The following is a 461,373-nucleotide window of genomic DNA, read 5'->3' on the forward strand; positions in this document are numbered from 1 at the left end:
CTTTGTCAATAATCTGTGTCAAATCGCGTAATAACCCTCGTCTGTCATAGGCCTCTATATGTATATCGACTGGTTGATAGCGGCCAGGTTGGACGCGCCAGCTGGCCTCTACCTCGCGCTCAGGATCACGCTCGATGAGACGCAGATATTCTGGACAGCCACGATTGTGGACACTGACACCGCGTGACAAGGTGATATAGCCGGCGATGGGTTCGCCATGGATAGGGTGACAGCAGCCCGCCAAGCTAATCTCGATATTATCCAGTCCATCGATTCGTATCTTATAGGCATCGAGCTTGCTTGTGTCTTTTGTATCGATGCTGGGTACAAAATCCTCTGGCGGTCGCTCCGGCTCTAGCTGCAGCTGACGCGAGATATGACTGGTGAGCTGGTTTAAGCCGATGTCACCGGTGACCAACCCGACGATGATATCATCGGTATTATTGACATTAAAATGCTGGGTATAGTCATTGAGATCAATGCTGTTGGGATGTACGGACAAGCGCTCAAGCTCTTTGCTGAGCATTTGCCGCCCAATCTCGATGTTTTTGTCACGGTCTTGCTTGTTAAACCATTGGCGTAGTTTTGAGCGTGCACGGTTGGTATGGATATAACCAAGTGAGGCCACCAGCCAATCACGATTAGGCTCACGTGAGGCTTTGGTGATAATCTCTACTTGCTCTCCCGTTTTGAGCTGGTAGGTCAGCGGCACATAGCGCTGATTGACTCGCGCTGCCTGTGCGCGGTTGCCCACCTGCGTATGGACATAATAGGCAAAATCAAGGACGGTCGCGCCTTTTGGCAGCTCGGTGATATCGCCATCACGACTAAAGATATAAATGCGCTCCAGCTCATCGAAATCGACTAACTGTTCTTCTTCATCAAGCTCCAGCTCTTCTATTTCTTCGCCTGCTAAAACTGCTGAGCGCGGCTGATTGCGGGTTTCGTTATTAATGGACAAAAGCTGCCGCAGCGAGCTGATTCTTTGATTGAGGTAATTGTCTTTTTTGTTTTTTAGGCCTTCTTTATAATTGACATGCGCGCACATGCCAAGCTCGGCCTCAAAGTGCATCTCGCGCGTTCGAATCTGTACTTCCAGCGATTTGTTTTCGGCAATGACGGCAGTATGCAGCGAGCGATAGCCGTTGGACTTCGGGTTGGTGATATAGTCATCAAACTGCTCAGGAATATAACGCCATAAGCCATGCACGAGCCCAAGTACGTGATAGCAATCTGAGGGGCTGGTGACCAAAACCCGCAGCGCCCGAATATCATAAAGCTGATCAAACGATAAGCCTTTGAGCTTCATTTTTCGATAAATAGAGTAGATGTGTTTGACGCGTCCCGACACTTCTCCTTCGATACCGGCGTCTGCCAGCGCCTCATTGAGCTTGTCTTGCACGCGCTGGATATAAGACTCGCGCTCACTGCGTTTTTCTGACAGCAGCTTAGCGATTTCTTTGTAGCGCTCAGGTGCCAGATAGCGAAAAGCCAAGTCTTCTAGCTCCCACTTTAATTGGGCGATACCCAATCGGTGCGCTAGTGGGGCATAGATGGTCATGACTTCTCGCGCCACGCGATTTTGCCGCTCCTTACTAGAAAACGTCAGCTCACGCATGGCAAAGGTACGCTCGGCAAGCTTTATCAGTACAACACGGACATCGTTGGTGACCGAGATGAGCATGCTGTAGATGTTAGAGAGCTGGTCGCGCTGGTTGTTGACAAAGTGGTCTTCTAAACGCTTGTTGCTCTCGATGATCTCCGACAGCTTACCCATCGCTAGGGTATCTTTGACCAAGGTGGCGATGTCTGCTCCGAAGTTTTTTTCGATATCTGTCAGGCTAATGATAGACTTGCGCGCGCTACGATAAAGCATCGCTGCCACCAAGGCATCTTCGTCTTGATACAGGTACGTCAAAATATCGGTCATGCCAATACCTGTGACATAAGCGCCTGAGCGCTCGGACTCACTGGTATTCATATGGCTGCGAATAAACTCACAAGCCGCGCTGAGATTGGGCACCGCATCTTGGCCGATACGTTTGGCGACATTGTCCAGCCACGTTGGGACGTCGATGTTGACTTGATCTAGATTAATCGCCTCCAGCTCTTTTTTGGTTAGGGTGTTGTTTTTGTCCAAAAGCGGATTGTTTGCATACTCATTGGCAAGTTTTGGGTCATGTGTATGCAGCGCATAATCGGCGGAGCGATCAAAGGTGGTGTGCAGCTTATGAGTGGCCAGTTGGTATTTGATATCGAGGGGAATTTGGGCATAGCTATTGGCAGATTGGTGAGAGCGCTGGCTCGCAACCAGTTGCGCCGCTAGTGTGGCACTGTCAGCTTGAGTGGTTTGTCCATCCACCAACGGCAATCCTTCACGAATTTTGACCATAGCCGACTCCTCTTAGCTATCTTGAATTGATTATAACTTCATCTACTCTGCACGCACTTTGGATGAGATCACAAAGTGTCAGCTATAAACCAATACAACTGCTAAAAAATCCTTTTTTAGCAGCTATAAAATGCAAATAAAATATATAAAGCTATGAGTGCACGTCTTCGCCATGTGCTGATAGAGTAGACATAGGAAGATTGTTTATTATTATCTCATTTTGAGGCGACAAATCAAGCGAGGCTATGTAATGTCTGTTGTTGATAGGTTGAACTAGCGGGTTTGCCTCGCGATATTATCTATATTTTTAATAAAGACAGCGTGTTCTTTTTTGATAAGGACACGCCGGTAATATCAAACCGCAACCTTCTCAAAACGGGCAATGGACTCTACATGACCGGTATGACAAAACATATCCATCACCCCAGCATGCGTCAGGCGATAGCCTTGCTCTAATAAAGCCTTGGTGTCGCGCGCGAGCGTCGCTGGGTTACAAGAGACATAAACGATGCGCTCAGCGTTGAACTTAGGCAGATACTGCATAATTTCCCACGCGCCAGAGCGTGGTGGGTCGATCAAGAGCGCATCAAAGCCTTGGTTGGCCCACGGCTGATCTGAGCAATCATGCGTCAAATCCTGACTATAAAATTCTGTGTTGTTAAGGCCATTACGGCGGGCGTTGTCTGCGGCGCGCGCGGTCATTGCGTCACTGCCTTCTACGCCGACCACCGAGCCTGTCTCTCCGACAAGCCGCGCTAAGGGTAGACTAAAGTTGCCCAGTCCACTAAACAAATCCAGTACCCGTTCGCCTGCTTTTAAATCCAACAAATCGCAAGCAAGCTTGGTCATTTGACGGTTGACGGATAAGTTCACTTGCGTAAAGTCAGTTGGAATAAATTCATACGTCAGGTCAAACTCGGGTAGCTGATAATACAAACGTCCAAACTGCTGACTCATATCATCATCAGCGCTCAAGGCGATACGCTGAATGCTATCAGCACCTTTGGGCTGTAGATACAACTGCCAGCTGCGCGCTGCAAAAAACGCCTTTAGCTTTTCTACATCCGCCTCTGACAACGGCGCTAAATTGCGTACGATCAAAGCAACGGGCTGGTTGCCGTCTGGTAGCCCGTCTATTTGTTCACCCATCGCCAGCTCAAGCTGGGCAATCTTGTCACGGCTCTCTAAAGTACTAATCAGTGCTTTTAGGTTTTCAATCTCAAAACCGATACGCGGGTCTAGAATATGACACTCGTTTAGCTCCGCCAAAAAGTTACTAGAGCGCTCTCGAAATCCGACCAACGCCGTTTCTTTTTTGGCGACATAGCGTACGCCTAAGCGCGCTTTGGTGCGATAGCCGAGGCGATCACCGACCACAGGCGCCAGCCAAGTATCAGGCTCGGCATTGGCCTGATGGATGAGCATCTCTGCCAGTACTGATTGCTTAAAATTGATTTGGCCATCTGGCTGCCAATGCTGCAAGCTACAGCCGCCGCAGACGCCGAAATGCGGGCAGGGCGGAACCGCGCGCTCAGGATTTGGATTGGCCGTAATACTCACAGCGTCGCCTTCTTCAAAGCTGGCACGACTGTTGGTCAACTTCACTAAAGCGCTCTCACCTGGTAAGGCAAAGCTGACAAAGACTTTTTTGCCGTGCTTGTCTTCGATATGGCCGTCATCTACGCCAAAGCCATTACCATATATCGCCACGCCGCGACCATCATGTGATAGACCATCAATCGAAAAAGGCAGCGGCTCGGCTTCTTTTAACCGTCGACGTGTCTTTGAAGAGGGTTTGGATTTTTTTTTGTTGGGCGGAATGGTGATTGTTTGGCGAGCGCTCTCAGGCGTCGTCGCCTCGGGTGCCGTAGAAGTCTTTGAATCGGTGGGCTGCATAAACCTGCCTTAATAATAAATGATAAATAACGAAAAATAAGGGTGAGTGCTACTGTGTATAGCTTTGCTCATAGCACTGCGGTAATATCGGATGGTCAATCACAGGGTTTAAGCGTCGGGTGCCGACGACCAATCAGCGATAAACTCATGATGACGTGGGCGACCATCTGCTTGGGTATATTGTCTTAAATAAGTCAGGCTCTGCTGCTGCCATATATCAAAATCCTGCAAAGACAGCTGTCCAGTTAGTCGTAACCAGCGCAAGTAAATCAGCCACGTATTCATGACATCAGACTCGCAATATATCGACAGTGTCTGCCAATCTGCTTCATTAACCAGATCGCCCACCATGCTACCATCGACACTGGTCTTGCCAGGCAGACCGTAGAGGCTTGCGACCACATCCATGGCTTCGCGGCGACTGGCACCATACTGGCTAAATCTATCCATCAAGTCTAAATGGCGAGTATGAAAGCGATTGACATAATTATCAAAACGCATGTTTTTGATGCGCTCGCCTTCTTCAAATAGCCACGGCGCTGCCAAGTCATACTGCATGGCGCGATAAATAAGGACCGGAATATCAAAGCCAGAGCCGTTCCAGCTGATCAGTTGCGGCAGTTTTTCAAGATCATTAAATGCCCGAAAAAACTTAGCAAGAATGTCTTTTTCGCTAAATTTGTCCGCCGTCAAAGAAAACAAAGAAAACTGACCGTCATTGATATACAGCGCTGATATACAGACGATACGCTGCAGCGGCAGACGCATAAAATCATGACCCGCTTCTTGTGTGCGTATCGCTGTCAGTGCGCTGAGGGCATCGGCATCGTTAAGCTCAGCCAACTGTGGATAGATACGGCGCGCCGCATCAGTATCGGCAATGGTCTCGATATCAAAGACCAGTATCGGGTCGGATGGTAAGGCTTGTGACATAGGTAAACCTAATTAATTGTTTGCTTATTGTGCGGCGTTTTCTGTACCGTTAACGACATTGTTGTCATTAACCTTGTCGTCATCTACATTGTATAAACCAGTCGATAAATAACGATCACCGCGGTCGCAGACGATAAAGGCGATGACGGCGTCTGGATTGGCTTTGGCGACTTGTAGCGCCGCCCATGCTGCTGCCCCAGATGATACGCCAGCGAAAATGCCTTCGGTTTTGGCCAGTTTGCGCATATAGACTTCGGCGATATGTTGATCGACATCCATCACCTCATCGACCAAATCAGCATCAAAGATACCCGGCATATACTCAGCAGGCCAGCGGCGGATGCCTGCAATAGAGGCGTCTTCATCAGGCTGTAGACCAATCACCTTAATATCTGGGTTTTGCTCTTTTAGATAGCGAGACACCCCAGTGATCGTGCCTGTGGTCCCCATAGAGCTGATAAAGTGAGTGATTTTACCGTCTGTTTGTGTCCAAAGCTCAGGGCCTGTGGTGAGATAATGCGCTTGGCTATTGTCAGGGTTGTTGAACTGGTCCAGCACAATCCCTTTGCCATCGGCTTGCATCTGCAGAGCCAAGTCGCGCGCCGCTTCCATGCCTTCATCGACCTCGATGAGGGTGGCACCATAAGCCGTCATGGCGTCTTTGCGCTCTTGGGTTGAGTTGGTCGGCATGAGTAGCGTCATCGGATAGCCGCGCATGGCGGCAACCATGGCGAGCGCAATACCAGTATTGCCGCTGGTGGCCTCAATCAGCATATCACCTGGCTTGATATCACCGCGCAGCTCTGCTTGATAAATCATGTTAAATGCTGGGCGATCTTTTACCGAGCCTGCTGGGTTATTGCCTTCTAGCTTGGCCAAGACCGATGTGCCACCAGAAATCTGCTCTTGCTCAGGCAAGCGCTGCAATTTCACCAAGGGTGTCTGCCCGACGCAATCGGCAAGGGCGGTAACTTGAGAGATGAAGGTGGCGTTTGACGTGGCCGTAGCTGACATAAGATACCCTTATTGTTAATATGAATGTTCAAACCTGATTTATGCACTTGCAAAGCGTGACCGTGTTGACTTTGATTGCCTAAAATCAACGACAGTTTTTTATCGTTGTCGCCGTGCATGCAAACGCTCGTCTACCGATGCATACGATGAAACTGTCGCCAAACGGGCATGACAGCGCGCAAAAATAGCGGCAAGTAAAAAGCTGCGCCATTATATCATTTTGTTTTTGCCTACGCTGAATGCATGCAGAAATTTTGGTAAATGAATGATGCTTATAAATGGTAGTTGAGACAAATACTGTTAAAATACTTGTATGATTCAGAGGCGTTATGATGCAGCCACCGCACTTATCGCCACGACTGATACCCAACGACTGATAGCTATAGCCAAGTGATAACGATAGCGCTATAGTACAGGACGCGATGGCGCAAAGTCGCTGTGATAAACCTAGCGTATGTCCTCCATTCAATTGATAGTCATCTTATCTTGTTTTTATCATTGTTTTAAAAAGAGGACACGCCCTAGCAAAACATTGAGATGAGAGCGAGCTTGCATGGCACACAAAAAACGTTTTGATACCAGTAGCGCCTATGGTCAGCTGATCATATTGGTGTTTTTGCCGATATGTATATTGGCCGCTGTCGGCGGTATTTTGGTGTTTCATGAGACCATGCGTGCCAGCGACTCTGAGCAAGAAGTGTTGGCCGAGGCGGTGCTGATTCGTTATACCCCAGAGATTGCAGATCTGATTCCTGAGCTGTTAGAGCAAGAGCGCCAGCAGGCGGGCAGTGCCTCCAAGGCTGCCGTCTCGACGCTAGAGGGCATTCGTGACAGGCTAGGCCGCATGCAGTCCGAACAGCACGTGCAGCGCATCGCGATTGTCAATGAAGACAATAAGGTGCTGGCCACGGTCGGTTATGGGCTCAATGAGCCTTGGCCATTGATTGATGCTTCAGCGCAATTTATCTCGCAAAAACCCACGCCGATTGGCACCGCTTATGGCAGTGTGCTTGGTGAGTTTGAAGGGCAGCGGCTGTGGTTGCTCGTCGATATGGACAACGAGCCGCTGTATATCGCGCGTTATCGCATCGCCATGGCGCTAGTGATTACGGGGTTGTTTACCATCCTGATTTTGCTGTTGAGTTTAAATATTTACTCAAAACGCTGGATCGCACCGATTTATGAGCTGCGCTTGCAGTTGCAGCGCACTCACGTAGACAATTTATATCAGCCGATTCCGGTGGAGTCGGATGGCGAGCTAAATTTATTGCAGCAAGATTTGGTCAATACTTTGCGCCGCTTGCACAGAAGCTTTCAAGACCTCAAAGACCATGCCGAGCAGACTGAGGATGACTTGCGTTTGGCATTTGATGAGATGGAAATGCAAAACATCTCGATCAGAAACGCGCGTGATGCCGCCATCTCAACCAGCCAAGCCAAATCGGCGTTTTTGGCCAATATCAGTCACGAGCTACGCACCCCGCTCAACAGTATTGATGGTTTTATCAACCTACTAGCGCGTCACGGCGAGCTAAATCCTGAGCAAGACTTGTACGTACAGACCATTCGTAAATCCTCAGCGCATCTGCTGGCGCTGGTCAACGATGTCTTAGATTTTTCTAAAATCGAGGCGGGCAAGCTGGTGCTTGATCGTCATGAGTTCGATCTTTATGACACCATTTATGATGTGGTCGATATGCTCTCGCCAGTCGCCGCCGAAAAAGGCCTGCGCATGGCAGTGCTGTTTTATAACGATGTGCCGATGCGTATCAATGGCGATGCCTTACGCCTCAAGCAAGTACTGACCAATATCGTTGGCAATGCGATTAAGTTTACCGACAGTGGTGATGTGGTGGTGCGGGTCAGCCTTGATGATCACCGTGATAATTATCTGATGATAAGTGTGCAAGACAGCGGTAAGGGCATCTCGCTTGCTGATCAAAAAATGCTGTTTCAAAGCTTTAGTCAAGGCGATCCTTCTATTACGCGTCAGTATGGTGGGACTGGGCTGGGTTTGGTCATCTCCAAGCAGCTGACGCGATTGATGGGCGGTGATATTGGGTTTTATGACAATGCGCAAGAAAACATTGCCAATCAAGGCGCGACGTTTTGGTTTCGGATGCCAGCGCACGTCGATGTGCTCGAGGCAGCGACAGGGCAGACAATTGAGCTGCCTGTGCTCGCGCCGCTTGCTAGCGAGACTGATGAGTTTAATGTGCTGGTGTGGATCAACCATCCAGCCTCGATACAAGTGCTCAAAGCCAGTCTGCAATATCTACCAATTCAGCTGACCCAAGCCAACTCATTGCCAGGTGTGCTTGAGTCGTTAAAAGAGCGTGGTAACTACTGGGACTGGGTCATCGTCGATGATGATACCCAAGACGATATGATGGCACTATTAAGACAAATTCGTCTGCACTATCAGGGCAAGCTTGCTGTCTTTGGCTATCAAGTGGCCGCCGATCAGGTTCTGCTCAACCGTTATCATGCCAATATCTTATATGAGCCTTTGGATAAAAGGCAGCTGTATGCCATGCTCGATACACAAAATCGCCGCCAGCCAACGAGTCTGCAAGAGCCGCGCTGGAAAGGGGTGACGGTGTTGGCAGTGGATGATCATCTGCCCAATCTCTTGGTACTCGATGCGCTGCTTAGCGAGCTGGGTATTCATGTCGTCACCGCCAGTAGCGGCTTTGATGCGATAGAGATTATCAGTAAGCAGCAAACCAAAAACCTGAAAACTGCCAAAAACCAAAAGCAAAGCCTGTCAAACAAAACCCAGCTCTCTAAAGCCGAAGCGCGAGATGACATGAGCAAAAAGTCAAACTCTGTGCTGTATGCAGAGGAGACGGTCAATGAAGATAAAGGCAGCAATCAAGACAATTATAAAGACACCCACAAAGATAGCATCGACTTGATATTTATGGATATCCAAATGCCGCGTATGTCTGGGCATGAAGCGGCCAAGCAAATCCGCAGTATCGAAAGCGATGACAGTCACATTCCTATCATTGCCTTGACAGCGCATGGGCTAGCTGATGAGCGTGACAAGCTGATAGCCAGTGGTATCAACGACTATGTCGGCAAACCTATTAGTCAGCCGCAGTTGCTGCAAGTGCTGCAAAAATGGCTGGGCCGCACCTCGACCACGCCGCAACTAACCGCGCTGTCTGAGGCCAATCTACATGGATTGGGCTTGCAAGACACGGATGCGGCCTCTAGTCGCACCGACGCGCACACAGATACTGACGCGCAAACCTTCTCTGAATGGCCGCTGGGCGCGACGACCAGCACGTATCCTGTCAGTAAAAGCGCGCGCACTACCGATGCCAGCGAGCCGCCAAAAATAACGCGACCATTATCACTCAAAAAAATCCGTGATGACTATTTACGTGACAGTCAGCCGCGCGAAGACTATAGACGAGAGACACCGCGAGAGACTCAGCCGCGCTACGACAGCTTACGCTTACAAAAGCAAGGACAGGCGCCGTTGCTGAGTCCGCCATCAGGGTCGAGGGATCATGCCAGCGAACCAAATACTGATCTAGCCGCGCGGCCGCAGGAGCAAAAGGATACAGCGATAGACAGCCCACATTCAGAGATTTTGGACTGGCAAGATGCGCTGACTCGCTCAGCCAACAAGCCTGATCTGGCAGCCAAGCTGATCATCATGATGCTCGATACCATCAATGATGAAAAGCAAGCGTTGACTCAAGCATGGGAGGCGCGTGACCGTAGTATGCTGGCGCAGATTGCCCATCGTATATTGGGTGGTAGCCGTTATACTGGCGTGCCGCAGCTGCGTCAGGCCAGCCAAGATTTAGAAGATAAGTGTTTATTAAATATCCAGCATACCACGCCTGCGCAGTTTGCCATGCTCCAGCCTTATTACGAAGCGCTACTGACCGCATTAAATAATTTGCAAACGCTAGATTTGTCCGCTTATCCGCAGCTCAATTACCATCGTCTAAGCGAAAACGACATGACGTGGAAAATGATTTAGGAGTAGTGGTTTAGGAGCAGTGATGAAGTAATAGTGACTGAGGAATAGTGAGGGGAAACAATAAAAAGCGCGACTTCATGTTGCCATGCTCATATAATCGATCCACCATAAAATAAATATCGTGCGACTGAGAGTGATTTTACGCAGCATCTGTCTGCATCGCACAGCAAGCAAAACTGATACCAGGCGCGCGCAAAAAATCACGTACTTCTTTTATGTAGGATTGACAATACAGTCTCGCTATAAAGTATCGTGGCAGTCAGTTATTGCTAAGGTAGGATATGGATAAGCCTGCTAACATTATCGCTATCAGTCTATCTTTTACCCATTCATAAATAAGGATCGTTATGAACGCCATTGCAACTTACCAATACGAAACGCTACAAGTGAGTGTCACTGATAATATACTCACTGTGACGCTAAATCGTCCGCACAAAAAAAACGCCATGAGCTTTCAAGTCATCGATGAGCTGATCGCCGTAGCAGGTCGCATTAGTAAAGACAAAACGATACGCGCGGTCATCTTAAACGGTGCAGAAGGGACATTTTGTGCCGGTATCGACTTGGGCGACTTGAACCATCCCAAAAACCAAGCCTTTGCCATTTGGGAGCTGGTGAAGCCATGGCAAAGCTCGTTTCAGCGTGTTTGCTTGGTCTGGCGTGATGTGCCAGTACCGGTCATCGCCGTCTTAGAGGGCTACTGTATTGGTGCTGGGTTACAGCTGGCATTGGCCTGTGATGTGCGTATTAGCCATCCAGATTGTCAGCTGTCTATCATGGAGGCCAAATGGGGACTGGTGCCAGATATGGGATTGACGCAATCGGCGTATGGCGTGGTACGAGAAGACGTTCTCAAAGAGCTGGCTATGACGGCGCGCATCATTAATGCTACTGACGGCAAAGAATTAGGATTAATCAGTCATTGTAGTGAGACGCCACTTGAGCAAGCACAGCAGCTCGCCGCTGAGTTTGCCGAGCGCTCTCCTGACGCTGTGCTAGCAAGCAAACGCGTAATTAATGCCATGCATCATCAGCCTGCGACTACCTTATATAAAGAAAAGATCTGGCAGATTAAGATGATGCTGGGCCGCAATCGCAAGCTGGCCCTTAGAAAAGTCAAGCAAGCCAGCACCACCTTTGCCAAGCGACAGTTTCGCTAGTCTTTTATAATGAGTCATAAATCATAAGGGTTTACATCAGAGGTAGAAAAATTTAGACAGAGTCTTATGCTTTATATTGATTGTTTTTAGTTGTTAAGTCGCGTGTTATGGCTATTGAAATACGAGTAGACAGCACGATATAACACTGTCAGCTTGCACAGATTTGGATAAAAATGCACTATTGTCGTTAAAAACATCTATTTCATGCATCTTACAAGCGCTTAAGTAATCATCACTATATAAACGGTCCAACTATGTCTGCCCCAAAATCCTCTCTTTCAAAGAAACCTATCACCGCTGAACGAGTACGTTCTGCTGATCTGCCTGTTGCATGGATTATGATGCTGGGGTTGATGGTTGCAGTAGGACCATTATCTATTGATATGTATTTGCCTGCGTTACCGTCAATGGCAGACGATTTTGGTGTGTCAACCGCCTTTATGGCCAACTCAGTCCCAGCGTATTTTGTGGGTTTGGTATTTGGTCAGTTGTTTTACGGCCCCTTTAGCGATCGCGTTGGTCGAGTCAAGCCGCTGTATATGGGCATGACGCTTTATGTGATTGCTTCTGTTATCTGTGCCACCACGAATAATGAGTATGTGTTGTTTGTCGGCCGTACCATGCAGGCTCTTGGTGCCTGCGTTGGGGCAGTGGTAACTCGAGCTGCCATTCGAGATCGTCTAACAGCCAAGCAAACCGCAAAAGCTTTTTCGATTATGATTTTGGTGATGGGTCTGGCACCGATACTCGCGCCTTCTTTGGGCGCACTCTTTTTACAGTTTTTTAATTGGCACTCTATCTTTTGGTTTTTGGCCGCCTTTGGGCTGCTGAACTTACTGCTCACCAAGTTTTTCTTTTTTGAAACCCTTACCGAAGAAAACCGTAACGTACGCCCTGCCAGAGAAGTGCTCAGCCAGTATTGGGACTTATTAAAAGATCCCAGCTTTAACTACCCTGCGATCGGTGGCGGGCTGTTGATGGGTGCGATGTTTGTCTATATCAGCTCAGCTTCTGAATTAATTATGGACACTTATGGCGTCTCGGCCACGCACTTTGGCTGGTTGTTTGGAATGAATGCAGCAGGGTTTGTAGGTTTGACTCAGTTGAACCAGTGGTTGACCAATCGCTTTCGTATCTTGAGCATATTACGTTTCGGGACGATGATGCAGGTGCTCTCTGCCGGCACGTTGTTTTTTGTCGGTATATTTTTGGGGACCGATGCTTGGTTGCCACTGGTGCTGGCGTGTATTTTCTTTTGTATTGCAGGCTTGGGATTGACCCAGCCAAACGCCTCGGCGATTGCGCTGGCTTTTCAAAAGCAGCGTGCGGGTATGGCAAGCGCGCTGCAAGGCTCGCTGATGTTTTCAGTGGGTATTTTTGGTGGTTTATTATTAAACTTATTCCCTCTTAATCCAGTGTTAAAAATGGGTATTGCACTTTTTGTCCTGATGAGTTTGGGTGCGTTTTTAATCTGGCAGATAGATCGTGATCTAGACCTCGATGACGCAGAGTAGCGGCTGCAAGTTTTTGAGACACCCAATATTGGGTGTTTTTTTTGTCTTAATAAAAGGGTTCTGATACATGAGCGCTACGCGTGGTTAATGCAGAGCCTGATGCTTTTATAAGACACGCCTTATAATGACTGAGGTGTCATGTTTAATCGTAGTTGATTGAAAATAAATAGTTTGTTGTTACCAAACAAATTTATCAGAAATATTTCAATTGGAAAAAAATTAGTGTAGATTGTAACTTTATGTTTACAATGTAAGGTTTTTTGAAACTGACAGTTACCATACAGTGATGTTAAGACAACAAGCGTTGCAACTTTAAGGACAAAACATGATGCAGTTATATCGAGTATTACCAGTTATATTAAGCGTCGGTTTATTTGGTTGTGGTAATTCCTCTACCACAGAAAATACCAATACAGCTGGCACACCAGTGACAAAAAATGAAGACAGTTTTGTAAGTAACTTGCCGGATACAGCACCGACACTAAAAGTAGCGACAACAGGTACGATGCCCCCTTTTTCATTGCAAGATGATTATGGAAACATGCAGGGTATTGATATTGACTCAATTCGTGCTATCGGTGAAGAACAAGGGTTTAAAGTCGAGTTTTATAAAGAAACGTGGCAAAACATGTTTGATAGCGTGGAGTCAGGAAGGCGTGATCTGGCAATCTCTGGCATCTCCTATAAAGACGATCGAGCGGCAAGATACGGTTTATCAATGCCATACTTCTTTAATCCATCCTCTATTATGTATACCAAAAGTGATGTAGAAATTAATGACATACAGGATTTGCAGGGGATGCACGTGGCCGCTATGGAAGGCTCAAAGCAAGATGATCAGCTCCGAGCAATGGGCAAGTATAGTCAGATGTCTACTAGAGCAACTGCTTTTTTATTGTATGAAGATCTGATGCAAGGCAACGTTGATGTAATTCTGCATGACTTGCCGATTTTGCAGTACACAGCGAAAAATCATCCAGAATACGACGTCACTATCGTTCCCTACGAGAGTGAAGACAACCCATCGGCGCAACAAGTCATACTGATGGCCAAAGGTAATAACGAGCTTATTAAAAATGTCAATGAAGGTATTACTAAGCTAAAAGAAAAAGGGACGTTTAAAGAGATTGAAGAAAAGTGGTTGGGTTCAACGGAGCCAGGCACCAACAGTGAACCGACTGCTACTCAAGCGAATTAAGGATTTTCAAACATGGCAACCACACCAAATATCGACAATAAGCGCTATCAAGGTCTGATCATCTCTATTGCACTGTTTTTATCACTCATCGGTGCCTTGCTAGCCTTTACCTTTTATACCTCCAGCCTGTTAGAAAGAAACACCGCTTTGATCGACCAGACCAACCAAGTCGCCAATAGTGCGCAGTCGGTCATCAAAGATCTTTTTGACTTAGATAACAGTTATGGTGAAGACACGAGCTCGCCGCATATTCAGCGGGTATTGAGCCGTTTAGAAGAAAACACAGCACTGATTACCAACTCTCTTTCTGCTATTGAGCAAGGCGGTAGAGTTACTGACAGTACAGGCGAAAGCTATAATCTGCCAAAGGTTGATGATAGCGCCCAAGCCAATGTTGCCGCTGCCAAAGAACAATGGCAGGCGCTAGAGCCCAAGATTCAGACCTATCTAAAAGACGCTGATAATATCATGGTGCCGTCGGCAGATGACTTGACTCGAGCGGTTGAGCAAGCCAAAACCTCCAGTTTGCTGATCAACGACTCGTTAGATAATCTGACACGCGACGTATTTAGTAATGCAGAGCGCCAAGCCACCACCATTCGTCTGATTCAGGTGTTAGGTGTTGCGGCGATTTTTGCTTACTTTTTGATTTTCGTATTCTTCTTTGTGCGCCGCTTACGTGAGACCGATGCCGAAGCTGCTGCTGCGCGCCGCGAAACACAAGAAATCATGGAAACGGTCAATACTGGTCTATTCTTGCTGGATAAAGACTTAAAGATTGGTCAACAGCACTCTCGTGCCCTCAATGGCATCATCGGTGCTGACAATTTGGCAGGTGAGAACTTTACCAGTGTCTTACGTGGTCGTATCTCTGATAAAGACCTAAACACCACCAAGCAGTTTATCGAGCAGTTATACAACCCGCGCGTCAAAGAAAAGCTGGTGGATTCACTAAACCCTTTACATAAGGTCATGCTACACAACGCCGGTGAAAATAAAGGCGCTGATAGCCGCTTCTTGGATTTTAAATTCTCACGCGTTTATGACAAAAAAGACATCGCCCGTATTTTGGTCAACGTCAATGATGTCTCTGATGCCGTCTACCTAGAGCAGCGCTTAGAAAAAGAGCGCTCGCAAAACGACATGCAAATCGAGATGCTCACCACCATCTTAAATGTAAATCCTAAGATCATTAATGAGTTTATCGCCAACACTGATGCGCATATCAATAAGATGAACAACATCTTAAAAAATCCTGGTAGCTCACAATACGAGCTCGAAACCAAACTAAAAGCCATTTATCGCGAAATGCATAGTCTAAAAGGCGAAGCATCAGCGCTAAAACTGCACAGCTTTACCAAGATTGCCTCAGATGCCGAAGACAAGTTGCATGCCTTACAAAACCAAGGTCAGCTATCAGGTAATGACTTCTTGCCATTGGCGGTACATCTAGATGACTTACTCAGCCTATCGAACACCATTGCCACGCTAGGTGAGCGGATCAATCGCTCGGAGCCTGCCGCTAGTAAACCCGCTACTACCTCTACCACCGCATTAAGTGATGCCGTGGCACAGCAAAGCAGGCCGCTTGCTGAGAGTACCGCACCCAAAAGCCAGCCAACCAGCTTATCGATTGGTAACATCAGTTTGGATGGCGGTCAAGATATCGATTTGAGTGATGATGCAGGTGAAGACCAGCTGTCTTTTTATCGAGATTTTGCCAAAGATATCGCTGCAAGACAGGGCAAGCAAGTACAGCTCAACAGCCATACATTGACCCAAGTCAATATCCCAGAGCATCTAGCCAAGCCCATCAAAGAGATTGGTATCCAGCTGCTACGAAATGCCGTGGTGCACGGTGTCGAGGCACCCAGCGTCCGTCATTCGCTCGGTAAAGAAACAGCAGGCAAGATTGATCTAGAAGTACAAGACAACGGCCAAGAGGTTATGCTCATCGTGCAGGACGACGGTCAAGGCATCGATTACGACAGTATCCGTCATAAATTGGTGGCAGAAAACCACGTCGATAATGAAGCAGCAAGTCAGCTGACGCATAGCGACCTGCTCAAGCAGCTGTTTTCTTCAGGTTTTTCTACCAAAGAAGACACTGATGAAGACGGTGGCCGCGGCGTGGGTTTGGATATCATCAAATCACTGGTCAAGGACTACGACGGCAAGCTGAATGTAAATAGTGAACGGGGCAAAATGACAAGATTTGTCATTACACTACCAAAAGCTTAATAAGAGAGGTTAGGCATATTGTGCACCACAACAATGTGCCTCATTACAGGTAATAGGTTATGCATAAATTAATGATTGTTGATGATTCTAATATCATTAGAAACCGTATTCAGCGTGCGTATGACTCAGGTGAGTTTATGCTGGTCGCTACTGCGACCAGTGGTGTGCAGGCGCTAGAGAAGTTTAATATCCATCGTCCTGATGTGATCACCATGGATCTGACCATGCCGCAAATGGATGGTCTGGAGTGTATCGAAAAAATCATCGCCACTGATCCTGATGTCCGTATTTTAGTCGTATCTGCCTTGTCTGATAAGGCCACGGGGATTGAGGCGCTATCGCTTGGTGCCAGTGGGTTTTTGTGCAAGCCGTTTTCAGAAGAAGAGCTTGTAGAGTCTTTGCACGAGCTGGTGCAAGATTAATACCATTCAACGACTTGAGTAATGTCTATATGAAAGAACAAAAGCTACAGATTTTTTTAAACATCATTAGCAATTATTTTGATCAGTTTGGTGGAGAAGAGCTCGTCGCTGACACGCCGTATTTGCTAGAAAACAAACAGCCCAAAGTACATGACTACACTGGTGTGATTGGCATCTCTGGTGGTCAAAAAGGCGTGGTGTATTTTTCGGCGACTCACAAGTTGTTGTCCTCGCTACTAGATAGCATGGGCGAGACTGATAAAAGTGATGACAATTACATTGATCTAGCAGGCGAGGTTGCCAATACCATCGCAGGCAACGCCCGTACTGAGTTTGGCTCAGAGTTTCATATCTCGGTACCGTTTGTGTTTAAAGGAGCGCCCAAAAGTATCGTGCTACCAAACGATGAGCGTTCTTTTATTATCCCGATTACTTGGCATTCGCAAGTCGGTGAGATTGTGGTCTGTTTGCAGGACTGATGATCTCGCTATTACGTTTTAATACGGATGTTCGTTATTATGATTAAAGTAGAAAAATTGGGCGTGTTTTTAAGTTCGATTAATGCGTTTTTTACGCAGATTGATGGGACAGAAGTAGACATCGATACGCCTTATTTAAATAACAATAAGACAGCGGTAGGCTATGACTACAGCGGCGTTATCAAAATCTCAGGTCCGCTACAAGGCTGCGTCTATGTCAGTGCGCCAAGCGCGATGCTGCGTGCGGTGGTTCAGGCGATGGGCGAGACCGACTCCTCTATTACGATGTTGAAGGACTTGCTCGGAGAGATGGCCAACACCATCTCTGGTAACGCTCGGACGGAGTTTGGGTCAGAGTTTATTATCTCGCCGCCGCACATCGTCGAGAGCGCGCCTAACGTGTCGTATCTACCCAAAGATCGGCAAAGCTATATCACGCCCTTTACCTGGCGTGGTCACAAGGCCGTCATCGGTATCTGCATCAATTAATGACAATTAACTGATCAACGACAATCAACTGATAGCGTCTCGTTTATCGCTTTGCTTCAACGAAAAGCGACAAAAAAGCGACAACAGTAAAAAGCGATACAATGGTATCGCTTTTTTTTGATACGACGATTTGAGGCGTGAGGCTCACGAGTTGTTAAATCGCGGTTTGTCCTCATAAAGCGCTGGAGGTTGTGAGGCGTTATATGATAAAATACGGCGCAGCTATTTCTATAATTTGCTTTATAGGAGGGGTTTGAGTTTTTTGCTAAAACCCAACATGGCTTCTTTTTTACACTAACCAATGACACACACATCATGGCAAAAAATTGCTGGGTGTTTGGCGACTTGATTAATTTGCAAGTTAGGTCCGTGCCATGATTATAGGCATGACCCACAGGCAGATGCGTGTTGCTAGATAGGCAGTTTTTGTGATGTGGAGGCATAACCCAACCAACAGGATATTTCACATGGCTACAAACAACCCAACCAAAATCGAAATGCGCGACTTACTACAAGCCGGCGCTCACTTTGGTCACCAAACACGTTTTTGGAACCCAAAAATGGGTCCTTATATCTTTGGTGCACGTAACAAAATTCATATCATCAACCTAGAGCACACCGTAAAAGCGTTCAACGAAGCGTTGACTTACGTAAACGGCCTAGCTGCCAAGAAAAACAAAGTATTGTTTGTTGGTACCAAACGTGCCGCTAGCGGTATTATCCGTGAGCAAGCCCAGCGCGCTGGCATGCCATACGTCGACCATCGCTGGTTGGGTGGTATGTTGACCAACTGGAAAACGCTACGTCAGTCAATCAGCCGTCTAAAAGAGCTTGAGAAGCAATCAGAAGACGGTACTTTTGCTAAGTTGACCAAGCGTGAAGCGCTTGAGCGTACTCGCGATATGGAAAAACTTGAGCGTTCACTAGGCGGTATCAAAGACATGGGTGGCCTACCTGACGCTATCTTTGTGGTAGACGTAGATCACGAAGCGATCGCTATCAAAGAAGCCAAAAACCTTGGTATCCCAGTAATCGGTATCGTTGATACCAACTCTAGCCCAGACAACGTTGACTACGTTATTCCAGCTAACGATGATGCTATCCGTGCTGTGACTCTATACGTCACGTCTATGGCTGATGCGATCATCGCTGGTAAAGAATACGCACAGACTCAAGCGGGCGGCAAAGCTGAGCAAGCACCTGCCGAAGAAGCCAATGCAGAAGAAGCAGCAACGCCAGCTGAATAATTCGCTGCATTAAAAGTGTTACTTTGTAAGGATGTCTTGATAGCACCGCTAGCAGCGTCCATATAAAGTCATTAATGATAAGCTCGTAGTAGGCATGATGCAGTTTTACTCGTCATGCCTTGTTGTTAAATAATAGTGCTGAAACCAGGGCTATTACATAACGTGATGAAATGATGGCTGTCAAACGCCCTCAATCAATAACTGCTATTACATAAAATATATTAAATACATGCTGATGACATGATCGTCATCTATCATAAACTGGCCAAACGAGTATTATCGTTTACTCCAGTGGGTAGAGTCGCTGGATGTCATGATTTGTTTTTATTAATAAGCAGATAATACGAGCGTTTTTCTTAAGTTGTCAGCAGCTTTGAGAAAAATAGACATTAAGCCCTCCTATACATAACTATACTAAGGTGACTCTTATGACAGAAGTAAAAGTATCTGCCAAAATGGTAAAAGAATTGCGCGACCGTACTGGTCTTGGCATGATGGAATGTAAAAAAGCCCTACAAGAAGCCAATGGTGATGTTGAAGTTGCCATCGATAACTTGCGTAAATCTGGTCAAGCAAAAGCGGCCAAAAAAGCAGGTAACATCGCAGCTGACGGCGCTATCATCATCGCTCAAGGCGACAACAAAGCGTTTTTGTTAGAAGTAAACTGCCAAACTGACTTTGTGGCAAAAGACGCCAACTTTACTGCTTTTGCAGAAAAAGTAGCCAACATCGCGCTAGAAAATAACGTCACAGACGTTGCTGCTATCTCTGAGCTACCATATGGCGATGGCCAAACCGTTGAAGAAGCACGCGTGGCTTTGGTACAAAAAATCGGCGAAAACATTCAGGTGCGCCGTGTAGAAACCCTAGAAGGTGCCAACCTAGCATCATATCGCCACGGTCTACGTATCGGTGTTGTGGTATCGTATGAAGGCGGCAGCGAAGAGACTGGCAAAAACCTAGCGATGCATATCGCAGCGTTCAACCCTGTAGCGGTCGACGACGAAAGCGTCGATGCTGATGTATTGGCTCGCGAAAAAGACATCATCGAAGCCAAAGCCAAAGAGTCTGGCAAGCCTGACAACATCATTGAAAAAATGATCGAAGGTGGTCTACGTAAATACCTAGACGAAGTCACTCTACTACGTCAGCCATACGTCATGGACAACGACAAAAAAGTTGGCGATGTCCTAAAAGCGGAAGGCGTAAAAGTACTAAGCTTCAAACGTCTAGAAGTGGGTGAAGGTATCGAGAAAAAGCAAGAAGACTTCGCAGCTGAAGTTGCAGCGGCTCAAGCGGCTAGCAAGTAATATCCAAGTAACATCTCTTTGCACTTGCACTGATGAAGACGGTTAAGCCATTGGTTTTGCCGTCAGACACAAAAAAGCCCGTTATCGAGTAACGGGCTTTTTTGTGTCTGAGCTTGACCAACTTTATGGACTTACTAGCGTAAGGCCTCGTAGGCAGATTTGATATAACTTGGGCTGTTGCTATTACTGCTCGTGCCATAGCTGACGTTTTGTAGCCCATTGTTTGTACTACTCATATTGACTTGATTGCTGGCATTGATACTGGCGCCAGACAGACCGGCGTCATTTTTGTATAAGCTATGATAGCGGCTCATCACTCTTTTGACATAGTTGCGCGTCTCTTTAAAAGGTGGGATGCCGCCGTATTTATCGACATTGCCCTCGCCTGCGTTATAGCCTGCCACAGCGTGCTCGACGTTGTTATTAAAACGGCGCATCAGCCAGGCGATGTATTTGGCTGAGCCTTCGATGTTGTCGGCAGGGTTCCAAGGATTGCCCACATTAAATCGCCGTGCGGTAGCAGGCATTAGCTGCATCAACCCTTGAGCGCCGACTGGTGAACGAGCATTTGGATTAAAAGCTGACTCAGTATGCATCATGGCTTTCATCAAGGCAGGATCGACGCCATGACGTGCCGCGGACGCGCGAATATAGCTATCATAGGCGTTGCGGCTGGCACTACTACTCGCCGGACTGCTGCCATAGCCATTGCTGCTGCCGTCATACATCTTAGAGTCTTTATAATAAGTGACTTTGACTTTTTTGGTGAACTTATCAAAGTTGCCACTGGGGCTAACGTTGGTCAAGAGCACCTGACCGCCTTGGTCTTTGTAGATATACATATTGCCTGCATGAGCACTCACACTCAAGCTTGAGATAGCAAGGATACTGGCAATACCAGTGATGGTATTTAATAAAAACGGAGACAAACAGCGAGTCTTGATGGTAGTCGTATTTATCATAGAGATATCACTTTTTATCGAGTAGTCGCAAATGACTGTCGCTGATGAGTCGGCCAGCTTATAAAGGCAAGTGCTTATTTTATCTGCCGTGTTTTGTCGCCAGCTACCTAGCAACAACCCTGACGTCTTCATGTTTTGTTAAAATCATTTGCAATAGATACAAAAAATAATAGTTGTTTACTATAACACATAATAACTTTTTGACGCATGGGATTGTCAAAATAATAAGAAAAAGTGAGCATTATTTTGTAAATAATACGAAATAAATCAATAAGCTATCATTTGCAGTGTACGCATGTCAGTGCCAGCTCAGCTGCCGCAAGGGCTTATGGTGATAGTAAGTGGCTATGATAAGAGTGTAGGAGCGGTGGGATAAGAGCAAGAGGATAAGAGCGGCCAATGCTTTGAGCTTGTCTTTAATTTATGAGAGGTCAGGGAGTAGCTATAACGCAACGGTACTAACAAATATCGGTACCCAAATCGCGGTCACCAGCCCATTGACTGCCAGTCCAAAGGCTGCATAGCGTCCGGCGGTATGACTGATCTGCCACGCTTCGACTGTACCAAAAGCGTGAGCGGCCAAGCCAAGTGCTAAGCCTTTGGCACGATCATCATCGACACGGCCAAATAAAAAGCGCGCCAAAGAACCCCCAACGAGACCTGAGACAATGATGATAAGGTTGGCCATCGCCAGCGGCGCTTTGATCAAATCCGCCACACTAAGACCGATAGGAGTGGTCACTGAGCGGGTGGCAAATGCCAGTATCGTCTCGTGACTGAGTGACAGCAGATAGGCGAGCGACATTGGCAGCAAAGCACCGACCACGCTTGCAATCATGACGATAAGGGTGAGTTTTTTGACAGGTAAGCCTTTAAAGTTCATGGCGGCGAGTGGCACTGCCAATAAAACCGTGACGTATCCTAAGAGATGGTCAAACACAGGCTTTGCGACGCTATAGTAGTGATTGTAGTCCCACTTCAGCACAAACAAAAACAGCAAAACCAGCGCTAAGGCCGTGATGACCATCGGTAGCCACGATAGCTTACGCGCTAAGATACGGGCAATGACATGGGCGACCAAGGTCAATAATATCGCCGCAAGGGTTGCTGTCAATACGCTATCAAAAGTCATAAGTCTGCCTTGTTCATTCAGCTGAGCGCTGCTTTTATTACTTGCTAGTGCTGCCGGTGTTGCCAGCTTGCGAGTCACCATCAGAGTCAGTGTCTTGATTGAGCCAGCGGTTGGCCAGCAATGCTAATCCCCAAAGCGGTATTAAGGTGCTGATCAGCATCGTCAGCATCACGCCCCACAGCTCGTCTCCTAAGGCAAATAACAATAAACCTGCACCAGCAGAAACAGGCAAAAAAGCAAAGCCGCTATCAACCAATAACGTATTGCTGGCTTGAGTGAGCCAGATAGGTAGGCCTTTTAGCAAACGCCACGCCATCAACACCACAAACATCGCCACCAAACCGACGATATTGGCCGCTTTTTCGATACCCGCCCATTGACAGACCAGCACTGCTGTTTCACGGACAAAAATCACCATCGCTAATGTTAATATCAGCGCCAGCCATAGCGGTAGGTTGGAGGAGTGAGTGGACTTCATAAGCAGTTTTGGCCAAATCGGAGATGGGTAGGCGCAGTGATAACGGTTGGCGCATGGCTATGGCAGCTGCATCCTTATAAGTACATTGTGTCGTTATGGTATTTTGTATATGGCATATCGTATAGGCGATTATATAGAGAATCACGTAACTAATAAAGCCTATCGTCGTGACTAAATAAAAGAGAGATAAAGAGAGATAAGATAAAGAGATACACTGCATACATTCGCTAGACTGGTACAAACTTTTTTGCGTGCTGTGCTTGCGCCGACAGATGCTACGAAAAATTTATTTCAGTCTCGCTGTATCCATTTTTTATTGATCTGATTATAGGTATAACCGCCCTAGTATCATCGCGCTATTTTGTCTTATGGTATTAGGGAAGGTGGCTTTGAGAGAGACGGCTTTAAGCGAGGCAATAAAAAACAGACGATATCAGCGATACCGTCTGTGTGTAGGGCGTTGTCTGTAGGTATATCAAAGCGGTTTGCAAATAAAAGCTGAGCCGCCCGCCGCTTGCTCTTATAAGTTATGAGTCAGGTAGGCTGCTTTTTTGAGGCAAGGACGGTGCTGTGTTTATCTCAAACTCATCAAAGGCTTTTTCTTCGGCCGCAGTCAAGGTAGGCTCTACGTTTTCATCTGGCTTTTCAAACTCCTCAAGCGTCGGCATCAGTAGCGTCGCTTGCGCCAGCGGTAGGACATCTACAGGATCGAGATTGGCTTGTCCAAGCAGCTGTTTGAGCCGATCGCTTGGCAAGCGAATGGTTAGGCACTCGTGGCCTGTGTCATCATAGCTTTCTTCTAAGATGACGCCTAGCTCGTACAAGGTGTTTTTAAATTGACCCGCACCATAAGGCAATGTCAAATCAAAGGTGGTTAGTGCGCCAGTGAGCAGCTGCTGTACGGCAAGCGACAGCGCTTCTATTCCGAGGTTTTCTTTTGATGAGACGTAGACGCGGTTTGGCTGGCCTTCGCTGGCATAACCAATATGAGCAGGCTCACCTGTGATATCGATTTTGTTATACACATTGAGCACGGGTACGTCGTTATCAATTTCGGCCAACACATTTTTTACCGCTTCGATTTGCTCGTGCATGTCTTCGCTAGAGGAGTCGATGACGTGTAGTAGCAAGTCCGCCTCTAGCGTCTCTTCTAGTGTTGCGTGAAACGACTCGACCAGCTCGTGCGGCAAATGACGCACAAAACCGACAGTATCGACCAGTACCACACGTCCCACGCCTTGCCAGTCAAGGCGACGTAGCGTCGGATCGAGGGTAGCAAACAGCTGGTCGGCGGCATAGATGTTTTCGTCGACCAAGCGGTTAAACAGTGTCGATTTACCAGCATTGGTATAGCCGACTAGCGAGATGGTCGGTACGTCAGATTTTTGTCGACGGGCGCGGCCTTGTGCGCGGGTTTGCCGGACTTTTTCAAGCTTAGATTTGAGCTGGTTGACTCGCGTTTGTAGTAAGCGGCGATCGGTCTCGAGCTGGGTCTCACCCGGCCCGCGCAGACCGATACCGCCTTTTTGCCGCTCCAAATGCGTCCAACCACGTACCAGCCGTGTTGATAAGTGGTTGAGCTGCGCCAGCTCCACTTGTAGCTTACCCTCATAAGTGCGGGCGCGCTGAGCAAAAATATCCAAAATCAGTCCGGTGCGATCCAGCACGCGGCATTTGACCACCGACTCGATATTACGCTCTTGTGAGGGCGATAAGCTGTGATTAAAAAGAACAATATCGGCGTCGTGCTCACGCACTAGCTCTGCAATCTCTTCTGCTTTGCCGCTACCCACAAAAAACTTGGCATCAGGCTTTAAACGTGAGCCTGTCACCAATGCCAAACGATCGGCGCCTGCTGAGTCTGCCAATAGCTCAAACTCGCTAAGATCGTCAGGGTCTTGGATTTGACGAATGTCTAAATGTACAATGATGGCACGCTCGCCACCTTCATGTCTTTCAAAATAATCCAAAGAATATCACCTATTTAATAAAGTAAATAAATCGCTACCATTTGTCTGTCAACTATCGAGGCGGCGTTCATATGACCTTTTATATGTGGTCTTATCTGTTGATATTAAAGCGTAATGGCACAATTAGCGATAGATTTATGTTACACAGGTTTGTGTTTCCTAGCGCGGAGGACGGCTGGTAAGTTCGCGCGTTTATAAACGGCTTTATTGCGCGTTTGTATAAAACTTTGTATAAAACTAGGCACTGACTCAGTGAACAGGCTATCACTGAGGCGCATAACTTTGCTATACTTAGCTCGTTTTTTTGTTGATATAAACAGCAGTTATTTAATCATGAGGGCGAAGATGAGCCAAGCTAAGTCAAAATTTTCACTCAGACAACAGCTAGGACGCGGCAAGCAAATCGCTGGTATGACCACAACGATGGTCGGTGGACTGCGAGCCGCTCAGCGTCTTGGTGCCTTTAAGCAGCCACCACGCGAAAAACTACCACGGTATATTCAGGCGTTTTGTCGTAAGATGGCAGGCTCTTTTGGTGTCAAAGTCATCGAGGTCGAGCCAGTACAGCAGCATCATGGTCTGTGGGTGTCCAATCATGTGTCATGGATGGATATCCCTGTCGTGGGAACGGTAAGCCCCGCGTTTTTCTTATCCAAGGCGGAGATTGGTGAGTGGCCTGTGTTTGGTAAATTAGCGCATGCTGCCGGCACGCTCTTTATTGAGCGCGGCTCCGGTGATGCAGGCTCAGTGGCCACGCAGATTGCTGAGTTTTTGACCAAAGGGTTTTCGGTTATCTTCTTCCCTGAAGCGACTACTACTGATGGCAAAAAGGTCAAGCGTATCCATGGTACCCTGCTACAAGCTGCGATAGACGCAGATGTCCCTATACGACCGATCCTTATCGCTTATGTCGACAAAGACGGAGCGCTCAGTGAGGCATTGCCGTATTATGGCAAGATTACCATGAAAGAGAGCTTAAAAAAGGTGCTAGATAGTAAGGATGTGACGGCCTATGTGCTACCATTAGAGCCGATAGACCCTAAAGGCTATAGCAAAAGCGAACTGACCGACTTGCTGCAAAGAAAAATGCAAGAAGGATTGGCCGATCTGCATGCGCGGGTACTGAGTGTGCCGCCTAGTCAATAATCAGCTGAGCTGTACAGTCAAATGAAAAGTCGCTGAATAAAAAAGACGCCAATCGTAGCAATATTTACCGCGATTGGCGTCTTTTTTTGTGTTTTGTCAGTGACACATTGGGCGCCGCTTATTAAGGTGACGGATTGGGCTGGCGCGTGTGCACTGCTTCAATGGCCTCCAATACATCGTCAGTGAGTGTCAGATCAATGCTATCGATATTGGATTTTAACTGTGTAAGTGTGGTCGCGCCAATGATGTTGCTGGTGACAAACGGGCGTGAATTGACAAAGGCCAGCGCCATCTGCGCCATATCTAGTCCGGCATCGCTGGCAATCTTAGCGTATTGCTCAGTGGCTGCTAGCGCTTGCTCATTAATGTATCTTTGGAATCTATCATACATCGTCAGCCGCGCGCCAGCTGGTTTTTTGCCACCCAAATATTTACCAGAGAGTACGCCAAACCCAAGCGGTGAGTAAGCGAGCAAGCCGACGTTTTCACGATGGGCAATCTCCGCCATGCCGACTTCATAGAGACGGTTGAGGAGGCTATACGGGTTTTGCACCGTTAGCGGCGCGATTAGACCGTTTTTGTCCGCTTCCCACAGATAGCGCATCAGTCCCCACGCGGTATCATTCGACAGCCCATAAGCACGAATACGGCCTTTTTTAATCTCATCATTCAGCGCTTGGATGGTCTCCAAAAATGGCGTTAAGTCATTAAGCGATTGAGCTGACATTTCGCTGTCATAGCCGCGCTGCCCAAAGAAGTTGGCTTGTCGCTCAGGCCAATGCAGCTGATAAATATCGATATAATCGGTTTGTAGACGCTCAAGATTACTATCGATAGCGCTGCTAATTTGCTCAGCATTAAAGCGCGTTTTACCGTCACGCAAAAAGCTCAGGGGTGACATTTTACTGGCCAAAATGACCTTGTCACGCTGCTGGGTCTTGGCAAACCAAGTACCGATATAACGCTCGGTATCGCCTTGCTTGTCTTTATCTGGTGGTGATGGATACATCTCTGCTGTATCCCAAAAGTTGACGCCTTCGCTCAGTGCCATATCCATCTGGGCGTGTGCCTCAGCCTCGGTGTTTTGCTGCGCCCATGTCATAGTGCCCAGACAGATTTTAGAAACCTGTTCATCGAGTTGCGGCAACGTTGTATATTGCATGTCAGTCTCCTTGTGGACTTTGATTTTAGGGTTGAGCATTGAGTATTGAGCGTTGTCAGGGCATTACATGATTTGGATGCCAGTCACCCCAGGCGGGGTTACTTTAAAGACTTTGACCTTAAACAATACCGATTGGTCGGCCAGCGGATGGTTAAAATCGACCTCAATCTCATCCTCATTAATCGCGCTAATAATACCGGGTAAGGTATTTTTGCCTTTATCCTCAAACTCAACCATCATGCCGACTTCTGGATGATCGGCGATAAGAGCAAACTGCGGACGGCTAAAGTGCTGAACGTTGTCAGGGTTCCACTCACCAAATGCCTGCTCTGGCTCAAGGTGAGCTGTGCGCGTGTCGCCTGCGCGTAGATTCATAAGTACTTGCTCAAACCCTGGCAGCAAGCTTTCATCGCCGACTGTCAGCGTCACTGGTGCCTCACGGCCAAAGGTGGAGTCAATCACCGTGCCGTTTTCTAATGAAACTTCAAAGTGTAGGCTAACAAGGCTACCAAAGGTGATGCGCGTGTCTTCGTTGGGGTTGATAAATTGTGATTCAGTCATAATCAAAAGCCAGTTGTCGTAAATATAATAGAGAAATGATAAGTCATTTTGCTGGGTGTGTAAGCGCAAATAGTGTAACGCAAATGGTGTAATATATCTGCCATATCTTAAATAGGGCAGAATTATGGCAAGTCAAGCACCCAGCAAGCAACAGGGACACGTGCATAAATGGCAAGACGACAAAGGCTTTGGTTTTATTGAAACATCAAGCGGGGCGTCGCTGTTTTTTCACATTAGTGAGTTTAGAGCGCAGCGCCGCCCTGAGGTTGGTGAAGCGGTGGTTTTTGATGTCGGACAAGATAGCCAAGGTCGCCTGCAAGCCAGACAAGTCCAAGAGCTGAGCTTTGTCCAACAAAAAATGGCAGAAAAAAACCGCCAAATCCGTCAGCGTAATCGCAAACGTAATGCCCAAGCAGAATTTGCAGCAGGGCAAAAGAAACGCTTGTTTCTTGGTATTGGTTTTTATGGGGTTTTAATTTTATTGGCGGCAACTCAAAAGCTCAGCTGGCTGGTGGTGGCTTGGTACGCTGTGCTAGGCATCGTCACTTATATTACTTATGCCAAAGACAAAGCTGCTGCTCAAAATGGCGATTGGCGTACACCTGAGTCAACCTTGCACGTGCTGAGCGCACTTGGCGGCTGGGTCGGCGCATTGGTAGCACAGACGTATTTGCGCCACAAATCACAAAAGCCTGAGTTTCGTATCGTTTATTATTTAATGGTTATTATCAACTTAGCAGGATTACTCTTTGTCATCATGGGCGGCGGGCTAGCGCTTTTAAGCGAATTAGGATAAAGCGTTACATTAAATCTGCGCCAGTATTTGCTTATACACAGCGGCATCTGAGGCAGAAAAACAGCAAAAAATCACGTCGTGAATGGAAAAACCATCCATTTGTTCTAAGCCGTTTTGCACATATGCTGTGACTGTATCGATTGCAACCTTAGCTGCCTTATCAATGGGGTAGCCGTAGATGCCGGTACTAATAGAAGGGAAGGCAATACTGCTGAGACCGTGTTGCGCTGCCAAATTTAAAGACTTTTGATAGCAGCTGGCCAGTAGTGCTTGCTCATTACTACGACCGCCATGCCAGATAGGGCCTACCGTATGAATCACGTACTGACAAGGCAAATCAAATGCTGGGCTGATTTTGGCATCACCAGTTTGGCAGCCATTTAATGTACGGCAATACTCAAGCAGCTTAGGCCCTGCTGCTCGATGAATCGCACCATCGACACCGCCGCCACCGAGCAAGCTTTTGTTAGCCGCATTGACAATGGCATCGACATGCAACGTGGTGATATCCGTCTGTAACACTGATAGGGTCACGCTGTGAGTACCACTGCTGTTACCATTATAGTCATTAGACACTGACAGCTGCTTTTGAGCAATAGGCGTTATTTTGCTAGTCGTCATTTGATTGTTCGTCACTTGATTGTTAGGCATGGCTACATCCTTTTTATAGTGAACGTATGGTACTTTAGCGATAAATATCAATAGTTTCAATCTACAAAAACACAAAAAAATAGGCCGCCATTTGGTAGCCTATTGATAATCCTATTGTTTTTAGGATGTGTCCTCAGTCTAGTCGATAGTCTTCTAGATGCGTTAAAAATAGCTGACTAATATTTCGATATAGTAGATTCAATTTAAAAATGTTATAGCGCTACTGGTATAAATTTTCCTTGCGTGCTGTATACACAGAGGCTGCGAAAAATTCATCCCAGTAGCGCTTTGGAAATTATGACAGTTTTGTTTTGAACTGACTATACTATCTGCGCTATTTTCGTTGTTTGATTGCAATGTTTTGCGGCCATTTATCTCATTTTTAAAATGAGAGCACGCCCTAATGTTATATTATTTAGGGCTGCGTTTACCTTCCAAAAACAGCATGTCGATGACGATGAACACGACGCCGATACAGATAGCAATATCGGCAATATTAAAAATCGGATAATGCCACACATCAGCATAATGCACATGAATAAAGTCAATCACATGACCATGTAGCAAGCGATCAATCAGGTTGCCAATGGCACCGCCAAGCACCATCGTAAGGCCTGTCGATAGCAGCTTGGCTTGCCGTGGTGCTTTGATTAGATAGCCGATCAAAAACAGCGACATCACCAGCGCCAGTCCCGCAAAAAACCACTTTTGCCAGCCGCCTGCATCGGCCAAAAAGCTAAACGCGGCGCCATAGTTGTAAGCCAGTGTCCAGTTGAGAAACGGCTCTAACACTGGCACAGGCTCAAGAAAATTGAGCGTGGTCTCAGCCAGCCATTTGCTCCACTGGTCGATGATGATCACCACCAGCGATAACGCATACCACATAAAGGCGCGACTGCCATTGGCGACCATCTTAGGGGGCTTAGTTAGGCGACCTCTAGGCGTCGATGAGCTGCCAGTGGTTGCATGTGCAGGCTTGGGCGAGCCGTCGGCCTCAACCTGCGGCGACTTGTGAGGTGAGTCTGACGGGTTAGGCGCAGAATTAGGCATAGTGGCGCACCTCGCCTGTACCGCTCACGTTGGTCACGCAGCGCGCGCATAGCTCAGGATGGTTGCGGTCGACGCCGATGTCATCACGGATATGCCAGCAGCGTACGCACTTGGTACCTGTGGCTGCACTCACTTTGACCTGCAAGTCGCTTGACTCATCGGCATGGCTCTCTGCTGATACTGAGCCAGTATCCGCGCTCTGAGCAGGGGCTTCACTCATTGGCTGCAGGGTCGCGCTACTGGTAATCAAGACAAAACGTAGCTCTTCGCCAAGCTTAGCCAAGCTCTCTTGCATCGCGCCGCTGGCATACAGATCGACGCCCGCTGATAAGTTGGCATTGATGATTTTTTCGCCGCGCGCTGTTTCGATATGCTTGTTGACGATGTCTTTGGCCTGCATGATGCGTTGCCAGTCGTCGCTTGTGATGGCGCTCAGCTCAAATGCTGGGAAGGTGTACCATTCTTGGGTAAACACATAACCTGCGTCTTGTCCGTTTTTGCCTTCTAGTACTTCCCACGCCTCTTGGGCCGTAAAGGACAGGATAGGCGTGATCCAGCGAATCAGCGCATGAGCGATATGATAAATCGCCGTCTGAGCAGAGCGGCGCGGCTGTCCATCAGTCTGAGTGGTGTACTGGCGATCTTTGATGATATCTAAATAAAAGCTGCCCAAGTCTTGCGAGCAAAACGCGGTGACGTGCTGGGTGACTTGGTGAAAGTCCATCGCATCATAAGCGCTGATGATTTGTGCTTGCACGGTTTGCGCGCGCTCAATGATGAATTTATCAAGGCTGACCAGCTCATCCATCGCCACGCTGTTGGTCGCTGGATCAAAGTCATCAGTATTGGCAAGCAAAAAGCGCAAGGTGTTACGGATACGGCGATACATGTCGATCGCGCCCTTAAACACAGTCTTACCCGCGCTCATCTCATAACGATAATCACTTGAGGCAATCCATAAGCGCAGCATGTCCGCGCCCGTTTTGTTGATCTCGTCTTGCGGGGTGATGATGTTGCCAAGCGACTTACTCATCTTGCGGCCGTTTTCATCTACCACAAAACCATGGGTCAATACTTGCTTAAATGGTGGACGCTCGTACATCGCCTCTGAGGTCAGCAAGGAAGTCTGGAACCAGCCGCGATGTTGATCTGAGCCTTCAAGATACATATCCGCTGGATTGGTCAGCTCATCGCGCTGCTCAAGTACAGCAAAATGCGTGGTCCCTGAGTCAAACCACACGTCTAGCGTGTCGGTCGCTTTGTCATAGTCAGCAGCCTCATCACCCAAAAAGTCCTCACAGCTGGCATCAAACCACGCTTCCACGCCGCCATCAGCGATTTTTTGTGCCGCCGCTTCAATCAGCTCCAGCGTGTTTGGATGCAGCTCACCGGTTTCTTTATGCGTAAAGAAAGTGATTGGCACGCCCCAAGTACGCTGGCGTGAGATACACCAGTCAGGACGGTCAGTCATCATCGCCTCGATGCGGTTTTGTCCCCAAGCGGGCGTCCATTTGACCGTTGGAATATCAGCAAGCGCTCGCTCGCGTAAGCCTTTGGCTTCCATATTGATAAACCACTGCGGGGTGGCGCGGAAGATAATCGGCGACTTGTGACGCCAGCAATGCGGGTAACTGTGCTCGATTTTGGTATGGCTGACGAGGTGGCCGTTTTCGTGCAAGGTGGCGATGATTTTTGGGTTGGCTTTATAGATATGCTCTCCGGCAAATACCGCAGCGCTGTCTAAATACACACCCGTACCGCCCACAGGGTTTTCTACAGGTAAGTTGTATTTTAGGCCAACGATATAATCGTCAAGACCATGACCCGGCGCGGTATGGACGAGGCCTGTACCGCTATCAGTGGTGACGTGATCGCCTAGGATAAGCGGCACTTGACGCTCGCTAATCAATGGATGCTGGGCGTGCAGACCTTCAAGCTTGCGTCCTGATACGGTCGCCAAGATACCTTTGTGGTCAAGCTTTAGCTCGGTCAGCGCAGTTTGGATCAAGTCTGTCGCCAATAAAAAATGGCCTTTGTCTGTTGCCACCACGCTATAGTCGTGCTCAGGATGCACGGCAATGGCTTGGTTGGCAGGCAGTGTCCATGGCGTCGTCGTCCAAATGATGGCAGCAATACTGCCGTCGATGCCATTTAGCGCCTCTACCTTGTCGGTATCCACTATATCAAAGCTGACATAAATGGCGTCAGAGACTTTGTCTTGGTATTCTACTTCGGCTTCGGCGAGGGCAGAGCTACAGTCCAAGCACCAGTTCACAGGCTTCATACCGCGAGTTACGTGACCATTATCATAGATTTTTGCAAGTGCACGGACGATATTGGCTTCCTGCGCAAAGTTCATGGTGAGATAGGGGTTGTCCCAATCACCAAACACGCCTAGACGTTTAAAGTCGGCTTTTTGTAGCTCGATCTGGGTGCGGGCATACTCGCGGCACAGACCACGAAACTCAGTGGCCGAGACTTTTTGACCGACTTTGCCGACCTTGGTTTCGACTTTTTGTTCGATAGGTAGGCCATGACAATCCCAACCAGGAACATAAGGCGCATCAAACCCCGACAGCGTTTTTGACTTAACGATGATATCTTTTAAAACCTTATTGACCGCATGACCTAAGTGAATCTGACCGTTGGCATAAGGAGGGCCATCATGCAAAATATACTTTGGCGCACCTGTGCGCGCCTTACGAATTTTGCCATAGACATCATCGGCTTCCCACGCCGCTAGCCAGTCAGGCTCGCGTTTGGCGAGGTTTGCACGCATGGCAAACGGGGTGTCGGCGAGGTTTAATGTATCTTTATAATCGTGGCTTGGGGTGTCGGTGCTTTTGTCAGTCATAAAAGGTATCTTATAAAATGATGGTTAGAAGTGGGAGAAAGAGCCGAGTACATGCTGATCTAAAATAGCGTGCGGATGTTACGTGAACGCTACGCTTACTGTGTCACTATTAATACTGGTATTTGGCTGCGGCGCTAGTTAGTAATATAGCGGCTTCCAACTACAATCACTTTATGTCGTCACAAGCAGATAAAAGCGTCTGCCTACATCATAAATACTAATGAGATGATTGCAATGCCATATACCGATATCAAAATAATAAGAAAAGTGGCGATAATAATGACAGCTATTATATGACAAAACCAGTGGGGTAAAAAGAGCTGGCCGGTATCGTCCTGTTTTTAGCCAAAACCAATAGTTTATACCATCAAACCAATACTAAAAAAGAACAAGGCTAAAAAAACAAGAACTAAAAAACCGATGACAGCCATAAGCGTAGTTTTAGTGACCACAATGGCTGGATGCCCGTTAGACCTTGTGCCATTTCACCCTCTTTTAAGATGACATAAGAGGGCGTCACTTGTCCTTGCCAGTCAGCAAATATCTCGCCTTCTTGATCGTTGATGGTGGTAAAGCGGTATTTGTGTTCGCTCAGGTAGCTATGCAGCGTTTGATCAGAGCCTGACTGGATCGCAATAGTCACCACCGGGTAGTCATTGGCCGCCGCGAGCGTGTCTATGGTCGGCGAGGTCACACGGCAAACAGGGCACCACGTTCCCCAAAAGTACACCAGCGCGGGCTTATCGTTACTGAGCGCCGCCAAGTCAATGCTTTGTCCTTGGTAATCGGTGAGCTGCAATTGCGGGTTGGCAGGCATAACTGGCTGACGCCACCAATTAACCGCGGTATAAATGACGGCAAACATCAAGCCATATATCAGTATCGTCTTGATAAGCGACAGCGCTTTTTGCTGTGGCGTCTTTTTAGGCTTTGCCGCTGTGGTATCAGTATCAGTTGTCATAAAGGCTGCTTTTTATGCTTGTCATGGTATCAAAAAGTGTCTGGTCGCTGTTTGTTATCGTGTATGCTAGGCTGTGTCCTCATTTTTATCACCATTTTTAAAATGAGGACATGCCCTAGATAAAAATAAACGGCTGAATGCTCAGCCGTATGATTCCTAAATGCTTTAAAACACCAATTCTTTAGAACACTGTCAAAATATCGTCCATCGCTATTGCTGTACCGATTTTATGTCAGAGTGACGATAAACGCTTAAGGTTTTTGTGCGCGGTCTTGTAGTGGGTCGCCGGTCAGCACGCTGCCTGTGTTTTCTCGGCGCTCGCTTGTGCTGAGCTTACTGGCTGGTACTTTCGACTTTTTCTTCCATTTTAGGCTAAACAAGTCATCGCGGCGGTCAAGCAAGTTATGTACTGAGCCTTCGTGACGGACGTGAGTCAGCTTGTCTAAGTTCACATCTGAGAAGAATACCATCTCCGTATTGGCAGTGGTTTCTGCCATAATGGCATCATGAGGAAAGGCAAAATCTGATGGCGAAAAGATAGACGACTGGGCGTACTGAATATCTAAGCTCTCAACCTGTGGCAAGTTGCCAACAGAGCCGCAAATCATCACGTAGCATTCGTTTTCGATAGCGCGCGCTTGCGCACAGTGGCGTACGCGCAAGTAGCCATTTTGAGTGTCTGTCCAGAACGGCACAAACAAAATATCCATATCATCGAGTGCCATGAGACGCGCAAGCTCTGGGAACTCAACGTCATAACAGACTAAAATACCAACGCGGCCGGCATCCGTATCAAATACTTTGACCTCGTCACCGCCTTCGATGACCCACGCGCTGCGCTCATGCGGGGTGATATGAATTTTGCGCTGCTCTTCTACCGTCCCGTCACGGCGACACAAGTAGCTGACATTATAGAGGGTATCGTTTTCATCGAGTAGCGGCATAGAGCCAGTGATGACGTTGACGTTATAGCTGACGGCTAAATGCGAGATTTCATTCTTAAACCATTCGGTATAATCTGCCAAAAATCGAATAGCAACGTTTTGATCCGTCGACTCGCATAGTCCCATCAAGGGCGCGTTAAAGAATTCCGGCAGGCAAGCAAAGTCAGAGTTGTAGTCGGCCATGATATCGACAAAAAACTCCACTTGCTGTAGTAGCTCTTCAGGCGAGTCAACTTCACGCATCTGCCACTGAATACCGCCGATACGCACCTCTGACTTGCGGGTGCTGGGCTTGTATTCTTGTGGTTCATAATAGATATTGGCCCACTCAAGTAGCGTAGCAAAGCCCTTGGACTGGGCATCATCTGGTAGGTACGCGGTCAAAATACGCTTGACGATAAAGCCATTGGACAGCTGAAATGATAGCGCAGAGTCGTGAATCTCACGAGACTCGACAGCATCGATATACTCGCCAGGGGTCAGGTCTTGGTGGTTGTGATAATTGGGAATACGGCCACCGGCCAAAATCGCGCGAAAGTTAAGCTGACGGCATAGCTCTTTGCGCGCATCATACAGCCGGCGTCCGAGGCGATACCCGCGATAGTCAGGGTCGATCAGCGCGTCCAAACCATAAATAGCATCGCCTTTTGGATTGTCTTTGATGATCTCTTTGTGACCGATCAAATCGTCATAGGTATGCGGGTTAGAAAACTTGGCATAGTCAACGCGCATCGACAGCACGATGCCGATCAGCTGATCATGGTCAAACAGCGCAATCTGCCCTTCAGGAAAGGCGTCTATGAGCGTATGAATGGTGTTTTTTGACCACGCGCCGCCTAGGTTGGCGTAGACGCGATCCATCAAGGCTTTTAACTGGGGGTAGTCTTTTTTCTTAATCTCGGCAATCGTCAAATGAAAGTCGTCTGTTTTTTCAATCTTGCTCATAAGGTTCCTATCTGCTGTTTTTATAAAAACTTTTCGTGTAATAAAAGCAATAAAAATATTTCCATATAGAGAATATTGTCGTTACAATCGCTTATTGCCATGTTTACAATGGGTTAGAATGATATAGTCCATCTGATATAAAAATGATACAACGCTTCATTGAGCGACTAATAGCCATATATCTGATTTATTTGGATGCGATTATACTCTTTCATCTGCCCTGCTGAATTTGCTAGTAGCGTTGTAGATATCGCGGTGCGTTTTTATCGTCATAAATGCTATATTGCTGGTTATGATAGCAAGTCACATGGGCAATGACAGTCTAACGTGGTAACTATTTGCTACGTTTTTGTGAGCCGGCTTTGATGTCAGTGATATGCACTCAACTATTGTTATCACTCAAGCAGCGTCTTGTTTGGCTTATTCGCTTCGGCTATCGGCACAAGTGCCCCTTTAGGATTTTTATTATGCCCCTCACTCATACCAGTGCATTTAGCCAACTAGATAACATAGCAGATGATGCGTTGGTACAGTTGGTGTATGTCAGTAGTCTGACGCTGCGCTCACGCTTAAGCGCTTCGATATTTGATGAAGTAGAAGGCCATGCGAAAGATTTTAATGAGCAGCATGGTATCACCGGTACGCTCTGTTATGGCAACGGCCATTTTTTGCAATGTATTGAAGGCGAGAAGGCCAAAGTGGCGGCGCTGACGCAGCGTATTTTTGCCGATCATCGCCACAAACATGTCGAGGTGCTACTGTTACGGCAGGTAAGTGGCCGCCGCTTTGCTGACTGGCGCATGCGTTTGCTTTTTTTGGAGCGCTGGCTTTGGTCGCCTGCCACCAAGCAGCAGGCAGCGCAGTTGTCACCGTATCTGCCATTTGCGCCGCATGGCTGGTCGCCTGAGCGTACCGAACAGTTTTTGCAAATTATCAAAACTTTTGACACCCCGCCACATATCAAAGCCGCTGGTATTACTTATAATGCGCTGGGCAATATGGTGCGTCATATCGCCGCCCCGCATCAAGCGTTTTTAGTGGTGCAAGGGTTTTTAAGTGTGCTATTAATCGTTGGTTTGATGCTGTTGTATTTATAAGCGGTGCTATTGTGCGAAAAGATAATAGAAAAATGACGCTAAACTCTGAGGTTTAGCGTCATTTTTTATGGTTATAGATGGGTTGTTTTGATAAAAAAATTCTTACACATCAAAGACCTTACCACGATTCATAATATTGTTGGGATCAAACACCTTCTTAATCTCACGTAAATACGCAATCTCAGTCTCACTGCGGCTATAGTGTAGATACGGTTTTTTCGTCATACCCACCCCATGCTCTGCAGACACCGAGCCGCCATATTTTTGTACCGTTTCAAACACGTATTTATTGACAATTTGACACTCACTAAAGAAATCATCTTTGCTCATGTTTTCAGGCTTTAGAATATTGAGATGCAAATTGCCATCGCCGATATGACCAAACCAGCACACCTCAAAGTCTGGATAGTTGCTGGCGACGATATGATCAATCTCAGCGATAAACTCCGGTACATAGCTGATGAGTACCGACACATCGTTCTTATAAGGGGTAAAGACTGAGATAGTCTCAGAGATATACTCACGTAGCTTCCACAGCTCTGCCGCTTGCGCAAGACTTTGGCTCATGACACCATCGACGACCCAGCCTTCACTCATACAATGCTCAAAGATGGCCATGGCTTTATCCATGATAGGCTCATACGGCGCTTCAAACTCTAGTAGGGTATAAAACTTGGTACGAGACTCAAAAGGCTCTTGTACTTGACCATGGGCCATGAGTTTATCGATAGCGACGTCATCAAAGAATTCAAAGGCGGTCAGATCAATCTGCGCTTGAAAGGCGGATAACACATTCATGACATCATTAAAGCTGTCCATGCCCAGTACCATGACGTTTAAGTCTTGCGGCTGACGCTCAAGCTTGATTTGGGCATGGGTGACAAAACCTAGGGTGCCTTCACTACCGATAAACAGCTGACGCAAGTCGTAGCCGGTGGCGTTTTTTATCATGCCGCGGTTGAGCTGCAAGATGTCGCCTTTACCGGTGACGACGGTGAGCCCCATGATCCATTGACGGGTCATGCCATAGCGGATGACCTTGATGCCGCCGGCGTTGGTGCCGATGTTGCCCCCGATTTGACTGGAGCCTGCTGAGGCAAAGTCGACAGGGTAGTATAGGTTTTTTGACTCTGCGAACTGTTGCAGCTGCTCGGTGATGACGCCGGCTTCAATCTCGACCATACGATCGGCAGGATAAAAGGTGCCGATTTGGTTCATTTTGTCCATGCTGACGACGATTTCGCCATTGGCGGCAACGGCACCTGCCGACAGACCGGTACGGCCACCACTGGGGGTGAGGACGATGTTGTGCTCATTGGCAAGCAGGACGATGGCTTGTACTTGTTCGGTGGTCTTTGGAAAGACGATGGCAGAGGCGGCTGGGGCGAAGTGTTTGGTCCAGTCTTTGCCCCAATACTCAAGGCTTTCAGGGTCGGTTTTGATTTGGGCTGGGTCAAACTGATGGCTTGCAAGCAAACAGTCTAAAAGGCTTTGGACGGCGGCGGTACTAGGGTTAGACGGGCTTTGGCTAGATAAAGAAGTCATGGTCAACTCTCGGTATAGACGGTAAGTACTATGCATAAAGGGGATTATTATATCGCTAAATGGATATAACGCGGCAGTTATAAGTATGTTTATATAAGGGGAGGTCGCCCTCAAAAAAAACAGTTCAACCCAGTTTGGCAGCGTGTCGCTACCAGCGTTTACTATAGCATAAATAGTTTTCAGGCTAGATAATCAATAATTCATCTAATCTGCTAACATCGAGACGGAATTTTGTGTAAGATATCTGGACTGTTTTCGTTTCACCCATCATAGATTATCGAGCAGATAATCTTATAAGACAATCATAGGACAGTTCTCATATGGCGTTATCATTAGAAAAAGACAAAATTCGTTTTTTATTGCTTGAAGGCCTGCACGACAATGCCCTAAAAGTATTAAAAGACGCGGGCTACCACAACATCGAAAATATCAGTCACGCCTTAGATCAAGATGAGCTGATTGAAAAAATCAAAGATGCGCATTTTATCGGTATTCGCTCGCGTACGCAGCTGACACGTGAAGTGTTGGAGCATGCGCACAAGCTCATCGGTATCGGCTGTTTTTGTATCGGTACCAACCAAGTCGATCTAGATGCGGCTCGCGACCTAGGTATCCCCGTCTTTAACGCGCCATACTCGAACACCCGCTCGGTGGCTGAGCTGGTATTGGCAGAAGCCATCATGCTATATCGCGGCATTCCAGAAAAAAACGCCACCGTTCATCGCGGCGGCTGGGGTAAATCTGCCACCAACTCGCATGAAGTACGCGGCAAAACCATCGGTATCGTCGGTTATGGCTCTATCGGCTCACAGTTGTCTGTACTGGCCGAAAGCTTTGGTATGAAAGTCATCTATCATGATGTCGTGACCAAATTGCCATTGGGCAACGCCGTACAAGTGGGTAGCCTAGAAGAGCTGCTATCAACCGCTGATATCGTCACCTTGCATGTGCCTGACGTCTCAAGCACCCGCTATATGATGAAAGCTGAGCAGTTTGCACACATGAAAGACGGCAGCTACTTTATCAACGCCGCTCGTGGTACTTGCGTAGAGATTGATGACTTGGCGGCCGCGCTTGAGTCTGGTAAGCTTTTGGGCGCTGCGGTTGATGTGTTTCCAAAAGAGCCAAAATCAGCGGACGAAGAGTTTGAATCACCACTACGTAAGTTTGACAATGTGATCTTGACACCGCATATCGGTGGCTCAACCCAAGAAGCACAGGCCAATATCGGTCTTGAAGTGGCTGATAAGTTTGTCAGATACTCAGATCAAGGTGATACGGCGACCGCGGTGAACTTCCCAGAGGTTTCTATACCGTTTAAAGAAGGCTCACATCGTCTGCTACATATCCATAAAAACGTGCCAGGCGTACTGTCACAGATCAACCGTCTGTTCGCCGAGGCGCATATCAACATCTTGGCGCAGAGCCTGATGACAGAAGGCGATGTTGGCTATCTCGTGATGGACGTTGACTACAACGATTCGACTGCTGCACTCGATCAATTAAAAGATGTAGAAGAGACTATCCGCGTACGTATCTTGTTCTAAAATTAACCGTGATCGTTTAGGGCGTGTTGAACCTTCAACACGCCCTAATGTTACAACTGATACAAAAAAAGAGATGCGCTATGAATAGGGCATCTCTTTTTTATGGCTAATCGTTTAAACGTCTAACATTTAAAGCAGTGTATGGTGTTAACGGATTAAGCTTTGGCTTTATTGGCCGCTTCTGCTTGTTGGCGCGCTTCCATTTTAGCCGCTTTACGCTTTTCGATGATGTCCATCACATCGCTACCAATATGCGCTTCACCACGTTTTTTGGCCAGCTGCATTTGATGCTCGCGCTCACGGAAGCGAGCCTTTTGTTCCTCAGTCGCTTTGTCGATACAATGCGGGCACGACTCACCTTTGATATAGGCGGCGCTTTGCATGTCCTCGGCTGTAATCGGCATACGACAAGCAAAGCACTGCTCGTAGTTGCCTTTTTCTAAGTTGTGATTGACTGATACGCGGTTGTCAAAGACAAAGCAGTCGCCTTGCCACATAGAGTCACTGGTAGGGATTTCTTCTAGGTATTTTAAGATACCGCCTTCTAAATGATAGACCTCCTCAAAGCCTTGCTCGCGCATATAGGCCGTGGACTTCTCACAGCGAATACCGCCGGTACAAAACATTGCCACTTTTTTGTGTTTGGTTGGATCGAGCTCTTTTGCCACATATTCTGGAAACTCACGGAAGGTTTCGGTGTGTGGGTTGACGGCGTTTTGAAAGGTGCCAATCTGTACTTCGTAGTCGTTGCGGGTGTCGATTAGGAGCACGTCAGGATCAGAGATCAGCGCATTCCATTCACTCGGCTTGACGTAGCGGCCGACAGATTGCAGTGGATCGATATCTTCTACGCCCATGGTGACGATTTCTTTTTTGAGCTTGACCTTGGTACGATAAAAAGGCTGGACGTCGGTATAAGACTCTTTAAACTCAAAACGACCAATCGCTTCAATGCTACGCAAATAATCAAGGACCGTATCGATGCCTTGGCGGCTACCAGAAATCGTACCGTTGATGCCTTCATTGGCCAACAATAAAGTGCCTTTGACGTCATTGTCCAGCATGATGTTTAAGATCGGCTCACGGTACTGCGCAAAGTCAGTAAAGCGTGTGAATTTATAAAGTGCGGCGACGACGATATTGTTGGTTTCGCTGTCGTATTCGGTGGCGTGTTGTTGATTATTTGTGCGGTTGTCAGTGGTCATACAAGTCTCCTGCTGGCTGAGTCGTAAACCCAGTGCAATAGTGATAAAAAAGGTAGATAAGCAAATAACACTAGCGCAATTGTGGAATTAGGCCAGTGCGCGCGTAGTGTAGCAAATTTTAATAGGGTTTTGAATAGTTTATGTCGCTCAGCTTGATAGGAGCTGAAATAATAAATGTTTTGATTATAAGATAAAAACAAAAAAGCCCAGAAAAATACTGAGCTTTTTATAAAGAATTTGATGTTTTCAGCTTTGTTTATAAATATGTTTCCTATGATATTGTAAATACTTCTTATGCTCAGAAGAAATATTTGATAGTTTCATTTCTTTGTTGATAGATAAAGCCTGAAGGTCATTGGCACTGATTTTATTTGAGATTAGTATTTGACCTAAATCATTGAAACTTATAAAACCTGCATCAAAACACACATCCAAATTTGGTGATAGAAGTAAGCCGTTGTAAAGGCTAAGACGTTCTATGTCTCCGCATTCAGACCAAGGTTTGATATGAGATGCTCTTAATAGTTTTAGTTCCTTACATCCAGTGACAGCACAAGCAGACCAATATTCAATAAGGTTTTGTCTAAACAGTCCTTGACCTATACGTGATCTTACAACTGAGTCCTTCTCTGTACTACTAAGACTTAAATACTCACTAACATCAGCAAGCTTATCTTCTTTTTCCATTTGTGCAGAAAGCATCCAAGCAAACGAATGCGCATCTAATAAGCTAACCTCACTTTTGAGTTTTTCAATTAGCATTATTTTGATATCACTAATAATTTGCAAGTAAATAAAGTAGTTTTCCCAAGAACAACGTTGACTAGTTTTGAACTCTATTCCTAATAATGAGAATGCTCTATCAAAATAAGTAGGTGCGATAGGTAAGTATTTCGAATTATCTTTAATAAAGTAAAGATAAGCTAAAAGAGAATAGTTCCTTCCAAAAATTTTAATCAATTTATCAAATATTTGTTCGTCATTTGATGAGTGATAAAGGTTAAATAAAGCGCTCTCAACTTCCTCTGTCTTAATAGAGTTACCAATTGCTTCAAAAAGTGGTTGATGTGGTCGATTTTGTTCACCATAGCGATTTTGCCATGGAACTAAATTATTATCTGGAAACGCAATGGCCTCGATGGTTGCCAATATAATTTTCCCACTTCCAATATCATGATTTTTCCATGTATGAAACGAAAGCTTATTGCGAGCAACTCTATAAATTTGATACTTATATCCTTCTTGTTGATCTGTATAAGGATGTGAAGCAAAAGATACAAAAGGTATATTTGACTTTTCTCCTACAAACCTTATAAAAGCATCGTACTGTTTTTCAAAGAGGTATGGGTTTATTGTTGGGGTAACTGTTTGCATAACATTCCTTCGATTTAGGAGGCTATAAGTTTATCAAGTGAATAGGATTGAGCTGCTTTCACTTTACATAAATCTTTTGCTTTCATACACAAAAAATCCAGCGCATTGGCTGGATTTTAATCGCTGAGAGAGTCGGTATAAAAGCTATTTGCTTTGGAACCAACGATCCGCTTGGCTACGAGCATTGGCGATGTCTGAGCTGGATAAGTTCAACGCCAGTTGACCGATTTTGCCACGGGCTTTGTTGCGTACTTTTTCATCAAGCATACCGTCACGGGCAGCCAAATCGTACCATTTATAGGCATCGACCAGATTCTTTTGTTTTTCATCGAGCAAAGCTAGCGTGTAGCTGGCGCGATTGTCACCGCGCATGGCCGCTTTTTCTAACCAGTGGCGTGCTTGCTGAAGATTGGGCTTCACGCCTTCACCGCGTAGATACATGATGGCCAGATTTAGCTGGGCTGGCGCAACACCTTGCTGCGCAGCTTTGGTATACCACTGAATGGCTTGCTGAGTGTTTTGTGCCACGCCTTCGCCTTTTTGTAGGCGCTTGGCTAAGTAAAACTGCGCATGGTCATTCCCTTGCGCCGCACGGTTGGACAGCTCACTGACAGGCATCAGCTCAAAACGTGAGGTATCAAGCGGTACGTTTGATATTAACTCAGCATTGGCAAGACCTGCACAAGAAAATAAGGCAGTAAACAACGCAGCTTTTAATAGTTTCATAGCAGCTCCAAAATTAGGCAGTTAATAAGCAAAAAAATTGTACCGCTAAAGTATCTTAGGCGGCGCTAATGATAAGGGAGCGTCGTATCAATGACGTGTTATCCAAACGTCCCAAACCATCCATTAAGTATAGTGAGCCCTTTACCTGAACGCCTTGCTTAGCAGTTGCTGTCAAGTCAAACAGACGAACGGTGCAAATACGGGTGTCAGTGACATTATTTTGCTAGCTTAACACCCACACTTACGAAACTCAAATACTAATTACAAGAAATCATGGCCGATTATACCTGAGTGTCTTTAATAAAATCATAGAGTTACTTGCGCGTAAGAATAAATCAATCATTTTATAAAAATCAGACAAGGAGGATTAGGCCGTTTGGTTTTTGAATATTATGCAGGCTTCCGTTTGGTGACGCGATAAATAGCGACATCTGCCAAGAGGTTGGGTGCTTGACGGATTAAAGACGTCATCAGCGGTGAATGGCCTTTTTCTGAGTCGCTAACAGCAAAGCGGTTGATGATATGAATGTCATGCTCAGCACACAGCTGCTCAAAGTCTTTAAAGGTACACAAATGAATGTTTGGGGTGTTGTACCACTCATAAGGCAGGGCTTCTGAGACTGGCATCAGGCCTTTTAGTCCAAGGTGAATACGGTTTTGCCAATGGGCAAAGTTGGGAAAGGTGATGACCGCTTCACGGGCCACGCGTAGCATATCGAGCAGCAAAACGTCGGGGGCTTTGACCGCTTGGAGCGCCCGTGCCATGACGACGGTGTCAAAGCTGTCGTCAGCAAAGCGCGCCAGCCCATCGTTGAGATCTTGCTCGACGATAGAGAGACCCTTGCTGATGGCTTCATTGATTTTGTCTTCATCAATCTCTAGGCCATAACCCGTCACGCCCAGTTTTTGCTGCAAGTGCGCGAGCAGCTCACCATTACCACAGCCCAAATCCAGTACGTGCGATTGCGGCGCGATCCAGCGCTCAGCCAACTGATGGTCCATTCTCATGAGCGTTCTCCTGTGCCGGTCACGTTAGTGGTCATAAAAGGGGCGGTCAAAAAGCCTTTGATCGCGCCCATATAACGGGGGATATCAAATAAAAACGAATCATGACCATGTGGGGCGTCGACATTGATATAGCTGACCGGCTTGCCTGTGGCCATCAGGGCATCCACGATTTCTTGTGAGCGCTCAGGGGCAAAGCGCCAATCAGTGGTAAACGACACCACCAGATATTGGCACTTGGTATGGGCAAGGGCGGATTTTAAGGCGCTCAGCTCAAGCTGGCTGTCGGTATCGTCGCTGTGCTCAGCAGTATGGTCGCTACCTGTGTGCTCGTTATTGATGCTGGTAGCCAGACTATCATCGATGGCTGTGTCGTCGGCAGTATTCGCATAATTGGCATAGTCGCGCGTAGGATCAAAGTAATCTAAAGCTTTGGTCATGAGCAAATAGGTATTGGCATCGAAGTTTTTGCTAAAGCGCTCGCCTTGATAGCGCAGATAGCTCTCTACTTGGAACTCAACATCGTAGCCGTACATAAACTTGCCCGATTTTAGATCGCGGCCAAACTTGGCCTTCATCGCGTCATCGGTCAAGTAGGTGATATGGCCGACCATACGTGCCAATATCAGGCCGCGGCGTGGATAAGTGCCGGCTTGTATATAGCGGCCGTCTTTGAAGTCTGGGTCAGAGAGAATGGACTGACGAGCGACTTCGTTAAAGGCGATGTTTTGTGCCGATAGCTTGGGCGTGCTGGCAATAATGACGCAGCGTTTTAGCCTGTCTGGATAGTCGACTGACCATTGCAGTGCTTGCATACCGCCCATAGAGCCACCGACGATGGCATGCCAGACATCGATGCCTAAGCGGTCTGAGAGCAGCGCTTGGGTTTTGACCCAGTCTTTGATGGTGATCAGCGGAAAGTCAGGGCCATAGACTTGTGGCTCGCTGCCATCAGCTTGATCGAGGGTATCAGGGTTGATGGTGGTGGGTCCTGTCGAGCCAAAGCAGCTGCCGATATTATTGACACACACCACATAAAACTGATTGGTGTCGATGGCTTTGTTGGGTCCGATCATATTGTCCCACCAGCCCGCTTTTTTGTCATCATGGCTATAATACCCTGCTGCATGATGGCTGCCAGACAAGGCATGGCAAATCAAAATAGCATTTGATTTGTCTTGATTGAGCGTGCCGTAAGTCTCTACCATCAAATCAAAAGACGGCAAGGTGCGATTGCACTCAAGGGTAAGCGGCTCGGCAAAATGGATTTTTTCGGGCGTGACGATTCCGACTGAGCCTGCCTGATCGGCCAAGCCTTGTGGGTCGAGTGTATCTGTTGGAAGTTGGTCACTGGTACTATCAGAGCGTGCGTTCAAAGCTACCTCGCAAGACAACAATCATCTATAAATAAGCGTCAATTAAGCGTCAGTAAAATCACCAGCCACACAAGCAAAATAGCATGTATGTTCTTATACGGTTTTGGTGATGGTTGGCTCTATTGTATGGCGATGGGCGTAGGAGTACAACCTCCGTACGCAGTCTTTATTTGACCTGCGTAGCAAATTGTATAAAGACGGCCTTTACCATGCGTTTTTTGGCGATAAAGTGCTACACTAATCAGATGCTAAATGAATAATGCCTTCATAATCCTTTTTATCACTTATGAATCACACACGACTTTTATGAAACCTAAACTGCCGCCACGTATCGCCGTCTTATTGGTCAACCTTGGGACACCTGATGAGCCGACAGCGCCTGCTGTCCGTCGTTATCTCAAACAGTTTTTATCAGACCCTCGGGTGATTGAAATCCCTAGGTTTTTGTGGGCCATCATTCTTAACTTGTTTGTCCTGCCTAGTCGGCCGAAGCGCGTCGCAAAAGCTTATGCCAGTATTTGGGAGGGCGACTCGCCGATCCGCAAGATATTAAACGGCCAAGTGGCATTATTGGAGCCGCGTCTGGCCGACAGCGCAGCGCCGTTTCGTGTGTCGGTACATGCGGCGATGAGCTATGGCAATCCTGGTCTGCCTGAGGTGATGGACAATCTACGCGATGAGGGCGTGGATCACTTTGTCATCTTGCCATTGTTTCCGCAGTACTCCGCCACATCAGGTGGCGCTGTCTATGATGCGCTGACCAAATGGACGCTGACGCAGCGCAATTTGCCCAACTATACCATTGTAAAGGACTACTTTGCCCATCCACTGTATATTCAGGCACTAGCAGACTCGATTCGTCGCTTTCAGGCAGAGCATGGCAAACCTGACAAGCTGATGTTTAGTTTTCACGGTATCCCGCAGCCGTATGCGGATAAAGGCGATCCGTATCCAAAGCGCTGTAAGTGTACTGCCGCCCAAGTGGCCCATGCGCTAGGTCTAAGAGATGATGAGTGGATCATCAGCTTTCAGTCGCGTTTTGGCAAACAAGAATGGGTCAAGCCATATACCGATGTGGTACTAGAGGAGTGGGGTCAGTCTGGCGTGCGCTCGGTGCAGGTCATCAGTCCTGCATTTTCTGCCGATTGTCTGGAGACGCTAGAAGAGCTGGCGATTGAAAACCGTGATAATTTCCTTAATGCTGGCGGGCAAGAGTATCATTATATACCTGCACTTAACCTTGATGAGGCGCATATTGATTTGCTCGAAGCGCTTAGCAAACCATTGGTCAAAGGCTGGGCGGGCACGCTTGATGGTTGGGCGTAGTTAAGTTTTTTGATCTTAATGAAAGCCTTTTGATCTTCATGAATGATAAAAACACCGGACATGATGTTCGGTGTTTTTTTACCAGTGTTTGACGTCATTGATGCTGTGCTGAGCAAATAGGGTTAGAAGTTATCGTCGTTACTGCGCCCAGCAGCATCGGTATCAGCGATATCGACGATGTCTGGATAATCCTTGTCATCCAGATTGTCCTCTACCAATACCTCATCGACACGGGCTTCATCGATATTTTGGTGATGCATCGGTGTGAGGCCTTGCGTGGCTTCGCTGCCTGCTTGTGAGTTGTCGAACCCTGCGCTATTGTCAATGACGTCATCGTCATCAATCGTATGCAGCATTGGATTGTCTAAATCGACTCGCTGGTTGTCATCGCCATCGATACGGTCTTGCGCCTCTGGGAGCGGGGTTTTTGTATTATCCATCTGTCATTCCTTTTATCTTATGATTGGTTTTTATCTGTATGATGAGGATTAGTGTGCCGTGTTAGCTCGAGCTCGACTAGTAGTAAGGTGTCACAGGATGTTCAAAAAATGTAAGACAACTCGCAGTGAGCGTTATTTATATTCAGTTCAAATTAAAATTGTTATAAATCTAAACGCGCTACTGGTATAAATTTTACTTGCGTGCTGTTATCACAGAGGCTGCGCAAAATTCATCCCAGCAGCGCTATGTCATTTTTAGAGTGAATTGACTATATGACCCTTGTTTATCGCCTAAAATATGTCAATGTATGGTCGGTCATGGTCGGCCTGATAACCGCTATGAGCTTAAGCGCTTGTGACGATCACCAACCGTCAGTCAAACGGACGTTATAAAAAAGCTGTTGGTCATGGAGGCCAAGCTACCAAGTGCCGCGGCCGTGATAGAGTGGGCGCAGCTGACGCCCAAGCAAACTGTGACGATAAAAGGCCATCAGATCCTGAGCAAAAGCTGCGACTTAACAGGTCAATCGATACGCTTCGAGCTCAGTGACTCTCATAGCTCGCTTGACTGTCAAGGGGCGCAGCTTAGTCCCAGCACCGATGATTCATCAAAGGCCAGCGCTATTATGATTAAACCAAAATTGAGTAGCCGTCAGGACAATATGATAAGCATTTGGTAAATGGGCTGTGCTTTATTTGGCACCCACTTTGGTATTTACCCAGCGGATCACAGGATCAGGCGTGACTTGTGAGAGGGTCTGAAAGACTTTGGCTGGCATGCCGACCGAGTAATGCGTGCTTTTGAGTTTACGATTGGGGCGGGTGGTCAGTTTGCACAGAGTCTTTGCCACATCATTGACAGTCAAATTGATACCCAAGCGCTCAATACTGGTGACACTAAGACCCTCTGTCATGTCTGATTTTACCCACAGCGGCATGACATCAATGACCTTGATACCAAGGCGGTCATACTCGATATTTAGCCCTTCGGTAAGTCCACGGACAAAAAACTTGCTGGCAGAGTACGCTGCAACCTCGGGCTGGCCGTAAATGGCCGAGGCCGAGGAGACATTGACGATTTTACCATTGGTGCTATCCGCTAAATAAGGCGCAAGCTTATGACAGCCGATAAGCACGCCTTTACAATTAACATCGACTAAGGCCAGCTGCTCTTGCAAATCAGTCGTCGGCAAAGTGCCACCGACCAACACGCCTGCGTTATTGATTAGCGCATCGATACTGCCAAAATGATCAATCATTTGTGTGATGGCGTCGTCCCATAGCTCAGGCTGGGTGACATCTAATTTACCAATAATGACACGGTTTTTTTTCAGCGCTTTTTTAAAGGCTTTGTCGCCGATGGCATTCTCAAGCGTGGCCGTATTGGTCGCAAACAGGCCGACGTTGTGGCCTTTTTCTGCCAGTCTTTTTGCGGTGGCCAGACCGATACCACGTGAGGCGCCAGTGATTAAGATATTCATAATAAGTGACTCGGTGATTTGGGTGTGTCCCCATTTTTATTACCCTTGTCAAAATGAGGACACGCCCTAGCTGTAATGGATAAGTCGAGAGCAAGTGGATATCAGAGATATGTGCGCTCGGGCATTGATCCAGTATAGCAAATCTGGCGGCAAGTATTGATAGGCAGCGCGGCACAGCGGCTTTGGCCGAGGTTAGATCAGATATCTATGCTGAATGTGACACCGCGTGAGAGTGCGATAGGTCTGCGCGCGCTGAGGGACAGTCATAGTCGCTTAACGTAAAGCGCCATAGGTATATCAAGGCAATGGCATAGATGGCGGTTTCTGATAGCTCCTCGATCACCACGCCAAGGGTTTTAGGTATGCCAATCATGTTTTCGCCCATGTATTCTAGTAGTGCCAGTACCGCTACCGTCAAATATAACGATATGGGCACACGTTTTAGTACTGCCAAAAGATAGCGCCATGAGTAAGCCAGTAGCCCAACAATCATCAGGTAGACGACGGTTAGTACACAATCTTCCCACCAGTCATAGGGCTGGCTTAGCAATAAAAAATCAGCGGGGATAAAAAGATCGGGTAAGTAGTTTAGCTCGCGGCGTATGACCGCAAAAAACACCAGCACTGCCGCCAACCAAAACGCTTCAGTTTTTTTGCTATGACTGCGCCGAAAATACTGTAGACAACGTATCCAGCAAGCGAACAATATAATAATGCCAGGGGCTTCGATAAGACCATCTGTAATCAAAATAAGGACTCCAGATTTTGCAATAAAAAAAGTGAGCGCTAAGGCTCACTTCCAATCACAAGTAATATAAAAACAAAGATATAAAATAGAGATACAGCGTTATTATACGCTTGATTATCCATAGATGGCATTATGAAACATAACTAACTGGTCATAAGGGATTGTTAATATTTATAAAATAGTAAACACCGTTTCACAGCTAGCAACATACTATTTGTCTTGTGCCGGCTGCCAAGCGAGACAGCAATGAGCTATCGCGGACTAAAACAGTGCCTCCATGCGTAATAGTGCTGATGGGTAGTGGTCTTTGTTTTCTGTTTTGTCATTATAATAGTTTAGCTCTGTCTGCACGTAGAGCCACTCCCGCCAAATCGGCTGACGGTAGGTGATGGCTGGGCCATAGCTATTGAGAAGTGATTTGTTTTTATCAAAATAACCACTGGTTGAAATACCATAGGCCAGCTGCTTTTCTTCACCGAGCTGATGGACTTGTCTTAGATCATGGCTCCAGTCGGTGTCCTCCCTGCTATCCTGATTGCGGTAGCGCACGGTAGTACGGTTGTTAAGAAAGCGTGCTGGATCAGCGCCATATCGCAAGGTGAGTCCGCCTTTGGCGTAGTGTTCGCTATCGAGGCCATAACGATAAAAGCTATCGGTGGTTACTTTTAGCTTCTCGTTTTGGTACCAGTCTCGATCGACACTGACTTTGACATACAGATCATCAAGTGAGCGTACGCCGACATCGACATCTGTTTTGACGCCCAGTTGCTCTTCGATCTCATCGTTGAAGCGTGACCAGCGCAGCGCAATAGAGGCGTTGTCTTCACGAGTCTTTTTACTATTAATTAATCTATCAGAGCTTTCGGTATCGGCCTGATAAGCCGCTCCTGTCGCGCTTTGTCGCAAAAAATCATCATCATCCAAGTCTTCATCACCGATAATCAAGCTTAGGCGGCGCTCTAAGACTGGTAAGCGTAGACGTCCACGAACCCGAGGCTCGACGCTCACATCACTGCCTGATAGTGGGTCATTGGCCCAGCGCGTGTCTAGCACCAGTCGTAGGCTCGCGGTAGCAGGCGCTTTTGGGTCAGGCTCACCAAACCACCCGTCCATTTCGTGCGCCCATTCGTCTAGCTGCGCTTTTGCGTCTTGTCGCCGCTCATCGGCCCAGCCCCATTGTGCTGAGGAGTCAATGGGCTGTGGCGCGGCAAGTGGTGTGCGCGCTTGATAGCCTAGCTGTTGATAGGCTGTGTCTGTTTTATTGACATCACCGACCTGAGGACTGGATGAAGGGTGGGCGGTGTCTTGATGTTTTGCCGGTATGGCGGCGCTATGATCAGCCAACGCTGGCGTGCATAGGTTTAGCGCAGCTAAAGCGGCACAAGTCAAAGTATGACGAGTTGGTGTGGTAAGGCTTGAGGGTTTCATGATGGCAGATAGTCGCCTGTAGGCAAAATTGAAAAATAATCATGCTATATTGACCGATTTCCCAACAGTTGACAAGGCGTATGCGGTCACGCGCATCGATAACTATACTGACAAATAAAAGATAGCAAATAACAAATCACAAAGAGGCAAAGCAGACCGCTCAGCCCTTTTGTGGGTCAATGGCAATAGATGCTATATAGTGATTTCAGTATAAAAACGATACAGTGGGACTGGGATAAATTTTACGCAGCATCGAGCAGCGCAGGCACAGCACGTAAGGAAAATTTATACCAGTTACACGTTGACATATAATGTATCTGTTTTATTGAGAATCGACTATAGTCAATCCGCCATAAAATGAGTACAGTAGCACGCCCTAATTCGATAGTATTTATCGTAGCGGGTGCGATATCTTCTTTGGGCGATTAATGTGCCTCGTCCCAATTGGCGCCGCTATCTGTTTCTACCAGTAATGGTACGGCAAAGTCGACTTGCCAGCCTTTTTCAGCCGCAGTGGTTGTTAACACATCTTGCATCGCATCGGTGATAAGCTGACTAATTTCATCGACCTTATCGCTATCAACTTCAAATACCAACTCATCATGGACTTGCAGCAGCATTTTGGCTTGATCTTTGGGCAATACCTTATCGACAGCAATCATGGCAAGCTTGATGATATCAGCGGCAGAGCCTTGTAGTGGAGCGTTGATCGCGGCTCGCTCAGCGCCTTGCTTGACCATGCGGTTGCTATGAGTGATATCGGGCGTGTAGAGCTTACGGCCCAATATCGTCTCGACATAGCCTTGCTCATAAGCGCTGGCTCGCGTGTTGATCATATAGTTTTTGACACCAGGATAGCGCTCAAAATACATGTCGATATATTCTTGCGCCTCACCGCGGCTCATCTGTAGCTGTTTGGCAAGGCCAAAGGCGCTCATGCCGTAGAGTAGACCAAAGTTAATGGCTTTGGCATTGCGGCGTTCGGTCGCAGTTACCTCAGCGACTTCTTTACCTAGCACTTCTGCTGCGGTGGCCGCGTGAATGTCCAGACCTTCGTTAAAGGCTTGCGTCAAGTTTTTGTCGCCTGAGAAATGCGCCATCAGACGCAGCTCAATCTGTGAGTAATCCGCCGCCAAGATAACGCGACCTGCTGGCGCGATAAAGGCTTGGCGAATCAAGCGGCCGGTGGCGGTGCGAATTGGGATGTTTTGTAAGTTAGGATCCGTCGATGAGAGTCGTCCGGTACTGGTCAATGCCTGATGATAGCTGGTATGTACGCGGTCGCTCTTGGCGTCTGCCACATTGGCCAGCGCATCGGTGTAGGTGCTTTTAAGCTTAGACAGTCCGCGATACTCAAGGACAATCTCGACCAATGGGTGATCAATCTTTGACAGTATCGCTTCGCCAGTCGAGTATTGGCCTGACTTGGTTTTTTTGCCGCCAGGGATGCCCAGCTTATCAAACAGCATCTCACCCAGCTGCTTTGGCGAGCCAAGGTTAAACTCTTCTCCAGCAATTTCATAAGCGCGTTTTTCGAGCGCGATGATTTCTTCATCAAACCGCTCTGATAGCTCATTTAAAAACGAGCGCTTGATTAAGATACCGTTTGCTTCCATTTGACACAGTATCTCGGCCGTTGGAATCTCTAACTCGTGCAGCAGTTTGGCATTATTTTCGTCATCAGACAGTTTTTTATGAAAAATATCAAACAGCTGATAAGTGATATCGGCATCTTCACAAGCATAGTCGCTGGCGATATCGATGGCCACCTGATCAAAGGTGACTTGTTTGGCGCCTTTACCCGCGACATCTTCAAAGCTAATCGTTTGCGTCTGTAGATAGTGGCGTGCCAGATCATCCATACCGTGGCGAGTGATGGCGGCATTGATGACGTAGCTTGCCAGCATGGTATCCATCGCCCAGTTGTTGGGGCTGGCGTGAATCGCGCCGATCAAGTCGATATCATAATGACTTAACACATGAGCGTCGTATTTGAGGTGCTGGCCGATTTTACCGATATTTGGGTTTTCTAAGATAGGCTTTAAACGCGCCAATACCGTATCGCGATCCAGCTGCTTGGCGGTCAGCTCATCCCCTTCTAAACGATGAGTTAGCGGTACATAGTAGGCTTCGTGCGCTTGCAGTGCAAAAGACAGGCCGACGATTTCGGCTTGTCGCCAATAGACGCTGGTGGTCTCGGTATCGATGACGAAGTGCGGCGCGGCTTCTAGTCGCTTGACCAAGCTATCAAAAGCAGGTGCGTCTAAAATCGTATGCCATGCGCTATCGCGACTTTTGCTATCGGTGATATTGTCGATAGTGCTTGACTGTAAGGATTTAGCGATTTGCGCTTGTGATTCACTATCGGCCTGAGCGTGCGCCACGCTTTGTGAGCCATTGGCAGGGTGGTTTGGATGATCAAGCGAGGCCAGCTCGTTTCGAAACTCAAGCTCTGTGTACAGAGCGCGTAACTCATCGATATGGGCGCACGGGTCGGTATTGATTTTTAGATCGGTCCAGTCTTGGCCAATCTCTAAATCGGTGACGATAGTGGCCAGCTGCGCGTTGAACGGAATGTCATCGGCATACTCGACCAGATTTTTGCCAGCACGGCCTTTGATATCAGCGACATTGGCCAGCATGGCCTCGATATTACCGTATTTATTGAGCAAATCTTTGGCGGTTTTTTTGCCGATGCCCGGTACGCCTTTGATGCCATCTGATGAGTCGCCCATCAACGTCAAAAAATCGATCATCTGATGCGGCTCAATCCCGAATTTTTCGACCACGCCTGCGCCATCAGTAATTTTGCCCGTAAAACTGTCTTCTAGTATCACGCAGTCATTAATCAGCTGCATCATGTCTTTGTCACCTGTCGAGATGACCACATGATGACCTTCAGCGACGGCGCGATAAGCCAGCGTACCGATGATGTCGTCGGCTTCTGCGCCCTCGATACGCAGTAGTGGAATCCCAAGCGCGGCAACCAAGCGATGAATATACGGAATCTGCTCAGCCAGCTCTACATCCATTTTGGGGCGATTGGCTTTGTACTCTTCAGACATCGCATGGCGAAAGGTCGGTGATTTGGTATCAAAACACACCGCCATATGGGTGGGGTGATAGCGGCGCATCAGTTTTAATAGCGCATTTAACGTACCACGTATGGCGTTGGTGATGAGGCCTTGCGAGTTTTGCATGGTCTTTGGCAAGGCGTGATAAGTACGAAACAGGTAGTAAGAGCCGTCGACCAAGATAAAAGGTGGTTGCTCTTTATCCACATGACTGGTGTCCATCGTGGCGACGTTGGGCATACAGGCAAAGTCTGGCAAGGTGTTTGGATTGATGGGCGAGTGGGAGTTGTGGTCGTTGTCAGTCATAGAGGGTCACTTATCAAGTATTTGGCAGCAGGTATTGGATAATAAAATATGGGATAAAAACAAGCATTAGGTAAAAAGACACCCTCATTATAACGATAAAATACCTTCTTGCCGAATGAATGACAAACGAATAAGACGAGCCAATAAAAGTCGCGATGTGTACAAGATGCGTACAAACAAAAGTGCCAGACAATAAAAAAGAACCCAGACTTGCTGCGTTCTTTTTATGCTTCGTGACACTATAATCAACTGAAAATAAAACTGTTATATAAGTTTAAACGCGCTACTGGTATAAATTTTACTTGCGTGCTGCGTTCCCAGAGGCTGCGCAAAATTCATCCCAGTAGCGCTATATTCTTTTTAGAGTGCATCGGCTATACAGTAGAGTAGCCGAGAACTTATTGAACCTCTGATGTCACCTCGACGTCGATATTGCCGCGCGTGGCTTTTGAATATGGGCAGACTTGGTGGGCTTTTTCGACCAGCTTTTGGAACTCATCAGCAGATAGCTCAGTGTTTTTGCCAATCACGTGGATTTTTGCCGCCAGCTTATAGTCGTGCCCTTCGCCTTGCATCAGATCCACTTCTACTTCGGTGGTTGAGTCAAATTTGGCTTTTTCCATTTGTTTGACCGCGCCTAATGCGCCATCAAAACAAGCGCTGTAACCCATAGCAAATAGCTGCTCTGGGTTATTGCCGTCTTTGCCAGAGCCGGGCGGTACCATATTGATACTCAGATCGCTATCAGCGAGACTGGCTGAGCCTGCACGGCCGCCGGTGGTTGTAGCTTTAGTAGAATATAACGTTTTCATAACACATCCTTTGTTGTTGGTTTTGTCGCTCGAGGTGAGCTTTATTGATTTAGAGACTATTGTATTAAAATTGATTTAGAAACTTATGTATTAAAGACTTATATAAATACGATTGTAGGTGCGAGCGTCGAATAAAGGCTGGTAAGCTCGTATTGTTCTTATCCATGGTAGCAAGCTATTTGATGCGCACAATGGGTCAGGCGTAAACATATATAAAAAGTTTGTAAATATACAAACAGTGTGCGCATAACAAAACAGCGTTGATATATAAATAATGAGGGTATTGAGGTAAACTAATCACATCAATATCGCTGTTTGATCCTCAGTGTAGATGACAACAAATGGCAATTGACCTGATCATGACAAGGATACTACTTAATGTTAATGAGCAACTCTATAAAAAAACGGATGGTGATTCCCAGCGTATTGTCTGTGTTGGCGTTGACGATGGTTGGCTGCGAAGAAGACGATGGTGTGTATGGTTCGGGGAATAGTAACGAGCTTGAAATCAATCATTTTGAGCGCGTAAACAATAATATCGCACGTATTGAGATTGAATATAGTGATGGAGAGCGTGATATTGATGTCACAAACATCAAGGGTGCGCTGATCTCGCCAAGTATTAATGATTTACCAGTTGCAACCGTGTTAGGAAACAACTTTGAAGGCACCCTCGAAGATCGCTATATTGAAGTAGATGGCCGCACAGTAAAACGCCCTATCTATGAGAAGGGCAGTAATAAACAATTGAACTATCAAATACGCTATAGAACGTTGAACCTATCAGGAACAGATGCTAGTAGCTACCAAAAAGGCAATCGTCCTAGTGATGATCGTGGTATTTTCACTGATTTGAATAATTTTACCAATATTCCTACAAATGCTAGCTTCCCTACTGGTTCCGTGTGTTATATCCCTGTGACTAAGAGCGAAGAAGCGTTTTTTGTGTTTAATGATAAAAACAAAACACGATATCAAACCCTAGAAGACTGGATTGAGGTAAATGAGGATAGGTTTGGTGACAATCAGCGATATTCCACTACCACAGTCAAGGTAGGTAAAGATAATAATGCTCGTGCGGCGCAGGTGACGTTTTTTGCTACCGATGAGCGGCCTGAATATAACTACTATGGTGCTGAATATGGCAAGTCGGTTTTTGATGCAAACTATATCAACAAAAATGAACAGCGACCTAATGAAGACAGCTTTCGCGGCGTAGTCGATTGCACGTTGGTCAATGACGTAGCGGCTGACTTTTTAGAGCAAGAAATCAAACGCTATTATTAAAAAAAGCCCATCATTCAGGCCAAAAACATCGTAACCTCCAAGGTCGCACGCTCTATTGGGCTATCATAGAGCGTGTTTTTTTATGCGCTAATTCTGCAGTCAGGCGCTAAATCCGTTACAATACGCTCATATTTACCCTATTTATTTAGACTAATCTCTAAATGACCCAACTGCTGAAGCCGAACATTATGAGCGTAGACCCAAAAAAACTAAATCAAGAAGTTGCCAAGCGCCGCACCTTCGCCATTATCTCGCACCCTGATGCGGGTAAGACCACCATGACCGAAAAGCTGCTCCTATGGGGACAAGCCATTCAGGTGGCAGGCGAGGTCAAAGGCCGTAAAACCGACCGTCATGCGACCTCTGACTGGATGAGCATGGAGCAAGAGCGTGGTATCTCTATCACCACCTCCGTCATGCAGTTTCCTTACAAAGACCATATGGTCAATCTACTAGATACCCCAGGTCACGCCGACTTTAGTGAGGATACTTATCGTACTCTGACCGCCGTAGACAGCGCGCTGATGATGGTCGATGGTGCCAAAGGTGTCGAAGAGCGTACCATCAAGCTGATGGAAGTCTGCCGTATGCGTGACACCCCCATCATCTCATTTGTCAACAAGCTCGATCGTCAGATTCGCGAGCCGCTTGAGCTGCTCAGTGAAATCGAAGCGGTACTAAAGATTAAATGCGTGCCCGTCACATGGCCGATTGGCATGGGTCAGGATTTTGTTGGGGTCTATCATCTTGCAGAAGACAAAACCTATCTTTATGAGAAAGGTAATGGCGGCAAGATGACCGTCTCTGAAACGCGTGAAGGCTACGATTATCCTGATATACGCGAGCGTCTAGGTCAGCTGATGTTTGATGCTTTTGAGGAGTCACTTGAGCTGGTACAAATGGCGCTCGAAGAGTTCGATGTAGAGGCGTTTTTAAAAGGCGAGATGACCCCTGTGTTGTTTGGTACCGCGCTGGGCAACTTTGGCGTCAATATGGTACTTGATACCTTGGTCAAATATGCCCCGCCACCAAAAGCCCATCCAACGACTGAGCGCGAAGTGGCTGCGACCGAAACGGCGTTTAGTGGTTTTGTCTTTAAAATTCAGGCCAATATGGACCCGCGCCACCGTGACCGCATCGCGTTTTTGCGGGTCTGCTCAGGTAAATATGAAAAAGGTATGAAAATGAAGCACGTGCGTTTGGGCAAAGACGTGCGTATTGCTGATGCCTTAACCTTTTTAGCGGGCGACCGTGAAGCGCTAGAAGAGGCGTATCCGGGTGATATTATTGGCCTACATAACCACGGGACGATCTCTATCGGTGATAGCTTTACCGAAGGCGAGGAGTTAAACTTTACGGGGATTCCGCATTTTGCCCCTGAGCTGTTTCGCCGTGTGGTATTAAAAGACCCACTCAAATCCAAAGCGCTACAAAAAGGCCTACAGCAGCTCTCCGAGGAAGGTGCCACGCAGGTATTTATGCCGCAGATTAATAACGACTTAATCTTAGGCGCGGTCGGTGTCCTGCAGTTTGAGGTGGTGGCCCATCGTCTCAAAGAAGAATACAAAGTACAGTGCAGCTTTGAGCCGGTCTCTATCGCGACGGTACGCTGGATTCACTGTGATGATGAGGCAGCATTGGCGAAGTTTAAGAAAAAAGCCCATGACCAATTATCATTAGATGGTGGTGGTTATCTGACTTACCTTGCGCCATCACGTGTCAACTTGCAATTGATGCAAGATCGTTATCCAGAAATCACCTTTAGCAGCACGCGTGAGCATTAAAACGACTGTTATCAAATCAACCGTATCACTATATTGTTCATTGATTAAGACACGCTAGCCGTGTCTTTTTTATTGTCCGTTATTTATGCGGCAAATGAGTCAAGAGAGGTTTTGAGTGATTAGCAACACTTCAAAAACACAAACAGTGTTCCTACAATACAGCGTCATTGTTACGGTAGAATGTTAAACAATACTTTATATTATAAAAAGGAATGCATGAAAGCTATGGTTCAATCTCATCTTAATAGGTTCACGCTGACGCATACTTCTTTAGGCAGAGTAGGGCGTATACGGCGAATTGGTCTCTTAGCAAGCGGTTTACTGATGGGCGCCGCTAGTCTGTCCGCAAATGCAGGTAGCCTGATCAGCTCAACAGAGTATCTCGATTATCAGTTACCAGAAAAAATTCAAAAGATATGTACTGAGCGTGATAATTGCCCAGATATTGAAGTCAAATATCTCAAAAGCAATCACAGCTGGATAGACAACACCGTCAACGCCCGTATTGATGCGCTGGTGGTCAATAGCAAACCTAGTGAGTCAGGCGCACGAGTGGTAAAAACGCCTGACGATGTCAAAGCGGCGCTTGATGAGTTTGTGACCTCACAGTTTGCGGAGGTGCCAGCAGACAGCGTGTTTGTCTATAGCCTTATGGTCACGCCAGAATACTTAGGTCACGTCAATGATTTTGAGCTGTTTGAAATACACTCATACGTCTTTACGGGCGGCGCTCACGGCATGCCCTATAGTGAGTATTTAACGTTTGATCTGAATACCAAAAAACAAGTCACCCTTGATGACATGCTGATCAAAGGTCAAAAGCCTCGTTTTGAAGCGCTTGCCCATAAGGCATATAAAACATGGGTCAAGACCGTCGATGAGGATGTAAGTAGCTATGAGAAAAGCTGGCCGTTTGTGTTGAGCGACAATGTGACCTTGACAGAGACAGGGATTAACATTCGTTATCAGCACTATTCTATCGGTCCATACGCCTACGGTATGCCGGTATTGAGCATTCCGTATAGCCAGCTTGATAAGGTCATCAAGCCTCACTTTATACCAAAATAGATTAAATACAGGACCACTAATTATGCTCTCTATCATCGAGTGTCAGTGAATAAAAATTGATAGTAATTTGCTTAAAATCGTTTGAAAATTAATAGAAAAAATAAGGAGTCATAGCATGATGAACCATACAGATAATGCACATACCACCGCAGATGCAGACAATTGGCGTCTCAATGCCCTAACCGAAGCGTTGGGCGATTTGACATTGACCGTCACAGACAGCCTCTCGATTGGCCGTGGCAGCGACAATGATGTGGTGCTAGGCAGTAAAGCGGTGTCACGCAACCATGCAGTACTGAGCGTGCTGGATACTGAGCTTTATGTCAAAGACTTAGACTCCTCTAACGGAACCTTTGTTAATAATAAGCGTATTGAGGCGAATAAAACGGTTCAACTGAACGCCGACGATAAGCTTGGCTTTGCTAGCTTTGAGTTTCAAGTAATGGCTTTAGCTGCCGAGGATATAGAGTCAAGAGCCATTGATCCAGCCACCAAAGAGCCGAAAGCAAAAGAGCCAGAAGAGATAGTAGGCTCAGTGCAAGAAGATCTAGAGAGCACTAGCACGCCATCGAAGCAGTCGGCAACAGAGTCATCACTGCCACCTGCCGCTGTTGAAGAAACGATCCCAGCAAGACCTGCACCACCTAGTGAGACAGTTTCAGTAGAAGCTACGCCAGAGCCAGTGGTAAAAGAAACGATCGTCGAGGAGGTGCTCGCGGCTAGTGCAGGCGAGGCTGCTATGTCCGCCGCTCCTGTAGAAGAAGATATTATTGCCCCTACGCCAGCTCAAAATGAACCTCAAGAAACTGTTGCGGCAGAGCCAGTAGCCAAAGAACAAGTCGCTGCAACGCCAGTAGTCGAAAAACCAGTAGTCGAAGAGCCAGTCGTTAACGAGCCGGCCACTAAAGATCCAGTCGTTGAAGAACCAATAGTAAAAGAGCCAAAAGCCGAAGCACCCATAGCCGAACGCCAAAGTCCTGAGCATGACAAAACCACCAAAACTGCGCTACAAGAAGAAGCGGATCCTGAGGTGCTGCGCGCCAAGCAAGCGGCGACCGCTCAGTTTTCAGGAACTGCCAATCTCGGTCAGGAGCGCGACCTTGGTACCGAAGGCAATAATGCCATGGAGCAAGCCATCAATAATCCTGCCAATGCTGGCCAAGTAGAGAAAAAGTCCAGCGGCGGCTGGTTTGTATGGGTATTTATTGCAATTTTGATTATCGGGTTGGCGTTATGGTTGTTTAATATGGGCGGCGCTTAATTTTAATGGCGTTTCATTTTAATATAGTACTGGCCAGTCCGTTTGAGCCGCTATAACCCCAGCGGGCTTTGATATAATTAGCGGCTACCAGTTATCCTTACTATGCCACTGATAATAAAATAAGCCACCAATCTGCCATTTTTATAGCGTCAACATTCAGTAGAGTGTTGACGCTATCTTGCATTTGTATTGTGACTATCGTTTTTACTGTTCTTATCTTTTGCCAGGCGTTTGCTAAGAGAGTTTCATTATGATGACCTTTGAAGAATATCAAGCTTTTCAAGACCGTGGTTTTAGCCATGCGCCACTGATAAAAAAACGCTTGATGGATGCCCAAACGCCAGTCTCGGTGTTTTCCAAAGTACGTGATTTGAGCGGTTCGGCCTACTTGTTTGAGTCGGTGGCAGGCGGTGAGCGTTGGGCACGGTATTCGATGATTGGTCTGGGTGGTGATCTGATCGTGCAATATATAGATGGGGCAATGACGGTCAAAAAAAATGATCATATCGACGTGGAGATGGTAGACCAACCATTTGAGTATATTCGTACCCTGATGGCAGAGTATCAAATGCCAACTTCAACAGACATGCCGGCACTGCCGAGCTTTAGCGGTGGTCTGGTTGGGTATTTCGGCTACGATATGGTACGGGTGATCGAGCCGAGTATGGGAGAGTGTAAAGCGCCCAACCCAATGACCATGCCTGATATGTGGCTCATGCTATCGATGAATGTGATAGTCTTTGATAGGCTAGAAAATATCCTATCTATCATCGTCTATGCTGACTGCAGAAGCGATGACGGCTATAGCCATGCCATTCGCGAGCTAGAAAAAATAGAAGACAAGCTGACAGAGATGCCAAGCTTGTACGCCCCTATCATGCCCACACCTAAGTTTAAATCGCATACTGGCATGGATAAATACAGTACGGATGTCAATAAAATCAAAGACTACATTATGACAGGGGATGTGCAGCAAGTGGTGCCAGCCCAGCGCCTGACCGCGGATTATAAAGGCAACTCGCTGGCAGTGTATCGTGCGCTGCGATTTTTAAACCCATCGCCGTATTTGTTTTTAGTGCATGGCTACACGTTAGATGATCACAAACGTTTTGATATCATCGGTGCCTCTCCTGAGATGCTATCTCGCGTAGAGGATGGCCGTGTCAGTGTGCGCCCGCTGGCAGGCACGCGCAAACGTGGCCAAGATGCCGCCGCCGATTTAGCACTTGAGACGGCGCTGCTCGCTGACCAGCAAGCGGTCGCCGAGCACTGCAAGCTCGTTGACTTAGCACGTGATGATCTTAGCCGCGTCTGTGAAGATGGCAGCGTTGAGGTCAGCCAAAAAATGGCTGTCGAGCGTTATTCGCAAGTGATGCAGATGGCCTCTCATGTTGAGGGTGCGATAACTGCTGACAAAGATGCGCTCGATGTACTGTGTGCCACTTTTCCTGCAGGCTCACTGTCAGGTACACCCAAAATCCGCGCGATGCAAATCCTCGATGAGATTGAGCCGGTGCGTCGTAGCGTCTTTGGCGGCTGCGTTGGTTATTTGGGCTGGCATGGCAATATGGACACCGCGATAGCGGTGCGCACAGCAGTGATGCGCCGCGGCAAGATACATATCCAAGTAGGCGCAAGTGTGAATGACAGTGCTACTGCAGACGCGATGTGGGAGGAGACCAACCAAAAAGCCCAAATACTGATAAAAGCCGTAAAAATGGCCTGTAATGGATTACGTATTCGCTAACGGCTAGGCTTACAGCGAACGGTAAAACAAGCACAAATGCTATGACTGCGATAAAAGCGGTCTTATGGCCAAAAAAAACAGCAACATAATCAACCGCTTGACAATTAATGTGAAATTAATCGCAAAAAAAATAAAAAAGGGCTTGCGTCTCTCAAAATATTTGATAGAATAGCCACCACTTTGAGAGAACAAGCCGACTTAGCTCAGTTGGTAGAGCAACTGACTTGTAATCAGTAGGTCGCCAGTTCGATCCCGGCAGTCGGCACCATCTCTTTCAAAGTCGCTTTTTATAAAATTGTCTTGTTTTAAAGTCATTTTTGTTCAAAGCACCCTAAGGTGGGATTGGGGAGCGGTCAAACCCAACAGACTGTAAATCTGTCGCGAAAGCTTCGAAGGTTCGAATCCTTCTCCCACCACCATATTTTAAGTTTGTCATAGCGCCAAGCAAGCTCTTATTATGATAGACTCTTTATTAGAGTCAGCCAAAACAAGAGTAATTGCGGGTGTGGTATAATGGTAACACCTTAGCCTTCCAAGCTAATGACGCGGGTTCGATTCCCGCCACCCGCTCCATTTATACACCATAGCAAAGACTACCAATAATACATCACGACAGTCAGTTATCATCGCTGCATCGTGATATTTTTTTTAGTAAATCTACAGATTTCTGCTGTAGTTATTAAAAATATGCTCATATAGCTCAGCGGTAGAGCACTCCCTTGGTAAGGGAGAGGTCTCGAGTTCAATTCTCGATATGAGCTCCATTTATTGTTTTAGCTTTTTGTGTTTGCTTTGAGCTTTAATACACAGCTTTACGTCAATATCGAAATTATAGAATATTGAAAACTATAAAATTAGTGTGGCAGATTATAATTCAAAGGTGACACTGAGGTGTTGCCTTTTAGTGCTGTCAATTGGTTAACAAAGCAGTAAAGCTTCAGCTGGTAGATTGGTTAGGGACTCGTAAGATATCGTAACGTAACCGCCATATCGCGATACCGTGGATGATGGGCAATCGCGCAAAAAGCAAGTATAATAACCAAATATATAAGTGTAATCAAAAATAAGCTTGAATAAAAACAAGTTTGAATAAAGCATTGAAACGTACCGTGTTTAGAGGCAAATGAAGAGTCTTGTGTTTGCGATAAGATGTTAAGCAAGGTCGTTTTAGTAGTTAAGCCATAGCGTCAACGGTTTGATGGTTGAATATGCATCAGAAGCCGTCAAACAGCTATTCACTGATCTTTTATTGATAAAGATTCACCAAAAAAAGAGGAATTACCCATGGCAAAGGCCAAGTTTGAACGCAACAAGCCACACGTCAACGTCGGCACCATCGGACACGTTGACCACGGTAAAACAACCCTAACCGCCGCTATCGCAACCGTAGCAGCAAAAACCTCAGGCGGCGAAGCCAAAGACTACGCGTCAATTGACTCAGCCCCAGAAGAAAAAGCACGTGGCATCACCATCAACACCTCACACGTAGAGTATGACACCGACACCCGTCACTACGCCCACGTTGACTGCCCAGGTCACGCCGATTATGTCAAAAACATGATCACTGGTGCCGCACAAATGGACGGCGCAATCCTAGTCGTATCAGCAACTGACGGCCCAATGCCACAGACTCGTGAGCACATCTTGCTATCACGTCAGGTAGGCGTACCATACATCATCGTCTTCATGAACAAATGTGACCTAGTAGACGACGAAGAATTGCTAGAGCTCGTCGAAATGGAAGTACGTGAACTCCTAAACGACTACGACTTCCCAGGCGACGACACCCCAATCATGAAAGGTAGTGCCACCCAAGCCCTAAAAGGCGACGACGGCAAATACGGCGAACCAGCAGTCGTAGAACTACTAAACACCCTAGACACCTACATCCCAGAGCCAGAGCGTGACATCGACAAAGCATTCCTAATGCCAATCGAAGACGTATTCTCAATCTCAGGTCGTGGTACCGTTGTAACTGGCCGTGTTGAATCAGGTATCGTAAAAGTTGGTGACGAAATCGAAATCGTCGGTATCAAAGACACCCAAAAAACCACCTGTACTGGTGTTGAGATGTTCCGCAAACTGCTAGACGAAGGTCGTGCAGGCGAAAACTGTGGCGTACTACTCCGTGGTACCAAGCGTGAAGAAGTCCAACGTGGCCAAGTACTAGCCAAGCCAGGTTCAATCACCCCACACACCAACTTCGACGCCGAAGTATACGTACTATCAAAAGAAGAAGGTGGTCGTCATACTCCGTTCCTAAACGGCTATCGTCCACAGTTCTACTTCCGTACCACTGACGTAACTGGTGCAATCCAATTACAAGACGGTACAGAAATGGTCATGCCTGGTGACAACGTTGAGATGAGCGTAGAGCTTATCCACCCAATCGCTATGGACAAAGGCCTACGTTTCGCTATCCGTGAAGGTGGCCGTACTGTAGGTGCTGGTGTAGTAGCTAACGTAAAAGACTAAGCGATACTGATCTCAGCGCAAGCTGACACCGAGTATTGAGTAGTGAAAAGCCATCCTTTATAGGGTGGCTTTTTTTTGGGTGCTTATAGGTGTTATGGGGTTTATTGGAAAGGGGGCGGCATGACTGTAATACAAATTTTGTCAAAAGATACTCAAGACTTTAGGGAAGTGGTGCAAGCGGTAGCTGCTATCGAGTCTATCGTCCAACCGCAGGATGCGTGGTCGTATCAGGCGATGATTGATTTGTTTGAGCAAGACAGTGTCCATCTGCTGATCGCTTATGAGTCAGCAGAGTCGGCTGCAGCCGTGCAAGGTTACTGCCTATATCAAAGCGTCTTTGAACAATCAGAGATTTTACGCATTGGCACTCATCCTAATTATCAGCGCCGCGGGCTTGCGTCGCAAATTTTTGCGCAGTTACACTTAGCGCTGAGAGATAAACAAGTAGAAAGCCTGCTATTAGAGGTGCGAGCGGACAACGCGCCTGCGATTGCGTTATATAAGCAGCAAGGCTTTGAGATGATCCATCAGCGTAAAAACTATTACCAGCTAGCCCAGAAGCCAGCTGTCGATGCCTTAATCATGCAGCTGACTTATCGTGATTTTAAATGATTGGTTCATGATTTTAAATGATGGGTAGATGATATGTAATGCACTTGTTTAACAATACAGCTGTGCAACCTTATAGGTCTGCGGGAGGTTTTCTTTTGCAAACGTCGACGTTGGGTTTGTAGTCACTATCTGCTCTCATGCGCTCAAGCACCTCAATGCGCTCGGTGAGCAGCTCAACCATGACATTGATATTGGCTTGTTGTTTTTTTACTTGTGCCAGTTTTTGCTGTGTGAGGAGTAATTGTAGGTCGATGTCTAATTGGCCATCATAATAATCATTGAGGCTGTCTCTGATTTCGGTGAGCGTAAAACCGATAGCTTGCGCGCTTTTTATGAGCTCAATACGTTCAACACATTCAGGATGAAACTCAGTATATAGCCGTGAGCCTGCCTGACGTTTGCGCGATCTGAGTAGGCCTAGCTGGTCATAGTGACGCACCGTGTCTTTGGTGGTATTGGCTTTGGCAGCCAGTTTTCCAATTAACAAAAATGAGGTATCAAGTGCCATAATAATCTCAAAAGTGGGGCGCTATTTGCCGCTTTGCCAAGGGTGTGGTGTATCAAGCAGCGAGACTGCTAGCGGTTGGTGGGAGTCACTGTGCCAATGCTCATCACCACTTACGAGCAAGCCATCTAACTGATGCAAAAAGTCAGCACGAGGTAAGGTGGTGGCGCCCAAGCTCATGAGGTGCTCGTTTGGCAATTGGCAATCGACCAGTGCGACCTGACTTTGCTCGCATAAACGCATTAAACCCCAAAACGCCATCTTGGATGCGTTTGACGCACGGTGAAACATCGATTCTCCAAAATAAATACCGCCTAGCTTTAGACCATATAGACCGCCAACGAGCGTGCCTTGTTCATCCCAAACTTCGATACTATGAGCAAAGCCTTGGGCGTGTAGCTTGCCATAAGCGTCGATCATCTCTTGATGAATCCAAGTATGCTCGCCTTCAGGCAGGCCATTGTTACGCGGTAAGCTACAAGCATGGATGACTTCGTCAAAAGCTTGATTGAGGGTGAGTTGCCAGCGTTCTTTTTTGGCCTGACGGCGCAATGACTTACTAGGTATATACTCAGCCGGCACCATGACGCAGCGCGGCTCAGGACACCACCACGCGATAGGCTCGTCTTCATTAAACCAAGGAAACAGCCCCTGCGCATAAGCAGAGATGAGCGTCTCGGAGGCCAAATCACCACCCAGCGCCACGATGCCGATGCCATCAGGGTCGATGGTGGTAGGGTCGGGAAAGTCATAACGCCCAAGACTTTTTAGGGTCTCAGGCGTGATGGGATTATGGTTTTGTTGCCAAAGATGACTCATTTAGGCTTCTTTATCAGCAGTCAATGTCGAGGCGTAGGTATGGTCAGAAGCATCTGCCTCACCGATGGCATCGAGATATTTTTCTGCATCAAGGGCGGCCATACAGCCGGTACCTGCTGAGGTAATGGCTTGACGATAGACGTGATCGGCGACATCACCTGCCGCAAATACCCCTTCGACACTGGTCTGGGTGGCGTTACCATTTAGGCCGCTATTGACGATAAGATAGCCGTCTTTCATAGCTAGCTGACCTTTGAACAAGTCGGTATTTGGCTTATGACCAATCGCCACAAACATACCCATGACATCTAGGGTTTTGGTGCTGCCATCGACGGTAGATTCGATCAACACCCCATTGACACCCATGTCGTCACCAACCACTTCTTTGACTTGATGGTTCCACTCAATTTTGATATTACCGTTTTTGGCTTTTTCAAACAGCTTGTCTTGCAGGATTTTCTCGGAGCGCAAGCTGTCGCGGCGATGCACCAAAGTCACCTCAGAGGCGATGTTTGATAGGTATAAGGCTTCTTCGACCGCGGTATTGCCGCCGCCGATGACCGCGACTTTTTGGTCTTTATAAAAGAAACCATCACAAGTAGCACAAGCAGATACGCCAAGACCTCTAAATTTGGTCTCTGACTCCAAGCCCAAATACTGCGCCGAAGCGCCCGTTGAGATGATAAGCGCATCACACGTGTAGCTGCCATTGTTGCCCGTCAATTGAAACGGACGTTCGTTTAGATTGACGTCATTGATATGATCATAGACCAACTCGGTACCGAAACGCTCGGCATGTGTCTTCATACGTTCCATCAACGCAGGACCTGTCAAATCGTACGCATCTCCTGGCCAGTTATCAACTTCTGTGGTGGTAGTCAGCTGTCCGCCAACTTCCATACCCGTGATCATGACAGGCTTTAGGTTAGCGCGCGCAGCATAGACAGCCGCGGCATAACCGGCAGGGCCTGAGCCTAAAATAATGAGCTTTTCGTGACGTGGGGCAGTAGTGTCAGTTGCCATGAGTTGTTCCTTGCTAAATATACGAATTAAAAATATACGAATTAAAAATATACGAATTAAAAATATACGAATTAAAAATGTAAGTTATAAATATAATAAAAGACGAATATCAAAAATGACTACAAATATGCTTCTTCTAATTGCTATGTGATAATAACATAAGGGCAATTGGCAAAAAGTGCAAGTTTGCTAAAGCAAACATGGGTATCATTACAATCAAAGCATCAAACCCTTGAATTTTAGGGCGCTAAAGGTAGACGCTAATCGGCCAAGTCTTTATCAAATCCGATGTAATGGTGATGATAAAGGTGTATTGTTTTATTTTCTTAAGAAGACTGTCGCCACTGTCCCTATGTATTTGTTATTATAAGAAGTTATGCCAAGCGCAGTAAGGGCTAAGTAATCTTGTCATCTATTTTGATAACCGCGCTTATAATTGTTTTATACAAGTAGCTATTGCCGCTGCGCTTGGTATCTTGGTACAGGTTGATCGGTACCGTTTATGTCAGCACTTTATGCCAGCATGGTTAGCGTTAATCATGGGTTGGCGACCATTTAGTATTATTAACAAGGCAGATCTTACGTGATATCAGCACCGCTAATTGAGTATTTAAAAAAAGGAATATTTACCCTGCTTGGGTTAATACTGACCGTTTATCTGTTTGTCATTTTGATGACGTATACGGGTAATGACCCTAGCTGGTCGCATATCAGCAGCGATATGACCACGATCAACAACATGGGCGGTAAAACTGGTGCATGGTTGTCAGATTTGCTGTATCGGTTTTTTGGTTTTGGCGCGTGGTGGCTACTGGCGTTTATGGTCTATGAGTCCATCTTGATTTGGTGGGACAATAAGCCAACATTTTGGCTGATGCGCTTGGTCGCTTATGTGTTTTTGTTATTAAGTGCCAGTGCGCTGTTTGCTCAATTGGTCGCGCTGGTGCAGCAGGTTACAGATCCTGTGGCCACTGAACTAGAAGGCGTGGCGGGCGGTATCATCGGCCTTGAGCTTCAAGCTCGTTTGGCGCAGCTATTATCGCAGTGGGGGAGTGTGGTGTTTTTGACCGTGTTTGTCACCATCACTGCAACCTTTGCGTTTAATATTCACTGGCTGAGCATTTATCAAAAAATCACCACGCTGGCTTGGCTTGGCTCAGGGGTCAAAAACAAAGAGGCGCCCGCTGCTGATGATCAAGCGGGCAAGCAGTACAGCGCTGCTGGGTATAGTGATGACCAACAGGCGCTCAAAACACCAGCAGCATCAGAGCACGAGCAGCTAGCATTAGAACTGCCCACTGCTGATGCTACGGATGGCGCACAGTTTGCGGATAAAAGTGGCCGATTTGGCAATGTGTTGTCCGAGTTTTTGACCACATCAGGACTGGCTGATAGTGTCAAAGCCTCGGTGGCTGCCGCGACACAAGCTGCAAAAGCGACTACATCGCCTGACAGCGTAGCGCCGCCTGCCATGCCGACGCAGTCGAGCGCCGAGCCGCAAAGCCCCGTAGCCGCTGCCAAAAGTGGCGCGGTCAGTGCCAGCGATGCAGCCGCGGCGACGGCCACCCCTGTGATGACTCGCAAAGTAGAGCCAAGCTTTGCATGGAATGATGCGAGCACGGTGGATGATTTATTGGCCAGCGAGCAGGCGCACTACCATACTGATGGTAGCTTTGTTGCTGGTGATAGCTATGTTAATGGCGATAGCTATATGGCAGATACGACCGACGATATCTTTGAGGCTGCATTTACCGTATCCGCCTCTTATGACAATAGTAATGAAACGCTAGATAATGAGGCGACCTCTGTGACGTCAGCTATAGAGACTCCCGATACTGATGGTACGGCAACTGACGATGTCGATACCTTGGCTGAGGCATGGTTGGCAGAACACGCAGAGACGCTCACTCCTGCTACTGCAGCAGTCGATGACGTCGTATATAAGGAATCGACGTCAGATGCTGCCGCGCCCAGCTCCGTATCTATGGAGAGTTCGGCAGCTGGTAGACCAGCGGCAGAGGCAAGAGAAGCAAACGTATCACATAGCTCAGAGGTAGAGCCTGTCGAGCCTTCGTTCAGCTCGGAGTCTACCACGCAACCCTCTGCTGTAGAGCCTACCTCAGAGGTCGCTACCGCTACCGCAGATACCGCGGATATGACCCCGACCAACACGCCGCCTGCCAACCCCAAACAAGCACCAACAGTGGCGGCCCTGACACCAGAAACATCTACCAAGCCTGCGGTGAGCTTTGCGGTACCAGAGGGAGATAGTAGCAATCATATCACCGATATGATGCCAGATGATGATGCAGAGACAGTTGCAGCCGTCATGCCAGATATCAGTGATGATGCCGCATTTAGTAAAAAGTCACGCTCAATGCAAACAGCGGCATATCGTAATAGCCTCACGCCGATACCTGAGATGTCTATCTTGGACAAGCCAGACCCTGAGCGTAAGCCCAGCTATACCGCCGCAGAGCTTGAGCAGTTGTCTGAGTTATTAGAGATTAAGCTGCAGGAGTTCAATGTCAAAGCAAGCGTGGTGAATGCCATACCAGGGCCGGTGGTGACCCGCTTTGAAGTCGAGTTGGCACCAGGCGTCAAAGCCAGTAAAGTCACGGGTATCTCGCGAGATTTGGCGCGCTCGCTATCGATGGCGTCTTTGCGTGTGGTCGAGGTGATCCCAGGCAAGCCTTATATCGGTATCGAAGTACCCAATAAAAAACGCGAAATGGTGCGTCTGATTGAGCTGCTTAATACGGAAACATACAAAGACCCTAAAGCGCAGGTTAGCATGGCGATGGGTAAAGATATCGGTGGCAATCCGATCATCACCGATCTTGCACGGGCGCCACACATGTTGGTCGCCGGCACCACAGGCTCTGGTAAGTCGGTACTGGTCAACTCCATGCTACTGTCCATGCTCCTCAAATATACCCCCAATGAGCTGCGCCTGATTTTGATTGACCCAAAGCAGCTTGAGCTTGCCAACTACAATGATATCCCGCATCTACTGACGCCAGTGGTCACTGACATGACTGAAGCGGCCAGTAGTCTCTCGTGGTGCGTGGCGGAGATGGAGCGCCGCTATCAGCTCATGAGCCTGCTGAAGGTACGTAAGCTGGGCGAATTTAACAAAAAAGTCGTCGCCGCCGAAAAAGCAGGCAAGCCTATCATCGATCCGCTATGGCGACCCAACGACAGCGTCAGTATGAGCCAAGCGCCTAAGCTCAAGACATTACCGATGATTGTGATTGTCGCAGATGAGTTTGCTGATATGATTATGCAGGTCGGTAAACAGGCCGAAGAGCTGATCACGCGGTTGGCACAAAAGTCACGTGCGGCTGGTATTCATTTGATGCTCGCCACTCAGCGTCCGTCAGTCGACGTCATTACCGGTTTGATCAAAGCCAATATTCCAGTGCGAGCCGCCCTCCGTGTGAATTCAAAGGTCGATTCGCGTACCATCTTGGATAGCGGCGGCGCAGAGGACATGCTGGGCAACGGCGATATGCTGTTTTTAGGGCCAGGCCAGATTGAGCCGGATCGTGTGCATGGCGCTTACGTCAGTGACGAAGAGGTCAACCGTGTCTGTGACGCATGGCGTGAGCGCGGCGCCCCCGACTATATTGACAACATGGCGGGGAACTTTGAGCTATCTAGCCCTGGCGGCGGTAGTACTGGCAATGCATCGGGTGAAGACGACGACTTATACGATGAGGCAGTCGCCTTTATTATGGAAACGCGCAAAGTATCAGCCTCTAGTATTCAGCGTAAATTTAGTATCGGCTATAACCGCGCCGCTCGTATTGTTGACTCCATGGAGGAGGCTGGGCTGGTCAGCTCGATGGGCAAAAGCGGCAAGCGTGAGCTGTTGATGTGATGAACAGTGAGTTTGATTGAGTGACAAAAAGCGAGTTACAGTAAGTAGCTCGCTTTTTTTATGAGCGTTGTTTGCCATCACAACGTACAAATTTGCCGTCCTAAAATAGATGACATGATAGATTCAGTAGATCAGGCCGCCCTGCATATATAGACATCAGATATCAGATATGGAGTAAACACAGCAGTGTCGATAAGGTGGTTACTATTGAAGCGATGAAACCGATATACTAAAAGTGATAAATAACTTAAGAACAAGGAAGCTCGGTTATGTTTAAAGAATACACCCAGTATGATGCGATAGCGCTAGCGGCATTGGTGAATGCCGGAGAGGTCAGCGCAAGAGAGCTGCTGGATGCGGCTATCTATCAAGCCAATAAGCTCAACCCTAAGCTAAATGCCATCATTCATCGTTTTGATGAGCGTGCCTATCACGCAGCGGCACAAGGCCTACCGGCAGGCGCGTTTACAGGCGTGCCTTACTTGCTCAAAGATTTGTCATTTAGCTTTGAGGGAGAGCCTGTCACGATGGGCAGCCGTAGTGTCAATATTGTCTCAAAAGACGACAGCGAAATCGTCAAGCGTATGAAAGCCACTGGCGTCAATACCTTTGGCAAGACCAATACCCCTGAGTTTGGGTTGATCATCACCACCGAGCCCAAGGCGCATGGCGCAACGCATAATCCCTTTAAAAAAGGCTACAGTGCTGGCGGCTCCTCAGGCGGTAGTGCAGCGGCGGTGGCAAGCGGTATTGTACCGATGGCAGGCGCTGGTGATGGTGGCGGCTCGATACGCTTTCCTGCGGCGTGGTGCGGCGCGTTTGGCTTAAAGCCTAGTCGTGGCCGTAACCCCATGGGCCCGACATTTGGGGAGGGCTGGGAAGGCGCTGTCGCCGATCATGTGATTACCCGCTCCGTTCGCGATAGTGCCGCGATGCTCGATGCCACCAGTGGCGCTGAGATTGGCGCGCCCTTTATCATTGCGCCGCCAGAGGGGTCGTTTTTGCAGGCTGCGATGCGCGCACCGCGGCAGCTGACCATTGCGCTACATCAGCAGCCACTGATCGCAGGTACGGTGGTGGACAAGGAAGTGCTGGCGGTCCTTGAAAAAACTGCCAAGCAGTTAGAGACCATGGGGCATCGCGTGGTGCCTGCCGAGCCTAACATCAATATCGAGCAATTTTGGCATGATTTTATGGTTGTGGTGTGCGCCCATACAGCATTTACCATCGATAATATCGAGCGTGATTTTGGGTCGCAGCATATCAAAAAACTAGAGCCACAAACCTACAATATGGCGCTTTTGGGTCGTTCATTATCAGCGGTAGACTTGGCGCATGCCAAACACGGCTGGCATCACAGTCAATATCAGACAGGCTTATTACTAGAAGAGTACGATATGATTTTGTGTCCGACCGTACCGACACCAGCGGTCAAGCATGGCGTACTGCCGCCTAGCCGTATGGATGAGATGCTGATGCGTAGCGCAGAGCTGCTCAATAAAGGCATAGATATGGGGAAATACGCCTTTAGCTCAGGCATGATAGAAAAGCTGAGCCAGCCTGTGCTGAGTAAGATGGCTTTTACCTTACTAGCTAATGTCACAGGTTTGCCCGCGATGTCACTGCCGGTAGGCATGAGCAAAAAAGGTTTGCCGATTGGTATGCAGCTGATCGGACGGATGAATGATGAGGCGACGTTGTTTAGTATCGCAGGTGAGATGGAGCGTGCAGGGCTGTTTACGAAGTCAGCGTTTGAGAAGTAGCTCAAGCTATTCAAAACAACGTCGCCAAAACGCAGCAGCTGAGATACCTTAGTCGAAGCGATAAATATCCATACCTAAGCTATGGTGCGCCATGCTTTGATGTATCACTGAGACGCGCTGGCCGGCACCCAAAGCAAAAAACAGCGGCAACAGATGCTCATCACTAGGATGGATGTCTTTATAATTGGGATAACGCTGCCAATCAAGAGCGCTTGGAATGTCGGTTTTGAGCTGCTTGAGTAGCCATATTCTAAAACTATTGGCGCTCTGATCGATGCTGTCCGCCTGCCAGCGCAGGGCTTGCAAGTTATGAGTGATATTGCCTGAGCCGATGATCAGTATCTGCTCATCACGCAAACTCGCCAGCTGCGCCCCTAACTGATAGCAGGCGAGACTGTCATAATGCTGCGGCAAAGAAATCTGTACGATCGGAATAGTGGCCTCTGGATACAGATGTTTGAGCGGCGCCCAGACGCCATGATCAGAGGCGCGCATGGGGTTTAGTCTGCAGGTAATACCGCGCGCGCTGAGCTGCTGCGCAAGCGACTCGGCAAGCAGCGGATGACCTGCGGCAGGGTATTGTATCTCATACAGCTCAGCGCCAAACCCAGAAAAATCATGCCAAGTCTTTGGCTGAGGATTGCTGCTGATTTCAAGCTTTGCTGATTGCCAATGTGCTGACATAATAACGATGGCACGCGGCACAGGCAGGTTTTGGCCGATACGCGCCAAGGCACTGGTCGTCGCTGACTGCTCTGTGGCTAGGCTTGGCGCGCCGTGCGAGACAAATAGCGCAGGCAGCTTTGCGTGCTTAGAGAGGGTAGAAGTATCAGGCCACGCATCAGCGGCACTAATGGGCGCTGACGTGTGGCTGCCTGATGGTTGCTGCTCGGCGCTCGGCGCAGTAGCAGTAAGTGCTGTGTTTTTTGAATGAGTCATGTAGCGTTTATTAGGGCTTGCAGCGATATTTCAATCCTGCTTGTCTGTTATCCTATCAAAAGCCTGATCTGTCTTGTGAGTATTTAGTTGCCACGATGATAGGGGTGGTTGTGATTGATGCTCATGGCGCGGTAGAGCTGCTCCATCAATACCACGCGTACCAGTGGATGCGGCAGTGTCAGCGCCGATAGTGACCATTTGACATCGGCTTTTGCCAACACTTCTGGCGATACGCCATCAGCGCCGCCAATGACCAGTGCGATATCATCGCCTTGCTGCATCGAGTCTGCCAGCTTTTCCGCCAGCCCTTCTGTCGAGAGCATCTTCCCTTTGATATCTAGTACCCATAGCTGCTCGCGGCTGGATGCTTGGTGAGCGGCCAATATGGCTTGTCCTTCTTGCTCGCGGTACTGAGCGAGGTTGGCTTTAGAAGGGTTCTTTGCCCGCTTTGCTGCCGCTATCTCGACAATCTCAGTACTGAGCATGGGCTGAATACGTTTAAAGTACTCATCAAAACCAGTTTGTACCCATTTTGGCATCTTAGTGCCCACGGTCAAGATTCTTACCTTCATATGATGTACCACTTCGATAATTAAAAAATATAACAAAAGAGAATGTAACAAAAGAATTCTACGCTTAAGATATTGTAACAAACAAGCCTTTTACCTCGCATTTTTTTGTGCTTTACTAGCGTTTGACAAACAGTTGTTCTTTCTATTTGTTTTTTAGTTCTCACTTATGTGACTACACATTCAGGTAGACCGTTTTTAACGAAAGGAGTCGTTTATGAACCGTATTACAGCCAGTACGCTCACTCTTATGGCAGGAGCCTTATTGCCCCTATCTGCGCAAGCGGCCTCATTAGATGGCACGCAGTGGCAAACCATCGATGATAAGACGGGGGAGAAAAAAGCCATCATTCAGCTAAATGAAAGAGGTGGTAAGGTCTCAGGTAAAATTATTAAGGTGCTTAATAAAGAAAAAGCCAAAGCCGTCTGTACTAAATGTCCTGGTAATCTTAAAAACCAGCCAGTGGAAGGCTTGCAGATTTTGACCGGTCTCAAGGCAGAGGGCAACAACCAATGGAGCGACGGTAAGCTGGTCGATCCTGAGTCTGGCAAAGTATATTCAGGAAAAATCACCTTAAGTGACAATGGTCAAAGTCTTGATCTGCGCGGTTATGTCGGCACGCCATTGTTTGGCCGCTCACAGACGTGGCAACGCATCAAATAGAATGCTTACTGCATTAGTCATCTCAAAACCAGTCACTTCAAAACCCCTCACATCAAAGGCTTAATGGTTTGTGAGATAGTGTTTTCTTTGCCGTGCGTGTCATCTGTAGGTTTGGGGATAATGGTCAGCTTGGCGTCAGACTCAAAGACCACCGCTTCGACATCATCAAAGCTGTTGATATTTTGAGAGCGCATCGCACATTCTATCTCTTGACGGGTCAGGCGCTCAGACCGCATGGCATCTGGCAAAAACTGGCCTTGATAAAAGACGATACGCGGCTCTGATAAAATAAAGTTACTAAACTGCGGTGATACCGAGGCGTATTTGGTGACCAAAAACTGCAACAGATAAAGCACCAATATCGAGGAGACTCCTTCGATAAACGGAACGTCTTTGAGCAAGATGGTGCTGGCGCCCAGAGACCCGATCATCACCGTGACGACCCAATCGAAGTTGTTGAGCTGCGAGGTGGAGCGTTTGCCTGAGACTTTGGTCACCAGTACGATTAAGACGTACACCATGACGGTCGTCAACACGATACGGCCAAGCTTGTCTATATTGTCAAAAAAAATCATGTCCATAAAGCTAGCTCCTATTGAAAATACCAAAGCAAGTCGCTTAACACTGTAGGCGTTTACCTTAGCCTAACGGATTTTGCTCAGCAATAGAAAAAAACTTTGTAGCACCGTGTATAGTCAGCGTTTTTTAAGGCACTCATATAGTCAATCCTAAATAAATTGACAGGCAGGATAGCAGGTGCCACGCCGTCATATTTTACGGGTATTTATTTTGCATAGCATCTATCGGCGTAGGCTCAGCATGTCATCGTGTTCTAAGTGAACAGAATCCTGTCGGGTCGTTTAGGGTTTTAGAGCGTCTTATAGGGTTTTGGGCGCAGGATCGAGTAGGTGGTTAAATGCCCAGATGCTGATGCGCGCGCTGACCAGTGACAGCACCACGATCATCACTAGCGCAGAGAGTAAGGGTAATGGCTGCTGCTTGGCCATCGCCAGCAAAACCTCACGGCTGATATCGTCAAACAGCAAAAACCATAACGCTAAAAAATACAGCCCCGTCAATAGCCAGACGACCATGATACCGCCCAGCATCAAGCGGTTGATTTCGTCTTTGTAAAGAGCACGCTGCTGATGCTTAACAAACTTGTTGACTGCGATATAGGCTGCAAGGATGATGGATAAGACGGTGACCAGCTGTGCATTTAATGCCAGTTTGGTCTGAATCAGCATAAATAGGGCGCTGGCCAGTACATAACCGATCGCAAAGTATCCAATGTATGGCGGCAGCTGAGGCTGAGTGCTCGCGCGTGTCGTGGCCAGTCCGTGAGGGTCGGTAGCGGGGCTGGGTTTATTGAGATTGGTGGTTTTGCGTGACATAAGCGCGCCTTATTCAGATAAAAAGAGAGTCGCAGTATTAGGGTGTGTCTTCAATTCATTCGATAGTTATAGTCGATACACTCTAAAAATGTCATAGCGCTACTGGGATGCTATTTTTAAACGTAGGTTGCGCAGCCTCTGGGAACGCAGCACGCAAGTAAAATTTATACCAGTAGCGCGTTTAAATCCATAACAGTTTTACATTCAGCTAACTATATCTAAATGGGCTAAAAATGGCCAAATTTTGCCAAACATCGTCAAATAGCGGGTTTATATCCCGATATTAACGGCGCTATTTTCCTTGTTTGACCGCAATGTTTGACCGCAATTTATCCCATTTTTATCACCATTTTTGAAACGAAGACACACCCTAGTGCTGCGCGGTCCAGTCCAGCATCGCATCGAGTACGGGTCTTGCCGTATAAGCATTGAGCGCTTGCTCGCTATTGATGATACCCACGACCACATAGTCTTGCCCCGATAGGCCTTTGACATAGCCTGCCATAGAGGTGACGTTATTGAGCGTACCTGTCTTAATCCAAGCGCGGCCAATGGCGGCTGACTCAGGCAAGCGGGTACTGTGCGCGCTAATGGTGCCACTGACACCAGCGATGCCGAGCGAGTTGACATAAGCGTCAAAACTTGGGTGATCGTAGGCATAGATTAGCAGCTCGTTTAGGTTGGCCGCGGTGATCGTGCAGTCACGGCACAAGCCTGAGCCGTTGGTCAGTGACGGCGCAGGCGTGTCTAGATGGTGTTGCCACCACTGGTTGATGGTCTGTAGGGCTACCGGATAGTTAGTGGTTGCAGGTTTGCCAAACTGATAGAGACTCGTCTTGTTGCCTCCTGCTTTTTCTTGTCCTTTTGGCTTGCTAACGGCAGTTTGAGTGGGTGTAGCAGTGTCAGCCGCGGTCGTTTTAGTATCAGATGGCGGGGCGTAAGCGGCAATGGATAATGCCACTTGCTCAGTCATGACGTTGTTTGAAAAATGGTTGATGTCGTGGATTTGCTGAGCCAAGTTTAACGACGGATAGCTGACCTGTGGCAGCGGTGACATCGGTAGCGCACGCAAACCTGTTTTTGGCTGTTTATGAGATGACGCATTATAGGGCGTCTCGCGGCTGAGCACATCGCCTGTCAGGGTATTGCCCAGTGCTTGCCATTTTGCCTTAATGACCCGCGCGGCAAAGTCTTTGGCATCAGGATAAGCCACATAAAACGCGTGCTCTTGGCAGCTATTTGGCAGGTTTTGATGAAACACCAGTTGGCTGGCTTGCCATACTGGCGCAAGGCTATAACGCGCCTGTCCACAGCTCGCTGAGCGAGTGGCTATGGTGGTGGGCAATTGATAATCGGCCAGCTGCGGTGTGTAGGTGAGTCGCGCGCGGTCAGTGTCCAGCGGATAGCTTTTGATACCGATGGTACTAAAATTTACCAAAAAGCCATCAGGACTTGCATTATAAGGACGCAATGGCGCGTTGTCAAAGGCGGCAGGGTCTTTGCCCACCTTATCAAACACTGTGCTGTCGACGATGATATCACCTTCGATATGACGAATACCTGAGGCTTGCACGTGATAGAGTAGCTGCTGTAGGCGCTCATGCGTCATTTTTGGGTCGCCGCTGCCTTGTAGCACCAAGTCGCCATACAATCGCTCGCCGATGATCATGCCAGTATGATAGACGCGGGTATGCCAGACAAAATCCGCCCCAAGTGTATCTAGCGCGATAAAGCTCGGCACCAGCTTCATGGTGCTGGCAGGGGTGCGCGCTACCTGAGCTTGATGATTCAGTAAGGGTGAAAAAAATATCTTGGTCGTTGTATGTGCGGTGCTTTTTTGCTCGACACCCGCGCCGTCATTGACGCTACTATCGTCGGTGCTACTGTCTTGGCTTGTTTGCATTTTAGCGTTTGGCCACTTGGCCTCTGACGGTAGGGTGGGAATGCTCTCTAAGCTTTGATAAGTAGAAGGGTCGTCGGTATAGGCGTGTAGCTGCCGCTCATGCTTTTGGATGGTTTGTTTTTCTATGGTCACAAGCGCGCTTTGATAACTGGCAGCGTTGTTTGAGCGCTCTGCTGGATGCTGGCTGTCGGTGACTTTGATAGGCGCTGGTAAGCGACTGGCGTTTTTGTCGCCCACTGGCGTGATGACGATACTGATGTCGGCGGCGCTCAACTCTGCACGTGACAAGGCGGTTTGGATGGCCTCTGGTAGCGCCGCTTGGGCAACAAGCGGTGCCGCCAGCGTAGTGGCCAATAATGCTTGTCTGACCAAGTGCGTGACCAAGCGCCTGCCAAGTCGATGCAGTCGTAACGGCGCAACCGCAGCGTGCGGCGGCGTATCAAAGGCAGAAGGCTTCTCATGATAATGGGGGGTAGAAGTGGATTGCATGAGTATCGTTCATCAGGTGGCAAAAATAGCCTATGGTATCATGAGTTCTGCTTTTCGCGTAGATGGGGCGCGTTGATTATCAAGGGCATGTATCAGTCTCGCGCATTCATACAGGGTGTCTATTTTCTGTAGGGTCTTGCCATATCGGCTATAGCTGATGGCACGCTCTAGCGAACATGCAAAAACGCCATGGCGGTCATGGTGGCATCATTATAGGCGTCATGAGCACCCAAATCAGGAATCTGATAATGCGCTAAGATGTTGGTCAGCTGCTGCGCTTGGCTGGAGAGCCCTTGGGTTTGACCACTCATACGCCGACTGTATAAGTGCCGAATATCGATGATTTTATTGGGCAAGGTGGTGCCCATGTAGTCTTTTACCAATGGGTTTAAAAACCCCATATCTATCTGCGGACAAAACCCCACAATCGGACGGTTGCCGATAAAGGGCAGTAGCCGCGCCAGCATCTCATCATAGCTCATACCATGCTCGACATCAGCGGTACGTAGACCATGGATTACGATGGTATCGCGGTCAGGCATGACGGGCGGGCGACAGACCAGATGGATGCCATTGCCCGTATCGATGCTAGAGCCATCGATATGAATCGCGGCCACCGATAGTAGGTGGTGCTTTTTGGGGTTTAGCCCCGTCATCTCACAGTCGAGCGCCACCCACCGCTCAGTGGCAGGTTGATCAAACATTGCCGCCAGCTCAGGCCGCTGCAGCTGCATTTTTTGCCATTTGCATGATAATTGGGTCAGCCAGCTCATATTCTGTATTCTCTCTTTGCTGCTTTGCGCCGCTCTAGGCGATCTCTAATTGATAATGCTGCCGCAGCTGGTTTTTAAAGCTTTTGACAACAGCCAAACACTCTTTTAATAAATCACGCTCAAGGGCGGTCAGCGTCATGGGGTTGACCTGCCGTGCATGTTTGTCATCGGTCGAGAGCGCAACAGAGAGTCGCTGCGCCATAAAAAACTCCAGCGCTTCTAACAGCGTGTCAGCCCGCTCTTGGGTCAGTGCGCCCACCTCGACCAAGGCTTTTAGGCGGTTTTTACTGCTAGGGACGGCCAAGATGTCGTTTTCTAGAGCGAGGGCGCGAATACCATGTACTAACGGAAAAATCCCTGCTTTTTTTAGATCGATATCTTGCGAGGCGCTTTTACCCGCTAATAATGGCACAAACTTTTGCCACCATTGGTTGACATCGCCAAACTGTAGCGCTGCCCGCGCAAACTGGCGCACAAACATAGGATCTGAGCGTCGATGCGCGGCCTTGAGGTGCTGACGAACGTGCTGCAAGAGCGTTTCATCACCGCAGACGTATTCGCCATCGAGAATGGCAGACAAGTAGATGGTGTGCATGGGATCGGTGTTTTTAAACCATGAGCTGATTTGGGCATTAAACTGTTGTAATGGTTGTCGCCACATCGGGTTGGTCATCATGATATTGCCGTCGCACAGCGGATAGCCAAGTTGCGCCAGCTGCTCATTAAAGCGCGCAGCAAACTGCGGTAGATCCGGATGAGTATAGCCATCACGGATGATCAGTGCATTGTCTTGGTCGGTGCGCATGATTTGCTCGCCGCGACCTTCGGAGCCCATGACGATAAGACAGGTGTGGCTCATCACCTCATCAGGAACGAGCAACTGCCACAGCTTGGTAAATACTTGAGCGTTCAAGGTCTGTACCATGCGGCTGATGTTACCGATTTTTACCCCGTTTTGGTGCTGGGCGCGGATATAGCGTCCTATCCTCTCGACGGCCGTGTCCAAACTGCTAAAATCTTGGGCTTGCTCGATTTGAATGCTGATGAGCTGCGAGTGGTGGCTGATGTGCGCGAGCATGTCGCTTTGACCAAGCACACCTGCTACCGCACCATGGTGATCGATGACCGGCAAGCGATGAATACGGTAGCGCGTCATGGTCAGCAGCGCATCACCGATCTCATCGCTCGCCTTGATGGTACGTACGTTAAAGTTAGCATAACGCTGGCATGGTGTGGTGGTAGGATCTCTCTGCTCACTGACCGCGCGGCAAATATCGGTATCGGTCAAGATGCCCAATGTCTCATCGATGCCATGTTGCGCGTTTGCTATGGCTAGTCGATGCGCAGGTGCTCGCACCAGTACGTGCTTTAATCCAGCATCCGTCATCGTGCGCGCCGCTTCATGTAAGCTGGTATCAGCATCGACGATATGTACAGGCAGTAAACGAACAGCGATGACCGGCTGCAGCATGATCTGCTGTACTTCTTGCTGGTCATCGTAGGCGGCATGGACAGCAGATTTACGATTGCGGCGCTGCTGCAGGGCTTTTAGACGCTCAGGCAGTTTGTCAGAGAGCATTTGCCGCACCAGATGATTTTGTGCGCTGATTTTATCGACCGCTGTACCTTTAACTTGTAGCAGTAACGTGTCTTCGGTGGCGCGAAACTGATAACGCTGTCTGTCTTCGTCCATCAGCTGCGCGTCTGAGGCGGCTGATAGCTGCGGCGCATTAGAAGACTCAGGCAAGCGGCGGCTGTCAAACCAGTCGTTGTTATTGGGCTCATCTGAGTGATTGCTACCCAAGTAGGCCGCGACAAAATGACCGGCCAATAACTGCTCAATCTGGCCTTTGATGACCACATATAAGTATGACATCTCGTCTGCAGGTAGGCTTTCGTCTTTGGCAAGGTAGCGGATTTTGGTGTGTTTTCTGATGCTTTGGCGCTCAGCCAAGCTCAGCACATCAAAAGGCGGCTGGGTAAAATCAAGATGGGGCATGGCATCATCCTTGATGGCATCGTTGCGACAGTCTATTTTACTATAGCACTATTTAACCAAAAAACCTTTAATAACCAGCATCCCATCATGGTTATTAAAGGGTATTGATGGCTATAAAAACAGCCGCTCTGTGTATCACTCAGGCTAAGGAGAATGGGGCTGCTTGCCGGTTTTACACCTCAAGCAACGCCCGAATACGGCGGATGGCTTCGCGGCTTTCTTCTACACTGGCCACCAGCGCGATACGCACATACCCTTGCCCGGGGTTGTGTCCAGCGACCTCACGCGACAGATAGCGTCCTGCTAAGGCATGGATATTGGCCTGCTCATACAGCGCTTTGACAAAGACTTCATCATCGCCATCGAACTGCTCAGGGACTTTGACCCAAAAGTAAAAGCCAGCCTCAGGCATACGTAGCGATAATACATCGCCAAGCTCTGCCATCCATAGCGCAAATTTTTCTTGATACAGCGCGCGGTTGTGCGCCACGTGTTTTTCGTCTTGCCACGCGGCGATAGAGGCCAGCTGATGCGGTATTGGCATCGCACAGCCCTGATAGGTGCGATATTGTAAATAGGCCTGCAAAATCTCAGCGTCGCCAGCGACAAACCCTGAGCGTAAGCCCGGTAGGTTGGAGCGCTTGGATAACGAGTGAAAGACGATACTGTTTTTAAAGTCATGTCGACCGAGCGCGGCGCACGCTTGTAGCAGACCTATCGGTGCTGTATCAAAATACAGCTCGCTATAGCACTCGTCGCTGGCAATGATAAACCCATACTGATCTGACAAGCGCAGCAGATATTCCCAATCCTCCATCGTCATCACCGAGCCTGTCGGGTTGTTGGGGCTACAGACAAAAAGTAGCTGCGTGCGCGCCCATACATCTGTTGGCACTGCCCGATAGTTACCCTTAAAGTCATTATCCGCAGTACAAGGCACAAAGTACGGCGTCGCCTGCGCCAATATCGCTGCACCCTCATAGATCTGATAAAACGGATTGGGCATGATGACAGTCGGGGGTGTGCCAGTTGCCGGTTGTGCGTCATCACACTGATGATCGATGACCGCTTGTACAATGCTAAAAATCGCTTCACGCGTACCCATCACAGGGAGCACTTGGGTACGAGGATCGACATGATGCAAAAAGAACCGCCCCTCCAACCAATGCGCGATGGTCTGACGAAGCTCAAACAGACCATTGGTGGTCGGATAAAGGCTTATTTTGTCCAAGTTTTCGTGTAATGCGTCCAAGACGAAGCTCGGTGGCTGATGTTTTGGCTCACCGATGCCTAGCTTTATCGCACTGTAACGGGGGTCTGGTGTGCTATCGGCCAACAAAGCAGCCATTTTGGCAAAAGGATACGGATGCAGGTGTGTTAAGTTGTGATTCATAGGTAGGGTAACTATAATAGACAATTAATAATAAAGTTATAAAAAAAAATTACATTTGAGCAGTGTAGCACTTCTTATATTTTTTGTCTGTTGCTTCTCTTGTCTATAAAGACGCATTTATTGATAACTTTTCATGATAAAAAACAGCGGTCGGCGCGATATGTTGGCTGATAGTAAGGGTAATTTGATATGTCCAGTGTCCTAAATAATGACCAACTTCACGCTAAAAATATCAACAATGACGTTGATAATAGTGTAACGCGTGTCAAATTATACGAGCTGCTACAAGAGCGCGAGCAGTGCTGGTGGCATACGCGTCAGAATTTGATTAACCTAAAAGAGCGGCAGGTGTTTTGGTATGGCGAAAGCAGCCTGATGATGTGGCTGATGTGGCAACTGGTCAGCTATGTGCTGGTGGCTATGACGCTAATGCTGCTGAGCCGATTTTTAGATCTCTCGCTACCGCTCTGGCAGTATGTGGGGTTGTTTGTCATTCAGACGGCGATATTTGTCGTCATCTTGATGAGTAAGGGGCGACTTGCCAACAAGCTGCAACAAAAAATCGATAATGACGAGCTGCTCCGCGAGCAGACACTCAACGAGATGGCAATACTGGCAGAAGACTGTTTGTACCCTGATGTGCATGCCAAGTCGCCTATTTCGTTAGAGCAAATGTATGAGGCGTTAGATGAGCGCTTTCATTTAGCCAGCTTACAATGCTTGCTACAAAAAGAAGTCGATGCGGGGCGCTTGATATTGACACAGACGCAAGTGGAGGCGGAGGTTTTGCCACTAGAGCTGGCCGATGATGAGCTAAAAGAGCATGCTCGTGAGATGGTATATAAAAGCACCTTATAAGTGACGCTATAGCGATAAGCCCCATCAATGTATTATCAATGATGGGGCTTGTTTTTACGGAACAGTAGCGAGGTTTACGATAGGTTTTAGGCTGGCCACTTTATCCTCTACTCGTGTCTTTTGGAGCTGTTAGGCTGGCAAGCAGCGCAGCTTTTAAGGCGCTTAGCCTATCAGCGGACAGCGGCTCATCGTTTTGATCACTGATATAAAACATGTCTTCTGCGCGCTCGCCTAACGTGGTAATACGAGCAGCGTGGACTTCTATCTTTTCTTGCAAAAACACCTGTCCAACGCGCGCCAGCAGCCCCGGCTGATCTAGAGTCTCTAGGCTCATGATATGCTGATCTGAGGCGTCATTAAATTCAAAGCTAATCTCTGTTTTTACCTCAAAATGGCGCAGCTGCCTAGGGATGCGTTTATGCACCAGCTTTGGTAAAGCAGGGGCTTTGAAGGCGTCAATCAGTCGCTGCTTGAGCTCTTGCTGACTGTCTTCATCGACCAGTAACGTACCACTCGGATCGAGCAGCACATAGGAGTCCAAGGCAAAGTCGCGAGTGGCGGTGATGATGCGCGCATCGAGCACATCTAGGTTCATCTGATCAAAGACGGCCATGGTCACAGCAAACAGATTCATCTGATCTTGGGTGTAGACAAAGACCTGAACGGCATCAAGCGCCAGCTCACGATGCTCGCGCAGTACCACCAGTGGCGGGCTATCGGCATTGGATGCCAGACCGATGGGCGGATGGTTTAGGATGGCTTCGGTGTGCCAAAAGATATCCTCTGGTATCTCGCGCAAAAAGTACTCATCGCCCAGATCGTCCCACAGACGTAACACTTCCTCGCGGTTCATATGCTGATTGTCGACATTGTCGAGCATCTTTAGCGCTTGTTTACGCGTGGCGCTGATCATATCTTGGCGGTTGGTCGGCGCGTCGATATCGGCGCGTAGGATACGGCGTGTCTGCGAGTAGAGCTGTTTCATCAGGGTCGCCCGCCAGCTGTTCCAGAGCTGCGGATTGGTGGCGTTCATGTCGGCGACAGTCAGGACATATAAGTGATTGAGGTGGGTGACATTGCCGACCAAATCCGCAAACACTGTGACCACCTCTGGGTCTGAGATGTCCTTTTTTTGGGCGGTCATCGACATCAGTAAATGGTGACGGGTCAGCCAGCCGACCAGATGCGCGTCGGCTTTGCTCATACCGTGCGCCAAACAAAACTCAATCGCTTCTGTCTCACCCAGCAGGCTGTGATTACCGCCGCGACCTTTGGCAATGTCATGAAACATCGCTGCCAGTACCAATATCTCTTTGCGCTCAATCCGCTGAAAGATCGCACTGACCAAAGGAAAGTCCTCAAAAAACCGCGGATCGGTAAAGCGGTGCAAAATACGAATCAAAAATAAAGTATGCGCGTCCACCGTATAGCGATGGAACAAATCATATTGCATCAGACCAGTGACTTGCGCAAAAGCAGGAATATAGTTGCCCAATACCCCATAGCGATTCATGGTGCGCAAACGATGGAACAGATAGTTTTGCTCTTTTAGATTAGATAAAAATAAAGCTTTGTGAACGGGGTTGTCTCTATAGATTTGATCGATGCCGCGCGCGGCAATTTTTAGCGCCCGTAGCGTATGGGTACGAACCTTGTCGATACCGTGCTGACCCATTAATAAGAACATCTCTAAAATAGATTCAGGATGCTGAGCAAAAACCCGATGGTGCGCTATAGCAATATGATCACCAACACGGTTGAATCTTGCATTGATCGGCTGCTTTTTGGGGCGCTCATCATCAGGCAGGTTGGGCTCTATGATGGTCTCATAATAGTGGTTGGTCAGCATCTCAGACAGCGTTGATATCTGCATGGCACAGCGATAGTAATCACGCATAAAGCGTTCAACAGCCGCATTTGGCTGATCGTCTGGCTGAGTCTCATAACCCATTAATTGGGCAATCTCACGCTGATAATCAAACAACAGCTTGTTTTCGTTACGTCCGGTCAGCACATGCAGATAATGCCGTATCTGCCATAGATAGCCTTCTGCAAAGCTGAGCTCATCGAACTCTTTTTCTGTCAAAAAGTTTTGTTGCACCAAGTCATACAGCTTACCCACACGAAAATAGCGTTTGGTCACCCAGCCGATGATATGAATGTCACGTAATCCCCCAGGCGCCGTTTTGATATTGGGTTCAAGATTATACTCAGTTGCATTATGTTGTAGATAACGGGCCTTAGACTCTTCCATTTTTACATCAAAAAAGGCACGAGGAGACCACTGCTTGTTAACGATTTGGATGGGCATATCTCGCAGTGCTTCGTTGCCGACTAACAATCGAGCTTCGAGTTGGGCACTGGCTATCGTATGGTCAAGTGCAGCTTCTAACGCATCGTTGACGCTACGTACAGACAGCGCAGGCTCCAGCCCGATATCCCACAGCAATGCGACCAATTTATCAATCTTACTACTGGCATCAGCGCCGATTTCGTCAGGAGATAACAGCAGGATATCAATATCTGAATAAAGCGACAGCTCACCGCGTCCATAGCCACCCGTTGCAAACAATGCCAAATCCGTCTTATCCAGCTCAAACCAATAAAACAAAGCAATCAGCAGCTCATCAATCGCCTCGCTACGCGCGCCAACCAGCTGACGAATATTGACACCGCGCTCAAGGGCACGGTTGATATCCTCATTGATTTGGCTCAGCCATTCAGGAATACCCAACAAAGCAGGCTCTGAGGTGCTATCGGCGCTGGCGCGTGCTGGTAGCGCGTCGGTAGTCACTGACTGCTGGGAAAATAGGGGTAAGGGTGTCAAATCGATAGAGGTGACATCGCAATTAAACATGAGGATATCCAATTAATAGGGTAAAAAAATTGTTGATACCAAAAGTATCGCAATTATAGTCCAAAAAAAAGACCGCCTAGGCGATCTTTTATGGTCTTACTGGGTCAAAAAGCTCAGGTCTTCTTCAGGGCGCGTGGTAAACACTTCACAGCCATTGTCGGTCACGACCATCGTATGCTCCCACTGAGCCGACAGCTTACGGTCTTTGGTAATCGCCGTCCATTCATCAGGTAAAATCTTGGTCTGCCATGTGCCTTGGTTGATCATCGGCTCAATGGTAAAGGTCATGCCGGTTTTTAGCTCAAAGCCTGTGCCTTTTTTGCCGTAGTGCATCACTTGTGGCTCGTGATGGAATTCATCACTGATGCCATGACCACAAAACTCACGGACGATACTAAAACGCTCAGGCTCAACCACTTCTTGAATAGCGGCACCAATATCACCAAGACGCGCGCCGTTTTTGACGACACTCATGCCAGCATATAGCGCGTCTTGTGCGACTTTGCAGATACGCTGCGCCATGATAGAGCCGTTACCGACGATCCACATCTTTGAGGTGTCACCGTAGTAGCCGTCCTTGATCACGGTCACATCGATGTTGATGATATCGCCATCTTTGAGTAGCTTGCTTTCGGTTGGGATGCCGTGACAGACCACGTGGTTGACGGATGTACAAATCGATTTTGGAAAACCATTGTAATTCAGCGGAGCAGGAATGGCTTTTTGCACATTGACTATATAGTCATGAGCGATTTGGTTGAGGGCTTCGGTACTGACGCCGACCTTGACATGTTCGTCGAGCATGACAAGTACATCACTGGCGAGTTTGCCGGCCACACGCATTTTTTCTATGGCCTCTGGGGACTGGATAAGGGATTTTTTAGTCATCATCTTGTGTCTTATAATTATGAGGTTAATGTAGGGAGATTATACCATAAATGGACCGATGGCAGTTTTATGATAAGTAATATTAAATCTATCATTATTATTGACAATAGTTGCTTTACAGCCCCATTTGAGCCGTTATGACCCTCCAGTCACGATAATATATTCATATTTTGACAATTTAGTTGAATCTTGTAAAAGATAGAAGTAATGTAATTTTGCATGCTAAAGGGATTAGCAGCAGTCTTTGCCGACGTTATTAGGTAAAGGCACTCACCATTAATGATGACAAGGATGTTGTTATGACGCTCTCCTCGTACGTTCGTGCTGCGCTCACGCCGCGCACTTTTTTACCAATACTGGGCTCTATCAGTACTGGCGTTTTATTAATGACCATGCAAACCACCTCAGCGCAAGCGGCAGGGCAGTACTATAATTGTGCCAACGCCAATGGCTGCACGCTAGTCGATAGCAAATACTTTACCTCCAGTTATACCAAGACTCAATATCCAGTGGTCATGGCTCATGGGCTTGGCGGTTTTACCAAGATGTTTGGGGTCTTAGATTATTTCAACGGGATTCCTAGTGAGCTAATGAAAGGTGGATCAGAGGTGTACACCACCAAAACATCAGCGGTGAATAACAGTGAAGTCCGCGGCGAGCAGCTATTACAGCAAGTCAAAACCATCACTGCCATTTCAGGCGATCCAAAAGTCAATTTGTTTGGGCACAGTCAAGGCGGTATAGACATCCGCTATGTCGCTGGCGTTGCACCAAAATACGTCGCCTCGGTCACCGCCGTATCAAGCCCAGAGCAAGGCTCAAAAACAGCCGATTTTGTCAAAAACGTCCTTGAACCAAACAACGACACAGGCGAGCCATCAAACGTCACGACACAGCTGGTATCAGGGGTGTTTAATTTGATTGGCGGCTTTACAGATGTGGGATCAGGCATCAGTTTTAAAGAGATACAAGCGCAAGATGGCTGGCAATCACTCATGGCGCTATCAACCGATGGTGCGGCCAAATTCAATGCCAAATTCCCCGCAGCAATGCCAACAAGTTACTGTGGTCAGCCAACCAGTACCTCTGCAAACGGTATCAAATATTACTCATTTAGTGGGGTGGGACAAGTCATAAGAGCCCTTGACCCTAGTGATTATCTGCTTGCAGCAACAAGCGTGCCGTTTTTATTTGATGCCAATGATGGTCTGGTCTCTGCCTGCTCAAGCCGACTTGGGTATGTGATTCGTGACAACTACCTCATGAACCATTTGGATTCAGCCGATCAGGTGCTGGGTTTGACCGCATGGGGCGAGTCTAAGCCCAAGTCCATTTATCGTACTCAGGTCAATCGCCTAAAAAACGCCAACCTTTAAGCTGACTTGTAAAAAGAACTCTCATTTATGTCGAATAATTGCCGTCCAGCCTATTTACCAATCGCTATCATCGCCGTGGTCATCATAGTCATCGCGGCGGCGGTGATTGTGTGGTTCAAGCCAGATAGTCAACGAATGGAGGCAGCACAATCAGCGTCCATTGCCTCTGCAGATACCTCTGAGAGTACGTTGTCCACTGCACTAAATAGTGAGCAAACAGAACAAACCGCTTCAGCCCAGAACCAGTCTGCATTTGTCACTGGGTTAGAGCGTTTGCCGCGCTCATTAAGAGACACGCAAGTGGACGGCGAAATCATCATCGATGAAAACAAGCAGTTGGTCGTCACTGAAGGTCTGCGGCGTTTATTCGATTATTTTTTATCAGCAATAGGAGAGGAGGACGAAGCCGTTATTTTTGCGCGTGTCGAGCGTTATATTCGCCACCACACGCCAGAGCCAGCTGCCAGCCAAGCGGTCGCTATCTTTGGCAAATATGTGGCGTATCTCAAAGCGCTTCCTGAGATAGAAAAGCGTTATGGCAATCTACAACTGCAAGCGACCAAAAGCGGTGAGCTAGATTTGAATGCCATTGCTCAGCAAAAGCAGGATGTGGCTAACTTACGTCAGCAGTATTTTGACAAAACCACCATCGAAGCCTTCTTTGGTGCTAGCGATAGTTATGATGACTATAGTATGGAGATGGTCAGAATCAATCAAAATGAGCAAATGAGCGAGGCACAAAAACAGGATGCCAGACAAGATTATGTGAGCCGTCTACCAGATGGTGCGATCAAAACCAATATCATGCAGCAAGCCAATCTTAATGAGCTTATGGCTCGTACTGAACAGATGAAAGCAGCAGGTGCCAGTCCTGAAGCGTTATACAATATGCGCCGAGAGTTAGTGGGTGCACCAGCGGCCGAGAGACTGGCGCAAGTCGATCAAGAAGATGCCAATTTTGATCAGCGCTTTACTCAGTATGAAGCACAAAAGGCGCAGCTATTGAGTCAAAGTGCCAATCCAGCAGCGGCGCAAAGTCAGATCGAGCAGCTTGAGCAGCAACTGTTTGATGACGCTGAGCGCAAGCGTCTATCTGGTTATGCTGCGCTGCAAAAAACAAAAACTCAATAGACGCACTTTATCAACCTTGAATAACTTACCGTAATGTAAGGGACAGGTATGCTAAAAGTGTGGATAAGCGATGGTGATTGGGAAGGGTACGTTCCAATAGCTGTGGCTTTAACACAACGATAGTAATACTTCGCTAATGAAGAGCCAAACATAACTGGTACAGATGTGATCTAACACAGTGGCGCATGTAATTATCAAAACTGACGTGGTGTCTACCGTTGTGATAAGTGATATCAGTCATCAGATGCGATAGTTGCACGATAAAAACACCTCACTATGTAGTGGGGTGTTTTGGTTTGAGAGAAATGTCAACAGCCAAAATCATCAAAAGTTATCGCGCTTTTGATGCGTTGGATGACTGGAGCTTACCCTCAATTGCCAACATTGTCGCGATTGTATCGGGCAACAAATATTTGCCAAGTAATAACTCAATTAATAATGACAGCAAGCGCTGGGTGAGACACTATATCGCGACTGCTCAAGATCATTTATAGTAATAAAAAAATTTTGATTGGGTCTTTAGCAGTTGCCCTAAGCGCACGCCTAAGACGCGATAAACTTGCTGAATTCAATAGAAGGAATAAGTATGAAAAATATGACAAAAATGATAATGGGTGCCACCTTTGTTGTAGGTGCGCTTACTGCTGGTTGTCAAACGACGGCGACTCTCCCAGCGCCAGTCAGTCAGCCAGTGACCGAAACGGCGCTTCAAGCGCACAACTGGCAGCTGGTTGATGCCAAACGTATGAATGGTGAGCGAGTAACTGCACTATTTTTTGATCCAGCCAAGCCGCTCACTTTGAGATTTATGAATGATAACGGTAGAAACTATGTCGCATTTATGAATACCTGCAACAACATGAGCGCAGGTTACAGTGTCGTCAATGGTGATGTGCAGATCAAAAATGGCATCAGTACAATGATGGCCTGTCCTGAACCGCAAGCCAGCTTCGATACAGCAGCAGTCGCCACGGTACAAGGCAAGTATAGCCTCAGCAAAAACGCCAAAAAAGTGCCAATCTTAACCATCAAAAATGACAATCAAGTGGCTTACTTTAAAGCTGTGTCTAAATAAGCTAACGATGTATAAGAGCAATTTGACTTCTTCCCCTCCCTAAAGTGAGGGGATTCCTATTAAAGACGGCCAAGCCCGACCGCGAGAATGTTTTTTGCTCCATTAACATCTCTGTTATGGGTCGTTTTACAAGAACGACAAAACCACTCTCTTATACCAAGCCCTTCTCTACCTTTCGGACTGTCTTGGCGAGAGCCGCAACACGAGCAGGTTTGGGTGCTGTACGCTTCATTAACTTCAATATAGTGGCAACCTGCGTTCGCGCATTTATAATCCAGTTGCCGCTTAATCTCAAACCAACCAGCATCATAGACGGATTTGGCCAGTTTGGATGAAGTGAATGATGTTGATTTGATTTTACCAACAACGATTAGGCTGTTGGCCTTAACAAGCTTTGATGTGAATTTATGGATCAGATCTTGACGGGTGTTTTTGATCTTGGCGTGAATGGCTTTGACCCGCTTTTTGTTTTTAGCACGTTGGGCAATGGCCAGTTTTTCTGCGTATTGATGGGTGACTTTGATTTGTAGCTGATCACCATTACTACTGACTGCTGAATCCTGACAGCCTAGATCAATACCGACTTGGCCAGTACCACACTTAGTCTTTGGAAATTCTTTGACGGTGACACAGGCGTACCAGTGACCACGATTGTCTTGTACCAATTCGCAAGTGTTGATGTTGTAGAGGGAGAGGTTATAGCTGTCCCACATATCAATGATTAGTTTTTTGCCTTTAGCGAGGCTTAGCTGAATAGTAGATTTAAGGCTTTTCTTGCCTGACTGACGGGTTGCTAAGTGCTTAATCGCGGTCTTTTTAAAAGGAATCCAGCCCAAGCTTCTTCTCTTGGCCTTTGGGTTATTGGTGCGCCAGTTGAGTTTGGCTTTTTTAAACTGTTTTCGGCTTTTGGCATGGGTTTCAGAGATGGCTTGCAAGGTTTGGCTGTGCAAGTTTAAATACTCGCCACTGCCTTTGGTATAAGCGGCCAAATCATAAGCTGAAAAGAATTGACCTGTGCGCTTAAGATGTTTAAAACTTAGCTCATTGACGTAATTCCAGACAAAATTAACTGACTCAGCCAAGATATTAAGCTGAGCAGTATGTTTGTCTTTGATGCGTAGCTTGAGCGTTTTCATGGAATAATTATGATATTAATGGGTTTGGGTATCAAGGGGTTCGCCATACTGGGCGACAATGGCTGACGCCTGATATCCACGTCCTAGAAGGACGTGGTTTTACGGCGTTAGATGATAAACACTCTGTTTAGATTTGATAAGGCCTCACTCATATGTGGGGCCTTTTTTTATCCGAAGTTTGTCGAATTTTGCGCTACACTAGCGTAAAGCTGCTGTTATGCCTTATAGATTTCACTGGATACTACTTTATGTCTAAAACCATTATGTCGAAACCAACCACGAATAACATCATGATAAAAGGGGCGACGACGATCGCTATACTGGCAGCTCTCACTGGCTATCAGACATTGCCTAGCACTGAAATCAAAAAGCCGAACAATATAGTAGTGGATAGTAACCCGTTAACTGCTGCTATGCCTGCCATTGATCGTCAAGGACACATTGCTTACGTAGAAGAGCAAGGGGTAGGAAGCGCCAAAGTATCGGCACTCTACAGTATCCGTCCTGATGGCAGTGATCGTCAGCGCATTGATCAGATCACAGGTTATATCTATGCCCCAGCGTGGTCAGCTGATGGTCAACAGCTCGCCTATAGCAAACAAGCGCCAAACCAGCACCCAAATATCTATATCCATGACCGTAACCGCGATACGCATAACCTAGTGGTCAATGCGCAAGGGAGCAATCTGTCTGCCTCGTTTTCACCAGATAGCCATCATCTGCTATATAGCTCAACGGTCGCTGGCAATGCAGATATTTATAAGACGCGTCTAAGTGATGGGAAAACAGAGCAATTAACGACATTACCGAGCACTGAGGTACAGCCCAACTATGCGCCTGATGCTCAGAGCTTTGTCTATGTCAGTGACAAAGTACGTGCAGGCAGTCCTCGTCTGTATCGTTATTACTTTGCTACCCAGACGGCCGTGCCTATCACCACCGCTGGCTATGCTGCCAGTCCTCAGCTCAGTGTAGATGGACGGCATCTGGCGTATCTCAATGGTAGCAAGGCTGCGGTGATGACGCTGACGACTGGGCACGTGCTCAATTTGGCAGATACAGGGCTCGATGAGCCAGCGCGTCTGTCGCCTTCGGGTACGTACGCCGTTTATCCAGCGTATGCGCCAGATGTAGACGGCTCGCAGCGCAGTCATGTGGTGATTCACTCACTGTCTGGTCATCCAAGCTATACCATCAGCAGCCAAGATGGCGGGGTGATACGCTCGCCAGTTTGGGGGCGTTGACGACAAAAGTTGTATATTGAGCCTGATAAATAGGTATAATCGGTAATAACGAAACATAAGTCGGTTGCAATAGCCGGTTTGGTTGTAGGATAAGGAGTGTGCGTTTGATGCAGGAGTCTTTTGCGGTATTTATCACTAAGATAAGTCTTTATCCGACAGTGATCTTTACGGGTTTGGTGATGTTTGTCACCTTGTATTGGCTGGTATCGTTACTTGGCATGGCCGACATGGATACGGTCGAGCTTGGCGACGCTGGCGGTGAGGCAGATATCTCCGATCTGTCATCGACGGGCTTTTTTACCGGTCTTATGCTCAAGTTTGGTCTTTATGGCGTGCCGCTTATTATTATCTTAACCCTTATTAGCCTTATCGGCTGGCTGCTTAGCTATCTGTATACCAGCTTTTTGCACCAAAATGTTGACTCAGGCATTTTGTATTATGTATTTGGTACAGGGGCACTGGTTTTTGTTTTGGTGATATCGATGTGGCTGACTGGCCTTATTATCTCGCCAATTCGTAAAAACATCGCCAAAATCCCTAAACGCAATGCTTCTAGTAATATCGGCAAAATCGCTGTGGTGCGTACGCTGAGCGTGACTGACAAGCATGGAGAGGCAGTACTCAATGATGGCGGCGCAGGCTTGATACTCAAGATTCGCTCAGATATGAGTGACAATCAGTTAAAACAAGGCGATAAAGTCGTGTTGGTAGCGTATTTAGATGATGCCAACACTTACCGAGTCACGCCTGTTGAAGACAAATAATGCTCATCAAAGATATTGGTCAGTAAATGGTGGCTTAATAACAGATAAAAAATAAGCATTTAGTAAATAGAGCAAGGGTTTTAAATTCGCTTGGAATGTTTTAATTAGAGGAATAAATATGGACAAACTCATTATCGTCGGCGTGGTTGTGGTGCTGGCGTTTGTTTTTATGATGGTCGCACTTTTGATGCTCAAAGCCTTTTATGTGAAGGTTGAGCAAGGCAAAGCACTCATTATCAACGGCGTGAACAAAATCGCCGTGCGCTTTGATGGCGGGTTTGTCTGGCCGGTCATCAACAAAAAAGAGCTGATGCGTATCTCGCTTATCACCTTAGAGGTGGACAGACGCGGTAAAGAAGGCTTGATTTGTGCGGATAACATGCGTGCCGACATTACGGTGGCGTTTTATTTACGAGTCAACGAAACCGAAGAAGATGTGCTCAAAGTCGCCAAATCGGTCGGGGTGGAGCGCGCCTCTGATAAAGTGGCGGTCAATGAGCTGTTTAATGCCAAATTTTCTGAAGCACTAAAGACGGTCGGCAAACAAATCGACTTTGTCAAACTGTTTGAAAACCGTAGCGAGTTTCGTGACAGCATCGTGCAAGAAATCGGTAATGATCTCAATGGCTATGTGTTAGAAGACGTGGCTATTGACTATCTGGAGCAAACGCCAAAAGTGTCGCTGGATGCCAGTAATATCTTGGACTCTGAAGGCATCAAAAAAATCACCCAGCTGACCGCGATGCAAAACGTCATCACCAATGAGCTTGAGCGTGACGAAGAGCTGGCGGTGAAAAAGAAAAACGTCGAAACCGTCGAGGCGATGCTGGAGCTGGAGCGTCAGCAAGCAGATGCCGAAGCCAAACAAAAACGCGAAATTGCGTCAGTCATCGCTCGTGAAACAGCCGAGACGCGCAAGATTGAAGAAGAAGAGCGTAAAAAATCAGAAACCGCTATCATCATCGTCGAGCAGGATCTGGCGATTCAGCGCGAAAACCAGCAGCGCGAAATCGAGGTTGCAGAGCAAAACCGTATGCGCGCCGTCATCATCGAGCAAGAAAAAGTGACGCGAGCGCAGGATTTAGAGATCGTCTCGCGTGAGCGTGAAGTTGACTTGCAGCGCATCGAAGCTGAGCGCGCGATTGAGCTTGAGAAAAAAGAAATCGCCAACGTCATCCGTGAGCGTATCGCAGTCGATAAGACCGTGGCGCAAGAAGAAGAGCGCATCAAAGAAGTCCGCGAAGTTAGTGAGGCGGAGCGTGACAAGCAAACGCGCGTCCTTGCCGCTGAGGCAGATGCAGAAGAGCTCAAAGTGCGTCAGGTGAAAAAAGCAGAAGCAGAAGAGCTATCCGCCAAGCATAAAGCCATCGAGATTACCACGCTTGCCAACGCCAATTTAGAGGCGGCGGCCAAAGATGCTGAGGCCAAAGTTAAGCTGGCTGAAGGAATCAAGGCCGAAGAGTCGGCACATGGTTTTGCCGAAGCGGCCATCCAAGAAGCTAAGGCCATGTCGCTTGAAAAAGAAGGTATTGCGAGAGCCAATGTCATCAAAGCGACGGGACAGGCTCAGGCTCAAACAGACCGTGAAAAAGGCATGGCTGAAGCCGAAGTTATCGCGGCTCGCGGTGCCTCTAAAGCAAAAGCTGAGCGTGACATCGGTATGGTCGATGCAGAGATTGTTGCTGCTCGCGGTGAGTCTAATGCCAAAGCCGAGCGTGATGTCGGCATGGCTAATGCGCAAGTCGTTGCCGCTCGCGGTGAATCGGATGCCAAAGCTGAACGCGACGTCGGTCTGGCCAAAGCCGAAGTCACGCGTGCGCACTTCCAAGCTGAGGCCGATGGTCTGGTTGAGAAGTTCAACGCCATGGGCAGCATGAGTAAAGAGGCTCGTGAGCACGAGGAGTTCCGTATGGGGCTTGAGACCGCGCTACAAGAAGCCATGGCTTCTATTGACGCAGGTAAAGAGATTGCCAAAGAAAATGCTGACGTATTGGCAGTGGCACTCCAAAAAGCCAAAATCGATATCGTCGGCGGCGAAGCCCACTTCTTTGACAACTTTGCCAAATCACTCTCTATCGGCAAAGCTATTGATGGTCTTGCTGGTAAGTCAGATACCCTAAGCGGTATCCTCAACGGTGTGCTGGCCAATCAGGCGATGAATAAAGCCAATAAGTCAGATAACGCGCCGACTCAATATAATGATTAGTATGTTTGATAGTCAAAAATCTGCTGCTGTGGCGGCAGGTTTTTTTGGTCAGCTCATGACAGTACTGAGCTGGCTGGTCTAAAAAAGCTTATCCACGTCTTTGTCGCTTAACGTTACTTTTCGTTTTTTTAGACCAGTCAAGATTTTCTTAGATTTATCTCATCTTTTCTTATTGCCCAAAACTCTCTTATTATATAAAAACAGAAGTGGACGACTCACGATGGCGGATACGCAAAACCCAACCAATCTAGATAGCACCGACAACGATAGCCAAGCCAATCAAGCCCAGCCCAGCAGTCAAGCCGATCAGGCTGTCGCTTCAGGTAACGCCTATGAGCTTATAAAAAAACGCCTTACCGAGCAAGGTAGCCGCTTAGAGCAGCAAACCGCGACCTTAAATAATGCGCGCCTACAAGAGTTTGGCAGCACACAGATGCAAGTGATTGCCCGCACGCGCATTCGTACCGAATATAACTGCGTGGCGCAAGATATGGTACAGGTCGGTGATTATTTGCTGTTTGGTTACAACGTCTTTATGGGGCTTAAGCGCGCCAGTAGTATCAAGGATGTGCTATCGCTATATCGTCTGAGCAAGGCAACTGATGGTGGCGATACGGCTGAGGAGGGCGCGCAGAAAAGCCAAGCCAATCAAGAAGAGGCGTATCAATTAGAAGAAGTCGAGTTGGCAGGGACTTTTTTAGATCAGCAAGCTTTTGTACAAGACTTCAACGAGCTATACCGCTATTACAAGCAAACGCGCCTTATGCAGCTGACAGTCAAAGACAGCAAGCTTTTGCTGGCGTTTCAGATCGGTGAGCGTATCAGCGATATTCGGGTATTTCGCTTTGCGCTTGATTTTAGCGAAGGCACACCAGAGGCTGCGCAAGTGGCTTATGTCGACAATCGCGGTGAGCGCGATATTGAGTTGCCGCCTGCCTATGACTTTGAGTGGATAGAGACCACGCGTGAGCAGATGATCAATGGCAAATATCCGCACATGAATATCCTAGACACCATATTTGTGGAAACGGTTGGCGGTGACTTGACCATCAAAATCGAAAACAATACCGAGTCAGGGCAGGGCATCTATAGTGAGCCGGTCGATGACCGCACCCAGTCGCTTACCGATGCTCAGATCGATTATGCCAAGGTGGGCAGCTTGATTTTGCTCAAGATATTACCGTATCGCGAGGACAGCTATCGCTACTTTGTTTATAACACCTTGACCGAGGCTGTGCTGCGGCTGGATGCCATCGGGCAGTCGTGTGTGCAGCTGCCTGAGGATCACGGTATCATCTTCCCTGGAGGCTACTATCTGCAGACAGGCGAATATAAGCTGTTCGATGCCAATAGTGTCGGTGCCAAAAACCTAAAGTTTAAACGTAAGATCATCTCGCCCAATGGCGAAGATGTATTGTTTTTGTTTTATGACCGAGCACTTGGCGTCACGGGGCTATTTCCTTACAACCTTATTAAAAAACAGCTGGCAAACCCCATTTATTGTAACGGCATGGCGCTGGCTGAAAACGGCCGTTTGGTGCTGTTTAGTGCGCAAAATGAGCCGTCACGCATTCATCCAATGCAGATATGGCATACGCCGTATGCGTCGCATGAGTATGTCAGCGAGTTGCCTGAAAGCACGAGCTTTTATGGCAAAATAGGGAACAAAGAGCTGGTACGTGGTATCTCAGATCTTTATAGCATCACTCGCCTCATTGACAATCAAAGCGTCTCGCAAAAGCTTTATGAAGAGCTCGCCGACAATACCAGCCGTCTCTTTGATAGCTATTATTGGTTGTCCGAGCCAGAGCTGGACGATATTGCAGGCAGTATCAAAGACGTCACCGCCACCGCCGAGCTGGTCATTGATGAGTTTGCCAAAGTCCAAAGCATTCAAAAACAAACCCAAGCAGCACTAGCGGAGGCCGACGCTCAGCAAAATAATATCCTACGGCAAATAAAAATCACAAATTTTGAGTCAGCCAGTGACTATGTGGCGCAGTTATCGGCGCTCAGGCGGCAAAAAGGTCGGCTGGTCGGCTTAGAGGACTTGCGTTATTTAGATAGTGATAAGTTACAAGCATTGCAAAAGCAATTGGAGGAAGCAGAGAGCGAGCTGGCCGAAAAAACCGTGACGTTTTTAAGCGGTGAGGAGGCATTATCCAGCTATGAGGATATTTTAGCAGAGGTCAGCGAACGTCTAGACACCGCCGAAACCAATAGCGAGCTCAAACCGGTGCTTGAGCAAATCGACGATACCGCTGCAGGGCTGGACTTGTTGACCGAGCTGCTCGGCACCCTCGATGTCGCTGATGCCACCGTCCGTACGCAAATCATCGATGACATATCGTCCATTTATTCGCGCCTCAATCAAAACAAAGCCAAGCTCAATCATAAACGTAAAAGCTTAGGTTCTGCCGAAGCGATTGCGCAATTTGGGGCGCAGTTTAAGCTGTTTGGTCAGTCGATTGCCAATGCCTTATCGATTGCCAATACGCCGGAGAAATCAGACGAGCAAATGGCCAAGCTACTGGTGCAGCTAGAGGAGCTTGAGAGTCAGTTTGCTGATCCTGAGACGGGGGGCGGCGATCAGTTTTTGGCAGATATCATCACCAAGCGCGAAGAGATTTTTGATACTTTTGAAAATCATAAACAGCAGCTGCTCGATGCCCGTAATCGCCGGGCGCAAAACCTAGGCGATGGCGCACTGCGAATGCTTGAGAGTATCAAAAAACGCACCCAAAGCACTGGCGTCACTGGATTTGCCGAGGAAGAAGCGCTCAATACTTACTTTGCCTCTGATGGTCTGGTACAAAAAGTACGGAGCATCGCCAAAGACTTACAACAGATGGGGTTTAGCGTCAAGGCAGACGATATCGACGCACGCCTCAAAGCCATTCAGGTTGAAAGCTATAAGAGCCTCAAAGACAAGTCGGATCTGTTTGAAGACGGTGGGCAGATCATCAAGCTTGGCCGTCATCGCTTTTCGGTCAACACTCAGCCGCTGGACTTAACGCTGCTTAGTCGTCAGCAGTCCGATGGTACGCGCGTGCTCAATTTGCATCTGACGGGTACCGACTATTATGAAGTGCTCGATAATGCAGAATTAAATGCGCTGCGCCCGTATTGGGACATGAGTATCGCCTCTGAGTCTGATACGGTGTACCGCGCTGAATACTTGGCCTATCGCATCATCGAGAGCGCGAAAAACAATCAAGACGGCCTGACGCAGGCGCGTCTGTATCAGGCTTATGACGACACGGTCAGTATGGCCAATACGGCTCATACGATAGATAGCAGCGGTGAGATTACTGCCAGCAGTCCACTGGCCACATTGGTCAAAGCTTATGCCACGCCGCGTTATCAGCTTGGGTTTGACAAAGGCATTCATGATCATGACGCCACATTGCTATTGCTCCAAATCCTGCCCACGCTACGCGATGCTGGTTTACTTATTTATACGCCGCAAGTGCGCGCGCTGGCGCAGCTGTTTTATTGGCAACTGTCCCTTGTACAAGCGCTTGGCCTAGAAGCTCTGCGACCCTTTGGCTATGATACTTGGCTAAATGAAAACGTGCTGATACAAGTCGGCAGCTGGCTCGATAGAGCGGTGACTGCCGAGCAGCTGCGGCGTAGCCTTGGCAGCGATCGGGCGCAGGCGCTATTAATTGCTGATATGACCATGCTCATGCGCGAGTTTGTTACGGCTTATGATGGCAGCCATACAAGCAGTAATAGTCATCATACTAGCAATAGCAATAATGCCACTATCTTTCAACACCAGCACGTACAGCAAGCCTGCGAATACTTGGTCAGTGTCATGGGGCAGGCTGGCACTGATGCAAGTGGGATGCTCGCCAGTGGTCTAGATAGTGATACTGTCGATCACAAGCTATCATTATCATGGCAAACCAGCCAGCAAGCGCAAGCGCTGTGTGATCAGCTGCGCCAAGCATTGGATGCTAACCCAAGCGGTGGGCAAGCTACTCAAAGCATGACGCAGCTGCAGTCCTCTATTGGCAAGCTGACCTTGCAGCCCAAATCTGCCTATGGGCTACTAGCCACTTGGTTTTATGCTTTGCTAGATAGCATAGCTACAGATCAGACTACAGATGGTAGCAGTGCTGATGATGGTGATGCGCCTAGCGAAGATGTGCGCACTAAGCGAGCAGAAGAGGATGCGCGGCGTCAGCAGCAGGTGGAGATCGGTCGCCATTATGTACCTGAAGCGATTGCTATTATGCTTACCCAGTTAGATGACCCCATGCGCGCATCTTTATTGCAGCGCTTGAGTACGTCGGGCGTCAGCGTTGATGCAAGGGCGCCGGAGCAGGCCTCGGCATCGACCTTATCCTTTATAGCAGCATCCTCGTCTTTATCCAATGGCAAGCACCCGCTAAATCAAGTACAAAGCTTTGCACGTAGTACAAGTAAGGTGGCGCTTGAGATACAGGTGGGCAGCTTATTGGGCGAGCATCAGCGTATTCATCAGCAGACCCTCACCTTTGCGGTCGATGATTTTTTAAGCCGTTTGCATCATCACGACAGCCAAGTCATTCCGGCCTATAGGCGCTATCTGGCGATGCGTACTGAGATATTGCATGAGGCAAAAGACGAGCTGCGGCTAAATGAGTTTATGCCGCGTCCGCTATCATCCTTCGTGCGTAACCGCCTGATTAATGAGAGCTATCTGCCGTTGATCGGTGACAATCTTGCCAAGCAAATGGGTACCGTCGGTGAGGACAAGCGTACCGATCTGATGGGTATCCTTATGATGATATCACCGCCAGGGTACGGCAAAACCACCTTGATGGAATATGTGGCGAGTCGCTTAGGGCTTATTTTTATGAAGATAAACTGCCCCTCGCTCGGTCATGATGTCACGTCCCTCGACCCCGAAAAAGCGCCCAACGCCACCGCACGCGAGGAGCTAAACAAGATCAACCTTGCCTTTGAGATGGGCAATAACGTCATGCTCTATCTGGATGACATCCAGCATACGCACGCCGAGTTTTTACAAAAATTCATCTCACTGGGCGATGGCACGCGGCGCATCGATGGCGTTTGGCAAGGCAAGACCAAAACCTATGACATGCGCGGCAAAAAGTTCTGTGTGGTCATGGCGGGTAACCCCTATACCGAAAGCGGCGAAGCCTTTAAAGTCCCTGATATGCTCGCCAACCGCGCCGATATCTATAATCTTGGCGATATCATGAGCGGTATGGAGGAGGTGTTTGCGCTCAGTTATATCGAAAACGCCTTGACCTCAAACAAGGTACTCGCGCCCCTTGCCAATCGTGATTTAAGCGATGTGCATCGACTCATCAAAATGGCAAAGGCCGACAATGCAAACCTCGCGCAAGCCCAAGCTAGCGAGCTGAGCTATCCGTATAGCACCTCAGAAGTTAATGAAATTGTTGCTGTCTTGCGTCATATGTTTGCCGTACAAGCAGTCATCCTTGATGTCAATCAGGCCTACATTGCCTCTGCCTCGCAAGATGATAAATACCGCACCGAGCCGATATTTAAACTGCAAGGCAGTTATCGCAATATGAATAAGATGACCGAAAAACTATCGGCCGTCATGAATCAAGCAGAGCTGGATCAGCTAATCGATGATCACTATTTGGGCGAGTCGCAGCTACTCACCCAAGGCGCAGAGAGTAACTTGCTCAAGCTTGGCGAGATGCGCGGTACCTTAACCGACGCAGAAAAAGAACGTTGGGCGCAAATCAAAGCGGACTTCTTACGCAACAAAGCCATGGGCGGCGAGGATGGCGATATCGGCGCACGTATCGTCGCGCAGCTTGTCGATCTTGCTAGCGGCTTTCATGCCATTAGCAGTCAGTTTGAGAGCTATGTAACAAAAAATGATCCTGAGCAGCTGGCGCGTTTAAACGAGTCAGCTGAGCAAATAAAACGAGAGGCTCAGCTTGAGTCACAAAAAATCCTTGCCGATAGCTTTATTAACAATGCTAAAGTCGTCAGCGATAGTATCGATAATGGCTTTGAAAAAAGTATGAGCCAGCTCACACAGCTCTACAAGCACGACCATAAAGCCGAAGGCGAGTACCTCAAGCAAAACCAAGAGACGCAAAAACAGCTGATGGTACAACTGGTGGGCGCGCTCGAGCAACTGGCACAGCAGATGGCTCAGAGTCTATCGAGCCGTACTGACGATCAAGCATCGACCACCGATGTCACAGAGCAGGCCGCGCTGATAGCACACGCTCTAAAAGATGCACTTGCACCGCTAACGATGCGTATGGATGAGAAGCTGGCGATTGATAGCAGCACTGATCAATCTGGTAAGCTGATCGTCAATAGCCTCAACAGGTTGAATAAGATATTTGATGATTATGAGTAATCGGTAAGGGTCATCATGGCACATAAAAAACAAAACCTACCACAAAAAATCTGCCCAGTCTGCAAGCGTCCGTTTACGTGGCGTAAGAAGTGGGAAAAGGATTGGGAGCAAGTGATTTATTGTTCTGAGAAGTGTCGGCGGGGGAAGGGTAAGGCTGATGGATAAATATAAAGCAAAATAAGGGTGCGTTGGTTTTCATCGTGAGCCAAAAATCATTTTTTATTGCTTAAGTAAAATGAAAGATTGAGGCTGCGTTATTCATAATAGCCAGCAGCATACAGAATCAACTCAATAGTGATAAGGTTATAAATATAGGATGAAGCAAATACAGTTTAATGGTAGCGGTAATGAATTTTTTAAAATATGGATTGTGAATGTTTTACTGTGCATCGTCACTTTTGGTATTTATTACCCTTGGGCAAAAGTGCGTACACGTCGATATTTTTATGCAAATCTTGAGTATGCAGATCGGTATTTTGATTACCATGCGACAGGCAAGCAGTTGTTTCTTGGTTATTTAATTGGTGTGTTGATATTACTTGCTATACAGATTGTTGGCTCTATTCTACCTTTTATCAGTATCATATTGCCTGTTATTTTATTTGCTTTTGTCCCTTGGATTATTTGGCGCAGTTTAAAATTCAATATGCGCATGACCAGTTTTAGCAACGTACGTTTTGGTTTTATCGGCGCTCTAAAACCTGCTTATGTTATCTATATGCTGATACCTATATTGGGATATGTCGCTACTGCGCTGCTTATTTTTGGCTGTTTATCATCATTATCAACTATATATGAAGGTGCTCGTTCGACGTTTGGTCTGATTGCATTTATAGCAGCGTTAATAGCAGCCATTGGCTTAGGTCTTTTTGTCTTTGGGCTTTTTATTAAAAAATCATCGGAATACCGTATTGGGCAGACGAGATTTGGTCAAGGCAGGTTCTTTACGGATCTTCATACTAAAAAATTTGTAAAAATTCAGCTCAAAAGAGTGCTCATTATTATAGGCGGTTTGTTGCTACTTACCGTGCTCGCTGGTCTATTAGTGGTGTTTGCTATGTCAGGAGAGGTCAACTTGACCAATATGTCTAGCAATATGGAAAGGGCGGATGCCAGCCCATGGTTTATCGTTGGCTTTCTTGCATTATTCGCTGGTTTTATTGCCACTTTCTTATTTGCGACTGCCTACTCATTTAGCCGTCAACGCGAGTATTTATTTGCCAATACGACACTGGATAAAGCGATTACGTTTAAATCAACGGTGAGTGCTCGTGGTTATTTTTATGTGTTAATCACAAATATGCTGTTGGTGTTATTTACTATTGGCTTAGCAACGCCTTGGGCAAAAGTTCGTGTTGCGCGCTATGTCGCGGACAACTCGTGGATACAATCCTCAGAGTTGGATATTAATCACTATTTGACTCAAAAAGAGCAAGAGCAGTCTGCTATTGGTGAAGAGATTGGCGATGTTTTAGATGTCGATATTGATATTGCTATCTAAAAAGCGTCCATTACGCGGCACTTTTTTTCAACCGTTACTATCATTGATTACCATCTTAAAGTGACGCCTACACGTGGAGATAATAAGAGTATTTATGACCCAATCAACATCAGTAAATACAGTCTTAGGCAAATGGCATCCAAAAGACAGCTCAGTCCAACACGCCGCTCAGCTTACGGTAGATAACGCGCAGTATAAAGTACAGATTGTCGCCCATGAGACCAATGTGGATACTGGTAAGCTTCAACTCCTTAGTGGTCAGTGGTCGCACGTTGAAATCAGTGATCGTTTAGGAAATACGGAGCGAAAACTCATACTTGCTGACGGCTCATTATTTACGACTAAGGATAATGAGGCTATCGATCGTTTAATTACGAGTAATAAAAATAGCGATACCGCCTCAAAGTGGCGCTTACGCTTACATCATCATGAAACGAAAATGACCAGCGTCTTGACGATGTTGGTTATGACCGTGATATTTGCATTTGGTTTTATAAAATGGGGTTTGCCTTGGACGAGCCAAGCGGTTGCGCATGCCCTACCGCAACAGACGGGCACGTTTATAGGCAAGCGCTCTTTGGACTTTATGGATCGTTATTTTTTAAAGCCCACTCAAGTCAGTGAGGCTAAACAACAACAGATTGTCTCTCGATTTAATACTCGTCTGAAGCCGTTTGGCGGCGATGATGACATTGATTATCAGATTCATTTTCGCAATATGAGTATCGGCGACGTCAGTCAGCCCAACGCCTTTGCCTTACCATCTGGTGATATTATTTTGACGGACAAGTTTGTTGAGCTAAGTCAAAATAACGATGAGATAGACGCCGTACTGTTGCATGAAATGGGTCATGTGGTAGAGCGTCATGGCTTAGAAATGCTAACCCAAAATTCACTAACGACTATGATTGTGATATTGGTCTTGGGCAATCCAGATGGTATCAGTGAGCTGGCGACAGGATTGGGCACTGCCTTGGTATCAAACCACTATTCACGTCAATATGAGACCGAAGCAGACAAGTTCGCATTTAACAAAATGCTCAAAATTGGTATCGACCCACAGTCTTTTGTAGATATTCTAAGTCGTATGGAAGATTATCCAACAGCAGTGGAAAATCAAGAAAACGATAGTGAGGCTACAAATCAGAAAGAACAGAAAACCACAGATAGCGAGGCATCTGCCGAAGAAGACAAACTGTCTGACTTCTTATCCACCCACCCAAACACTCAGTTACGAATTGAAATGGCAAACAAATATAGTACGTGTTTTAAAGAGGGGTTACAGGTTTGTGAGTAAAGCCACCGTAAAAAAACTACCCCGTCTGCCAGCGTCCGTTTACGTGGCGCAAGAAGTGGGAAAAGGATTGGGAGCAGGTCGTGTATTGTTCGGAGCGGTGTCGGTGGGGGAAGGGTAAGGATAATTAGTCTAAATTAAAAAATTCAGCCTACCAATCGATAAGCTGAACTTCATGTTAATTGAAAGATTAGTTGTTACTGGCGATCAAATATGACATCTTCGCCATCATTGCTTTGTACTTCATCTTGATCTTCATAGCCGATGAAAGTCAACTTATTACCTTCAACATTGATATCCATCTGATAATAAAATGATAAATCGTCACCACCAGTACTGCTATATAGTGACTGCCCAAGAGTAAACAAGCCATTTTATATCTATAGTTATAAATATAATAAAACTAATCTGGATATGCGAATTGAAATATTAACTATTTAGAATATTTAAGAAAAGACAATGTAAACATCTGCTGAGAGGATGAGGTATAAGTGTTGTCGCACAAAAAAGTTAAAGCTTCTTTGAGTTGTGTTTAAGAGATAAAAAAACGGCGTACTAACTTTTAATTAGTACGCCGAATGTAGTCAATAATATCTCGCTAAACCATTAATAATCTACAAATTCGGATTCAACCACTTCTCAGCCGTCTTTATATCCCAGTCTTTCCGCTTGGCATAATCCTCTAACTGATCTCGGCCGATTTTACCGACGTTAAAGTACTCACTCTCAGGATGCGAATAATAAAAGCCACTGACCGAAGATGCTGGCCACATTGCAAAGCTTTCGGTGAGCGTTGTACCGATAGCGCTGGTCGTACCGAGCCAATCAAACAATTTGCCTTTTTCGGTATGCTCAGGGCAAGCCGGATAGCCAGGCGCTGGGCGGATGCCAACGTATTTTTCTTTAATCAGCTCATCATTGGTGAGGGTCTCATCAGCCTGATAGCCCCAGTAATCTTTACGGATGCGCTCATGCAAATGCTCGGCAAAGGCTTCGGCTAAGCGGTCAGATAGTGCTTGTACCATAATGGCGTTATAATCGTCGCCTGCCGCTTTGTACTGCTCAGCGAGGTCTTCGGTGCCAACGATCGACACCGTAAAGCCACCGATATAATCGTCAGAGTCCTCTAACGGCGATATAAAGTCGGCGAGGCTAAAGTTTGGCTTGCCGCTCGCTTTATCAGACTGCTGGCGCAGATGCTCAAAGGTATGCGTAGGTTGGCCTCCATCTGTAGGCGATTTGTCATAAACGCTAATCGTATCTGCGCCAGTGCGTTTGGCTGGAGCAATTTTAAACACCCCTTTAGCAATGATTAACTTTTCATCAATCATTTTTTGCATCAGGTTCTTGGCGTTATCGAACAGATCACGCGCCGCTTCACCAACGACCTCATCTTGCAAGATTTTTGGATACTTACCTGCCAGACCCCAAGAGATAAAGAACGGCGTCCAGTCAATATAAGGGAGCAGCTTATCGATAGGGTAGTCGTCCAATATCACCTGACCGAGCTGATTCGGTACAGGCGGTGTATAGTTGTCCCAATCGTATTGAAAACCACCCTCAACTGATTCAGCATAAGTCAGCTTCGCCGCTTTGGGTTGACGCTTCGCGAGACGCTCGCGCACTTTGATATACTCTTCGCGGGTCTCATCGATGAGACTTTGACGGTTGTCTTTGGAGAGCAGCTTAGTCACCACGCCGACCGAGCGCGAGGCGTCCGCCACATAGATGACTGCATCATTACTATATTGCGGCTCGACTTTGACCGCGGTATGGGCTTTAGATGTGGTGGCACCGCCGATCATTAACGGCAGGTTCATACCGCGCTCTTGCATTTGCTTGGCGACATAGACCATCTCATCGAGGCTCGGGGTAATCAGTCCCGATAGCCCAATAATATCGACTTTCTCTTTGATCGCCGTATCGAGAATGGTCTCGCATGGCACCATCACGCCCAGATCAAGGATGTCGTAGCCATTACAGCCGAGTACCACGCCGACGATGTTTTTACCGATGTCGTGGACGTCGCCCTTGACCGTTGCCATCAAGATTTTACCTTTGACTTCGCCCTCGACTTTTTCTGCTTCGATATACGGGTTGAGCCAAGCGACCGATTGTTTCATGACGCGTGCCGACTTGACCACTTGCGGCAAAAACATTTTACCCGAGCCAAATAAATCACCGACGATATTCATGCCATCCATCAAAGGCCCTTCGATAACGTCGAGTGGTTTGGGGTATTTCTCCCAGGCTTCTTTGGTATCGGCTTCGATAAAGGTGGTGATGCCTTTGACCAGTGCATGAGCGATACGCTCTTCTACCGTGCCCTCGCGCCAGCTCATATCGACGGTGCTGTCTTTTTTCTTACCGCCATCTTGATAGCTCTCAGCGATGGTCATCAAGCGTTCGGTGGCATCTTGACCACTCTCGCCTTGATTGCGATTGAGCATGACATCCTCAATCGCCTCGCGTGCCTCGACAGGGATGTCGTCATAGACTTCAAGCATCGACGGGTTGACGATACCCATGGTCAAGCCGTTTTTGATCGCATGATAAAGAAATACCGAGTTGATGGCTTCGCGAATCGGGTTACCACGGAAGCTAAATGAGACGTTGGAGACGCCGCCTGATACCATCGCATTGGGCAGGTTGTCCGTGATCCATTTCGTCGCATTAATAAAGTCAGCGCCGTAGTTATTGTGCTCGGTGATACCGGTGGCGACCGCAAAGATATTGGGGTCAAAGATGATGTCTTCAGATGGGAAGCCAACTTCATTGACCAACACGTCATAGCTACGCTGACAGATCTCGATTTTGCGCTCATAAGTATCCGCTTGCCCGTCTTCATCAAAGGCCATGACGATGACTGCAGCCCCGTAACGCATACAGAGCTTGGCATGCTTGACAAATTCGTCATAGCCTTCTTTTAACGAGATGGAGTTGACGATCGCTTTGCCCTGAATACGTTTAAGCCCTTCTTCGATGATGTCCCACTTAGAGGAGTCTATCATCAGCGGCACACGGCTGATATCTGGCTCACCTGAGACCAAATTGACAAAATGAATCATCGCTTGTTTGGAGTCGAGCATGCCCTCGTCCATGTTGATATCGACAATTTGCGCGCCACCTTCGACCTGATCGCGCGCGACATCTAACGCTTCGGTATAAGCTTCGGTTTTGATCAAGCGCAGAAACTTCTTTGAGCCTGTGACGTTGGTACGCTCACCGACGTTGACGAACAGACTGTCGGCGGTGATGTTAAACGGCTCAAGCCCAGACAGACGACAAGCAGGGGCAATCTCTGGTATCACGCGCGGCGGATAGTTCGCCACCATGTCTGCAATGTGGCGGATATGCTCAGGAGTAGTACCACAGCAGCCGCCGACGATATTTAGGATGCCCGCTTTGGCAAAGCCTTCTAGCAGCGCAGCGGTTTCTTCAGCGGTCTCATCATATTCACCAAACTCGTTTGGCAAGCCGGCATTAGGGTGGGCTGAGACATAAGTGTCAGCGATGTTTGAGAGCGTCTGAATATGCGGGCGCAGCGCATCCGCGCCAAGCGCACAGTTAAAGCCAACGGACAATGGCTTGGCATGGCGGATAGAGTTATAAAACGCTTCCGCCGTCTGACCCGATAGCGTCCGTCCTGAGGCATCAGTAATGGTGCCCGATATCATAATCGGCAGCTCAAAGCCGATATCATCAAATACGCCGGTGATGGCAAATATCGCCGCTTTGGCGTTTAGGGTGTCAAAAATGGTCTCAATCAATAGAATATCGACGCCGCCTTCGATCAGTGCCAGTGTCGCCTCGCGGTAATTGAGCACCAACTCATCAAAGGTGATATTGCGAAAGGCAGGGTCGTTGACATCGGGAGAGATTGAACAGGTGCGTGAGGTGGGGCCAATGACCCCAGCGACAAAGCGCGGCTTGTTAGGAGTTTTTGCGGTAAATTCGTCAGCTGCCGCCCGTGCTATTTGCGCTGCGGTCTTGTTCAGCTCTGGTACCAGATATTCCATGTCGTAGTCAGACATCGATAGCCGTGTACCATTAAAGCTATTGGTCTCGATAATATCAGCGCCTGCTGCGAGATGATCGTGATGAATGTCGCGTATCATCTGCGGCTGCGTGAGCACGAGCAGATCATTATTGCCGCGCACGTCTTGCTCGATATCAGCGAAGCGCTCACCGCGATAGTCGGCTTCCTCGAGCTTATATGTCTGAATCTGCGTTCCCATCGCCCCATCAAGCATCAAAATACGCGACTGCATTTGCTCAGTGATACGCACGCGCGCGGTGAGCTGTTGCTCTTTATAAGGAAAGACGGCAGGTGGCGTTAGTACAAAGCCGTCGTCCGCTGACGGTACTGATTGATCGGTTTGCGAAGAAGCCTGAGAGGTTGGCTGTTGAGTCGTCGGCTGTTGATTCATAGGAGCGCTGCTTATTTCGTCAATATTTTAAAAAAGGAGAGGGCAAAAAGGTGTCAGTACATAACGCGTATATAAATATCGGTTATTACCACAAAGTAGAATAGGCAAATTCGCATTATTTTAGCATGAAAAATCTATCGCACACGGGCAGGCCGATATTCCTTTGTGTCATATGATCATAAAGCGTTTAAGCATGAGTGATCAAACGCTGCACAAAAATCACGCCCTCATATAGTTAGCTGAATATAAAAATGTTACGGGTTTAAACGCGCTACTGGTATAAATTTTACTTGCGTGCTGCGTTCCCAGAGGCTGCGCAACCTACGTTTAAAAATAGCATCCCAGTAGCGCTATGACATTTTTAGAGTGTATCGACTATAACACTTATCAGCTGAGCGGTGATGTTTGAGCTGATAGCAGTTTAGGCCATTTGATAAGGCGGCACAAATGAATATCATTTCGCTTAAAGATTACATAAAGCTTTGATTTTGACCATGAAAACTTAAAAACTTGCCCAAAAAACTGACAAAACTTACATCCATAGCACAAAAAATAGCGTAAATATGGATAGATGAATGATTTCCATATGTTAATTTGGATACATAAGGATTTGCATTTTATAAGTAATACTAAGAAGTCTTTTGACAATGTGGTTTATCAAAATGCGGTTTGTCAAACAGTTGTCATATCAGTAGATATCGTAAAGAGTGGATAAACAAGGTAGTGTGTTATGTTATCCAATAGGTATTGTGCAGCACACCGTCACTTTCATTCATTGCTATACATTCATTGCTATATAAGTATCTGACGTTGGTAATATCAATAAAGGGTAGTGGCTTATAGATGAGCAAACCTTATGAGTAAATCACCAATCTGACAAAATTCATAATCAAGGATGTTTATATGAAATTCTCTAAAATCGCTACGATAGGTACATTGGCCATTTCAATCGCTGGTCTTAGTGCCTGTAATAACATGATGCCGACCAAAAGCGCTCAAATGAAAGCGCCGATGCACAGCCAATCTATGAAAAAAATGAACGTCGTGCAAATCGCACAAAGCAATTCTGATTTTTCGTTATTGGTAGAAGCGGTCGTAGCAGCAGATTTGGCCGGTGCTTTATCTAATCCCAATGCTCACTATACGGTATTTGCGCCAACCAATGCCGCCTTTACGCAGGCATTAAAAGAAACTGGCATGACAAAAGAGCAGCTATTTGCCAACAAGCCATTACTGACCAAAATCTTAGGCTATCACGTAATCAATGGCAATATGGCCATGTACGCCAAAGATGTCAAACCAGGCAATGTCATGACCGTGAGTAAGGATACGCTGATGGTGACGCCAAAAGGGCAGCTGATGGATGAAATGGGTCGTACCACCAATATCATCAAAACCGATATTGCGGCGAGCAATGGGGTGATACATGTGGTGGATCGTGTGTTGATGCCCAAATAACCATAAACATTGATAGCCGTCACGACCATGTGCGCTGTGCTTATACGCGACAAACGTTATCAGCGCAGTGATGGTCTGGACTTTCGCATTTCGCCCAATCCTATTATGCAGCTTATATTTATCCAGTTTTTATTGAGACTGCTTTTAATAAAACTGCGATTTATAAAGCTACTATTTATAAAGCTACTATTTATAAAGTTGCTATTTATAAAGTTGCTATTTATAAAGTTGCTATTAACCAAACAATCAAAACTCTACCCGTTAAATAAAGGAAGCATCATGTTAAAAAGGAATCTATTATCTATCGCTATCGTTACCGCCGCAGTATCACTGGCGGCTTGTAATGATACTGAAACTGTGACCGAGCCGGTGGTCGAGCCTGACACCACTACAGAAACAACAGAAACAACAGAAACCATTAGCGAGCCTGTAGAGATGACAGAGCCAGTGGCTGATACTGAGCCGATGGCCGAAACGGACGCTATGGGTGATATGGCCGCGACGCAAACCATCGGAGAGATGGCTGCCAGCAATGAAAACCTGACAGTCTTGACCGCAGCGCTGCAAGCGGCTGGGCTCGACTCTATGCTAATGACTGAGGATAAGTACACCGTATTTGCACCGACAGATGAGGCGTTTGGAGCGTTACTGACCAAGCTGGGCATCACAAAAGAGGAGCTACTGGCGGATCAAGAAACACTCAAAAGTGTACTGCCATACCATGTGGTTCCAATGGTCGTAAAAGCCGCTGATATCCCGTATGGTACAGACATCGAAACCGCCAATGGTGCGACGATTTCTATCAGTGAAGCCAATGTTATCACTGATGAAAATGGCAATACGGCCAATATCGTCGGCACGGATATGATGGCGACTAATGGGGTCGTACATGTGATTGATACCGTTTTATTGCCCAAGTAATCGCAGCGTTATATCATTTTTAAGTGTATTAAAGGCGGCTTTTTAAGTAGCTGTCAGCTCTTTTAGCCTAGAGCATTTTTATGGATAAGTATTAAAGATAATGCAGCCAAATAACGGCTAAAAAAACCCGAGACACTGGTCTCGGGTTTTTTTATTGTTAAGACTCAATACAATCGAGCGATTATTTAGGCTCTTTATGTAATGGGTCCGCATTCACTCTTTGTTGCCCTTTTAGATGACGCTCTTCCCAATAAGTGGCGTTTTTGATACCAAATTTCTTAGGATCAAAGGTAAACCTATTAGAAGTAGTACCGCCGCCTGCTTTGAGCTGGGCTTCATAGTCTCGCAAAATATCGATAGCAGGACGTGCCACAAAGAAGATAACGATGATGCCAACGATGTTGAGCCATGCCATAAGACCAACACCAACATCGCCGAGGCCCCAGATGTAGCCTGAGCTGTTGAGCGCGCCGTAAGCTACCATAAACATGATAACGAGCTTCACAATAAACTGACCTGTCTTACTCGCGCCTTTACCCATTGAGCGGGTTAGGTATGAGATATTGACTTCCGCGATATAGTAGTACGCCAAGATAGTGGTGAAGGCAAAGAAGAATACCGCGACAGCAATAAAGGTGTCACCAAAGTTGCCGTAGACAGACTCCATCGCCATTTGGGTGAATGATGGAGAGTTGATCTCAACATCAGCGGCGACGTTTTGGACGATAAACTGCCCTTCAGCCAGCTCGCCTTGGATGTTGTACATGCCAGTTGATAAGATCATAAAAGCAGTGGCAGAACAAACAAGCAAGGTATCTACATAGACTGAAAACGCTTGTACCAAACCTTGCTGAGCTGGGTGATCGACCGCAGCGGCAGAGGCGGCGTGAGGACCTGTACCTTGACCTGCTTCGTTTGAGTAAATACCACGTTTTACGCCCCAACCAATGGCAGCACCAAAGCCTGCTTGAGCAGTAAAGGCATCACCAATGATTGCGCCAAATACTTCCGGGATCATGCTGAAATTGGTGAACATGATAAGTAGAGCTAGGATAATGTAGCCTAGCGCCATAAATGGTACCGCATACTCAGTAAAGGTTGCGATACGCTTGATACCACCAAAGATGATAAAGCCTAAAACCACCAAAATGATAGCAAGAGCGATCAGGCGCGTGGTACCCGTCTCTATGCCAGCTAGAGTCATCGCCGAGCCTTCACCTGCGACCTGCGCGACAGCGTTGATGACACCGTTGGCCTGTACGCCAGGTAAGAACACACCACAAGCGACGATAGAGGCTATGGCGAATAAGATACCATACCATTTTTGGCCAAGGGCACGTTCGAAGTAATATGCAGGGCCACCGCGATATTCGCCAGTAACGACGTCGCGCTCTTTATAGATTTGACCCAAAGTCGATTCGACATACGCGGTAGATGCGCCCAAGAATGCCACGATCCACATCCAAAATACCGCACCTGGGCCACCGAAGCCGATCGCGGCTGCCACCCCAGCGATGTTACCCATACCAACGCGGCCTGCGAGTGAGACGGCAAGTGCCTGAAATGATGAGATACCATCATTGTCTGGTTTGCCTTTAAACAACAGTCGGAGCATCTCCCCAAATAGACGAACTTGCACAAAGCGCGTCATTATAGAATAAAAAAGCCCGGCGCCTAGGCATAAATATACCAGCGCTGGGCTCCAAATAATTCCATTTGCTAAACTGACTAAACCTTCCATATCATGTATTCCTAGTACTGTCTCAAAGTGGCGCTGTATGCTAGGCGTAAACTAACTGGTTAACTTACTTATTCAAGTTAAGCAGTTAAATTATCAGCATCGACTTACCTGTGCTAGCGCAGTCTCATACGTTGTGTCACCACTAAGAATGGACTGTAGTTGTCTGTATTTGTCCGTAGGGCTGATCAGCAAATCATTCTACTGCTCGCCGCTATCTGTATCACATCAGTCACGGCTACGATTTATTGCTGTCTGAGCATAAGGCATGGCATAAATGACCAAGCGCTCAGATACGTTATAAGTAGACCCACAAACAAAACAGGCGATTATATAATTAAATAGCCATCAAACTGATAGCGGGACTTGCTATGAGCAGCACGGTGCAATGACAGGGTATTGGACCAATAACAAACAAATCTGTTTAGTAAGTATTACGCAGTTTGTCAACGTTTTCATCAAGCTATCGATGGGCTGCTAATACTAAACGAACCATATGTCCACTACCAAATGTATTCAAACCGTACGGCTACGTAACTGCAATTTGCCATATTTTTTTATTAATTACTAGAATTTTCTTTATATATGAGCGTATATATTCATATTTAAGAAAGCTGCTTTTTCTAGGATGGCAAGGGAATAGACCTATGTTTGTGTTTATCCTAGCACAAGCTTTTTGTTAAAAAACGATACAGGCGTCTGCTTACCGGCGGCATCGCGGTTGTGTTTTGGTAACGATGAATTGTAAAAGCAGTACGATAGCGCCATTATTACTACCATATCTTATAAGCTATAATGATAAAAATAGATGTGAACAGCTAGCGCAAAAAATGAAATTAGGAGAGAAACGATGACACGTAAATCTATGGTAAAACCCATGCTGATAGCAGCGGTACTAGCGACGTCTAGTGCCGGCCTCAGCGGCTGTGGCTATAATAATTTGCAAGCGCAAGATGAGCAGGTAACTGCATCGTGGTCAGAGGTGGTCAACCAGTATCAGCGCCGCGCAGATTTGGTGCCAAACTTAGTCAAAGTGGTACAGCAGTATGCTGAGCAAGAGCAAGAGGTGTTTACTCAAGTGGCCGAAGCGCGCGCGCGTGCCGGCAGCATTACCGTTACGCCAGAGGTGCTAAACGACCCAGAAGCGATGGAGCGTTACGCCGCCGCCCAAGAGCAGATGACAGGGGCGCTGTCGCGTTTGATGGCAGTGTCTGAGCGCTATCCTGAGCTCAAGTCAGATGCGTTGTTTCAAGATTTACAAGCTCAGCTAGAAGGCACAGAAAACCGTATCGCCGTCGCGCGCAACCGTTATATCCAAGAAGTACAGGGTTATAACACCACCGTGCGTCAGTTCCCGACCAATATCACTGCCAAAGTATTTGGAATGGACACTAAGCCAAACTTTAGCGTGACCGACGAAGAGGCTATTTCGACTGCGCCAAGCGTCGATTTTGGTGACTCGGCGAACACGAGCGCTGAGTAGCGTCTAAGTCGCCATAAAATAAAGCGGTGTTGACCGCTTTATTTGTTTTAGGGGTTGTGGCACTGATGTTTATGACCCAGAATTTTACGAGCCTAAATTTTAGTGTTTTATAATTTTACAATAAGTACAGCGGTCACTTAAGGTGGTATAGATTAGATGAATCATTCAAAAGCAATCTTATCAGTATTACTATTTACACTGAGTCTGGGCGGTGCACCGATGCTGCACGCCGCGCCCAACGACGCTGCTGATAGTGCGGTCGCTGTAGATAATGGCTCAAACGTGCAGAGCCGCAGTGTTGAAGAATTGGTGGCAATTGCCAAAGCAGGCGAATCCAATGAAGCCATTAATGAGGCAGTATTGGGGAATGAGGCGATCAACGAAGCCATTCTTAGCAATGACAATCAAGATAGCAATGACGCCATCAATTCTAATGCAGCGCAAACGACTGCTGCGCCAATACAATCAAGCGCCAAAAGCGTCGATGCTGACAAACTGATCCTAAACTCGCCTGTGGTGGATCAAGCCAATATCTTAAACCCGCAAGAAAAACAGCGCTTAGAGGCGCAGCTTAAGAGCATCTATCAGCAAGGTCTGGCGCAGGCGGCGGTTGTGATTGTACCGACGACCAACGGGCTGCCGATATTTGACTATGCGTTACAAGTGGCAGAAAAATGGCAGCTGGGCGACCAAGATATAGATGATGGTTTGCTGATGGTTGTCGCGGTCAATGACCGTAATATGTATGTTTTGACCGGTTATGGACTTGAGGGCGTGTTGCCTGATGCTGCGGTCAATCGCATCATTCGAGAAGACATCACCCCTTTTTTTAAACAAAACAATTATGGCGCTGGTATATTGGCAGGGGTAGACGCGCTAAAGACACGCCTGAGCGCTGATCCTGAGGTGCTGGCGCGTGCCGATGCTCAAGCAGCAGAGCGTAGTGCGCAGCAGGGAGATGACGAGGTACCATCGCCGATCTTTTTGTTTATCATGGCGATGATTTTCGGTGGTTTTATCACCAACATATTTGGCCGTGTGTTTGGCTCTATCCTGACGGCTGGCGGCTTTTTTGCAGGCTCACTGGCGCTGGGTGGCGGATTTTTTATGACCGTCATTATGGCGATATTTTTGTGGATGTTCCTTATCTCACGTGGCTCAGGCGGTGGCCGTGGTGGCCGCGGCGGCGGTGGCGGCATGATTTTCTTACCGGGCATGGGCGGCGGTAGTGGTGGCAGCTTCGGTGGTGGTGGTTTTGGTGGCGGCGGCTTCGGCGGCGGCGGTGGTGGCTTTGGCGGCGGCGGTGCCGGTGGCTCTTGGTAGCCTTATACAATGAAAAAAACAGTCGTGAGCAACGACGTATTTGAGGAAGTAATATAATGGCAGAAAACAATACTGCACATCCCAGCTTTGCCCGCTGGTGGCGCCAAGTCTTGTTTGTGCCTTTGATGCACAGCAAGTGGCTGACAGCGGCTGCCAAAGCGCGCTTGACAGCAAAAGTAACCAGCGCGGAGCGTGGTCATCGCGGCGAGGTATTTTTGATTATCGAAAACCACCTTCCTATTCAGCAGGCTTATCATATGGGCTGCCGTGAGCGCGCCATTGATTTGTTTAGTGAGTACCGTGTGTGGGATACCGAAGAAAACACAGGCGTGCTGGTCTATGTCAATATCTGTGAGCACAGTTTAGAGATTGTGGCAGATCGTGGCATCAGCGCCCATGTCAGCCCGACAGTGTGGCGCGCCATGTGTGACAAAGCTGTCGCTGGTATTGCCAACCAAAAAACAGAAGAAAGCTTGCTTGAGCTATTAGATGAAGTGGGGCAAGTGCTGCGGCAGTATTATCATCTCGAGCATGACCCTGCAGGCAACGAGCTGTCTGATACAGTGGTGTATTTGAAGTAAGTTTGCTAGTTTTTACTTGCTAGTGTTTAAAGAAAGCCTGATCAACACGCCCTAAGCATTTTTACTAAATGTTTTCACTTAGGAGTTTTTACTTAGCGGGCTTTTGTTAAATTCTTAAAGCGCTGTGCTGCTCACCTATTCACCTGTAGGGTTTGTCTATAGGGTTTTTGCGTCAATTCAAATATAATATCGTCTGTCCTAAGACAAACCGCCCTTACTGAGATATTATGATTGAATTAATAAAAAAACTGCCAAAAGCTGAGCTACATTTGCACATCGAAGGCTCGCTCGAGCCTGATCTGATGTTTCGATTGGCGCAAAGAAACGACATCCAAATACCTTATAAAGGCATAGACGACGTCCGCCGCGCCTATAACTTTACCAACCTACAAACCTTTTTAGATATTTATTATGCTGGTGCCAACGTCCTTATCACCCAGCAGGACTTTTATGATTTGACGTGGGCCTATATCCTAAAGTGTGTCGAAGACAACGTCATTCATACCGAGATATTCTTTGACCCGCAGACCCATACCGAAAGAGGTGTTGAGTTTGCAACCGTCATTACTGGTATCAAATCAGCGCTGGTAGATGCCAAAGAAAAGTACGGCATCACATCTTGTATCATCATGTGTTTTTTACGGCATTTGTCGCAAGACGCAGCATTTGAAACTTTAGAGGCGGCCATGGCATTCAAAGATGATATCGTCGGAGTGGGGCTTGACTCATCCGAGCTGGGCAATCCGCCGTCTAAGTTTACAGAAGTGTTTAGACAGGCCAAAGCCGCTGGCTTCAAAGTGGTCGCCCATGCTGGCGAAGAGGCAGATTTTTCTTATATTTATGAGGCGTTAGACGTTTTGCGCAGTGACAGGATCGATCACGGCGTGCAGGCGATACATAGCGCGGCGCTGATGCAGCGCCTAAAAGCGGAGCAAATACCGCTGACCGTATGCCCGAATTCAAATATCGAGCTTAAGGTGTTTGAGAGCTATCAAGACCACAATATAAAAACGCTGTTAGACTATGGGCTAAATGTCAGCGTTAACTCTGACGACCCTGCGTATTTTAAAGGCTATATCAATCAAAACTTTATCAATCTGGTAGAAAACTTGCCGCTGACAGAAGACGATATTGTCACTTTGGTAAAAAACTCCTTTAGAGCGTCATTCATAGATGATGATCTAAAACGAGCGTATTTGGCACGAGTGGATCTTGCGCTGCAATAAGCACGGCTCACGATGTCAAAAAAGGGGGAACGCTTTATATAACTCGCTCCCCCTTTTTATTGCGTGACTTGATAGCCACGTATCTGATTTATTTGGACTCGACCATATCATTGGCCGCACTTATAAATCAGTAATCGCTTCTATCAGCGGCGGCAGTATCACGCCTGCTTTTTCTGCAAATGTGATATCGACGATGGTGTTTGGTGTGGGATTGGGGTTTATCTCCATAACTTGCGCGCCGTTTTGTTTGGCTAATTGCGCCAATCCCGCAGCAGGATAGACGAGGCTTGAGGTACCGATACTGATAAACACCTCGCAATTAGCCGCAGCCTCTTCTGCACTCTGCCACGCCTGTACAGGTAGGGCTTCGCCAAACCAAACAATATCTGGTCTGATATAACCACCGCAATGCGGACAGGTGAGTAGGGTATTGTCAAAGCTCATATCGAGACGCGTATTAACGCTCATAGTGTTTTGCATAGTGTCTTGATGGTCGGATGCGGCGCTTGATTGCTCCTGATAGGGCGCATTACACTGACCACAGCGGTTGCGCCACAGATGCCCATGTAGATGAGTCACCGAGCTACCCGCTTGTTCATGCAAGTCATCGACATTTTGGGTGATGAGTGCCACTGTTTGATCGGAGGTTTGCGCATGATACTGCCACTGAGCCAATGCATGATGCGCAGGGTTTGGTGCTTTATCAGCTACCAACTGCCTGCGCCACTGATACCACGACCATACAAGCTTTGGATCACGAGTAAAGGCCTCAGGGGTTGCCAAATCCTCGACGCCGTAGTTTTCCCATAACCCTGTTTGCTTATCTCGAAACGTTGGGATGCCGCTTTCTGCAGAAATACCAGCCCCAGTCAAAATGCAAATACGTGATTTCGATTTCAACAGTTGTGCTGCACGCTGTACTTCTGTTATGAGTGCGGGTGTTAATTCTGCTAACATGAGCCAACCCTTATTAATGATGGATATGTTTTCTTATGATAGACGGAATGTGGTGGCTTGTCATACTATTCACTGTGATTGCCGCCTTGTGGCTATTGGCAAAATCACGTGGCGCAAAGACGAACACAGGGCGCAGTGGTAAGCAATCAAACCAGCTGCCCTCTAATGACGCGCTACAAAAAACCTCAGTGCTGTTTAAGCAGTTTTTTCCTGATTATCAAGTCACGCGTAAAGCCAAGCATTTGCTCATCAGCCAACAAGGCAAAAAAATCGCGATGATTACCATTGATAAAAAAATTGCTGAAGGTAAGCGTCGTTTGGGTGAAGTACCTGTGATTAATTATCACCGTGTGCCTAGCCGTGCTCAGATGGCTACTCATTTGCAAGAGGCAGAGTAGGCGGCGCTTGTATCAGTGGATAAAGAGCAAGTGGGTATTCTAAAAGAAAGTTTTTTTAGAGCTGGTCATTTCACAAGTTGGCCGTTTAAAAGAGGCGGCTTAATTAAATAGTCACGTGACGAATAACAAGCGAGAAGCTGCAAGTAAATTTAACAACAATTGATAGAGGCTACTAGGTCATGATAAATAATATCAAAAGACTTGAAGTTTTGATATTAAAGGGCTTTAGAGGTTTGAGGTAATGCTAGGAAGTGGTGAAATACGATGATTGGTGCGCTCGGCGGGAATCGAACCCACGACCCTCGGCTTCGGAAACCGATACTCTATCCAACTGAGCTACGAGCGCATAAAACAGACTTAAAAATCAAGACCGCTTAGTCTAACAAATAAAAGTCAGAAAGCCAATAAACGAAGGCAGAGATTGAGGTTTTTTAAGAAAAAACAGGATAGTCATTAAACAAGCATGGCAATCTACCTGCCTTTTCCCTTATAATGTCAGGGAGAATTCATATTTATAATCACCGATTGCAAGTGTGCTGGCACGCGGGATGGCTGTTTGCTATTGATGACGAGAGGTCGTCAAAGGAGGACAGACAGAATGTCCGAGCCGTGCCAGCCTTTGTATACGTAATAAGAGAACGTGACGAATGAGAAAAGTAGTTATGTTATCGGCAGCTGCCATTCTAGGAATCGCTAGTATCGCGGTGAGCCAAGCTGAAAGTGTTGTCGACACGCCTGTGACTGTCTCTGATGTAGCAGAAGCGCAGGAAGTGGTAGAAAACGCACCTGAGCAGTTGGGCGATGACCCACAAGCTGCTGCAGATACCACTGATGGCGACGCTGCGACTGACGCTGCGGCCTCAGAAGATGGTCAAGCAGATGACGCAGTAGAAACTGCCGCTGCCGCACCTGCCGCCGAAGAAGAGATTCCACAAGATACGCCGCAAGTGCAAAAGCTTATCGCGCTATATCCAAACTTGATTGCTCGTATTCAGCCAGTTGCCAAAGTCTGCTTCGAAGACGACGAAGTGTGTGACGTGACCCCGCGCGCCGCTGGCCCAGCCGCTGGCGATGGTCCTCGCGACGGCAAAGCTGTGTATAATGCGGTATGTCAGACATGTCACGGTGCAGGCCTACTTGGCTCACCTATGTTGGGCGATGCTGGCGCATGGGGTCCACGTATCTCAAAAGGTAAAGACACCCTATATACCCATGCCATCAATGGCTTTAACGCCATGCCTGCCAAAGGCGGTGCGGATATCCCTGATGAAGAAGTTCAAAACGCTGTCGATTATATGGTTGATGAAGCAAGCTAAACAGTTGCTTTTATCGGCTTGGGATGTCTGATTTAGATTAAATAGGCATCCGTAACCTGTCAGGGTCTGTTGACTTGCCGTGAGCGACTTGCCGCAAACTATATGTATCTGTAAGCTATATGTATAAAGCCTATAACTCGCCTATTTCATTTTATGAGGTAGGCGTTTTTTTTATGATGAGTATTATCAAACGGATGGTTCTGGTATAGCACCGTTGAAATCCGACCCTAGTAGCCTCATTTTATGAGATTACATCGTCTCATTTAGCTGTTTTTCTCTTCTCAAACGCTTTTACATCGATAATCAATAAAGAGGTATTCATGTCTGAGGTACCAGCACTTGCTATCCAGAATTTATCCAAAACCTATGGTAATGGGTTTTCGGCACTCAAAGATGTCAGTTTAACCGTCCCGCAGGGTGGTTTTTTTGCGCTGCTGGGGCCAAACGGTGCTGGTAAGTCAACGATGATTGGCATTATTAGCTCACTTTTTAAACCCACCACTGGCAGTGTCAAAATCTTTGGCACCGATTTGCTCGAAAACCCAGCGCTGGCCAAGCAGTATCTTGGCGTGGTGCCGCAAGAGTTTAATTTTAATCAATTTGAAAAAGTCCAAGATATCTTGATTACGCAAGCAGGGTATTTTGGTATCCCGGCCAAAGAAGCTCGTCCAAGAGCCAAGCGCTTGTTGACCGCGCTTGGGCTGTGGGATAAGCGCAACAGTAAATCACGCGAGCTATCTGGCGGGATGAAACGTCGTCTGATGATTGCTCGTGCTTTGATTCACAAACCAAAACTATTGATTTTGGATGAGCCGACGGCTGGGGTCGATATCGAGCTGCGCCGATCTATGTGGGAGTTTATGCAGCAGATCAATATCGAAGAAAAAACCACCATTATCTTGACCACTCACTATCTTGAAGAAGCAGAGCAGTTGTGTAAACGCATTGCGATTTTGGATCATGGTGAGATACGCATCAACACCGAAATGAAAGATTTGCTCGCTCAACTATCGGTGGAAACATTTGTTTTTGATCTTGAAACCCCGTTGACCCAGCCGCTAGAGCTGGATGGGGTGACAGGGTTGTCGCAGCCAGATGAGCAGACCCTAGAGGTAACCCTAACAGAAGGCGAGTCGTTAAATGGTGTGTTTAACCAATTATCTGCTCAAGGTATTACGGTGGCCAGTATGCGCAACAAAGCCAACCGCTTAGAAGAGCTATTTATGCGCTTGGTAGAAAAAAACATTCAAAGTGCAGACAGTATGAAGGAGGCGGGATTATGAGTCAAAAGGCCGTTGATCAAGATCAGAGCATCGACTATCACAAAACCATGTCGTGGAATAAAAGATGGATCTCTTTTCGTACCATCTGGCTAAAAGAGGTGCGCCGAATCCTACGTATCTGGCCGCAGACCCTACTGCCACCTGTCATTACCATGAGCCTGTATTTTGTCATCTTTGGTAAGATGATCGGCTCACGTGTCGGTGAGATGGGTGGGGTGCCGTATATGCAGTTTATCGTGCCTGGTCTAATCATGATGGCGATTATCACCAACAGTTACTCCAACGTTGTCTCAAGCTTTTTTAGCGCCAAGTTTACCGCCAGTATTGAGGAGCTTTTGGTCTCACCGGTCTCCAAGCATGCGATTTTGATGGGGTATATCAGTGGTGGTATTTTCCGCGGGCTGGCGATCGGTTTGATTGTCTCGATTGTGGCGTTGTTTTTTACCGATTTGGGTATCGAGCACTTATTTGTCACGGTGTTTACCGTCCTTGGCACCTCGACTTTGTTTTCATTAGGCGGCTTTATCAACGCGGTATTCGCTCGCTCGTTTGATGACATCTCTATCATTCCAAGCTTTGTATTGACGCCGCTTACTTATCTTGGCGGGGTGTTTTATTCGATGGAGAATCTGTCACCATTTTGGCAAAACGTCTCGTTATTGAACCCGATTGTCTATATGGTGAATTCGTTCCGCTACGGTATTTTGGGGTATTCTGATGTCAACGTTTGGTACTCGATGGCGGCGATTTTTGTATTCTGTGCGATATTTTATACCATCGCTTATCGTTTGTTGAATAATGGCTCACGCGTGCGCTTGTAATGGTCAGCGTGTGAAGCGATAGCGATGCCCAAAGCGCTGTCGGTTGAGCAGTTAGGGTTTAACGATTAAATAGTAGGAAAGTAAATGAGCATACATGGCATCTTAGGTGAGCAAACCACCGATTATCCGACGCAGTATAGTCCAGAGACGCTATATCCGATTGCGCGCAGTCTGGGTCGTGACGCGATTGGTTGGCAAGACGATAAATTAGCGGTGGGGGTGGACTGGTGGCAAGCCTTTGAGATGTCTTGGTTAAATAAGCAAGGCGTCTCGCAAGTTGCCATTGCGCGCTTTGGTATTCCTGCCAGCTCGCCATTTATTGTCGAGTCAAAATCGTTGAAGCTTTACTTAAACAGCCTAAATTTTACCGAGTTTGCCAGCTGGGACGACGTGCAAGCGCTGATAGCCAAAGACTTATCAGCCTGCGTGCAAGCTCAGGTAACCGTTGAGTTGTTTCGCTTAGATGATGAAACATCAGGGCTACATATTGCTCAGCCCGATGGCGTCTGTATTGATGATGCCTTGGTAAATAGTAGCGAGAAGGTAATACTGTGTGCGCATCCCGATGCGTCATTGCTGCGGGATGAAGCAGAGGCGCGTGGTGAGAGTGTGATAAGTGATGGCACTCAGCCTTATCGTTTTTATTCTAATTTGCTGCGTAGTAACTGTCCGGTGACCAACCAGCCAGATTGGGGTACATTAGCTGTGTCAATTACAACGGAGCAGCCCATTCATACGGCCAATCTGCTGCGCTACCTCTTAAGCTTCCGTCAGCACAATGGTTTTCATGAGCAGTGCGTCGAGCAGATATTTGCTGACTTGAGCCAACACTATCAGCCACGCGCATTGATGGTTCGCGCGTGGTACACCCGCCGCGGCGGTATCGATATCAATCCTTGCCGCGTCAGTGATATGAGTTTGTTGCCGACGCCGAGTCGTTTGCTGCGTCAATAGAGCCATCGTTTAAAATAGCTTGGCTGATACAAAAAAAGCGCCTATCTTATTGAATAAGACAGGCGCTTTTTATTGCATAAGTTTTACTAATAAAACTATTTGCTACTTACTTTTGCCATGACTTCTTCGCGGCCGAGCATTTGTTTTTCTGATTCACGGCGATTGACGTACTCAAATTTACCTTCGGCCAAATTACGGTCAGAAACCACGATGCGATGCGGGATACCAATCAGCTCAAGATCGGCAAACTTGACCCCTGGACGCTCGTTACGGTCGTCTAGCAATACGTTGACGCCCTGCGCTTTTAGCTCTTCGTATAACGCGGTGGCCGTTTGCATGACGGTTTCTTCTTTAGACTTCATCGGAATGATAGCAACTTCAAAAGGCGCAATCGAGTCCTCAACGGTCGGCGTTTGTGGCCACATGATGCCGTTTTCGTCGTTATTTTGCTCGATGGCTGCTGCGATGATACGGCTGACGCCGATACCATAACAGCCCATCATCATGGTCACAGGCTTGCCATCCTCACCAGAGACGGTTGCGTTCATCGCTTGTGAGTATTTATCGCCCAACTGGAAGATATGACCGACTTCGATGCCGCGTTTGATTTTGAGCGTGCCTTTACCATCAGGAGAAGGGTCGCCTTCTTGCACATTACGCACATCAACGATACGCGTAATGCTCGCATCACGTGCCCAGTTCATGCCGATGGTATGTTTATTCACTTTATTCGCTCCTGCCACAAAGTCTGACAAGGTCGCCGCTGAGCGATCGACAAATACCGGCATATCCAAATCCACACCGATATAGCCTTTATGCAGGCCAGCGGCTTTTAGCTCTTCATCAGAGGCCAGGGTCAATGGCACGTTGGCTTCTTCGATTTTCTCAGCTTTGATGGTATTAAGCTGATGGTCTCCGCGTAGTACCACCGCAATCAGCTGCGGTGAGCCATCTTCTTTATGACCATGGACGATCAAGGTTTTGACGGTATTGGCAAGCGGAATATCTAAGTGTTCCGCCACCATCTTACAAGTGGTCATGCCTTCGGTGAGCACGTCTTCGCGCTCTTGCTTTGGCGGTTGGCGTTCAGCCATATTAAATGAGATAGATTCGGCAAGCTCGACGTTGGCCGCATAGTCTGAGGAGTCAGAAAAAGCGATATCATCTTCACCGCTGTCAGCCAACACATGAAACTCATGCGAGGCAAAGCCGCCGATAGAGCCGGTATCCGCTTGTACCGCACGGAAGTCTAAGCCTAAGCGGGTGAAGATACGCGTATAAGCCTCATACATATCATGATAAGTCTTTGCGAGCGAAACTTGATTGACATGGAACGAGTAGGCGTCTTTCATGGTGAACTCACGCGCGCGCATCACACCAAAGCGGGGACGAATCTCGTCGCGGAATTTCCCTTGGATCTGAAAGAAGGTAATCGGTAGCTGCTTATAGCTGCGGAGCTCGCCTTGGGCCAGATTGGTGATGACCTCTTCGTGCGTCGGGCCTAGCACAAAATCCCGATCGTGACGGTCTTTAAAGCGCAATAGCTCAGGACCATAGTCATCAAAACGCCCGGTGGTCTGCCACAGCTCAGCGGGCTGCGTCATCGGCATCAGGACCTCTTGAGCGCCTACGTTTTGCATCTCTTCACGAACAATGCGTTCGACCTTTTGCAAGACGCGTAGCCCCATGGGCAACCAGATATAAAGCCCCGAGGCGATTTTACGAATAAGACCGGCACGCACCATCAACTGGCTTGAGACGATGTCGGCGTCGCTTGGGGTTTCTTTTAGAGTGGCAAATAAAAATTGACTGGCTTTCATAAATAAAGCGTAACCTTATCAACGATAAAAAAATAAGAAATAGTGGGGTGTTGAGCATAGGGCTATCGTTTCATGGACGCCGTAAGCTTACCTTTATCACTTAGCAATGAACTAGGGGCTTCCTAGTAGATAATGTGTCGCAACTGGTCTCTAACCACTAATCGCGGGCAACTACGCTTTTGCGGCAAAGACACTGGTAAAGCAGTATCGTCACAAAACCGCTCTCACAATAAAAGGGCAGATTTGGATTGACGTATCGATAGAGTAGACGGCGACATATCGGAATTGAAAAAGTCATCAAACCTGTGATGAAAACCTATCTTGCAAAAAACCTGACCAATAAATCTGTGCCGACATTTTACCAATACAATCTGTCTATGTTAGGTAAAGTTCGCCCAAGACGCAATGACTTTTTGTTTTTTCAGCCGTAACTTCGGTCAAAGAATGGCAGATGATTATTGAGACTCGATTATTTATCAGTGTTAAGCTGATTTATGGCAAATGGCGCGCGTATTTTTACTCATAATCTGGTTGCAGGTTATGTTGCGTCTTGGTAGCTATTACTTGAAGTAATAGGTGATTAGTAGCATTTATAGACAGACAGGCGGATGAGATAGGCAAGTGGTATCGCGCAGCGAGATAAAAGTACGATTTGATAATAGCGAGGCAATAAAAAGCGCTGTTAAGTCGCTGTCGCCAAGCGACTCATCTGCTCTATATAACTGATAATACTGAAGGTGGTGTCAATGAATCATCCTGATAATAAAGCGCCTGCGGATAACGCGCGCGACAACAAATATCCAGCGCCAAATCCACCAACAAAAAAGCCCATTGCCTTTATGTCGTGGCTGATATTGCTGATTGGTTTGGCCGCGCTGGCATTTGCTATCTATAGTATGCAGCCGGCAAGTGAAGAAGCGCCTATCGAAACCATCAGCCGTGAGGGCGTGGTGACGCAAATTCAGCAGTTAAACCGCCTACAGACAGTCGCCTTTAGCGTGGATACAGTGATTACCAGCGAGCGGCAAGGCAGCTGGATGAAGCTGTGGCAAGATGAACAAAAGGGGCTGTTTATCGCGCGCGGGCGAGTCGATGCGGGCATAGATTTGAGTGCGCTGACGCCTGAGATGGTGCAAGTCATCCAGCCCGATCCAACGACTGACAGTGAAGCGCTGCGCAAAGCTGCTCAAAATGACACGCAGGCCACAATCGCCAATACCGCCGCCATGATGCCGCAAATCAATATCACCTTACCGCCGTCAGAGATATTTTCAGTATATCTGGATGATATTGAGATTTATGACTGGCAGACGGGCGCATTTGGGTTGATGCAGGTCGATCCAAAGATACTTGCGCAAGCACAGACCATGGCAAAAAAAGAAGTGCTAGAGCGTGCCTGCCGCGGTGATGTGATGAATATTGCCTTGCAAAACGCCCAGGCGCAGCTGCAGCAGTTATTTGCCATGACGGGCGCGGTGGTAACGGTGACCACCCAAGGCGCGGGCGCGTGTCAGTTGCCCTCGTAGCACGTCAGTCGACTGTATTACGATTTTTTAAACTCAGCAATGGCCAACTGACGAGCCGCTTTATGCTCGACCATCGGCACAGGGTAGTCGATATCAGCAAACTTGCCGCCCTTTGCCAGCTCTTTACGCATCTTGTCTTCACTATGCAAGATGCTGGCAGGAATGTCTTTTAATTCAGGCAGCCAAGTTTTGATAAACACGCCATCCTTGTCATGTGTTTTGCCTTGGCTAAAGGGATTCATGATCCGAAAGTAAGGCGCAGAGTCTGTACCGGTTGAGGCGCTCCACTGCCAGCCGCCATTATTAGAGGCAAAGTCGCCATCGATAAGCTGCTGCATAAAATAGCGCTCGCCTAAGCGCCAATCAATCAGCAAGTCTTTGGTCAAAAACATCGCGGTGACCATACGCAGGCGATTGTGCATAAAGCCAGTCGCATTTAGGCTGCGCATCGCCGCATCAACGAGTGGCACGCCTGTCTTGCCAGTACACCATGCCTCAAGGTCATCCTTGTCATACGACCAATCAATCTTCTTATCTGTCTCTTCTTTATAGGCCTTGTGGCGGATAAGAGCCGGCTTGTCCACTAGCACATGGCGATAAAAGTCACGCCATGCCAGCTCACTTATCCAGCGATTGATGTCTTCATTGTCGCCATCATTGCCGTGTAGTTTTTCTTGCGCTAGGCTTGCCTGTAGATAGCATAATCTAGGACTGATGACGCCAATGGTCAGGTAGGCGGATAGCTGACTGGTGGCCTCGAGGCTAGGTGTATCACGGCTGATATCATAGTCGTCGATGTCATTGGCAATAAAGTCGTTTAGACGCTGACAGGCAGCTGTTTCGCCTGCAGGGTAGGCGGCGCGGGCTTTTGTTAATTGAGCATCCATATCGAGATGCTGCGATAAATCAGCCTTTTGTCGTGCGTTTTGATAAGTGCTGACCACCTTGTTACTCAATGCTTCGATGTCTTGTAGTGTGGTGGCGCTGTCTTTTGATAATTTTAGCTTGGTTTTATTATTATTTATGGCGGTGGCTTCATGCATTTGTATGCTGCTGATATCCAAAGTATGCCGCCATTTTTTATAAAACGGGGTAAACACTTGATACATGCTATCGCCATCATTGGTGGTGATGCTTTGTGGTGGCAAGATACATTGGTCATGCCAGCGTACAAACTCGATATTGTCCTTTGCTAGCTGCTTTGCTAATTTTTCATCACGGTCGATCTCATTGCCTTCGTACTCATGATTGGCCATGATACAGCGGATATTATTGTCCTGACACAGTATGCTGAGCGCGTCGATACAGTCGACAAAGCTGGGGCAACGTTGTACCGTCAATGTGATGTTTAGCTGCGCTTGTAGCGCCTTGGCAAGTATGGGCAAGGTGCGGGCGATATGATCCACCTGTACTAAGGAAGTATCGTGCGCATGCCACTGCTCTGGCGTCAAAAAAAACACCGCACTGACGCGCGCATGATCTGCCTGCGCGCGCTCGCAAAGTGCCGTCAGCGCTGTATTGTCATGCAGTCGTAAATCTCGGCGAAACCACATTAGATAATGCGGCATATTCATATCCGTATTATCATCGTTATCGCCATTAGCAGACGCAGTCTTAGACATGCAAGTATCCTTATACCAATCAATCGTAATCATAAACAAAACTATGAATAAAAGTATGCTAGGATAAGTTTTTTGATGCAATGGGTTTGGCAGATAAGTAACAAATCAGCATCATAGCGTCAGGTCGATATAAAAGGGATACAACGAGATTGGTAGCACCAGACTCTCAGTGCAAGTAGATATTGAACCTATTAAATCTTTTAAGCCTTTCAAATTAAGGTCAGACAATGCAGGTGAAGTTTTGCGGGTTTACCCAGCTTAGTGATGTTCAGAGCGCTGTGCAGTTGGGTGTGGATGCGGTTGGTTTGGTATTTTACCCACCAAGCCCGCGTGCTGTCACGCCCAAACAGGCGCAGTCATTGAGTGCCGCTGTACCGGCGTTTGTCAGTGTCGTGGCACTGGTGGTCAATATGACTCACGATGAGCTGCTGGCGCTGGCAAACCATGTACCTTTTGACATCATTCAATTCCACGGCGACGAAACGCCTGAGCAGTGCCAGCAGCTGGCAAGCGCGGTCAATAAACGCTGGATCAAGGCGCTACGTATCGATGCCGAGCAAGACACGGCAGCTAGCGTGCGCGCGCGTATCGATAGCTTTGCCGCGATGGGTGCCAGTAGTATCTTGCTCGATGCTTATCATCCGCAAAAATACGGCGGTACGGGCGCGCGCTTTGATTGGAGTTTGATACCACAGGGCAGCGCGCTACCGATTGTCTTAGCCGGCGGCCTCGCTGCTGATAATGTCGCAGGCACACTTGATTTACCTATCTATGGCGTCGATGTCAGCGGCGGTATCGAATCTGCTAAAGGCAAAAAAGACGCTGCCAAAATGCGCGCCTTTATGAAGGCAGTCAAACGTGACCGATGGCAAAACGAGACGGTCACTGACGGGCTTTAAGATAATTGCTATATTGGTGTCTATGTGATGTCTATATGTTGTTATTTGCTCGTTATTCCGAATTTTTGCTTGTCGCCTAGTTATATGACGATATGGCGGCAAGCCTAGACGCTTTATCTCCTTCATCTTTATATTAAAAGCCCCCACTTATCGTAGGAATTATCATGAGTCATGCCTCAAACAAAGCGCTATCTGATGCTGCAAAATCTATCAATACCTTTACCAATCCAGCAGATGTGCAAGACTTTAATCAATACCCTGATGCACGCGGACACTTTGGTGTCCATGGCGGTCGTTTTGTTTCTGAAACGCTGATGGCGGCATTAGAAGAGCTTGAAACCTTATATACCAAAGTCAAAGCTGATCCGGCTTTTTGGGAAGAATATCACAATGATTTGGTCAATTATGTCGGTCGCCCAACCCCGCTTTATCATGCCAAACGCCTGAGTGATGAGATCGGCGGCGCGCAGATTTATTTTAAACGTGAAGACCTCAATCACACAGGCGCACACAAGGTCAATAATACCATCGGGCAGGCACTACTTGCCAAGATGTGCGGCAAAAAACGCATCATCGCCGAGACGGGCGCAGGACAGCATGGCGTGGCGACAGCGACAATTGCCGCGCGCCTAGGCTTAGAGTGCATCGTCTATATGGGCGCTGATGACGTCGAGCGCCAAAAGATGAACGTCTATCGTATGCGCCTGCTTGGTGCGACAGTGGTGCCAGTGACGTCTGGCTCGCGCACTCTCAAGGACGCCATGAACGAAGCGATGCGCGACTGGGTGACCAACGTTGACACCACTTATTACATCATCGGCACCGTTGCAGGGCCGCATCCTTATCCGCTACTGGTACGTGATTTCCAAGCGATTATCGGTAAAGAAGCCCGTATTCAACATTTAGAAAAAACCGGCAAATTGCCTGATGCGTTGGTTGCCTGTGTTGGTGGGGGCTCAAACGCGATTGGGCTGTTTTTTGATTTCTTAAACGATACTGACGTTAAAATGTATGGCGTCGAAGCAACGGGTGACGGTATAGAGACTGGCCGCCATTCAGCGCCATTGGCCGCTGGTCGCATCGGCGTGCTGCATGGCAACCGCACTTACTTGATGGCAGACGATGAAGGTCAAATCCAAGAGACGCACTCTATCTCAGCGGGTCTTGATTACCCTGGCGTCGGTCCTGAGCATAGCTTCTTAAAAGACATGAAACGCGTCGAATATGTCGGCTGCACTGATAAAGAGTCGTTGCACGCTTTTCATGAAGTCACGCGCAAAGAAGGCATCATACCTGCATTAGAGTCTGCGCATGCTGTCGCCTATGCATTGAAACTGGCGAAAACCATGACCCCTGAGCAATCTATTGTCGTCAATATGTCGGGTCGCGGTGATAAAGACTTGCATTCAGTGATGAAGGCAGAAGGGATTGAAGTGTAATATGGAAAACAAAACTATTAAAGAGATGTTTAAAGGTTTTTATCAACTTTCTGAAGAGGATTTTAGTGAACTTTGGGAGCATGGAACATTCGTATTCGATACGAATGTTCTGCTAAACCTTTATAGGTATAAAAACGAAACAAGCACAGCTATTATCGAAATAATTGAAAACCTTGGTGATAGAGTATGGGCACCTCATCACGTTTTGCTAGAATTTCATCGTAATAGATTAGAGGTAATAGCTGATCAAAATAGAAAAGTAAATGACATTAAAAAGAATATCGAAGAATCTATTAAGAGTATTGAGAATAAATCTAGTGAACTTCAGTTAGAAAAGAGGCACAATCAAATAGATCCTCAAGCCTTTTTAGGAAAATTTAGAGAGTTGGAAAAGACTGTACTTGAAGAACTAGAAAAGGTAAGTCTGAGAAAACTCGACAATAGCTTTGATGATAATATTTTAGCTAAGATTACTGAGGTTTTTGAAGGCAAAGTAGGTCAACCACCAGAAAGCCAAAAATGGCTAGATGCTGTCTTTAAGGATGGGGATGAAAGAGCTGAAAATGAGATTCCACCAAGTTTTAAAGATATTCAAAAAGCAAAAAAATCGAATACTAAGTCTATACCTTATACACATAACCTATTGAAGTACCAGCATGGTTATGGTGATCTCATAATTTGGATGCAAATAATAGAGCACGCTAAAAAAGAAGGTAAAAAAAATATAGTATTCATTACAGATGATAAAAAAGAAGATTGGATGCAAATTATATCTTCAAATGGATCTAAAGTTATTGGACCTAGACCTGAGCTAGTGAGTGAAATATGTAATAAAGCTAATGTAGACAAGTTTCATATTTATAATACAGAGTCTTTCTTAAAATTTGCTGAAAAATACCTTCAGACAGAAATAAAAGAAGCAGCAATTAAGGATGTGAAGAACACCTATTATGAAAACAGTTTATTTGAAAAAAATAAATATTTTGATTTGATTGGAGAAAGCACCAAAGTTCAGGATAGCACTTTAGTAAACCAGCTTAACTTTCCAAAAGAACTGTTTTACTCACTAAGTAATAGAGGCTCAGATATTGTAGAAGAGTGGTTAGAAAATAAATATTCTTATATCAAGAAAGGAAGCAATGGTTTATATGATTTTTATGGGTTTTATCCAAACGATTCTATCATCCCCATAATTATTAAATTCTCTACTGGGCTTAGGCTTCGTGATCTACCACTAATTTTAGAAAGGCTGATGCTAGACTATGAAAACGGCAATAAGTTCAAGAAATATCATATAGTATTTGTCATGAATTATTTTACGAATGACTCTATTGGCGCTGATACTATATATTCAATGATAAAGAAGGATATCAAAAAATATAATGAGAAGTTTGAAGACTATCTGTTCCATTTTGATATTGATATAACAGTTGGTTTTATCGATAAAGAAAGTAAGAAGTTTGAAACTATGATTAATTATGAATTTGGTATTTAATATATATTAGAGAATCACTATGACCCGAATTGAAAGCACTTTTGAAACTTTAAAATCACAAAACAAGAAAGCCTTGATTCCTTATGTGATGGCAGGTGATCCAAATCCTGCGACGACTGTAGGTCTATTGCATGACTTGGTCAAGCACGGCGCAGATATGATCGAAGTGGGTTTGCCGTTTTCTGACCCCATGGCCGATGGGCCAACTGTTGCCTTGGCAGGCGAGCGCGCCTTAGCAGCTGGGACCAGCACCCGCGATGCGCTAAATATGGTGGCAGAGTTTCGCAAGCAAGACACGCAAACGCCAATTATCCTGATGGGTTATCTAAACCCTGTCGAGATCATCGGTTATGATAATTTTGTCACCTTATGCGAGCAGGCAGGCGTCGATGGTATTTTGATGGTGGATTTGCCGCCAGCGGAGGCGGGAAGCTTTACCCAGCACTTGACTGAGCACGCGATGAATGAGATTTTCTTATTATCGCCGACTACTTTGCCTGAGCGCCGTGAGCAAGTGCTGACCCACTGCGGTGGCTATATTTATTATGTGTCGCTCAAAGGCGTGACGGGCTCAGCGACGCTCGATACCGATGATGTCGCCATTCAAGTACAAGCCATCAAAGCAGAGACCGATTTGCCGGTCTGCGTAGGTTTTGGTATCCGTGATGCGGCCTCTGCCAAAGCGATCGGACAGCATGCTGATGGGATTATCGTTGGTAGTGCGCTGGTACAAAACTTCGCCGATATCGATGCTAGTGATGTAGCGGCAGTGGCCAATGCTCAACAAAAAATCATGGCAAAAATGGACGAGCTGCGCGGTGCTTTAGACAGTTTGACAGTTTAACGGACGGTATCATAGGTAAGCGGTGAGTTGTTCAAGGTGTCCCTAGGGGTGATGAGCTGAGGCGACGGCGCGCTGGACGAATGACAAGGTTTATCATAACAGGGTTTATAATAACAATGTCTATAAAGACAGCACGAAATGGCTTTGCTAAAGTTAGTTTACGTGTGTAAACTAACCTCACATATAAATTATGACCGTCTCGCATGAGCGTACCTGCTGATGGCTGATATCATCGAGTGCTGTGACGATTAAATTGATTTTATAAATGGACTCTTAGGGACAAGTAAACGAGCCAACTTGCCTGTAAGCCTTTGATAATAGCGAATACTATGACTGATACAATAACCAAAGCTGATATGACAACTCCAAACAATATCGAAAAAACCGCAACTGACAAACCCAGCGCCGAAAAAAACGGCAATGCTGCTGGCAAATCGTGGTTTAATCGCCCAATACCTGGTATTAAGCAGCAACTGACCGCTCCATTGACTGCGGTTGAGACTGAACCATCGACCAAGTGTAGCAACTGCCACTCGATGATTACCAATACCGCGCTGATTTTTAACTGTTATGTGTGCCCGCATTGTGACCATCATCTACCGATGAGCGCTCGTGAGCGTCTAAACTGGCTGCTCGATCAAGTAGATGGCGAGCTGGGGCAAGAGTTCAATGCAAAAGATCCATTGAGCTTCGTCGATAGTAAGCCGTATCCGCAGCGCATGAGCGAAGCACAAGACAAGACAGGCGAGTCTGAAGCGCTGATCGTGATGTATGGCAAGCTGCGCAATTTAGACATTGTCACTTGTGCCTTTGATTTTCGCTTTATGGGCGGCTCGATGGGATCGGTGGTCGGTGATCGGTTTGTACAAGCCGCTGAAAAAGCCCTTGAGGAAAAAATCCCACTGGTCTGTTTTGCAGCCTCAGGCGGCGCGCGTATGCAAGAAGGCTTGCTGTCGTTGATGCAAATGGCGCGCACCGCCGCTGCGATTGAGCGCTTGCGATTGGCGGGCGTACCGTATATTGTGGTGTTGACCAACCCCGTCTATGGCGGTGTGACAGCCTCGCTGGCGATGCTAGGAGACATTCATTTGGCAGAGCCAAAAGCGATGATTGGTTTTGCTGGCAAGCGCGTGATCGAGCAGACGGTACGCGAAACCTTAGAAGAGCCGTTTCAGCGCGCTGAGTTTTTGTTAGAGCATGGGGTGGTGGATGAAGTGGTGCATCGTCATCAGCTGATCGATACCATTTATCGTCTGCTGGCAAAACTGTGTCACGTCACCAATGTGGATGCGTAACGCCGCACCGGTTATGGCGCTTATCGCATAGGCACAGCTACAAGACTGCTCTTAAAAATAGCATTTATCGTCAATCACGGTAAATGCTATTTTTGCTTTTTGGCTCGGTAGTTATATACTGTCTTCAGCTTTTATTTGATTCTTTTTTGATAGGTTTTCTTCATGTCTGACTCCTTAGTTGCTACCTCAAGTACGCCCGATAACCAGTCTAGTTTGACCGAATGGCTCAATTATATGCAGCAGATCCATGTGTCAGCGATTGACATGGGGCTGTCGCGCGTGTTGCCAGTGGCTGAGGCGCTAGGCTTGGTACAGTCCGCCAAAAACGATGCTTATGTATTTACTGTAGCGGGCACCAATGGTAAAGGCTCAACGACCGCAGTGATTGCGCAAATGTGCCAAGCGGCAGGGTATAAAACGGCGCTGTATCAATCACCGCATTTAAGCGTTTTTAATGAGCGGGTGCGCATCGATGGCGAGATGGTCAGCGATGAGACCTTAATCAATGCCTTTAGTAAGGTGGAGGCAGCGCGGCTGCAGTGCGATTTGACATTGTCGTTCTTTGAGATGACGACACTTGCTGCGTTATTGATATTTGACGAAGCAAACTGCGCGGTATGGGTATTAGAAGTGGGGCTGGGCGGTCGCTTGGATGTGGTCAATATCATCGATCCTGACATGGCGGTGATTACCAATATCGGTATCGATCATATCGATTGGTTGGGCGACAATGTCGAGGATATCGGACGCGAAAAGGCAGGTATCTTGCGTGAGGATATCACGCTGATTTATGGGGCGACTACGATGCCAGATAGCGTGCAGCAGGCGATTGATCAGCATCAAGCGCGCTGCTATCAGGTCGAGCAGGACTTTGCTTACCAAAGCCTCGACTCAGCCACATGGCAGTATAGCAATGCCGCTGTCACGATGCAGCTACCACGCCCAGCATTGTCGCTTATGAACACTGCCAATGCCTTATCGGCTGTGCTAGCCAGTCCATTAGATATCGATATCAGTGCCATCGAGCAGGCGCTGCAGACAGTCAAGCTGGCAGGACGGTTTGATTACCGCCATACCCAGCAGCGTCATTGGCTATTTGATGTGGCGCACAATGAGCAAGGTGTCGAGTTTTTATTGGCGCAGCTTGTACCGCTTTGGCAGCAGCACCTCGCCGAGCAGCACGAGTCTAAAGACAGTCATAGCGGCAGCCAACCTACCAGCATCAAAATGCTGTTTTCTATGTTAGGTGATAAAGATATCGACCATGTCGTCCAGCGCTTAAGCCAAGCTGGCTTGCCAATCAGCGAGTGGTTTATCGCGGAGATTGACTATCCACGTGCCGCGAGTACCGAGCATTTATACAGCGTCCTGTCTCGCCATGTCGAGCAGACGCAGATACATCAGTTTGACAGATTAAAAGACGCCACGCAGGCGGTGATGCAAGCGAGCGGTGCACAGGACCTCATCGTGGTGTGTGGCTCGTTTCATACCATCGGTGAGGCATTAGCAGCATTGACCACCGATCAGTGATAATCGATGAGGTGACGACCTGTGATTGATTAAAAGGGCTTTGCTTTCGTGTTACGCTTAGCACAAGTGTGATAGCAGACAGCGCGAAAAATATGCTTTATAATCAAAGTGATTGAAATATAGCGTATAACGCCAAAAAACTGACGGATGGGTAAACTTGTAGAGCCTTGCCCGCCAAGGTCTTAGAGCGATAGCTGCGCCGCTCAATCAACCTTATTACCAACTAAGAGACGTAAACGGATGAACTTTTCGAGACAAGCCTTATTGGGCATTGGGATGATTATCGGCGGTAGCGTGATGCTATACGCTATGGTGCAGCAAATCGGCGATAATAGTCAGCCTGCGCCGACCTCAGCGATGGTCGAAAGCTCAAGTACTGAGCAAACCACGCAGCCGCCATTGACAACAGACATCGAAACAGAAAAACGCATCTTGGCACAAAAACAAAAAGAGCGCGCCGCACGCGTCGCAGAGCAAGAAAGACGTGCTCAGCAGTTTTTGCTTGAGCAAGAAGCCGCTGAAGCTGAAGCACTGGCCAAAGCGCGCGCAGAAAGCCAGCAATATATAACAAATACTACCGCTGCTGACGATAGCGACAGCGCCGCGGCTAAGAAAAAAGACGATACCGCTTCGGCGACAGCAAGTCTTGAAGGTACGGAAAGTTCTGAAAGCGCTGATAGCAATACGGCGCAAGCCGCCGCAGCCGAAAAATTAAAAACTGCCCAGCAGCAAGAAGCCAAACGTCAAGCCGCTCTCAAAGAGCAACAAGCCGCCAAAGAATTGGCACAGCGACAACAGCAAGCGGAACAAGCAAAGCAACAAGCAGAAGCCAAACGTCAAGCAGAAGCTGAGCGTCAGGCTGCCGAGCAGGCCGCTGCAAAAAAGCAAGCGGCTGAAAAAGCTGCCGAAGCCGCCAAAAAAGAGCCGCCCAAATCCCCCATTGACTATGAAGTCAAACGAGGCGACGGCCTGATTAAACTTGCCAGACAGTATAACGTACCGGTGGAAGCGCTAGCTCAGGCAAACAATATGTCACCCTCGACCTCACTGCAGCTGGGTCAGACACTGACTATTCCCTCACGCAAACAAGTACAGCGTCTAGAGCGAGAAGCAGCGGCAGCCGAAAAAGCGCGTGAAGCGCAGCGCAAAAAAGAAGAAGCATTGGCAAAAAAATCAGCAGAGGCCAAACGTGATGCGCAGCAAAAACTGCATGATGCCCGCCAACAGGTCAAGGAAACCGATGCCAAAGGAAGCTTTGGGGTGCAAGTCGCACTTGCCAACGATCAGGCCAAAGCAGATGAATTGGCCAAAAAGTTTCAGGCAGCAGGGTATCAAGTAAAGACCAGTCCGACCAGTCGCGGTGTCCGCGTCATCGTCGGTCCTGAGCGCGGTAAAGTGGCAGCGCTGGCGCTCAAAGACAAGATCAACAGCGACCCTAAAGTAAACACCACCAGCGCTTGGGTATTATACTGGCGCTAAACCGCGACTAATGTATCGCCACTGGTAGTGAGTGCTGGTAGTGAGTATAGACGCCTTCGTTGTTTCGATGATATGAGAAAACACGACACTAGATGTCGTGTTTTTTGTTTTATTGATTGCTCGGCTGGGTAGGTTTCGCTACCATGCTGCGCATTTATTCTGTTTTTGTATCGCCTGTCAGCCTAAAAAGGTTGACCTGCCGTGATTATTCAAATGCCCAGCTGTGCTTGTGAACCGTCGCAGCTGGAACTTGGGTAATCACTTGTTTATTTTATAAGGTAAAACCATGTCGTTTGGCGTTGTATTTTTAATATTGGCTGTTGGGTTTTTAGGGCTAATTACGTTACCAAAACTATCCTCAAAGCGTCAAAGCACCGAGCCTGAGCCAAAGCCTGTGCGCGGTGATGAGTTGGCCATTTGGCCATTTGCACCGATGCCTATCATGACTGATACTGAAGTGGTTTTTTTTAAAAAATTAAAAAACGCCTTGCCCGAGTATCACATATTTGTGCAGGTGCAGCTGTCGCGAATCATTGAAGCCAATAGCGATGAGACCTCCGAGCGTAGCTTTTGGTTTAATCGTATCTGCCGTCAGAGTGTCGATTATGTCATCGTCGATATCGACGCGCAGACCACCTTAATGGCTATCGAGCTTGATGATTGGACACATAGCAGCAAATCACGCCAAAAAGCCGATGACAAAAAGGACAAAGCCCTTGCTAGCGCAGGTATCCCTATCGTGCGCTTTCACGCTGAGCGTATGCCAAGCGCGGATATGCTCAGATATGAGCTGATGCAGGTGATTGAGACGTACTGATAATGATCGTTGTTGGTCGTGATTAAAACTGTCCTCTCGGATTGAGGGTGCGGGCTACTCACACTGCCTCGGATAGATGACAATTGGTCTGTCACCTTCAAAATATAGCCCTGTCTTTGGCAGGCTCTTCTCTGACCAAGCCTGTGCAAGCGCTCGTCTGGCGTAACGGTCATAAAAGCTGCGTTTGGTAAACCACTCAATATAGTACGCGCGCCGCAGAGTGTCCGTATCGAGCGTCGCAAGACTGACGGCGTCGCTTTTATCACACCATTCATGCAGCGGAAAGCTGGGCGTTAGCCAATCTGGTTTATTAAAGCCATAGATATTGAGCGGCAAAAAGAAGCGGCCTTTGATAATACCGTAGCGTTTGTCGATTTTTACTTGGCCGTGATTAGCGGTATCGACCCACACAGCGCGGAACTGCTTGGTCTGCATGTGGGTCATTTTGCGCTGTAAGTTGTCATTGGAATTGATACCGACCCAGTTTGCAGGCTCAAACGGCGGTGCACCCATAAAAAACTTGATCGCCAGCTCCCAGTGTTCGGTCAGATTGTCCTGATGATTGTACAAAATCAGATCCAGCTCGCCCGTCGTCTGTTTGCCGTTATACAACTGCACATTGTTAGCAAGCGTCTCGTACGGATGTAATTTGCGCACAAAGCCATCTTCTAGCCAAAATGATAACAATCCCTCAAAGTGAAAACCTAAGCGATTGGGGCTGGGACGTGCCAGTAGATATCGCGTCAGCGCCTGATACGCATTGGTGGTATCGAGCTCCTCTAAGCGCGTCTGATAGGCTGCAAACTGCTGCTGCCAAAAGTGTGCGCTATGGACCGACACGGTATGTGTGTTCTGATGCGGCGCAACGTCCAACCACTTTGTTAAGACAGTGGGGCAGGCCAGCACATAAGCCAAATCGCGCACATAAGGGCGCCGATAGGCTTCCCACGGTGCGGTATGTAGATAAGTAAACGGGCCATGAGCCGTCGGCTCGATCATAGGATAAACCATCATTACAGTGTACGTTTACCCTAGCGGCTCATGTACCAAAAGTCTATAGTCAATCGATGACGTATTATAAGTCTAAAGTGTTTGTCATCAATGAAGCGTTGAGCGCAATTACGAAGGCATCTTTGTAGTATTTAGTAAGAAGTTATTAACTATAAAAAAAGCCAACCATTAATAGCAATGGTTGGCTTTTTCTTTAACTACGATGTTTGGTCGGAACGGCAGGAGGTAAAGTGTTAGCTGTATATATTGTACTATATAGGTCTTATATTCCTATATATTGATAATACCAACAATAATACCAACAATAATTTTTAGTGATACTGTTTTTAGCTTTGTTAGGTCTTACTTTGTAAGTATTTTCTTTACGCACATTAATTTATGACTTTAATATTCATATGACCTTCTGAGTTATGATCACTAATTTCTTAAATATTGATTCCAAACATAAAGAACCCACTATAATGTAAGCTATAGCTGTTTTATATTAGGTGGTGGGCTTAAGTTAAGGCTTTACATTTAATGTTACTTACAGATATTTTCTTCATAAATATTAGGATGTAACTATGGGTAATCCAAGTAACGGTAGTACGAGTTCAGATCGCAAAGAAATATCAGACCAAGGCGGAAAAATTCGTGGTTCTATAGGTGATGCCGCAATCGGACAGAACCCGGAATCAACTAGCAAACCACCGAAACCACCACATAATCCACATAAATAAACTTCTCTAAAGTGTTAGGACATGACTATGGCTAATCCAAATAACAGTGATTCAAGTTCCAACGGCGACAAAAAATCAGACCGAGGTGGCTGGCCACTTGACCCCTGCCGTCAATCCCGTAGACTTAAACTTGGGAGATTTTAGTTACGCAGCTTGACGATAATAATCAAACCACATCTGTCTTGGCGACTTATAGCTCAAGCCCTTTTGAATCCTCGTTTGATTGTAATACAGCTCAATATAGCCAATGATATCGCTGATGGCTGCAAATCTAGTTTTATAGTTCTGGTGATACACTAGCTCATTCTTCAAGACGCCCCAGAAACTTTCTATCGGAGCGTTGTCGAAACAATTGCCTTTGCCACTCATAGATCCTGTAAACTGATGCTGTTTAATGATCTTGTGGTAGGCATGGCTACAGTACTGACTGCCTCTGTCAGAATGAACGATTAGCCCTTTAGCAGGTCGTTTATTCTTAATCCCCATGTTGAGTGCACGGCATACTAAATCTGCCGTCATACGCTTGTTAATAGCGTAACCGACAAGCTCTTTGGTGTATAAGTCTTTGACCCCTGCTAAGTACAGCCAACCCTCATTCGTCCAGATATAGGTGATGTCGCTGACCCACGACTCGTTAGGGCGCTTAGCGTCAAACTGCTGATCAAGCACGTTATCATAGACCAGTTTGTTGTGATTAGAGTCAGTGGTGATTTTAAAGCGTTTGTGACGACGACATTTAATGCCAAACTCTTCTTTAATACGTCTGACCATGTATAGACTAATATCATGCCCTTGATCGCTTAGATAGGCATGCAGACGATCTATACCATAACGCTCTTTAGTTTCAATGTGTGCGGCTTTGACTAGCAGCTCAGACTGGTTGCGATGTATTTGTTGGTCACTGATATCACGACCTAGCCAGTCATAGTAGCTTGAGGGTTTAACCTGTAGTACGCGGCACATAGTGGTGATGCTAAAGAAGTGCTGGTTATCTTGGATAAAGGCGTACCTGACTAACTGTGCTTTGCAAAGTACGCCGTCGCCTTTTTTAGTATTTCGCGCTCCTCTTCAGCCACTTTGAGCTGCCGCTTTAGGCGTTTTACCTCTTCAAGCGCACTCATAAGTTCAGGGTCATACTGCTTTGTTCCTACAAGTTTGCCTTGATTGGCTTTGTTATGCCAATTTGAGAGCGTTTGCATGGCAATGCCAAGCTGCTTTGCAGTGGCTGAGATATTGCCGTTGTTGTCTGCTATCTTTTTAACAGCTTCGGCTTTAAATTCGTCACTGTAGGTTCTTACTTTCTTGGTCATGGTAAACTCCTGTTATTATGCTTAGTTTACCAAGTTTACTTGTACGGTTTCTTCAGCATAGCTCAAGATGATAACGGAAGCGACATACTTTATTGCAGATAAAGCTTATGGTTTTGAAGCTATTAGAGTAAAGCTCAAGCAAGACAACATAAGCCCTGTCATCCCTAAGAGAAAAAATACTAAACAACCAGACCTAGCATTTGATTACTATTTATACAAGTTAAGGCACTTGGTTGAAAACACGTTTGCAAGGTTAAAACATTATCGTAGTATTGCCACTCGTGTTGAAAACACGTTTGCAAGGTTAAAACATTATCGTAGTATTGCCACTCGTTATAAAAAACTGGCTCGAAATTGTAAGTCTATGATTTATCTGGCTTGTACTATGATTCATTGCAAACTAAATTAGGAATACGCCCTAAATTATTAGACAATAAAAAACCCTCACGAGCGAATAGCTGTAAGGGTTTTTATATATTATGCCTATGATCAACTAAGCTTGATAGTTAAAGTGAGTTAGTCAAAGTTGGTTTACACGCTCGATATGATAGTAAATCTTTTTCTTCACCAAGAATTATATGTAATGCCAATCGATCCACCTTGATCTTACTTATTAGAATCTAATAAATTATAGTTGATGCTTTAAATTACAGCGTCTGAAGTGACAATCACATGGTTTTCCTCAACAGTATCTCCTTTCCACTTCTCAGTCTGATCAACTATTTTGGCCCCAACTAAATCACCAACAACGTTGCCAAAAGTGAAAATCATATCTACTAAGATATTAATACCTGCTGTAAGTGCAACGATTTCAATCGGTAAGCCTGCTTGTGTAAAGACAATAGACATGCCAATTAATCCAGCTCCTGGCACGCCAGCAGTGCCAACAGCTGCCATAGTACCTATTATAACAATAGTAGCCAACTCTGGCGTTGATAACGTCATCCCCATAATTTCTGCGGCAAAAATAACTGCAACACCAAATCGTATTGCTGTACCATTCATATTTATTGTTGCGCCGATAGGCAATGTGAGCTTTGCAACTCGTTCACCAATACCAGCCTTTTCTGCACATTTAATAGTAACTGGTAAAGTACCAATACTACTACTGGTAACAAATGATGTAAAAGCAGCTTCTTTAATATCTTTGTAGAACTGGATAACTTTGATACCAAACACTTTCATCATTATTGGGAACGCAACTCCAACAAGGATGATTACTCCAAGGTATGAAGTGCCGATAAATTTCCCAAGAGCGATAGCAGTGTCTAGTCCTTGAGTTCCAAATGTATTAGCCGTAATACCTAACACTCCAATAGGGGCATATATCAAAATACCATTGAGGATTTTAGATATTACTTCATTACATGCTTCGAGAAGTTTAAATAAGAATTCTCCCATTTCTTGCTGTTTTTTGTCCAACGAATGGCGCATAAACAAAATAGCTAAGCCAGCTATGACGGAAACAAAAACTACTGCTAAAATATTGCCTTGAGCAAGCGCATTAAAAATATTGCTTGGCACCATATTCAGTAGTGTATCTATAAAAGAAGGGCGAACAGGAGCATCCATAACAACTTCTGTAGGCAAAGAAAAACCAGACCCTGGGTTTGTGGCTTTAGCTAAGATGATACCGATTACTACTGCAATACCTGTTGAAAAAAGGTAGAAGGGAAATATTTTCAATCCTATACGACCTAACTCTTTCGGATTTGAGTGATTAACCGCTACCATCAAAGAAAATATTACAAGAGGAATCACGATCATTTTCAACAAGTTTAAAAATAGTGTACCAAGTGGCGCTAAGAAGCTACTATGTTCACCAAGTACAACTCCAAGCAAAATTCCAATTAAAAAGCCGCCGGTCATTTTGACCATAAACGACATACTCATGTACCAACGCCAAATTTTCCCCATTGCTATCTCCGGTTATTTATAATACTTGATGCATATTGCAGAAGCGATATTATGAAGATAGCCAAGAGAATATTGTAATTGTAGACATTCCATTGCCCACTCCTTTTTTATATAGATTAATTTTAGTGTAATTAGGAGAGTACGGTGATAGTAGACAATTCCATTGCCCACTTCTTTGTAGCTCATATCTTTCCGCTATATGCTTGCGTAGCTGATGTCTGAATATCTAATAGCAGTATCAACATATGATTTAAAGATACTAAACATCCTAAATTGTTGGAACAAGCGAATAAAAGTATGGAAAGCATTCCTTTTTTTCTTACTAATGGATATATGGATTTTATATATAATTATAACTAATGCTTTGGATAAATAATAAATTATGAAAACTGATACGAGTAGTTCTTTGGGTTTTAGAGCCTATCCTTCAACTAAAGCTTTGCAATGCTTTGAAACAGCTGCTAGACATTCTAGTTTTACCTATGCCGCTCAAGAAATGCATATGACTCAAAGTGCGGTTAGCAAACAAGTGACTCAATTGGAAGAGATGTTAAATACAGCCTTGTTCTATCGAACATCGAGACAAATTTCGTTAACACCTGCCGGCAAGGTTTATTATATTGAAGTGTTAAATATCCTAAAGCATATTGAAGCTGCGACCAGTAACTTACTGTCACACAATGATGATAGTGAGTTACTTAGAATTATCTCGCATCCTACCCTATGTTCTCGTTGGTTAATTCCGGTTTTGAAAGGGTTTAGTGAGGAGTATCCTTTAATTAACTTAGAGATAATAGAGCAGGTAGGCCCGTTTTTTTCAGAAGATAAAAACGTAGATATTGCTTTTCTATACGGCACAGGAATTTGGGATGGTATGGAGACTGTTAAGCTATTCGATGAGTACAGCATTGCTGTATGTAATCCGACATATCTTCAAAATCGAGATATAAGCTTTAAAAACATAGATAACTATAATTTCATACAGTTCAACTCAAGGCCTAATGCTTGGTATGAATATTTTAAGCAACAGGACCTTAATATTGAAGGAACGATCGACGGGCCACGTTTTGATACTTTCCAGGCTTGTATTTCAGCAGCTTTAGCTGGCTACGGTATCGCTTTAGTCCCATCTCATTTCATAAAATCTGAGTTGCAGTCTACAAATTTGGTAAAGGTATTTGATTATGTCATGCAAGGTCGAGGTTCTTACTATGTTACATACCCATTATCCTTAGGTAACTCATACAAAATAAGGATGATTCTGGAATGGCTTTCAGATTATATCGAAAGTTATACTGAGCATAGCAATGAGTAGAGATTAATTTTCTAATTACTGTTACTGCAATGAATAAAAGGAATGCAAGCCCAACTATTATTCGTTTGTTGAGTAGCTAATATTTTGTTGAAATGAGCATCTAACTTAAGGAAGAGAAAAGAGCTCATGGATAAAATGCATAATGTTACAGATGCTTTTACGATGGTACATCCAGTAACCTTGACTAGAGGCGTTAATGCAAAAGTTTGGGACATTAATGACCGCTGCTATATCGATTTTGTGGGTGGCATAGGGGTCTTGAACTTTGGTCATTGTCATCCTCACATTGTTAGTGCCATTATTAACCAAACCCAATCCCTCATTCATTACGCCTATAATGCGGCCGCTCATACACCGTATCAAACCTTTATGCCGCGATTATGTGAACTCATACCTATTAGTGGTGAGCTTGCAGGTATGCTCACCAACTGCGGTGCAGAAGCCACTGAAAATGCCATAAAAGTTGCGCGTCTTAAAACCAATCGCGTGGGAGTTATTGCTTTTGATGGTGGCTTTCATGGACGTACACTTGCTGCTGTTAATCTGAATGGTAAGGTTGCTCCCTATAAGCGCGGGCTAGGACCTTTGGCGAGCTGTGTCTATCATATACCTTTCCCCAGCCCAGATAATGAAATTAGTGATCAGCAGGCCATTGATGCTTTAAACCGTTTATTCGAAGTAGAAACGGATGTCAACAATATTGGCGCCATTATCGCAGAGCCCGTACAAGGTGAAGGTGGTTTCCAATTAATGTCGCCATCATTCGCTAAATATCTACGTGCTTTCTGTGATGACCATGGTATTTTGCTGATTATGGATGAAATTCAATCAGGCTATGGTCGTACAGGGTTACCATTTGCATTTACGCACTTAGGAATTGAACCGGATATGATACTACTGGGTAAAAGTATCGCAGGAGGATTGCCTTTAGGTGCTGTAATAGGTAAAGCTAGCTTGATGAATGGCTTACCTAAAGGTAGCTTAGGAGGTACTTATTCAGGTAATCCGGTCGCATGTGCAGCAGCAAATGCGACTATAGATATCATGCAAGAGGATGAGGTCTGGGAATCTGCTGATCAATATGCACAAACGATTGAGAATACCATTGCTCAGTGGCAAGAAGAAGGTGTTTCGCCTTGGCTATATGGTCTCACTGGTATTGGCGCTATGCGCGGTATTGAGCTTCGTCATTCTGAATACGGCACTCATCCAAGTATAATGGCGCGCGTTTTAAACCAAGCGCGTGAGCAGGGTCTATTGCTCATGCCTAGTGGTAAACATCGACATATTATTCGTCTGTTACCACCACTGACTATAGAGCCTGAAACGTTACAAGCCGGCCTTGATATCTTAAAGAAGGTGCTCGGCGCTATTCCTGATGAAAACCCTGCTGTCTAGTCTGCACCGCTAATGGTTGCCGCCGCAGTTGATATCTACATTTAAGCTTTGAAAAAAAGGATAAATATTTATGAACAATAATAAAAATGCTATGGGAAGTAATAATTTAAAGGATAGCAATGCTATTCGTCATGAGTTCTCTATGGCGATGTCAGCCATGTATCAATCCGAAGTCCCATTATATGGCGATTTGCTCAATTTAGTCGCTGAAGTAAATACGGAGATGCTAACCCAACATCCAGAGATTAAGGAGCAGTTAGAGCACACTGGAGAGATTGATAGAATCAGTATGGAGCGTCACGGAGCGATTAGATTGGGGACAGCGGCTGAGCTCCACATGATGCGTCGTCTCTTTGCCGTCATGGGTATGTATCCTGTTGGCTATTATGATTTAGCACCCGCTGGTGTGCCAGTTCACTCTACTGCTTTTCGGGCCATTGATGCCCAAGACTTAAATCAAAGCCCATTTCGAGTTTTCACCTCTTTATTGCGTTTAGATTTAATTGGTGATGAAGTATTAAAAAAGGAAGCCATAGCGGCATTAGCTAATCGTCAAATATTTACCGCTAATGTTATTAGACTTATTGAACGCTTTGAAGAGCAGGGCGGTTTAACGTCAGAGGAAGGTGAGCATTTTGTAACAGAGGCTTTAGAGACCTTTCGCTGGCATGATAAAACGCCGGTGTCAAAAGAGCTATATCAACGCTTATTAGAGCAACATGGTCTTATTGCTGACGTAGTGGGCTTTAAAGGCCCGCATATCAATCATTTGACCCCTAGAACGCTGGATATAGATACTGTACAGCAAGGTATGCAGGCAAAAGGTATTCCGCCAAAAGCAATTATCGAAGGGCCACCAAAACGGGATTGTCCGATTTTACTAAGACAGACGAGCTTTAAGGCATTAGAGGAAGCTGTTAGTTTTAAAAATCCAAATGGCGAGTATGAAGAGGGTCATCATACTGCACGATTTGGTGAGATTGAGCAGCGTGGTGTCGCATTAACGCCAAAGGGTAGAGCGATATATGACCAGCTGCTTAGTCAAGCACGCAGCCAGTTAGGCGCCACTCCGAACGAAAGCAATGCTTTACAGTATTATCAAATTTTAGAGAGTGTATTTGAAGCATTTCCCGATGACTATCGAACCCTACATGATGAAGGACTAGCTTACTTTTACTATCAAGCTGTCAATGATGCTCCATATCCAAGTAGCGCTGCTTCTGAGTTAAATCTAAATTCTTCAGAAGAGAATTACTCGGATGACTCTATCTCAAATCAAGCCATGACTCAATTGATTGAGCAGGGTATTGTTCGTCTCGAGCCAATCGTTTATGAGGACTTTTTACCAGTAAGCGCTGCAGGAATTTTTCAGTCTAATTTGCATGATGATAAACAAAGCAGTTATGAAGGTAATTCAAATCAAAACGAATTTGAAAAAGCACTTGGAGTGCATGTATATGATGAATTAGCTTTGTATGCTGATCAACAAGCTAAAAGCATTCACGAATGCTTATGTAGATTAAAGTCTTCTATGTAAGTACTCGGTACATATAATTTACTATTACTAGGGCGTGTCCTCAATTCAATCGATAGCCATCTAAATGGGCTAAAAATGGCCAAATCTGGCCAAACGGTGTCAAATAGCTGACGAATATCTCGATATTATCTGCACTATTTTCCTTGTTTGACGGCGATTTATCTCATTTTTATCACCATTTTTAAAATGAGGACACGCCCTAGATGAGTTTCATTAATCTAGTAATAGCTTCATAAACCTAAATCATTGTATTAGGAAGTGTTTTTAGTGAATAAACTTCTGAAAGTTTTAATAGATAGTCATCAATTTAACCCCAGCCAAATAGAAACTGACGCTGAGAGTCTAGAGCACTGGGGTAAAGACTGGACCAAACACTTCGCTCCTGCTGCGTCTGCCATCGTCTTTCCAAAGACCACTGAACAAGTACAAGCGATTGTCTTGCTTGCTAATCAACACAACGTGGTACTGACGCCAAGTGGTGGTCGTACGGGCCTCTCTGCAGGCGCTGTCGCGTCTAACGGTGAGATTGTCGTCAGTATGGATAAGATGAACCGTATTGGACAGTTCTATCCTGCTGATCGCATGGTTGAGATTGAAGCCGGTGTGGTCACGCAGCAACTGCAACAATTCGCTGAGTCTAAAGACCTCTACTACCCTGTCGACTTTGCTTCAGCAGGTTCCAGTCAAATCGGTGGCAATATTGGCACCAATGCGGGCGGTATTAAGGTCATTCGTTATGGCATGACCCGTCAATGGATCATGGGGCTCACAGTGGTCACTGGTAAAGGTGATATCCTGCAGCTCAATCGCGGCATGATTAAAAACGCCACTGGCTATGATTTGCGTCAATTGTTTATCGGTAGTGAAGGCACGCTAGGCTTAGTCACTCATGCGCAAATAAAGCTTGAGCGTCAGCCACAAGACTTAAATGTCATGGTGCTCGGTATGGATAACTTTAGTGATGTCATGAATGTGCTCTCTGCCTTTCAAGCGAAGATTGATTTGACCGCTTTTGAGTTCTTTGATGATGTGGCGATTGATAAATTGATGGCACATGGTCAAGTACAAGAGCCATTTGAATCGCGTACCAAATTTTATACGCTATTAGAGTTCGAAGCGCCATACGAGCCGATCATGGATGAAGCCATGGCGATATTTGAGCATTGTATGGAACAAGGTTGGGTCGTCGATGGTGTCATGAGCCAGAGCTTGGCACAGGCTGAAGAGCTGTGGAAATTGCGCGAGTATATCTCTGAAACCATCTCAGTATCTACCCCTTATAAGAACGATGTTTCGGTATTAATCAGTTACGTACCTGAATTTATCGCTGAGATTGATCACATCGTCAGCAGCAACTACCCTGACTTTGAAGTGTGCTGGTTCGGTCATATTGGCGATGGCAACTTGCATCTTAATATCTTAAAGCCTGAAAACATGAGTAAAGATGATTTCTTTGCCGAGTGCCAGATTGTCAATAAATACGTATTTGAAACGGTGCAAAAATATGGTGGTTCAGTATCTGCTGAACATGGCGTTGGTATGACCAAAAAGCCTTATCTCAATTATAGCCGTAGCGAGACTGAGATTGATTATCTGCGAGAAGTCAAAAAGGTCTTTGACCCCAATAATATTATGAATCGCGGAAAGATTTTTGATATGTGATTGGTAGGCTAACGATTTATCTCAAAAAAAGACGCTAAACCTAAAGGTTAGCGTCTTTTTTATATAGATAATTCAAATTTCACTATTGTTAGTACCATCTTAAGAAAATACGAGCTATATCGAAGAAGTTTTATATCTGTGTTCTTCATGGGGCTGTAGTAGATAAGGATTAAATATCACACCATTTTCTCAGGATTTTCAGCTGATTAGATGGTGAGCCATAGTTAAATCTAAACTCGCACTCTTTTAAAAACAAATGGAAGTTCTTCTTATTAATCCCATTATACTTTCTTAGAGTTCGTTTAGACTGATTCCAGAAGTTCTCAATGCCATTGATGTGATTGTTCTTACCGCAAGTGAACTCTTTAGAATGATTGACTCTAAAGTGTTTAAACTTGCTCACATCTAATGCATTGTAACTTCGATAGCTATCCGTATAAACAAACCCCAACTCTGACCTTTTCACCTAATAAAATTAGAAAAAGAAATAACCTCTTGAAGCTATATATTCTATAGTGTTAAGAGGTTTTTTTATATCTAAAATAATACTAACTATTTAATAATAACGATTATTTTATGATATTAAGCTCCACAATACTAAAGCGTTTGACACCTAAGTGATTATTGGATAACATGAATTGTATTCACTATTAGCGTATATGTAATGAAAAATAATAAACTTAAGGTTGGGCAAAAACTTGCCAATCCTAGTAAGGATAATTTGTATGTACATCCGTATGCTAAAGCCGCTTTATGTGTTTGGCAGAGATTGAGACCTAAAACGACTTATATCAATATGAAGTTTTTGGATAACTTCTACCGTCCACCACTTCGCTTGGTTGATGGAGGAGACGGTGCTTTCTATTTCTTTAATGATTTTCAAAGAGTCGATCAGGTCTTAAGGTTAGAGAATGATAGTGATTACCCATGTTTAATAATCCCTGAAAGTATTAAAGATGTTCAGCAGCTCGCATGGAGGGATGTTATAGACTTGATATTCTTGAAAGGTATTCACCATCCTGATTTGTTTAAAGCACTTAAATGCACTGCACCTCAAAGTGTTATATGTCAGCTAATGGGAGTTAAGCAACTGACCGTGAAGGAGTATTGCCATTTTGCAGGTATTAGCCAGAGTAGTTATGAATATCGCCAATGTAAGTTTGCACTAGAAGATCGAGTTCTAGGTATTCCTCAAAGTATGAGCTGGTTGAGTGGTGCACCCTAATGAATATAAAGCAGTTTGATAACAGCGAATTACAAAAGGTTTTAGATCATTTAGTGCCACTTGATTCACCGTACTATATAAAACTACAAACCCTGATTATTAACATCATTTATATTAATTCAGGCTTTTGCTTACATAGTGGTGAGCAGACCAACATAGATATGCCAGTACTTGCATCGTCTGAATGTGATGAGCTATGCTGAAGAAACCGTACAAGTAAACTTGGTAAACTAAGCATAATAACAGGAGTTTACCATGACCAAGAAAGTAAGAACCTACAGTGACGAATTTAAAGCCGAAGCTGTTAAAAAGATAGCAGACAACAACGGCAATATCTCAGCCACTGCAAAGCAGCTTGGCATTGCCATGCAAACGCTCTCAAATTGGCATAACAAAGCCAATCAAGGCAAACTTGTAGGAACAAAGCAGTATGACCCTGAACTTATGAGTGCGCTTGAAGAGGTAAAACGCCTAAAGCGGCAGCTCAAAGTGGCTGAAGAGGAGCGCGAAATACTAAAAAAGGCGACGGCGTACTTTGCAAAGCACAGTTAGTCAGGTACGCCTTTATCCAAGATAACCAGCACTTCTTTAGCATCACCACTATGTGCCGCGTACTACAGGTTAAACCCTCAAGCTACTATGACTGGCTAGGTCGTGATATCAGTGACCAACAAATACATCGCAACCAGTCTGAGCTGCTAGTCAAAGCCGCACACATTGAAACTAAAGAGCGTTATGGTATAGATCGTCTGCATGCCTATCTAAGCGATCAAGGGCATGATATTAGTCTATACATGGTCAGACGTATTAAAGAAGAGTTTGGCATTAAATGTCGTCGTCACAAACGCTTTAAAATCACCACTGACTCTAATCACAACAAACTGGTCTATGATAACGTGCTTGATCAGCAGTTTGACGCTAAGCGCCCTAACGAGTCGTGGGTCAGCGACATCACCTATATCTGGACGAATGAGGGTTGGCTGTACTTAGCAGGGGTCAAAGACTTATACACCAAAGAGCTTGTCGGTTACGCTATTAACAAGCGTATGACGGCAGATTTAGTATGCCGTGCACTCAACATGGGGATTAAGAATAAACGACCTGCTAAAGGGCTAATCGTTCATTCTGACAGAGGCAGTCAGTACTGTAGCCATGCCTACCACAAGATCATTAAACAGCATCAGTTTACAGGATCTATGAGTGGCAAAGGCAATTGTTTCGACAACGCTCCGATAGAAAGTTTCTGGGGCGTCTTGAAGAATGAGCTAGTGTATCACCAGAACTATAAAACTAGATTTGCAGCCATCAGCGATATCATTGGCTATATTGAGCTGTATTACAATCAAACGAGGATTCAAAAGGGCTTGAGCTATAAGTCGCCAAGACAGATGTGGTTTGATTATTATCGTCAAGCTGCGTAACTAAAATCTCCCAAGTTTAAGTCTACGGGATTGACGGCAGGGGTCATGAAGCTATTGCCAGGGAAGTCGTCAAAGAGAGGAAGATTGAAGATTGGGCAGTCACTTATATGCTGGTCTTGTTTTACCAGAGGTATGGTCAAGTACATCCTGATAATGAAGCATGGCAGTTTATGAGTGCATATCTGCAAATAATTATTATGATTGCTATACGTAAGGATGAACACTCTGCAAAAGTCAGTCAGCTAAGTGTGCGTCTAAGGATGGGGTTGAAGGACAATAACCCACAAGCTGAGATTGTTAAAAAACTGATTGATATCCATGCTCAACATGTTTCACTGACGAAGGCACTAGCAGCATTACGTGTATATGAAGCTAAGATAAGAAGTGATGAAGAGTCAGGCAAAGTGGTTAATCAAAAGTTGGCTGGTAAAATTGGTCAAATAAGACTTGCCTATGAAGTAGTTGCAGAGAACAAAGCGTTTGTAGGTAAAACCTATACCAGCTCACAAAACAATGAGCTTAGTAAAGAACACACTAATAAGCGATACCTTAATAGTGCTGATGAGCTAATACGAGTCACAATATTTGGTAGACCCCATAAAAATGATAACGTATCGGACGCTGAGAATATTGCTGATGATGACCCGCCTGCGCTCTTAGATAATGATTTTAAGCCTTCCAGTACAACCGCTAAATCCTCAGAATTACAGCAATGGAAGCTAAAAAACAATTATCGACATGCCCGCCGTAACCAGTTTCATTTTCCTACTAATCTACGTCAACTAAGTCTACTGAGCTATCAGATGTTATTTGCTCGGGTGTGGCAGCTTTTTGGCGTTGTTAGCTATAAACAGCGTCAGGTTTATGCGGTCATATTACTATCACTACTAAGTGGTCGGAAGGTCCAAGACGTGATTTATGAGTTAGAACTGGATAAAAGTCAGCGCAAGTGGTTGAGTCATGAGAGCGGTTCGGCTGCTGATAGTTATGCTATGAGTAATACTATTAACGTAACTTCAAATCGTAGAAGCCACTTATTGCCACATCGTCAAAGCCATGATAATGAATTTAAATTACCTCTGCCAGCGAGGCTACAAGCAGTTATTGAAAATAAGTTTTCGGTGGCAGGCGATGAAGTGGCTGAAGTGCTGGCAAGCTTGAAAGTGCAACTAGAGCTACCGGTGTTATCAAATCAGCATATTGACGCTTGTTTATATACAGTTATAAAGAATGAGCTGCAAGAGCCATTACATGCCGACATGGTTACTGGAGTTGATGTGAAACACAGCTCGCCCTTGTACTACACCAGTATTGAGACAATAAGCTTAGAGAAGACTTACTACAGCGCCATACAACTATTGACCGAATACTGTACTGCGGACAGCCAAGGTGAGCTGCGACAGCTTAGTATGTCTAGCACGAAAAGCAATCGTTATAAAAAATATATTGGTAGTGACATGACTTTAAATATTGATATCTGCCAAAGATTTTTTGATGAGCTTGCTGAAGCAACTGAGAGTTATAACGGTCGATTAAAGCGGAACGTAAGCATAAGGCAGGACCGTTATATTGAGCAGTTTAATGCTTATGGTGTCTGGTTATGGCACATCATCTTTATTCAGACTGGTATTAGACCCGTAAAGCATGCGCCTGGGCTTTTAAATCAATTTGATTTTAGGCAAAGGCTGTTATGGGTGTCGGATAAAGAAGAGCGTCAGGGACAAGGGCAGGGAAGGCTTATTCCTCTTAGTGATTTCTTAATCACAGCGATTCAAAATTATATTGAATATATCAAGCAATTTGCGGTCATGCATAATTCTATATACCCAAATGACCAATTTCCTATAAATAAAATTTTGAACTCTAGTCAGCCACTCATTCAGCTATTTAGCCAAAATCCCAAAGGCTTTACCGGTATTAAACCTAGTAAGGTTCGCTATCAGATAAAACACTTTTTTAGTCACCAAGACAACTGGCTTAGACATCAATTACGCTCACTACTAACGAATAAGTCTCCTGAGCATTTGATCTGCGCCCTATATGGTCATGAACATCCAGATCAGGAGGCTATGCATCCCATGTCGTCATTATCCATTAATGAGCTAAAAGCGTTATCCGCTGACTTAGAGAAAGTTGCAGTTGAGCTTAATCTACGACAAGTTGAGGTGAATATATATGGATAATGCCGTTGCTCATCAGTTAAGAGAAGAAAATAAAAGCAAGAGTCATGAGAGTATCAAAAATGAGGCAAAATTTTTGATAGCTTCGTATGTTGATGACAATCACATACTCACAGGAACAGACCTAACTGAATACTATCAAACCATTGGTAGCATACTTGAGGTGCATTTTGATACTGCGCATAGCTATCACTTAGCCAGACAAGGATTTTTAGAATACATACGGAGTTATAACAAATCTCATGAACTGAGTATGGATGAACCAGTTGTGCCAGTCATAGCAGAGCGTGATCATTTAACAATATCCTATGATTGGATGGTAAGTGGTGCTCAAGTAAGCCTTGCTAGCCAGCAAATAATTGAGATATGGCAACGGAAAAGAAGGTTCTCAAACAATGATTTGATTGAGTCAGTGCTCTACTGTAGCGTGATGTATGGGGGATTGAATGACATAGATGTGTTAAAAGCACTGTATCAATGGCTCCTAGGCGAACGTGACATATATCAATTGCAGCTACCAGCAACTGATGAATTACCAGATTCAGGTGTCAGCAGCGGGAGTTTGGCGCTAATCTTGCTCAGTATTGATGATGACAATTACGGTTGTTCTTATACGCAAAGTCATACCTCAGAGGATGTATCTGCTACAAGCTTACAGCGCTATGTAGAGTACATACCTGATGATATGACACTTTGCTTTTTATACGCGCTAAAAGATAAAAAGTTAAAAAAAGAAGATGTGAAGTCGTTTGAAACCATTATCAGTGATATTTGTAAGAAGCTAAAACTACAAAATAAAGATAAAAGTAAACCGCATTTATCACAGTTAATAAAATACGCTGACTATCATTGGCGGCAGATGAAGGGAGGCGATATAGACACTGCACTGGCTATTGTTAGACAGGGCAAGATTAAAACGACGGGCTTAACCACAAATAAGCTTATTAATTATAATCAAGAGGTGATTAACTCAAATCTACAGCCGCTCACTTGGGAAGAGTTATTTGTAGCAAGCTTTTCAGAATCTGACGAAAAAGGCACCAATAGTAGGGAGTATCCAAGTTTTAGTAAGAATCTTATTAAAGAGGTTCAAGATGCCCTTAAGGGCAGTAAAGCCCCAGCTATTGTAAAACTAGAGCTGTTGCAGCAGGAGTTTACTCAACCTAATGCTACGCGTCTTTTAGGATGGGTCAATAGCTTGTTGAGTGATAGTAATAACAGGTTAGATACCATTAGTAAATATCTGGGATGTATTGGTCGGGATTGGCTGATGCTAACAATGGATGAGAATCTTGATGAATGGTCTGGTGAGGACTTTGAAGCTGTATATGAGGAGATCATTCAAAGTAAGATTAAGGATGGAAGAAAGCAGTCTATTTTAAACAAAGAATCAGACTTTGGCGAAGACAATCTAGATACGGATGATGATTTAGTTGGCTGTGCAGACGATGTGTTAAGTCAAGGTAGTCTCAATGTCTTGAATAATGTGTATTTAAAGAAAAATAAAGTTTCATATCTGGATAAGCTCAAAGATACTCAAAAATTTACTTACGGCAGACTACGAGCTTTCCATGATTATCAGCGAGCGCACTATAATGCGCCATTTGTGTATTTCCCGTGGGGTAATAAACGCCAAGTGGTAAATGCGAACATGATATCACCTCGGATATATCATGCGATGAAAGAGTATCTGGTCAACTCGGATTTAGACGATGAACAGAAAAACCTTTGCTTAGTAGTCTTAAGTCTTGCGTATCGGACAGGGTTGCGAATCAAAGAACTTATCGGTGTTAAAGTTCGTGATATAGCTGACATCTATATTGATGAGCATGGACAACGAATAGAGCAGCCACAAATATGGTTAAGACCAAATCGCTATCGGAGATTGAAAAGTAGCAGCGCAAGCCGCCTTATACCCATTAACTGCCTACTTAAGAAAGACGAGCTAAAACAACTTACTCAGTTATATCGTCAGCAGAAAAGATTGAAGCGTCGTTACTTGTTTTCTCAAGGTTCAGGCGATCAGCCATTACCCAGTGTGGTTTTTAGTAATCTCATGAAGTTAATTTGGGACAGATTGCTAGGAAAGCACGACTTCACATTTCATAGCTTTAGGCATACTGCGATTAGTCAGCTGGCGTTAGTACTAAGTAAGTCGCCATTGGCACAGGTGATGACTGATTATGATAATGAGCAGTGCGAAAAAGTAATAAAAGGCGTCCTTGGCTATCACAAGGATCAAGGCTCCTGGTTTGGGCTGGCTAGCTTTGCAGGGCATTTAACGTGCGACACAACCTTCGAGCATTATATTCATACTGCTCATCTGCTGGCAGGGGAACAGCTCAGTAACGCTTACTTAGAGCTACCTATAACCGTTTTAGACTTAATAACAGGACTAGATTATTCTGTTATATATAGACAAGACAAAACTGCTTATGATGCAACGACAAAGACGGTGCAGCTAAATAAGATAAGATCATATTTACTTAAAAAAATAGCTATTAATAAAACACCATTATTTAAGAACGTAGATGAACCTGATAACAATACTAGTCACCAACTGTTAAAAGGTAATTTGAATGGATTTAATGAGTCAAATACAAATTCAATTTTCATTCATCCTAAATATGCGGACGTCATAGGTTTTCTAAAGGAAATGCAAGAATTAAAAGAAAACTCTCGAGATGAGCTGTTACCTGAAGTGGCTATTAGACATGGTATAAGTTTAAATGAATCTAAATGCTTATACCTGCGCGCTAGTGAGCTGTTCGACGATGACAGGCTATTACTAGGTAGGCCTAAAGGTAGAAAAAACCAGGAAGTAATAATTAGAGCATTAGATAGGGCGTATCAGATGTCTATAAAGGATCCTGAGAAGTTGAGAATGTTTATTGAAATATTTGCACATAAACATAACTTGAATTACTCATCGATTCATTTTGGTATTAAGGAGACCCAGCTTAAAATGCTACAGAGTTTTATGCTGGTAGGTTGTCAGCTTATTGATGCCGGTCATTGGCAGGTTAGGGCATATAGTGAGCAAGTTGTAAGTAATGTTAAAAAAGACTTGAGTCTGAACAGCTCAATACGTGTCGGTGCTCGTGAGAATTTTCATGGCTATGAAGTAAGGGTTGTACAGAAAAAGCGTAAGAGGTCAGAGAATAATATGGCTTTAACTAAAGACTATTATGCTTCATCAGGCGTGCTCAAGTACTTAGGATATTTGTTGATGGTATTAGTAGCTAACTAAGAGGAGGAGCCCATCTCAGATTCTGGTAGAACCTCAACATTAATTATCAAGTCATTTTATTTACTTTGTGCGCAGTACTAACAATCATATTTGCTGCTTGTGTAACTTCTGCTTCAGTAGTCATACGACCCACACAAATTCGTAATGTCGTTTCAGCTTTTTCTTTATTTATACCTATTGCTTTTAAAAGTGGAGGGTATTCCCGATTCAACCCATCACAAGCTGAGCTAAGAGAAAAGGCAAGATGGGGTTGTAGGTTGTTCAATAACTGAACACTATCTACACCTGATATTGCAAGGTACAAGTTTCCTGGATGGCGGCTCTCAGCATCTCCAATAACTTCAATATCAAGTTTTTTGCTTAAGTTTTCGAGGAGTATTTGGCGTAGCTGTTTGAGCGACTCAGCTTCTACCTCTTTATTCTCGCACATTATCTCAGCCGCTTTTTGAAAGCCGACTATTAAAGGAGTAGCCAGAGTTCCAGCTCGTAGTCCATCTTGCTGTCCGCCACCCACAATCATAGGTTCAAAGTCAGGGTTTTGTAAGTGTTTAGAGTAAAGTAGACCAATTCCCGAAGGGCCATATATTTTGTGAGCAGATAAAGTCAGGAAATCCACATCTAGATTCAAGCAGCTGATAGGTAAGTAGCCTGCTTGTGAGGCATCTACGTGAAGAAAGACATTGTTCTGGTTGCATATCTCAGAGATAGCGCTAATAGGTTGGTTTGTACCGATAACTCCATTTGTCATGGCGCAAGATACCCAGAGTACATCATTGCGATCTAAGTGATGCTCAAGATTTTCGAGGTTAATTTTACCGTTATCATTTAAGTCTATATATATCAGGTTTAAATTCAGCTTTTTAGATATAAGCTCTAGGGGAGCTAATACAGACTTATGTTCTAAATAACTGGTTAAAATAGTGTTAGCATTCGGCTTTAGACCTTTAGCAATCTTAATACCTGCGGTAATTGCTAAGTTATTAGCTTCAGTTGCACCCGACGTAAATATAAGCTCATCCTCAAAACAATCATAGATTTCTGAAAAACTCTCCAAAGCATCTTTAATTACTTGTTCTTTAGACCAGCCAAAAGCATGGTTAACTGAGTGGGGATTACCAGGCTGAGTCCATAATTCATCCATTGCTTCAACGACTAAAGTATCGCAGGGAGTATGTGAGTTGTAATCTAAGTATATGTTTTTCATAGAAATTATTAAGATCCCAAGGATTTATGTTGAATATTATTATCGTTTTTAAGCTTACATAACTATATTATCATGATACAATAATCTTCATTGGAGAGTTCTCCCAATGAAGAAATGCTTATATTATACAAATAAACTGGGTTGATAAAATTTTATGCGTTATTTTGCCTCTTTGATTAAAAATATTAAACCTACACTTTCTGGTCACGATACATTTCCTTTACGGTATGGATGGATTAAAAAGGCATACGATCAGATTGAAGCCCAGCCTGATGTCAACAATGTATTCTCTCAGGATACTGCTATTGCAGATTTTGGCGTAGGTAAGAATATGCTTAATGCTATGAGATTTTGGTCGACTCATACTGCTATGCTTTATAGAGAGGATAGTGCTTACAAAAATACCCATAAGGGATTAGGTGCCGATCAATTCTCTGATCATAACAATATAGACGCAACTAAGCATGTTAACAGCTTTTATAATGCTGAAAATTTTCTTAGCGATAATGGACTTGACCCTTACTTAGAATCACCATCGACTATCTGGTTACTTCACCACTGCCTAGTAACGAACCCTAACTTAATAAGTTATTACTGGTTCTTTAATATCAATACAAAGTCGGAACTCACAAGAGAGGACTTTGCAAGACTTTTGAAAGAGTTTATGAGAGATCATAATCTATCAGTCCCATCAGAATCTACTATAAAGCGTGATATTGAATGCTTTATCCAAAATTATACGACAAAACGTCGCAAGGCCAATGAAGATTTCGAAAGTACCTTAGAGGGTCCTCTCGTTGAACTAGATCTTTTAACCCGTGTTAGCAAACAAAATATTAGGGCGTTAAGAGGTGAGAAGAACTCTCTAACATTGCATGTATTTGTATATGCTCTCATTAACTTTTGGAAAGTACATAATGGGGCTGCAGATACTCTCTCTTTGGAAATGTGTACCCTTGATGAGTGCTCGCCAGGTCGAGTGTTTATGTTAGATGAGGAGGCTATTATTGGATTCGCTGAGCAGTTGCAAAACTCAGACTACTCTTTAGCTTGGACACAGTCTGCAGGTATCAGACAGTTTCAGGTTACTGATGGCAGTGATTTAGACGATATATTAGAGCAAAGTATACGCTTTATGAAAGACGAAGATTATAGTCGATAATAAAATCACAAAATAATAATTAACTGTATTTTATAACTAATAATAGAGTCATTTGAAACTATGAATACTACTCAGCAATCAGAAACCTATCTTGTTGACGCCATTGAAAGAAATGAGTTTTTTCAGCGTTCGGTTAACATTACTTATGACCATGGCAATTTAGAGGCCCTCGAAAACTTTTATTGTCCAATATCCTATGAGCAAACCATTATTAAAATGATGCAGCACATAGAGCAATCAGGGCAGGCCGCATTTACTTGGACGGGTCCTTATGGATCAGGTAAATCGAGTCTCGCTATTTTCTTACAAGCTTTAATTAATAGTAATCCTCAGGTTGTTGAAGCAGCTAGAGCCAAACTAAGTGATAAGAATAAAGAATTAATTATTAAGCATTTCAGCCCTGAACAGCATCAATGGCAGGTCTTAAACTTAATTGGTCAGACTACTGCACCAGAGCGGTTGTTCATTGAAGCCTTGGACTTAAAAAATAGTGCGACTACAGAAGATATTTTACAAGCCCTTGAAAGCCGCATTGATAAAAATCAGCGTTTACTGATTTTTATCGATGAGCTAGGTAAGGTATTTGATGGTGCTGCTAAGAGCAGCCGCCCAGAAGATATTTACTTTCTCCAGCAGCTTGCAGAGTTTGTAAGCCGCACTCAAGGTAAGATGCTATTCATTGGCGTACTGCATCAGTCATTTATGGCGTATGCACGCCAAGCAACCGCTAAAACACATGACGAGTGGCTTAAGATCCAAGGTCGTTTTGTTGATTGTGCTGTGACATTATCAGTTGACGAGCAAATTCATTTAATCAGTCAGGTAATTGAAGTAAATGACTCAGACTTATTGGATATTCGAGCTAACACTAAATTTTCGAGCCAAGTCGATACCGTAGTTAATAACATTGCAAGCAACCGTAAGACTGACTCAGAGAAAATGACTGAGCTGCTAACGAGTGTATTCCCGTTGCATCCATTAGTTGCAATACTGGTATGTCAGTTGTCTAAGAAAAACTTCGGTCAAAACCAGCGTAGTATTTTCTCATTTTTAATGTCAGCCGAGCCTAACGGTTTTGGCTATTATATTAAAAATACTAAACTAGATAGCTTTACTGTTTTCACACCAGAAATGTTCTGGGATTATTTAGATAGCAACCTAAATAGCACTATTCAAGCTTCAGAGTACGGTAAGCAGTGGCTATTGTCTCAAATAGCTGTTAATCGCTATGAAGAGTTGAATGATGAGATGGCAGTGAAACTGATTAAGACTGTTTCACTAATAAGCATCTTTGCAGATGGAACTGGCATTCATGCAAGTCCTGAGTTACTTAAGGGCATACTTGCGGCTAATGATGAAGAGCTTGAAGATGTTGTATCAGCGTTAGAATCAGCATCTATTATCTTTTATCGTAAGTTTACTCAGTCTTACATGTTAAGTGAAGGTAGTGATTTTAACTTAACTGATGCGATTAAAGAGCAGCTACAAGACCTCAATACACTCCCATTTGAGCACTTGGAGCAGTTTGAGCCAGTTGTTGCTAAAGCTCATTATCAGCTCATAGGAAGCCTGCGCTGGATGCAGGTTAAGTTATTACCTGCTACAGACTCAGTAAAAGACACATTGCTTAAACTACAACAGGAAGTTGATGCTTCTTTAGTGGGTTATTATTGTTTATTAATCCCAAAAAATGATGACGAATTAAAGCTAGCTTTAGAAGTTTGTGAAACTGTATCAAACTCTGATGAGTTTAATCACATTGTAATTGCTGTCCTTGATAGCCATACCGCTATCATTGATATGCTTAAAGATAAAATTGCACTTAGCAATATTTTGAAAAATGAAGAGCGACTTCTAAACGATAAAATCGCTCGGCAAGAGACAGAGGGGCGTCTAGTTGAAGTTGAAGATGCGCTAAATAGAATGTTGGACAAGAGCTTAAGTAACTCGAAATGGTACAGCAAACATCTTGAAGAAAAAGGGGTTTTACTCAACAGATTCAAATTATCATCACTTGCCTCATCTATTGCTGATTATTATGTAAGCAAATACTTTGAGTGTAATAATGAGCTTGTTAATCGTAATAAACCCTCTCCAAGTGCCAAAGGTGCTATTCGAGAGTTATTAAAGCGTATGATTGAGAATAGCGATGAGCCTAGCCTTGGGATAGAGAAATTCCCACCTGAAAAAGGCGTATATGAGTCTGTTATTGTAAAAAATGGTCTACATGTATCAGAAGATGGAGAGAATTATTATTTTTCTGAACCATCAAATGAACGACTTAAGGCTGTTTGGAGGCGAGCTGATGAGGTTATTTCGAAAAGCAAGGGTGAGCTTGTTTCTGCTCAACAGATATATGATGCATGGTCAGAAGCGCCATACGGTATTAAAGCTGGTCTACATGATATTCTATATATCGCCTACATACTATCAAGACATAGCGATTTAGCTAACTATATCAATGGAGAGTATAAGCCTACGGTCCAATACTTATTAGCTGAGTACTTAATTAAAGTGCCAAAGGGAGTAGGCGTTCGAGAGGTTTCCTTCCTAGAAGGTACACAGTCTTGGATTCATGTTCTAAGAGATCGACTAGAAGAGGAATTTGGTTCTCGCTTAAAATCTAAGATTGAAGACGAGCCCCTGCCTATTGCTCAAGCTTTAGTCAGTGTTTTCTTTAACATGCACCCTTGGATTCAGCGTACTAATGAGCTGTCTGTGAAAACTAAACAGCTTCGTAATATCTTAAAGCAAGCCAATGATCCTAATCAGCTTTTATTTGATGACCTACCTAGGTTTTTCAATGCTAGTGATAATGATGAGCAGAAGGTAGAGAAAATCATTCAAGGTTTATATGAGATGGATTATAAGTATCCAACTCTAGTGAGTGAAATAAACACTAAGCTTTTAGACCTCTTAAAGGTCAAGTATGAAGAGCTAAATCCATTCGCTGAGATTAATAAACGTTCTGAAGCATTGTTTGGCCGTTCAGGGGATTACTTGCTAGACGCTTACATTGCACGTCTGGTTAAGTACGATGGCTCAATGAATGATTCTGAGAGCTTAATTAGCCTATTAGCTGGCAATAAACCCGCTAAAAAGTGGATTGACCAAGATATTACAAGAGCCCTACAGCAAATCGCTGCGTATAGCTTCCAATTTTTAGAAGCAGAGGTTAACGCTGATGTGAACTCAAGTCCAGATAGGCAAAAAGTAGGTATTATTACTAAGTCACCAAGCTCGACTACTAGCCAAGTGCGTGAAGCTCATATTACTTCTAAGAATATTGATGAAGTCACAAGCAGTGCTAAAGAAATTGCTCAGTCTCTAAAAGATAGAGGTTTAGATTTAAATGACAGAGTTGCAGTAATTGCGAAGTTATTAGAAAGCTTCGAAGATGACTCAATAGATGAAAAAGAGGAGTCGTAATGGATAAGGTTAAACATGTATTAGGGATTTCTGGCGGTAAAGATAGTGCAGCATTAGCTATCTATATGCGTGATAACTACCCAGAACTAGATATCGACTATTTTTTCACTGATACCGGTAAAGAGCTTGAGGAAGTATATGAGTACCTATCTTATTTAGAAGGGTACTTAGGTAAACCAATTCAATATATTAACCCGGATAGAAATTTTGATTTTTGGTTGACTCAACATAATGACTACCTACCATCACCGCAAGCACGTTGGTGTACAATCAAAATGAAACTAAAACCATTTCAGGACTGGGTTCAAGGCTTTTTAGATGAAGGGTATGAAGTACGCTCCTATGTTGCCATTCGTTCTGATGAACCGTACCGTACTGGCTACGACTCAAGTGATGAAAAACTAATTGTTGAGCTACCTTTTCGAGAAGATGGTGTCGATAAGGCTGGCGTAATGGATATCTTAGAGAACTCAGGTGTTGGTTTACCAGCCTATTATGAATGGCGTACTCGAAGTGGCTGCACATTCTGTTTTTTTCAAAGAAAAATAGAGTGGGTAGGGCTTTTAGAACGTCATCCTGAATCTTTCAAGGAAGCTATGGCCTATGAAAAAGAGGCGTTAGCTAACCAGTCTCCATTCACTTGGTCTGAACGTGAGTCATTAGAAGAGTTAAGCCGACCCGAACGAGTGGCTGAAATTAAGGCTGATCATGATAAGAGGCTTGCTAAAATGAAGAAGCGGATCAAGGTTAACCCGCTTCGGCCAGATGGTGAGCCTGAACTAGATATGGACGATATATATGGTCAGGGCAAGATTTGTGTTATGTGCCACAAGTAAAAATATCGAATAATATTGACTATTAAGTATAATGTTCTAAACTGTTGACTTGTGTAATATAAGTTAACAGTTTTTTTATGGGCGAAAAGTATGGATTTGAAAGGCGCTGAAATTAGAAAGTTTAAAGAGATGGGACGTATTATTAATGACAATAGTAATAAGCAGCACCCATTAAAAGTTCCACACTATCAAAGACCATACAAGTGGGCTCCAGAGAATGTTGAAAAACTAATTACCGATTGGTTTAATCATGAAGAAAATAGTGACTATTTCTGTGGATCAATTGTAACAGTGATCCATACGGATCAACCTCATGACTTGATCGATGGTCAACAAAGATTTACAACATTGTTTTTAGCAAATTTCGTGAGCTTTATGACTCTTAGATCATTGGTATTAGCAACACTAAAATACCAAGGTTATGCAATGCGTTTTATTACACTTTACGATGAGATGTTGGATAGCTTACAGCACGTTATACTTCTAGACTCTGATGACAGTAGTCCTACCTCATTATCGAGCTTGAGCAATATAAAAAATAGAATCATAGATGAGCTGAGCAATGGAAATCTTGATGCTGCTATCGAAATATTTAATAAATATTTCTCCATGGCAGAAATCCGTAGCCTATTACATCATAAAACGCTAAACCTCCAATACGATAGAAGCTCATTCAATACTTCACTTGTAAAAGTAATGTGCGCACTTGATATTAATTTGGAAAACGAAAAAGATATAAACTTCTCAATAGATTTAGATGAAGGCCAAATACCTTATTCAGATAATGAGCAAACGTATGTAAATTCAATAAAAACTATATTTGAGAGTATTAAGAATAAAACTAACTCTGAGATTAAGTCTCCCTCTCACATTAAGTCAATACAAATGGCTATAAGTTTTAAAGATATGATCTCAGAATTTATAGATGACGTAAAAGTTTGTATTGTTCAAACTGGTAATCCAGATGATGCATATACTTTGTTCGAGGTATTAAATGATAGAGCTTTAGCTCTAGAAGACCTAGATCTAATAAAAAATGAATTTTATAAGAATTACGTTTTAAAAAGCGATTCAAAAGTTAGTGAAGAAGAAAAAGATAGGGTGCTCCAGAAGCTAGATGATAAATGGGTCAATGAAATATTTAATAAGACTCAAGACTACGAAAAGAAGCTTATTACTTTTTTAGCCGTTGGATATATTACTGGGTCAGAAAACATAAAATATGACAACTCGAAAGGTTTTAGGGATGCTCTAAAATCTTATTTTAACATGTATGATTCGAACAACCGTTATGACCAATATAGGATAGCTAAAGATTTTAATGTTTTTCTAACTTGTAAGAAACTTATGGAGCTTTTTTTCTTAAAATACCAAAAAAAGGATCTAGTTGCTTTACAAGCAGAATATAGTACAGAAACATCAGAAATTTATAAAACTGTACATTTACTCTACGCAAAAGATCAGTTTGGTGTACTTTTAGGTCTAACAAACTTTATTTTCAGGAACATTGAGTCTATTAGTCCAGACTTTGAAATATCTCAGGTCAAAAATATTTTAGAGGAACTTTTAAAAACAAATCACCCAAGTAATGGTCTGAAATATCCAGATCTTCATAGTATATGTACTGCTCAGTCCAAGAGTTTATGGAAAGTTGCTGTTATGGCTAAAGACTACAAAGCTCCTCGTAGTTTTGCTGTTTCATTAATAAATCAGCATTTTTTAAGCTCTCCTAAAGTTAATGTATGCAGTATTAGTGTTGAGCTAAATAGTCATCTAAATAGTGAATTTGAAAGCTGGCTAAGAAGTTGGAGGTATACTTCTAGTAGTAAGAACACACTTTCTATTCGAATTCTTTTCGCCAGACTCATTAAGATGAGTCTAGATATATCTACAATGAAGTTAACAACATCTACTATTGCGAATACTATAAGCCAAGCAGATGTGGCTGAAATGCAGCTTGACCATATTGAGCCTAGTAAAGTTAATTTTTTAGCAGAAAACAAATATTTTAAGCATATAGATAGAGAGAGGTTTGTAAATGAGTTAGGCAATATGATGCCTTTGCCAGGAGCTCAAAATCGTGATAAATCCAATCAACCTGTCATGGAAAGTTTTAAGTTTTTCGAGAAAGCGGGCTTAGAAAATCATTTTATTTTAACTCAGACCAGAAAGTTATTTGAAGAGAACAAAGTGCTATCTACTGGTAGTACTGATTTTTATATACCGACTGAAAGTTTCTTTGAAGAACGCAAGGAGTTTTTAATTGACATGTTCAAACAAGTTGTGAGTTGAGATTAGAACATATACTACTAAGAGCTTTTTTCTAAATTTTATAGGTTTGAATTAAGAGTATAGCATGGGTCCATCATTTCAAGATTTGAATCTAAAACCTGTTTATCGTACTGGTGAAGATAATTTATTCACTGACTTTTACCGACCGTTACTATCGTCTGCTATACGCTACGATAGAGCAGTTGGTTTTTTTTCGTCAGAGATTTTGTCTTGTAATCTCAAAGGACTAAGTAGTTTAGTTAGAAATAATGGCCGCATGCGATTAATTATTGGCGAGCCACTAGAGAAAGACGAATATGAGGCTATATTACATGAAACGATAGAAAGTCGTCAGGTATTGACCGAGCATTATATTAATAAGCTGATTGAAATGATGGATGGCACGGAAGCTAATACAGGTAGGTTGCAGGTCTTAGCTTATCTAGTCGCCTCGAAAAGGCTGGAAATTAAATTTGCTGTTCGACCGAAAGGTATGTTTCATGAAAAGATAGGGGTTGTTTATGATGAAGAAGACAACTGCGTAGTCTTTCAAGGGTCTGCAAATGAGACCCCTTCTGCTCTATTTGAACATATTAATGCTGAATCCGTAAGTGTATATAAGAGTTGGCAGGAAACCGTTTTCGAAGATTACGGTAAAAACTACATAAGGTCTTTCGAACAACTTTGGGAGGGTAATAGAGAAGATATAGTTGTTCTTGACGTAGTCTCAAAGCAATATGAGCGTATAGCTGATTATATAAGCAGCCAAATTAAACAGTCTAAAAATAATAGACTGGATTTTGAAAAAGTTTTATTGCAACTTGATGATAATTTAGAAGATAGTATTTCTTTATCTCAGAGTGCCTTGCCTAAAGTCCCTGAATACTTAGGTACTCATAAGTTTGATATAAGGCCGCATCAACGAGAAGCTTTAAACAGCTGGCGAGCTAATCAATTTACAGGAATTCTTAAGCATGCAACTGGCTCAGGTAAGACAATAACGTCAATATACGCTTTAACGAAGATGTTTGAGGCAAAACAAAAACAAGATCAGTCACTAATCGTAATGATTAGTGTGCCTTACATAGATTTGGCAAAGCAATGGGTGAAAGAACTTAAGCTGTTTAATATAACTCCTATTCAGTGCTTCGACAGTAGGTCTAAATGGGAAGGTTCTTTGGCGAGAAACTTGCAATTAGTTGAATTTGGGAGCTCAAAGTTTGTCTGTATTTTAGTTGTTAATAAAACACTATGCTCAGATCATTTTCAAAAAGCGATAAAAGATATTAACTTGAGTAGTTTAATGTTCATAGGTGATGAGTGTCATAGACATAGTGCAAACCAAACTCGTTCGCTATTGCCAGATGCAGCTTTCAAACTAGGTCTATCTGCCACACCATTCAATGATGATGACGATATGTTAGAAAGTCCATTCGGCAATGATGCAATGGATAATATCTTGAGTTATTACCAAGCCATAGTTCATGAATACAGTCTCGAAGATGCAATTCTAGATGAGGTATTAACCCCTTATGATTATCATATTATTCCAATTCATTTGACTGAGGTTGAACAAGAGGAGTATGACCAGCTATCTGAAAGCATTAGAAAGATAATGATTAATTCAGGTGGTAACCTGTCAAAAGATAATCGTGAAAAAATGGTTACCCTCACTTCAAAAAGAAGTCGTTTATTAGGAAGTGCGGAAAACAAGATGTTCAAGTTGAGAGATATAACTTCTAATATATCTAAAGAAAAACGTAAACTCACTTTATTTTATGTTGGTGAAGGTAAAGACTCTGAGGACAATATTATCATTGATCAAGTTACAAAAACTTTGAGATATAACGATTGGAAAACAGCTCAATTTACAGGTAAGACAACTAAAAGAGAAAGAGATGAGTTATTACATTTGTTTAAGCAACGAAGAGTTGATGCCTTAATAGCAATGAAAGTTCTTGATGAAGGAATTGATGTCCCTGCCTGTAGTACCGCTTATATTCTAGCAAGTACGAAAAACCCCAGACAGTACGTTCAGCGTAGAGGAAGAGTCTTGAGAAAGTTTCCAGGTAAAACTAAAGCCACAATACATGACTTTGTAGTGTTACCTTGCCCATATAGCAAATCCATTTTCGGAAAGAAGCTTTATGAGTCAGAGCTAGAAAGGGTAAGAGATTTTTCATTACTTGCAACAAATAAAATAGAGATTGAGTCACACCTACAGGAATTGGAGGTTTTGCGTGTCTAATAATGATATAAGAGAAATGTTTGAAGAAGCTAATAAGCTAGTTGAAAAGGAACTTGAGACTCCTTTGAGACAGTTAACCCGCAAGATACTTAATGAGGAAAGAAAGTATCTATACTCTGATCAAAAGCCAGCGCAACGTAAAAAAAACATAAAAGACTTTATTGAAGAAGCTAGAAAATCTGGTAATTTCAAAAGTAATCTGGGGGCATAAGTGAAGATAATTTCTTTAAAGATGAAAAACTTCAGGCAGTTCCATGGTGAGCAATCAATAGAGTTTTCTACCGATGCAAAAAAAAATATCACTCTAATCCATGCTGAAAATGGAGTTGGTAAAACAGCTTTGCTGAATGCTATCAAATGGTGCTTTTTCGAAGAAACGACTCTTAACTTTAGTCAGAAAGATAATTTACTAAATAACTATGCTCATGATGACGGGGATAACACCTATTATGTTGCTATCGAATTCGAGGAGGATGGTGAATATTTTTATTGTGAGCGAGGTTATAACGATATAAGTAAAAATTACTTCAAAATGACTAGGGACGACTTCGAGACTGGTGTCAAACCAATTAATGATCCTGAGTTGTTCATAAACTCGATACTTCCGAAAGAGATGTCTGAGTACTTCTTCTTCCAAGGAGAAGGGGTAGGTAGCTTTACAAAAGCTAAAGTAGGACATAACAGAGAAGTTAAAGAGGCTATTCAGAATATACTAGGGTTTAAAACAGCTCAGCAAGCAATTGATGACCTTGGTGATATCAAAAAAGATTATCGAAAAGAGGTGGCTACAAGAAATAAAGGTTCGGAATTAGCTAAGCTTAGTGAGGAAATATCAAAATTAGAGCAAGAAAAAATTGCTAAGGACTCACGTTTGAGCCTTTGTGATAAAAATATAGGAATGTATGAGCAACTAATTTTAGATATTGATGAGAAGTTAGCAAACAGTAATAGCACCGTGGTTAAACAGAACCATCAAAATCGCGCCAAACTTGATAAGCAAAAAAGCGTTCTCACACAAAGAATTAAGGGTAAAGAGGTTGAAAAGGTTAGACTTATTAAAATGTACGGCGCGCATGTCTTTGCGAAAAAACTGGCATCTCAAGCTTTAGACTTTATTAATGAAGAAGAGTTTAAGGGAACGATACCAGCACCATATAATGAGAATCTAGTTAGACAGATACTTGAAGAACATGCGTGTATTTGCGGCGCTCCTATTCATGACAATTCCGAAGCTTACAATAATATTAGTAAGTTGTTGAAGAGTGCTGCAGATCCTGATCAGGGTAATAGAGTAATTCGAGCACGTGAAACACTCAAGTCAATTCAAACGAAGAATGAAGGTGCTAAAGGTCATTTATTAGCTAATCAAAACGACTTAATTCAGCTTCATAATAATTTGGAGGATACAAAGCGAGAGCTTGAAGAAATATCATTGAGAATGACAGAGTTTAATATTGACGAGATTGTTAGCTTAGAGAACCAAAGGAAGTCACACCAGCAGCATAAAGATACTGAGTATCGAACTCAAGGTCGGTTAGAGGTAGAAACGGACAGATTGAAAAGATTTATTGATGCGACACAAAGTAAAATCAATCAATTGCAAGCTCAATCAACAGGGATTGATATTTATCAAGAGTCACTAGATATACTTAATGAAGTGGAGTCTTTGTTAATTAGTACACTTCAAAAGGCAGAAGAAAGCAGTTTTAACGAACTTTCAAAGCTAATTAATGACACTTTAGATTTATACGTTCGACAGGACTTTAAGGCTAAAATAGATAAAGAGACATTTAATATTCGTCTCATTGATAATCAAAATAGAAATGTAGCAATGAGTGATGGCCAACAGCTTTTATTGAGTCTGACCTTTATATCTAGCTTAATTCAGCTGGCTGCTACAAGAAAAAATGCTCAAGGTGAAATCCTAACTCCAGGGGTCATAGCACCTTTCGTTATTGATGCTCCTTTTGGTGTTCTTGATAATACTTATAAAGGTAATATGGCTAAATCTATTCCTGAGTCGGTTGAGCAGGTTGTTTTCTTATTATCCTCTAGTCATTGGGAGGGTACAGTAGAAGAAAATATCAGAGAAAGAGTAGGCAAAGAATATAATCTAGTTGCAGAAGTAGCATCTTCTCAAGGGAGCAAAGAGCTTAATCCTATATTTGTCAAAGGGAATAAGGTTGATACCGTACGTTATGACTGTGGCATCGATAGAACAGTTATTGAGGAGGTGAAAGTATGATGGGACGGAACAATAAAACCGATTGGCGAGGGTTAAATGTTAATCGTGAAAGAAGACATGAAAATTTAATTCATACTCTGGTTGAGGATAAAGAGACAGCAATCTTTACCTACAACAAGGATCTTATGATTTTCGCTGCAATGATTGGTTATGCTTATAATAAGAGATTATCTTTATCAGGCGATAAAATATCGATAACGTTAGGAACATATTATAATACTGAAGACGATGGCTTTATATATTTATTAGCATTGATGGAAAATAAAAATGCCACCTGCTTAAAGGACCCCAACCTATCTGACTCAATTAAAATCTTTGAAGATTACTGTAATGGCGGGTTAGATATTATTCAAGACTGGTTTAGAAGCAACCCCACAGATAACAGTAGAGTTGAAACTCTTGAAGCTAAAATTTGGGAGTATATGAAGAGTCAAGAAGGGTTGGAACAAGGTATCAGTAATGATGACTTAGATGTGGATTTCTGAATGAGAGAATTTTCCATCTTTTCATGCTTTGGGTAGCCGAAATGATCTTTCATGTCAGCTTCAAGAGCGGTATCGATAAAGGATTGCATGAGCAGCTTTGATATCATCAAAGCTGCTCATGCTACCAGCCATTTGCTCGGCCAGTTTCTTAATGTCATTTTGGTTAGTCATTGATTATTCTCCTATTGGGAGATTATAAGCTGTTACACAGTTTTTAGGAAAGGCTCAATATTTTTGTTTACTTAAACACATATGTCTCAACCATCTTACACTTTTGAACAATCTATCCTATCTTCAGTCTTGCCAGCAAACGCATCATCAATATAATTAGCCCATTGATGCATCATGTCGGTACGATAAGGCAAGTGTTGAGCTCCATTGTAGGCTTTGCTTATTTTGTTTTCTTTTTCATGTGCTAGCTGTAGCTCTATAGCTTCGTGCATAAACTCTTGTTCATGTAAGGTAGTGCTGGCAAGTCCGCGAAATCCGTGCCCTGTCATTCTGCCTTTATAGCCCATGCGCCATAGGGCAGTAATAAAAGCATTGGTACTGTATGGCTTACGCGTCGATGGATTAAAGAAGACATACTTGTCCGAAAAGCCTAGCGTCTTGATTTGCTCTAAGATCGCCATTGTTTGCGGTGTAAGCGGCACTAAATGCGGTCTATCCATTTTCATTTTATCGGCAGGTATGCGCCATAACTTGTCTTTATAGTCTATCTCGCTCCATTCCATAAAGCGTAATTCCTGCGTTCTCACAAACGTATAGCACATAAACCATAAGCCTAGCTTTACCAGTACATCACCATCATAGGCGTTAATGTCTTGTAGTAGCTTTGGTAATTGCTGGCTGGTGATGCGACTATGGTGCTTTACCTTATGCGGTTTTAGTGCTTCAGTTAGGTCGTCGGCTGGGTTGAGGTTGGTTAAGCCCTCACGTATGGCTTGTTTAAAGATTTGCCCTGTTTGACGTATTGCGCGTCTTGCCATATCACTAGCGCCCCTAGCTTCGATAGCTTTACCAATAGCCAAAACATCAGGCGCAGTTATCTCATTTATATTCATATGACCAATGACGGGCTTAATATCGCGCTGATATTGTGAGTAGTCACGGCTATGGGTAGTAGGTGCTATATGTGCTTTACGGTCATTATGCCAACACTGAGCTATCGTATCGAAAGCCTTTGATCCGTCATTTTCTGCTCGTGTTTTTTTCTTATCGTCTTTTGGGTTAATGCCATCAACTATTAATCTTTTGATCTCAAGATTGCGCTGGCGTGCACTTTGCAGGCTCATTACTGGATAAGTACCGATAGTAAGGGTTTGCTGTTTGCCTTGCCAGCGGTAGGCGCTGATCCATGACTTAACGCCTGTATAACGCACCCATAATTGTAACCCTTGACCATCACTATGTTTATCAGGTCGTTTTGAGTCTATCGCTTTTTGGGTAGGCTTAAGATTTTTTATCTGTGTATTATTTAGACTCATGTTGGTATTATCCATTATGGTATCGTATGATACCAACGATAATACCAACATTTTAGACGGATTACCACGTTCTGTAACGGATAACAAATGCCTTTAAAAAAGGCTGATTCAGCTGAATGGCTTGCAAATAAAAGGGCAGACGGTCAATGACGGTCTGCCCTAATATTGTGTTTGGTCGGAACGGCAGGATTTGAACCTGCGACCACCACACCCCCAGTGTGGTGCGCTACCAGACTGCGCTACGCCCCGAATGACTGACTATTTTACGCAAAATTAGGCATATTGCAAGGGCTATTTATCTTGTTACCCATTTGCCCCAAAATTTGACATATCCATAGCCAGTATGAGCGCCATATTAGCAGAGCTATCCCAGCAGCTCTTTTAAAATTTGGTTGACTTGCTGCGGGTTGGCGCTACCGCGGCTGGCTTTCATCACTTGCCCGACCAGACCATTAAAGGCTTTTTGCTTACCGCCTTTATACTCATCTACCATCGTTTGGTTGTTGGCGATGACCTCTTCGACCATGGCTTTAATAGCGCCAGTGTCCGTTTCTTGTTTTAGGCCCTTTTCTTCGATGATTTTATCTGCCGCATCATCGCCGTCGCCGCCTTCGCGCTCATATAAGGCACTAAAGACTTTTTTGGCCAATTTGCCAGATAGAGTATCGTCTTTGATACGAGCCAGCATACCAGCCAATTGTTTGGCGCTGATAGGGGAGTGGGTGATGTCTTTATCGTCTTTGTTGAGGGCACCGAGCAAGTCGCCCATCACCCAGTTGACTGCCATTTTGGCGTCTTGCTGGCCCACTTCTGCCACCACAGCTTCGAAATAATCAGCAAGCTGACGGCTGCCTGTCAATATGCGAGCATCGTATTCTGACAGACCAAGCGCTACCTCAAAGCGCTCGCGGCGGGCCACAGGCAGCTCAGGCATAGCAGCACGAATGCTGTCAATCGTATGCTGCTCGATACGGACAGGCAGTAAGTCAGGGTCAGGGAAATAACGATAATCGTTGGCGTCTTCTTTGGTGCGCATGGTGCGGGTTTCGTCGCGCTCAGGATCATAGAGCATCGTTGCCTGCACGACTTTACCGCCGTCTTCGATGATGTCGATTTGACGTTCGATTTCGCGGTTGATGGCGCGCTCGATAAAACGGAACGAGTTTAGGTTTTTGAGCTCAGTACGGGTACCGAGCTCGCCGCCAGGTTTGCGCACAGAAACGTTACAGTCACAGCGGAATGAGCCTTCTGCCATGACCGCATCCGAGATACCCAGCCAAGTGACCAGCTGATGAATGGCCTTGATATAAGCCAGCGCTTCATCCGCTGAACGCATGTCAGGCTCAGAGACGATTTCGATGAGCGGCGTGCCCGCACGGTTGAGATCGACACCCGTCATGCCATCGACGGCATCGTGGACTGATTTACCCGCGTCTTCTTCTAGGTGCGCGCGGGTGATACCCATCCGTTTTGAGTATTCATTTTTTTCGCCTTCATTGACCACCACATCGATATAGCCGGTACCCACGATAGGGTTGGCCATTTGGGTGATTTGATAGCCTTTGGGCAAATCAGGATAAAAGTAGTTTTTGCGATCAAAGGTGTTAAAAAGACCCAGCTCGGCATTGACGCCCATACCGAACTTCAGTGCGCGCTCGACCACGCCAGCGTTGAGTACCGGTAGCACGCCAGGTAAGCCTAAATCGACGATGTTGGCTTGGCTGTTTGGCTCGTGGCCGAAGTCAGTTGGGGCGCTAGAGAAAATTTTACTGTCAGTGTTTAGCTGGCAGTGAATCTCAATGCCGATGACCACTTCGTAACCATCAACAAACAATTCGGGACGAACGCTGTCGTTATGAGCGGTATTCTCAGTCGTAGTAGCTGTGTTCATTATACCGTCTCCTTTGCGACGAGTGAGTGTTGTAGATGATGATCGGTATGCTGCTGAAACAGATGAGCGGTCGTTAGCAGCTGACTTTCTTGCCAGTGCTTACCAATTAACTGTAAACCGATCGGCAGACCGTCTGAGGTCAAACCAACGGGCTGACTGAGTGCAGGTAGACCCGCTAGGTTGACTGCGATGGTATACACGTCGCCTAGATACATGGTCGCAGGGTCGAGGTCTTCTGCCAGCTTATAAGCTGCGGTCGGCGCGGTGGGACTGGCGATGACGTCACAATTGGCAAAAGCATCATCAAAGTCTTTGACAATTAAGCGGCGCACTTTTTGCGCTTTGGTGTAGTAAGCGTCGAAATAGCCTGCCGATAGTGCATAAGTACCAGTGAGGATACGACGCTGTACTTCAGGACCAAAGCCTTCAGAGCGTGAGCGCGTGTATAGGTCAATCAGATCTTTTGGTGCTTCACAGCGATAGCCAAAGCGCACGCCATCAAAGCGTGATAGGTTGGAAGACGCTTCGGCAGGGGCGAGCATATAGTAAGTGGCCAACGTGATATCAGGATCGGTGATATTGACCTCGACGATGGTTGCTCCCAGCTCTTCGTATTTTTTGAGTGCCGCGCGCACGGCTTGTTCGACTTCGCGGTCGAGGCCTTTGCTAAAGTACTCTTTAGCGACGCCGATACGTAGTCCTGCAAAGGGTTTGTCGCCTGCAGCGGCCTCTGCATCATGGATGTCTTGTACATAATCTGGCATGTCGTGCTTGATGGAGGTGGCATCGCGCGGATCATGACCGATCATCGGCTGCAGCAGATAGGCACAGTCTTTGGCGCTTTTGCCCATGCTGCCGGCTTGGTCGAGACTTGAGGCATAGGCAATCATGCCAAAGCGTGACACACGGCCATAAGTGGGCTTGATGCCGGTGAGGCCACAAAACGAAGCGGGCTGACGAATCGAGCCGCCCGTATCACTACCGGTCGCCACAGGCACAAAACCGGCGGCGACAGCGGCTGCACTACCACCAGATGAGCCACCAGGGACGCGTTCCAAATTCCATGGGTTTTGTACTGTGCCATAGTAAGAGCTGCTGTTGTCCGAGCCCATTGCAAACTCATCCATATTGAGCTTACCTAGGCTGATCATGCCCGCTTTTTCGATATTGGTCACGATGGTGGCATTATAAGGCGAGACAAAATTGTGTAGCATCTTTGAGCCACAAGTGGTCAGCACCCCTTGGGTACAAAAAATGTCTTTATGCGCCATGGGCACGCCAAGCAGGCGGCGTTTATCGCCTTGGGCGCGCATCTCGTCCGCAGCTTTCGCTTGCGCGCGCGCCGTCTCAGCGGTGTGGGTGATAAAGCTGTTGATCTTAGTGTCTAGGGCGTTGATACGTTTGATATAGTGTTCGGTTAATTCTGCGCTGCTAAACTGTTTTTCTTGCAAGCCTGTAATCAGCTGCTCGGTACTTAATAGATGAATCTCAGACATAGGGTGTCGTCCGTCAAAGTGTTAATAGCATAAAATAAGATAAAGCCAATAAAGTCATGCAAGTCGTTATTCAATCACTTGTGGCACCAGATATAGGCCGTCTTCGACTGCTGGTGCGACCGATTGATTGCGCGTGCGATCGATATCATGTTTGGCGACGTCAGCACGCAGCTCTTGGCAGGCTTCATGGATGTTTGATAAAGGCTTGATGCCTGCGGTGTCGACATTGCTTAGCGTGTGCATCAGTTTTAACACTTTGCTGATGTCGTCCGCGTAGCTGCTCGCCGTGCTGTCATCCACGCCCAAACGGGCAAGGTTGGCAACTTCTAAGATTTCTTCACGGCTGACGTTGTTGTCAGACGTTGCTGGTTGCTGTGACATAGTTTCTCCAATGAAGGACAGTTTTGGTTAGTGTCAATTTGGGTGGTGTCAAGACGTGACCACTAAAAATAAGAGGACTGCTAAATAAGATTGTATCTTGAGTTGGCTTATTATAAAGCATCTGGCCTAAGTTTACAGAGCACAGCATTTGATTGATGCATAATATCAACTAAGTTAAAATGATTTACAAAACTGACCGTATAGTTAGTGTTTCATTTTTAAATGCTCACCCATTGTTCGCTGAAATACGTTACAGTATGCACCTGCTATTAAGCAAAATCATCATCTGTCTGTAGCGCCTTGTTAGTTGTTGAATTAAATGGTCTTTCATGAAGTCAAATGGTCTTGCTGGCGATTTCAAACTTTGTAACAACTTTTAGCATTTAGGACCAAAATCCTGACTTACTGACGCAAATATCTGTGTTTTTTTCTAGCCAAATCGGTATAATTTGCCTCAGTTTTTTCATTTCATTATTATTGCTTAGGTTTGACTTGTTGCGAGGTTCAATTTTCGCCACAGGTAATGTCTATCGACGACCTGCTCAACACTGACGAGAAACGCCTCAGTCACTCTCATTCGCCTCATTCGCCTCATTTGTAATACGCTGGAAATATTAGTCATGAACCTGTTTGGATTTTTATCAAATAATATCGCTATCGACCTCGGTACTGCGAACACCCTCATTTTTATTCCTAATAAAGGCGTCGTGCTTGACGAGCCTACGGTGGTCGCGCTACGAAGTAATCGTACTCAAAACCCTACCGTCGCCGCTGTTGGTATCGATGCCAAGCAGATGCTAGGTCGTACACCTGCCAACATCACCGCCATTCGTCCACTAAAAGACGGGGTGATTGCAGACTTTGAGGTGACCCAAAAAATGCTAAAGCACTTTATCACTAAGGTAAAAGCCAAGCGTTTTATGGCGGAGCCAAATGTGGTGGTATGTGTGCCATGCAAGTCTACTTTGGTAGAGCGTAAAGCGATACGTGAGGCGGTGTCATCAGCGGGCGCTAATAAGGTATTGCTGCTTGAGGAGCCAATGGCAGCAGCAATCGGTGCTGGCATGCCTGTCCATGAAGCCAGCGGTTCGATGGTGGTGGATATCGGTGGCGGCACCACTGAGATTGCCGTGATTGCATTATCAGGCTGCGTCTATGCCGAGTCGATTCGTATCGGCGGCGATATGTTTGATGAGGCCATTATCACCCACGTACGCCGTACCCATGGCTGCGTCATCGGTGAGACGACGGCTGAGCGTATCAAACAAGAAGTGGGCTCGGCACTGAACGAAGACAGTCAGCTAGAGGTAGAAGTACGTGGTCGTAGCATGGCAGAGGGTGTGCCAAAGACCTTTACCGTCAATTCAGAAGAAGTACAAAAAGCGCTTAGCGATCCATTAAGCGGTATCGTCAGTGCAGTCAAAGCAGCACTCGAGCAAACGCCACCTGAGCTATCATCAGATATCGCTGAGCGCGGTATTGTCTTGACAGGGGGCGGTGCGCTATTACGTGATTTAGACAAGCTTATCTCCAAAGAGACCGGTCTACCAGTGACAGTCGCCGAAGATCCATTGACCTGCGTGAGCCGCGGCGGTGGTATTGCGCTTGATTTTATCAATAACAAAAGCCTAAACATGATTTTTGTCTAAACAGCTTTAGCAGGCGCATGGCTGGGGTGATACTAGTCGTGCGCTGATGAGGGCGATAGAGCGCATGGCAGTGTCCATCATGTTCGAAAGACCCTAATAAGGGTATAGCTTTATAGTGAAGTGAAAAAAGGTGAAAGTAAGGTGGCCAGATGCGCGGCCTGTCATCTCAGTAATAAGTACAAAGTACGCTCAAGCCATGAAAAGCAAGGCCATATCCTTGCTTATTTTAAAATTGCTAATTAGACCTCTTATGATTCCAAGTATTTTTGCCCGTCAGCCGTTATCACTTCGTAAGACTGCTATTGTATTGATAGTCGCTTCGATACTGATGTGGTTTGATAGCAAAAACACAGAGTGGTTTAACCCTGTCCGTAATACCAGCCATGCCGCCATGCAGCCCATCTATCAGCTGTCACTGTTGCCGAGTTATGCTCAGCACTGGGCTAGTGGTAGTTTGCAGTCCAAAGAAGCCTTGCGCCGCGAAAACATGCAGCTAAAATCACAGCTGATCCACGCGCAGGCCAAGCTGCAGCAGCAAGATTATATTTTGGCACAAAACGCTCGCTTGCAAGGCATTTTGTCGACCACCAAGCCTGAGCAGTTTGATCTTAATTTGGCGCAAGTGATTGGTACCGACACCAACTTGCTCAGGCAAATTGTGGTCATCAATAAAGGCGCGCAAGATGGCGTACAGGTGGGTCAGACGGTCATCGACGAAGATGGTATTTTGGGGCAAATCATCAATGTCTATCCCAACACCAGCCGATTGCTACTAATCACCGATGAGCAGCAGTCTGTGGCGGTGACGGTCAAACGTACCGGCCAGCGTGCCATCGTGACAGGCAAAGGCATCCCGACGTCTTTGAGCTTAGATTATGTGTTTAAAACCTCAGATGTGCGGGTGGGGGATGAGCTGGTGTCGTCAGGGTTGGGTGGCCGTATCCCAGCAGGGTATCGCGTTGGCCGTATCGCTCAGATCGAGGACACGCAGGCGGATAACTTTAGAAGCATCGAGGTCACACCCACTGCCAATTTTATTGACAATGCCTATGTACTGATATTGCAAGACAAGCTGATCAATAAAAACAATACCGTCATCAATTAGCTATCGCCTAAGCCTAAGAAGGTATCTCATCGTTTGGCGTTTGCAGCCGCTACGTCTCATTAAGGTAAGTGCTCATGTCGTATCCTGATTCTGAGAATGAAACAGTACTGCTGATTGCTGTCATTATTGTCAGTATCGTCGTGGCCTCATCCCTCAATGTCTATCCATTAAGCCCCAGTATGGCCACCTTGCGACCCATGGTCATGATTATGGTGCTGATTTTTTGGCTGTTGTTTCAGCCGCGCTATGTCGGTATCTTTACTGCCTTTACGGTGGGTATCATTGCCGATTTGTTGATGGATACCCATTTAGGTCAGCAAGCCTTTGCTGCTGTGCTGGTCGCTTTTGTTATCAAAGTCACCAGTATTTATGTCAGACAATTAAATACATGGAGCGCGTGGCTACTTGCCAGTTTTAGTTTGCTGATTTTTCAGTTGACGCTGTGGATATTGCAAATGTTTATCCAAAATGTGTTTGTCGCTCAGTCCGCTTTGTCATTAGTCATGAGTATTCTTAGCTGGCCTTTGGTGCTTTTGGTGCTACGTAAGTTTGCGCGTTGATACGTTGATACTGACGCATCCATGAGCGAGTCGATCATCCTATAAGACAAGCGCGCTCATTGTGCGTGCTGCTAGCAAAATATGCCCTCATGAAATGTTAAAACGAATTAACATGACCGTATTTATGATCTTATCTGCAAGCGTTGTCAGCCCACAAGTTTATACAATCAGACAAATTTATATAATAAGAGATGAATAATGGATATTATTTTAGCGTCCGGCTCGCCGCGTCGTCGTGAGCTGCTGTCTAGAGCGCAGCTGGACTTTACGGTCATGAGTGTCGATATCGACGAAACCCCGCATGCCAATGAATCCCCCAAAGATTATATCGAGCGCATGGTCGCGACCAAAGCCGCCGCCGCGGTACAGAAGCTAAATGCTAACAGTAGCGAAGAGAATGTCGATAAAGACGTTGAGCCGCGTCTGGTGTTAACAGCCGATACCATCGGTGTCCTAGCAGACGGCAAAACGGTGCTGGTTAAGCCTACAAGCCGTGAGCAGGCGTATGAGATGTGGCAGCAAATGTCTGATACGGCGCATGAAGTATGGACAGCGGTGCAAGTGACCCTTATCGCCCGCTCTGCTCATCTAGTGCCCTGCGATAACGCCGCTGCGCATGCAACAGCCGCCCATGCACTCAAGCAGCCTGCATGGCAGGTCGTTTCTCAGCAGCAGCTCACGGAGCGCACGGCGGTGACCTTTATCCCCTTAACGGCGCAGATGATGCGTGAGTATTGGGACAGCGGCGAGCCTCAAGACAAAGCAGGAGGTTATGGCATTCAGGGGTTGGGCGCTGCTTGGGTGAGCCGTATCAACGGTAGCTATACCAATGTCGTCGGCTTGCCACTTGCACAAACGTTGGCTCTGATCAATACCGTCAGCCAACACAGCAGCGCAAGCGTGTCGTGATAATCAGCTACTGGGTTGTTTTTTACGCACACTTTTTATGCACATAATGACACGCTAGGATAATGGGCAAGCATAAGGCGCATTTGTTACACTGTAAGCCTAACAGGCGATGAACGTCGAATAAGAAAGCTGAGAGATAAGAGAAAAATATTATGTCCGAAGAGCTGCTGATTAATATTAGTCCAATGGAGTCGCGTGTCGCCGTGCTAGACAACGGTATTTTGGGCGAGATTTATATTGAGCGTCATCATAAATTGGGGTTGGTGGGCAATATTTATTTGGGTACAGTGGTGCGGGTCCTGCCAGGTATGCAGGCCGCTTTCGTTGATATCGGTCAATCACGCACAGCGTTTTTACACGTCAACGATATGCAGCGCGAGCCGCGTCCGGCAGTAGGTAAGACAAACGCAATAGCCAAAGATAGTCATGCCCAAGCTGGTGCTACTGTCGATGGTATGGCCAATGAGCGCGCGATTAGCGATGATGGCGTGATTGGTGCGACGGATGATCTAGCAGTGACGCCGCCTGTGGTCGAGGTACAGAGTACAGAGGTCGTACCAGCCGCCAAGACCTTGATTCAGCACCGTTTGCATGAGGGCCAACGTATCCTTGTGCAAGTGACCAAAGATCAGCTCGGCAGTAAAGGCGCGCGCTTGACCACCAATATCTCGCTGCCTTCACGTTATTTGGTTTATCTACCATCGAGCGACCATATCGGCATCTCACAGCGTATCGATGGCGCTGATGAGCGCATGCGTCTAAAAACCGAGCTGACCTGTCTGATGCAGACAGTCAGTCTCAAGGGCGGCCTGATTGCACGTACGGCCGCTGAGCGTGTGCCAGTCGCAAAACTAGAAGAAGACATCTACTATCTGTTGCAGTTATGGCGGACGATCTGCGCACGCCGTCAAGAGGTCAATCATCATCAAAGCTCAGAGCTTATCTATCAAGAATTATCCTTACCGTTACGCTCGATACGCGACTTGGTACATAGTGATACCGAAAAAGTCGTCATCGATAATAAGCAGGTGTATGAGCAAGTCAGATACTTTGCCAAAGAGTTTGTCCCCTTTATCTATGATCGCATCGTTCACTACACGGCAGAGCAATCACTGTTTGATGTGCACCGAGTCGAAGATGATCTGAGAGATGCGCTCAAACGCCGTGTCGATCTCAAATCTGGTGGCTATTTGATTATCGATCAAACCGAAGCCATGACGACCATTGATGTCAATACCGGCTCTTTTGTCGGTGGTAGATCCTTAGAGGATACGGTCTATAAGACCAATCTTGAAGCTACCCATGCCATCGCTCGCCAACTACGACTGCGCAATCTGGGCGGTATTATTATCCTCGACTTTATCGATATGCTCGAGCAGCAGCACAAAGATGATGTATTGACCAGTCTGCAAGAGCAGTTGGCGCAAGATTATGCTAAGACCAAAATCACCCAAGTCAGTGAGCTGGGCTTGGTTGAAATGACGCGCAAACGTACCCGTGAGTCGCTGGGGCAGCAGCTCTGTGAGCCGTGCTCTACCTGCCAAGGTCGCGGCTTTGTTAAGACCGCTGAGACCGTCTGCTTTGAGATTTTCCGCGAAATCATGCGCTGCGCTCGCACTTATAACTCTCCAAAAAAGTTTACCGTGGTGGCTCATGCCGCTGTGATCGATTTACTGCTCACCTCAGAATCAGATACCGTCGCTGATTTGGAGTATTTGTTAGGTCGGGTTATCACCTTCGATGTCGAAAACCTCTACACTCAAGAGCAGTATGATATCGTTTTAGACTAGCGAGTGAGTTGAATACACACCCTAGAATAACAGCCATTGTTGAGAGGTTTTATTGATGTTTTATCAGGGTGTAAAAGAGACTTCAATAAAAATATTATCGATAAAAACGCTTGTTTATAAAGGGTAAAATCTCAAGCGCCCATTGATATTACTCTTGCAATGACCAAAATTCTATGTATAATACACACCACTGAATTATATATGCGCAGCCAATAAAACAGCTGGCGCTATGACAGCTAGAGCATCGTTTCTAGCACTATTTCATTATGCCTTTGCTGACATCCATAAAAGTGGAAGGGTCGGCGGGGCTTTAAATTATTTTGCTTTTAGCACGCTGCTGGTTCTCTCGAAGAACAGATTCTGCAAAGAATGGGAAGCCGCTTGAAGTAAATCTTTAACCAAACGGCTTTTGATCATAGTCTTGCAGCGCAAGAATGACAAAGGCACATATTAGGAGCTTGCTGGCATGGCTAACCAGAGAATCCGTATCCGTCTCAAGTCATTTGATCATCGTCTGATTGATCAGTCGGCCCAAGAGATTGTCGATACTGCAAAGCGCACCGGTGCGCAAGTTTGTGGTCCTGTACCGTTGCCGACTCGCATTGAGCGTTTCAACGTTCTAACCTCACCACACGTCAACAAAGACGCACGTGACCAGTACGAAATTCGTACCCACAAGCGTATGGTTGATATTGTTCAGCCTACTGACAAAACTGTGGATGCGCTAATGAAGCTTGATTTAGCGGCGGGTGTTGACGTTCAAATTGCTTTGGGTTAATGCAAAACACACCCAACCCATTAATATAAGATATAAAGAGGTCTAAAATGGCGATCGGTTTAGTCGGTAAAAAATGCGGCATGACCCGTGTCTTCACTGAAGCAGGCGTATCTATCCCTGTCACAGTGGTTGAGGTCGATGCAAACCGCATTACTCAAGTAAAAAATACTGATGTAGATGGTTATCAAGCCATCCAAATCACCACAGGTACCCGTCGTGACAGCCGCGTAACGGCCGCACAAAAAGGTCACTTCGCGAAAGCTGGCGTTAAAGCCGGCCGTGGTGTTTGGGAATTTCGTGTCAATGATAGCGAACTTGAAGGTCGTGAGATTGGCGGTGAGATCCTAGCTGACTTGTTCGAGCAAGGTCAGATGGTTGATGTCACAGGACAAAGTAAAGGTAAAGGCTTTCAAGGCGGCGTAAAGCGTCACAACTTTAGCATGCAAGATGCGACCCACGGTAACTCAGTATCTCACCGTGCCCTTGGTTCAACTGGTCAGAACCAGTCACCAGGTAAAGTCTTCAAAGGCAAAAAGATGCCAGGTCAAATGGGTAACAAGCGCGTTACCGTTCAGGGCCTAGAAGTGATATCAGTGGATGCCGAAAAAGGGTTACTTGTCATCAAGGGTGCTATCCCAGGTGCCAACGGTGGCGATGTCATCGTACGTCCGTCAGTCAAAGCCTAAGCAAGGGGATTAACGTGGATTTAAAAACAGTTACAGGTGCGGCGGTTGAGCTTTCTGATACGGCTTTTGGTCGTGAATTCAACGAAGCATTAGTGCATCAGGTCGTCACCGCATATCTTGCAGGTAGCCGTCAAGGTACACGTGCGCAAAAAACCCGTGCCGAAGTTTCTGGCGGTGGCATCAAGCCATGGCGCCAAAAAGGTACTGGTCGCGCTCGTGCAGGCTCTATTCGTAGCCCAATCTGGCGTTCAGGTGGTCGTGCATTTGCTGCAAAACCACAAGATTGGTCACAGAAAGTAAACCGTAAAATGTATCGCGGTGCGATGCAGTGTATCCTAGCCGAATTGATTCGCCAAGAGCGTTTGATTTTGGTAGAAGAGCTAAGCGTTTCTGAGCCAAAGACCAAAGAGCTGGTTGCAAAGTTGAATGAGCTTAATGCACCTCGTGCACTCATCGTCACCAAAGAAGTTGACGAAAATTTATACTTAGCCGCTCGCAACATTCCACACGTCAATGTACTTGGTACAAACGAAGTGGATCCAGTGAGTTTGATCGCATTTGATAAAGTGATCATGTCAGTTGAAGCTGCGAAACAATTTGAGGAAGCACTAGCATGAACAACGCAAGACTTTATCAGGTCTTAAGAGGGCCTGTATTCTCAGAAAAATCTCAAATGCTTGGCGACTCACTTGGTGTGCAGGTATTTAAAGTTGACTCTAACGCTACTAAGCTAGAAGTCAAAAAAGCAGTTGAGATGATGTTCGAAGGTGTTGAAGTTACTAAAGTGAACACTTTGAATGTTAAAGGTAAGACAAAGCGTTTTGGTAAGAGTATCGGCCGTCGTAACGACTATAAAAAAGCCTATGTTACCTTAAAAGCTGGTCAAGATGTACAAATGGCTGATGCTGGTGAAGAAGTTGCAAACGCGACTGATTCTACTAGTGAAACAGCGAACAACGAATAAGGATTACACTCATGCCTATCGTAAAAGCAAAGCCAACATCACCAGGCCGTCGTTTTGTTGAAAAAGTGGTGCATCCACACCTTTACAAAGGTCGTCCTTATGCAGCGCTTGTCGAATCAAAAAGTAAGTCAGGTGGTCGTAACAATAACGGTCGTATAACCACTCGTCACGTTGGTGGTGGTCATAAGCATCATTATCGTGTTATCGATTTCAAACGTACTAAAGACAATATCCCAGCGACGGTCGAGCGTATCGAATACGATCCTAACCGTACTGCTCATATTGCATTACTTAAGTACGCTGATGGCGAACGTCGTTATATTATTGCACCAAAGAAACTAGCTGCTGGCGATACTGTACAGTCAGGCGAAACTTCTCCAATCCGCCCAGGTAACTGCTTACCGCTAAAAAACATCCCATTGGGTACTGTGATTCACAATATCGAGCTTAAAATCGGTAAAGGTGCACAGATTGCTCGCTCTGCGGGTGCTAGCGTTCAGCTACTAGGCCGTGATGGTATCTACGCAATTCTACGTCTACGTTCAGGCGAGACTCGCCGTGTACACGTGAACTGCCGTGCGGTTATCGGTGAAGTATCTAATACTGAAAATAACTTGAAATCACTTGGTAAAGCCGGTGCTTCACGTTGGCGCGGTGTTCGTCCTTCAGTTCGTGGTGTTGCTATGAACCCGGTTGATCACCCACATGGTGGTGGTGAAGGTCGTAACAAAGGTCGCCATCCTACTAGCCCTTGGGGTCAGAAGTCTAAAGGACTTAAAACGCGTCACAATAAGCGTACTGACAGTATGATCATCCGTCGCCGTCGCGCCAAGAAGAAATAAAGGAAGAATTTCATGCCTCGTTCATTGAAAAAAGGTCCATTCATAGACGCGCATTTGTTTGCCAAAGTTGAGAATGCTATTGACACCAACTCTCGCAAGCCAATTAAGACTTGGTCGCGCCGCTCGATGATTCTGCCACAAATGGTTGGCCTAACTTTATCTGTTCACAACGGCCGTACTCACGTACCGGTTATCGTAAGCGAGCAGATGGTTGGTCATAAACTAGGTGAATTTGCCCCGACTCGTACATATCGTGGTCATGGCATTGACAAAAAAGCTAAGAGATAAGGTGCTTACCATGGAAGTAACTGCAAAATTACGCGGTGCCGCCATATCGGCACAAAAAGTTAGACTCGTTGCTGACGAAGTTCGTGGCAAATCGATTGAGCGTGCTTTGGATATCCTAACGTATAGCAACAAAAAAGGCGCTGTGTTTGTTAAGAAATGCCTTAACTCAGCCATCGCCAATGCCGAACACAACAACGGCTTAGATATCGATACTTTAAAAGTATCAACCATCTACGTTGATGAAGGCATCACGCTAAAACGTATCCTACCACGTGCTAAAGGTCGCGCTGATCGTATCAGTAAGCGTACTTGTCACATCACTATAAAGGTAGGAGAATAAGTTATGGGTCAAAAAGTACATCCAATCGGAATTCGTCTTGGTGTTGTAAAAAAGCATAACGCAAACTGGTATGCTAACCCTAAACAATACTCAGAATACCTCATCAACGATATTCAAGTTCGTGAGTATCTGCGCAAAAAGCTAGACAACGCGATGATCAGCAACATTATGATCGAGCGTCCTACTGGCGCAGCTAAGATCACCATCGCTACTGCGCGGCCTGGTATCGTGATCGGTAAAAAAGGCGAAGATATCGAAAGACTTCAAAAAGAATTGACCAAAATCATGGGCGTACCTGCTCAGGTCAACATTGAAGAAATCACATCGCCTGATCTAGATGCACGTTTGGTAGCAGAGGGTATCGGTAGCCAGCTTGAGCGCCGTGTTATGTTCCGTCGTGCCATGAAGCGCGCCGTACAAAACAGCATGCGCTCTGGTGCTAAAGGTATTAAAGTTGAGCTGTCTGGCCGTCTTGGCGGTGCTGAGATTGCTCGTACTGAATGGTACCGTGAAGGTCGTGTGCCATTGCATACACTCCGTGCTGATATTGACTATGCGTCAATTCGCGCCGAGACAACTTACGGCACCATCGGTGTTAAAGTTTGGATTTTCCGCGGAGAGATCCTTGACGGTATGAACAGTGTTTACAATCCCGTCAACGAAGAGAAGCCTCGTGCGCCAAAACGCCGTGGTCGTGGAAACCGTCGAAACTCAGACAGAGGTTAAACTATGTTACAGCCAAAACGTACCAAGTTTCGTAAAATGCACAAAGGTCGTAACACAGGTCTTGCTCATCGTGGAAGCACCGTTGCATTCGGACAAATTGGTCTAAAATCACTGACGCGTGGTCGTATGACAGCTCGTCAAATTGAAGCAGCACGTCGTACCATCACTCGTAAAATCAAGCGTGGCGGTAAAATTTGGATTCGTGTATTCCCAGACAAACCAATTACCAATAAGCCTCTAGAAGTACGTATGGGTAAAGGTAAAGGTCCTGTCGAGTATTGGGTATGCGAAATCAAACCTGGTAAAGTGCTATATGAAATCGAAGGGGTCTCAGAAGAGCTTGCTCGCGATGCATTAACGCTTGCTGCGGCAAAACTGCCCTTTAAAACTACCATTGTTAAGCGGACGATAATGTAATGAAGATCAGTGAATTACGTGATAAATCATTAGAAGAACTGACCCAGTTACTTGATGAAAAGCAACTTGATGCTTTCCGTATTCGTATGGCTAAAGCAACTGGTCAGTTGGGTAATACCCATGAAGTACGTGCCAATCGTCGTACGATTGCTCAGCTTCAGACTTTGATTAACGAGAAACAACGAGGCGACTCATGAGCGATAACAATCAAACAGCTACCAATGCTAGCGTATTGACAGGACGAGTTGTCAGCGACAAGATGGACAAATCCATCACAGTTTTGATTGAGCGTCTGGTTCGTCATCCTTTGTATGGCAAACAGCTTCGTCGTTCTACAAAAATCAAAGCTCATGATGAGAATAATGTTTGCCAACAAGGCGACCTTGTCCGCATCAAAGAAACGCGTCCAATCTCAAAAACTAAGTCTTGGACTTTAGTTGATGTGGTTGAAAAAGTAGAAAAAATCTAAGTAAATTGCATTAAAAGCCAGAAGCTGTTAAAATAGCCGCCTTTTTAAGGATGCTGATTGCGCCCGTCGCATATCACTCACATTAAGAGTAAGTCGCGGTTATTTATAAAAAATGCCGTCTACTCATACTGTGCTAGCGGCAGCAACTGGTTTTTATTGCTCATACGTGTGGAGTAACGCTATGATTCAGGTTGAGTCAATGCTGGAAGTTGCAGACAATAGCGGTGCAAGGCGAGTTCAGTGCATTAAAGTACTGGGTGGTTCTCATCGTCGTTATGCATCAGTTGGCGACATTATTAAAGTAACGGTTAAAGAAGCCATTCCGCGTGGTCGTGTCAAAAAAGGCGACGTGATGAATGCAGTAGTTGTACGTACCAAAAAAGGCGTTCGTCGTCCTGATGGTTCTGTCCTGCGTTTTGATGACAATGCTGCGGTATTGTTGAACCAAAATAAAGCACCGATTGCAACTCGTATTTTTGGACCGGTAACTCGTGAACTACGTGGTGATCAGTTTATGAAAATTGTATCACTAGCACCAGAAGTATTGTGAGGTAATCCATGTCAAAATTACGTAAAGGCGATACAGTTATCGTTATTGCTGGGAAAGATAAAGGCAAGCAAGGTACTGTACAAGCTGTAAAAAATGATCGTATTAAAGTTGAAGGCATTAACATCGTCACCAAGCACCAAAAGCCAAATCAGGCGACTGGTACTGAAGGTGGTATCGTTAAGCAAGAAGCTTTTTTGCATATTTCAAATGTCGCAATCTTAAATGCGCAAACCCAAAAAGCAGATCGTATTACTTATCAGTTTGACGAAGACGGCAACAAACAACGCGTCTATCGTTCAAACGGTGAAGTAGTGGCGACTGCGTAAGACACTAAGGGTGTAATGGTAATGGCAAGATTAAAATCTTTATATAACGATAAATTAAAACAGCAAATCAAAGAAGAGCTTGGTTTGGCGAACGTGATGCAGGTGCCTAAAATCACCAAGATCACACTAAATATGGGTGTAGGCGGCGCGTCTCAAGACAAAAAATTGCTTGAAGGTGCTGTGTCTGACATGACCGCAATCGCTGGTCAAAAACCTGTTATCACCAAAGCGCGCAAATCAGTTGCTGGTTTTAAGATTCGTGAAGAATGGCCAATTGGCTGTAAAGTAACGCTACGCGGTGAGCAAATGTACGAATTTTTAGATCGTCTCATTGCCATTGCAATTCCTCGTATTCGTGATTTCCGCGGTTTTTCGCCTAAAGCCTTTGACGGACGTGGCAACTACTCATTGGGTATCAAAGAACAAATCGTATTCCCAGAAGTAGATTTTGACAAGATCGATCGCATCCGCGGTATGGATGTGACCATCACCACGTCAGCAGGTACTGATGAAGAAGGTCGTGCGTTGCTTAAAGCATTCGGCTTCCCATTTAAATAAGGTAAAGACGTTATGGCAAAGAAGAGCATGATTAACCGCGAATTAAAACGCGAAAAAATGGTTGCTAAATATGCTGAAAAGCGTATCAAGCTAAAACAAACTATCAGTGATATCAACGCATCAGACGAAGAGCGTATGGACGCGATGTTAGAGCTACAAGCACTACCACGCAACGCCTCACCAGTACGTCTACGCAATCGTTGTGCTATCACCGGTCGTCCTCACGGTTACTTCCGCAAGTTTGGCTTATCACGCAATATGCTGCGTGAGCGTGTCATGCAAGGCGATGTGCCTGGTGTTCGTAAAGCAAGCTGGTAAGGAGTAACTACATGAGTATGCAAGATACCGTTGGGGATATGCTAACCCGTATTCGTAACGCACAAATGGCCAATAAAGTGTCGGTAGCAATGCCGAGCTCTAAACTACGTAAATCAATCGCTGATTTATTAGTTGCTGAAGGTTATGTGGCGAGCGCAGTTGTGACAGAAGAAGAAAACAACAAAGCGACACTAACTATTGAGTTAAAATATTTCGAAGGCCGCCCTGTCATCGAAACGATCCAACGTTATAGCCGTCCTGGCCTACGCCAGTTCCGCGGCAAAGACACTATCCCTACTGTTAAGCAAGGTATGGGTGTTGCTATCGTATCAACCAGTCAAGGCATCATGAGCGATCGTGCTGCACGCGCTGCTGGTATCGGTGGTGAAATCGTAGCATTTGTTGCCTAATTAGCATTTGTTGCTTAGGTAATCGGACGATAAAGTCTACTTGAACCCATCAAGCTTGTCGTGATTTATAGTGGTATATGACAAGCTTAGAAAGCTAAACATCAGATTTTAATAAAATTGTATGGTGTTTAACGGGGACAATTATGCTAAACTAGCAGGCTTTTTAGCCTGTTAGTTTTTTCGCTAATAAAAGCAAGTTAATTTTTTAAGGAATATTCCTATGTCTCGTGTGGCTAAAGCCCCAGTGACGCTGCCAAACGGCGTAAGCGTTACTTTGAACGATCGGCAGGTCGAAGTTAAAGGCAAGAACGGCACTATGTCTTTACGCCTGCATGAATTGGTCGAGCTGAAACAGGAAGATGATGCTATCATTTTCTCACCTGCAGTCGATTCACAAGAAGCTATGATGCACACAGGCACCATGCGCGCACTGTTAAACAACTATGTGACAGGCGTGAGCGAAGGCTTTGAAAAACGTCTTCAGCTAATTGGTGTTGGTTATCGCGCACAAGTTACTGGCAACAAAGTAACCCTAAACGTTGGTTATTCACATCCAGTAGAGTATACGCTACCTGAAGGTGTGTCAGCTGAAACTCCAACGCAAACTGAAATCGTTTTAAAGTCAAACGACAAGCAGCAGCTTGGTCAAGCAGCGGCTAATATCCGTGGTTTCCGCCCACCTGAGCCTTATAAAGGTAAAGGTATTCGTTATAGTGACGAGCGCATTATTCGCAAAGAAGCTAAGAAAAAATAAGGTGAGTTGAAATGTTTGATAAAAAAGCAGCTCGTCTACGTCGAGCAAAGAAAACCCGTGCGCATATCCGTCATCTAGGCGTTCATCGCTTAACGGTTAATCGTACACCAAGACATATTTATGCCCAGATTATCTCTCCAAACGGTGGTGAAGTGATTGCTCAGGCATCTACCTTAGACAGCAGCTTACGCTCTGGCTCAACTGGTAATGTTGATGCAGCAACGTCTGTAGGCCAAATGATCGCAGAACGCGCAAAAGCAGCTGGCATTACGAAAGTTGCCTTTGACCGTAGTGGTTTTAAATATCATGGTCGAGTAAAAGCTTTGGCTGAAGCTGCTCGCGAAAACGGATTGGAGTTTTAATCATGGCTAGAAATGATAAAAATGATAAAAATGAACAGACTGACGGTCTAGTAGAACGCTTAGTTACCGTTGATCGTGTTGCAAAAGTAGTTAAAGGTGGTCGTATTTTCTCATTCACCGCCTTGACGGTAGTGGGTGATGGTAATGGCCGTGTTGGTTTTGGCCGTGGTAAAGCACGTGAAGTGCCAGCTGCTATCCAAAAAGCACTAGAAGCTGCTAAGCGCAACATGATTACTGTTGAGCTAAATGATGCAACTTTGTATCATCCGATCAAAGCACGTCATGGTGCTAGTAAAGTCTTTATGCAGCCTGCATCTGAAGGTACTGGCGTAATCGCCGGTGGCGCAATGCGTGCGGTATTAGAAGTTGCTGGTGTCAAAGATGTTTTGACTAAATGTTATGGTTCTACCAACACTGCTAACGTTGTGCGTGCAACGTTTAACGGTTTACGTGATATGTCAACTCCAGAAAAGATGGCAGCAAAGCGTGGTAAATCTGTAGACGAAATCTTGGGTTAACTTAGACTAGGTGAGTTACGATGAAAAAAATGAAAGTCACTCAATTTAAATCGGGTGCCCATCGCCTAAAGAGCCACAAAGCGAGCTTGAAAGGATTGGGTTTACGCCGTATTGGTCATAGTGTGGTCGTTGAAGATACTCCTTCAACCCGTGGTATGGTTAATCGCGTCAACTACATGGTAAAAGTGGAGGAAGCGTAATGGGTCTTAGATTAAATGAATTATCACCAGGTGTTGGCGCAAAGAAAACTGCCCAACGTCGTGGTCGTGGTATCGGTTCAGGTCTTGGTAAGACTGGTGGCCGCGGTGTAAAAGGCCAAAAGTCTCGTTCAGGTTCTAGCATTCGCTCAGGATTTGAAGGTGGTCAAATGCCTTTATATCGTCGTCTACCAAAATTCGGTTTTACCAGTAAAATGGCAATGACAACTGCAGAAGTTCGTCTGTCTGAGCTGAACAAAATTGAAGGTGATGTGGTTAGCATTGAAACACTAAAAGCAGCCAACCTTATCCGTCACGATATGAAACGTGCTCGCGTTATGCTATCAGGCGAAGTTACTAAAGCTTATACCTTCAAAGGTATCAAAGTGACTAAAGGCGCCAAGCTTGCAATCGAAGCTGCTGGTGGTAGCGTCGAGGAGTAGTAACGTGTCAAAACAATCAATGACCTCAAGTGGTATACCGCTCAATCCATTTGCCTTCATACGCAAGTATGATGAGCTATGGACGCGTTTATTATTCTTAATCGGCGCATTGATTGTTTATCGTTTAGGGTCGCATATTCCAGTACCGGGTATCAATCCGGTCAACTTGGCTGATCTGTTTTCGCGCAACGAAAACACCATTTTGAGCATGTTCAATATGTTTTCAGGTGGTGCGCTAGAGCGTATGTCGATCATGGCACTTGGCATTATGCCATATATTTCGGCATCGATTATTGTACAGATGATGTCTGCAGTATTACCATCGCTTGAAGCCCTCAAAAAGGAAGGTGAAGCAGGACGACGCAAGCTAAACAAGTATACCCGTCAAGGAACGCTTGCTTTGGCTCTAGTACAGTCATTAGGAATGTGTGCTGGCTTAATCAGCCAAAATCTTACTTTATCTACCGGCCTGACCTTTTATATTCCAGCGGTTACTTCGCTGGTAGCAGGTGCTATGTTCTTGATGTGGCTTGGTGAGCAGATTACAGAGCGCGGTGTCGGTAACGGTATCTCAATGCTGATTTTTGCCAGTATTGTAGCCGGTACGCCAGGTATGATTTCGCAGTCTATCGAGCAGGTCAATCAAGGTCAGATGAATTTGATTGTACTGTTTATTTTTGTGTTACTAGGCATCGCGGTGACCGCTGGTATCGTTTATATTGAACGTGCCCAGCGCCGTGTCCCTGTCAATTATGCACAGAAACAGCAGCAAGGGCGCAAGATTTATGCTCAGCAGCAGTCACATCTGCCGCTGAAATTAAACATGGCAGGGGTTATTCCCGCCATTTTTGCCAGCTCTTTATTGTTGTTTCCAGCCAGTTTAGGGCAGTGGGTCGGTCAATCAACAGATCCTACTTTTACACAAAAAATATTACAAAATATGGCATTGGTACTGTCGCCAGGACAACCGCTATATTTAGTACTGTTTGGCGCAATGATTATTTTCTTCTGTTATTTTTATACAGCATTGGTCTTTAGCCCGCGTGAAGTAGCAGAAAACCTTAAACGTAGTGGTGCGTATATCCCAGGTATTCGCCCCGGACAACAAACTCAGCGTTACCTCGATCATGTATTAAACCGACTGACCTTTATTGGCGCGATGTATATGACGGTTATTTGTTTAATGCCAATGGTCGTCCAGTCATCGTTTGGTGTACCTTTCCAGCTTGGTGGTACGTCTTTGCTGATTATGGTGGTTGTGGTAATGGACTTCATCTCGCAAATTCAAGCGCATTTGATGACCCATCAATATCATGATCAGACGTTAATTCAATCGCCCACTCAACCTTAAATGAGCGGTACGATATCTCAAAGGAGCATGCTATGAAAGTTCAAGCATCAGTTAAAAAGATTTGTGGTAGCTGTAAAGTTGTGCGCCGTAAAGGCCGTGTACATATTATCTGTACAGCAGAACCTCGCCACAAGCAACGTCAAGGTTAATATCTAGTAGCAACAAACCCTCGGTTTTGTTACTATATCAATTAATACTTGAAAAATAACGGCGGATGCGATATCATCCGCCACTTGCCGTAGTTTATGCAAAACTTTTATAATACTGTCGATGAATAGGCTTGTTGATGAGTCAAAGCAGCGATAGTCATTATAAAAGCTTTCGTATTGACAGCAACAAATCTGAAAAATACAGCCTTATTGATAAATAACGCTTATTTTTCTTTAATGGAGAGAAATCAATGGCTCGTATTGCCGGCGTAAACATTCCGGATAATAAGCATGCTGTTATTTCACTAACTTACATCTTTGGTATCGGTCGTACCACTGCTCAGAAAATTTTAGACGCAGTTGGCATCGCTCCTACTACTAAAGTCAGTCAGTTAGATGATACACAGTTAGATGCTATCCGTGCACAAGTTGCAGAATACATGACTGAAGGTGATCTTCGTCGTGAAGTGTCTATGAATATCAAGCGTTTGGTTGATCTAGGCTGTTACCGTGGCATCCGCCATCGCCGTAACCTACCTGTTCGTGGTCAAAACACCAAAAACAACGCTCGTACTCGCAAGGGTCCGACACGCCCTCTCAAAAGATAATTAACTTAGGAAGCTAAAAGATGGCTAAAGACACTCGTAGTCGCAAAAAAGTGACTCGTCGTTCAGTATCGGAGGGCGTTGCCCATATCCATGCGTCTTTTAATAACACCATTGTTACGATTACCGATCGTCAAGGTAATGCACTGGCTTGGGCCACTTCAGGTGGACAAGGCTTCCGTGGTTCACGTAAATCTACACCATTTGCAGCTCAGGTTGCAGCTGAAGTTGCTGGTAAAGCCGCTCAAGAATATGGTGTTAAGAATATCGATGTTTTGGTCAAAGGACCAGGACCGGGTCGTGAGTCTGCGGTAAGAGCACTAGGTGCATTGGGTTATAAAGTAAACAGCATTTCTGATGTAACCCCAATCCCACACAATGGTTGCCGTGCGCCGAAAAAGCGCCGCGTCTAATATTAAAGACGAAGCTTTTTATCATAAGAGCTTATAGGAGACATAACAATGGCCCGTTATATTGGACCAAAACTCAAATTATCACGTCGTGAAGGCACAGACTTAGGCCTTAAGTCTGGTGTTAAGCCATATGACGTAAAAACAAAGAAAGCTGCTCGTCCACCTGGTCAACATGGTGTGAGCCGTAACAAAAGCTCAGAGTACTCTTTGCAGTTACGTGAAAAACAAAAAGTTAAGCGTATCTACGGTGTACTAGAGCGTCAGTTTGCGAACTACTATAAAGAAGCGGCGCGTAAGCGTGGTGCTACTGGTGAGAACCTACTAGCCATGCTTGAGAGCCGTTTAGACAACGTAGTATATCGCATGGGCTTTGGCTCAACTCGCGCCGAAGCACGTCAGCTAGTCAGCCACCGCGCTGTTATGGTAAAAAAAGCTGGCCGTGATGAGTTTGTTCGTGTGAACATTCCATCAATTCAGTTGCAAGATGGTGATGTCATCGCTATCCACGAGAAGTCTCGCGAACAGCTACGTATCAAAAACGCTATCGAACTAGCGACTCAGCGTGGCATTCCAGAATGGCTAGATGTTGATCACAGCAAACTACATGGCAAGTTTAAACAAGCGCCTGATCGTATTGATCTACCTGCTGATATCAACGAAAGCTTGATCGTTGAGCTATACTCTAAGTAAATGACGTACCGCTCAATGTCATAATCATGGCGCTGAGCAATGAACGTTAATTAAACCAGTTTAATAAATCGAGGTGACATCATGATGCTAAATGCAACTGAGTTTCTAACGCCGAACGCCATTAATGTGGATACGGTGAATGAAACGATTGCGAAAGTCACGCTCGAACCGTTAGAACGCGGCTTTGGGCATACCCTCGGGAATGCTCTGCGTCGCATCTTGTTATCTTCATTACCTGGTGCTGCAGTCATTGAAGCTGAGATTGATGGTGTTGACCATGAGTACTCAACGCTTGAAGGACTACAAGAAGACGTACTTGACTTGCTTTTGAACCTAAAAGGCTTGGCGATTACCCTTCATGACCAAAATGAAGTATTTTTGACCTTGGATAAACAAGGTCCAGGCACTATTACTGCTGCAGACATCACGCTACCGCATAATGTCGATATCATCAATCCAGATTTGGTGTTGGGTACATTGAGTGACCGTGGTCATCTTAAGATGCGTTTGCGCGTAGTAATGGGTCGTGGATATGAGCCAGCAAACCAGCGCCGTGAAGATGGTGACACCAAAGCAATCGGACGTTTAAAGCTTGATGCAAGCTTTAGTCCTGTGCTACGTGTTGCTTATCAGGTTGAGAACGCTCGCGTAGAGCAGCGTACTGATCTTGATCGTCTTATCGTTGAGCTTGAAACTAATGGCACTATAGATCCAGAAGAAGCAATTCGTAAAGCAGCCACTATTTTACAACAACAGATTTCTATCTTTGTTGACCTAGAAGCTGAAGAAGCGCCTGAGCCTGTGAAAGAAAAAGAAGAGGTCGATCCGGTGCTATTACGCCCTGTGGACGATCTTGAACTAACGGTTCGCTCAGCCAACTGCTTGAAAGCTGAAAACATTTACTATATCGGTGATTTGGTACAGCGTTCAGAGACTGAACTACTAAAAACCCCAAATCTTGGTAAGAAATCATTGACCGAAATCAAAGACGTACTAGCGTCTAAAGATTTAGAGCTCGGTATGCGCCTAGACAACTGGCCGCCAGCTGACCTTCGTGTCGATGATCGCTTTTCTTATCGTAGCCGTTAAACTTTAAGGATTTTTGACTATGCGCCATCGTAAGAGTGGAGTCAAGCTGGGTCGTACCGGCAGTCATCGTAAGGCAATGTTTCAGAACATGACCAACTCATTGTTTGAGCATGAACTGATCAAAACTACTTTGCCAAAAGCTAAAGAATTGCGCCGCGTTGCTGAGCCATTGATCACTTTGGCTAAAGAAGACAGCGTTGCTAATCGCCGTTTGGCATTTAGCCGTATGCGTAGTAAAGCTATGGTCGGTAAGCTATTTGGCACGTTAGGTCCTCGTTACCAAACGCGTCCAGGTGGCTATTTACGTATCGTAAAATGTGGTCATCGTGACGGTGACAACGCGCCAATGGCTTATGTAGAATTGGTTGATCGCGACTAATTTTGTATTGACGATATAATTTATAAAAAAGGCTCCAATTGAATTGGAGCCTTTTTTTTTGTGTTTCGAGTTTGTCGCTGATTACAATAATAATGAATCAACATCGGCTGCACCTTGTCTGATGATTTCAGGCATCCCACCAGTCATATCTACAATGGTCGTCAGCTTGGTGGTCTTGATACCGGCATTGATCAAACCATCAATTTGATTGCTTAATAACTCCTCGATTTCAAAGGGATCATCAAGAATGTCATCACGCTCAGGCAGTATCAATGAGCTGGTCAAAATTGGTTCATCCATGGCTTCTAATAATGCTTGAGCGATAGGATTGCTTGGTACTCGGATACCAATGGTTTTTTTCTTAGGGTGCGCCAGTTTTTTGGGGACATCTTTTGTCGCATTTAGGATAAAAGTAATTGGGGCTGGGGTATGCGCTTTTAGTTGTTTATACTGAGCATTGTCTACGGTCGCATAGGTGGCAATCTCGCTTAAATCGCGACAAAGTAAAGTAAATTGGTGTTTGTCATCCAGTGCGCGGATTTGCTTAAGTTTGTCTAAGGCCTCTTTTGCGCCCAAACGGCACCCAAAAGCGTAGCTGGTATCGGTAGGGTAGATGATTAGTTGATCTTTGCGCAGTAGCTCGGCTGCTTGAGCGATCAGACGAGGTTGCGGATTGTCGGGATGAATATAAAAAACTTGCATAATCGTTCCTTATTTTATAATTATAACAGTATCGATGATCGGTACTACATCGCCTTATTGTGAGTCATACTACGGGTCAATGACTGCTGACGCGGGGTGTGATATGGAGTGATAGAGACAAGCACAGAGTAACCCTTATGCCTATTAATACTTGTCTCAAACCCATACCTTATAAAGGCGCTTTACTTGTTTAGTATAACGCAAGGCAAATATAAGTTTAGTGGCAGGGCGTTACGATGCGTAGAAAATCGTTAACGGTTTATGATGATATCAAAAGCGCCTGCTTTATTTTAGCCGCGCTTATGGTGACTTTATAGACGATGCTGCGTGAGATAAATACCAGCAGCACAGAGCACATATACTATGTGTCCGTTTTATTTAAGATGAATTATAAATTAATTGCACACGCACAAAAAAGTATGCAATAAGATTTTAGCATCGCGTGGTAGAGTATGAGGGCGGGCAATATAGTCCTCAGTTTGCTGATATACGTCGAGTGCAAAGGTGCTACCGCTGGTATCGAAGTCCGCAAACAAGTTGTCTTGTGACACTCGAAACACACGCCCGCATGCTAAGGTGAATAAACACTCTAGGGCTTGCGGTTTGATCTCTACGCGCTCAAACGCTTGCTGCTGCGCTTCACTACGGCCATCTGGGGCATACCAATAACCAAAGTCTGCCAACTGCCGACGAGCCTTACCAGCGATGCACCAATGGCTCAGCTCGTGCAGGGCGCTGGCAAAGAACCCATGCGCGAACTCAATTCTCGCTGGTAGAGTGTCTGTGGCAGGAAAGTATTCTGGCTCACCCTGACCACGAACCAATACAACCTTTTGATGCGCAAACACTGTATTAAACAAGTCAATCAGCCAATCAGTCACCGCTTGTTCACTATCTGCTACTGAAGGCTGCTGGCCACTGTCTACCTTTGTAGTAGATATTTTTTGCCAGCCCTCTTGCCAGATTGATAGGTGCGCGTTTGTCATGGTTGATGATGGCGCATTATCTGGGCGGCTAGAGGATATTAAGCGGCTCAGACGCTGACGTAATATCGGCGCATGAATACGGGGCTGGAGGGTAGAAAAATCCATTGAATGGGTAAAACAAGTCATAGATCGGATACAGAGCAAATAGAGAATAAAGACAAAAGACCTTGTGAGCGAAGGCCAAGCGGCAGAGTGAAGCGGTAATGCGGTAAATATAGCCGGTATCAAAAACCGGTATCAAAAAATAGTAACATACTAGCGCTGGCACCCCTCGGTGCTTTCCGTTAGTATGGCAGGCAATATTATACACCGTTTTGATGAATGAGGCCGCGCATGTCAAACACTTTAGAAAATAAGCCGTCAGCAAATAACACTGACCATAAAAAAGCGTCCGTATCAAGCGTTATGCCTGAAAATATCTCGTTAGATAAATGGGCCGACAGTGGGTTTGAGTGGGCAGGAGAGGTGGAGCCACGCAGTTTTGAGCGTTTGGCTGCCATATTGACTACAGAGCATGAGCAACAAATAATACAGCTAAATACTCAATTATACCGTCATAATAATGTGCTGCATCTCGCCTTTACCTTGCCGGGCGATGTCTGGCTCACCTGTCAGCGCTGTTTGCAGCCAATTGCCATTGATTTGTCTGATGATTATGACATCGCGTTGTTGGATGATGACAGCCAAATAAGCTTGGTCGATGAAGAGCAAGATTATTTATTACTTGATGAAATCATTCCTGAGCAATCACCAGAAAACTTGCTGCCATTAAAAAAGCTGGTAGAAGATGAGATATTGCTCAAAACACCCATGGCCCCTAAGCACGATGATTGTGAAATGAGTGTTGAGCAGTTTGGTGAGATTCCAGAGGAAGAAGAAAACGAAAATCCTTTTGCAGCATTGGCATCGCTCAAAGGCAAACTATAACCGCGGTGGCAGATGAGCCTATGGCAGATTATGATGCCTTTTATCCGCTTTCTATCAAAGAGTGAAAGGCAGGGCTTTATTAATCCATCAAACATGCGTATAATGTCCGGTTTATTGCATTCTAGCAACAAGTTGCTTGCTGATAGAGGCTGACTGGGCAAATTTTCTATCGATTTTAGACGTAGTCAGCACTTTATGTAGGTGGCAATCTATTTAACCAATGATGCTTAAGACTTAGGTTGTTGTGATTATATAGCCTCTGTCAGTATCGACTAAAGCTGAATTTTAAGCTTATCCCTTTAAGTATAGGAGCTATATCATGGCTGTTCAAAAAAGTCGTAAAAGCCGTTCTCGTCGTGACATGCGCCGTTCACACCATCGTATGGAAGTGGCTGAGCTAAGCGTAGATGCTACCACTGGTGAAAAACATCGTCGTCATCACATGACCAAAGATGGTTTCTACCGTGGCCGTCAGTTATTTAAGGTCAGTCAAGACGCTTAAGTCGTTGGTTCTATAATGGTCAATACAAAATAATGATAGTACAGGTGACTATCATTATTTTTGTGTTGCTGTTATGAAGCAATTCGCTTTAAGCCAAAAAAAGCCAAGTTATTTCGCTATCATAAATTATGTGGCTGGATAACTTGGCTTTTTGCTATCGTTTTTTTAGACTTTTTGTCTAAAAAGCGTATGATGTTACTCTCTTTTGTAGACAAGCACCGATGCAGCTACCATCCATTAAGTTAGGGTCTTGCTCAGCTTTGCTGCACCACCTACTATGATAATAGCGTGTGTCAGTGTATAGTTTACGAATGTTCCGTTTTTTAGACCAAACGTCAAATCAACGGCTTTATACAGTATTTAAGAATATAATAACCCCCATTGATTTAGGGATATTTCCAATTAAATAAGGAATATTGGTTATGGCCTCTGTACCTGATATGGTAAAAAAGCAGCCGATTCGTATGGCGGTGATTTTTCCTGGACAAGGATCGCAAGTAGTCGGGATGACTAGCGAGCTTGCTGACATCTACCCAGAGATTCGTGAAACCTTTACCGAAGCCAGCGACGCGCTTGGCGAGGACTTATGGGCAATCTGTCAAGACGAAGAAAAGCTCAATCAAACCCAATATACGCAGCCTGCTCTACTGACAGCAAGTATGGCAATTTGGCGTATCTTACAACAAAAAATCACCACGGCGCCTTGCTACCTAGCAGGTCACTCGTTAGGTGAGTACAGCGCCCTTTGCGCCGCTGAAGTGATCTCACTTGCCGATGCCGTCACCTTGGTGCATAAACGCGGCCAGTTGATGCAAGAGGCTGTGGTCGGTGTAGATACCGCTATGGCAGCTGTGTTGGGGTTAGAGGATCACCGAGTCGAAAACCTCTGTGAGCAAGCGACCGAGCATGTCGATGATGCCATCGTGGGCGCTGCTAACTTTAACAGTCCAGGGCAAGTGGTCATTTCGGGCAACGCAGCTGGCGTGAATGCCGTTATCGATAAAGTACAAAATACGGGCAAAAAATCCATACCTTTGAAGGTCAGTGTACCGTCTCACTGCGCATTGATGGCGCCTGCAAGCGACGCCCTAGCCGAGATATTGGCAGGTATCAAGTTTGATCAAGCCACCATTCCTGTGATTCAAAATCGCCATGCGCGCGTTGAAACCAGTGCCGCTGGCATCAAACAAGCACTGACTGAGCAACTAAGCCAACCGGTCTTGTGGTCACAGACCATGCAAGAGCTGGCTGATAAACAAATCAATGTATTAATCGAATGCGGCAGTGGCAACGTGCTCAGCAACTTGGCCAAGCGCCAAGCACAGCCGATTACCAGCTATCCTACAGATAAGCCTGCCCGTCTAGATAAGTTAATGGAGGTGTTATCATGAGCCGCACAATTACCCTAGTCACTGGTGCCAGTCGCGGTATCGGTAAAGCCGTTGCCAAGCGGTTTGCAAAAGAAGGACACTTTGTGATTGGCACGGCGACCACTGAAAAGGGCGCTGAGCTGATTGATGAGTATCTACACGATAGCGGTGGTATCGGCCGCGTATTAGATGTCCGTGATACCGCGCAAATCGAAAAGTTATTTGAAGAGATTGAAAGCGTCTACGGTGCCGTACAAGTATTGGTCAACAATGCAGGTATCACCCAAGATGGGTTGCTAATGCGTATGAAAGACGAGGATTGGGAAAACGTCGTCGATACCAACTTAACCTCAGTTTATCGTATGAGCAAACGTGCGGTACGCGGCATGATGAAAGCACGCCGTGGACGCATCATCAATATCACCTCTGTGGTGGCGCAGATGGGTAATGCAGGTCAGTCCAACTATGCTGCTACCAAAGCGGGCGTCGAAGGCTTTAGTCGGACGCTGGCGCGCGAGATTGGCTCAAGACAGGTGACCATCAACTGCGTCGCACCAGGTCTGATCGAAACGGACATGACGGACGAATTGGACGAACGCTTGCTAAACTCGATGCTAGACGCTGTCCCTATCAGCCGTTTGGGTCAGCCAGAAGATATCGCTGCTGCTGTACACTTCCTAGCCAGCGATGAGGCCAGCTATATAACTGGCGCGGTCATTCCAGTCAATGGCGGGATGTATATGTAAAGTGACGCACAAGTGTTACATAGAAATAATAAAAAACTGTGTGAACGAGTGTAAACTATAATAAAGGGTGTTATAATGACGGACACTTTTATGTCAAAGCACTGTATCATGACAGGACTTTAGTAGACATTAGACAGACTGTATCAGGTGTCATAGAGTACTCAGACGGCGATGTCGCTGATCTGGCAAATCCCATTTTATATACCCTGCTATAGAGTGTAGACTGCACGCTATAGCAGTTTATTAAAAATAATAGATGATAAAGGAGCAATCTACATGAGCAACGATACCGAGCTAAGAGTTAAATCAGCTGTGGCTGAGCAATTGGGTATGAACGTTGAAGACATCAACAACGACGCCTCATTCATGGAAGATCTAGGTGCAGATTCACTAGATTTGGTTGAATTGGTAATGTCATTTGAAAGTGATTTTGGTATCACTATCCCTGACGAAGACTCTGCAGAGTTGACGACGGTTCAAAAAGCAATCGATTACGTACAAGCCCAGCTATAATGCTGTAGTCATCTGATTGGCTCAGCCAGTCTAAAAAGCCGCTTGCCCTATGGGTTGGCGGTTTTTTTGTGCTTGTCGCATTTCATATATGGACTTCAATGGTACATTTGAGTGTTTAACAATCTCAAAGTATTAACATATACTTTATGAAATTAACATTACTCAACATACTCTTACTATTTAAATGAAGCGTTTTTGTTATACTCAAAATGTCTACATGATGCAGACATCGTTGTATATGGCTTGATGCTGTGTATGAATTAATTGCATATGAAGTCATCGTATTAACGCTTATATACGAGGAAGATGACTGACATCACTGATAGTGAGACATTATCTACAACAATAACGATGCATAACAAATAACAATAGTTCAAGGAGTAGTTAGATGGGTATTTTTAGTTTTGCAAAAGACATCGGCGAAAAAATCTTTAACCGTGATGATGCCAAACATGACGCCAAATCAGAGACCAAAGCAGATGCCAACACCCCAGTACAGAGCACTGAGCCTTCTGCCCAGTCAGTAGCCAATATTTTGCTTCGCCGTATTCAGCAGCAAAATCTGAATATCAGCAATCTAAAGATCAAATACAATGGTACGACAGATACTGCAGAAATCAGCGGTAATGCCAAGACACAAGCAGACCGCGAAAAAGCCATTATCGCCATCGGTAACGTGCAAAATGTAGCAAAAGTCATCGATAATATTGATATCGAAGAAGATGCTCCAGAATCAACCATGTATACGGTAAAATCTGGCGATAGCTTATCGAAGATTGCCAAAGAGGTGTATGGCTCATCTGGGGATTATATGAAGATTTTTGAGGCCAATAAGCCCATGTTATCTGACCCAGATAAAATCTACCCAGGTCAAGTCTTACGTATTCCAAAACCTTAACGTGATAGCTTAATACAATAGGCAGATAAGCCTGAGATTATTGTATTAAAAAAATTGCTCATTGGCAAAAAAGCATCTCTTATATAAAAAAAGCGTCTCTTATATAAGAGGCGCTTTTTCTTGGGTGAGAGGTTGTCGACATGACTGGTCAAAGCTATTCGACTAATCAGCGACTCGCCATAAGAAGTGACTAACCATAAGCAGCTGTGATGAGACAGGATATTAAGCATCAGTATCGCTGAGCTTTTGTTGTTGTTCAGCGATTGCCCAATGAATATGCTCGTCTAGCATGGTGTTATGGGTCTGCAGCTTAGCCTGCAACTGGGTAATGACCTCTTGACTGCCGTTGGCATTGCCAAGTGCAATCGCGATATTGCGTAAAAAATTAACGTAGCCTGTGCGTCTAAGCGGGCTGCCTTGAGTTTTTTGCATAAAATCCGCTTCTTGCCATTGCCATAGCTCAAGCAAACTGCTGTTGTCAAGACTGTGCCGCGGTGCAAAGTCTTCGACAGTTGTGATATTGGCATAACGGTTCCACGGACAGATGAGCTGGCAATCATCACAGCCAAAGACGCGATTGCCAATGGCGCGGCGATATTTTTCATCGATGATACCATCATGTTCGATGGTCAAATAAGAGATACAAGCAGAGGCGTTTAGTTCATAAGGCGCGACAATGGCCTGAGTGGGGCAGACATCGATACAAGCGCTACAACTGCCGCAATGTGACTTGACAGGAGCGTCGTCTGGTAGCTCGAGACTGATGAACAGCTCTCCTAGTACAAAAAAAGAGCCTGCTTGTTTGTTGAGCAGCAAAGTATGTTTGCCTGTCCATCCAAGACCAGCGGCATCTGCGATTGGCCGCTCAAAGATGGGGGCTGAGTCACTAAATGGCCGAAAAACAAACTCTTGCGCCGAGCCGATATCCAGGTGTTGCCACTCAGGAAGCATGGCTTCGATTTGTAATGCCAATTGCTTTAGACGACTGCGCATGGTTTTATGATAGTCGCGCCCTCGTGCATAACGCGCTATGATGCCTTGATTTGGAAAATCGTTATCAGCGACCGTCCGCGGCGTAGGCGTCTGCGTCAAATAATCCATGCGCACACTGATGATGGTTTTGGCACCTTCTACCAGTTGATCGGGGTGAGCGCGCAAATGGTGATTGTTGTGCATAAATTGCAGCTGTCCTTCATAGCCTTTTGCCAGCCATTGCTGTAGCTGCGTCATCTGCTGAGCAAATAACGGATGATGCACGGAGAGAAAACCACAGTCCCCAAACCCCAACGCCTGTGCTTGAGACTTAATCCACCGCTTGACATCCTCAGCACTTGTGAATGGTGAGTCACTTTTGACGTCGATTTTTTTGTTGGGTACCTGTGACAGGTGAGCAGGCGTCGCAGCCGCTGTCTGGCCGTTAGAGGTGTCAGGTAAGTCGGATTTTGAGAGAGTAGACATAAAGAATAATAAAAATCAAAGAAGTATCGCTATGATAAGGCAGTGAGTATGGAGTGCAAGCATAAAAATGAATAAAGGAGCAAATATGAAACCGGATTGTCATTTATCAGCATTAGCATCAATAATGCCCAATGAGACCACGGCACTGTATAACAGTGAGCAGGTCTATGCCATGGAGCAGGCTTGGTTTGCACAAGGGCATGATAGCTTTGGGCTTATGCAGCAAGCAGCGTGGCAGATGGCTCAGTATATACAAAAGGCACATGAACAAAAATGCGCAACGGCCTCTATTAACGGTACACCTGCCCGTCGTCATAGGTATCAGCAGCGGGCAAGTATTTGGGTAGGTAAGGGCAATAATGGCGGTGATGGCTGGCTCCTTGCGCATTATCTACAGCGCATGGGCTGGCAGGTACAGGTCGTGACAGTTGGTTTTGGTAAAGACGATCTTGAGACAGATAGCTCTAAAATACAGGATACTGATATAAATAGTGCGACATCTATCTCTGATGCCGAAAGCGCAAAACAAATAGCATTGGCAAAGGGGTGTCGTTATCAGCGCTTTGAAGAGATGTGCGCTGAGTGGGACGCTAGCCCTGATATCGATGCTGATGCGAGTACATGGCAAGCGAGTGGTTATGCAGCGGATGCTGATGTCTATATCGATGCAATCTTTGGCATTGGGTTGGACCGTGCGCCAGCAGGCATCTACCAAAGCGCTATTTATCGATTTAACCAATTAGCCAAATGCTATAAGCCGTTTGTGATTGCGGTGGACATTCCTAGTGGTTTGGTCGCGGCGACAGGTGAGGTGTTTGCTGGTGCCGCGATACAGGCAGATATGACTCTGTGCTTGGTGGCGCGTAAGTTTGGTCTGCATACCAAAGACGGTATGGATTATAGTGGTCAAGTCGTCGACATCGCGCTGATACCTTATGCGCTGGAGGAGGATGATCTTAAACCGGTAGCAAAGCTGATCACAAGTGCGTACGCTCTAACCCCTCGCCAGCAAAACAGCTATAAAGGCAGCTATGGCCATGTGCTCATTATCGGTGGCAACCGTGTGAATGGCTCGCAAGGGATGGGCGGTGCGGCGATACTATCAGCTTCTAGTGCCATGGCAACGGGAGCAGGTAAGATCACTGTGGCATGTCATGAAGCTTTTCATGCAGCCTTGCTGACCTCATTGCCTGATGCCATGACGATAAACCTACATGATGCTGATGGGGTAAGGCAATTGCTTAAGGGAGCCAGCGTCATCGCTATCGGTATGGGCTTGGGACGTGATGATAAGGCCAAAAAATTATTTGTCTGCTATCTAAAAGCTGCCATTACAGAAAAAAAACCAATCGTCATCGACGCTGATGGTTTGTACCATCTGGCGGATTTGCATAAAGAGCATCACCCGCTTATCGCCGCCTTGCAACAGCATAGCGCCCATCACTCAGTCTGCCTGACACCGCACAGTGGTGAAGCCGCAAAACTATTAGGTATGGAAGTCAGTCAAGTAGAGAGCGACAGATTGGCTGCTATTAGACAGTGTGCGACAGATTATGGCGGTGACTGGGTATTAAAGGGGGCAGGGTCATTGGTGCTAGAGCAAAGAGAGCAGCAGGCACAGATTTATGTCTGTGCGACAGGCAATGCAGGCATGGCGACAGCAGGCATGGGCGATGTCCTATCTGGTCTGACCGCTGGACTGCTGGCGCAAAAGGACTTGATAAGAGAGTCGCGCGGTCTACAGCAAGCAGTGCTTCTACACGGTATGGCAGGCGATATGTTGATCAACCAAACCGATAAAACGGCGTTGTTGATTGGTCAACGAGGGCTACAGGCGCAAGATATGCCGGCGGCCATTCGTCATGTCATGCAGGAACTTACCGTCAGTGATGACAGCTGGTAGTAAGACCAACAGTAAGACCGATAACGCTATAGGTAGGGCGTGTCCTCAATTGAGTCGATAGTCATCTAAATGGAAGAGAGCTGAAGGCACGCCCCAATCCACTGGCATAAGCGGCGAACCGCAATGCCCAGAGCGTCAGTTTACAAGGCTGCAGAGTTACCACAATATTGATCGATTGCTTGCTGCACCCGTTCACGTTTTAGCTCAATCTCTCGGCCATCTAAATATTGACGTTTGCCATTGGCATCCATTTCATAGATACGGCCACCGACATTGAGGTTGGTCAAGTTATTACGTAGTGATTGACAACGCTGTGCATTGGCTTGTGCTTCTTGCTCTTTGATGCGAGCCTCTAGCTGTGCCACGCGTTGCTGCTCGGCGGTCTGAGCATTGCTACTTTGACTGGCATCTGTTTTGCCCGCCATTTCTCCTGGGTTGTTTTGCCGTCCATCGCTGCGAAACTCAATTAACTCGACATTTTTGCCATTTTGCGGTGCATGTTGGCTATATTTTACCTCACCATGCGCGCCGATAGACTTATACACTTGAATAGCATGACTGGCGCTCATCGACAGCATTAGCATACCTGCCATACTCGCACTGACAAGGAGTTTGGTAGCAGTATATTGTGAAAACGCATATGCCATAGCAGAGTTCCTCTTAAGCGGCAAAATAAAAATATTGGTATAAATATAACATTTTAGTATTTGGATGGTACTAAAAATGTACCGAGGTTTGATTCTATCAAATAATTCTTATCAATGTATATTATTTAATAACCAATAGTTAGGGATAGGGGATATAAGTTTTTCTTGACAATAGCTGATAAACCATCGAATATAAGGACAGTTGATTGGTCAGTGAGCGGCTTTTATGATATTGCCGTGGCACTTGAGGACAAGGACCACAGGTTGCTTATCGGTAGCTTGCACGGTTTTGTCTTCTTTGTGATGATGTGTGTTGTAAGGGTGGTCAGGAACACCACCACAAATCACAAAATACATTGTCTCCGGACTTATCTGTCTACAATGACTAAGATAAACTTGTTATTTGAACCCTACTAAGTGTCATGCTTACGTTTGTCTCAAAAACGGCTTGATATGTAATGATAATACGAAATCAATAGTCGGTTATAGGGCTTAACGACCTTGTTATCCGCCACTAACCATGAGTGCTATCTGATTTGTTTATGATGATTTATGTATATTGTGTCAACGCCTTTGCATCCGTTAGTCTGACAGATGCTAAGTTTTGAAAACAACGGTTTTTAAAACAAAGGTTTTGAGAACAGCTGCTTGGTAATCCCCTTCAATAATAAGATTCTTTTATAGATGCGCTCGCATCTTGTCATCGTACATCGATAACTTCCTGTCACAAACTGACCTCAACACCTTGCTGTATTTGAGTCTGATACTGTGTCCAAACAGTATGACTTACGTATGGTGGGCACACATTCTTGATATGGATAAGAGTTGGCGCTTGTTTTATGGTGCTAAAAATCACACCAGTCGGTAATGGTTTTTATTATAAAACACCGCAAATTCTCGCCGCAAAAAAAGGTGATGACAGTGACGCAAACCACGCAAAGTCCGAATATGACCGGACATACCCAGACGGGTAATGCCGCAAAAAACTTCGAAGAAAAACAGCAACGTCTTGCTGAGGGTAGTGCGCAGCCAGTGATGCTATCTGGTGCTGAGATGTTGGTGCAATCGCTGACCGATGAAGGGGTTGACTATATTTTTGGTTACCCAGGTGGCGCGGTACTTCATATTTATGATGCTTTGTTTCAACAAGACGCCATTGAGCATATTTTGGTACGTCATGAGCAGGCCGCAGGTCATATGGCAGATGCCTATTCACGCGTGACAGGCAAGACAGGGGTGGTGCTCGCTACCTCAGGCCCTGGTGCGACCAACACGGTGACGGCCATCGCAACCGCCTTTATGGATTCAGTTCCGATGGTGGTGATTTCAGGTCAGGTGCCAAGCAGCTTGATTGGTGAAGACGCTTTCCAAGAAACAGATATGGTTGGGGTATCACGCCCTATCGTCAAGCACAGCTTTCAGGTGCGCCATGCCAGCGAAATCCCGATGGTCGTCAAAAAAGCCTTTTATATCGCCCAGTCTGGACGCCCAGGTCCTGTGGTTATCGATGTGCCAAAAGACATGACGGCTCCTAGTGAAAAGTACGCTTACGAGTATCCTGCTGAGGTATTCTTGCGCTCGTATCAGCCATCACAAAAAGGCCATAGCGGTCAAATCAAAAAAGCGGTTGAGACCCTCTTATCAGCGCAGCGCCCTGTCGTCTATGCTGGCGGCGGCGTGATTTGGAGTAAGGCCCACGCAGAGCTGACCGATCTTGCTCATCGTTTAAACTTACCTGTGACCAATACCTTGATGGGGCTTGGCACCTTCCCAGGCTCCGATCGTCAGTTCTTAGGTATGCTAGGTATGCATGGCACTTATGAGGCCAACATGACCATGCACCACGCGGATGTCATCTTGGCAATTGGCGCACGCTTCGATGACCGCGTGACTAATAACGTCAAAAAATTCTGTCCAAATGCGACGATTATCCATATCGATATCGATCCGGCTTCCATTTCTAAGACGATCAATGCCCATATTCCAATCGTCGGGGATGTCAAGGCGGTCTTGACAGATATGCTAGGTATCATTGGTGATGACAAAGAGCTTGAGCAGCACGCCTTGCAAGATTGGTGGTCGCAAATCAACGAGTGGCGTACGCGTCATGGCTTGCGCTACGATACCAGTACCGATGAAGGTATCAAGCCGCAAAGCGTCGTCCAAGCACTGTGCAAAGTGACAGATGGCAAAGCCATTATCACCAGTGATGTCGGTCAGCATCAGATGTTTGCCGCTTTGTATTATACCTATGATGAGCCGCGCCAATGGCTAAACTCAGGTGGTCTTGGCACCATGGGTGTAGGACTGCCTTATGCAATGGCGGCCAAGCTTGCAAGGCCTGAGCGCGATGTGGTGTGCATCACTGGTGAAGGCTCTATTCAGATGAATATCCAAGAGCTATCGACTTGCTTGCAATACAATCTACCTGTCAAAATATTAAACCTAAACAATGCTCAGCTGGGTATGGTTAAGCAGTGGCAAGACATGTTGTATGAAGGCCGTCACGCACAGTCTTACATGAATTCACTACCAGATTTTGTGAAGTTGGCAGAGAGCTATGGTCACGTCGGTATCAAAATCACCGATCCTGCGACAATGGAGGCTCAGCTGGCCGAAGCCATGGCAATCAAAGACAGACTGGTATTTATCGATGTTTATGTCGATCGTCATGAGCATGTATATCCAATGCAAATCGCGGGTCAATCCATGCGTGATATGTGGTTAACAAAAGGGGAGCGCACCTAATGCAACAACAACATCTGATTTCGGTATTGATGGAAAACGAAGCGGGTTCGTTGTCGCGGTTGGTCGGCTTGTTTTCCCAGCGTGGCTATAACATCGAGACGCTAAACGTCGCGCCCACTGATGACCCAAGTATCTCGCGTCTGACCGTGACGACCATTACCTCACCTGAGCGAATCGAGCAAATCACGAAACAATTGCATAAATTAATCGAAGTGGTTAAGGTACTGAATCTGACGGATAATGTCCATGTCGAGCGTGAGCTGATGCTGATCAAAGTGCGCGCGACTGGCAGCGTACGCGAGGAAATTAAGCGTAGTGCTGATATCTTCCGCGCACAAATCGTGGATGTGACATCCAATCTATATACCATCCAAATCGTCGGTGATAAAGCCAAGCTCGACGGCTTTATCGATGTGATTGGCCGCGAGCGTATTATGGAAGTGGTTCGCTCAGGCGTCATCGGTATCGCACGTGGAGAAAAAACCCTAAGTCTTTAGTCGGCAGTAGTGACTAATACTGTGAACAATGTAGTTTATTATCAACAGCGCGCTCATCTTAGCCCACACTCTATGAGAATGGTTGAAGTAGGAGCGCTTACTATCCATGGCACGCCATGATTGAGGAAAAGGACTCTATTTATGAACGTTTATTATGATAAAGATTGTGATCTATCGATTATCCAAGGCAAAAAAGTGGCCATCATTGGCTACGGCTCACAAGGTCACGCCCACGCGCTGAACCTACAAGACTCAGACGTCGATGTCACCGTGGGTCTACGTGCCAACTCGGGCTCATGGAAAAAAGCTGAAAATGCTGGTCTAAAAGTCGCTGAAGTCGAAGAAGCGGTAAAAGCGGCCGACGTTGTCATGATTTTGACGCCTGATGAGTTCCAAAAAGAGCTTTATAATGAAGTAATCGAACCCAACATCAAAGAGGGCGCTACCTTAGCTTTCGCGCACGGTTTTGCCATTCATTACAACCAAGTAGTGCCGCGCGGTGATCTTGATGTCATCATGGTCGCACCAAAAGCGCCAGGTCACACAGTACGTTCTGAGTTCACCAAAGGCGGCGGTATCCCTGATCTTATCGCAGTTTACCAAGACGCATCTGGTCAAGCCAAGCAGTTGGCGCTATCTTATGCAGCAGGCGTGGGCGGTGGCCGCTCGGGTATCATCGAGACGACGTTTAAAGATGAGACAGAAACCGATCTATTCGGTGAGCAAGCAGTGCTTTGTGGCGGCGCAGTAGAGCTGGTCAAAATGGGCTTTGAGACGCTAACTGAAGCAGGTTACGCGCCAGAAATGGCCTATTTTGAGTGCTTACATGAGCTAAAGCTTATCGTCGACCTCATGTATGAAGGCGGTATCGCTGACATGAACTACTCAATCAGTAACAACGCTGAATACGGCGAATACGTCACTGGTACAGAGGTCATCAACGAGCAATCACGTGAAGCCATGCGCAATGCCCTAAAACGCATCCAGTCTGGTGAGTACGCGAAGATGTTTATCTCTGAAGGCGCGACCAACTACCCATCAATGACTGCCCGTCGCCGTAACAACGCTGAGCATCAGATCGAAATCACTGGTGCCAAATTGCGCGCTATGATGCCATGGATCGGTGGCAACAAGATCATCGATAAAGACAAAAACTAAACCAAAGCACTAAGCCTACGCTTATAAGTAGCCATATGCGCTATCTTTAGACTGGCGGCGTGAGACAAACCCATGTTATCAATAGATAGCATGGGTTTTTTGTAGGTGGGTATGGGCTAAGAATACATGATATGGGTTGAAAAACAAAAAACGCTGCCCAATATAGGCAGGCATTACGGTCTTAATTATGGTGGCTAATAGTGATGATAATCGGTGCGTATAGCAGTTAGCTGCCGCGCATTTTTTATTGATGGTTGCCGCCATCAGTATTGTGTTTTTTTGTCTTTGTCTTATTGTCGCAAAGTGCTTCTTTTTTCTAGAATACAGGTTGTCTGTTGTGCAAATATCTTATCCTGACTGGCTAACGCCGCAATTCGTTTACATTACTCTGAGCGCTGTGGTAGCAGTCTTGATTTGGATAGAAGGGGAGATGCTCAAAAAAACAGACGGCAAACTGCCCAAATCAAAGTTTTTTCAGATCAGCTCATTATTGGATACATCGTGGTTTTTTGTCTCTGTCGTCATGCTCTATGCCATAGACCTAACGCCACTGGCCATTACCGTCCCAGCGGCCTATGGTATCTATACCACCTTTGGCTGGGTCTATGGCACACGCCTGCTCAAACGTAAGGGCATTCCAGACTCACCGCAGGATCTGGTGGTTCCGGCCAAATACATCGCTTATAGCCAGTCGTTTTCATTGATATTTTTTGCGCTTTGTCTATTGGTACTAAGTGCGCCATGGCTCCCGATATCGCAGGGTTAGGGGGCTATGTAGTCATCTCGTTAGAAAGATGATTAGAAGAATAAAAGGATGGCCAAGTAAAAGTAACGTCAATCGTAACGAAAGCAGTTGATGTTATTATTGATAACTTCTTTGTTATCAAATGATTATGTTGTATCAGTACTGCCGATGATCATTGGTTTTTATTCCTCATAACTATTTACAAAAATCATCAATTTAAGCTGTTGCCGTTAGGAAAAGCTGTTATAATCGGCTTGTACCCAAAGGATTTAAAGCAATAACTTTGCTTTATTTAACAGGGGCTTGGTGGTTTTTGCCAGTCCGTTGCAACAAAAGTCATTTGGGTATATATCAATTAATCGGTGACGACACCAGTCTCGCCAACAGTTAAAGAGTTAGGAAAATTTATGTCAGATAAAGTTGAAGGCACTGTAAAGTGGTTTAATGAAGCTAAAGGTTTTGGTTTTATCGCTCAAGACAACGGCGGACAAGACGTATTCGCTCACTACAGCGCTATCCAAGGTAGCGGTTTCAAAACTCTAGCCGAAGGCCAAAAAGTGTCGTTCATCTTAGGTGAGGGCAAAAAAGGTCCACAAGCTGAGCAAATCGAAGCACTATAATCTCTTTGCTGTTTGGGCACACTGATGTTCAGTACGCTCGATGACAGTGAGAGTGATGATATGCATATACTTTTTGTTTATAAAAACAATAAAAATACTGTTTAGACTTTAAAAAAAAGCAACCTCTTATCAGGTTGCTTTTTTTGTGGGGTTTGTTTTTCGGTTATTTAAGATATAGGATTGATTGAGAATAGCGATATAAGGTTGATTTATGAAGTGGCAGACATGGTTTTCGATCGATTGGCAGCAGCTGGTGGGTATATCTTTGTCTGCTGTGGGGTTTTATGTGGGCTTGATGCTCTTTACTCGCTTGATGGGGCTGCGCAGTTTTTCAAAACTATCTAGTCACGACTTTGCCATGACGGTTGCTATCGGTAGTATTTTAGCCTCTACGGTGTTGTCTGACTCGCCATCACTGATGCAGGGTCTATTTGCTGTGGCGGTGTTATTCGTCATGCAAGGGCTGATTTCTATGATCAGGCGCAAGGTCAAACCACTCAAATCGTTGATTGACAATAAAGCTATTATATTGATGGCTCACGGCGAGTATTTTGCAGACAATTTGGCCGAGGCAAATTTAAGCACCAGTGATGTACAAGAAGTGCTGCGCAAAAATGGCGTAAAGTCCAAGACAGAAGTGTTTGCGGTGATTATGGAGACGACAGGAGACATGAGCGTCATCAAAAACAATGATGTCCCGCCTGACTGGGCGTTGTTTGATGACATACGTGACAGCGAGCTGTTGATGAGACCGAGCCACCATGAGTCAAGCTAATCTCAGGCTGCTTTGATGAGCAATGGCGCGCCAAACACTGGTAGGGTAAGAAGTCATAACAAAGCCTTAAGCAAGCTGTATGCTAGTAATGCTATAACGGAGTGGAGAATAAAGCTTGAGGTCAAAAAAAGGAATAGGACATCAGGGGGGAATTGTGCGTTTATAAACTATTTATTATAGAATGGTGACAAATTTATGACGCATTATTCACGGCGTTGTCTTGACCTTGGGCCTGTGCTCACGCAAGATACGTAGGTCTGATAATAGCGGCGGGCTTAGCCTTAGTGGATTTTATTAATAAGAAATATGCGACAAATATGCGTTTTGGTATTGTTTCATCTCTCTTAATTAACTACTATCTATTGACGCAGTATAAACCTTGAGTAGTATTTTGAACGACAGTTTGAATAACCATGAACCTTTGGTTCTTAATTGGCAATTTTTTAATTCATAACATTAATAAACGAGGAACGTATGAAAGCATTAGTAGCGGTCAAGCGTGTCATTGATTACAACGTAAAAGTTCGTGTAAAAGCTGATAACTCTGGCGTTGATTTATCAAACACTAAGATGTCAATCAACCCTTTTGACGAGATTGCAGTAGAAGAAGCAGTTCGTCTAAAAGAAGCTGGCGTCATTGACGAGATTATTGTTGCCTCTATTGGTCCTAAAGAGTCACAAGAGCAGATTCGTGCGGCCTTGGCACTGGGTGCAGATCGTGGTGTTTTAGTATTGACTGACGACAAGCCATACCCTCTACAAGTCGCTAAAATCCTAAAAAATATCGCCGAAAGCGAAAGCACCGACATCATTCTTTTGGGTAAACAAGCGATCGATGATGACAACAACCAAACAGGTCAGATGCTGGCGGCATTGATGGGTATCGGTCAGGGTACCTTTGCATCAGAAGTAAAAGTCGAAGGCGATAAAGTAAACGTCACTCGCGAAATCGATGGCGGCTTGCAGACGGTTGCGCTTGATTTGCCAGCAGTCATCACCACTGACTTGCGTTTGAATGAGCCACGTTATGCCAAATTGCCAAACATCATGAAAGCGAAGAAAAAACCGCTTGATGAAAAAACGCCAGCTGATTTTGGTGTAGATATGGCATCTAAGCAAGAGATTATCAAAGTCGTACCACCTGCTGAACGCAAAGCTGGTATCACAGTGGGCTCTGTTGATGAGTTGGTCGATAAGCTAAAAAATGAAGCAAAAGTAATCTAATGTCTCAATGATTGGATACTTCGCGGCGGCACATTGTGTACAAGGCTACGTCTATAAAGCTGCGTCTATAAAGACAAGTCATAAAGCCATATAGACCACGTTGTACACAAACCCCTTCATGAATCGATGATACGAACAAATAAAGGATTAAAACAATGGCAATTTTGGTATATGCAGAACATGACAATGCCAGTCTAAAAAAGGCAACTTTGAACACCATCGCAGCAGCAAAACAAATGGGCGATGACGTTCATGTATTGGTCGCAGGTAGCGGCGCGCAAGCAGTCGCTGATGAAGCAGCAAAAGCTGAAGGCGTGACCAAAGTATTATTGGCAGACAACGCAGCATATGAGCACCAATTAGCGGGTAATGTGGCTCTATTGGTTGCTGATGTGGCCGGCGATTATAGCCATATCGTTGCTGCAGCGACCACCACTGGCAAAAACTTTATGCCACGTGTGGCCGCATTGCTAGATGTGAGCATGCTCTCTGAAGTCTCAGCAGTCGTAGATGCGCAAACCTTTGAGCGTCCTATCTATGCTGGTAATGCGACCGCTACCGTGAAGACATCAGAAGATAAAGTGGTCGTTACGGTTCGTACCACAGCGTTCGATCCAGTAGCTGCTGAAGGCGGCTCGGCGACGGTCGAGACTATTGACAGTGTGCAAGAGACGGGCAAAGCAAGCTTTGTCAATGAAGAGATGGCGCAATCTGACCGTCCTGAGCTGACGTCAGCGAGTATCGTTGTCTCTGGTGGCCGTGCATTGGCAAACGGTGAGAACTTCACCAAATACATCGAGCCATTAGCTGACAAGCTAGGCGCTGCGGTTGGCGCATCACGTGCCGCTGTGGATGCAGGCTATGTACCAAACGATATGCAGGTCGGTCAAACCGGTAAGATCGTTGCGCCGCAGCTATATATCGCAGCTGGTATCTCAGGTGCAATTCAGCATTTGGCCGGTATGAAAGACTCTAAAGTCATCGTGGCGATCAACAATGACCCAGAAGCGCCAATCGCTAGCGTTGCTGATTATTTCTTAGAAGCAGATTTGTTTGAAGCTTTACCTGAATTGACTAGCAAAGTATAAAGATTAACGCTTTTGACTAATGAGAAACTTAATTTGTATTATATAAGCCCTGCTATTATATAGCGGGGCTTTTTATTGAGCTGATTATTGGACTGATTATTAGACTAAGATTATATATTGAGTCGACCTTATAATTTATAAAAATCCGCTTTATATAGTCGATTCGCTCTAAAAATGGTATAGCGCTGCTGGGATAAATTTTGCGCAGCCTCTGGGAGCGCAGCACGCAAGTAAAATTTATACCAGTAGCGTCTCTAAATTTATAACACTTTTATTTCGAACTGACTGTAGTAGTTTGAAGTAGTGTTAGTTAGGGTGGGGTTATTGGATAGAGGCTATGTTTAGTCTACTATATGACTCTACAATGCTATTAAGATAATTGTCACGGACGAGAAGGTAGAGAATCAGTATGAATGCAATTTTACAGTTAGAACCGACTTGGCAGCAGTGGATCGCAAACAATATAAATCGCGGCGTCGCTTATCATAAAATCATTAATACGCTTTTTGAGAGAGGTTTTTATAGCGCAGCCTATGAGCTAATGTCGCAGCAATCAGGTACGATCAATATTCCTTATATGGATATGAGCCATAACTCGATAGTGCTGCCGGATAAGACGGTGAGACTGGCATCGACTTTTTACCCTCCCTTTGTCGCCGTCATCGAAGGCTTCTTAAGTCATAAAGAGTGTGATCAACTGATAAGCAGTGCTGAAGGGAATATGCGAGACTCTCGAGTTGTGAGCCCTGTCGATGGTACTTTTGCAGAGCACGATGCTAGAACCAGTAAAAGCCACGGCTTCCAGCGCGGTGCTACGCCTTTGATAACGACAATAGAAAATAGGATAGCAGCCCTATTACATTGGCCAGTGGCTCATGGAGAAGGGTTACAGGTTTTAAAATATGGTAAGGGCCAAGAATATCGCCCACATTATGATTTTTTTGATCCTAAAAACGCAAATTATCAAAAAAACATCGGTAAAGGTGGTCAACGCGTCGGTACTTTGCTGATGTATCTATCGGATGTCGAGGCGGGCGGCGGTACTAACTTTCCAAAGATAAATCTAGAAGTCAGACCCAAAAAGGGTATGGCATTATATTTTGCTAACACCAAGTTTGATGGCAGTATCGAACCTTTAAGCTTACACGCAGGCATGCCAGTAAATAAAGGCACGAAGTTTTTAGCCACTAAATGGCTACGAGCAAACCCTTACGTCAGCTAGTGTGAAGTTTCTAGCGTGAAGTTTAAGGAGGTTTAGCTATACTGTCTTTGCCGTAACGTCTCGTATAGACACAGCGACCCTGCGATAGCCACATTTAAGCTCTCTTGACCATTGGGCTGTGGTAGGGCAATGGGCGTGGCGCATTGCATCAGCTCAGCACACACCCCTTGACCCTCATGACCCATAATCCAAGCGATAGGCTGGGTCAAATCGTGCTGATAAATAAGCGTATCAGTGTGGGAGCTGGTGGCAAATAACGGCGCTTGCACATGATCTAAAATGTCTTGAATACTCAAGCCTTCATAGATATGTAGGGCAAACTGTGCGCCCATACCTGCTCGCAAGGTCTTAGGCGACCAAGCCTGCGCCGTCGCGCTGGTGCATAAAACATGAGGGATACCAACCGCCGCCGCTGTGCGTAGCAAGGTGCCCACATTGCCACTGTCTTGTACGTCATTGAGGATCAAACAATCCTCTGCAAGCATCGGTAAGCTGGGCGTGGGTATGGTAATCAGTGCCATGATGTCGATACCCGTACCGAGACTACGAATACTCTCGTACAGCGAGTCTGATAGCGTTATGATCGACGTATGACTTGGTAGGCGCGTCAATAGTTGCCCAACCTCAGGATGCGTATGCGCTGATTCAGCCAGCAGGATTTGGGCAAACGGATAATCACTACGCAATGCAGCATCAATCAGATGTACGCCTTCGAGTACGGTCTGGCTGTGTTTTTTGCGCTGGCGGGCTTGCGTCAACAAACCTTTGACCAGCTTGACGGTATTATTCTTATCTGAGGTAATCAGCTCGGTGGGATTTGCTACCATAATAGATCGCTTAGAGAAAAATATAAGTGGAGCAATGAGGATAAGGTGCGATTAAACAAAACAAGCGTTATCCTGATTGCGATAAACCGATGGGTCAAGCTTATGAGCGAGCGTGCTGTACGTGCAAGTCTTTGACATAGTTGACTTCGTTTTTGCTGCCTAATACCACCGGCACACGCTGGTGAATGTCAGTCGGCTCGATATCCAAAATACGGTTGATGGCATCTGTCGCCGCGCCGCCTGCCCGCTCAATCAGCAAACTCATCGGATTGGCTTCATACATCAAACGCAGCTTACCTGCCTTGTTAGGGTATTTGGTGTCGAACGGATAAGTAAAGAGACCACCGCGGCATAAAATGCGATGAACATCGCCGACCATTGCAGCGACCCAGCGCGTATTAAAATCACGGCCGCGAACGCCCGTCTTGCCCGCAATAAGCTCATCGATATATTGCTGCATCGGCGCCAGCCAGTAGCGATAATTGGAAGCATTAATAGCATATTCGCTGGTATCGGCGGCGATTTGCACATGGTCATTGATAAGAATATAGTCGCCACTGTCTGGGTCTAAGCTAAACATAACCACATTATCAGCGATGGTCAGTGCCAGCACCGTAGAGGTGCCATATAGCAAGTAACCGGCTGCTAGCTGCTGATTGCCCGCTTGCAAAAAGTCACTGTTTTCGCTTTTCTGCCCTTGACGCTCATACGGTAAGATAGAAAAAATGGTGCCAACCGCCATATTGATGTCGATGTTTGATGAGCCGTCGAGCGGGTCAAACAACACCAATAGGCTGCCATCTGCATTGGCAGGGGTGGCATCATCTAACTCTTCTGAGGCGACGCCTGCGCAGTGAGTGTTTTTTGCTAAGGCGTCCAGCAGTAAGTCATTGGCCAGCACGTCTAGCTTTTTTTGTTCTTCGCCTTGGACGTTTTGATTGCCCGCTTCGCCCAAGATATCGGCGAGCGCGCCTTTTTTGAGCAGCCCAGAGATGGTCTTGCCCACCTCCGTCACGGTGGTGATTACGTCGCTAAGCGCAGGGTCTTTAGCATGCGCGTCTAGATAATTTGCTAAGGTGCTCATAAGGCTTCCTGATAAGTTATATAAAGAGATAAAACAAAAAACGGATCATGATAAAAAGATGTCGTGGCCATCGCTCAACGGCTAAGCAAATTTTGAAATAGCTGATAGCGCGTCTTTGTCCTGACCACAAAATCAGCTACACTATGTGCATTGTTAATGATTTATGGTTTGACTCGGCGGCGTCCTGAAGGCGACAAGATATCTCACCGATAAGACGCTTGTGTCATTAGGGTAAATTGTAGCAAATAAGCGCTAAAAAGTCCCCGTGTCTGCCCATGCCAGCACCAAATGATCGAATAAAAACCAATAAAGACTGACGGGCTGTGTATTATGGTCGTATCTTATACAGTCCTTCATATAGCCTCATATCAACTCACAATAAAGACGTGTCCTTATGCCAAACTCTATCGATAGTCCCTTAACGCAGTCGGTCTCACCCACTGATTATGCTAAGTTTGACCCCAATACCATTCATCAAAGGCTCAATAGCTCATTGAGTCGTCCGCAGCTCAATGCAGACAATCGTATTCGTCACTTTTTGGGCGTAGAAGGACTCAATAAGGCTCAGCTGCAAGCAATCATCGCCAAAGCAGAGACTTTTTTTGATGAAAATGGGCAACTGATTAACCGTCCTGAGCTTGACGGCTATACGGTGATGAACTTATTTTTTGAACCATCGACGCGTACCCGTACGACCTTTGAAGTGGCCGAAAAACGTCTTGGTGCCAATGTGCTCAATATCGATATCGAACGCTCTAGTACCAAAAAAGGCGAGAGCCTACGCGATACCTTGTGGAATCTACAAGCCATGACGGCAGATATCTTTGTGGTGCGTCATTCGGCCTCGGGTGCAGCGCACTTTATGGCGACAGAGGTGACGCCTGATATTGCCATCATCAATGGTGGGGATGGCTGGCATGCGCATCCGACTCAAGGTATGCTCGATATGCTGACGATTCACCGCGAAGCACCGCGGCCGTTTGAGGCGCTATCAGTAGCCATTATTGGTGATATCAAACACTCTCGGGTAGCTCGCTCGGACATCAGTGCGCTGCAGACCTTAGGCGTAAAAGACATTCGTGTCTGCGCACCGCGTACCTTACTGCCAAAAGGTATTGAACGGTATGGTGTCAAGGTCTATGAAGACATGAATGCGTGCGTCAGCGATTGTGATGTCATCATGGGCTTGAGAATTCAAAATGAGCGTATTGGCTCGCCGCTACTGGCGTCATCTAGCGAGTATTACAAACATTATGGCATCACCCCAGAGCGGGTGGCATTGGCCAAGCCTGATGCCCTCGTCATGCACCCAGGGCCGATGAACCGCGGGGTAGAGATTGCCTCAAGCGTGGCTGATGGCGCTCAGTCGGTCATCTTAAAGCAGGTGAATAATGGTATTGCGATTCGTATGGCGGTGTTGGCATTGGCCATGGAAGGTCAGCGTGCCCATCAGGCGTCTCGCCTATAAAGCCCAAACGACTATTTTACTCTTTTTTATTTTCATTTTATCGATACGGTAATAACGCTCATGTCTACTACACTCAATACAGATGCGCCGATATTTGACCACCTGCCGGCCGCCATCAAACAATCATTACCAAGCACTGTCTATGATAAGCTCGCAAGTTTAGAGGCGGGGCGCGAGATGTGGCTGCTCCCACCATTGGTTGATTTGTGCGCGCGTTTGCGCGAGCCAGGTCAGCAGCAGCATGGCACCTTACAGTCAGAAGGGTCAGCGGCGCGTGGCAATGGGTTTTTGCATGTGGTCATTCCGCCTGACACGACCCCCATTTTAGAAAACGGCTCATTATTAAAAGGCCTACGCGAGCGTGCGCTGAGCGATGGCGGCATTCATTTGCATATTTTAGGCGCATTGACGGCAGGTCTAGAAGGTGAGCGCCCCTCTAACATCGCTGGCCTAAAAAAAGGCGGCTGCATCGCGGTTTCTAATGCGCGCAGACCTTTTAGCAATGATCTGGTGCTGCTACGTACGCTTGAGTACGCGGCCACGTTTGGTATGAAGGTATTCTTTTATCCCAATGAGCCAAGTCTGGCGGGAGAAGGGGTGGCGCATGAGGGTTATATTGCATCTTATCATGGCTTACAAGGTATCCCGTGGATCGCTGAGACAGTGGCTTTGTCTACGCAGCTGCTGATGGTGGAAGAAACAGGCATCGCCGCCCACTTCAGCCAGCTGTCTTGCAAGTCTTCGATTGAGCTGATGCGCTGGGCAAAAGATAAGGGCTTGCCTGTCACGTGTGATGTGGCCATGCATCAGCTTTATTTGACCGATGATAATTTGGAAGGTTTTAACGCCCAAGCGTATGTGCTGCCGCCGCTGCGTAGTAATACCGATCAGCAAGCCATCCGCCGTGGCCTAAAAGACGGAACCATCGATGCCATCTGTAGCCACCATGAGCCACTCAATAGCACCGCCAAAAAAGCCCCGTTTGCTGAAAGCACCCCTGGTATCTCAAACTTTGATACCTTTATGGCGCTGGCTTGTCAGTTGGTACACGACGAGGTCTTAACGCTTGAGCAACTGGTAGATAAAATCTGTCTCAATCCTGCTAAAATCGCAGGCATCAGTGAGCAATATGAGCACATCGGTGGCGCGGTATTGGTCGATCCTACACTAAAATGGCAAGTCACCAAGGAGTCTATGCTCTCAAACGGTAAAAACACGCCATTCTTTAACCAGCAGTTGCAAGGCCGCGTCGTGGAGACTTTCTTTGGCTAATCTGCCTCGATCAGATGATCGTTTGCCGCCATCTATCGAGGATGGCTCTTCTCATGCGCCCCACCGATCACACAAGTCGGCGAGCACCGCCAGTGAATCTATCAAAGCAGTGGCCATCTATGAGGTGGTCAAAGGGACGGGGGCTATTCTTGGCGCTGGGGCGTTATGGTCATGGCATGCAAGCCTTGAGTACTGGCTAAGCCATGCAAATGACGCTTGGCAGCAAAGCTTCGGTCAGCTGCTAGCGCCGCAGATCGAAAGTGCGGTGCGCATTGCCCAGCAGGCTAGTAAAAACTGGCCCATGTTTTTGCTACTGATCGTTGCGTACGCCAGCTTGCGTTTTTTGGAGGCGTATGGCTTGTGGCAAGATAAGACATGGGCGTATTGGTTTGGTGTGCTGGGCTACGGCATATTTATACCTATCGAGATTTACTATTTGCTAGCACGCCCATTTGATTGGTTTAAGCTTGCGATACTGATCTCAAATATCGTTATCGTGTTTGTGGTTTATCGCAATATGAAACGAAAGGGGTTGATATAACGATTTTATTTAGCCCATCAACTCAGTAGTACCGTCAAACATAGTCGAGTCCAAGTAAAATAGATACATGGCTATCAAGTCGCTCAATGAAACGTTGTTTTTCTTGGGTGCTGTGCCTACGCCGACAGAGGCTACGAAAAACAACTTTTCCTCTCAAGGTATCGTTTTTATATCGGATTGACTGTACAGTAGACCATCATAGCAATAAATGCTTATGCTGGTCTTTTTTTATGATGATAATAGAGGGACAAACGACTTTTAAGCGAATTATAGCGTGGAGGCCTGCTTATCAGGCGCAATGCTTTTTGCGACCTTACCAACGCTCAAGCCTTGTACCAAGATAGAGAAGATGACTACCGCATACGTGAGCGCCAGTAAAATGTCACGCTCTGCGCCTGTTGGTAGCTGCAGCACCAGTGCCACCGAGATGCCGCCGCGCAGTCCGCCCCATGTCAGTACTTTCCACGCTCCAGTTGGCAAGTCAAGCTGCCGCTGAAGGGTCTTTGTGGTCATACCGACAACGATAAAACGGGCAAGCAAGGCAATAACAATCGTCAAACCTGCAGCGATAAATAAATTGCCAGAATATGCAATCATCACCACCTCAAGTCCAATTAAGACAAATAAAATCGCATTGAGAATCTCATCGATCAGCTCCCAAAATAGATCGATATAGTGTCGTGTTTTGTCACTCATCGCCAGTGCTCGTCCGCGATTACCGACCATCAGTCCCATCATGACCATGGCCAGTGGCCCTGAGAGATGCCAATGACTGGCCAGCGCATAGCCGCCGATCACCCCCGCCAGCGTCAATAGCACCTCTTCTTGATAACTATCAATGCTCTTTAGCATATAGTACAAAATCGCCCCAAGCACCAGACCAAACACAATGCCGCCGCCTGCCTCAACGGCCAAGGTATGGGCCACATAGTTGGCTGTTGGGATATCGCCGCTGGATAAAATACCAAGTAGTAGGACAAAAATAACAACGCCGATACCATCATTAAACAACGACTCGCCTGCGATGACGGTCTCTAAGCTTTTTGGGGCACCAGCGGATGATAAGATGCCCATCACCGCGATAGGGTCGGTCGGCGAGATTAAAGCGCCAAACAACAAACACCAAAGAAACGGCAAGCCAAATCCAAAGAAGGGCAACATAAGATAGAGCGCAGTGGCGATTAGCAGGGCCGAGACTAGGGTACCCACGCAGGCGAGAATACCAATGGGCAGTCGATAGCGTTTTAAGTCACTGATATTGACATGCAGCGCCCCTGCAAATAAAAGCATCGAGAGCATACCGTCCAATAGCACTTCGGTAAAATCTAGCTGCTCTAGTAAGCTCACCTCATAGTCAATGAGCTGGTCGAACCCCAAAAACCCCAAAAAAATCGCACCGATAGATAGGACAATCGAGATGACCATGACTCCAATGGTCGTGGGCAGACCGATAAAGCGATGATTGACATAGGTCAGCAGGGCAGTAATCGATAAAAAGATAGCGCTGATTTCAAGTATGGTCAGGCTGGTTGCAGATGCCATAAAACGGGTCTCTTATGAGTGATAAGTAGTAAAAGTAATCAGTACAAATTATTTAGTGTACGCCTGTAGACTTTGGCGAATGCTGGCGGCAAAGTCACTGACATAGTAAAAGTGTTGGTGCTGCGAGTTTTTATCAATAATAAAGGCTTTGGCTTGCTGACACATCGCGCTTAGGTCATCGATAAGCTCTTGGTAGCTTAGGTTTTCTTCTCCTGCGCGCTCAATTAGCTGTAGCTCATGCAGCAAGGTCTGCTGCTGTGCTTGATTGATACAGGTATAGTTGAGATTGACCATCGCTTGACACAGCGCCTTTAGGACCATGGCATCAGCTGCGGCATAGCGCCGAATCTCTCCAAGTGAGGTATTGATGAATTCTGATATTTTGGGCGTATCAGTCACCACGGCCAAGATAGCCACGCGCTGCTGCGCCACCACTTGTTTTGGTATGGCGGTATACGGCGGTTTGTCACGGTGCTCGGCAGGTACATAAAAATGATAGGGGCTAGGCGGCTGACGACGCATCATAATGCTCAGGCAACTGGTGAGCGATTGTACGCAGTTGACGGCTGTTTTTGGGTCATTGATCCCAGGTGAGAGGGCGCGCACCGCAATCTCGGTCATCTGCCCCAGACTATAGGCAATATCATTGGAGTGTGCCAGTCGCTGCTCGATACTAATACAACCGGCAAAGCGCTGCCAAAACATACCATCAGGGGCACGTGGCACCACGGCCAGCTGCGGCGTTGCGGTTTTTTGCCGATTATTGGGATGGTCTGTCGGACGTTGATAAAAATGCCCAATGACGTTTTTGTCAGTGAAATAATCACCGAGCTTACTCTGTAGATGCACCACGCCGCCATACTCTTGAGTCAGGGTGATTAAAGACTCCAAATAAATGTGCTGCAGGTAACCGGATTGCGGCGGATAAATCGGCGTTGCCTGCCACTGGTGAAACTGCTCGACATCGTGCTGCTCGACATCGCGCTGCTGCTGAATATCACAATAATCACCATACCAGTAGTGAATATTATTAATGGCATCGTTGCTGGCGTTTTGAATGACGTGCGAGGCCTGAATAGCGTGGACCATATGCTGGACAAAATAGACCAATAACAGCGCACAGATGATCGCCATGATAATCCCAAAGGTCACCGCCAGTTGCGGTACGCCAAAGGCCACATCATACTTATGAATCGACTTGAGTACCAACAAGCTATAGCTAAAGGTACCAATAAACGCCCCTAAGACAAACTGGTTTGGCGTGTCTGTCAAAAAGTTGCGTAATAGCCGTGGGCCAAACTGGGAGGAGGCCATCGAAAGGACGGCGATAGTAATTGAGAACGTCGTACCAGCAACGCCCAATACAGCGCCAGCAATCGAGGTCATGATGGCGCGCGCCGCATCGTCATCACCCGTAAAAGCAAAGGTAATCTCTCGAACGGTCTCGCGGTCAAAGTGCTGATCTATCGTCACCAATACTGGCGCCAGTAAGATGCCGGCGATGACGCAAGCAGTCGGAATAAACCAATAAGAGCCGATCAACTCCTGCCACAAGTTTCTTAAACGATCGGGCAGGTCAGTCAATGTCTGTAACGACCAAAGCTGCGAAAACGCCTTCATCCTCTGCCCTGAAAATAAGAGTAGTCGTTTAAAAAAGCCATTTTCAGGGTGTTTATCCAATGTTCGCGCTCCAAAAATGACTGACGAGATCGTCTATAGTGAATCTATTTTAAAACAGGTATCGTCCTACAGGGATTCATTGTCCTTGCTTGCTGCGTCTACGCCCTATAGCCGGTTCAAAATAAAATGGTGATAAATTTAAGCGTAACGCTGGAGTAATCTTTTGACTATTTATTACCTTATCATATAAATAATAACGATGAAAAATTTAGTAAAAATAAGCCCCTATCATAGGAGCTTATTTTTATCATTATTATGTATTTTCAATTAGCTGATGAGACTATAAAACCAAGTGCTTATCGCGCTGCTTACTTTTGCTAGTGTAGAGGGTTGCTGATGATTACTATTGGTGCTTGCCAACTGCATTTGCATGGTGTCTGTCGTCACTGCTTGTTTTTGCATACTCTCTATTATCAGCGGTAGATTTTTGCCAGCGCTAGATAATATCAAACTCGAGTTTTGCGTAAGAATCGTCCATCTTTGGTTGCCGCCACCTGTACAGCTATAGCGAATGAGTCGAGCGCGATTATTACTCATATAGCCATTTTCTAAGTCAAAGCATTGATTGCCTTGCTTGATGGCGTTGGCGGATACATCCATTTGCCAAACTTGCGAGCTTGCTTGATCATCACAAGGAGCTAGGTTAATGACATTGCCACCTTGCGGCATTAGGCACTGATCTAGTGCCATTTTATTGTGGATACGACCTTTGCTGTCTTGAATCCATTGCTCAGAGTCATCTCCTGTGCAAGCACTTGGTCCGCTGATAAAAGTATTGAGCTTACCATCTTCTAATGTCTCGACCTTAAGACAGTTGTTACCATTCATGAGTGGGCTGACATTTGCTAGAGGCTGATCATCTTGCAGTTCTAATTCGTTGACAAACTTATGAAAGGCAGTGATGACCTCCGGCCCGCCCTCGATTAAATCATCACGATACACATTGACCCAACGATTTAAGCGATGCATGGTCTTTTGTTGCTGCTCATAACGCTCGAGTACCTGAAAGGCAAGCGGGTTGAGTGCTTGACTGAGCGCATCACGATCATCTTTATAAGAGTGGTATATCAGCTCACCCTCGGCGCCCAAATTGATAGTCGGGTTGGCCGATTGATCGATAAGTTGCTGCGCTAATAGTGGTAATTCGATTTTTCTTAAGGCGCTAAAGCCATGCTCTTTACCAAAACTAACGGCTGGTTTGATGGGGTCGCTATATGGACCAATAGCGGTTGATGATAATAATACCTGTGCTTCGTTGGCTTTTTTACAATACAAATCGACTTTGTTAGGGTTTTCAGAAATCGCTAAATTGACGTGAAATTTATTGGCATTGCTATTGCCATTCATGCGATGAGGGGCAAGGGCAATGTTATTGACCATGTTGTTACTGTAAGTAACGGTCAGCCAGCAGCTAGCGACGTCAGCTGAACTACTCGCCGCCGGTAAATCAAAGACGTTACCCCAGTTACCACGCGCTGCCGGATAGATAATACCCTTTTGGGTGACAGGGTCATAACCACCTAAAATAGTATAAACAGGCACGCCTTGCAAACGCGGTCTTAAATAGTTGCCATCGGCGCTGTTGTACCAAACATTATTAGATCGTGGTACTTTTGGTTGTGCGATCTGCATTCTTTGGCGCTCAGCATCCCATTTTTTATAGCCCGTCGGTGAGTCACTGGCAAACATATAACGATCAAATGCTGGCTGGATTTTGGTTTTTGTACTATAGCCGGTGTAATGAGTATAGCGCGAGATGTCACTGTTATTAGAGCCACCAGACATGGCGTCACGACCATAGCTGTATTGAGCTAAGAAAGTAGGTGAGTCTTCAGTACCGGTACCGACATCTTTTCGCCACCATTCAAAGTTACCCCGCATTCTATTTCTAAGGGGCATGTAACCCCAACCACTATCGGCATGGTGCTCTGACCAGAATTTTTTATCACCAACTTTACCTGGATAATGCCCCAATCCATAATGATGGCCAATTTCATGACTAAACTCATTACCGACCGAGTCAATCAAAGTCAGCATACCATTGCCACCGCTTAAGCCGTGGTTGAATATACCGTTGGCGTATTTGCCACGGGCATGGTGTGCATTGACATTTTGGGTGAGCTGCGGCTGCTCTTGGCTTGCCATCGATGCGCTAGTGACGCCCCAGTTGGCAAGGTTAATACCGACGCCAAAGGTTGATTTGCCTGTGTTTTCGCGCATATCACCGCTGTATACGCTGCCATCTGAGCTGCTACCTGAAGCCGTATCATAAATAGTACCGTTCGCTACCATCACCCGATCAAGCACGACGTCATCGTATTTAGCGACAGTCATCTTTGCTGCTGGAATGGTCTGGAAATAATCTGCGCCCGCCTTTTCTGGCTGTAGCAGCATATAATGACCATTGTTGTTTACAGTCACTGGGCTCAAAAGACCAAGACGGATATTGGTTAAGACCAGCTCACCTGGCGCCGCAAAGTCTATTTTATTCTCTAGTAATTCGCCGCTACGATTTTGTTCATCGACAATGCGAATCTTAAGGCCGCTTTGTACTTCATCCCAGTTGAGTTTGGTTGACCAAGCGCGCTTACTATAGGCGACCCGTGGTCTATCATCGCTGTTGTTTTGGTCAGACGGTGGGATTTGGGTCGGGTCGTCTAAATTGACCCTGCGTAATAACAGACCATCTTGATAAATCTCAGCAACCAGTTGATTGACTGCTCCCATCTCAAGCGTAGGCGTAACCAGTAATAATGCCTCTTTTTCTGCAGTTAGGCGTGGCATGTTTTTTGCTTCGTTGCCTTGGGGGTCTACCGTATGATTTTGCCCAAATTGAATCATAGTTTGGAAAGAGCCAGTCAAGTCAGAACGGATCTCTCGAGTCTCACCGGCACCGTCATAGTCAAAGAAGCCTAATTGATAATAATCAGCACGGTCTTTTTGTGGTTCTGGGTATTTGATCGGCGTGCTTGGTTCCAGCGGTATTAATGGCTCACTAGGTTTGATCGGCGTACTCGGCTCCAGCGGTATTAATGGCTCACTAGGTTTGATCGGCGTGCTTGGCTCCAGCGGCGTTAATGGTTCGCTAGGTTTGATTGGCGTACTTGGCTCCAGCGGCGTTAATGGTTCGCTAGGTTTGATTGGCGTACTTGGCTCCAGCGGTGTTAATGGCTCGCTTGTATCAGGTGAAACTACTACAGGCGGCTTATCAGATGGTGCAGGCTGTGTATTATCATCACTACCTTCACCGCATGCAGATAGCATTATAGAGATGATGCCGATACTTATGGTTTTTAATGGAAATGCTGTGCTATGTGTCAAAAGAATACCCCAACAAATGTGTTGCTGAGAATATAACAGCTATATTAACAAACTGTACTACATTTGTTTTTTTTATTTCCAATTAGCTTTCTTTTATATAGTTTAGCAAACTAATTTTTATTATTAGAGCCGTGCCTAGGGTTGTCCGCTTCGGTGATGATTGTGCTTTTGTGTCCCCATCTGCTGGTTTGTGGAGACGGCGGTGTTTTTGGGTCTATAGGAATGATGATTTCATTATCATGTGCATCACACTCAACCTTACTGTCCTTGTCATAAGCGGCTGGATCAAAGTGCGGGGTCGCTGTTGTATCAGTTGACTGTCGAGCTAAGCTTTTAGGAGCGGCTTGCGATGTTTTTCTAAATTCAGGTTTTTTAAATAAAGGGTGTTGGGTGTTTTTATTCGTGCCTTTATCATCAGGGTTTTTGCGCGGTTCGGCGTTGGTAAAGATTACATTCAATGGCAAGTCTAGCTGCTGCTTGGCATAGGCTTCCGTATGCTCAAAACGATCTACCAGTAAGCTGAGCCAAGGTTTTTGGTCTTCTAGCCTCATCTCATCAAGCTCGTCTTTGATCGGCAAAGGATAAGGCAAGGTGCGATAAAAATCCCATAATGTCATCTTGCTCAAGTCTTTTTTGAGTACATAGTCCTCATCTTCGGTCATGGTGATGAGGTTGCTGTCTTGGAGGTAGTTGATATAGGTGTACCATTTGGGTAGCTCTTTGCGGCCCAACACATTGCGCAGGGCTTGCTCACTGACCGCTTCGCCTTTTAGATGATGGGTATACACAAGGTTTAACATATCGAGCAAGCTAAGTAGGGGATGGCGCGGGTAGACTTCTTCGGTCTCAAAAATCGTCAAGGTATAGCTGATCTCAACGCCTAACAAAATCAAATTCCAAGACAGGTATATCCATAACAAAAAGATAGGCAAGGCGGCAAAAGCTCCGTAAATGGCCTCATAGCTGGTAAAGTTTGCCATCACTGTGCCAAACAGATGCTTCATCAGCTCAAAGATAATCGTCACAAAGACCCCAGCGATGGCTGCATTTTTTGCGGGCACACGGGCTTTGGGAATAAACCAATACATCCCTATAAAGCCGGCCATGGTGATACCAACCGACACCACTTGTACCCAAAACCCCCAATCAATACCGTAGCCTGCTATTTGGCGATTTAAAAAACTCAAGCTTTGTACCGTGCTTGAAGCGATAAACGCCGTACCTAGCACCATAGGCCCCAAGGTCACAATCGTCCAATAGCGCAGCAGACTCTTTATACCACCTGAGCGGCTCTCCACCCGCCAGATTTGATTAAAGGCACGCTCAATGGTGGTCAAGGTCATGATGGTGGTAAAAAATAGCACCATGGCGCCGATGATGGTAAGGTTCGATGATTTTTCGGCGAAGTCATTGATATACTCACTGACTTGCATGCTCGATTGCGGCAATAAGTTGCTATAAATGACCTCGTATATCTGCGCTCTGACGGATGCCAGTGCCGGTACAGAGGACAATATCATGAGCAAAACAGTCAATACAGGCACGATCGACAGCATGGTGGTATATGTAAGGGAGGCGGCTTTTTGCTGGCAGTTGTCTTCAAAAAAGTGCCGCGTCAAAAACCGTAAAAACTGGAACCAGCGCTGATGTAAAAATGGGAGTCTTTTGCTTAAGTTTTCCATAGTGACCATTTAGCAGGAAGTAGAGAGACAATAGTGTAACAAAGATGCGTCGTTATCATCTGCCGTTTAATTGTGTCAAAATGCACAGCGGCTCTTTGATAAGGCATCACGTAGGCGTGGCTGGAGTAAGTGGTCGTAAAATAGTCGTCAGCTGGTTTGCATGTCGGTGAATGACTGGGGCATAATGAGCACATCATCGCCTCGCCTATCGCGGGCGATATCGTTATTGATCGATAAATAATGATATATAGATAATACTATCAATGGTTTTATGAGGAAGGACGGTTAATGAGTCAGGCCAACCCTTACGTTTTGGTGTTTTATTATTCAAATTATGGCACGACAAAGACATTAGCCTACGCCATCGCTCAAGGTATCGAAGAGGCTGGGATGACAGCGCGTATCCGTACAGTGCCGACCGTCGCGCCTGAGACCACGGCCAGCAAACCTGCGATTCCTGATGAGGGCGATCTGTATTGCACCATGGACGATCTCAAAGACTGTAGCGGCCTTGCACTCGGTAGCCCCACGCACTTTGGCAATATGGCCGCGCCCATGAAGTACTTTTGGGACAATACGGTCACGCTCTGGCTGGCGGGAAACCTACAAAACAAGCCTGCCTCGGTATTTACGGCGACAGGTTCGATGCATGGTGGCCAAGAGTCCACATTGCTCACGATGATGTTGCCATTGATGCATCACGGTATGATCATCGTTGGGGTACCGTATGCTGAACCTGCATTAAATCGGACGCATCGCGGCGGGACGCCTTATGGTGCCAGTCATGTGAGCGGTGCATTACATGACCAGCCAGTCTCTGATGATGAGCGCGAGCTCGGTATTGCTCAAGGTCGGCGTTTGGCGATTAGTGCTCGCGCATTGGCGCAGGCCAATTGGCAACGATAAACGGCTTTTGTTTTCTACTAGCTTTATCTTTTACTATACTGTCAGTAGCCCCCCAACTGCCGCTGCTGTGAATGAGGAAACCTGTATCTATAATGGCTACCAACCGCTCTGATAGCGACACCCATAGCAATATGCCAACTGTAGAGTCTGGGCGCGCGGCCACCCCGCAAAAACCTATTGCGCCCATGCGTCAGCGCTTGATGATGACGTGGCTGATTTGGTTGGTGTATAGACTGTTTGGGTTGCCCATCTTGATCAATGTGTTTAATGCCAGTCGCCCTGATATTGTGGGCGGTATCGCATGGCAAGCACTATGGCTTTTGCCAGCTTTTATACTGACGCCATGGATCGTGCGCGGGCGCTCGCCTTATGCGTTATTGGTCGGTAGTATGTTTACTCTAGTATATTTGGGCGCAAGTGGCGTGGTGCTGTTTACTCGCGCGTATGGCAGCAGCTGGGCGGAAATAGCGGTATATCTGTTTGATTTTGTATTGTTGTTTGCCATCAATGTTTGGCTGTTTATTTTACTAAAACGCTTGCCGTCGATGAATAATGTCGTCAAGAAGCCGCGCGCTCGCTAGATTGGTTTTTTACCTCTGCTGTTGGCATAAAAGATCTTAGATCACAAAAAGATTGGATAAAAAAAGCGGCACTCTCATGTAGAGTACCGCTTTTTTTTAAGACTCGCTCAGCGTCAAGTGAGCGATAAGCTGAAAATTAATTGACCTTAGTCAGCTCTAGATCCATCTTTTTACCATCGTTAATCTGACTGACTTTGATGGGCAAATAATCCAAGCTCGGCGCTAACCAAAAACTGGTTGAGCGGTCATTGTCGTCATGAATACGGTCAATACGGACAGTATCAAAGGTACCGGCTGGCACCGTGATTATGGTATTGCCCGATTTTTTAAATGGTGTTTTTTCTACCTTGTCTTTTTTGGCCATGTAGTAGTTACCAGAGAACTTACCGTTTAGTAAATCTTGACGAATTTGCACTTCAAGACTTAAGTCATCAAAGGCTTGCTGCGCCATATCCATGGTCATGGTTTTGCCTTTATAGGTACTGGTGACTTTTTTGCTGCTTGGGTTAAAGCTTAGCTTGTGCGTACGGCCAAGACCCAGTAGTTTATAAGTGGTGCTGGCCTGCGTCGGAATGACGTTGTTACCCTTGATGGTAAAGGTGCTGCTTTGCGACGCATTGGCAACACCTGCCACCCGTGCTTTGACATTATATTTCCAAGTATTGCCCGATTTGCCTAGCGTACGGGTGGCGGTGCCTTTGTATTTGTCTTCTACCGTAAAGCTATAATTGGCACTAGAGGGCTGGACGGTTTTGGCGCTAGCGAGGGTGGGTGCGGTCATACTCAAGGCTCCAATAGCAGCAATGCTCACGCCTGTGGTGAAGGCGGACAATACTGTCGACTTGCTGCGGGCGGGGTTGTTAATGTTAGATTTAGATATAAAGCTCATGGATAGTCCTTAATACATTCTATTTATCACTGTCTGTTTAACACTGTTTGTTTAACATTGATTGAGCAGTGGTAACTTATTGCTATTATTATGATCTCAGAGACTATGATGGTCATACTCTATTATACTTTCAAGGCAGGTACTCCCAAGTGACGTTTGCCTCTTGTAGTCAGTGTTGCTAGCCACGCGGTCGCCCTATCTGTACGTAACTTGCTGTAAAACCAGTAAAGCACAGCGCTGCCTACAAAGTTGCCCAATAAGGCTGCCTGATAGCTAATATACGAACAGGATAAAAAATTCTTGTAAATTTTTGGTTTTTACACTTGAACCAAATGCCTCCTGCCCCCACTTTTTGATACAAGCTCAAAGCTTATCTATGAGATGTCACTTTTTGGTCACATTTCTTATAGATACTGGTTTTGAGACTATTAATTCAAATAAACCCTTTAACGTTATAACCAACTTTTGGAGTCATATCGATGAACATTCGTCCTTTACATGACCGTATCGTCGTTCGCCGCGTAGAAGAAGAGCAAAAGACTGCTGGTGGTATCTTGCTACCTGGTTCGGCACAAGAAAAACCATCACAAGGTGAAGTGTTGGCAACAGGCAATGGTCAGATTCGTGACAATGGCGACATTCGCGCGTTAGATGTAAAAGCTGGTGACAAAGTATTGTTCGGTCAATATGCTGGTCAAACCGTGAAAGTTGACGGCGAAGAACTACTTATTATGAAAGAGTCTGATGTATTGGGTGTGCTAGAAGGCTAGTCCTTTTGAGTATGATTGAGTACTCAGCATATCTTTGACCATAGGCGTCTGTAATGACCTATATTTAATGACGCTCATTTAAAACGTCAAGCTGGTCAATACACTATCGACTCATTTAAATGTATTTTTATACTTATAATAATGGAGTAAATTAACATGGCAAAAGATGTAAAATTCGGTATTGATGCTCGCACGCAAATGATGGACGGTGTCAACGTTTTGGCAAACGCCGTAAAAGTCACGCTAGGCCCTAAAGGTCGCAACGTGGTGATCGATAAGTCTTTTGGCGCGCCAACCATCACCAAAGACGGTGTGTCGGTTGCCAAAGAGATTGAGCTTGAAAACAAATTTGAAAACATGGGCGCACAATTGGTTCGTGAAGTCGCGAGCCGTACCAACGATGTCGCTGGTGACGGTACCACGACGGCAACCGTATTGGCTCAGTCGATCTTGCAAGAAGGCATGAAGTCTGTCGCTGCTGGCATGAACCCAATGGATCTCAAGCGCGGTATCGACAAAGCAGTACGCGAAGCAGTTAAAGAGATTCATAATCTATCTACCCCAGCTGATGATCACAAAGCAATCGCCCAAGTAGGCTCTATCTCTGCCAACTCAGACACCAAAATCGGTGAGCTGATCTCGCAAGCGATGGAAAAAGTCGGTAAGCAAGGCGTGATCACGGTTGAAGAAGGTTCAAGCTTTGAAGATACCCTAGAAGTAGTCGAAGGTATGCAGTTTGATCGTGGTTATATCAGCCCATACTTTGCCAACAAGCAAGACAGCCTAACAGCTGAATTTGAAAACCCATACATCTTGCTAGTTGACAAAAAAATCAGCAACATCCGTGAAATCGTGCCATTACTTGAGCAAGTGATGCAGCAAAGCAAGCCATTGCTAATTATTGCTGAAGACGTAGAAAACGAAGCATTGGCTACGCTAGTGGTCAACAACATGCGTGGCGGCCTAAAAACTTGTGCTGTTAAAGCACCAGGTTTCGGCGATCGTCGTAAAGCCATGCTAGAAGATATCGCAACGCTCACTGGTGGTACGGTCATCTCTGAAGAGATTGGTCTGAGCCTTGAGACTGCGACTATAGAGCAATTGGGTACTGCGAAAAAAGTCACTGTTGGTAAAGAAAACACCGTTATCGTCGATGGTGCTGGCAACAAAGCCGACATCGATAATCGTGTTGAGTCTATCAACCGTCAAATCGCAGAGTCTACCTCTGACTATGATAAAGAAAAGCTACAAGAGCGTGTGGCCAAACTGTCAGGCGGCGTAGCCGTTATCAAAGTCGGCGCGGCTACTGAAACAGAAATGAAAGAGAAAAAAGACCGCGTTGACGATGCGCTACATGCCACTCGCGCTGCGGTTGAAGAAGGTGTCGTCCCTGGTGGCGGTGTTGCATTAGTCCGTGCGATGAGTGCCTTGTCTGACTTAACTGGCGACAACGACGACCAAAGCGCAGGTATCAACATCCTACGCCGCGCGATGGAAGCACCACTTCGTCAAATCGTCACCAACGCAGGCGAAGAAGCGTCAGTAGTCGTCAATGAGGTAAAAGGCGGTAGCGGTAACTATGGCTATAACGCTGCAAGTGGCGAGTATGGCGATATGCTAGAGATGGGTATCCTTGACCCTGCCAAAGTATCACGCTCAGCGCTAGAAAACGCTGCCTCTGTTGCAGGCCTCATGCTCACGACTGAAGCGATGATTACTGATCTACCAGAAGGTGATGACCCAATGGCTGCTATGGGTGGCGCTGCTGGTGGAATGGGCGGTATGGGTGGAATGGGCGGCATGATGTAATTCTACTTCTGCTACAAAGCGATTTCTCTTTGTCAGACGCGCTCAATGTACAATAGGTACTATTTTCACTCGTCTTCCTTGATAAATCGCTTTTCGCTGAAAGTATGAATAATATCACGTACCTGTAAAATCTAGTCCAAATAAACCCCCCGATAGGCTGAGCTTATCGGGGGTTTTTTTATGCAAGATAAGTATGTTTTGGCTAAAAGATTACGCATCTGCCTCATCACGACGAAATGTCCACGTTTTGTCGTCAGACAGCTCATCGACATAGTAATATCCCGCCAAATCAAACTGCTTTAACTGCTCAGCCTTGGTCAGTTTATGGTCAGCAGCATATTTCACCATCAATCCACGGGCTTTTTTGGCATAAAAGCTAATCACTTTATAGTTGCCATTTTTCTCATCCTCAAATCTGGGCGTGATAACCTTAGCATTTAATGCTTTCTTTTTTACCGACTTAAAATACTCATTAGACGCTAAATTAATCAATACCTTGTCTTCGCTATCAGCCATGCGTGCATTGATAACATCAGTCACTTCCTCGCCCCAAAACTCATATAGGTTGTCACCGCGCTCATTTTTCAGCTTAGTGCCCATCTCTAAGCGATACGGCTGAATCAAATCGAGTGGTTTTAGCACACCATAAAGACCTGACAAAATACCCAAATGCTCGTTGATGTAGAGGGCAGTGTCCTTGTCCATACCATACATATCCAGACCTGTATAAACATCACCATCAAATAGATAAGCGGCAGGTTTGGCATTTTTGGTGGTAAAAGGTTTGTCGTTATCCCATTGCCACTGCTGGTTGCGCACCGCATTGAGCTGCGCCAGATCATCCGAGATACTCATCAGCGCTTGCAAATCAACCGGCTCTTTTGTCTTTAGTATTTTCATTAGTGCCTGTGCGTGGTCAATCAGCTCAGGCTGACTATAGTAGTTGCCTAGGTTGACAGGGATATCGTCTGTCTCATTTAAAGACTTGGCAGGAGAGAGTAAAAAATACATGGCTAATCCTTATTCTGTGAAATCAATGATCTGTCTATCGCGGTGTCAAGTACTCTGATTATACCTTATATGCAATTTTAACGTGATTTGACGTCATGGTTGGATAGGTTTTGCTGCGTTATCGAAGAAAAGTAAACATTTGAAAGGGGGTTAGGATAGCCAGTACGCTATATTTGGCAAGGGGTTAGCTTTCGTAGAAAAATAAAAGTGTTTAATATAACAATAAAAGTTATCCAGATGGTGTAAATGCCTAACTTTTAATTTTACTTGTTGGTCACCATTAGGCAATGAAAGTTGGCGGATGATGTCTCTATAATAAAAAGACATGATGGTGATGTAGTCGTCATTTATTAAATTGATAGCCTTTGGTCAACATTTTGAACCAACAACGACCAAAGGTTTTTTTGTCCCCTGTGCTTTTTAAATGTGCGTTGAGGGTATTAAAGGTAGTCATTGAGACGTAAATAAAGTCATTAGACGTAAGTAAGGAGACGGTATGAAAATCGGTGTAATCAGTGCAGATATCGCAAGCGAGAGCCGTGTCGCGCTAACCCCAGACGCGGTCAAAAAACTGCGTAAGCTTGGGTTTGAGGTCGTCATCCAGTCAGGTGCAGGGCAGGCAGCCTACTATGCTGATGCGCTGTATCAGGCGGCAGGAGCCGACATTGCCAGCAGCAGCGCCGAGGTGATTGCCCAGTCTCAAATTATTACCACCATTCACGACTTGCCCGCCGAAGTGACAGAGCGTTTGAGTGCAGGCCAAATCGTCGTCGGTATGCTAGACCCTTACCGCAATACGCAGCTAGACACGTATGCTGCTAAGGGCGTTACGGCCTTTGCGATGGAGCTATTGCCTCGCACACTGTCACGCGCCCAAAACATGGATGTGCTGTCGTCACAAGCCAACCTTGCAGGCTACAAAGCAGTGCTGCTGGCGGCCAATGAATACTCGCGTCCATTTCCGATGTTTATGACCTCGGCAGGGACAGTAAAACCCGCCAAAGTGGTGATCTTGGGCGTTGGTGTTGCAGGGTTACAAGCCATCGCGACAGCCAAGCGTTTGGGCGCGGTGGTAGAAGCCAGTGATCTGCGCCCTGCCGCAAAAGAGCAGGTGGAGTCGCTGGGCGGTAAATGGCTGGATGTGCCAATGAGTGACGACGAAGCACAAAAAGCCAAAGCGACGGGCGGCTATGCGTGGACGCCATCAGAACAATATATCAAAGATCAGGCTGCAGTCGTCGATAAAGCATTAAGCAATGCCGATATTGTCATTACCACAGCACAAATCCCTGGTCGTCAAGCGCCGCGCTTAGTCCATCAGGCAACCCTTGCCAAAATGAAAGCCGGCTCGGTGCTGATCGATATGGCAGCTGGAACGGGCGGTAACGTCGAGGGCAGTGCGCCAAATGAGACCGTCACCACAGACAATGGCGTACGTATCGTTGGCGCGGCCAATATTCCATCAATGCTTGCGGCGCAGTCTTCAGACTTGTATGCCAATAACCTTGTCAACTTTATCACCACCTTAATTGCACCAGCTGCTACAGATGACGCGTCAGCAAACAAACTGGCACTGAACTTAGATATGGAAGATGAGATTCAGGGTGCACTGGCAGTGACCCACGACAACCAAGTGCGCTTGGCCAAACGCTAGCCCTTGCTGGTCGCCATACATTTGCCAGACACGAATAAATTTTTAGGAGGATAAGATGATTGCCACCATTTTAGCGGCAGCGCCTGCCGGTGCAGCCATGAGTAGCACACCATTTGTCGCGATTTTTACCGTATTTGTACTCGCTATCTTTGTTGGATATTACGTTGTCTGGGGCGTGACCCCAGCGCTACATACGCCATTGATGGCGGTGACCAACGCCTTATCAAGTATCGTGATCGTCGGTGCGATGCTACAGACTATCCATATCGACGGCTCGATGTTTACCCCGACCAGTTTGCTTGGTGCTTTTGCGGTATTTTTGGCCAGTATCAATATCTTTGGTGGTTTTGCGGTGACTGAACGTATGCTCGCGATGTTTAAGCCCAAAGCAAAAAAAGCGCCAGTAGCAACATCTGAAAATGGAGGTGATGCATGAGCGATTTAACCCAATTTATTGCCACCAATGCAGATTGGTTTTACTTAGTCGGCGCTATCCTCTTTGTTTTAACGTTACGCGGATTGTCGAGTCCAAAGACAGCGATTCGTGGTAACCGCTTCGGTATGGCAGCGATGGCAATTGCTGTTATCACTACCTTTTTCTTAGCAGAAGGCCCTGTGCTGTGGCTAATCATCGGTGCGATGATCTTAGGTGCCATCGTCGGCATGTGGAAAGCAAAAACCGTCGCGATGACGCAAATGCCAGAAACGGTAGCGTTGATGCACTCATTTGTCGGTTTGGCAGCGGTGGCGATTGCGCTGGCCACGGTACTGCATACCGAGCAGCAGCATGGCGCGGTTGCCCGTGTTGAGCTATTTATCGGGTGCTTTATCGGTGCGATTACTTTTTCTGCCTCTGTCTTTGCTTTTGGTAAGCTTGCGGCAAAAAGCTGGGCAAAAACAATCACTGGCGGCTGGGTAAAACCTGTCCAAGCCTTGCTATTTATAGCGATGATTGGGTTTGGCGGGGTGTATTTTGTCACGGATTCCTTGCCTGCGTTTTATGCGATGACAGTGATTGCAGTGATTTTTGGCTGGATGTGGATTGCGCCTATCGGCGGCGGTGATATGCCAGTGGTCGTGTCGCTACTGAACTCATTTTCAGGTTGGGCGGCAGCAGGTATTGGCTTTACGCTGGGCAACTCAATGCTTATTATCGCAGGTTCGCTCGTCGGTTCCTCAGGTGCGATTTTGTCTTATATCATGTGTAAAGCCATGAACCGCTCTCTACTAAACGTTTTGTTTGGCGGTATGGGCACGTCAGCGGCCGCTGCAAACGGTGATGATGGCGCACCAAAAACATACAAATCAGGCTCAGCAGAAGACGCAGGGTTCCTTATGTCCAATGCCAGCAATGTGGTCATCGTACCAGGTTACGGTATGGCACAAGGCCGCGCGCAAAACGCGGTAAAAGAATTGTATGAGCTATTAAAAGACGAAGGTGTCAACGTTCGCTTTGCCATTCATCCTGTTGCTGGTCGTATGCCAGGGCACATGAACGTACTATTGGCAGAAGCCGACGTGCCTTATGACGATATTCTAGAGATGGATGAGATTAATTCCGACTTTGCCAGTACCGATGTGGTCTTGGTCATCGGTGCCAACGACGTCGTCAACCCGTCAGCAAAAGACGATCCGACATCTCCTATCTTTGGTATGCCCATTTTAGAAGCCAACAAAGCGCAAACGGTGATGGTCATCAAGCGTTCGATGAGCACCGGCTATGCAGGTCTTGATAACAGCCTCTTCTATATGGACAAAACCATGATGATCTTTGGCGATGCCAAAAAGATGGTCGAAGAGATGGTACGTAGTATTAATGGCGGCGGTCATTAATCGCTAAAATCAGCTTTTCAGTATAAGTTTTGAGTATGTTTTATTAAATAAAAAAGTCACTTAGGTGGCTTTTTTGCGTTAAGGTAAGCCATCTTTCTATTCAGTTAGACTTTATACAAAATCAGAATTAAGAGAGTCATTTATGAACATGTTGATACGTTTTTTTATTATGATTAGTTTACTAAAACAGCAGCGTGATAAACATTCAGTAAAACAGTGTCTGAGCGCCGAGATGTTGGCCGCACCGATAGTACGTCAATACCGTGTCTTGCCGCACGATATGGGGTTTCGCGATCATCTGCCCAACTATCGTTATTTGTCTTTTATAGAATTAAACATCACCAACTGGCTGATGACTTGCTGTCATCAAAAGGGAATAAAAAATCTTGGCTGGATTATCGCCATGCAAGAGATGGTCTATCTTAAAGAAATTAAATTTCTAAATAAAATGACAGTAAATAGCGTGCTTGTCGGTTGGGATACAAAATATGTGTATTTTGAAACGCGATTTTTTGTCAAACATCAACTGATGGGTATTGGGATGACGAAGTTTGTCTTGACCGATAAAAAAGGTAAGTGCGCGCCGGCGGTATTGGATATGCTCGGCGAGCAGACCAATGACGTCATCGACTCATGGAATGCGCATCAAGTAGCGATTAAATCTGTAAAGTCTGCCAAATAGGCTGATTAATCAAAGCCGTTTGTATAAAGAACTTGGCTATAATCAGTTAGCGAAGTTTGGTAGGATAGAGGTGAATAAACAGGCTGATAATTTAGCCGATCAACGTCTTGAGAAGACTTTTTAAATGATAACCGCTAAGGAGATACCATGACCCCGCAAAAACTAAAATGGACAGACAGCCTCGATATCGCCATTGAGCTTTATGAGAAGTTTCCAGAGGTCGACCCGCAGTACATTCGTTTTACGGATTTGCACCGCTGGGTGACTGAGCTTGAAGGCTTTGATGATGATCCACAGCGCTCAAACGAAGGTATTTTAGAAGCCATTCAGATGAATTGGATCGATGAAGCCGATTAAGGTGATTTTCTTCTTTAACAGTACATCGAATAACAATAAAAGAGAGCAACAGGGCAGGCAGCATCATGATGTCTCAAATTAAAGAGTTAGCCGAAGCGATAGCGTGTAAGGGTATTAGCATTCGTACCACCAATCACGCTGAGATTAGCCACGACACTGCCAAGCTTGGTAGATTGTGGCAGAAGTTTTACCAGAATTACGCAGGACAGTTGCCTGAAGGCGAAGATATTTACGGTATTTATCATAACTATGAGAGTGATGATTTAGCAGGCGCGTTTGATGTGGTGGCCAGTTGGGAGGTGACGGGTAAACCTGAGGCATCAAGCGCGCCTAATCCTGCAGGCGGCTTGGTCGCGGTAAATATTCCTGCAGGAAAGTACTTGGTATTTTCTGAAGAAGGCCATATGCCTAATACCGTCATGAATGCATGGGAAAAGGCATGGGAGTACTTTAATGATCCAAACTGTGAACACACTCGCAACTTTGATGTAGACTTTGAGCACTATATCGATGGGAATTTAGAGTACGGCCAAGTCGACCTTTATATAGGTATTAAGTAAATCCATCGTTAGATTATAGGATAACTATGAATAAAGATTGGCCATATTGCGGAAGAATCGTATATTTGTCGGGTGGAGTTCTTGCTACTAATGAACCGCTAAGTGACGTGATCACATTATGACCCCTGCCGTCAATCCCGTAGACTTAAACTTGGGAGATTTTAGTTACGCAGCTTGACGATAATAATCAAACCACATCTGTCTTGGCGACTTATAGCTCAAGCCCTTTTGAATCCTCGTTTGATTGTAATACAGCTCAATATAGCCAATGATATCGCTGATGGCTGCAAATCTAGTTTTATAGTTCTGGTGATACACTAGCTCATTCTTCAAGACGCCCCAGAAACTTTCTATCGGAGCGTTGTCGAAACAATTGCCTTTGCCACTCATAGATCCTGTAAACTGATGCTGTTTAATGATCTTGTGGTAGGCATGGCTACAGTACTGACTGCCTCTGTCAGAATGAACGATTAGCCCTTTAGCAGGTCGTTTATTCTTAATCCCCATGTTGAGTGCACGGCATACTAAATCTGCCGTCATACGCTTGTTAATAGCGTAACCGACAAGCTCTTTGGTGTATAAGTCTTTGACCCCTGCTAAGTACAGCCAACCCTCATTCGTCCAGATATAGGTGATGTCGCTGACCCACGACTCGTTAGGGCGCTTAGCGTCAAACTGCTGATCAAGCACGTTATCATAGACCAGTTTGTTGTGATTAGAGTCAGTGGTGATTTTAAAGCGTTTGTGACGACGACATTTAATGCCAAACTCTTCTTTAATACGTCTGACCATGTATAGACTAATATCATGCCCTTGATCGCTTAGATAGGCATGCAGACGATCTATACCATAACGCTCTTTAGTTTCAATGTGTGCGGCTTTGACTAGCAGCTCAGACTGGTTGCGATGTATTTGTTGGTCACTGATATCACGACCTAGCCAGTCATAGTAGCTTGAGGGTTTAACCTGTAGTACGCGGCACATAGTGGTGATGCTAAAGAAGTGCTGGTTATCTTGGATAAAGGCGTACCTGACTAACTGTGCTTTGCAAAGTACGCCGTCGCCTTTTTTAGTATTTCGCGCTCCTCTTCAGCCACTTTGAGCTGCCGCTTTAGGCGTTTTACCTCTTCAAGCGCACTCATAAGTTCAGGGTCATACTGCTTTGTTCCTACAAGTTTGCCTTGATTGGCTTTGTTATGCCAATTTGAGAGCGTTTGCATGGCAATGCCAAGCTGCTTTGCAGTGGCTGAGATATTGCCGTTGTTGTCTGCTATCTTTTTAACAGCTTCGGCTTTAAATTCGTCACTGTAGGTTCTTACTTTCTTGGTCATGGTAAACTCCTGTTATTATGCTTAGTTTACCAAGTTTACTTGTACGGTTTCTTCAGCATAGCTCATTATGGCCTAAAACTATAGATGGGAAAGTATGTGAAATCACAATAGAGACATTTGATAAATTATATTATGCTCTTAAAAAATGTAGTTTATTGATTGTAGGAGTTGATTTTATAACTAACCCTCTTGAGGCTACTGGTAAAGCACCAATGCAGTTCAGAGGCTATGTCGAACAGGACACTATATGGCCTAATTGGGATGCTATGGATAAGTGGGCTAGTTTATCTTTATCAGCATTTCACAATAAAAATGGTCTCGCATATGATATTTCTAATAGAATTAACTTTCAGTTAAATTCAATAAATAACCGTTTGAGAAACCTTTGCTTGGCTTATCATAATCAGTTAAATGCGCTAGCTTTGAAAAATAGTTTTAAAAATGGACAACGTTTTCAGGATGGTTTCACTGATTTAGTTTATCAGGAATTTCACTCTTTTTTGTTTGATGCTGGAATACTGCGCGACTACTTATGTGAGTATGTGTATAACTATTCTGGCAAAGGCTCTTTAAAAGAAAGAATCAGAGAGATTCGTAAAAATTATAAGTATGAAATAACTTCAGCAAGTAGATTATTCAAATCTTTAAAAGAAATTGAAAAACAATCTGAATTAGAATCTTATTTTGAAATTGAGATGAGTGAAGGAGGTTGGTTATATGAGTTAGGCCAGTACCGCGATTTAGTAATGCACTCTGCTCCTATCAATTTGGCTAACTTTCCCTTATATGCTATTCAAGAATATTTAGTTTTACCAGATTCTAAAGAGATGGTTTCAGTCCGTTTCCCTTTACCTGATAATCCCTCAGAATTATATAGTGACCGTAGTAAGAGAAACCATTTCGACAAATACATTGAACAGTTTTCAGAGCTTCGACAAAACTCTTTAAATAGTCATGGGAAATATGATTGCTTAGAATATGCACATATTGTATTTGGGTTACTGTCTAATCTTTCGTTGGATGTAGCAAAAGAGTCACCATTTAAACCGATGCGTCAAACTTATTTTCTTACGGACAGCGGAACCATATCTGTACCTGAATATATAGATGAGAGCTAATGCTAATTAAATAAGAATTGTTTTATTGTATATTCCTAAAGTAGTGATTATCATCTAAGATTTAGTTCTATTAAGTATGAGAATGCATAAGCAAAAATAGTAAAGCAATAAAAAACTCGAAAATAGAGAAAAGCGCCAAATCTAAATGAGATGGCGCTTTTTTGCTTTTATCATTTACGACTAATCCAATAATAAATTTTCCAAAATCCCTTCGTATATCTGCGCAAGTTTGCCCAAATCATCGACTTCCACTTTTTCATCGACCTGATGAATAGTGGCGTTACGGACACCAAGCTCGACCACTTGCGCACCAGTCGGCGCGATAAAGCGTCCATCGGACGTACCGCCTGATGTCGATAGCGTCGTGTCTGTACCTGTGACTGACTTGATCGCATTTTGACAGGCCGAAACCAGCTTGCCTTCAGGGGTCAAAAACGGCTGACCAGATAATTTCCATTGGATATCATAACTGGCTTTGCTATCAGCAAAATGCTTATCGAAAATGGCATGTGTTTTTGCTTTGAGTTCCTCTTCACTGGTTTCGGTCGAGAAGCGAAAGTTAAAGACGACCTCTAAGGTTTCGGGGATGACGTTGGTTGCGCCCGTACCACCATTGATATTTGAGACTTGTAAAGTCGTGGGCGGGAAGTAGCCATTGCCGTTGTCCCAAGTTGTTGATGTCAGCTCGCTGAGCGCAGACATCGCCGCATGGATAGGGTTGCAGGCCAGATGCGGGTAAGCGACGTGGCCTTGCTTGCCAGTGACCGTCAACACCGCACCCAACGAGCCGCGGCGGCCATTTTTGATGACATCGCCTAGCGTATCAGTACTTGACGGCTCACCAACGAGACAATAAGTAATTTTTTCTTGACGAGCCTCTAAGGTTTCAATGACTTTCACCGTGCCATTGATAGAGGGGCCTTCTTCATCTGAAGTGATTAAAAAGGCAATCGAGCCATTGTGCTCAGGGTGACTCGCGACGAAACGCTCGGCGGCAATGGTAAAGGCTGCAATGCCCGTTTTCATATCTGCCGCACCGCGCGCCCATAGATATCCATCAGCAATGGTTGGCGTAAATGGTGGATACGTCCAGTTTTTTTCATCACCCGTTGGTACCACGTCTGTATGACCAGCAAAACAAATGACGGGATCCGTCGTGCCACGGCGTGCCCAGAGGTTTTTGACTTCTGCATGCTCGCCGCTTTGTTCTTTATTACCAAAGTACATAAACTCGCAGTCAAACCCTGCTTGCGCTAGGCGAGACGACAAAATATCTTGGCAGCCATCATCATCTGGAGTGACGGAAGGGCGCTCAAGCAAAGCGATGCTTAAGTCTAGTGTTTGCTGCTGATGAGTCATGTTTTGATTGTGAGCGTCAGACATGAAAAAACCTTTTTATTATAAAGTGAGAGGATAAGATTTTGGATTAAAGACTAGGGTAAGTTGAACATTCAGCCACGGTACAAGCCGTAGCGGCTTATGATAGATTTATACCTTTTACATACTATCTTCAACAAACGGCACCAAACCATCTCGGCGCATCCATGTTGCAATAGAGTAGCGTTGCCGATGAGCGATTTGTACTTGATGTTGCAGATCGCTATCAAATATGACCAGTCGATTGGCAACAGGCATGACACTGTGATGGCTGCCGTGTTTATCAATGATTTCTAACGCGCCGCCATCGCTGGCTGTCCATTCATCATTGAGATAAAAAACCGCTGAGATAACACGCTCATCACGGCCTGCCGGATTGTCACTGTGCCACTTATAGCCAAAGCCGGGTGGATAGCAGGCATAATGCGCCTCACTATGACGAATACCCGCAAACAAGCTTTGATTGAACAAAGCAGCTAGCGCGTTGATGGACTGCAAGTAATAAAATCCAGCAAAAAAGTTTTTTGTGATCCAGCGTATTCTATCACCGCGGATATCACTGATACGAATGCCAGCGGTTAGCGCCGCATCACGATAGTCAATAAAACCACTTTCAGCCTGTAGCGCAAGTAATGCGGTCTTATTAAATACATTATCAATAGTGAGCCAGCCATCAGTGACAAATGTATCAAGCTGCTTATCCGTCAGCTTATTTTTCCAGCTGACTGCAAAATCAGACAGTTGCAGTACCTGCTGGGTAAGCGCGTCTTGGTCATCGTTATGACTGTCTGGAGATAGTAACGGAGGGTTGTCCTGTCCTATCGGATGATCGACCACCAGCTTTGTCACATTTAGGTTGCTAATAATATTAGTCATCTCACCTCGTTATTATCAATCAGCTGGCATTCAAAGCCCTTTTATTAAGAGCATTTACCAAAACCACATTATCTTTTACGCTGCCTATGCTACCATAGATGCAATTTTTCTTACTTTAAACTTTTGAGATTATGAACTATAAACACGCTTATCACGCTGGTAACTTTGCTGATGTGGTAAAACACATTTTATTGGTGCAATTGCTTAATCAGCTAAGCCAAAAAAACAAACCCTTTTATGCGCTCGACGCTTACGGTGGTCGCGGTCTTTATTCACTCAGCAGTGAAGAAGCGCGCAAAACTGGTGAAGCCGAGGGCGGCATCAAAGCATTGTTAAAGCTCGATGACACCAAAATGGCACAAGCCCCAGCGGCTGTCAAAGACTATCTGGCAGGCATCAAGCAAGCCAAAGCCACTTATGATAATAAAGTCTACCCAGGTTCGCCATGGTGGATCGCCCATCATATCGAAAAAAACCCAAACACTGGCGTACGCGGCGAAGCGTTTGAGGCCAAAGCCAGCGAGTATGACGCGCTCAACTACCAATTGTACAAACTGCCCATTGGCATTCATCATCGTGATGCGTTTGAAGGCGTCACCGCTGTGATTCCGCCAGCCGAGCGCCGCGGTCTTATCTTTCTTGATCCTCCTTATGAGCAAGAGCATAAAGACTTTACGCGTCTGATCAATTTACTCGTCGCCGCCTATAATAAATGGCCACAAGGCACATATGCACTGTGGTTCCCGATCAAAAACATCGAAGCCGTTGAGCTGTTTTACAAAAAACTCAAGCGTACCGAGATGAGACGTCAGCTGGTCTGTGAGCTAAATATCTATCCAAATGATGTCGCCGTGGGTCTCAATGGCACAGGTTTGCTCGTCATCAATCCGCCATGGCAATTTGATAGTCATGCCCGTGAGATATTGCGCTTTTTGCAGCCTGCTCTAAAAGTAGCTGATGCGCCAGAGCTGACACCTGATAGTGCCACCAATGTCCGCTGGCTAGTTGGCGAATAAGGATACCGTTATGACGACTGAGCAACCATCTCACCATAGTTTAAATGATAATGCCGCAACTCAGCCGCCTTTTGTTGACGAGCATGAGTTCAATATTCGCATGGCGGATAATGATAATTACGATGGCTTAACGTTTGAGGTGATTGAGACAGAAGTTACAGAGGGTCAGCCGGTGGTCAGCCGCGGTGTCTATTTGGCCCCCAATTTGATTACCACCTTGTCATTGTTGTCTGGCTTTTATTCGATTTTGGCCAGTACCCAAGGATCGTTTTACAAAGCCTCACTGGCTATATTTTTGTCAGCGATTTTAGATGGTGCTGATGGCCGCGTCGCACGTATGCTCAATGCGCAAAGCCCCTTTGGCGAGCAGTATGACTCTTTAGCAGATATGCTGGCCTTTGGGGTTGCGCCTGCGATTTTAGTATATAGTTTTGCGTTGCAGCCGCTAGGCCGCATTGGTATTGGCTGTGCTTTTGTTTTTACCGCTTGCGCCGCTTTTCGTCTAGCGAGGTTTAACGTACAGATAGGCGAAGTTGATAAAAAATACTTTGTCGGTTTGGCCAGTCCACTGGCGGCTATATTGGTCACGTCCGCTGTCATGGTCGCGGTCGATCATAATGAATGGGTCGGACAGTATGATACCGCTATTATGCTCTTGTTTGCGGTGTGGGTTGTTATCTGTGGTCTGCTGATGGTCAGCAATGTCAAATACTATAGCTTTAAAGAGTTTGATAAAAAGAAAGTTCCATTTGTGGTACTTATCATTGGAGTGTTGATCATGAGTATCGTCCTCTACGACATTCCTGTTGGTATTTTAGCCATTGGCATTCTCTATGCGTTATCGGGCATTTTTACGACGATTAAAGCAAAAGCAAAAAGTTAGAGCTGCCTTTAGGCTTTGTATCCAGGGATTTACCGATAGGTAGATCCCCTTTTTATGTCTTTAAGCACGGTGCTAAGTCCAAGGATATAGACTGAGATAAACAAAAATAATGATGAATAGATATTAATAGTAATAACAATTAGTTAGAAGGAATCATCGGAGATATAATTAAAGAGTGCGAATTATTTATCAGTTCCCCCTTGACCCCCACCCAAATACGCGTATAATGCCACCCAGTCGAAAGGGAAGGCGGATTAAAGAGTGGCTCATTCAAAGAATGATTTATTATTTTAAACTCTTAAACTCCAAGCCTGACCAACTAATTTAAAATAAACCAAATTAGTTCTTGACTTACCAAATAAAGCGTCTATAATACGCACCTCATCAGGACAAGCTAAGCATTACTAGGGTAGATTACATAGTAACAACACAGCGAACCTTGAGAAACAAATTAGATAAAAAGCTTGACAAACCAAATCTTTATGATATGATAGTCGGCTCGCTAATAACGATAAGCACATTGCTTAGTTATTAGTTATATAACTCTTTAACTGGACGACAGTGAAGAGACACTATTTAAAAGCACAACTAAAGAACAACTTGTGTGGATTTTTGCTGATATAGAATGCTAAAAAATAAAGTTGGTTTTGACTTCTTTTCGGGAGTTAAATCTAACTATAAAAATTATCATTTACTCAGCAGAAAAACTCAAAGTTAATTCATTACGAACATAATTTTAAGCGATTTGCTAGATAAATGAGCCAAGATTAGAAGTCATCTTCCTATTTATAGGTAAAGGCTTCAGAAAGATTAAACTGAAGAGTTTGATCATGGCTCAGATTGAACGCTGGCGGCAGGCTTAACACATGCAAGTCGAGCGGAAACGATGGGAGCTTGCTCCCAGGCGTCGAGCGGCGGACGGGTGAGTAACACTTAGGAATCTACCTAGTAGTGGGGGATAGCTCGGGGAAACTCGAATTAATACCGCATACGTCCTACGGGAGAAAGGGGCAGTTTACTGCTCTCGCTATTAGATGAGCCTAAGTCGGATTAGCTAGTTGGTGGGGTAAAGGCCTACCAAGGCGACGATCTGTAGCTGGTCTGAGAGGATGATCAGCCACACCGGGACTGAGACACGGCCCGGACTCCTACGGGAGGCAGCAGTGGGGAATATTGGACAATGGGGAAACCCTGATCCAGCCATGCCGCGTGTGTGAAGAAGGCCTTTTGGTTGTAAAGCACTTTAAGCAGTGAAGAAGACCTAACGGTTAATACCCGTTAGCGATGACATTAGCTGCAGAATAAGCACCGGCTAACTCTGTGCCAGCAGCCGCGGTAATACAGAGGGTGCAAGCGTTAATCGGAATTACTGGGCGTAAAGCGAGCGTAGGTGGCTTGATAAGTCAGATGTGAAATCCCCGGGCTTAACCTGGGAACTGCATCTGATACTGTTAAGCTAGAGTAGGTGAGAGGGAAGTAGAATTCCAGGTGTAGCGGTGAAATGCGTAGAGATCTGGAGGAATACCGATGGCGAAGGCAGCTTCCTGGCATCATACTGACACTGAGGTTCGAAAGCGTGGGTAGCAAACAGGATTAGATACCCTGGTAGTCCACGCCGTAAACGATGTCTACTAGTCGTTGGGTCCCTTGAGGACTTAGTGACGCAGCTAACGCAATAAGTAGACCGCCTGGGGAGTACGGCCGCAAGGTTAAAACTCAAATGAATTGACGGGGGCCCGCACAAGCGGTGGAGCATGTGGTTTAATTCGATGCAACGCGAAGAACCTTACCTGGTCTTGACATACACAGAATCTTGTAGAGATACGAGAGTGCCTTCGGGAATTGTGATACAGGTGCTGCATGGCTGTCGTCAGCTCGTGTCGTGAGATGTTGGGTTAAGTCCCGCAACGAGCGCAACCCTTGTCCTTAGTTACCAGCGGGTTAAGCCGGGAACTCTAAGGATACTGCCAGTGACAAACTGGAGGAAGGCGGGGACGACGTCAAGTCATCATGGCCCTTACGACCAGGGCTACACACGTGCTACAATGGTAGGTACAGAGGGCAGCTACACAGCGATGTGATGCGAATCTCAAAAAGCCTATCGTAGTCCAGATTGAGTCTGCAACTCGACTCCATGAAGTAGGAATCGCTAGTAATCGCGGATCAGAATGCCGCGGTGAATACGTTCCCGGGCCTTGTACACACCGCCCGTCACACCATGGGAGTTGATTGCACCAGAAGTGGTTAGCCTAACTTAGTGAGGGCGATCACCACGGTGTGGTTGATGACTGGGGTGAAGTCGTAACAAGGTAGCCGTAGGGGAACCTGCGGCTGGATCACCTCCTTATAGACAGCATTCGGTCAGCAAGAATTCACAACAAGTTGTTCTTTAGTTTAAGCTTACGTTTTAGGACGTACTAGGGTCTGTAGCTCAGCTGGTTAGAGCACCGTGTTGATAACGCGGGGTCGGTGGTTCAAGTCCACCTAGACCCACCATTATACATGGGGCCATAGCTCAGTTGGTAGAGCGCCTGCCTTGCACGCAGGAGGTCAACGGTTCGACTCCGTTTGGCTCCACCACTACAAACCTCGGAAGCTTAGCGTGCAAATAAATACAATAGGTATTAAATAGAAACAAGTGATTTATCTTTGAATAAAGACACGATTACTTCTTTCTGTTTTATACGGAAATCTATGACTTGACGAAAGCATAGAGACTATTTAAAAACATAGATATGAGTCTGGGTTAGCAATAACATTTCACGTGTTATTGTTAACCTGAAGACTAGCCTTTTAACGACATTGTTTGTTATCCCAAGGGCTAGTCTTCAAAGTAAAGAGAACTGAATCAAGCGTAAACATAGGTGATATCGTTATAATTGCTGACAAAGACCCCTTGGGGTTGTATGGTCAAGTAATTAAGCGCACATGGTGGATGCCTTGGCAGTCAGAGGCGATGAAAGACGTGACAGCCTGCGATAAGCTTCGGGGAGGCGGCAATATCCTGTGATCCGGAGATTTCTGAATGGGGAAACCCACTTACCATAAGGTAAGTATCTTGTACTTGTACAAGAAGCGAACGAGGGGAAGTGAAACATCTCAGTACCCTTAGGAATAGACATCAATTGAGATTCCCCTAGTAGCGGCGAGCGAACGGGGAGAAGCCGATTAATGCTAATGTAGAAGAACAGCGTGGGAAAGCTGACCATAGTAGGTGATAGTCCTGTATTCGAAACATTAGCGTTAACATATTAAGTAGAGCGGGGCACGAGAAATCCTGTTTGAAGATGGGGGGACCATCCTCCAAGGCTAAATACTCCTGACTGACCGATAGTGAACCAGTACCGTGAGGGAAAGGCGAAAAGAACCCCTGTGAGGGGAGTGAAATAGAACCTGAAACCGTGTGCGTACAAGCAGTGGGAGCCCACTTGTTGGGTGACCGCGTACCTTTTGTATAATGGGTCAGCGACTTATATTCTGTAGCAAGGTTAACCGTTTAGGGGAGCCGTAGGGAAACCGAGTCTTAATAGGGCGTCTAGTTGCAGGGTATAGACCCGAAACCGAGTGATCTATCCATGAGCAGGTTGAAAGTGCCGTAACAGGCACCGGAGGACCGAACCCACTGTCGTTGAAAAGCCAGGGGATGACTTGTGGATAGGGGTGAAAGGCTAATCAAACTCGGTGATAGCTGGTTCTCCCCGAAAGCTATTTAGGTAGCGCCTCGGACGAACACCATTGGGGGTAGAGCACTGTTTCGGCTAGGGGGTCATACCGACTTACCAAACCGATGCAAACTCCGAATACCGATGAGTGATATCCGGGAGACACACGGTGGGTGCTAACGTCCATCGTGGAGAGGGAAACAACCCAGACCGCCAGCTAAGGCCCCAAATTCCTAGTTAAGTGGGAAACGAGGTGGGAAGGCATAGACAGCTAGGAGGTTGGCTTAGAAGCAGCCATCCTTTAAAGAAAGCGTAATAGCTCACTAGTCGAGTCGGCCCGCGCGGAAGATGTAACGGGGCTCAAACTAGGAGCCGAAGCTGCGGATTTGAATTTGTTTCAAGTGGTAGGGGAGCGTTGTGTAAGCCTGTGAAGGTGTGTTGTAAAGCATGCTGGAGGTATCACAAGAGCGAATGCTGACGTGAGTAACGATAATGCGAGTGAAAAGCTCGCACGCCGGAAGACCAAGGGTTCCAGTCCAACGTTAATCGGGGCTGGGTGAGTCGACCCCTAAGGCGAGGCCGAAAGGCGTAGTCGATGGGAAATCGGTTAATATTCCGATACTTGTTTATGATGCGATGGAGGGACGGAGAAGGTTATGCCAGCTCAGCGATGGTTGTCTGAGTGGAAGGGTGTAGGTTTATAGCTTAGGTAAATCCGGGCTATTTCATACCGAGATCTGATAGCAAGTCCTACTTGTAGGACGAAGTGGCAAATACCATGCTTCCAGGAAAAGCTTCTAAGCGATAGTCATAAACGAATCGTACCCTAAACCGACACAGGTGGTCAGGTAGAGAATACCAAGGCGCTTGAGAGAACTCTGCTGAAGGAACTAGGCAAAATGGTACCGTAACTTCGGGAGAAGGTACGCTGCTGATGGTGAAGGACTTGCTCCGTAAGCTATTGGCAGTCGCAGATACCAGGCTGCTGCAACTGTTTATTAAAAACACAGCACTCTGCAAACACGAAAGTGGACGTATAGGGTGTGATGTCTGCCCGGTGCTGGAAGGTTAATTGATGGGCTTAGCGTATGCGAAGGTCTTGATCGAAGCCCCAGTAAACGGCGGCCGTAACTATAACGGTCCTAAGGTAGCGAAATTCCTTGTCGGGTAAGTTCCGACCTGCACGAATGACATAATGATGGCAGCGCTGTCTCCAGCAGAGACTCAGTGAAATCGAAATCGCAGTGAAGATGCTGTGTACCCGCGGCTAGACGGAAAGACCCCGTGAACCTTTACTACAGCTTTACATTGAACTTTGACCTGACTTGTGCAGGATAGGTGGGAGGCTTTGAAACCGAGACGCCAGTCTTGGTGGAGCCATCCTTGAAATACCACCCTGGTCATGTTGGGGTTCTAACTCAGGTATCACAATACCGAGGACAATGTATGGTGGGTAGTTTGACTGGGGCGGTCTCCTCCTAAAGAGTAACGGAGGAGTACGAAGGTGCGCTCAGAACGGTCGGAAATCGTTCATAGAGTATAAAGGCAAAAGCGCGCTTAACTGCGAGACCCACAAGTCGAGCAGGTACGAAAGTAGGTCTTAGTGATCCGGTGGTTCTGTATGGAAGGGCCATCGCTCAACGGATAAAAGGTACTCTGGGGATAACAGGCTGATACCGCCCAAGAGTTCATATCGACGGCGGTGTTTGGCACCTCGATGTCGGCTCATCTCATCCTAGGGCTGAAGCAGGTCCTAAGGGTATGGCTGTTCGCCATTTAAAGAGGTACGCGAGCTGGGTTTAGAACGTCGTGAGACAGTTCGGTCCCTATCTACCGTGGGCGTTGGAAATTTGAGAGGATCTGCTCCTAGTACGAGAGGACCAGAGTGGACGAACCGCTGGTGTTCGGGTTGTCATGCCAATGGCATTGCCCGGTAGCTACGTTCGGATGGGATAACCGCTGAAAGCATCTAAGCGGGAAGCCCACCTCAAGATTAGATTTCCCTAAAGAGCCGTTCAAGACTAGGACGTTGATAGGCAGGGTGTGGAAGCGCAGTGATGCGTGTAGCTAACCTGTACTAATTGCTCGTTTGGCTTGACCATACAACACCCAAGTGGTTTGTATCAAGCAATTATTCGATATCACCGTTATCCTTGATTCAGTTAGGATAAGTGATACTTAAGTCATTAAGTAAAACAAACATAGACTCATATCTAACCCTCTTTGCTGACGACAATAGCACGATGGCACCACCTGATCCCTTCCCGAACTCAGAAGTGAAACATCGTTGCGCCAATGGTAGTGTGGCTCCGGCCATGTGAGAGTAGGTCATCGTCAGCTCTCTATTCCAAAAGCCCCCTTAACTTAATTGTTAAGGGGGCTTTTTTTATGGGGGGATGGATTAAAGCAGTGTTCTCATGTATTGATTGGCTACTAGTTATTATTCATTCATTCCATTACACTATTTATAAAGTGCGTTTAAGCTATTTAAAAGGAATGAAAATGACAACTTCAAAAGTAACCTACCAAGGCGACTTGCGTACTAGCGCTATTCACTTGCAATCAAAAAATGAAATTATCACCGACGCACCGACTGATAATCAAGGCAAGGGTGAAGCTTTTTCACCGACTGATTTGTTAGCAACCAGTTTGGCCAGCTGTATGCTAACTATTATTGGTATTAAAGCCGCTGATATGGATATTAATGTGGTCGGAACAAAAGCTGAAGTAACGAAAATAATGGCTGCAGATCCTCGCCGTGTGAGTGAGATTCAAGTGCGCATTGAGTTCAAAACAGAGTTAGATGAGCGTACTAAGAAGATATTAGAAGCCGCTGCTTTCACTTGCCCTGTGGCAAAAAGTATTCATCCTGATATTAAACAGGATGTCACCTTTGTTTATGGTCGTGGTGAATGAGATGAGTACTAAGACTTTACTCATTGTGGCTCATGCGCCATCACCGAATACTAAAAAGTTGGCGCAAGCCGCTCATGACGGTGCCAATCACCCTGATATAGATATCAACGTGGTTCTCAAAGCACCACAGGACACGCAGCCTGAAGATATAATGGCAGCCGATGCCTTATTGTTAGGTACGACTGAGAATTTGTCTTATATGGCAGGACTGACCAAGGATTTCTTTGATCGTTGTTACTATCCAGTACTAGAAGAAAAACAGGGTATGCCGTTTGCGTTATATATTCGCGCAGGACACGATGGCACAGGGACTAAGAATGCGATGAAAACGATTATCACTGGTTTGCGCTGGAATCAAATCCAAGATACGCTTATTTTAAAAGGTGATTGGCAAGAGGTGTTTGTCGAGCAAGTGGAAGAGCTTGCGATGACGCTAGCTGCGGGAGTGGAAGCTGGTATTTATTAGACTGATTTATTGAACCTTTATTAAGATAGTATTATGAATAAAAATAACTTAGGTAATACCGATATCAGTAGCGCAGACAGACTAGCTTTTTCACAAGCTTGTGAAAATAATAAACAGCCTATCCTAGAAGTACTACAAAAACAACTGCAAGACTCTACTCATGTATTAGAAGTTGGCTCAGGTACCGGCCAGCATAGCGTTTACTTTGCACCAAGATTGCCGCACCTACAATGGCAAACCAGCGATGTAACTGATAATCATCAGGTGATACAAGCTTGGCATGATGCCTATCCCGCATCAAACCTGTATGCACCGTTGGCTTTTAATTTGTTAACAGATTCTATTCCAAAAACTAATACTGGCGAACCTTATGACGCTATATTTACTGCTAATACCTTACATATTATCGCTTGGTCTTTAGTTGAGAGGCTGTTTGAGTTGGCCGGAGAAGCATTACCCTTCAAGGGAAAGCTAATAGTATATGGACCCTTTAATGAAAATGGGCGTTATACCAGTGTGAGTAACCAGCAGTTTGATCTCAGTTTGCGCCAGCGTGATCCTAATAGCGGTATTCGCCATAAAGAAGATATCATTGCTTTGGCAAAACAGCATAATCTAGAGTTAAGTTGTGAATACCAAATGCCAGCGAATAATCAAATTTTGGTTTTTCAAAAAATAACCGCTAACTAAGTCAGCGGTTATTTGCGTTTTAATATCAGTATCAAGTTCTAACCAGTATTACGTAGTCCTGCTGCAAGGGCATTGATACTGCGAATTAGTGGATCTTCTACCGCCAGTTTGTCGGTACTTTTAGCATCCTTATTATCAGGTTGGCGCATGCGTTTGAGTAGCTCGATTTGGATATAGTTGATCGGGTCTAAGTAAGCATTGCGCCATTGTAAAGACGCTGCCAGCTCTTGCTGCGTGGACAATAATGAGGTTTGCTCAAGCAGGGAGTTTAGGCCAGAGTGAGTAAGCGCGTGCTCGTGCTCGACAGCCTGCATGACTTGTGTGCGTAAGCGCTCGTCTTTGCACAGCTGACTGTAGGCGTGGGCGATATTCATCTCCGATTTGGTAAAAGCCATTTCGATATTGCTGATAAAGGCGCTAAAAAACGGCCAGTTTTTATTCATCTCTTTCATCAATCCTTCGTTTTGTTTGACACTCTCTAATGCCGTGCCCACGCCATACCACGCAGGAAGGGTAAAGCGGGCCAATGACCAGCCAAACACCCAAGGTATCGCCCGAATTGTTGATTTGCTTGGCAAGCCTTTTTTGCGGTGGGCAGGGCGCGAGCCGATATTTAGCAAAGAGATCTCTTGTACGGGCGTGGCCTCGGAGTAAAACTGATAAAACCCGTCTGTATTATCCGTCAGTGCTCGATATTGCTGCTCGCCTGCATCGGCTAAATCTGCAAACAGTGCTTCATAGCTATCGAGCTGGGTCGGCTGCGCCACAAAGCGTGACGAGCTGGCTTTTAGTGCGCCTGTGATACCCATGGTCAGCTCAAACACTGCTGTATCTGGATTGGCGTATTTGGCATAGAGCACTTCGCCTTGCTCGGTAAACTTGATTTGTCCGTTTAATGTACCAGCGGGCTGCGCGGCAATGGCCTGATGAGTTGAGCCGCCGCCGCGACTGACAGAGCCGCCGCGGCCATGGAACAGACGGGTGCTGATGCCGTATTGGTTGGCAATACGAGTGATGGTTTGCTGGGCGCTATACAGCTGCCAAGCCGAGGTGATAATGCCGCCGTCTTTAGAAGAGTCGGAGTAGCCCAGCATAATCTCTTGAATATTGCCTGAGTGCTCAAGTAGCTCGCGATACAGGGGGTTGTCCAGTACCGTTGGCATGATTTTATCGATGTTTTTGAGGTCTTCGATGGTTTCAAACAGTGGCGCTACCGGCAAGGCAGCAAATAAGTGTCCGTCGTCATTGATACCAGACAAACCTGCAAAACGCATCAGCAGCAGTACTTCTAGTAGTTGACTGGCGTTATTGGTCATCGAGATGACGTAGCTGCCAAAAGTATCGTCGCCGACCAGTTTGCGCAGTTTGGCCACCGACTGCATCAATGCCAGCTGCTCACGGGTTTGCTCGCTTAAATTATCGGTATAAATCAGCGGTGTGCCTGGTTTTTGTAGTAGGCGGGTCAGCCACTCTTGGCGCTCTGCTTCGCTTAGCGCCTTGTAATCGGGCAAGTTGGAGGCATTGGCAAAAATATCGGCAATGACCTCGCCATGATAGCCTGAGTCTTGGCGAATATCGAGCGCGGCCAGATGAAAGCCGCAGGTTTTGACCAAGCGGATGGTATCTAGCAGTAGCCCTTCGGCATGGGCGCTATCATGCGTGTTGACGCTCTTGCGGATAAGGCGTAAGTCATCTAACAGTGCGGCCGGCGATAAGTACGCGTCTTTTGCTGCATTGTCGTCTGTGCCTTGGCTTTGGATATACTGGTTGGTGGCTTTTATTTTGGCAAGGATGAGTGATAACAATCTACGGTATGGCTCATGATTGTAGTCATCAGGGTTATAACAAAACACCTGCTGATCCAACTCGCTATAGTCTTTAATTCGCTCATAAATCTCGGGCACGATGGTGACGATGCTATCGCTATGAATCAGCTCGCGGCGCAGCTTTCGGATCAATACTTGGTAATGGCGCAGCACGGTATTGGCATGCATCAACACGGCCATTTCTGTGGTCTCATGAGTGACGAAGGGGTTGCCATCTCTATCGCCGCCGATCCAAGAGCCAAAATTGACAAAAGCGGGCAGCGCATAGTCACTAAGCTCTGGATAAATCTCTACGATTGCGTCTTTGATATTGCGATAGACTTTCGGTATGGCGGTAAAAAGACTGGCATCAAAATAATGCAGGCCATTATTAATCTCATCATAGACCAAGGGTTTACGAGTCCGCACCTCATCTGATGACCATAGTAGATCAATGGTTTCTGCGGTTTTTTGTTTGGCCTGCTCAAAGGCGCGACTGCCCTCAGGATAGACACCCATGGCATCGGTATGTTCGTATAGCGTTTGCAAGATATTCATCGTCGTACGGCGACGCGCCTCGGTAGGGTGCGCGGTAAAGACTGGGATAAATTTTAGCTGATCGATGAGCTCTTTGATTTGTTCAGGTTCGATCTGGCGCTCACGGCATTCTGATAAAGTACGGCGAAAAGAGCCTTCCCAGCTTTGGTTGGACTCCGCGCGCATCACTCGCCGCTGCTCACGTAAGTAGTTTTCTTCGGTCAGGTTTGCCAAAAAAAAGTAAATAGAAAACGCGCGAATGACGTTTTTTAGTGTTTGATTGTCTAGCGAGGCGATGAGCTCGATAAGTTGCTTTTTTTGTCCGTCGTCATGCTCGCGGCGCTCTTGAATAAAACCTTGGCGCAAGGTTTCGATGGTATCTAAGGTTTGTTGCCCAGATTGGCGAGAGATGGCCTCACCTAAAAACGATCCTAATAAACGAATGCGCGCACGCAATACGTCGTTATCTAATAACATAACTGTCTTCCTTGTCTATAACTAGGGAATATATCCAATAAAGCTTGGATATGGCTATTTTCCTTACTTAACGAACAATACGCCCTAGACGGATGAATAAAAACGGCCCGTAAATACAGTTACGAACCGCCTTATACAAAGTGATGCATCAAGCCTTTTATGATGGCTATAAGCGATGGTTATAAAAATTTTGCTTGATCAGAACTCGCCGCTAGTGTTTGCCACAGCTTCGATGCTGGCTGACTTTATTTTATGCCTGTCCTTATAATTTAACTGATAATCAGCCCGAACGCTATCGATATTCTTTAGCCAAAAAATCTAAAGAGCGCTGCCATGAGCGTTAAGGACTTAGCAATATATTTGATGATAGTAATGTGCTAATAGTTTGGCTCGTTGGTTTAACCAAAAATCAACAAGCTTCACGATATATGTGACATAAATCGCGAAGTTTTTAAGTAAGATGAGTGATGAGCACCATGGTTGGCAATGCTAGCGGTTGACATTGCGAACGGTTGGCACTGCCAGTCATAGTAGCGAAAGAGCAACAATAAAAAGTTAGATCATCAACCGCCGCGTAACCCATAAAACATGAAGCGACAGTCGAAGTTACTATATAGATACAAGGATATAAATACTGGGTTTACGCGCTTTGGATAGTCTCATCAGAGGCCATTTCATTCATCAGCTAGGATACATTATGAAAAAGCATCTTGATCATACTGACCCCGCAAAAGACATGAACCCAACTCGCGGCAATGGCGGCGAGACTCACCAACGTGCAGACGACGACACAAAAGCGCTCACCACGCAGCAAGGTGTCGTTATCTCTGATAATCAAAACTCTTTAAAAGCTGGTAGCCGAAGCCCGAGTCTTTTAGAAGATTTTGTATTACGCGAAAAAATCAACCATTTTGACCATGAGCGTATCCCAGAGCGTATTGTCCATGCGCGTGGTAGCGCCGCACATGGTTATTTTGAGCTGACAGAATCGTTAGAAGAATATACGACCGCCAAAATTCTTACAGAAACAGGGAAGCAGACACCTTTATTTACTCGTTTTTCGACCGTGGCGGGCAATAAAGGCTCAAAAGATACGCCCCGTGACGTGCGAGGTTTTGCGGTAAAAATATATACTGAAGAGGGCAACTGGGACATCGTCGGCAACAACATGCCGATTTTCTTTATCCAAGATGCCATTAAATTCCCAGACTTAATCCATGCCGTAAAACCTGAGCCAGACCGCGGCTTTCCTCAAGCGGCATCTGCGCACGATACCTTTTGGGACTTTGTCTCGCTAAGCCCAGAGACGATGCATAACCTGATTTGGCTGATGAGTGATCGAGCGCTCCCGCGTAGCTTTAGCATGATGGAGGGCTTTGGCATTCATAGCTATCGTTTGATTAACAAAGACGGAAAAAGTACCTTTGTACGTTTTCATTGGAAGCCAGTAGCAGGTGTACAGTCGCTTACTTGGGATGAAGCGGTAAAAATATCTGGTGCTGACCCTGATTATAACCGCCGTGACATGTATGAAGCGATAGAGAACGGTATGTATTTTGAGTGGGAGTTTGGTGTTCAGTTATTTACTGAAGAAGAAGCCAATGAGTTTCCATTTGACCATCTAGATGCCACTAAGCTGATTCCAGAAGAGATGGTGCCTGTTAAAATCATCGGTAAAATGGTCTTGAACCGTAACCCCGATAATTTTTTCGCAGAAACGGAGCAAGTAGCATTTTGTCCGTCACATCTGCCGCCTGGTATCGATTTTAGTAATGATCCTCTACTACAAGGTCGTCTATTTAGTTATCTTGACACGCAGCTGTCGCGTTTGGGTTCGCCAAACTTTGCGCAAATTCCTATTAATGCGCCAAAATGTCCGTTTGCCAATAACCAGCAAGACGGCCATATGCAAATGCAAGTGCCTAAGACTCGTGTCCTTTATGAGCCACAAAGTCTGGATTTAGACCGTCCGCGTGAAAGCGTTAAAAAGGGCTTTGAGTCGTATGCAGAGCGCTTAGATGACAATGTAAAAGGCCGTATTCGCGCAGAGAGCTTTGCAGACCATTATAGCCAGCCGCGTATGTTCTATCGTAGCCAAACCCCTGCTGAGCAGGCACATATTGCGACGGCCTACGCGTTTGAGCTTGGTAAAGTAGATGCGCCGCATGTTCGTACTCGCGTGCTCAGTCACCTTATCAATATTGATGAAGATCTAGCTAATCGTGTGGCTAAGGCGCTAGGTATGGAGCTACCAGAAGCGGCAGAACCAGCAGCACCAGTACAAGATATGGACACCTCTAAGCCTCTGCAAACGATTGGTCGTACGCCTAAATCACTAAAAGGTCGTTTGGTTGGTATCTTGGTGGCTGAAGGATCAAACCATGAGCAAGTTAAGAAGTTTGAAGATGCTATTAACGCTCAAGGCGGTATGGTCAAAGTTGTTGCGCCGAGCAAAGAAGTCAAGCTTGACGACGATACGCGCATCCAAGCAGATGAGCGTGTCGCTGGCGCACCATCAGTATTCTTCGATGCGGTAGTGAGTATCATTATGCCGGATCAAGCTAAGAAACTAGCGGAGGATAGCTCAACGCTAGATTGGTTCACTGATGCTTATGTACACTGTAAAGCTATTGCTTATTGCGGTGCAACGGATGAGTTTATCTTAAGTAAACTTCCTGTAGAAAAAGATGAGTTTGTCACACCGCTCGCTGAGCTTGACAGCTTTGTAGAAAATGCAAAATCTCGTCTATGGGAGCGTGAGCCTAAGGTACGTGACTTAGCTTAATCCTATGAAGTTGTAATTATGATGAAGAAAAACTCAGCCTAAGTGCTGAGTTTTTTTATTTTTTAGCGCAAGAACACCACATAACCTTGAAAGTGTGGATTGTCTTCTAAAAATGCAGCCCCTTGCCATTGACCACCTTCAATGATGCCCACTTTAAAATCAAAGGGCAGGTCTTTTAGCCGTATGAGGTGCTGCGCATAGTTCGTCAAAGTGGTCGTGCCCTGGTAGGTTTGTATCACCAGCTCGTCGATGGCGTCATTGAGCTGAATAAACTGAGAATCTTCGGCTTGGTTTGACCAGTCCAGCAGTCCTGTCACACTGAGTTGATACTGCGCGGGCAGCTGCTGACGAATCTGCTTAAGCAGAGCAGCGTATTCGCCCAATCGGTAGGTTGGCGCATCATAATCTATTTGGATGCCCATAACGTGATTGCCTGCGCGTTGCCATTGCTCTAAGCGCTTTATAAGCTGTGGCATGACGTCCTCAGACCACGTCTGACTGGTCGCACGGTAGACCAGCCACATTTTTTTACCGCGTAAAGGTCGCACACCTAGCCCCTGCGTTATCAATGTCGCTGGTAATGCCTGAGCATTATTGTCACGGGTATCGGGGCGATAATAGGGTATGTTGGGCGCACGTATCTCACCTTGTAATAGATACAACGTATGCGCTTGGCTGAGCTTGGTACTGTCTTTGGGCGGTGTCCACAGCCAAAACTGCTGGTAATCATTGACTTGGATATTGGTAGTGTTCGTGGGCATGGTAATAGAGCCAATTTTACTGGCATCACTATCCTGTGGTGGTATCTGCGTTATCTGCTTAGATGGCGCAGATGAAAAAGGGCTTGCACCTTGATAGTAAACCAAAGCGGTAAACATAATAATACACAGACCCAGCAAGCCTAACAGCCATCGCTTAAAAGTAAATCGCTGATACTTTTGTAGATAATTACTCACACCAGTAGCCCGTCATATTTACCAGTAGTATTTTTGGTTTTTTGCCCAAGTGGTATGGCTAAAGTCAGATTTGAGACGTTTAAACCATGCTTTGCGCACAGACAAATCAACCTGCTTATCGCCGCACTGGTTGTTACCCGAGCTGGCAAAACAACCTATCGCACGATGCAGCGCATAGGCGGACAGCTCGTCATCTTGACTGTCTGTAAATATGGCGCGGTAGATATCGAGTCTGCTGAGTGTTTGACCTGCGAAGCGACTGGGGACGTCACCTAAGTACGGATAGGGCTCGTTTGGATCATCGTCAACAATATAGCGAAACTCTTTGTCGTAGTCATCGAGGTAGCTGGTCAAATCGGTATCATACATAAACTCGGTCAGACACAAGGTTTGTAGTCTGTCGTTAGGGAGTTTACTGAGACGCGTCACCGTGGTTGTCAAGTTTTGACACTTAATATTAGGGCTGATTTTTTTACCTTGCCAGTTAAATTGACTAAAAGTAGGGAGGTGCTTTAAGGTCTCATCCTTACTGCTATAGCCCTGATATTTTTGGGCGTCCTTTGGCAAATAACGCTGCTGGTAGGTTAAATAATCGTCGTAGCGTCCATGTACCAGTGATTTGGCGAGCAGCGCGTAACGCGCCTCAGCACCCAGTGCGCTTGTATTTGCATGGTTGTCTGCAATTTGCTTTAGCAAGGTAGGGTCGGCTGAATATTTGATGACGCGCATCTTTAAGGCTTGTGATTGTATGCTGGTATCAGTAAACAATGAACGGTAATCGTTGGTCTTGTCAGCATGCAGTGCTAATGCCAGTTCAGTAACGGTGTTTTGAAACGGCTGCTTGGGCAAGGTATGTAGCTGCTGCCAAAGGGTATTGGCTTCATCGGTGCGCCCGAGTTGCTGTAATGCTTTTGCTTTTAAAGCGTATTGGCTAAATTGAGTATAAGACAGCTTACCCGTTGGCGTAGCGGTGGGCAAATAGGTTAGGGCGCGTTTTGGATTATTTTCTTGCACAAAATAATAGGTCGCGATCAGATACTGATACAAGTCCATACTGCCTTTAAACTTGGGCTTTAGACGCTCAAGCGCTGCCAATGTTATGGGTTTAGTGTTCATGAAGTCGCTGGCAGGTCGTAGACGATATAAGGCAAAACTGGTCAGCAATATGGGGTCATTAAGCACATTGATATCGACTTGTTTATCACTATCTGGAAAAAACAATCGTCTCTCAATCTCTTCTGGCAAGCGGCGACTGTCTAGGTTAAAGGCCAATGACTGTGTATGCTCGATTTGCCATTCTATTTCATCAACCAATTGTTCTTGCTTCCCTGACAGCCAATAGAGTCGGCGCTGTAATCCGCGAGCAGATGCCGTATACTGCCCTTTTTTAAAGCGGCTGAGATAAGTATTGATGGCGCTTTGCGTGCTGGCAAACAGTCTTGGGTCAACCGTTTTATGGTCATAAACATAATCTTGCGCGCCTTGCTGATAAATACGATTGATACCTGTGCGAATCAGCATATAATTGACCGTATCGAGTAGCCAAGCGCGTCCTGCATTATCCCCCGCATCAAGCGTGGTCAACGCGCTATATAGGTTATGCGCGCTATCAAAGTCTGATTTTTTGCCCAAATAAAAAAGTTGTGTCGCCATGATGTAGTCCGCGTAGGGCTGTGCGTGGACAGACCACTTTAACGGAAAAGTAGCAGTATCTTTGAGCGCAGCGGTCTCATCATTAAATGAATCGGCACACTCACTGCGAATGGCGTCACGAAATTGCATCAGTTGTGCGCGCTCTTTTGGGGTTAATGCCTGATCTAGTGTTAGCGCGTTTTCTAGCGCTGTTTTACCTGTATAAAAGCTATTACAGTACTCAGCATAATTGCTGGTTTCAGAGGGCTCTAAAAAAGACTGATTGGGATTTTGTACTTGATTTACTGCCGCGTGCTTTAATGTGCGTAAGTTAAGCGGAAAGTCATAATAATAACCGCTGGTATGTAGCGTGTCAGGCTCATTAAAGGTGATTAAGCTCTTATCGGCAAGTAATAAATACAAATTGGTTTGGGTGTCATTGCCAGTATCTAAGGTGGGGAAGTTAATCTGACAGGCATTGTAGTAGCGATTGTCTAACGAAAAGTTAGAGCCACAGTATTCGCCGCCACCTGCTTGTGCAGATATAACAACGCTCATCAGACTGGCTGTCAACAAGCCTAAAAGCAAACTTTTGGGAACAGAGTTCAAAAAAGGTGAGGGGTGTCGTGTTGTATTGTCTGCGGTAGATTTCATAGCCAACTCGTGAGCGCGTACTGGATTGGAGTCTGTAATCATAACAGAGTTTTATTTTATCAATGTTATTTTTCCCCACAAAAATCAGCTTATATACCACAACGTGTCCTCAACTAGTCCTAAGTCTGATACCTAAAATTTTAGCAAAACGCCTAAACGACGAATTGCAAGGAGCAAACGGAGTACAAGCGTTCATTGAAAGTCGAGTCTTACATAAGCTTCTGTACTACAATCAAAACAAGGGGTGTCATCAGTCCGCAGGGACAGGACTCTTTTTTGCCGCTTCATCGTTAAAAATAAGCGCTTAGAGTGACTAAACTTATTATTTTTAACCTCGAATCGTCTAAAAAATAGTCGCTGTCAGTGCCATGGTCGAATGTTCGACACGCCCTAAGCAAACACTCAAGGATGACTTATGCGCTTAGATAAGATTGTGCGATTGGACGGTTATATTCAAAGTATTTATCTGGCGGTATATCCAGACAAGATCATGCTGCTTGACGGCTGCTGCCGTGCTGATGTGCCGATGGTACTGGCGTACATCACAGACACACTACAGCGCCCGATAAGCCAGCTCAAGGTAGTCATGGTGACACACATGCATCCTGATCACGCAGGCGGTGCAAATGCGCTTAAAAAAGCCACAGGCTGCCGTATCGTCTCAGCAGAAAAGTCACGGCAATGGTATGCAGGTATCGGCGGGCAAATGATGCATCTGGTTGATACAGGGCTGGCGTATTATGTGGCGCATCGCCAAAACCGTCCGCTAAAAAACCTATGGTATCCTGCGCACCTGCATCCTGATGTGACGGTAAGTGAGGGGGATAAAATTCCTTACTTTAGCGATTGGTTGGCACTTGAGACACCTGGACATACCGACCGTGACTTATCGTTATTTCATCTGCCCAGCCGGCAAGTATATACAGCAGACTTGATTATCAAGCTGCGTCACAAGTTTGTCGCACCATTTCCTATTTATGATCCAAAACTCTATATCCAGTCGCTACAAAAAATCAAAGCGTTAAAGCCCTCGGTGGTGATGATGGCGCATGGCCGCGAGCTGGCGATAGACGACGCCACTTTTGATATGCTCATCACGCAGGCACCCAAGCATCCGCGTACCATCAAAGACACCATCAAACATAAGCTGCTATGGCGCAAAGACGCTAACTTTACTGTCTTTTCGCGTCGCCGTAACTCTAAACGATAGCGGTAACAGGCATGCAAAAAAAAGCCCCGTCACTATTAAGTTAGTGATGGGGCTTTTCAAATATGGTGGGCCGACCGCGACTCGAACGCGGGACCAATTGATTAAAAGTCAACTGCTCTACCAACTGAGCTATCGGCCCTAAAAGGGTGTGAAAGAAAAAGTGGTGGGCCGACCGCGACTCGAACGCGGGACCAATTGATTAAAAGTCAACTGCTCTACCAACTGAGCTATCGGCCCTAACTTTTCTCTCTCGTTTAAGAAGTTCTGTATCCCTAAACGTGAGAGCATAGTATATAGATAATTTTGAGTAATGCAACCCTTAATTTAAGAAAACTGCCTTTTTTCTTAGTTTACCGTGATTTTGAACATATTTATGTCCCATGTTGCTTTAATCGCGCGACAAGGCATCGACAGGGTCGAGCTTGGCGGCATTACGAGCTGGCAAAAATCCAAAAACCACACCAATCAGGGTCGAGCAAACAAAAGCTGCGATAATAGAGGTCGGTGAGTAGATAACCTGAAAGCTGTCACCGCCCATACGATTAATCACCTCACCAATGGCAAAGGCCAGTCCGATACCTAGCAAGCCCCCCAATACGCACACCAAAATGGCCTCAATCAAAAACTGCTGCATAATGTCGCTTTGCCGCGCCCCAACAGCCATACGCACCCCAATCTCGTTGGTACGTTCGGTGACAGACACCAGCATTATATTCATTACCCCAATACCACCAACAATCAATGAAATGATAGCAATCGAAGAGATGAGCAGCGTCATGGTCGAGGTCGTGGACTCAATCGTCTGGCGAATAGAGTCAGAATTGCGGGTACGAAAATCGTCTGCGCCGTGCCGCTCTTCAATCAGCTGCGAGATAGCTGACTCTGCCGCTGACGATGAGATGCTTTCATCCACTAAGGCCACGAAATTCTCAATATAGGCACTGCCTTCAATACGCGACATGACAGTCGTGTAGGGCATGTAGATGGTTGGAGAATCAGAGCTTGGGCCAAAACCACTGTCTTTGGGTTCAAGGACACCTATCACGCGCCCTGGTACTGCGCCAATTAGTAGAACCTCACCAATAGGGTTGTCATTATCCGCGAAAAAAGTATTTTTGGCATTGTCATCTAAGATGACGTCTTGTGTACGCCGCAAAATACTTTGTTCATCAAAGGCTTGTCCTTGTGCCAGCGTTTCGCCCGTCACATCCAAATAGTCTTTACCCACACCACTGACGGTCGCTGATTCTTGGATACTGCGATAGCGAACGGTAGCGCTGCCATCTAACTGAGGACTGACGCTGACCACATAAGGCTGCGCGGCAACGGCATTGGCGTCATCAGGGGTTAAGTTGTCATCGTTGTAACTGCGCCTTGGATCCCCCCATGGATAGCCATCGATGACAGTGATGGTATTGGTGCCAAGCGAGCTGATATTGGTCAAAATTTGCTGCTGTGAGCCTTTACCCAAGCCCACGACTGAGACGACTGAAGCAATACCAATAATAATGCCCAGCATGGTCAGCAACGTGCGCATTTTGTGCGCGCGCATGGCCAGCAGCGACATTTTAAAGGCCTCAAGCAGGCGGTCAATAAAGCTACCGATGCGGCTTTTTTTGTGCTGTTCTAAGATGGCCTCAGGCTGCTGTGTGCTATGCTCATAATGGTCATTGTGATAGTCATCAATAATATAGCCGTCTTTAATCTCGATGACACGCTCAGCTTGCGCGGCGATGTTGGGGTCGTGCGTCACCATAATGATGGTGTGCCCTTGCTCGTTTAACGACTGTAAGATTTGCATCACGTCTTTGCCCGATTGACTATCGAGCGCGCCTGTCGGCTCATCGGCAAGGATAATCTCGCCCCCATTCATCAAGGCGCGTGCAATAGAGACGCGCTGCTGCTGACCGCCTGATAGCTGACTGGGACGGTTGCCAACCTTGTCTGCCAGACCCAAATCACCGAGCAGGTGTGCGGCGCGTTCGCTACGTGCCTCTTTGTCCATACCTGCATAGACGGCAGGCACGGCAACATTGTCGCGTGCGTTAATGTCGCCAAGCAAATGATAGCGCTGAAAAATAAAGCCAAAGTGTTCACGGCGTAGGGTCGCCAGCTCATCGGCCTCAAGCTGGTTGACTGACTTGCCATAAATCTTATAGTCGCCTGCGCTGGCTTTATCCAAGCAGCCCAAGATATTCATCAAGGTTGACTTGCCTGAGCCTGATTGCCCGATGATGGCGACCATCTCACCTTGATAGATAGTCAAGTCAATATCATGCAGTACCCGAATTATCTGTTCGCCTGCGCGAAACTCCCTAATGACGCCTGTCAGCTGCATTAATGGTGGCGCATCAGCCGTTTCAGCGTGCATTTTTTGGGTATTCATAACCAGCATCTACCTTTATCATCTCTTTTTAGTACGTCTTCATTGTTGACCTGTGTTGCCGTTAAAATGGTGGGCGACCACCGCCAGATTGGTTTTTACTGCTACTATTGTCTTCGCTTAAGATGACATCGTCACCTGCTTTTAAGCCGCTAAGAATTTGCGCATTGACGCGGTTATTAATCCCAACCGTAACAGGCTGTTCTTTAACCGTGCCGTCTGCTTGTAGTACGCGTACGATCGCAGTTGTCTTACCGCTAGTATCGGTCTTGCTGTTTTTAAGGGCGGTAGAGGGTATCAATAGGGCATCTTTGGCTTGGTCAATGACCACGTACACCTGCGCAGTCATATCAATACGGAAGCGGCGCTCAGGGTTGGGCACTTCTAAATAACCGATGTAGTAGATAGCGGTGTCGGTCGAGCTGGTCTCACTGATTTGTTCAGGAGCAGGCTCAATAGCTTTGAGCGTGGCATCAAATTTCTGCTCAGGATTACCAATGATGTTAAAGTACACTGGCATGCCTGCTTGTACATTAATCACATCTGCTTCGGAGATTTGCGCGTTAATACGCACGGTGGATAAGTCGGCTAAGGTAACGATGGTCGGTGCGGTTTGATTGGCATTAACGGTGCTGCCTTGCTCAGTGGTGATAGAGACAACTGTACCTGACATGGGCGCGCGGATGGTGGTATAGCCCAAATCTTGCTGAGCAGTATTGACGTTGGTTTGTGATTTTCTAAGCTCGGCTTGTTGGCTACTGATATCGGCATTGGCAGTCACGATAGCGGCCTTGGCAGTGTCAATCGCCGCGCGTGCATTGTCCACTGCCGCTTTAGCCGTTTGAACCGCTGTGGCTTGGGTGTCGTATTCTTGCTGACTGATGGCGTCAATTTCTACTAAGGATTTTAAGCGGGCAAAGTCAGATTGTGCCTGTTTAAGCTCAGATTGACGACTGGCCAAATCGGCATAAGCGCTTTTTAAGTTGGCACGTTTACTTAATACATCTGCCTGAGCGCTTTGTAATGCTGCTGCGCTTTGCTCTAGTGTGGCTTGTTGATTGTCTAAGGCATTTCGTTGCGTGACTTGGTCAATCTGTGCGATTAAGTCACCTTTTTGGACTTGGTCGCCAATATCGACATACAGCTTTTTGACTTCACCAGAAACCTGCGCGCCAACCTCAACCGTATTTAGCGCTTTGACCTTGCCTGATGCCATGACATTGTTTTCAATATCGCCGATTTCGGCTTTAGCGGTCAGATAATTGGGTTCAGCGGCTTTTGGTTTTAACTGTTGATACGCAAAAATCCCAAGTAACAGCACAACGATTGCGGCAACCCCCCATTTTATTGCCGTTTTTTTACTTACCTTTTGCATCACACTTGCCCCGTAACCTTGAATCAAATGCAGTTATAGTAAAGGGTTGCTTGTCAAAAGGGAATGAGAATTAGTTTAAGAAAGGTTAAGGAGGATCGAGAGAACCAAAATCTGCCACTCGGCTGTGGCGGATTTGGTCGTCTTTTATACAAGTAAGTCGTTTATAGAAGTAAATTAGAGATGGCGGTCAAACGAGAGGTGTATCAAGCGATAAACAAGCGTTTGCCGGACAGCTCAAGCGCTGCTTGTAACAACAGCTCCCACGCAGGCTGACGGATAAGTCCTTTAATGGCTTGGTCGCAGCGATAAAGCAGCGCCGGCCACTGCGCGGTCTGCGCCTTTGACTGGCGACGACACGCCTGCTGATATAAGCCTTGTTTGCTGCGCCAAATGCCGAGCGCCTGCGGGTCTTGTCCATCTAGCAGCTGCATAATCTGGCGCATGTCTTTACTGATTGCCCACAGTACCAACGTTGTCGGCTCATCGGTGGCCTTGAGCTGCGTGATGATTTTGACTACCTGTGCGCTGTTGCCAGCCAGCATGGCATCGGATAAATCAAAGACACTAAACTGAGCATCACTGACCAGCGCGGCTTGTAGATCATCAATATCTAATGCGACGTTTTCGGTATGGGTCCCGCCGTCAGTTGAGCTGGTAGAGTGACGGGCTGATTGTTCATGAGGAGTCGCCGCAGGTGCGAGCTGCGGCGCAAACAGATAAGAGAGTCGCCATAAGGTTTGATAGGCGCTTAGCAGATGGTGCTCGGTATGCGACATCAGCAGCTGCCACGCTTCTTGTGACAGCGTGAGGCCAAACTGCTGGGCCTGTATCTGTAATAACTGCTGACGCTGCTGCTCATTGTACAAGTTGCAATCAATCACATGACCGTACTGAGCAAACGGCGCAAACCATTTGCTGCTCTGGCTGCGCTTGTCTTGCTTAGGTGTGAGCCATAGCAGGCTGTGCCTGTGCGTGCCTGCTTGTGCCTCGATAGCAAAATGTTCGAGCGCGGCAATGACGGCTTTATCAGGTTTGTGATTGCCTGTCACAATCAGCGCACTGGCATCGTCAAACAACGACTGACTGCCAAGCTCGGATAGTACATCTTGCCAGCTTTTGACTGACACCAGCTCGATACGTTTGATGGCATAGTTTTGCGCGCGCCAGTGCAGATGCATGGCATCGATAAGCCATTGACTGAGTAACGGCTCATCACCGTGTGCCAGCCACAAGCCAGCTACTGCCGCCGCGGGTTGTAGTAGTTTTGGATAGGCTTGGATAAAAGTATCTTGCATAGGCTGAGGATACACAGGTTAAAAAAAAGAAGAAAAGAGCGGCGTTACATGATCATGAAGAATAGCAGAACATTCCTACAAACTTATAGAATTACTGGGTGTTTGGCACCATCACGGTGGGTGCAGTTGCGCTGTTTATCATCGGTACTGCCTGCTTACCAGCAGGTGGCACTTTGGGTAAGGAGATGGCGACGTATTGATCCGTGATACGGCGTGCCAAGCGCTCATAGAGCCAGTCACGAATCTGATCGCCTTGCTGATCGTCAGTGCTGACTGAGGCTTCGTTGTATTGATAGCTGCGATCGACTTGGATGGCGTTTTTGAGTATCACAGGTTTGCCATTTTCAAAGGTTTGATAACTGACATCGGCTGAGAGCACCAAACGGATTTCTGTCAAAACCCCAACCAGCTCATAACGCTTAAATCGCACATTGCTGATATCGATGACGGCGATGGGCTCTGCATGTGCTTGTCGATTGTTACGTGCCACATCATCTAAGGTCATATTGCTCATGACTTCCGCGCCTAGGGTTTTTAGGCGCTGGGTCAATGGCAGCTTGAGCGGAAACGACGTGCGATCATCCTCGATAATGACCGCTGTTTTGGCCACATCGAGCAGCATTGGTGTTTCATAACCGCGCAGCTGAAAGCCGCAGCCACTCAGTGCGGTGGTGGCACCGAGCACGGTCATCATCGGCAAAGCAGCCAGTAACGCTGTTGCAAGCTTTTGTCCGCTGGTCGATGATTGTGACGGTACTGCTCGGTGCTTATACGACATAATCGCTATCCTTTAATGATAAAAAGCTTGGGAGGTGCCCTCAAGTCCTCGTCTTTGGCCTAGTGAAGCAGTAAAGGCCGCTATCGAATAGAGGTGAGGGCCCGCCCTAACGTAATAAAGACGCATCGCAGAACAGCGCTAGCGGGTAGCGCCTAGCTAAAGACGATGTACTAGCCTGCAACCACGATATTGACCAGCTTATTGGGTACGACGATCTCTTTTTTGATGTCCCCTGTCAAAAACTTGGCCACACCTTCAAGTGCGCGTGCTTGCGCTTTTAGCTGCTCAGGGTCGCTGTTGGGGGCGACATCCATTTTGCCGCGCATCTTACCATTGACCTGCACCACCATGGTGATGGTGTCTTGTACCAGAGCGCGCTCGTCGACAGCAGGGTAGCTTAAGTTGACCGTATCAACACCCAGCTGCTCAAGCAAGTGCTCGCCGACGTGCGGTGCGTAGGCAGATAGCATGATTAATAGATCAATCAATGCTTCGTGCTGTACTCGCAGGTCTTGCTCACTGCTGGCTTTAAAACCAGTCAGCTCATTGGCAAGCTCCATAAGGCTTGAGACGGGCGTGTTTAGCGCCAAGCGCTCGCCTAGGTCACTGTCAATCTTGGCGACGGTTTCATGAGTCTTACGGCGTAAGTTTTTCGCCGCTTTGTTAAGATGCTCTGTGTTTAATGCTTCGTTATTGAGCGTGGCTTTATTTAATGAATCAGGGCTTAGGCTTGCAGCCGCTAGGGCTTGCATATGGTCGGTTGCGATGCGCCATACTTTTTTGACGAAGTTATAGGGGCCTTTTAGCGCGTCATCTGACCACTCAAGCGTCTGATCGGCAGGGGCGGTAAATAGCGTGTACAAACGTACGGTATCCGCGCCATATTTATCAATGGTGATTTGTGGATCGACACCGTTGTTTTTTGATTTGGACATTTTTTCTATTTTGCCGATGGTGACAGGCTGTCCATCAGATTTTAAAATCGCTTTAACTGGCTGACCGCGCTCGTTGTAGTCGATATCGACATCTTCGGCGAAGTAGTAAGTGGTGCTGCCATCAGCGTTGCGGCGGTAAAAAGTGCCCGCGAGCACCATGCCTTGCGTCATCAAGTTGGCAAATGGCTCATTGCCTGATACCAAGTTTTCGTCGCGCATGAGCTTATGGAAGAAACGCGCATAAAGCAGATGCATGACCGCGTGCTCGACACCGCCGATGTATTGATCGACAGGCAGCCATTTATTAGCGGCAGATTTATTGACCATGTTTTGCGTGTCGTTTGGACTGGCAAAGCGTGCGTAGTACCAGCTCGACTCAACAAAGGTGTCAAAAGTATCGGTCTCGCGCTCAGCTGGGTTGCCGCACTTTGGACAAGTGGTGTTGACAAACTCTGGCATGCTTTTGAGCGGGTTGCCGCGGCCATCAGGGACGACATCCGTTGGCAGTACGACAGGTAGGTCTTGCTCTTCGACAGGCACCGTGCCGCAGTGCTCACAGTTGATCATTGGGATAGGGCAGCCCCAATAGCGCTGACGTGAGACGCCCCAATCACGCAGACGATACTGGATTTTTTTCTTCGCAAGCTGTTGGGGCTCAAGTTTGGCAAGCATTGCCTCAAGCGCTTGATCAAAATCCAAGCCGTCAAATTCGCCTGAGTTCACCAAGATGTTGCGCTCAGTATAAGCAAGATTTGGCTCAGAGCCGTCCGCTTGAGCCGCAGCAAGGACGGATGCTTCAAAGTCTGCAGGCGACTGGATGACTTGCTTGATAGGTAGGCTGTATTTGGTTGCAAACTCATAATCGCGCTCATCGTGCGCTGGTACCGCCATCACTGCGCCTGAGCCATAGCTCATCAAGACATAGTTGGCGACCCACACAGGGACTTCTTCACCAGTGAGAGGATGGGTCACGGTCAGGCCTGTATCCATGCCGATTTTTTCAGCTTTGGCCAGATCCGCTTCGGCGACCGAGCCTTTTTTGCACAGTGCACAAAACTGAGCGATGGCGTCATCATGCTCAGAGGCGTACTGCGCTAACGGATGCTCAGCGGCAACGGCGACATAAGTGACGCCCATCAAGGTATCAGGGCGAGTGGTAAACACTTCTAAGGTGTTGCGCTCGCCGGCGAGTTCATAAGGGAAGTGTACTTCCATACCCGCGCTACGGCCGATCCAGTTGCGCTGCATGGTCAGAACTTCAGATGGCCAATGACCCTCTAGCTGGTCTAAATCATCGAGCAGCTCATCGGCATAATCAGTGATATTAAAGTAATACATCGGGATGTCGCGCTTCTCAACGGGCGCGCCACTACGCCAGCCTTTGCCATCGATGACTTGCTCGTTGGCAAGAACGGTGTTGTCGACCGGATCCCAGTTGACGGTAGAGAGCTTTTTGTAGACCAAGCCTTTTTTGTAGAGCTGCAAAAACAACCACTGCTCCCACTGATAATACTCAGGGCTACAAGTGGCAAACTCACGTGACCAGTCGATAGAGAGACCGAGCAATTTTAGCTGGGCGCGCATGTTGTCGATGTTGGCAAATGTCCAAGCAGCAGGCGGCGTTTGGTTGGCGATGGCGGCGTTTTCTGCTGGCAAGCCGAAGCCATCCCAGCCCATTGGTTGCATGACATCAAAGCCTTTGAGACGATAATAACGGCTGAGTACATCAGAGATGGTATAGTTACGCACGTGTCCCATGTGCAGCTTGCCACTTGGGTACGGAAACATCGACAGCATATAGCGACTTGGCTTGTCGCTTGGCGTATTGCTCACTTCATAGCGTTTGTCCGTTTCCCATTTTTTTTGTTGTGCCGCTTCGATCAGCTGCGGTTGGTATTGGGTAGGGTCTATAGAAGTATTGTTGGTCTGATTGGTATTAGCAGTTTCTGCTGTCACGGCGTTGCTCATAGTCGGCTCGAAATTGATGATTACAGATAAATTGGGTAAAACAAAATAATGCCATAGCATAGCGTAATTTGGCAAAAATTGCGATGGTATGATGACGCGTTTGCGCGCTGTCACGACGACAGGTTGGCAAGTTGGGGGAAGGCATCATAGCAGCGACAGGAGGTTTTTGTTTAACAAACCAAAAATTAACCGGCTTCGGTATAATACAGCGACTAATGACTATAGATTGGGAGTTTTTATGAGCATCACTGTTTATGGCATCAAATCTTGTAGCACCATGAAAAAAGCGTTTACTAAGCTTGATGAGTTGGGTGTCAGCTATGAGTTTCATGATTATAAAAAGCAGGGTATTGATAAAGAGAGCGTAGAGCGTTGGGTAGATTCGCTAGGTATCGATAAAGTGCTAAACAAGCGTGGTACCACATGGCGTAAGCTGACCGATGAGCAAAAGCAAGCAGCTGATGACAGTATAGATAAAGCGATAGATTTGCTGGTAGAAAATACCAGCATGATTAAGCGTCCGATTGTGGAAGGTCAGATTGACGATAAAAACCAAGGTCAGTCAATATTGTTGTGCGGCTTTAATGAGGCTGAGTTTGAGGCGGTTATTTATAAATAATTTTTATAAAAAAGCTGTCACTTTGACAAATAATAAACTATGCTCTCATAGGTGGAATTAAGTTTACTAATTGATAGGGTCTATTGAATATCCAGACGTGCTACCAGCATGATATCTGAATATTCAATAGACCCTAATGTTCGAGGATAGAATGATGAAAAAATTATTACTGATGGCTACGCTTGCAGCAACACCTATAATGGCCACAAGCGTACAGGCGGCAGACTCATCAACTAAAGTAACCTTTGCAAAAGACAGCTATTGCGGTAACTTTACAGGCAATATCAAAGATGGAAAAGTGTTTCGTTTATGGCTTGCAGCAGACCAGAATTTAGTGATTCGTAATGTCGGCGATGATCGCATCAATGTGGCTTACGTCTCAGGGCCAAGTGGTCGATTGGACGGTGACCGCTATGATAATGAAACGTCTTATATTACTGAGAGCAAAGGCAATCACTATATGAAGGTTTATGGCAATAGTTACCATAGTTCTGTTGAGTTCTGTGCTTATTAAATTCATCTTGTTTGAATGAATGTTGATGGGTCATAAAATTGATAGACAGTTAAAAAGCCCGAGCTTAGAGTCTAAGCTCGGGCTTTATAATACCTACGACAAACCAAATCAAACTGAAGCACCAAATAATGAGGACGTAAAGACGAATTTGCTCTGCTGTCCAATCAAGCGCAAACCACTCAATCATAAAGAACGACTTCCAGCCCTCTATCCAGCGCGCACCGCCGTAGCCAATAATCCACCAGCAATATAGGCTCTCTAAAACAAACAGTAGGCACCACAGCCACAGCGGCATGATTGACTCCTCAAGAAGCTAAAGCATGGCCGCATCAAGGTCACGACTGATTAAGGTACCGACGCCTTCGTTGGTAAAAATCTCAAGTAGCGTCGCATGAGGCACACGGCCATCGACGATGACGGCGCTTTTGACACCGCTACGCACTGCATCAAGTGCACATTGAATCTTGGGAATCATACCGCCTGAGATCGTACCATCTTCAATCAAGCCATCGACTTTCTTAGGTGTTAGTCCAGTCACCACTTCACCGTCACGGCCCAATACCCCTTTGATGTTGGTTAAGAGCATGAGTTTTTCTGCCTGCAAAAACTCAGCCACTTTACCGGCCACCAAGTCGGCATTGATATTATAAGTATACCCTTCGCTATCGACGCCAAGTGGGGCGATGACTGGAATAAAATCAGAGGAGATGAGCATATTAATCACGTCTTTGTTGACGCTGACTACATCACCGACAAACCCCAAATCCACAGGTACAGCGACGCCATCGGTACCTATTTTGTCCATCATCAGTTTTTTTGCTTGAATTAAGTTGGCATCTTTACCAGTTAGGCCGATAGCGCGGCCGCCGTGTTTGTTGATGAGACTGACGATAGATTTGTTGACGCTGCCGCCTAGTACCATCTCGACGACATCCATGGTGCTTTTGTCAGTGACACGCATGCCATCGATGCGATCAGACTGCCGCCCCAACTCTTTTAGCAGGTTGTCCACCTGCGGGCCGCCGCCATGAACGACGACAGGATGCATGCCAACGGTTTTGAGTAAGACGATATCACGGGCAAAGGAGCTCTCAAGCGCAGGGTCAGTCATGGCGTTACCGCCGTATTTGACCACGATGATCTTATCGACAAAGCGCTGAATATAAGGCAGGGCAGTGGTCAATACTTCAGCGGTGATTTTAGCATCGTCTAGATTAAGCGTCATTACAAACTCCTACGGTCAAGGTACAGGGTCAAAAATATAAGCCAAAAAAGTGGGGGTGATAAGTTATTCAGCAGCAATCGCGATGATTTGCTCTGCCAGCCTTTGATCGAAGGGTCGGCACAAAGCGGCAAATCTGTTTTGTACTTCTTTTAAATCGTCAAGACTATTACCTGCAAAGCGCGCGGTCAGGTGATGACTGGTATTGGACTGCCGCAATACGCCAAAACCATGCGCAAAATCCAAGCGCACACCGTCGATACAGCTTAGTCTCGTGCCGATAGGCAATAACTGCCGCGCCTGCGCTAAGGTGATAGCGGGCTGTTGCGCTATACAATCACAAGACGAGCGTTCATCAGCAACTGTGTGGCTGCAGGCGGGATTGACCAAGCAATCTTCTTGAGACTCTGCTATATCGGACTGCTCGCGGGCTGCATCCATGAGCTGCTGTATATACTGACAAAAAACCTGTAGCTGCGTCACGATAGAGCGCTCGCGCGTGAGGGCATACGGTACTGGCAGATAATGATCGGCGGTACTGACCAGCGTAGGCAGGCTTTGGGTGATAGCTGCTAAGGAGGTTTTGGTAGCATCGTCCGGCCGAGCGGCCAATCCATGCAATAGCCGTAATGCCGCGTACATGGCATCATCATAAGCGATAAAACGCTTGTCATTAAAAATAAAATGCCCCGATAGCTCGCCTGCAAAGACAATGCGGCTATCGGTATGCTGCATCTGCTGGCGCATCAGACTGCTCCCCGTCCGGCTCACGATAGGCTCAGCGCCCAGCTCGGCCAGCAATGCAGGCAGATGGTGGGAGCACTTAACATCAAACAGTACTTGAGGCACCGCGGTTGAAGCTGGGTTAGGCGCGCTATCGCAGAGCGCGGATTTTGCCAGTAGATACAACAGATGATCTGGCATCACCGTCTTGCCATTTTCATCGACGACCATCAGCCTATCGCCATCGCCATCGAACGCCAGTCCGATATCGGCTTTGTGCGTGGTGACCGCTTGCTGCAACTGCTTGAGCCGACTTGGCTCAGTAGGGTCGGGGTTACCCAAAGGAAAATGACCGTCTGCTGTATCGTTAAGCATGACAACGCTCTGACAAAAACGCTGAAATAAAGGCTGAGCGATGTGACTGGTCGCCCCGTGCATACAGTCGATCACTACCGTCAGCTCAAGCTTGGGCGCAGCATGGCGCCAGTCGCTGCATGGCCGCTGGGCTGCGCTGTATTGTCCGTGATGGGGTGATGCTTTATCGCAGGTCTGCTCACCACTTATAGGGTATAGAGGATATAGCTGGCTAAAAACATGATAAATGGCGTCGATATAGCCATGACTCACTTGCTCCGTTGGCAGATGCCCCAGCGAACCTATCGCTGCAGTCAGAGCAAGCGGCGTATCAGGAGGCGCTAGCTGCTGATAGAGCGCTTGGATCTCAGCACAGCTAGGGGACTGATGGTTTACCAGCCATTTTATACCTAAGATGTCTTTGGCCGAGTGACTGGCGGTCACCATGATGCCATGTCCCTGATACTGCGCCGCCCAATATGCCATCATCGGTGTGGTCACCAAACCGAGCTGAATGACATGCAGGCCATGCTGTGCCAAGATAGTCGCTAAGGTATGTGCGATGTCATCACTGCTGCAGCGCACGTCGTAGCCGATGACGACGATGCTTTGTTTATTGGTGTTGTTTATGGTATTGGGAAGGGTATGCTGCTGACTGATGCTGTGCTGATCCGTGTTTGACTGACTGATATTTGACGGATCGACATTTGCCAAAGCATCCATATCAGCGCTGGTGTCTCGGTATTCGGCGGTTTGATATAGATGGGCAAAAGCGTGCCCCAATGCCTGAATAAAATCGGTGGTAAAATGCTGCCGCGGCCCGCGAATATCATAAGCACGAAATAAGGATTGCTGCGCAGCAAAAGATGGCATCGCTTACTCTCCTTATGGCGTGATGGTTAAAATAGTAGAGGTTTTCTAGAGCCTGTCTTCCATTCAAGCGACAGTTATTAAATAGTCAAAAAAAACAAGTCGGTCTACTGGCGACCTGAATGACCAAAACCGCCTGCGCCGCGCGCACTGGTATCACTAAACTCTGACACCACGGTAAATTCAGGGCGAGCGACAGGGACGACAATATACTGCGCCATGCGCTCTGCTGGGTTTAATACAAAATCCGCAGCGCTACGATTCCAAATACTGACCATCAGCTCGCCTTGGTAGTCGGCATCGATCAAACCCACCAAATTCCCTAAAACAATACCGTGCTTATGGCCCAGCCCTGAGCGCGGCAGAATCATCCCAGCATAATTAGGGTCCTCGATATACACAGCCAGACCTGTACCGACAAGATGTGTTTCCCCTGCTTTGATGGTCAAAGGCGCATCGATACAGGCGCGCAAATCAATACCAGCACTACCATCGGTTGCACGTGTCGGCAAAGAAAATGCCTTGTCTTCAACGATTTTCGGGTTTAACACTTTTACTTGTACAGCTTGCATAACGCACTCACTCAACGATTGGATAGGTTGTAAATTAAATTCAAAAAAAATGCCTGATTCAGGCGACGCCGATTGGCTTTTTAAAAACAAAAAGGTCAATGACTACTACATGACTGCTTTGGTGCTCACTCACAGTATCAGCACACTTGCTAGGCCCAAAAACGACATAAAACCGACAATATCAGTGACGGTGGTCAAAATCACCGACGCTGATAGAGCAGGGTCGATATTCATGCGTTTTAGGAGTAAAGGAATGCTAATGCCTGAGACATTGGCTGCAGTCATATTGATGGCGATTGCCAAGCCAACGACCGCACTGATCTTGATATCATGAAACCATAATTGGGCGATAAACGCCATGATTATTGCCCATGTCATACCGTTTATCGCGCCGACCCACAGCTCTTTGTTCAGTAGCCATAAACGGTTGGAGCCACCAATTTGACCCATCGCTATACCACGAATGACGACTGTTAATGTTTGCGAGCCAGCGATACCGCCCATACTGGCAACCACGGGCATTAAAATCGCCAGCGCCACCACTTTTGCCAACACCGCCTCAAACTGACCGATGACCGCCGCCGCCAATAGGGCGGTACACAGGTTGATACCGAGCCAGATACTACGGCTTTTGGCGCTGGTCAAGATAGGGGCAAACAGCTCCTCATCTTGGCTGACACCTGCGAGGTTTTTCATGGTGCTATCGACATCATCTTGGATAATCTCCATGATGTCCTCGGCATTCAACTGACCGACCAGCTCGCCATGGCTGTTGATGACAGGGGCAAAACGAATGTCTTCTGAGCGAAAAATCGCCGCCGCATCGGTGATATCGAGGCGATCATTGATGGTGATAGCAGGGTCGATAAGCTCTGAGACCAAAGTGGTTTGATCATGTTTGATCAAATCCACCAAGCTTAGCAGCCCAAGCAACTGCTGGCTTTGATCGACGACCAACAGCTCTTGGCTTTCGTCATCGAGCAGATCGTCATTGTCGCGCAGCCAGTCTTGTACCTCAGCCAGCGTAATGTCGTCTCTGACCTGAATGGTATCAGGGTCCATATAGCTACCGACTTCCCAATCGGCATAGGTGTCGAGCTTATTGACCTGCACACGGATATCTTCGTCCAGCGTCGCCATCACCGAGGTGCGGACGCTGTCGGTCACCGTGTCCAAAATCTCCGAGATGTCTTGGGCATCTAGGTCTTGTGTAAACAGCGATATCTCTTTGGATGAGATGTTTTCCATCAACGGCTGGCGCGTATCGACTTCTAGCTCGGCCAGCACCTCACCTTTGATATTATCGGGTACTTGCTCCCAAATCAGCAGGCGGTCTTGTGTTGGAAAAGACTCAAGTAAGCTGGCAATTTCATATTCTGATTGCTTTTCTAAAAACGCGGTAATGTCCTCAAATGCCCTGTCAGCCACCAGACTTTGTAGATACAGCAGCTTGTACTCAGCGCTATACTCTGCAGGATTGTAATCTCCTTGCAGGGTCGATGGTCGTTCTTGTTCAGGCGGTGACGTAGGCATAAAGGTTCCAATGTTTTTTACAAATGCTAGGACAGGTACTAGGGCGTGTCTTCAATTTACTCGGTAGTTGTCTCATCACGCAGCCATGTCGATGTTTTCTTGTGCTGTGCTCTTATGATAACAAAGACGGGGACGAACTGCGCTCGCTGAACGTTTAGTAACCGTTAACGATTGCCCAATAATGCTCGAATATTGGCCAAATATTCATCAGCGACTTTTTCAGGGTCTTTGCTGGCTTTTTTCTTTTTGGCTTTGGCAGGCCAGTCGAGATGATCCTCTGGCAGCTCATCTAAAAACCGCGACTCGGAGGTGACGCGCATTTGTCCACCAGCGCGGCGCTGAGTTGCCAGCGTCAGCGTCAGCTCACGGCGCGCGCGGGTGATGCCCACGTACATCAAACGCCGCTCTTCTTCGATGGTCTCACTGATGATAGAGTTGCGATGCGGCAGCATCTCTTCTTCTAACCCCATGATATAGACAAAATCAAACTCCAAGCCTTTGGCCGCGTGCAGGGTCATCAGATTGACTTTATTGGTGTTTTCTTCTTCTTGCTGCTGCTCGAGCATATCGAGTAATACCAGTTTGCGAATGATGGTATCAATGGTGCGATCTTCATCGTCTTCTGCGCGGTTGATCAGCGACTGAATACTGGTGTAGAGCATGTCGATATTGTCAAGGCGGTTTTTTTCTTGCTGCGGCGTCTTGGCATCGCTACGGACAAAGTCGATATAGCCTGTCTCATCAATCATCTGGCGCACGATGGGCACAGGGTCAGGGTGCTGATCCAGCTCGCGGGTATAGTGCTCGATAAACTCGCCAAACTCCTTTATCGTACCATAGGCTTTGGATGGCAATACGTGCGAAAGGCCCGCATGGGTACAAGAGGCGAGTAGGGAGATGCTATGCTCTTGGGCAAATAAGCCTAACTTCTCAAGCGTCGCAGGGCCCATACCGCGTTTGGGCGTATTGATGATACGCAAAAACGCACTGTCGTCTTCTGGGTTTAATATCAGGCGCAGATAACCCATGATGTCTTTGATCTCACTGCGCGCAAAAAACGACTGACCACCAGAGAGCTTATAAGGCACTTGCAATTGGCGCAATTGTGCCTCGAGCATACGTGCTTGGAAGTTACTGCGATAAAGCACCGCGTATTGTTCCCACTCGTTGCCAAAGCGCAGCTTGTGCGTGACGATTTCTTTGGCGACGCGCTCGGCCTCATCATCGTCATTACGGCAGTTGATGATGCGGATTTTTTCGCCTTGGCCTTTATCCGACCAGAGCTTTTTTTCAAATAAATGCTCGTTGTTAAGAATCACCGCGTTGGCTGAGGTCAAGATACGGGTGGTCGAGCGGTAGTTTTGCTCGAGCATGACGATTTTTAGTTTGGGAAAATCTTCTTTGAGTAGTGCCATGTTTTCAGGTTTGGCACCGCGCCACGCATAGATCGACTGATCGTCATCGCCGACCACGGTAAAGCGACCTTGCGGCCCGACCAAGTATTTGATCATCTCATACTGGGCGGTGTTGGTATCTTGATACTCATCGACCAATAAGTAACGAATGCGGTTTTGCCATTTGTCGCGCAGCTCCCTGTTTTCACGCAGTATCTTGGTCGGCAAGACGATTAAATCATCAAAATCCACAGCGTTATACGCACGCAGATTGCGCTCATATAAACCATATAGCGTGGCAAAGATCATGTCCTCTGGATCGTCTAGCGTTTCCATCGCCTTATCCGGCTCAATCAAGTCGTTTTTCCAGTCTGAGATCATCTTGATGGCTTTGCCGACCAGCTCACGACTCTCAGCGCCGCTTAGGTTGTCGCGCATCATCAGCTCCATCAGCAGGCGCTTACTGTCGTCGCTGTCCATGATAGAAAAATTGCCCTTGAGCGGCGTATGCATCAGCTCATAACGCAAAAACTGCAGACCAAATTGGTGAAAGGTTGAGACTGTCAGACCACGCATCTTTTCGCTAGGGAGTAGCTTGCCGACACGCGCTTTCATCTCGCGCGCCGCCTTGTTAGTAAAGGTCACCGCGGTGATACGCTCCGCTGGCATGTTGCACTCTTCAATTAGATACGCAATCTTGCGGGTGATCACTGATGTCTTACCAGAGCCGGCACCCGCCAGCACCAATAGTGGGCCTGAGACGTAGAGCATGGCCTCGGATTGTTTGGGATTGAGTTGACTCATAACGTGACCTGTAAGACAAAAGCAAAAGATAAAATATAGTCGATTCTAAATAAAAGCGTCATGCGTTTATTGACCAGAAAGGCCGATAAAAATTTTCTGGCGTGCTATGCCGCTGCAGACAGAGGCTGCAAAAATTTCTATCAGCCTTGCTATAACATTTTATAGTGAACTGACTATAGCGGTATAAACACTGTACCGACAGCCACTGGATAAAAATAAACCATCACTGTCATCTAAGAGGGACAAACAAATATTGCCAATATAGGCTAAGATTTTTCATCAAATATCGCGCTGTAGGTTTATCATTACCAAAGATGATTGAGACGCTGCCAAAGGTGTCTTGGTGCCAATGGCGAGACATCATTAAAATTCGGTGAGGTATTATAAAGCAAAAACAACGACTTTGGGGAGGAGATGGCCGCGCAGAGATGCCGAGTAAAGCCAAGTGGTTTTGCTCAATAATGATATGGTATCAATTATAAGTAAAAATTATGGATTTGGGGTTAATATAAGGTAATGTCTATATCATAATTTATAGTAAAAAAAACATATTTTTTTTATAGAGAAAGTGACCGTCCAATACAGTTAAAAACTAGCTTTTGGGCACTGAAATGCGTATAGTACGTAAATAATTTATGCCAGTTGTCTCGTCCATTGTTGACTACGTGTAATGAGTTATTAAATCAATTAAGTAAGCAGTGCGATATGATATTGATTTAATAAGTTGATCTTACGTTGTTACAAGCGGGGTTAGACGACCAGCTTGCTCCGTATGTCTAGCGGAACCTCTACAGTTGGTCATGTCTGACATCGTCGTCAATACACTTGATAATTGGCTATTACCAGCACAGTACCTAATATGGTTATTTAGTCGTTACTTAAATACAGTGGCTCAATGACAGTCGCTTTGTGTTTTCGTCTGCGTCAAGCCTGCCGCTCACCGCCCCTTGTTGGTCAGTCTCTGCGCGGCGCTTGACACTCGATTGGGTGAGGAGCACGTATTATCATGTCTGCTTTTAATTGGTCAGCAATTGCTTTTATCTTAGCCGCCATTGGGCTAGTTGTTTTTATGCTGGTCGTGCCGCGTTTGCTTGGCGGTCGCTCTCAAGGCTCACAAAAAGAAGAAGTGTTTGAAGCGGGTGTTGTCGGAGCAGGCAACGCCCGTATTCGTCTGTCTGCCAAATTTTATTTGGTGGCGATTTTCTTTGTGATTTTCGATTTAGAAGCGCTTTATCTTTATGCGTATGCCGTTTCAGTGCGCGAAGCCGGCTGGTTAGGGTTTGCTGCCGCCGCCATTTTTATCACAATCTTAATCATCGGTCTGATATATGAGCTGAGTCTGGGCGCGATGAACTGGGCACCAGCGGACAAGCGCCGCAAAAAACCTCGGCTACATGCTGCGCCAGCTGGTTTTAATTTGGCAGACATCACCCGTTTTGATGGCGCGCACGAGCTGATGGTCGATCCGACAGGTAAAGTCCCAGCGCAGTCATCAGGGCAGATCAATGTCTCAAACAATATCGAGACCAATCGTCGCCATCTACAAAATATCGATCATATCAATACCACGGGCAATGTGACTTCCGTGGATTTTGCCACGTCTGCGCAAAAAGACAGTGTTGAGCGTTAAGACGGTCAAGCTGTACAAAACCTTAGGGTTTTATGATGGTATATCAATGATCACTTATGAATAATGGGCGCGCGCGGTGGCAAGATGATTGTCCTGCAGTGCCCCATATAAAGGTTGTATGTTATGAAATACACATTAACAAAAGCCAACCCTGATGCAGATACCTATCCTGCTCAGACCAGTCAAACGGTCAATGACCCTATCGAAGATGAAGTCAATAAAAACGTCTTTATGGGTCGTCTCGAAGACCTTGTCCATTCAACAGCAAACTGGGGTCGCAAGCACTCGCTTTGGCCATTTAACTTTGGTACCTCTTGCTGTTATGTCGAATATGCCACCACGTTAACTGCGGTTCATGACTTGTCGCGCTTTGGTGCCGAAGTCATTCGCGCCTCGCCGCGTCAGGCCGATGTGATGATCGTTGCTGGGACTTGTTTTGTCAAAATGGCCCCTGTTATCCAGCGTCTTTATGAGCAAATGCTAGAGCCAAAGTGGGTCATATCAATGGGTGCCTGCGCCAACTCAGGCGGTATGTATGATATCTACTCTGTCGTACAAGGTGTGGATAAGATTATCCCTGTCGACGTTTATGTGCCAGGTTGTCCGCCGCGTCCAGAAGCGCTGATTCAGGGGCTGATGCTGCTACAAGAGTCTATTACCAAAGAGCGCCGTCCGCTGGGTGTCCATGTCAATGAGCAGGGTATCTACCAGCCACAAATGACGCCTGAGCGCGACCGCAAACAGGCAGACCGTATCGCGGTAAAAAACCTGCGCAGCCCAGACAGTATCTAAGCGCGCTGTTAGCGCCAGCGGTTATGTAGTTTGGCGAGGGTTTTATCATTAATAATTCGTAGACGTGCTCAGTACGCGTACGCCCATCACAGTTCGGTTATGATTAACATCGTTTAGTTATGATTAATGAAGGAATACATCATTCATGGTCACGGTAGTCGAAAACACAGATCCTAACAATAGGGGTCCTAAGAGCAAGCCTGCTCCAGCAGTCATCCAAGAGCTTACCCATAAATATGCTGGCAAGTTTGTGGTGCAGCATACGGTTGATGAGATTCCAACGGTGTGGGTGGCGCGCGCAGATTTGCTTGAGATATTGTTATTCTTGCGCAAGTTGCCCAAGCCCTATGTCATGCTATTTGACTTATCCGCGATAGATGAGCGGTTGCGCCAGCACCGTGCCGGTCTGCCAGATAGCGACTTTACGGTGTTTTATCATTTAATGTCGCTTGAGCGCAATAGTGATGTGCGTATCAAAGTGGCGCTAGATGAAGACGATTTGACGCTGCCGAGCGCCACGCAGATTTGGCCAAATGCCAACTGGTATGAGCGCGAAGTCTGGGATATGTTTGGGATTGTATTTAGTGGCCATCCACATCTGACGCGTATCTTATTGCCGAAATACTGGGAAGGCCATCCACTGCGCAAAGAGTATCACGCGCGCGCCACTGAATTTACGCCGTATTTTCTAAACGCGGCAAAACAACAATACGAGCAAGAAAACCTGCGCTTTGTCCCAGAAGAGTGGGGTATGAAGCGCTCGGGCCGCGATGAAGACTTTATGTTTTTGAACATCGGGCCTAACCACCCCTCAGCGCATGGTGCTTTTCGTTTGGTACTACAGCTCGATGGCGAGGAAGTCGTTGATTGTATTCCTGATATTGGCTATCACCATCGCGGCGCAGAAAAGATGGCTGAGCGTCAGACGTGGCACTCATTTATCCCTTATACCGACCGTATCGATTATCTGGGCGGGGTGATGAATGAGCTGCCCTACATCATGTCGGTGGAAAAGCTCGCTGGTATTAAGGTACCGCCGCGCGCTGAGACCATCCGCGTGATGATGAGCGAGTTTTTCCGTATTACCAACAACCTATTGTATGTCGGTACCTTTATTCAGGATGCCGGTGGCATGACGCCGGTATTTTATATGTTTACCGACCGCCAAAAAGCCTATGATGTCATCGAAGCCGTCACCGGCTACCGTATGCATCCAGCGTGGTTCCGTATCGGCGGTACGGCTGCTGACCTGCCGCGTGGCTGGCAGCGCTTGGTACGTGAGTTTTTGGAGTGGATGCCCAAGCGTTTGGATGAGTATGTCAAAGCGGCACTACAAAACAGTGTGCTCAAGGGCCGTACTCAAGGCGTGGCAAAGTACAATGCCAAGCAGGCTTTGGCTTGGGGTGTCACTGGAGCTGGTCTACGCGCGACAGGGGTGGACTTTGATCTGCGTAAGGCGCGTCCATACATGGGCTATGAGAATTTTGACTTTGAAGTGCCAGTTGGCTACAACGGTGATGCTTATGATCGCTGTATGGTAAAAGTCGAAGAGATGCGCCAGTCGCTGCGTATTATCCGCCAGTGTATGGACAACATGCCGCAAGGCCCGTACAAAGCTGACCATCCGCTAGCGGTACCACCGCCAAAGGACCGTACGCTAAATGACATTGAGACGCTGATCAACCACTTTATCTCTGTCTCTTGGGGCCCTGTGATGCCAGCCGGTGAGTGTGCCACCATCGTAGAAGCGACCAAGGGCCTCAACAGCTATTACATCACGTCTGACAAAGCCACGATGAGTTATCGCACTCGTATTCGCACCCCGACATTTGCTCATTTGCAGCAGATGCCGTCAGTGATTAATGGATCCTTGGTCTCTGATGCCATTATGTATCTGGCATCGATTGATATTGTGATGGCAGACTGTGACCGCTAGCGCTGTGATTTGAGATGAGTGTTTTTTTTTAAGATAAGTCAATCAATATATTATTGCCTGATGGCACGCCAAAATGCGATCACCTGTCAATATCATACAGTGTCTTTATGTCAGTGATGATAAGGCTGTAGTGGCTAGGTGCTTAGCATGATGAGTGAGGAAAGATAGAAGATTATGAAAATTGTTTCCGACAAAATGCCAAAAGTAGATGTGGCCAGCATTCTCACCCCTGAGGAGATTGCTGCCATTCATGAATATATGCATCACTATCCCCATGCGCGCGCCGCCTCGCTAGATGCGCTAAAAATCGTGCAAAAGCGCAACGGCTGGGTCGATGATGCGCAGGTCAATGCCATCGCCAATATATTAGACATTCCGATGTCGGATATGGACGGCGTTGCGACTTTCTTTAACCGTATTTATCGTCAGCCTGTCGGCCGTCACGTTATCCTGATTTGTGACTCAGTGGCCTGCTATCTAACAGGCTATGAGGCATTATCGGCTGAAATTCGATCACAGCTGGGTATCGAGTATGGGCAGACCACAGCTGATGGCCGTTTTACGCTATTACCGATTTGTTGCTTGGGTAACTGTGATAAAGGCCCTGCGGTGCTGATAGACGAAGACACTTATGGTCCTGTCCAGCCATCTGAGGTCGCGCAATTATTGGAGCTATACGCATGAGTTTAACGATTTCAGAGCAGATTGCTCGTCGCGGTCAAGGTAAAGCGCCAAGCCAGCTAAACGAACAGCGTATACCAATTTATGGTGATAAGGCGACCGCCACCAGCGAAACCAAACCATTGACTTGGCGTTTGGCGCATCATGATGCCGTTTTGGATTTAGCGACTTATGAGTCTCTACAAGGCTTCACGGGTTTAAGAAAGGCATTGTCCAAATCACCAAAAGAAGTCGGCAATATGATCAAGGCGGCCAATGTCAGAGGACGCGGCGGCGCTGGCTTTAACGCTGGTCTAAAGTGGTCGTTTATGTCGCCGCCAGATGGCTTGCCGCGCTATCTCATCTGTAATGCGGATGAAATGGAGCCGGGCACCTTTAAAGATCGTTTGCTCATGGAGCGCCTACCGTTTCAGCTTATCGAAGGTATGCTCATTACTGCGCATGCGATCGGTGCCACCGATGGTTATATCTTTATCCGCGGCGAGTACATCTTAGCTGCTGAGCGCTTGGTCACAGCTATTGAAGAATGTCTAGCCAACAACCTGATGGGCGACAACATTCTTGGCTCAGATTTTAGCTTTAATCTGCATGTACATACGGGTGCTGGCCGCTATATCTGCGGTGAAGAAACTGCCTTGATCAACTGCCTAGAAGGTCGCCGCGCCAACCCTCGTACCAAGCCGCCGTTTCCGCAAATCTCTGGGGCGTGGGGCAGACCGACGGTGGTCAATAACGTCGAGACGTTAAATAATATGCCTGCGATTCTCAATCATGGTGTCGAGTGGTATCAGTCACTATCAAAAATCAAAGGCAAAAGTGAAACCCCGGGTACTAAGCTCTTTGGCTGCTCAGGATTGGTCAATGACCCAGGTCTATGGGAGCTGCCATTTGGCTATACCGCTCGCGAGATCATCGAAGAGTTGGCTGGCGGCATGAAAGATGGCAAGACACTCAAAGCATGGTTGCCTGGTGGTGCCTCGACCGACTTTTTGACCACAGAGCATTTGGACGTGGTGATGGATTTTGACACCATTCAAAAAGCCGGTAGCCGTATGGGTACTGGGCTGATTATGGTCGTCGATGAGTCGCAAGATATGGTACCGCTGCTGCGCAATCTTGAGATTTTCTTTCAGCGTGAGTCATGCGGTTGGTGCACGCCATGCCGTGATGGTCTGCCGTGGGGTGTCAAGCTGCTTACCGCCATCAATGATGGTGAGGGACAAGTCGGCGATGTGGAAAAACTAGAAGGCCTCACTCGTGACTTGTGGATCGGCAAAACATTCTGTGCCCATGCGCCTGGTGCGATGGAGCCACTGATGAGTGCGATTAAATATTTCCGTCCTGAGTTTGATCAAAAAATCGCGCAGGCGGTTGGTGTCGATGTCATTGATGCGGCAGCCAACCAACAGCCAGAAGTGAAATAAGGAGAGCGGCATGGCAGTCATACATATTGATGGTACCACTGTCGAAGTAGATAGCAGCGATAACTTGCTGCAAGCCTGCTTATCACTCGGCATTGATGTGCCGTATTTTTGTTATCATCCAGCCCTTGGCTCGGTCGGCTCGTGCCGTCAGTGCGCAGTCAAGCAGTTCCAAAACAAAGACGATATGGAAGCAGGGCGCGGTCGTCTGGTAATGTCTTGCATGGTCGCTCCTGGCGATGACATGTATATCTCAGTGACGGATGACGAAGCCAAGGCATTCCGCAAGTCGATGGTTGAGCTACTCATGACCAACCATCCGCATGACTGTCCAACCTGTGAAGAAGGCGGGCATTGTCACTTGCAAGACATGACCTATATGTCAGGTCATAGCCGTCGTCGTTATCGCTTTACCAAGCGCACGCATCATAACCAAGACCTTGGGCCATTTATCGCTCACGAGATGAACCGCTGTATCGCGTGCTATCGCTGTGTGCGTTTTTATAAAGACTACGCAGGCGGCGAAGATTTGGGCGTTTATGGCTCAAACAACCGTGTGTATTTTGGCCGTGATAAAGACGGTCAGTTCGAAAGCGAGTTTTCAGGCAACTTAACCGAAGTGTGCCCAACTGGGGTATTCACTGACAAAACGCATTCTGATCGCTACAATCGTAAATGGGACATGCAGTATGCGCCCAGCATCTGTCATGGCTGCTCGGCGGGCTGTAATACCTCACCAGGTGAGCGTTATGGTGAATTGCGCCGTATCGAAAACCGCTATAACGGTGACGTAAACCGTTATTTCTTATGTGACCGTGGCCGCTTTGGTTATGGCTATGTCAACCGCGCTGATCGTCCAACCCAAGCGCTTGAGCGTATCAATGACAAACACGTCAAAATCAATATTGACTACGCGCTTGATGAAACTATCAAACGCATCAAAGACAAAAAAGTCATCGGTATTGGCTCACCGCGCGCCAGTCTTGAGACCAACTTTGCGCTAAAAAATCTGGTCGGATTTGATAACTTTTCAACCGGCCTCAATCATCAGCAGCAAGCATTGGTCAATAAATGTATCGAAGTGCTCAGCACTGAAGGTATCTATAATCCTAGCATGGCTGATATCGAAGCACATGACGCTGTGCTGGTGTTGGGCGAAGACATCACCCAAACTTCATCACGTGTCGCACTGTCAGTACGTCAAGCCGCGAAAAACGAAGGCTTAAAAATGGCGGCGGCGCTGCAAACGCAGCCTTGGCTTGCCGAGCCTGTCAAGCGTATCGCCCAAGACGCGTTAAGCCCAGTCTATGTCATCGATGTGACCCAAACCAAGCTAGAAGACATCAGCAAAGCCAGCGTGGTAGCGACTCCTGAAGACATTGTTAAACTTGGTTTTAAAGTTGCTGATGAGATTGCAAGTCTGGCAGATGATTTGACGCAGATTGTAGCGCCGCAAGCAGATACTGCCGAGCGCGAGACCGATGCGATGCAGGCACTCGCGCAGCAAATCGCATATGATTTGATTCAAGCCGATCAGCCGCTGGTGGTTTCGGGTAGCAGCTTATCTTCTACCGCACTGATAGAAGCAGCGGCGCAGATTACCCAAGCGTTGACCCAAAAACGCGCGGCAATCAAAGCGACTGAGCAACAGCAGGTTGAGGCACATAATGCCAAAGTACAGGCAGCACAAGCGAAAGCGGCTAATGACCAGCCTGAAGAAGACCAAGATTTATCTGCTAAGCCGAACAAACCTGAAACAGGCGTGAATACAGAAGCGCAGGATGATGTCGAGCGCGAGCCTGCTGAAAATCTTGAGTTAAAAGAAGTAAATAACAGGTATCAGGCACAAGCAGGTATCTATCTAACGGTTCCTGATGCCAATAGCATGGGCGTTTGTATGCTTGGCGGTCAGTCAGTTGAAGAGCTACTAGCCACTGACTTTGATGTGGTGGTGGTTGCAGAAAATCAGCTGACCGATGCCATTGATGCCAATAAGTTGACGCAGTTACTCGCTGATAAGACCGTCATCGCTCTTGATCATCAGCTGCTTGATTGGCACAAAGACGTCGACATCGTCTTGCCAGCCGCCAGTTTTGCCGAAGCGGATGGCACGCTTATCTCTGCTGAGGGCCGTGCGCAGCGCTTCTTCCAAGTTTATGATAATGAATATTATCATCCAATGAGCAGTATCAAAGAAGGCTGGCGCTGGTTACATGCGGTGCATAGCAGTATCGAAGGCCGTGATGTCGATTGGACACAGCTCGATGATGTCATCAATGCATTGATTGCCACCCATCCAAAGCTTGCTGGTATCAAGGGCGCCGCGCCCGATGCGGACTACCGTATCACGGGTCTTAAAATTGCGCGTCAGCCGCGGCGTTACTCTGGTCGTACTGCCATGCGTGCGCCGATCTCAGTGCATGAGCCAATGCAGCCAAAAGACTTGGATACAGGATTGACTTTCTCTATGGAAGGCTACACGGGCAAACAAACACCAAGCTCGATGGTTCCTTTTGCTCATGCTGCTGGCTGGAACTCGCCGCAAGCATGGAACAAATACCAAGACAAAGTCGGTGGTCATCTAAAAAATGGTGACCCAGGCGTGCGTTTGTTCGATATGCTCGAGCGCCTACCGACACGTCAGTATGTCGCACCAGAAGCCCTGTCTGCGACCACGACTGACATGCAGCAGGGACAAGCCAAACTGGTGCCTATCTATAACATCTATGCCAGCTCAATGATGGCATCGCGCAGTCCTATCGTCGCCGAACAGCTGCCGCTGGCGGCATGGCGGATCGGTATGGATGATGCCAAAAACTGGAATATTGCCGCTGGTGATTACTTAGCAATCGAGATTGACAAACAGCAAATCACCCTGCCAGTACAGATTGTCGGTTATCTAGCAGAAGGCTGTATTGGTTATCCTGTCGGGCAGGTGAGCATCATTCACCCTTCGATGCCAGCCTCAGTCCGTAAAGTCGATGCGCCCGTGACAATGAGGGGCGATATGGCGGATAGCGCTGACGATACCACCAACCGCGCAGCGTCAACCAGCACCGCGCCGACCACCACACAGGAGGTGTAATATGCAAGTTACCCGTATTATCCCTGATGTGCCAAGCTTTTTGGCCAGTAGTATGAGCTTTGATACTTGGTCCGTTTTATTTATGGTGGTGCAAGCACTGGTCATATTTTTGGTGGTCGTTATCGTGGCGGCGTTGATGATTGTCTATGAGCGCCGCATGCTTGCCTTATGGCAAGATCGTTATGGCCCCAACCGTGTCGGGCCGTTTGGCTCCTTGCAGCTGGTCGCTGATATGCTCAAAATCTTCTTTAAAGAAGACTGGACACCAAACTTCACCGATAAGTTTATGTTTACCTTGGCACCTGCGGTCGCCATGTTTACCGCATTGGCCTCATTTGCCATTATCCCTGTCTCGCCGACCCTTGGGGTAGCGGATTGGGATATCGGTATTTTGTTCTTTTTTGCCATGGCAGGTATCGCCGTCTATGCGGTGATGTTTGGTGGCTGGGCGTCTGCCAACAAGTTCTCGCTATTGGGCGGCCTACGCTCGGCGGCACAAACCATCAGTTATGAAGTTTTCTTAGGCTTATCATTGATGGGCGTGGTGGCCTTGACCGGCTCGTTTAATTTGCGCGAAATCGTTGAGTCACAGATTGACGGCTGGTATATCATTCCGCAGTTTTTTGGCTTTTTGACCTTTGTGGTCGCTGGTGTGGCGGTGACCCACAGGCATCCGTTTGATCAGCCAGAGGCCGAGCAAGAGCTGGCTGAAGGGTATCATGTCGAATACTCCGGTATGAAGTTCGGTATGTTCTTCATTGGGGAATATGTCAACGTTGTCCTGATTTCAGCCTTGATGACCTGCTTGTTTTTTGGCGGTTGGTTGGCGCCGTTTAATTTAGATATTCCATTTATTCCACCAGCTTTTTGGTTCATGATTAAGACGCTGTTTTTTATGACCCTATTTGTTTTGGCTCGAGGCTCACTCATGCGTCCGCGCTATGATCAGGTGATGAACTTTGGCTGGAAAGTCTGCCTGCCAGTGACGCTGATTAACTTAATCGTTACTGCTGCAGTCATTTTGATCTTTTCCCCAACGTTGTAATCATTACTAGCCATCATTGATGAACTAGGGTAAAGCTGATAAGGATAATAATCCCATGTTTACTACCATAAAAAAGACCGTCATTGGTATCCTTACCATTGTCCGCAGCATGTGGATGGTCAACAGTCATGCGCTTAGGCCACGTGACACCATTCTTTATCCTGAAGAGCCAGTGCCAGTGCCGCCACGCTTTCGCGGGCGTATTGTGCTGACGCGTGACCCTGATGGTGATGAGCGCTGTGTGGCGTGTAACCTATGTGCCGTCGCTTGTCCAGTAGGCTGTATCTCACTACAAAAAGCCGAGCGTGACGATGGACGCTGGTATCCAGAGTTTTTTCGTATTAACTTTTCGCGCTGTATCTTTTGCGGAATGTGCGAAGAAGCCTGTCCGACGACAGCAATTCAGCTGACGCCAGATTTTGAGCTGGGTGAGTATAAGCGCCAAAACTTGGTCTATGAAAAAGAGCATTTGCTCATCTCAGGTCCAGGCAAATATCCTGATTATAACTATTATCGTGTGACCGGTATGGCGGTAGCGGAAAAACCAAAAGGCGCTGCTCAAAACGAAGCGGCACCGATTGATCTAAGGAGCTTGCTACCATGATGACTATTTTAAACAGCCCTGAGCTGGCAGGGTTTTATGCGCTGGCTGCTGTGGCGATATTTGCCAGCCTGCGCGTGGTGACGCAGGCCAATCCAGTACATGCCATCTTGTCGATGATTGTGTCTTTGCTCGCCATCTCAGGTATTTTCTTTGTCTTAGGTGCGCCGTTTGCAGGGGCGTTAGAGATTGTCGTCTATGCTGGCGCTATCATGGTGTTGTTCGTCTTTGTCATTATGATGCTTAACTTGGGCATGAGTAATGATGAGCGCGAAGAGCGCTGGCTCGATGCTGGCACGTGGGCGCTGCCGACCGGCCTGACGGTTATCATCGGCGTTGTACTGTATGCGATGATAGGTATGGGGCATGATGACGCGGCGATGATTGGTGGTACCACCATCTCTGCCAAAGCAGTCGGTACGGTGCTCTTTACCAAATACGTCATGCTCATCGAGGTGGCGGCGCTACTGCTGCTAGCCGCTTTGGTTGCCGCCTACCACTTGGGCAAAGAGACAAAAGATGATGAGGTCATCGGCAATGGTAGCCGAGACGTGCAGCCAGCTGTCGGCAGTATCAAATCATATGATAATGACGATAGCCATGCAGCACAGATGGCGCAGCCTTATGAATACAAAGATGTTGACCCGCATGACTATGTCGGTAAGCAAGTAGGTGTACAACGAGTCACGCGCAAGGAGTCAGACTGATGGTACTAGCAGCGAGCGTGGCACAAGATGTGTCAAACGTGCCGTTTGCCCACGAGGTAGCAGGCTTAGTACAGCCAGCTGCTGAGGCGCAAAATGTACTGGGTATGATACCCATGAGTCATGGACTGATTTTGGCAGGTATTTTATTTGCTATTGGTCTGTGCGGCGTCATGGTACGACGTAACTTTTTATTTATGCTAATGAGTCTTGAGATTATGATGAACGCGACGGCATTGGCATTTGTAGTAGCAGGCAGTCGCTGGGTCGATCCAGATGGGCAGATTATGTTTATCTTTATTTTGACTTTGGCCGCGGCTGAAGCTTCAATCGGTCTGGCAATATTATTGCGGTTTTATCATAAGCGTGGGCATCTCGATGTCGATAGCGCCAATGAGATGAAAGGATGATGTCATGAGTTTATTACCATTAACCTTTATATTCCCGCTCATTGGCTTTTTAATCTTAGCCTTTATGCGCGATAAACTCACCGAGCAGGTGGCGAGGATAGTCGGTGTCGGTAGTATGCTGCTATCTGCGCTTTGTACGCTCGTTGTCAGCTATACTTTTTTGACTAGTTACCCTGCAGGTACGGTCGTCGAGATGCCGCTGTGGACGTGGTTTCAGGTCGGGGATTTTGCTCCGAGCTTTGGGCTGAGTTTTGATGGCTTGGCATTGACCATGACAGGCATCATCACGGGTATCGGTTTTTTGATTCATATGTTTGCCGCTTGGTACATGAAAGGCGATACCGGCTTTGCCCGTTTCTTTAGCTATATGAACTTATTTGTCGCCAGTATGTTGTTGCTGGTGTTAGCAGATAACTTGTTTTTGCTGTATCTGGGCTGGGAAGGCGTGGGTATTTGTTCGTACTTGCTGATTGGTTATTATTACCACGACAGAGCCAATGGCCGCGCAGCGATGAAAGCCTTTACGGTCACGCGTGTCGGTGATGTGTTTTTAGCCTTTGGTTTGTTTTTATTGTTTCGCGAGTTCGACACGCTGCATATTCAAGAGATTATCACCCGCGCGCCCGAAGTCTTTGACCTAAACAACCCCATAATGATGCTCACCACTATGATGCTGGTGGGCGGCGCGATGGGTAAATCAGCCCAGTTGCCACTACACACATGGCTTGCTGATGCGATGGCAGGTCCAACACCAGTATCGGCATTGATTCACGCCGCGACGATGGTCACCGCAGGGGTGTATTTAATCGCCCGCCTGCATCCATTGTTTGAGCTAACGCCAGGTATTTTATTGTACTGGGTCGGCGGTGTCGGGGCGTTAACGCTTGTGGTCGCTGGATTTTGTGCGCTGGCGCAAACCGATATCAAACGTATCCTTGCTTACTCGACCATGAGTCAGATTGGCTATATGTTTTTGGCCTTAGGCGTGGGCGCGTGGCAAGGGGCTATCTTCCATTTGATGACCCATGCTTTTTTTAAGGCGCTGTTGTTCTTGGCATCAGGTGCGGTCATTCTAGCGGTACATCATGAGCAAGACATCTTTAAGATGGGCGGCTTACGCAAAAAGATACCTTTGGTATTTTGGTGTTATATCGTCGGTGGCGGTGCACTTGCTGCGATACCTTGGGTCACTGTTGGTTTTTATTCTAAAGAAGCGATTCTTTGGGAAACTTATGCCACCGGTCACTTAGTACTATTTTACATGGGTGTGTTTGGTGCATTCTTAACGGCAATTTATACCTTCCGCATGATCTGGATTGTCTTTTTTGGTGAAGAGAAGACCCATGCGCATAAGCTGTCAGGGGTGTCATATTGGTTACCACTTACCGTGCTTTTGGTACTATCGACCGCTGTCGGTGCGTGGATTACGCCGCCATTGCAAGGTGTATTGCCCCAGAGTGTTGGGCATCTATTAGAAGTGGCTGGTCAAGCAGAGGCCAAGCATACTGCAGAGTATATCGCCATGGGTGCGATGCTGGCAGGTTTGGTATTGGCCGCGCTGTTATATGTGGTCAATAAAGGTCGCCTGCTTACCAGCTTTAAGCGCTCGCGTGTCGGCGGCGCGCTGTATCACTGGTGCTATCATGGCCTAGGTTTTGATGCGCTATACGATTTACTTTTTGTAAAACCCTTTTTGTTCATCGGCCGCTTATTAAAAGCCGACCCTATCGATAAAACGTGGTATGTCTTACCTAAGCTGGCATCAGCAGGTAATAAGGTATTGTCTGCGACGCAAACAGGGTCACTTCGAGGTTACGCCGCAAGCTTTGGCTTAGGCGTTGCTGTATTGCTCGTGCTGGTAATGATAACGGTGGTATAAGATGATTGAGTTACAACAAACGTGGATGCTACCAGCATTGATTGCAATTCCTTTTATTGCAGGGTTGCTATGCTGGCTGGTAGAGCGGATTAATAAACGTCTGCCGCGCTGGATCGCCTTAATCGGGATGATCATAACCTTTGCTTTGTCACTCGTGCTATGGCAGTACGGCGACTATAGCGGTATGAGTAAGCAAGTGATCGCGCCAGATGCAAACGTGCCATGGGTCGCTGAGTTTAGTGTGCCGTGGATACCAAGCTTTGGTATCAGCTTTCATTTGGCGCTAGATGGTTTGTCGCTGCTGATGGTGGGTCTAACAGGGCTGCTCGGTATTGCCGCTGTCGCTTGTTCGTGGAACGAGATTCAGCGCCGTGTGGGTTTTTTCCATCTCAACTTACTATGGAGCTTGGGCGGTGTCATCGGTGTGTTCTTAGCCATTGATCTGTTTTTGTTCTTCTTCTTTTGGGAGATGATGCTGGTTCCTATCTACTTCTTGATCGCGCTATGGGGTCATGATGTGGTGGGCAAAACCAAAGAGTACGCAGCGACCAAGTTCTTTATTTATACCCAAGCGTCTGGGCTAATCATGCTCATCGGTATCTTGGTGTTGGTCATTATCAGCTATGCGCAAACTGGGGTGGTCAGCTTTAATTATAATGACTTGCTCGGTACCTCGCTTGGCGGCTGGGAATATCCCATTATGCTGTGCTTCTTTATCGGTTTTGCGGTGAAGTTGCCGATTGTACCTTTTCATGGCTGGTTGCCAGATGCGCACGCTCAAGCACCAACAGCAGGTTCGGTGGATTTGGCTGGGGTTCTAATTAAGACTGCCGCCTATGGTTTGATTCGTTTTGTCTTGCCATTATTTCCAGCCGCGTCGCAAGAGTTTGCACCGATTGCCATTACCTTGGGGACGATTGGTATCTTTTATGGGGCGTGGCTCGCCTTTATGCAGACCGACATGAAGCGTCTATTGGCATATACCAGTGTCTCGCACATGGGCTTTGTGGTATTGGCCATCTATGCTGGTACGCTCATCAGCTTACAAGGCTTGATGATTCAGATGCTGGCGCACGGGCTTAGCTCGGCGGCATTGTTTATCATGGCAGGACAGCTGTATGAGCGCTTACATACGCGCGATCTGACTTTGATGGGCGGTATGTGGGGTCAGTTCCGCTACTATGCACCGATACTGATGTTCTTTTGCGCCGCTTTATTGGGTATCCCGGGTACAGGTAACTTCATTGGCGAATTTATGATCTTATTTGGCTCATTTGCTCAGTATCCTGTGTTTGTGGTTTTTGCTACGTTCAGCTTGGTATTTGCAGGCCTATACTCGCTCATTTTGATTCACCGCGCCTTGTTTGGTAAAAACAATATCGAAGCGCTGGCGATACACGAAACCAAATCGCATGGTCTGCCGATGCGTAGACTAAAAGATTTGGGCAAACGTGAGCTTTCGTTGCTGCTTATGTTAGCAGCAGGTTTGGTCTGGCTAGGATTGTATCCGCAGCCATTCCTCGATACGTCAAGTCACGCTATGCAGTGGATCAATAATGCATATATATACAGTCAAGTCACACAGGTAGATGCCATGCAACTGCTTGATGCAATGGAGGCACGTTAAGTCATGAATGATATTACGATGAATGATTTGATGGGATTGCTACCTTACGCACCGATCATCGCCGTAGTGATTACGGTGTTGGTGGTGATGATTGCCATCGCGGTAAAACGCTCACATATGGTGACAGGTACTGTTACGGTGGTGGGCTTAAACATTGGGCTATTTACCTTGCTGGCGCAGATAGCGGGTATTGTCAGTAGCGGCGCGGCTGCGCCTAGCGCTGAGCAGTTATTTATCATCGATAATTTTGCTCAGTTTAATATGGTGGTGATTTTTATTTGTGCATTGGCGTGCTGTACGCTGTCTTATGCTTATCTTGCCAACCTAAAAGACAATAAAGATGAGCTGTATCTGCTGATGTTGCTATCGACAATCGGCGCGCTGCTGATGGTTAGTGCTCAGCATTTGGCGGCGTTCTTTATGAGCCTTGAGATGCTATCGATACCGCTATATGGTTTATTGGCCTATACTTATATGCGTAATCGTTCGCTTGAGTCGGGGCTGAAGTATCTGGTGTTATCAGCGACCGCATCGGCCACACTACTGATGGGCATGGCCTTTATCTACGCTGAGGTGGGCGCGCTGGCGTTCAAACCGATCAGCTTGGTATTGGGTAATGTATTTGAGTCGCCACTCTTAATACTTGGGGCGGCGATGATGCTGTTCGGTATTGCCTTTAAACTCTCAGCAGCGCCTTTTCATATGTGGACCCCCGATGTCTATGAGGGTGCACCAGCTCCTATCGCTACGTTTTTGGCGTCTGTCTCAAAAGTGGCGATGATGGCTTTGGCCGTGCGTTTCTTAATCGATACTGCGTTATTGGCGCTGCCGTCTGTAAAGATACTGCTGATGGTGATGGCGACCTTATCGATATTGGTAGGTAACTTACTAGCTGTACGTCAGACCAGTCTCAAGCGCTTATTAGGTTATTCATCCATTGCGCATATGGGTTATGTGCTGATCGTTATTGTTAGTATCGGTACCGCAGCCGATAGCATCTCTAGCATGTATATGGCGGTCTATGCCTTTACCTCTATCGGTGCCTTTGGGGTAGTGACCTTGATGTCGAGTCCTTATCGCTTGGCAGGTGAGGCTGATGAGCTGACTCACTATCAAGGGCTATTTTGGCGTCGTCCCGTGCTGACGGCGGTCATGACCATTATGATGCTGTCACTGGCTGGTATTCCGCTTACCGCAGGCTTTATCACCAAGCTGTTTGCGATATTGGCAGCGGTACAAGGGACCAACTGGTTCTTGGCTGCGATGATTATCCTAGGCAGTGCCATCGGTCTGTTTTATTACTTGCGCGTGTTGCTTACTTTATTTAAACGTCCTAAGCAATTCATCGAGTTTGATGTGGCAGGACAGTGGGGTATTCGCACGGGTGGTATCATGGTCATCGCCGTCACAGCGATTATTTTGTTCTTTGGTATCTTGCCAAACAGTATGATTGAGTGGGCGAGCATGGCACGTATCTGGTAATGTACTGATAGTAATATGCTGATAGATAGGTAGCAAACAAAACGCTACAGTGCGGCAATCTATCGTGCCGCACGTCTGCTGTGATGGTAAACCACCCAAGATGCGCCAGCTTTATGATAAGCTTGGCGCATCTTTTGGTTTGACCCCTTTAAAAACAAATAAACACAACCATCAATAGAAGTATTAAAAGAAAACGACTAATAAAAACGAGAGTGATTAACTATTATGAGTGACAATATTCAGACAGTAACGGTGCTCAGTAAAACCACGTGGACGCCCAGTTTATTTAGCTTTACGGTCAGTCGTCCTGACAGCTTTAAATTTACTGCAGGGCAGTTTGTGCGTTTGGGGGTCAACCCCAGTCGGCTGAAGTATTATCAGCAGCAGGACGAGGCATTAGCAGCATTGGACGAAGACATATTTCGTGCCTACTCAATTGTCTCCTCACCATTTGATGAGGTGTTAGAGTTTTTCTCTATTGTCATTCCTGATGGCGCTTTTACCTCGCAGTTGCAGCACTTAGAAGTGGGTGATGAGCTGCTGCTCAATACCATGCCATTTGGCTTTTTGACGTTGGCTCGCTACCAAAAACCTCTACCCAAAGACTTATGGTTATTGGCGACAGGTACAGGCTTGGCACCTTTCTTGTCGATGCTCCAAGACCTAAAGACATGGGAAGACTACGAGCATATCGTACTGGCCTACAGTGCGCGCTCGGTGGAAGAGCTGGCTTATATTGAGCTAATTGAACGCTTGCAAGCAGACTTTGGCTCGTTGGTGGACAACCCTGCCAAGCTGATTTTTATCCCTATTGTCACCCGCGAGCCCGTCGACGGCGCATTGACGGAGCGCCTGCCAAAGCTACTATTGGACGGTACGCTACAAGAGCGTGCAGGTATTGCGCTGGATGTCGACAGCACCCATGTGATGCTCTGTGGCAACCCTGAGATGGTAGAGGACACCAAAGAAGCCCTAAAGACATTGGGGCTGGTGATGAACCGCCGCGGCGAGGGCAATATCGCGGTAGAAAATTATTGGTAAAAGCTATTGATATATAGTCGATACACTCTAAAAATGTCATAGCGCTACTGGGATGAATTTTGCGCAGCCTCTGGGAACGCAGCACGCAAGTAAAATTTATACCAGTAGCGCGTTTAAATCCATAACAGTTTTACATTCAGCTAACTATATTGATAAAAGCTGCCGTTACAGATGTTTGCTGAAATCTGATAAATAAAAGTTGTATTGCCGCTGTACAAAAACGCCGCTACTTGATAGACGAAAAGTAGCGGCGTTTTAATGGTTTATTACGTACGATTGATAGCCCATGTAGTTGGAGATCAAACCTGACTGGGCTCGGTGGCATCTGCGACAGGGTTGATCGGGCCTTGCATCAGCTCAGGCTCATCGGCATCGCTAATGATATCTTCATTGCTACTGGCGGCCAATAGGTCACGATAGTTGATCTGAGTCTTTAAGATCATCTGCTCTTCTTCAAGCTCGCCATAATTAACTTGTACCTTGTGCAGTGTGCTGATGATTTTTTTGTTCTTTTTTAGCCAGCGATTGATATCGAGGTAGATCACCTCGTCTTTGGCACGAGCGATGTTGATATACGATAAGATAAAGCCGAGTGGGTCTTTTTTGAGGATACGATGATAAAACCAGATAAACAGCTTGATGCCTTGGCGCTTGATAAAAGACTCGCAGCGCAGGTTTAGCACATCGGTATAGGTCTGCTGGCCAAAGACAAAACGCTGCACATTGCGATCGAGCTGTACATGAATCAAGCTAAAGTTACTGGCGACCTCGATATAGATGCCTGAGATATCAATAGTACAGTATAGGCGAAACCAGTCGTCGTGCATCTCAACGCGCAGCTCTAAGATGGCCTTTACATTGTCAGTGACAAACTTTTGCAAGGCATCGTTGACGTATTGCTGCGCCACAGGCAGCGATAGCTCGTTTTCAAACTTATCGGTGGTTTTGTTATAAAGGTTTTTGACAGATTGGGTGAGGCGCTCCCAGCCGTCGCTAAATGACTCATCAAAACGATAGCCAATGTTTTCAAAGTACTCATCAAAACTGTCTGAATTGTTTACGTTATCACTCATGTTATCAAAGTCACTCAAACGTATTATCCTTATAGTGCGCTATTAAAGTATGCACTTCTTGTTGTGTTCCTGCATATTATTGAAAGCAAGCATCCCAATGATAGGGTGTTTGTTTTATAGTATCTCGACTATAGCATTTATAAAGCAGTATATAACAAATATCGTGGCTTCAAAATGAACACAGGCGTTTTATCGTAAATGATTTGTTTGCAGTGTGGATGGCGCGCCTGTTTGGCGGTTGTGCTGGCGACGCAATTCTATGTCATGTTATGATAGCCTCGGCACGGCATGAGTCAACCGCTTAGCGGTGCCTATTCATTGATACATAGATGAGCGGCAGACTTGTGCTGCGACGCTCATACCCTTAAGCTGAGAGCAACTGTGGCCTATATTAAAGACTCACAAAGTTATCATTTTTCAGCGCAAGCCCCTAAGCGCGATAGAAGCCTGCCTATGGCGATCGTCATCGCTGTGAGTGTGCATGTGCTGATTATTTTTGGTATCAGTTTTTCTATGGGGCAAGATCCGGCTGCGATGATGCAGGATGTGGCTAAGGCCTTGACGGACAACATGCAGCCAAATGAGGACGCGCACTTTATCGCCAACGCCTCGCAGGTCGGTGGCGGTACGATAGAAGAGCAGCTCAGGCAAGAAACCGATCAGGTCAGCCCGCTGTCAGCTGAGCAAATGAGCGAGACACAAGATGTGATCAACTTGCAGCGGCAGACCCGTCAGCAGCGCTATCAAGAAAGCTACCTGCGTACCACCTTGAGCTGGCGACAGGCAACCGTCGAGTCTGATAGTGACAGTATGCAAGAGCAAGATGATATCTTGGCGCAAGAAGAGCGTCTGCGCAAACAAATCGCGACATTAGAGGCGCAGCTGTCCCAGCGTCAGCAGATCTATGCGACCAAATCAAAAGTGGTGACGGTCGATAGTAACTCAACGACGCGCGGCGCTGCAGCGGATTATATCAATACGTTTCGTGAGCATGTCGAGCGGGTCGGCAACCTGCATTATCCAGTGCAAGCTCGGGCGCAGGGTATCACCGGCGACGTACGCTTGATGGTGGTTATCAGTAGTGATGGCAATGTCAAAGCCATCCGTTTGCTAGAGAGCTCAGGCTCGACGATATTGGATGAAGCGGCAAAGCAGTCAGTGCGTCAAGCAGCACCCTTTGGCAAATTTACCGAAGACATGAACGATATTGTAGAGCTGCGTTTGATACGCACTTATCAGTACAGCGATACAGTCAATGTGACGTATTAGCGGATGAGGTATCAATAAGCGATACAGCAAATCAAATAAAAGCCGTTTGTCAGCAAAGGCGAACCGGCGCTTAGATATCAATACACTTAAACAAAAAGAGTCAGTATGGAATTTTTAGGTTTTACAGTCGATGTTGCTGCTTTGACCAGTAACGCATTGAGCTTGGTAATCAAAGTGGCTTTTGCCATCGTTATATTTGTGGTCGGGCGCTGGCTGGCCAAAAAGGCCGTTACCTTTGCTCATGGTATTATGCGCCGCAGTCATTTAGATGATACGGTGGCCAGCTTTTTAGGGCGCTTGCTTTATGGCGTATTACTGGTGGTAGTGGTGTTGGCCGCGCTGAGCAAGGTTGGGGTCCAAACGACATCGGTCGTTGCCATACTGGGCGGTGCAGCGGTCGCGATTGGTCTGTCGTTAAAGGATCAGCTATCAAACTTTGCCGCTGGTATCATGATCGTTACTTTTCGCCCCTTTGTGCGCGGTGATTATGTACAGATTAACAGCTACACAGGGACGGTGACCGAGATTACATTGATCAACACCCACCTAACCACGATCAACAACCACGACATCATCATCCCAAATGGCGATATCACCACCTCTGCGGTGACCAATTATACGGCGCTGCCCAATCGCCGCGTCGATATCACGGTTGGGATCGGCTACGATGCCGATATCAAAACTGCCAAAGAGGTGATGCTGAGCTTGGCCAGAAGCAACCCAATGGCCTTTACCGACCCTGAGCCTATCGTACGCGTGACCAATCTGGGCGACAATTCGGTAGATTTGACCCTCAATGTCTGGACGACCAATGCTGATTGGTGGACGATGCAGTGTGATTTGCTTGAGCAATTTAAATACGCTTTAGACGATGAAAAGATTGAGATTCCATTCCCGCAGCGTAGCGTCCATGTCAAAGGCTTGGATCAGATGATTAATCAAATGGGTCAGTCGCAAAAACTGCCCATGACTAAAGACTGATCATACAACTAAAGAATGAGCCCACGACTAAAGACTGAATAATGATTGGTTATTCGGTGCTTGTTCTAAGGGATTGGTTCGGTCAAAAACCATCTCGTCAAATTCAAGTGTTTGGTAGATAGGGGTTTGGTAGGTTGAGACTTGCCAAAATCTCTATCTCAAACCCTTCCATCTCCTCTTGCTCAGCTTGTCCAAGCTCGTGATCAAAGCCTAGTAGATGCAGCATACCATGTACCAGTAAATGACTGATATGCTGCGCGACGCTCTTGTCTTGTTCGGCGGCTTCTCGTTCCACGACTTCATGACAGATGATCAGCTCGCCGAGTGGTAGGGTCGGCATCAAGTCAATAATGGCGACGGGTAAGTCGCTTGGATAGGATAAGATATTGGTCGCATAGTCCTTGCCCCGCGTCTCTAGGTTTAATTCACGACCTTCAGTTTTGTCAGTAATATAGATATCTAGCGCTTTGATTTTGTGCTGCCACGTCTCAAGACTAATATCTGTAAAATAAGGGAGCATAAGACCGTTTTCTATACGTCTATCTATATATTTCAAAGTTGCAGCCATGATTGGCAATAGACGATCTACACTGTAGTAACGACTGATTAACCCCTCATCGATACTATCAGGAGCGCTGACATCAAGCTCAACTTTGTCTAGATTATTTATCTTTAGGGCGTTCATATTATCGTTGTTAGATTGGTTCATAGCGTCACCTTAGGGGGAGATATAGTCGATTCTAAATAAAACAGATACATTGTATGTCAACGTGGAACTGGTATAAATTTTTCTTGCGTGCTGTGCCTACGCCGACAGAGGCTTCGAAAATTTCACTGCGTATTGTCTGAAAAAAAGCCGCCGCCAGTGCCACATTTGAATGTTCAACACGCCCTAATGAAAAGACCAGATCACTATGTTTAGTAATCCGGTCTTTTGGGTTAGACATAACGGTTTAATGACGTTTAGCTACAGTTTAGAGGCTGCATCTGCCACCGCCTGTCTGCGCTCTTGCTCTTTGATGCGCTCAAACTTACGTTTTTCTTGTAGCGCGATTTGCTCTTCATCAAACACATCATAGGCTTCGACGATTTTTTGTACCAACTGATGGCGCACCACATCTTTTGAGTCAAACTTAGTAATATGAATCTCTTCGATACCGCTTAAAATATCCATCGCCTGTGCCAAGCCTGATTTGGTACCGCGTGGCAAGTCGACTTGTGAGATGTCACCGGTGATGACCGCGCGTGAGCCAAAGCCCAGACGCGTCAAAAACATCTTCATTTGCTCAGGTGTGGTGTTTTGCGCCTCATCCAAGATGACAAATGAGTTGTTTAAGGTGCGGCCACGCATATAAGCCAGCGGCGCAATCTCGATGATTTGTCGCTCGATCAATTTGCCGACCTTCTCAAAGCCAAGCATCTCATAGAGGGCATCGTAGAGTGGGCGCAGATAGGGGTCAATCTTTTGTGTGAGATCACCGGGTAAAAACCCAAGCTTCTCCCCAGCTTCTACCGCTGGACGTACCAGCAGTATGCGCTCAATCTCATTGCGCTCTAGCATATCGACCGCGCAGGCCACCGCCAGATACGTTTTGCCGGTACCGGCAGGCCCAATACCAAAGGACACATCGGAGCTGAGCACGTTTTTGACATAGCGCTGCTGGTTGCCCCCGCGCGGGATGATACGGCCTTTGCGCGTGCGCAGGCTAATGGGGGTAAACTCATTTGCCGAATCCAAATCAGCTGTATCGCTCTCATCATCGGCAGACTCTTGCTCATCGTCTGCCATGTCTTCATCGCGGGAGACGCTCGATTGGATAATCAAATGTAGCTCTTCTGCACTGATATCCTTGGTGTTTTGCGCTTCATCGACCAGCTTATAAATGATGCGTTCGCCGCGCTCGACCGCAGTCACATCTCCGCTCAGGCAAAAGTCGCCTTGGCGTTGAATGATCTTGATATCGAGGCGATCTTGTAGGTATTTCATGTGGTTGTTGTATTCACCAAGCACGGTTTTGAGCTGTGCTGGGGTCAATGATTCAAACTTTATACGGCGGCTCATAGAATCAGTCAAGCGATTATCCTTGTGTTGTGTACCCGCTGCTATCGCCTAGTCTGATGAGATCAACATGGAGAGCACTACGGGCTTCAGAGATAAAAAATAAAATGATAAAAAATAAAATGGGTAATAAAAATCGTTTGTCAAAGTGTCTGGGCGGGCAGTGTGTCACGCGCCTTTTAACACGCAGGTGGCGTATCTGCTAGCGATATAGATAACGGTAAATTATTGTTGGCTTTGGGGTTAATGATAAATCAATGTCTTGTCTTCATTATGGTAGATAGTTTTTAAAATTCAAGCCATCGCCTGCCCAGATGGCGGGGTTTTTGTATGTAGATTGCAACCACAGGCTGGTGAGCAAACGGCTGCAAGGGTGAGGTATGCTTTGGCGTAGCTTACCCTCATGTCAGTCTTTTATGATATGACCGCAAACAGGCGAATACACGCTTTGCATACGTGTCAGAGCACAGAAACTCAAGCAAACTGTGGTAATCTAGGGCTTAATAAATAACGCCTGAAAAATAAGAAAGCACACCATTAAAAGCAATATGATTAGGAATAGCATGATGCAAAATACCAATGCAACGTCATCAACTGTCAAAAAAAAAGCAGCAATCACCGACCAGCAAGTGCTGATCGCAGGCGGCGGTCACGTCGGCTTATCTTTTGCCTTGCTATTAGCGCATCACGGCATCAAAAGCACCTTGCTCGAAAAAAACAGCTACCCAACCATCAGCCCGCAAGATGACCGCACGCGCAGTCATTATTTGGACAGTCGCAACACTGCTCTGTCGCGGCGCACCGTACAGATTTATCAAGAGATTGGGCTGTGGGATGAGCTACAAAGCCATGCCTGCCGTATCGATGCGGTACAGATCAGCGAGCAAGGCAGCTTTGGCCGCGCGCAGCTTAAAAAGGAAGAAGAAAAGGTCGAGTCTTTTGGGCAAGTGATGGAAAACGCTTGGCTGGGGCGTAAGCTACTACTGGCCGCGCAGCAGGAGTCGCTGATTAGTATCATTGATAATGCCAACGTCATCGCTGTCGAGCAGCAGCCTGATGGCGTGACGCTCAGCTTTAGCTACTACGGCGAAGAAGAGCACGAGCAGCAGCTGCAGGCCAGTCTACTGGTCGCTTGCGATGGTCGCGACTCTACTGTGCGCCAGTTATTGGACATTGGCACGACGACGTATGACTATCAGCAGACCGCCATCGTCGGAGTGGTAGAGACGGATAAGCCGCACAACCATGTCGCCATTGAGCGCTTTAGTCCAGCAGGGCCACTGGCGGTGCTGCCATTGACCGACCCAGAAGGCGATGGCAATAAGGAATATCAACAAGGCTACAGACGCTCGGTGGTTTGGGTCTGCCCAAAAGGCGAAGAGACAAGATACCTAGAAGATGATGCGCATTTTTTGGCGACGTTGCAGGGAGCATTTGGTGAGCGTGCTGGCACGTTTGTCAACGCTGGTCGCCGCGGTGGCTACCCGCTGACGCGCGTACTGGCAGATAAACAAGTCGCTGGCCGCTGCGTCATCATGGGTAATGCCGCCCACACCTTGCATCCCGTGGCAGGTCAAGGCTTTAATCTGTGTATGCGCGATGCTCACGTACTGGCAAAAATGCTGAGTGCGCAAGTGCTGCGAGGCGAGGATATCGGTAGTCCGGCATTGCTCACGCGCTATGAAAAAGTCCGACAAACCGACCAAAAGCGCGTCATTCGCTTTTGTGATGCGGTCGTCCATGGCTTTACCCATCCCAATCCAGCCATCAAACTGGCGCGTAACATGGCACTGGTGGCGTTTGATAAACTGCCCAATATCAAACCGCTGGTGGCAAATTATGCGATGGGCTTAAAATCGTAATACCCATAACTAAAGTGATGCGCTATTTTTAGCCCATTTAGATAATTATCAAGTGAATTGAAGATACGCCCTAACACGTCCTGATATCGAGAGCTAACTTATGACAAACAACCATACACTCATTATCGGCGGCGGTATCGTCGGTGCGACGCTGGCGCTAAAGCTGGCGCAGGCCAAAAAGCCCGTGACCTTAATCGATGCGCGTCCTGCTCGAGATGAGTCTGCATGGCAACAAATGCTTGGCAAGCGCGATGCCCGTGTTTATGCACTGAGCCTCGCCAGTATTGCGCTGTTAAAAGACGTAGGCGCTTGGCAAAAGATAGCGCTATCTGGACGCAAGGCGGATTACTCGCAGATGCAGGTATGGCAGCTAAATGGTATGGGCGAGCTATTATTTGGCGATAGTGAAAGCAGTACGTCAGCGCTGCTTGGCAGTATGGTTGAGCCAGCGGTCATCGAGTATGCCTTGTGGCAGCGTCTGTCTGAGGAGGATGTCAGTGATTATCTGACCGTCATCGCAGGACAAAAAGTCGTCAATATGGACTGGCTAGGTGCGCAGCAGGGCTACCGTGTGACGCTAGCGGACGGCGCTGTTATCGATACGCATCTGCTCGTCGGTGCCGATGGTCGCGGCTCGTTTGTCCGTCAGCAGGCGGCGATTGGGCTGGACACGCTTGATTATAACCAAACCGCGATTTGTTGCGCGATTCAGACTGCCAAGCCCCATCAAGCGACCGCACGCCAAGCCATGCTACCGACCGGGACGCTGGCATTATTGCCCTTAGCGGATATCACTGAGGAAGATAAAGCTACGCCGCAGCATTGGCAGTCCATTGTCTGGACACTGCCGCGCAATGACGCACTGGATTTGCTCGAGGAAGACGAGCGCGTGATCGCTGATAAATTGGCCGCTGCCAGTCACTATGAGCTGGGCGCAATCGAGCAGATAGAGTCCATCGCCAGCTTTCCACTGACCGCGCAGCAAGCGAAGCGTTATGTACAGGACAATTTGGTGCTAATAGGCGATGCCGCCCATGGTGTGCATCCGCTAGCAGGTCAGGGGCTCAATCTTGGTATGCTCGATGTGAAGGCGCTAAGTGAGCAGCTGATGCACGACTATGCGCGTAGCGGCAATAAGCTGTGGGGCAGTAACCAAACCTTGCGTAGCTATGAGCGTCTACGCCGACCGCATAATAGCCTGATGATGCACAGCTTTTCGGCGCTTAATTGGCTGTTTGCAGGCTCGCTTGCGCAGATGCGTCCGATTCAGCAGATTCGCAGCGAAGGCATGTACCGCGTTGGCAAGATAAAACCACTCATGCGATTGTTTGCGAAGCAGGCGAGTGGGGTTTAGGGATGGTTGTGACAATCAAATAATAAGAGTATTTCGATGAAGCATATCTTAATTGATTATGAAAACATTCAACCCAAGAGTTTTGAGGGCATGGATACAAAGGAATGTCATGTATGGTTGTTTTTGGGCATACATCAGCAAAAGAGCTTGCCACTTGGGTTGGTCGAAGCATTACTCGAATTCAACAGTGATAATGTACATATCATCAAGATGCAGCATGCAGGTAAAAACGCTTTAGATTTTTACTTGTCTTTTTATCTTGGCAAGATATCTGAAATCGATGCACAGGCGGATGTGTGTATTTTGGCAAGAGATAGTGGTTACGATATCTTGGTTGAGCATCTCAACACTGTGTATGACGGTATGGCCATCACACGCGCAGGAGATGCCAATCAATTAAGCCTTGCCTATGAGGCAGAGAACACGATAGAGGCTGATATAGAACAAACTCAACTCATCTTTGATACCAGTCAAAAAGAAGTGTTCTATGACGATACTAGCAGCGATGGTCTGATAGATACGAAGACCGCTACAGTACCAATCAGTGAAGAAAAAACGCCTCAATCTATCATTCATGACTGCTATGTTTTGGTGTTCGATAGCATAGTAAATCGCAAGATGTTTTTGCCAAGCTATAAATCAAACCTACTCTCTGCGATGAAGAAATACGCGTTAGCAGAAGCTTTGGTTAAATTTGATGAAGCCGAACAAAACAATATCGTTGAAAAAGTTTTTGATAAATTTATCAAGAAAGGCCTGATAGAGCTCGATAGTAAAAACGAAAAACTCTGCTACAACACAGACAGTCAGGGTGTGCTAAATTTAGTAGCCGAAAAAGTATTACTAAGTAAAGCTAAGACTATGACTGGATTAATCAACGTCATCAAACAAAAACTTGCCAGCTATCGTCAAAAAAACGACGAGTCACAAGTAAACCTAGTTATTACATGGCTAAAAAATCAAGGACTGATAAAGCAAAACAATCAAAAAGTTTGTTATCCAACCTTAGATGATTTATCAGTCCATAAAACAAAAACCAGTGTCAAAAACGTAAGCTCAAAGACGATAGACCAACGTACCGTATACCAATGCGCTATTGCATCTATTAAGGCTCGGCCTGTCAGCTCACGACCTGCAAAAAAATCGAGTTTAATCAATTACCTTAACAGTCATCTGCGCGATGAAGACCCTAAAACAATTGATAATATTGTCAAACAAATGATTGGCAATCAGGTTGTCACGATATCTAGTAACAATAAGCTTAGTTATAATATATAGTCAACTCACCCCAATGCCGAAAACGCCACCATCAGCACCGGCGAGACAATATTAATAATAAAGCCAAAACTAATCGCCAGTGGCACCACTTTTAACCCGCCAGATTGTTGGATAATCGGCAAGGTAAAGTCTAAACTGGTCGCACCGCCAAGGCCGACCGCTGCTGACGGATATTTACGCATAAAGACGGGAATAAATAGCAGCGCAAAAAACTCACGTATCAAGTCATTAAACAGCGCCACGCTGCCCCAAATCGCCCCATAAGCATCGGTCATGACGATGGCCGATAGCGAGTACCAGCCAAATCCAGACGCCAGCGCCAAGCCTTTTGTCCACGATACATCGCTAAACATCAGCGCAAAGACAAGCCCGCCTACCAATATTGAGAGGGTAAAGATAATACTCATCTCCACCCCGCGCTTATTGAGCAGTACTTCTTTAAGCGTAATCCCTGAGCCTTTAAGGCCAATACCGACGAGTAGGATCAAGATCATCAGCAGGACAGTCATGGTGTTTTCAGGCGGTAGATAGCCTTCTGGCAGAAAATGCCCAATCACCATACCGATGACGACGCAAACCACTTGTGCCAAGCTGCCTCTAATACTGACCCGATGTTCTTTAGATTTGGCTACTGGTTTTTTGGCTTGCCAAGGTTTTAGATGATCAAAGAGCATTAGGCTAAATAGCCCCGTACCTATGGTCAATATCGACAATATAATGACATACAAGGCAATCTCACCTATCTGACTGCCCAGCCCTTCCACTTGTGACAGCTCGATACCGATGAGCGCCAAGATAATAAACACCAAGTACGACAAGCCTTTATCCGCAAGCTTGGTCATTTTGGGATTCGAGGGGATGGCAAAGCCAATAAACATTGGCATTAATACCAGGACAAGGGTAATCAGGCTTTGCATAGGGCAGGCTCGCAGCGGTTTTAAACAAGCCGAAGATTGTATCATATTCACTTATAAATACGGCTATCCGCGCATGATATTCATCATAAAATAGAACGATACTGGCCTCGAATAGTACTTTTATATGCTTGGCTTATCTTTACCTGATCAACTTTTGTTGTTACATTAAGGCACTCAACTTCTGTGGTCAGAACTATGTCGCTCTATCAGCTCAAATCTCAGTTTCAAGACCAGCTGCGTCCCATAAGCGATACATTGGCTAAGTCAGGATGCAGCGCCAATCAAGTGACGATATCTGCTGTGATACTCAGCCTAGGGACGGCCTATGTGATTGCCAAGCCTGCGGCTCACCATCAGGCGCTTTGGGCGCTGCTACCGTCGTCGCTGTTTGTGCGTATGGCGCTCAATGCCATCGATGGCATGATGGCGCGTGAGCATGCACAGGCATCTGCGCTGGGCGGTGTGCTCAATGAAGCAGGTGACATTATTGCCGATACGGCGCTCATCAGCAGCTTGCTACCTCATAGCGCTCAGCCAAGCTGTCCATCTAAAAATGTGATTGACCAACAGGCTCATCAGCAGCGTCATGTCTTTGGGCTGATGATACTGAGTGTCAGCACTGAGCTGATAGCCATCGCTTGCGATGCTGCGATGGGCGCTCGAGCCAATCAAGGGCCGCTGGGCAAAAGTGACCGTGCGTTTGTGCTGGGCGTGCTTGGGGCGGCAAAAAGCCTTAGCGTACCGATATCATTGTCTCATCGCTCAGCAAGTCCGTTTTTTATGCTAATAGAAATACTACTGCTAAAAACGTGCCTCAATCGTCTGCGCTATATGGCCGCATTGTATCTACAGCATCAGCCGCCTGTACCGCGCTCAGCCCGTACTACTTTGGAGTCCCAGATCATGTCTTCTGATTTTATAAATATAAATGATACAGCGGCGCAGGATATGCCAGCCTCTTCTAGCGCGGCTACGGAGGTATTACAAGCAGCCGTGATAGAAGGCGAGAGCTGCTATAACGCGTATGATGGCACAGCGATTTATTACCGTTATTGGCTAACGATGCCTATTGAGCAGTTAAAAAACGCCGATCAGTGCTTACGGCAAGTGATTTTGTTGCACCGTGGTCATGAGCATTCAGGACGTCTGGCAGAGCTGGGGCAGCAGTTTGCAGCGGCAGGCTATCAGGTGTTTGCGTGGGATGCGCGCGGCAATGGCCGATCAGGCGGTATCAAAGATCATGCCGAGAGCGTTACCGAGCTTGAGCGCGATTTAAATGACTTTGTTCAACTGGTGATGGGACAAACCGGCATCGCCATCGACGACACACTAATCGTCGCCAGTAGTATCGGTGCCGTGCTCGCCGCCGCGTGGGTGCATGATTATGCGCCCAACATCCGCGGCATGATACTCGGCACACCTGCGCTCAAGATTCGTCTGTATCTGCCTTTTGCCATACCGTCGCTAAAGGTAGCGCGTACGCTTGGGCTAATGTCACGCGTCAGCAGCTACGTCAAAGCGCAAGTACTCACCCATGACCAAGACGCGCAGCACGCCTACAATGCCGACCCGCTGATCTCTAGCAGCATCTCAACCGACCTGCTGATTGACACGCACGCGACCGGTCAGCGTCTGCTCGATGATGCAGAGGCCATCACCGTACCGACCTTTGTATTGTGTGCTGGCAAAGACTATGTGGTAAATAAGCAAGCAGAGCGGACATTTTATGAGGCGATCAATAGTCCAAGCAAACGCTGGCAGCTGTATCCTGATAGCTACCATGCCATCTTTCATGAGACCAACAAAGCCGACGTGTTTGCCGACTGTCTGGCGTTTGCCGAGGAGGTATTTAGCACACCGGTACAAACAGCGGATTTAAGAGCGGCGCATTTGCATAGCGCTAGCAAAGACAAGGTCGATCGACTGGCCATCAAGCCATTTAATCCAAGCTTTGCGCTAACTCGGTTGGCGATGCAAAAATTTGGTCATGTCAGCGATGCGATCGCCACAGGGCTTGAGCATGGCTTTGACTCAGGGCATTCGCTCGATCATGTCTATAAAAACCAGCCTAGTGGCCAAAACAAGTTTGGTCAAGCGGTTGATAAATTCTATCTTAACAACATCGGCTGGCAAGGCATTCGTATCCGCCGCGAGCATATATTAGAGCTGGCGCGTACCGTACTGACAGCTATCGAAGACAACAACCCCCAAGGTAAAAAACCAAGTAGCTCTAAGCGCTATCAACCAAAACTGCTAGATATCGCCAGTGGTCATGGTTATTATGCATTTGATCTGTTGACGGAATTTACGGGACTACAAGCTGAGCTGCGAGATTATGAGGTACATAATATTCAAGCGCTACAAGCAAAAGCTGAACGCTTAAGTATCACTGATCGAGTGGTGGTCAGGCAGCAGGACGCTTTTGACCCTGCCAGTTATACGCAGGCCGTGCAGGAGGATATTGTCACCGCGTCATCACTACACATGCCATCATCAAATAACGCAAAATCTGATGCAGGGTTTGATATCGCTATCGTCTCTGGATTGTTTGAGCTGTTTTCTGACAACCGCTTACCCGAGACTGCATTAGCAGGTATTTATGATAACTTAAACACAAATGGCTACCTGATTTATACCAATCAACCATGGCACCCTGAGCAAGAGTTTATCAGTAAAACCTTAAACAACCATCGCGGTCGTGACTGGGTGATGCGTTGCCGCTCACAAGCGGAGATGGACCAGCTGGTCAGGCAGGCAGGCTTTCAAAAAGTCAGCATGCGTATCGATCGTTTTGGTATCTTTACAGTGTCGCTGGCGGTAAAGGTCGCCCCGCTCGATGACAAATAAGCACGCAACATATGAGCGTGTGCAGCTGTTTTCGGGAGGCGGCTCGCGCTTTGCCTATTATTTGGGCAGTTATGCCGCGCTGGTCGCCCATGATTTGAGGCCAGATATGATCATAGGTACTTGCGGCGGTAGCCTCTCGGCGTATTTGGTACATCTTGCGCCTGAGCCAAAAGACTTGCAAGCACTGCTGTATAGCCATGAGCTGTATACCGCCATTTGTGCAATCAGGCATGTCAGGCCAGATGAAGCAAATAGACGATTAAAAATGCGCTATATAACGCAGGCCATACAGCGTTGGCGCTTAGCAAGCAAGCAAAGCGCCAAACCGCAACGCTCATCGCCAGCCAGCTATGAGCAGCTACTCGCAGAGCTGCAGCAATTGGCCATGTTTCGTATCGATGATGAGCGGTATTGGCTCGATTCGCTATCTGGTGTTGCCAATGAGCGTAATGAGCGTAGAGACAAGAGTGCCTGTGGTCATAAGCGTATTCAAAGCACCAAGCAAGCCATACCCGAGGTCGCCATCATCGCCAGCCGTCTGCAAAAAGCCTCTGGGGTTGACAGCGCGTGGCCACCTGCCTCATATACGGCGGCGGGTCCAGCAGCAGTATTGCAAGAGTTGTTATTTGCCTCGCCGCGTGTGGCGACTATGATGTCGCTTGCCGCCGGCATGCAAGGCGAAGCTGACAATAAGATACGATCACCTGCGCATGCGTTTGCTGATGGACGCATACCGCCGCATGTACAGATAGTGAGCCAGTGGAGGTTTGCAGACGCGATACGTGCGTCTATGGCCGATATGTACTATCTGCCACCTACCCATATTTCAGCGCTCGGTTGGTGTTTAGGCGGTGTCATCAACCTCACGCCCGTTGAGCTGGCCTGTCAGCTGGGGCAAACGGTATTTGCCGAGAGCAAAGCGGGGTATGATACCTGGCTTGCTGCCCCAGCGATTAAGCGTGTCTTTGGTTTTGATCCCAATGCTCGTTTGGCACAGGTGCAGGGCTATCATAGAGAGACAAGCCATCGCCATACCGAGCAGCTGCATTGGTTGCCATTTGCTGACAATGCCGAGCAGCTCGCAGGCCAAAGCGTGCAAAAGCGCTTTAGTATAAAGCAAATGACTGTAGCGTTGATTCATCGTGATTATGATGGTTTTGTGCAGCAAATGCAGGCGCAGTGGCAATATGGCTATCAGCGAACGAGCAGCTATATTCGGCAGCATACGCCATAGTTGACCTACTTTAGCGCTACGGTTTTACAGGTGTACTGTGTTTATACCTTTGCTTATGCCTATACCGCCAGTGGCTATGCCACATTTATCCCAGTAGCGCGCTTAGACTTATAACGATGGTGTTTTGAACTGACGATATACGAATACCGCGATTTATGCCCGAACCGATGATATGACAGATCTTAAACCAAACGCCTTAAAGCCTACCACAGCTGATGCACCGCACGTCATCATCGTCGGTGGCACCAGTGGTTTGGGGTTGGCATTGGCACGTCATCACCAGCAACTGGGCTGGCATGTGAGTGTGGTGGGTCACGATCGCCAAAAAATAGCGCAGATCAATCATCAGCACCCGCACATCATCACCTATCGCTGTGATCTGACTGACCGCGCCCAAACGCATGAGTTTTTGCAGCGCTTATCTGCCATCACGTTTTATCGGCTGGTTTATAGTGCGGGCAGTTATACCAACGAGCGGGTGCGGACGCTCAATGCGGCAGACAGCACGCGCATGCTAGCGATTAACTTACAAGCATTTGAGCAGGTGTTTTGGTGGGCAAGTGAGCGGCTAAAACAACAGCCGACATCGTTTGACATGAGGCAATATGGCAAGCCAAGTCTCATCTGTATTGCCTCCATCGCTGGGGCGTTGGACTATCCCTATGCCAGCCTCTATGCCAAAAGCAAACGCGCGATGATAGCCACGGCCAGCGCCTATCGCTTGGCACTGCGCCCGTATGATATTCAAGTAAACGGCATCGCCTCAGGCTATATCGATACCCAAGCGCTGCGTGATCTAAATGACGGTGACGCCAGTCATAAGCCATTTATCATCAGTACACAGACCGCCGTCCAGCATGTCATGCAAGCGATCGCTGATGATACCGAGCTTGCCATATTTCCACGAGCGATGCGTTATATTATTTATACCTTAAACAGTGTGCCCAAGCCGTTATTAGACTGGGTATTACGCAGCCAGCTTGATAAAAACAATAAGTAATGAAAAATGAGTAAAAAAACTGTCTTTGCAACAGGCTTTATTTAACCCAGTAGCCAATAAAGGACGGTAAAAATAGGCACGCCAATCAGCAAGCTGTCGATACGGTCCAATACGCCGCCGTGCCCTGCTAGCATGGTACCTGTGTCTTTGATACCGTGCTGACGTTTAAACGCAGACTCTAGCAGATCGCCTGCGATACCGCTCACTGCCAATCCATACGCGGCTAGCAAGCAAAGCCACCATTCAAATCCCGTCAGCCAGACCCCCAGTAGCGATGCCAGTAGCGCGGCACACATACTGCCAAAGACAGCGCCTTCAATGCTTTTGTTGGGGCTGATGCGCGGCGCTAGGCCGCGTGAAAACAGACGATGACCAAGTAAGCGACCGCATAGATACTGTGCGATATCGTTAAATTGACTGGCAAATAATACAAACAATAAGACACCATACTGCTCGCGTTGCCACGTCAGCTGCTGGAGGGTAATCAAGCTGACAATCAAGGCGACAAATGCCATGCTCAATAGCCCATCTAAACCCGTTGGATGCGTGTAGTGTGAAGTGGTCGCGCTAGCGGTGTGGTCAGCAGAAGAGGTGGGAGTGACGCTTGGCTGCAAGCCGCGGCTTTGTAGCTTATGGATCAGTCGTGCTCTACTAGGTAGGCACCATATCCGTTTGATTTCGTAGGCACCGCGCAGACCGATCAGCACAAAAAAACCAATAAGCAGCCATTGATAGGGGTATCTGGACGTCAAAAGCTCGGCATGGCGATCTGCTATCTTTGCGATTGCATAGCAGCCAAAGAGCGCCGCCAGCATAAACCACCATGAGCGTGCGATCAGATAAATCGTCGGTAGGCGTCTGCGCAGGCGTGGTATGGCCAGCGCTCCCCATACCGCGCTAACCACCCCCATCAGCGCGATCACAAAGACGATATCAGAAGCCATACCTTTAAGATCCAAATGCCACCATTTTATGTCGCGGATTATGTCGCAACGCTTACAGCCGAATTGTTATGATAGCGTAAATGCTTCTTTAATCCTAACTATAGTTGATAAACTATATGGTATTAGCTGATATTAACCGGACTCCCGCATGGCTAAAGGTGGTACAGTTATTTTTTGCACATCCGCTGTTGTTATATGGGCTGTCATATCTATATCGTCAATAGTAGCAAATGCGGTCAGCGAGGGCGGCTCAATGACACTGGTCAAAGGTTTGCTCGCTAAGTTTGGATAGTCTTGTCTATAATGACCGCCGCGACTCTCATGACGCTGATAAGCCGACTGCATAATCAAAGCCGCTAACTGCAACTGCCTAGTTAATTGAACGTAGGGCAGCGTATGGTAAGAGATGACGTGGTCTTGGCTTTCAGTATCTATATGATCAAAGCTTCTACCACCGAGCTGCTGTTGCCACTGGCAGATTTGCCCCAGCGCTTGCTCAAGCTGCTCGGCGCTACGACTGATGCCCAGATGCGAGGTCATTAACGCTTTTAATTGGGTGGTTATGCCAGCAATCTCAGTATTTGTATTAGTGCCGACGTTGTGATGGTCATTAGTATGGCGTTGGTACTCAATGGGCGATGGCAAGGTAATACGCTGATAGTCTGCCAGCATCGGCGGGGTCCAGATATCATAGATGGATTGCTCTGAGTCAATATAAATGGACGTGGCGTCTGGTTTTTTAGTTGCGTGTAGATAGCGCGGGATATCGGCGGCGATATGGCGCCCGACCACCACGCACTCCAGCAGCGAGTTACTGGCCAAGCGATTAGCGCCGTGCAAGCCTGTATAAGCAACCTCTCCTGCCGCATAAAGCCCTATCATATCGGTCAAGCCATTAGCAGAAGTGACCACGCCGCCGCAGCTATAATGCGCGGTGGGGGCTACTGGGATCGGGTCAGTGGTGATGTCGATGCCAAGGTCTAATAGTGTCTGATAAATCTGCGGAAAGTGTGCTCGGAGAAATGCCGCTGGTAAGTGACTGACATCGAGATGAACGTAGCCAAGTCCATTGATGCTAATTTGCTCGGCGATAGCACGAGCGACGATGTCTCTTGGTGCCAGCTCTGCGCGTGTATCAACCTCTAGCATAAAGCGTTTACCTGTCTGCGGGCAGTACAGCCGTCCGCCTTCACCGCGTAGGGCTTCAGAGATTAAAAAACTACTGTCACCAAGCGCCAAACCTGTCGGATGAAACTGGATAAACTCCAGATTTGCCAAGCGGCAGCCTGCTTGCCAAGCCATCATGACGCCATCGCCGACACAGACATTGGGCGCGCTGGCGCGTTTAAACAACTGCCCTAGACCGCCACTGGCCAGCACCACCGCGCGACTATGCAAAGTTAGCTGTCGTTGATGAACGTGATCAAAAACAAGTGCACCTTGGCAATGATTGTCAGTATTTTTTAGCAGATGAAACGCTTCATGATAGGGCAGGATGGTGATATTAGACGCCGCTTGCGCTTTTTTAACTAAGGCTTCCATAATATGTCGGCCAGTGGCATCATCAGCATGAGCGACGCGCCGGCAGCCATGACCGCCTTCTTTGGTCAAGTGTAAGTCGCTGGTTTGTAAGGCGGCTGTCTCAAGGTCTTCCTCATGGGGGTATTGAAAATTGTCTAATGTCGCTATTTTTTCTGCTGGCGCGTGTTGTTTTGGTAGGCGAGTAAAGGGCACGCCTTGCTCGCACAGCCATTGCACCGCTTGCTCGCCTGAGCTTAGGATCTCTGTGGTGTTTTTTGCCTCGCACAGCCCTGCGCCTGCGATGAGCGTATCAGCGATATGATCAGCGGTGCAGTCTTTGGCATCCAAACTTGCCGCGATACCGCCTTGGGCATAATGACTGGAGCAAACGTCCAGCGCCGCTTTACTTAGTATCGTCACGTGGAGTGTTTGCGGTAAGGCCAGCGCCGTGCTCAATCCAGCAAGACCTGCTCCAATGATCAACACATCTGTGTGTCTGACGCCATGGGTATCATCAGCAAGGGTGCTTGTATTAGCGGCTGTATGCGCCTTACTCATATTAGGCAGCTCCCACATTGGCAAAGAGCGCGCGGTCTTGGGTGATATCACCGCTTGCAGTGACACGCCGCTTTTGCGCTTTGGCAAAATCCAGCATACGTTGTAAAGGTTTTTTGGCGGCGGCTGCCAGCTCAGGCGTCAACATGACTTCACCGCTTCGCTGCGTCAGACACTGCTCGATGCCTGTTAGGCCATTCATCGCCATCCACGGGCAAAACGCGCAGCTCTTACAGCTGGCGCTTTCGCCAGCGGTCGGTGCGGCCAAAAAACGCTTGTGTGGCGAGCGTTTTTGCATCTCGTGCAAGATACCCAAATCGGTCGCTACGATAAAGGTCTCGGCATCCATCTCATAGGTCGAGCTGAGCAGCTTACTGGTCGAGCCGACGATATCAGCGAGTGCGACCACGCTATCAGGCGACTCTGGATGTACCAGCACTTTGGCGTCAGGGTGCTCCTCTTTTAATTGCAGCAGCTCGGTCGCCTTAAACTCATTGTGCACCAGACAAGATCCTTGCCAGAGCAGCATGTCTGCGCCAGTCTCACGAGCGATATATTTGCCCAAATGACGGTCAGGCCCCCAAATGATAGGCTCACCCTGAGCATGTAAATGACGGACGATATCGATACCGACAGAGGAGGTCACCACCCAGTCGGCACGCGCTTTGACCGCGGCGCTGGTATTGGCATAAACCACCACGGTACGCTCAGGATGGGCGTCGCAAAATGCGGCAAACTCATCTGCAGGACAGCCCAAATCAAGCGAGCATTCAGCCTCCAAGTCTGGCATTAGGACAGTCTTTTCCATACTTAGGATTTTTGCTGACTCGCCCATAAAGCGCACGCCAGCCACCACCAATGTCTGTGCCTCATGGGCTTGTCCAAAGCGCGCCATCTCAAGCGAGTCACCGACACAGCCGCCAGTCGCCAATGCCAAATCCTGAATAAAAGGATCGACATAATAATGAGCGACGAGCACAGCGTTATGCGCTTTTAGCAAGTGCTTGATGTTTTCTTCAACTGCCAGCCGCTCAGAGCGTGGCAGCTCGGTAGGTATCTTTGCTCTGGCGTATTCGATGGTCATCTGAGTGGCGATGCGCTGGTCGGTACTCATGATAGGGGCGTCGTACGGATAAGTTTTCATAGCTGCAACCTCTCCTTTGGTGCGATAGTGACACATCATATGTCGTAATATTGGAATGACTCGCTAAAGCAAAATCATAAATTGTTTTAATTATGCTCATTTTGAGCATAAAAACAAGGGTTTTTTATTATTTTTCTACCTATAGTCAATCCTAAATAAAACTGACATGCTAGATATTATGTTCACGTGCTACTGATATTTATTTTGCGCAGCCTCTGTCGGCGTAGACACAGCACGCAAGGAAAATGAATACCAGTAGCGCTGTACCTGTTTTAAAGTACATTAACCATATTAAGGCGTGCGGCTTGGTTGATGTTACAGCGACAGACTGTGATCGTCTTAGATTCGAGCTATACTAGGAAGTGTTACTGTTTGTAGGTAAACGGTGCTAACGACTGCTGTAGCACGGCTGTTTTGATTGTATACTGAGTTTGTTTTTGTACTCAGCTTGTTTGTGTACTACGTTTGATTTTCTACCGAGGATGATAAATACACTTATGACGTTGTCTTATTCACATGCGCATCAGCAAGGCAGTGGTACCACCGAGGTGGTTGCCGTACTCATTGCGATTACCGAGCATACCGCCCGTGTCCTAACGGTCGATCAAGGTAAGCTATTGCCCAATGGGCCACTGATGCCGCTGCATCGCTCGTTGCAAGCAGGGGTGCGCCAGTGGGTGGAGGAGCAGACGCAGCAGCCACTTGGGTATTTAGAGCAGCTTTATACCTTTGTCGATACCAATAGACGCAACGTTGATGGTCATGCTTTAGTATATGTCAGCTATCTAGGGCTAGTGCAAGAGACGCAGACGCCAAAGCTGCCAAGCCAAGCGCTATGGCGAGATTGGTATGATTACTTCCCGTGGGAAAACCACTTAGATGGCGCGCCAACTATCATTACCTCGTTTATCGTGCCAGCGTTATTGGCATGGGCAAAGGAGGCAGATGACGCTATCACCCAGCAGCGGCGACGTCAGCGTATTGAGCTGTGTTGGGGCGTCGGTGAAGCGCATGTGATAAGCCCACAGCTGCCAAGCTTGGGTGCCAGCGCAGCCAGCCGGGAGCAGCTGCCAGAAAATAAAGAATGGGTCGCCGAGCATGTACTGCTGCGCTATGAGATGCTTTATGAAGCAGGGTTGATACCTGAAGCGCCAAGCTATCCGCCAAGCTACTTAGCCAATGTGTCCACCGAGCTGCCCAAAAACTGGTCGCAGCTGATAGGCGAGCCGATGTATTACGATCATCGCCGCGTGATTGCCACCGCCATCTCTCGATTACGAGCCAAAATAGAGTATCGGCCGCTGATTTTTGGTCTGATGCCCGAGGTGTTTACTTTATCGCAGTTACAGCAGAGCGTAGAGGCGTTATCAGGTGTGCGCCTGCATAAGCAAAACTTTCGCCGCCTGCTGGAGGCACAAAACCTAGTGATGGAAACAGGAGAGAGCAGTAGTGCTCAGCGTGGCCGGCCCGCCAAGCTGTATCGTTTTCGGCACGATATCGAGTTACAAAGCCTGCTCATGGATAGCAAGCTGCCCAAACGCAAATAATCAAATGACATTATTTTATTGCAGGGCGGGGTGCTTTACGCTATATTTATGCTCATTTTGAGTCTAATAAATGACCGTGATGCCAGTGATATGATTGCTATTTGTGGTGCTATCACTGGCGATGGCACATTTATCAAGCAAATGCGCAACGATAAGGATAACCGATGACAGGCAAACAAGAACCAGCATTAAATGAGGTGTTGCTACGCCCTCTAGTAGAGGCCGCTCTCACAGAGGATCTAGGCAGGCGCGGCGATGTCACCTCACAAGCAACCATCCCAGCCGATATGCAAGCGCAGCTACAGATCAAAGCGCGCCAGGCTGGCGTTATCTGCGGTATGGATTTGGCGCGATTGGCCTTTGATATGGTCGATACGCAGATTGGTTTTGACGCTCAGATCGCAGATGGTGAGAGGGTTGAGGCGGGGACAGTGCTGGCGACCGTGCGCGGTAATGCGCGTCATTTGCTCACTGCTGAGCGTACCGCGCTCAACTTTATGACGCATCTGAGCGGTATCGCGACCGCGACACGGCAGATCGTCGATAGTGTGGCTGCATATCCTGCGCAAATCACCTGTACGCGTAAGACCATTCCTGGCCTACGGACATTACAAAAATACGCTGTACGCTGCGGCGGCGGGCGCAACCATCGCTTGGGGCTGGACGATGCGATTTTGATCAAAGACAATCATATTGCGATTGCAGGCGATATCGCAACTGCCATCAAGCAAGCGCAAGACTTTGCCGGTCATCTGATTCCAATTGAGGTAGAAGTCGACACCTTAGCGCAGTTAGCGCAGGCACTCGATGCCGGTGCAAGTTTGGTATTACTGGACAATATGACGCCTGATGTTTTGGCGCAAGCGGTGGCTATGTGCCAAGGCCGCGCCAAGACAGAAGCCTCAGGAGGTATTACCCCTGAGACGGTGCAAGCGGTCGCCCAAACAGGGGTGGATTTCATTGCCATGGGTTATCTGACGCACAGTACTACCGCGCTCGATATCGGTCTCGATTTTATGGTCAGTGCTAATACGGGAAATTAAGCAAAGTTAATGATTTTATTGGCTTATCTGCCTATGTTACAATGGCGCTTATGCGGTGGTTAGCCGCCTAACAGGTCATCGCTGTGTGCCGTGATGACCTGACTTTAGCATCATTGCTGCAACAGATAAGCGAGACTGAGTGAACACTGAAATAATCAAGATAATCTTAGCCTTTTTGGTGCTGATCAATCCATTTAGCGCATTGACGTTGTTTTTGGATTTGACCCGCGGTTATTCGATGAATAATCGGCGCAAAGTGGCGCGTATTGCTTGCTTGACCATTTTTATTACCATCAGCTTTTTTACTGTGGCAGGGGAGACCTTGCTTAAGCTGCTGGGTATTTCTATCGGCTCGTTTCAGTTGGCGGGCGGTATCTTGGTGTTTTTGATTGCGCTCAACATGATGAACGGGGAAGGTAACCCCGTCAAACCCGATCAAGAAAACTTCGATGTCGAGTATGACAAATACGCCGCGCCAAGTACCGCCTCTGCTGTTGTGCCGCTCGCTATTCCGATGATGATCGGTCCTGGCGGTATCTCCACCGTCATCATTTACTCTTCGCAAGTCTCTGGGATTTTGCAAGTCTCAGCCATTCTTATCGCTGGATTGTTTATCAGCTTGTTTTGCTATTTGGCCTTAATGGCGGCAGGTCGTATCAGCCGGCTGCTGGGCGATACTGGACTAAACATCATGAGCCGCATCATGGGCATGCTCTTGGCTGCAGTGTCTATCGAAATCATCGTCAATGGTTTGCGTACTTTGTTTCCTGCCTTAGTATAACCGCTTGTCTGACGCTTAAAAGCATGTGCGCTTGTGTGACTAATCACCAAAGACGCTGGCAAAAAACTCCATTAATGAAAATATGTTATAGTAGTGATTCACTATTTTTGACAGGAGTTAATCTTGAGTAAGAAAAGAATTGCTATTTTAGGAGCAGGTCCAAGTGGTTTGGCGCAGTTGCGTGCCTTTGAAGCAGCGCGCTTGGCAGGTGTAAAAGACTTACCTGAGATAGTTTGTTATGAGAAACAAAACGCCATTGGTGGTATGTGGAACTATAGCTGGCGCACAGGTCTAGACAGAAATGGTGAGCCCGTCCACGGCAGTATGTACCGCTATCTATGGTCAAATGGCCCAAAAGAATGCTTGGAGTTTGCAGACTACTCGTTTGATGAGCACTTTGGTGAGCCTATCCCTTCATACCCTCCGCGTGAAGTCCTAAAAGACTACATCATGGGCCGTATCGACAAACAAGACATTCAAAAATATATTCGCTTTGAATGCCCAGTACGCTGGGTAGCTTTCGATGATGATACGCAAAAATTCACCGTCACGGTGATGAACCATAAAACCGACGAGCAAGAAGTCGAAGAGTTTGACTATGTTGTGGTTGCGACAGGGCACTTTTCGACGCCAAACATGCCGTACTTTGAAGGTCTCGAAGCCTTCCCTGGCCGTATCTTGCATGCTCACGACTTCCGTGATGCCCTAGAGTTTAAAAACGAAGATATATTACTTGTCGGTAGCAGTTACTCCGCCGAAGACATCGGTACGCAGTGCTATAAGTATGGCACCAAATCAGTAACCATCAGTTATCGCAGCCAGCCACTTGGCTATGAGTGGCCTGAGGGCATCAAAGAAGTGCCGCTGGTGACGCATTTTGAAGGAGATGTGGCGCATTTTGCTGATGGCACCAGTCAGAGCTTTGACGCCATCATTATGTGTACCGGCTACTTGTTCCATTTCCCGTTCTTGCCGGATGAGCTGCGTTTGCAAACGCATAACTGCTTGTACCCTGCCAACCTTTACAAAGGTATTTTTTGGCAGCCCAATCCCAAGCTTATCTATTTAGGCATGCAAGATCAGTACTTTACCTTTAATATGTTTGACGCCCAAGCGTGGTATGCGCGTGATGTCATCATGGGTGAGATGGCGCTGCCGGATTTGGCAACGCGTGAGGCTGACGAGCAAAAATGGCTGGAAACCTATGCCAAATGCGTCACGGTCGACGACTCCATCGACTTTCAAGCTGCTTACATTCGCGACTTGACCGATGCGACGGATTATCCTGAGTTTGCGGTCGAAAAACAAGGCGATATTCTAAAGCAGTGGCAAAAGGACAAAGCAGAGAACATCATGACCTTTAGAGAAAAGGCCTACCGCTCGACGCTGACGGGCACGCTAGCGCCTGAGTTGCCAGAGCCGTGGCTGGATGTATTAGATGACTCGCTTGAGCACTTTTTAAACTTGGCATTTGTCCAGCCCAAAAAGCATAAAAAAGCCTCATAAGCAGTTTTTATCTATAAGTGTTTATTGTAAAAAACCAAACCTTCAAGTGAGGGTTTGGTTTTTTTTATTTAGGATGAGCCATGCATCTTTGGTGACTAGATTTGATGATTAGCTTTGATACAAATGCCATGCCAGATAGAGCATCAAGATACCGACGAGAGCGTCCAAAACATTCCAAGCTTTTGGTTTGGCAAACAGCGGCTTGAGTAAGCGCGCACCATAGCCCAGCGCAAAAAAGAAAAAGAAAGACGCACTGACGGCACCAGCGGCAAACACCACTTTGCTACTAGCGCCTGTTGAAACCATGCCGACGAGCACCAATGTATCTAAATAGACGTGCGGGTTGAGCCATGTAAAGCCAAAGCACAGGAGCAGCGCTTTTTTTAGGCTGCTGACCACTTGACCCTCGACGGTCAGTGCCTGTGATAGGCGCACACTGGCATATAGGCTTTGTAAGCCATAACCGAGCAAAAACACCACACCGGCGAATTTTGCGACATCGACGATGTGCGGATAGCGTGCTGTCACGGCGCCAAAGCCGCCGACGCCTGCTGATATCAAGATGGCATCGCTAAGGGCACAAAACAAACAGACAAAAAAGATGTGCTCGCGCTTTAGCCCTTGTTTGAGTACAAAGGCGTTTTGCGAGCCTATCGCAATGATGAGCGATAGCCCAAGCAAGAAGCCAGAAAGAAAGTCAGAGGCATGCATAATTAAGTGCTTAATCGGTGGTGGAGCGGGGCGGATAGTGCCAGCGGCGCTGACATTTTGCGTACTGGCAGCATCACAAAAAGCTGTTAAGATACGCTATTGATTGCACAGATGCAATAAAGCAAAGCCCCTTACTGTAAAATGGGTGTGTAACAAGAGGCGTGTATAACAGAGAGGTAAGATCGGTCATGGTGGTAAGTTTGACAAGAATGCTACAATCATTTGGGCAAGCCCAAGACGATCTGCCAGCGCAAGCGGCCTTACAGGCGCAAAAGACAGCGAGCCACTATGATGGCCAAACAAAGAGCAAAGGCGGCGAGCAAGCAGATGACGACAATATTAAAAACCCGCGTACTACGCTGACGCCCCCTGAGCGTGCCGACCGTATCTGTGCGGCATTGGCGCAAGTGAGTGATGCGCGTTCGGCCACACCGCTCACCGACCGCTATCTGGCCAATCACGCACAAATGCGCCCAGACAACAGACCCCCTTTTGACCCTGATACCTTATGGTATCTCAAACATGGACGCTGTCCGATTATGACTGAGCTTGTAGATGTGGTCGATGAAGCCACCTTAAACGCCATGCCTATCGAGGCGGTGGCAATACTCGATAGAATAAATGGTAAGCTAAAGCGCTACCGTGAGTGGAGTCAAGAGCTCAACGATGAGCAGCAGCAACAGCATAACGAGCGGCAGTTCGTCATCGACAAGCTGGTTTCTGAGAGTATCCCCGAGGCGCTGCATCATTATGAGCAGCTGCAACGATTTAGCCCGCACCGTACCAGAAACCATACAGCACAAGGTAAGATGAGCGCAGGTGATATGCTGACGGATTTGTTTTTAGAGATTGACTACGAGCTTGATGAGCTGCTCGATGAATTGCACAACACAGTGATGAGCCGCCTTGCTTCCACGCATCGCTATGTCAAAAGCCGCACGCAAAGCTAAGCTAAGGGCGGCGGTTGTGACTGCGAACCTGCTCTCATTGATACCGCGGTGCTTGCCAATCATTTTGCCAAAAAAACTGCCATAAAATAAGGATCAGCCAATGACCCAAATGACTGCGATGTTTATCATGTTTGTATTTTATGGTGTGCTACCAGCGGCTGGGTTGTACTTGGGATATCGTGGTATCAAAAAAATGACCGCGCCCAAAATGCTGGAGTATAAGGCGATGCCGCAGCTGGGCTATATCCCCGAAAAAAGCCTACCGGCTGATATCAAGAAGATGCTGGCGCAGATCAACGAAAAAGGCGAAAAGCTGCGCGTCATTTATGGTGATACCAATAATGACGGTAAGATTGATGACAAAGACACTGTCAATGAGACCTATATCATGATTCAAAATCTCATGGACAGACACGTGCCGCTGGCGGTGGCGGACTATCGGCGCTTGCATGACTTAGATATGGGCGATAGTGCGCGCGCTGATACCACCAAAATCAAGAACTCCAATGTGACAGGCAAAGAAGCGCTGCTTGAGGTGCTCACCACCATTGACGCGCAGTTTGATGATTTGCTCAATGCCTCCTATCATCAAGACGGGCAAAAGCTACTCGCGACCAGTCGCTATCTACAAAAACGCTTTAAAACGCCTGCTGTTAGTCATGAAGGACAAAACCTCGATGACGGTGCTGACGATGAGGCAGGTATTCAAACGCTTGAAACCCCAGCTGGTGCTGCGGCCAAAAAGGCGCGCGCTGATGATATCAAACGGTAAAGATTAAAAGCTAAGCGCAATAACGGTAAAAGAGTAAGATATATGAGTGTGCTCATTGGTGTCGGTATCGTGACGACCATCACGACCATTTATTTGGGTAAAAAAGGCTGGCAAGCGCTGCATAGAGCCGTCGGCATCACCCCAGGCGTGCTTACATATCAAGATGATCAAGCGCCTTTGTCATTGTCTGCGGTCACATGGCGGCATCTGCGTTTACACAAAAAACATCTACAGCGCTTACCAAACGATCAGCTGCGCCAGCTGCAGCGTATCGACGATAAGGTGAGTCGCTATCAGTCTTATCAAAAAACACAACAGGCTGATGATAAGACGCCGACGGTGACCGAGTCGCAGTTTGTGTTAGAAAAGCTGCTGTACACGCGCTTGCCTGACACACTAGCCAGTTATGATTATCTGGTCAGTATCGATAGCGCCGACCTATCACAAACAGAAAAAAAAGCAGAAGCCAGTGAGCTGTTGCAGCAGGTATTAGACCATATCGAGCAGCGTCTAGATGCGTTATTGGACCAAGCGCAGACGCAGCATCTACAAGCGTTACGCGTGATGAAAAACTATGTCGAGAGCCACGATCGTTAAAGGGTAGGGCAAAACTACAGCAAGTGGCGCAAAAAAAGCTGCCTGTGAGAGATATCACAGGCAGCTTTTTTATGATCTAGGTGTATGAAACCTCAATGAGACTAACGCTTATCGCCGTGGCCACGAGTGTGCCGAGTGCCGCGACTAGCAGGGCTGCCGCTGCTTTTCGGTTTGCTACTGTGCGACTTATCGCTACGACTATCGGCACGGCGCGCTTTGAGCGGTTTGTTTTTGATACGTTCTTGCTTTTCTTTGGCCGCGCCGTGCAGACCTGTACCATAACGCGGGCGCAAGCTGACTAAGTCGGTTAGGGTGTTGATCTCTTTTTTGTCCAGCTCCAAGAAGCGGCCTGTACGCAGCTCTTTGGGCAGTGATATCGTACCATAGCGGGTGCGCAATAGGCGGCTGACCTTGAGGCCTTGCGACTCAAACAAACGGCGCACTTCGCGGTTGCGGCCTTCTTTTAGTTTGACGTGATACCACTTGTTGACGCCTTCACCGCCGCCTTCTTTAATGTCGTCAAACTGCGCCATGCCGTCCTCTAGCATGACACCAGCGGTCAAGTTGCGAGCGATATCAGGGGTGACCTCACCCAAGACACGTACCGCATATTCACGCGTGACTTCACTTGAGGGGTGCATCAAGCGATGGGCCATCTCGCCATCGTTGGTAAACAATAACAGTCCGGTTGAGTTGATGTCCAAACGGCCAACCATCACCCAGCGATCGTGGGTCAGCTTTGGTAGGCGCTCAAACACAGTCGGGCGACCTTCAGGGTCTTTTGCCGAACACACTTCCCCTTCAGGCTTGTAGTATGCCAAGACGCGGCGGCGCTTTTCGTTTTCGGCGTTGTATTTGATCTGACGACCATCTACCCGTATCTCATCGCCTTGCTGCACGCGATCACCAATGGTTGCAGGCGCATTATTGACAGACACGCGGCCTGATCTGATGACTTCTTCCATCTGACGGCGTGAACCCAGCCCCATACGGGCGAGAGCTTTTTGTAATTTCTCATCTTTCATAATCATGTCCTTGAGTCGGTGGGTTTACATTTCTCAATGTAAAAAATGCAGTGCCTATTCTACGCTATTTTAACAAAATTAGCACGTAAACAACTGCTTACTGTCGATGATGACTCAAACCAATATTTATTAGAAAATTCGCGTTTGGGTTATCTATTTTAAGAAAGAGCGTTCTAAAAAGGGTAACGACAGCCATGTTGTTTTTTAAAAGACGGCAAGAGAGCTATCTACAAATACCTTTTCTCTTGCCAGTCACTTATTAAAAAGCGTATCAATATTTTGGCTTTATCTTGCGCTAGGATTTTGCCGCGTACACAGGTACAATATTATGACTAGTCAAAGGTTGACGAAGCAAAAGACAGGCATGCAAAGTACTTGCGCGCGCTGTCTTTATTTTTTTATATCGTACCCTCTATTGGAGTTACTATGTCTACTGCCCAAGCGTCTGCCACCTTATTAGATGGTAAAGCCCTTGCCAAACAAATCGAACAGCAACTGAGTGCGCGTGTAGACGCTATCAAAGCTAAGACGGGACGCACCCCAAGTCTAGCGACGATATTGGTCGGTGATGACCCTGCCTCTGCGACCTATGTACGTATGAAAGGCAATGCCTGTAAGCGTGTCGGCATGGACTCTATTCGGGTCGAGATGCCAAGTGCTACGATTACCAAAGAGCTGATGGCAAAGATTGATGAGCTCAATAACGACCCTGATGTCCATGGTATCTTGCTACAGCACCCTGTCCCTGCGCATATCGATGAGCGTGCATGCTTTGAGCAAATTGACTTGGCAAAAGACGTCGATGGCGTGACGTGTCTTGGCTTTGGTCGTATGGCGATGCAGCAGTCTGCGTATGGCTCTTGCACGCCGCAGGGCATTATGCACCTATTAGAGCATTACAATATTGAGCTTTCGGGTAAAGAGGCGGTCGTAGTCGGGCGTAGCGCCATTTTGGGTAAACCGATGGCAATGATGCTATTGAATGCCAACTGCACGGTGACGATGTGTCACTCAAAAACACAAGATTTGGCCGCTCATATCAAGCGTGCTGATATCGTGGTTGGTGCTGTAGGTGTGCCTGAGTTGATTAAAGCTGAGTGGATCAAAAAAGGGGCTGTGGTAGTCGATGCAGGTTTTCATCCCACCGACAATGGCGGTGTGGGTGATATCGAAATGCAAGGCATGGAAAACATTGCCAGTGCTTATACACCAGTACCAGGCGGTGTCGGCCCGATGACGATTAATACTCTCATTCGCCAGACGGTAGAAGCCGCTGAAAAATCAGCAGGCTTGGATATTAGCTAAAAAATAGCCATGTGAGTGCTGATTGCCGATAGATAAAGGGGCCTGATTGATAGAGTCAGGCAAATCAACCATCTCTTCGTTGATAGGATTTAAAAATGGCTAAAAAAGACGTAGGTATTCATGAGCGACTACAAGGTATTGGTAGAGAGTTTGTCGATGTCTGTCATTACGTTATTTTATTTTTAATCAGTGTGGTGGTGGTCTGGACGGCAGGTAAAGAGTTCATTTATATTGTCCAAAAAGGCTCAGCGGATCTAAAAGATATTTTGATGCTGTTCATTTATCTTGAGCTACTCGCTATGATAGGGATTTATTTTAAAACCCATCGACTGCCCGTACAGTTTTTGATATTTATCGCCATCACCGCATTGTCGCGACATCTGGTCGTTGATGTGCAGGCAGTGTCAGATTATTTTCATCTATGGCTATTGGCAACGATCTCTGTGGCAATCATGCTATTGAGTGGTGCTATTGTCATATTGACTTGGACGGCAAAAACCTTTGGTCGTCCAGAGGACAATCTTGATAGACAGTATGCAAATTTGACAGTCAATGCCATGCTGCCTGATAATGCGCAAGCACCAGACAGCCATACCAAGCACCGCCGTGAGTAATGAGGCACAATCAGCACAAAAAAAGGGCTACCATTGGTAGCCCTTTTTTATGTATGAATGAGTTATCACAACCATTTGAGTTTCTTAAAGTTGTAATACAAGAAGCTACACAACGCGATGATGATAATCATAATAACGAAGTAAGCGTATTTCCAATGCAGCTCAGGCATAAAGTCAAAGTTCATACCATAAATACCAGCGATGGCCGTTGGTACCGCTAAAATACCTGCCCAAGCGGCGAGCTTACGTACCACCTCGTTTTGTCCCATATTGACCATGGCCATATAGGTGTTCATTACCACGCTTAGCATCTCATTGAGGCCGTTGATAGCGTCTAACGAGTGCAGCAAGTGGTCATTGACGTCACGAAAATAGGGCTTGGCTGCTTGCGAAAACCCAGAGACCAGCTCGCTTTTTTTGTGATTGATAAAAAAACTACAGATGTCTTGCACCGGTAAGATAATCGCCCGCATGTGTACCAGCTGTGACTTGAGCTCGTAGAGGTTTTTGAGCGTGCCTTTATTAAACTCATAGGTAAATACGTAACGCTCTTGCTCACGCAGATAACGCCCCAAACGATCGGTAATCGGCATATAGTTATCCACAATAAAATCGAGAATAGCGTGCAAGACAAATATCGGCCCCATTCTGAGCTTTTCTGGGCGGCGGTGACAGTGCTCGCGGACAGGTGCGTAGGAGTTGGATGGACCATTGCGAATGGTGATTAAGTAGTTTTTGCCCATAAATATCGCAGTGGTGCCGTAGCGAATGACGTTGTCTTCAAGCTTGGCGGTACGTAAGACCACAAATACCATGTCGTTGTCATAATTTTCGACTTTGGCGCGCTGATGGTCGGCAAACGCATCCTCGATGGCAAGTTCGTGCAGACCAAAGGCTTCTTTGACTTTGACCATGGTCTGGAGGCTGGGGTCATACAAACCCAGCCAAATAAACTGGCCATTGTTACTCAGCGCCCGACTGACATCATTTAGCGCCACTTTATCGAGGTTTTCGCCGGTCTTACGAGAGTAGGCGTAGCAATTGACGACCTCATCTTCACTGGATAGATCGATATCTTCATAGCGCTCAGAATCAGGGTCATAGACCGTCATGGTCTCGATGGTATCTTCTCTGGTGGCATCGGCATCGCCATAGATATAGCTATCATCATTATCGAGATACAAATGCTCATCATTCATATCCGCATAAAGACGGTTGATGTCGGAGTTAGGTTCAATACGCGCGGTTTTTTTGAGCAATTGATCGTTATTGTGGTCCATACCCCCTCCCGTGATAAAGTAAAAAATGTCTCACAAATAAAACGCGGCGCCGTCATTAAAGCGCGTGGCTTTTTAAAGTCTCAATATCGACCAAGCTCAGCAGGCTTTCGTGACAGGCTTCGAGCTTGATCGGCGGGGCGATATCAAAGTCCAAGGCCTCGACCCAGCGCAGCGCACAGATGCACCAGTAGTCGCCAGGTTTTAATCCAGCAAAACCATACTCAGGCAGAGGCGTGATCAAGTCATTGCCGCGACTGGCAGAAAAATTCAAAAACTCGTTGGTCATCTTGGCGCAGACGGTATGCTGGCCGACATCATGACTGCCAGTATGACAAAAACCATTGCGATAATAGCCGGTAATCGGGTCAAAACAGCAGCTAGCAAGCGCCGTTCCTAAGACGTTGGTTTGGTTGATGGCTGGGTTTGGGTGGTAATCAGATGACATAAGGCTTCCGAGATAAAAATATGTGTTAGTGTAACATGAGTCTGTCTGCATGGCGCTGTTCTTGCTGAGGCAATTCGCGCACGTTTTTATCAAGTAATGCAAGCGCATAGCGGCTATTTCACGGACGCTATTTGTTCAATACGAGCAGATAGCCGTCGCCGTAGCTACTGATGCTCATGATGCCATGGACGATAATTAGATAGTAATTGTGCCCAATTGTCACTAGGCGAACCTTGACTGCTATGCTAAACTAAAGCATAAAGTGCCTTGATTATTTATCTCTGTTTATTAGCGCATAAAGATACTCGTCTTATCATCCTAAATTATACTTATTACTCACCCTGTTGCGGTTACCTAGTTTGTTTATAAATAATTGGGTCAATGATGTTGTGTGTTAAAAACACAACGATACGATGTCAATGCCCTTATAAATACAACCTTTTAGTACCGCATCAGTACCGCGTTTTTTGGTAAGCGATACGCCAAACAAGGATTTATTGTGTCTGTCAGTTCTGATTCTGCAAAACCTGCCCAGTTAAATGCAACAAAAAATGCGGCCACTCAGCCTGCCGATAGCGTTGCTAAACCCAATAGCATGTCCTACCTAAATCACTTTGCCAGCGATGTGGCCAACAGTTGGCTGTTGCCTGATGGCGTGGTGGATGTGTTGTTTGAAGACGCACATAAGCAAGAGGTGCTTAGGTACCAATTGACGCAGCAGCTGATCACTCATGGCTATCAGTTGGTCAACCCGCCGATGATTGAGTTTACTGAGTCACTGTTAAGTGACGCCTCAGAAGATTTGAAACGTCAGACGTTCAAGATCATCGACCAGCTGACGGGTCGTTTGATGGGTTTGCGTGCCGATATTACCCCGCAGATTTTGCGTATTGATGCGCATCATGGCGGTACCGGTATTGCGCGTTATTGCTATGCAGGCGATGTGATTCACACTTTGCCCTCAGGACTATTTGGTTCACGTACGCCCTTGCAGTTAGGCGCTGAGATATTTGGCTGCGCCGATTTGGCAGCCGATATCGAGCTGATTGATGTCTTGTTTGGGATAGTCAATACACTAGATATGAGCGCGGCGCTGCATATTGACTTGGGTCATGTGGCGATATTTAAGCGTTTGGCTGAGATGGCGGCGCTATCTGACAGCGACGCTGAGCAATTGATGCATTTATATGCCAATAAAAACCTACCAGAGCTCAAACGCGTTTGCCAAGCATTGCCGATGGGCGATGACTTTTATGCCTTAGCGCGTTTTGGTCACGATATCGATAATTTGCTGACCAAGCTCTCTACTGCCGCGCAGCAAGATGAACAGATATCTACGGCTATCGATGAGCTACAGCGCCTAAAAGCGCACCTAAAAACGCAGTGGCAGTGTCCGGTGAGTATCGATGTGACTGAGCTATCAGGCTATCACTATCATACTGGCATTGTCTTTAATGGCTATATCAATAGTGAGACGCAGCCGCTGGTACGTGGCGGGCGTTTTGATGGTATGCAAAGCGGTGGCCATCTGTCCGTCAGCCAGCCACGTGAAGCCACAGGCTTTAGTATGGATGTCAGCCGCTTGCTGGCGCACACGCAGCTTGAAGCGCCGAGTATCGTGCTGATCGATTATCAAGCCGCCACTCAAGCAAGCCCCGAGCAGCGACAAACCTTGCTCCAGCAGGCCACCAGCTTACGCGAGCAGGGCTACCGTGTCACCATGCCACTAAACGCGGACGACCGTCCCGATGGCGTGACACATCGTTTGGGTTTTGCTGACAATCAATGGCAACTACAAACTATCTAGCTTAACTAGATTCAGTTTGGCTGATTTATAGGTATAGTTATAATGGCATCGCCGCTTGGAAAAAGACTTTAAGATAAAACATACTTGGTTTGGCGCGGCAATAATAAGCGCACTGAGCACAAGCATCAAACACTGCTAACATCACGTTAGTTTTGCAACCGTTATTGCACACACCTCAATACATAAAGGTAAGGATTGATCATGGGTAAGAATGTCGTAGTTTTGGGTAGCCAATGGGGCGATGAGGGTAAGGGTAAAATCGTTGATTTACTTACCGAAAAAGCCTCAGCCGTTGCTCGTTTTCAAGGCGGTCACAACGCTGGGCACACACTGGTTGTCGATGGCAAAACCACCGTCCTACATTTGATCCCATCTGGTATCTTGCGCGAAGGCGTCACCTGCTTCATCGGTAACGGTGTGGTACTAGCGCCAGACGCCCTACTAAAAGAGATAAAAGATCTAGAAGCCAACAACGTACCAGTACGCGAGCGTCTACGTATCTCGCCAAACTGCCCACTCATCATGCCATATCACGTGGCACTAGACCAAGCACGCGAAGCCAAACGCGGTACAGGCAAAATCGGTACCACAGGTCGCGGCATCGGTCCTGCATATGAGGACAAAGTGGCGCGCCGTGCCATCAAGCTTGCTGACTTGTTCCGTGATGATTTAGAAGAAAAACTACGTAACCTAATTGAATATCACAACTTCCAACTGACACAGTATTATAAAGTCGATGCCATCGATTTTGATGAGACCTTTAAGCTGTGCCAAGAGTGGCGCGAAGAGATCACAGGCATGGTTACTGATGTGACCGAAGACCTCAACCAATTGCGCCTTTCTGGCAAAAACTTAATGTTTGAGGGTGCACAAGGCACGCTACTTGATATCGACCACGGTACCTATCCGTTTGTCACCAGCTCAAGCGTCACAGCAGGCGGCGTATCGACTGGTACGGGTATCGGCCCATTGTACCTAGATTATGTACTTGGTATTACCAAAGCCTACACCACGCGTGTCGGTAGTGGCCCATTCCCAACAGAGTTGTTTGATGATGTGGGTGCCCACTTAGCCAAAGTCGGCCATGAGTTTGGCGCGACGACTGGCCGCGCGCGTCGCTGCGGCTGGTTTGATGCCGAGGCATTACGCCGTGCGGTGGTATTGAACTCTATGTCAGGTATCTGCTTGACCAAGCTTGACGTCTTAGACGGTCTTGAAGAATTGCTAATCGGTGTGGGTTACAACCTCCCTGAGACAGAATGTGCTGGCGCGCACGACGCAGAGTTTTATGAGTCGGTCACACCGAAGTACGAAACGATGGAAGGTTGGAGCGAGTCTACCGTTGGTATTACCAACTATGACGACCTACCAGAAAACGCCAAAAAATACATCAAACGTATCGAAGCATTGATTGGCTGCCCAGTAGATATCATCTCAACCGGCCCTGACCGCGAAGAGACCATCGTACTTCGTGACCCGTATGATGCTTAGTGCGTACTATAAGTCTTGGTGTTATAAGCACTAACTGGCTTGTAGTATTCATCAAGTAGTATCAATTAAAAGAACCCCAGTGCTGAGCATTGGGGTTCTTTTTGGTCAATATGATGACCGTATTAACAATTAGCAGATCATAAATTTACTTTTATGCAAGGTACGGTCATAAATTAATCCTATCATTTATAGCCTCAATCATTATAATAGGCAACAATCCTATGTTGACGCTCGTGTTTTGCTATCGATAAATCATGAGTTATCCGCTTCGTCGACATGGCGGCCAACGTTAAAACAAAGCATTTACCCCTTTACTTTTACCAAACTGACCCCCTATTAGGAGTTTTTTTATGGCTAACGAACGTACTTTATCTATCATCAAGCCTGATGCAGTCGCTGGCAACAACATCGGCGCTATTTATAGCCGTTTTGAAGAAGCGGGTTTAAAAATCGTTGCTGCAAAAATGTTGCATCTTGATGACAAAAAAGCAGGCGGTTTTTACGCTGAGCATGCCGAGCGTCCATTTTATAATGCTTTGGTCTCATTCATGACTTCAGGCCCTGTCGTTGTTTCTGTATTAGAAGGCGAAAACGCCATTGCTAAGCACCGTGAAATCATGGGCGCAACCAACCCAGCCGACGCTGCCGAAGGCACTATCCGTGCTGACTTTGCTAGCAGCATCGACGAAAACGCGGTTCATGGTTCAGATTCAGCTGAGTCCGCAGCACGTGAAATCAGCTACTTCTTTAATGATGATGAAGTATGTGCACGTACGCGCTAAGATCAGCCAGTTATTGATAGCAGCCGATAGGTTGGTTATGAATAATTTGTGTCGCAAGACGGCTTATATCTGATGGGTATAAGCCGTTTTAGCTATTTTGGTTTGTCTGTTTTTTCGCCGTCCTTGTGTCATTGAAATTTTTTATTATTTGCCTCATTATTGTCTTTATCTAACATTATCAATCCTTTATCAGTATGGCTACTCATTTTTTGTGCTTGTCGCTATGTATGATTGGCATAAGTACAAGAGACGCTGCGCTCATAATGGATTGCTAATGGCCATATTTGCCATAAGGCGTATGGAGAGCAACACTCATCGCTTATATCAACAATTGCCACGCTTAATTTAGCTGATGCAAAAAGGTTACCTATTATGTCCACTGTTCAATCCCCGCTCCAGCATGTCCCTGCCACCTCCAAAGCCAGCATCAAACTGGTCGATGAAGCGCAGGCCAAGACCAATCTTTTGGGGATGACCCAAGCACAATTGGCTGACTATTTTAAAAGCCTCGGCGAAAAGCCCTTTCGCGCGACGCAGGTGATTAAATGGATATATCAGCACGGGGTGACAGATTTTGAGCAGATGACCAATCTGAGCAAGTCACTGCGCGATAAATTGTCGCTGAATGCCTGCGTGACTCCGCCTAAGGTTATTCATCGTCAGTACAGTGATGATGGTACGCGTAAATGGGTGTTTGAAGTGACGGGTGGCTCGCTGGTGGAGACGGTATTGATTCCGGCGGATGATAATAAATCAAATGGCCGCAAAACCTTGTGTATCTCTTCGCAAGTCGGCTGCGCGCTCGACTGTAGTTTTTGTAGTACCGGTAAGCAGGGTTTTGAGCGCGATCTGACGGCGGCTGAGATCATCGGGCAGCTGTGGGTGGCCAATGCTTCCTACATGAGCGATGATAATGACAGCTTAGAGGCTGTCGATCATAGCGCTTGGGAAAACCATGTCACCAACGTGGTGATGATGGGTATGGGTGAGCCTTTATTAAACTACAAGCCTGTAATCGGCTCGATGGAGATTATGCTCAGCGACCATGCTTATGGTCTCTCAAAGCGCCGTGTGACATTGTCGACCTCAGGTGTGGTACCCAAGATGTATCAGCTGGCACAAGATCTCGATGTGGCTTTGGCGATATCCTTGCACGCGCCCAATGATGAGCTGCGTGATGAGCTGGTGCCTATCAATAAGAAATACCCGTTAAGTGAGCTGATCGCCGCGGCAAAAAACTACGTGTACGATGTCAATCCACGCCACAAAAAACACGTCACCATTGAGTATGTCATGCTTGATGGCGTCAATGACAGCGATGAGCATGCGCGGCAGTTGGTGGCGTTGTTGGATGGTCTACCAAGTAAGATTAATTTAATACCGTTTAATCCGTTTCCGCATGCACCATATGACAAATCAAGCAACAACCGCATCCATGCGTTTAGCAATATCTTAAGTGAAGCTGGGTTTGTGTGTACCATTCGTCAAACGCGCGGCGACGATATCGATGCGGCTTGCGGCCAGCTGGTCGGGCAGGTCGCCGACCGCACTCGTCGTTCAGCGGCATGGCAGCAAAGCATCAAAGCGCGTGAAAACGCTGAGTTGTGATTCATCATACAATTAATCACAACTAAATTGTACTTATGGGGGCTAAATCTATTAAACTGATGCTTCGATTATCGAACGCATTGAATCCAGTTTTATGATGGCGGCTATGATGACTTCTAAAAATTCTTGTCAAAATAAGTATCAAAGCGTGTGTTTTTTGACTGACAAACCATGGATGACAGCCACGTTGCCAGTCGTGGCACAGACGGCAGTGACGTCCAAACGGCTACTGCTTGGTGTGGCGATGGTGGGGCTGTTTTTGACGGGGTGTCAAAGCACGCCAACCGATGGTTTGTTGGGGGATACCCCTTATCAGACGTCGACGCGGCCGAGCAATGATCGCAACTTGGATCAACAAGAAATTGCGCGCGTACGCACCTCGCTTGCCGCGCAATATATCCGCAAAAACGAGCTTGATACCGCCCAACGCCAGCTTGAAAAAGCCTTCGCTGCCGATAGCCGTTACGCGCCAGCCTATGATATGATGGGCGTTTTGCTGCAGCAAGAGGGCAGCCGTATCAATCTGCAAAAAGCCGATCAGTACTTTAAAAAAGCCATCGCGCTTGATAAAGACTTTGAGCAAGCTCACAATAACTATGGCGTGTATTTGTCGCAGATGAAACGCTATAAAGAAGCGGCTGAGCAGTTTGAGATTGCAGGAGCAGCGCTTGGCTACGAAGGTCGTATCGGTGCGCTGGAAAACCTAGGCCGAACCTACCTACAGATGGGCGACCGTACTGCTGCGGCCAAAGCGTTTTTGCGCGCGCTAGATGGCAACCGCAATAGCATCATCGCCCATATCGAATTGGTAGATTTATTGCTTGAGCAGCAGCGGGTGGCCCAAGCACAAAAACTTTATGACGAGACACTGATCTTGGTACAAGGGCAAGGTATCAGCCCGCGTTTGCTATTACAAGGCATCAAACTTGCGGCGGCTCAAAACAACATAACCACACGCCAGCAATTGGCACAGCAGCTTTTATCCGCTTATCCACTAAGTGATGAAGCAAAACAACTGAAGACTTGGCTTAACAATCCAGAGGCACCATGGAAATGACCACCCCATCATCAAACACTCAATCAAATACTCAGGGATCATTTGGTGCCATGTTGCAGCAAGCCCGCAAAACAAAGCAAGTCAGTCTAGAAGAGGCCGCCGCCGAGCTATTTATCTTAAAGCGTCACCTAAAAGCCTTAGAAGATGAGAATTTTGTAGATTTGCCGCAAGCCGCGTTTGCTCGTGGTTTTGCTATCAACTATGCCAAGTTTCTGGGGTTAGACCCTGTAAAGATCGCCAGTAGCTTTGATGCCGCCTATCCCAATGAGCTAAAACCATATTCAGTCAACAACATTGATACACCGCTGCGCCCGATGGGGACCTTGCAGCGTGACACTCATAACCGCATTCGTTTCAATCCGTTACTGATTATCGCGGTCATTGGCGTTATTATCTTAGCGATTTTTTTATTCCGCATGGTCAGTAATGCCAGCAAAGAAAATACCCAAGCACCGACCAACGCTGTCGAAGACATCTCGGCACTCGAGCAGGCTCAAGGCGCTGCTATCGATAGCGAGACAGGCGTGGGTGCCGCAGGCTCTGCGCTTAACATAGGCGCGGCGAGCAGCACCTCGACGTTAGAGGTGATGTTGAGCGATGAGGCGGTGGTGGTGATTACTGATGCGTCAGGGAGCAATCTGATGAACGGCGCTCAGAGCACGGGTAGCTATAAGCTATCTGGCATACCGCCATTTAATGTACAGATCGATAATGTCGATAATGTCAGCTTAATGCTCAACCAAGAGGCGGTGGCATTAGAGGCATATGCCACTGATAAGCAAGCCAGTTTTGAGCTTGCGCCATAAGTGGGCAAAAGCATAATGCCGCATCGTTAGGTATCATTGTCAGGGTTTGTTTTTATTTTTTTGTTTTAACCAAAGGGTTTGTCTATGTCAACGTCAGCGCCTATTAACCGTCGTTTTACCAAAAAAATATATGTCGGTGATGTCGCGATTGGGGGTGATGCACCGATTAGTGTGCAAAGCATGACCAATACCGAGACTTGTGATGTGGCCGCGACGGTCGCACAAATCGAGCGCTGCGTAGAAGCAGGCGCTGATCTGATGCGCGTCTCGACCCCGACGATGGATACGGTCAACGCCTTTGCCGAAATCCGTAAACAGGTCAGCGTGCCGCTCATCGCCGATGTGCATTTTGATCATAAGATTGCTTTGGCAGTGGCCGAAGCAGGCGCTGATTGTTTGCGTATCAACCCAGGTAATATCGGTAGTGATGCCAAAGTACGTGAGGTGGTTGCCTGCGCCAAGCATCACAATATCCCGATTCGTATCGGTGTTAACGCAGGCTCGCTAGAAAAAGACATCCAGCGAAAGTATAAAGAGCCGACGGGCGAGGCGATGCTAGAGTCCGCGATGCGCCATATCGATATTTTAGAGCGCCTCAATTTTGATCAGTACAAAGTCTCAGTCAAAGCCAGTAATGTGTTTTTGACATTAGAGGCGTATCGTCTGCTCTCAGCCCAAATTGACAACCCGCTACATCTGGGCGTGACCGAAGCTGGTGTCTATCGCACCGGCGCGGTCAAATCTGCCATTGCATTAGGGGGGCTACTTCTAGACGGCATCGGCGATACCATTCGTATCTCCCTTGCGGCAGAGCCTGAAGAAGAAATCAAAATCGGCTTTGATATTTTAAAATCGCTAAATATCCGCTCAAACGGCGTCAATTTTATCGCTTGTCCTAGCTGCTCGCGCCAAGAGTTTGATGTGATCAAAGTGATGACAATGTTAGAGTCGCGTCTCGAGGATATTCGTGAGCCGATGGATCTGTCAGTGATTGGCTGTAAAGTAAATGGCCCAGGGGAGGCCAAAGAAGCCGATATCGGTATCGTCGGTGCTGCGCCAAAGTCATTGGTCTACCGTATGGGCGAAAAAAGCCATTTGATCAATACCGAAAACCTAGTCGATGAGATTGAAAGTATGGTGCGCGCCCATGCTGAAGACTTGGCAAAAAAGCGCGAAAATGAGATTATTCGCGTTAAATAAATATCAGTAGCGCTAACGGATACCAGTAGTGCTGTCGCTGTTTTTAGGTTAACTATATAAAAAAGAACTTGTGATAATTGTAAGGATATGACCGTACCATGATCAAAGCTATCAAAGGGTTTAATGATATTTTGCCTACCCAATCGGCAAAATGGCTACAGTTAGAGGCGATATTGGCGGATGTGCTGGGTAGGTACGGTTATGAGCATATTCGCCTGCCTATCGTTGAGCAGACTGATTTGTTTGCTCGTGCTATTGGCGGGGCCACCGACATCGTCGAAAAAGAGATGTATAGCTTTGCCGATAAATCTGAGCCGCCCACTCCTTTGACCTTGCGCCCAGAGGGTACCGCAGGCGCGGTAAGGGCTGTAATCGAGCACAATCTACTGCGCGGTGATACGCCCAAACTATGGTACATCGGCCCCATGTTTCGCTATGAGCGCCCGCAAAAAGGCCGCTATCGTCAGTTTCATCAATTAGGAGTCGAAAGCTTCGGTAGTGCGCTGCCCGATGCCGATGCTGAGCTGATCGCGATGACGCATCTGATGTGGCAAGCGCTGGGTCTCAAAGACGAGATGCGCTTGCAACTAAACAGCTTGGGTGAAATCGACGAGCGCCATGCTTATCGTGAGGCCCTAGTCGCTTATCTAACCGACAAACAAGATCAGCTTGACGAGGATAGCAAGCGCCGTCTGACGACCAACCCGCTACGTATCTTAGACAGCAAAGAGGCGAGTACGCAGGCGTTATTGAATGATGCGCCAAAGCTGGCTGAGTTTTTGGGTACGGAGAGTATGGCGCACTTTGAGCAAGTGCAGGCATACTTGACCGCGCTTGGTATCGATTTTGAGATCAATCCGCATCTGGTACGCGGTCTGGATTATTACAATAAGACCGTCTTTGAATGGGTGACAGACAAGCTAGGTAGCCAAGCCACCGTCTGTGCAGGTGGTCGTTATGATGGTTTGATTGGCCAGCTAAAGTCTGCTGGTACCGACGGCAGTAAACCTGCCAAATCTGAGCCTGCCGTTGGATTTGCTATGGGGCTTGAGCGTTTATTGTTGTTACTAGAGGCGGTCGCGCCGATGGCAGACGTTTCGGCCTGCGATGTCTTTGTGGTCGCTCATCCAGAAGTCTATAGCGCAGGTATCAAGTATGCCCAAAACCTACGTTATGAGCGTCCAGATATCCGAGTCAAGATGGCAAGTGCCACCAGCCTAAAAGCGCAAATGAAAAAGGCGGATAAATCAGGGGCTGCGCTCACGGTGATTATTGCTCAGCAAGAGCTCGATGACAATTTGGTGAGTATCAAAGATATGCAGACAGGCGAGCAGCGTAGTGTCTCGCAAGACTGGCTATCGAATGCAGACAATTTTTCGCGCCAGTGATGAATGGGTCGATCGATTAGTCGATCAATTAATAGGTTAATCAGTTGATATCGGCTTTCGCCTCAGCATTTTTATAACACTTTTATTAGGTAACCCTTTATGGCTTTGACACCCAATTCGCCAAATCCAGACAATTCAATGGACGCGTTAAAGCAGTATGGCAGTTATATCGTTACTGCGATTTTGTTGGCGTTGGCCGCTTATTTTGGTTGGACATACTGGCAAAATAACCATGCGCGCGTTGATACAGTCGCAGCAGATCACTACGCGGATATCCAGCGGCTTAATGAAGAAATCAGTCTGGCGGCGCAAAACCCAGATTTGGAAGCTGAGGCGCAAGAAGCGCTGGCACAAAGCCGCACACAACTTGATAAAGATATCGATGCATTGGTTGCCGCCCACGGCGAATCAGTCTATGCGTGGCAAGCACTGATGATAAAAGCCCGTCACCAAGTGGATAGTGATGATTTTACCGCCGCGGCAGATACCCTGAAGCAGGCATTGGCAATTGACTTGGGCGACGCTGGCCTAAGCGCCATCACTCGTCTACGTTATGCCAACACGCTACTGGCAGCAGGTGATACTGAGGGCGCACTGGCAGAAGCCAAACAAGACATGCCAAGCTCATTTGAAGCCAGTCAGCAAGAGTTGCTAGGCGATATCTATCTGGCACAAAACGATAAAGATTTGGCCATCAACGCTTACAATAATGCGTGGGAGCTGTTACGTGAGCGTCAAGAAATGCGTGCAGTATTGGCACTGAAGATGGAGAGCTTGGGGGTAATGCCTGAGCCCATCGAGTCGCAAGCCAGTCTGATTCAAGAGCCTGCTGTACCAGAGCCTGCGATATCTGAGCCGCCAGCAGTGGTAGAGGGCGCATCGGCCGAAGTTACACAGTAGTGGTATTGTATTAGGCGCTATTAACGAATAATAGCGCTGATGTTTTATCAGCACCCTAGGCAGTACCAACAGAATTCTATATGCTAGATTGGCGGCCAGTGGGCTGATCGTGAGAGTAGAGTTGATAAGTGGCTGTTATCTATTTAAAAAAATTTATAACCATCACCAAGACAATTAAAACCAGGCAACACTGTGAGCAGATCATTGATGGATGAGCCACAGACTGACCGCCCAATCCACTAATCCATAATAATTTTTATAGTGAGAACCTATGATGACTCAATCCATTCGCTCGAGCAACATGTCAACAGCCAATATTATCAAAAAGACAGTCATGCATGTGGCCGTACTGGCAGTAATGAGCACTGCAGTGATTGGGTGTAATCGCGGTATCAAGCCTGTCGTCAATGATCCTGTCGATTTGGTACAAATTGCAGAGCCGGTCACTGTGCTACAGCCTGTCTTTAGCGCAGATGTTGGCAATAAAAAAGCCAGTAAAAAAGATCCTTTGGCGCTGCAAGTTGGCTATGCCAATGGTCAAATCGTCACAGCCTCACGCGGTGGCGACTTGATAGGGTTTGATAATGCAGGTGAGCGTCTGTGGTCAGTCAATGTCGGTGATCAAATCACCGGCGGCGTGACAGTAGATGCCTTAAGCCAAACAGCAATCATTAGTACACGTGGCGGTCAGGTGATGGCGTTTGATAGTACAACGGGTGCCAAACGCTGGCAGCAGCAGCTATCAGGGTCGGTATTGACGCCAGCTTTGGTCAGTAATAATCGCGTGATTTTGTCAGCGAATGATGGGTTTTTGCACGGCTTATCTCTACAAACCGGCCAGTCCGTATGGCAGTTTGCCACCCAAGTGCCTGCCATCAGTGTACGCGGTAGCGCCGCGCCAACCCTCCTAGACAGCAAGACCGCGTTGCTGGCGACCGCAGATGGCCGTTTGCATGCGGTGACGGTTGATAGTGGTCTGCCGCAGTGGTCGAGACGCGTCGGTGTCGGTATGGGCAGCAGCGAAGTTGAGCGTATGAGCGATGTCGATGGCACGCCTACTGTTGATCAAAACCAGCTGTTTGCAATCAGCTATAGTGGTCAGTTATTGGGTATTGATTTGGCCTCGCGTCAGGTTTTATTTGTCAATGAGCTTGCCAGTCTCAAATCCCTTGCTGTCAATAATCAGCAAGTCATCGCCACCAGCCTAGATGGTAAAGTGGTTGCGTATGATCGCAGCAATGGCGAGATGCTCTGGGAGAGCGATGAGCTGGCGTATCGTCACTTGACCAACCCTGTGATGATTGGTGATTATATCGCGGTCGGTGATTTAGAAGGTGTGGTGCATTTGTTCAACCCTGCTAATGGTCAAATCATCAGCCGTGTACAGACCAAGGGGGCGTTGACCAACTTGCAAGTACAAGGCAGTCGTTTGCTAACGCAGAGCACCTCAGGTCAAGTGGCTATCTGGCAGCTGATACGTTAAGTATCATAGACTGTGTCACGCGGCAGCTGATGAGTCGTGATATTGTTATCAGCCAGCCATTAGACTTGCGGATTGATATCACGATCACTACTATTATCACTCACGCTGCTAGGTCAGCGTTTTGTGCTTGGTTGTAAACTGCTTGTTTAAACGCAGGCTTTCGCGTACTCTATGCGACCGATATGTGGTAGGTTTACCATATAGACGACATCATTTGATAGATCCGATAAAATGGTGTCTGAGAGATACAATCATCACTGTAGGCTTGCTTACTATAGAGTCTATGTCATAGGGTCGATGATTGTATCTGCTGTCGTTTTATCATTTATATTAATTTGCGGTCACGTACAACAATATTTGCGACTATGATTTTAGTCGCTGTACGGTCTGCCATTGTGCCTTTCACTGAGAGTAACCCATGAGTATCAAGCCTGTGGTCGCCTTAATTGGTCGTCCAAACGTCGGTAAATCCACCTTATTTAACCAGTTTACAAAAAGTCGGCAGGCATTGGTTGCTGATATGTCGGGGCTGACGCGTGACCGTCAGTACGGCGATGCTACCTACGAAAACAAATCGTTTATCGTTGTCGATACGGGTGGTATTGGTGAGGCAGATGATGGCAGTGGCAATATCGATGATTATATGTCTGAGCAATCGCACACAGCGATTCATGAGGCAGATATCATCGTGTTTGTGGTGGATGCGCGGTCTGGGATGATTGGCGCTGATGCTGAGATTGGTAAGTTTTTGCATACATTGGGCAAGCCTGTCTATGTGGTCGCCAACAAAGTCGATGGCGTCCATGATGCCGCGCCTGCGGAGTTTTATGCGCTTGGTTTGGGCGAGCCGTATCCGATGGCCGCCAGCCACGGCCGCGGTGTCGCTAACTTGCTAGAAGTGCTGACCGCTGATATGCCTGAGCAAGAAAACGTCGTCGAACCAAATGGCTTAAAACTTGCCATTATCGGTCGTCCAAATGTCGGCAAATCTACCTTGGTCAACCGTTTGCTTGGCGAAGATAGGGTGGTGGTGTTTGATATGCCAGGCACCACGCGCGACAGTATTTATATTCCTTATAAACGGGATGGTAAGGACTATGTCCTCATCGACACCGCAGGCGTGCGCCGCCGCGGCAAAATTGATGAAAAAGTAGAAAAATTCTCCGTTATCAAAACCCTACAAGCCATCGAAGACTCCAATGTGACAGTGATTGTCATCGATGCGCAAGAAGGCATCGTCGATCAAGACTTGCATATGATAGGCTATGCGCTTGATGCAGGTCGGGCGCTGGTGGTCGCGATAAACAAATGGGATGGTCTCAGCCAAGACCAAAAAGACTATATCAAGCTTGAGATGGATCGCCGCTTTAGCTTTATTCCTTTTGTGAAAGTGCACCTGATCTCAGCGCTACATGGTACCGGCGTGGGCAACTTATACCCGTCGATCTTGCGCGCTTATCAGTCATCTATGTTTGAGGTATCGACCAATCGCTTGACGCAGATATTGCAAGACGCTGTGACAGCCAATCCACCACCGACCGTCGCAGGTCGCCGTATCAAGTTGCGTTATGCGCATATCGGTGGTCACAACCCACCGGTCATCGTCATTCACGGCAACCAAACCAGTGCGCTACCGAAGAGCTATCAGCGTTACCTCGAAAACCAATTTCGTCAAGTCTTTAAGCTTGAAGGCACACCGCTGAATGTCGTCTTTCGACAAAATGACAACCCCTATGCCAATAAAAGCGACACGCCGACGAAAGCAAAAGCGCAGCAGCTACGCCAACGTGAGCGCAATCGGGCAAAAAAATTCACCACCAAAGACAAAAAACCTCGCTAACTTGCTAATGGCTAACTTGCCAGTGGCGAGTGTACGAACCAGTCGCTTTATGATGTCGCCTGTATCGTTGTCACGATAAGGCGGCATAGTCCTGCGCCGCTGTTTTTATTCTCACCTCGTTGTGTATAGGGCGTGTCCTCAATTCAATCGATAGCCATCTAAATGGGCTAAAAATGGCTAAATCTGGCCAAACGGTGTCAAATAGCTGACTAATATCTCAATATTATCTGCGCTATTTTCCTTGTTTGACGGCGATTTATCTCATTTTTGTCGCCATTTTTAAAATGAGGACACGCCCTAGTCAATCCAATATAAAATTGGCATATCTGATGCCAGTAGGACGGTACTTGCCCAAAAATATCTGCATGTTTTTCTTATCACTTCTGCAAAATACCTGTAGTATGAATAAAAAGTTGTCTTGGCTTCGTTGAGTGATATGAACAGCCCTCGATCTCGCACCATTCCTATGCTTATCTGGCGCTCTGTCGTACAGGCCATTACGCTGGCTGTGTTGGCAGGGCTTATATTGTCTTTTATCTATGGTCTGACTTATCATTACAAAGAAACGCATCGGCATATAAATCAGCTTGCCGCGGTATTGACCGCCAGCGCCTCGACAGCAGAAGGGGCAGATATCGTAGCGGAGCAAGTTGCCTTTTTATTAGAAAATGAGCCAAGTATTCAGAGTATTTTATTTTACTCAACCCCTCAGCCTATCAGCGATACCAGTCAATCTAGAGGCGACTGGAAAAACGCCCTGTTTGCCGATACGGTCAGCTTTAATTACCCAGTCGTCAGTAATGACTTGCAACCAGATAGTCTCAAGATAGCCGCTACACTCTCTGATGCTGATGGTTTACTGCGTCAGTCATCAGACGTAGCGGCGTCCTCAAGCACCACAAAAAATGCCAATAGTACGCTGGTCGGTTATATTAATATCACCTTAGATGTCAATAAACTGCGCGCAAGCTGGTTTCAAAGCAATGTTTTATTGTGGTTGGTTACGATTTTGCTGATTGTGATCTGGGTGCTGTATGTCTTACGTAAGCTCAACTGGCCGGTTAGGGATTTGGACGCGCTCACTGAAGTATGCGACATCATCATTAGGACGCCTGAGCTTGAAAAATTGCCCGTTATCGCTCAGCATTTTAATTTTCAGGAGCTGGCGCAAATCAAGCAGGCTTTGATTGTACTGTTTAAACGCTTGCAAGATATCAAACAAGACTATGAAGCGGTGGCGATCTTTGAGCAGCAGCTACACAGCAAAGATGTATCGCTCGATGTTCAGCTGCATAATTTTCAGAGCATGATAACCCACGAGTTAAAAACCTCATTAAATGCCATTGTCGGCGGCTTACAACTGCTAGATTATGAAACCTTGAGCCGAGAGCAAAAAGACGCGGTCGATATTATCAGTAGTGGCAGTGACAAGCTGGTGTCTTCGCTTGAGCATATCATTCAGTTGAATCAGATACAAAAAGGTCAGATGACCATTCATCTTAGTGAGTTTAACCCACTACAGCTGATCGCTGATCTGTTGGCAGAGTTTGAGCCTGCCGCTAAACGTAAGGGCTTAGAGCTGATTAGCCAAGTGCATCATATAGATTATGGCCTACAAGGTGATGTAAAAAAGATACAGCAAATACTCTCGATTTTGCTAAGTAATGCTATTAAGTTTACCTCAGCGGGGCAGGTTACCATTACCTCGCAGCTCACGCATTTTGATAAAAGTAATCGCTGGCAGATTAGCGTAAAAGACACGGGCATCGGCATCGATAATAATCACATCGACGATATTTTTAATCCGTTTTTTCAGGTGGATTCGTCACAAACGCGGCAATACGAAGGCTCAGGAATAGGCTTGCCCGTCGTCAAACAAATGGCCCAGCTGATGGGAGCGAGTATCGATGTCCATAGTGAGCTGGGCGTTGGTACAGAATTTGTCTTGACCATTCCACTACCCAACCAGCAACAAGTCCATCAGCAGCAAGTGCTGGCAGGGCTGAGTATTATTTACTATTATTATCACGAAGCGGGGTTTTTGGTAGAGGAGCTTGAGCGGTTAGGCGCGCAGGTGATCTGCCATCAGCATGAGCAGCTGGCGCTAGATGAGATGCGCCACAAAAAAATCGACATAGTGATGTTTGCAGAAGACGTGTATCCTGCGAGGGCAGAGGCATTGGCCACTCGTATTCGTCAGATAGAAAACGCTGATATCACCCATCGGGCGCTATTGATATACTGGTATCCAAAACACCACGTGCGCAGCTTAGAGAGCTTTGAGCATGGGCTAAAAGCCGCTGGTGTCGACTATTGCCACATGGTGACATATAGTGATAAAGGATTGAGCGATTTGATAAAACGCTGGCTCGTTTAGACATAATATGGTGGGATTAACTACAGACATGGCGAGATGAGTGTGATACTACAAGCCTTGATTTTATGCAAACAAAAAAAGACGCTCCGGTAGATGAGCGTCTTTTTTTGTATATAAGTTATGCCAAGTGCTTAAAAAAAGCTTTGTACCCAGCGAACCACACGCTGCCAAGTGCGGCTCAAAAATCCTGATTGTTCGATGTCACTGGTGGCAATAACAGGCACAGATGCCACTGCTTTGCCGTCGATGACCGCCATCATTTTACCGATGTTTTGTCCTTTTTTGATGGGGGCTTCTAAGCTTTCGGGAATATCGACCACGGTGGTTATTTTGTTTTTTTGCGTCTTACTGGTCAGTATTTGCAAGTTATCGCCTGTGACCAGCTCAATTTCGTCGGTCTCGCCAAACCAGACTGGTACCTTACTGACAAACTGCCCAGCAGGTGCTTTGGTGACGGTGGTAAAGTGACCAAAACCCCAGTTAAGTAGCTCGCGCGACTGGTCGGCACGGGCTTGCGGGCTTTCGGTGCCCATGATCACAGAAATCAGACGCATGCCATCACGTTTGCTCGAGGCGGCCAAGCAGTAGCCTGCAGCGTCTGTATGTCCTGTTTTTAGACCGTCGACCGTGGGATCAGTCGCTAGTAGGGCGTTGCGGTTGCCTTGTGTGATGCCATTGTAGGTAAACTCTTTTTCGGCATACAAGCCATAGTAGTCGCCGCTGTTTTTGATGATGGCACGCGATAGCTTGGCCAAGTCCAGCGCTGAAGCTTTATGGCCTTCGTCAGGCATACCTGTCGAGTTGACAAAATGGGTGTTTTCCATGCCCAGTTTTTCTGCTTGCTCATTCATCAGGATGGCAAACGAGGCTTCGCTACCAGCAATATGCTCTGCCATGGCTTTTGAAGCATCATTACCGGATTGAATGATGATGCCGCGCAGCATGTCGAGGACACTGGCGGTTTTATTGACAGGGACGTACATACAAGACTGACTGCTACTGCCGCGGCACCACGCATTTGGGCTCATCAGCACTTGATCGTCTTCTTTTAGGTCGCCTGAGGCGAGGCGCTGCTCGATGATGTAGCTGGTCATCATTTTTGTCAAAGATGCTGGCGGTAGCGCTTCATTGGCGTTTTTTTGTGCCAAGATTTCACCAGTGTTGTAGTCCATTAATACATAGGCGGTATTGTCCATCTCGGGTGGCTGAATGGCGGCGTTTGCCATCATCGCACTCATAGAAACACTTACACCAACGACCAGCTGTACCAGCTGATTTTTTACACGCTTTACTGTCATATATCGTTACACCGCATCATAAAACCAAAGGTATCTGCCGCTTGCGACTCGCCCCAAACCTCGGTCATTTTTTTCGTATGTCTTAAATATTATATTCAAAAACAAGGGATTAATGATGGCAGTGACGATGGTGCGACAGACATAAAATTAACGCCTTATCTTAGCAAAATGATAACCGATGGGGAATCGATAACTGCAAAAAATAAGGCACCACCAAAAATAAAAAGCCCTGCTTGTATCTATGTCCGCTTATCGCGTTTATCACGTAACTCAGGCTATCTTCACCTATCTATAAGGTATCTTAAAAAACAAACCCAGCGCGATCTTCGGTTGCAAAAAAGCCTGCTGCATGGCCCATCTTCTGGCAATACAGCAAGCTTTTATGTCATCTATCACTCGTCAGAAAAATATTAAAGACATTAAAAATCTTGACGCTTTGTCTCGCTATGGACGCCCGCTTGTGTCGTTTTTTATTGTCGTTGATGATCAATGTTATTTTGGCGTCAAAAGCACAGTGGCACGTTTTTGTTTATTTTTTTAAATCGTCTGTCTTATTATGCTTATCATAAGTGGTGATGAGGGGGTACTAGTATTCAGCATTGGCCAAATCTTCGCACAGCGCTCGGTTGTCTTGCTTAGAAAACCCCATCGTCCAGCTACGAATGCCTTGGAGAATTTGGCGATAGTCTTGCTGCGTTGATAGGTATTGAATCGCCGCTTTGGGGTCTTCTAGTGACGGCATCAGCTCGTGCAACTGCACGTTATAAGACTTATAAAAGCGCTGTTTTTGCTTACCGTTTAGCATCGGCGGACAAATCTCTGAAAGCACTTGCATCACAGCGATTTCATGCTTGGTGATGTTGATGCCAGACATGTCTAAAGGAATGGTCGTCGCAGCATTGTTTGCCGCATAGGAGGCTTGAGACAGCATGGCAACAGACGTTATCAGTCCTGCAAGACCTACCTTGGATGCGGTCTTCGCTAGCACAGAAGCTATAGATAATATCGATTGATTTTTCATTCTGTATTACACTCGCTTATCTTTATTTAATGGTCATATGTTAATGGGTAAAAAAACAAAAGTCACATAAAATATTGATTTATGTGTAGATATATTGTGAGCCAAAGCCATCTTGCAGCAACATATCAGCAGCATCGTCAGCTAAGTTACGTCCGCCTAAAAGTATAAGTTTGTATTGTAGTGCGTTGTTGCCTATTGTAACCTAATGGCAAGTTTTTGCTTATCATTTAATCTGTACTGTCGGTATGACGCTCTGCCATAAATAGTTCAGGATAATTCTGCTAAAGCTGTAAAGCCTTGAATACTGTAGGCTGTGAGCCTTCATATTTGTATCTATTGCATCTATGGTTTGGTCTGCTATGTGTGCGTCAGTGTATGATTGGGGTATAATCGCCATTTATTTTTGCCCTTTTGCTTTTTTGCGCTTTTACTTACGATACCAGTAGGGCGCGCTGATGATCTTTACCATGGGTAGTGAGTTAGCACAATTTATAAGTATAAGGAATAAGGTATCATTGGGCGATAAATTTTACCAATCAACCGTTTTCATGATGGCCTATCATCTAGGCAATGCTGCGCCGAGTATAGCAATATTATGACAAAAAGACTGAAAAGTAGACAAACGGTCAAAGACAAAAACAACGAGAAAATATGAGATTTTTACTTAGCAATGATGATGGCGTACACGCGCCAGGACTATTGGCATTGGCTCAGGCACTATCGACCATCGGTGAGGTAGTCGTCGTCGCCCCAAGCGAAGAGCAAAGTGGCTGCGCAAGCTCGCTTAGTGTCTCAAAGCCGCTGTATGCTCATCAGTTGCCGTCAGGTTTTGTCGCTGTCAATGGCTCTCCTGCCGACTGTATTTATCTGGCATTGCACGAGCTGTACCGTGATACGGACTTTGATTGTATCGTCACCGGCATCAATTCAGGCGCCAATTTGGGACAAGATGTCTTGTTTTCTGGTACCTTTGGCGCGGCATTGACCGCTCAGATTTTTGGTATACCCGCGATTGCCACTTCTTTGGTAGGTGGCGGTGTCAAAGGAAAAAAGGCAGGCAAACGACGAGGGCAAGAGGATGCCAGTCACTATAAAGTGGCTGCTGAGGAGATTGCCAAGCTCATTCGTGAGACCGCTATTTTGTCGACGTGTAAAAGTTTGCCCTATCACGTATTAAACGTTAATATTCCTGATGTGCACAGTAGTGCTGAGATAAAAGGCCGAAAAATCACCACGCTTGGCCATGCTCAGATTGCGCGCCCCGTCCATCATATGGTAGATCCACGCGGGCGAGATGCGTATTGGCTGTCGTTACGCAAACGCAAAAACGCCCACGCCGCATCAGCGCTACATGATGAGGAAGGTGACGAAACTACCCGATTACTAGATCGTCAGGCGCTTAACCCCTTATACCAGCAAACCTATGAGGTGGCAGGTGTGATGACCGACGATAAAGCCGTGGCCGAAAACTATATCAGCCTATCGCCTGTGCGATTACACCATGCGCCAAAAGCTGCGTTAGAGACGTTGTCGAATTTGGCCTTATGAAGATAATTGAGGCGATAAAGGCAAGAGTAATAGCACAAATCATAGACAGCTGAGGTCTGTGGTCATAGGATAGATGACCCAAAAAGCATAATACGTATGAGTGGCACACAAACCACTCAATGAGACAAAAACTGATGAGTGAGAGAAAGAATAGGAACCTTGTATGAAAAAGCTTAACACAGGATCGCACCTTGCAACGTCGGTGTTGATTGGTAGCATGGCCGCCGCTGCGCTAACGATGGTAGGCTGTGCCACCAAACCTACTTATCAGACAGCAAACCAAGCTGCGCCCAAGATCATCACCAACGCACAAGGGGTTCCTAACTACCATCTGGTCCAGCGCGGTGATACCGTCAGCCAAATCGCCGCCCGTTATCGCCTAAATTATCGTCAAATTGGCGCGATCAATGGCTTAGATAGCAAATACACCATCTATAGTGGCCAATGGCTAAAGCTCTGGCAAGGACAGCCAAATGCTGCCAATAACAATCGCTATAACGCGCCTGCTCAGACACGGCCACAGCCTACTTACAACCCGCCTGTCACCAGCACACCTACTAACACCAGCCCTGTCTATGAAGTCACGGCAAACGCCACGTCAGGCTATGAGTACCCGAGCCGCAACCAAGTGACACGTAACTTTGATGCGGCGGCTGGCACGATGGGCATGTGGTTTGCTGGTAATATCGGCGACCCTGTACTGGCGAGCCAATCAGGGACAGTGCTATATGCAGGTAACGGTCTGCCTGAATATGGCAATCTGATCATGATTCGTCATAGTGACAACTATATCACCGCCTACGCTCATAATAGCCAGCTTTTGGTGAAAGAAGGGGACGCGGTGCAGCGAGGCCAACGTATTGCCAATATGGGGAGTAGTGGCCAAACCAATCAAGTGGGCCTGGAGTTTCAAGTACGCTTAAGTGGCAACCCTATTGATCCACGGGCAGTATTGGGACGCTAGTCTTTGTCAGTGCCATGATTGATTGTGCAGCACGGCCTAGCATTGCTGCTCTACCGCTGCTGGTTTTTATTTGCTAAGTTATCCCAAGCCCTAAAAAGATGATAAACGACTGATGAGCGATATGTTGATGAGTGGTATATAGTTACTCTATGTCTATTACTCTGATTTTTGGCAACGGTATGGCTTACCGATAGTACTTATTCACACCTGAGACTTCTTATGATTTTAAAAAAACACTATATTGCTCTTTTCCCAGCGCTAGTCATGGTGGGCTGTACCAGCCAGCAAGCGATGCAAAAACCTAGCAAACCTGTGCGTCAGGCTAACGTGCAGATTACTCAAACTCAGACCATTCAGGTCAAGCCGACCCCCAAGCCTGCTGTCAAACCCCAGCCAGTCGCAAAACCAAGCTATGGCAGTTTTTCTGACTGGAAGTCGGATTTTTCTATGCGCGCCATGGCGTCAGGTCATGATGCACAGACCATCCGCCGCCTGCTAGATTTGGCGTATCTCAATCAGCAAGTCATCTCTTTAGACTCAGGGCAGCCTGAGTTTTCTAAAATGCCGTGGGAGTATGTGGATTCGGCGGTATCAGACGGCAGAGTCAGCACAGGTAAGCGTAAGTTTGCAGAGCAGCGGGCGTTTTTGTCCCAGTTACAGTCGCAGTATGGCGTCAATGCCGAAATCATCGCGGCAATATGGGGGATGGAGTCTTCGTATGGCGCGGTGACGGGCAACAGTAGCATTCCAAGCTCGCTTGCCAGCCTTGCCTATGACGGTCGTCGCCAAGAGTTTGCCGAAACTCAGTTGTTGTCGCTTGCTTCGTTATTGCAGCGCGGCGATGTGTCATGGTCACAGCTTGATGGCTCTTGGGCGGGCGGTATGGGGCAAACCCAATTCATCCCTGATACTTGGCTCAAACAAGGGGTAGATGGCGATGGTGATGGTCACCGCAACCCTTGGGCAACGGGAGATGCATTGGCGTCTACTGCCAATTATCTGAGTAACTCAGGCTGGGTACGCGGCTTAGCGCCTTTTTATGAAGTGAGGATTCCTGCATCTTTTGATTATGCCGTTGTTGGCAGCAAACAGTCGGCGGCCAGATGGGCGGCGCTTGGTATCGATACCATCGATGATGTGTCTTTGGATGCCAATACCCAGATGGAGTTGTGGCTACCGGCTGGCAAAGATGGTCCTGCACTGCTGCTCAGTCCCAATTTTGATGTGATCAAAGTCTATAATAATTCATCAAGCTATGCCCTAGGGGTCAGCTTGTTGGGCAAAGCGCTGGCAGGGCAAGGCGGTCTATATAAATCATGGCCACGTTATGAGCGCCCATTATCGACTGTGCAAGTACGCAATCTCCAGCAGCGCCTGACCAGCATGGGTTACGATACCAAAGGTGCTGACGGTATCGTAGGCACCAATACGCGTAGGGCGTTTCAGCGTTGGCAAGCAGATAATGGCCAGACGCCAGATGGCTTTATTACTCAGCGCAGTGCTGCAAGCCTAGCCTCATGGTGAGCTAGGCTGTTAAACTGGCTGTGTCATCTGGTTGGCTATTAGGGCGTGTTGAACATTCACAAATAGGCACTGCTGATCGCTAAAATTGTTCCAGACAAGGCGCAAAGCGACGATAATGCAGATGCCTTAGCTAGATTTGCAACGCAGTATGGCGCAATTTTAGCATCAGCCGTAGGGACAGGACTCTTTTTTGCCGCTTCATTGGTAAAAATAGACGCTTAGAGCGACTAAGCTTACTATTTTTACCTTCGAATCGTCTAAAAAATAGTCTCTGTTAGTGCCATGGTTGAATGTTCAACACGCCCTAATATTAAGCTGTTAAAGAAGGCATTTTGCTCACGTTCTTGCTAGGCTCTACAGTAAGCTGTTAACAACTACAACAAAAAGCACCTTATTAGGTGCTTTTTTTGCGCTAATCTAGGATTGCTATATCAGCTATAGTCAATCTGATACGCGAGAAAAATAGCTGCTCATTGAGCGATTTAATAGCCGTCAAAAAAAGAAGAGTACCCTTTTATGATTACCATGGAAGCCTTGCAGTTAGCGATAAAAGCGCGCGTAGAAGATTACAATAATAATGATTTTTCTCTAAGGCAAAGAGCTGTTAGGACGTGCGCTTTGCAAGACAGCGGCAATCAGATACTGGCGCAAGATATCGCCTCGCCTTTTGATATACCCAGACAAAACCTATCGTCGATGGATGGTTATGCTATCGCGCAAGGCAGCGAACTATCGGCAAATAGCACTATCGAGATCATCGGTGAGTCACAAGCGGGCAGCGCTTATACAGATCGGCTTGTAGCAGGGCAGGGCGTACGGATTTTTACAGGGGCGGTGGTGCCTGATAGCTGCGATACTGTCATCATGCAAGAAAACACCAACTTTGCAAAAATAAAAGACACAATCGACAAAGCAAAGCCTTATCGGGTAACACTGACCCAAGCGGCCAAAGTGGATAGCAATATTCGCCGGCAAGGCGAAGAGATAGAGGCAGGTGAAGCGGTATTGACAGTCGGTAAGCGCATAAACCCTGCTGATATTAGCCTACTTGCAAGCTTAGGTATCAGCCAAGTCAGCGTCTTTGCGCCGCTTATCGTCGGGCTACTGGCAACGGGCGATGAGCTGGTGGCTGTCGGTGATGAGCTGACAAGTCTAGCGCAAATATACAACTCCAACACCCCAACGTTAAAGACTTTGCTGGCTGGTTTGCCGATTACCATTCGCGACTACGGCATTATCCCTGATGATTTGGATAAGACCACGACTGCTATTAATAAGGCTATGCAAGACTGTGATGTGCTAATCTCGACTGCTGGCGTGTCGGTGGGTGATTATGATTTTTTGACTACCGTCATCGAGCAGCTCGGGCAAATCAACCATTACAAAGTGGCAATGAAGCCTGGTAAGCCTTTCGTGTTTGGGGAGCTTGCTAAAGATTTGGATAAACCAGTACTGTACTTTGGCTTACCTGGTAACCCCTTATCGACAGTCGTTGGTACGCTACAGTTTGTGCTACCGGCACTATGGCAATTGTCAGGCGCGCGCGTATCTGAGCAGCCGATGCAAATACATATCAAGGCTAAACTAACAAACGACATCAAAAAATCAGTCGGTCGCAAAGATTTTCAGCGCGGCGTATTGACGCAAAACGCTGCAGGCGAGTATGAAGTGGAGTGTTTTGCCAGGCAGCAGTCGCATAGAATCAAACAGCTTAGCCTCTCCAACTGCTTTGTCGTGTTGGACAAAGACAGTGGTGATGTCGCAGCAGGTAGTAGAGTCACGGTGCAACCTTTTCCTTGGCTCCATCAGACGGATAGATGAGACGTATAAATCGCAATTGGCAGTAAATTATGAATGATGACAAGCTTAGCATCGGCCGTGCTCAACCGACTATATCAAAGACCGACCCATCACTTATCGCTTTATAGAATTCATGCAGACAAGCGACAACAGCGATCTGTTTTTTGCCCAGCATGCGCATTCGGATAGTATTATCGATTATCGGTGGGTAAGTCAGTTGTCACTTTTTTGATTATTTAAATCTGTATGTGAAGGAGTTTTTATCAGTAAGCCTGCCGCCCATTTTATACCGCTTAATATTGCTATTTGAACGGTTTCTGACAGTCGTACGCTGGCAGAAGATACTTCGGGTCAGTACGGTGAAGGTCTTATTTGATAAATCGATCGATGGTTTTGGTGAGATGTTCCGTCTGATCTCAAAAGAGGAGATTGGCATGTCAACCGTGCAGTCGCGCGCCGTTGCAGGCATGGCAAATCATACCGGTATTTTTTGTTTGCCAGGCTCATCGGGCGCGTGCCGTACAGGGTGGGAGAGTATCTTAAAAGAGCAGCTCGATAGCCGTACGCGTCCGTGCAACTTTGTACCGCATTTTATGGCACAAAACCCGACTCATAATTCACATGACTGACGTTATAAAAGACTCGGCTCATTTGGCAGGCGTGGTCATTTTGGCAGGCGGCGCGTCTACACGGATGGGCGCGGCAAAAGCCCAGCTTAGGTTGCCGACAGGTGAGCGTCTGCTGGATTATCACGTCAGACACACGCTGAATTTGGCTACGTTTGATACTGGTAACAATAAAAGCATCCCTATTATGATTGCTGATAATGGTCGCGGGTTTGACGTTGATTCAGCACTCAAATCTAGCCAGCCGCAAGCCGCTATCATGCACATTGCTGATTATGCTAGCGCTGATAGTCAAGATAAAAACCAAAATGAGAAGGTTGATAAAAGGATTGATGATAAGATCAAGACAGGCGGCGCATTGGTCGCTATCGAGTCGGCTTTGCAAACGGTAATAAAGTCTCAATCATTAAATGCGTTAACAGAAAACCAGTCATTATGGTTATTGGTGATTAGCTGTGATAGTCTGATACCAGCCACCGACTTATGGCAAAAGTTGCAGCCGATAGCGACTCAAACAACCAAAAACCAAGCAGCTGATAAAAAGGTGATTTGCTTAGCTGATGACAGTCACTTATATCCGCTGTTAGGGCTTTATCCATTAAGCCTTGAGCCTGATTTAAAGGCCTATATCGATAATGGCGCGCGGCGAGTTATGCCCTTTATCACACCTTATTTACAAGCGGCATTCTTTCCAAACAGTTGGCAGTATTTGACCAACTTTAATACGCCTACGGAATTTGAGCGCGCCTGCCACTTGCTAAGCACTCTATAGCGTGGTATTTATCACCCCAGTCGCAGGCGGCTAGGCAAGGGGGTAGAGATAGTAAGTAGAAACCATGAGTAGAGATAACATATGATAGACAACGTCCACAGCCATTCTATGACCATCAAACGCAGCGTTGATGAGGTCTATGCCATTGCACAGCGTGATGGCTTTGCATTGTTAGATATCGCCATAGACGAGGATAGATTGAAACGCGGGTTGGACAATGACAGCTGCGGTGCGTTTGTTTGCTTTGAAGGGCGAGTGCGTAATCATAATAATGCCACGAGCGTTGATCGACTTACTTATTACGGTTATGAAGACTTAGCAATCAACCAAGGCCGCGCCATTATAGAGGAAGCCAAAAAGCGTTTTGAGATCACTCATGCCATAGCGATACACCGCATTGGAGCGTTAGAAATTGGTGACGTGGCTGTGTGGGTGGGAGTGGTGTCGGCGCATCGCTATCCAGCATTTGATGCGTGTCGCTGGATACTCGATGCCATTAAGGCCGATATTCCTGTGTGGAAGCAAGAGTATTACGAGGATGCGCCCTCTAAATGGCTGAGCAACAATGGGTAGTCCTCTAGCTACTATTAGTACCTCTGCGTGTTTGCTATTGGCATTAAGTGCTTGTACAGCAGATAACAGTACGAATACAGAATCGGCAGCTGCGACAAGTGCTGAGCACCAAACATTACGTATCGCTGCGGCAGCCAACTTATCTGATGTCTTACCCAGCATTATTGACAGTTATCAGGTGGATCATAGGGTTTCTGATAGCATCTCTGACAAAAGTGACTTAGATATTGACGTTACTTACGCGTCATCTGGCAAGTTGTATGCGCAAATAATAGCAGGCGCGCCTTATGATGTGTTTTTATCAGCCAATCAAGAGTTCCCTGCTAAGCTTGCTGATAAGATTCCCAAAGATAGTACGACGCATCAACCTTTTACCTATACGCAAGGTCAGCTGGCGCTATATAGCGTCAACAAACCTTTGGATGAATTCAGTCCAAAAGTGCTGAGTGATATGTTGATAAGCGCCAGCAGTAGCAAGATTGCTATTGCCAGTCCTGAGCTTGCACCTTATGGCGCGTCGGCACAGTCTTACTTGCAGGCGCAAAAGTTATATGACCCTTTAGTGCAGCAAAAACGCATAATACAAGCAGAAAACATCGGGCAAGCCTTTCAATATGCGTATACAGGCAGTGTCGATTATGGCTTTGTCGCGCAATCACAAATTAGCGCTATCAATGCGAAACCTGAGCAATTTATTACCTTAGCGCCTGAGTCTTATCCGGCTATTTTGCAAGATGGTATTATCATTAGTGATAAACCTGCTAACATAGATTTTACGAACTATTTGCGTTCAGCCGAGGGGCAGCGATACTTCTTACAAGCAGGGTATTTAACCGTGCAATAGCAATCTCTTAGATACAATAAACCTTTGTGAATACAATGAGCCATGAGAAATGACATCATGATAGATTCATCGCTAATGTCAGACATGCTCGCGCCTTTCTTAGTCAGTCTTAAGCTCGCCACCGCCACCACTTTGTGTCTACTGTTTTTTGCCACTCCTGTGGCCTATTGGCTAGCCAAGCCCAGTCGTGGACGTATCATTGCACGGGTAAAGGTAGTGCTGATGGGTCTTATCGCTATGCCGCTGGTCTTACCGCCCACTGTGATTGGGTTTTACTTACTGCTTTTGCTCAGTCCTAGCGCTGGTATCGGTCACTATCTTCGTGAGCACAATATTAGCCCGCTTATTTTTACCTTTGAGGGCTTGGTTATTGGCTCTATTATTTATTCCCTGCCGTTTTATATTCAGCCGGTTTATGCGCAGTTTTTGCGTATTCCAAAGAGCGTGATGGAGATGGCACAATTACTCGAGCCAAGCCGCCTAAGGCGTCTGCTGACGGTTGCGCTCCCACAAGCTAAGGTTGGTATTATTTTGGGTAGTTTAATCAGCTTTGCTCATACCATTGGCGAGTTTGGCGTGGTGCTTATGATAGGCGGCAGTATCTCTGGTGAGACCAAAGTAGTGTCTATCGCTATATATGAGCAAGTCGAAGCGCTCAATTATGACGCCGCGCATATGATGTCAGGCGTTTTGATTATGATGGGTATGATGATGGTGGCGCTTATTGCGAGTGTGAGTCGCATGAGTCAGCGTCCATAGTACTAAAATACCTGCACGCCCGTTGGATGATTATAACTATTGCGAATACAAAATAGATGCTTATCGAGAGGTAATTATATTAGAAGGAACATAGACAAAAAACGCAGACACAAAAAAACCTCAAACAATCTAATGTTTGAGGCGAAACTTGTATAAACTTTACAGTCTAAATTCGTTTTAAATATGGCGCAGCGGACGGGACTCGAACCCGCGACCCCCGGCGTGACAGGCCGGTATTCTAACCAACTGAACTACCGCTGCTTAGGTCGTCTTAGCATCTTGCCTTTATAAAAGGCCCACTTGCTAATAAGTGGTGGGTGATGACGGATTCGAACCGCCGACATTCTGCGTGTAAGGCAGACGCTCTACCAACTGAGCTAATCACCCGCTCTGTGGGTGTGTATTATATAGATTTAGATATGGCTGTCAAACAATATTTTGATTATTTTAGCAAATAATCGAAAATATATTTTTAAGCCGTTGATTTATTGTCATAAAATCTAAAAAAACAACAGTGTTTTCTGTAAAACACTTATGATAGTTATCTGTTGTTTGAAGATTAAAAGCTACTATACTACTGAATGTTTTATAAAGGTCATTGATTTTATCTGAATGGTTGGAGGCGAGCATAGATACTTTTGCTATTGAACAGTACTTTACGACTTGGTCTTGGGGCGATTTTGCCGGATTGGGTCTGGTATTGCATATTGTGCTGATGATAGTAATGACGCTGCGTATCGTATCTGTGCAGCGTAATATCGGCGTGTCTATCGCTTGGATTGCGGTTCTTTATACGTTGCCGGTGTTTGGTTTTATCGCCTATATTTTGTTGGGTGAGCCGATGATTGGCCGCCGTTATCGTGAGCGGGTGGATCAAGCCAGTCTATTGATGAATGATATGGCACGGCGTGAGCATTTGGTGTTTGATCAAGGTCAAGAGCTGCTACCGCCCAACTATCGCGGTGTCAGTCAGATAGGGACGCGCTGGACAGGGTTTGGCGTGTTTCCAGGTCACAATATGCAGCTGTTGACAGAGCCGAGTGCGATCTTTAACAGCTTAATCGATGATATCAATGCCGCTCAGCGGACTGTTTTTATGGAGTTTTATATTGTCTATCCAAAAGGGCAGGTACTAGAGCTGATAGAGGCGCTGGCGGCGGCGGCGCGGCGCGGGGTAGAGTGTCATCTGTTGGCCGATAGTGTGGGCAGTTTTAGCTTTTTTAATAGTAGCGCGCATCGTACGCTTGAGCGGGCGGGGGTGTTTGTCCATCAGTCGCTTCCTGTGGGCTTATTTAAGACGCTCTTTAAGCGCTCTGATTTGCGCAATCATCGCAAGATTGTGGTGATTGATGAGTATATTGGCTATATCGGTAGCTTTAATCTGGTGGACCCAAGGTTTTTTAAACAAAACAAAAACGTCGGTCAATGGATTGATGTGGCGATTCGGGCGACCAGTCAGCAAGCGATTAGTATCGCGACGGCGATGGCTAAAGTGGTGGTGACCGATATCGGTGCCGAAAACAACGAAAACCTAGATGCGCTCAATCAGCGAGTCAATAACTATACGCGAAAGCTCTATGTGATGGATCCGACCATCAACGACTTAAACAGTCGCGTAAAAGTATTGAGCGATCACATTAATTATCACGAGCAGCCAGATATTGGCTCGACGTCGATTGTGATACCCAAAAAACCAATCGTAAAAGGCGTGTTGGCGCAGCTCATACCCTCAGCACCGCAAGTCACAGCGCATGTGATTTATAACACTTTGGTGACGGTCATTCATCGCGCCAATAAACGCATTCGCATTACCACGCCGTATTTTGTGCCTGATGAGGCGCTATCAGGAGCGCTGACCATCGCCGCAAAGCGCGGGGTCGAGGTGACGCTGATTGTACCGGAAAAGGTCGATTCGTTTTTGGTGCAGCACGCCTCACAAGCGTATTATCAAGAGCTGCTAGAGGCGGGGGTCAACATTGCTTTGTTTACAGGCGGACTGCTGCATACCAAAACGGTGGTCGTCGATGATGACTATTGTCTCTTTGGGACGGTAAATATTGATATGCGCAGCTTTTATTTAAACATGGAGGTCAGCTTGGCGATTTATACGCCAGAGATGGTCGCACAGGTGGCAGACTGTCAAGAGGTGTATTTACAAAGCTGTCGCTATGTGAGTCTTGAGGCGTGGCAGCAGCGGCATGGTGCGGAGCGACTGTTTGATAACGTGGTGCGTCTGTTTAGTCCGTTATTGTAGCCTGTGGTATTTTAGGATAAGGTAAGCAGGCGCTCGCTGCCGCTTAGTAAGTGAGCTGGTTGATAAATGCGCTGTGTTACCGATTTTTGACTAAATTTTTGAATAAAGGACACGCTGGTTTATGGCTGCATCGCCCGTAACGCCCCTTGATTATATGGCAGCTGGCTATTGGCAGGATTTTTTGGCCAATCGTCCTATCGCAGGCGGTATGGCTTATGAAAGTCAGCTGCGCGCTTGTATGCTGGATGAGTCGCTGGCAAGCTTGCAGCGCGTCGATACCTTGCTGTCTCAGATACGCCGCGAGCTGATCAAAACAGAGCGCTGGTCTGAAGAGATGCTGCTGGTTGATGAGCACTATCGCAATTTGATGGTTTTTTTGGCGTTTTATGCAGGTCGCGTGCTGGCGCAGCACTGGCAGCAGACGCCGCACTGGTACGGGCAGTTTGAATTAGGCAAGCGTTATCCTGAGCTTGCGCTCATTCGTGAGGATTTTTATCAGCATATGGCAGTCGTCTATCGTGAGGCAACTGAGGTGACTGAGGCGGATAAGCCGCCGTTGTTTTTTGCGTTAGAGCCTATCGGGCTGCGGCTGTTTGGCCATATCGATCGCCCCTTTGTTGCTGTGCAAGGTGATCAGGTGGCAAGCGGACTGTATCAAGCGGTGAGCGCCAGATTGCCTGCGGCACATAAGCCCAGCATTCATAGCACTGATGCACCCGATACCGCACCATCTTTTACCAAAGACAGCACCACTACAAATAAATATGCTGACAGCCGCAATAGCGCTGCTGGCATCGATAGCATAGACCGCCAAGTCAGTATCGATGATGACACAAAAGCAGGCGCGCGCGTCAGTACCGTGCCCACGGTAGATAGCCAAATTGCCTTCAGTGAGGTATCGCTCGATAAAGCACAAACGCCAATTAGTAACTTATCCCATGACGCATCAATGATAACTGAACCTGCCTCGCCGCGCACTCAGAAACCAGCACCTCAGCCTTCAAAACATCAATCACCCCAATCATCCCAAGTACCCCCAGAACCATTGGCACCGAACGCCAAACTAGCGCCTACGCCCGAGCTGTTTACTCAGCTAATGACTGAGCTAAAGGAAATTGAGGTCATGCAGAGCGCTGGCGAGTCAGACTATCAGCAAGCCAGTCACATTCTAGAGCAGTTCGAGCAGTATATTGCCAAGCAAAACACACCACGCGCGCAGGTGAAATTTGCCCCAAAGCATTTGGCTGTAAAAAAACAAGCACTACTCAAATTACAAACCGCAGCAGAGGCGGGTAATACTGCTGCCATGCTACGCTTGGCAATGTATGAGCTACTCGGCGAAGGCGTCACAGCCGAGACAGAGGCGGCGCTGGCAGCGGGCGCTGAATGGGTCAAACAAGCGGCAAGTAAAAACGACAGCCGTGGCCAGCGTCTACTAAGTAAGATGTACTACCAAGGACTGGGGGTGGCGCAAGATATCGATAATGGTAAATATTGGCTCGAGCAAGCGGCAAAAAATGGTCATGCAGAAGCGGCAAGTGTGCTCGAGCAGTGGCAGCAAGCGCAAGCGCTGATCACCACCCAAAAACAAGAGCAGCATAGTAGCAAGCGCTATCAGTTGCTGCTCGCTTCTGTTGTTATGGTGGCGATACTGATATTTATCATTGTTTAACATATAGTTGTTTCAATCTAAAAAGAACACAGTACTGCTGGGATGAATTTTTTGAAGCCTCTGGAGTGCAAAGCGCACAGCAAGCGAGAAAAATTTATACCAGCAGAACGCAATTCTTAACGTATCCCTGTTATTTTGGACTGCTTATACTTATGGCGGGCAGTGATTAAAGGCGTGTTGTTTAGTGTCAAATTGAGGTAGAATTGGCGCGTTTTTTATTGGCATTTTGTCATCATTGATTCAATCAAAAAAATTCATAGCAGCCAAGTACAGACATATACGAGTGTATCGGTATGTTGCATACTTCAAGCGCGTTTAACGGTCATTCTTTTATAGTGGATTGACCATATAATCTGATTCATTACCAATCTGGGCGACGCTATGTCATCTTCTCCTACGCCATCTGAGCACGTTTCGCAGAGATCTGATTCAGTATCGGGGCTTAATCATGCGGTGTATCAGCCGCCGTTTTATTATCAATGCGCCATCAATGTCCTAAAGCCATTGTATCGACTGCAAGTATGGCGACGCTCGCACCAGCGCGACAACTATCAGCAAGAAGTGGCGCAGCGCTTTGGCAAGCATTATCCCTCGCCTCCTATAGCTGTGAGCGATAATATGACGCATCATGGCGTTATCTGGTGTCATGCGGTTTCATTGGGTGAGACCAATACGGTTGCGCCGCTACTGGAGGCGTTATTGGCAGCGGGTTATCAGATATGGTTGACCAATACCACTCAGACGGGTTTTGCCCGTGGTGCCAGCCGTTTTGCTGATGAGATTGCCCAAGGCCAGATGAGCCATAGTTATGTGCCGGTCGATAGCCCTGTCGTGATTGAGACGTTTTTGGCACACGTACAGCCTATAGCGGCATTGTTTGTTGAGACAGAGCTGTGGGCAAATATCTTATCTAAATTGGCCGAACAGCGTATTCCCAGTATTTTGGTCAATGGCCGGCTCTCAGCGTCTTCTTTTGCCAGTTATCAAAAAATTGCTGCTGTCAGTCGTAGTATGATGAAAAACCTTACCTTAATCATCGCGCAAGACAATGAATCTGCTAAGCGCTTTCGGCAGCTCGGTGCCAGCAGTGCCCAAATCCGTGTGGCAGGCTCGCTAAAATGGGTCATCAATGCGCCAAAGCAGGACAGCAGCGCCAGTGAGCCGCGCGTAGATGAGCAAAGCAATTCGCTGCACGGTAGCATCAGCGATCAGATGAGTCTGGCCGAGCGATTTGGAGTCACCGGTCGTCCGATTTGGGTGGCGGCCAGCACTCACAGCGGCGAAGAAGAGATCGCCCTGTCACTACAGCAGCAATTGTTGTCACAGGCAGCACTGACCGATACGCTGCTTGTACTCGTGCCCAGACATCCTGAGCGCTTTGATGAGGTGGCCGAGCTCGTCAAAAAGTCGGCATTGACGATGGCGCGGCGCAGTCGTGATGAGGCGATTGAGTCAGCCACGCAAGTGTATGTGGCAGATAGTATGGGCGAGCTGATGATATGGTATCAGCTTGCTAACGTGGCATTGGTCGGTGGCTCGCTTGTCGATATCGGCGGACACAATCCTGTGGAGCCGGCAAGTGTGGCCACGCCTGTCATCATGGGGCGCTATACGCAGTCGTGCCAAAGCGTGGTCGACAAGCTCGCTGAGGTTGGGGCGCTGTATCAGCCGTACAATGCTTTTTATCATCCTGTGACGACCTCTCACGCGCATACTTCTCCTGACACGGCGGCACCAGCTAGTCTCACAGACGAGGCATGCGCGTCTGCCGCCCATACTGCTGGCGACATCCGTGCGGAAACCACGCTGATTTACCAGCAGTTAGCCGCTTGGCTTTATGATCTGGCACTTGCCAAACGGGCAGGGCTTGCAGGCGAGCGGCTGACCAGCCAACAACAATCGGTACTGACCCGTCAAGTGACCATGATAGAAGAAGTGATTGCCCAGCAGTCGCATCAAGAGCCTTTATGAACTGTATCTTATTGCCCAGCGACAACTTTTCGGCAGACACCGCTTATATCGATGACGCGGCGCAAATCACGCACGTTACTCAAGTATTAGCCGCCACCGCCGGAGATAGGCTGAAAATAGGCCAGCTCGGTGGCCAGCTCGGTACGGGACAGATCGCAAGCATGCACTCTGATAAAATCGAGCTATGCGATGTACAGCTGAGCAGCGAACCACCCAAAAAGCTTGATTTGACGGTGGTGTTGGCGCTGCCACGGCCAAAGGTCTTACGCCGCCTAATCATGGATATGACGGCGCTAGGTGTGCGACATATCGTCCTGATTAATAGCTACCGCACACAAAAAAGCTACTGGCAAAGCCCGATGCTCGATCGTTTGGATGAGTTTGTCTTAGAGGGGCTACAACAAGGCGTCGATACCATCGTGCCGCGTATCACGTTGGCCAGGCGTTTTAAGCCGTTTGTCGAAGATGAGCTGGGGGGCTTGATCACTTGCCGTGCCATCGTGGCACACCCGTACAGCGCGCAATCATTTGCCCAATACGTCCAGCCGTCATCATTGGCGCTACCGAGCTTGGTTTGTATCGGTAGCGAAGGCGGCTGGATAGATTATGAGATTGACTTACTTACCAAGCAAGGCTGTACGGCGGTCACCATTGGTCCACGTATCTTACGTACTGAGGCGGCGGTCAATGTCATCTTGGGTCAGTGGTTGCTCTAATTGCTATGTTTGTATTGGGAAGGCATGGCCTAAACATACGGCAAAAATGAACCAAGATGGGGGCTAAATTTCGCTCAAAAAAATTTATTGATAATTAATCTCATTTCTATTAGTATGTTGTTTCCATATATTTAGGGGTTATCAATCGCCAGTGACGGAACTTGCTAGTAGCTAGCATGACTATTCTGAAATGCCTGACATGATTATTAACGTCTTGTGTCAGCGTGTATTGCAGCAAGTGTTGTTATTGATAATATAACCATTGTATATCGTCGCCATCTTATCTATCTCACCTTTTTTATAGCACTATTATGGGGAAAACCATGTCATTGAACATCATCAGCGCTACGCGTTCTGCTTCTAAGCTTACTTTACCTGTTGTCGTCTGTGGCATGATGCTCGGACTAGCGGGTTGTAGTAATTCCTCAACGACAGAAGAGAGCGCCGAGACTACGGCCAGCGAGAGCAATGCGCCGCAAGCGACTACCGATGATGCCACAAGTGCAGATGGGCAAACCATTACTATTTATTCTTCTCGTAATGAGCAGCTGATCAAGCCGCTGCTTGATCGTTATACCGAAGAGACAGGCGTAAAAATTGAGCTGGTAACGGACAAGACAGGCCCGCTAATGGCGCGTTTGCAAGCAGAAGGCCAAAACACGCCAGCTGACATGCTATTGACCGTCGATGCGGGCAACTTATGGCAAGCCGCTCAGCAAGGCCTGCTCCAGCCTGTGGCTTCGACGGTACTCGAAAACAACGTCCCTGCCAAATATCGTGACCCAAAAGGCCAGTGGACAGGGCTGTCACTACGCGCTCGTACGATCTTTTATGATCCAAGCAAGGTCAGCGCCGATCAGCTGTCAACTTATGCAGATTTGGCTGATCCAAAATGGAAAGGCAAGCTATGCTTACGTACCTCAAAGAAAGTTTATAACCAATCATTGGTTGCTAGCATGATTGAGCACTTGGGCGCAGAAAAAACCGAAGAAATCATCCGCGGCTGGGTAGCTAACTTAGCCACAGATGTGTTCAGCGATGACACCAGCATGCTAGAGGCGATCGCGGCGGGTCAGTGTGAGGTCGGTATCGCCAACAGCTACTATTATGGCCGTATATTGGATGAAAAACCAAATTTCCCGGTAAAAATATTTTGGGCCAATCAAGGCACCACTGGTACGCATGTAAACGTCTCAGGTGCCGGTGTGGTCACAGGCTCAGACAATCCAGATGGTACGCTAAAGCTGATCGAATGGTTGTCCTCTGATGAAGCCCAAGGAATCTATGCCAGCTCGGATAAGGAGTTTCCGGTCAAAGAAGGCGTGGATGAGTCTGAGATGCTAAGATCATGGGGTAGCTTCAAAAAAGACGACATCAATGTACAAAAATTTGGTGAGCTGCAAACCCAAGCCATTCAGATGATGGATAAAGCGGGTTATAAATAGATCTCGATGACTGATGCCAATCTCAAATTTCTTTGGGATTGGTATTTGTTGTTTTGTGGACTCTATAAGTATGACACGGTAATAATGATATGATCACAACGCCAGATGCGTCTGTAAGTCAAAGCGATATCGTCGATGGTGATATGAGTGACGGGCATTCAGCAGTCAGTCAAGACCAAACTTTGCGTAAGCGCATTCTTTCAAAATCAGTCTTAGGACTGATTTCGTTGTTTATGCTGGTGCCAATTTTGATCGTGCTGTTGTCTTGGACGCAGCCTGTCGCTGATATTTGGACACACATGCGTGAGTATGTGCTGCCACAAGTGCTCAAAAACACCGCTATTTTATTGATGATGGTCACCGTTATTTCTGGGACAGTCGGTACTGCCTTGGCGTGGGTGACCAGTATGTACCGCTTTCCTGGCCAGCGGTTTTTTTCGTGGGCGTTGATGTTGCCGCTGGCGATACCTGCCTATGTTTTGGCGTTTGTGACCGTCGGTATTGTGGATTTTAGTGGGCCGTTACAGACCGCCTTACGTGATTTGGGCATAAGTATGGCGATTCCGTCCGTGCGAAATGTCTGGGGCGCAGGGCTGGTGTTGTCGCTGGCGTTTTATCCTTATGTATATCTGCTGGCGCGTCAAGCGTTTTTATCTCAAGGTCGGCGGGCGATTGAAGCTGGTCAAATGCTGGGGCTGAGCCGTCGACGGGTGTTTTTTCGTTTGGCCTTGCCGCAAGCCTTGCCGTGGATTATCGGCGGTTTACTGTTGGCCAGTATGGAGACCTTGGCGGACTTTGGCGCGGTGTCGGTGTTTAATGTCGATACCTTTACCACCGCGATCTACAAGGCGTGGTTTGGGTTTTTTAGCTTGACCACGGCCGCGCAGCTTGCCGCGTTATTGATCGGTGTGATCTTTGTCGTGGTGTTGTTTGAGCAGTATTGGCAGGCCAAGCGCGGCACTGCGGTCACCCAAGGCAGTAGTCATCGTTTTGAGGCGAGCAAACCTGCTAAGTGGGGTATGGCGCTGCTGTGTACGCTAGTGTTTGCGCTGGCTTTTTTGATACCGTTTTTGCAGCTTATCTACTGGACGGCGGCCAATTTTCGTCAAGACTTCGATGCTCGTTATATCGATTTTGTCACCAATAGCCTGATGATTGCGAGTATGACCACGATGTTTATTGCTTTTTTGGCGATTGTCATCGCGTGGATCAAGCGTCAGTATCCTGACAAAACAACCAAGCTGATGACGACCTTGGCAAACCTAGGCTATGTGGTACCAGGGACGGTGCTGGCGGTGGGGATATTTATTCCCATTGCATGGCTTGACAATCAGATGATTGCCTTTGGTATCACCTCGCAGCAGATATTATCAGGTAGCGTCATTGTGATGCTGCTGGCTCTATCGACGCGCTTTATGACGGTGAGTTTTCAGCCTGTCGATCGCCAGTTGCAGCGCCTGACGGTCAATCAAGAAGCGGCGGCCAAACTGCTCAGTGACAGTGCTTATCAGCGCTGGCGACAGGTCATGCTGCCGGTATTAAGCCCCGGGGTTTTGACAGCGTTGCTCATGGGTTTTGTTGAGGTGATGAAAGAGATGCCCATTACTTTGATGACGCGGCGGCAAGGCTGGGATACGCTGGCGGTGCGGGTGTTTGAGATGACAAGCGAGGGCATGTGGGGGCGAGCTGCGCTGCCAAGTCTCTTAATCGTGCTGGTTGGGCTGCTACCAGTATGGATATTGCTACGCCAAAGTGACAAACAAGGCTAACAGCAGTTCTAGGGCGTATCCCTAATTCAAGCGTTTATGACTAAGTGGGCTAAAAATGGCTAAATCTTTGGCAAACGGTGTCAAATAGCTGGCCAATATCTTGATATTACCTGCGCTATTTTCCTTGTTTGCCTGCGATTTATCTCATTTTTATCACCATTTTTAAAATAGGGACACGCCCTAGACAGTATGACTTATGCACTTTATCAGCATGCGGTCTATGACTTGTGTGGCCTGAGTCCTTTAAACCTGCTACAGTAAGATTTTAGTCGTTTTTAGCACCCATCTGTATGTGCGCGCAGCATGCCCAAGGTTTTATTTTTTATCGCTAACTGGTACCTTTTATGTACACTGATTCAACCCATGATCCATCAGAATCTAAATCTATCCATACCAGCAGTCTAAAGGTCAAGTCTATAAAAGCCAAGACGCGTCTTGAGCACCGAAAAAACGCCTCAGTTATCAAAGCCCATAATCTGGCGCATGCGGCTGTCGAGCAAGATGCATCAAAACCCGATGAGGCACCGCAAAAGATAGACGCCCGCCAAGACCATAAAGTTAAAAACACAAATTCCCAAAAAAACCAAGTAGATAGCGCAGCGTCGCCGTATTTTAGTGTCCAAGATCTCATCGTAGGTTATGACGATACGATCGTCGTCGATGGTCTGTCGTTGACGTTACAGCAGGGCGAGATTGGCTGTTTTTTGGGGTATAGTGGCTGTGGCAAAACCACGGCCTTACGTGCCATTGCAGGACTAGAGCAAAGCCGTGGTGGTAGTATTTATCTGAGCAATCAACGCCTGACAGATAAGCGCGCGCGCAAGTCGTTTGCCGTTGCGCCAGCCAAGCGCGGCATGGGTATGGTGTTTCAGGACTATGCGTTGTTTGGTCACCTAAGTGTGGCAAACAACATCGCGTTTGGCCTGAACAAATGGTCTACCGCCGACAAAAAAGCCCGCGTGGCTGAGATGCTAAGTTTGGTTGACTTGACTGAGCACGCGGACAAACGCCCAAATGAGCTATCAGGCGGTCAGCAGCAGCGTGTGGCGCTTGCAAGGGCGCTGGCACCAAAACCTAAGCTGTTGCTGCTTGATGAGCCGTTCTCTAATCTAGACGTGGTACTGCGTGAGTCGCTGGCGATGAGTGTACGTGATATTCTCAAACGCACCAATACCACTGCGATACTGGTCACGCATGATCAAAACGAAGCGTTTGCTATTGCTGATAAAGTTGGGGTGATGCATCAAGGTAAGCTGGTACAGTGGGCGACGCCAAGTGAGCTATATCATGAGCCAGTCAGTCCGTTTGTTGCTGAGTTTGTCGGTGAAGGCGCAATGATAGATGGCATCATCAAAGAAGGGCGCGTCGAGACAGCGCTGGGTGATATCTATCGCCGTATGGAAGTCTACGACGAAGCCGGCTATCCGCAGTACTGTGAATATGATTATCCAAATGGCACACCGATCAAGGTGCTGGTGCGCCCTGATGACATCATTCATGACGATGACAGTACGCAGACAGCATTGGTGGTTGGCCGCGTGTTTCGCGGTGCAAACTATTTATACCGTTTGCAGTTGGATGATGGTCAGACGGTATTGTCTTTGGTCGCCAGCCACCACAATCATGAGATAGGCTCACACATCGGTATTTTGCCAATACTCGAGCATGTGGTTGTCTTCGATGAAACGGACGTCAATGCCACCACATGGTCAGAGTACGATGGCGTAGAGCGGTTTGCAGATATTCGGCAAGACTGAGCAAGCGAGCAGGCAGGTTAGGCTTGCCGTGTTGCCAGTATATGCAGGTAGCGTCCCAGCCATTTGTAGGGCTCGTGCTGTGAATAGCGTAGCTCCATACGTATTACCGCCTCGGGGTCAGTGTGTCCGCCACGTTTGAGCGGGGCATAGTCATGAAACACGCGTAGACCACTGCTGCGTATGACGTGATAACGATGCGCGGCGAGCCAAGTCTCGACCTCTTCTTTTGCGACTGGATGATTGGGCGTTAGGCTCTTGACGTTGTCTGCTTTATAGTCGCTATTGTCGAGTAAATTAAAATTCCCCATGATTAAATTACGATAATCAAAGCTCGCTGGGTTATAAAAACACAGTGACAGCGCGCCTTTGGGCATCAAGTACTGATCAAAAAAGTCCATCACATCGGCAGGCTCTGCTAGCCATTCAAGCAGCGCATGACATAGTATTAAATCAAACTTTTCTGCATCTAACTTTTCTGTGCTTAGCTTAGCTGGTAGCTCCTGATAAGGGCAGACATGCCAAGTGATATCAAGAGGCGTGTCTATCTGCGCTGCATGCGCCTGGGCTTTGGCAAGCATGTTGGCGGAGATATCATTGATTACCACAGTATGCCCTTGAGCGGCCAGATCGATGGCGATTTGTGCCAGACCTGCACCCACATCTAGTATACGCAGCGGCCGGCCAAGGCGCTGGTGCATCTGGGCGCTGTACTCAAAAATATCACGGCGTAGTACCGCCAGCCTAATCTCACCCTTTAATCCGCCGTAGACTTTTTTTTCAAAATGATCGGCGATGGCATCAAAGCTGCGATCTGTGCGCTCGCTGCGGCTTTGAGCGGCTGTTGCTGGTTGGGCGGTGGCTTTAGTGGTGAACTTAGTGGTGGCTTTGGTTTTTACTTTGGAAGATGCGTGCATGTCGCTGAGACTGAGGTCGTTGTCGTTTGCCATATTTGTCATATTATTATCGGTAAAAGGTGATTGTGGGCGTTGGGTATGTTTAAGCGCTTGGTATCATCGGCTACGGGATGAAAGGCTGAGCAGGCTTGTCGATACTCAACGCGGGTATGGCTGGTATTTGTGATGTTCTGTCGCGCCTGTTTTCTGGTAGCTTTTCGGTAGTATTTGCGGTATAAAGGTATCATCACTTGCCAAGGATGCACGGCGCTTTTTTTTCACAATTTTTTACCGCTTTTGACTGCTAAGGATAGCTATTATGATCACTTCCCACTCACGGCGCGGCCGCGCAGCGACTCACAAACCGATAGCGATGCGCAGTGTCTTATCAGTCGCCATCGCCAGTAGTATTTGGCTGGTCGGCTGCGGCGATGACAATGACTTTGACAATGATGTTGATATCGTCTCATCAGCCACTGCTGAATTTGTCAACTCCTTTAGTGCCTCTCAAGTAGACAGCAGCTTTGGGCTGAGTAATACCGCAACGCCCGCAGCCAAATGCGGCGTCACGATAGAAAAAGTCAGCTATGATACCAAGGGTGCTGCAGACGAAGATACCAATGCTACCGCAGCTTTGATGCTGCCAACGGGCGATGCTCCTGAATGCCAAGGCGCGCGCCCGCTGCTATTATATGCCCATGGTACGACCACCGACAAGTCTTATGACTTTGCGCAAGTGGGTAATATTCAAAATCCTGCGGTAAGCGAAGCCAACTTAATCGCTGCTAATTTTGCCGCACAAGGCTATATCGTTGTCGCACCCAATTATGCAGGCTATGATGACTCCACGCTGGATTATCATCCTTATCTTGTGGCTCAGCAGCAGTCGACAGACATGGTCGATGCCCTAGATAGCGCGCGCGATATCATGGCACGGCAAAAGCGTGCCAATGCGGTCAATTACCGTGATATTGCGGATTCCGGCAAGCTATTTATCGCTGGCTACTCGCAAGGCGGCTATGTCACGATGGCAACGGCCAGATTGCTACAATCCCAAGAAAAACCAGTGACAGCCATCGCGCCATCTTCGGGGCCTTATGCGCTCGCAGCGTTTGGTGATGAGATATTTAGAGGTAACGTCAATATCGGTGCCTCAAGGTTTGCGCCATTACTTGGCAGTGGCCTACAAGAAAAATATGGCAATATTTATAATAAAAAATCAGACATATTTTTGGATAAATATGCGGATGCACAGCTGCCAAATGCATTGTCGTTTGGTCAGCTAGTGGAGATGGGCAAGTTGCCTAATAATGCGCTGTTTCAAAAAAATCCTAGTGACCCTAGGCTAGCAGGGCTAGAGCAAGGCAAGCTGTTTTCTATCTTGGGTGGTTATGATGAAAATGACTATCTGATTAAGACAGATTTTCGTGCCGCCTATGTCGCTGATACCGACAAACATCCTGATGGGCTGTGGGCAGAGAACGGCGATGGTCTGCCAGCGGCCATGCCTGAAAACACGCTACGTCAGGCATTAAAAGACAATGACTTACGCGGCTATGTGCCGACCATGCCGACACTGCTTTGCGGCGGCAATCAAGACCCGACGGTTTATTTTGACACCAATACTGGGTCTATGGCTGGCTTGTTGCAAGCAGCAAGTGCTAGTGATCCAGCTGCTAAGCTCAATATCACTGTGCTAGATGTTGATAAAGACAACGAAGAGAGTCGCCCAGACAAGACGACCTTGAGCTTGATTGGGCAAGCTGCCATGAATACTTGGGATGCAGAGGCGGTCAGAGTCCGCGTACAGACCCGCTTTAGTCAGAGCGTAGAAAAGGTAAGAGCTGACGCTGAGGCGCAAGGCAATATACCGCTCCTAGCATTTTATACCAACTATCATGGTGGTCTGGTCAGTCCAGCCTGTACTGAGGCCACGCGTGCATTTTTTGATCAAAATTTTAAGCCGGTAGTCAATCCAACATAACATCGGCAGCCTTTAGGTCATGTATTACGGCTGCTATTTCGCAATAGGTTAACGATACTCAAACGGATAAATCGTCTGACACTCCATCAAACTGTGTCCATAATATTGGACGCAGTTTTTTATGCCGCTTAACGAGACGTCAATAAGAGAAACCCTATGAAATCTATCTTGTTATCACTACTGACTTGCGCTGTTATTACTGCGCCCATCAGCCAAGCACAAGCTCGAAACACACCTTGTTCAGGGAAAATGGGTGGGGTGTCGCACTGCTCAAAAGATGGCAAATTTGTTTGTCATAACGGCAAGATTAGTCAGTCTAAAAAGATCTGCCGCTGACACACAAAAAATAGAGAAAAGAAGGTCAAAAAAACGGCCGATAATCTCCTGATTCGCTTGGTTTTAATCCTGTGCAAATGCCCCTAATACGGCAAATTTGTGCTAAAATAGCTTCTTTTATAAAACGTTACTTTTAACAAAAACCGTATCACTATTTTCTTGTTGTTTTGTGCGCTGAGTGAGGGTTTTTTGGCGTCTATATTTCAATGATGGCTGCATTTTTTGGCAGCTGTATTTTTGTATGACCCAAAGGCATCTCAAGCAGTGGTGGCAGCATCAGAAAAAAGTGAGTGAAGGAGTGTATATGAGCGAATCGGTCAGTCCTATTGGCATCGTAGATGAACTAAAGCAGTCGTATTTGGATTATGCGATGAGCGTGATCGTCTCACGTGCGCTGCCTGATGTGCGTGATGGGTTCAAGCCTGTACACCGCCGTGTGATGTATGCCATGCACGTGCTATCAAACGATTATAACAAACCCTACAAAAAATCAGCACGTGTGGTCGGTGACGTCATCGGTAAATATCACCCACATGGTGATAGTGCGGTTTATGATGCTATCGTGCGTATGGCGCAGGATTTTAGTCTGCGTTATCCGATGATCGATGGCCAAGGTAACTTTGGCTCGATCGATGATGATCCACCGGCGGCCATGCGTTATACCGAAGTTCGTATGACCAAGCTTACGCACCAGATGCTTGCTGATTTGGATAAAGACACGGTCGATTGGGAAGACAACTACGATGGCTCTGAGCGCATGCCAAGCGTGATGCCAGCGCGTATTCCCAACCTACTGGTCAATGGTGCGACAGGTATTGCCGTCGGTATGGCGACCAATATGGCACCGCATAACTTGACAGAAGTCATCAATGCTTGTCTTGCCTATGCTGCAAATCCACAAGTCTCAGCCGAAGAGTTGATGTCGCATATCTCAGGCCCCGATTTCCCAACCGGCGGTATTATTTATGGCCGCGCGGGTATTTTAGATGCCTATCGTACCGGTAAAGGCCGCTTGCATATTCGTGGGCGCTATCATATCGAGCCGATGAGTGACACAGGTGTCAACCGTGATCGCGAGCGTATTGTCTTTACCGAAGTGCCGTATCAGGCCAACAAAGCCAAGCTGATTGAGCGTATCGCTGAGCTGGTACGAGACAAAAAAATCGAGGGCATCACCGAGATTCGCGATGAGTCTGATAAAGAAGGGATGCGTATCGCTATTGACTTGCGCCGCGGCGAGACGGCTGAAGTCATTGTCAATAATTTGTTTTTGCAAACGCCGCTAGAGTCGAGCTTTAGTATCAATATGGTGGCGCTGGATAATGGTCAGCCAAAGCTGCTGACTTTGCGCCAGCTGATAGCCGCCTTTGTTCGTCACCGTCAAGAAGTGGTGACGCGTCGTACGATTTTTGAGCTAAACAAAGCGCGCGTCCGTGGTCATTTGCTCGAAGGTCTGACCGTTGCGCTCGCCAATATCGACGATATCATCGCCACTATCAAAGCCTCGGCCAACCGCGGCTTGGCACGCGAGAGCTTATTAAATAATACATGGGGCTCCGGTAGTGTCGTGGCGATGCTAACAGCGGCTGGTAGCCAGTCTGTGCGTCCTGAGTTTATCGAAGGCGAGGACCCAAAAGCGCCGTTTGGTTTGATCGAAGGTGAGGAGCGCTATCGCTTATCACTTGAGCAGGTCAATGCGATTTTAGACATGCAGCTGCACCGTTTGACGGGGCTTGAGCAAGACAAGTTGACCGAAGAGTATCAAGATTTGCTGCGTGAAATCGCTCATTTGGAGTCGATTCTTGGTGATTTTGATAAGCTGATGAGTATCATCTCTAATGAGCTTATCGAGATTCGTGATAACTTTGGGGATGAGCGCCGTACCGATATTATCGACTCGCGTATGGACTTTAACCGTGAAGACCTCATCCCTGAGCAGACTGTCGTGATGACTGTCTCGCGCACCGGCTACGCCAAGACTCAGCCTATCGATGATTATGTGGCGCAAAAACGCGGCGGCAAAGGCAAGTCGGCAACTGCTATGAAAGAAGATGATGTGATAGATCATTTGGTAGTGACCTCGACGCATGCGACCGTGCTGTGCTTTACGGACAGCGGCCGCGTCTTTAGCTTACGTGGGTTTGAAGTGCCGATTGCCAGCCGCGGCTCGCGCGGTCGTCCATTGGTCAACCTCATCAGTTTGGATGCTGACGAAACTGTCACCACCATTTTGCCTATTCCAAAAATCGTCGAAGAGCTGTCTGGCAATGCTGTGAGTGATGGCGATGATGATAGCTCAGAGAATAGCAATGAGGCCGAGCCGCCGTTTGTTTTCTTTGCCACTGCCAATGGTACGGTGAAGCGCGTAGAGCTCAAGCAGTTTGCCAATATCCGCTCAAATGGCTTGATTGCCATTGGTCTAGAAGACGGTGACAAACTGGTGAGCGCCCGTATCACCAACGGTAGCCAAGAGGTGATGCTGTTTGCATCGAGTGGTAAAGCCATTCGTTTTGATGAAAACGATGCCCGCGCCATGGGCCGTACTGCCAAAGGTGTACGCGGTATGCGTTTGGCTGATGATGAATTTATCAAATCACTAGTCGTTATCGAAGATGATGTACGCGAAATCCTTATCGCTTGTGAAAACGGCTTTGGTAAGCGTACCTTTATCGACGAGTTTAATACGCAAAACCGCGGTGGCGGCGGTGTGATAGCCATCAAAACCAGCGCACGTAATGGCGCACTGGTGCGAGCGACGAAGGTTGACCCTACAGACGATATCATTCTAATCTCGGACAAAGGCACGCTCGTGCGTACGCCAGTTGAGCATGTGGCCAGCTCTGGTCGTAACACCCAAGGCGTCACCTTGATTCGCCTATCAAAAGAAGAAAAGCTGGTGGCGATGGCGCGGGTCGAGCACGAAGAGAGCGACGATGAACTGGTCGATGCCATGCGTGAAGATGGCACCTTTGAGGTAGCAGGCCAAGCGCAAATCGATATCGATGCGGCGACCGACGTTCACGATGTGATAGACATTGCCAACGATCCTGTATTAGATGAAACAAATACTGAGGGTGACAATACCGACGATAAGTAACGGTTTCAGTAGTTCGCTTTTGCTCTAGTTTGTTATTTTTGCTCTAGAAGAAGCCTCTGACGTTATCGTTGGAGGCTTTTTTTTGAATGTCATTTATCGCTTATAGGATGTTGTCTTTGATAATCCTTTTTATCTTTTATTACCACTGTTTATGCTGATCTTTGAATGATACTTACTTATACCTAAAAAGTGCTAAATTGAGGCTGTTGTTATGCTGACGACCAATCAAACCTTTCAGGGGACTACCGCGTCGATATCATCGAGTGTTTTATTTTCGATGATGTTTTTATTTGGGTTGTTTATGCAGCCTTTGACGGGCACGCAAGTGGCGTCATGGCGTGTGTTGATGATGCTACTCAGTCTGGTGCTGCTGGTCAGTGTGAGCAAGCAGTGGCAGCATGTTTTTGATTATCTAAAAACGCTCAAAACCGCCAAAGACTGGCTGATATTTATACTGCCAACCCCGATATTGGGTGGGCAGATTTGGCTGTTTATGTGGGCACCTGTGAACGGTTATGGCCTTGATGTCACTTTGGGGTATTTTTTATTGCCGCTGGTGATGATCGTACTTGGTCGCTTTTTTTATCGTGAGCCGATGAGCCTGCTGCAAGGAGCGGCGGCGCTACTGGCGGCTTTTGGTATTGGTCATGATATCTTGCAATACGGCTCGATATCGTGGGTGACGCTGTTTGTATGCTTGGGCTATCCGCCGTATTATCTGCTCAGGCGGACGATTGCTGTACCACCGATTACGGGATTGTTGTCTGATTTGACGCTGCTGACGCCAGTGGTGCTACTGATGCTCTATACCAGTGGCGGCTTTAGTATGGCGGCGCAAAATATGAAGTTTTGGTATCTATTGCCACTGCTAGGCGCTTTTAGTGCACTGGCGATGTCGCTGACGATGCTGGCCAGTAGCAAGCTGCCCGTGTCGCTATTTGGCGCGCTTAGCTATATCGAGCCTATGCTATTGTTTGTATTGTCCATCACTGTGCTCAGTCAGAGCTTAGATGAAGGAGGCTCATTGTTTATGTATGGCATGATTACGGCAGCGCTACTGGTGATGATTGTCGATAGTGCGATAGGTTATCTGAGTCGTCGCCGTAGCGATCATTTGCATGGCTACCGCGAGCCACAAGTAGGTGGCTTTCCACCGCGCCGCCGCCTGATAAATCGCCGTATTGATGGCGCACTAAAAGCGCATCGGTTTCGTAAAATACGCCGTTATCAGCGAAAAATGGATAAAATCCAGCGAAAAATAGAGCAGTTAGATGCCAAATAAAGCGTCAAACTCGTAATGATATAGTCGCTCCGAAATAAAACTGGCATTCAAGATACTATGTGTCAGGCGCTACTGGTATAAATTTTCTTTGCTCGCTGTGTGATTTCATCACGCCAGAGGCGGCATAAAATTCATTTCAGTAGTACGGCACCTGTTTTAAAGTAGATCGGCTATATAAAAATGTAAAGACTCGTTAAGTGGATGCATTGCTTATCTATTCTGACTTTGACATAATGCTGGCTATGATATAAGTATGAGTCATTTCAAGCGTTTATCTTGTGACATGTAACGACAGATGATTGTATTAGCCTGCTTTTAAAACCGAAGGGTTTTAGCATGATTGGCGACGTACAACCTGCGTGTACAATGAGATAGACAACAGGTCTTGTAGACAAAAGCCTCCGACGTCCGCGTCTGAGGCTTTTGTTTTTTTCTAAAATTGCCAAGGACGTGCGCTTATTTCAAAAGGCTGTTTTTATGCTCACCACCACCCAAACGTCGCAGGGCACCATCGCTGCCGTAGCAGCAAACTTTTTATACTCATTGTTGTTTTTATTTGGTCTATTGATGCAGCCGCTATCTGGGACGCAAGTCGCCTCGTGGCGTGTGCTGATGATGCTGCTGAGTTTGGTGCTGCTGGTTAGTGTGTTAAAACAGTGGCAGCATATCTTTGATTATCTAAAAACCCTAAAAACACTCAAAGAGTGGTTTTTATTTATCTTGCCGACGCCGATATTGGGCGCCCAGATTTGGATATTTATGTGGGCGCCAGTCAATGATCTGGGGCTTGAGGTGACACTGGGATATTTTTTGTACCCGATGATTATGATCATGGTGGGTCGGTTTTTTTATAATGAAGCGATGACACCGCTACAGTGGGTCGCCACCATCTGCGCAGCTCTGGGCATCGCGTATGATGTCTGGCAGTACGGCGCGATTTCTTGGGCGACATTGTTTGTCTGTCTGGGTTATCCGCCTTATTATCTGCTGCGTCGCAAGCTGGCAGTACCACCCATCACCGGCCTTATCTCTGATTTGGTGCTGCTGACGCCAGTGGTGATGGTCGCACTGTATATGAATGGCGGGTTTGCGCTGGCGATCACTACCGATAAATTTTGGTATCTGTTGCCGCTGCTGGGTATCATCAGCACCACGGCGATGTCGCTGACCATGGTCGCCAGTCAAAAGTTGCCCGTCTCATTGTTTGGCACGCTATGCTATCTTGAGCCGATTTTTTTGTTTATCTTTTCGATTACGATATTGCACCAAAGCATCAATGAGGGCGGCTCATTATTTATGTACGGCATGATTTTTGTCGCGTTACTGATTATGATTGCTGATAGTGCGCTTGGCTATAGAGCGCGTCGCCGTGATGATCGACTGCATGGTTACAACGAGCCACAGGTGGGGAGTTTTCCGCCGCGTCGCCGCCTGACCAACCGCCGTATCGAAGGGGTGCTTGCGGCTCATCGTTTTCGTAAAATCAAACGCTATCAGCAAAAAATAGACAAAATGACGCGCAAGATAGAGCAGCTGCATTCAAAGTAAGGCGATCATATGGCGGATGATAGGTTTGACTTGTTAGCCATGGTTTTTTAGCCATAATTTTTGCCCGTGTGCACCGCAGTTTGTGTGTCAATGACAGATGAATTGCGCTATTATCGAGCAGTATGCACACCAAGCACTGTCACGGACAAACGCCGCTACTGCCAAGCGCGTCAGGCGCAGGACACTTTGTCTATATGCTATTGCTCACTCACATGATAACTAGGACGGTTTATGTTACATCTTCATCATTTAGCAAACTCACGCTCGTTTCGTATTATTTGGCTGTTAGAAGAGCTAAACACCGATTATGAATTGACGTGCTACGAGCGTAATAAAGCGTATCGTGCGCCTGATAGCTTAAAAAAAGTGCATCCAATCGGTCATGCGCCAATGCTGGAGGTCAACGATCGCGTGCTGATTGAGTCAGGGTTTATCATCGAGTACTTAATCAAGCATTACGATACCGACAAGCAGTTCAAACCTGCTGATGACAACGAAGCGGCGTGGGAGGCTTATACCTTTTGGTTACACTTTGCCGAGGCATCATTGATGCCGCCGCTAGTGATGCGTTTGGTGTTTAGCAAAGTCGTTCAGCAGTCGCCCATGCTCATCAAACCAGTCAGCAAAAAAATTCAAAGCCAAGTGGAAAAAAACATGATTAGCCGCAGCCTAGACAGTATGCTGGGCATGATGGAGCAGCACCTACAGGACAATCATTGGTTTGCTGGTAGTGAGTTTAGCGCCGCTGATATTCAGATGCATCTTGCCGTCGTCGGAGCCAATGCAGGCTCTGGTTTGGATAGCAGTAAGTACACCAATATTTTAAACTGGCTAAAACGCTGCGAAGAGCGTGAGGCGTTTAAACGTGCCGAAGAAAAAGGCGGGCGTTTAAAATTCTAAACAAAGCGAATGGTATCAATGATTAGGATACGCCCTAATTATTGATTTAAAATCAACATAAAAGGTTTTGTTTATTTATAGACAAAACCTTTTTTAGGATAAGAAATGACAGACTTGAATAAACCCAACAGGACACCGACTGACAGTGAGATTGCAGCCAAACAGCATACAGAGGCTACAGAGGTGCATCGCCAGCAAGTATCTATCAAAGCATGGTCACAAAAGCTGCTGGTGGTGATTTTGTGTGTTGCCAGCTTTTATGGCGGCTGGAAATCTTATGAGTCCAATATGGTCAATGAATGTACAGCCAATGGCGGTAAAATGATTGAAGGTCAAAGAACCATGCTATGCCAATCGTTACAGTAGATAAGGATTTAGCTAAAAGAGGGCGTTTATGTTAAAGCTCACCTTTTTGGGCACCTCCGCTGGCGTGCCAACCAAGCAGCGTAACGTCACAGCGCTGGCGATAGAGTGCCTCAATCCTTATAGTTCGGGGGCAAGTCGACAGCAAAACAAAAAGTCGCGTCCTTGGGTTTTAATTGATTGCGGTGAGGGCACACAGCATCAGCTGCTTCATACCAAGCTATCTTTGCATCAGCTGCAAGCCATTTGTATCACTCATGTGCATGGCGACCATTGTTATGGTCTGCCGGGGTTGCTTGCGAGTGCGGCCATGTCAGGACGTACTGCAGCGCTGACGCTTATTGCGCCCAAAGCCATTGCCAAAATGCTTGAGGCGATGAGGCTGACAACCGAGCTGTATTTGCCATTTGCCATTGAATTTATGGCGATAGAAGATATATTGTCTGAGCCAGATGATGAGCACAAAGGCGATGTAACTATCAATGTAGACCACCAACATCAGCTAGTTATAGACATTCACCCGTTGTCGCACCGCGTCGCCTCTTATGGTTTTGGTATTACTCAGACGATCAGCCGCCGTACCCTGAATACTGATAAATTGACAGCTGATGGTATCCCAGCCAGTGCGCTGTGGGGTAGGCTGCAGCAAGGCGAAGATGTTGTGACAGAAGACGGACGCATGCTGTCGTCTGCTGAGTATGTCGATAATGACAGCCAACGTACTCGGGTAGTGATTGCAGGTGATAATGATACGCCAGAGTGCCTAAGTGCTGCGGTAGTCGATGCCGATTTATTGGTGCATGAAGCCACTTATACCCATGCGGTGTTAAATAAGATACAGGCAAAAAACCCAGACTTTGATCCGATGCACAGTAGCGCGCAGCTGATCGGCAAATTTGCCCAAGAGAGCGGACTGTCAAACTTGATATTGACCCATTTTAGCGCACGTTATCAAAGCTTTGATAATCCGCAGAGTCGTACGCCAAACATGGCGCATATTCGTCTGGATGCCCAAAGTGTTTATGTAGGCAATCTATGGCTGGCCGCAGATTTCGACCAATATATAGTAAATGGCGCAGCGAATTTGGTAGATGAAGAAGCGGGTAGCCGCGTGCAGTACTTAGGTTCTGCACGCGCTCCTAAAAAATGACAGGTAGCCGATGTTTAAGACTGATTGTCCTCAGCAGCTAACTGCGCTTGTCCTATCCAGTAGCGGCTAAACTGATAGGCCACTCGCCCCGACCGCCCGCCACGCTCTGATGCCCAGCGTAAGGCAGCGGCTCTGATATTGTCAGGTAGCGCTTTATTTTCTTCTTCATTATTATTACTTTCTTTAACGTCATTCGCATTATCTAGGTTACGGTTTGGCGAAAGCGATAAATAATGGCGGACGATGTGTAAGTAAGTATTTTGATCCATCGGGTGAAACGACAACCAAATTCCAAAGCGATCAGACAACGATACTGTCTCGTCGATGGTCTCATAAGGATTGACTTCATCGGTTTGCCCATTATAAATATTGACATTGTCTTTCATCAGCTGCGGCAACAGGTGCCGACGGTTACTGGTGGCATAGACCAGTAGCTTGTCTTGCTCGGAGTCCAGCGCCCCGTCTAACACACTCTTTAACGTCCGATAACTCTCATCTTGACCGTTAAATGCCAAATCATCACAGTACACGATATAGCGGCAATCGGTGTCCGCTGGTAGGGCGCGGATGGCGGCGCGTATCTTATCAAGCACCCGCAGGTCATCACGGGCGATTTCGATGATACGTAGCCCTTCGCTATGGTAGGCTTGTAGCAATGCTCGAATCAGCGATGATTTCCCTGCGCCGCGCGTCCCTGTCATCAAGACGTGATTGGCCGGATAGCCCTTTAAAAACTGCCGTGTGTTTTGCACAAGTTTTGCCTTTTGCGTATCGATACCATGCAAATCATCCAGACTTAAAAACAAATTGACTGCCAAAGGCTCCAAGCGCCCGCGGTGACCACCGACCCAGCGATAGGCCAGCTGCTGAGGATCGATATCGATCTTTGGCGTGACTTGCTCTTGCAGATACTGCCCCAGTAACTCTAATAGCGGCTCGGGCAGGGCATAATTTATAACGGATGCGGAAGACTGGGACATAATACTGGGTCGCTTATAACAGAAAAAATATTAACGAAAATAGGTACCGTCCTACTGGCATTTATTTTCCTTGCGTGCTGTGCCTACGCCGGCAGATGCTGCGCAAAATGAATACCAGTAGCATATGATATCAAGTGTGCCAATTTTATGTCGGGTTGACTATATAAAATGACGATATACAAATACAAAGTAATTCTAAATAAAGGCCTTACTTTAGCATGAAAGACAATGCCAGTAATTCATCGCTAAGACAAGCGAAGACAGCGCCAGTATGGCAGGCTGATGCTCAGCAGATATTGCCTGTACTGACAAAAGAATTGGTAAAGTTGCAGTATCGTCAGGTATCGCACTTGCGCATCGGCGTGTATGCAGGCAACTATCAGGGCTTGAGCCGTGCCATGCACTCACAGTTTGGCCCAGTGCTACTTAAGTGGCAATTAAGCAAGCATCATTGTCAGCAGAGCGCTCAAGCGGTATCTAGCGGCGTCTTTTATGAGTATGGCGTCATCACCGCGCTGTCTGCTTTAACGCCATATCAGCGCGTGGCACCGCCACTACTGGCGCATTATGAGTTACGTCTGCACATTGCAGCGCCGCTGTCAGCGCTCATCGTTGTGGTGATGCCCTATTATAAAAACGGCAGTCTATCACAGTATTTAAAGCGGCCGCTGCCCGCCCGTCAAAAGCATCAGCTTATCATGCAAGCGGCACAAGTAATCACGCAGCTGCATCGCGCAGGCTGGCTGCATAATGATATTAAACCCAGTAATATCTTGCTAGATGATTTGTCGCCAGCTCATTTTTTGTCAAGTCAGGCAGATGATAGCAGCCTCAAGACTGACTTGTTATTAACTGATTTTGCTTTGGCCACTCGTGTGGAGGCGTCAACCATAGGTCATCTTGCGGGTACACCGGCGTATCTGGCGCCTGAGCGCTGGCAAGGACACGGCGCATCGGTGCAGAGCGATATCTATGCGTTTGGGATTATGCTGTATGAGATATTGGTGGGGGTGCGGCCGTTGCAGATTGATAAACAAAGTCGTGAGCCGCTCAAGGCATGGGCAGTCCAGCACTGTCAGCAGCCAATTCCAAGGCTACCGCCAGCATACCGCCATTATCAACCCATTATTGATCAAGCATTGGCAAAGCGGGTAGAGAAAAGGTATCAAAGCATGGCGCAGATACTTTTGGCGTTAAGACGTATGTGAGCTTAAAGAGAAGGTTGGTTAGGGAAGAGTATTGAGAATTGACTATAGTATAGATTGGAGCAAACGCTGAGCGCTAAATACTGAAGCTGCTATACTTCGATAATAGCTTCGATGCTTGGCGTTTAGTAGGAGCGTTCTAATTAGCAAGCATAAAAACTAACAGGCACAAAAAAACCTGCATCAAGGCAGGTTTTAATATTTGGCCTAAGATGTACTATCCGAAAATGGTGGGGCTGGAGAGACTCGAACTCTCACACCTTGCGGCGCCAGAACCTAAATCTGGTGCGTCTACCAATTCCGCCACAGCCCCATTTTCGTTACTCTATCATCAAAAGCATATGAACTCAAATGCTATCGAAATAGTTAACTGATTCGGTAGTGCGTCTCAGTGGTTGGCTATTATATAGAGTTTAAATTGTTTGGCAACCCCTATTTGCAATTATTTTCGATATTTTAGCAATTATTTTTCATATTTTTCATAAGTTAATGATATAAAAGGGCTTTTACTTTAAGTTTTTTTAACGTTTTAGTGATATTTATTTTGATCTTGTGCTGGTTTGAGGTTTAGTTGCTGCAATTTGCGTGTCAATGTATTGCGTCCCCAGCCTAGCAGATGGGCCGCCGCTATTTTTTTGCCACCACTATGGTTGAGGGCGGCGGTGAGTAGTACGCGTTCAAATTCAGGCGTAGCTGTTTGTAGGATGTCGGTTTCGCCGGTCTGTAGCGCCTGCTTTGCCCATGCGGCTAGAGGCTGTTGCCAGTCGGTCTGCGTCGTCATAGGTGGATTGGGGCTAATAGCGCCAGAGTCGATCGACCCTTGGGTATTCATGTCTATCTGCGGCGGGATTTGAGATGAGCGCGCTGCATGAGGTGGCTGTGGCTGCTGTGTTATATCCGCTGGCACACTATCGAGCAGCTCTGGTGGTAAGTCCTCTACCATGACCGTGTCACCGGTGGCCATCACGGTCAGCCACAGGCAGACATTTTCGAGCTGACGCACATTACCGCGCCACTCAAACGCCTGCATGACTTGCAGTGCTGCTGGATGCAGATGTTTTTTGGCAGTATTCATCTGCTTGGCGGCGCGCTGCATAAAGTAGCTGGCGAGGGCAGGGATGTCTTCGCGGCGTGTGCGCAGGGGCGGCAGAGGCAAGCGTATGACGTTAAGGCGATAAAACAAATCTTCTCGGAACTTACCTTGTTTGACCAGTGCTTCTAAGTGTTGATGAGTGGCGGCGATGATACGCACATCGACTTTGACAGGCTGCTGCCCACCAACGCGATAAAACTCGCCATTGGCCAATACTCGCAGCAAACGTGTCTGCGTACTAAAGGGCATGTCACCGATCTCATCCAAAAACAGTGTCCCACCATTGGCCTGCTCAAACCGTCCTTGCCGTGTGGTCGTCGCCCCCGTAAACGCACCTTTTTCGTGACCAAATAGCTCAGATTCGATTAAATCATGCGGAATCGCTGCCATGTTTAAGGCAATAAAAGGCTGATGTTGCCGCGGTGAATGCTGATGCAGGGCGCTGGCGACCAGCTCTTTACCGGTGCCTGACTCGCCTGTGATCAACACTGTGATGGGAGAGTGGGCCAAACGGCCAATCGCGCGAAACACCGTTTGCATCGCTTGTGACTGCCCGATGATGCCACTGGGGTTGTCGGTCGCGGCGGGTGGTGTCGGGGATGTCTCTTTGGCAGCTGGTTTGATCGGCGCGGTGGTTGGTGAGGTTTTGGATGCTTGGTTTGTATGGCCAGTCGGCTCAGTAGGTTTATTGGGCTCGTTGGGCGTTGCATCTGATTTGACAGCGGGTTTTCTGTTGTTTCTTGTCTTAACGTCGGTATGGGGCTGATAGTGAATGGCTTTATAAATCGTTGTCACCGCGTCATCTAAATCAAAGGGTTTGGGCAGATATTCAAACGCGCCAGTCTGATAGCTACTGATGGCAGAGCTTAGATCAGAGTGTGCCGTCATAATGACGATGGGCAGCTGAGGGAAATGCTGATGTACCCAGTCGCTAAAGGACAGACCATCCATCATAGGCATACGAATATCAGTCAATATCACATCAGGGAGCTGGTCTGCAGGTGTTTGCTGCTGCAAGATATCATTTAGGCGTGTCCATGCCGCTTGCGCTTGCGTGAAGCTAATCACAGTGAGCCCTGCATCTTCAAAGGTATCGGCCAATATCAGGCGTAGGGCGGCATCATCATCGATAAGCCATAACGTAGCAGCGGCAGGACTGCTGTGCTTGTCCGTTGGAGCAGGTATTGGCTGATCGCTTGAGGGTTGATGGTCATGTAAAGCGCGGTTGTCATTATACTCAGTCATATCTTGGGCCTAGTGGGCGATAACATCAGAGGGCGTATTGGTTGTCATGAGGTTATTATAGGATTGTTATGAGGTTTTTATAGTAAGGTCTGGCTGGCTAAAGGGCAAATACAGGGCAAACTGAGTTTGGCGTGTGTGATGGGTGTTCGATTGGGCAGAGCTGACATCGATCATACCATGATGGCGGCTGATGATATCCTGGACAATAGACAGCCCTAGACCCGTGCCTGCTGCGCGGCTGGTGACCATCGGAAAAAATATCTGGCCGATGAGATCGGCATCTATGCCTGAGCCATTATCGGTGATGGTCACTTGCAAAACTTGTTTGTGCTGCTGGCTGCCGATGGTGTGCTGAAAGACCACTCGTGTTTGTAGATGCAGTATGGGCTGATAAGTAGAATTGCTATCCATTTGCATGGTAGCTTGTGGTGTTTCTTGAGACTCTGAGGTTTTATGCTGTTGTAGTGTTTGCTCAAGCTCAGTCATCGACTCACAGGCATTATTAATGAGGTTCAAAAATACTTGAATCAACTGATCTTTATCAGCGCAGAGCTCAGGCAGTGATAAATCATAATCACGCTGTAGCGTCACCTGTGGATATTGGTTGACGATTAGGGATAAGACATGCTCTAGTGGCTCATGAATATTAAGCATTTGCCAGTTTGGTAACTGATTGGAGCCAAGAAGCTGACCGATAAGCTGAGTCAGACGGTCGGTCTCTGCGATGATGATATCGGTGTAGCTGCGCAGTTTTGCCGCGTTTTTTTGTTTATCAGGAGCGGGGCTGGCAGCACTTTGCTGAGAGTGCGCTGCATCAGCCAAAAAACCGCCTTCACTAAACTTGATAAATTGCCGCTGCAACAACTGCGCCGCCCCGCGAATACCGGCCAATGGGTTTTTTATTTCGTGAGCGACCGAGCGTAGCATCTGACGCGCGACGTTATATTGCTGCTGCTGGCGCTGCTCCTCTGAGATACGGCTTTGGCGATCCTTGCCCCACATCTCAATGATAAAACCATGCTGCTGCTCATCAATGACCGGCGTCACGCTATAGTCGATCAGCAGCGCTGTATGATTGTTCAATTGTGTGCTCACAAGATGATCATGATCAATAAATGGCTGTTGATACACTCTGGCTTGCCGAAAGCGCTCGCTCAAGGAGCAAGAGGCATCCTTCGTTTTTTTAGAATCCTTTGTTTTTTTAGAATTGTGAGTATCGCTATGGGTTTTGAGATGATCTTTGGGATGGTCTTTGAAAGTCGATGTTGAGGTTTTTGGGGTGAGCAGCGCCAAGATAGATTGCCCCAGTAGGCGGCCACTACTGGTCGCCAGCAGTTGCTCTGCTTGAGCATTTAGCCAAGTAATGATCAGATTTTCATCGACCCACAAGATAGCCGTAAACAAATGCTGAGCCATAAAGGCAAAATTGGGGGCAGGTTTTGTCACTACTACATCAGCTGTCATGAAGTACGCCTAACATAAAAAAGAAATCTACCAATATTTAATCATAAATCAACACTATAGAGCGGCAAAACTGGTGATTATCATAAAAAAAACGTACAATGCGCACAGCCAATTTATCTCAAGCAAGGTCAGCCATGCCCAACACCTCTACCGAGTCGGTAAATACGACGATATCTTCACAGCCAGCTTCTACTGCTCCAAAAAACACAGCCACTATCTTTAATCCTGCTAAGCCTGCGCAAAAGCAGTCAACGAGTCAGGCAGACGGCACTCAGCCCTATCACCACAAAGCCAATCATAATCAAAATCGCAGTATCGCGCAAAGTGGCGATGCTACAGTAGCCCGTACAGCTGCGAGCGATGCGCCAGTTCAAGCCGCGCCAAAGATCGGTTTTGTGTCGCTTGGTTGCCCAAAGGCACTGGTCGATAGCGAGCGGATCATCACAGAGCTTAGCCGCGATGGTTATCAGGTCGCAAGTGACTACGATGGCGCAGATTTGGTGGTGGTTAACACCTGCGGCTTTATTGAGTCAGCGGTACAAGAGTCGCTCGATGCCATCGGAGAAGCCATCAGCAAAAACGGTAAGGTCATCGTTACTGGCTGCTTAGGGAAAGAAGCGGATAAAATCCGTGAGATGCATCCAGCGGTGCTATCGGTTACAGGCGCACATGCTTATGATGAGGTCATCACTGCCGTCTCGCAGCATGTGCCCAAGCCCAAGCGCGACGTAAATAGCCATTACGATCCAAAAATAGATCTGATTAATGAAGCGGGTATTAAGCTGACCCCAAGCCATTATGCTTATCTAAAGATATCAGAAGGCTGTAATCACCGTTGCACCTTTTGCATCATTCCAAGCTTGCGCGGTGACTTAGTCTCGCGTCCGATTGATAATGTCATGAACGAAGCACTAGCGCTCAAAAACGCTGGCGTGAAAGAATTGCTAATTATCTCGCAAGACACGTCAGCCTATGGGCTCGATCTGAAGTACAAAACCAGCTTTTGGAATGGCATGCCGCTCAAATCCAAGTTTTATGATTTATGCCAAGCACTAAATGACTTGGGTATCTGGGTGCGCCTGCATTATGTCTATCCGTATCCGCACGTAGATAAAGTCGTCGAGCTGATGGGCGAAAAAAAGCTACTGCCGTATTTAGACATTCCGTTTCAGCATGCCAGTCACCGCATCTTAAAGGCCATGAAGCGTCCAGCGCATAGCGAAAACACCTTGGCACGTATCAAAGCGTGGCGTGAGATTTGCCCTGATATCGTCATTCGCTCAACCTTCGTCGTCGGCTTCCCTGGCGAGACCGAAGAAGACTTTCAATGTCTGCTCGATTGGCTCGTCGAGGCACGCCTTGACCGCGTCGGTGCCTTTACCTATTCAGAGGTCGAAGGCGCGGTAGCCAATGACTTGCCAGGTCATGTGCCTGAAGAAGTGAAGCAATCTCGCTATGAGCGCTTGATGACGCTACAACAAGACATCTCAGCACAAAAGCTGCAAGAGAAAGTCGGTAAAACCTTAACGGTGTTGGTCGATGAGATCGATAGTGCTGAGGGCATTGCGATTTGTCGGAGTTACGCCGATGCTCCAGAGATCGATGGTCATGTCTATGTCGATGACATCAGCGCGCAAGTCAAGGTTGGTCAGTTTTTGACCGTCACCATTGACGAGGCCAGCGAGTACGACTTATTTGCCAGCTATCAAGGCTAGGGCGTGTCCTGATTTTAAAAATGGCGATAAAAATGAGATAAATCGCCGTCAAACAAGGAAAATAGCGCAGATAATATCGAGATATTCGTCAGCTATTTGACACTGTTTGGCCAGATTTAGCCATTTTTAGCCCAATTAGATGGCTATCGATTGAATTGAGGACACGCCCTAAGCCATCACAATGATAGATGAGTGAAAATTGCCCAATCGCGGGCAGTTTTTGCTACAATTAGCGCAATTTGGCCTTTTTATCTACTCAGCACGGTTTTGTCTGCTCAGCACTGCATCACGAGTAGGGCGCTGCACGTAACCTAGCGATACAGCAGACACTGGCTTGCGTATCAACGCTGGCTGTACGTAAATCAGAAGGCAATCTTCATTTGTATTTTATCGATGACTTTAATTATAATTTCATGCTAACAAGGTGACCTCATGTCTGACAAAAACCCGCGTTACTCTCGTATCTTGCTAAAACTCTCAGGCGAAGCCTTGGCTGGTGGCAAGGACATGGGTATCGATACCGAAGTGCTCGATAAGATGAGCCTATCTATCGCCCACTTGCGCGGCCTTGGTGTGCAAGTTGGTATCGTCGTTGGTGGTGGTAACTTATATCGCGGTGCCCAGCTGCAACAAGAGGGCCTAGTCGGCCGTGTGACCGGCGATCAAATGGGTATGCTTGCGACTGTGATGAACGGTCTGGCCATGCGTGATGCGCTTGAGCGCCGCAATATCAAAACGCGCTTGATGTCAGCCTTACCGATTGGTGAGGTCACTGAAAGCTATAGTAGCCGCAATGCCATTCGCTACCTAAAAAACGGTGAGGTTTGTATCTTTGTCGCCGGTACTGGTAATCCTTTCTTTACCACTGACACAGCAGCATGTCTGCGCGGTATCGAGGTTGAAGCAGGCTTGATATTAAAAGCCACCAAAGTGGATGGCGTCTATGACAAAGACCCAAGCTTGCATGCCGATGCTAAAAAATACGATGGTTTGACTTTTGATGAAGTCTTAGAGCAAAAGCTTGGCGTTATGGACTTGACCGCTATCGCCTTGTGCCGTGAGCACAATGTACCGCTACAAGTGTTTGATATGACCAAACCCAACGCCTTATTAAATGTAGTCATGGGCGAAAACGAAGGCACGCGCGTTTATCATTAGTATTAATTGGCATAATATTGCCCAATATGCGCGGTCAAGCGCTCTGCTACGAGCGATGAATTGCCGAAAAATTACTATCTATTAACAACCATGAATGATTTATCGACAGCGATAAATAAGGATGCACAATGATTAAAGAGATTAAGCAAGACGGCGAAGCCCGTATGCAAAAAACCTTAGAAGCGCTTGAAAACACCTTTAGTAAGGTACGTACAGGCCGCGCCCATCCAGGCATGCTATCTGGCGTGATGGTCAGCTACTACGGCGCCGACACACCGCTCAACCAAGTGGCCAGTGTCAACGTCGAAGACTCGCGCACATTGCTTGTACAGCCTTTTGACCGCACGATGGTACAGGCCGTGGACAAGGCCATTCGCGAAGCGGATTTGGGATTGAACCCGATGACCGCTGATGTGATTCGTGTGCCGATGCCAGCACTGACAGAAGAGACCCGCCGCGATATGCAAAAGCTGGCGCGCGGTGAAGCAGAAAACAGTCGCGTCTCGATTCGTAATATCCGCCGTGATATGATGAATGACATAAAAGATTTGGCAAAAGAAAAAGAGATCTCAGAAGATGACGAGCGCCGCGCTAGTGATGATATTCAAAAAATCACTGACAAATACATCGAGACCATCGACAGCCGTTTGAGCAAAAAAGAAAGCGAGCTGATGGAAGTATAACGATTGATGGCAGAGCGCGACTGGGGTGCTGTTTTTAAATGCAGGCTACGCCGTATCGAACGATAGCAGCACGCAAGTAACGTTTATACCAGTCGCGTAGCCCTATCTATAAAAGTTTTATTTCCAATGGACTATATGTCGTTTAGCAGCCACTGCGCCAGTGTGATTGGCTGCTTATTATTGTGTCGTCAATCATAAAGCCGTAGCAGACCGCTTTATGATAAGTTTGTGAATAATCACCACATTTTATCTTTTTGGCTGTTTTGCCGTCATGACACGCGTTATTATTAAACCATCTCAACAATAAGCAAGCTAGCCTATGTCTACTTCAGCCGCCTTGGCTCCTGCTCTTCTACCCCGTCATATCGCCATCATCATGGATGGCAACAACCGCTATGGCAAAGCCAATCATCTACCCAAAGGCCATGGACATGTGGCAGGCAAAGATGCGCTAGACCCTATTGTCGAATACTGTGTCGATACTGGTATTGAGGTTTTGACGGTATTTGCTTTTTCTAGCGAAAACTGGCAACGTCCGCCGAGTGAAGTGACGCTGCTCATGCAGCTTTTAACCTCGACCATTCATGAGCAAATGCCGCGGATGGACAAATACCGTATTCGCTTACGGTTTATCGGAGATCGCAGTCCGCTCAGTGCAGAGTTACAAGCATTGATGGCCGATGCAGAAGAAAAAACCGCACATTTTGATGCCATGACATTGGTCATTGCCATCAGCTATGGTGGACAGTGGGATATTGCCCATGCTGCCAAACAGTTGGCCAAACAGGTGCAGGCAGGGGAGCTGTGTGCTGATGATATCGATAAAGACTTGCTTGGCCGCCATGTCCAGTTAGCAGACGCCCCAGCGGTCGATATGCTGATACGGACAGGCGGTGAGTACCGATTATCGAACTTTTTATTATGGCAGTCCGCTTATGCTGAGTTGTTTTTTACCAAAACCCTATGGCCTGAGTTTCGCGCAGCAGAGCTGGCATCGATGGTTGCAGAGTTTGCCCAGCGCCAACGCCGCTTTGGTAAAACCAGCGAGCAAGTCGCTTGCGCGCAGCAATTACCCTAAACGACCCTAACGTCTTATCTTATACTTGCTTGTCTGATACTTGCTCGCTGCTTGTCTTTTTTGTGCCTTAAAAGCCTGCTACGCTTTTAGTCGTGATTATTCACAGTGGTTAAGGTCGCGTGCTTATGAAATAATAAACCGCTTTTGTTGCAGTCAGTAGCAATGAGTGGGCTATTGTGGATTAGCTGCTATAATGCATTTTTTGACCATACGTTTTTCATTATTATAAGGCTCAATGAGTATGTGGCAACGGATTAAGACGGCAATTGTTCTCGTTATTATCGTTGGTATTGCAATGTTTGCGAGCCAAACACCGATTTTGTTTGCGCCGCTGTTGGCGATAGGGGTAATCATCGCCGCTCACGAATGGACCAAGCTGATGCCCAAATGGCGTCAGCCAGCGTTGTTTGTGCTTTTGGTTTTGGCGCTGACCGTGGTGTCACTGCTGTTTAAAGTGACGTGGCTGTTTTGGTGGGCCGCATCGCTCGCCATATGGCTGATGGCGCTGTCTTGGGTTCGGGTCTTTCCGACAACGACCAATTGGTATGGCAAAAAGCTGGGCTTGATGGGCGCGGTGATATTAACCGCCGCCATCACGGCTATGTTTTATCTGTGGCAGCTATCAGCTTGGTGGCTGCTGTATGTGTTTTTATTGGTGTGGTGCGCGGATAGTGGGGCATATTTTGTCGGGCGCAAGCTTGGTCGCCGCAAAATGGCACCAAACGTTTCACCCAATAAAAGTATGGAAGGATTGGCCGGCGGCATTGTCACAGGGTTGCTCGTCGTCGTGGCCATCAGCGTCTTTAAGCTACAGCTGACAGGGGTGACACTGATCGCCTTTGCCGCGCTATCGGTACTGACGATATTGGCTTCGGTACTCGGCGATTTGTTTGAGTCAATGCTCAAACGCCGTGCTGGTGTCAAAGACTCAGGGACAATCTTGCCAGGGCATGGCGGTATCCTTGATCGTATTGACTCCTTATTGTCTGCCACGCCGATATTTGCGCTTGGCTTTTGGGCACTGCAATACTTTGGTTTGATGGTGGTATAAAAGTGTCTTGCTTGGATTTATCCAGTTAGGCTTTATTTTTATTTTTTTGTATTATTGATAGGCAACGATGGTTATGATGCAACGTATCGCCGTATTAGGCGCAACTGGCTCGATTGGCGATAGTACGTTGGCGATTTTGGCGGCCCATCCGCAGCAGTACCAAGTCTATGCCTTGTCGGGTTACCATCGTTTGGACAAACTGTTTGCGCTGTGTCAGCAGTTTTTGCCAAAGCGCGTCAACGTACCGGCAGCCGCAGTCGATGATTTTGCTCAGCGTCTAAGCGCAGCGAAGCTTGATATAGAGGTCGTCGGCGGCGCAGCAGGGCTTGTAGATATCGCCACCGATAGCCAAACCGATACGGTCGTTGCTGCCATTGTCGGTGCAGCAGGGTTGCCTTCTACATTGGCCGCCGCGCGCGCAGGCAAGCGTATCTTGCTTGCTAATAAAGAAGCGCTGGTGATGGCAGGACAGGTGATGATCGATGCGGTCAAAACCCACCACGCCACTTTGTTGCCGCTTGACTCTGAACATAACGCGATTTTTCAGTGTTTGCCGGTAGATATCCAACAAGACAGCCGCCAGATTCACCAGCCAAAGCACGGGGTGCGTAAATTGTGGTTGACAGCCTCTGGTGGGCCATTTTTGCAGCAGTCATTTGCGCAGATGCAGCAAGCTGGCGTCGCTGAAGCCGTCAAACATCCCAATTGGTCGATGGGACAAAAGATATCGGTCGACTCGGCAACGATGATGAACAAAGGGCTTGAGCTGATAGAAGCCTGTCATTTGTTTGATTTGAGTGAGGATAAAATAAATGTGGTGATTCATCCACAAAGTATCATTCACTCAATGGTAGAATATAGCGACGGCAGCTTTTTGGCGCAGCTGGGCAGCCCAGATATGAAGACACCCATTGCTCATGCACTCAGCTATCCTGCGCGTATCGATAGCGGCTCGCAGCCTTTGGACTTGTATGCGCTAAGCGGCCTAGAATTTATCGAGCCTGATTTACAAAAATTTGCCTGTTTGCGTTTGGCGAGACAAGCCATGCAAGCGGGTACGCAGGCGACCATCGCACTCAATGCCGCCAATGAGATTGCTGTGGCCGCGTTTTTGGCAGGACAAATTCGCTTGACAGATATTGCTGATATCAATGAGCAGGCACTCAGTGAGATACAAGTACCACTGTTAGCGGCGTCGGCGGATATAGAAGATATATTGTCGATTGACCAGCTAGCGCGTCGGCATACTGAGGCATTGGTGGCCAAGGTGGCAAAATCCATATAAGCGGCGCAGACGCTATAAGAATAGAAGTCCTGCAAATCAGCCTTGTACGAAAGAACTTGCTAGAAAACCATATTGAGAAGACATCATGACGTTTTTATTGACGCTCCTTGCGGCCATTTTTGTCTTAGGTCCGCTTATTGCCCTGCATGAATGGGGGCACTATATCGTGGCGCGCCTGTGCGGTGTTAAGGTGCTGACATACTCTATTGGTTTTGGCCCCAAAGTCGCAGGCTGGACCAGCAAAAAAAGCGGTATTGATTATCGTATTTCGGCGCTGCCACTGGGCGGCTATGTCAAAATGCTCGATGAGCGAGAAGGCGAGGTGGCAGCCGATGAGCAGCACTTGGCATTTAACCGCCAGCATCCGCTAAAAAAAATCGCTATCGTCGCAGCAGGCCCTATCATGAACTTTGTTATTGCGATTGGTTTGTTTTGGGTGTTGTTTATGACTCCGTCTGAGCAGCTGGCGACAAAGATTGGGCAGGTGTTGCCTGATACGCCAGCGGCCACCGCTCAGCTGCCCGTTGGCGATAAGATCGTCGCCATCGATGGTCATGAGGTACAGACGTGGGAAGGGATTAATTACCGTCTCGCTGGACGCATGGGCGAGACGGACAATATAAGTGTCACGCTACAAGCTGATGACAACGCCGCCAAGACTTACTACGCGCCTGTGGATGAGTTTATGCAAGGCGATGACCATGGAAAAGATGCGCTGAGCAGCTTTGGTATGCTGCCATGGCAACCGACGATTGCCCCTGTCGTCGGTGAGTTGACGCCTGATGGTGCCGCCAATCGTCAAGGCCTCAAGGTCGGTGACCGTATCACGGCGATTAATGATGTCGCCATCGCAGACTGGATCAGTGCCACGCGCATCATTCGCGATAATCCTGAGACTTTACTCAATTTTACCGTCTTAAGAGAGGGTAAACCTGTACAATTGGCCATTATGCCGCAGGGAAAAAAAGACAATTTAGGTAACGACTTTGGGCAAATTGGTGCTATGGTGGCACAGTCTGAGATTGTCATTCCTGAAGATTATAAAACCACAGTGGTCTATGGTCCAGGCGAGTCACTGGTCAAGTCGTTTGAAAAAACCGAACAGTTGGCGGTGATGACGGTCAGCTCGATGGGCAAAATGCTCTCAGGTATGATTGGTCTCGATAATTTATCAGGCCCGATCACCATTGCCAAAGTCGCCAAACAAAGCTTCGATATTAGCTGGCAGATGGTATTGTCTACCGCCGCGCTGATCAGTCTGAGTCTGGCAGTGCTCAACCTTTTGCCTATTCCTGTATTGGATGGAGGGCATATCGTCTATCATCTCATAGAGCTGATTCGCGGTAAGCCGCTCTCAGAAGGCGTGCAAATGGCTGGACTTAATATCGGTTTACTCTTGCTGGCAGGTTTCATGGTGTTAGCAATTGGTAATGATATCAGCCGACTGTTTTGATGGTTTGCCCAAGCGTTTGGGTGATAAGACAAGATGCACTAATGGTTTTACGCGTATCGGGCAGCGATTGCGGGTGTGACGGCAGAGCAGCTTTGTGCCGCCGTCTCTGTACTAATCGTAATTTTTAGTTTATTTTATGATGCGTTTTATATAAAGTGTTCTGAGTCTTGCCCGCCGAAGTATGCGACTTTATGGCAAATGGACAAGACAACATGTGCTTTTTAACTTAACTTAAGCAATTTTTTTATTGACGGATAGTGTTTATGCGTACGCCTTTATTTATGAGCGCGGCAGGGTTGCCGTTAGTGGTAGCGATGATGAGTATGCCGGTACAGGCTGCAGAATTTGTAGTAACTGACATCGGTTTTAATGGCTTACAACGTCTAACCCCCGATAGCCTCTATCCGGTTCTACCTATCACGGTAGGAGATACGGTAAATGACAGCAGCTTGGCGGCCAGTATTAAGGCGCTATATGCGACCGAAAACTTCGCGGACATTCAAAGCCGTGTCGAAGGCGGTCAATTACGCTTTGATGTCGTTGAGCGTCCTACCATCGCCGAAGTCAACTTTGAGGGCAATAAGCTCATCCCAAAAGAAGGACTAGAGCAAGGACTGAGCAACGCAGGTTTGTCTGTCGGTGATGTGCTCAAGCAAGCGACCTTACAAGGCGTCGCCAACGAGCTGCAGCAGCAGTATATCAGCCAAGGCTACTACAACAGTAATATCGAAGTCGACCAAACGCTACTCGATGGCAATCGTGTCAAGCTCGATGTACGCTTTATCGAAGGCAAGCCTGCCAAAGTCGTCGATATCAATATCATCGGTAACAAGCACTTCAGCGATGATGAGATCAAAGATGTCTTTGCCGTAAAAGAATCTTCTTGGACACGCCTGTTATCTAAATCTGATCGCTATGCCAAAGAAAAGCTGGCGGCCAGTTTGGAAAACTTAAAAGCCTTGTACCAAAATGACGGCTACGTGCGTTTTGCCGTCGACAATGCGGTACTTAATATCAGCGAAGATAAGCGCAGTGTGTTTATCGAAGTCAGCCTAAGCGAAGGCGAGCAGTACCAGTTTGGTGAGGTCAACTTTTTAGGCAAGCCGACGTTTGAGACGACTGAGCTACAAGAGCTGGTCACCTTTGCCCCAAACGAAAAATACTCGCAAGCCAAACTCGATGAAACCACCGCCGAGCTCAAGCGCCGTTATGGCAACGAAGGCTATTATCTGGCCCAAGTTAGACCAGTACCACGTATCAATGACGATACCAAAATGGTCGATGTGGATTACTTTATCGATCCTGCCCGTCCTATCTACGTGCGCCGTATCAACTTTACGGGCAATATCAAAACCCAAGACGAAGTACTGCGCCGTGAGATGCGCCAACTAGAAGGTGCGCTTGCCTCTAGCGAAAAAATCCAATTGTCACGCACGCGTCTGATGCGCACCGGGTTTTTTAAAGCCGTCAATGTCGATGTCAAACCAGTGCCCAACCAGCCAGACCAAGTAGACGTACATTACACGGTAGAAGAGCAGCCTTCAGGTAGCTCGACCATTGCCGCTGGTTACTCACAAAGTGGTGGTGTGACCTTCCAGTTGGATTTGACCCAAAACAACTTTATGGGTACAGGTAACCGAGTCAAAGCTGCGCTGTCTCGCTCAGAGACCCGCGACTCATATAGTTTGGGCTATACCGATCCGTACTTTACCGAAAACGGTGTCTCTCAAGGTTTGAGCGCGTATTATCGTGAGACCAAGTACGATGACAGAAACGTCAGTAACTATGTGACCGACTCCTATGGTGCCACGCTCAACTACAGCTATCCTGTCGATGAAACCAAACGCGTCAGCGCAGGTCTCAATGTGGATAATACCTCAGTACGGGGTGGCCGCTTCTTAGGGGTTTCAAACGTCCAGCAGTTAATTGATGATGGTGGATCTTTTGAGCAGTTCACCTTTATTGATGAAGAGGGTGAAGAGCAGCTTTCAGGCCGTACTGGCTTTAAAAACGACTATCAGACCTATAATCTACTATTCGGCTGGGACTATAGCACCCTAGATCGTCCTGTATTCCCAACCAAAGGTATGAGCCATACCGTTGATGCGACCATCGGCCTTGGTGATGCCAGCTATCAAAAACTTGTGTACCGCGGCAATATTTATTATCCGATTTATAAGGATTGGATAGCACGTGGTTATACCAAGCTTGGCTATGGTAATGATTTACCGTTTTATGAAAACTTCTACGCTGGTGGTTATGGCTCTGTTCGTGGTTATGAAGCCTCAACACTTGGACCAAAGTCACAGACGTATTATGATGCCATCAATGATGATGTGCGTTATAAAGACGAAGAAATCGGTGGTAACGCGCTGGCCAGTTTTGGGGCTGAGCTGGTATTGCCCATGCCATTTAAAGGTGACTGGGCTGACCAAGTACGTCCTGTACTATTTGCAGAGGGCGGGCAAGTCTTTGATACCACCGATAAAGAAGACCGTACTTTCGTAGACCCTGATACGGGTGCTGATACTGGCGTACCATTATTGACTCAAGACAATGACTTGCGCTTTAGTGCTGGTGCTGGTATCACTTGGTATACGCCAATTGGCCCTATCTCCTTGAGTTATGCGATGCCTATCGGTGATAAAGAAGGTGATGAGACCGAAAAAGTACAGTTCCAGATTGGTAATACGTTCTAACATAGCGGCCATCTGAAGCGCTTTGGCTTTGATCTTATTTATACGGCACAATAACTTGTGTGGTATAAATAAATGGTACTAGATAAATTGGTCATCAAGCTGATATAGCAGCTTGATGACTGTCTTATTTATAATACGACTTTTATTCTTACTTCATACTAATAATAACTATGATAACGATTGAGCAACTTATCACCCAAATTGAGCAGCGCCAGCCTGTTATAAATAAAGCAGAGCTGAGCGCTGAGCAGTTATGCCAACAGCTTGGCGGTATCGGTAGTCTGACGACAGCCAATGACACGCAGCTGAGTTTTTTGGCCGATCCTCGTTACCTCTCTAGTTTGGCAGACAGTCAAGCAGGGGCTGTGTTAGTCACAGCAGATTATCGCCAGCAAGTACCCGCATTAACCTTGGCGTTGGTGGTCGCAAATCCATACTTGGCTTACGCCAGCGCCAGTCAGTTATTTGCTTATCAGTCAGCCTCGAGTCGTATTCATCCGAGTGCGGTGATTGCCGATAGTGCCATCATCGGCGAGCAGGTGAGCATAGGGGCGTTTTGTGTGATAGGCGAGCAGGTGCAGCTGGGAGCGCGAACAGCGCTGGCTGCCCACGTGACGATTGAGGCAGGTACGAGGGTCGGCAGCGATTGTGTCATCAAATCGCAAGTGGTCATCGGTCATGATTGTACCATTGGCGATCATGTCAGAGTGCATGCTGGTACAAGTATTGGCTCAGAAGGTTTTGGCTTTGCCCCGACCAACGACCCAAGCACCACCGGGTGGGAGCGTATTGCGCAGTTAGGCCGAGTCATCATCGGTGATCATGTCCGTATTGGCAGTCAGACTTGTATCGACCGCGGTGCTATCGATGATACCGTCATCGGCAATCATGTGATTATCGACAATCTGGTGCAAGTGGCGCACAATGTGCATATTGGTGATGGGACGGCCATCGCCGCGCACACCGGTATCGCTGGGAGTACGCATATCGGTAAACGCTGTATTATTGGTGGCGCGGTCGGTATCACTGGCCACATCGAGATTGCTGATGATGTTACGTTGTCGGGTATGACGATGGTGACCAAATCCATCAAACAAGCAGGCTCTTACTCTTCAGGTACCGCGGCCATGCCAACTGCCAACTGGCGACGTGCTGCTGTTAGGTTTCGCCAGCTCGGTCGCGATGAGCGCTGATTTGACTGGCCACAAGATATCACTCTATTTCATAACCTTTAGTAGTTAACCATATAATATTCCATACTTAATCCTTAACCTTTTAATCCTTTTATATTTAGCAATGAGCAAGGACGCGGCATATGAGCAGCAACGACATAGATATTTTAAATGATACCGACATGAAAAGCTTGGCTGAGCAAGGCCTGACTTTGCCTCTGACTTATCATACGCTAAAGCACTACTTACCGCATCGCTATCCTTTTATGCTGGTCGATAAAGTGATCGACTGTATCCCTGGTGAATGCATCACTGGGGTCAAAAACGTCACCATTAATGAAGAGTTTTTTAATGGGCATTTCCCCAATGAGCCTATCATGCCAGGCGTGCTGATGGTCGAGTGTATGGCTCAAGTGTCAGGGGTGCTTGGGTTTATCAGCGCAGGATTGACTGGCGAAGATGGTTATCTGTATTTGTTTGCTGGGGTGGATAAGGTTCGTTTTAAGCGCCGCGTTATCCCTGGTGATCAGCTGATTATTCGGGCAAAAACTGTGATGCAAAAGCGCGGTATTTACAAGTTTGACTGTACCGTCCATGTCGAAGATGAGCTGGCGGCGAGCGCACAGGTGATGATTGCTCGTCAAGAGCAATAAAATTGGCTGATAATTTTTAGGCTCATCGGTATCTAAAGAGTTATGTCAAAACAGGCAAGAAGAATTATAATGAGCATCGATATTTTGTCGCAAGACTGACTTTGGTTTGTTTGATAAGTTATGACTGACGGTCAGTGCTTTACCATTTATTCGCAACAGAAGATACAAAGGCCCACATTATGAGTCAGATCCATCCAACAGCACTCATCTCACCCTCCGCTCAGATAGATGAGACTGCCATCATTGGCCCGTACTGTATCGTCGGGGATGAGGTCAGTATCGGCGCGCATACGGTGTTGCATCGTCATGTGGTCGTGACCAAGCTGACTCGTATCGGCGCGCACAATCAATTTTATCAGTTTGCCAGTATTGGTGAAGATCCGCAGGATTTGAAGTATGCAGGCGAGCGCACTTGGCTTGAGATTGGCGATTATAATACCATTCGTGAGGCCTGCAGCTTGCACCGCGGCACCGCTCAAGACAGCGAGTTGACCAAGATTGGTAGTCATAATTTGTTGATGGTCAACACCCACGTGGCTCACGACTGCGTGATAGGCGATCACAATGTGTTGGCTAATAATGTGGGGGTAGCGGGTCATGTCACTATCGGCAACCATACCATCATCGGTGGCAACTCTGGTATTCATCAGTTTTGTACGGTAGATGACTATAGTCTGATCGGTGGGGCAAGTCTGATCTTAAAAGATGTGGCCGCCTTTACCATGGTATCTGGCAATCCTGCCAAAACCCATGGTCTCAATGTCGAAGGTATGCGCCGCAAAAACTGGTCAAAAGAGACGATTGATGTTTTGCGTCAAGCGTATCGTACGATTTTTAGATCGGGTCTGACTACTGTACAAGCGCTTGAGGTACTGCATACCGAGCTACTACCGAGAGAGCCAAAGATTCAGCTGCTTATTGACTCCTTACAAAACAGCCGCCGCGGTGTCGTGCGCTAAGTGGTTAGTAGATAATTGATTAGGCTTAGCCACAATTTATGATAAAAAGCCATAACCAATTGTTATGGCTTTTTATATTTATGGGCACTTGACTTTTTTGGTTGCTTAGCAGAAACTGAGCGTTTACGGTATTGTAAACAATTTTTTCTTAATGTTACTGGACGCTTCATATCGGGGCGTTTAATAATTCGCTTAAGCATTATGATGGGCGACTTATGATAATCAAGGAAGGTTATCAGTGGTATTAATTGAAGCAAGAGGACGGAAAAGATGGCTATGAATAAACAAGAACATGCACAATGGAGCTCAAGCTTTGGCTTCGTGCTAGCAGCGGTAGGGTCGGCAGTTGGGTTGGGAAATATATGGAAATTTCCATATATGGTCGGTGAAAGTGGGGGTTCCGCTTTTGTTATCGCTTATTTATTCTGTATCGCGTTAGTAGGTTTTCCGATTCTAGTCGCTGAGTGGTTGATCGGTCGCCGCGGACAAAAAAACCCAGTCAATACCTTTGCTGATGTGGCCGCCAGCCAAGGCAAGTCACGCAGCTGGGGTATCGTGGGTGCGTCAGGTATTTTGGGCGGTTTCTTAATTTTATCGTTTTATAGTGTCATCGGTGGCTGGGCGCTAAACTATATCACCAAAATCGCCTCAGGTGAGTTTGTTGGCCAAGATGGCGACGCAGTTGGTGCGACATTTGATGCTATGCTGGCCTCAGCCGGCACATTGACCATTTGGCACACTGTATTTATGGTGCTGACGGCTATCATCGTCGGTATGGGGGTGACAAGTGGTATCGAAAAAACCGCCAAGGTGTTAATGCCATTATTGGGTCTTATCTTGTTTGTCATCGTCGGTTATAACGTCATGAATGGAGGATTTGGTGAAGCGGTTGCTTACCTATTTGCTCCAGACCTTAGCAAGCTGACTGCAGACGTGATGCTTGCTGCGCTTGGTCATGCGTTCTTTACTCTATCTATCGGTATGGGCATTATGATTGCGTATGGCTCTTATTTGGGCCGTGAAGTTAACTTACTCAAGACCGCCCGTACAGTGGTTATCTTGGATACCGTGATTGCCTTGGCCGCTGGTCTGGCGATCTTCCCGATTATCTTTAGCAATGGCTTAGATCCTGCCTCAGGCCCTGGTCTTATCTTTGTCAGCTTGCCAATTGCCTTTGGTAGCATGGGCGCAGGTACGATCATCGGTACTTTGTTTTTCTTGTTGATTACCTTTGCCGCTATCACTTCATCGATTTCGCTACTTGAGCCGACGGTGGAGTTTTTAGAAGAGCGTACCTCGATGAGCCGTACAGTATCGACCATCGTGGCGAGTATTGTGATTTGGCTACTTGGTATCGCAGCCTTGTTGTCGTTTAACCTATGGGCTGATTTTACGATCATGGGCAACGGTATCTTTGATGCTTTAGATAAGCTCACCAGTAAGTTTATCCTACCACTTACGGGTCTGGCGGCGATTATCTTCCTTGGCTGGCAGATGGATCAGCGTAGTGTTCAGCAAGAGCTTGGTCTGTCTAATGGTACGTGGACGCTATGGCAGATTATCTCCAAGTTTGTAGCACCAATCGCAGTGGTTATCGTGTTTGTGACCACATTGATGGGTTAAAACGTTTGGCCATTAGCCTTTTTGAATGGCGCATACATCAGTAAAGCAGCAAAAAAGGCTTAAGAGTTTTCTTAAGCCCTTTTTTAGTCTGAATGATAGATAAGGATGCAGAGAGATAGATGAGCGTTTAAAGAGTTAGCGTAAGTTTAGCTCAGGCACCGTTTGACCACGCTTGGCATAAAACTCACTGACAAAGGCATCAAAGGTGTCTTGCTCGATGGCGTTTCTGATGCCTTGCATCAAGCGCTGATAATAACGCAGGTTATGAATGGTAGCCAGCTGTGCGCCTAGCATCTCTTTACATTTATTGAGATGGTATAAATAGGCACGGCTAAAGTTTTGGCAAGTATAGCAATCACACTCAGGGTCTAGTGGGCCTTCATCGTTACGATACTGGCTATTGCGGATACGCACTACGCCTGCATTGTCTGTATCACCTGTGACAAAGTAATGGCCATTACGGGCATTACGAGTGGGCATAACACAGTCAAACATATCGACCCCGCGGCGTACCGCCTCAACGATGTCCTCAGGCTTGCCAACGCCCATCAGATAGCGCGGTTTGTCTGCTGGCATCGCCTCTGGGATATAGTCTAGTACATCCATCATCTCATCTTTTGGCTCGCCGACCGATAGGCCGCCGATGGCATAACCATCAAAACCAATCTCAAGCAGGCCCTCGAGCGATTGCTGGCGTAGATCTGGGTACATACTGCCTTGAATAATACCAAACAGCGCATTGGTGCTGCCTAGTCTATTGTGCTCGTCAACGCAGCGCTGGCCCCAACGTAGTGACAGCTCTAAAGACTTTTTGGCCTCATCGTGAGTGGCAGGATAGGGGGTGCACTCATCAAACTGCATGACGATGTCTGAGTTTAAGCTGTACTGAATCTGCATCGACTTTTCTGGTGACAAAAACACCTTAGCACCGTCGATAGGCGACTTAAAATTGACGCCTTCTTCGGTGATTTTGCGCATCGCACCGAGACTAAAGACCTGAAAGCCGCCTGAGTCGGTCAAGATAGGCTTATCCCAGTGCATAAACTGGTGTAGGCCGCCAAACTTGTCGATGACCTCAGTACCAGGACGTAGCCATAAGTGAAACGTATTGCCAAGAATAATATCAGCGCCAATGGCTTCGATATCGCGCGGCAGCATACCTTTGACCGTGCCATACGTACCGACAGGCATAAAGGCAGGCGTTTGTACGTCGCCATGATTGAGATGGACAGTGCCACGGCGCGCACGCGTCTCGCCGCTGACCGTTTTGTGTAAGACAAATTGCATATGATAACCGCTATGTAAGCTATGGAAATGGCGCTAATTATAGCATTGTTAAGGGTTTATTGGGACAGGGATGCCAGTCTCAATTTTGCTGCTATTTATATTATGTGCGGCTCATAGCGCGTTATGAGGAGTGAACCTAAAATCGCCATAAAAAAAGACAGCCATCTGCTGTCTTTTTTGTACTTCATAGTTGAGTTGTAAAATTAGGCGTTTTGTTCGCGGATGATGTTTAGCATACGGCGTAAAGGTTCGGCTGCACCCCACAGTAGCTGATCACCCACAGTAAATGCACCGAGATATTCAGGCCCCATGTTTAGCTTACGCAGGCGTCCTAGCGCCACAGTCAAGGTACCTGTTACGGCAACAGGTGTTAAGCGGTTCATCGTGGCTTCTTTGTCGTCTTCGACCAAGTCCAACCACTCATTACCGCTATTTTTTAGCGCCGCTTCGATTTCCTCTAGCGGGATGTCTTTTTTGAGCTTGATGGTCAGGCCTTGGGCGTGGCAGCGCATGGCACCGATACGCACACACATACCATCGATAGGGATGGTGTTGGCTGCTGAGTTGCCAAGGATTTTGTTGGTTTCGACGCCGCCTTTCCATTCTTCGCGCGACTGCTTGTTTTCTAATTGCGCATCGATATAAGGGATCAGGCTGCCTGCGAGCGGTACACCAAAATACTGCTTAGGGAAGTCATCTGCGCGCTGGGTCTGCGCGATTTTTTTGTCGATATCCAAGATAGCACTTGCAGGATCAGCCAGCTCGTCCTTGACCGCATCACGTAGTACGCCCATGCCTTCGATGAGCTCGCGCATGTTGTTTGCGCCAGAGCCACTCGCCGCCTGATAAGTCATGGCGCTGACCCATTCTACCCAGCCTTTATTAAACAGTTCACCGATCGCCATCAGCATCAAGGATACCGTACAGTTGCCACCGATAAAGTCCTTTTTGCCACTGGCGAGCGCGCTATCGATGACATTGCGATTGACTGGATCAAGGATAATGATGCTGTCATCTGCCATACGCAAGGTGCTGGCCGCATCGATCCAGTAGCCATTCCAGCCGCTATCGCGTAGGGGCTGATGCACCTTTGAGGTGTAGTCGCCGCCCTGACAGGTAATAATCACATCACAAGCTGCGAGTGCGTCGATATCATGAGCGTCCTTTAATTGGCTGGTCTGTACGCCATCGAAGCTTGGCGCATCGCCACCTGCGTTACTGGTCGAAAAAAACACGGGCGTAATACCATCAAAGTCTTTTTCTTGCTGCATGCGCTGTATTAACACTGAGCCAACCATACCGCGCCAGCCCACCAAGCCTACTGTTAAATTACTCATGAAATCTAATCCTATTTACAGTTATTTGTTGCATCGCCAACCAATAACAATGCCGTGAATGCTCCCAAAAAGCAAGGCGTTTTGGCGATTTTTAGCGGTTTTTTATACACTATTTGCTATGTTTACTATAACGTGATGTTATTAGTATGCAGATGCTGGTTATTGCGGTTTTATGGTACAAAAGCCTTATCAACAAATCACCAACAGCACACTGCCAGATACTTGACATTGTAATGTTTTATAGTTGTTGTCATATAATTCGACTGTAGCAGTAGGCGTCACTGGGTTGAAGTGCTAAAGTAAGCGCTAGCATCAGTATCGTGAGCCTACGCCTAAAGATGCCTGAACACCCAACATATCTTATGCAGCGGCAAACCAAAATTTCAACCAACGGTTAATACATACTATGGATCTTTCACTACTATATTATTCTGTCCAGTGGCTAGCAGGGCTCGTCGCGTTTGTGACGATTTGGGGCTGGCTGCCGCTAGATAATTGGTGGGTGCGCGGTGTCGATTTTCCTCGTATTCAGATCATGGTGCTGGGGGTGATCGCTTGGGTTGGTATGCTGGTGTTTTGGCCAGACTGGCAGCTAGGGCAGTGGTTGTTGTTTGTGGTTTTGAGCCTCACATTGGCGTTTCAGCTAAGAATGGTGTTGCCCTATACCAAACTATGGAAAAAAGAAGTACAACAAGCAAAATCCAAACCTACAGGGCAAGCGCATCAACTAAAGCTCATGGTGTCAAATGTCCTAACGCCCAATGATCATACCCCAAAGCTGGTCGATCTGGTCAAGCAAAAGCAGCCCGATATTTTAATCACCTTAGAGAGTGATAAAAAGTGGGAAAAAGCACTGGAGCAGATTGAGTCAGACTATCCTTATACCGTCAAGGTGCCATTAGACAATTTATATGGCATGCATATGTACTCGAAACTTGAACTGATCGACCCTGAGGTCAAGTATTTGATGATAGATGACATACCGTCGATTCACTCACAGCTGCGCCTGCAAAGTGGTCAAGTGATTTGGCTATATTGCTTGCACCCCATGCCGCCCAGTCCTACTGAGGCCGATAAATCGACCACTCGCGATGCCGAGTTGCTAATGGTCGGCAAACACATCAAAGAGCACGATCAAACCGCCATACTGGCAGGCGATCTTAATGACGTGGCCTGGTCGAAGACGACGCGCCGCTTTCAGCGCATCTCAGGCTTGCTGGACCCGCGTATCGGTCGGCATTTTATCAATACTTTTCATGTCAATTATCCATTTTTGCGTTGGGCGCTTGATCATATTTTTCACAGTGCTCGCTTCACAGTCGTTGATATTCAGCGTTTGCCGTCTATAGGCTCTGATCACTTTCCAGTCATGACGACGCTACAGTATGAGCCAGAGGAAGCCGAGCAACAACAAAAAAACGCCCCAACGGCCGAAGCAGACGATATCAAAGAGATAGATAACAAAATAGAAGAGGGTAAAGAAGAAGGTAAAAAAGTCTCTAAAGAGCATGCTAAAGAGCAGCAGTTATTGGGATAGAATAGGGTAGTAGAGTAGATTGGTTCTAGATAAGTCACGAGCCGCCAAACAAGGCGAGTGGGGCAGTAAGCGGGTGTACAAATGTAAGCATATGCTTACGCAAAATAAGGTCTTTAGCCTCTAGGCGCATCAAAGTGATTGCCCTACAATACAACCATCAACACAAGGAGAGGCAAGGATGCAGTGTTGAGGCAGTATCGATAAAAGCACAGGTCAGCCCGCTGTCTTATAGATGACTGTTTATGACTTAGGATAAGTCGACATGGAAGAAATAATAACAACAACATGAAGCGCCATAAGCCCTGAACCAATCGCCCTAGGTTCGGGGCTTTTCTTTGTCTGCCATTTGGTATTTGTTTGCTGATCTTAGCCGCCATATCACCGAGGCGTTATACTCCTTAAATTCCATGCTACAAGCCATGCTAAAAGAAACCAAACTGCTGACAAAGCCAAACTGCATAAAAAACAGACGACCATAAAAAAACCCTCATCAAAGTGATGAGGGTTTTGGCAAATGCCATAATTGAATTAAAAATAATTCAAATTTTTACTACTAAAATGTGGCTCTCCAACCTGGGCTCGAACCAGGGACACACGGATTAACAGTCCGTTGCTCTACCAACTGAGCTATTGGAGAATAGGCTGTACGTACATGATACGTGACAGCAAGACTTAGAAAGTCTCTAACGAGTTCTTGCTAAGTGGGGCGTATTCTAGCAAAGATAAAAAATACGTCAAGCCTTTTTTTGCATAAATTGCAAAGATTGTCGTTTTAATGAAAAGATAGAGCGTTTTTATCAAATCAAGCCGTCATAAAAAAACGCCCACATAACAAATATGGAGCGTCTTTTTTTATAGTTTTTAACAATCAAGCTATTTAGCTTAAAAGCCTTTTTGCTTAGAGAGTTGCTTATTCAGCAACGTCCAAGTCAGCCACGGCTTTTTCGATACGTGATAGCGCATCTTTTAGCGTCGCTTCGTCAGTGGCATAAGAGATGCGCATATAGCCGCCAAGACCAAAGGCATCACCAGGGACGACCGCTACGCCAACTTTCTCAAGCAACCATTCTGAGAATTCAGTGCACGAGGATAGACCAGCGGCTTTGATTAATGGCTTGATTTGAGGATAGACGTAAAATGCGCCATCAGGACGCAGACACGTGATGCCTTTAATGGCATTTAGACCATCAACGACCAAATCACAACGCTTCTCAAAGGCTTCTACCATCGGTGCCAGTACACTTTGGTCACCACTGATGGCGGCTTCGGCAGCCACTTGGCTTATAGAGGTTGGGCAAGAGGTCGACTGCGACTGTACTTTTTTCATCGCGCCGATGAGTTTGGCAGGGCCACCAGCGTAGCCGATGCGCCAGCCTGTCATGGCGTAGGCTTTTGATACGCCGTTTAGGATGATGGCGCGCTCTTTTAGCTCAGGTGCGGCGTTTAAGATATTGTAGAATTTATCACCCGTCCAGCGAATGTGCTCATACATATCATCTGAGGCCACATAGACGTGCGGGTGTTTTTTCAATACTTCCGCAATGGCTTTTAGCTCATCCAACGTATAGATCATACCTGTTGGGTTCGATGGGCTGTTTAGCACTAGCAGTTTGGTTTTGTCTGTGATGGCGGCTTCTAATTGCTCGGCGGTGATCTTGAAATCTTGCTCAGCAGGGCATTCTACGATGACCGGCTTACCGCCTGCGATGATGACCATATCAGGATAGCTGACCCAGTATGGTGCTGGGATGATGACTTCGTCGCCTGGATTGATAAAGGCTTGCGCTAAATTAAAGAACGACTGCTTACCACCGACCGATACTAGGATCTCATTTGGCTCATAGCTGATGTCATTATCACGCTTGAACTTGTCGATGATGGCTTTTTTGAGCTCTGGTGTACCATCGACAGCGGTGTACTTGGTAAAACCGTTATTGATTGCATCAATGGCTGCCTTTTTGATGTGCTCTGGGGTATCAAAGTCAGGCTCGCCAGCACCTAGGCCGATAATGTCTTTACCAGCCGCTTTTAGCTCTTTGGCTTTATTGGTAATCGCTAGCGTTGGTGATGGTTTGATGCTATTGACGCGGTCAGACAGTTGCAACTCGCTCATAAAAAATCCTTAATAAGTCTGAATAGAAAATAGAGATAGGGTAGAAACGCCGTTATTAAATGGTCGTTATTAGAAGTGTCACTATAAAAGTAGAATTATCGCTGTGCCCACGCGCCTCAATAAGCGCGAGTAGCGGTTTTATTGTAGCATGTAGACGGTAGGCTGTCCTACCACACTAGTAACAGAAAATTTATGGTCTTTGGCAAAGCCAGACTCTGAATAACCATTCTAAATTTTATGTTACGTTTGCGAAGTTACAACAATAACGATAACTTTTATTTGTATTATTTAGCTATTATAAAATTAAGTTTTGCTAAAACAACTATGGATTAATAGTGAGAATGCAATCATCATTAAAAAGGGACTAGTGTAATGGCAACAACGACTGAAAGACTGCATATCGTAATCACAGGTGCGACCTCAGGTATAGGTATGCAACTCGCAAAAGACTATTTAGCAAAGGATCAGCACGTCTATGCGGTAGGGCGCGATGATGAGGCTTTAGCGGAACTTAAAAGTTTAGGCGCGACGTCCATAGAGTTGGACTTGATGGATAGAGAAGCGGTCATCGCGGCTTTTGAGAAGCTAGATACCATTGATCTAGCAATTTGCTGCGCGGGGGCTTGCGAGTACTTAGATATGCCGAACTTTGACAGCGAAAGCTTTATGAAAGTGATGTCAATCAATATGGGCACACTCTCGCACGCTATCGAAGGCGTGCTACCTAAACTTATCGCCTCAAAAGGTCGCCTAGTCGGTCTAGGCTCGGCCTCTGCTTATGTACCTTTTGCTCGTGCAGAAGCTTATGGCAGCTCTAAGGCGGCGATTCATTATCTTATGAAAACGTTGCAAATCAGTCTTGCACCATTTAATGTTGCGGTCAGCTTAGTTGTGCCAGGGTTTGTCGATACGCCGATGACTGAGCAAAACGATTTTCCGATGCCGTTTTTGCAGACTCCTCAGCAAGCCAGTCAAGCCATTCGTGATGGTATCGAAGCTGAGCACGAAGTCATTGAGTTTCCAAGAAAACTCACTTTGCCACTAAAAACTTTAGGCACTCTGCCTGATATGGCGTGGCAGCAAATCAGTAAGCAGCTGTACAAAAAGTCATAAGTGAGTCGCTAGAGAGCTACGTACATCAAGACAGTCAAATATATTAAAAAAGTCTAAAGGATAATAGGCATGCCGTTGTTTCGCCGTAACGCTGTAACCGCCGCACAGAGTAGTACTAGCGATGATAATCGCCAAAAGAATGGTAAAACTAAAAAACATATTGCCATTATCGGTTCAGGCGTCTCAGGACTCACTTGCGCGCACTATTTAGTAGAAGAGCACGACGTTACCGTCTTTGAAGCTAATGATTATATCGGTGGTCACGTCAATACTATCGATGTGGCATTACAAGACGGCAGAAAGTCAAAGTCTAGGTTTAGTAAAAAAAGTCAGGCAGAAAAAAGTGCGATTGATACCGGTTTTATTGTCTTTAATGAGCGCACTTATCCGAATTTTTTTCGTCTGTTGCATGAGCTGCAAGTGCCGTTTCAATCGACAGATATGAGCTTTTCGGTCAAAAACGTTGCCCGCAACTTTGAGTATAACGGTCATACCATCAATACCTTGCTATCGCAGCGTAAAAATATCATCAGCCCGAAGTTCTGGCGCTTTGTGCAAGATATATTGCAATTTAACAAGCAGATGAAGCAGCTGCGTCAGGATTTCGAAGCGGCTCGCAGCAATGGCGAAACGGTCACTCGCTACACTCAGCAAACCTTGAGCGAGTATTTAGCCAGTAAACGTTACGGAAAATTATTTACTGATAACTACCTGCTGCCTATGGTGTCAGCTATTTGGTCAACGAGCTTAGAAAACGTGCAAGATTTCCCGTTAGTCTTCTTTGCGCAGTTCTTTGATAATCATGGTCTGCTAGACGTGGTCAATCGCCCGCAGTGGTTCACGATTAAAGGTGGCTCTAAGCAATATGTTAATAAGTTGGTGACGCGTTTTGTTAAAAAAGGCGGGCAAGTGCGAGTCAACTCTCCCGTACAGTCGGTCACTCGTAATAAGGACAACAAAGCTGACAGTACTAACGCTAAAGTGACTTTGAAGATGAGTAATGGCAAGAGTATAGAAAGTTTAGACTTTGATGAGGTGATTTTTGCGTGTCACGCCGATACTGCTTTAAAGATTTTGCAAGATGCGACTAGCGATGAGACTGAGGTCTTAAGTCATTTTCGCTTTACTTCTAACACAGCTGTGTTGCATACCGATACTAGCGTCCTGCCCAATAAGCCATTGGCTTGGGCGAGTTGGAACTACTTGCTTGATGCCGATGGCAAGACGGATAACACAGTCGAGCAAACTTCTGCGAAGCCAGTACTGACGTATCATATGAATATCTTACAAAGGCTGACGAAGCAGCACAATTATCTGGTCACGCTTAATCACAAGATTGATCCTGCACAACTTATCAAGTCGATTGATTATAGCCATCCGGTGTTTGACAAGTCGATGATAGAGGCGCAAAAGCAGTGGTCAACCATCTCTAGTAGTGGTTTGCACACGCACTTTTGCGGCGCTTATTGGTTCAACGGTTTTCACGAAGATGGCGTTCGCAGTGGCTTGCGAGTTTGTCAGTCTTTAGGTAGTCAGATTGACATCAAAGACGAGGTTGACACCAGCCATTTGCCAGATGGTGAGTCGGCGCATACGCCCTTTGTCTATAAAGACATACCAGTCAGAGCGGATAAATCTATGCACAAATTAGACAATCGACAACTGCTTAGTGCGGAGACCAATCAAGAATTGCTTGCTTATATCGCATCGATAGCAGCTAAGCCTAAAGTTCTAACCGCTGCTAAAACAAAAAAGCACGGTTTGTTGGCTAGAGTCCTTCACAGCAGTAAACATAAATGAAAGAGCGCTTAATGCCTAAAAAAGACCACTCGTCTAATAGTCAATTTAACCATCAGCTGTTTCATGGCACAACGTGGCACAGTCGCCTATTACCGATTGTGCATAAATTTACTTATCCGTACCGTTATTGGGGCGTCAATATTAGCGCTTTGGCAGCAGGTGATAGATTACCAGAAGTCGCAAGCATGCAGCTTCAAAATAACCATACTCATAGCGCAAAACTGTTCAATAAACTTCCCTTTGGTGCAGCAATTATCAAAGGCTTGCCGATATTTTCAGCGAAACATAAAGCGTTACAGCAGTTTTATGCCGATGACTACTTGCAAGGTTTGCCATTAGATCAGGCGAATCAAGAAATAGCTGATATTACTAGTGCTGATGCTCATGTTAAAAGTATAGAGGGATTGTTGCAGCGTTTAAATGCTGTCTTTAAAGATAAAACGGGCAGTACGCCAACAGGGGATATTATTGGCTTGATAGTGTGCCGTAATGTTGGTGTTTATTTTAGCCCAGTGAACTTTTATATCGGTTTTGATAGTGAGCAAACGCCCACCCATTTACTAGCAGAAGTGTCTAATACACCGTGGGATAAGCGTCACTATTATGGTTTTTTATTAAAAGGCGAGGAGACGGAGCTTTGTCATGATAAAAATTTTCATGTCTCGCCCTTTAATCCTATCGATCAGCTCTATCGCTGGCAGGTCAGCGTCAAACCACAACCGTCTAAAAGCAATAAGACTAATAAAAACGATATTTTTGATATTCGGATAGCAATCAATATCAATGATAAGCGCGGTGAAGTACTCAAAACGGGCATAAAGATGAGTGGAGAGCCGATGACCCACGAGAGCATCCGCCAAAGCTTAAAACAAAACCCATTGATGAATTTCACCTCACTCACTCGTATCTATTGGCATGCTTTTAAACTCTATGCATTCAAAAAAGTACCTTATATCAATTACGATGAGAAGCTAGCAGATAGTGAGCAAGCAGAAAGTAAGCCATGAGTAAACCACTATCAAGTAATGACAAAATCAAGTAATCATAAAGGTAGCTAAAACCGAGTGATTTTTAAGGTTTAGTCAATGATTTCTTGCTACCAAAATCCGTTGAACGACAGTATTAAAGAGTAAAAAAGTAACAAGTATTTATTAGTAAGCGACTATCTCAAATGGACAAGAGGATACCACCGCGATGTCACCCCGACCAACCGATCGTCAGCCAAGCAGTAGATTAGAGAAAATAAATGCCCGTTTGAATCAGACTTTAAATGATAGCGCTCTTTTGCGACCTGTGAGTAACGGCGTTAATGCTTTAGCTAGAAAGGCGATATTTCAAGCGTTAAAACGAGTACAGTTTGGCGGTATCACAGTAATAGAGGATTATGCTCAGCAGACGCAAGCATATAGCTTTGGTAGTCAGGCTATCAATAGCAAAAGTAGCTCTGCTATTGGTCGTCATTTTCTACATGTCACCCTCACGATTCATGATATCAGTGTCTATCGTCAGCTGCTTTTTGGCGGCTCTATAGCGCTTGCCGATAGCTACATTAATGGCGAGTGGGATACCGATGATTTGACAGGCTTGATACGCTTGGCGGCGCGTAATCTAGCAGTGCTCAATAAGCTTGAGAACCGCTTTGCCGGTATAAGCAAAGCCTTTGAGAAGGCCAATCATCAGCTGCGTAGTAACGACCAGTCAGGCTCTAAATCTAATATCTTAGCTCACTATGATTTGGGCAATGATATGTATCAGCGTTTTTTAGATGAGACCATGATGTACTCCTCGGCCATCTACAAAAACCCAGAGGCCACCCTTAGTGAGGCTCAGCAGCATAAGCTTGCGCTTATCTGTCAGCGCCTGCAATTGACTGCCGATGATCAAGTGATCGAGATTGGCACTGGCTGGGGCGGTTTTGCCATTTATGCTGCGAGTCATTACGGCTGTCATGTAACGACCACAACCATATCCGATGCGCAGTTCGATGAAGCACAGGCGCGCATTGACGCGGCAGGGCTGTCTGACAAGATAACTTTACTCAAAGAGGACTATCGCAATCTGACAGGACAGTATGACAAGCTAATCAGCATTGAGATGATTGAAGCGGTAGGTTATGAGTATCTGCCCACCTTTTTTGCTAAGTGCAATGATTTGCTTAAGCCTACAGGGCTTATGGTATTACAAGCCATCACCTTTAACGATCAAAACTATCAAGACTATGTTGATTCAGTGGATTTTATTCAGACTCATATCTTCCCAGGCGGCTGTCTGCTCTCTAATCAAGAGCTGAATAACCAGTTCACCCAGCAGACAGATATGGTTATTAAGCAGTTGCATGACTATGGCTTTGACTACGCGCATACTTTGCGCGATTGGCGTATTGCCTTTATGTCGCAGCGTGAGGAGATTAAAGCGCTTGGTTATGACGAAGCCTTTATCCGTCTATGGGAGTTTTATTTTTGTTACTGCGAAGGCGGCTTTTTGGAGCGCACCATTGGCGTTGTCCAACTGACCGCGGTTAAACCTGACAATATCGATATTTTACATTTCTCTGATTCGCCTGTAACTGATGTGATAAACAAGCCCATGGACAGTACTATTAATCAGCGTAGCGCTTCTAGCATTGCGGCTGCATTTGGCTAAGGACAAGATGCCTAACATTAAAATAGTTATCTTTATAAAAGCTTTATAAATTATAGATACTCACAATTGATACGCTTTACAATTAAGTTACCTAAAGCCATAACGATTACTAAACCTAAAGACGTTATATTGAAGTAAAGTTAAAGCATGGTAGTAAGTCTAATAGATTACGCAAATAAAATAGGCTAGACATAGGGGCAGTGAAAATCTATGTGTAGTATGATAAAAGGATATTATTATGGGCTATACGTTTGTTTATCTCGTTGCTGTTGCTATGTTTTTGGGCGTGGATTTTGTCTGGCTGTCAACGATGAAAGGGCTGTTTTATGAGGAGCGTATCGGTCATCTTTTAGCGAATGAGCCGAATATGATGGCGGCGGCTGTGTTTTATATGTTCTATATCCTAGCTTTATGTATTATTGTTCTTTATCCGCAAATAAAAGCAGAAGCTTCTATCGGGCATATTTTCTTATTAGGTGGCTTACTTGGCTTAATGGCATACGGTACTTATGACTTTACCAATTTGGCTCTATATAAAGGCTATACGCTAGATACTGCTTTGGTAGATTTTACTTGGGGCGGTTTTTTAACTGGTTCAGTCAGTGCGGGTACAGCTTGGTTAGCATATCGTTTTCGCTGGCTAAATAAAGCGGCTACAGCTTAATTTTTTGAGTAATTAATAACGGCGGTTTAACTTAGGTTAAGCCGTTTTTTTGGTTTTATCGATTTGCACTAAACAATCGCCTACTGTATAAATGACAAATAAACTTTGCACAACAAACCACAATGACACTTTCACAATGACTTCTGCACAGTAACTAAGGATCACTATGGCTCAGTTCAACACCAGCTCCACCGCCAAAAAAGCCCCTTTAAACCACGAACTTTATATGTCGATACTGATGACCCCAGACATGGCCAACTTCATCGGTAATGTCCACGGTGGTGACTTGCTCAAAATGCTCGATCAGGTCGCTTATGCCTGCGCCAGTCGCTACAGTGGTAGCTACGTTGTCACGCTATCGGTCGATCAGGTGATGTTCCGTGAGCCTATCTATGTCGGCGAGCTCGTCACTTTTGCTGCTAGTGTTAATTACGTCGGTACCACCTCAATGGAGGTCGGTATCAGAGTCGAAGCTGAAGATGTACGCGCGCGGACGATCCGCCATACCAATAGCTGCTACTTTACTATGGTCGCGATCGACGACAATGGTAAGCCAACGCCTGTGCCGCCGCTAGAGATCAAAAACGAGAGCCAACAATGCCGCGCTGATGCAGCATTAGAGCGAAAAGAGATGCGTATGCAAAGCGCACATCGTCCTAGTTGTGATATCAATAAAGAAGTCGGAGAGTTGACCCGCACAGCTGAAAATACGCAGACCAACCCAGAATCTAAGTAACCCAGTATATAAGTAACATCGTCAAAAGTTACCATCAGTTAACGGATGGGCTACTGTAAAACAATAACGGTTAATTTATTTTAGTCTAGATAATAATTATGTTTAGCCTTTAAACTTTTAACCCATATTTTAGAGTTTTTTATGAGTCTAAAACCCTCCGTCGCCAACCCGCAATTACACTTAGGTAGTTCAGAGCTGACGCGTCATAAACCAAACGCGCAAAAGCCTGAACCAGATCCTGATAATAAAGATAAAAAGTCCAGCTCGGTGATTACGGTTTTGATTGCTATTGGCGCTAACTTTTTGATCGCTATCGCTAAGTCCGTTGCCGCTTTTATCACCGGCTCGGCGTCTATGGTAGCGGAGGCGGCGCACTCATGGGCGGATACGGGCAATGGTGTTTTTTTATTAGTCGCTGAGAAAAAAGCCGTCAAACCTGCGGATAAAAGTCATCCGTTAGGCTATGGTAAAGAAGCCTATGTGTGGTCGATGATAGCGGCTTTTGGCGTGTTTATGGCAGGCTCCATTGTCTCTATTTATACAGGTATTACCGAATGGAATGCACCAGAAGCTGAGACCAATTATACGATTGCTTTTATTATTTTGGCAGTGGCTTTTGTACTTGAGGGCTTCTCGTTAGTGCAAGCTTATTTGCAAAGTAAAAAGCAAGGTCAGGCTATCGAGGTTAGCGCTATTGGTTATGTGGTTGAGACCTCTAACCCCACTTTGCGCGGGGTGTTTTTTGAGGACTTAGCGGCGGTTACTGGTCTAGTTATCGCGGCAGCGGCAATGGGCATGCACGTCTATACCGGGCAGGCTTTTTGGGATGCGTTAGGTTCTATTATCGTGGGCGTGTTATTGGGCGCTGTAGCGATATTTTTGATCAGTCGTAATCGCGACTTTTTGGTGGGGTATAAAGTTTCAGATAGTATGCATGATTATATATTAAGCGAGCTTTTGAGACATGAAGGAGTCGATAGCGTTTCTTACTTACATTTAGAATGGGTGGGACCAAAAAAGATATTTATGGTAGCGGCTGTAGATGTCAAAGGTAATCAAAGAGAAGAGAGTATAGCGCAGATCTTTGAGAGCATCGAGAGCCAGTTTCGTGCCAATAAGATATTTCAAGAGGCCATCCTGACGCTATCTGCGCCTAATGCCAAAACCATAGCGCCATATAAAAGCTCTCCAGATCCAGTGCGAAGCTAAATAACCCTAGTACCAAACCAAAAAAAGTATCAAACCAAAAAAATCGCCATCTAGGCGATTTTTTCGTATTCTATAACTTAGCAAATAACAGTGATAAAAAGATTACTTCTTAGGTGCATTAGCACCGATGAACCAAGCATCTTTATCGATAGTACGGCTTATTTCGGTTAATAAGTCCGCAGTATCTTCATCGCCTGCATCACCAGCCGTATCGATACCTTCACGTAGTGAAGCTGCAATAGTTTTATAACGATTGGTCAGCTCGCGCACGTGTTCATCGACCTCCGTGATATCGGTGGGATACGTCTCTAAAATCGAGTCCTCAACCACCCGTTTTGAGATGCCGTTGGCTTTACCGCCCAAGATGACAATACGTTCAGCGACAGTATCATAAGCTTCTGTCAGGCGCTCATAGGTCTCGTCTAGTAACTGATGCACGCCGATAAATCCCGTACCTTGTAAGTTCCAATGGCACTGTTTGCTGTCCATGCTTAGATCAATCAGGTTGGCCAAATTGGCATTTAGCAAATCCACCATTTTCTTAGCAGTATCATCATTGATACCACTTGCATAACGTTCTCTCATAGATTACTCCATTTTTGATTATATTTAATTGTTATCTAATGACCGACTAAATTTTTAGACGCTTAGTTTAAAGCTCTTAGTCAGCGTTTTCTTATCAACTTTCGGTACTAATTATAACAGCTTATTAGAGGTAGGGAACCCATGAGCGTTAGGCTTTATTAGGTGGTCATGTAATGGCTTTGTTAAACATGAAAATCTTTGTAAATATAATAGCTAAAACAAGCTTAATTATAATCTTTGATTACCTAAATGAGGCAGCAGCTTTTGATTTAACGAAGTATCTTAATGAGCTTCTTATCAATACTCACTCATAACTGATAGCTGAATATCAGCTTTGATAGTCAGTGATTATGGTCTGTAATTAACACCAAATTACTAGCATCAAGGCCAGCAAATAACCTTTAAAAACAGGCATAAAGCCCCCACATAATTGTAAACTTAAAAAAGAAGAAAGCTAATATGCGTATGCCTGAACCGCGCTCGTCGCGCCAGTTAAATCAATTAGCCGCTCAGCTACAAGGCGAAGCTGAGATCAGTGGTGTCAATGCGTCAGGGACGCAAATATCGAGCCGCGCCTTTGAGATGGTCACCGACTTTGAGCCTGCAGGCGATCAACCGCAGGCGATTGAGAAATTGGTCAATGGTGTCAATAAAGGAATGGATGAGCAGCTGCTGCTTGGCGTGACGGGTTCGGGTAAGACTTATACGATGGCTAAGGTGATTAGCGAGTGCCAGCGCCCAACGATTATCATGGCGCATAATAAAACTTTGGCGGCGCAGTTATATGGCGAGTTTAAAGCCTTTTTTCCGAATAACGCTGTTGAGTATTTTGTCAGCTATTATGACTATTATCAGCCCGAAGCTTATGTCGCAGCAAGTGATACCTTTATCGAAAAAGACAGCGCTATTAATGATCATATCGACCAGATGCGTCTGTCGGCAACGCGGGCATTGCTTGAGCGCCGGGATGCTATTATCGTCGCATCCGTCTCTTGTATTTACGGTCTGGGCGATCCGGAGAGTTATCTGAAAATGCTCTTGCACGTTGTGGTCGGTGACAAGATCGATCGTACCGCGACCATCAAACGTCTGGTCGAGATGCAATATACCCGCAACGAGCTGGATTTTGGCCGTGGTACGTATCGTCTGCGCGGTGAGCTTTTGGATATCTACCCTGCAGAGTCTGAGCAGCTTGCAGTACGTATTCATCTGTTTGATGACGAGGTCGAAAAGATCACATGGTTTGATCCTTTGACAGGCAAAACCGTGCGCAGTGTACCACGGATTACCATTTATCCCAAGTCGCATTATGTGACACCGCGTAATCGCCTTGAGGCCGCCATCGAGACTATTCGTGCTGAGCTTGAGCCGCGTCTTGAGTACTTTCGTGATAATAATAAACTGATTGAAGCGCAGCGCCTCAAAGAGCGCACGCAGTATGATCTAGAGATGATTCAGCAGCTCGGCTACTGTAATGGTATCGAAAACTACTCGCAGCATCTCTCTGGTCGTCCTTGGGGTGAGGCGCCGCCGACGTTGTTTGATTATATTCCAGAAGATGCGCTGCTGTTTATCGATGAGTCGCATGTGACGGTCTCGCAGGTCGGCGCGATGTATAAAGGCGATAGATCACGCAAGGAAAACTTGGTGAACTATGGTTTTCGTCTGCCAAGCGCGATGAATAATCGGCCGATGAAGTTTGAAGAGTGGGAGCGCATCAAGCCCAAGACCATTTATGTTAGTGCGACCCCGGCGCAATACGAGCTTGAGCACAGCGAGCAAGTCGTCGAGCAAGTGGTGCGACCAACAGGCTTGATTGATCCTGAGATTGAGATACGCCCTGTATTGACCCAGGTCGATGATGTGCTCTCAGAGATTACCAAACGCCGCGAGCTGGATGAGCGCGTATTGATTACCACTTTGACCAAACGCATGGCGGAAGATCTCACCAGCTATCTCAAAGAATACAATATCAAGGTGGCCTATTTGCACTCCGACATCGATACCGTTGAGCGTATGCAAATCATTCACGAGCTGCGTACAGGTGTCCATGATGTACTCGTCGGCATTAACCTGCTGCGTGAAGGGCTCGATATGCCAGAAGTGTCATTGGTGGCGATATTTGATGCCGATAAAGAAGGCTTTTTGCGCTCTGAGAGATCTTTAATTCAGACCATTGGCCGCGCCGCGCGCCACTTAAATGGTAAAGCGATTCTTTACGCCGATCGTATGACGCCAAGTATGGAGAAGGCGATAGAGGAGACCGAGCGCCGCCGCGAAAAGCAAATTGCCTTTAATGTGGAGCATAACATCACGCCAAGAGGCGCGCGCCGTAGTGTCACTGATAAAATTGATACGGGTGAAGAGCTTGATGCCAACGACAATCAAGCGATTCCAGTTAAGAGCAATCTGCCGGATGTCGATATCAGTATCTTGCGTAGCCCTGATTTGCTGGCCAAAGAAATCAAACGTTTAGAGAAGCAGATGCAGCAGCTGTCTCGCGATCTCAAGTTTGAGGAAGCCGCAAAAACACGTGACAAAGTCTTAGAGCTAAAAGCACATCTGATCTAATAAATTACTTATATTGTCATTAACATCTCTTTGTATTTAACTGTTAAAAGGTGAGCTGCATATTTGTAGCTCACCTTTTTTATAATCTGCTAAATGTTTGAAAAAATAGGGATTTTGCCGAATACAATTAATAACTTATATTTTGGTTTTGGAAAACTTGTAATCATACGAAATGCCACTTAATATGAGATCAATGATTAAATGTGATCTTATTCTCCACTGACAGTTAGGCGTATCGTCCATCATGAAAAATAATAAAATGATAGAGTTAAATGCGAACGAAAACTCGCTAGGCATGTCGGATTCTGCCAAAAAAGCCGTTACAGAGTCTTTAAGTGAAGGTTTTCGTTATCCAGATAATGTACGTGCTGCACTCATAAGCAAAGTTGCCAGTATTCACGGCGTGGCAGAAAACCAAATCTCATTGGGCAATGGCTCGACTGAAAATATGCGAGCTACCATTCAGATGCTGCAACATAAAGCATTTATGGAGGGCCGAGAGTTTCAGATGGTAATCCCTGTACCAACGTTTGATTGTGCAGAAATGTATGCAAACTCCATTGGGGCATCCGTAGTCAAGATACCATTAACTGCCGAAAACTATGATTTAGATCTTCAAAGACTACAAAAAGCGGCCGACGAGTTTAACGGTATTAGCTTGTTATATGTTTGTAATCCTAATAATCCAACCGGAACCATTACATCAACGAACCAGCTTAAAACATGGATAGGTAACGCACCAGACAACCACTACTTTTTATTAGATCAAGCCTACTTAGAATACGTGAATGACCCAGGCTTTGAGAGTGGGGTTGAGTGGGTAAAACAAGGGCTATCAGACAACCTTATTGTGATTCATACTTTCTCAAAGTTATGTGCCTTGGCTGGTATGCGAGTGGGCTATGCGATTTCTAACCCGCAAGCTATTGAAGCTGTCGAAGCATTTATGTCTATGGATAACACCAACTTATCAGGTGCGGTCGCTGCCATTGCGACATTAAATGATGCAGAATTTTTAGAGCTCAGTTTGCGCACGACCAATCAGTCGCGCCAGATGATTGAAACAGTATTGGACGAGCTTGAACTTCGCTACTTACCATCCCAGACCAATTTTATTTTTCATGAAATCAAAGGTGATTTAAAAACCTACATCGCTAGAATGCGAGACAGTGGCATCAAGGTCGGTCGCGATTTTCCACCTGTCACGGGGTTCAACCGCGTAACGCTGGGCACGCCTGATGAGATGGCAGTATTTATCAAAGTGCTAAAGTCGTTTCGCAAAAAAGGCTGGGTGTGATAAGGAACCAAATAAGCCATCCACTTTTACCAACATCAAACGCAGTTTTACATATCCCGCCTTAAAAAACAGCCGTGTCTCTTATAGGATAAAGAAATCAAGCACGCTCTAGCCACCCGATGAATAAAAACCAGTATTGAGCGCTCGTCATAAAGATAAGTATAACGGCAGGGGCAGGCGTGCGATCGTATGGTTGAATCCCTATAAAGTTGATGCCAATAGTATTGGCAATATCAGCATTTTTAAATAAGGACACGCACCAGTAAAAGCTATTAAGAATAAAGGATGGATGTATGTTTGATATCAAGTCGTTTTTTAAGCGAGAAGTAGAAAAAAAGCTTATTGATGTGGATGATTATATTTTTATGCCCGAGCGCGTCGAGATGATGCTCGAAGGCGGTCAGTTAAATTGCGTGCTAAACAGTGATGGCCGTGTCGATATTTTTTATAGTAAGCAGGGTGTGACAGAGGTCAGCTCAGCTGCGCGCAAGCATCCCTTTACCGCATTTGAGACCGAGTTACATCACGGTGTTTATGATGATGTGATTCATGATTTGATCAAAGAAGTCGATAAAATCATCGATAGCTCATCCAAGTATTTTCGCCGCAGTAAAGTATTGCCAACGACGGCGGCTTTGCCTAGCAGCTCTGCGGCGACTGATAAGTAGTCATTAGTGAACAGCGAATGCAGCAGATAAGTTGAAAGTCGCTATAAGTATAGGATTGCTAAATATACTGAAAAACCACAAACAGTAAAAGGGTGCGTCAGCTAACGCACCCTTTTGCTGTTTATATCAAGGCGGCACTGGTATAAATTTTTTGGCGTGCTGTGTCTGCACCGCTCGATGTTGCATAAAACTCATCCCAGTCTCGCTGTTTCGTTTTTATACTGAAATACTGAACTCACTGTCGTTCAATAGTTCAGTGGGCGCTAAAGATTTATGCCTCGCTCATCGCTGCAGGGTTTGTTGTCGTCTTTTTGACGGATACGGCCTTGTCCGCCGCGGCTAGGGCAGCCACATTGCTGATAGGGCGAGATTGGGCTGCATCAACTAAATGATGGGCGCGTGATTGTGTGATCAATCCTTTGGCAAACTGGGTGCTACTATCACGGACGGTAAGGGTATCGGTATAGTACCATTCACATTGAAACGCCTGCTCGGTGATGTCTAGTAGCATATAGCCGTGGTCGGTTTGGTTGTTAAACTTTTGGTGCGGGTTGACGTCGGGGCCTGTATTTGGCTCAGTAAAGGCAAGTGAGGTGAGGGCGGGGCAAACAAACTCAACCGCCAGCGCGCCTGCACCAGTTGCTGGATTATAGCTGTCGCTATCAAAAGGGTTTTTGGCGACATCAAAGGCAAAAGAGGCGTGATAGTCCCCCGTCAACACGACGGTGTTTTTGATGTCGTTATTGTCAATATAGTCTAATAGGCGATCGCGCGCACTGGCATAGCCGTTCCAGATGTCACCTGAGCTGCTGGCAAAAGCGCCTTTAAAAGGAGACAAAATCACTTGCTGACCCAATATCTGCCATGTGGCGCCACGGCGTTTGCTCTCAGACATATTCAGATAGAGCCAGTTTTCTTGCTCAAGCCCCAATAGCTGGCGTTCTGGCTCCTGACTGGCGGCCGCATCGAGCTTTTCGCGGCCAAAGATGCGCGTGTCGAGCATGTTTAAATCAAACAATTTACCAAACTCAAAACGCCGATAAATACGTAGCTGGCTGTCAAGCGCATTGCTCTTATCGTCCCGAATGGGCATCCACTCATGATACGCACGGACAGCCGCCATTTTGCGCTCTAAATAGCTGCCTTTGCTGTCGTTATGAAAGCGTGCGCCCCCTTTCCATGAGTTATCAGCGATTTCATGATCGTCCCAAACCGCGATAAAAGGATGCTGGCGATGACACTCTTGTAGGTCAATGTCAGTACGATAACAAGCGTAACGCAGGCGATAATCTTTTAAGCTGATAATTTCATTCTCAGGGAAAATTGGTCGCTCGTCTTTCAAATCGTTGTCGCGATAAAAACCTTCTGGATACTCGTAAATGTAATCGCCCAAATGCAGGACTGCCGAGATATCCGCTTGCTTAGCGATATCGGCATAACCGTTAAAATAACCATAGCCATAATTAGAGCAAGACACCACTGCCAAGCGCACACGCTCTATCTCGCTCGCTGCCATATCAGACGGCGGAATGGTACGGGTACGGCCAGTAGGCGAAAGATAGCCCAAGGCTTCAAAAGCATAATAATACGTGGTATCAGGCTGAAGGGAGGTGGGATCGACTTTGATAGTAAAGTCAGAGGCGGCGGTGGCAATGGCGCGACCTTGGGCGACGATATTGGTCAGATCAGGGTCTGTGGCGACCTTATAGCCGACAGGAATGCTGGTGGCATCAATACTGCCATCATTGGTGATACGGGTCCACAGTATCACCCTATCTTGTAGTGGGTCGCCACTTGCGACGCCATGTACAAAGGGCTGGGCACCTTGGTAACCCAAGTCATCGACATCGTCTAGTGCCACCACGGGGCGCTCGTCATCGTCTGATGAGCAGGCGCTCAGCTGCGTCAATAGAGTCCCCGCCACGGTCGCTTGACCGCCTATTTTTATAAAATCACGTCTTTTCATCCTTCATCCTTGATCTGATACAAAAGTAAAGTCCATTGACTGATAATCTATCGTAATAGACAGCGTGACGCAATCGTTAACCTGCCTATTGGCGTTATATCTATAGTCGATACATTCTAAAAATGTCATAGCGCTACTGGGATGAATTTTGCGCAGCCTCTGGGAACGTAGCACGCAAGTAAAATTTATACCAGTAGCGCGTTTAAATCCATAACAGTTTTACATTCAGCTAACTATACTGATAAAGGATTTTGACTAATGGGAGGTATGCTTGAGTAAATCGCATTCCATGACAGTCTGATTATTTCATAAAACTTGCATAGCAGCTCTGCAGTGATTTTGCGACGACTCGGGTAACCAGCTGCGTGCGGTAGCTGGGATCGATGGCCGCGTTGCCCAGCTCAACGAGGCTGACTTGCTGCGGGGCTTGCTCACTGACGCAGCCACAGACATTGCTTTTTATGGTTTCTTGCTGTGTCTCGGTCATGGCAACGCTAGCGATACGCCACGCATTTTGTTTTTCGATTTGGCTGCGACATTGGTTGTCGATGGCTGCGCGAAACACATTCATACCGATCTCATTGGCGGCACCAATGGCAGTGCCAGCGTCATTATTGACGCTGCCTGTGGTGGTGCAGCCGCCCAAGGCAAGCGCAGTCAGTAAGGCAGTAGATGCCAGTATTTTTTTTGTAGGCTCGTGTTTTTTCACACAATACTCCTTGGTATGGTTATAGAGATAAACATGGTGCCACGATAGCCCTAAAAAAGCACACAAAAAAACCAGCGAAGGCCATTTATTTTGGTCTTCGCTGGCGTTTTAAGATCGCGCAGAGCATCAAAGCGAGATTGAAGTAAGTCAATTCCAGTCTAGCGAACTGATGCAACGTATCTTTTTTATTTAGTTCTTTTATTTAGTAACGCCGATATTAGACGTTTTTACCGTGCTGCTTTTGCTGAATGTCTTTGGCCAACTTATAGCATTCGTTGATATGATCGGTGGCGATTTTCTTAAAAATGGTATAGCCCATCGTTGCAGCCACCAACTGCCCACCCAACGGGATAAATTTGGTCACTTGCTTGGCGGCGATACGACCACCAAAACCTTGAATGGTTTTTTTGACGAGACCGCGCGTCGCCATCAAACCTGCAAAGTCAACCGTACGGTCCCTAATCGCGCTCCAGTGCACTTCGCGTGACTCCAAGTCAATCGCTGATTCACGGTCTTCGATCAAGCCAAAGCGCTCACTGATCTCAGGGATGAGCTGGGTCAACATGCCTGCATCGACTGCCACATCAAAAAACGGCACAGGTACGATGGCGACACCAGCTGAGACTCTGGCACGTTTTTTGACCAAACCAAGACATTCTTGTTTGACTTTATCGAGATCAAGATTGGGATCGATGGTGTTAGGGAGTTTTTCAGCGACTGGTGTGGTTTTCATAAAAGGTCCTTGTACGTTTTTTTAGATAATGGAAAATAGGGTTTTTATATCACTCATGGTGAAAATATATTGATTGACATCTATTTTATGGATTTATCGGTAGCATACAATCATCGCTTTGTAGCAAAATGCAGAAAATTACAGTCACTGTGCACCGTTTTTGTAAATTTAGCCTAAGCCAGAGGTGTGCGCAGACATGGAGCGCAAGCACTGTATGATCTGCTGAAGGCTGACAAAGTGTTTTAAACAAGTGTTTTAAGAAGTCAAAAGCAATCGTAAAGAATAAACCTGACCGCTATAAATTGGCATTGTGACCCTGCATGAAAGCCAGTAGAATACCGTCATGCTAAATTTAACCCCTCGTTATACCAGCACTCGCATCGACGAGTTGCCCGCCGCCTTACAGCCTCTTGCCGCCCAGTCACCGACGCTTGCCCGACTATACGCTGGTCGCGGCATCACCAATCCTGAGCAGCTGGAGATCAGTCTCTCTGGGCTACTGCCCGCTGAGCAGCTGCATGGTGTCACCAAAGCTGTGGATCTGTTAGATGCTGCTATTGATAAAGGTCAGCGGATTTTGATCGTCGGCGACTTTGATTGTGATGGCGCGACCAGCACGGCGCTGATGATGCGTGTACTCACTAAGATGGGCGCGGTGGTGGATTTTTTGGTGCCGGATCGCTTTAAATATGGCTATGGGCTGACGCCTGAGATTGTAGAGCTGGGGATTGAGACTTATCAGCCAGATATGATCGTGACGGTGGATAATGGTATCTCCAGTCATGAAGGTGTCGCCCGTGCGCAAGCCGACGGCATTACGGTGATTATCACCGACCATCACTTGACCACCAAAGCGACCCCGCCAGCTGAAGCGGTGGTTAATCCCAATCAGCTCGACTGTCACTTTGCCAGCAAAGCATTAGTGGGGGTTGGCGTGGCGTTTTATGTGCTGGGCCGCTTGGCAAAACGACGCCGTACAGCTGGTAAGTCCACTGTACAAGTCAGCCAGTATTTAGATTTGGTGGCGCTTGGCACGATTGCCGATGTTGGCGTACTGGACAAAAACAACCGTATCTTGGTGCATCATGGGCTAACTGCCATTCGTCAAGGGCGCTGCTGTATGGGTATCTTGGCGCTCCTCGAGCAAGCAGGCCGCGATCCAAAGCAGCTGCACGCGCAGGACTTTGGGTTTGTCTTAGGCCCACGTATCAACGCTGCTGGGCGTATGGACAACATGCGTATCGGCATTGAGTGCTTGTTGACCGAAGACTGGCACACCGCGCAGCGTTTGGCGCAAGAGCTAGAACAGCTAAACCGTACGCGCCGTCAGGTAGAAGGCGAGATGCGGGCGCAGGCGGACAATATCGTACAAACGCTAGCAGGCACAGCCAGTAGCACCGATAAGCGCAGTATTATTTTGTATCAAGACGATTGGCACCAAGGCGTCATCGGTATCGTCGCTGGACGATTAAAAGAAACGCATTATCTGCCCAGCATTGTCTTTGCGCCAGCAGATAAAGCGTGTACCGGAGACGATGATGCGATCAAAGGCTCTGCGCGGTCGATTGCAGGCGTGCATATTCGTGATGCCATTGAGCTGGTCGCTGAGCGCTATCTTGACTTGATCAGCCACTTTGGTGGCCATGCGATGGCGGCTGGCTTGACGATCAAGCGTCGTCACTTTGACGGGTTTGTGGCGGCGTTCAATGAGGTCATGGCAGAGATAGATGACGAGGTGTTTGCTGAGCAAAAACTCACCGATGGGCCACTGCAGGCCAGCGACTTTAGCTTATGGTTTGCCGAGCATTTGGCAGATGCCAATATCTGGGGTCATGGCTTTGCACCGCCGATATTTGATGGGGTGTTTGAGGTATTAAGCTTTAAGGTTTTAAAAGACAAGCACTTAAAGCTATCACTGCGCTATCCCGACGTGCAGTATCCGATTGATGCCATTTATTTTAACTTTGATAGCGCGGCGTGGGATTATCGCGCCCAGCAAGTGCATGTATTGTTTGAGCTCGATATCAACGAGTGGAACGGCAAACAAAGCTTACAACTCATGATCAAAGACTTGGCAGTGGTAGCAGCGGCGTAGCGCGTAAAGCGCTTTTACCGCCAGTGCTTTGACTGCTTAGCATTGAGACCCGCGTGCCAGCGCCGTGTGATTAATATCGCCATTCTATGGTCGGAAACTGCCAATCATAACGTATCGCCAGCATGCGCAAAATAAAAATCGTACTCATCGCTGAGACGTCAGCCACCCAAGGCGTCACGCCGAGATTGTGCAGCGCAAAGTAGAGAATACCGCCTGCCAAAGCTGCGGTGATATAAATCTCTTGCTGCAAAACCAGCGGTATCTCATTGCAGATCATATCGCGGATAATACCGCCGACCACAATGGTAATCACCCCTAGGAGTAACGCCACTGGCACGTTGGCGTCCATACTGTCTGCGACTTTGATGCCGATGAGGGTAAAGGCTGATAAGCCGATGGTGTCTGAGAGTTTGAGAAACGTATCGACGCGTCTGGAGTTTGGATGAAAAAATATCTGCATCACCAGTGAAGACAAGGTAATGACGGTCAAGTAGCTCATATCGACCATCCAAAACAGCGGATGACGGTCTAAAATGACATCACGTACCGTACCGCCACCGATGGCAGTAACAATAGACACCAGCAGACAACCAAAGACATCGAAGTTTTTGTGCTTGGCCAGTATCGTACCTGAGACGCTACAAGCGACGATACCGATCATATCAAACAGATATATCAGCGAGCGCGGATCAAACGTGGTGATCAGAGCAGCAGGGTCTAATGCGATGGTCAACATGCGCAAGTCTCATTAGGTGATGATGGGGCAGCGGGTCGAATCGGTATAAAAGGATAAAGGCTATCTACAATCAATCTGACAATCTGATATTAATGATAGTGAGTTCAGTATAAAAACGATACAGTGGGACTGGGATGAATTTTACGCAGCATCTATCGGCGTAGGCACAGCACGCCAAAAAAATTTATACCAGTTCCCCGTTATATTTTATTTAGAATCGACTATAGTCGTCAATCAACTAGGCGAATAGACGGCAGATGCCAGTCAAACCTCAGTGCCAACATCCGAACAGCAAAAATCACAAACAGCATAATAAATTCATTGATGCCAGCATCGACCCCCAAATACTGCAGAAGTAGATAGGTCGTAGAGCCTATGATGCTGGCCGTGATATAAATCTCACGCTGTAGCACAAGCGGTATCTCATTACAGATAATATCACGTAATAGCCCACCGATAATCGCGGTCCAAACCCCCATCATAATCGCAATGATCGGTGACATATCTTGCGTGAGCGCCACCTTAAAACCAATGACACTAAATGCGGCCAAGCCAATAGCATCAAAGAGCTTTAGCGCATTATCAATCTTATGATAAAGGTGAAAAAATATCTGTAAAATAAGCGAGGTCAGCGTGATAACAATCACATAATTGAGATCCGTCATCCAAAACAGCGGATGACGATCAAGCGCCATATCACGTAGTGTACCACCGCCAATCGCATTCACCATAGAGACTAAGATACAACCGGCGATATCAAAGCCTTTATGCTGAGCCAGTAAGGTGCCGGCGATAGCGCAAGCAATCACCCCAACCATATCTAGCAGATATAATAAAATATCAGGAAAAATCAAGTCATTAACCATTGTTATGTTTTTCCATGCTGACGGCTCTTTATGGTAGATAGTTAATTATATTCAATAATAAATAAAAGCTTGCTTTGTGGTTAACCGTCTTTAGCAAAAAATATCAGCCCGATAATGATCAAACCAATACCGAGCAAACCCATCGCTGAAGGTACCGAGTTACCCAGTAATAATATCCCACCGATAAGGGCAAATATCACCTCACTGGCTTGGGTGGCATCGACGCCAGCCACTTCGCTTGAGGTCACCGCCTGACCGCGCGCGTACAAAAATATAGTAGTAGCCGCCACCCCGGCCAACAAAGCCACCAGCAATGTATTGAACACTTGTGTGCTTTCGGGCAGCTCGGGTCGCACTATCATGCCCAAAAGCAGCCAAAATGGCAAACTCCCCACAGTCATTAGCCAAACTTTGTTAAAGGTATTGTGTAGTAAGGTAGTCTCAATCGAGGGAATACGATGGATCAGAGTTTGCAGTAGTGACGGCGCAGGTGCGGCGGCAGGCAGAGCATTTAGAGCGGTGCTGGTACCAGTGTCATATAAAGTAGGCGGCAGATCATAAGCTTCAGAGATGAGTGGCTCGTCATGGGTGTCGGCAATGCCAGATATGGCGTGCGACTGATCTGCCAAGTCAGCGGGTAACGCTGGCGTGCGGGAGTTATGAGTGACTTGCCAGACCAACTGATTGCCAATCGGGTAGCTAAAGGCGGCAATAAGGGCGGGCAGTGCCCCATAGAGCAGCATCTGTGCCATAGGGACGGCATGGGCAATATCAGTGTCGGCAAGTGCAGCGGCGTGCAAGCCCTCACTGACATTGACCATCACCACGCCAACAAACACTAAAAGGGCATAAAGGATGAATTTTTTATCAAAACGCTGGCCAAAGACCATCAGCACCAATAAGCTGGTCACGACGGTAAACATAAAGGTCGCCGCGACCACCCAGCCTGCCACATGATCGGCGGCATAGCAGATACCTGCATAAAACAGCCCAAAGCCAATACTGCCTGTGAGGCACCAAAAAACCCAGTGCTGAAAAAAGACCGCTGTCAAAGCTTTGAGGCGCCCCATCCCTTGCTGAAACAAGATGATGCCGGTGATTATCAGCCACATAAAGACATAGCGCAGACTCGCCGACCAAAACCAGTGACCGCCTGCCGCGCTCATCATCTCATTTAAAATAAATGTCGAGCTAAAAAACGCGCCCGCCACTAAGCCCAGTAGTATTAGCTTGATCATCCTTATCCTTATTTATGTGTCGTGTGAGCGATTTATACCGTTTTTCTTGTGCTCTTGATACAGCTGTTTAGCTGTTTATGATAAGGCCGAGGCGATGTCCTATCGTTATTTGCCTTTTCACTATTTACCTTTGGCATCTGCCCAAATGATTTTGTGCAATTGCAGCTGAAAGCGCACGGGCAGGGCGTCGGTCAGTATCCATTCGGCAAGCTCGCGGGCAAGCACAGGCACCTCTGGACTGACCGCGTCATCGATATCATCTGCAACAGTAAACATCGGCGAAAACCAAACCGTGCCGACGCGTTTATCCAGCTGATGCTCAATGAGTGTGGTTTTTGCCCAGTCATAGTCAGTGCGGTTCATAATGACAAACTTAATCTGATCATGTTGGGTTAAGTGGTCAAGATTTGACCAAAGGTTTTTATCAGCTTCGCCTGAGCTTGGGGTTTTGAGATCCATGACTTTGCTGACCGCCGCTGGTACGTCTTTGACACTCAGCGCCCCTGCCGTCTCAAGGGAAATCTCATAGCCGTCGCTGAGCAGGCGTTGCATCAGCTCGATGGCATTGGGCTGCGCCAATGGCTCACCGCCCGTCAGACAAATCCGCTTGCACGGATAGGTTTTGATCGTCGCTATGATGGCATCTAATGACTGACGCTCGCCACCTGTAAAGGCATACTCAGTATCGCAGTAGACGCATCTGAGCGGACAGCCGGTTAAGCGGACAAATATGGTCGGCAAGCCTGAGGTCAGCGCCTCACCTTGTAGCGAGTAAAAAATCTCTGTCAAACGCAGACCTGCGCTCGGGTCGGTGACAGGGATGGCGGCGGTGCGTAACGGCGACTGGTTCATAATGGTTTCAAATACAATATAGTTTCAACGACAATTAAGAGCTGATAAGGCGATAGGTTGATAAAGCGCTCGGCGATAAGCTTGTGCAGAAAGTCAGGTCGTAGCTGCGGCCGCTTTATGCGAGGATAGCGCAAAAAATCACGGTGAATTATAACGTAACCAATGGTATTACGCTGCGGCTAATACATAAAAAATTAAAATATAAAAAAAGATGCTGAAGCCGTGCTCCAGCATCTGTATATAAAGCTATTTTACTAGGGCGTGTCCTCATTTTAAAAATGGCGATAAAAATGAGATAAATCGCCGTCAAACAAGGAAGATAGCGCAAGTAATATCGAGATATTAGTCAGCTATTTGACACCATTTGACCAGATTTAGCCCATTTAGATGGCTATCGATTGAATCGAGGACACGCCCTAAAAACGGTTTGGTACAAAAACCAACGTATACGCGAACAGATTAGTCTAAGCGTAGCAGCTCATTGACCGCTGTTTTTGCGCGCGTCTGTGCATCGACCTTTTTGACGATGATGGCGGCATAGAGGCTATGGCTGCCGTCTTCTGATGGCAAGCTACCTGGTACGACGACTGAACCTGCAGGGACACGGCCGCGATGAATCTCGCCCGTTTCTCGGTCATAAATGCGCGTTGATTGACCGATATACACGCCCATGGAGATGACCGCGCCTTCCTCAACGATAACGCCTTCGACGATCTCAGAGCGCGCACCGATAAAGCAGTTGTCTTCGATAATAGTCGGGTTGGCTTGTAGTGGCTCAAGCACGCCGCCGATACCGACGCCGCCTGAGAGATGCACATTTTTGCCGATTTGGGCACATGAGCCGACCGTCGCCCATGTATCAACCATCGCGCCTTGATCAACATAAGCGCCGATATTGACGTATGACGGCATCAGCACCGCGCCTGCCGCGACATATGAGCCTTTACGAGCGACTGCTGGTGGCACGACGCGTACGCCTGCTTCTTTAAACTGCGCTTCGGTCCAGTCAGCAAATTTGGTCGGTACTTTGTCATAAAACTGCACATGGTCGCCAGCGGCTTGTACGTAGTTGTCGTTTAGGCGAAATGACAGTAGTACTGCTTTTTTTGCCCACTGATTGACGACCCATTCGCCGTCCTTTTTTTCCGCTACGCGCAGGCTACCGTTATCTAATTGCTCAAGCACTTGCTCGATAGCTTCACGAACATCTTGTGGCATATTGGCTGGGCTGTACTCGTTACGATTTTCAAAAGCTTGTTCGATGGTTTGTTGTAATGACATAAAAATTCCTAAAAGTTAATATTCTAAAGTACGATAAAGACAGAGCTATCACTTGCTGCTGGTATTGTCGCCAATTTTATAGGTTTTAGCAAATCACGGGCTTTTAGTCAGCTCAATTTGGCAATGACACTTCAGACAGATTCGCTCGATTGCATAGTGACTCTATAGCTTGAGAGTAGTTGCTGCTATATAGTGTTGATATGACTATTTATCCAGTCCAAGATGTCTTGATAAACCCTCTGTTTTTCAAGTTCATGTAGTGGCTCATGACGCATATTTGGATAAAGCTGGATATCGACGTTGCTAAAGTTTTGCTGGTTTAAGCGGGTGACGATGCGACGAATGCCGCGACCCATATTGCCGATAGGGTCGTCCTCGCCGCTGATAAAGAGCATCGGAAAGTCCTTGGGAATGGTAGCGGCCCAGTGTTTATTCAGCCCCGTTTCCATCAAACAAAACAGCGTCATGAAGCCGTTATTGGTAAAATCAAAGCCTGTCAATGGATCAGCCTCATAGTCTGCGATGGCTTCAGGGTTTTGACTTAACCAAGCAAACTCAGAGTCTGATTGGCGGTTCTTTAGCTTGCTATTGAGTACTTTATTCATGACTGTGGCAAATACAGGATTTGGGGTTTTTGGGGCGACTTTTGCCAAGAGTTTATTGGCAGGTACCAGCACTTTGGTCAAGGGGTTGGCATCTGCACTGCCCATCAAGATAGCACCTGCAAAGCGATGAGCATGATGTTTGAGGACATTGCGGACGATAAAGGAGCCCATTGAGTGCCCCATGACAAAGTGTGGCACCTCCGGATGACGCGCTTGTAGCTGATCTGCCATCACGATGACGTCTTTTAGCAATGACTGCATAGGATGCTCGTCAGCGAAAAAACCTAAGTCCGCTTGGGTTTTGACGGTTTTACCATGGCCTAAATGGTCATAAGTGGCGACGGCGATACCGTGATCGGCCAAAAACTGTGCAAAATCTACATAGCGGCCACTATGCTCGGCCATACCGTGTACGACGAGTAGGGTGGCCTTGATATGGGTTTGCGTATCGCTTGGCACAAAAAACGTATGATGCAGATGGTGGATATTGTCTGAGGACAAAATCTGCTCGTGACTGCTATCGGTGCTACTACTCATAAAAAACTCCTATGATTCGATAAAATACGGGGCGCATGGTTGTCATAAACATAGAGGGCAAATCGCACGATATAAGCTGCCTGATATCGTGCATGGGCCATATCATTTGGCTGCTATTGTACTGGACGCTGATAAATAGTGTTGCCTTCTTTGATGGTTTTTACTACTTTAATATTGCGGATATCGGCTGGTTTTATGGTCAGTGGGTTGTTATCTAAAATCACCAAATCCGCGAGTTTACCAGGAGCCAGTGTGCCTTTGGTGCCTTCTTCAAAATACTGATACGCCGCGTTGCTGGTGATGGCCTTGAGAGCTTGGTACGGCGTGATGCGTTCATCAGCACCGATGACTTGACCTGTACGTGAGGTGCGATTGACCGCTGTCCAAACAGAAAACAGCGGATTGACTGGCGTGACAGTGTCGTCGGAGTGATTGGTATAAGGGATGCCCATTTTATCAACTGTAGCAAGAGGGCTTAAGGAATTGGCGCGTTTTTCGCCCAAGTTTTTGATATGGACATCGCCCCAAAAGTAAGCGTGGTTAGTAAAAAATGACGGCACCATATTGTACTTTTTAAACGCCGCTAGCTGGTCTGGCCGCGCAAACTGCGTATGAATCGGCACGATACGGCGGTCTTTATCAGCGGCTTGCCCCGTTTGTTTGACCGCATATTCATGCGCTTTGAGGATCATATCAGTGGCCGCGTCACCATTATTATGAATAAATAACTGATTGTCATTTTTATAGGCTTTGACAAAAATCTCATTCATCTTCTCTTGGCTGATACTCGGCAAGCCGCGGCAGTCGCTCTCGCAGTCTGGTACAGGCGTCAGATAGGGCTGGGTAAAGTAGGCGGTCTTGCCTTGCGGGGAGCCGTCGGCGATGATTTTGGTGCCTTGAACCTTAAAACCGTTTTGATAGGTTTGCCATTTAAAGTCTTTATCGGCCAAGTTTTCGTCCAAATCACTAACCCCTGCCAAGGAGACCAAGTCGATTTTTAGCTTACCATTATCGGCTTGTTTTTGAAAAAACTGAATAGCATCACGGGTAGTAGAGCCGTCTTGCGCTGTGGTCACGCCGTACTTGGCGTAGTAGTCTTGGGTTTGATCAAAAAACTGCGCTTGCTTGGGCTCAAGCGTCTTAAGTAGTTGATACATAAGCGGATACATCGCTGTCTCTTGTAGCAAACCATTTGGCTCGTTTGAGCCTTTGACTCGGGCGATATTACCACCTTCAGGTGACTGGCTATCGGCAGTGATGTCCATAGCAGCCAGCGCACTGGAGTTGGCAACCCCCATATGACCACTGGTATGCTGCAAATACACTGGATTGTTTGGCAAAACGCTATCAATCTCTTCTTTGGTCGGATGGCGATCCTCAGTGAGCTGAGACTCATCATAACCCCAGCCAAATATCCACTCGCCATCAGCGATACTATTGTCTTTTTTATAAGCCTTTAACGCTAGCAGCATTTTATCGATATTGTCTATCTTACCAATCGGCGGCGCGCTCAGATCCACCTGTCCCATAGTGTTGGACACCAAGCCAAAATGACTGTGCGGATCGATAAATCCTGGCAGCAGCGTCTGATGTTGCAAATCGACGGTCGCGGCGTTTTTATAGTTGTTTTGCGCGTGTTTTAAGCTGCCAACATAAGCAATCTTACCGTTTTGGGTAACCAATGCTTGCGCCAGTTGCGGCTGGTCACCCTCCATGGTAATAATATTGCCGTTATAATAGATGGTTGCTTGACTGGTCGCTGTTTGTACCGCCACCGCGCTGTCTTGATTGTCTGCTGTCAGATTTGCTGCACAGCCGATCATGCCCAGTAGGCCCATGCCTAATAAGACCGGTCTTATAAATCGATGTGTGCTCATTTTCTTCCCTAGTCTTATCTTTTCTCATGAGTGATAAACGTACTGTGCGCTTTGCCAAAGGATACCGATAGAACCAATCTAACCAATCTAACTAATCTAACTATAATGCCAAATGCGGTCAATATCCTTGGGCGATTTGTTGCTTTTCTATCCTGTGGGAGCCAGTAGCACCTAGAGTATGCATTAATGCTGATATGGAATAAGCAACTAAATTATAGTTGATCCACTATAAAAGAAATGCAGTAAGACAGGAAAGCATTTTGCGCAGTATCTGTTTGCGTCGGTGCAGGCAGTTTATTTATCATAAGAATTGCTATAGTATTACAGGTCTGTAACGTATCTATTTTTAAAGACTATGCGTTTAGACAAACGTATAAAACATTTCAAGGATGAATGCCATGCTCAACTCTTCAAAATCTCCTTTGCTTTTATCAGCGATGTTAAGTGCTGTTTTAGGCCTAACCGCGTGCTCTTCTCCAAGCTCAGAAAACACAGACAATGCAGCGGCAGAAAGTAGTGCCACTGCAGACGATAAGCTGGACACAAAGTTTGTCACCATCGCCACAGGCGGCGCATCTGGCCCTTATAATATTATTGGTACAGCATTGTCTGAGGTTTATGCCAAAACCTTTGGGGTCAACTCAAAGACGCAGACCACAGGCGCATCAGTTGAAAACGTCAATTTATTAACCCAAGGCAAGGTAGATATGGTATTGGCGCTGAGCGATGTCGTCACCGATGCCGTCGACGGCAAAAATAACTTTGAGCAGCCAATTGACAATATTCAGCAGATCGCTGTGTTATACCCCAATGTTGTGCAAATCGTGACGTCGCAACAGTCTGGTATCAAAAATATCGAAGATTTGCGTGGTAAGCGTATTGCGGTTGGCGATCAAGGTTCAGGCACAGAGGTGAATGCGCGCACCCTATTAGAAGGTTTTGGTATTACTTATGATGATATCACCGTTGACTATTTAGGCTTTGCTGAAGCGGCTGATGGTATGAAGGCTGGCAAAATCGAAGCGGCGTTCTTTAGTAGTGGTCTACCAAACTCGTCATTGATGGAGCTAGAGCAGGGCTTAGATTTGCAGCTGGTCACTATCGATCAAGACAAGTTGAATGAGATCATCGCCACCAAACCGTACTTTAAAACCTTTGAGATACCAGCGGGTACTTACGGCAACGATGCCGCGATACCGACGGCCGCGATTATGAATGCGTTGTTGGTGCGTTCGGATTTATCTGAAGACGATGGTTATAAGCTGACTAAAGCTTTGTTTGATAATTTGGACGGCCTAAAAACCGCGCATCAAGCAGCCAATGATATCAGCTTAGAGTCTGCCAACACTGGTATGGTAGCCCCAATCCATCCTGGCGCTAAAAAGTACTACGATGAGCAAGCAGCCAAGTAAACACTTATGGTTATTAACTAGCGCGGCACTGATGGCTGCGCTAGTTTTTTTTGTGCTATGGGCCAGCGTATCCCAGCAGCCCGTTGTCGAAGTGCAAGTCGATGGCACCACCTGTTATTTTACTGAGCCAAACTTTGAGCTGCGCTGGATCCATTCTGTAGAAAAGCAGTGGTGGGAGGAGCAGTATCAGCGTACAGACGACGGTCTGCTGTTGACCACCACCTATTTTGAAGCGTTTGGTGCAGGTACGCCGTCGACTGAAGCGCTGGCCCCCATACAAAAACCTGGCTATTTGGGTTATCAAATCAACGAAACACTTCCTAGTCTTAATTGGGTAGTGTCTAGATTGACCAAGGGTGAGCTAAATTATGCCGACCATCGGCTTTTGATTCATGAGTGGGCGCCAGATTATTCTGAAGTAACGGTTACGCCCAAGACGTATCATTTAATTGACAGATTACAAAAGGACTTTTGTCATGAACTCGCAAGTGACGGATCACGATAATGTAACCACGATGTCAGCCAATCATGCTGATCTGCCCATCCATGCCAGTACCCATGCTGCTACCAATGTAGATGCCGAGCTTGACGCGCAAGCTCATAATCAGGCCATATTAGAAAAGTATGATCGAGAGTCGATCACCCGTCACATCACTCAAGGTCCAGTTAAGTATTTTATCGCTGGAATTTGCATTTTATATTCTATCTTTCACTTGTATATCACCTTCAACCCAATGCCAGCACTATTGCAGCGCTCTGTACACGTCGGCGTTGGTTTTGCCCTGATATTTCTGATATTTCCTGCGAGTAAAAAAAGTAGCCGCAAGCACGTCGCTTGGTATGACTGGATTTGGTTCTTACTATCATTGTCTGGCATGGCTTATCTGATATACGAGTATCAAGACATCGTGACCTCACGTGGTGGTATGGCCAATCCGGTCGATGTGATATTTTCTATTATCACCGTCATTTGTGTGTTAGAGGGCAGTCGCCGTATCACCGGTTGGATTTTGCCGATCTTGGCATCGATATTTTTGGCTTATCCATTTGTCAGCCATCTAGATTTTATGCCTGATCGATTGCTCACGCGTCCTTATGATATGGGCGATATCTTTGGTCAGTTGTTTTTAAAAACGGAAGGTCTGTATTCTGTGGCGATTGGCGCGTCGGTGACGTTTATCTTTTTGTTCATCTTATTTGGCGCGTTTTTGGCGCGCTCTGGTATGGGTCAGCTGTTTAATGATTTGGCATTGGCTATTGCTGGGGATAAAAAAGGCGGCCCTGCCAAGGTTGCAGTCATCTCAAGCGGCTTTATGGGCAGTATCAACGGCTCAGCATTATCGAACGTTGTCAGCACCGGCGCGTTTACTATTCCGTTGATGAAAAAAGTCGGCTATCACAAAGACTTTTCGGGAGCAGTAGAAGCCAGCGCATCAGTTGGTGGGCAGATATTGCCACCGATTATGGGAGCCAGTGCCTTTATCATGGCGGAGACCACAGGGCTACCTTATAGCACCATTGCTTTAGCGGCTTTATTGCCGGCAGTGCTCTACTATCTGGGCGTTATTGCTCAAGTGCATTTTCGTGCGGGTCGCCGCGACCTAAAAGGCATCGCCAAAGAAAACCTGCCCGCCGTCAAAGAAGTATTAAAAGCGCGCGGTCATATGCTACTACCGATTGTATTTTTGATTTATTTATTGATTGAAAACGTACCCGTCGGCTATGCCGCGGCCTATACCATTGGCTTCACGGTTGCCATTAGTATGCTACGCAAAGAGACCAGAATGGGGTTTTCGGACATTTTGGGTGCACTAGAAGATGGTGCTCGCCAGTCGCTGGCGGTGATGGCGGCCTGTGCGGTCGTCGGGGTGATCATTGGCGTTGTCAGCTTAACCAGCTTTGGGACGGTGATGACATCATCCATCGTGACATTAGGAGCTGGGTCGTTATTCTTAACCCTAATATTGACCATGCTTGCCTCTATGGTACTCGGCATGGGGCTACCGTCTATTCCTGCGTATATCATTACCGCAACGATGGCAGCGCCTGCACTAGCAGGTTTTGATATTCCTATTTTATCAGCGCATATGTTTGTGTTTTATTTTGGTATTTTTGCCAATATTACGCCGCCTGTCTGTCTGGCAGCCTTTGCTGGTGCGGGTATATCTGGTGGTGACCCGATGAAGACAGGGTTTTTGTCGTTGAAGCTGGCATTGGCCGGATTTATCGTGCCGTTTATGTTTATTTATAGTCCGACGATGCTGATGATAGATCCCACGGGTCTGGCAGTCACGGCAAAAGACTTTCCGCTGCCGCCTATCCTTGATATCGTGACAGTGGTATTGACATCGGTAACAGGGGTTATTGCTTTAGGGGCGGCGCTAGAGGGCTATTTTAGGGGCGCTATGAGTCCACTCACGCGTGGCATATTGGCCATCGGCGCGTTACTACTGATTTATCCTGAACTGACCACAGGCTTGGTAGGTGGGATTATCGTGCTGATTATCGCTGTTTGGAACATAAAAACCGCTGAAAAGCCCACACCGACCTTAACGGTTTAAAGCGTTAAGTATCTATATTAGGGCGTGTCCTCAATTCAATCGATAGCCATTTAAATTGGTTAAAAATGGCTAAATCTGGCCAAACGGTGTCAAATAGCTGACTAATATCTCAATATTATCTGCGCTATTTTCCTTGTTTGACAGCGATTTATCTCATTTTTATCGCCATTTTTAAAATGAGGACACACCCTAAGAGATTGGTTCATTTGTAAAATAAAAAAGGGTGAGTAACAAGATCTGTTACTCACCCTTTTTCTATTAAAATCATAGGGCAACGGTTGCTCAAACCTGATTCAGGCATTAACAACCAAGTTTACCCTCAGCCTCGAGTGCTTTTTTACTACGGATTGGCGCAGGGCAGTCTTCACCGTAGTATTGACGATCGGCAAAGTAGCTGGAGCGTACCATCGGGCCTGCCCAAATGCTAAAGAAGCCAATCTTTTTGCCATAATCCATATAGCGCTGAAACTCGTCTGGATGCACGTAGCGATCAACAGGCGCATGATCCTTACTGGGCTGCAGATACTGACCGATAGTAATCATATCGACATCATGGGCTTTTAAGTCATCAAGCAGCGCATAGACCTCCTCTTCTGTCTCACCAAGACCGACCATAAAGCCGCACTTGGTGGCGATATCAGGACGACGCGCTTTGTACAGTTTAAGCAAATCGAGCGAATGCTGATAATCAGAGCCTGGACGAAACGCTTTATACAGACGCGGCACAGTTTCGATATTATGGTTAAAGACATCTGGCGGGGTTTCCGTCAATAAATCAAGCGCAATCTCCATACGACCACGGAAATCTGGCACCAATATCTCGATCAAGCAGTTTGGGCTTAGCGCACGAGATTCGTTCAATACTTCTACAAAATGCCCAGCGCCGCCGTCCTTTAGATCATCGCGGTCGACAGAGGTGATCACCGCATATTTAAGACCCAAGCCTTGAATGGTCTCAGCAGTGTGGCGCGGCTCGTCTTTATCAAGCGCATTTGGACGACCATGACCCACATCACAGAACGGACAGCGACGGGTACAGATATCGCCCATAATCATAAAGGTCGCGGTACCATCGGCAAAGCACTGCGGTAGGTTAGGGCAGGCAGCTTCTTCACAGACGGTATAGAGCTTTTGTTCGCGCAGTGTGGCTTTGATACGTGCGACTTCCGCAGGGGAAGACATCTTGACCCGAATCCAGTCAGGCTTTTTTTTGGCCTCGACCGTTGGGATGACCTTAATGGGAATACGGGCAACTTTATCATAGCCACGTAGCTTTTCGCCTTGCACTGCTTTTTTGGGTTTGGCCTTGGCAGCAGGGACATAGGTTTGTACGGCAGTCGTCATAATAGAGTTATCTCTTAACCCTTTATAGTATAAGGGTTTATGGAATGATCAGAATGTTTTATAAGTGTCGGTATTATAGCAGGGATTTGACAGTCTGTTTTTGTACAATATCGTTAAGAGTACTATGAAATGTCTTATCACCATAGTTTTAAATATCTATATCAATGTCCAGCTCATTTAATATTTCTATGGCAGCGCGAAACGCTTCTTGAGTGGCAGGCGCGCCGCAGTAGGGCAAGCTGTGCATCAGTACCTCTCGAATCTCGGCAACGCTCGCCCCGTTATTGATGGCACCGCGAATATGGCCTTTTAGCTCGGTCGGGCTTTTTTGTGCGACCAAAAAGGCGATGGTGATTAAGGAGCGGTATTTGCGCGGTAATACCGAGTCATCCTGCCACGTACTGCCCCAAGCATGCTCGATGATCCAGTCTTGCAGCGGCTGGGTAAAGCCAGTGGCGTTATCTAATGAGCGTTTGACATGTGCTTCGCCCATCACTTCAGTGCGTACTTGTAGGCCGTTTTCATAAGCGGTGTTGTTTGCCATATTGTGGTCGTCTCTGTTGTTTATTGTATAATCAATTGAAAATAAAACTGTTATATAAGTTTAAACGTGCTACTGGTATAAATTTTACTTGCGTGCTGCGTTCCCAGAGGCTGCGCAACCTACGTTTAAAAATAGCATCCCAGTAGCGCTATATTCTTTTTAGAGTGCATCGGCTATATGTGGTATGGATATTTTAACTTCTTATCTCTGAGATTTTTTGCCGTGTTTTGTATTTAGGCGTATGCGCAGTTTTTTCAAGTCTGTGTTGCTCTGTAAGCGGCCATCTGTACTTTTAAAATCGTGGTTGTTATATCATTTATGTTGATTATACAGGCAAAAAATGATCTCTAAGACAGCCGGTTATTTTTAGACAGATAAGGGGATAATCAGTCCTCTGATTGATGGTACTATTTTTATAATAAATGTCCAATATGGCTTTATTCTGAGCCTTTTAAAGCCATAGCCATTAACATTTAGAGCGTTTTAAGCTATGATTGCACGGATAATTATTTCATCTAGTACACAGACGCAGGCGGTCATGCTGACTCCCACGTATTGTGCTAACCCCAACTGACGAGGACGACTATTGTGTTAGAAGCTTATCGTAAACATGTCGAAGAACGTGCCGAGCTAGGAACTGTACCGCTACCACTAAATGAAAAGCAAGTAGCAGAATTGGTTGAACTATTAAAAAACCCACCAGCGGGCGAAGAAGCGTTCTTAATGAACCTGCTAGAAAACCGTATTCCAGCTGGCGTTGACCAAGCCGCTTATGTAAAAGCTGCATTTTTGGCCGCTATCGTTAAAGGCGAGGCGAGCTCACCACTTATCGATAAGAAAAAAGCGGTTGAAATTCTAGGCACCATGCAAGGCGGCTACAACGTACAGCCATTAGTGGCAGCATTGGATGATGAAGAAGTTGCTCAAGATGCGGCAGAAGCGCTTAAGAAAACTTTGCTCGTATTTGACGCGTTCAATGACGTGACTGAAAAAGCCGAAGCCGGTAACGACATCGCAAAAGAAGTGATTCAGTCTTGGGCTGATGCTGAGTGGTTTTTGAACCGTGACGAGGTACCAAAGAAATCGACTTACACGACGTTTAAAGTCACAGGCGAAACCAACACTGATGACTTATCTCCTGCGCAAGACGCGTGGAGCCGTCCTGATATTCCACTGCACTCGCTTGCCATGCACAAAAACTCTCGTGACGGCATTACTGCTGACGAAGAGGGCGTGCGCGGTCCAATGAACCTTATTGATGAGCTAAAAGAAAAAGGCCATCCGCTAGCGTACGTTGGTGACGTCGTCGGTACTGGCTCTAGCCGTAAGTCTGCGACCAACTCAGTGCTATGGCTGATGGGCGAAGATATTCCAAACGTACCAAACAAACGCGGCGGCGGTCTGGTACTGGGTAACAATATCGCTCCTATCTTCTTTAATACGATGGAAGATTCTGGCGCCTTGCCAATCGAAAAAGTAGCTGTCGATAACCTAAACATGGGCGATGTGTTTGACATCTACCCACATGACGGCAAAATCACTAAGCATGACTCAGACGAGATCATCTCAGAGTTCAAACTAAACTCACCAACGCTACTTGACGAAGTGCGTGCTGGTGGCCGTATTCCATTGATCGTTGGTCGTGGTCTCACTAACCGTGCTCGTGAGTACATGGGTCTGGGTCATTCAGACGTATTTGCGAAACCTGAAGAGCCAGCCGATACTGGTAAAGGCTTCACCTTAGCACAAAAAATGGTTGGTAAAGCTTGTGGTCTAGAAGGCGTACGTCCGGGCATGTACTGTGAGCCAAAAATGACTACCGTTGGCTCTCAAGATACCACAGGTCCGATGACTCGTGATGAGCTAAAAGACTTGGCGTGCCTAGGTTTCCAAGCAGACCTCGTCATGCAGTCATTCTGTCACACCGCTGCTTATCCAAAGCCAGTTGACGTTGAGACTCAGCACACACTACCTGACTTTATCATGAACCGCGGCGGCGTCAGCTTACGTCCAGGTGATGGTATCATTCACTCATGGCTTAACCGTATGCTACTGCCAGATACCGTTGGTACTGGTGGTGACTCGCATACGCGTTTCCCAATGGGTATCTCGTTCCCAGCGGGTTCTGGTCTGGTAGCCTTTGCTGCAGCCACTGGTGTGATGCCACTCGATATGCCTGAGTCTGTCCGTGTCCGCTTCGTCGGTGAGCGTCAGCCTGGTATCACGCTACGTGACCTCGTCCATGCCATCCCTTATCAAGCCATCAAAGAAGGTTACTTGACGGTTGATAAAAAAGGCAAAATCAACGAATTCAACGGTCGTATCCTTGAGATCGAAGGTCTAGAAGATTTGACCGCTGAGCAAGCGTTTGAGCTATCTGATGCCTCAGCTGAGCGTAGTGCTGCTGGTTGTACCATCACGCTATCTGAAGAGTCGGTGACTGAGTACCTAAACTCAAACATCACCCTGCTTAAATGGATGATCTCTGAAGGTTATGGCGACGCGCGTACCATCAGCCGCCGTATCGAGCAAATGCAAGACTGGCTGGCAAACCCAAGCCTCATGCGTGCTGACGACGATGCAGAATACGCCATCGATATGACCATCGATATGAGCGAGATCAAAGAGCCAATCCTTTGCTGCCCGAACGATCCAGACGATGCCAAGACTCTAGCAGACGTGGCTGGCGACACCATCGATGAAGTATTCATCGGTTCATGCATGACCAACATCGGTCATTTCCGCGCGGCAGGTAAACTGCTACAAGACGTCCCAGCAGGTAGCCTGAAGACGCGTCTATGGATCGCGCCGCCAACTAAGATGGATGCACGCCAGTTGATGGAAGAAGGTTACTACAACGTCTACGCACAAGCCGGCGCTCGTACTGAGATGCCAGGCTGCTCACTATGTATGGGTAACCAAGCACGTATCGCACCGAAATCTACTGCCGTTTCGACGTCGACTCGTAACTTCCCGAACCGTCTCGGTCAAGGCGCAAACGTTTATCTGGCGTCTGCAGAGCTTGCTGCAGTCGCTGCAGTACTGGGTAAACTGCCAACTAACGATGAATACCAGCAGTACGCTGGCATGCTCAACAGCATGGGCGAGGAAGTGTATCAGTACATGAACTTCGATCGTATGGAAGAGTACACTGAAGAAGCAGATAAAATTAATGTTGCTCAGTTGACTTAATCTTTGCTTTCAAGCTAATTAATAAGATAAAAAGAAACCCCGTGTCAAAATGATGCGGGGTTTTTGTTTAAATTTTCTTCACGACATTTAGTGTCGTTTACCGACGGATATTGGATTGTAACCCTTCTTATATTAATTGATAATTAACAAAGTTAATTTTGGGGGAAGTGATATGGCGGATTCGAAAGGTAGTGACAAAGAAGATGAAAAGTCAGAAATTAGTGAGAAAAATATAAACGATAGTCTAGAATATTATAAAGTAACTAATACTCATATTATTGGTATAGTGCATCATTATTTTTGCATATTTCATTCATGGTTGCCTGGTGATGAAGATATTAAAGGTAAATTCATATTTAAGCTGATAAAATTATTATTCTGTTCGACTTTAATGTATTTCTTGTTATTCACGCTCAATAACGCGACTAAAATTTTTATTGATTTTGATGTCACTCTATTTCTTCTAATATCAACAGTAATTAGCTGGCTTTTTCAGATAGTTGCTCTATTTATCGGTTTCTTATTACTATCACCAAAAAAAATTGAAACTATACAAAATAGAATGAAGGCTGAGCTAAATATAGATACCAGTCACCTTGCTAACCTAAAAAGTAAAAATTTTTTCGTTGCTAGGTTTGAGCTTGAGAAAATTTGGCTTGAAATTGTTTTAACTGATAATAATATTGAAGGTTTAATTGAAAAAGTAGAGTCTAATATTAACAATAGAAAGCCTTCTACTAGAGATATAGATTCGATAATATTTTCGATCGTCAAAAATCCTATCCTCATAAGTTTTACAGCGGGGATTTTAGTTGCATTTGTGACTTTATTTTCTAAAGTTATTACGTCTTCCACAGAGAAATTAGTTACTAATGTAAATTCGGTTGGTGCAACACTATTTTTAATTTGGCTTACAGTTATACTGATAATTCTTGGCACAAAAACTTTGTTTATGACTTTTGTATGGTCTATTGAGAATAGCACTAAGAATAAAATGTTAGTTATATGGCGATATGAAATTTTTAGAGATATGCTAGCTAGACACCAAACAGTTATCATAAGAAAACCTAGAATACGTTATGTGCCAGTTCTGGAGAGCAAGAAAGAACAAGAAAAAATAGAGAATGAAAGTGAAGTTAAGGTTGTGATAGATATTGCAGAAAAAGTTGAATCCATAAATAACAGATGAGCATTTTTCCTTTTATTAATTTCAAACTATTTCACGTTTATAAAAGTGAGTGGTGAAATAGCTATTTTAAAATGAAATAAATATAAATCTTATTAACTACTCCCTCTGAGAAATCAGTTTATGCTTCTCAATATAAGCACTAACTGATTTTCTCAGTTATCTTATGTATAATATAAGGGCAGGCGGAAACCGTGGCTCTACACTTTCTTATTTTCTTACTTTGTTATCTCGGGACGGACCGATACTTTGATTATGCACTTATCATTCAGGTGCTTTGGAGTCTTGGTTGATTACTTTATCCCCACTCAAACGTCGCATCGTCTATGTGACTGTCTTTGAAATCATCGCGATTATCTCATCCACCTATATATTGATGATGCTCAGTGGTAGTGATGCCGCAGAGTCGTTACCAGTGGCAGTGATGGTGTCATTGGCGGCGGTGATTTGGAATTTTTTATACAATACCGTATTTGAAGCATGGGAGCGCCGCCGGCAAGTGGCAGCGCGTACACTGCTGATTCGTAGCGTTCATGCTGTTGGGTTTGAAGGCGGGCTGGTCTTGATTTGCTTGCCATTGTATATGCTTTGGTACGATGTTGGTTTGGTGGCAGCCTTTATGATGGAGGCGGCGTTATTGTTGTATTTCTTGGTATATACTTTTATATTTACCTTGGTATTTGACAAGATATTCACGTTACCACATCACTATAAGCCAGCTGCTACCTCTTCATAAAAGCCCGTGTTATCTCATTTCATCCAAAAAAAGCTGCCTGATGGCAGCCTTTTTGATGATAGTACTTTTCGAGTGTTGTCAGAGCCTTCCTAGCGGATTAGCGACCGATATAAACTGGTTTGCGCTTTTCAATAAATGCGGTAACGCCCTCAATGAAATCATCAGTTTTAGCCAATCTTGTTTGTTGGTGTACTTCCATATCGAGCGCTTCATTTAGCCCAGCGTAGGCATGGGTGTTTAGCATATGTTTCATGCTGGATAATGCCTGAGCTGGCAGGGCGCTTAGACGAGAAGCGAGTTTTGCTACCGCATCATCTAATTCAGCAGGCGCCACAACTTGATTGACCAAGTTTAGCTCAGCCATGTCTTGCGCGCTGATTTTGTCGCCCAGCATCACAAGCTCAGTGGTCTTTGCAGGGCCTACTAGCTGGTTTAGTAAATATACACCGCCTGCATCAGGAACGAGGCCGATGTGGACGAACGCTTGCACGAATTTGGCGTTGTCGGCGGTGATACGAAAGTCACAGGTGAGTGCTAGGTTCATGCCTGCACCGGCCACTGCACCTTCTAATTTAGCAATAATTGGCTTATGAATATGGCGTAGCTTTAAGCTGACTTCGCCTGCGCCTTCGACCATGCCCTTTATTTTGTTTGAGATGACGGTTTTGTCGATACCTTCAGACAGCATTTCTTTGATATCACCACCGCTAGAAAAGTTACCGCCAGCGCCTTGTAGGACAATCACTCGAACGTCGTCATCAGCGTCGGCTTGCTCAAGGGCGGTCAATACGCTTTTTTTTAGTGGTGTGCTAAAGGCATTGAGACTCTTTGGGTCATTTAGGGTGATGGTGGCGATATGGTTTTCGCTTTGATACTCAACAAGAGAGGATGACATTGGATTTCCTTATATGAATGGTCTTATGACGTTGGCTAATCGTATCGCTAGATGAATCAGAAGATAAATCAGACACATGGCTAGCAAGTTGCTCAATGAAACGGTGGTGTTCTGGCGTGCGATACCTACGCCGCTCGATGCGACAACAAACAACTTATCATCTCGCGGTATCATGTATAGCGATTGACTATATTGGCTTGTAGCGTCCGCCTTTGTAGATGACGGCGGCGTGGATCAGCGGCTTCGACTACTTACTATAGCAGCTTGTTCTGATTATAAAAGCAAGTTTTGTGGGCGCTAAAGACACGGCTATATAAAGGTCAAATATGCTAAACTGTCAATACCCAAAATAAGTCACCAACCTCTCTTATTTATCAGACAAGGAAGTGGTTATGCCAACGATCCATATCAATAACACAGACATTTATTACGAAGACAGCGCGCCAAATGATACGCAAAAACCAGTCATGGTGTTTGCTCATGGTTTGTTATGGAATACGCAGATGTATGACAAGCAAGTGGCATACTTCCAAGAGCACTATCGCTGTATTGCTTATGATTTTCGTGGTCAAGGCCAATCGCAGATCACCAAGTCAGGCTACGATATGGACACGCTGACAGAGGACACATTAGCCTTGCTGGCGGCGCTACATATCGAAAAGTGTCATTTTGTCGGGCTATCAATGGGCGGGTTTGTGGCTCAGCGTATCGCCATCAAAGCCCCAGAGCGCTTACTATCACTTATCTTACTGGAGACGTCTGCCGATCCAGAAGACCCAAAAAACGTGCCACAGTACCGCAAGCTGGTCAAGGCCATACGCTGGATGGGTATCAAGCGCGTTAGTAATAAAGTGATGCCGATTATGTTTGGCAGTAGTTTTTTGGCAGACAAGTCGCGCAAGTCTGAGCGTAAAGAGTGGCTCACGATGCTACAAGGCAATCGTAAGGGTGGTGTCATCAAGGCGACAATGGGGGTTATTGAGCGCTCAGGTACTTACGATCAGCTAGGTGCGATTACCATGCCGACCTTGATCGTCGTAGGGGATGAGGATACGGCAACGCCGTATGAAAAGGCCGAGCGTATGCATTTTGCTATCAAAGGCTCAAAGCTTGCGATTGTCAAAGGTGCAGGCCATACTGCCACTGTGGAAGAGCCTGAGCAGGTCAATCGCATCATTGGCCAGTTTTTAGAGTGCTGCGCCTAATATTGCCTTAGCGTTTGCATTGGTACAACACCCAAAAAGCCGCTATCATAGCTGTGATAGCGGCTTTTTTAATTGATATGTGCGCGCCATTTGTCTTGATTTTATCAGTGCATGTACAATAAAGACACGCCCCAATCTCTAGAGGCGAGCGCGATACTCGCTATTGCTATCATCTATCGTGCCAAACACCTCAGCGCGGTTGACGATCTCTGTCGCCCAAGCACGATGCGTGGCAGGCTCGAGCATGGTGTTGTTATACTTAAATACCGCTTTGGCCTCGCTATGCAGTATCGCTTGTGCTTCATCTAAGGTGCTAAGAGAGACGCAGTACGCCTGCTGCACCAACGCAATTTGGCTTGGGTGTATGACGGTCTTGCCGACTAAACCCAAGCTGACATCGCGGGTCAGCTCTTGCATAAATAGCGTTGGCTGATCTAGATACTCAAAGACGGGCGCTGTCAGATAAAACCCGTGCGGTACAAAGCAGCCGAGTAGCTGATAGGCCAGTGTGCCAATAGGGGTGTCATAGACGATGCTGTTTTTTGGGCGACGTAAGCGCAGCGCAGCAAATAAGTCATTGCCGCCGATACGTAGGGCAAAGACTGGCTGATTAAAGGCTTCTTTAAAGCCGATGGCCAGTTCTTGGTTATGCCGCGGATCAAAGAGCGCTGCAGTCTCGAGCGTCGGCATCAACAGCTGGGTACTGCTAATATTTTGACAAGCCAGCCGCCAGTTGGACAAGCTATACATATCCACTTTTGGCAATACAAAACCATCGATAAGGTCGATATGAGCGTAGTCTGCGAGCTGTTGTAGCATCGCTGGGCTGCGCGGACGCACAAAGACCAAGGGGCGTGTCGGCAGCTGGGCGGGCGGCTGGGATTCTAGCGACGCTCGTTTGCAGGGCTGATTGATTGTATCGACATGCTCAGCCCACGTGTTTAGTAAGTCTTGTAAGCGCTCGAGTGCCAGCTCGACATCGCTATGACCGACAGCGTCCTCTAGACAAATGATAATACTATTAATCGTCGGTAGCTTGTCGCGTTTGATGACCTGCCAGATGTCTTGGCGCGTGGCCGGCATATAAAGGCTAGCACCGAGCTGATAAGGGTGATGCGTATGTGGTCTCACCATGGCATGGCGCTCGGTGATGAGGTGGGCATAAGATTGAGTATGCCCGTATCGGTTTGATTGGTTTTTGGGTATATCGGACATAATGGGTATCGTAGTTGTGATGAATAAAAGGGTAAAACGTTATCATCGTCTCACTCAAAAAAAACAATACAGGATGGCTGGTCTATGTTTTTACTTCTCACACGATAGGCTGAGTAAGCAAAAACGTAGACCAGCGTAGCGATGTTATTAGGATAGCGCTTTTTTAAACTGGCTTTAGCGTGTGTCTGCAACGGAACTATGAGGTTAAAAATGAGATATATTTTTGTCCAGCTAGGGTCAGATCAAAGCTCATATCAGTATATTAGCTAAGAATGAGACACCGTTTGGCATAAATATAGCCATTTTTAACCCGTAAATCACGAAAGTTGTCATTGGAGACACGCCTTAGTATAAGCGATATGACTATGTATATTAACAGTCGTCTTTGCTGCGTTGTTTGATAAGAGTGATGGCGTGATAGGGTAGTATTTTATCACCTAATACACTGATATGGATATCTCGCTCGTGACATAAATGTCGTAATAGTAGCGTATCGGGATGATCGGCGCAGGCCAGCAAGATACGCTCAGGGTCTCGGCGTAGTATCGCTCTGGTAGCCTCGGCAATGGTTGGCTTGATGCGATTGTGGTTGGTGATGTGATAATCGGCGGCAATGCTATCGATTAAACCTGCGGTCCGATAGCGTGGCTGCTGATACATCGGCAAGCACTGCATGGGGCGCTGGAGGGTTTGCCGCGCACGATCGATTTGCTCGATGAAGGCAAGGCTATGATCGATTGCACGCAGCTCCTCATAAAACACGCTGCGGTGTAGCCCTGATTGCGGCTCGGTATACAAACTGCGAGAAATCAGCCCCGACACCGTACTGTTTAATAGCCCCGATGGAATCAGCCAATCCTCACTGCTTGCTGCCAGCCACGCCACCCCTGCAGGGTCGGCCAACGTCAGTAGGGGGACGACGCCTGAGCCTTGATGAAAAATATTGGCAAAGTGTGGCTGATTGGGTTGATTAAAAGGCCGCAAGCTGCGCTCAAGCTCTTGATAAATCGCGCCTTTTCCCGTCCAGCCATCGACAAAGACAATCGGGCTGCTTGGATACGCGTCCAGTATCATCTGCAGCGCGACAGGATCAAGCCCGCGATCTCGGATGATGCTGATACCATAATGTACACTAGGCAAAGCGTAGCTGCTATCGCTATCTGACCTTTCATCATCTGATAGGGCACGCTGCAATAACACACCAATGGGCAGTCCTGCCCGCACTAAGCTGACCAGTACCAGCGGCTGCGCATTATCCACTGTCTGCCCAAAGATATCGTGTAATGTATAAGCCAAATTAGCAATATCGTTTGCTGTTCTATCTGCGCCCTGCGCTAGTGCCTGCTGATACAACTGCTCATGCATGGCGGTCGGTGCCTGCTCTAGTGTCAGCATATCAGAGTAATGACGCTGGCCACTTTGGATCAGCGCTTCTTTTTGGCTGACAGGGATATCGGCGACTGCTTGTTTGTCGACGATGTCGAGTAGTACGGTGACATCAGAGGGCAAGTAGCTGCCTGAGCCGTATTGTGCGAATGTCTGCATGTTGGGATAGGTCATAAAGATAGTTACTTATATAAGCGATTGTCATTATTCACGATATCTACAGGCCGTTAGCGGCTAATATTGTCATGCATCTGACCGTGATTTGGCATGCCATACCAGTCCAGCAGCTGCAAAAATGGCAAATCGGCCAAGCTGTCCCCAAAGCCAAAGCTAGGGCGCTGAGCATCTAGGTGCTGTGCTAATAAAAACTGCACGGCATGACGCTTATGCACCGCATGCGGTAGTATGGCTAAATTATTGGCATTTACATGAATATAAAAGTCTGTCTCAAAGCCGCGTATGAGCGTTGACAGTTTTGCTGCCAGCGCTGCCAACGCCTGATGGTCTTTTTGGCCATGCTTGATCGCCAGATAAATCGTCAAGTCCTGATGAGCGCTGCCACGCCCAAAGCGATCGCGATGCGCGGTAAATACTAAATGGCTACTGGCACTCTGCGCATGCTTGGTAAATACCGCACTTAGCTGCGCCAGCTTGTCTTGCAGAGGCAACAGTGCGTCATACATATGCTGCTGCCAGGTGCCCAGTGGCTCGCCATTAGGGCTTAAAATAACCGCGCCGTGGGTGAGTATTTGCCAGCTATCAAACGGCAGTTTTACCCGTTTAATTTCATGACGATCGCGGGCTGTGACCACTATCAGCTCAGTGCTGGCAAGTAACCAATTAAAAAACGCCGCTTGCCGTTGACTCATAAAACTCAGCGGCTCGCCTTGTTTGTTGACGGAGGCGCAGACCAAGTCTTCAGGCGCAGCGGTAGGCAGATGCCATGCATCAATTTTGCGCTGAGTTTGAAACAGCGTATCGTCTAGATCCATAAGGGCGTAGGGTTTAACGATATGAGCGCTGGGCTGAAAAAACATCGTGGTCATATTTTACCACCTACTATCAATACATTGTCCAAATCTTGCCACATCTCATCGACGCTATCAGCCGCAGTTTCCACACACAGTACAATCAAGTCCCACGCCTTTGGCTCGACGTTATATACAAAGTTGGTCATGCCAAGACCATAATGATCACGAAAGCTTAGCATCGTACCGATCGCGCCGCCAAGAGCAATCGGTGAGCGTGTCAGCGCGCCAAATTTGACGGTAGCTTGCGTTTGGCTTTCTAGCCACTCTGCCAACAAAAACGGCAACCAAACAAACTCATTACTGCCTAATACCAATATGCGCGCAGGCCACTGAGGCAGGCTAGGCGATACCTGCTCGCGAAAGCGTGTAAATACCGTTTGGAAGTGCGCCAAATAACGATCAAACCCCTCTGTACTATCGAGCGTTGGGAAGCGCCCCCAATTGCCGGTGTCACCTAATGGCTGGCTACCAGCTTCGGTGGTATCGACGGCTGGCATCGTAATCGGTTCAGGATTGGGGGCATCTGTCCAAGTCCATGCGCCAGACAATAAGTGATGACGATAAAAGTCAATATCAGGCAGGCGGCTAGATATGGCGTCCGCAGTATCCGTGGTCTCTTGCTGTTGATTGAGTGACCAATCAACCAGCGTGGTTAGATGTACTTGTGCTAGCTGACTAAGTCCAGCTTGACGTAGGGCAGTGACGACATTGACGCAGGTGTTGCCTGTCGAGGCCTCGTCATCGACCATAATAAGCGTTTTACTCGCAAGTAATTGCGCTTGCATTGCTTGCTCTGCACTTTGGTAAATCAAGTGCTGGCTGGCGTGACTATGATCTTCGCTAAAAGTCGTCAGCAGGCAGGCGCTGTCGTTAGGTGCGGCGTCAGTGCTATGCTGGGCGTGACGGGTGGAGTTGAGCAGTAGCGCGTTGGGGTAGCGGGTTTGCAGCGCTTGATGCACGCCTGCTGATAGACCCACCGCAGTCTCCGCCATACCAATCACCAAAATAGGCTCAGGCAAATGGTTGGGAATCAACGCGGCCAAGTCAGTAAAAGCGGTACGCATGGTGCTGGGAGCGACAGGAATATGGCGACCTAAGACTTTTGAGACAAACAAAAATGCGCGCTTAGGATTGATGCGCTGAGCAAAGCCCAATAAATCATTTAATTGATACGCTGCATGGCCGTTATGGCTATTGGTCTGATACGTGAGATCAAGGATACCGCGAGGTAGCTCGATGGTGGTACGCTGCTTTGGCATTCATTTTCCTTTTAGGGTTATTCAAATATGCTTAGGTTTATATTTGATTTTTATATAATCAATTGAAAATAAAACTGTTATATAAACTTAAACGCGCTACTGGTATAAATTTTACTTGCGTGCTGCGTTCCCAGAGGCTGCGCAAAATTCATCCCAGTAGCGCTATGTTCTTGTTAGATTTCATCGACTATAGTTGGTTTCTATACTGAAATTTTTACACTCAGGCCTTTTCAACTGTGGTGCCCTTGATGGTGATATGAGCCTTGAGCCGCGTTTTTACAATCAATAAATATAGCCAATCCGGCATCATATTGGCACACTTTATGTCATGTGCGACTGGCATTCATTTTGCGCGGCATCTGTCGGTGTTGGCACAGCACGCAAGAGAAACAAATACCAGTAGGACGGTACTGTTTTAAAATAGGTTAACCATAGCCGCATGATAACTGAAATCATATGATAAAGGTGGTAATGCCTGACCTGCGCCACGTATCCAATGATAGCAAATCCTCACCAAAGCCATGGCATTCAAGCCTTA

Annotated in this window: 367 protein-coding genes, 14 tRNA genes, 3 rRNA genes and 7 pseudogenes (1 of these 391 running past the window's edge); 258 read left to right on the forward strand and 133 right to left on the reverse strand. The window is 46.7% G+C overall.

Annotated features, from left to right (window positions below; translation table 11 throughout):
- The 4 genes from ACNFVB_RS03200 to cysM form a co-directional block, all read right to left on the reverse strand.
- Positions 1 to 2,392, reverse strand: partial view of a RelA/SpoT family protein gene (locus ACNFVB_RS03200; protein WP_430738074.1) — the 5' portion only. The gene continues 161 nt to the left of window position 1, outside the view; 2,392 of the gene's 2,553 nt are visible here — the first part of the coding sequence; it begins with the start codon at positions 2,390 to 2,392; its stop codon lies beyond the left edge, outside the window.
- A gap of 354 nt (positions 2,393 to 2,746) precedes the next feature.
- Positions 2,747 to 4,288 carry a 23S rRNA (uracil(1939)-C(5))-methyltransferase RlmD gene (gene rlmD / locus ACNFVB_RS03205; protein ID WP_105244821.1) on the reverse strand — a complete coding sequence of 514 codons (1,542 nt, stop codon included), beginning with the start codon at positions 4,286 to 4,288 and terminating at the stop codon, positions 2,747 to 2,749.
- A 108-nt stretch (positions 4,289 to 4,396) separates the two neighbouring features.
- Entirely contained in the window at positions 4,397 to 5,221 is an 825-nt protein-coding gene (locus ACNFVB_RS03210) for a 3'-5' exonuclease (RefSeq protein ID WP_430738075.1), read from the reverse strand.
- Between the two features lie 24 nt (positions 5,222 to 5,245).
- Positions 5,246 to 6,235, reverse strand: a complete 990-nt coding sequence (gene cysM / locus ACNFVB_RS03215; RefSeq protein WP_430738076.1) for a cysteine synthase CysM — start codon at positions 6,233 to 6,235, stop codon at positions 5,246 to 5,248.
- Positions 6,236 to 6,788: 553 nt separating this feature from the next.
- Here cysM and ACNFVB_RS03220 point away from each other — a divergent pair.
- The 10 genes from ACNFVB_RS03220 (at position 6,789) to tsf (ending at position 20,298) form a co-directional block, all read left to right on the forward strand.
- Positions 6,789 to 10,238 (forward strand): ATP-binding protein, encoded by a 3,450-nt coding sequence (locus ACNFVB_RS03220; RefSeq protein ID WP_430738077.1) that lies wholly within the window; start codon positions 6,789 to 6,791, stop codon positions 10,236 to 10,238.
- A gap of 347 nt (positions 10,239 to 10,585) precedes the next feature.
- On the forward strand, positions 10,586 to 11,398 hold the full coding sequence (locus ACNFVB_RS03225) for a crotonase/enoyl-CoA hydratase family protein (RefSeq protein WP_430738078.1): 813 nt from the start codon (positions 10,586 to 10,588) through the stop codon (positions 11,396 to 11,398).
- Positions 11,399 to 11,652: 254 nt separating this feature from the next.
- Positions 11,653 to 12,912: a multidrug effflux MFS transporter gene (locus ACNFVB_RS03230; protein ID WP_430738079.1), complete on the forward strand. Its 1,260-nt coding sequence runs from the start codon at positions 11,653 to 11,655 to the stop codon at positions 12,910 to 12,912.
- A 325-nt stretch (positions 12,913 to 13,237) separates the two neighbouring features.
- Positions 13,238 to 14,110 (forward strand): substrate-binding periplasmic protein, encoded by an 873-nt coding sequence (locus ACNFVB_RS03235; protein ID WP_430738080.1) that lies wholly within the window; start codon positions 13,238 to 13,240, stop codon positions 14,108 to 14,110.
- Positions 14,111 to 14,122: 12 nt separating this feature from the next.
- On the forward strand, positions 14,123 to 16,351 hold the full coding sequence (locus ACNFVB_RS03240) for an ATP-binding protein (protein WP_430738081.1): 2,229 nt from the start codon (positions 14,123 to 14,125) through the stop codon (positions 16,349 to 16,351).
- Positions 16,352 to 16,410: 59 nt separating this feature from the next.
- A complete protein-coding gene (locus tag ACNFVB_RS03245; protein ID WP_075102026.1) occupies positions 16,411 to 16,773 on the forward strand; it encodes a response regulator in 363 nt (120 codons plus the stop codon).
- A gap of 29 nt (positions 16,774 to 16,802) precedes the next feature.
- A complete protein-coding gene (locus ACNFVB_RS03250) occupies positions 16,803 to 17,252 on the forward strand; it encodes a chemotaxis protein CheX (protein WP_075102027.1) in 450 nt (149 codons plus the stop codon).
- A 39-nt stretch (positions 17,253 to 17,291) separates the two neighbouring features.
- A complete protein-coding gene (locus ACNFVB_RS03255; RefSeq protein ID WP_430738082.1) occupies positions 17,292 to 17,741 on the forward strand; it encodes a chemotaxis protein CheX in 450 nt (149 codons plus the stop codon).
- A gap of 467 nt (positions 17,742 to 18,208) precedes the next feature.
- The gene (rpsB, locus tag ACNFVB_RS03260) at positions 18,209 to 18,988 is read left to right on the forward strand and encodes a 30S ribosomal protein S2 (RefSeq protein WP_192995952.1); all 780 of its coding nucleotides are present in this window, start codon (positions 18,209 to 18,211) and stop codon (positions 18,986 to 18,988) included.
- Between the two features lie 428 nt (positions 18,989 to 19,416).
- Entirely contained in the window at positions 19,417 to 20,298 is an 882-nt protein-coding gene (gene tsf / locus ACNFVB_RS03265; RefSeq protein WP_105244828.1) for a translation elongation factor Ts, read from the forward strand.
- Positions 20,299 to 20,432: 134 nt separating this feature from the next.
- Here the strand turns inward: tsf and ACNFVB_RS03270 are convergent, their stop codons facing one another.
- From ACNFVB_RS03270 to hflX, 4 genes are all read right to left on the reverse strand, one after another.
- Entirely contained in the window at positions 20,433 to 21,260 is an 828-nt protein-coding gene (locus tag ACNFVB_RS03270; protein ID WP_430738083.1) for a lytic transglycosylase domain-containing protein, read from the reverse strand.
- A 442-nt stretch (positions 21,261 to 21,702) separates the two neighbouring features.
- Complete coding sequence (locus tag ACNFVB_RS03275) at positions 21,703 to 22,392, reverse strand: LrgB family protein (protein ID WP_430738084.1); 690 nt, start codon at positions 22,390 to 22,392, stop codon at positions 21,703 to 21,705.
- A 37-nt stretch (positions 22,393 to 22,429) separates the two neighbouring features.
- Positions 22,430 to 22,870 (reverse strand): CidA/LrgA family protein, encoded by a 441-nt coding sequence (locus ACNFVB_RS03280; protein WP_288995669.1) that lies wholly within the window; start codon positions 22,868 to 22,870, stop codon positions 22,430 to 22,432.
- 527 nt (positions 22,871 to 23,397) lie between these two features.
- Complete coding sequence (gene hflX, locus ACNFVB_RS03285) at positions 23,398 to 24,840, reverse strand: ribosome rescue GTPase HflX (protein WP_430738085.1); 1,443 nt, start codon at positions 24,838 to 24,840, stop codon at positions 23,398 to 23,400.
- A 345-nt stretch (positions 24,841 to 25,185) separates the two neighbouring features.
- Here hflX and ACNFVB_RS03290 point away from each other — a divergent pair, with 345 nt between their 5' ends.
- Positions 25,186 to 25,986: a lysophospholipid acyltransferase family protein gene (locus ACNFVB_RS03290; protein WP_105244832.1), complete on the forward strand. Its 801-nt coding sequence runs from the start codon at positions 25,186 to 25,188 to the stop codon at positions 25,984 to 25,986.
- A 121-nt stretch (positions 25,987 to 26,107) separates the two neighbouring features.
- Here ACNFVB_RS03290 and ACNFVB_RS03295 read toward each other — a convergent pair whose 3' ends face one another.
- On the reverse strand, positions 26,108 to 27,148 hold the full coding sequence (locus ACNFVB_RS03295) for an aldo/keto reductase (RefSeq protein ID WP_430738086.1): 1,041 nt from the start codon (positions 27,146 to 27,148) through the stop codon (positions 26,108 to 26,110).
- A 63-nt stretch (positions 27,149 to 27,211) separates the two neighbouring features.
- Entirely contained in the window at positions 27,212 to 27,709 is a 498-nt protein-coding gene (fkpB, locus tag ACNFVB_RS03300) for an FKBP-type peptidyl-prolyl cis-trans isomerase (protein ID WP_430738087.1), read from the reverse strand.
- Positions 27,710 to 27,833: 124 nt separating this feature from the next.
- Between fkpB and ACNFVB_RS03305 the strand changes: the two genes are divergently transcribed.
- Positions 27,834 to 28,505 carry a DUF1294 domain-containing protein gene (locus ACNFVB_RS03305; protein WP_430738088.1) on the forward strand — a complete coding sequence of 224 codons (672 nt, stop codon included), beginning with the start codon at positions 27,834 to 27,836 and terminating at the stop codon, positions 28,503 to 28,505.
- A gap of 9 nt (positions 28,506 to 28,514) precedes the next feature.
- Here ACNFVB_RS03305 and ACNFVB_RS03310 read toward each other — a convergent pair whose 3' ends face one another.
- The 5 genes from ACNFVB_RS03310 to ACNFVB_RS03330 form a co-directional block, all read right to left on the reverse strand.
- Positions 28,515 to 29,156 carry an O-acetyl-ADP-ribose deacetylase gene (locus ACNFVB_RS03310; RefSeq protein ID WP_430738089.1) on the reverse strand — a complete coding sequence of 214 codons (642 nt, stop codon included), beginning with the start codon at positions 29,154 to 29,156 and terminating at the stop codon, positions 28,515 to 28,517.
- 411 nt (positions 29,157 to 29,567) lie between these two features.
- Entirely contained in the window at positions 29,568 to 30,206 is a 639-nt protein-coding gene (gene lspA, locus ACNFVB_RS03315) for a signal peptidase II (protein WP_430738090.1), read from the reverse strand.
- The gene (gene ileS / locus ACNFVB_RS03320; RefSeq protein WP_430738091.1) at positions 30,199 to 33,060 is read right to left on the reverse strand and encodes an isoleucine--tRNA ligase; all 2,862 of its coding nucleotides are present in this window, start codon (positions 33,058 to 33,060) and stop codon (positions 30,199 to 30,201) included. The genes lspA and ileS overlap by 8 nt, the downstream gene beginning before the upstream one ends.
- Before the next feature lie 409 nt (positions 33,061 to 33,469).
- Complete coding sequence (locus ACNFVB_RS03325; protein WP_093071420.1) at positions 33,470 to 34,021, reverse strand: protein disulfide oxidoreductase; 552 nt, start codon at positions 34,019 to 34,021, stop codon at positions 33,470 to 33,472.
- Positions 34,022 to 34,272: 251 nt separating this feature from the next.
- Positions 34,273 to 35,910: a carbon-nitrogen hydrolase family protein gene (locus ACNFVB_RS03330; protein WP_288999716.1), complete on the reverse strand. Its 1,638-nt coding sequence runs from the start codon at positions 35,908 to 35,910 to the stop codon at positions 34,273 to 34,275.
- Positions 35,911 to 36,377: 467 nt separating this feature from the next.
- On the opposite strand from ACNFVB_RS03330, the gene ACNFVB_RS03335 reads away from it, so the two are divergent.
- Entirely contained in the window at positions 36,378 to 37,007 is a 630-nt protein-coding gene (locus ACNFVB_RS03335; RefSeq protein WP_430738092.1) for a BLUF domain-containing protein, read from the forward strand.
- A 102-nt stretch (positions 37,008 to 37,109) separates the two neighbouring features.
- Here the strand turns inward: ACNFVB_RS03335 and ACNFVB_RS03340 are convergent, their stop codons facing one another.
- Complete coding sequence (locus ACNFVB_RS03340; protein WP_430738093.1) at positions 37,110 to 38,552, reverse strand: FAD-binding oxidoreductase; 1,443 nt, start codon at positions 38,550 to 38,552, stop codon at positions 37,110 to 37,112.
- A 320-nt stretch (positions 38,553 to 38,872) separates the two neighbouring features.
- Here ACNFVB_RS03340 and serA point away from each other — a divergent pair, with 320 nt between their 5' ends.
- Complete coding sequence (gene serA / locus ACNFVB_RS03345; RefSeq protein ID WP_430738094.1) at positions 38,873 to 40,099, forward strand: phosphoglycerate dehydrogenase; 1,227 nt, start codon at positions 38,873 to 38,875, stop codon at positions 40,097 to 40,099.
- Positions 40,100 to 40,254: 155 nt separating this feature from the next.
- On the opposite strand, the gene ACNFVB_RS03350 is transcribed toward serA, so the two are convergent.
- The 5 genes from ACNFVB_RS03350 to metX all read right to left on the reverse strand — a co-directional run bounded on the left by ACNFVB_RS03350 (position 40,255) and on the right by metX (position 45,722).
- Positions 40,255 to 41,304 (reverse strand): rhodanese-related sulfurtransferase, encoded by a 1,050-nt coding sequence (locus ACNFVB_RS03350; protein ID WP_430738095.1) that lies wholly within the window; start codon positions 41,302 to 41,304, stop codon positions 40,255 to 40,257.
- Positions 41,305 to 41,550: 246 nt separating this feature from the next.
- Entirely contained in the window at positions 41,551 to 42,678 is a 1,128-nt protein-coding gene (locus tag ACNFVB_RS03355; protein WP_430738096.1) for an HNH endonuclease, read from the reverse strand.
- A gap of 144 nt (positions 42,679 to 42,822) precedes the next feature.
- Complete coding sequence (locus ACNFVB_RS03360) at positions 42,823 to 43,404, reverse strand: tetratricopeptide repeat protein (protein WP_075102044.1); 582 nt, start codon at positions 43,402 to 43,404, stop codon at positions 42,823 to 42,825.
- 390 nt (positions 43,405 to 43,794) lie between these two features.
- Positions 43,795 to 44,412 (reverse strand): methionine biosynthesis protein MetW, encoded by a 618-nt coding sequence (gene metW, locus ACNFVB_RS03365; RefSeq protein WP_100748936.1) that lies wholly within the window; start codon positions 44,410 to 44,412, stop codon positions 43,795 to 43,797.
- Positions 44,409 to 45,722, reverse strand: coding sequence for a homoserine O-acetyltransferase MetX (gene metX / locus ACNFVB_RS03370; RefSeq protein ID WP_430738463.1), 1,314 nt, complete (start codon positions 45,720 to 45,722; stop codon positions 44,409 to 44,411). Before metX ends, metW begins: the two co-directional genes overlap by 4 nt.
- A gap of 369 nt (positions 45,723 to 46,091) precedes the next feature.
- Here metX and hemH point away from each other — a divergent pair, with 369 nt between their 5' ends.
- Positions 46,092 to 47,111, forward strand: coding sequence for a ferrochelatase (gene hemH / locus ACNFVB_RS03375; RefSeq protein WP_430738097.1), 1,020 nt, complete (start codon positions 46,092 to 46,094; stop codon positions 47,109 to 47,111).
- A gap of 122 nt (positions 47,112 to 47,233) precedes the next feature.
- Here hemH and ACNFVB_RS03380 read toward each other — a convergent pair whose 3' ends face one another.
- Positions 47,234 to 47,551, reverse strand: a complete 318-nt coding sequence (locus tag ACNFVB_RS03380; protein ID WP_105244844.1) for a hypothetical protein — start codon at positions 47,549 to 47,551, stop codon at positions 47,234 to 47,236.
- A gap of 407 nt (positions 47,552 to 47,958) precedes the next feature.
- On the opposite strand from ACNFVB_RS03380, the gene ACNFVB_RS03385 reads away from it, so the two are divergent.
- Positions 47,959 to 48,231 (forward strand): hypothetical protein, encoded by a 273-nt coding sequence (locus tag ACNFVB_RS03385; RefSeq protein WP_430738098.1) that lies wholly within the window; start codon positions 47,959 to 47,961, stop codon positions 48,229 to 48,231.
- 12 nt (positions 48,232 to 48,243) lie between these two features.
- Here the strand turns inward: ACNFVB_RS03385 and ACNFVB_RS03390 are convergent, their stop codons facing one another.
- The 5 genes from ACNFVB_RS03390 to ACNFVB_RS03410 form a co-directional block, all read right to left on the reverse strand.
- Entirely contained in the window at positions 48,244 to 49,032 is a 789-nt protein-coding gene (locus ACNFVB_RS03390) for an SDR family NAD(P)-dependent oxidoreductase (RefSeq protein ID WP_430738099.1), read from the reverse strand.
- 205 nt (positions 49,033 to 49,237) lie between these two features.
- Positions 49,238 to 49,780 carry a hypothetical protein gene (locus tag ACNFVB_RS03395; RefSeq protein ID WP_430738100.1) on the reverse strand — a complete coding sequence of 181 codons (543 nt, stop codon included), beginning with the start codon at positions 49,778 to 49,780 and terminating at the stop codon, positions 49,238 to 49,240.
- 261 nt (positions 49,781 to 50,041) lie between these two features.
- Complete coding sequence (locus ACNFVB_RS03400) at positions 50,042 to 51,208, reverse strand: hypothetical protein (RefSeq protein WP_430738101.1); 1,167 nt, start codon at positions 51,206 to 51,208, stop codon at positions 50,042 to 50,044.
- 425 nt (positions 51,209 to 51,633) lie between these two features.
- Positions 51,634 to 54,588: a DNA polymerase I gene (gene polA, locus ACNFVB_RS03405; protein ID WP_430738102.1), complete on the reverse strand. Its 2,955-nt coding sequence runs from the start codon at positions 54,586 to 54,588 to the stop codon at positions 51,634 to 51,636.
- Between the two features lie 398 nt (positions 54,589 to 54,986).
- Complete coding sequence (locus tag ACNFVB_RS03410; RefSeq protein ID WP_105244849.1) at positions 54,987 to 55,400, reverse strand: organic hydroperoxide resistance protein; 414 nt, start codon at positions 55,398 to 55,400, stop codon at positions 54,987 to 54,989.
- A gap of 384 nt (positions 55,401 to 55,784) precedes the next feature.
- Here ACNFVB_RS03410 and ACNFVB_RS03415 point away from each other — a divergent pair, with 384 nt between their 5' ends.
- The 11 genes from ACNFVB_RS03415 (at position 55,785) to rimI (ending at position 65,634) form a co-directional block, all read left to right on the forward strand.
- Complete coding sequence (locus ACNFVB_RS03415; protein ID WP_430738103.1) at positions 55,785 to 56,687, forward strand: hypothetical protein; 903 nt, start codon at positions 55,785 to 55,787, stop codon at positions 56,685 to 56,687.
- Between the two features lie 188 nt (positions 56,688 to 56,875).
- Positions 56,876 to 58,471 (forward strand): peptide chain release factor 3, encoded by a 1,596-nt coding sequence (locus ACNFVB_RS03420; protein ID WP_201587217.1) that lies wholly within the window; start codon positions 56,876 to 56,878, stop codon positions 58,469 to 58,471.
- A gap of 324 nt (positions 58,472 to 58,795) precedes the next feature.
- A complete protein-coding gene (locus ACNFVB_RS03425; protein WP_430738104.1) occupies positions 58,796 to 59,539 on the forward strand; it encodes an RsiV family protein in 744 nt (247 codons plus the stop codon).
- 115 nt (positions 59,540 to 59,654) lie between these two features.
- Positions 59,655 to 60,800: an FHA domain-containing protein gene (locus tag ACNFVB_RS03430; RefSeq protein WP_430738105.1), complete on the forward strand. Its 1,146-nt coding sequence runs from the start codon at positions 59,655 to 59,657 to the stop codon at positions 60,798 to 60,800.
- Positions 60,801 to 61,050: 250 nt separating this feature from the next.
- A complete protein-coding gene (locus ACNFVB_RS03435; protein ID WP_430738106.1) occupies positions 61,051 to 62,547 on the forward strand; it encodes an anthranilate synthase component I family protein in 1,497 nt (498 codons plus the stop codon).
- Positions 62,548 to 62,739: 192 nt separating this feature from the next.
- Positions 62,740 to 62,815, forward strand: a tRNA-Thr gene (locus ACNFVB_RS03440).
- A gap of 67 nt (positions 62,816 to 62,882) precedes the next feature.
- Positions 62,883 to 62,966 (forward strand) — tRNA-Tyr (locus tag ACNFVB_RS03445).
- Positions 62,967 to 63,046: 80 nt separating this feature from the next.
- A tRNA-Gly gene (locus ACNFVB_RS03450) sits at positions 63,047 to 63,120 on the forward strand.
- A 116-nt stretch (positions 63,121 to 63,236) separates the two neighbouring features.
- Positions 63,237 to 63,311: transfer RNA gene (locus tag ACNFVB_RS03455), tRNA-Thr, on the forward strand.
- Between the two features lie 520 nt (positions 63,312 to 63,831).
- A complete protein-coding gene (gene tuf, locus ACNFVB_RS03460) occupies positions 63,832 to 65,022 on the forward strand; it encodes an elongation factor Tu (protein WP_430737622.1) in 1,191 nt (396 codons plus the stop codon).
- A gap of 120 nt (positions 65,023 to 65,142) precedes the next feature.
- The gene (gene rimI, locus ACNFVB_RS03465) at positions 65,143 to 65,634 is read left to right on the forward strand and encodes a ribosomal protein S18-alanine N-acetyltransferase (RefSeq protein WP_430738107.1); all 492 of its coding nucleotides are present in this window, start codon (positions 65,143 to 65,145) and stop codon (positions 65,632 to 65,634) included.
- Between the two features lie 70 nt (positions 65,635 to 65,704).
- On the opposite strand, the gene ACNFVB_RS03470 is transcribed toward rimI, so the two are convergent.
- The 3 genes from ACNFVB_RS03470 to trxB are packed head-to-tail and all read right to left on the reverse strand — an operon-like array spanning position 65,705 to position 67,981.
- Positions 65,705 to 66,142 (reverse strand): MerR family transcriptional regulator, encoded by a 438-nt coding sequence (locus tag ACNFVB_RS03470; protein ID WP_334221950.1) that lies wholly within the window; start codon positions 66,140 to 66,142, stop codon positions 65,705 to 65,707.
- A 21-nt stretch (positions 66,143 to 66,163) separates the two neighbouring features.
- The gene (gene aat, locus ACNFVB_RS03475) at positions 66,164 to 66,958 is read right to left on the reverse strand and encodes a leucyl/phenylalanyl-tRNA--protein transferase (RefSeq protein ID WP_430738108.1); all 795 of its coding nucleotides are present in this window, start codon (positions 66,956 to 66,958) and stop codon (positions 66,164 to 66,166) included.
- Complete coding sequence (gene trxB, locus ACNFVB_RS03480) at positions 66,959 to 67,981, reverse strand: thioredoxin-disulfide reductase (RefSeq protein ID WP_430738109.1); 1,023 nt, start codon at positions 67,979 to 67,981, stop codon at positions 66,959 to 66,961.
- Positions 67,982 to 68,564: 583 nt separating this feature from the next.
- Between trxB and ACNFVB_RS03485 the strand changes: the two genes are divergently transcribed.
- Positions 68,565 to 71,864 carry a DNA translocase FtsK 4TM domain-containing protein gene (locus ACNFVB_RS03485; protein WP_430738110.1) on the forward strand — a complete coding sequence of 1,100 codons (3,300 nt, stop codon included), beginning with the start codon at positions 68,565 to 68,567 and terminating at the stop codon, positions 71,862 to 71,864.
- 269 nt (positions 71,865 to 72,133) lie between these two features.
- The gene (locus ACNFVB_RS03490) at positions 72,134 to 73,627 is read left to right on the forward strand and encodes an amidase (protein WP_430738111.1); all 1,494 of its coding nucleotides are present in this window, start codon (positions 72,134 to 72,136) and stop codon (positions 73,625 to 73,627) included.
- Positions 73,628 to 73,675: 48 nt separating this feature from the next.
- Here ACNFVB_RS03490 and ACNFVB_RS03495 read toward each other — a convergent pair whose 3' ends face one another.
- Together ACNFVB_RS03495 and rlmH are read right to left on the reverse strand one after the other, a co-directional pair.
- The gene (locus tag ACNFVB_RS03495) at positions 73,676 to 74,566 is read right to left on the reverse strand and encodes a DODA-type extradiol aromatic ring-opening family dioxygenase (protein ID WP_430738112.1); all 891 of its coding nucleotides are present in this window, start codon (positions 74,564 to 74,566) and stop codon (positions 73,676 to 73,678) included.
- Positions 74,567 to 74,649: 83 nt separating this feature from the next.
- On the reverse strand, positions 74,650 to 75,138 hold the full coding sequence (gene rlmH, locus ACNFVB_RS03500) for a 23S rRNA (pseudouridine(1915)-N(3))-methyltransferase RlmH (RefSeq protein ID WP_430738113.1): 489 nt from the start codon (positions 75,136 to 75,138) through the stop codon (positions 74,650 to 74,652).
- 214 nt (positions 75,139 to 75,352) lie between these two features.
- Here rlmH and ACNFVB_RS03505 point away from each other — a divergent pair, with 214 nt between their 5' ends.
- Positions 75,353 to 75,799 carry a DUF2147 domain-containing protein gene (locus tag ACNFVB_RS03505; RefSeq protein WP_105244863.1) on the forward strand — a complete coding sequence of 149 codons (447 nt, stop codon included), beginning with the start codon at positions 75,353 to 75,355 and terminating at the stop codon, positions 75,797 to 75,799.
- A gap of 47 nt (positions 75,800 to 75,846) precedes the next feature.
- On the opposite strand, the gene ACNFVB_RS03510 is transcribed toward ACNFVB_RS03505, so the two are convergent.
- The 6 genes from ACNFVB_RS03510 to dapC all read right to left on the reverse strand — a co-directional run bounded on the left by ACNFVB_RS03510 (position 75,847) and on the right by dapC (position 83,750).
- Positions 75,847 to 76,380 carry a DUF421 domain-containing protein gene (locus ACNFVB_RS03510; protein WP_430738114.1) on the reverse strand — a complete coding sequence of 178 codons (534 nt, stop codon included), beginning with the start codon at positions 76,378 to 76,380 and terminating at the stop codon, positions 75,847 to 75,849.
- 297 nt (positions 76,381 to 76,677) lie between these two features.
- A complete protein-coding gene (locus tag ACNFVB_RS03515; protein ID WP_430738115.1) occupies positions 76,678 to 77,193 on the reverse strand; it encodes an ABZJ_00895 family protein in 516 nt (171 codons plus the stop codon).
- A 370-nt stretch (positions 77,194 to 77,563) separates the two neighbouring features.
- Positions 77,564 to 79,585, reverse strand: coding sequence for a D-alanyl-D-alanine carboxypeptidase/D-alanyl-D-alanine-endopeptidase (locus ACNFVB_RS03520; RefSeq protein WP_430738116.1), 2,022 nt, complete (start codon positions 79,583 to 79,585; stop codon positions 77,564 to 77,566).
- Positions 79,586 to 79,752: 167 nt separating this feature from the next.
- A complete protein-coding gene (locus ACNFVB_RS03525) occupies positions 79,753 to 80,358 on the reverse strand; it encodes a 3'-5' exonuclease (RefSeq protein ID WP_105244867.1) in 606 nt (201 codons plus the stop codon).
- 34 nt (positions 80,359 to 80,392) lie between these two features.
- Entirely contained in the window at positions 80,393 to 82,357 is a 1,965-nt protein-coding gene (locus tag ACNFVB_RS03530; protein ID WP_430738117.1) for a DUF294 nucleotidyltransferase-like domain-containing protein, read from the reverse strand.
- 172 nt (positions 82,358 to 82,529) lie between these two features.
- Entirely contained in the window at positions 82,530 to 83,750 is a 1,221-nt protein-coding gene (dapC, locus tag ACNFVB_RS03535) for a succinyldiaminopimelate transaminase (protein ID WP_430738118.1), read from the reverse strand.
- Between the two features lie 189 nt (positions 83,751 to 83,939).
- Between dapC and ACNFVB_RS03540 the strand changes: the two genes are divergently transcribed.
- Entirely contained in the window at positions 83,940 to 84,608 is a 669-nt protein-coding gene (locus tag ACNFVB_RS03540; RefSeq protein WP_430738119.1) for a hypothetical protein, read from the forward strand.
- A gap of 100 nt (positions 84,609 to 84,708) precedes the next feature.
- Here ACNFVB_RS03540 and glnD read toward each other — a convergent pair whose 3' ends face one another.
- Together glnD and map are read right to left on the reverse strand one after the other, a co-directional pair.
- Entirely contained in the window at positions 84,709 to 87,465 is a 2,757-nt protein-coding gene (glnD, locus tag ACNFVB_RS03545) for a [protein-PII] uridylyltransferase (RefSeq protein ID WP_430738120.1), read from the reverse strand.
- A 96-nt stretch (positions 87,466 to 87,561) separates the two neighbouring features.
- Positions 87,562 to 88,353 (reverse strand): type I methionyl aminopeptidase, encoded by a 792-nt coding sequence (gene map / locus ACNFVB_RS03550; RefSeq protein WP_410524051.1) that lies wholly within the window; start codon positions 88,351 to 88,353, stop codon positions 87,562 to 87,564.
- Positions 88,354 to 88,652: 299 nt separating this feature from the next.
- Here map and ACNFVB_RS03555 point away from each other — a divergent pair, with 299 nt between their 5' ends.
- From ACNFVB_RS03555 to ACNFVB_RS03570, 4 genes are all read left to right on the forward strand, one after another.
- Positions 88,653 to 89,729: an esterase/lipase family protein gene (locus ACNFVB_RS03555; protein WP_430738121.1), complete on the forward strand. Its 1,077-nt coding sequence runs from the start codon at positions 88,653 to 88,655 to the stop codon at positions 89,727 to 89,729.
- 27 nt (positions 89,730 to 89,756) lie between these two features.
- The gene (locus ACNFVB_RS03560; protein WP_430738122.1) at positions 89,757 to 90,860 is read left to right on the forward strand and encodes a lipase secretion chaperone; all 1,104 of its coding nucleotides are present in this window, start codon (positions 89,757 to 89,759) and stop codon (positions 90,858 to 90,860) included.
- A 305-nt stretch (positions 90,861 to 91,165) separates the two neighbouring features.
- Positions 91,166 to 91,354 carry a hypothetical protein gene (locus tag ACNFVB_RS03565; protein ID WP_430738123.1) on the forward strand — a complete coding sequence of 63 codons (189 nt, stop codon included), beginning with the start codon at positions 91,166 to 91,168 and terminating at the stop codon, positions 91,352 to 91,354.
- A gap of 92 nt (positions 91,355 to 91,446) precedes the next feature.
- On the forward strand, positions 91,447 to 91,935 hold the full coding sequence (locus ACNFVB_RS03570; protein WP_430738124.1) for an META domain-containing protein: 489 nt from the start codon (positions 91,447 to 91,449) through the stop codon (positions 91,933 to 91,935).
- A gap of 59 nt (positions 91,936 to 91,994) precedes the next feature.
- On the opposite strand, the gene ACNFVB_RS03575 is transcribed toward ACNFVB_RS03570, so the two are convergent.
- On the reverse strand, positions 91,995 to 93,071 hold the full coding sequence (locus ACNFVB_RS03575; RefSeq protein ID WP_430738125.1) for an RNA-guided endonuclease InsQ/TnpB family protein: 1,077 nt from the start codon (positions 93,069 to 93,071) through the stop codon (positions 91,995 to 91,997).
- Positions 93,072 to 93,319: 248 nt separating this feature from the next.
- Between ACNFVB_RS03575 and ACNFVB_RS03580 the strand changes: the two genes are divergently transcribed.
- The 8 genes and pseudogenes from ACNFVB_RS03580 to ACNFVB_RS03615 all read left to right on the forward strand — a co-directional run.
- A complete protein-coding gene (locus ACNFVB_RS03580) occupies positions 93,320 to 94,315 on the forward strand; it encodes a Xaa-Pro aminopeptidase (RefSeq protein WP_430738126.1) in 996 nt (331 codons plus the stop codon).
- A gap of 107 nt (positions 94,316 to 94,422) precedes the next feature.
- Positions 94,423 to 95,079, forward strand: coding sequence for a hypothetical protein (locus tag ACNFVB_RS03585; protein ID WP_430738127.1), 657 nt, complete (start codon positions 94,423 to 94,425; stop codon positions 95,077 to 95,079).
- Between the two features lie 118 nt (positions 95,080 to 95,197).
- Entirely contained in the window at positions 95,198 to 97,285 is a 2,088-nt protein-coding gene (locus ACNFVB_RS03590; RefSeq protein WP_430738128.1) for a hypothetical protein, read from the forward strand.
- Positions 97,286 to 97,505: 220 nt separating this feature from the next.
- On the forward strand, positions 97,506 to 103,652 hold the full coding sequence (locus ACNFVB_RS03595; RefSeq protein ID WP_430738129.1) for a DNA repair ATPase: 6,147 nt from the start codon (positions 97,506 to 97,508) through the stop codon (positions 103,650 to 103,652).
- A 15-nt stretch (positions 103,653 to 103,667) separates the two neighbouring features.
- Positions 103,668 to 103,817, forward strand: coding sequence for a DUF2256 domain-containing protein (locus ACNFVB_RS03600; protein WP_430738130.1), 150 nt, complete (start codon positions 103,668 to 103,670; stop codon positions 103,815 to 103,817).
- Positions 103,818 to 103,968: 151 nt separating this feature from the next.
- Entirely contained in the window at positions 103,969 to 105,153 is a 1,185-nt protein-coding gene (locus ACNFVB_RS03605) for a YjgN family protein (RefSeq protein ID WP_430738131.1), read from the forward strand.
- Between the two features lie 94 nt (positions 105,154 to 105,247).
- Positions 105,248 to 106,450, forward strand: a complete 1,203-nt coding sequence (locus tag ACNFVB_RS03610) for a M48 family metallopeptidase (RefSeq protein ID WP_430738132.1) — start codon at positions 105,248 to 105,250, stop codon at positions 106,448 to 106,450.
- Positions 106,451 to 106,482: 32 nt separating this feature from the next.
- Positions 106,483 to 106,578 (forward strand): annotated as a pseudogene (locus ACNFVB_RS03615) (DUF2256 domain-containing protein); the annotation flags it as partial.
- 66 nt (positions 106,579 to 106,644) lie between these two features.
- Here ACNFVB_RS03615 and ACNFVB_RS03620 read toward each other — a convergent pair.
- Both ACNFVB_RS03620 and metH read right to left on the reverse strand, forming a co-directional pair.
- A complete protein-coding gene (locus tag ACNFVB_RS03620) occupies positions 106,645 to 106,815 on the reverse strand; it encodes a hypothetical protein (RefSeq protein WP_201584815.1) in 171 nt (56 codons plus the stop codon).
- A 246-nt stretch (positions 106,816 to 107,061) separates the two neighbouring features.
- On the reverse strand, positions 107,062 to 110,877 hold the full coding sequence (gene metH / locus ACNFVB_RS03625) for a methionine synthase (protein WP_430738133.1): 3,816 nt from the start codon (positions 110,875 to 110,877) through the stop codon (positions 107,062 to 107,064).
- Between the two features lie 903 nt (positions 110,878 to 111,780).
- On the opposite strand from metH, the gene ACNFVB_RS03630 reads away from it, so the two are divergent.
- The gene (locus tag ACNFVB_RS03630) at positions 111,781 to 112,335 is read left to right on the forward strand and encodes a fasciclin domain-containing protein (protein ID WP_430738134.1); all 555 of its coding nucleotides are present in this window, start codon (positions 111,781 to 111,783) and stop codon (positions 112,333 to 112,335) included.
- Between the two features lie 59 nt (positions 112,336 to 112,394).
- Here the strand turns inward: ACNFVB_RS03630 and ACNFVB_RS03635 are convergent, their stop codons facing one another.
- Positions 112,395 to 112,577: a pentapeptide repeat-containing protein gene (locus ACNFVB_RS03635; RefSeq protein WP_430738135.1), complete on the reverse strand. Its 183-nt coding sequence runs from the start codon at positions 112,575 to 112,577 to the stop codon at positions 112,395 to 112,397.
- A gap of 37 nt (positions 112,578 to 112,614) precedes the next feature.
- Here ACNFVB_RS03635 and ACNFVB_RS03640 point away from each other — a divergent pair, with 37 nt between their 5' ends.
- Positions 112,615 to 113,256: a fasciclin domain-containing protein gene (locus ACNFVB_RS03640; protein WP_430738136.1), complete on the forward strand. Its 642-nt coding sequence runs from the start codon at positions 112,615 to 112,617 to the stop codon at positions 113,254 to 113,256.
- 181 nt (positions 113,257 to 113,437) lie between these two features.
- On the opposite strand, the gene ACNFVB_RS03645 is transcribed toward ACNFVB_RS03640, so the two are convergent.
- The gene (locus ACNFVB_RS03645; protein ID WP_430738137.1) at positions 113,438 to 114,997 is read right to left on the reverse strand and encodes an alanine/glycine:cation symporter family protein; all 1,560 of its coding nucleotides are present in this window, start codon (positions 114,995 to 114,997) and stop codon (positions 113,438 to 113,440) included.
- A gap of 847 nt (positions 114,998 to 115,844) precedes the next feature.
- Here ACNFVB_RS03645 and ACNFVB_RS03650 point away from each other — a divergent pair.
- From ACNFVB_RS03650 to ACNFVB_RS03665, 4 genes are all read left to right on the forward strand, one after another.
- Entirely contained in the window at positions 115,845 to 116,477 is a 633-nt protein-coding gene (locus tag ACNFVB_RS03650; protein WP_075102559.1) for a LemA family protein, read from the forward strand.
- Positions 116,478 to 116,633: 156 nt separating this feature from the next.
- Entirely contained in the window at positions 116,634 to 117,800 is a 1,167-nt protein-coding gene (locus ACNFVB_RS03655) for a TPM domain-containing protein (RefSeq protein WP_430738138.1), read from the forward strand.
- A gap of 56 nt (positions 117,801 to 117,856) precedes the next feature.
- Positions 117,857 to 118,381: a TPM domain-containing protein gene (locus tag ACNFVB_RS03660; RefSeq protein ID WP_075102557.1), complete on the forward strand. Its 525-nt coding sequence runs from the start codon at positions 117,857 to 117,859 to the stop codon at positions 118,379 to 118,381.
- Between the two features lie 227 nt (positions 118,382 to 118,608).
- Positions 118,609 to 119,607 carry an adenosine deaminase gene (locus ACNFVB_RS03665; RefSeq protein ID WP_430738139.1) on the forward strand — a complete coding sequence of 333 codons (999 nt, stop codon included), beginning with the start codon at positions 118,609 to 118,611 and terminating at the stop codon, positions 119,605 to 119,607.
- A gap of 120 nt (positions 119,608 to 119,727) precedes the next feature.
- Here the strand turns inward: ACNFVB_RS03665 and ACNFVB_RS03670 are convergent, their stop codons facing one another.
- Positions 119,728 to 120,564 (reverse strand): SIR2 family NAD-dependent protein deacylase, encoded by an 837-nt coding sequence (locus ACNFVB_RS03670; protein ID WP_430738140.1) that lies wholly within the window; start codon positions 120,562 to 120,564, stop codon positions 119,728 to 119,730.
- 35 nt (positions 120,565 to 120,599) lie between these two features.
- Here ACNFVB_RS03670 and ACNFVB_RS03675 point away from each other — a divergent pair, with 35 nt between their 5' ends.
- A complete protein-coding gene (locus tag ACNFVB_RS03675) occupies positions 120,600 to 120,962 on the forward strand; it encodes a hypothetical protein (RefSeq protein WP_430738141.1) in 363 nt (120 codons plus the stop codon).
- Positions 120,963 to 121,231: 269 nt separating this feature from the next.
- Here the strand turns inward: ACNFVB_RS03675 and ACNFVB_RS03680 are convergent.
- Positions 121,232 to 121,308 (reverse strand) — tRNA-Arg (locus tag ACNFVB_RS03680).
- 301 nt (positions 121,309 to 121,609) lie between these two features.
- Here ACNFVB_RS03680 and ACNFVB_RS03685 point away from each other — a divergent pair.
- From ACNFVB_RS03685 to queF, 4 genes are all read left to right on the forward strand, one after another.
- On the forward strand, positions 121,610 to 122,278 hold the full coding sequence (locus tag ACNFVB_RS03685; RefSeq protein WP_289056802.1) for a c-type cytochrome: 669 nt from the start codon (positions 121,610 to 121,612) through the stop codon (positions 122,276 to 122,278).
- A 320-nt stretch (positions 122,279 to 122,598) separates the two neighbouring features.
- Positions 122,599 to 123,561 carry an ABC transporter ATP-binding protein gene (locus tag ACNFVB_RS03690; protein WP_198336670.1) on the forward strand — a complete coding sequence of 321 codons (963 nt, stop codon included), beginning with the start codon at positions 122,599 to 122,601 and terminating at the stop codon, positions 123,559 to 123,561.
- Positions 123,562 to 123,608: 47 nt separating this feature from the next.
- Positions 123,609 to 124,382, forward strand: a complete 774-nt coding sequence (locus ACNFVB_RS03695; RefSeq protein ID WP_105246556.1) for an ABC transporter permease — start codon at positions 123,609 to 123,611, stop codon at positions 124,380 to 124,382.
- An 84-nt stretch (positions 124,383 to 124,466) separates the two neighbouring features.
- A complete protein-coding gene (gene queF, locus ACNFVB_RS03700; protein ID WP_430738142.1) occupies positions 124,467 to 125,336 on the forward strand; it encodes an NADPH-dependent 7-cyano-7-deazaguanine reductase QueF in 870 nt (289 codons plus the stop codon).
- A 95-nt stretch (positions 125,337 to 125,431) separates the two neighbouring features.
- On the opposite strand, the gene ACNFVB_RS03705 is transcribed toward queF, so the two are convergent.
- Entirely contained in the window at positions 125,432 to 127,156 is a 1,725-nt protein-coding gene (locus ACNFVB_RS03705) for a proline--tRNA ligase (RefSeq protein ID WP_430738143.1), read from the reverse strand.
- A 746-nt stretch (positions 127,157 to 127,902) separates the two neighbouring features.
- Between ACNFVB_RS03705 and ACNFVB_RS03710 the strand changes: the two genes are divergently transcribed.
- Positions 127,903 to 128,682: a DUF4230 domain-containing protein gene (locus ACNFVB_RS03710; RefSeq protein WP_430738144.1), complete on the forward strand. Its 780-nt coding sequence runs from the start codon at positions 127,903 to 127,905 to the stop codon at positions 128,680 to 128,682.
- Positions 128,683 to 128,699: 17 nt separating this feature from the next.
- Here ACNFVB_RS03710 and ACNFVB_RS03715 read toward each other — a convergent pair whose 3' ends face one another.
- On the reverse strand, positions 128,700 to 130,304 hold the full coding sequence (locus ACNFVB_RS03715; RefSeq protein WP_430738145.1) for a cryptochrome/photolyase family protein: 1,605 nt from the start codon (positions 130,302 to 130,304) through the stop codon (positions 128,700 to 128,702).
- A 227-nt stretch (positions 130,305 to 130,531) separates the two neighbouring features.
- Between ACNFVB_RS03715 and ACNFVB_RS03720 the strand changes: the two genes are divergently transcribed.
- The 8 genes from ACNFVB_RS03720 to ACNFVB_RS03755 all read left to right on the forward strand — a co-directional run bounded on the left by ACNFVB_RS03720 (position 130,532) and on the right by ACNFVB_RS03755 (position 140,102).
- Complete coding sequence (locus ACNFVB_RS03720; protein ID WP_430738146.1) at positions 130,532 to 131,203, forward strand: phosphoribosylanthranilate isomerase; 672 nt, start codon at positions 130,532 to 130,534, stop codon at positions 131,201 to 131,203.
- 164 nt (positions 131,204 to 131,367) lie between these two features.
- A complete protein-coding gene (trpB, locus tag ACNFVB_RS03725) occupies positions 131,368 to 132,642 on the forward strand; it encodes a tryptophan synthase subunit beta (RefSeq protein WP_430738147.1) in 1,275 nt (424 codons plus the stop codon).
- 1 nt (position 132,643) lies between these two features.
- Positions 132,644 to 134,137, forward strand: coding sequence for a PIN domain-containing protein (locus ACNFVB_RS03730; protein WP_430738148.1), 1,494 nt, complete (start codon positions 132,644 to 132,646; stop codon positions 134,135 to 134,137).
- Between the two features lie 19 nt (positions 134,138 to 134,156).
- On the forward strand, positions 134,157 to 134,981 hold the full coding sequence (gene trpA / locus ACNFVB_RS03735; RefSeq protein WP_430738149.1) for a tryptophan synthase subunit alpha: 825 nt from the start codon (positions 134,157 to 134,159) through the stop codon (positions 134,979 to 134,981).
- 329 nt (positions 134,982 to 135,310) lie between these two features.
- Positions 135,311 to 136,276 carry an acetyl-CoA carboxylase, carboxyltransferase subunit beta gene (gene accD, locus ACNFVB_RS03740; RefSeq protein ID WP_430738150.1) on the forward strand — a complete coding sequence of 322 codons (966 nt, stop codon included), beginning with the start codon at positions 135,311 to 135,313 and terminating at the stop codon, positions 136,274 to 136,276.
- Positions 136,277 to 136,438: 162 nt separating this feature from the next.
- On the forward strand, positions 136,439 to 137,806 hold the full coding sequence (folC, locus tag ACNFVB_RS03745; RefSeq protein ID WP_430738151.1) for a bifunctional tetrahydrofolate synthase/dihydrofolate synthase: 1,368 nt from the start codon (positions 136,439 to 136,441) through the stop codon (positions 137,804 to 137,806).
- Between the two features lie 240 nt (positions 137,807 to 138,046).
- Positions 138,047 to 139,285 (forward strand): LysM peptidoglycan-binding domain-containing protein, encoded by a 1,239-nt coding sequence (locus tag ACNFVB_RS03750; protein ID WP_430738152.1) that lies wholly within the window; start codon positions 138,047 to 138,049, stop codon positions 139,283 to 139,285.
- 286 nt (positions 139,286 to 139,571) lie between these two features.
- Complete coding sequence (locus tag ACNFVB_RS03755) at positions 139,572 to 140,102, forward strand: DUF2726 domain-containing protein (RefSeq protein ID WP_430738153.1); 531 nt, start codon at positions 139,572 to 139,574, stop codon at positions 140,100 to 140,102.
- A gap of 54 nt (positions 140,103 to 140,156) precedes the next feature.
- Here ACNFVB_RS03755 and ACNFVB_RS03760 read toward each other — a convergent pair whose 3' ends face one another.
- Positions 140,157 to 141,116: a DUF1853 family protein gene (locus ACNFVB_RS03760; protein WP_430738154.1), complete on the reverse strand. Its 960-nt coding sequence runs from the start codon at positions 141,114 to 141,116 to the stop codon at positions 140,157 to 140,159.
- 560 nt (positions 141,117 to 141,676) lie between these two features.
- Here ACNFVB_RS03760 and ACNFVB_RS03765 point away from each other — a divergent pair.
- Positions 141,677 to 141,832 carry a hypothetical protein gene (locus ACNFVB_RS03765; protein WP_192992168.1) on the forward strand — a complete coding sequence of 52 codons (156 nt, stop codon included), beginning with the start codon at positions 141,677 to 141,679 and terminating at the stop codon, positions 141,830 to 141,832.
- Between the two features lie 144 nt (positions 141,833 to 141,976).
- Here ACNFVB_RS03765 and ACNFVB_RS03770 read toward each other — a convergent pair.
- A protein-coding gene (locus ACNFVB_RS03770) for an IS3 family transposase (protein WP_430737065.1) occupies positions 141,977 to 143,142 on the reverse strand; the annotation gives its coding sequence in 2 pieces (ribosomal slippage) (positions 141,977 to 142,884 and positions 142,884 to 143,142; 1,167 coding nt in all).
- Between the two features lie 61 nt (positions 143,143 to 143,203).
- Between ACNFVB_RS03770 and ACNFVB_RS03775 the strand changes: the two are divergent.
- Positions 143,204 to 143,551, forward strand: a pseudogene (locus tag ACNFVB_RS03775) (transposase); the annotation flags it as partial.
- Positions 143,552 to 143,784: 233 nt separating this feature from the next.
- Here the strand turns inward: ACNFVB_RS03775 and ACNFVB_RS03780 are convergent.
- A complete protein-coding gene (locus tag ACNFVB_RS03780; protein WP_430738155.1) occupies positions 143,785 to 145,035 on the reverse strand; it encodes a dicarboxylate/amino acid:cation symporter in 1,251 nt (416 codons plus the stop codon).
- Positions 145,036 to 145,441: 406 nt separating this feature from the next.
- Between ACNFVB_RS03780 and ACNFVB_RS03785 the strand changes: the two genes are divergently transcribed.
- The 4 genes from ACNFVB_RS03785 to ACNFVB_RS03800 all read left to right on the forward strand — a co-directional run bounded on the left by ACNFVB_RS03785 (position 145,442) and on the right by ACNFVB_RS03800 (position 150,971).
- On the forward strand, positions 145,442 to 146,374 hold the full coding sequence (locus ACNFVB_RS03785) for a LysR substrate-binding domain-containing protein (protein ID WP_430738156.1): 933 nt from the start codon (positions 145,442 to 145,444) through the stop codon (positions 146,372 to 146,374).
- 126 nt (positions 146,375 to 146,500) lie between these two features.
- Positions 146,501 to 147,772, forward strand: a complete 1,272-nt coding sequence (locus ACNFVB_RS03790) for a 2-aminoadipate transaminase (protein WP_430738157.1) — start codon at positions 146,501 to 146,503, stop codon at positions 147,770 to 147,772.
- Positions 147,773 to 147,842: 70 nt separating this feature from the next.
- A complete protein-coding gene (gene hglS, locus ACNFVB_RS03795) occupies positions 147,843 to 149,309 on the forward strand; it encodes a 2-oxoadipate dioxygenase/decarboxylase HglS (RefSeq protein ID WP_430738158.1) in 1,467 nt (488 codons plus the stop codon).
- 258 nt (positions 149,310 to 149,567) lie between these two features.
- Positions 149,568 to 150,971 carry an FAD-binding oxidoreductase gene (locus tag ACNFVB_RS03800; protein ID WP_238050497.1) on the forward strand — a complete coding sequence of 468 codons (1,404 nt, stop codon included), beginning with the start codon at positions 149,568 to 149,570 and terminating at the stop codon, positions 150,969 to 150,971.
- A gap of 169 nt (positions 150,972 to 151,140) precedes the next feature.
- Here ACNFVB_RS03800 and ACNFVB_RS03805 read toward each other — a convergent pair.
- Positions 151,141 to 151,413 (reverse strand): annotated as a pseudogene (locus ACNFVB_RS03805) (transposase); the annotation flags it as partial.
- A 222-nt stretch (positions 151,414 to 151,635) separates the two neighbouring features.
- On the opposite strand from ACNFVB_RS03805, the gene ACNFVB_RS03810 reads away from it, so the two are divergent.
- From ACNFVB_RS03810 to ACNFVB_RS03825, 4 genes are all read left to right on the forward strand, one after another.
- On the forward strand, positions 151,636 to 152,196 hold the full coding sequence (locus tag ACNFVB_RS03810; protein ID WP_430738159.1) for a hypothetical protein: 561 nt from the start codon (positions 151,636 to 151,638) through the stop codon (positions 152,194 to 152,196).
- 255 nt (positions 152,197 to 152,451) lie between these two features.
- Positions 152,452 to 153,617 (forward strand): IS3 family transposase gene (locus ACNFVB_RS03815; RefSeq protein ID WP_430737065.1). Its coding sequence is split into 2 segments (ribosomal slippage): positions 152,452 to 152,710 and positions 152,710 to 153,617, totalling 1,167 coding nucleotides; the frame shifts between segments, so codons are not numbered across the junction.
- Between the two features lie 170 nt (positions 153,618 to 153,787).
- A complete protein-coding gene (locus tag ACNFVB_RS03820) occupies positions 153,788 to 155,800 on the forward strand; it encodes a hypothetical protein (RefSeq protein WP_430738160.1) in 2,013 nt (670 codons plus the stop codon).
- Positions 155,793 to 159,047: a tyrosine-type recombinase/integrase gene (locus ACNFVB_RS03825; protein ID WP_430738161.1), complete on the forward strand. Its 3,255-nt coding sequence runs from the start codon at positions 155,793 to 155,795 to the stop codon at positions 159,045 to 159,047. Before ACNFVB_RS03820 ends, ACNFVB_RS03825 begins: the two co-directional genes overlap by 8 nt.
- 46 nt (positions 159,048 to 159,093) lie before the next feature.
- On the opposite strand, the gene ACNFVB_RS03830 is transcribed toward ACNFVB_RS03825, so the two are convergent.
- On the reverse strand, positions 159,094 to 160,251 hold the full coding sequence (locus tag ACNFVB_RS03830; RefSeq protein WP_430738162.1) for a cysteine desulfurase family protein: 1,158 nt from the start codon (positions 160,249 to 160,251) through the stop codon (positions 159,094 to 159,096).
- A 154-nt stretch (positions 160,252 to 160,405) separates the two neighbouring features.
- On the opposite strand from ACNFVB_RS03830, the gene ACNFVB_RS03835 reads away from it, so the two are divergent.
- From ACNFVB_RS03835 to ACNFVB_RS03870, 8 genes are all read left to right on the forward strand, one after another.
- Entirely contained in the window at positions 160,406 to 161,413 is a 1,008-nt protein-coding gene (locus ACNFVB_RS03835; protein WP_430738163.1) for a DUF4007 family protein, read from the forward strand.
- 60 nt (positions 161,414 to 161,473) lie between these two features.
- Positions 161,474 to 164,842 (forward strand): hypothetical protein, encoded by a 3,369-nt coding sequence (locus ACNFVB_RS03840; RefSeq protein ID WP_430738164.1) that lies wholly within the window; start codon positions 161,474 to 161,476, stop codon positions 164,840 to 164,842.
- Positions 164,842 to 165,678, forward strand: a complete 837-nt coding sequence (locus ACNFVB_RS03845; RefSeq protein WP_165596922.1) for a phosphoadenosine phosphosulfate reductase family protein — start codon at positions 164,842 to 164,844, stop codon at positions 165,676 to 165,678. The genes ACNFVB_RS03840 and ACNFVB_RS03845 overlap by 1 nt, the downstream gene beginning before the upstream one ends.
- Positions 165,679 to 165,768: 90 nt before the next feature.
- Positions 165,769 to 167,970: a GmrSD restriction endonuclease domain-containing protein gene (locus ACNFVB_RS03850; RefSeq protein ID WP_430738165.1), complete on the forward strand. Its 2,202-nt coding sequence runs from the start codon at positions 165,769 to 165,771 to the stop codon at positions 167,968 to 167,970.
- A 64-nt stretch (positions 167,971 to 168,034) separates the two neighbouring features.
- On the forward strand, positions 168,035 to 170,197 hold the full coding sequence (locus ACNFVB_RS03855; protein WP_430738166.1) for a DEAD/DEAH box helicase family protein: 2,163 nt from the start codon (positions 168,035 to 168,037) through the stop codon (positions 170,195 to 170,197).
- On the forward strand, positions 170,190 to 170,408 hold the full coding sequence (locus ACNFVB_RS03860; RefSeq protein WP_165598257.1) for a hypothetical protein: 219 nt from the start codon (positions 170,190 to 170,192) through the stop codon (positions 170,406 to 170,408). The genes ACNFVB_RS03855 and ACNFVB_RS03860 overlap by 8 nt, the downstream gene beginning before the upstream one ends.
- A complete protein-coding gene (locus ACNFVB_RS03865) occupies positions 170,409 to 172,442 on the forward strand; it encodes an AAA family ATPase (protein ID WP_165598256.1) in 2,034 nt (677 codons plus the stop codon).
- Positions 172,439 to 172,927 (forward strand): DNA phosphorothioation-associated protein 4, encoded by a 489-nt coding sequence (locus ACNFVB_RS03870; RefSeq protein WP_165598255.1) that lies wholly within the window; start codon positions 172,439 to 172,441, stop codon positions 172,925 to 172,927. Before ACNFVB_RS03865 ends, ACNFVB_RS03870 begins: the two co-directional genes overlap by 4 nt.
- 11 nt (positions 172,928 to 172,938) lie before the next feature.
- Here the strand turns inward: ACNFVB_RS03870 and ACNFVB_RS03875 are convergent.
- The 6 genes and pseudogenes from ACNFVB_RS03875 to gatC all read right to left on the reverse strand — a co-directional run.
- Positions 172,939 to 173,098, reverse strand: a pseudogene (locus ACNFVB_RS03875) (IS256 family transposase); the annotation flags it as partial.
- A 95-nt stretch (positions 173,099 to 173,193) separates the two neighbouring features.
- A complete protein-coding gene (locus ACNFVB_RS03880; RefSeq protein ID WP_430738167.1) occupies positions 173,194 to 174,429 on the reverse strand; it encodes a tyrosine-type recombinase/integrase in 1,236 nt (411 codons plus the stop codon).
- Positions 174,430 to 174,586: 157 nt separating this feature from the next.
- Positions 174,587 to 174,663: transfer RNA gene (locus ACNFVB_RS03885), tRNA-Pro, on the reverse strand.
- A 115-nt stretch (positions 174,664 to 174,778) separates the two neighbouring features.
- Positions 174,779 to 176,305, reverse strand: coding sequence for an Asp-tRNA(Asn)/Glu-tRNA(Gln) amidotransferase subunit GatB (gatB, locus tag ACNFVB_RS03890; protein ID WP_430738168.1), 1,527 nt, complete (start codon positions 176,303 to 176,305; stop codon positions 174,779 to 174,781).
- On the reverse strand, positions 176,305 to 177,801 hold the full coding sequence (gene gatA, locus ACNFVB_RS03895) for an Asp-tRNA(Asn)/Glu-tRNA(Gln) amidotransferase subunit GatA (protein ID WP_430738169.1): 1,497 nt from the start codon (positions 177,799 to 177,801) through the stop codon (positions 176,305 to 176,307). The genes gatB and gatA overlap by 1 nt, the downstream gene beginning before the upstream one ends.
- A gap of 66 nt (positions 177,802 to 177,867) precedes the next feature.
- Positions 177,868 to 178,182, reverse strand: coding sequence for an Asp-tRNA(Asn)/Glu-tRNA(Gln) amidotransferase subunit GatC (gene gatC, locus ACNFVB_RS03900; protein ID WP_105244904.1), 315 nt, complete (start codon positions 178,180 to 178,182; stop codon positions 177,868 to 177,870).
- Between the two features lie 611 nt (positions 178,183 to 178,793).
- On the opposite strand from gatC, the gene ACNFVB_RS03905 reads away from it, so the two are divergent.
- The 33 genes and pseudogenes from ACNFVB_RS03905 (at position 178,794) to rplQ (ending at position 198,817) form a co-directional block, all read left to right on the forward strand.
- Complete coding sequence (locus ACNFVB_RS03905) at positions 178,794 to 179,831, forward strand: rod shape-determining protein (protein ID WP_075102264.1); 1,038 nt, start codon at positions 178,794 to 178,796, stop codon at positions 179,829 to 179,831.
- 250 nt (positions 179,832 to 180,081) lie between these two features.
- A complete protein-coding gene (gene mreC / locus ACNFVB_RS03910; RefSeq protein WP_192994632.1) occupies positions 180,082 to 180,936 on the forward strand; it encodes a rod shape-determining protein MreC in 855 nt (284 codons plus the stop codon).
- A gap of 74 nt (positions 180,937 to 181,010) precedes the next feature.
- Positions 181,011 to 181,496, forward strand: coding sequence for a rod shape-determining protein MreD (gene mreD / locus ACNFVB_RS03915; protein ID WP_075102266.1), 486 nt, complete (start codon positions 181,011 to 181,013; stop codon positions 181,494 to 181,496).
- A gap of 198 nt (positions 181,497 to 181,694) precedes the next feature.
- Positions 181,695 to 182,405: a Maf family protein gene (locus ACNFVB_RS03920; RefSeq protein ID WP_430738170.1), complete on the forward strand. Its 711-nt coding sequence runs from the start codon at positions 181,695 to 181,697 to the stop codon at positions 182,403 to 182,405.
- A gap of 152 nt (positions 182,406 to 182,557) precedes the next feature.
- Positions 182,558 to 184,195, forward strand: a complete 1,638-nt coding sequence (locus ACNFVB_RS03925; RefSeq protein ID WP_430738171.1) for an Rne/Rng family ribonuclease — start codon at positions 182,558 to 182,560, stop codon at positions 184,193 to 184,195.
- Between the two features lie 466 nt (positions 184,196 to 184,661).
- Positions 184,662 to 184,973, forward strand: a complete 312-nt coding sequence (gene rpsJ / locus ACNFVB_RS03930; protein ID WP_010196670.1) for a 30S ribosomal protein S10 — start codon at positions 184,662 to 184,664, stop codon at positions 184,971 to 184,973.
- A 47-nt stretch (positions 184,974 to 185,020) separates the two neighbouring features.
- The gene (gene rplC, locus ACNFVB_RS03935; protein WP_430738172.1) at positions 185,021 to 185,659 is read left to right on the forward strand and encodes a 50S ribosomal protein L3; all 639 of its coding nucleotides are present in this window, start codon (positions 185,021 to 185,023) and stop codon (positions 185,657 to 185,659) included.
- Between the two features lie 14 nt (positions 185,660 to 185,673).
- The gene (rplD, locus tag ACNFVB_RS03940; protein ID WP_201584858.1) at positions 185,674 to 186,276 is read left to right on the forward strand and encodes a 50S ribosomal protein L4; all 603 of its coding nucleotides are present in this window, start codon (positions 185,674 to 185,676) and stop codon (positions 186,274 to 186,276) included.
- Positions 186,273 to 186,623, forward strand: coding sequence for a 50S ribosomal protein L23 (gene rplW, locus ACNFVB_RS03945; RefSeq protein WP_075102271.1), 351 nt, complete (start codon positions 186,273 to 186,275; stop codon positions 186,621 to 186,623). Before rplD ends, rplW begins: the two co-directional genes overlap by 4 nt.
- 11 nt (positions 186,624 to 186,634) lie before the next feature.
- Entirely contained in the window at positions 186,635 to 187,465 is an 831-nt protein-coding gene (gene rplB, locus ACNFVB_RS03950) for a 50S ribosomal protein L2 (protein WP_100749084.1), read from the forward strand.
- A 12-nt stretch (positions 187,466 to 187,477) separates the two neighbouring features.
- Positions 187,478 to 187,753, forward strand: coding sequence for a 30S ribosomal protein S19 (gene rpsS, locus ACNFVB_RS03955; RefSeq protein WP_058368265.1), 276 nt, complete (start codon positions 187,478 to 187,480; stop codon positions 187,751 to 187,753).
- Positions 187,754 to 187,763: 10 nt separating this feature from the next.
- Positions 187,764 to 188,093 carry a 50S ribosomal protein L22 gene (gene rplV, locus ACNFVB_RS03960; protein ID WP_045446615.1) on the forward strand — a complete coding sequence of 110 codons (330 nt, stop codon included), beginning with the start codon at positions 187,764 to 187,766 and terminating at the stop codon, positions 188,091 to 188,093.
- A gap of 3 nt (positions 188,094 to 188,096) precedes the next feature.
- Positions 188,097 to 188,925: pseudogene (gene rpsC, locus ACNFVB_RS03965) on the forward strand (30S ribosomal protein S3).
- Positions 188,823 to 189,236: a 50S ribosomal protein L16 gene (gene rplP, locus ACNFVB_RS03970; RefSeq protein ID WP_025644399.1), complete on the forward strand. Its 414-nt coding sequence runs from the start codon at positions 188,823 to 188,825 to the stop codon at positions 189,234 to 189,236. Before rpsC ends, rplP begins: the two are co-directional and overlap by 103 nt.
- Complete coding sequence (rpmC, locus tag ACNFVB_RS03975; protein WP_025644397.1) at positions 189,236 to 189,433, forward strand: 50S ribosomal protein L29; 198 nt, start codon at positions 189,236 to 189,238, stop codon at positions 189,431 to 189,433. The genes rplP and rpmC overlap by 1 nt, the downstream gene beginning before the upstream one ends.
- The gene (gene rpsQ, locus ACNFVB_RS03980; RefSeq protein WP_021813375.1) at positions 189,430 to 189,705 is read left to right on the forward strand and encodes a 30S ribosomal protein S17; all 276 of its coding nucleotides are present in this window, start codon (positions 189,430 to 189,432) and stop codon (positions 189,703 to 189,705) included. Before rpmC ends, rpsQ begins: the two co-directional genes overlap by 4 nt.
- Before the next feature lie 181 nt (positions 189,706 to 189,886).
- The gene (gene rplN / locus ACNFVB_RS03985; RefSeq protein ID WP_010196702.1) at positions 189,887 to 190,255 is read left to right on the forward strand and encodes a 50S ribosomal protein L14; all 369 of its coding nucleotides are present in this window, start codon (positions 189,887 to 189,889) and stop codon (positions 190,253 to 190,255) included.
- An 8-nt stretch (positions 190,256 to 190,263) separates the two neighbouring features.
- Complete coding sequence (gene rplX / locus ACNFVB_RS03990; protein WP_075102275.1) at positions 190,264 to 190,581, forward strand: 50S ribosomal protein L24; 318 nt, start codon at positions 190,264 to 190,266, stop codon at positions 190,579 to 190,581.
- 21 nt (positions 190,582 to 190,602) lie between these two features.
- Positions 190,603 to 191,139 carry a 50S ribosomal protein L5 gene (rplE, locus tag ACNFVB_RS03995; protein WP_075102276.1) on the forward strand — a complete coding sequence of 179 codons (537 nt, stop codon included), beginning with the start codon at positions 190,603 to 190,605 and terminating at the stop codon, positions 191,137 to 191,139.
- Positions 191,140 to 191,151: 12 nt separating this feature from the next.
- A complete protein-coding gene (gene rpsN, locus ACNFVB_RS04000; RefSeq protein ID WP_075102277.1) occupies positions 191,152 to 191,457 on the forward strand; it encodes a 30S ribosomal protein S14 in 306 nt (101 codons plus the stop codon).
- 11 nt (positions 191,458 to 191,468) lie between these two features.
- Complete coding sequence (gene rpsH, locus ACNFVB_RS04005; protein WP_274632151.1) at positions 191,469 to 191,867, forward strand: 30S ribosomal protein S8; 399 nt, start codon at positions 191,469 to 191,471, stop codon at positions 191,865 to 191,867.
- 220 nt (positions 191,868 to 192,087) lie between these two features.
- Positions 192,088 to 192,621 (forward strand): 50S ribosomal protein L6, encoded by a 534-nt coding sequence (rplF, locus tag ACNFVB_RS04010; RefSeq protein WP_201584864.1) that lies wholly within the window; start codon positions 192,088 to 192,090, stop codon positions 192,619 to 192,621.
- 11 nt (positions 192,622 to 192,632) lie between these two features.
- A complete protein-coding gene (gene rplR, locus ACNFVB_RS04015) occupies positions 192,633 to 192,983 on the forward strand; it encodes a 50S ribosomal protein L18 (RefSeq protein ID WP_075102280.1) in 351 nt (116 codons plus the stop codon).
- Positions 192,984 to 192,985: 2 nt separating this feature from the next.
- Positions 192,986 to 193,501, forward strand: coding sequence for a 30S ribosomal protein S5 (gene rpsE, locus ACNFVB_RS04020; protein WP_075102281.1), 516 nt, complete (start codon positions 192,986 to 192,988; stop codon positions 193,499 to 193,501).
- Between the two features lie 20 nt (positions 193,502 to 193,521).
- Positions 193,522 to 193,701 carry a 50S ribosomal protein L30 gene (rpmD, locus tag ACNFVB_RS04025; protein WP_071003155.1) on the forward strand — a complete coding sequence of 60 codons (180 nt, stop codon included), beginning with the start codon at positions 193,522 to 193,524 and terminating at the stop codon, positions 193,699 to 193,701.
- Positions 193,701 to 194,141, forward strand: a complete 441-nt coding sequence (gene rplO / locus ACNFVB_RS04030; RefSeq protein ID WP_430738173.1) for a 50S ribosomal protein L15 — start codon at positions 193,701 to 193,703, stop codon at positions 194,139 to 194,141. The genes rpmD and rplO overlap by 1 nt, the downstream gene beginning before the upstream one ends.
- Positions 194,142 to 194,160: 19 nt before the next feature.
- Entirely contained in the window at positions 194,161 to 195,492 is a 1,332-nt protein-coding gene (gene secY, locus ACNFVB_RS04035; protein WP_178377954.1) for a preprotein translocase subunit SecY, read from the forward strand.
- Between the two features lie 32 nt (positions 195,493 to 195,524).
- Complete coding sequence (rpmJ, locus tag ACNFVB_RS04040) at positions 195,525 to 195,641, forward strand: 50S ribosomal protein L36 (RefSeq protein WP_010196721.1); 117 nt, start codon at positions 195,525 to 195,527, stop codon at positions 195,639 to 195,641.
- Between the two features lie 251 nt (positions 195,642 to 195,892).
- Positions 195,893 to 196,249, forward strand: coding sequence for a 30S ribosomal protein S13 (gene rpsM, locus ACNFVB_RS04045; RefSeq protein ID WP_198336876.1), 357 nt, complete (start codon positions 195,893 to 195,895; stop codon positions 196,247 to 196,249).
- Between the two features lie 20 nt (positions 196,250 to 196,269).
- Positions 196,270 to 196,659: a 30S ribosomal protein S11 gene (rpsK, locus tag ACNFVB_RS04050; RefSeq protein WP_058368279.1), complete on the forward strand. Its 390-nt coding sequence runs from the start codon at positions 196,270 to 196,272 to the stop codon at positions 196,657 to 196,659.
- Between the two features lie 48 nt (positions 196,660 to 196,707).
- Positions 196,708 to 197,349, forward strand: a complete 642-nt coding sequence (gene rpsD / locus ACNFVB_RS04055; RefSeq protein ID WP_430738174.1) for a 30S ribosomal protein S4 — start codon at positions 196,708 to 196,710, stop codon at positions 197,347 to 197,349.
- A gap of 81 nt (positions 197,350 to 197,430) precedes the next feature.
- A complete protein-coding gene (locus tag ACNFVB_RS04060; protein WP_075102286.1) occupies positions 197,431 to 198,438 on the forward strand; it encodes a DNA-directed RNA polymerase subunit alpha in 1,008 nt (335 codons plus the stop codon).
- A 19-nt stretch (positions 198,439 to 198,457) separates the two neighbouring features.
- Complete coding sequence (rplQ, locus tag ACNFVB_RS04065) at positions 198,458 to 198,817, forward strand: 50S ribosomal protein L17 (RefSeq protein WP_075102287.1); 360 nt, start codon at positions 198,458 to 198,460, stop codon at positions 198,815 to 198,817.
- 81 nt (positions 198,818 to 198,898) lie between these two features.
- Here the strand turns inward: rplQ and ACNFVB_RS04070 are convergent, their stop codons facing one another.
- Together ACNFVB_RS04070 and ACNFVB_RS04075 are read right to left on the reverse strand one after the other, a co-directional pair.
- The gene (locus tag ACNFVB_RS04070) at positions 198,899 to 199,519 is read right to left on the reverse strand and encodes an L-threonylcarbamoyladenylate synthase (protein WP_192994626.1); all 621 of its coding nucleotides are present in this window, start codon (positions 199,517 to 199,519) and stop codon (positions 198,899 to 198,901) included.
- A gap of 395 nt (positions 199,520 to 199,914) precedes the next feature.
- On the reverse strand, positions 199,915 to 200,631 hold the full coding sequence (locus ACNFVB_RS04075) for an elongation factor P hydroxylase (protein WP_430738175.1): 717 nt from the start codon (positions 200,629 to 200,631) through the stop codon (positions 199,915 to 199,917).
- A 207-nt stretch (positions 200,632 to 200,838) separates the two neighbouring features.
- Here ACNFVB_RS04075 and ACNFVB_RS04080 point away from each other — a divergent pair, with 207 nt between their 5' ends.
- The 6 genes from ACNFVB_RS04080 (at position 200,839) to lysM (ending at position 205,461) form a co-directional block, all read left to right on the forward strand.
- Entirely contained in the window at positions 200,839 to 201,432 is a 594-nt protein-coding gene (locus ACNFVB_RS04080; RefSeq protein WP_430738176.1) for a YceD family protein, read from the forward strand.
- A 319-nt stretch (positions 201,433 to 201,751) separates the two neighbouring features.
- Positions 201,752 to 201,934 carry a 50S ribosomal protein L32 gene (rpmF, locus tag ACNFVB_RS04085; RefSeq protein WP_010196743.1) on the forward strand — a complete coding sequence of 61 codons (183 nt, stop codon included), beginning with the start codon at positions 201,752 to 201,754 and terminating at the stop codon, positions 201,932 to 201,934.
- Positions 201,935 to 202,356: 422 nt separating this feature from the next.
- Positions 202,357 to 203,325 carry an ACP S-malonyltransferase gene (gene fabD / locus ACNFVB_RS04090; RefSeq protein ID WP_198336806.1) on the forward strand — a complete coding sequence of 323 codons (969 nt, stop codon included), beginning with the start codon at positions 202,357 to 202,359 and terminating at the stop codon, positions 203,323 to 203,325.
- Entirely contained in the window at positions 203,322 to 204,050 is a 729-nt protein-coding gene (fabG, locus tag ACNFVB_RS04095) for a 3-oxoacyl-ACP reductase FabG (RefSeq protein WP_201584869.1), read from the forward strand. The genes fabD and fabG overlap by 4 nt, the downstream gene beginning before the upstream one ends.
- Positions 204,051 to 204,326: 276 nt before the next feature.
- Complete coding sequence (acpP, locus tag ACNFVB_RS04100; protein ID WP_068034635.1) at positions 204,327 to 204,563, forward strand: acyl carrier protein; 237 nt, start codon at positions 204,327 to 204,329, stop codon at positions 204,561 to 204,563.
- Positions 204,564 to 204,951: 388 nt separating this feature from the next.
- Entirely contained in the window at positions 204,952 to 205,461 is a 510-nt protein-coding gene (lysM, locus tag ACNFVB_RS04105; RefSeq protein WP_105244917.1) for a peptidoglycan-binding protein LysM, read from the forward strand.
- A 222-nt stretch (positions 205,462 to 205,683) separates the two neighbouring features.
- Here lysM and queG read toward each other — a convergent pair whose 3' ends face one another.
- Positions 205,684 to 206,919 (reverse strand): tRNA epoxyqueuosine(34) reductase QueG, encoded by a 1,236-nt coding sequence (gene queG / locus ACNFVB_RS04110; protein WP_430738177.1) that lies wholly within the window; start codon positions 206,917 to 206,919, stop codon positions 205,684 to 205,686.
- Between the two features lie 85 nt (positions 206,920 to 207,004).
- Here queG and ACNFVB_RS04115 point away from each other — a divergent pair, with 85 nt between their 5' ends.
- Positions 207,005 to 208,822 (forward strand): NAD(P)H-hydrate dehydratase, encoded by a 1,818-nt coding sequence (locus ACNFVB_RS04115; RefSeq protein WP_430738178.1) that lies wholly within the window; start codon positions 207,005 to 207,007, stop codon positions 208,820 to 208,822.
- Positions 208,823 to 208,962: 140 nt separating this feature from the next.
- Here the strand turns inward: ACNFVB_RS04115 and ACNFVB_RS04120 are convergent, their stop codons facing one another.
- Entirely contained in the window at positions 208,963 to 209,469 is a 507-nt protein-coding gene (locus ACNFVB_RS04120; RefSeq protein ID WP_430738179.1) for a DUF4124 domain-containing protein, read from the reverse strand.
- 1,035 nt (positions 209,470 to 210,504) lie between these two features.
- Here ACNFVB_RS04120 and ACNFVB_RS04125 point away from each other — a divergent pair.
- From ACNFVB_RS04125 to ACNFVB_RS04165, 9 genes are all read left to right on the forward strand, one after another.
- On the forward strand, positions 210,505 to 212,217 hold the full coding sequence (locus ACNFVB_RS04125; protein ID WP_289000726.1) for an acetolactate synthase 3 large subunit: 1,713 nt from the start codon (positions 210,505 to 210,507) through the stop codon (positions 212,215 to 212,217).
- Complete coding sequence (gene ilvN / locus ACNFVB_RS04130; RefSeq protein ID WP_075102296.1) at positions 212,217 to 212,714, forward strand: acetolactate synthase small subunit; 498 nt, start codon at positions 212,217 to 212,219, stop codon at positions 212,712 to 212,714. Before ACNFVB_RS04125 ends, ilvN begins: the two co-directional genes overlap by 1 nt.
- A 141-nt stretch (positions 212,715 to 212,855) precedes the next feature.
- Entirely contained in the window at positions 212,856 to 213,872 is a 1,017-nt protein-coding gene (ilvC, locus tag ACNFVB_RS04135) for a ketol-acid reductoisomerase (protein ID WP_105244921.1), read from the forward strand.
- Positions 213,873 to 214,209: 337 nt separating this feature from the next.
- Positions 214,210 to 214,638: a hypothetical protein gene (locus ACNFVB_RS04140; protein WP_075102299.1), complete on the forward strand. Its 429-nt coding sequence runs from the start codon at positions 214,210 to 214,212 to the stop codon at positions 214,636 to 214,638.
- Positions 214,639 to 215,024: 386 nt separating this feature from the next.
- Positions 215,025 to 215,237 carry a cold-shock protein gene (locus ACNFVB_RS04145; protein WP_071003179.1) on the forward strand — a complete coding sequence of 71 codons (213 nt, stop codon included), beginning with the start codon at positions 215,025 to 215,027 and terminating at the stop codon, positions 215,235 to 215,237.
- A 211-nt stretch (positions 215,238 to 215,448) separates the two neighbouring features.
- Positions 215,449 to 216,012, forward strand: a complete 564-nt coding sequence (locus tag ACNFVB_RS04150; RefSeq protein WP_430738180.1) for a DUF421 domain-containing protein — start codon at positions 215,449 to 215,451, stop codon at positions 216,010 to 216,012.
- A 474-nt stretch (positions 216,013 to 216,486) separates the two neighbouring features.
- Entirely contained in the window at positions 216,487 to 217,236 is a 750-nt protein-coding gene (locus ACNFVB_RS04155; RefSeq protein ID WP_075102301.1) for an electron transfer flavoprotein subunit beta/FixA family protein, read from the forward strand.
- A gap of 155 nt (positions 217,237 to 217,391) precedes the next feature.
- Entirely contained in the window at positions 217,392 to 218,324 is a 933-nt protein-coding gene (locus ACNFVB_RS04160; protein ID WP_430738181.1) for an electron transfer flavoprotein subunit alpha/FixB family protein, read from the forward strand.
- Between the two features lie 409 nt (positions 218,325 to 218,733).
- Complete coding sequence (locus ACNFVB_RS04165; RefSeq protein WP_430738182.1) at positions 218,734 to 219,546, forward strand: 2OG-Fe(II) oxygenase; 813 nt, start codon at positions 218,734 to 218,736, stop codon at positions 219,544 to 219,546.
- Positions 219,547 to 219,578: 32 nt separating this feature from the next.
- Here ACNFVB_RS04165 and ACNFVB_RS04170 read toward each other — a convergent pair whose 3' ends face one another.
- Positions 219,579 to 220,373, reverse strand: a complete 795-nt coding sequence (locus ACNFVB_RS04170) for a TrmH family RNA methyltransferase (protein ID WP_430738183.1) — start codon at positions 220,371 to 220,373, stop codon at positions 219,579 to 219,581.
- Positions 220,374 to 220,473: 100 nt separating this feature from the next.
- Complete coding sequence (locus ACNFVB_RS04175) at positions 220,474 to 221,457, reverse strand: class 1 fructose-bisphosphatase (RefSeq protein ID WP_430738184.1); 984 nt, start codon at positions 221,455 to 221,457, stop codon at positions 220,474 to 220,476.
- 394 nt (positions 221,458 to 221,851) lie between these two features.
- On the opposite strand from ACNFVB_RS04175, the gene ACNFVB_RS04180 reads away from it, so the two are divergent.
- The 3 genes from ACNFVB_RS04180 to ACNFVB_RS04190 are packed head-to-tail and all read left to right on the forward strand — an operon-like array spanning position 221,852 to position 224,738.
- A complete protein-coding gene (locus tag ACNFVB_RS04180) occupies positions 221,852 to 222,925 on the forward strand; it encodes an aspartate carbamoyltransferase catalytic subunit (RefSeq protein WP_201584887.1) in 1,074 nt (357 codons plus the stop codon).
- Between the two features lie 60 nt (positions 222,926 to 222,985).
- Positions 222,986 to 224,197: a dihydroorotase gene (locus ACNFVB_RS04185; RefSeq protein ID WP_413772318.1), complete on the forward strand. Its 1,212-nt coding sequence runs from the start codon at positions 222,986 to 222,988 to the stop codon at positions 224,195 to 224,197.
- Positions 224,190 to 224,738, forward strand: a complete 549-nt coding sequence (locus ACNFVB_RS04190; protein WP_430738185.1) for a DUF2127 domain-containing protein — start codon at positions 224,190 to 224,192, stop codon at positions 224,736 to 224,738. The genes ACNFVB_RS04185 and ACNFVB_RS04190 overlap by 8 nt, the downstream gene beginning before the upstream one ends.
- A gap of 267 nt (positions 224,739 to 225,005) precedes the next feature.
- On the opposite strand, the gene ACNFVB_RS04195 is transcribed toward ACNFVB_RS04190, so the two are convergent.
- The 4 genes from ACNFVB_RS04195 to ACNFVB_RS04210 form a co-directional block, all read right to left on the reverse strand.
- Entirely contained in the window at positions 225,006 to 226,280 is a 1,275-nt protein-coding gene (locus ACNFVB_RS04195) for a cation:proton antiporter (protein ID WP_430738186.1), read from the reverse strand.
- Positions 226,281 to 226,328: 48 nt separating this feature from the next.
- Complete coding sequence (locus tag ACNFVB_RS04200) at positions 226,329 to 227,900, reverse strand: DUF2254 domain-containing protein (protein ID WP_430738187.1); 1,572 nt, start codon at positions 227,898 to 227,900, stop codon at positions 226,329 to 226,331.
- Between the two features lie 327 nt (positions 227,901 to 228,227).
- Positions 228,228 to 231,224 carry a M66 family metalloprotease gene (locus tag ACNFVB_RS04205; protein WP_430738464.1) on the reverse strand — a complete coding sequence of 999 codons (2,997 nt, stop codon included), beginning with the start codon at positions 231,222 to 231,224 and terminating at the stop codon, positions 228,228 to 228,230.
- Positions 231,225 to 231,391: 167 nt separating this feature from the next.
- Positions 231,392 to 232,963, reverse strand: coding sequence for a YihY/virulence factor BrkB family protein (locus ACNFVB_RS04210; protein ID WP_289056773.1), 1,572 nt, complete (start codon positions 232,961 to 232,963; stop codon positions 231,392 to 231,394).
- A gap of 288 nt (positions 232,964 to 233,251) precedes the next feature.
- Here ACNFVB_RS04210 and wrbA point away from each other — a divergent pair, with 288 nt between their 5' ends.
- Both wrbA and ACNFVB_RS04220 read left to right on the forward strand, forming a co-directional pair.
- Positions 233,252 to 233,869, forward strand: a complete 618-nt coding sequence (gene wrbA, locus ACNFVB_RS04215) for an NAD(P)H:quinone oxidoreductase (protein ID WP_430738188.1) — start codon at positions 233,252 to 233,254, stop codon at positions 233,867 to 233,869.
- A gap of 92 nt (positions 233,870 to 233,961) precedes the next feature.
- A complete protein-coding gene (locus ACNFVB_RS04220) occupies positions 233,962 to 234,450 on the forward strand; it encodes a hypothetical protein (RefSeq protein WP_288998567.1) in 489 nt (162 codons plus the stop codon).
- A gap of 136 nt (positions 234,451 to 234,586) precedes the next feature.
- On the opposite strand, the gene ACNFVB_RS04225 is transcribed toward ACNFVB_RS04220, so the two are convergent.
- Entirely contained in the window at positions 234,587 to 235,339 is a 753-nt protein-coding gene (locus ACNFVB_RS04225; protein ID WP_430738189.1) for a DUF3108 domain-containing protein, read from the reverse strand.
- A gap of 479 nt (positions 235,340 to 235,818) precedes the next feature.
- Between ACNFVB_RS04225 and ACNFVB_RS04230 the strand changes: the two genes are divergently transcribed.
- Both ACNFVB_RS04230 and groL read left to right on the forward strand, forming a co-directional pair.
- Positions 235,819 to 236,109 carry a co-chaperone GroES gene (locus ACNFVB_RS04230; RefSeq protein WP_075102316.1) on the forward strand — a complete coding sequence of 97 codons (291 nt, stop codon included), beginning with the start codon at positions 235,819 to 235,821 and terminating at the stop codon, positions 236,107 to 236,109.
- Between the two features lie 156 nt (positions 236,110 to 236,265).
- Complete coding sequence (gene groL / locus ACNFVB_RS04235) at positions 236,266 to 237,918, forward strand: chaperonin GroEL (protein WP_430738190.1); 1,653 nt, start codon at positions 236,266 to 236,268, stop codon at positions 237,916 to 237,918.
- A 210-nt stretch (positions 237,919 to 238,128) separates the two neighbouring features.
- On the opposite strand, the gene yaaA is transcribed toward groL, so the two are convergent.
- Positions 238,129 to 238,929: a peroxide stress protein YaaA gene (gene yaaA, locus ACNFVB_RS04240; protein WP_430738191.1), complete on the reverse strand. Its 801-nt coding sequence runs from the start codon at positions 238,927 to 238,929 to the stop codon at positions 238,129 to 238,131.
- Between the two features lie 496 nt (positions 238,930 to 239,425).
- Here yaaA and ACNFVB_RS04245 point away from each other — a divergent pair, with 496 nt between their 5' ends.
- The 6 genes from ACNFVB_RS04245 to ACNFVB_RS04270 all read left to right on the forward strand — a co-directional run bounded on the left by ACNFVB_RS04245 (position 239,426) and on the right by ACNFVB_RS04270 (position 244,015).
- Positions 239,426 to 240,583, forward strand: coding sequence for an NAD(P) transhydrogenase subunit alpha (locus ACNFVB_RS04245; RefSeq protein ID WP_288998570.1), 1,158 nt, complete (start codon positions 239,426 to 239,428; stop codon positions 240,581 to 240,583).
- 97 nt (positions 240,584 to 240,680) lie between these two features.
- The gene (locus ACNFVB_RS04250) at positions 240,681 to 241,019 is read left to right on the forward strand and encodes a proton-translocating transhydrogenase family protein (protein WP_201584915.1); all 339 of its coding nucleotides are present in this window, start codon (positions 240,681 to 240,683) and stop codon (positions 241,017 to 241,019) included.
- Complete coding sequence (locus tag ACNFVB_RS04255; protein ID WP_430738192.1) at positions 241,016 to 242,416, forward strand: NAD(P)(+) transhydrogenase (Re/Si-specific) subunit beta; 1,401 nt, start codon at positions 241,016 to 241,018, stop codon at positions 242,414 to 242,416. The genes ACNFVB_RS04250 and ACNFVB_RS04255 overlap by 4 nt, the downstream gene beginning before the upstream one ends.
- Positions 242,417 to 242,558: 142 nt before the next feature.
- Positions 242,559 to 243,098: an acyl-CoA thioesterase gene (locus tag ACNFVB_RS04260; RefSeq protein WP_430738193.1), complete on the forward strand. Its 540-nt coding sequence runs from the start codon at positions 242,559 to 242,561 to the stop codon at positions 243,096 to 243,098.
- Positions 243,099 to 243,245: 147 nt separating this feature from the next.
- On the forward strand, positions 243,246 to 243,455 hold the full coding sequence (gene iscX / locus ACNFVB_RS04265) for a Fe-S cluster assembly protein IscX (RefSeq protein ID WP_071003236.1): 210 nt from the start codon (positions 243,246 to 243,248) through the stop codon (positions 243,453 to 243,455).
- Between the two features lie 65 nt (positions 243,456 to 243,520).
- Entirely contained in the window at positions 243,521 to 244,015 is a 495-nt protein-coding gene (locus ACNFVB_RS04270) for a GyrI-like domain-containing protein (protein ID WP_430738194.1), read from the forward strand.
- Positions 244,016 to 244,180: 165 nt separating this feature from the next.
- Here ACNFVB_RS04270 and ACNFVB_RS04275 read toward each other — a convergent pair.
- Positions 244,181 to 245,346 (reverse strand): IS3 family transposase gene (locus ACNFVB_RS04275; RefSeq protein ID WP_430737065.1). Its coding sequence is split into 2 segments (ribosomal slippage): positions 244,181 to 245,088 and positions 245,088 to 245,346, totalling 1,167 coding nucleotides; the frame shifts between segments, so codons are not numbered across the junction.
- A gap of 17 nt (positions 245,347 to 245,363) precedes the next feature.
- Between ACNFVB_RS04275 and ACNFVB_RS04280 the strand changes: the two genes are divergently transcribed.
- Positions 245,364 to 246,464, forward strand: a complete 1,101-nt coding sequence (locus tag ACNFVB_RS04280) for a hypothetical protein (protein ID WP_430738195.1) — start codon at positions 245,364 to 245,366, stop codon at positions 246,462 to 246,464.
- Between the two features lie 180 nt (positions 246,465 to 246,644).
- Here ACNFVB_RS04280 and dapE read toward each other — a convergent pair whose 3' ends face one another.
- The gene (gene dapE / locus ACNFVB_RS04285; RefSeq protein WP_430738196.1) at positions 246,645 to 247,847 is read right to left on the reverse strand and encodes a succinyl-diaminopimelate desuccinylase; all 1,203 of its coding nucleotides are present in this window, start codon (positions 247,845 to 247,847) and stop codon (positions 246,645 to 246,647) included.
- 114 nt (positions 247,848 to 247,961) lie between these two features.
- Positions 247,962 to 248,717: a 2OG-Fe(II) oxygenase gene (locus ACNFVB_RS04290; protein ID WP_430738197.1), complete on the reverse strand. Its 756-nt coding sequence runs from the start codon at positions 248,715 to 248,717 to the stop codon at positions 247,962 to 247,964.
- Between the two features lie 131 nt (positions 248,718 to 248,848).
- Between ACNFVB_RS04290 and ACNFVB_RS04295 the strand changes: the two genes are divergently transcribed.
- From ACNFVB_RS04295 to ACNFVB_RS04340, 10 genes are all read left to right on the forward strand, one after another.
- Positions 248,849 to 249,733, forward strand: coding sequence for a 23S rRNA (adenine(2030)-N(6))-methyltransferase RlmJ (locus ACNFVB_RS04295; RefSeq protein ID WP_192994880.1), 885 nt, complete (start codon positions 248,849 to 248,851; stop codon positions 249,731 to 249,733).
- A 100-nt stretch (positions 249,734 to 249,833) separates the two neighbouring features.
- On the forward strand, positions 249,834 to 250,616 hold the full coding sequence (gene pssA / locus ACNFVB_RS04300) for a CDP-diacylglycerol--serine O-phosphatidyltransferase (protein WP_430738465.1): 783 nt from the start codon (positions 249,834 to 249,836) through the stop codon (positions 250,614 to 250,616).
- Positions 250,617 to 251,428: 812 nt separating this feature from the next.
- Positions 251,429 to 252,963 (forward strand): 16S ribosomal RNA (locus tag ACNFVB_RS04305).
- A gap of 73 nt (positions 252,964 to 253,036) precedes the next feature.
- Positions 253,037 to 253,112: transfer RNA gene (locus ACNFVB_RS04310), tRNA-Ile, on the forward strand.
- A gap of 8 nt (positions 253,113 to 253,120) precedes the next feature.
- Positions 253,121 to 253,196: transfer RNA gene (locus ACNFVB_RS04315), tRNA-Ala, on the forward strand.
- 328 nt (positions 253,197 to 253,524) lie between these two features.
- Positions 253,525 to 256,380, forward strand: a 23S ribosomal RNA gene (locus ACNFVB_RS04320).
- Between the two features lie 123 nt (positions 256,381 to 256,503).
- Positions 256,504 to 256,618, forward strand: a 5S ribosomal RNA gene (gene rrf / locus ACNFVB_RS04325).
- The 16S, 23S and 5S rRNA genes sit together here with 2 tRNA genes alongside, the layout of an rRNA operon.
- Positions 256,619 to 256,780: 162 nt before the next feature.
- Entirely contained in the window at positions 256,781 to 257,194 is a 414-nt protein-coding gene (locus tag ACNFVB_RS04330) for an OsmC family protein (protein WP_430738466.1), read from the forward strand.
- A 1-nt stretch (position 257,195) separates the two neighbouring features.
- Positions 257,196 to 257,660 (forward strand): flavodoxin family protein, encoded by a 465-nt coding sequence (locus tag ACNFVB_RS04335; protein WP_430738198.1) that lies wholly within the window; start codon positions 257,196 to 257,198, stop codon positions 257,658 to 257,660.
- Between the two features lie 33 nt (positions 257,661 to 257,693).
- A complete protein-coding gene (locus ACNFVB_RS04340) occupies positions 257,694 to 258,350 on the forward strand; it encodes a DUF938 domain-containing protein (protein WP_430738199.1) in 657 nt (218 codons plus the stop codon).
- Positions 258,351 to 258,388: 38 nt separating this feature from the next.
- Here the strand turns inward: ACNFVB_RS04340 and ppc are convergent, their stop codons facing one another.
- Positions 258,389 to 261,169: a phosphoenolpyruvate carboxylase gene (ppc, locus tag ACNFVB_RS04345; RefSeq protein ID WP_430738200.1), complete on the reverse strand. Its 2,781-nt coding sequence runs from the start codon at positions 261,167 to 261,169 to the stop codon at positions 258,389 to 258,391.
- Positions 261,170 to 261,866: 697 nt separating this feature from the next.
- On the opposite strand from ppc, the gene ACNFVB_RS04350 reads away from it, so the two are divergent.
- Complete coding sequence (locus tag ACNFVB_RS04350; protein WP_430738201.1) at positions 261,867 to 263,954, forward strand: catalase; 2,088 nt, start codon at positions 261,867 to 261,869, stop codon at positions 263,952 to 263,954.
- 62 nt (positions 263,955 to 264,016) lie between these two features.
- On the opposite strand, the gene ACNFVB_RS04355 is transcribed toward ACNFVB_RS04350, so the two are convergent.
- Both ACNFVB_RS04355 and ACNFVB_RS04360 read right to left on the reverse strand, forming a co-directional pair.
- Complete coding sequence (locus ACNFVB_RS04355; protein ID WP_430738202.1) at positions 264,017 to 264,715, reverse strand: DUF3142 domain-containing protein; 699 nt, start codon at positions 264,713 to 264,715, stop codon at positions 264,017 to 264,019.
- Between the two features lie 213 nt (positions 264,716 to 264,928).
- A complete protein-coding gene (locus ACNFVB_RS04360; RefSeq protein WP_430738203.1) occupies positions 264,929 to 267,100 on the reverse strand; it encodes a hypothetical protein in 2,172 nt (723 codons plus the stop codon).
- 511 nt (positions 267,101 to 267,611) lie between these two features.
- On the opposite strand from ACNFVB_RS04360, the gene ACNFVB_RS04365 reads away from it, so the two are divergent.
- Complete coding sequence (locus tag ACNFVB_RS04365) at positions 267,612 to 268,406, forward strand: MBL fold metallo-hydrolase (protein ID WP_430738204.1); 795 nt, start codon at positions 267,612 to 267,614, stop codon at positions 268,404 to 268,406.
- A gap of 63 nt (positions 268,407 to 268,469) precedes the next feature.
- On the opposite strand, the gene ACNFVB_RS04370 is transcribed toward ACNFVB_RS04365, so the two are convergent.
- From ACNFVB_RS04370 to leuS, 7 genes are all read right to left on the reverse strand, one after another.
- A tRNA-Lys gene (locus tag ACNFVB_RS04370) sits at positions 268,470 to 268,545 on the reverse strand.
- A 22-nt stretch (positions 268,546 to 268,567) separates the two neighbouring features.
- Positions 268,568 to 268,643, reverse strand: a tRNA-Lys gene (locus ACNFVB_RS04375).
- Positions 268,644 to 268,794: 151 nt separating this feature from the next.
- Positions 268,795 to 270,792, reverse strand: coding sequence for a MacB family efflux pump subunit (locus tag ACNFVB_RS04380; protein ID WP_288998096.1), 1,998 nt, complete (start codon positions 270,790 to 270,792; stop codon positions 268,795 to 268,797).
- Between the two features lie 61 nt (positions 270,793 to 270,853).
- Positions 270,854 to 272,164 (reverse strand): efflux RND transporter periplasmic adaptor subunit, encoded by a 1,311-nt coding sequence (locus ACNFVB_RS04385; protein WP_430738205.1) that lies wholly within the window; start codon positions 272,162 to 272,164, stop codon positions 270,854 to 270,856.
- Between the two features lie 203 nt (positions 272,165 to 272,367).
- Positions 272,368 to 273,459 carry a DNA polymerase III subunit delta gene (locus tag ACNFVB_RS04390; protein ID WP_430738206.1) on the reverse strand — a complete coding sequence of 364 codons (1,092 nt, stop codon included), beginning with the start codon at positions 273,457 to 273,459 and terminating at the stop codon, positions 272,368 to 272,370.
- A 91-nt stretch (positions 273,460 to 273,550) separates the two neighbouring features.
- Positions 273,551 to 274,237: a hypothetical protein gene (locus tag ACNFVB_RS04395; protein ID WP_226941115.1), complete on the reverse strand. Its 687-nt coding sequence runs from the start codon at positions 274,235 to 274,237 to the stop codon at positions 273,551 to 273,553.
- A 170-nt stretch (positions 274,238 to 274,407) separates the two neighbouring features.
- The gene (gene leuS / locus ACNFVB_RS04400) at positions 274,408 to 277,140 is read right to left on the reverse strand and encodes a leucine--tRNA ligase (RefSeq protein ID WP_430738207.1); all 2,733 of its coding nucleotides are present in this window, start codon (positions 277,138 to 277,140) and stop codon (positions 274,408 to 274,410) included.
- Between the two features lie 238 nt (positions 277,141 to 277,378).
- On the opposite strand from leuS, the gene ACNFVB_RS04405 reads away from it, so the two are divergent.
- Entirely contained in the window at positions 277,379 to 277,759 is a 381-nt protein-coding gene (locus tag ACNFVB_RS04405) for an arsenate reductase (RefSeq protein WP_430738208.1), read from the forward strand.
- A gap of 151 nt (positions 277,760 to 277,910) precedes the next feature.
- On the forward strand, positions 277,911 to 278,273 hold the full coding sequence (locus ACNFVB_RS04410; protein ID WP_430738209.1) for a hypothetical protein: 363 nt from the start codon (positions 277,911 to 277,913) through the stop codon (positions 278,271 to 278,273).
- Between the two features lie 64 nt (positions 278,274 to 278,337).
- Here the strand turns inward: ACNFVB_RS04410 and ACNFVB_RS04415 are convergent, their stop codons facing one another.
- From ACNFVB_RS04415 to ACNFVB_RS04440, 6 genes are all read right to left on the reverse strand, one after another.
- On the reverse strand, positions 278,338 to 278,568 hold the full coding sequence (locus ACNFVB_RS04415) for a hypothetical protein (RefSeq protein ID WP_201585001.1): 231 nt from the start codon (positions 278,566 to 278,568) through the stop codon (positions 278,338 to 278,340).
- Positions 278,569 to 278,586: 18 nt separating this feature from the next.
- A complete protein-coding gene (gene argB / locus ACNFVB_RS04420; RefSeq protein ID WP_192994821.1) occupies positions 278,587 to 279,498 on the reverse strand; it encodes an acetylglutamate kinase in 912 nt (303 codons plus the stop codon).
- Between the two features lie 63 nt (positions 279,499 to 279,561).
- A complete protein-coding gene (locus tag ACNFVB_RS04425) occupies positions 279,562 to 281,445 on the reverse strand; it encodes a phosphomannomutase (RefSeq protein ID WP_430738210.1) in 1,884 nt (627 codons plus the stop codon).
- Positions 281,446 to 281,549: 104 nt separating this feature from the next.
- Positions 281,550 to 282,014 (reverse strand): dUTP diphosphatase, encoded by a 465-nt coding sequence (gene dut, locus ACNFVB_RS04430; RefSeq protein WP_105244957.1) that lies wholly within the window; start codon positions 282,012 to 282,014, stop codon positions 281,550 to 281,552.
- Between the two features lie 129 nt (positions 282,015 to 282,143).
- Entirely contained in the window at positions 282,144 to 283,547 is a 1,404-nt protein-coding gene (gene mgtE / locus ACNFVB_RS04435; protein ID WP_430738211.1) for a magnesium transporter, read from the reverse strand.
- A gap of 164 nt (positions 283,548 to 283,711) precedes the next feature.
- Positions 283,712 to 285,745 carry a UvrD-helicase domain-containing protein gene (locus ACNFVB_RS04440; protein ID WP_274632385.1) on the reverse strand — a complete coding sequence of 678 codons (2,034 nt, stop codon included), beginning with the start codon at positions 285,743 to 285,745 and terminating at the stop codon, positions 283,712 to 283,714.
- Between the two features lie 1,006 nt (positions 285,746 to 286,751).
- Between ACNFVB_RS04440 and ndhC the strand changes: the two genes are divergently transcribed.
- The 14 genes from ndhC to ACNFVB_RS04510 all read left to right on the forward strand — a co-directional run bounded on the left by ndhC (position 286,752) and on the right by ACNFVB_RS04510 (position 304,079).
- Positions 286,752 to 287,375 (forward strand): NADH-quinone oxidoreductase subunit A, encoded by a 624-nt coding sequence (gene ndhC, locus ACNFVB_RS04445; RefSeq protein WP_192994816.1) that lies wholly within the window; start codon positions 286,752 to 286,754, stop codon positions 287,373 to 287,375.
- A 123-nt stretch (positions 287,376 to 287,498) separates the two neighbouring features.
- Positions 287,499 to 288,167, forward strand: coding sequence for a NuoB/complex I 20 kDa subunit family protein (locus tag ACNFVB_RS04450; protein WP_105244960.1), 669 nt, complete (start codon positions 287,499 to 287,501; stop codon positions 288,165 to 288,167).
- A gap of 145 nt (positions 288,168 to 288,312) precedes the next feature.
- Complete coding sequence (nuoC, locus tag ACNFVB_RS04455; RefSeq protein WP_430738212.1) at positions 288,313 to 290,103, forward strand: NADH-quinone oxidoreductase subunit C/D; 1,791 nt, start codon at positions 288,313 to 288,315, stop codon at positions 290,101 to 290,103.
- A 174-nt stretch (positions 290,104 to 290,277) separates the two neighbouring features.
- Positions 290,278 to 290,787: an NADH-quinone oxidoreductase subunit NuoE gene (gene nuoE / locus ACNFVB_RS04460; RefSeq protein ID WP_075101455.1), complete on the forward strand. Its 510-nt coding sequence runs from the start codon at positions 290,278 to 290,280 to the stop codon at positions 290,785 to 290,787.
- Positions 290,784 to 292,208, forward strand: a complete 1,425-nt coding sequence (gene nuoF / locus ACNFVB_RS04465) for an NADH-quinone oxidoreductase subunit NuoF (protein WP_430738213.1) — start codon at positions 290,784 to 290,786, stop codon at positions 292,206 to 292,208. Before nuoE ends, nuoF begins: the two co-directional genes overlap by 4 nt.
- A gap of 10 nt (positions 292,209 to 292,218) precedes the next feature.
- Complete coding sequence (gene nuoG / locus ACNFVB_RS04470; RefSeq protein WP_430738214.1) at positions 292,219 to 295,290, forward strand: NADH-quinone oxidoreductase subunit NuoG; 3,072 nt, start codon at positions 292,219 to 292,221, stop codon at positions 295,288 to 295,290.
- 52 nt (positions 295,291 to 295,342) lie between these two features.
- Complete coding sequence (gene nuoH / locus ACNFVB_RS04475; protein WP_207969408.1) at positions 295,343 to 296,335, forward strand: NADH-quinone oxidoreductase subunit NuoH; 993 nt, start codon at positions 295,343 to 295,345, stop codon at positions 296,333 to 296,335.
- 55 nt (positions 296,336 to 296,390) lie between these two features.
- A complete protein-coding gene (nuoI, locus tag ACNFVB_RS04480) occupies positions 296,391 to 296,939 on the forward strand; it encodes an NADH-quinone oxidoreductase subunit NuoI (RefSeq protein WP_075101459.1) in 549 nt (182 codons plus the stop codon).
- Positions 296,936 to 297,643 (forward strand): NADH-quinone oxidoreductase subunit J, encoded by a 708-nt coding sequence (gene nuoJ, locus ACNFVB_RS04485; RefSeq protein ID WP_430738215.1) that lies wholly within the window; start codon positions 296,936 to 296,938, stop codon positions 297,641 to 297,643. Before nuoI ends, nuoJ begins: the two co-directional genes overlap by 4 nt.
- Before the next feature lie 98 nt (positions 297,644 to 297,741).
- Entirely contained in the window at positions 297,742 to 298,050 is a 309-nt protein-coding gene (gene nuoK / locus ACNFVB_RS04490) for an NADH-quinone oxidoreductase subunit NuoK (RefSeq protein WP_075101564.1), read from the forward strand.
- A gap of 4 nt (positions 298,051 to 298,054) precedes the next feature.
- Complete coding sequence (gene nuoL, locus ACNFVB_RS04495) at positions 298,055 to 299,929, forward strand: NADH-quinone oxidoreductase subunit L (RefSeq protein ID WP_430738216.1); 1,875 nt, start codon at positions 298,055 to 298,057, stop codon at positions 299,927 to 299,929.
- Position 299,930: 1 nt separating this feature from the next.
- On the forward strand, positions 299,931 to 301,556 hold the full coding sequence (nuoM, locus tag ACNFVB_RS04500) for an NADH-quinone oxidoreductase subunit M (RefSeq protein ID WP_192994804.1): 1,626 nt from the start codon (positions 299,931 to 299,933) through the stop codon (positions 301,554 to 301,556).
- A gap of 3 nt (positions 301,557 to 301,559) precedes the next feature.
- On the forward strand, positions 301,560 to 303,038 hold the full coding sequence (locus tag ACNFVB_RS04505; RefSeq protein ID WP_430738217.1) for an NADH-quinone oxidoreductase subunit N: 1,479 nt from the start codon (positions 301,560 to 301,562) through the stop codon (positions 303,036 to 303,038).
- A 222-nt stretch (positions 303,039 to 303,260) separates the two neighbouring features.
- On the forward strand, positions 303,261 to 304,079 hold the full coding sequence (locus tag ACNFVB_RS04510) for a ferredoxin--NADP reductase (RefSeq protein ID WP_430738467.1): 819 nt from the start codon (positions 303,261 to 303,263) through the stop codon (positions 304,077 to 304,079).
- A 299-nt stretch (positions 304,080 to 304,378) separates the two neighbouring features.
- Here the strand turns inward: ACNFVB_RS04510 and ACNFVB_RS04515 are convergent, their stop codons facing one another.
- Positions 304,379 to 305,152 carry a hypothetical protein gene (locus tag ACNFVB_RS04515; protein WP_105246581.1) on the reverse strand — a complete coding sequence of 258 codons (774 nt, stop codon included), beginning with the start codon at positions 305,150 to 305,152 and terminating at the stop codon, positions 304,379 to 304,381.
- Positions 305,153 to 305,533: 381 nt separating this feature from the next.
- On the opposite strand from ACNFVB_RS04515, the gene ACNFVB_RS04520 reads away from it, so the two are divergent.
- Both ACNFVB_RS04520 and ACNFVB_RS04525 read left to right on the forward strand, forming a co-directional pair.
- Positions 305,534 to 306,421 carry an energy transducer TonB gene (locus ACNFVB_RS04520; RefSeq protein ID WP_430738218.1) on the forward strand — a complete coding sequence of 296 codons (888 nt, stop codon included), beginning with the start codon at positions 305,534 to 305,536 and terminating at the stop codon, positions 306,419 to 306,421.
- Between the two features lie 105 nt (positions 306,422 to 306,526).
- The gene (locus tag ACNFVB_RS04525) at positions 306,527 to 307,402 is read left to right on the forward strand and encodes a mechanosensitive ion channel family protein (protein WP_430738219.1); all 876 of its coding nucleotides are present in this window, start codon (positions 306,527 to 306,529) and stop codon (positions 307,400 to 307,402) included.
- A 103-nt stretch (positions 307,403 to 307,505) separates the two neighbouring features.
- Here the strand turns inward: ACNFVB_RS04525 and ybeY are convergent, their stop codons facing one another.
- Together ybeY and ACNFVB_RS04535 are read right to left on the reverse strand one after the other, a co-directional pair.
- Positions 307,506 to 308,111 carry an rRNA maturation RNase YbeY gene (gene ybeY, locus ACNFVB_RS04530; protein ID WP_430738220.1) on the reverse strand — a complete coding sequence of 202 codons (606 nt, stop codon included), beginning with the start codon at positions 308,109 to 308,111 and terminating at the stop codon, positions 307,506 to 307,508.
- Positions 308,112 to 308,369: 258 nt separating this feature from the next.
- Positions 308,370 to 309,464 carry a PhoH family protein gene (locus ACNFVB_RS04535; protein WP_105244971.1) on the reverse strand — a complete coding sequence of 365 codons (1,095 nt, stop codon included), beginning with the start codon at positions 309,462 to 309,464 and terminating at the stop codon, positions 308,370 to 308,372.
- A 563-nt stretch (positions 309,465 to 310,027) separates the two neighbouring features.
- Here ACNFVB_RS04535 and ACNFVB_RS04540 point away from each other — a divergent pair.
- The 3 genes from ACNFVB_RS04540 (at position 310,028) to ACNFVB_RS04550 (ending at position 313,955) form a co-directional block, all read left to right on the forward strand.
- Positions 310,028 to 311,323, forward strand: coding sequence for an FAD-dependent monooxygenase (locus ACNFVB_RS04540; RefSeq protein WP_430738468.1), 1,296 nt, complete (start codon positions 310,028 to 310,030; stop codon positions 311,321 to 311,323).
- Between the two features lie 100 nt (positions 311,324 to 311,423).
- Positions 311,424 to 312,677 carry an FAD-dependent oxidoreductase gene (locus ACNFVB_RS04545; protein ID WP_430738221.1) on the forward strand — a complete coding sequence of 418 codons (1,254 nt, stop codon included), beginning with the start codon at positions 311,424 to 311,426 and terminating at the stop codon, positions 312,675 to 312,677.
- Between the two features lie 36 nt (positions 312,678 to 312,713).
- Positions 312,714 to 313,955, forward strand: a complete 1,242-nt coding sequence (locus ACNFVB_RS04550) for a PIN domain-containing protein (RefSeq protein ID WP_430738222.1) — start codon at positions 312,714 to 312,716, stop codon at positions 313,953 to 313,955.
- Between the two features lie 5 nt (positions 313,956 to 313,960).
- Here the strand turns inward: ACNFVB_RS04550 and ACNFVB_RS04555 are convergent, their stop codons facing one another.
- Positions 313,961 to 314,872, reverse strand: coding sequence for a lysine exporter LysO family protein (locus tag ACNFVB_RS04555; RefSeq protein ID WP_430738469.1), 912 nt, complete (start codon positions 314,870 to 314,872; stop codon positions 313,961 to 313,963).
- A gap of 195 nt (positions 314,873 to 315,067) precedes the next feature.
- Here ACNFVB_RS04555 and ACNFVB_RS04560 point away from each other — a divergent pair, with 195 nt between their 5' ends.
- The 3 genes from ACNFVB_RS04560 (at position 315,068) to ACNFVB_RS04570 (ending at position 319,953) form a co-directional block, all read left to right on the forward strand.
- Complete coding sequence (locus ACNFVB_RS04560; protein ID WP_430738223.1) at positions 315,068 to 317,719, forward strand: alpha/beta fold hydrolase; 2,652 nt, start codon at positions 315,068 to 315,070, stop codon at positions 317,717 to 317,719.
- The gene (locus ACNFVB_RS04565) at positions 317,709 to 318,953 is read left to right on the forward strand and encodes a patatin-like phospholipase family protein (protein WP_430738224.1); all 1,245 of its coding nucleotides are present in this window, start codon (positions 317,709 to 317,711) and stop codon (positions 318,951 to 318,953) included. Before ACNFVB_RS04560 ends, ACNFVB_RS04565 begins: the two co-directional genes overlap by 11 nt.
- A gap of 172 nt (positions 318,954 to 319,125) precedes the next feature.
- Positions 319,126 to 319,953, forward strand: coding sequence for an SDR family NAD(P)-dependent oxidoreductase (locus ACNFVB_RS04570; protein WP_430738225.1), 828 nt, complete (start codon positions 319,126 to 319,128; stop codon positions 319,951 to 319,953).
- 41 nt (positions 319,954 to 319,994) lie between these two features.
- Here the strand turns inward: ACNFVB_RS04570 and ACNFVB_RS04575 are convergent, their stop codons facing one another.
- From ACNFVB_RS04575 to nadA, 3 genes are all read right to left on the reverse strand, one after another.
- A complete protein-coding gene (locus ACNFVB_RS04575; RefSeq protein WP_430738226.1) occupies positions 319,995 to 320,897 on the reverse strand; it encodes a phosphatidate cytidylyltransferase in 903 nt (300 codons plus the stop codon).
- 132 nt (positions 320,898 to 321,029) lie between these two features.
- On the reverse strand, positions 321,030 to 322,976 hold the full coding sequence (gene nadB, locus ACNFVB_RS04580) for an L-aspartate oxidase (protein ID WP_430738227.1): 1,947 nt from the start codon (positions 322,974 to 322,976) through the stop codon (positions 321,030 to 321,032).
- Between the two features lies 1 nt (position 322,977).
- Complete coding sequence (gene nadA, locus ACNFVB_RS04585; protein WP_430738228.1) at positions 322,978 to 324,117, reverse strand: quinolinate synthase NadA; 1,140 nt, start codon at positions 324,115 to 324,117, stop codon at positions 322,978 to 322,980.
- 497 nt (positions 324,118 to 324,614) lie between these two features.
- Here nadA and ACNFVB_RS04590 point away from each other — a divergent pair, with 497 nt between their 5' ends.
- The 4 genes from ACNFVB_RS04590 to ACNFVB_RS04605 all read left to right on the forward strand — a co-directional run bounded on the left by ACNFVB_RS04590 (position 324,615) and on the right by ACNFVB_RS04605 (position 328,994).
- On the forward strand, positions 324,615 to 325,664 hold the full coding sequence (locus tag ACNFVB_RS04590; RefSeq protein ID WP_430738229.1) for an NUDIX hydrolase: 1,050 nt from the start codon (positions 324,615 to 324,617) through the stop codon (positions 325,662 to 325,664).
- 164 nt (positions 325,665 to 325,828) lie between these two features.
- A complete protein-coding gene (gene nadC, locus ACNFVB_RS04595) occupies positions 325,829 to 326,707 on the forward strand; it encodes a carboxylating nicotinate-nucleotide diphosphorylase (protein ID WP_430738230.1) in 879 nt (292 codons plus the stop codon).
- A gap of 139 nt (positions 326,708 to 326,846) precedes the next feature.
- Positions 326,847 to 327,488, forward strand: a complete 642-nt coding sequence (locus ACNFVB_RS04600; protein WP_201584963.1) for a MarC family protein — start codon at positions 326,847 to 326,849, stop codon at positions 327,486 to 327,488.
- Positions 327,489 to 327,611: 123 nt separating this feature from the next.
- Positions 327,612 to 328,994, forward strand: coding sequence for an NAD(P)-binding domain-containing protein (locus tag ACNFVB_RS04605; protein ID WP_105244984.1), 1,383 nt, complete (start codon positions 327,612 to 327,614; stop codon positions 328,992 to 328,994).
- 108 nt (positions 328,995 to 329,102) lie between these two features.
- On the opposite strand, the gene ACNFVB_RS04610 is transcribed toward ACNFVB_RS04605, so the two are convergent.
- Positions 329,103 to 329,705 (reverse strand): LysE/ArgO family amino acid transporter, encoded by a 603-nt coding sequence (locus ACNFVB_RS04610; RefSeq protein WP_430738231.1) that lies wholly within the window; start codon positions 329,703 to 329,705, stop codon positions 329,103 to 329,105.
- Positions 329,706 to 329,914: 209 nt separating this feature from the next.
- On the opposite strand from ACNFVB_RS04610, the gene ACNFVB_RS04615 reads away from it, so the two are divergent.
- The 3 genes from ACNFVB_RS04615 to ACNFVB_RS04625 all read left to right on the forward strand — a co-directional run bounded on the left by ACNFVB_RS04615 (position 329,915) and on the right by ACNFVB_RS04625 (position 332,024).
- Positions 329,915 to 330,655, forward strand: a complete 741-nt coding sequence (locus ACNFVB_RS04615) for a hypothetical protein (protein WP_430738232.1) — start codon at positions 329,915 to 329,917, stop codon at positions 330,653 to 330,655.
- A gap of 100 nt (positions 330,656 to 330,755) precedes the next feature.
- Positions 330,756 to 331,427, forward strand: coding sequence for a hypothetical protein (locus ACNFVB_RS04620; protein WP_430738233.1), 672 nt, complete (start codon positions 330,756 to 330,758; stop codon positions 331,425 to 331,427).
- 42 nt (positions 331,428 to 331,469) lie between these two features.
- Positions 331,470 to 332,024 carry a hypothetical protein gene (locus ACNFVB_RS04625; RefSeq protein ID WP_430738234.1) on the forward strand — a complete coding sequence of 185 codons (555 nt, stop codon included), beginning with the start codon at positions 331,470 to 331,472 and terminating at the stop codon, positions 332,022 to 332,024.
- 101 nt (positions 332,025 to 332,125) lie between these two features.
- On the opposite strand, the gene rluB is transcribed toward ACNFVB_RS04625, so the two are convergent.
- Positions 332,126 to 333,049: a 23S rRNA pseudouridine(2605) synthase RluB gene (gene rluB, locus ACNFVB_RS04630; RefSeq protein ID WP_430738235.1), complete on the reverse strand. Its 924-nt coding sequence runs from the start codon at positions 333,047 to 333,049 to the stop codon at positions 332,126 to 332,128.
- 426 nt (positions 333,050 to 333,475) lie between these two features.
- On the opposite strand from rluB, the gene folD reads away from it, so the two are divergent.
- Both folD and ACNFVB_RS04640 read left to right on the forward strand, forming a co-directional pair.
- A complete protein-coding gene (gene folD / locus ACNFVB_RS04635) occupies positions 333,476 to 334,354 on the forward strand; it encodes a bifunctional methylenetetrahydrofolate dehydrogenase/methenyltetrahydrofolate cyclohydrolase FolD (protein ID WP_430738236.1) in 879 nt (292 codons plus the stop codon).
- Positions 334,355 to 334,449: 95 nt separating this feature from the next.
- Positions 334,450 to 334,968: a phosphate-starvation-inducible protein PsiE gene (locus tag ACNFVB_RS04640; protein WP_105245016.1), complete on the forward strand. Its 519-nt coding sequence runs from the start codon at positions 334,450 to 334,452 to the stop codon at positions 334,966 to 334,968.
- A gap of 65 nt (positions 334,969 to 335,033) precedes the next feature.
- On the opposite strand, the gene corA is transcribed toward ACNFVB_RS04640, so the two are convergent.
- Positions 335,034 to 336,248, reverse strand: coding sequence for a magnesium/cobalt transporter CorA (corA, locus tag ACNFVB_RS04645; protein ID WP_430738237.1), 1,215 nt, complete (start codon positions 336,246 to 336,248; stop codon positions 335,034 to 335,036).
- Positions 336,249 to 336,303: 55 nt separating this feature from the next.
- Positions 336,304 to 336,693: a DUF2237 family protein gene (locus ACNFVB_RS04650; protein WP_430738238.1), complete on the reverse strand. Its 390-nt coding sequence runs from the start codon at positions 336,691 to 336,693 to the stop codon at positions 336,304 to 336,306.
- Between the two features lie 499 nt (positions 336,694 to 337,192).
- Here ACNFVB_RS04650 and ACNFVB_RS04655 point away from each other — a divergent pair, with 499 nt between their 5' ends.
- The 12 genes from ACNFVB_RS04655 to ACNFVB_RS04710 all read left to right on the forward strand — a co-directional run bounded on the left by ACNFVB_RS04655 (position 337,193) and on the right by ACNFVB_RS04710 (position 353,432).
- Positions 337,193 to 338,500 (forward strand): ATP phosphoribosyltransferase regulatory subunit, encoded by a 1,308-nt coding sequence (locus ACNFVB_RS04655; RefSeq protein WP_430738239.1) that lies wholly within the window; start codon positions 337,193 to 337,195, stop codon positions 338,498 to 338,500.
- Between the two features lie 201 nt (positions 338,501 to 338,701).
- The gene (locus ACNFVB_RS04660; RefSeq protein ID WP_430738240.1) at positions 338,702 to 339,991 is read left to right on the forward strand and encodes an adenylosuccinate synthase; all 1,290 of its coding nucleotides are present in this window, start codon (positions 338,702 to 338,704) and stop codon (positions 339,989 to 339,991) included.
- A 350-nt stretch (positions 339,992 to 340,341) separates the two neighbouring features.
- Positions 340,342 to 340,773, forward strand: a complete 432-nt coding sequence (ndk, locus tag ACNFVB_RS04665; protein WP_100749128.1) for a nucleoside-diphosphate kinase — start codon at positions 340,342 to 340,344, stop codon at positions 340,771 to 340,773.
- 372 nt (positions 340,774 to 341,145) lie between these two features.
- The gene (gene rlmN / locus ACNFVB_RS04670; RefSeq protein WP_430738241.1) at positions 341,146 to 342,381 is read left to right on the forward strand and encodes a 23S rRNA (adenine(2503)-C(2))-methyltransferase RlmN; all 1,236 of its coding nucleotides are present in this window, start codon (positions 341,146 to 341,148) and stop codon (positions 342,379 to 342,381) included.
- Between the two features lie 244 nt (positions 342,382 to 342,625).
- Positions 342,626 to 343,438: a type IV pilus biogenesis/stability protein PilW gene (pilW, locus tag ACNFVB_RS04675; RefSeq protein WP_430738470.1), complete on the forward strand. Its 813-nt coding sequence runs from the start codon at positions 342,626 to 342,628 to the stop codon at positions 343,436 to 343,438.
- Entirely contained in the window at positions 343,429 to 344,244 is an 816-nt protein-coding gene (locus ACNFVB_RS04680; RefSeq protein ID WP_430738242.1) for a RodZ domain-containing protein, read from the forward strand. The genes pilW and ACNFVB_RS04680 overlap by 10 nt, the downstream gene beginning before the upstream one ends.
- An 84-nt stretch (positions 344,245 to 344,328) precedes the next feature.
- Positions 344,329 to 345,444, forward strand: coding sequence for a flavodoxin-dependent (E)-4-hydroxy-3-methylbut-2-enyl-diphosphate synthase (ispG, locus tag ACNFVB_RS04685; protein WP_105245022.1), 1,116 nt, complete (start codon positions 344,329 to 344,331; stop codon positions 345,442 to 345,444).
- 98 nt (positions 345,445 to 345,542) lie between these two features.
- Positions 345,543 to 346,832 carry a histidine--tRNA ligase gene (hisS, locus tag ACNFVB_RS04690; RefSeq protein ID WP_430738243.1) on the forward strand — a complete coding sequence of 430 codons (1,290 nt, stop codon included), beginning with the start codon at positions 345,543 to 345,545 and terminating at the stop codon, positions 346,830 to 346,832.
- Positions 346,833 to 346,931: 99 nt separating this feature from the next.
- On the forward strand, positions 346,932 to 347,732 hold the full coding sequence (locus ACNFVB_RS04695; protein ID WP_430738244.1) for a YfgM family protein: 801 nt from the start codon (positions 346,932 to 346,934) through the stop codon (positions 347,730 to 347,732).
- A gap of 274 nt (positions 347,733 to 348,006) precedes the next feature.
- The gene (bamB, locus tag ACNFVB_RS04700) at positions 348,007 to 349,215 is read left to right on the forward strand and encodes an outer membrane protein assembly factor BamB (RefSeq protein WP_430738471.1); all 1,209 of its coding nucleotides are present in this window, start codon (positions 348,007 to 348,009) and stop codon (positions 349,213 to 349,215) included.
- A gap of 418 nt (positions 349,216 to 349,633) precedes the next feature.
- Positions 349,634 to 351,055 (forward strand): ribosome biogenesis GTPase Der, encoded by a 1,422-nt coding sequence (gene der / locus ACNFVB_RS04705; RefSeq protein WP_334221639.1) that lies wholly within the window; start codon positions 349,634 to 349,636, stop codon positions 351,053 to 351,055.
- Between the two features lie 436 nt (positions 351,056 to 351,491).
- Entirely contained in the window at positions 351,492 to 353,432 is a 1,941-nt protein-coding gene (locus ACNFVB_RS04710; RefSeq protein ID WP_430738245.1) for a sensor histidine kinase, read from the forward strand.
- 131 nt (positions 353,433 to 353,563) lie between these two features.
- Here the strand turns inward: ACNFVB_RS04710 and ACNFVB_RS04715 are convergent, their stop codons facing one another.
- Positions 353,564 to 354,730 carry a D-alanyl-D-alanine carboxypeptidase family protein gene (locus ACNFVB_RS04715; protein WP_430738246.1) on the reverse strand — a complete coding sequence of 389 codons (1,167 nt, stop codon included), beginning with the start codon at positions 354,728 to 354,730 and terminating at the stop codon, positions 353,564 to 353,566.
- A 349-nt stretch (positions 354,731 to 355,079) separates the two neighbouring features.
- On the opposite strand from ACNFVB_RS04715, the gene ACNFVB_RS04720 reads away from it, so the two are divergent.
- Positions 355,080 to 355,271, forward strand: coding sequence for a hypothetical protein (locus ACNFVB_RS04720; protein ID WP_430738247.1), 192 nt, complete (start codon positions 355,080 to 355,082; stop codon positions 355,269 to 355,271).
- Positions 355,272 to 355,316: 45 nt separating this feature from the next.
- Here ACNFVB_RS04720 and ACNFVB_RS04725 read toward each other — a convergent pair whose 3' ends face one another.
- Positions 355,317 to 355,751, reverse strand: a complete 435-nt coding sequence (locus tag ACNFVB_RS04725) for an MCR_0457 family protein (RefSeq protein ID WP_075101516.1) — start codon at positions 355,749 to 355,751, stop codon at positions 355,317 to 355,319.
- Positions 355,752 to 356,402: 651 nt separating this feature from the next.
- Between ACNFVB_RS04725 and surE the strand changes: the two genes are divergently transcribed.
- The 10 genes and pseudogenes from surE (at position 356,403) to modB (ending at position 365,161) form a co-directional block, all read left to right on the forward strand.
- Entirely contained in the window at positions 356,403 to 357,299 is an 897-nt protein-coding gene (gene surE / locus ACNFVB_RS04730) for a 5'/3'-nucleotidase SurE (RefSeq protein WP_430738248.1), read from the forward strand.
- 163 nt (positions 357,300 to 357,462) lie between these two features.
- A complete protein-coding gene (locus ACNFVB_RS04735; RefSeq protein ID WP_430738249.1) occupies positions 357,463 to 358,263 on the forward strand; it encodes a peptidoglycan DD-metalloendopeptidase family protein in 801 nt (266 codons plus the stop codon).
- Between the two features lie 219 nt (positions 358,264 to 358,482).
- Positions 358,483 to 359,787, forward strand: a complete 1,305-nt coding sequence (locus ACNFVB_RS04740) for a lytic murein transglycosylase (protein ID WP_289056598.1) — start codon at positions 358,483 to 358,485, stop codon at positions 359,785 to 359,787.
- 516 nt (positions 359,788 to 360,303) lie between these two features.
- Complete coding sequence (locus ACNFVB_RS04745) at positions 360,304 to 361,608, forward strand: molybdopterin molybdotransferase MoeA (RefSeq protein WP_430738250.1); 1,305 nt, start codon at positions 360,304 to 360,306, stop codon at positions 361,606 to 361,608.
- 67 nt (positions 361,609 to 361,675) lie between these two features.
- Positions 361,676 to 361,789, forward strand: a pseudogene (locus tag ACNFVB_RS04750) (GTP 3',8-cyclase MoaA); the annotation flags it as partial.
- Between the two features lie 157 nt (positions 361,790 to 361,946).
- Positions 361,947 to 362,216, forward strand: a pseudogene (locus tag ACNFVB_RS04755) (molybdopterin-binding protein); the annotation flags it as partial.
- Complete coding sequence (gene mobA / locus ACNFVB_RS04760) at positions 362,209 to 362,985, forward strand: molybdenum cofactor guanylyltransferase (protein WP_430738251.1); 777 nt, start codon at positions 362,209 to 362,211, stop codon at positions 362,983 to 362,985. The pseudogene ACNFVB_RS04755 and the gene mobA, both read left to right, overlap by 8 nt.
- Before the next feature lie 108 nt (positions 362,986 to 363,093).
- On the forward strand, positions 363,094 to 363,558 hold the full coding sequence (locus ACNFVB_RS04765; protein WP_430738472.1) for a molybdenum cofactor biosynthesis protein MoaE: 465 nt from the start codon (positions 363,094 to 363,096) through the stop codon (positions 363,556 to 363,558).
- The gene (gene modA / locus ACNFVB_RS04770) at positions 363,551 to 364,402 is read left to right on the forward strand and encodes a molybdate ABC transporter substrate-binding protein (RefSeq protein WP_430738252.1); all 852 of its coding nucleotides are present in this window, start codon (positions 363,551 to 363,553) and stop codon (positions 364,400 to 364,402) included. Before ACNFVB_RS04765 ends, modA begins: the two co-directional genes overlap by 8 nt.
- Positions 364,403 to 364,459: 57 nt before the next feature.
- Entirely contained in the window at positions 364,460 to 365,161 is a 702-nt protein-coding gene (modB, locus tag ACNFVB_RS04775) for a molybdate ABC transporter permease subunit (RefSeq protein ID WP_430738253.1), read from the forward strand.
- A 184-nt stretch (positions 365,162 to 365,345) separates the two neighbouring features.
- On the opposite strand, the gene ACNFVB_RS04780 is transcribed toward modB, so the two are convergent.
- Positions 365,346 to 365,422, reverse strand: a tRNA-Asp gene (locus tag ACNFVB_RS04780).
- 50 nt (positions 365,423 to 365,472) lie between these two features.
- A tRNA-Val gene (locus ACNFVB_RS04785) sits at positions 365,473 to 365,548 on the reverse strand.
- A gap of 211 nt (positions 365,549 to 365,759) precedes the next feature.
- On the opposite strand from ACNFVB_RS04785, the gene ACNFVB_RS04790 reads away from it, so the two are divergent.
- The 7 genes from ACNFVB_RS04790 to ACNFVB_RS04820 all read left to right on the forward strand — a co-directional run bounded on the left by ACNFVB_RS04790 (position 365,760) and on the right by ACNFVB_RS04820 (position 376,745).
- Entirely contained in the window at positions 365,760 to 367,415 is a 1,656-nt protein-coding gene (locus tag ACNFVB_RS04790; protein ID WP_430738254.1) for a cardiolipin synthase, read from the forward strand.
- Positions 367,416 to 367,536: 121 nt separating this feature from the next.
- Positions 367,537 to 369,087: a tetratricopeptide repeat protein gene (locus ACNFVB_RS04795; protein ID WP_430738255.1), complete on the forward strand. Its 1,551-nt coding sequence runs from the start codon at positions 367,537 to 367,539 to the stop codon at positions 369,085 to 369,087.
- Positions 369,088 to 369,468: 381 nt separating this feature from the next.
- Positions 369,469 to 371,058 carry a 3-deoxy-D-manno-octulosonic acid transferase gene (locus ACNFVB_RS04800; protein ID WP_430738256.1) on the forward strand — a complete coding sequence of 530 codons (1,590 nt, stop codon included), beginning with the start codon at positions 369,469 to 369,471 and terminating at the stop codon, positions 371,056 to 371,058.
- Positions 371,055 to 371,774, forward strand: a complete 720-nt coding sequence (locus ACNFVB_RS04805) for a 16S rRNA (uracil(1498)-N(3))-methyltransferase (RefSeq protein ID WP_430738257.1) — start codon at positions 371,055 to 371,057, stop codon at positions 371,772 to 371,774. The genes ACNFVB_RS04800 and ACNFVB_RS04805 overlap by 4 nt, the downstream gene beginning before the upstream one ends.
- A 323-nt stretch (positions 371,775 to 372,097) precedes the next feature.
- Positions 372,098 to 373,219, forward strand: a complete 1,122-nt coding sequence (locus tag ACNFVB_RS04810) for an extracellular solute-binding protein (protein ID WP_430738258.1) — start codon at positions 372,098 to 372,100, stop codon at positions 373,217 to 373,219.
- Positions 373,220 to 373,308: 89 nt separating this feature from the next.
- Entirely contained in the window at positions 373,309 to 374,988 is a 1,680-nt protein-coding gene (locus ACNFVB_RS04815) for an ABC transporter permease (RefSeq protein WP_430738259.1), read from the forward strand.
- Positions 374,989 to 375,332: 344 nt separating this feature from the next.
- Complete coding sequence (locus ACNFVB_RS04820) at positions 375,333 to 376,745, forward strand: ABC transporter ATP-binding protein (protein ID WP_430738260.1); 1,413 nt, start codon at positions 375,333 to 375,335, stop codon at positions 376,743 to 376,745.
- A gap of 17 nt (positions 376,746 to 376,762) precedes the next feature.
- Here ACNFVB_RS04820 and ACNFVB_RS04825 read toward each other — a convergent pair whose 3' ends face one another.
- The gene (locus ACNFVB_RS04825; protein ID WP_430738261.1) at positions 376,763 to 377,701 is read right to left on the reverse strand and encodes a methyltransferase domain-containing protein; all 939 of its coding nucleotides are present in this window, start codon (positions 377,699 to 377,701) and stop codon (positions 376,763 to 376,765) included.
- 256 nt (positions 377,702 to 377,957) lie between these two features.
- On the opposite strand from ACNFVB_RS04825, the gene ACNFVB_RS04830 reads away from it, so the two are divergent.
- From ACNFVB_RS04830 to ACNFVB_RS04860, 7 genes are all read left to right on the forward strand, one after another.
- Positions 377,958 to 379,622 carry an alpha/beta hydrolase family protein gene (locus ACNFVB_RS04830; protein WP_430738262.1) on the forward strand — a complete coding sequence of 555 codons (1,665 nt, stop codon included), beginning with the start codon at positions 377,958 to 377,960 and terminating at the stop codon, positions 379,620 to 379,622.
- Between the two features lie 640 nt (positions 379,623 to 380,262).
- Positions 380,263 to 383,055 (forward strand): DNA gyrase subunit A, encoded by a 2,793-nt coding sequence (gyrA, locus tag ACNFVB_RS04835; protein WP_430738263.1) that lies wholly within the window; start codon positions 380,263 to 380,265, stop codon positions 383,053 to 383,055.
- Between the two features lie 211 nt (positions 383,056 to 383,266).
- Positions 383,267 to 384,337 carry an EamA family transporter RarD gene (rarD, locus tag ACNFVB_RS04840; RefSeq protein WP_430738264.1) on the forward strand — a complete coding sequence of 357 codons (1,071 nt, stop codon included), beginning with the start codon at positions 383,267 to 383,269 and terminating at the stop codon, positions 384,335 to 384,337.
- Positions 384,338 to 384,814: 477 nt separating this feature from the next.
- Positions 384,815 to 385,885 (forward strand): EamA family transporter RarD, encoded by a 1,071-nt coding sequence (gene rarD / locus ACNFVB_RS04845; RefSeq protein WP_430738265.1) that lies wholly within the window; start codon positions 384,815 to 384,817, stop codon positions 385,883 to 385,885.
- 231 nt (positions 385,886 to 386,116) lie between these two features.
- The gene (locus ACNFVB_RS04850) at positions 386,117 to 386,785 is read left to right on the forward strand and encodes a glutathione S-transferase (protein ID WP_430738266.1); all 669 of its coding nucleotides are present in this window, start codon (positions 386,117 to 386,119) and stop codon (positions 386,783 to 386,785) included.
- 105 nt (positions 386,786 to 386,890) lie between these two features.
- Positions 386,891 to 387,151: a hypothetical protein gene (locus ACNFVB_RS04855; RefSeq protein WP_105245048.1), complete on the forward strand. Its 261-nt coding sequence runs from the start codon at positions 386,891 to 386,893 to the stop codon at positions 387,149 to 387,151.
- Between the two features lie 28 nt (positions 387,152 to 387,179).
- Complete coding sequence (locus ACNFVB_RS04860) at positions 387,180 to 388,298, forward strand: ribonuclease Z (protein WP_430738267.1); 1,119 nt, start codon at positions 387,180 to 387,182, stop codon at positions 388,296 to 388,298.
- 14 nt (positions 388,299 to 388,312) lie between these two features.
- Here ACNFVB_RS04860 and ACNFVB_RS04865 read toward each other — a convergent pair whose 3' ends face one another.
- The gene (locus ACNFVB_RS04865) at positions 388,313 to 389,278 is read right to left on the reverse strand and encodes an ATP-binding protein (protein ID WP_430738268.1); all 966 of its coding nucleotides are present in this window, start codon (positions 389,276 to 389,278) and stop codon (positions 388,313 to 388,315) included.
- A gap of 218 nt (positions 389,279 to 389,496) precedes the next feature.
- On the opposite strand from ACNFVB_RS04865, the gene ACNFVB_RS04870 reads away from it, so the two are divergent.
- Complete coding sequence (locus tag ACNFVB_RS04870; protein WP_430738269.1) at positions 389,497 to 390,486, forward strand: serine/threonine-protein kinase; 990 nt, start codon at positions 389,497 to 389,499, stop codon at positions 390,484 to 390,486.
- 225 nt (positions 390,487 to 390,711) lie between these two features.
- Here the strand turns inward: ACNFVB_RS04870 and ACNFVB_RS04875 are convergent.
- From ACNFVB_RS04875 to ACNFVB_RS04885, 3 genes are all read right to left on the reverse strand, one after another.
- A tRNA-Leu gene (locus ACNFVB_RS04875) sits at positions 390,712 to 390,796 on the reverse strand.
- A 216-nt stretch (positions 390,797 to 391,012) separates the two neighbouring features.
- Positions 391,013 to 392,821: a sigma 54-interacting transcriptional regulator gene (locus ACNFVB_RS04880; RefSeq protein ID WP_430738270.1), complete on the reverse strand. Its 1,809-nt coding sequence runs from the start codon at positions 392,819 to 392,821 to the stop codon at positions 391,013 to 391,015.
- A 66-nt stretch (positions 392,822 to 392,887) separates the two neighbouring features.
- On the reverse strand, positions 392,888 to 394,285 hold the full coding sequence (locus tag ACNFVB_RS04885; RefSeq protein ID WP_430738271.1) for a two-component system sensor histidine kinase NtrB: 1,398 nt from the start codon (positions 394,283 to 394,285) through the stop codon (positions 392,888 to 392,890).
- Between the two features lie 134 nt (positions 394,286 to 394,419).
- Here ACNFVB_RS04885 and rimO point away from each other — a divergent pair, with 134 nt between their 5' ends.
- The 12 genes from rimO to ACNFVB_RS04945 all read left to right on the forward strand — a co-directional run bounded on the left by rimO (position 394,420) and on the right by ACNFVB_RS04945 (position 409,814).
- Positions 394,420 to 396,000 carry a 30S ribosomal protein S12 methylthiotransferase RimO gene (gene rimO / locus ACNFVB_RS04890; RefSeq protein WP_430738272.1) on the forward strand — a complete coding sequence of 527 codons (1,581 nt, stop codon included), beginning with the start codon at positions 394,420 to 394,422 and terminating at the stop codon, positions 395,998 to 396,000.
- Between the two features lie 432 nt (positions 396,001 to 396,432).
- Positions 396,433 to 397,158: a UMP kinase gene (pyrH, locus tag ACNFVB_RS04895; protein ID WP_075101540.1), complete on the forward strand. Its 726-nt coding sequence runs from the start codon at positions 396,433 to 396,435 to the stop codon at positions 397,156 to 397,158.
- 128 nt (positions 397,159 to 397,286) lie between these two features.
- Positions 397,287 to 397,841 carry a ribosome recycling factor gene (gene frr / locus ACNFVB_RS04900; RefSeq protein WP_075101541.1) on the forward strand — a complete coding sequence of 185 codons (555 nt, stop codon included), beginning with the start codon at positions 397,287 to 397,289 and terminating at the stop codon, positions 397,839 to 397,841.
- 319 nt (positions 397,842 to 398,160) lie between these two features.
- Positions 398,161 to 398,919 carry a polyprenyl diphosphate synthase gene (gene uppS, locus ACNFVB_RS04905; RefSeq protein ID WP_430738273.1) on the forward strand — a complete coding sequence of 253 codons (759 nt, stop codon included), beginning with the start codon at positions 398,161 to 398,163 and terminating at the stop codon, positions 398,917 to 398,919.
- A 241-nt stretch (positions 398,920 to 399,160) separates the two neighbouring features.
- Positions 399,161 to 399,970: a phosphatidate cytidylyltransferase gene (locus ACNFVB_RS04910; RefSeq protein ID WP_430738274.1), complete on the forward strand. Its 810-nt coding sequence runs from the start codon at positions 399,161 to 399,163 to the stop codon at positions 399,968 to 399,970.
- A 73-nt stretch (positions 399,971 to 400,043) separates the two neighbouring features.
- Positions 400,044 to 401,255 carry a 1-deoxy-D-xylulose-5-phosphate reductoisomerase gene (ispC, locus tag ACNFVB_RS04915; RefSeq protein ID WP_430738275.1) on the forward strand — a complete coding sequence of 404 codons (1,212 nt, stop codon included), beginning with the start codon at positions 400,044 to 400,046 and terminating at the stop codon, positions 401,253 to 401,255.
- 85 nt (positions 401,256 to 401,340) lie between these two features.
- Positions 401,341 to 402,708, forward strand: a complete 1,368-nt coding sequence (rseP, locus tag ACNFVB_RS04920; protein WP_430738276.1) for an RIP metalloprotease RseP — start codon at positions 401,341 to 401,343, stop codon at positions 402,706 to 402,708.
- Between the two features lie 263 nt (positions 402,709 to 402,971).
- Positions 402,972 to 405,407, forward strand: coding sequence for an outer membrane protein assembly factor BamA (gene bamA / locus ACNFVB_RS04925; protein WP_430738277.1), 2,436 nt, complete (start codon positions 402,972 to 402,974; stop codon positions 405,405 to 405,407).
- A 170-nt stretch (positions 405,408 to 405,577) separates the two neighbouring features.
- Positions 405,578 to 406,600, forward strand: coding sequence for a UDP-3-O-(3-hydroxymyristoyl)glucosamine N-acyltransferase (gene lpxD, locus ACNFVB_RS04930; RefSeq protein WP_430738278.1), 1,023 nt, complete (start codon positions 405,578 to 405,580; stop codon positions 406,598 to 406,600).
- A gap of 122 nt (positions 406,601 to 406,722) precedes the next feature.
- Complete coding sequence (fabZ, locus tag ACNFVB_RS04935; protein ID WP_353888718.1) at positions 406,723 to 407,232, forward strand: 3-hydroxyacyl-ACP dehydratase FabZ; 510 nt, start codon at positions 406,723 to 406,725, stop codon at positions 407,230 to 407,232.
- A 179-nt stretch (positions 407,233 to 407,411) separates the two neighbouring features.
- Positions 407,412 to 408,191, forward strand: coding sequence for an acyl-ACP--UDP-N-acetylglucosamine O-acyltransferase (lpxA, locus tag ACNFVB_RS04940; protein ID WP_105245063.1), 780 nt, complete (start codon positions 407,412 to 407,414; stop codon positions 408,189 to 408,191).
- 270 nt (positions 408,192 to 408,461) lie between these two features.
- Complete coding sequence (locus ACNFVB_RS04945) at positions 408,462 to 409,814, forward strand: sodium-dependent transporter (protein WP_430738279.1); 1,353 nt, start codon at positions 408,462 to 408,464, stop codon at positions 409,812 to 409,814.
- 135 nt (positions 409,815 to 409,949) lie between these two features.
- Here the strand turns inward: ACNFVB_RS04945 and tgt are convergent, their stop codons facing one another.
- Both tgt and asd read right to left on the reverse strand, forming a co-directional pair.
- Positions 409,950 to 411,101 (reverse strand): tRNA guanosine(34) transglycosylase Tgt, encoded by a 1,152-nt coding sequence (gene tgt / locus ACNFVB_RS04950; protein WP_430738280.1) that lies wholly within the window; start codon positions 411,099 to 411,101, stop codon positions 409,950 to 409,952.
- Between the two features lie 203 nt (positions 411,102 to 411,304).
- Entirely contained in the window at positions 411,305 to 412,438 is a 1,134-nt protein-coding gene (asd, locus tag ACNFVB_RS04955) for an aspartate-semialdehyde dehydrogenase (protein WP_198337062.1), read from the reverse strand.
- A gap of 406 nt (positions 412,439 to 412,844) precedes the next feature.
- Between asd and ACNFVB_RS04960 the strand changes: the two genes are divergently transcribed.
- The gene (locus ACNFVB_RS04960) at positions 412,845 to 413,975 is read left to right on the forward strand and encodes an endonuclease/exonuclease/phosphatase family protein (RefSeq protein ID WP_430738281.1); all 1,131 of its coding nucleotides are present in this window, start codon (positions 412,845 to 412,847) and stop codon (positions 413,973 to 413,975) included.
- 561 nt (positions 413,976 to 414,536) lie between these two features.
- On the opposite strand, the gene ACNFVB_RS04965 is transcribed toward ACNFVB_RS04960, so the two are convergent.
- Positions 414,537 to 414,612, reverse strand: a tRNA-Asn gene (locus ACNFVB_RS04965).
- Between the two features lie 273 nt (positions 414,613 to 414,885).
- Positions 414,886 to 416,088, reverse strand: a complete 1,203-nt coding sequence (locus tag ACNFVB_RS04970; protein ID WP_430738282.1) for a pyridoxal phosphate-dependent aminotransferase — start codon at positions 416,086 to 416,088, stop codon at positions 414,886 to 414,888.
- 372 nt (positions 416,089 to 416,460) lie between these two features.
- Here ACNFVB_RS04970 and ACNFVB_RS04975 point away from each other — a divergent pair, with 372 nt between their 5' ends.
- The 7 genes from ACNFVB_RS04975 to ACNFVB_RS05005 all read left to right on the forward strand — a co-directional run bounded on the left by ACNFVB_RS04975 (position 416,461) and on the right by ACNFVB_RS05005 (position 424,253).
- Positions 416,461 to 417,201, forward strand: coding sequence for an SDR family NAD(P)-dependent oxidoreductase (locus ACNFVB_RS04975; RefSeq protein ID WP_430738283.1), 741 nt, complete (start codon positions 416,461 to 416,463; stop codon positions 417,199 to 417,201).
- A 69-nt stretch (positions 417,202 to 417,270) separates the two neighbouring features.
- Positions 417,271 to 419,001 carry an NAD(P)/FAD-dependent oxidoreductase gene (locus tag ACNFVB_RS04980; RefSeq protein ID WP_430738284.1) on the forward strand — a complete coding sequence of 577 codons (1,731 nt, stop codon included), beginning with the start codon at positions 417,271 to 417,273 and terminating at the stop codon, positions 418,999 to 419,001.
- Positions 419,002 to 419,012: 11 nt separating this feature from the next.
- Entirely contained in the window at positions 419,013 to 420,008 is a 996-nt protein-coding gene (locus ACNFVB_RS04985; protein ID WP_430738285.1) for a DUF1365 domain-containing protein, read from the forward strand.
- Between the two features lie 187 nt (positions 420,009 to 420,195).
- Positions 420,196 to 421,644, forward strand: a complete 1,449-nt coding sequence (locus tag ACNFVB_RS04990; protein ID WP_430738286.1) for a class I SAM-dependent methyltransferase — start codon at positions 420,196 to 420,198, stop codon at positions 421,642 to 421,644.
- Between the two features lie 238 nt (positions 421,645 to 421,882).
- On the forward strand, positions 421,883 to 422,308 hold the full coding sequence (locus tag ACNFVB_RS04995; protein ID WP_430738287.1) for a DUF2177 family protein: 426 nt from the start codon (positions 421,883 to 421,885) through the stop codon (positions 422,306 to 422,308).
- A gap of 166 nt (positions 422,309 to 422,474) precedes the next feature.
- The gene (locus ACNFVB_RS05000; protein ID WP_274632723.1) at positions 422,475 to 423,044 is read left to right on the forward strand and encodes an acyl-CoA thioesterase; all 570 of its coding nucleotides are present in this window, start codon (positions 422,475 to 422,477) and stop codon (positions 423,042 to 423,044) included.
- A gap of 141 nt (positions 423,045 to 423,185) precedes the next feature.
- Complete coding sequence (locus ACNFVB_RS05005) at positions 423,186 to 424,253, forward strand: cation diffusion facilitator family transporter (protein WP_430738288.1); 1,068 nt, start codon at positions 423,186 to 423,188, stop codon at positions 424,251 to 424,253.
- 102 nt (positions 424,254 to 424,355) lie between these two features.
- Here the strand turns inward: ACNFVB_RS05005 and dps are convergent, their stop codons facing one another.
- A complete protein-coding gene (dps, locus tag ACNFVB_RS05010; RefSeq protein ID WP_288995327.1) occupies positions 424,356 to 424,838 on the reverse strand; it encodes a DNA starvation/stationary phase protection protein Dps in 483 nt (160 codons plus the stop codon).
- A gap of 459 nt (positions 424,839 to 425,297) precedes the next feature.
- On the opposite strand from dps, the gene uvrB reads away from it, so the two are divergent.
- The 3 genes from uvrB (at position 425,298) to ACNFVB_RS05025 (ending at position 429,374) form a co-directional block, all read left to right on the forward strand.
- Positions 425,298 to 427,409, forward strand: a complete 2,112-nt coding sequence (gene uvrB, locus ACNFVB_RS05015; RefSeq protein WP_430738289.1) for an excinuclease ABC subunit UvrB — start codon at positions 425,298 to 425,300, stop codon at positions 427,407 to 427,409.
- 244 nt (positions 427,410 to 427,653) lie between these two features.
- Positions 427,654 to 428,706 carry a pyridoxal phosphate-dependent aminotransferase gene (locus ACNFVB_RS05020; protein ID WP_430738290.1) on the forward strand — a complete coding sequence of 351 codons (1,053 nt, stop codon included), beginning with the start codon at positions 427,654 to 427,656 and terminating at the stop codon, positions 428,704 to 428,706.
- A gap of 293 nt (positions 428,707 to 428,999) precedes the next feature.
- Positions 429,000 to 429,374 carry a hypothetical protein gene (locus ACNFVB_RS05025; RefSeq protein ID WP_100749195.1) on the forward strand — a complete coding sequence of 125 codons (375 nt, stop codon included), beginning with the start codon at positions 429,000 to 429,002 and terminating at the stop codon, positions 429,372 to 429,374.
- A 271-nt stretch (positions 429,375 to 429,645) separates the two neighbouring features.
- Here the strand turns inward: ACNFVB_RS05025 and ACNFVB_RS05030 are convergent, their stop codons facing one another.
- The 3 genes from ACNFVB_RS05030 to ACNFVB_RS05040 all read right to left on the reverse strand — a co-directional run bounded on the left by ACNFVB_RS05030 (position 429,646) and on the right by ACNFVB_RS05040 (position 432,782).
- Positions 429,646 to 431,340, reverse strand: a complete 1,695-nt coding sequence (locus tag ACNFVB_RS05030; protein ID WP_430738291.1) for an alkaline phosphatase D family protein — start codon at positions 431,338 to 431,340, stop codon at positions 429,646 to 429,648.
- Positions 431,341 to 431,641: 301 nt separating this feature from the next.
- Positions 431,642 to 432,049 carry a hypothetical protein gene (locus tag ACNFVB_RS05035; protein ID WP_430738292.1) on the reverse strand — a complete coding sequence of 136 codons (408 nt, stop codon included), beginning with the start codon at positions 432,047 to 432,049 and terminating at the stop codon, positions 431,642 to 431,644.
- Between the two features lie 217 nt (positions 432,050 to 432,266).
- The gene (locus ACNFVB_RS05040) at positions 432,267 to 432,782 is read right to left on the reverse strand and encodes a hypothetical protein (RefSeq protein ID WP_198335485.1); all 516 of its coding nucleotides are present in this window, start codon (positions 432,780 to 432,782) and stop codon (positions 432,267 to 432,269) included.
- A gap of 343 nt (positions 432,783 to 433,125) precedes the next feature.
- Here ACNFVB_RS05040 and recJ point away from each other — a divergent pair, with 343 nt between their 5' ends.
- Positions 433,126 to 434,877 (forward strand): single-stranded-DNA-specific exonuclease RecJ, encoded by a 1,752-nt coding sequence (gene recJ / locus ACNFVB_RS05045; RefSeq protein ID WP_430738293.1) that lies wholly within the window; start codon positions 433,126 to 433,128, stop codon positions 434,875 to 434,877.
- A gap of 70 nt (positions 434,878 to 434,947) precedes the next feature.
- Here recJ and ACNFVB_RS05050 read toward each other — a convergent pair whose 3' ends face one another.
- The 7 genes from ACNFVB_RS05050 to ACNFVB_RS05080 all read right to left on the reverse strand — a co-directional run bounded on the left by ACNFVB_RS05050 (position 434,948) and on the right by ACNFVB_RS05080 (position 442,869).
- Positions 434,948 to 435,613 (reverse strand): trimeric intracellular cation channel family protein, encoded by a 666-nt coding sequence (locus ACNFVB_RS05050; RefSeq protein WP_430738294.1) that lies wholly within the window; start codon positions 435,611 to 435,613, stop codon positions 434,948 to 434,950.
- A gap of 230 nt (positions 435,614 to 435,843) precedes the next feature.
- A complete protein-coding gene (locus tag ACNFVB_RS05055) occupies positions 435,844 to 436,479 on the reverse strand; it encodes a trimeric intracellular cation channel family protein (protein ID WP_075101046.1) in 636 nt (211 codons plus the stop codon).
- An 80-nt stretch (positions 436,480 to 436,559) separates the two neighbouring features.
- A complete protein-coding gene (locus ACNFVB_RS05060) occupies positions 436,560 to 437,717 on the reverse strand; it encodes a multidrug resistance efflux transporter family protein (protein ID WP_430738295.1) in 1,158 nt (385 codons plus the stop codon).
- A 120-nt stretch (positions 437,718 to 437,837) separates the two neighbouring features.
- The gene (gene queE, locus ACNFVB_RS05065) at positions 437,838 to 438,569 is read right to left on the reverse strand and encodes a 7-carboxy-7-deazaguanine synthase QueE (protein ID WP_201585166.1); all 732 of its coding nucleotides are present in this window, start codon (positions 438,567 to 438,569) and stop codon (positions 437,838 to 437,840) included.
- 459 nt (positions 438,570 to 439,028) lie between these two features.
- Positions 439,029 to 439,850 carry a 2,3,4,5-tetrahydropyridine-2,6-dicarboxylate N-succinyltransferase gene (gene dapD / locus ACNFVB_RS05070; protein WP_430738296.1) on the reverse strand — a complete coding sequence of 274 codons (822 nt, stop codon included), beginning with the start codon at positions 439,848 to 439,850 and terminating at the stop codon, positions 439,029 to 439,031.
- A 185-nt stretch (positions 439,851 to 440,035) separates the two neighbouring features.
- Positions 440,036 to 440,992 carry an alpha/beta fold hydrolase gene (locus tag ACNFVB_RS05075; protein WP_430738297.1) on the reverse strand — a complete coding sequence of 319 codons (957 nt, stop codon included), beginning with the start codon at positions 440,990 to 440,992 and terminating at the stop codon, positions 440,036 to 440,038.
- A 113-nt stretch (positions 440,993 to 441,105) separates the two neighbouring features.
- Positions 441,106 to 442,869, reverse strand: a complete 1,764-nt coding sequence (locus ACNFVB_RS05080; protein ID WP_430738298.1) for an amidohydrolase — start codon at positions 442,867 to 442,869, stop codon at positions 441,106 to 441,108.
- Between the two features lie 398 nt (positions 442,870 to 443,267).
- Here ACNFVB_RS05080 and ACNFVB_RS05085 point away from each other — a divergent pair, with 398 nt between their 5' ends.
- Genes ACNFVB_RS05085 through ACNFVB_RS05095 form a run of 3 tightly spaced genes read left to right on the forward strand, consistent with a single transcriptional unit; the run spans position 443,268 to position 446,842 of the window.
- Complete coding sequence (locus tag ACNFVB_RS05085) at positions 443,268 to 444,281, forward strand: TAXI family TRAP transporter solute-binding subunit (protein ID WP_192995668.1); 1,014 nt, start codon at positions 443,268 to 443,270, stop codon at positions 444,279 to 444,281.
- Entirely contained in the window at positions 444,262 to 444,786 is a 525-nt protein-coding gene (locus ACNFVB_RS05090) for a DUF1850 domain-containing protein (RefSeq protein ID WP_430738299.1), read from the forward strand. The genes ACNFVB_RS05085 and ACNFVB_RS05090 overlap by 20 nt, the downstream gene beginning before the upstream one ends.
- A complete protein-coding gene (locus ACNFVB_RS05095) occupies positions 444,758 to 446,842 on the forward strand; it encodes a TRAP transporter permease (protein ID WP_430738300.1) in 2,085 nt (694 codons plus the stop codon). The genes ACNFVB_RS05090 and ACNFVB_RS05095 overlap by 29 nt, the downstream gene beginning before the upstream one ends.
- 300 nt (positions 446,843 to 447,142) lie before the next feature.
- On the opposite strand, the gene lipA is transcribed toward ACNFVB_RS05095, so the two are convergent.
- Complete coding sequence (lipA, locus tag ACNFVB_RS05100; protein WP_192995664.1) at positions 447,143 to 448,186, reverse strand: lipoyl synthase; 1,044 nt, start codon at positions 448,184 to 448,186, stop codon at positions 447,143 to 447,145.
- A gap of 148 nt (positions 448,187 to 448,334) precedes the next feature.
- Entirely contained in the window at positions 448,335 to 448,730 is a 396-nt protein-coding gene (locus tag ACNFVB_RS05105; RefSeq protein WP_430738301.1) for a carboxymuconolactone decarboxylase family protein, read from the reverse strand.
- Between the two features lie 588 nt (positions 448,731 to 449,318).
- Here ACNFVB_RS05105 and acnB point away from each other — a divergent pair.
- The 3 genes from acnB to ACNFVB_RS05120 all read left to right on the forward strand — a co-directional run bounded on the left by acnB (position 449,319) and on the right by ACNFVB_RS05120 (position 453,844).
- Positions 449,319 to 451,922, forward strand: coding sequence for a bifunctional aconitate hydratase 2/2-methylisocitrate dehydratase (gene acnB / locus ACNFVB_RS05110; RefSeq protein ID WP_430738302.1), 2,604 nt, complete (start codon positions 449,319 to 449,321; stop codon positions 451,920 to 451,922).
- Positions 451,923 to 452,094: 172 nt separating this feature from the next.
- On the forward strand, positions 452,095 to 453,111 hold the full coding sequence (locus tag ACNFVB_RS05115; protein ID WP_430738303.1) for a hypothetical protein: 1,017 nt from the start codon (positions 452,095 to 452,097) through the stop codon (positions 453,109 to 453,111).
- Positions 453,112 to 453,397: 286 nt separating this feature from the next.
- Positions 453,398 to 453,844, forward strand: a complete 447-nt coding sequence (locus ACNFVB_RS05120; RefSeq protein ID WP_192995658.1) for a PACE efflux transporter — start codon at positions 453,398 to 453,400, stop codon at positions 453,842 to 453,844.
- Between the two features lie 97 nt (positions 453,845 to 453,941).
- On the opposite strand, the gene ACNFVB_RS05125 is transcribed toward ACNFVB_RS05120, so the two are convergent.
- Positions 453,942 to 454,739, reverse strand: a complete 798-nt coding sequence (locus ACNFVB_RS05125; RefSeq protein ID WP_430738304.1) for an enoyl-CoA hydratase/isomerase family protein — start codon at positions 454,737 to 454,739, stop codon at positions 453,942 to 453,944.
- Between the two features lie 392 nt (positions 454,740 to 455,131).
- Here ACNFVB_RS05125 and ACNFVB_RS05130 point away from each other — a divergent pair, with 392 nt between their 5' ends.
- Positions 455,132 to 455,944: an alpha/beta fold hydrolase gene (locus tag ACNFVB_RS05130; RefSeq protein WP_430738305.1), complete on the forward strand. Its 813-nt coding sequence runs from the start codon at positions 455,132 to 455,134 to the stop codon at positions 455,942 to 455,944.
- 138 nt (positions 455,945 to 456,082) lie between these two features.
- Here ACNFVB_RS05130 and ACNFVB_RS05135 read toward each other — a convergent pair whose 3' ends face one another.
- The 4 genes from ACNFVB_RS05135 to ACNFVB_RS05150 all read right to left on the reverse strand — a co-directional run bounded on the left by ACNFVB_RS05135 (position 456,083) and on the right by ACNFVB_RS05150 (position 460,835).
- Positions 456,083 to 457,159: an HpcH/HpaI aldolase/citrate lyase family protein gene (locus ACNFVB_RS05135; protein WP_430738306.1), complete on the reverse strand. Its 1,077-nt coding sequence runs from the start codon at positions 457,157 to 457,159 to the stop codon at positions 456,083 to 456,085.
- 372 nt (positions 457,160 to 457,531) lie between these two features.
- Positions 457,532 to 458,719, reverse strand: coding sequence for a cysteine protease StiP domain-containing protein (locus tag ACNFVB_RS05140; RefSeq protein WP_430738307.1), 1,188 nt, complete (start codon positions 458,717 to 458,719; stop codon positions 457,532 to 457,534).
- Between the two features lie 53 nt (positions 458,720 to 458,772).
- The gene (locus ACNFVB_RS05145; RefSeq protein WP_288995292.1) at positions 458,773 to 459,591 is read right to left on the reverse strand and encodes a hypothetical protein; all 819 of its coding nucleotides are present in this window, start codon (positions 459,589 to 459,591) and stop codon (positions 458,773 to 458,775) included.
- Positions 459,588 to 460,835, reverse strand: coding sequence for a phosphoribosyltransferase domain-containing protein (locus ACNFVB_RS05150; RefSeq protein WP_430738308.1), 1,248 nt, complete (start codon positions 460,833 to 460,835; stop codon positions 459,588 to 459,590). Before ACNFVB_RS05150 ends, ACNFVB_RS05145 begins: the two co-directional genes overlap by 4 nt.
- Positions 460,836 to 461,373: the final 538 nt, after the last annotated feature.

Origin of the sequence: Psychrobacter sp. VH5, assembly GCF_050572635.1 — a bacterium.
GTDB lineage: Bacteria > Pseudomonadota > Gammaproteobacteria > Pseudomonadales > Moraxellaceae > Psychrobacter > Psychrobacter celer.

What these genes read in the sequence shown, in the direction of transcription:
- rlmD (WP_105244821.1), bottom strand. Translation starts at nt 4,288, where the DNA reads ATGCAGCCCACCGATTCAAAGACTTCTACGGCACCCGAGGCGACGACG.
- ACNFVB_RS03210 (WP_430738075.1), bottom strand. Translation starts at nt 5,221, where the DNA reads ATGTCACAAGCCTTACCATCCGACCCGATACTGGTCTTTGATATCGAG.
- cysM (WP_430738076.1), bottom strand. Translation starts at nt 6,235, where the DNA reads ATGTCAGCTACGGCCACGTCAAACGCCACCTTCATCTCTCAAGTTACC.
- ACNFVB_RS03220 (WP_430738077.1), top strand. Translation starts at nt 6,789, where the DNA reads ATGGCACACAAAAAACGTTTTGATACCAGTAGCGCCTATGGTCAGCTG.
- ACNFVB_RS03225 (WP_430738078.1), top strand. Translation starts at nt 10,586, where the DNA reads ATGAACGCCATTGCAACTTACCAATACGAAACGCTACAAGTGAGTGTC.
- ACNFVB_RS03230 (WP_430738079.1), top strand. Translation starts at nt 11,653, where the DNA reads ATGTCTGCCCCAAAATCCTCTCTTTCAAAGAAACCTATCACCGCTGAA.
- ACNFVB_RS03235 (WP_430738080.1), top strand. Translation starts at nt 13,238, where the DNA reads ATGATGCAGTTATATCGAGTATTACCAGTTATATTAAGCGTCGGTTTA.
- ACNFVB_RS03240 (WP_430738081.1), top strand. Translation starts at nt 14,123, where the DNA reads ATGGCAACCACACCAAATATCGACAATAAGCGCTATCAAGGTCTGATC.
- ACNFVB_RS03245 (WP_075102026.1), top strand. Translation starts at nt 16,411, where the DNA reads ATGCATAAATTAATGATTGTTGATGATTCTAATATCATTAGAAACCGT.
- ACNFVB_RS03250 (WP_075102027.1), top strand. Translation starts at nt 16,803, where the DNA reads ATGAAAGAACAAAAGCTACAGATTTTTTTAAACATCATTAGCAATTAT.
- ACNFVB_RS03255 (WP_430738082.1), top strand. Translation starts at nt 17,292, where the DNA reads ATGATTAAAGTAGAAAAATTGGGCGTGTTTTTAAGTTCGATTAATGCG.
- rpsB (WP_192995952.1), top strand. Translation starts at nt 18,209, where the DNA reads ATGGCTACAAACAACCCAACCAAAATCGAAATGCGCGACTTACTACAA.
- tsf (WP_105244828.1), top strand. Translation starts at nt 19,417, where the DNA reads ATGACAGAAGTAAAAGTATCTGCCAAAATGGTAAAAGAATTGCGCGAC.
- ACNFVB_RS03270 (WP_430738083.1), bottom strand. Translation starts at nt 21,260, where the DNA reads ATGATAAATACGACTACCATCAAGACTCGCTGTTTGTCTCCGTTTTTA.
- ACNFVB_RS03275 (WP_430738084.1), bottom strand. Translation starts at nt 22,392, where the DNA reads ATGACTTTTGATAGCGTATTGACAGCAACCCTTGCGGCGATATTATTG.
- ACNFVB_RS03280 (WP_288995669.1), bottom strand. Translation starts at nt 22,870, where the DNA reads ATGAAGTCCACTCACTCCTCCAACCTACCGCTATGGCTGGCGCTGATA.
- ACNFVB_RS03290 (WP_105244832.1), top strand. Translation starts at nt 25,186, where the DNA reads ATGAGCCAAGCTAAGTCAAAATTTTCACTCAGACAACAGCTAGGACGC.
- ACNFVB_RS03295 (WP_430738086.1), bottom strand. Translation starts at nt 27,148, where the DNA reads ATGCAATATACAACGTTGCCGCAACTCGATGAACAGGTTTCTAAAATC.
- fkpB (WP_430738087.1), bottom strand. Translation starts at nt 27,709, where the DNA reads ATGACTGAATCACAATTTATCAACCCCAACGAAGACACGCGCATCACC.
- ACNFVB_RS03305 (WP_430738088.1), top strand. Translation starts at nt 27,834, where the DNA reads ATGGCAAGTCAAGCACCCAGCAAGCAACAGGGACACGTGCATAAATGG.
- ACNFVB_RS03310 (WP_430738089.1), bottom strand. Translation starts at nt 29,156, where the DNA reads ATGCCTAACAATCAAGTGACGAACAATCAAATGACGACTAGCAAAATA.
- lspA (WP_430738090.1), bottom strand. Translation starts at nt 30,206, where the DNA reads ATGCCTAATTCTGCGCCTAACCCGTCAGACTCACCTCACAAGTCGCCG.
- ileS (WP_430738091.1), bottom strand. Translation starts at nt 33,060, where the DNA reads ATGACTGACAAAAGCACCGACACCCCAAGCCACGATTATAAAGATACA.
- ACNFVB_RS03325 (WP_093071420.1), bottom strand. Translation starts at nt 34,021, where the DNA reads ATGACAACTGATACTGATACCACAGCGGCAAAGCCTAAAAAGACGCCA.
- ACNFVB_RS03330 (WP_288999716.1), bottom strand. Translation starts at nt 35,910, where the DNA reads ATGAGCAAGATTGAAAAAACAGACGACTTTCATTTGACGATTGCCGAG.
- ACNFVB_RS03335 (WP_430738092.1), top strand. Translation starts at nt 36,378, where the DNA reads ATGCCCCTCACTCATACCAGTGCATTTAGCCAACTAGATAACATAGCA.
- ACNFVB_RS03340 (WP_430738093.1), bottom strand. Translation starts at nt 38,552, where the DNA reads ATGACTTCTTTATCTAGCCAAAGCCCGTCTAACCCTAGTACCGCCGCC.
- serA (WP_430738094.1), top strand. Translation starts at nt 38,873, where the DNA reads ATGGCGTTATCATTAGAAAAAGACAAAATTCGTTTTTTATTGCTTGAA.
- ACNFVB_RS03350 (WP_430738095.1), bottom strand. Translation starts at nt 41,304, where the DNA reads ATGACCACTGACAACCGCACAAATAATCAACAACACGCCACCGAATAC.
- ACNFVB_RS03355 (WP_430738096.1), bottom strand. Translation starts at nt 42,678, where the DNA reads ATGCAAACAGTTACCCCAACAATAAACCCATACCTCTTTGAAAAACAG.
- ACNFVB_RS03360 (WP_075102044.1), bottom strand. Translation starts at nt 43,404, where the DNA reads ATGAAACTATTAAAAGCTGCGTTGTTTACTGCCTTATTTTCTTGTGCA.
- metW (WP_100748936.1), bottom strand. Translation starts at nt 44,412, where the DNA reads ATGAGAATGGACCATCAGTTGGCTGAGCGCTGGATCGCGCCGCAATCG.
- hemH (WP_430738097.1), top strand. Translation starts at nt 46,092, where the DNA reads ATGAAACCTAAACTGCCGCCACGTATCGCCGTCTTATTGGTCAACCTT.
- ACNFVB_RS03380 (WP_105244844.1), bottom strand. Translation starts at nt 47,551, where the DNA reads ATGGATAATACAAAAACCCCGCTCCCAGAGGCGCAAGACCGTATCGAT.
- ACNFVB_RS03385 (WP_430738098.1), top strand. Translation starts at nt 47,959, where the DNA reads ATGGAGGCCAAGCTACCAAGTGCCGCGGCCGTGATAGAGTGGGCGCAG.
- ACNFVB_RS03390 (WP_430738099.1), bottom strand. Translation starts at nt 49,032, where the DNA reads ATGAATATCTTAATCACTGGCGCCTCACGTGGTATCGGTCTGGCCACC.
- ACNFVB_RS03400 (WP_430738101.1), bottom strand. Translation starts at nt 51,208, where the DNA reads ATGAAACCCTCAAGCCTTACCACACCAACTCGTCATACTTTGACTTGT.
- polA (WP_430738102.1), bottom strand. Translation starts at nt 54,588, where the DNA reads ATGACTGACAACGACCACAACTCCCACTCGCCCATCAATCCAAACACC.
- ACNFVB_RS03410 (WP_105244849.1), bottom strand. Translation starts at nt 55,400, where the DNA reads ATGAAAACGTTATATTCTACTAAAGCTACAACCACCGGCGGCCGTGCA.
- ACNFVB_RS03415 (WP_430738103.1), top strand. Translation starts at nt 55,785, where the DNA reads ATGAGCAACTCTATAAAAAAACGGATGGTGATTCCCAGCGTATTGTCT.
- ACNFVB_RS03420 (WP_201587217.1), top strand. Translation starts at nt 56,876, where the DNA reads ATGAGCGTAGACCCAAAAAAACTAAATCAAGAAGTTGCCAAGCGCCGC.
- ACNFVB_RS03425 (WP_430738104.1), top strand. Translation starts at nt 58,796, where the DNA reads ATGGGCGCCGCTAGTCTGTCCGCAAATGCAGGTAGCCTGATCAGCTCA.
- ACNFVB_RS03430 (WP_430738105.1), top strand. Translation starts at nt 59,655, where the DNA reads ATGATGAACCATACAGATAATGCACATACCACCGCAGATGCAGACAAT.
- ACNFVB_RS03435 (WP_430738106.1), top strand. Translation starts at nt 61,051, where the DNA reads ATGATGACCTTTGAAGAATATCAAGCTTTTCAAGACCGTGGTTTTAGC.
- tuf (WP_430737622.1), top strand. Translation starts at nt 63,832, where the DNA reads ATGGCAAAGGCCAAGTTTGAACGCAACAAGCCACACGTCAACGTCGGC.
- rimI (WP_430738107.1), top strand. Translation starts at nt 65,143, where the DNA reads ATGACTGTAATACAAATTTTGTCAAAAGATACTCAAGACTTTAGGGAA.
- ACNFVB_RS03470 (WP_334221950.1), bottom strand. Translation starts at nt 66,142, where the DNA reads ATGGCACTTGATACCTCATTTTTGTTAATTGGAAAACTGGCTGCCAAA.
- aat (WP_430738108.1), bottom strand. Translation starts at nt 66,958, where the DNA reads ATGAGTCATCTTTGGCAACAAAACCATAATCCCATCACGCCTGAGACC.
- trxB (WP_430738109.1), bottom strand. Translation starts at nt 67,981, where the DNA reads ATGGCAACTGACACTACTGCCCCACGTCACGAAAAGCTCATTATTTTA.
- ACNFVB_RS03490 (WP_430738111.1), top strand. Translation starts at nt 72,134, where the DNA reads ATGTTTAAAGAATACACCCAGTATGATGCGATAGCGCTAGCGGCATTG.
- ACNFVB_RS03495 (WP_430738112.1), bottom strand. Translation starts at nt 74,566, where the DNA reads ATGACTCATTCAAAAAACACAGCACTTACTGCTACTGCGCCGAGCGCC.
- rlmH (WP_430738113.1), bottom strand. Translation starts at nt 75,138, where the DNA reads ATGAAGGTAAGAATCTTGACCGTGGGCACTAAGATGCCAAAATGGGTA.
- ACNFVB_RS03505 (WP_105244863.1), top strand. Translation starts at nt 75,353, where the DNA reads ATGAACCGTATTACAGCCAGTACGCTCACTCTTATGGCAGGAGCCTTA.
- ACNFVB_RS03510 (WP_430738114.1), bottom strand. Translation starts at nt 76,380, where the DNA reads ATGGACATGATTTTTTTTGACAATATAGACAAGCTTGGCCGTATCGTG.
- ACNFVB_RS03515 (WP_430738115.1), bottom strand. Translation starts at nt 77,193, where the DNA reads ATGTCACGCAAAACCACCAATCTCAATAAACCCAGCCCCGCTACCGAC.
- ACNFVB_RS03520 (WP_430738116.1), bottom strand. Translation starts at nt 79,585, where the DNA reads ATGCAATCCACTTCTACCCCCCATTATCATGAGAAGCCTTCTGCCTTT.
- ACNFVB_RS03525 (WP_105244867.1), bottom strand. Translation starts at nt 80,358, where the DNA reads ATGAGCTGGCTGACCCAATTATCATGCAAATGGCAAAAAATGCAGCTG.
- ACNFVB_RS03530 (WP_430738117.1), bottom strand. Translation starts at nt 82,357, where the DNA reads ATGCCCCATCTTGATTTTACCCAGCCGCCTTTTGATGTGCTGAGCTTG.
- dapC (WP_430738118.1), bottom strand. Translation starts at nt 83,750, where the DNA reads ATGAATCACAACTTAACACACCTGCATCCGTATCCTTTTGCCAAAATG.
- ACNFVB_RS03540 (WP_430738119.1), top strand. Translation starts at nt 83,940, where the DNA reads ATGTCCAGTGTCCTAAATAATGACCAACTTCACGCTAAAAATATCAAC.
- glnD (WP_430738120.1), bottom strand. Translation starts at nt 87,465, where the DNA reads ATGTTTAATTGCGATGTCACCTCTATCGATTTGACACCCTTACCCCTA.
- map (WP_410524051.1), bottom strand. Translation starts at nt 88,353, where the DNA reads ATGACTAAAAAATCCCTTATCCAGTCCCCAGAGGCCATAGAAAAAATG.
- ACNFVB_RS03555 (WP_430738121.1), top strand. Translation starts at nt 88,653, where the DNA reads ATGACGCTCTCCTCGTACGTTCGTGCTGCGCTCACGCCGCGCACTTTT.
- ACNFVB_RS03560 (WP_430738122.1), top strand. Translation starts at nt 89,757, where the DNA reads ATGTCGAATAATTGCCGTCCAGCCTATTTACCAATCGCTATCATCGCC.
- ACNFVB_RS03565 (WP_430738123.1), top strand. Translation starts at nt 91,166, where the DNA reads ATGTCAACAGCCAAAATCATCAAAAGTTATCGCGCTTTTGATGCGTTG.
- ACNFVB_RS03570 (WP_430738124.1), top strand. Translation starts at nt 91,447, where the DNA reads ATGAAAAATATGACAAAAATGATAATGGGTGCCACCTTTGTTGTAGGT.
- ACNFVB_RS03575 (WP_430738125.1), bottom strand. Translation starts at nt 93,071, where the DNA reads ATGAAAACGCTCAAGCTACGCATCAAAGACAAACATACTGCTCAGCTT.
- ACNFVB_RS03580 (WP_430738126.1), top strand. Translation starts at nt 93,320, where the DNA reads ATGTCTAAAACCATTATGTCGAAACCAACCACGAATAACATCATGATA.
- ACNFVB_RS03585 (WP_430738127.1), top strand. Translation starts at nt 94,423, where the DNA reads ATGCAGGAGTCTTTTGCGGTATTTATCACTAAGATAAGTCTTTATCCG.
- ACNFVB_RS03590 (WP_430738128.1), top strand. Translation starts at nt 95,198, where the DNA reads ATGGACAAACTCATTATCGTCGGCGTGGTTGTGGTGCTGGCGTTTGTT.
- ACNFVB_RS03595 (WP_430738129.1), top strand. Translation starts at nt 97,506, where the DNA reads ATGGCGGATACGCAAAACCCAACCAATCTAGATAGCACCGACAACGAT.
- ACNFVB_RS03600 (WP_430738130.1), top strand. Translation starts at nt 103,668, where the DNA reads ATGGCACATAAAAAACAAAACCTACCACAAAAAATCTGCCCAGTCTGC.
- ACNFVB_RS03605 (WP_430738131.1), top strand. Translation starts at nt 103,969, where the DNA reads ATGAAGCAAATACAGTTTAATGGTAGCGGTAATGAATTTTTTAAAATA.
- ACNFVB_RS03610 (WP_430738132.1), top strand. Translation starts at nt 105,248, where the DNA reads ATGACCCAATCAACATCAGTAAATACAGTCTTAGGCAAATGGCATCCA.
- metH (WP_430738133.1), bottom strand. Translation starts at nt 110,877, where the DNA reads ATGAATCAACAGCCGACGACTCAACAGCCAACCTCTCAGGCTTCTTCG.
- ACNFVB_RS03630 (WP_430738134.1), top strand. Translation starts at nt 111,781, where the DNA reads ATGAAATTCTCTAAAATCGCTACGATAGGTACATTGGCCATTTCAATC.
- ACNFVB_RS03640 (WP_430738136.1), top strand. Translation starts at nt 112,615, where the DNA reads ATGTTAAAAAGGAATCTATTATCTATCGCTATCGTTACCGCCGCAGTA.
- ACNFVB_RS03645 (WP_430738137.1), bottom strand. Translation starts at nt 114,997, where the DNA reads ATGGAAGGTTTAGTCAGTTTAGCAAATGGAATTATTTGGAGCCCAGCG.
- ACNFVB_RS03650 (WP_075102559.1), top strand. Translation starts at nt 115,845, where the DNA reads ATGACACGTAAATCTATGGTAAAACCCATGCTGATAGCAGCGGTACTA.
- ACNFVB_RS03655 (WP_430738138.1), top strand. Translation starts at nt 116,634, where the DNA reads ATGAATCATTCAAAAGCAATCTTATCAGTATTACTATTTACACTGAGT.
- ACNFVB_RS03660 (WP_075102557.1), top strand. Translation starts at nt 117,857, where the DNA reads ATGGCAGAAAACAATACTGCACATCCCAGCTTTGCCCGCTGGTGGCGC.
- ACNFVB_RS03665 (WP_430738139.1), top strand. Translation starts at nt 118,609, where the DNA reads ATGATTGAATTAATAAAAAAACTGCCAAAAGCTGAGCTACATTTGCAC.
- ACNFVB_RS03670 (WP_430738140.1), bottom strand. Translation starts at nt 120,564, where the DNA reads ATGTTAGCAGAATTAACACCCGCACTCATAACAGAAGTACAGCGTGCA.
- ACNFVB_RS03675 (WP_430738141.1), top strand. Translation starts at nt 120,600, where the DNA reads ATGATAGACGGAATGTGGTGGCTTGTCATACTATTCACTGTGATTGCC.
- ACNFVB_RS03685 (WP_289056802.1), top strand. Translation starts at nt 121,610, where the DNA reads ATGAGAAAAGTAGTTATGTTATCGGCAGCTGCCATTCTAGGAATCGCT.
- ACNFVB_RS03690 (WP_198336670.1), top strand. Translation starts at nt 122,599, where the DNA reads ATGTCTGAGGTACCAGCACTTGCTATCCAGAATTTATCCAAAACCTAT.
- ACNFVB_RS03695 (WP_105246556.1), top strand. Translation starts at nt 123,609, where the DNA reads ATGTCGTGGAATAAAAGATGGATCTCTTTTCGTACCATCTGGCTAAAA.
- queF (WP_430738142.1), top strand. Translation starts at nt 124,467, where the DNA reads ATGAGCATACATGGCATCTTAGGTGAGCAAACCACCGATTATCCGACG.
- ACNFVB_RS03705 (WP_430738143.1), bottom strand. Translation starts at nt 127,156, where the DNA reads ATGAAAGCCAGTCAATTTTTATTTGCCACTCTAAAAGAAACCCCAAGC.
- ACNFVB_RS03710 (WP_430738144.1), top strand. Translation starts at nt 127,903, where the DNA reads ATGAATCATCCTGATAATAAAGCGCCTGCGGATAACGCGCGCGACAAC.
- ACNFVB_RS03715 (WP_430738145.1), bottom strand. Translation starts at nt 130,304, where the DNA reads ATGTCTAAGACTGCGTCTGCTAATGGCGATAACGATGATAATACGGAT.
- ACNFVB_RS03720 (WP_430738146.1), top strand. Translation starts at nt 130,532, where the DNA reads ATGCAGGTGAAGTTTTGCGGGTTTACCCAGCTTAGTGATGTTCAGAGC.
- trpB (WP_430738147.1), top strand. Translation starts at nt 131,368, where the DNA reads ATGAGTCATGCCTCAAACAAAGCGCTATCTGATGCTGCAAAATCTATC.
- ACNFVB_RS03730 (WP_430738148.1), top strand. Translation starts at nt 132,644, where the DNA reads ATGGAAAACAAAACTATTAAAGAGATGTTTAAAGGTTTTTATCAACTT.
- trpA (WP_430738149.1), top strand. Translation starts at nt 134,157, where the DNA reads ATGACCCGAATTGAAAGCACTTTTGAAACTTTAAAATCACAAAACAAG.
- accD (WP_430738150.1), top strand. Translation starts at nt 135,311, where the DNA reads ATGACTGATACAATAACCAAAGCTGATATGACAACTCCAAACAATATC.
- folC (WP_430738151.1), top strand. Translation starts at nt 136,439, where the DNA reads ATGTCTGACTCCTTAGTTGCTACCTCAAGTACGCCCGATAACCAGTCT.
- ACNFVB_RS03750 (WP_430738152.1), top strand. Translation starts at nt 138,047, where the DNA reads ATGAACTTTTCGAGACAAGCCTTATTGGGCATTGGGATGATTATCGGC.
- ACNFVB_RS03755 (WP_430738153.1), top strand. Translation starts at nt 139,572, where the DNA reads ATGTCGTTTGGCGTTGTATTTTTAATATTGGCTGTTGGGTTTTTAGGG.
- ACNFVB_RS03760 (WP_430738154.1), bottom strand. Translation starts at nt 141,116, where the DNA reads ATGATGGTTTATCCTATGATCGAGCCGACGGCTCATGGCCCGTTTACT.
- ACNFVB_RS03765 (WP_192992168.1), top strand. Translation starts at nt 141,677, where the DNA reads ATGGGTAATCCAAGTAACGGTAGTACGAGTTCAGATCGCAAAGAAATA.
- ACNFVB_RS03780 (WP_430738155.1), bottom strand. Translation starts at nt 145,035, where the DNA reads ATGAGTATGTCGTTTATGGTCAAAATGACCGGCGGCTTTTTAATTGGA.
- ACNFVB_RS03785 (WP_430738156.1), top strand. Translation starts at nt 145,442, where the DNA reads ATGAAAACTGATACGAGTAGTTCTTTGGGTTTTAGAGCCTATCCTTCA.
- ACNFVB_RS03790 (WP_430738157.1), top strand. Translation starts at nt 146,501, where the DNA reads ATGGATAAAATGCATAATGTTACAGATGCTTTTACGATGGTACATCCA.
- hglS (WP_430738158.1), top strand. Translation starts at nt 147,843, where the DNA reads ATGAACAATAATAAAAATGCTATGGGAAGTAATAATTTAAAGGATAGC.
- ACNFVB_RS03810 (WP_430738159.1), top strand. Translation starts at nt 151,636, where the DNA reads ATGAAAAATAATAAACTTAAGGTTGGGCAAAAACTTGCCAATCCTAGT.
- ACNFVB_RS03820 (WP_430738160.1), top strand. Translation starts at nt 153,788, where the DNA reads ATGAGTGCATATCTGCAAATAATTATTATGATTGCTATACGTAAGGAT.
- ACNFVB_RS03825 (WP_430738161.1), top strand. Translation starts at nt 155,793, where the DNA reads ATGGATAATGCCGTTGCTCATCAGTTAAGAGAAGAAAATAAAAGCAAG.
- ACNFVB_RS03830 (WP_430738162.1), bottom strand. Translation starts at nt 160,251, where the DNA reads ATGAAAAACATATACTTAGATTACAACTCACATACTCCCTGCGATACT.
- ACNFVB_RS03835 (WP_430738163.1), top strand. Translation starts at nt 160,406, where the DNA reads ATGCGTTATTTTGCCTCTTTGATTAAAAATATTAAACCTACACTTTCT.
- ACNFVB_RS03840 (WP_430738164.1), top strand. Translation starts at nt 161,474, where the DNA reads ATGAATACTACTCAGCAATCAGAAACCTATCTTGTTGACGCCATTGAA.
- ACNFVB_RS03845 (WP_165596922.1), top strand. Translation starts at nt 164,842, where the DNA reads ATGGATAAGGTTAAACATGTATTAGGGATTTCTGGCGGTAAAGATAGT.
- ACNFVB_RS03850 (WP_430738165.1), top strand. Translation starts at nt 165,769, where the DNA reads ATGGATTTGAAAGGCGCTGAAATTAGAAAGTTTAAAGAGATGGGACGT.
- ACNFVB_RS03855 (WP_430738166.1), top strand. Translation starts at nt 168,035, where the DNA reads ATGGGTCCATCATTTCAAGATTTGAATCTAAAACCTGTTTATCGTACT.
- ACNFVB_RS03870 (WP_165598255.1), top strand. Translation starts at nt 172,439, where the DNA reads ATGATGGGACGGAACAATAAAACCGATTGGCGAGGGTTAAATGTTAAT.
- ACNFVB_RS03880 (WP_430738167.1), bottom strand. Translation starts at nt 174,429, where the DNA reads ATGGATAATACCAACATGAGTCTAAATAATACACAGATAAAAAATCTT.
- gatB (WP_430738168.1), bottom strand. Translation starts at nt 176,305, where the DNA reads ATGAACACAGCTACTACGACTGAGAATACCGCTCATAACGACAGCGTT.
- gatA (WP_430738169.1), bottom strand. Translation starts at nt 177,801, where the DNA reads ATGTCTGAGATTCATCTATTAAGTACCGAGCAGCTGATTACAGGCTTG.
- gatC (WP_105244904.1), bottom strand. Translation starts at nt 178,182, where the DNA reads ATGTCACAGCAACCAGCAACGTCTGACAACAACGTCAGCCGTGAAGAA.
- mreC (WP_192994632.1), top strand. Translation starts at nt 180,082, where the DNA reads ATGATTCCAAGTATTTTTGCCCGTCAGCCGTTATCACTTCGTAAGACT.
- mreD (WP_075102266.1), top strand. Translation starts at nt 181,011, where the DNA reads ATGTCGTATCCTGATTCTGAGAATGAAACAGTACTGCTGATTGCTGTC.
- ACNFVB_RS03920 (WP_430738170.1), top strand. Translation starts at nt 181,695, where the DNA reads ATGGATATTATTTTAGCGTCCGGCTCGCCGCGTCGTCGTGAGCTGCTG.
- ACNFVB_RS03925 (WP_430738171.1), top strand. Translation starts at nt 182,558, where the DNA reads ATGTCCGAAGAGCTGCTGATTAATATTAGTCCAATGGAGTCGCGTGTC.
- rpsJ (WP_010196670.1), top strand. Translation starts at nt 184,662, where the DNA reads ATGGCTAACCAGAGAATCCGTATCCGTCTCAAGTCATTTGATCATCGT.
- rplC (WP_430738172.1), top strand. Translation starts at nt 185,021, where the DNA reads ATGGCGATCGGTTTAGTCGGTAAAAAATGCGGCATGACCCGTGTCTTC.
- rplW (WP_075102271.1), top strand. Translation starts at nt 186,273, where the DNA reads ATGAACAACGCAAGACTTTATCAGGTCTTAAGAGGGCCTGTATTCTCA.
- rplB (WP_100749084.1), top strand. Translation starts at nt 186,635, where the DNA reads ATGCCTATCGTAAAAGCAAAGCCAACATCACCAGGCCGTCGTTTTGTT.
- rpsS (WP_058368265.1), top strand. Translation starts at nt 187,478, where the DNA reads ATGCCTCGTTCATTGAAAAAAGGTCCATTCATAGACGCGCATTTGTTT.
- rplV (WP_045446615.1), top strand. Translation starts at nt 187,764, where the DNA reads ATGGAAGTAACTGCAAAATTACGCGGTGCCGCCATATCGGCACAAAAA.
- rplP (WP_025644399.1), top strand. Translation starts at nt 188,823, where the DNA reads ATGTTACAGCCAAAACGTACCAAGTTTCGTAAAATGCACAAAGGTCGT.
- rpmC (WP_025644397.1), top strand. Translation starts at nt 189,236, where the DNA reads ATGAAGATCAGTGAATTACGTGATAAATCATTAGAAGAACTGACCCAG.
- rpsQ (WP_021813375.1), top strand. Translation starts at nt 189,430, where the DNA reads ATGAGCGATAACAATCAAACAGCTACCAATGCTAGCGTATTGACAGGA.
- rplN (WP_010196702.1), top strand. Translation starts at nt 189,887, where the DNA reads ATGATTCAGGTTGAGTCAATGCTGGAAGTTGCAGACAATAGCGGTGCA.
- rplX (WP_075102275.1), top strand. Translation starts at nt 190,264, where the DNA reads ATGTCAAAATTACGTAAAGGCGATACAGTTATCGTTATTGCTGGGAAA.
- rplE (WP_075102276.1), top strand. Translation starts at nt 190,603, where the DNA reads ATGGCAAGATTAAAATCTTTATATAACGATAAATTAAAACAGCAAATC.
- rpsN (WP_075102277.1), top strand. Translation starts at nt 191,152, where the DNA reads ATGGCAAAGAAGAGCATGATTAACCGCGAATTAAAACGCGAAAAAATG.
- rpsH (WP_274632151.1), top strand. Translation starts at nt 191,469, where the DNA reads ATGAGTATGCAAGATACCGTTGGGGATATGCTAACCCGTATTCGTAAC.
- rplF (WP_201584864.1), top strand. Translation starts at nt 192,088, where the DNA reads ATGTCTCGTGTGGCTAAAGCCCCAGTGACGCTGCCAAACGGCGTAAGC.
- rplR (WP_075102280.1), top strand. Translation starts at nt 192,633, where the DNA reads ATGTTTGATAAAAAAGCAGCTCGTCTACGTCGAGCAAAGAAAACCCGT.
- rpsE (WP_075102281.1), top strand. Translation starts at nt 192,986, where the DNA reads ATGGCTAGAAATGATAAAAATGATAAAAATGAACAGACTGACGGTCTA.
- rpmD (WP_071003155.1), top strand. Translation starts at nt 193,522, where the DNA reads ATGAAAAAAATGAAAGTCACTCAATTTAAATCGGGTGCCCATCGCCTA.
- rplO (WP_430738173.1), top strand. Translation starts at nt 193,701, where the DNA reads ATGGGTCTTAGATTAAATGAATTATCACCAGGTGTTGGCGCAAAGAAA.
- secY (WP_178377954.1), top strand. Translation starts at nt 194,161, where the DNA reads ATGACCTCAAGTGGTATACCGCTCAATCCATTTGCCTTCATACGCAAG.
- rpmJ (WP_010196721.1), top strand. Translation starts at nt 195,525, where the DNA reads ATGAAAGTTCAAGCATCAGTTAAAAAGATTTGTGGTAGCTGTAAAGTT.
- rpsM (WP_198336876.1), top strand. Translation starts at nt 195,893, where the DNA reads ATGGCTCGTATTGCCGGCGTAAACATTCCGGATAATAAGCATGCTGTT.
- rpsK (WP_058368279.1), top strand. Translation starts at nt 196,270, where the DNA reads ATGGCTAAAGACACTCGTAGTCGCAAAAAAGTGACTCGTCGTTCAGTA.
- rpsD (WP_430738174.1), top strand. Translation starts at nt 196,708, where the DNA reads ATGGCCCGTTATATTGGACCAAAACTCAAATTATCACGTCGTGAAGGC.
- ACNFVB_RS04060 (WP_075102286.1), top strand. Translation starts at nt 197,431, where the DNA reads ATGATGCTAAATGCAACTGAGTTTCTAACGCCGAACGCCATTAATGTG.
- rplQ (WP_075102287.1), top strand. Translation starts at nt 198,458, where the DNA reads ATGCGCCATCGTAAGAGTGGAGTCAAGCTGGGTCGTACCGGCAGTCAT.
- ACNFVB_RS04070 (WP_192994626.1), bottom strand. Translation starts at nt 199,519, where the DNA reads ATGCAAGTTTTTTATATTCATCCCGACAATCCGCAACCTCGTCTGATC.
- ACNFVB_RS04075 (WP_430738175.1), bottom strand. Translation starts at nt 200,631, where the DNA reads ATGACTTGTTTTACCCATTCAATGGATTTTTCTACCCTCCAGCCCCGT.
- ACNFVB_RS04080 (WP_430738176.1), top strand. Translation starts at nt 200,839, where the DNA reads ATGTCAAACACTTTAGAAAATAAGCCGTCAGCAAATAACACTGACCAT.
- rpmF (WP_010196743.1), top strand. Translation starts at nt 201,752, where the DNA reads ATGGCTGTTCAAAAAAGTCGTAAAAGCCGTTCTCGTCGTGACATGCGC.
- fabD (WP_198336806.1), top strand. Translation starts at nt 202,357, where the DNA reads ATGGCCTCTGTACCTGATATGGTAAAAAAGCAGCCGATTCGTATGGCG.
- fabG (WP_201584869.1), top strand. Translation starts at nt 203,322, where the DNA reads ATGAGCCGCACAATTACCCTAGTCACTGGTGCCAGTCGCGGTATCGGT.
- acpP (WP_068034635.1), top strand. Translation starts at nt 204,327, where the DNA reads ATGAGCAACGATACCGAGCTAAGAGTTAAATCAGCTGTGGCTGAGCAA.
- lysM (WP_105244917.1), top strand. Translation starts at nt 204,952, where the DNA reads ATGGGTATTTTTAGTTTTGCAAAAGACATCGGCGAAAAAATCTTTAAC.
- queG (WP_430738177.1), bottom strand. Translation starts at nt 206,919, where the DNA reads ATGTCTACTCTCTCAAAATCCGACTTACCTGACACCTCTAACGGCCAG.
- ACNFVB_RS04115 (WP_430738178.1), top strand. Translation starts at nt 207,005, where the DNA reads ATGAAACCGGATTGTCATTTATCAGCATTAGCATCAATAATGCCCAAT.
- ACNFVB_RS04120 (WP_430738179.1), bottom strand. Translation starts at nt 209,469, where the DNA reads ATGGCATATGCGTTTTCACAATATACTGCTACCAAACTCCTTGTCAGT.
- ACNFVB_RS04125 (WP_289000726.1), top strand. Translation starts at nt 210,505, where the DNA reads ATGCTATCTGGTGCTGAGATGTTGGTGCAATCGCTGACCGATGAAGGG.
- ilvN (WP_075102296.1), top strand. Translation starts at nt 212,217, where the DNA reads ATGCAACAACAACATCTGATTTCGGTATTGATGGAAAACGAAGCGGGT.
- ilvC (WP_105244921.1), top strand. Translation starts at nt 212,856, where the DNA reads ATGAACGTTTATTATGATAAAGATTGTGATCTATCGATTATCCAAGGC.
- ACNFVB_RS04145 (WP_071003179.1), top strand. Translation starts at nt 215,025, where the DNA reads ATGTCAGATAAAGTTGAAGGCACTGTAAAGTGGTTTAATGAAGCTAAA.
- ACNFVB_RS04150 (WP_430738180.1), top strand. Translation starts at nt 215,449, where the DNA reads ATGAAGTGGCAGACATGGTTTTCGATCGATTGGCAGCAGCTGGTGGGT.
- ACNFVB_RS04155 (WP_075102301.1), top strand. Translation starts at nt 216,487, where the DNA reads ATGAAAGCATTAGTAGCGGTCAAGCGTGTCATTGATTACAACGTAAAA.
- ACNFVB_RS04160 (WP_430738181.1), top strand. Translation starts at nt 217,392, where the DNA reads ATGGCAATTTTGGTATATGCAGAACATGACAATGCCAGTCTAAAAAAG.
- ACNFVB_RS04165 (WP_430738182.1), top strand. Translation starts at nt 218,734, where the DNA reads ATGAATGCAATTTTACAGTTAGAACCGACTTGGCAGCAGTGGATCGCA.
- ACNFVB_RS04170 (WP_430738183.1), bottom strand. Translation starts at nt 220,373, where the DNA reads ATGGTAGCAAATCCCACCGAGCTGATTACCTCAGATAAGAATAATACC.
- ACNFVB_RS04175 (WP_430738184.1), bottom strand. Translation starts at nt 221,457, where the DNA reads ATGAGCACCTTAGCAAATTATCTAGACGCGCATGCTAAAGACCCTGCG.
- ACNFVB_RS04180 (WP_201584887.1), top strand. Translation starts at nt 221,852, where the DNA reads ATGCCAAACTCTATCGATAGTCCCTTAACGCAGTCGGTCTCACCCACT.
- ACNFVB_RS04185 (WP_413772318.1), top strand. Translation starts at nt 222,986, where the DNA reads ATGTCTACTACACTCAATACAGATGCGCCGATATTTGACCACCTGCCG.
- ACNFVB_RS04195 (WP_430738186.1), bottom strand. Translation starts at nt 226,280, where the DNA reads ATGGCATCTGCAACCAGCCTGACCATACTTGAAATCAGCGCTATCTTT.
- ACNFVB_RS04200 (WP_430738187.1), bottom strand. Translation starts at nt 227,900, where the DNA reads ATGAAGGCGTTTTCGCAGCTTTGGTCGTTACAGACATTGACTGACCTG.
- ACNFVB_RS04205 (WP_430738464.1), bottom strand. Translation starts at nt 231,224, where the DNA reads ATGCTATCTGCATGCGGTGAAGGTAGTGATGATAATACACAGCCTGCA.
- ACNFVB_RS04210 (WP_289056773.1), bottom strand. Translation starts at nt 232,963, where the DNA reads ATGGAAAACTTAAGCAAAAGACTCCCATTTTTACATCAGCGCTGGTTC.
- wrbA (WP_430738188.1), top strand. Translation starts at nt 233,252, where the DNA reads ATGAGTCAGGCCAACCCTTACGTTTTGGTGTTTTATTATTCAAATTAT.
- ACNFVB_RS04220 (WP_288998567.1), top strand. Translation starts at nt 233,962, where the DNA reads ATGGCTACCAACCGCTCTGATAGCGACACCCATAGCAATATGCCAACT.
- ACNFVB_RS04225 (WP_430738189.1), bottom strand. Translation starts at nt 235,339, where the DNA reads ATGAGCTTTATATCTAAATCTAACATTAACAACCCCGCCCGCAGCAAG.
- ACNFVB_RS04230 (WP_075102316.1), top strand. Translation starts at nt 235,819, where the DNA reads ATGAACATTCGTCCTTTACATGACCGTATCGTCGTTCGCCGCGTAGAA.
- groL (WP_430738190.1), top strand. Translation starts at nt 236,266, where the DNA reads ATGGCAAAAGATGTAAAATTCGGTATTGATGCTCGCACGCAAATGATG.
- yaaA (WP_430738191.1), bottom strand. Translation starts at nt 238,929, where the DNA reads ATGTATTTTTTACTCTCTCCTGCCAAGTCTTTAAATGAGACAGACGAT.
- ACNFVB_RS04245 (WP_288998570.1), top strand. Translation starts at nt 239,426, where the DNA reads ATGAAAATCGGTGTAATCAGTGCAGATATCGCAAGCGAGAGCCGTGTC.
- ACNFVB_RS04250 (WP_201584915.1), top strand. Translation starts at nt 240,681, where the DNA reads ATGAGTAGCACACCATTTGTCGCGATTTTTACCGTATTTGTACTCGCT.
- ACNFVB_RS04255 (WP_430738192.1), top strand. Translation starts at nt 241,016, where the DNA reads ATGAGCGATTTAACCCAATTTATTGCCACCAATGCAGATTGGTTTTAC.
- ACNFVB_RS04260 (WP_430738193.1), top strand. Translation starts at nt 242,559, where the DNA reads ATGAACATGTTGATACGTTTTTTTATTATGATTAGTTTACTAAAACAG.
- iscX (WP_071003236.1), top strand. Translation starts at nt 243,246, where the DNA reads ATGACCCCGCAAAAACTAAAATGGACAGACAGCCTCGATATCGCCATT.
- ACNFVB_RS04270 (WP_430738194.1), top strand. Translation starts at nt 243,521, where the DNA reads ATGATGTCTCAAATTAAAGAGTTAGCCGAAGCGATAGCGTGTAAGGGT.
- ACNFVB_RS04280 (WP_430738195.1), top strand. Translation starts at nt 245,364, where the DNA reads ATGCTTAGTTTACCAAGTTTACTTGTACGGTTTCTTCAGCATAGCTCA.
- dapE (WP_430738196.1), bottom strand. Translation starts at nt 247,847, where the DNA reads ATGTCTGACGCTCACAATCAAAACATGACTCATCAGCAGCAAACACTA.
- ACNFVB_RS04290 (WP_430738197.1), bottom strand. Translation starts at nt 248,717, where the DNA reads ATGACTAATATTATTAGCAACCTAAATGTGACAAAGCTGGTGGTCGAT.
- ACNFVB_RS04295 (WP_192994880.1), top strand. Translation starts at nt 248,849, where the DNA reads ATGAACTATAAACACGCTTATCACGCTGGTAACTTTGCTGATGTGGTA.
- pssA (WP_430738465.1), top strand. Translation starts at nt 249,834, where the DNA reads ATGGCGGATAATGATAATTACGATGGCTTAACGTTTGAGGTGATTGAG.
- ACNFVB_RS04330 (WP_430738466.1), top strand. Translation starts at nt 256,781, where the DNA reads ATGACAACTTCAAAAGTAACCTACCAAGGCGACTTGCGTACTAGCGCT.
- ACNFVB_RS04335 (WP_430738198.1), top strand. Translation starts at nt 257,196, where the DNA reads ATGAGTACTAAGACTTTACTCATTGTGGCTCATGCGCCATCACCGAAT.
- ACNFVB_RS04340 (WP_430738199.1), top strand. Translation starts at nt 257,694, where the DNA reads ATGAATAAAAATAACTTAGGTAATACCGATATCAGTAGCGCAGACAGA.
- ppc (WP_430738200.1), bottom strand. Translation starts at nt 261,169, where the DNA reads ATGTTATTAGATAACGACGTATTGCGTGCGCGCATTCGTTTATTAGGA.
- ACNFVB_RS04350 (WP_430738201.1), top strand. Translation starts at nt 261,867, where the DNA reads ATGAAAAAGCATCTTGATCATACTGACCCCGCAAAAGACATGAACCCA.
- ACNFVB_RS04355 (WP_430738202.1), bottom strand. Translation starts at nt 264,715, where the DNA reads ATGCCCACGAACACTACCAATATCCAAGTCAATGATTACCAGCAGTTT.
- ACNFVB_RS04360 (WP_430738203.1), bottom strand. Translation starts at nt 267,100, where the DNA reads ATGAGCGTTGTTATATCTGCACAAGCAGGTGGCGGCGAATACTGTGGC.
- ACNFVB_RS04365 (WP_430738204.1), top strand. Translation starts at nt 267,612, where the DNA reads ATGCGCTTAGATAAGATTGTGCGATTGGACGGTTATATTCAAAGTATT.
- ACNFVB_RS04380 (WP_288998096.1), bottom strand. Translation starts at nt 270,792, where the DNA reads ATGAATACCCAAAAAATGCACGCTGAAACGGCTGATGCGCCACCATTA.
- ACNFVB_RS04385 (WP_430738205.1), bottom strand. Translation starts at nt 272,164, where the DNA reads ATGCAAAAGGTAAGTAAAAAAACGGCAATAAAATGGGGGGTTGCCGCA.
- ACNFVB_RS04390 (WP_430738206.1), bottom strand. Translation starts at nt 273,459, where the DNA reads ATGCAAGATACTTTTATCCAAGCCTATCCAAAACTACTACAACCCGCG.
- ACNFVB_RS04395 (WP_226941115.1), bottom strand. Translation starts at nt 274,237, where the DNA reads ATGTCGTATAAGCACCGAGCAGTACCGTCACAATCATCGACCAGCGGA.
- leuS (WP_430738207.1), bottom strand. Translation starts at nt 277,140, where the DNA reads ATGAGCAACGCCGTGACAGCAGAAACTGCTAATACCAATCAGACCAAC.
- ACNFVB_RS04405 (WP_430738208.1), top strand. Translation starts at nt 277,379, where the DNA reads ATGAGCATCACTGTTTATGGCATCAAATCTTGTAGCACCATGAAAAAA.
- ACNFVB_RS04410 (WP_430738209.1), top strand. Translation starts at nt 277,911, where the DNA reads ATGATGAAAAAATTATTACTGATGGCTACGCTTGCAGCAACACCTATA.
- ACNFVB_RS04415 (WP_201585001.1), bottom strand. Translation starts at nt 278,568, where the DNA reads ATGCCGCTGTGGCTGTGGTGCCTACTGTTTGTTTTAGAGAGCCTATAT.
- argB (WP_192994821.1), bottom strand. Translation starts at nt 279,498, where the DNA reads ATGACGCTTAATCTAGACGATGCTAAAATCACCGCTGAAGTATTGACC.
- ACNFVB_RS04425 (WP_430738210.1), bottom strand. Translation starts at nt 281,445, where the DNA reads ATGCCATCTTTTGCTGCGCAGCAATCCTTATTTCGTGCTTATGATATT.
- dut (WP_105244957.1), bottom strand. Translation starts at nt 282,014, where the DNA reads ATGCAAGCTGTACAAGTAAAAGTGTTAAACCCGAAAATCGTTGAAGAC.
- mgtE (WP_430738211.1), bottom strand. Translation starts at nt 283,547, where the DNA reads ATGCCTACGTCACCGCCTGAACAAGAACGACCATCGACCCTGCAAGGA.
- ACNFVB_RS04440 (WP_274632385.1), bottom strand. Translation starts at nt 285,745, where the DNA reads ATGAGTCAACTCAATCCCAAACAATCCGAGGCCATGCTCTACGTCTCA.
- ndhC (WP_192994816.1), top strand. Translation starts at nt 286,752, where the DNA reads ATGTCTGCTTTTAATTGGTCAGCAATTGCTTTTATCTTAGCCGCCATT.
- ACNFVB_RS04450 (WP_105244960.1), top strand. Translation starts at nt 287,499, where the DNA reads ATGAAATACACATTAACAAAAGCCAACCCTGATGCAGATACCTATCCT.
- nuoC (WP_430738212.1), top strand. Translation starts at nt 288,313, where the DNA reads ATGGTCACGGTAGTCGAAAACACAGATCCTAACAATAGGGGTCCTAAG.
- nuoE (WP_075101455.1), top strand. Translation starts at nt 290,278, where the DNA reads ATGAAAATTGTTTCCGACAAAATGCCAAAAGTAGATGTGGCCAGCATT.
- nuoF (WP_430738213.1), top strand. Translation starts at nt 290,784, where the DNA reads ATGAGTTTAACGATTTCAGAGCAGATTGCTCGTCGCGGTCAAGGTAAA.
- nuoG (WP_430738214.1), top strand. Translation starts at nt 292,219, where the DNA reads ATGGCAGTCATACATATTGATGGTACCACTGTCGAAGTAGATAGCAGC.
- nuoH (WP_207969408.1), top strand. Translation starts at nt 295,343, where the DNA reads ATGAGCTTTGATACTTGGTCCGTTTTATTTATGGTGGTGCAAGCACTG.
- nuoI (WP_075101459.1), top strand. Translation starts at nt 296,391, where the DNA reads ATGTTTACTACCATAAAAAAGACCGTCATTGGTATCCTTACCATTGTC.
- nuoJ (WP_430738215.1), top strand. Translation starts at nt 296,936, where the DNA reads ATGATGACTATTTTAAACAGCCCTGAGCTGGCAGGGTTTTATGCGCTG.
- nuoL (WP_430738216.1), top strand. Translation starts at nt 298,055, where the DNA reads ATGAGTTTATTACCATTAACCTTTATATTCCCGCTCATTGGCTTTTTA.
- nuoM (WP_192994804.1), top strand. Translation starts at nt 299,931, where the DNA reads ATGATTGAGTTACAACAAACGTGGATGCTACCAGCATTGATTGCAATT.
- ACNFVB_RS04505 (WP_430738217.1), top strand. Translation starts at nt 301,560, where the DNA reads ATGAATGATATTACGATGAATGATTTGATGGGATTGCTACCTTACGCA.
- ACNFVB_RS04515 (WP_105246581.1), bottom strand. Translation starts at nt 305,152, where the DNA reads ATGAGTGATAACGTAAACAATTCAGACAGTTTTGATGAGTACTTTGAA.
- ACNFVB_RS04525 (WP_430738219.1), top strand. Translation starts at nt 306,527, where the DNA reads ATGGAATTTTTAGGTTTTACAGTCGATGTTGCTGCTTTGACCAGTAAC.
- ybeY (WP_430738220.1), bottom strand. Translation starts at nt 308,111, where the DNA reads ATGAACCAATCTAACAACGATAATATGAACGCCCTAAAGATAAATAAT.
- ACNFVB_RS04535 (WP_105244971.1), bottom strand. Translation starts at nt 309,464, where the DNA reads ATGAGCCGCCGTATAAAGTTTGAATCATTGACCCCAGCACAGCTCAAA.
- ACNFVB_RS04540 (WP_430738468.1), top strand. Translation starts at nt 310,028, where the DNA reads ATGCAAAATACCAATGCAACGTCATCAACTGTCAAAAAAAAAGCAGCA.
- ACNFVB_RS04545 (WP_430738221.1), top strand. Translation starts at nt 311,424, where the DNA reads ATGACAAACAACCATACACTCATTATCGGCGGCGGTATCGTCGGTGCG.
- ACNFVB_RS04550 (WP_430738222.1), top strand. Translation starts at nt 312,714, where the DNA reads ATGAAGCATATCTTAATTGATTATGAAAACATTCAACCCAAGAGTTTT.
- ACNFVB_RS04555 (WP_430738469.1), bottom strand. Translation starts at nt 314,872, where the DNA reads ATGCAAAGCCTGATTACCCTTGTCCTGGTATTAATGCCAATGTTTATT.
- ACNFVB_RS04560 (WP_430738223.1), top strand. Translation starts at nt 315,068, where the DNA reads ATGTCGCTCTATCAGCTCAAATCTCAGTTTCAAGACCAGCTGCGTCCC.
- ACNFVB_RS04565 (WP_430738224.1), top strand. Translation starts at nt 317,709, where the DNA reads ATGACAAATAAGCACGCAACATATGAGCGTGTGCAGCTGTTTTCGGGA.
- ACNFVB_RS04570 (WP_430738225.1), top strand. Translation starts at nt 319,126, where the DNA reads ATGACAGATCTTAAACCAAACGCCTTAAAGCCTACCACAGCTGATGCA.
- ACNFVB_RS04575 (WP_430738226.1), bottom strand. Translation starts at nt 320,897, where the DNA reads ATGGCTTCTGATATCGTCTTTGTGATCGCGCTGATGGGGGTGGTTAGC.
- nadB (WP_430738227.1), bottom strand. Translation starts at nt 322,976, where the DNA reads ATGAGTAAGGCGCATACAGCCGCTAATACAAGCACCCTTGCTGATGAT.
- nadA (WP_430738228.1), bottom strand. Translation starts at nt 324,117, where the DNA reads ATGAAAACTTATCCGTACGACGCCCCTATCATGAGTACCGACCAGCGC.
- ACNFVB_RS04590 (WP_430738229.1), top strand. Translation starts at nt 324,615, where the DNA reads ATGACGTTGTCTTATTCACATGCGCATCAGCAAGGCAGTGGTACCACC.
- nadC (WP_430738230.1), top strand. Translation starts at nt 325,829, where the DNA reads ATGACAGGCAAACAAGAACCAGCATTAAATGAGGTGTTGCTACGCCCT.
- ACNFVB_RS04610 (WP_430738231.1), bottom strand. Translation starts at nt 329,705, where the DNA reads ATGCATGCCTCTGACTTTCTTTCTGGCTTCTTGCTTGGGCTATCGCTC.
- ACNFVB_RS04615 (WP_430738232.1), top strand. Translation starts at nt 329,915, where the DNA reads ATGCTACAATCATTTGGGCAAGCCCAAGACGATCTGCCAGCGCAAGCG.
- ACNFVB_RS04620 (WP_430738233.1), top strand. Translation starts at nt 330,756, where the DNA reads ATGACCCAAATGACTGCGATGTTTATCATGTTTGTATTTTATGGTGTG.
- ACNFVB_RS04625 (WP_430738234.1), top strand. Translation starts at nt 331,470, where the DNA reads ATGAGTGTGCTCATTGGTGTCGGTATCGTGACGACCATCACGACCATT.
- rluB (WP_430738235.1), bottom strand. Translation starts at nt 333,049, where the DNA reads ATGAAAGATGAGAAATTACAAAAAGCTCTCGCCCGTATGGGGCTGGGT.
- folD (WP_430738236.1), top strand. Translation starts at nt 333,476, where the DNA reads ATGTCTACTGCCCAAGCGTCTGCCACCTTATTAGATGGTAAAGCCCTT.
- ACNFVB_RS04640 (WP_105245016.1), top strand. Translation starts at nt 334,450, where the DNA reads ATGGCTAAAAAAGACGTAGGTATTCATGAGCGACTACAAGGTATTGGT.
- corA (WP_430738237.1), bottom strand. Translation starts at nt 336,248, where the DNA reads ATGGACCACAATAACGATCAATTGCTCAAAAAAACCGCGCGTATTGAA.
- ACNFVB_RS04650 (WP_430738238.1), bottom strand. Translation starts at nt 336,693, where the DNA reads ATGTCATCTGATTACCACCCAAACCCAGCCATCAACCAAACCAACGTC.
- ACNFVB_RS04660 (WP_430738240.1), top strand. Translation starts at nt 338,702, where the DNA reads ATGGGTAAGAATGTCGTAGTTTTGGGTAGCCAATGGGGCGATGAGGGT.
- ndk (WP_100749128.1), top strand. Translation starts at nt 340,342, where the DNA reads ATGGCTAACGAACGTACTTTATCTATCATCAAGCCTGATGCAGTCGCT.
- rlmN (WP_430738241.1), top strand. Translation starts at nt 341,146, where the DNA reads ATGTCCACTGTTCAATCCCCGCTCCAGCATGTCCCTGCCACCTCCAAA.
- pilW (WP_430738470.1), top strand. Translation starts at nt 342,626, where the DNA reads ATGGTGGGGCTGTTTTTGACGGGGTGTCAAAGCACGCCAACCGATGGT.
- ACNFVB_RS04680 (WP_430738242.1), top strand. Translation starts at nt 343,429, where the DNA reads ATGGAAATGACCACCCCATCATCAAACACTCAATCAAATACTCAGGGA.
- ispG (WP_105245022.1), top strand. Translation starts at nt 344,329, where the DNA reads ATGTCAACGTCAGCGCCTATTAACCGTCGTTTTACCAAAAAAATATAT.
- hisS (WP_430738243.1), top strand. Translation starts at nt 345,543, where the DNA reads ATGATCAAAGCTATCAAAGGGTTTAATGATATTTTGCCTACCCAATCG.
- ACNFVB_RS04695 (WP_430738244.1), top strand. Translation starts at nt 346,932, where the DNA reads ATGGCTTTGACACCCAATTCGCCAAATCCAGACAATTCAATGGACGCG.
- bamB (WP_430738471.1), top strand. Translation starts at nt 348,007, where the DNA reads ATGACTCAATCCATTCGCTCGAGCAACATGTCAACAGCCAATATTATC.
- der (WP_334221639.1), top strand. Translation starts at nt 349,634, where the DNA reads ATGAGTATCAAGCCTGTGGTCGCCTTAATTGGTCGTCCAAACGTCGGT.
- ACNFVB_RS04710 (WP_430738245.1), top strand. Translation starts at nt 351,492, where the DNA reads ATGAACAGCCCTCGATCTCGCACCATTCCTATGCTTATCTGGCGCTCT.
- ACNFVB_RS04715 (WP_430738246.1), bottom strand. Translation starts at nt 354,730, where the DNA reads ATGACAGTAAAGCGTGTAAAAAATCAGCTGGTACAGCTGGTCGTTGGT.
- ACNFVB_RS04720 (WP_430738247.1), top strand. Translation starts at nt 355,080, where the DNA reads ATGGCCCATCTTCTGGCAATACAGCAAGCTTTTATGTCATCTATCACT.
- ACNFVB_RS04725 (WP_075101516.1), bottom strand. Translation starts at nt 355,751, where the DNA reads ATGAAAAATCAATCGATATTATCTATAGCTTCTGTGCTAGCGAAGACC.
- surE (WP_430738248.1), top strand. Translation starts at nt 356,403, where the DNA reads ATGAGATTTTTACTTAGCAATGATGATGGCGTACACGCGCCAGGACTA.
- ACNFVB_RS04735 (WP_430738249.1), top strand. Translation starts at nt 357,463, where the DNA reads ATGAAAAAGCTTAACACAGGATCGCACCTTGCAACGTCGGTGTTGATT.
- ACNFVB_RS04740 (WP_289056598.1), top strand. Translation starts at nt 358,483, where the DNA reads ATGATTTTAAAAAAACACTATATTGCTCTTTTCCCAGCGCTAGTCATG.
- ACNFVB_RS04745 (WP_430738250.1), top strand. Translation starts at nt 360,304, where the DNA reads ATGATTACCATGGAAGCCTTGCAGTTAGCGATAAAAGCGCGCGTAGAA.
- mobA (WP_430738251.1), top strand. Translation starts at nt 362,209, where the DNA reads ATGACTGACGTTATAAAAGACTCGGCTCATTTGGCAGGCGTGGTCATT.
- ACNFVB_RS04765 (WP_430738472.1), top strand. Translation starts at nt 363,094, where the DNA reads ATGACCATCAAACGCAGCGTTGATGAGGTCTATGCCATTGCACAGCGT.
- modA (WP_430738252.1), top strand. Translation starts at nt 363,551, where the DNA reads ATGGGTAGTCCTCTAGCTACTATTAGTACCTCTGCGTGTTTGCTATTG.
- modB (WP_430738253.1), top strand. Translation starts at nt 364,460, where the DNA reads ATGATAGATTCATCGCTAATGTCAGACATGCTCGCGCCTTTCTTAGTC.
- ACNFVB_RS04795 (WP_430738255.1), top strand. Translation starts at nt 367,537, where the DNA reads ATGGCTGCATCGCCCGTAACGCCCCTTGATTATATGGCAGCTGGCTAT.
- ACNFVB_RS04800 (WP_430738256.1), top strand. Translation starts at nt 369,469, where the DNA reads ATGTCATCTTCTCCTACGCCATCTGAGCACGTTTCGCAGAGATCTGAT.
- ACNFVB_RS04805 (WP_430738257.1), top strand. Translation starts at nt 371,055, where the DNA reads ATGAACTGTATCTTATTGCCCAGCGACAACTTTTCGGCAGACACCGCT.
- ACNFVB_RS04810 (WP_430738258.1), top strand. Translation starts at nt 372,098, where the DNA reads ATGTCATTGAACATCATCAGCGCTACGCGTTCTGCTTCTAAGCTTACT.
- ACNFVB_RS04815 (WP_430738259.1), top strand. Translation starts at nt 373,309, where the DNA reads ATGATCACAACGCCAGATGCGTCTGTAAGTCAAAGCGATATCGTCGAT.
- ACNFVB_RS04820 (WP_430738260.1), top strand. Translation starts at nt 375,333, where the DNA reads ATGTACACTGATTCAACCCATGATCCATCAGAATCTAAATCTATCCAT.
- ACNFVB_RS04825 (WP_430738261.1), bottom strand. Translation starts at nt 377,701, where the DNA reads ATGACAAATATGGCAAACGACAACGACCTCAGTCTCAGCGACATGCAC.
- ACNFVB_RS04830 (WP_430738262.1), top strand. Translation starts at nt 377,958, where the DNA reads ATGATCACTTCCCACTCACGGCGCGGCCGCGCAGCGACTCACAAACCG.
- gyrA (WP_430738263.1), top strand. Translation starts at nt 380,263, where the DNA reads ATGAGCGAATCGGTCAGTCCTATTGGCATCGTAGATGAACTAAAGCAG.
- rarD (WP_430738264.1), top strand. Translation starts at nt 383,267, where the DNA reads ATGCTGACGACCAATCAAACCTTTCAGGGGACTACCGCGTCGATATCA.
- rarD (WP_430738265.1), top strand. Translation starts at nt 384,815, where the DNA reads ATGCTCACCACCACCCAAACGTCGCAGGGCACCATCGCTGCCGTAGCA.
- ACNFVB_RS04850 (WP_430738266.1), top strand. Translation starts at nt 386,117, where the DNA reads ATGTTACATCTTCATCATTTAGCAAACTCACGCTCGTTTCGTATTATT.
- ACNFVB_RS04855 (WP_105245048.1), top strand. Translation starts at nt 386,891, where the DNA reads ATGACAGACTTGAATAAACCCAACAGGACACCGACTGACAGTGAGATT.
- ACNFVB_RS04860 (WP_430738267.1), top strand. Translation starts at nt 387,180, where the DNA reads ATGTTAAAGCTCACCTTTTTGGGCACCTCCGCTGGCGTGCCAACCAAG.
- ACNFVB_RS04865 (WP_430738268.1), bottom strand. Translation starts at nt 389,278, where the DNA reads ATGTCCCAGTCTTCCGCATCCGTTATAAATTATGCCCTGCCCGAGCCG.
- ACNFVB_RS04870 (WP_430738269.1), top strand. Translation starts at nt 389,497, where the DNA reads ATGAAAGACAATGCCAGTAATTCATCGCTAAGACAAGCGAAGACAGCG.
- ACNFVB_RS04880 (WP_430738270.1), bottom strand. Translation starts at nt 392,821, where the DNA reads ATGACTGAGTATAATGACAACCGCGCTTTACATGACCATCAACCCTCA.
- ACNFVB_RS04885 (WP_430738271.1), bottom strand. Translation starts at nt 394,285, where the DNA reads ATGACAGCTGATGTAGTAGTGACAAAACCTGCCCCCAATTTTGCCTTT.
- rimO (WP_430738272.1), top strand. Translation starts at nt 394,420, where the DNA reads ATGCCCAACACCTCTACCGAGTCGGTAAATACGACGATATCTTCACAG.
- pyrH (WP_075101540.1), top strand. Translation starts at nt 396,433, where the DNA reads ATGTCTGACAAAAACCCGCGTTACTCTCGTATCTTGCTAAAACTCTCA.
- frr (WP_075101541.1), top strand. Translation starts at nt 397,287, where the DNA reads ATGATTAAAGAGATTAAGCAAGACGGCGAAGCCCGTATGCAAAAAACC.
- uppS (WP_430738273.1), top strand. Translation starts at nt 398,161, where the DNA reads ATGTCTACTTCAGCCGCCTTGGCTCCTGCTCTTCTACCCCGTCATATC.
- ACNFVB_RS04910 (WP_430738274.1), top strand. Translation starts at nt 399,161, where the DNA reads ATGTGGCAACGGATTAAGACGGCAATTGTTCTCGTTATTATCGTTGGT.
- ispC (WP_430738275.1), top strand. Translation starts at nt 400,044, where the DNA reads ATGATGCAACGTATCGCCGTATTAGGCGCAACTGGCTCGATTGGCGAT.
- rseP (WP_430738276.1), top strand. Translation starts at nt 401,341, where the DNA reads ATGACGTTTTTATTGACGCTCCTTGCGGCCATTTTTGTCTTAGGTCCG.
- bamA (WP_430738277.1), top strand. Translation starts at nt 402,972, where the DNA reads ATGCGTACGCCTTTATTTATGAGCGCGGCAGGGTTGCCGTTAGTGGTA.
- lpxD (WP_430738278.1), top strand. Translation starts at nt 405,578, where the DNA reads ATGATAACGATTGAGCAACTTATCACCCAAATTGAGCAGCGCCAGCCT.
- fabZ (WP_353888718.1), top strand. Translation starts at nt 406,723, where the DNA reads ATGAGCAGCAACGACATAGATATTTTAAATGATACCGACATGAAAAGC.
- lpxA (WP_105245063.1), top strand. Translation starts at nt 407,412, where the DNA reads ATGAGTCAGATCCATCCAACAGCACTCATCTCACCCTCCGCTCAGATA.
- ACNFVB_RS04945 (WP_430738279.1), top strand. Translation starts at nt 408,462, where the DNA reads ATGGCTATGAATAAACAAGAACATGCACAATGGAGCTCAAGCTTTGGC.
- tgt (WP_430738280.1), bottom strand. Translation starts at nt 411,101, where the DNA reads ATGCAATTTGTCTTACACAAAACGGTCAGCGGCGAGACGCGTGCGCGC.
- asd (WP_198337062.1), bottom strand. Translation starts at nt 412,438, where the DNA reads ATGAGTAATTTAACAGTAGGCTTGGTGGGCTGGCGCGGTATGGTTGGC.
- ACNFVB_RS04960 (WP_430738281.1), top strand. Translation starts at nt 412,845, where the DNA reads ATGGATCTTTCACTACTATATTATTCTGTCCAGTGGCTAGCAGGGCTC.
- ACNFVB_RS04970 (WP_430738282.1), bottom strand. Translation starts at nt 416,088, where the DNA reads ATGAGCGAGTTGCAACTGTCTGACCGCGTCAATAGCATCAAACCATCA.
- ACNFVB_RS04975 (WP_430738283.1), top strand. Translation starts at nt 416,461, where the DNA reads ATGGCAACAACGACTGAAAGACTGCATATCGTAATCACAGGTGCGACC.
- ACNFVB_RS04980 (WP_430738284.1), top strand. Translation starts at nt 417,271, where the DNA reads ATGCCGTTGTTTCGCCGTAACGCTGTAACCGCCGCACAGAGTAGTACT.
- ACNFVB_RS04985 (WP_430738285.1), top strand. Translation starts at nt 419,013, where the DNA reads ATGCCTAAAAAAGACCACTCGTCTAATAGTCAATTTAACCATCAGCTG.
- ACNFVB_RS04990 (WP_430738286.1), top strand. Translation starts at nt 420,196, where the DNA reads ATGTCACCCCGACCAACCGATCGTCAGCCAAGCAGTAGATTAGAGAAA.
- ACNFVB_RS04995 (WP_430738287.1), top strand. Translation starts at nt 421,883, where the DNA reads ATGGGCTATACGTTTGTTTATCTCGTTGCTGTTGCTATGTTTTTGGGC.
- ACNFVB_RS05000 (WP_274632723.1), top strand. Translation starts at nt 422,475, where the DNA reads ATGGCTCAGTTCAACACCAGCTCCACCGCCAAAAAAGCCCCTTTAAAC.
- ACNFVB_RS05005 (WP_430738288.1), top strand. Translation starts at nt 423,186, where the DNA reads ATGAGTCTAAAACCCTCCGTCGCCAACCCGCAATTACACTTAGGTAGT.
- dps (WP_288995327.1), bottom strand. Translation starts at nt 424,838, where the DNA reads ATGAGAGAACGTTATGCAAGTGGTATCAATGATGATACTGCTAAGAAA.
- uvrB (WP_430738289.1), top strand. Translation starts at nt 425,298, where the DNA reads ATGCGTATGCCTGAACCGCGCTCGTCGCGCCAGTTAAATCAATTAGCC.
- ACNFVB_RS05020 (WP_430738290.1), top strand. Translation starts at nt 427,654, where the DNA reads ATGAAAAATAATAAAATGATAGAGTTAAATGCGAACGAAAACTCGCTA.
- ACNFVB_RS05025 (WP_100749195.1), top strand. Translation starts at nt 429,000, where the DNA reads ATGTTTGATATCAAGTCGTTTTTTAAGCGAGAAGTAGAAAAAAAGCTT.
- ACNFVB_RS05030 (WP_430738291.1), bottom strand. Translation starts at nt 431,340, where the DNA reads ATGAAAAGACGTGATTTTATAAAAATAGGCGGTCAAGCGACCGTGGCG.
- ACNFVB_RS05040 (WP_198335485.1), bottom strand. Translation starts at nt 432,782, where the DNA reads ATGAAAACCACACCAGTCGCTGAAAAACTCCCTAACACCATCGATCCC.
- recJ (WP_430738293.1), top strand. Translation starts at nt 433,126, where the DNA reads ATGCTAAATTTAACCCCTCGTTATACCAGCACTCGCATCGACGAGTTG.
- ACNFVB_RS05050 (WP_430738294.1), bottom strand. Translation starts at nt 435,613, where the DNA reads ATGTTGACCATCGCATTAGACCCTGCTGCTCTGATCACCACGTTTGAT.
- ACNFVB_RS05055 (WP_075101046.1), bottom strand. Translation starts at nt 436,479, where the DNA reads ATGGTTAATGACTTGATTTTTCCTGATATTTTATTATATCTGCTAGAT.
- ACNFVB_RS05060 (WP_430738295.1), bottom strand. Translation starts at nt 437,717, where the DNA reads ATGATCAAGCTAATACTACTGGGCTTAGTGGCGGGCGCGTTTTTTAGC.
- queE (WP_201585166.1), bottom strand. Translation starts at nt 438,569, where the DNA reads ATGAACCAGTCGCCGTTACGCACCGCCGCCATCCCTGTCACCGACCCG.
- dapD (WP_430738296.1), bottom strand. Translation starts at nt 439,850, where the DNA reads ATGTCATTACAACAAACCATCGAACAAGCTTTTGAAAATCGTAACGAG.
- ACNFVB_RS05075 (WP_430738297.1), bottom strand. Translation starts at nt 440,992, where the DNA reads ATGAGTAGTAGCACCGATAGCAGTCACGAGCAGATTTTGTCCTCAGAC.
- ACNFVB_RS05080 (WP_430738298.1), bottom strand. Translation starts at nt 442,869, where the DNA reads ATGAGCACACATCGATTTATAAGACCGGTCTTATTAGGCATGGGCCTA.
- ACNFVB_RS05085 (WP_192995668.1), top strand. Translation starts at nt 443,268, where the DNA reads ATGCTCAACTCTTCAAAATCTCCTTTGCTTTTATCAGCGATGTTAAGT.
- ACNFVB_RS05090 (WP_430738299.1), top strand. Translation starts at nt 444,262, where the DNA reads ATGAGCAAGCAGCCAAGTAAACACTTATGGTTATTAACTAGCGCGGCA.
- ACNFVB_RS05095 (WP_430738300.1), top strand. Translation starts at nt 444,758, where the DNA reads ATGAACTCGCAAGTGACGGATCACGATAATGTAACCACGATGTCAGCC.
- lipA (WP_192995664.1), bottom strand. Translation starts at nt 448,186, where the DNA reads ATGACGACTGCCGTACAAACCTATGTCCCTGCTGCCAAGGCCAAACCC.
- ACNFVB_RS05105 (WP_430738301.1), bottom strand. Translation starts at nt 448,730, where the DNA reads ATGGCAAACAACACCGCTTATGAAAACGGCCTACAAGTACGCACTGAA.
- ACNFVB_RS05115 (WP_430738303.1), top strand. Translation starts at nt 452,095, where the DNA reads ATGGCGGATTCGAAAGGTAGTGACAAAGAAGATGAAAAGTCAGAAATT.
- ACNFVB_RS05125 (WP_430738304.1), bottom strand. Translation starts at nt 454,739, where the DNA reads ATGTCATCCTCTCTTGTTGAGTATCAAAGCGAAAACCATATCGCCACC.
- ACNFVB_RS05130 (WP_430738305.1), top strand. Translation starts at nt 455,132, where the DNA reads ATGCCAACGATCCATATCAATAACACAGACATTTATTACGAAGACAGC.
- ACNFVB_RS05135 (WP_430738306.1), bottom strand. Translation starts at nt 457,159, where the DNA reads ATGTCCGATATACCCAAAAACCAATCAAACCGATACGGGCATACTCAA.
- ACNFVB_RS05140 (WP_430738307.1), bottom strand. Translation starts at nt 458,719, where the DNA reads ATGACCTATCCCAACATGCAGACATTCGCACAATACGGCTCAGGCAGC.
- ACNFVB_RS05145 (WP_288995292.1), bottom strand. Translation starts at nt 459,591, where the DNA reads ATGACCACGATGTTTTTTCAGCCCAGCGCTCATATCGTTAAACCCTAC.
- ACNFVB_RS05150 (WP_430738308.1), bottom strand. Translation starts at nt 460,835, where the DNA reads ATGCCAAAGCAGCGTACCACCATCGAGCTACCTCGCGGTATCCTTGAT.